The 461,373-nt window shown below is 47.6% G+C and carries 436 protein-coding genes, 1 tRNA gene, 1 rRNA gene, 1 other RNA gene and 1 pseudogene (1 of these 440 only partly in view); 240 read left to right on the forward strand and 200 right to left on the reverse strand.

Annotated elements, in window-relative coordinates:
• Positions 1–133: 133 nt before the first annotated feature.
• The 3 genes from rrf to trhA all read left to right on the forward strand — a co-directional run bounded on the left by rrf (position 134) and on the right by trhA (position 2,631).
• Positions 134–245, forward strand: a 5S ribosomal RNA gene (rrf, locus tag IEV19_RS00005).
• A gap of 397 nt (positions 246–642) precedes the next feature.
• A complete protein-coding gene (locus IEV19_RS00010) occupies positions 643–1,983 on the forward strand; it encodes an amidohydrolase family protein (RefSeq protein WP_188368658.1) in 1,341 nt (446 codons plus the stop codon).
• A gap of 15 nt (positions 1,984–1,998) precedes the next feature.
• A complete protein-coding gene (gene trhA / locus IEV19_RS00015) occupies positions 1,999–2,631 on the forward strand; it encodes a PAQR family membrane homeostasis protein TrhA (protein WP_188368659.1) in 633 nt (210 codons plus the stop codon).
• Here trhA and IEV19_RS00020 read toward each other — a convergent pair.
• Both IEV19_RS00020 and IEV19_RS00025 read right to left on the reverse strand, forming a co-directional pair.
• The gene (locus tag IEV19_RS00020) at positions 2,628–3,056 is read right to left on the reverse strand and encodes a DUF4268 domain-containing protein (RefSeq protein WP_188368660.1); all 429 of its coding nucleotides are present in this window, start codon (positions 3,054–3,056) and stop codon (positions 2,628–2,630) included. The genes trhA and IEV19_RS00020 overlap by 4 nt on opposite strands.
• On the reverse strand, positions 3,057–3,728 hold the full coding sequence (locus IEV19_RS00025) for a ZIP family metal transporter (protein ID WP_188368661.1): 672 nt from the start codon (positions 3,726–3,728) through the stop codon (positions 3,057–3,059).
• 78 nt (positions 3,729–3,806) lie between these two features.
• Between IEV19_RS00025 and IEV19_RS00030 the strand changes: the two genes are divergently transcribed.
• Entirely contained in the window at positions 3,807–4,970 is a 1,164-nt protein-coding gene (locus IEV19_RS00030; protein ID WP_188368662.1) for a THUMP domain-containing class I SAM-dependent RNA methyltransferase, read from the forward strand.
• A 34-nt stretch (positions 4,971–5,004) separates the two neighbouring features.
• On the opposite strand, the gene IEV19_RS00035 is transcribed toward IEV19_RS00030, so the two are convergent.
• From IEV19_RS00035 to rlmD, 3 genes are read right to left on the reverse strand one after another with little or no spacing between them, the layout of a single operon-like run.
• Positions 5,005–5,787, reverse strand: coding sequence for a DUF6048 family protein (locus IEV19_RS00035; RefSeq protein WP_188368663.1), 783 nt, complete (start codon positions 5,785–5,787; stop codon positions 5,005–5,007).
• Positions 5,768–6,313 carry a DUF6452 family protein gene (locus IEV19_RS00040; protein WP_229732431.1) on the reverse strand — a complete coding sequence of 182 codons (546 nt, stop codon included), beginning with the start codon at positions 6,311–6,313 and terminating at the stop codon, positions 5,768–5,770. Before IEV19_RS00040 ends, IEV19_RS00035 begins: the two co-directional genes overlap by 20 nt.
• 1 nt (position 6,314) lies before the next feature.
• Positions 6,315–7,730: a 23S rRNA (uracil(1939)-C(5))-methyltransferase RlmD gene (gene rlmD / locus IEV19_RS00045; RefSeq protein ID WP_188368664.1), complete on the reverse strand. Its 1,416-nt coding sequence runs from the start codon at positions 7,728–7,730 to the stop codon at positions 6,315–6,317.
• Between the two features lie 114 nt (positions 7,731–7,844).
• Between rlmD and IEV19_RS00050 the strand changes: the two genes are divergently transcribed.
• The 3 genes from IEV19_RS00050 to rocD all read left to right on the forward strand — a co-directional run bounded on the left by IEV19_RS00050 (position 7,845) and on the right by rocD (position 10,179).
• Positions 7,845–8,387: an RNA polymerase sigma factor gene (locus IEV19_RS00050; RefSeq protein ID WP_188368665.1), complete on the forward strand. Its 543-nt coding sequence runs from the start codon at positions 7,845–7,847 to the stop codon at positions 8,385–8,387.
• A 5-nt stretch (positions 8,388–8,392) separates the two neighbouring features.
• Positions 8,393–8,779 (forward strand): DUF6768 family protein, encoded by a 387-nt coding sequence (locus IEV19_RS00055; protein WP_188368666.1) that lies wholly within the window; start codon positions 8,393–8,395, stop codon positions 8,777–8,779.
• Between the two features lie 113 nt (positions 8,780–8,892).
• A complete protein-coding gene (gene rocD / locus IEV19_RS00060; RefSeq protein WP_188368667.1) occupies positions 8,893–10,179 on the forward strand; it encodes an ornithine--oxo-acid transaminase in 1,287 nt (428 codons plus the stop codon).
• Positions 10,180–10,251: 72 nt separating this feature from the next.
• Here rocD and rplS read toward each other — a convergent pair whose 3' ends face one another.
• From rplS to IEV19_RS00090, 6 genes are all read right to left on the reverse strand, one after another.
• The gene (gene rplS, locus IEV19_RS00065; protein ID WP_188368668.1) at positions 10,252–10,602 is read right to left on the reverse strand and encodes a 50S ribosomal protein L19; all 351 of its coding nucleotides are present in this window, start codon (positions 10,600–10,602) and stop codon (positions 10,252–10,254) included.
• Positions 10,603–10,737: 135 nt separating this feature from the next.
• Positions 10,738–11,412: a tRNA (guanosine(37)-N1)-methyltransferase TrmD gene (gene trmD, locus IEV19_RS00070; RefSeq protein ID WP_188368669.1), complete on the reverse strand. Its 675-nt coding sequence runs from the start codon at positions 11,410–11,412 to the stop codon at positions 10,738–10,740.
• Between the two features lie 29 nt (positions 11,413–11,441).
• Positions 11,442–11,888 carry a GNAT family N-acetyltransferase gene (locus IEV19_RS00075; protein ID WP_188368670.1) on the reverse strand — a complete coding sequence of 149 codons (447 nt, stop codon included), beginning with the start codon at positions 11,886–11,888 and terminating at the stop codon, positions 11,442–11,444.
• 38 nt (positions 11,889–11,926) lie between these two features.
• Positions 11,927–12,547 (reverse strand): tRNA (guanine-N1)-methyltransferase, encoded by a 621-nt coding sequence (locus IEV19_RS00080; protein WP_188368671.1) that lies wholly within the window; start codon positions 12,545–12,547, stop codon positions 11,927–11,929.
• 117 nt (positions 12,548–12,664) lie between these two features.
• The gene (locus IEV19_RS00085) at positions 12,665–14,116 is read right to left on the reverse strand and encodes a glyceraldehyde-3-phosphate dehydrogenase (RefSeq protein ID WP_188368672.1); all 1,452 of its coding nucleotides are present in this window, start codon (positions 14,114–14,116) and stop codon (positions 12,665–12,667) included.
• A gap of 122 nt (positions 14,117–14,238) precedes the next feature.
• Positions 14,239–15,636 (reverse strand): trypsin-like peptidase domain-containing protein, encoded by a 1,398-nt coding sequence (locus IEV19_RS00090; RefSeq protein WP_188368673.1) that lies wholly within the window; start codon positions 15,634–15,636, stop codon positions 14,239–14,241.
• 124 nt (positions 15,637–15,760) lie between these two features.
• On the opposite strand from IEV19_RS00090, the gene dapF reads away from it, so the two are divergent.
• From dapF to IEV19_RS00110, 4 genes are all read left to right on the forward strand, one after another.
• Entirely contained in the window at positions 15,761–16,534 is a 774-nt protein-coding gene (dapF, locus tag IEV19_RS00095; RefSeq protein ID WP_188368674.1) for a diaminopimelate epimerase, read from the forward strand.
• The gene (locus IEV19_RS00100) at positions 16,531–17,064 is read left to right on the forward strand and encodes a GNAT family N-acetyltransferase (RefSeq protein WP_188368675.1); all 534 of its coding nucleotides are present in this window, start codon (positions 16,531–16,533) and stop codon (positions 17,062–17,064) included. The genes dapF and IEV19_RS00100 overlap by 4 nt, the downstream gene beginning before the upstream one ends.
• Positions 17,055–18,092 (forward strand): endolytic transglycosylase MltG, encoded by a 1,038-nt coding sequence (gene mltG / locus IEV19_RS00105; RefSeq protein ID WP_188368676.1) that lies wholly within the window; start codon positions 17,055–17,057, stop codon positions 18,090–18,092. Before IEV19_RS00100 ends, mltG begins: the two co-directional genes overlap by 10 nt.
• 186 nt (positions 18,093–18,278) lie before the next feature.
• Entirely contained in the window at positions 18,279–18,875 is a 597-nt protein-coding gene (locus IEV19_RS00110; RefSeq protein WP_229732432.1) for a hypothetical protein, read from the forward strand.
• 35 nt (positions 18,876–18,910) lie between these two features.
• Here the strand turns inward: IEV19_RS00110 and IEV19_RS00115 are convergent, their stop codons facing one another.
• From IEV19_RS00115 to dnaA, 3 genes are read right to left on the reverse strand one after another with little or no spacing between them, the layout of a single operon-like run.
• Positions 18,911–19,639 (reverse strand): SAM-dependent methyltransferase, encoded by a 729-nt coding sequence (locus IEV19_RS00115; RefSeq protein WP_188368678.1) that lies wholly within the window; start codon positions 19,637–19,639, stop codon positions 18,911–18,913.
• Positions 19,640–19,648: 9 nt separating this feature from the next.
• Entirely contained in the window at positions 19,649–20,098 is a 450-nt protein-coding gene (locus IEV19_RS00120) for a low molecular weight protein-tyrosine-phosphatase (RefSeq protein WP_188368679.1), read from the reverse strand.
• A gap of 5 nt (positions 20,099–20,103) precedes the next feature.
• The gene (gene dnaA, locus IEV19_RS00125) at positions 20,104–21,528 is read right to left on the reverse strand and encodes a chromosomal replication initiator protein DnaA (RefSeq protein WP_188368680.1); all 1,425 of its coding nucleotides are present in this window, start codon (positions 21,526–21,528) and stop codon (positions 20,104–20,106) included.
• A 200-nt stretch (positions 21,529–21,728) separates the two neighbouring features.
• Between dnaA and IEV19_RS00130 the strand changes: the two genes are divergently transcribed.
• Positions 21,729–22,133, forward strand: a complete 405-nt coding sequence (locus IEV19_RS00130; protein ID WP_188368681.1) for an acyl-CoA thioesterase — start codon at positions 21,729–21,731, stop codon at positions 22,131–22,133.
• Between the two features lie 16 nt (positions 22,134–22,149).
• Here IEV19_RS00130 and IEV19_RS00135 read toward each other — a convergent pair whose 3' ends face one another.
• The 4 genes from IEV19_RS00135 to ribD are packed head-to-tail and all read right to left on the reverse strand — an operon-like array spanning position 22,150 to position 25,288.
• A complete protein-coding gene (locus tag IEV19_RS00135) occupies positions 22,150–22,764 on the reverse strand; it encodes an IMPACT family protein (protein ID WP_188368682.1) in 615 nt (204 codons plus the stop codon).
• A gap of 10 nt (positions 22,765–22,774) precedes the next feature.
• Positions 22,775–23,638, reverse strand: a complete 864-nt coding sequence (locus IEV19_RS00140; protein ID WP_188368683.1) for an EamA family transporter — start codon at positions 23,636–23,638, stop codon at positions 22,775–22,777.
• Entirely contained in the window at positions 23,635–24,243 is a 609-nt protein-coding gene (locus IEV19_RS00145; RefSeq protein WP_188368684.1) for an HAD family hydrolase, read from the reverse strand. The genes IEV19_RS00140 and IEV19_RS00145 overlap by 4 nt, the downstream gene beginning before the upstream one ends.
• Positions 24,236–25,288 carry a bifunctional diaminohydroxyphosphoribosylaminopyrimidine deaminase/5-amino-6-(5-phosphoribosylamino)uracil reductase RibD gene (ribD, locus tag IEV19_RS00150; RefSeq protein ID WP_188368685.1) on the reverse strand — a complete coding sequence of 351 codons (1,053 nt, stop codon included), beginning with the start codon at positions 25,286–25,288 and terminating at the stop codon, positions 24,236–24,238. Before ribD ends, IEV19_RS00145 begins: the two co-directional genes overlap by 8 nt.
• A 106-nt stretch (positions 25,289–25,394) precedes the next feature.
• Here ribD and prmC point away from each other — a divergent pair, with 106 nt between their 5' ends.
• Positions 25,395–26,249, forward strand: a complete 855-nt coding sequence (gene prmC, locus IEV19_RS00155; RefSeq protein ID WP_188368686.1) for a peptide chain release factor N(5)-glutamine methyltransferase — start codon at positions 25,395–25,397, stop codon at positions 26,247–26,249.
• A gap of 10 nt (positions 26,250–26,259) precedes the next feature.
• Entirely contained in the window at positions 26,260–28,257 is a 1,998-nt protein-coding gene (gene ligA / locus IEV19_RS00160) for an NAD-dependent DNA ligase LigA (protein ID WP_188368687.1), read from the forward strand.
• A 46-nt stretch (positions 28,258–28,303) separates the two neighbouring features.
• On the opposite strand, the gene IEV19_RS00165 is transcribed toward ligA, so the two are convergent.
• A complete protein-coding gene (locus IEV19_RS00165) occupies positions 28,304–29,071 on the reverse strand; it encodes a hypothetical protein (RefSeq protein WP_188368688.1) in 768 nt (255 codons plus the stop codon).
• A 90-nt stretch (positions 29,072–29,161) separates the two neighbouring features.
• Here IEV19_RS00165 and IEV19_RS00170 point away from each other — a divergent pair, with 90 nt between their 5' ends.
• A complete protein-coding gene (locus IEV19_RS00170) occupies positions 29,162–29,494 on the forward strand; it encodes a hypothetical protein (protein ID WP_229732433.1) in 333 nt (110 codons plus the stop codon).
• A gap of 15 nt (positions 29,495–29,509) precedes the next feature.
• Here IEV19_RS00170 and IEV19_RS00175 read toward each other — a convergent pair whose 3' ends face one another.
• The 3 genes from IEV19_RS00175 to IEV19_RS00185 form a co-directional block, all read right to left on the reverse strand.
• The gene (locus IEV19_RS00175; protein ID WP_229732434.1) at positions 29,510–31,393 is read right to left on the reverse strand and encodes an OmpA family protein; all 1,884 of its coding nucleotides are present in this window, start codon (positions 31,391–31,393) and stop codon (positions 29,510–29,512) included.
• Between the two features lie 111 nt (positions 31,394–31,504).
• Positions 31,505–32,413 (reverse strand): bifunctional metallophosphatase/5'-nucleotidase, encoded by a 909-nt coding sequence (locus IEV19_RS00180; protein ID WP_188368690.1) that lies wholly within the window; start codon positions 32,411–32,413, stop codon positions 31,505–31,507.
• Positions 32,410–33,168, reverse strand: coding sequence for a 5'-nucleotidase C-terminal domain-containing protein (locus IEV19_RS00185; protein ID WP_229732435.1), 759 nt, complete (start codon positions 33,166–33,168; stop codon positions 32,410–32,412). Before IEV19_RS00185 ends, IEV19_RS00180 begins: the two co-directional genes overlap by 4 nt.
• Positions 33,169–33,248: 80 nt before the next feature.
• Here IEV19_RS00185 and IEV19_RS00190 point away from each other — a divergent pair, with 80 nt between their 5' ends.
• The 13 genes from IEV19_RS00190 (at position 33,249) to IEV19_RS00250 (ending at position 45,620) form a co-directional block, all read left to right on the forward strand.
• On the forward strand, positions 33,249–33,782 hold the full coding sequence (locus IEV19_RS00190; protein ID WP_188368691.1) for a DUF6913 domain-containing protein: 534 nt from the start codon (positions 33,249–33,251) through the stop codon (positions 33,780–33,782).
• Positions 33,783–33,784: 2 nt separating this feature from the next.
• The gene (gene dapA / locus IEV19_RS00195; RefSeq protein ID WP_188370682.1) at positions 33,785–34,672 is read left to right on the forward strand and encodes a 4-hydroxy-tetrahydrodipicolinate synthase; all 888 of its coding nucleotides are present in this window, start codon (positions 33,785–33,787) and stop codon (positions 34,670–34,672) included.
• Between the two features lie 112 nt (positions 34,673–34,784).
• Entirely contained in the window at positions 34,785–35,627 is an 843-nt protein-coding gene (locus IEV19_RS00200; RefSeq protein WP_188368692.1) for an outer membrane protein assembly factor BamD, read from the forward strand.
• Positions 35,624–35,959 carry a DNA-directed RNA polymerase subunit omega gene (locus IEV19_RS00205; RefSeq protein ID WP_373284795.1) on the forward strand — a complete coding sequence of 112 codons (336 nt, stop codon included), beginning with the start codon at positions 35,624–35,626 and terminating at the stop codon, positions 35,957–35,959. The genes IEV19_RS00200 and IEV19_RS00205 overlap by 4 nt, the downstream gene beginning before the upstream one ends.
• Complete coding sequence (gene coaBC, locus IEV19_RS00210) at positions 35,960–37,165, forward strand: bifunctional phosphopantothenoylcysteine decarboxylase/phosphopantothenate--cysteine ligase CoaBC (RefSeq protein WP_188368694.1); 1,206 nt, start codon at positions 35,960–35,962, stop codon at positions 37,163–37,165.
• Complete coding sequence (gene porD, locus IEV19_RS00215) at positions 37,158–38,051, forward strand: type IX secretion system protein PorD (protein ID WP_188368695.1); 894 nt, start codon at positions 37,158–37,160, stop codon at positions 38,049–38,051. The genes coaBC and porD overlap by 8 nt, the downstream gene beginning before the upstream one ends.
• A gap of 64 nt (positions 38,052–38,115) precedes the next feature.
• Positions 38,116–39,768, forward strand: coding sequence for a DNA repair protein RecN (gene recN / locus IEV19_RS00220; protein ID WP_188368696.1), 1,653 nt, complete (start codon positions 38,116–38,118; stop codon positions 39,766–39,768).
• 45 nt (positions 39,769–39,813) lie between these two features.
• Positions 39,814–40,632 carry an enoyl-ACP reductase FabI gene (locus IEV19_RS00225; RefSeq protein WP_188368697.1) on the forward strand — a complete coding sequence of 273 codons (819 nt, stop codon included), beginning with the start codon at positions 39,814–39,816 and terminating at the stop codon, positions 40,630–40,632.
• 65 nt (positions 40,633–40,697) lie between these two features.
• Positions 40,698–41,702 carry a glycosyltransferase family 2 protein gene (locus IEV19_RS00230; protein WP_188368698.1) on the forward strand — a complete coding sequence of 335 codons (1,005 nt, stop codon included), beginning with the start codon at positions 40,698–40,700 and terminating at the stop codon, positions 41,700–41,702.
• A gap of 19 nt (positions 41,703–41,721) precedes the next feature.
• The gene (locus IEV19_RS00235) at positions 41,722–42,660 is read left to right on the forward strand and encodes a CdaR family protein (RefSeq protein ID WP_188368699.1); all 939 of its coding nucleotides are present in this window, start codon (positions 41,722–41,724) and stop codon (positions 42,658–42,660) included.
• Positions 42,657–43,256: a dephospho-CoA kinase gene (coaE, locus tag IEV19_RS00240; RefSeq protein ID WP_188368700.1), complete on the forward strand. Its 600-nt coding sequence runs from the start codon at positions 42,657–42,659 to the stop codon at positions 43,254–43,256. The genes IEV19_RS00235 and coaE overlap by 4 nt, the downstream gene beginning before the upstream one ends.
• Positions 43,257–43,322: 66 nt before the next feature.
• Entirely contained in the window at positions 43,323–44,903 is a 1,581-nt protein-coding gene (locus IEV19_RS00245; RefSeq protein ID WP_188368701.1) for a sensor histidine kinase, read from the forward strand.
• A gap of 6 nt (positions 44,904–44,909) precedes the next feature.
• Positions 44,910–45,620, forward strand: coding sequence for a response regulator transcription factor (locus tag IEV19_RS00250; RefSeq protein ID WP_188368702.1), 711 nt, complete (start codon positions 44,910–44,912; stop codon positions 45,618–45,620).
• Between the two features lie 45 nt (positions 45,621–45,665).
• Here the strand turns inward: IEV19_RS00250 and IEV19_RS00255 are convergent, their stop codons facing one another.
• From IEV19_RS00255 to IEV19_RS00290, 8 genes are read right to left on the reverse strand one after another with little or no spacing between them, the layout of a single operon-like run.
• The gene (locus IEV19_RS00255) at positions 45,666–46,166 is read right to left on the reverse strand and encodes a gluconokinase (protein ID WP_308418518.1); all 501 of its coding nucleotides are present in this window, start codon (positions 46,164–46,166) and stop codon (positions 45,666–45,668) included.
• Positions 46,156–47,079 carry a tRNA (adenosine(37)-N6)-dimethylallyltransferase MiaA gene (gene miaA, locus IEV19_RS00260; protein ID WP_188368703.1) on the reverse strand — a complete coding sequence of 308 codons (924 nt, stop codon included), beginning with the start codon at positions 47,077–47,079 and terminating at the stop codon, positions 46,156–46,158. Before miaA ends, IEV19_RS00255 begins: the two co-directional genes overlap by 11 nt.
• Positions 47,079–47,915 (reverse strand): ion transporter, encoded by an 837-nt coding sequence (locus tag IEV19_RS00265; protein WP_188368704.1) that lies wholly within the window; start codon positions 47,913–47,915, stop codon positions 47,079–47,081. The genes miaA and IEV19_RS00265 overlap by 1 nt, the downstream gene beginning before the upstream one ends.
• On the reverse strand, positions 47,915–49,045 hold the full coding sequence (locus tag IEV19_RS00270; protein ID WP_188368705.1) for an exonuclease domain-containing protein: 1,131 nt from the start codon (positions 49,043–49,045) through the stop codon (positions 47,915–47,917). The genes IEV19_RS00265 and IEV19_RS00270 overlap by 1 nt, the downstream gene beginning before the upstream one ends.
• Positions 49,046–49,069: 24 nt before the next feature.
• Positions 49,070–49,723 carry a YggS family pyridoxal phosphate-dependent enzyme gene (locus tag IEV19_RS00275; protein WP_188368706.1) on the reverse strand — a complete coding sequence of 218 codons (654 nt, stop codon included), beginning with the start codon at positions 49,721–49,723 and terminating at the stop codon, positions 49,070–49,072.
• Positions 49,724–49,731: 8 nt separating this feature from the next.
• Positions 49,732–50,967, reverse strand: a complete 1,236-nt coding sequence (locus tag IEV19_RS00280) for a DUF1015 domain-containing protein (protein WP_188368707.1) — start codon at positions 50,965–50,967, stop codon at positions 49,732–49,734.
• The gene (locus tag IEV19_RS00285) at positions 50,967–51,860 is read right to left on the reverse strand and encodes a 3-hydroxybutyryl-CoA dehydrogenase (protein WP_188370684.1); all 894 of its coding nucleotides are present in this window, start codon (positions 51,858–51,860) and stop codon (positions 50,967–50,969) included. The genes IEV19_RS00280 and IEV19_RS00285 overlap by 1 nt, the downstream gene beginning before the upstream one ends.
• 25 nt (positions 51,861–51,885) lie before the next feature.
• On the reverse strand, positions 51,886–52,845 hold the full coding sequence (locus tag IEV19_RS00290; RefSeq protein ID WP_188368708.1) for a Gfo/Idh/MocA family protein: 960 nt from the start codon (positions 52,843–52,845) through the stop codon (positions 51,886–51,888).
• Positions 52,846–52,957: 112 nt separating this feature from the next.
• Between IEV19_RS00290 and IEV19_RS00295 the strand changes: the two genes are divergently transcribed.
• A complete protein-coding gene (locus IEV19_RS00295) occupies positions 52,958–53,599 on the forward strand; it encodes a protein-L-isoaspartate(D-aspartate) O-methyltransferase (protein ID WP_188368709.1) in 642 nt (213 codons plus the stop codon).
• Positions 53,600–53,611: 12 nt separating this feature from the next.
• On the opposite strand, the gene smpB is transcribed toward IEV19_RS00295, so the two are convergent.
• A complete protein-coding gene (gene smpB / locus IEV19_RS00300) occupies positions 53,612–54,073 on the reverse strand; it encodes an SsrA-binding protein SmpB (RefSeq protein ID WP_188368710.1) in 462 nt (153 codons plus the stop codon).
• A 73-nt stretch (positions 54,074–54,146) separates the two neighbouring features.
• On the opposite strand from smpB, the gene IEV19_RS00305 reads away from it, so the two are divergent.
• A complete protein-coding gene (locus IEV19_RS00305; RefSeq protein WP_229732436.1) occupies positions 54,147–54,914 on the forward strand; it encodes a DUF6503 family protein in 768 nt (255 codons plus the stop codon).
• Here the strand turns inward: IEV19_RS00305 and IEV19_RS00310 are convergent.
• Positions 54,892–55,434, reverse strand: coding sequence for a SixA phosphatase family protein (locus IEV19_RS00310; RefSeq protein ID WP_188368711.1), 543 nt, complete (start codon positions 55,432–55,434; stop codon positions 54,892–54,894). The genes IEV19_RS00305 and IEV19_RS00310 overlap by 23 nt on opposite strands.
• A 91-nt stretch (positions 55,435–55,525) precedes the next feature.
• On the opposite strand from IEV19_RS00310, the gene IEV19_RS00315 reads away from it, so the two are divergent.
• Positions 55,526–57,016: a PorP/SprF family type IX secretion system membrane protein gene (locus IEV19_RS00315; RefSeq protein ID WP_188368712.1), complete on the forward strand. Its 1,491-nt coding sequence runs from the start codon at positions 55,526–55,528 to the stop codon at positions 57,014–57,016.
• A gap of 2 nt (positions 57,017–57,018) precedes the next feature.
• Here IEV19_RS00315 and IEV19_RS00320 read toward each other — a convergent pair whose 3' ends face one another.
• Positions 57,019–57,615, reverse strand: a complete 597-nt coding sequence (locus IEV19_RS00320; RefSeq protein ID WP_188368713.1) for a TetR family transcriptional regulator C-terminal domain-containing protein — start codon at positions 57,613–57,615, stop codon at positions 57,019–57,021.
• A 118-nt stretch (positions 57,616–57,733) separates the two neighbouring features.
• A complete protein-coding gene (clpB, locus tag IEV19_RS00325; RefSeq protein WP_188368714.1) occupies positions 57,734–60,334 on the reverse strand; it encodes an ATP-dependent chaperone ClpB in 2,601 nt (866 codons plus the stop codon).
• Positions 60,335–60,505: 171 nt separating this feature from the next.
• Between clpB and ytxJ the strand changes: the two genes are divergently transcribed.
• Positions 60,506–60,889, forward strand: coding sequence for a bacillithiol system redox-active protein YtxJ (ytxJ, locus tag IEV19_RS00330; protein WP_188368715.1), 384 nt, complete (start codon positions 60,506–60,508; stop codon positions 60,887–60,889).
• Positions 60,890–60,937: 48 nt separating this feature from the next.
• On the opposite strand, the gene IEV19_RS00335 is transcribed toward ytxJ, so the two are convergent.
• Together IEV19_RS00335 and fahA are read right to left on the reverse strand one after the other, a co-directional pair.
• Positions 60,938–62,125: a hypothetical protein gene (locus IEV19_RS00335; RefSeq protein ID WP_188368716.1), complete on the reverse strand. Its 1,188-nt coding sequence runs from the start codon at positions 62,123–62,125 to the stop codon at positions 60,938–60,940.
• A gap of 132 nt (positions 62,126–62,257) precedes the next feature.
• Complete coding sequence (fahA, locus tag IEV19_RS00340; protein WP_188368717.1) at positions 62,258–63,538, reverse strand: fumarylacetoacetase; 1,281 nt, start codon at positions 63,536–63,538, stop codon at positions 62,258–62,260.
• 112 nt (positions 63,539–63,650) lie between these two features.
• On the opposite strand from fahA, the gene glyA reads away from it, so the two are divergent.
• Positions 63,651–64,943, forward strand: a complete 1,293-nt coding sequence (gene glyA, locus IEV19_RS00345; RefSeq protein WP_188368718.1) for a serine hydroxymethyltransferase — start codon at positions 63,651–63,653, stop codon at positions 64,941–64,943.
• Here glyA and IEV19_RS00350 read toward each other — a convergent pair.
• From IEV19_RS00350 to IEV19_RS00385, 8 genes are all read right to left on the reverse strand, one after another.
• On the reverse strand, positions 64,923–65,588 hold the full coding sequence (locus IEV19_RS00350) for a hypothetical protein (protein WP_188368719.1): 666 nt from the start codon (positions 65,586–65,588) through the stop codon (positions 64,923–64,925). The genes glyA and IEV19_RS00350 overlap by 21 nt on opposite strands.
• A 146-nt stretch (positions 65,589–65,734) precedes the next feature.
• Positions 65,735–66,403 carry a response regulator gene (locus IEV19_RS00355; RefSeq protein ID WP_188368720.1) on the reverse strand — a complete coding sequence of 223 codons (669 nt, stop codon included), beginning with the start codon at positions 66,401–66,403 and terminating at the stop codon, positions 65,735–65,737.
• An 11-nt stretch (positions 66,404–66,414) separates the two neighbouring features.
• Positions 66,415–68,382: a tetratricopeptide repeat-containing sensor histidine kinase gene (locus IEV19_RS00360; RefSeq protein ID WP_188368721.1), complete on the reverse strand. Its 1,968-nt coding sequence runs from the start codon at positions 68,380–68,382 to the stop codon at positions 66,415–66,417.
• A gap of 208 nt (positions 68,383–68,590) precedes the next feature.
• Positions 68,591–68,737: a hypothetical protein gene (locus IEV19_RS00365; protein ID WP_188368722.1), complete on the reverse strand. Its 147-nt coding sequence runs from the start codon at positions 68,735–68,737 to the stop codon at positions 68,591–68,593.
• 129 nt (positions 68,738–68,866) lie between these two features.
• The gene (locus IEV19_RS00370; protein WP_188368723.1) at positions 68,867–69,601 is read right to left on the reverse strand and encodes a LytR/AlgR family response regulator transcription factor; all 735 of its coding nucleotides are present in this window, start codon (positions 69,599–69,601) and stop codon (positions 68,867–68,869) included.
• A 145-nt stretch (positions 69,602–69,746) separates the two neighbouring features.
• A complete protein-coding gene (locus IEV19_RS00375) occupies positions 69,747–71,279 on the reverse strand; it encodes a hypothetical protein (RefSeq protein ID WP_188368724.1) in 1,533 nt (510 codons plus the stop codon).
• A 10-nt stretch (positions 71,280–71,289) separates the two neighbouring features.
• Positions 71,290–71,691, reverse strand: a complete 402-nt coding sequence (locus tag IEV19_RS00380) for an acyl-CoA thioesterase (protein ID WP_188368725.1) — start codon at positions 71,689–71,691, stop codon at positions 71,290–71,292.
• A 1-nt stretch (position 71,692) separates the two neighbouring features.
• The gene (locus IEV19_RS00385; RefSeq protein WP_188368726.1) at positions 71,693–72,742 is read right to left on the reverse strand and encodes a glutaminyl-peptide cyclotransferase; all 1,050 of its coding nucleotides are present in this window, start codon (positions 72,740–72,742) and stop codon (positions 71,693–71,695) included.
• A 90-nt stretch (positions 72,743–72,832) separates the two neighbouring features.
• Between IEV19_RS00385 and ffs the strand changes: the two genes are divergently transcribed.
• The 3 genes from ffs to fsa all read left to right on the forward strand — a co-directional run bounded on the left by ffs (position 72,833) and on the right by fsa (position 74,538).
• An RNA gene (gene ffs / locus IEV19_RS00390) (signal recognition particle sRNA small type) lies at positions 72,833–72,931 on the forward strand.
• Positions 72,932–73,020: 89 nt separating this feature from the next.
• On the forward strand, positions 73,021–73,830 hold the full coding sequence (locus tag IEV19_RS00395; protein ID WP_188368727.1) for an SDR family oxidoreductase: 810 nt from the start codon (positions 73,021–73,023) through the stop codon (positions 73,828–73,830).
• Between the two features lie 54 nt (positions 73,831–73,884).
• A complete protein-coding gene (gene fsa / locus IEV19_RS00400) occupies positions 73,885–74,538 on the forward strand; it encodes a fructose-6-phosphate aldolase (RefSeq protein ID WP_188368728.1) in 654 nt (217 codons plus the stop codon).
• A gap of 15 nt (positions 74,539–74,553) precedes the next feature.
• Here the strand turns inward: fsa and IEV19_RS00405 are convergent, their stop codons facing one another.
• The gene (locus tag IEV19_RS00405) at positions 74,554–75,939 is read right to left on the reverse strand and encodes a TlpA family protein disulfide reductase (RefSeq protein ID WP_188368729.1); all 1,386 of its coding nucleotides are present in this window, start codon (positions 75,937–75,939) and stop codon (positions 74,554–74,556) included.
• A 167-nt stretch (positions 75,940–76,106) separates the two neighbouring features.
• On the opposite strand from IEV19_RS00405, the gene IEV19_RS00410 reads away from it, so the two are divergent.
• The gene (locus IEV19_RS00410) at positions 76,107–77,735 is read left to right on the forward strand and encodes an ABC-F family ATP-binding cassette domain-containing protein (protein WP_188368730.1); all 1,629 of its coding nucleotides are present in this window, start codon (positions 76,107–76,109) and stop codon (positions 77,733–77,735) included.
• Between the two features lie 58 nt (positions 77,736–77,793).
• Here IEV19_RS00410 and IEV19_RS00415 read toward each other — a convergent pair whose 3' ends face one another.
• On the reverse strand, positions 77,794–78,513 hold the full coding sequence (locus IEV19_RS00415) for a hypothetical protein (RefSeq protein ID WP_188368731.1): 720 nt from the start codon (positions 78,511–78,513) through the stop codon (positions 77,794–77,796).
• Positions 78,514–78,720: 207 nt separating this feature from the next.
• On the opposite strand from IEV19_RS00415, the gene IEV19_RS00420 reads away from it, so the two are divergent.
• The gene (locus tag IEV19_RS00420; RefSeq protein WP_188368732.1) at positions 78,721–79,257 is read left to right on the forward strand and encodes a fasciclin domain-containing protein; all 537 of its coding nucleotides are present in this window, start codon (positions 78,721–78,723) and stop codon (positions 79,255–79,257) included.
• A 2-nt stretch (positions 79,258–79,259) separates the two neighbouring features.
• Here the strand turns inward: IEV19_RS00420 and pheT are convergent, their stop codons facing one another.
• The gene (gene pheT / locus IEV19_RS00425; protein WP_188368733.1) at positions 79,260–81,683 is read right to left on the reverse strand and encodes a phenylalanine--tRNA ligase subunit beta; all 2,424 of its coding nucleotides are present in this window, start codon (positions 81,681–81,683) and stop codon (positions 79,260–79,262) included.
• 129 nt (positions 81,684–81,812) lie between these two features.
• Here pheT and IEV19_RS00430 point away from each other — a divergent pair, with 129 nt between their 5' ends.
• The gene (locus IEV19_RS00430) at positions 81,813–83,033 is read left to right on the forward strand and encodes a peroxiredoxin family protein (RefSeq protein WP_188368734.1); all 1,221 of its coding nucleotides are present in this window, start codon (positions 81,813–81,815) and stop codon (positions 83,031–83,033) included.
• A 52-nt stretch (positions 83,034–83,085) separates the two neighbouring features.
• Here the strand turns inward: IEV19_RS00430 and leuB (IEV19_RS00435) are convergent, their stop codons facing one another.
• Together leuB (IEV19_RS00435) and IEV19_RS00440 are read right to left on the reverse strand one after the other, a co-directional pair.
• Positions 83,086–84,204, reverse strand: coding sequence for a 3-isopropylmalate dehydrogenase (gene leuB, locus IEV19_RS00435; RefSeq protein ID WP_188368735.1), 1,119 nt, complete (start codon positions 84,202–84,204; stop codon positions 83,086–83,088).
• Positions 84,205–84,206: 2 nt separating this feature from the next.
• Positions 84,207–85,379, reverse strand: a complete 1,173-nt coding sequence (locus tag IEV19_RS00440; RefSeq protein ID WP_188368736.1) for a 2-isopropylmalate synthase — start codon at positions 85,377–85,379, stop codon at positions 84,207–84,209.
• A gap of 146 nt (positions 85,380–85,525) precedes the next feature.
• Between IEV19_RS00440 and IEV19_RS00445 the strand changes: the two genes are divergently transcribed.
• Positions 85,526–87,070, forward strand: coding sequence for a hypothetical protein (locus IEV19_RS00445; protein ID WP_188368737.1), 1,545 nt, complete (start codon positions 85,526–85,528; stop codon positions 87,068–87,070).
• 8 nt (positions 87,071–87,078) lie between these two features.
• Here IEV19_RS00445 and IEV19_RS00450 read toward each other — a convergent pair whose 3' ends face one another.
• Positions 87,079–87,780 carry an RluA family pseudouridine synthase gene (locus IEV19_RS00450; protein WP_188368738.1) on the reverse strand — a complete coding sequence of 234 codons (702 nt, stop codon included), beginning with the start codon at positions 87,778–87,780 and terminating at the stop codon, positions 87,079–87,081.
• A gap of 51 nt (positions 87,781–87,831) precedes the next feature.
• A complete protein-coding gene (gene panB, locus IEV19_RS00455) occupies positions 87,832–88,650 on the reverse strand; it encodes a 3-methyl-2-oxobutanoate hydroxymethyltransferase (protein ID WP_188368739.1) in 819 nt (272 codons plus the stop codon).
• 94 nt (positions 88,651–88,744) lie between these two features.
• Between panB and IEV19_RS00460 the strand changes: the two genes are divergently transcribed.
• The 3 genes from IEV19_RS00460 (at position 88,745) to IEV19_RS00470 (ending at position 92,356) form a co-directional block, all read left to right on the forward strand.
• Positions 88,745–89,203, forward strand: a complete 459-nt coding sequence (locus IEV19_RS00460) for a nuclear transport factor 2 family protein (protein WP_229732437.1) — start codon at positions 88,745–88,747, stop codon at positions 89,201–89,203.
• Between the two features lie 180 nt (positions 89,204–89,383).
• Positions 89,384–91,291, forward strand: coding sequence for a molecular chaperone DnaK (gene dnaK, locus IEV19_RS00465; protein ID WP_188368740.1), 1,908 nt, complete (start codon positions 89,384–89,386; stop codon positions 91,289–91,291).
• A 102-nt stretch (positions 91,292–91,393) separates the two neighbouring features.
• Positions 91,394–92,356 (forward strand): hypothetical protein, encoded by a 963-nt coding sequence (locus tag IEV19_RS00470; protein WP_188368741.1) that lies wholly within the window; start codon positions 91,394–91,396, stop codon positions 92,354–92,356.
• A gap of 2 nt (positions 92,357–92,358) precedes the next feature.
• On the opposite strand, the gene IEV19_RS00475 is transcribed toward IEV19_RS00470, so the two are convergent.
• The 6 genes from IEV19_RS00475 to IEV19_RS00500 form a co-directional block, all read right to left on the reverse strand.
• A complete protein-coding gene (locus IEV19_RS00475; protein WP_188368742.1) occupies positions 92,359–93,057 on the reverse strand; it encodes a hypothetical protein in 699 nt (232 codons plus the stop codon).
• 136 nt (positions 93,058–93,193) lie between these two features.
• Positions 93,194–93,766, reverse strand: coding sequence for a GNAT family N-acetyltransferase (locus IEV19_RS00480; RefSeq protein WP_188368743.1), 573 nt, complete (start codon positions 93,764–93,766; stop codon positions 93,194–93,196).
• Complete coding sequence (locus IEV19_RS00485; protein ID WP_188368744.1) at positions 93,763–94,404, reverse strand: alpha/beta hydrolase; 642 nt, start codon at positions 94,402–94,404, stop codon at positions 93,763–93,765. The genes IEV19_RS00480 and IEV19_RS00485 overlap by 4 nt, the downstream gene beginning before the upstream one ends.
• A 141-nt stretch (positions 94,405–94,545) precedes the next feature.
• Positions 94,546–95,067 carry a hypothetical protein gene (locus tag IEV19_RS00490; protein ID WP_188368745.1) on the reverse strand — a complete coding sequence of 174 codons (522 nt, stop codon included), beginning with the start codon at positions 95,065–95,067 and terminating at the stop codon, positions 94,546–94,548.
• 128 nt (positions 95,068–95,195) lie between these two features.
• Complete coding sequence (locus IEV19_RS00495) at positions 95,196–95,699, reverse strand: hypothetical protein (RefSeq protein WP_188368746.1); 504 nt, start codon at positions 95,697–95,699, stop codon at positions 95,196–95,198.
• 193 nt (positions 95,700–95,892) lie between these two features.
• Complete coding sequence (locus IEV19_RS00500) at positions 95,893–96,594, reverse strand: Crp/Fnr family transcriptional regulator (protein WP_188368747.1); 702 nt, start codon at positions 96,592–96,594, stop codon at positions 95,893–95,895.
• Between the two features lie 366 nt (positions 96,595–96,960).
• Here IEV19_RS00500 and IEV19_RS00505 point away from each other — a divergent pair, with 366 nt between their 5' ends.
• From IEV19_RS00505 to IEV19_RS00550, 10 genes are all read left to right on the forward strand, one after another.
• Positions 96,961–97,383 (forward strand): PaaI family thioesterase, encoded by a 423-nt coding sequence (locus IEV19_RS00505; protein WP_188368748.1) that lies wholly within the window; start codon positions 96,961–96,963, stop codon positions 97,381–97,383.
• Positions 97,364–98,428 (forward strand): chorismate-binding protein, encoded by a 1,065-nt coding sequence (locus IEV19_RS00510; protein ID WP_188368749.1) that lies wholly within the window; start codon positions 97,364–97,366, stop codon positions 98,426–98,428. The genes IEV19_RS00505 and IEV19_RS00510 overlap by 20 nt, the downstream gene beginning before the upstream one ends.
• A 54-nt stretch (positions 98,429–98,482) precedes the next feature.
• Positions 98,483–100,261 (forward strand): 2-succinyl-5-enolpyruvyl-6-hydroxy-3-cyclohexene-1-carboxylic-acid synthase, encoded by a 1,779-nt coding sequence (gene menD / locus IEV19_RS00515; RefSeq protein WP_188368750.1) that lies wholly within the window; start codon positions 98,483–98,485, stop codon positions 100,259–100,261.
• A 9-nt stretch (positions 100,262–100,270) separates the two neighbouring features.
• A complete protein-coding gene (locus IEV19_RS00520) occupies positions 100,271–100,615 on the forward strand; it encodes a DUF2853 family protein (protein WP_188368751.1) in 345 nt (114 codons plus the stop codon).
• 57 nt (positions 100,616–100,672) lie between these two features.
• The gene (locus tag IEV19_RS00525) at positions 100,673–101,506 is read left to right on the forward strand and encodes a CvfB family protein (protein WP_188368752.1); all 834 of its coding nucleotides are present in this window, start codon (positions 100,673–100,675) and stop codon (positions 101,504–101,506) included.
• 140 nt (positions 101,507–101,646) lie between these two features.
• Positions 101,647–102,246 (forward strand): SPOR domain-containing protein, encoded by a 600-nt coding sequence (locus IEV19_RS00530; protein WP_188368753.1) that lies wholly within the window; start codon positions 101,647–101,649, stop codon positions 102,244–102,246.
• A 4-nt stretch (positions 102,247–102,250) separates the two neighbouring features.
• Positions 102,251–103,153 carry a 1,4-dihydroxy-2-naphthoate octaprenyltransferase gene (menA, locus tag IEV19_RS00535; protein WP_188368754.1) on the forward strand — a complete coding sequence of 301 codons (903 nt, stop codon included), beginning with the start codon at positions 102,251–102,253 and terminating at the stop codon, positions 103,151–103,153.
• Positions 103,154–103,189: 36 nt separating this feature from the next.
• Positions 103,190–103,942, forward strand: coding sequence for a LytR/AlgR family response regulator transcription factor (locus IEV19_RS00540; protein ID WP_188368755.1), 753 nt, complete (start codon positions 103,190–103,192; stop codon positions 103,940–103,942).
• Between the two features lie 651 nt (positions 103,943–104,593).
• Positions 104,594–106,555, forward strand: coding sequence for a sensor histidine kinase (locus IEV19_RS00545; protein ID WP_188368756.1), 1,962 nt, complete (start codon positions 104,594–104,596; stop codon positions 106,553–106,555).
• A gap of 25 nt (positions 106,556–106,580) precedes the next feature.
• The gene (locus IEV19_RS00550; RefSeq protein WP_188368757.1) at positions 106,581–107,261 is read left to right on the forward strand and encodes a metal-dependent hydrolase; all 681 of its coding nucleotides are present in this window, start codon (positions 106,581–106,583) and stop codon (positions 107,259–107,261) included.
• Here the strand turns inward: IEV19_RS00550 and IEV19_RS00555 are convergent, their stop codons facing one another.
• Positions 107,262–108,053 (reverse strand): SDR family oxidoreductase, encoded by a 792-nt coding sequence (locus IEV19_RS00555; protein WP_188368758.1) that lies wholly within the window; start codon positions 108,051–108,053, stop codon positions 107,262–107,264.
• Between the two features lie 52 nt (positions 108,054–108,105).
• Between IEV19_RS00555 and IEV19_RS00560 the strand changes: the two genes are divergently transcribed.
• The 6 genes from IEV19_RS00560 to IEV19_RS00585 all read left to right on the forward strand — a co-directional run bounded on the left by IEV19_RS00560 (position 108,106) and on the right by IEV19_RS00585 (position 116,657).
• Positions 108,106–109,143, forward strand: a complete 1,038-nt coding sequence (locus IEV19_RS00560) for an o-succinylbenzoate synthase (protein WP_188368759.1) — start codon at positions 108,106–108,108, stop codon at positions 109,141–109,143.
• Positions 109,144–109,148: 5 nt separating this feature from the next.
• Positions 109,149–110,084 carry a CPBP family intramembrane glutamic endopeptidase gene (locus IEV19_RS00565; RefSeq protein ID WP_188368760.1) on the forward strand — a complete coding sequence of 312 codons (936 nt, stop codon included), beginning with the start codon at positions 109,149–109,151 and terminating at the stop codon, positions 110,082–110,084.
• Entirely contained in the window at positions 110,068–111,153 is a 1,086-nt protein-coding gene (locus tag IEV19_RS00570; RefSeq protein ID WP_188368761.1) for an AMP-binding protein, read from the forward strand. Before IEV19_RS00565 ends, IEV19_RS00570 begins: the two co-directional genes overlap by 17 nt.
• A 145-nt stretch (positions 111,154–111,298) precedes the next feature.
• On the forward strand, positions 111,299–112,630 hold the full coding sequence (locus tag IEV19_RS00575; protein ID WP_188370687.1) for a M24 family metallopeptidase: 1,332 nt from the start codon (positions 111,299–111,301) through the stop codon (positions 112,628–112,630).
• A 28-nt stretch (positions 112,631–112,658) separates the two neighbouring features.
• Positions 112,659–114,827 carry a DUF2135 domain-containing protein gene (locus IEV19_RS00580; RefSeq protein WP_188368762.1) on the forward strand — a complete coding sequence of 723 codons (2,169 nt, stop codon included), beginning with the start codon at positions 112,659–112,661 and terminating at the stop codon, positions 114,825–114,827.
• 75 nt (positions 114,828–114,902) lie between these two features.
• Positions 114,903–116,657, forward strand: coding sequence for a DUF2135 domain-containing protein (locus IEV19_RS00585; protein WP_188368763.1), 1,755 nt, complete (start codon positions 114,903–114,905; stop codon positions 116,655–116,657).
• Positions 116,658–116,686: 29 nt separating this feature from the next.
• On the opposite strand, the gene IEV19_RS00590 is transcribed toward IEV19_RS00585, so the two are convergent.
• The gene (locus IEV19_RS00590) at positions 116,687–118,315 is read right to left on the reverse strand and encodes an acyl-CoA carboxylase subunit beta (RefSeq protein ID WP_188368764.1); all 1,629 of its coding nucleotides are present in this window, start codon (positions 118,313–118,315) and stop codon (positions 116,687–116,689) included.
• Positions 118,316–118,392: 77 nt separating this feature from the next.
• Here IEV19_RS00590 and IEV19_RS00595 point away from each other — a divergent pair, with 77 nt between their 5' ends.
• The 3 genes from IEV19_RS00595 (at position 118,393) to ettA (ending at position 121,371) form a co-directional block, all read left to right on the forward strand.
• The gene (locus IEV19_RS00595; protein ID WP_188368765.1) at positions 118,393–119,376 is read left to right on the forward strand and encodes a Gfo/Idh/MocA family protein; all 984 of its coding nucleotides are present in this window, start codon (positions 118,393–118,395) and stop codon (positions 119,374–119,376) included.
• Between the two features lie 64 nt (positions 119,377–119,440).
• Positions 119,441–119,623 (forward strand): CAL67264 family membrane protein, encoded by a 183-nt coding sequence (locus IEV19_RS00600; RefSeq protein WP_152573739.1) that lies wholly within the window; start codon positions 119,441–119,443, stop codon positions 119,621–119,623.
• A 56-nt stretch (positions 119,624–119,679) separates the two neighbouring features.
• On the forward strand, positions 119,680–121,371 hold the full coding sequence (ettA, locus tag IEV19_RS00605; protein WP_188368766.1) for an energy-dependent translational throttle protein EttA: 1,692 nt from the start codon (positions 119,680–119,682) through the stop codon (positions 121,369–121,371).
• A 9-nt stretch (positions 121,372–121,380) separates the two neighbouring features.
• Here ettA and IEV19_RS00610 read toward each other — a convergent pair whose 3' ends face one another.
• Complete coding sequence (locus tag IEV19_RS00610) at positions 121,381–122,181, reverse strand: MBL fold metallo-hydrolase (protein WP_188368767.1); 801 nt, start codon at positions 122,179–122,181, stop codon at positions 121,381–121,383.
• Positions 122,182–122,241: 60 nt separating this feature from the next.
• Complete coding sequence (locus IEV19_RS00615; RefSeq protein WP_188368768.1) at positions 122,242–122,703, reverse strand: GNAT family N-acetyltransferase; 462 nt, start codon at positions 122,701–122,703, stop codon at positions 122,242–122,244.
• Between the two features lie 153 nt (positions 122,704–122,856).
• On the opposite strand from IEV19_RS00615, the gene IEV19_RS00620 reads away from it, so the two are divergent.
• Entirely contained in the window at positions 122,857–123,744 is an 888-nt protein-coding gene (locus tag IEV19_RS00620) for a DUF8428 domain-containing protein (RefSeq protein WP_188368769.1), read from the forward strand.
• 53 nt (positions 123,745–123,797) lie between these two features.
• On the opposite strand, the gene fumC is transcribed toward IEV19_RS00620, so the two are convergent.
• The gene (gene fumC, locus IEV19_RS00625; RefSeq protein WP_188368770.1) at positions 123,798–125,198 is read right to left on the reverse strand and encodes a class II fumarate hydratase; all 1,401 of its coding nucleotides are present in this window, start codon (positions 125,196–125,198) and stop codon (positions 123,798–123,800) included.
• Between the two features lie 130 nt (positions 125,199–125,328).
• Between fumC and IEV19_RS00630 the strand changes: the two genes are divergently transcribed.
• On the forward strand, positions 125,329–125,502 hold the full coding sequence (locus IEV19_RS00630; protein ID WP_188368771.1) for a hypothetical protein: 174 nt from the start codon (positions 125,329–125,331) through the stop codon (positions 125,500–125,502).
• A 50-nt stretch (positions 125,503–125,552) separates the two neighbouring features.
• Here the strand turns inward: IEV19_RS00630 and IEV19_RS00635 are convergent, their stop codons facing one another.
• The 7 genes from IEV19_RS00635 to IEV19_RS00665 all read right to left on the reverse strand — a co-directional run bounded on the left by IEV19_RS00635 (position 125,553) and on the right by IEV19_RS00665 (position 133,475).
• The gene (locus IEV19_RS00635) at positions 125,553–128,063 is read right to left on the reverse strand and encodes a TonB-dependent receptor (RefSeq protein WP_188368772.1); all 2,511 of its coding nucleotides are present in this window, start codon (positions 128,061–128,063) and stop codon (positions 125,553–125,555) included.
• Positions 128,064–128,525: a hypothetical protein gene (locus tag IEV19_RS00640; protein ID WP_188368773.1), complete on the reverse strand. Its 462-nt coding sequence runs from the start codon at positions 128,523–128,525 to the stop codon at positions 128,064–128,066. It abuts the gene before it with no gap.
• A 132-nt stretch (positions 128,526–128,657) separates the two neighbouring features.
• A complete protein-coding gene (gene arsC / locus IEV19_RS00645) occupies positions 128,658–129,002 on the reverse strand; it encodes an arsenate reductase (glutaredoxin) (protein WP_188368774.1) in 345 nt (114 codons plus the stop codon).
• A gap of 3 nt (positions 129,003–129,005) precedes the next feature.
• Positions 129,006–130,104, reverse strand: a protein-coding gene (prfB, locus tag IEV19_RS00650; protein ID WP_188368775.1) for a peptide chain release factor 2 whose coding sequence is annotated in 2 segments (ribosomal slippage) — positions 129,006–130,040 and positions 130,042–130,104 — 1,098 coding nt in all. Because the reading frame shifts where the segments join, the coding sequence is not laid out codon by codon here.
• 65 nt (positions 130,105–130,169) lie between these two features.
• Positions 130,170–131,027 (reverse strand): transglutaminase-like domain-containing protein, encoded by an 858-nt coding sequence (locus IEV19_RS00655; protein WP_188368776.1) that lies wholly within the window; start codon positions 131,025–131,027, stop codon positions 130,170–130,172.
• Positions 131,028–131,059: 32 nt separating this feature from the next.
• On the reverse strand, positions 131,060–132,007 hold the full coding sequence (locus IEV19_RS00660) for an alpha-E domain-containing protein (RefSeq protein ID WP_188368777.1): 948 nt from the start codon (positions 132,005–132,007) through the stop codon (positions 131,060–131,062).
• 4 nt (positions 132,008–132,011) lie between these two features.
• Positions 132,012–133,475 (reverse strand): circularly permuted type 2 ATP-grasp protein, encoded by a 1,464-nt coding sequence (locus IEV19_RS00665; protein WP_188368778.1) that lies wholly within the window; start codon positions 133,473–133,475, stop codon positions 132,012–132,014.
• Between the two features lie 195 nt (positions 133,476–133,670).
• Here IEV19_RS00665 and IEV19_RS00670 point away from each other — a divergent pair, with 195 nt between their 5' ends.
• The gene (locus IEV19_RS00670) at positions 133,671–136,067 is read left to right on the forward strand and encodes a zinc-dependent metalloprotease (RefSeq protein ID WP_188368779.1); all 2,397 of its coding nucleotides are present in this window, start codon (positions 133,671–133,673) and stop codon (positions 136,065–136,067) included.
• 10 nt (positions 136,068–136,077) lie between these two features.
• A complete protein-coding gene (locus IEV19_RS00675) occupies positions 136,078–137,109 on the forward strand; it encodes a threonine aldolase family protein (protein ID WP_188368780.1) in 1,032 nt (343 codons plus the stop codon).
• Here IEV19_RS00675 and IEV19_RS00680 read toward each other — a convergent pair.
• Both IEV19_RS00680 and IEV19_RS00685 read right to left on the reverse strand, forming a co-directional pair.
• Positions 137,095–137,418 (reverse strand): YegP family protein, encoded by a 324-nt coding sequence (locus tag IEV19_RS00680; protein ID WP_188368781.1) that lies wholly within the window; start codon positions 137,416–137,418, stop codon positions 137,095–137,097. The two genes, IEV19_RS00675 and IEV19_RS00680, sit on opposite strands and share 15 nt — an antisense overlap.
• A gap of 19 nt (positions 137,419–137,437) precedes the next feature.
• Positions 137,438–137,764: a YbaB/EbfC family nucleoid-associated protein gene (locus IEV19_RS00685; protein ID WP_188368782.1), complete on the reverse strand. Its 327-nt coding sequence runs from the start codon at positions 137,762–137,764 to the stop codon at positions 137,438–137,440.
• 134 nt (positions 137,765–137,898) lie between these two features.
• On the opposite strand from IEV19_RS00685, the gene IEV19_RS00690 reads away from it, so the two are divergent.
• The 3 genes from IEV19_RS00690 to capB all read left to right on the forward strand — a co-directional run bounded on the left by IEV19_RS00690 (position 137,899) and on the right by capB (position 142,445).
• Positions 137,899–139,956, forward strand: coding sequence for a S9 family peptidase (locus IEV19_RS00690; RefSeq protein WP_229732438.1), 2,058 nt, complete (start codon positions 137,899–137,901; stop codon positions 139,954–139,956).
• A 65-nt stretch (positions 139,957–140,021) separates the two neighbouring features.
• On the forward strand, positions 140,022–141,062 hold the full coding sequence (gene capA, locus IEV19_RS00695; RefSeq protein ID WP_188368784.1) for a cysteate synthase: 1,041 nt from the start codon (positions 140,022–140,024) through the stop codon (positions 141,060–141,062).
• Positions 141,063–141,185: 123 nt separating this feature from the next.
• Positions 141,186–142,445, forward strand: coding sequence for a cysteate-C-fatty acyltransferase (capB, locus tag IEV19_RS00700; protein WP_188368785.1), 1,260 nt, complete (start codon positions 141,186–141,188; stop codon positions 142,443–142,445).
• 27 nt (positions 142,446–142,472) lie between these two features.
• Here capB and IEV19_RS00705 read toward each other — a convergent pair whose 3' ends face one another.
• Positions 142,473–143,591, reverse strand: a complete 1,119-nt coding sequence (locus tag IEV19_RS00705) for a GTP cyclohydrolase (protein ID WP_188368786.1) — start codon at positions 143,589–143,591, stop codon at positions 142,473–142,475.
• 105 nt (positions 143,592–143,696) lie between these two features.
• Entirely contained in the window at positions 143,697–144,734 is a 1,038-nt protein-coding gene (locus tag IEV19_RS00710) for a transporter (protein WP_188368787.1), read from the reverse strand.
• An 87-nt stretch (positions 144,735–144,821) separates the two neighbouring features.
• Here IEV19_RS00710 and IEV19_RS00715 point away from each other — a divergent pair, with 87 nt between their 5' ends.
• From IEV19_RS00715 to IEV19_RS00730, 4 genes are read left to right on the forward strand one after another with little or no spacing between them, the layout of a single operon-like run.
• On the forward strand, positions 144,822–145,085 hold the full coding sequence (locus tag IEV19_RS00715; RefSeq protein ID WP_188368788.1) for a DUF4834 family protein: 264 nt from the start codon (positions 144,822–144,824) through the stop codon (positions 145,083–145,085).
• A gap of 18 nt (positions 145,086–145,103) precedes the next feature.
• Entirely contained in the window at positions 145,104–147,542 is a 2,439-nt protein-coding gene (locus IEV19_RS00720) for a YfhO family protein (protein WP_188368789.1), read from the forward strand.
• Positions 147,539–148,819: a glycosyltransferase family 4 protein gene (locus IEV19_RS00725; protein ID WP_188368790.1), complete on the forward strand. Its 1,281-nt coding sequence runs from the start codon at positions 147,539–147,541 to the stop codon at positions 148,817–148,819. Before IEV19_RS00720 ends, IEV19_RS00725 begins: the two co-directional genes overlap by 4 nt.
• On the forward strand, positions 148,810–150,270 hold the full coding sequence (locus IEV19_RS00730; RefSeq protein ID WP_188368791.1) for a lipopolysaccharide biosynthesis protein: 1,461 nt from the start codon (positions 148,810–148,812) through the stop codon (positions 150,268–150,270). Before IEV19_RS00725 ends, IEV19_RS00730 begins: the two co-directional genes overlap by 10 nt.
• 95 nt (positions 150,271–150,365) lie before the next feature.
• On the opposite strand, the gene IEV19_RS00735 is transcribed toward IEV19_RS00730, so the two are convergent.
• Both IEV19_RS00735 and uvrA (IEV19_RS00740) read right to left on the reverse strand, forming a co-directional pair.
• Positions 150,366–151,652 (reverse strand): hypothetical protein, encoded by a 1,287-nt coding sequence (locus IEV19_RS00735; RefSeq protein ID WP_188368792.1) that lies wholly within the window; start codon positions 151,650–151,652, stop codon positions 150,366–150,368.
• A 204-nt stretch (positions 151,653–151,856) separates the two neighbouring features.
• Complete coding sequence (gene uvrA / locus IEV19_RS00740; protein WP_188368793.1) at positions 151,857–154,637, reverse strand: excinuclease ABC subunit UvrA; 2,781 nt, start codon at positions 154,635–154,637, stop codon at positions 151,857–151,859.
• Between the two features lie 243 nt (positions 154,638–154,880).
• On the opposite strand from uvrA (IEV19_RS00740), the gene IEV19_RS00745 reads away from it, so the two are divergent.
• The 4 genes from IEV19_RS00745 (at position 154,881) to IEV19_RS00760 (ending at position 156,789) form a co-directional block, all read left to right on the forward strand.
• Positions 154,881–155,462 (forward strand): RNA polymerase sigma factor, encoded by a 582-nt coding sequence (locus tag IEV19_RS00745; RefSeq protein ID WP_188368794.1) that lies wholly within the window; start codon positions 154,881–154,883, stop codon positions 155,460–155,462.
• A gap of 69 nt (positions 155,463–155,531) precedes the next feature.
• On the forward strand, positions 155,532–155,675 hold the full coding sequence (locus IEV19_RS00750; RefSeq protein ID WP_188368795.1) for a hypothetical protein: 144 nt from the start codon (positions 155,532–155,534) through the stop codon (positions 155,673–155,675).
• 318 nt (positions 155,676–155,993) lie between these two features.
• Entirely contained in the window at positions 155,994–156,578 is a 585-nt protein-coding gene (locus IEV19_RS00755) for an RNA polymerase sigma factor (protein ID WP_163693616.1), read from the forward strand.
• Positions 156,579–156,645: 67 nt separating this feature from the next.
• On the forward strand, positions 156,646–156,789 hold the full coding sequence (locus tag IEV19_RS00760; protein ID WP_188368796.1) for a hypothetical protein: 144 nt from the start codon (positions 156,646–156,648) through the stop codon (positions 156,787–156,789).
• 15 nt (positions 156,790–156,804) lie between these two features.
• Here the strand turns inward: IEV19_RS00760 and IEV19_RS00765 are convergent, their stop codons facing one another.
• Positions 156,805–157,467, reverse strand: coding sequence for an endonuclease III domain-containing protein (locus IEV19_RS00765; protein WP_188368797.1), 663 nt, complete (start codon positions 157,465–157,467; stop codon positions 156,805–156,807).
• 35 nt (positions 157,468–157,502) lie between these two features.
• Here IEV19_RS00765 and bcp point away from each other — a divergent pair, with 35 nt between their 5' ends.
• A complete protein-coding gene (gene bcp, locus IEV19_RS00770; RefSeq protein ID WP_188368798.1) occupies positions 157,503–157,952 on the forward strand; it encodes a thioredoxin-dependent thiol peroxidase in 450 nt (149 codons plus the stop codon).
• Positions 157,953–158,001: 49 nt separating this feature from the next.
• On the opposite strand, the gene IEV19_RS00775 is transcribed toward bcp, so the two are convergent.
• The gene (locus tag IEV19_RS00775; protein WP_188368799.1) at positions 158,002–159,459 is read right to left on the reverse strand and encodes a TonB-dependent receptor; all 1,458 of its coding nucleotides are present in this window, start codon (positions 159,457–159,459) and stop codon (positions 158,002–158,004) included.
• A gap of 86 nt (positions 159,460–159,545) precedes the next feature.
• Here IEV19_RS00775 and IEV19_RS00780 point away from each other — a divergent pair, with 86 nt between their 5' ends.
• Both IEV19_RS00780 and IEV19_RS00785 read left to right on the forward strand, forming a co-directional pair.
• Positions 159,546–160,313 carry an MBL fold metallo-hydrolase gene (locus tag IEV19_RS00780; RefSeq protein ID WP_188370688.1) on the forward strand — a complete coding sequence of 256 codons (768 nt, stop codon included), beginning with the start codon at positions 159,546–159,548 and terminating at the stop codon, positions 160,311–160,313.
• Positions 160,313–160,807: a hydrolase gene (locus tag IEV19_RS00785; protein ID WP_188368800.1), complete on the forward strand. Its 495-nt coding sequence runs from the start codon at positions 160,313–160,315 to the stop codon at positions 160,805–160,807. Before IEV19_RS00780 ends, IEV19_RS00785 begins: the two co-directional genes overlap by 1 nt.
• Here the strand turns inward: IEV19_RS00785 and IEV19_RS00790 are convergent.
• The 7 genes from IEV19_RS00790 to IEV19_RS00820 all read right to left on the reverse strand — a co-directional run bounded on the left by IEV19_RS00790 (position 160,804) and on the right by IEV19_RS00820 (position 168,441).
• Positions 160,804–161,463 (reverse strand): alpha/beta hydrolase, encoded by a 660-nt coding sequence (locus tag IEV19_RS00790; RefSeq protein ID WP_188368801.1) that lies wholly within the window; start codon positions 161,461–161,463, stop codon positions 160,804–160,806. The genes IEV19_RS00785 and IEV19_RS00790 overlap by 4 nt on opposite strands.
• A gap of 1 nt (position 161,464) precedes the next feature.
• The gene (locus IEV19_RS00795; RefSeq protein WP_188368802.1) at positions 161,465–161,794 is read right to left on the reverse strand and encodes a hypothetical protein; all 330 of its coding nucleotides are present in this window, start codon (positions 161,792–161,794) and stop codon (positions 161,465–161,467) included.
• 11 nt (positions 161,795–161,805) lie between these two features.
• Positions 161,806–163,065: a dihydroorotase gene (locus IEV19_RS00800; protein ID WP_188368803.1), complete on the reverse strand. Its 1,260-nt coding sequence runs from the start codon at positions 163,063–163,065 to the stop codon at positions 161,806–161,808.
• Positions 163,062–164,978: a BatA domain-containing protein gene (locus tag IEV19_RS00805; protein WP_188368804.1), complete on the reverse strand. Its 1,917-nt coding sequence runs from the start codon at positions 164,976–164,978 to the stop codon at positions 163,062–163,064. Before IEV19_RS00805 ends, IEV19_RS00800 begins: the two co-directional genes overlap by 4 nt.
• Before the next feature lie 154 nt (positions 164,979–165,132).
• A complete protein-coding gene (locus IEV19_RS00810; RefSeq protein ID WP_188368805.1) occupies positions 165,133–165,819 on the reverse strand; it encodes an SGNH/GDSL hydrolase family protein in 687 nt (228 codons plus the stop codon).
• A gap of 105 nt (positions 165,820–165,924) precedes the next feature.
• Positions 165,925–166,785: a hypothetical protein gene (locus IEV19_RS00815; protein WP_188368806.1), complete on the reverse strand. Its 861-nt coding sequence runs from the start codon at positions 166,783–166,785 to the stop codon at positions 165,925–165,927.
• A gap of 168 nt (positions 166,786–166,953) precedes the next feature.
• On the reverse strand, positions 166,954–168,441 hold the full coding sequence (locus IEV19_RS00820) for a S10 family peptidase (RefSeq protein WP_188368807.1): 1,488 nt from the start codon (positions 168,439–168,441) through the stop codon (positions 166,954–166,956).
• Positions 168,442–168,570: 129 nt separating this feature from the next.
• Between IEV19_RS00820 and IEV19_RS00825 the strand changes: the two genes are divergently transcribed.
• Positions 168,571–169,704, forward strand: a complete 1,134-nt coding sequence (locus IEV19_RS00825; protein WP_188368808.1) for a Gfo/Idh/MocA family protein — start codon at positions 168,571–168,573, stop codon at positions 169,702–169,704.
• 5 nt (positions 169,705–169,709) lie between these two features.
• Here the strand turns inward: IEV19_RS00825 and IEV19_RS00830 are convergent, their stop codons facing one another.
• The 4 genes from IEV19_RS00830 to IEV19_RS00845 form a co-directional block, all read right to left on the reverse strand.
• A complete protein-coding gene (locus IEV19_RS00830; protein WP_194419534.1) occupies positions 169,710–170,075 on the reverse strand; it encodes a hypothetical protein in 366 nt (121 codons plus the stop codon).
• 314 nt (positions 170,076–170,389) lie between these two features.
• Positions 170,390–171,169, reverse strand: coding sequence for a TIGR02757 family protein (locus IEV19_RS00835; protein WP_188368810.1), 780 nt, complete (start codon positions 171,167–171,169; stop codon positions 170,390–170,392).
• On the reverse strand, positions 171,166–171,711 hold the full coding sequence (locus IEV19_RS00840) for a CPBP family intramembrane glutamic endopeptidase (protein ID WP_188368811.1): 546 nt from the start codon (positions 171,709–171,711) through the stop codon (positions 171,166–171,168). The genes IEV19_RS00835 and IEV19_RS00840 overlap by 4 nt, the downstream gene beginning before the upstream one ends.
• Positions 171,708–172,373 (reverse strand): ABC transporter ATP-binding protein, encoded by a 666-nt coding sequence (locus IEV19_RS00845; RefSeq protein ID WP_188368812.1) that lies wholly within the window; start codon positions 172,371–172,373, stop codon positions 171,708–171,710. Before IEV19_RS00845 ends, IEV19_RS00840 begins: the two co-directional genes overlap by 4 nt.
• 240 nt (positions 172,374–172,613) lie before the next feature.
• On the opposite strand from IEV19_RS00845, the gene folE reads away from it, so the two are divergent.
• Positions 172,614–173,213 (forward strand): GTP cyclohydrolase I FolE, encoded by a 600-nt coding sequence (gene folE, locus IEV19_RS00850; protein ID WP_188368813.1) that lies wholly within the window; start codon positions 172,614–172,616, stop codon positions 173,211–173,213.
• 66 nt (positions 173,214–173,279) lie between these two features.
• Complete coding sequence (locus IEV19_RS00855; protein ID WP_188368814.1) at positions 173,280–173,573, forward strand: hypothetical protein; 294 nt, start codon at positions 173,280–173,282, stop codon at positions 173,571–173,573.
• Positions 173,574–173,583: 10 nt separating this feature from the next.
• Here the strand turns inward: IEV19_RS00855 and IEV19_RS00860 are convergent, their stop codons facing one another.
• From IEV19_RS00860 to IEV19_RS00885, 6 genes are all read right to left on the reverse strand, one after another.
• Positions 173,584–173,904: a DUF6787 family protein gene (locus IEV19_RS00860; protein ID WP_188368815.1), complete on the reverse strand. Its 321-nt coding sequence runs from the start codon at positions 173,902–173,904 to the stop codon at positions 173,584–173,586.
• Positions 173,905–173,935: 31 nt separating this feature from the next.
• Complete coding sequence (locus IEV19_RS00865; RefSeq protein ID WP_188368816.1) at positions 173,936–174,409, reverse strand: DUF6146 family protein; 474 nt, start codon at positions 174,407–174,409, stop codon at positions 173,936–173,938.
• A 70-nt stretch (positions 174,410–174,479) separates the two neighbouring features.
• The gene (locus tag IEV19_RS00870) at positions 174,480–175,112 is read right to left on the reverse strand and encodes a DUF937 domain-containing protein (RefSeq protein ID WP_188368817.1); all 633 of its coding nucleotides are present in this window, start codon (positions 175,110–175,112) and stop codon (positions 174,480–174,482) included.
• A gap of 36 nt (positions 175,113–175,148) precedes the next feature.
• Positions 175,149–176,105 carry a D-2-hydroxyacid dehydrogenase gene (locus IEV19_RS00875; protein ID WP_188368818.1) on the reverse strand — a complete coding sequence of 319 codons (957 nt, stop codon included), beginning with the start codon at positions 176,103–176,105 and terminating at the stop codon, positions 175,149–175,151.
• 41 nt (positions 176,106–176,146) lie between these two features.
• Positions 176,147–177,211, reverse strand: a complete 1,065-nt coding sequence (gene serC / locus IEV19_RS00880; RefSeq protein WP_188368819.1) for a 3-phosphoserine/phosphohydroxythreonine transaminase — start codon at positions 177,209–177,211, stop codon at positions 176,147–176,149.
• A 78-nt stretch (positions 177,212–177,289) separates the two neighbouring features.
• On the reverse strand, positions 177,290–178,324 hold the full coding sequence (locus IEV19_RS00885) for an acyl-CoA reductase (protein ID WP_188368820.1): 1,035 nt from the start codon (positions 178,322–178,324) through the stop codon (positions 177,290–177,292).
• 114 nt (positions 178,325–178,438) lie between these two features.
• Here IEV19_RS00885 and IEV19_RS00890 point away from each other — a divergent pair, with 114 nt between their 5' ends.
• Positions 178,439–178,792 carry a 4Fe-4S dicluster domain-containing protein gene (locus tag IEV19_RS00890; RefSeq protein ID WP_188368821.1) on the forward strand — a complete coding sequence of 118 codons (354 nt, stop codon included), beginning with the start codon at positions 178,439–178,441 and terminating at the stop codon, positions 178,790–178,792.
• Here IEV19_RS00890 and IEV19_RS00895 read toward each other — a convergent pair.
• The 3 genes from IEV19_RS00895 to IEV19_RS00905 all read right to left on the reverse strand — a co-directional run bounded on the left by IEV19_RS00895 (position 178,789) and on the right by IEV19_RS00905 (position 183,886).
• The gene (locus tag IEV19_RS00895; protein WP_188368822.1) at positions 178,789–180,267 is read right to left on the reverse strand and encodes a carboxypeptidase-like regulatory domain-containing protein; all 1,479 of its coding nucleotides are present in this window, start codon (positions 180,265–180,267) and stop codon (positions 178,789–178,791) included. The two genes, IEV19_RS00890 and IEV19_RS00895, sit on opposite strands and share 4 nt — an antisense overlap.
• Before the next feature lie 78 nt (positions 180,268–180,345).
• Positions 180,346–181,128, reverse strand: a complete 783-nt coding sequence (gene speB, locus IEV19_RS00900) for an agmatinase (RefSeq protein ID WP_188368823.1) — start codon at positions 181,126–181,128, stop codon at positions 180,346–180,348.
• Positions 181,129–181,195: 67 nt separating this feature from the next.
• The gene (locus IEV19_RS00905; RefSeq protein WP_188368824.1) at positions 181,196–183,886 is read right to left on the reverse strand and encodes a TonB-dependent receptor plug domain-containing protein; all 2,691 of its coding nucleotides are present in this window, start codon (positions 183,884–183,886) and stop codon (positions 181,196–181,198) included.
• Between the two features lie 122 nt (positions 183,887–184,008).
• Between IEV19_RS00905 and ychF the strand changes: the two genes are divergently transcribed.
• The 3 genes from ychF to IEV19_RS00920 all read left to right on the forward strand — a co-directional run bounded on the left by ychF (position 184,009) and on the right by IEV19_RS00920 (position 189,783).
• Positions 184,009–185,103, forward strand: coding sequence for a redox-regulated ATPase YchF (gene ychF / locus IEV19_RS00910; protein WP_188368825.1), 1,095 nt, complete (start codon positions 184,009–184,011; stop codon positions 185,101–185,103).
• A gap of 146 nt (positions 185,104–185,249) precedes the next feature.
• Positions 185,250–187,103 (forward strand): DNA topoisomerase IV subunit B, encoded by a 1,854-nt coding sequence (locus IEV19_RS00915; RefSeq protein ID WP_188368826.1) that lies wholly within the window; start codon positions 185,250–185,252, stop codon positions 187,101–187,103.
• A 31-nt stretch (positions 187,104–187,134) separates the two neighbouring features.
• Positions 187,135–189,783 carry a DNA gyrase/topoisomerase IV subunit A gene (locus IEV19_RS00920; RefSeq protein ID WP_188368827.1) on the forward strand — a complete coding sequence of 883 codons (2,649 nt, stop codon included), beginning with the start codon at positions 187,135–187,137 and terminating at the stop codon, positions 189,781–189,783.
• Positions 189,784–189,793: 10 nt separating this feature from the next.
• Here IEV19_RS00920 and IEV19_RS00925 read toward each other — a convergent pair whose 3' ends face one another.
• The 3 genes from IEV19_RS00925 to IEV19_RS00935 all read right to left on the reverse strand — a co-directional run bounded on the left by IEV19_RS00925 (position 189,794) and on the right by IEV19_RS00935 (position 191,439).
• Positions 189,794–190,636 carry a TerC family protein gene (locus IEV19_RS00925; RefSeq protein WP_188368828.1) on the reverse strand — a complete coding sequence of 281 codons (843 nt, stop codon included), beginning with the start codon at positions 190,634–190,636 and terminating at the stop codon, positions 189,794–189,796.
• Between the two features lie 2 nt (positions 190,637–190,638).
• Positions 190,639–191,016, reverse strand: coding sequence for a DNA topoisomerase IV (locus IEV19_RS00930; RefSeq protein ID WP_188368829.1), 378 nt, complete (start codon positions 191,014–191,016; stop codon positions 190,639–190,641).
• A gap of 69 nt (positions 191,017–191,085) precedes the next feature.
• Positions 191,086–191,439, reverse strand: coding sequence for a helix-turn-helix domain-containing protein (locus tag IEV19_RS00935; RefSeq protein ID WP_188368830.1), 354 nt, complete (start codon positions 191,437–191,439; stop codon positions 191,086–191,088).
• Positions 191,440–191,712: 273 nt separating this feature from the next.
• On the opposite strand from IEV19_RS00935, the gene IEV19_RS00940 reads away from it, so the two are divergent.
• From IEV19_RS00940 to IEV19_RS00950, 3 genes are all read left to right on the forward strand, one after another.
• Complete coding sequence (locus IEV19_RS00940) at positions 191,713–192,828, forward strand: M14 family metallopeptidase (RefSeq protein ID WP_188368831.1); 1,116 nt, start codon at positions 191,713–191,715, stop codon at positions 192,826–192,828.
• A 93-nt stretch (positions 192,829–192,921) separates the two neighbouring features.
• Positions 192,922–193,401: an Lrp/AsnC family transcriptional regulator gene (locus IEV19_RS00945; RefSeq protein WP_188368832.1), complete on the forward strand. Its 480-nt coding sequence runs from the start codon at positions 192,922–192,924 to the stop codon at positions 193,399–193,401.
• Between the two features lie 41 nt (positions 193,402–193,442).
• Complete coding sequence (locus tag IEV19_RS00950) at positions 193,443–193,958, forward strand: DinB family protein (protein WP_188368833.1); 516 nt, start codon at positions 193,443–193,445, stop codon at positions 193,956–193,958.
• 2 nt (positions 193,959–193,960) lie between these two features.
• Here IEV19_RS00950 and IEV19_RS00955 read toward each other — a convergent pair whose 3' ends face one another.
• Together IEV19_RS00955 and aroB are read right to left on the reverse strand one after the other, a co-directional pair.
• A complete protein-coding gene (locus IEV19_RS00955) occupies positions 193,961–194,278 on the reverse strand; it encodes a hypothetical protein (protein ID WP_188368834.1) in 318 nt (105 codons plus the stop codon).
• Between the two features lie 115 nt (positions 194,279–194,393).
• Positions 194,394–195,455, reverse strand: coding sequence for a 3-dehydroquinate synthase (gene aroB / locus IEV19_RS00960; RefSeq protein ID WP_188368835.1), 1,062 nt, complete (start codon positions 195,453–195,455; stop codon positions 194,394–194,396).
• A gap of 108 nt (positions 195,456–195,563) precedes the next feature.
• On the opposite strand from aroB, the gene IEV19_RS00965 reads away from it, so the two are divergent.
• Complete coding sequence (locus IEV19_RS00965; protein WP_188368836.1) at positions 195,564–196,730, forward strand: proline dehydrogenase family protein; 1,167 nt, start codon at positions 195,564–195,566, stop codon at positions 196,728–196,730.
• Here the strand turns inward: IEV19_RS00965 and IEV19_RS00970 are convergent.
• The 5 genes from IEV19_RS00970 to tsaE all read right to left on the reverse strand — a co-directional run bounded on the left by IEV19_RS00970 (position 196,727) and on the right by tsaE (position 199,953).
• Positions 196,727–197,116 carry a DUF4258 domain-containing protein gene (locus IEV19_RS00970; RefSeq protein WP_188368837.1) on the reverse strand — a complete coding sequence of 130 codons (390 nt, stop codon included), beginning with the start codon at positions 197,114–197,116 and terminating at the stop codon, positions 196,727–196,729. The genes IEV19_RS00965 and IEV19_RS00970 overlap by 4 nt on opposite strands.
• A gap of 1 nt (position 197,117) precedes the next feature.
• Positions 197,118–198,317 carry an alanine dehydrogenase gene (locus tag IEV19_RS00975; RefSeq protein WP_188368838.1) on the reverse strand — a complete coding sequence of 400 codons (1,200 nt, stop codon included), beginning with the start codon at positions 198,315–198,317 and terminating at the stop codon, positions 197,118–197,120.
• A 164-nt stretch (positions 198,318–198,481) separates the two neighbouring features.
• The gene (locus IEV19_RS00980) at positions 198,482–199,078 is read right to left on the reverse strand and encodes a hypothetical protein (protein WP_229732439.1); all 597 of its coding nucleotides are present in this window, start codon (positions 199,076–199,078) and stop codon (positions 198,482–198,484) included.
• 142 nt (positions 199,079–199,220) lie between these two features.
• Positions 199,221–199,358, reverse strand: coding sequence for a hypothetical protein (locus tag IEV19_RS00985; protein ID WP_188368840.1), 138 nt, complete (start codon positions 199,356–199,358; stop codon positions 199,221–199,223).
• A gap of 172 nt (positions 199,359–199,530) precedes the next feature.
• Positions 199,531–199,953: a tRNA (adenosine(37)-N6)-threonylcarbamoyltransferase complex ATPase subunit type 1 TsaE gene (gene tsaE / locus IEV19_RS00990; RefSeq protein ID WP_188368841.1), complete on the reverse strand. Its 423-nt coding sequence runs from the start codon at positions 199,951–199,953 to the stop codon at positions 199,531–199,533.
• A gap of 101 nt (positions 199,954–200,054) precedes the next feature.
• Between tsaE and IEV19_RS00995 the strand changes: the two genes are divergently transcribed.
• Positions 200,055–201,269 (forward strand): hypothetical protein, encoded by a 1,215-nt coding sequence (locus tag IEV19_RS00995; protein ID WP_188368842.1) that lies wholly within the window; start codon positions 200,055–200,057, stop codon positions 201,267–201,269.
• Positions 201,270–201,272: 3 nt separating this feature from the next.
• On the opposite strand, the gene IEV19_RS01000 is transcribed toward IEV19_RS00995, so the two are convergent.
• A complete protein-coding gene (locus IEV19_RS01000; protein WP_188368843.1) occupies positions 201,273–201,641 on the reverse strand; it encodes a hypothetical protein in 369 nt (122 codons plus the stop codon).
• A 190-nt stretch (positions 201,642–201,831) separates the two neighbouring features.
• Here IEV19_RS01000 and IEV19_RS01005 point away from each other — a divergent pair, with 190 nt between their 5' ends.
• Positions 201,832–202,119: an HTH domain-containing protein gene (locus tag IEV19_RS01005; RefSeq protein ID WP_188368844.1), complete on the forward strand. Its 288-nt coding sequence runs from the start codon at positions 201,832–201,834 to the stop codon at positions 202,117–202,119.
• A 6-nt stretch (positions 202,120–202,125) separates the two neighbouring features.
• Here the strand turns inward: IEV19_RS01005 and porX are convergent, their stop codons facing one another.
• Positions 202,126–203,670, reverse strand: coding sequence for a T9SS response regulator signal transducer PorX (porX, locus tag IEV19_RS01010; protein WP_188368845.1), 1,545 nt, complete (start codon positions 203,668–203,670; stop codon positions 202,126–202,128).
• 34 nt (positions 203,671–203,704) lie between these two features.
• Here porX and IEV19_RS01015 point away from each other — a divergent pair, with 34 nt between their 5' ends.
• The 19 genes from IEV19_RS01015 (at position 203,705) to hisIE (ending at position 222,245) form a co-directional block, all read left to right on the forward strand.
• Positions 203,705–204,937 carry an HD domain-containing protein gene (locus IEV19_RS01015; protein WP_188368846.1) on the forward strand — a complete coding sequence of 411 codons (1,233 nt, stop codon included), beginning with the start codon at positions 203,705–203,707 and terminating at the stop codon, positions 204,935–204,937.
• 48 nt (positions 204,938–204,985) lie between these two features.
• Complete coding sequence (gene lpxD / locus IEV19_RS01020) at positions 204,986–206,008, forward strand: UDP-3-O-(3-hydroxymyristoyl)glucosamine N-acyltransferase (RefSeq protein ID WP_188368847.1); 1,023 nt, start codon at positions 204,986–204,988, stop codon at positions 206,006–206,008.
• Positions 206,009–206,013: 5 nt separating this feature from the next.
• Positions 206,014–207,402 (forward strand): bifunctional UDP-3-O-[3-hydroxymyristoyl] N-acetylglucosamine deacetylase/3-hydroxyacyl-ACP dehydratase, encoded by a 1,389-nt coding sequence (locus IEV19_RS01025; protein WP_188368848.1) that lies wholly within the window; start codon positions 206,014–206,016, stop codon positions 207,400–207,402.
• Position 207,403: 1 nt separating this feature from the next.
• Positions 207,404–208,189, forward strand: coding sequence for an acyl-ACP--UDP-N-acetylglucosamine O-acyltransferase (gene lpxA, locus IEV19_RS01030; RefSeq protein WP_188368849.1), 786 nt, complete (start codon positions 207,404–207,406; stop codon positions 208,187–208,189).
• A gap of 5 nt (positions 208,190–208,194) precedes the next feature.
• Positions 208,195–208,761, forward strand: a complete 567-nt coding sequence (gene efp, locus IEV19_RS01035) for an elongation factor P (RefSeq protein WP_188368850.1) — start codon at positions 208,195–208,197, stop codon at positions 208,759–208,761.
• A gap of 8 nt (positions 208,762–208,769) precedes the next feature.
• Complete coding sequence (locus tag IEV19_RS01040; protein WP_188368851.1) at positions 208,770–209,705, forward strand: UDP-3-O-(3-hydroxymyristoyl)glucosamine N-acyltransferase; 936 nt, start codon at positions 208,770–208,772, stop codon at positions 209,703–209,705.
• Between the two features lie 65 nt (positions 209,706–209,770).
• Positions 209,771–210,643, forward strand: a complete 873-nt coding sequence (gene sucD, locus IEV19_RS01045; RefSeq protein WP_188368852.1) for a succinate--CoA ligase subunit alpha — start codon at positions 209,771–209,773, stop codon at positions 210,641–210,643.
• 105 nt (positions 210,644–210,748) lie between these two features.
• A complete protein-coding gene (gene fabG, locus IEV19_RS01050; protein ID WP_188368853.1) occupies positions 210,749–211,495 on the forward strand; it encodes a 3-oxoacyl-[acyl-carrier-protein] reductase in 747 nt (248 codons plus the stop codon).
• 75 nt (positions 211,496–211,570) lie between these two features.
• The gene (locus IEV19_RS01055; RefSeq protein ID WP_188368854.1) at positions 211,571–213,604 is read left to right on the forward strand and encodes a VWA domain-containing protein; all 2,034 of its coding nucleotides are present in this window, start codon (positions 211,571–211,573) and stop codon (positions 213,602–213,604) included.
• A 10-nt stretch (positions 213,605–213,614) separates the two neighbouring features.
• A complete protein-coding gene (locus IEV19_RS01060; protein WP_188368855.1) occupies positions 213,615–214,430 on the forward strand; it encodes a prohibitin family protein in 816 nt (271 codons plus the stop codon).
• A 191-nt stretch (positions 214,431–214,621) separates the two neighbouring features.
• Positions 214,622–215,476: an ATP phosphoribosyltransferase gene (hisG, locus tag IEV19_RS01065; RefSeq protein ID WP_188368856.1), complete on the forward strand. Its 855-nt coding sequence runs from the start codon at positions 214,622–214,624 to the stop codon at positions 215,474–215,476.
• A 7-nt stretch (positions 215,477–215,483) separates the two neighbouring features.
• A complete protein-coding gene (hisD, locus tag IEV19_RS01070) occupies positions 215,484–216,788 on the forward strand; it encodes a histidinol dehydrogenase (RefSeq protein WP_188368857.1) in 1,305 nt (434 codons plus the stop codon).
• A gap of 1 nt (position 216,789) precedes the next feature.
• On the forward strand, positions 216,790–217,851 hold the full coding sequence (hisC, locus tag IEV19_RS01075; RefSeq protein WP_188368858.1) for a histidinol-phosphate transaminase: 1,062 nt from the start codon (positions 216,790–216,792) through the stop codon (positions 217,849–217,851).
• The gene (gene hisB / locus IEV19_RS01080) at positions 217,848–218,996 is read left to right on the forward strand and encodes a bifunctional histidinol-phosphatase/imidazoleglycerol-phosphate dehydratase HisB (RefSeq protein WP_188368859.1); all 1,149 of its coding nucleotides are present in this window, start codon (positions 217,848–217,850) and stop codon (positions 218,994–218,996) included. Before hisC ends, hisB begins: the two co-directional genes overlap by 4 nt.
• Before the next feature lie 10 nt (positions 218,997–219,006).
• Positions 219,007–219,588, forward strand: coding sequence for an imidazole glycerol phosphate synthase subunit HisH (gene hisH, locus IEV19_RS01085; RefSeq protein ID WP_188368860.1), 582 nt, complete (start codon positions 219,007–219,009; stop codon positions 219,586–219,588).
• 9 nt (positions 219,589–219,597) lie between these two features.
• A complete protein-coding gene (gene hisA / locus IEV19_RS01090; RefSeq protein WP_188368861.1) occupies positions 219,598–220,338 on the forward strand; it encodes a 1-(5-phosphoribosyl)-5-[(5-phosphoribosylamino)methylideneamino]imidazole-4-carboxamide isomerase in 741 nt (246 codons plus the stop codon).
• On the forward strand, positions 220,335–220,862 hold the full coding sequence (locus IEV19_RS01095) for a DinB family protein (protein WP_188368862.1): 528 nt from the start codon (positions 220,335–220,337) through the stop codon (positions 220,860–220,862). Before hisA ends, IEV19_RS01095 begins: the two co-directional genes overlap by 4 nt.
• Positions 220,856–221,611 carry an imidazole glycerol phosphate synthase subunit HisF gene (hisF, locus tag IEV19_RS01100; RefSeq protein WP_188368863.1) on the forward strand — a complete coding sequence of 252 codons (756 nt, stop codon included), beginning with the start codon at positions 220,856–220,858 and terminating at the stop codon, positions 221,609–221,611. The genes IEV19_RS01095 and hisF overlap by 7 nt, the downstream gene beginning before the upstream one ends.
• Positions 221,612–221,636: 25 nt before the next feature.
• Positions 221,637–222,245 carry a bifunctional phosphoribosyl-AMP cyclohydrolase/phosphoribosyl-ATP diphosphatase HisIE gene (gene hisIE, locus IEV19_RS01105; RefSeq protein ID WP_188368864.1) on the forward strand — a complete coding sequence of 203 codons (609 nt, stop codon included), beginning with the start codon at positions 221,637–221,639 and terminating at the stop codon, positions 222,243–222,245.
• A gap of 4 nt (positions 222,246–222,249) precedes the next feature.
• Here the strand turns inward: hisIE and IEV19_RS01110 are convergent, their stop codons facing one another.
• Positions 222,250–223,065, reverse strand: a complete 816-nt coding sequence (locus IEV19_RS01110) for a DUF1853 family protein (RefSeq protein WP_188368865.1) — start codon at positions 223,063–223,065, stop codon at positions 222,250–222,252.
• Between the two features lie 76 nt (positions 223,066–223,141).
• On the opposite strand from IEV19_RS01110, the gene IEV19_RS01115 reads away from it, so the two are divergent.
• Entirely contained in the window at positions 223,142–224,287 is a 1,146-nt protein-coding gene (locus IEV19_RS01115) for a vWA domain-containing protein (RefSeq protein WP_188368866.1), read from the forward strand.
• Positions 224,288–224,312: 25 nt separating this feature from the next.
• On the forward strand, positions 224,313–225,782 hold the full coding sequence (locus IEV19_RS01120) for a magnesium chelatase (protein ID WP_188368867.1): 1,470 nt from the start codon (positions 224,313–224,315) through the stop codon (positions 225,780–225,782).
• Between the two features lie 77 nt (positions 225,783–225,859).
• On the opposite strand, the gene IEV19_RS01125 is transcribed toward IEV19_RS01120, so the two are convergent.
• From IEV19_RS01125 to IEV19_RS01135, 3 genes are all read right to left on the reverse strand, one after another.
• Positions 225,860–226,324: a hypothetical protein gene (locus tag IEV19_RS01125; RefSeq protein WP_188368868.1), complete on the reverse strand. Its 465-nt coding sequence runs from the start codon at positions 226,322–226,324 to the stop codon at positions 225,860–225,862.
• Between the two features lie 148 nt (positions 226,325–226,472).
• Positions 226,473–227,687 (reverse strand): DUF418 domain-containing protein, encoded by a 1,215-nt coding sequence (locus IEV19_RS01130; RefSeq protein ID WP_188368869.1) that lies wholly within the window; start codon positions 227,685–227,687, stop codon positions 226,473–226,475.
• A 97-nt stretch (positions 227,688–227,784) separates the two neighbouring features.
• Positions 227,785–228,225 carry a hypothetical protein gene (locus tag IEV19_RS01135; RefSeq protein ID WP_188368870.1) on the reverse strand — a complete coding sequence of 147 codons (441 nt, stop codon included), beginning with the start codon at positions 228,223–228,225 and terminating at the stop codon, positions 227,785–227,787.
• Positions 228,226–228,354: 129 nt separating this feature from the next.
• Here IEV19_RS01135 and IEV19_RS01140 point away from each other — a divergent pair, with 129 nt between their 5' ends.
• From IEV19_RS01140 to IEV19_RS01170, 7 genes are all read left to right on the forward strand, one after another.
• Positions 228,355–229,137 (forward strand): tRNA pseudouridine synthase A, encoded by a 783-nt coding sequence (locus IEV19_RS01140; RefSeq protein ID WP_188368871.1) that lies wholly within the window; start codon positions 228,355–228,357, stop codon positions 229,135–229,137.
• 39 nt (positions 229,138–229,176) lie between these two features.
• Positions 229,177–230,265, forward strand: a complete 1,089-nt coding sequence (gene corA / locus IEV19_RS01145) for a magnesium/cobalt transporter CorA (protein WP_229732440.1) — start codon at positions 229,177–229,179, stop codon at positions 230,263–230,265.
• Positions 230,266–230,330: 65 nt separating this feature from the next.
• Complete coding sequence (locus tag IEV19_RS01150) at positions 230,331–231,200, forward strand: alpha/beta hydrolase (RefSeq protein WP_188368872.1); 870 nt, start codon at positions 230,331–230,333, stop codon at positions 231,198–231,200.
• Positions 231,193–232,011, forward strand: coding sequence for an alpha/beta hydrolase (locus IEV19_RS01155; protein ID WP_188368873.1), 819 nt, complete (start codon positions 231,193–231,195; stop codon positions 232,009–232,011). Before IEV19_RS01150 ends, IEV19_RS01155 begins: the two co-directional genes overlap by 8 nt.
• 254 nt (positions 232,012–232,265) lie before the next feature.
• Complete coding sequence (locus tag IEV19_RS01160; protein WP_188368874.1) at positions 232,266–232,766, forward strand: Dps family protein; 501 nt, start codon at positions 232,266–232,268, stop codon at positions 232,764–232,766.
• 46 nt (positions 232,767–232,812) lie between these two features.
• The gene (locus IEV19_RS01165) at positions 232,813–233,715 is read left to right on the forward strand and encodes a mechanosensitive ion channel family protein (protein ID WP_188368875.1); all 903 of its coding nucleotides are present in this window, start codon (positions 232,813–232,815) and stop codon (positions 233,713–233,715) included.
• Between the two features lie 52 nt (positions 233,716–233,767).
• Positions 233,768–234,316, forward strand: a complete 549-nt coding sequence (locus IEV19_RS01170) for a hypothetical protein (protein WP_188368876.1) — start codon at positions 233,768–233,770, stop codon at positions 234,314–234,316.
• Positions 234,317–234,409: 93 nt separating this feature from the next.
• Here the strand turns inward: IEV19_RS01170 and cysM are convergent, their stop codons facing one another.
• Complete coding sequence (cysM, locus tag IEV19_RS01175; protein ID WP_188368877.1) at positions 234,410–235,297, reverse strand: cysteine synthase CysM; 888 nt, start codon at positions 235,295–235,297, stop codon at positions 234,410–234,412.
• On the reverse strand, positions 235,287–236,081 hold the full coding sequence (epsC, locus tag IEV19_RS01180) for a serine O-acetyltransferase EpsC (protein WP_188368878.1): 795 nt from the start codon (positions 236,079–236,081) through the stop codon (positions 235,287–235,289). The genes cysM and epsC overlap by 11 nt, the downstream gene beginning before the upstream one ends.
• Before the next feature lie 96 nt (positions 236,082–236,177).
• On the opposite strand from epsC, the gene IEV19_RS01185 reads away from it, so the two are divergent.
• Positions 236,178–236,858, forward strand: coding sequence for a DUF2461 domain-containing protein (locus tag IEV19_RS01185; RefSeq protein WP_188368879.1), 681 nt, complete (start codon positions 236,178–236,180; stop codon positions 236,856–236,858).
• On the opposite strand, the gene IEV19_RS01190 is transcribed toward IEV19_RS01185, so the two are convergent.
• On the reverse strand, positions 236,847–237,257 hold the full coding sequence (locus IEV19_RS01190; protein WP_188368880.1) for a glyoxalase: 411 nt from the start codon (positions 237,255–237,257) through the stop codon (positions 236,847–236,849). The two genes, IEV19_RS01185 and IEV19_RS01190, sit on opposite strands and share 12 nt — an antisense overlap.
• Positions 237,258–237,353: 96 nt before the next feature.
• The gene (locus IEV19_RS01195) at positions 237,354–237,875 is read right to left on the reverse strand and encodes a 5' nucleotidase, NT5C type (protein ID WP_188368881.1); all 522 of its coding nucleotides are present in this window, start codon (positions 237,873–237,875) and stop codon (positions 237,354–237,356) included.
• Positions 237,876–238,086: 211 nt separating this feature from the next.
• On the opposite strand from IEV19_RS01195, the gene IEV19_RS01200 reads away from it, so the two are divergent.
• Positions 238,087–238,485 (forward strand): acyl-CoA thioesterase, encoded by a 399-nt coding sequence (locus IEV19_RS01200; RefSeq protein WP_188368882.1) that lies wholly within the window; start codon positions 238,087–238,089, stop codon positions 238,483–238,485.
• 1 nt (position 238,486) lies between these two features.
• Here the strand turns inward: IEV19_RS01200 and IEV19_RS01205 are convergent, their stop codons facing one another.
• Positions 238,487–239,770 carry a dipeptidase gene (locus IEV19_RS01205; protein WP_188368883.1) on the reverse strand — a complete coding sequence of 428 codons (1,284 nt, stop codon included), beginning with the start codon at positions 239,768–239,770 and terminating at the stop codon, positions 238,487–238,489.
• A gap of 129 nt (positions 239,771–239,899) precedes the next feature.
• On the opposite strand from IEV19_RS01205, the gene IEV19_RS01210 reads away from it, so the two are divergent.
• From IEV19_RS01210 to IEV19_RS01235, 6 genes are all read left to right on the forward strand, one after another.
• Positions 239,900–241,636, forward strand: a complete 1,737-nt coding sequence (locus IEV19_RS01210; protein WP_188368884.1) for an ATP-binding protein — start codon at positions 239,900–239,902, stop codon at positions 241,634–241,636.
• 4 nt (positions 241,637–241,640) lie between these two features.
• Complete coding sequence (locus tag IEV19_RS01215) at positions 241,641–242,006, forward strand: response regulator transcription factor (RefSeq protein ID WP_188368885.1); 366 nt, start codon at positions 241,641–241,643, stop codon at positions 242,004–242,006.
• Positions 242,007–242,041: 35 nt separating this feature from the next.
• On the forward strand, positions 242,042–244,171 hold the full coding sequence (locus tag IEV19_RS01220; RefSeq protein ID WP_188368886.1) for a HEAT repeat domain-containing protein: 2,130 nt from the start codon (positions 242,042–242,044) through the stop codon (positions 244,169–244,171).
• A 2-nt stretch (positions 244,172–244,173) separates the two neighbouring features.
• Positions 244,174–245,601 carry a glycosyltransferase family 2 protein gene (locus IEV19_RS01225; protein WP_188368887.1) on the forward strand — a complete coding sequence of 476 codons (1,428 nt, stop codon included), beginning with the start codon at positions 244,174–244,176 and terminating at the stop codon, positions 245,599–245,601.
• 3 nt (positions 245,602–245,604) lie between these two features.
• Positions 245,605–247,980: a sulfatase-like hydrolase/transferase gene (locus IEV19_RS01230; RefSeq protein WP_188368888.1), complete on the forward strand. Its 2,376-nt coding sequence runs from the start codon at positions 245,605–245,607 to the stop codon at positions 247,978–247,980.
• 100 nt (positions 247,981–248,080) lie between these two features.
• Positions 248,081–249,208, forward strand: coding sequence for a YaiO family outer membrane beta-barrel protein (locus tag IEV19_RS01235; protein ID WP_229732441.1), 1,128 nt, complete (start codon positions 248,081–248,083; stop codon positions 249,206–249,208).
• A 448-nt stretch (positions 249,209–249,656) separates the two neighbouring features.
• Here the strand turns inward: IEV19_RS01235 and IEV19_RS01240 are convergent, their stop codons facing one another.
• Complete coding sequence (locus tag IEV19_RS01240) at positions 249,657–250,520, reverse strand: sigma-70 family RNA polymerase sigma factor (protein WP_188368890.1); 864 nt, start codon at positions 250,518–250,520, stop codon at positions 249,657–249,659.
• 198 nt (positions 250,521–250,718) lie between these two features.
• Between IEV19_RS01240 and IEV19_RS01245 the strand changes: the two genes are divergently transcribed.
• The 5 genes from IEV19_RS01245 (at position 250,719) to IEV19_RS01265 (ending at position 255,983) form a co-directional block, all read left to right on the forward strand.
• On the forward strand, positions 250,719–251,240 hold the full coding sequence (locus IEV19_RS01245) for a DUF6155 family protein (RefSeq protein WP_188368891.1): 522 nt from the start codon (positions 250,719–250,721) through the stop codon (positions 251,238–251,240).
• 13 nt (positions 251,241–251,253) lie between these two features.
• Entirely contained in the window at positions 251,254–252,183 is a 930-nt protein-coding gene (locus IEV19_RS01250) for a 2-hydroxyacid dehydrogenase (RefSeq protein ID WP_188368892.1), read from the forward strand.
• 110 nt (positions 252,184–252,293) lie between these two features.
• Positions 252,294–253,805, forward strand: coding sequence for a DEAD/DEAH box helicase (locus IEV19_RS01255; protein ID WP_188368893.1), 1,512 nt, complete (start codon positions 252,294–252,296; stop codon positions 253,803–253,805).
• Positions 253,802–255,070: a glycosyltransferase gene (locus IEV19_RS01260; protein ID WP_188368894.1), complete on the forward strand. Its 1,269-nt coding sequence runs from the start codon at positions 253,802–253,804 to the stop codon at positions 255,068–255,070. Before IEV19_RS01255 ends, IEV19_RS01260 begins: the two co-directional genes overlap by 4 nt.
• Before the next feature lie 67 nt (positions 255,071–255,137).
• Entirely contained in the window at positions 255,138–255,983 is an 846-nt protein-coding gene (locus IEV19_RS01265) for a 1,4-dihydroxy-2-naphthoyl-CoA synthase (protein ID WP_188368895.1), read from the forward strand.
• A 207-nt stretch (positions 255,984–256,190) separates the two neighbouring features.
• Here IEV19_RS01265 and IEV19_RS01270 read toward each other — a convergent pair whose 3' ends face one another.
• Positions 256,191–257,519: a serine hydrolase domain-containing protein gene (locus tag IEV19_RS01270; protein ID WP_188368896.1), complete on the reverse strand. Its 1,329-nt coding sequence runs from the start codon at positions 257,517–257,519 to the stop codon at positions 256,191–256,193.
• Between the two features lie 285 nt (positions 257,520–257,804).
• On the opposite strand from IEV19_RS01270, the gene IEV19_RS01275 reads away from it, so the two are divergent.
• From IEV19_RS01275 to IEV19_RS01290, 4 genes are all read left to right on the forward strand, one after another.
• Complete coding sequence (locus IEV19_RS01275; protein WP_188368897.1) at positions 257,805–261,131, forward strand: VCBS repeat-containing protein; 3,327 nt, start codon at positions 257,805–257,807, stop codon at positions 261,129–261,131.
• Positions 261,132–261,270: 139 nt separating this feature from the next.
• Positions 261,271–261,708 carry a 3D domain-containing protein gene (locus tag IEV19_RS01280; protein ID WP_188368898.1) on the forward strand — a complete coding sequence of 146 codons (438 nt, stop codon included), beginning with the start codon at positions 261,271–261,273 and terminating at the stop codon, positions 261,706–261,708.
• 53 nt (positions 261,709–261,761) lie between these two features.
• Entirely contained in the window at positions 261,762–262,376 is a 615-nt protein-coding gene (locus tag IEV19_RS01285; RefSeq protein ID WP_229732442.1) for a peptidoglycan recognition protein family protein, read from the forward strand.
• A gap of 1 nt (position 262,377) precedes the next feature.
• Positions 262,378–263,877 carry a M14 family zinc carboxypeptidase gene (locus tag IEV19_RS01290; RefSeq protein ID WP_188368900.1) on the forward strand — a complete coding sequence of 500 codons (1,500 nt, stop codon included), beginning with the start codon at positions 262,378–262,380 and terminating at the stop codon, positions 263,875–263,877.
• A gap of 20 nt (positions 263,878–263,897) precedes the next feature.
• Here the strand turns inward: IEV19_RS01290 and IEV19_RS01295 are convergent, their stop codons facing one another.
• Positions 263,898–264,065: a hypothetical protein gene (locus tag IEV19_RS01295; protein ID WP_188368901.1), complete on the reverse strand. Its 168-nt coding sequence runs from the start codon at positions 264,063–264,065 to the stop codon at positions 263,898–263,900.
• Positions 264,066–264,242: 177 nt separating this feature from the next.
• Positions 264,243–265,334 carry a vWA domain-containing protein gene (locus IEV19_RS01300; RefSeq protein WP_188368902.1) on the reverse strand — a complete coding sequence of 364 codons (1,092 nt, stop codon included), beginning with the start codon at positions 265,332–265,334 and terminating at the stop codon, positions 264,243–264,245.
• A 311-nt stretch (positions 265,335–265,645) separates the two neighbouring features.
• On the opposite strand from IEV19_RS01300, the gene IEV19_RS01305 reads away from it, so the two are divergent.
• From IEV19_RS01305 to IEV19_RS01380, 16 genes are all read left to right on the forward strand, one after another.
• Entirely contained in the window at positions 265,646–265,891 is a 246-nt protein-coding gene (locus IEV19_RS01305; protein ID WP_188368903.1) for a MoaD/ThiS family protein, read from the forward strand.
• A 13-nt stretch (positions 265,892–265,904) separates the two neighbouring features.
• Positions 265,905–266,888 (forward strand): GTP 3',8-cyclase MoaA, encoded by a 984-nt coding sequence (gene moaA / locus IEV19_RS01310; protein ID WP_188368904.1) that lies wholly within the window; start codon positions 265,905–265,907, stop codon positions 266,886–266,888.
• Between the two features lie 13 nt (positions 266,889–266,901).
• Complete coding sequence (locus tag IEV19_RS01315; RefSeq protein WP_229732443.1) at positions 266,902–267,519, forward strand: NTP transferase domain-containing protein; 618 nt, start codon at positions 266,902–266,904, stop codon at positions 267,517–267,519.
• Positions 267,516–268,598 (forward strand): HesA/MoeB/ThiF family protein, encoded by a 1,083-nt coding sequence (locus IEV19_RS01320; RefSeq protein WP_188368905.1) that lies wholly within the window; start codon positions 267,516–267,518, stop codon positions 268,596–268,598. Before IEV19_RS01315 ends, IEV19_RS01320 begins: the two co-directional genes overlap by 4 nt.
• Positions 268,599–268,681: 83 nt before the next feature.
• Positions 268,682–269,887 (forward strand): molybdopterin molybdotransferase MoeA, encoded by a 1,206-nt coding sequence (locus IEV19_RS01325; RefSeq protein ID WP_229732445.1) that lies wholly within the window; start codon positions 268,682–268,684, stop codon positions 269,885–269,887.
• A gap of 1 nt (position 269,888) precedes the next feature.
• Entirely contained in the window at positions 269,889–270,908 is a 1,020-nt protein-coding gene (locus IEV19_RS01330) for an XdhC family protein (RefSeq protein ID WP_188368906.1), read from the forward strand.
• Positions 270,905–271,510, forward strand: a complete 606-nt coding sequence (locus IEV19_RS01335; RefSeq protein ID WP_188368907.1) for a nucleotidyltransferase family protein — start codon at positions 270,905–270,907, stop codon at positions 271,508–271,510. The genes IEV19_RS01330 and IEV19_RS01335 overlap by 4 nt, the downstream gene beginning before the upstream one ends.
• The gene (locus IEV19_RS01340; RefSeq protein WP_188368908.1) at positions 271,507–272,598 is read left to right on the forward strand and encodes an amidohydrolase family protein; all 1,092 of its coding nucleotides are present in this window, start codon (positions 271,507–271,509) and stop codon (positions 272,596–272,598) included. Before IEV19_RS01335 ends, IEV19_RS01340 begins: the two co-directional genes overlap by 4 nt.
• 120 nt (positions 272,599–272,718) lie before the next feature.
• Positions 272,719–273,207, forward strand: coding sequence for an RNA polymerase sigma factor (locus IEV19_RS01345; RefSeq protein WP_188368909.1), 489 nt, complete (start codon positions 272,719–272,721; stop codon positions 273,205–273,207).
• Positions 273,208–273,211: 4 nt separating this feature from the next.
• The gene (locus IEV19_RS01350; protein ID WP_188368910.1) at positions 273,212–273,805 is read left to right on the forward strand and encodes a hypothetical protein; all 594 of its coding nucleotides are present in this window, start codon (positions 273,212–273,214) and stop codon (positions 273,803–273,805) included.
• 135 nt (positions 273,806–273,940) lie between these two features.
• Entirely contained in the window at positions 273,941–275,818 is a 1,878-nt protein-coding gene (locus IEV19_RS01355; protein WP_188368911.1) for a CocE/NonD family hydrolase, read from the forward strand.
• Between the two features lie 50 nt (positions 275,819–275,868).
• Positions 275,869–276,570, forward strand: a complete 702-nt coding sequence (locus IEV19_RS01360; RefSeq protein WP_188368912.1) for a protein-L-isoaspartate(D-aspartate) O-methyltransferase — start codon at positions 275,869–275,871, stop codon at positions 276,568–276,570.
• 260 nt (positions 276,571–276,830) lie between these two features.
• The gene (locus tag IEV19_RS01365) at positions 276,831–278,942 is read left to right on the forward strand and encodes an elongation factor G (protein ID WP_188368913.1); all 2,112 of its coding nucleotides are present in this window, start codon (positions 276,831–276,833) and stop codon (positions 278,940–278,942) included.
• Positions 278,943–279,077: 135 nt separating this feature from the next.
• Positions 279,078–280,448: an amidohydrolase family protein gene (locus IEV19_RS01370; protein WP_229732446.1), complete on the forward strand. Its 1,371-nt coding sequence runs from the start codon at positions 279,078–279,080 to the stop codon at positions 280,446–280,448.
• Between the two features lie 84 nt (positions 280,449–280,532).
• Entirely contained in the window at positions 280,533–280,898 is a 366-nt protein-coding gene (locus tag IEV19_RS01375) for a DoxX family protein (RefSeq protein WP_188368915.1), read from the forward strand.
• 52 nt (positions 280,899–280,950) lie between these two features.
• On the forward strand, positions 280,951–282,201 hold the full coding sequence (locus IEV19_RS01380; RefSeq protein ID WP_188368916.1) for an NAD(P)/FAD-dependent oxidoreductase: 1,251 nt from the start codon (positions 280,951–280,953) through the stop codon (positions 282,199–282,201).
• Positions 282,202–282,243: 42 nt separating this feature from the next.
• Here the strand turns inward: IEV19_RS01380 and IEV19_RS01385 are convergent, their stop codons facing one another.
• A complete protein-coding gene (locus tag IEV19_RS01385; protein ID WP_188368917.1) occupies positions 282,244–282,831 on the reverse strand; it encodes a fasciclin domain-containing protein in 588 nt (195 codons plus the stop codon).
• Positions 282,832–283,029: 198 nt separating this feature from the next.
• Here IEV19_RS01385 and IEV19_RS01390 point away from each other — a divergent pair, with 198 nt between their 5' ends.
• From IEV19_RS01390 to IEV19_RS01425, 8 genes are all read left to right on the forward strand, one after another.
• Positions 283,030–283,866, forward strand: coding sequence for a dienelactone hydrolase family protein (locus IEV19_RS01390; protein ID WP_188368918.1), 837 nt, complete (start codon positions 283,030–283,032; stop codon positions 283,864–283,866).
• A gap of 31 nt (positions 283,867–283,897) precedes the next feature.
• Positions 283,898–284,314 carry an OsmC family protein gene (locus IEV19_RS01395; RefSeq protein WP_188368919.1) on the forward strand — a complete coding sequence of 139 codons (417 nt, stop codon included), beginning with the start codon at positions 283,898–283,900 and terminating at the stop codon, positions 284,312–284,314.
• 149 nt (positions 284,315–284,463) lie between these two features.
• Positions 284,464–285,372, forward strand: a complete 909-nt coding sequence (locus IEV19_RS01400) for a DUF4382 domain-containing protein (RefSeq protein ID WP_188368920.1) — start codon at positions 284,464–284,466, stop codon at positions 285,370–285,372.
• Positions 285,373–285,523: 151 nt separating this feature from the next.
• Positions 285,524–286,279: an SDR family NAD(P)-dependent oxidoreductase gene (locus tag IEV19_RS01405; RefSeq protein WP_188368921.1), complete on the forward strand. Its 756-nt coding sequence runs from the start codon at positions 285,524–285,526 to the stop codon at positions 286,277–286,279.
• Positions 286,280–286,605: 326 nt separating this feature from the next.
• Positions 286,606–287,082 (forward strand): hypothetical protein, encoded by a 477-nt coding sequence (locus tag IEV19_RS01410; RefSeq protein WP_188368922.1) that lies wholly within the window; start codon positions 286,606–286,608, stop codon positions 287,080–287,082.
• Positions 287,083–287,118: 36 nt separating this feature from the next.
• A complete protein-coding gene (locus IEV19_RS01415) occupies positions 287,119–287,562 on the forward strand; it encodes a hypothetical protein (RefSeq protein WP_188368923.1) in 444 nt (147 codons plus the stop codon).
• Between the two features lie 93 nt (positions 287,563–287,655).
• Positions 287,656–289,449, forward strand: a complete 1,794-nt coding sequence (locus tag IEV19_RS01420; protein ID WP_188368924.1) for an adenylate/guanylate cyclase domain-containing protein — start codon at positions 287,656–287,658, stop codon at positions 289,447–289,449.
• A 118-nt stretch (positions 289,450–289,567) separates the two neighbouring features.
• Entirely contained in the window at positions 289,568–290,332 is a 765-nt protein-coding gene (locus tag IEV19_RS01425; protein WP_188368925.1) for a helix-turn-helix transcriptional regulator, read from the forward strand.
• On the opposite strand, the gene IEV19_RS01430 is transcribed toward IEV19_RS01425, so the two are convergent.
• Entirely contained in the window at positions 290,324–292,516 is a 2,193-nt protein-coding gene (locus IEV19_RS01430; protein WP_188368926.1) for an amino acid permease, read from the reverse strand. The two genes, IEV19_RS01425 and IEV19_RS01430, sit on opposite strands and share 9 nt — an antisense overlap.
• Positions 292,517–292,716: 200 nt before the next feature.
• On the opposite strand from IEV19_RS01430, the gene IEV19_RS01435 reads away from it, so the two are divergent.
• From IEV19_RS01435 to IEV19_RS01475, 9 genes are all read left to right on the forward strand, one after another.
• On the forward strand, positions 292,717–293,421 hold the full coding sequence (locus IEV19_RS01435) for a hypothetical protein (RefSeq protein WP_188368927.1): 705 nt from the start codon (positions 292,717–292,719) through the stop codon (positions 293,419–293,421).
• A gap of 56 nt (positions 293,422–293,477) precedes the next feature.
• Positions 293,478–294,314 carry a GIN domain-containing protein gene (locus tag IEV19_RS01440; RefSeq protein WP_188368928.1) on the forward strand — a complete coding sequence of 279 codons (837 nt, stop codon included), beginning with the start codon at positions 293,478–293,480 and terminating at the stop codon, positions 294,312–294,314.
• A gap of 25 nt (positions 294,315–294,339) precedes the next feature.
• The gene (locus IEV19_RS01445; protein ID WP_188368929.1) at positions 294,340–294,534 is read left to right on the forward strand and encodes a lipopolysaccharide assembly protein LapA domain-containing protein; all 195 of its coding nucleotides are present in this window, start codon (positions 294,340–294,342) and stop codon (positions 294,532–294,534) included.
• Between the two features lies 1 nt (position 294,535).
• Positions 294,536–295,102, forward strand: coding sequence for a DUF4251 domain-containing protein (locus IEV19_RS01450; RefSeq protein ID WP_188368930.1), 567 nt, complete (start codon positions 294,536–294,538; stop codon positions 295,100–295,102).
• A gap of 110 nt (positions 295,103–295,212) precedes the next feature.
• Positions 295,213–296,130, forward strand: coding sequence for an EamA family transporter (locus IEV19_RS01455; RefSeq protein ID WP_188368931.1), 918 nt, complete (start codon positions 295,213–295,215; stop codon positions 296,128–296,130).
• 91 nt (positions 296,131–296,221) lie between these two features.
• On the forward strand, positions 296,222–296,959 hold the full coding sequence (locus IEV19_RS01460) for a hypothetical protein (RefSeq protein ID WP_188368932.1): 738 nt from the start codon (positions 296,222–296,224) through the stop codon (positions 296,957–296,959).
• 145 nt (positions 296,960–297,104) lie between these two features.
• Positions 297,105–298,307: a PQQ-dependent sugar dehydrogenase gene (locus IEV19_RS01465; RefSeq protein WP_229732447.1), complete on the forward strand. Its 1,203-nt coding sequence runs from the start codon at positions 297,105–297,107 to the stop codon at positions 298,305–298,307.
• Positions 298,308–298,500: 193 nt separating this feature from the next.
• Positions 298,501–299,007, forward strand: coding sequence for a DUF7486 family protein (locus IEV19_RS01470; RefSeq protein WP_188368933.1), 507 nt, complete (start codon positions 298,501–298,503; stop codon positions 299,005–299,007).
• Between the two features lie 226 nt (positions 299,008–299,233).
• Positions 299,234–299,503, forward strand: a complete 270-nt coding sequence (locus tag IEV19_RS01475; RefSeq protein ID WP_188368934.1) for a hypothetical protein — start codon at positions 299,234–299,236, stop codon at positions 299,501–299,503.
• A 9-nt stretch (positions 299,504–299,512) separates the two neighbouring features.
• Here the strand turns inward: IEV19_RS01475 and IEV19_RS01480 are convergent, their stop codons facing one another.
• From IEV19_RS01480 to IEV19_RS01495, 4 genes are all read right to left on the reverse strand, one after another.
• Positions 299,513–300,865: a transglutaminase-like domain-containing protein gene (locus IEV19_RS01480; protein ID WP_188368935.1), complete on the reverse strand. Its 1,353-nt coding sequence runs from the start codon at positions 300,863–300,865 to the stop codon at positions 299,513–299,515.
• Between the two features lie 90 nt (positions 300,866–300,955).
• Entirely contained in the window at positions 300,956–302,638 is a 1,683-nt protein-coding gene (locus IEV19_RS01485) for a tetratricopeptide repeat protein (protein ID WP_188368936.1), read from the reverse strand.
• A 69-nt stretch (positions 302,639–302,707) separates the two neighbouring features.
• The gene (locus IEV19_RS01490; protein ID WP_188368937.1) at positions 302,708–305,023 is read right to left on the reverse strand and encodes an FdhF/YdeP family oxidoreductase; all 2,316 of its coding nucleotides are present in this window, start codon (positions 305,021–305,023) and stop codon (positions 302,708–302,710) included.
• 9 nt (positions 305,024–305,032) lie between these two features.
• Complete coding sequence (locus tag IEV19_RS01495; RefSeq protein ID WP_188368938.1) at positions 305,033–305,410, reverse strand: DUF7009 family protein; 378 nt, start codon at positions 305,408–305,410, stop codon at positions 305,033–305,035.
• Between the two features lie 113 nt (positions 305,411–305,523).
• Between IEV19_RS01495 and IEV19_RS01500 the strand changes: the two genes are divergently transcribed.
• From IEV19_RS01500 to IEV19_RS01515, 4 genes are read left to right on the forward strand one after another with little or no spacing between them, the layout of a single operon-like run.
• Entirely contained in the window at positions 305,524–306,465 is a 942-nt protein-coding gene (locus IEV19_RS01500; protein WP_188368939.1) for a DUF6268 family outer membrane beta-barrel protein, read from the forward strand.
• Between the two features lie 6 nt (positions 306,466–306,471).
• Positions 306,472–306,609 (forward strand): hypothetical protein, encoded by a 138-nt coding sequence (locus IEV19_RS01505; protein WP_188368940.1) that lies wholly within the window; start codon positions 306,472–306,474, stop codon positions 306,607–306,609.
• A 33-nt stretch (positions 306,610–306,642) separates the two neighbouring features.
• Positions 306,643–307,854, forward strand: coding sequence for a multidrug effflux MFS transporter (locus tag IEV19_RS01510; protein WP_188368941.1), 1,212 nt, complete (start codon positions 306,643–306,645; stop codon positions 307,852–307,854).
• Between the two features lie 60 nt (positions 307,855–307,914).
• Positions 307,915–308,874, forward strand: a complete 960-nt coding sequence (locus IEV19_RS01515) for a TerC family protein (protein ID WP_188368942.1) — start codon at positions 307,915–307,917, stop codon at positions 308,872–308,874.
• Positions 308,875–308,911: 37 nt separating this feature from the next.
• Here the strand turns inward: IEV19_RS01515 and IEV19_RS01520 are convergent, their stop codons facing one another.
• From IEV19_RS01520 to IEV19_RS01565, 10 genes are all read right to left on the reverse strand, one after another.
• Positions 308,912–309,160, reverse strand: coding sequence for an acyl carrier protein (locus IEV19_RS01520; protein WP_188368943.1), 249 nt, complete (start codon positions 309,158–309,160; stop codon positions 308,912–308,914).
• A gap of 3 nt (positions 309,161–309,163) precedes the next feature.
• Positions 309,164–310,438 carry a beta-ketoacyl-[acyl-carrier-protein] synthase family protein gene (locus tag IEV19_RS01525; protein WP_188368944.1) on the reverse strand — a complete coding sequence of 425 codons (1,275 nt, stop codon included), beginning with the start codon at positions 310,436–310,438 and terminating at the stop codon, positions 309,164–309,166.
• A complete protein-coding gene (locus IEV19_RS01530; protein WP_188368945.1) occupies positions 310,431–310,886 on the reverse strand; it encodes a 3-hydroxyacyl-ACP dehydratase FabZ family protein in 456 nt (151 codons plus the stop codon). The genes IEV19_RS01525 and IEV19_RS01530 overlap by 8 nt, the downstream gene beginning before the upstream one ends.
• Positions 310,883–311,674 (reverse strand): SDR family oxidoreductase, encoded by a 792-nt coding sequence (locus IEV19_RS01535; protein ID WP_188368946.1) that lies wholly within the window; start codon positions 311,672–311,674, stop codon positions 310,883–310,885. The genes IEV19_RS01530 and IEV19_RS01535 overlap by 4 nt, the downstream gene beginning before the upstream one ends.
• Before the next feature lie 57 nt (positions 311,675–311,731).
• Positions 311,732–312,787 carry a type III polyketide synthase gene (locus IEV19_RS01540; RefSeq protein WP_188368947.1) on the reverse strand — a complete coding sequence of 352 codons (1,056 nt, stop codon included), beginning with the start codon at positions 312,785–312,787 and terminating at the stop codon, positions 311,732–311,734.
• Positions 312,784–313,506, reverse strand: coding sequence for a methyltransferase domain-containing protein (locus IEV19_RS01545; protein ID WP_188368948.1), 723 nt, complete (start codon positions 313,504–313,506; stop codon positions 312,784–312,786). Before IEV19_RS01545 ends, IEV19_RS01540 begins: the two co-directional genes overlap by 4 nt.
• Positions 313,503–314,618 carry an NAD(P)/FAD-dependent oxidoreductase gene (locus tag IEV19_RS01550; RefSeq protein ID WP_308418519.1) on the reverse strand — a complete coding sequence of 372 codons (1,116 nt, stop codon included), beginning with the start codon at positions 314,616–314,618 and terminating at the stop codon, positions 313,503–313,505. The genes IEV19_RS01545 and IEV19_RS01550 overlap by 4 nt, the downstream gene beginning before the upstream one ends.
• Before the next feature lie 78 nt (positions 314,619–314,696).
• On the reverse strand, positions 314,697–315,380 hold the full coding sequence (locus IEV19_RS01555; protein WP_188368949.1) for a YiaD family glycine zipper/OmpA-like lipoprotein: 684 nt from the start codon (positions 315,378–315,380) through the stop codon (positions 314,697–314,699).
• Positions 315,381–315,391: 11 nt separating this feature from the next.
• Positions 315,392–315,874 carry a lipocalin-like domain-containing protein gene (locus IEV19_RS01560; RefSeq protein WP_188368950.1) on the reverse strand — a complete coding sequence of 161 codons (483 nt, stop codon included), beginning with the start codon at positions 315,872–315,874 and terminating at the stop codon, positions 315,392–315,394.
• A 112-nt stretch (positions 315,875–315,986) separates the two neighbouring features.
• Positions 315,987–317,963 (reverse strand): alpha-ketoacid dehydrogenase subunit alpha/beta, encoded by a 1,977-nt coding sequence (locus tag IEV19_RS01565; protein WP_188368951.1) that lies wholly within the window; start codon positions 317,961–317,963, stop codon positions 315,987–315,989.
• Positions 317,964–318,093: 130 nt separating this feature from the next.
• Between IEV19_RS01565 and IEV19_RS01570 the strand changes: the two genes are divergently transcribed.
• The 5 genes from IEV19_RS01570 to IEV19_RS01590 all read left to right on the forward strand — a co-directional run bounded on the left by IEV19_RS01570 (position 318,094) and on the right by IEV19_RS01590 (position 322,168).
• Positions 318,094–319,044, forward strand: a complete 951-nt coding sequence (locus IEV19_RS01570) for an isopenicillin N synthase family dioxygenase (RefSeq protein ID WP_188368952.1) — start codon at positions 318,094–318,096, stop codon at positions 319,042–319,044.
• Positions 319,045–319,074: 30 nt separating this feature from the next.
• Complete coding sequence (locus IEV19_RS01575) at positions 319,075–319,404, forward strand: translation initiation factor (RefSeq protein WP_188368953.1); 330 nt, start codon at positions 319,075–319,077, stop codon at positions 319,402–319,404.
• 103 nt (positions 319,405–319,507) lie between these two features.
• Entirely contained in the window at positions 319,508–320,440 is a 933-nt protein-coding gene (locus IEV19_RS01580) for a DUF1835 domain-containing protein (protein ID WP_188368954.1), read from the forward strand.
• Positions 320,441–320,447: 7 nt separating this feature from the next.
• Positions 320,448–321,320 (forward strand): nucleoside phosphorylase, encoded by an 873-nt coding sequence (locus IEV19_RS01585; RefSeq protein WP_188368955.1) that lies wholly within the window; start codon positions 320,448–320,450, stop codon positions 321,318–321,320.
• Entirely contained in the window at positions 321,317–322,168 is an 852-nt protein-coding gene (locus IEV19_RS01590; protein ID WP_188368956.1) for a substrate-binding domain-containing protein, read from the forward strand. The genes IEV19_RS01585 and IEV19_RS01590 overlap by 4 nt, the downstream gene beginning before the upstream one ends.
• Here the strand turns inward: IEV19_RS01590 and IEV19_RS01595 are convergent.
• The gene (locus IEV19_RS01595) at positions 322,155–322,820 is read right to left on the reverse strand and encodes a uracil-DNA glycosylase (protein WP_188368957.1); all 666 of its coding nucleotides are present in this window, start codon (positions 322,818–322,820) and stop codon (positions 322,155–322,157) included. The two genes, IEV19_RS01590 and IEV19_RS01595, sit on opposite strands and share 14 nt — an antisense overlap.
• Before the next feature lie 149 nt (positions 322,821–322,969).
• Here IEV19_RS01595 and IEV19_RS01600 point away from each other — a divergent pair, with 149 nt between their 5' ends.
• Positions 322,970–323,887, forward strand: coding sequence for a mechanosensitive ion channel family protein (locus IEV19_RS01600; RefSeq protein ID WP_188368958.1), 918 nt, complete (start codon positions 322,970–322,972; stop codon positions 323,885–323,887).
• Positions 323,888–323,902: 15 nt separating this feature from the next.
• Here IEV19_RS01600 and IEV19_RS01605 read toward each other — a convergent pair whose 3' ends face one another.
• Complete coding sequence (locus tag IEV19_RS01605; protein ID WP_188368959.1) at positions 323,903–324,961, reverse strand: DUF6340 family protein; 1,059 nt, start codon at positions 324,959–324,961, stop codon at positions 323,903–323,905.
• A gap of 218 nt (positions 324,962–325,179) precedes the next feature.
• On the opposite strand from IEV19_RS01605, the gene IEV19_RS01610 reads away from it, so the two are divergent.
• Together IEV19_RS01610 and IEV19_RS01615 are read left to right on the forward strand one after the other, a co-directional pair.
• A complete protein-coding gene (locus IEV19_RS01610; protein ID WP_188368960.1) occupies positions 325,180–327,348 on the forward strand; it encodes an endonuclease MutS2 in 2,169 nt (722 codons plus the stop codon).
• Positions 327,348–327,752, forward strand: a complete 405-nt coding sequence (locus IEV19_RS01615) for a thiol-disulfide oxidoreductase DCC family protein (RefSeq protein WP_188368961.1) — start codon at positions 327,348–327,350, stop codon at positions 327,750–327,752. The genes IEV19_RS01610 and IEV19_RS01615 overlap by 1 nt, the downstream gene beginning before the upstream one ends.
• 16 nt (positions 327,753–327,768) lie before the next feature.
• On the opposite strand, the gene IEV19_RS01620 is transcribed toward IEV19_RS01615, so the two are convergent.
• Both IEV19_RS01620 and aroC read right to left on the reverse strand, forming a co-directional pair.
• Positions 327,769–329,115 carry a dicarboxylate/amino acid:cation symporter gene (locus tag IEV19_RS01620; protein ID WP_188368962.1) on the reverse strand — a complete coding sequence of 449 codons (1,347 nt, stop codon included), beginning with the start codon at positions 329,113–329,115 and terminating at the stop codon, positions 327,769–327,771.
• A 44-nt stretch (positions 329,116–329,159) separates the two neighbouring features.
• The gene (aroC, locus tag IEV19_RS01625) at positions 329,160–330,224 is read right to left on the reverse strand and encodes a chorismate synthase (protein ID WP_188368963.1); all 1,065 of its coding nucleotides are present in this window, start codon (positions 330,222–330,224) and stop codon (positions 329,160–329,162) included.
• 220 nt (positions 330,225–330,444) lie between these two features.
• On the opposite strand from aroC, the gene IEV19_RS01630 reads away from it, so the two are divergent.
• Positions 330,445–331,299 carry a UDP-2,3-diacylglucosamine diphosphatase gene (locus IEV19_RS01630; protein ID WP_188368964.1) on the forward strand — a complete coding sequence of 285 codons (855 nt, stop codon included), beginning with the start codon at positions 330,445–330,447 and terminating at the stop codon, positions 331,297–331,299.
• Positions 331,300–331,301: 2 nt separating this feature from the next.
• On the opposite strand, the gene IEV19_RS01635 is transcribed toward IEV19_RS01630, so the two are convergent.
• A complete protein-coding gene (locus IEV19_RS01635; protein WP_188368965.1) occupies positions 331,302–334,214 on the reverse strand; it encodes an FAD-binding and (Fe-S)-binding domain-containing protein in 2,913 nt (970 codons plus the stop codon).
• A gap of 90 nt (positions 334,215–334,304) precedes the next feature.
• Between IEV19_RS01635 and IEV19_RS01640 the strand changes: the two genes are divergently transcribed.
• Together IEV19_RS01640 and IEV19_RS01645 are read left to right on the forward strand one after the other, a co-directional pair.
• A complete protein-coding gene (locus IEV19_RS01640) occupies positions 334,305–334,805 on the forward strand; it encodes a hypothetical protein (protein ID WP_188368966.1) in 501 nt (166 codons plus the stop codon).
• 100 nt (positions 334,806–334,905) lie between these two features.
• The gene (locus tag IEV19_RS01645; RefSeq protein ID WP_188368967.1) at positions 334,906–336,015 is read left to right on the forward strand and encodes a TlpA disulfide reductase family protein; all 1,110 of its coding nucleotides are present in this window, start codon (positions 334,906–334,908) and stop codon (positions 336,013–336,015) included.
• A 65-nt stretch (positions 336,016–336,080) separates the two neighbouring features.
• Here the strand turns inward: IEV19_RS01645 and IEV19_RS01650 are convergent, their stop codons facing one another.
• Both IEV19_RS01650 and IEV19_RS01655 read right to left on the reverse strand, forming a co-directional pair.
• Entirely contained in the window at positions 336,081–337,733 is a 1,653-nt protein-coding gene (locus IEV19_RS01650) for an LVIVD repeat-containing protein (protein ID WP_188368968.1), read from the reverse strand.
• A gap of 142 nt (positions 337,734–337,875) precedes the next feature.
• Positions 337,876–338,523 (reverse strand): rhomboid family intramembrane serine protease, encoded by a 648-nt coding sequence (locus IEV19_RS01655; RefSeq protein WP_188368969.1) that lies wholly within the window; start codon positions 338,521–338,523, stop codon positions 337,876–337,878.
• Positions 338,524–338,582: 59 nt separating this feature from the next.
• Here IEV19_RS01655 and IEV19_RS01660 point away from each other — a divergent pair, with 59 nt between their 5' ends.
• On the forward strand, positions 338,583–339,464 hold the full coding sequence (locus IEV19_RS01660) for a lysophospholipid acyltransferase family protein (RefSeq protein ID WP_188368970.1): 882 nt from the start codon (positions 338,583–338,585) through the stop codon (positions 339,462–339,464).
• 6 nt (positions 339,465–339,470) lie between these two features.
• Here IEV19_RS01660 and glmM read toward each other — a convergent pair whose 3' ends face one another.
• Entirely contained in the window at positions 339,471–340,856 is a 1,386-nt protein-coding gene (gene glmM, locus IEV19_RS01665) for a phosphoglucosamine mutase (protein WP_188368971.1), read from the reverse strand.
• 69 nt (positions 340,857–340,925) lie between these two features.
• Between glmM and IEV19_RS01670 the strand changes: the two genes are divergently transcribed.
• The 3 genes from IEV19_RS01670 to IEV19_RS01680 are packed head-to-tail and all read left to right on the forward strand — an operon-like array spanning position 340,926 to position 343,985.
• On the forward strand, positions 340,926–341,528 hold the full coding sequence (locus IEV19_RS01670; protein WP_188368972.1) for an acyl carrier protein phosphodiesterase: 603 nt from the start codon (positions 340,926–340,928) through the stop codon (positions 341,526–341,528).
• A complete protein-coding gene (gene ggt / locus IEV19_RS01675; protein ID WP_188368973.1) occupies positions 341,525–343,252 on the forward strand; it encodes a gamma-glutamyltransferase in 1,728 nt (575 codons plus the stop codon). Before IEV19_RS01670 ends, ggt begins: the two co-directional genes overlap by 4 nt.
• Positions 343,253–343,280: 28 nt before the next feature.
• Positions 343,281–343,985, forward strand: coding sequence for a hypothetical protein (locus tag IEV19_RS01680; RefSeq protein ID WP_188368974.1), 705 nt, complete (start codon positions 343,281–343,283; stop codon positions 343,983–343,985).
• A gap of 1 nt (position 343,986) precedes the next feature.
• Here the strand turns inward: IEV19_RS01680 and IEV19_RS01685 are convergent, their stop codons facing one another.
• Positions 343,987–344,739 carry an XRE family transcriptional regulator gene (locus IEV19_RS01685; RefSeq protein WP_188368975.1) on the reverse strand — a complete coding sequence of 251 codons (753 nt, stop codon included), beginning with the start codon at positions 344,737–344,739 and terminating at the stop codon, positions 343,987–343,989.
• 159 nt (positions 344,740–344,898) lie between these two features.
• On the opposite strand from IEV19_RS01685, the gene IEV19_RS01690 reads away from it, so the two are divergent.
• From IEV19_RS01690 to IEV19_RS01720, 7 genes are all read left to right on the forward strand, one after another.
• On the forward strand, positions 344,899–345,594 hold the full coding sequence (locus tag IEV19_RS01690; RefSeq protein ID WP_188368976.1) for a DUF4130 domain-containing protein: 696 nt from the start codon (positions 344,899–344,901) through the stop codon (positions 345,592–345,594).
• A gap of 153 nt (positions 345,595–345,747) precedes the next feature.
• Positions 345,748–348,594: an excinuclease ABC subunit UvrA gene (uvrA, locus tag IEV19_RS01695; RefSeq protein ID WP_188368977.1), complete on the forward strand. Its 2,847-nt coding sequence runs from the start codon at positions 345,748–345,750 to the stop codon at positions 348,592–348,594.
• A gap of 58 nt (positions 348,595–348,652) precedes the next feature.
• Positions 348,653–349,339: an LOG family protein gene (locus tag IEV19_RS01700; RefSeq protein WP_188368978.1), complete on the forward strand. Its 687-nt coding sequence runs from the start codon at positions 348,653–348,655 to the stop codon at positions 349,337–349,339.
• A 6-nt stretch (positions 349,340–349,345) separates the two neighbouring features.
• Positions 349,346–352,180 (forward strand): gluzincin family metallopeptidase, encoded by a 2,835-nt coding sequence (locus IEV19_RS01705; RefSeq protein ID WP_229732448.1) that lies wholly within the window; start codon positions 349,346–349,348, stop codon positions 352,178–352,180.
• Positions 352,181–352,336: 156 nt separating this feature from the next.
• A complete protein-coding gene (locus IEV19_RS01710; RefSeq protein WP_188368979.1) occupies positions 352,337–354,748 on the forward strand; it encodes an alpha-ketoacid dehydrogenase subunit alpha/beta in 2,412 nt (803 codons plus the stop codon).
• Between the two features lie 64 nt (positions 354,749–354,812).
• On the forward strand, positions 354,813–357,074 hold the full coding sequence (locus IEV19_RS01715) for an aminotransferase class III-fold pyridoxal phosphate-dependent enzyme (protein ID WP_188368980.1): 2,262 nt from the start codon (positions 354,813–354,815) through the stop codon (positions 357,072–357,074).
• A 37-nt stretch (positions 357,075–357,111) separates the two neighbouring features.
• Positions 357,112–357,489, forward strand: coding sequence for a DoxX family protein (locus tag IEV19_RS01720; protein WP_188368981.1), 378 nt, complete (start codon positions 357,112–357,114; stop codon positions 357,487–357,489).
• 1 nt (position 357,490) lies between these two features.
• Here the strand turns inward: IEV19_RS01720 and holA are convergent, their stop codons facing one another.
• Positions 357,491–358,495 (reverse strand): DNA polymerase III subunit delta, encoded by a 1,005-nt coding sequence (holA, locus tag IEV19_RS01725; protein ID WP_188368982.1) that lies wholly within the window; start codon positions 358,493–358,495, stop codon positions 357,491–357,493.
• Positions 358,496–358,522: 27 nt separating this feature from the next.
• Here holA and IEV19_RS01730 point away from each other — a divergent pair, with 27 nt between their 5' ends.
• From IEV19_RS01730 to IEV19_RS01740, 3 genes are all read left to right on the forward strand, one after another.
• Positions 358,523–358,978, forward strand: coding sequence for a type I restriction enzyme HsdR N-terminal domain-containing protein (locus IEV19_RS01730; protein WP_188368983.1), 456 nt, complete (start codon positions 358,523–358,525; stop codon positions 358,976–358,978).
• A gap of 102 nt (positions 358,979–359,080) precedes the next feature.
• Positions 359,081–360,085, forward strand: a complete 1,005-nt coding sequence (locus IEV19_RS01735; RefSeq protein ID WP_188368984.1) for a glycosyltransferase family 2 protein — start codon at positions 359,081–359,083, stop codon at positions 360,083–360,085.
• A 102-nt stretch (positions 360,086–360,187) separates the two neighbouring features.
• A complete protein-coding gene (locus tag IEV19_RS01740; protein ID WP_188368985.1) occupies positions 360,188–361,048 on the forward strand; it encodes an OmpA family protein in 861 nt (286 codons plus the stop codon).
• A 55-nt stretch (positions 361,049–361,103) separates the two neighbouring features.
• On the opposite strand, the gene IEV19_RS01745 is transcribed toward IEV19_RS01740, so the two are convergent.
• Together IEV19_RS01745 and IEV19_RS01750 are read right to left on the reverse strand one after the other, a co-directional pair.
• Entirely contained in the window at positions 361,104–361,727 is a 624-nt protein-coding gene (locus IEV19_RS01745) for an L-threonylcarbamoyladenylate synthase (protein ID WP_188368986.1), read from the reverse strand.
• 5 nt (positions 361,728–361,732) lie between these two features.
• Complete coding sequence (locus IEV19_RS01750; RefSeq protein WP_188368987.1) at positions 361,733–364,057, reverse strand: ATP-dependent helicase; 2,325 nt, start codon at positions 364,055–364,057, stop codon at positions 361,733–361,735.
• A gap of 131 nt (positions 364,058–364,188) precedes the next feature.
• On the opposite strand from IEV19_RS01750, the gene IEV19_RS01755 reads away from it, so the two are divergent.
• From IEV19_RS01755 to IEV19_RS01770, 4 genes are all read left to right on the forward strand, one after another.
• Complete coding sequence (locus IEV19_RS01755) at positions 364,189–364,734, forward strand: DsrE family protein (RefSeq protein ID WP_188368988.1); 546 nt, start codon at positions 364,189–364,191, stop codon at positions 364,732–364,734.
• A 9-nt stretch (positions 364,735–364,743) separates the two neighbouring features.
• Entirely contained in the window at positions 364,744–366,024 is a 1,281-nt protein-coding gene (locus tag IEV19_RS01760; RefSeq protein ID WP_188368989.1) for an amidohydrolase, read from the forward strand.
• A 33-nt stretch (positions 366,025–366,057) separates the two neighbouring features.
• Positions 366,058–366,867 (forward strand): OmpA family protein, encoded by an 810-nt coding sequence (locus IEV19_RS01765; protein ID WP_188368990.1) that lies wholly within the window; start codon positions 366,058–366,060, stop codon positions 366,865–366,867.
• Positions 366,868–366,964: 97 nt separating this feature from the next.
• Positions 366,965–367,483 carry a DUF7935 family protein gene (locus IEV19_RS01770; RefSeq protein ID WP_188368991.1) on the forward strand — a complete coding sequence of 173 codons (519 nt, stop codon included), beginning with the start codon at positions 366,965–366,967 and terminating at the stop codon, positions 367,481–367,483.
• Between the two features lies 1 nt (position 367,484).
• Here the strand turns inward: IEV19_RS01770 and IEV19_RS01775 are convergent, their stop codons facing one another.
• Together IEV19_RS01775 and IEV19_RS01780 are read right to left on the reverse strand one after the other, a co-directional pair.
• Entirely contained in the window at positions 367,485–368,396 is a 912-nt protein-coding gene (locus tag IEV19_RS01775) for a patatin-like phospholipase family protein (protein ID WP_188368992.1), read from the reverse strand.
• A complete protein-coding gene (locus IEV19_RS01780; protein WP_188368993.1) occupies positions 368,396–370,486 on the reverse strand; it encodes a M1 family metallopeptidase in 2,091 nt (696 codons plus the stop codon). Before IEV19_RS01780 ends, IEV19_RS01775 begins: the two co-directional genes overlap by 1 nt.
• A 76-nt stretch (positions 370,487–370,562) precedes the next feature.
• On the opposite strand from IEV19_RS01780, the gene recG reads away from it, so the two are divergent.
• The 5 genes from recG (at position 370,563) to leuB (IEV19_RS01805) (ending at position 377,483) form a co-directional block, all read left to right on the forward strand.
• Positions 370,563–372,668 (forward strand): ATP-dependent DNA helicase RecG, encoded by a 2,106-nt coding sequence (gene recG / locus IEV19_RS01785; protein WP_188368994.1) that lies wholly within the window; start codon positions 370,563–370,565, stop codon positions 372,666–372,668.
• Between the two features lie 116 nt (positions 372,669–372,784).
• Positions 372,785–374,200 carry a 3-isopropylmalate dehydratase large subunit gene (gene leuC, locus IEV19_RS01790; protein WP_188368995.1) on the forward strand — a complete coding sequence of 472 codons (1,416 nt, stop codon included), beginning with the start codon at positions 372,785–372,787 and terminating at the stop codon, positions 374,198–374,200.
• Positions 374,201–374,213: 13 nt separating this feature from the next.
• Positions 374,214–374,810, forward strand: coding sequence for a 3-isopropylmalate dehydratase small subunit (gene leuD, locus IEV19_RS01795; RefSeq protein ID WP_188368996.1), 597 nt, complete (start codon positions 374,214–374,216; stop codon positions 374,808–374,810).
• 78 nt (positions 374,811–374,888) lie between these two features.
• Complete coding sequence (locus tag IEV19_RS01800) at positions 374,889–376,406, forward strand: hydroxymethylglutaryl-CoA lyase-like TIM-barrel protein (protein WP_188370695.1); 1,518 nt, start codon at positions 374,889–374,891, stop codon at positions 376,404–376,406.
• A 21-nt stretch (positions 376,407–376,427) separates the two neighbouring features.
• A complete protein-coding gene (leuB, locus tag IEV19_RS01805; RefSeq protein ID WP_188368997.1) occupies positions 376,428–377,483 on the forward strand; it encodes a 3-isopropylmalate dehydrogenase in 1,056 nt (351 codons plus the stop codon).
• A gap of 7 nt (positions 377,484–377,490) precedes the next feature.
• Here leuB (IEV19_RS01805) and IEV19_RS01810 read toward each other — a convergent pair whose 3' ends face one another.
• Genes IEV19_RS01810 through ilvD form a run of 5 tightly spaced genes read right to left on the reverse strand, consistent with a single transcriptional unit; the run spans position 377,491 to position 384,624 of the window.
• The gene (locus IEV19_RS01810; protein ID WP_188368998.1) at positions 377,491–379,083 is read right to left on the reverse strand and encodes an NADP-dependent glyceraldehyde-3-phosphate dehydrogenase; all 1,593 of its coding nucleotides are present in this window, start codon (positions 379,081–379,083) and stop codon (positions 377,491–377,493) included.
• 40 nt (positions 379,084–379,123) lie between these two features.
• Complete coding sequence (gene ilvC, locus IEV19_RS01815) at positions 379,124–380,599, reverse strand: ketol-acid reductoisomerase (RefSeq protein WP_188368999.1); 1,476 nt, start codon at positions 380,597–380,599, stop codon at positions 379,124–379,126.
• A gap of 21 nt (positions 380,600–380,620) precedes the next feature.
• Positions 380,621–381,151, reverse strand: coding sequence for an acetolactate synthase small subunit (gene ilvN / locus IEV19_RS01820; protein WP_163693844.1), 531 nt, complete (start codon positions 381,149–381,151; stop codon positions 380,621–380,623).
• A 6-nt stretch (positions 381,152–381,157) separates the two neighbouring features.
• Positions 381,158–382,891, reverse strand: coding sequence for a biosynthetic-type acetolactate synthase large subunit (gene ilvB / locus IEV19_RS01825; RefSeq protein WP_188369000.1), 1,734 nt, complete (start codon positions 382,889–382,891; stop codon positions 381,158–381,160).
• A 38-nt stretch (positions 382,892–382,929) separates the two neighbouring features.
• On the reverse strand, positions 382,930–384,624 hold the full coding sequence (ilvD, locus tag IEV19_RS01830; RefSeq protein WP_188369001.1) for a dihydroxy-acid dehydratase: 1,695 nt from the start codon (positions 384,622–384,624) through the stop codon (positions 382,930–382,932).
• 230 nt (positions 384,625–384,854) lie between these two features.
• Here ilvD and IEV19_RS01835 point away from each other — a divergent pair, with 230 nt between their 5' ends.
• Complete coding sequence (locus IEV19_RS01835) at positions 384,855–386,234, forward strand: aldehyde dehydrogenase (protein WP_188369002.1); 1,380 nt, start codon at positions 384,855–384,857, stop codon at positions 386,232–386,234.
• 5 nt (positions 386,235–386,239) lie between these two features.
• On the forward strand, positions 386,240–386,968 hold the full coding sequence (locus tag IEV19_RS01840; protein ID WP_188369003.1) for a nitroreductase family protein: 729 nt from the start codon (positions 386,240–386,242) through the stop codon (positions 386,966–386,968).
• Here IEV19_RS01840 and IEV19_RS01845 read toward each other — a convergent pair.
• The 4 genes from IEV19_RS01845 to IEV19_RS01860 are packed head-to-tail and all read right to left on the reverse strand — an operon-like array spanning position 386,965 to position 390,468.
• Complete coding sequence (locus tag IEV19_RS01845; RefSeq protein ID WP_188369004.1) at positions 386,965–387,807, reverse strand: 5-oxoprolinase subunit C family protein; 843 nt, start codon at positions 387,805–387,807, stop codon at positions 386,965–386,967. The genes IEV19_RS01840 and IEV19_RS01845 overlap by 4 nt on opposite strands.
• Positions 387,808–387,809: 2 nt before the next feature.
• On the reverse strand, positions 387,810–388,538 hold the full coding sequence (pxpB, locus tag IEV19_RS01850; protein WP_188369005.1) for a 5-oxoprolinase subunit PxpB: 729 nt from the start codon (positions 388,536–388,538) through the stop codon (positions 387,810–387,812).
• Positions 388,535–389,278: a 5-oxoprolinase subunit PxpA gene (pxpA, locus tag IEV19_RS01855; protein WP_188369006.1), complete on the reverse strand. Its 744-nt coding sequence runs from the start codon at positions 389,276–389,278 to the stop codon at positions 388,535–388,537. The genes pxpB and pxpA overlap by 4 nt, the downstream gene beginning before the upstream one ends.
• On the reverse strand, positions 389,275–390,468 hold the full coding sequence (locus IEV19_RS01860; RefSeq protein ID WP_188369007.1) for an Nramp family divalent metal transporter: 1,194 nt from the start codon (positions 390,466–390,468) through the stop codon (positions 389,275–389,277). Before IEV19_RS01860 ends, pxpA begins: the two co-directional genes overlap by 4 nt.
• 217 nt (positions 390,469–390,685) lie before the next feature.
• Between IEV19_RS01860 and IEV19_RS01865 the strand changes: the two genes are divergently transcribed.
• The 3 genes from IEV19_RS01865 to IEV19_RS01875 all read left to right on the forward strand — a co-directional run bounded on the left by IEV19_RS01865 (position 390,686) and on the right by IEV19_RS01875 (position 392,710).
• Complete coding sequence (locus tag IEV19_RS01865; protein ID WP_188369008.1) at positions 390,686–391,129, forward strand: hypothetical protein; 444 nt, start codon at positions 390,686–390,688, stop codon at positions 391,127–391,129.
• Between the two features lie 31 nt (positions 391,130–391,160).
• Positions 391,161–391,451: a hypothetical protein gene (locus IEV19_RS01870; protein WP_188369009.1), complete on the forward strand. Its 291-nt coding sequence runs from the start codon at positions 391,161–391,163 to the stop codon at positions 391,449–391,451.
• A 146-nt stretch (positions 391,452–391,597) separates the two neighbouring features.
• Positions 391,598–392,710: a pyridoxal phosphate-dependent aminotransferase gene (locus IEV19_RS01875; protein ID WP_188369010.1), complete on the forward strand. Its 1,113-nt coding sequence runs from the start codon at positions 391,598–391,600 to the stop codon at positions 392,708–392,710.
• Positions 392,711–392,724: 14 nt separating this feature from the next.
• Here the strand turns inward: IEV19_RS01875 and IEV19_RS01880 are convergent, their stop codons facing one another.
• Positions 392,725–395,274, reverse strand: a complete 2,550-nt coding sequence (locus IEV19_RS01880) for an ABC transporter permease (RefSeq protein WP_188369011.1) — start codon at positions 395,272–395,274, stop codon at positions 392,725–392,727.
• A pseudogene (locus tag IEV19_RS01885) lies at positions 395,271–395,903 on the reverse strand (ABC transporter ATP-binding protein); the annotation flags it as partial. The pseudogene IEV19_RS01885 and the gene IEV19_RS01880, both read right to left, overlap by 4 nt.
• 216 nt (positions 395,904–396,119) lie before the next feature.
• On the opposite strand from IEV19_RS01885, the gene IEV19_RS01890 reads away from it, so the two are divergent.
• Entirely contained in the window at positions 396,120–396,725 is a 606-nt protein-coding gene (locus tag IEV19_RS01890) for an arylesterase (RefSeq protein ID WP_229732449.1), read from the forward strand.
• Between the two features lie 53 nt (positions 396,726–396,778).
• On the opposite strand, the gene IEV19_RS01895 is transcribed toward IEV19_RS01890, so the two are convergent.
• Positions 396,779–397,834 carry a hypothetical protein gene (locus IEV19_RS01895; RefSeq protein ID WP_229732450.1) on the reverse strand — a complete coding sequence of 352 codons (1,056 nt, stop codon included), beginning with the start codon at positions 397,832–397,834 and terminating at the stop codon, positions 396,779–396,781.
• Positions 397,835–397,928: 94 nt separating this feature from the next.
• Here IEV19_RS01895 and IEV19_RS01900 point away from each other — a divergent pair, with 94 nt between their 5' ends.
• The 6 genes from IEV19_RS01900 (at position 397,929) to IEV19_RS01925 (ending at position 404,586) form a co-directional block, all read left to right on the forward strand.
• Positions 397,929–398,618, forward strand: coding sequence for a bestrophin family ion channel (locus IEV19_RS01900; protein ID WP_229732451.1), 690 nt, complete (start codon positions 397,929–397,931; stop codon positions 398,616–398,618).
• A gap of 447 nt (positions 398,619–399,065) precedes the next feature.
• Positions 399,066–400,757 carry a hypothetical protein gene (locus IEV19_RS01905; RefSeq protein WP_188369014.1) on the forward strand — a complete coding sequence of 564 codons (1,692 nt, stop codon included), beginning with the start codon at positions 399,066–399,068 and terminating at the stop codon, positions 400,755–400,757.
• Between the two features lie 122 nt (positions 400,758–400,879).
• Positions 400,880–401,401, forward strand: coding sequence for a DinB family protein (locus IEV19_RS01910; protein ID WP_188369015.1), 522 nt, complete (start codon positions 400,880–400,882; stop codon positions 401,399–401,401).
• A gap of 61 nt (positions 401,402–401,462) precedes the next feature.
• Positions 401,463–402,596 carry a DUF819 family protein gene (locus tag IEV19_RS01915; protein WP_229732452.1) on the forward strand — a complete coding sequence of 378 codons (1,134 nt, stop codon included), beginning with the start codon at positions 401,463–401,465 and terminating at the stop codon, positions 402,594–402,596.
• Positions 402,597–402,747: 151 nt separating this feature from the next.
• Positions 402,748–403,248 carry a hypothetical protein gene (locus IEV19_RS01920; protein ID WP_188369016.1) on the forward strand — a complete coding sequence of 167 codons (501 nt, stop codon included), beginning with the start codon at positions 402,748–402,750 and terminating at the stop codon, positions 403,246–403,248.
• A 63-nt stretch (positions 403,249–403,311) separates the two neighbouring features.
• Positions 403,312–404,586, forward strand: coding sequence for an MFS transporter (locus tag IEV19_RS01925; RefSeq protein WP_188369017.1), 1,275 nt, complete (start codon positions 403,312–403,314; stop codon positions 404,584–404,586).
• A 5-nt stretch (positions 404,587–404,591) separates the two neighbouring features.
• Here the strand turns inward: IEV19_RS01925 and IEV19_RS01930 are convergent, their stop codons facing one another.
• A complete protein-coding gene (locus IEV19_RS01930) occupies positions 404,592–404,999 on the reverse strand; it encodes a DUF2721 domain-containing protein (RefSeq protein ID WP_188369018.1) in 408 nt (135 codons plus the stop codon).
• Positions 405,000–405,151: 152 nt separating this feature from the next.
• Here IEV19_RS01930 and IEV19_RS01935 point away from each other — a divergent pair, with 152 nt between their 5' ends.
• Positions 405,152–406,378: an aminotransferase class V-fold PLP-dependent enzyme gene (locus IEV19_RS01935; protein ID WP_188369019.1), complete on the forward strand. Its 1,227-nt coding sequence runs from the start codon at positions 405,152–405,154 to the stop codon at positions 406,376–406,378.
• Between the two features lie 63 nt (positions 406,379–406,441).
• Here the strand turns inward: IEV19_RS01935 and IEV19_RS01940 are convergent, their stop codons facing one another.
• From IEV19_RS01940 to IEV19_RS01965, 6 genes are all read right to left on the reverse strand, one after another.
• Positions 406,442–407,728, reverse strand: coding sequence for a serine hydrolase domain-containing protein (locus IEV19_RS01940; RefSeq protein ID WP_188369020.1), 1,287 nt, complete (start codon positions 407,726–407,728; stop codon positions 406,442–406,444).
• A 121-nt stretch (positions 407,729–407,849) separates the two neighbouring features.
• The gene (locus IEV19_RS01945; protein ID WP_188369021.1) at positions 407,850–409,394 is read right to left on the reverse strand and encodes a YifB family Mg chelatase-like AAA ATPase; all 1,545 of its coding nucleotides are present in this window, start codon (positions 409,392–409,394) and stop codon (positions 407,850–407,852) included.
• Positions 409,395–409,467: 73 nt separating this feature from the next.
• On the reverse strand, positions 409,468–411,864 hold the full coding sequence (locus IEV19_RS01950) for a penicillin acylase family protein (protein WP_188369022.1): 2,397 nt from the start codon (positions 411,862–411,864) through the stop codon (positions 409,468–409,470).
• A 52-nt stretch (positions 411,865–411,916) separates the two neighbouring features.
• Positions 411,917–413,914: a protein-disulfide reductase DsbD family protein gene (locus IEV19_RS01955; RefSeq protein WP_188369023.1), complete on the reverse strand. Its 1,998-nt coding sequence runs from the start codon at positions 413,912–413,914 to the stop codon at positions 411,917–411,919.
• Complete coding sequence (tilS, locus tag IEV19_RS01960; protein WP_188369024.1) at positions 413,911–415,218, reverse strand: tRNA lysidine(34) synthetase TilS; 1,308 nt, start codon at positions 415,216–415,218, stop codon at positions 413,911–413,913. The genes IEV19_RS01955 and tilS overlap by 4 nt, the downstream gene beginning before the upstream one ends.
• A 72-nt stretch (positions 415,219–415,290) precedes the next feature.
• On the reverse strand, positions 415,291–415,824 hold the full coding sequence (locus tag IEV19_RS01965) for an NADPH-dependent FMN reductase (protein WP_188369025.1): 534 nt from the start codon (positions 415,822–415,824) through the stop codon (positions 415,291–415,293).
• A gap of 124 nt (positions 415,825–415,948) precedes the next feature.
• Between IEV19_RS01965 and IEV19_RS01970 the strand changes: the two genes are divergently transcribed.
• On the forward strand, positions 415,949–417,133 hold the full coding sequence (locus IEV19_RS01970; protein WP_188369026.1) for a heparan-alpha-glucosaminide N-acetyltransferase domain-containing protein: 1,185 nt from the start codon (positions 415,949–415,951) through the stop codon (positions 417,131–417,133).
• 5 nt (positions 417,134–417,138) lie between these two features.
• Here IEV19_RS01970 and lpdA read toward each other — a convergent pair whose 3' ends face one another.
• Complete coding sequence (gene lpdA / locus IEV19_RS01975; RefSeq protein ID WP_188369027.1) at positions 417,139–418,545, reverse strand: dihydrolipoyl dehydrogenase; 1,407 nt, start codon at positions 418,543–418,545, stop codon at positions 417,139–417,141.
• 92 nt (positions 418,546–418,637) lie between these two features.
• Complete coding sequence (locus IEV19_RS01980) at positions 418,638–419,093, reverse strand: Lrp/AsnC family transcriptional regulator (protein ID WP_188369028.1); 456 nt, start codon at positions 419,091–419,093, stop codon at positions 418,638–418,640.
• A 155-nt stretch (positions 419,094–419,248) separates the two neighbouring features.
• On the opposite strand from IEV19_RS01980, the gene IEV19_RS01985 reads away from it, so the two are divergent.
• The 8 genes from IEV19_RS01985 (at position 419,249) to ribB (ending at position 428,681) form a co-directional block, all read left to right on the forward strand.
• Positions 419,249–420,469, forward strand: coding sequence for an aminotransferase class I/II-fold pyridoxal phosphate-dependent enzyme (locus IEV19_RS01985; RefSeq protein WP_188369029.1), 1,221 nt, complete (start codon positions 419,249–419,251; stop codon positions 420,467–420,469).
• Positions 420,470–420,532: 63 nt separating this feature from the next.
• A complete protein-coding gene (gene nhaC / locus IEV19_RS01990; RefSeq protein WP_188369030.1) occupies positions 420,533–422,020 on the forward strand; it encodes a Na+/H+ antiporter NhaC in 1,488 nt (495 codons plus the stop codon).
• Positions 422,021–422,122: 102 nt separating this feature from the next.
• Positions 422,123–422,629: a thiol peroxidase gene (gene tpx / locus IEV19_RS01995; RefSeq protein ID WP_188369031.1), complete on the forward strand. Its 507-nt coding sequence runs from the start codon at positions 422,123–422,125 to the stop codon at positions 422,627–422,629.
• Positions 422,622–422,987, forward strand: coding sequence for a diacylglycerol kinase (locus IEV19_RS02000; RefSeq protein ID WP_188369032.1), 366 nt, complete (start codon positions 422,622–422,624; stop codon positions 422,985–422,987). The genes tpx and IEV19_RS02000 overlap by 8 nt, the downstream gene beginning before the upstream one ends.
• A 63-nt stretch (positions 422,988–423,050) precedes the next feature.
• Positions 423,051–425,396 (forward strand): DNA translocase FtsK, encoded by a 2,346-nt coding sequence (locus tag IEV19_RS02005; protein WP_188369033.1) that lies wholly within the window; start codon positions 423,051–423,053, stop codon positions 425,394–425,396.
• Between the two features lie 3 nt (positions 425,397–425,399).
• A complete protein-coding gene (gene lolA1 / locus IEV19_RS02010) occupies positions 425,400–426,044 on the forward strand; it encodes an outer membrane lipoprotein periplasmic chaperone LolA1 (RefSeq protein WP_188369034.1) in 645 nt (214 codons plus the stop codon).
• A gap of 73 nt (positions 426,045–426,117) precedes the next feature.
• Complete coding sequence (locus tag IEV19_RS02015) at positions 426,118–427,542, forward strand: LptF/LptG family permease (RefSeq protein ID WP_373284824.1); 1,425 nt, start codon at positions 426,118–426,120, stop codon at positions 427,540–427,542.
• The gene (gene ribB / locus IEV19_RS02020) at positions 427,539–428,681 is read left to right on the forward strand and encodes a 3,4-dihydroxy-2-butanone-4-phosphate synthase (RefSeq protein WP_188369036.1); all 1,143 of its coding nucleotides are present in this window, start codon (positions 427,539–427,541) and stop codon (positions 428,679–428,681) included. The genes IEV19_RS02015 and ribB overlap by 4 nt, the downstream gene beginning before the upstream one ends.
• Here the strand turns inward: ribB and IEV19_RS02025 are convergent.
• Genes IEV19_RS02025 through IEV19_RS02050 form a run of 6 tightly spaced genes read right to left on the reverse strand, consistent with a single transcriptional unit; the run spans position 428,678 to position 433,424 of the window.
• Positions 428,678–429,880 carry a DegT/DnrJ/EryC1/StrS family aminotransferase gene (locus tag IEV19_RS02025; protein ID WP_188369037.1) on the reverse strand — a complete coding sequence of 401 codons (1,203 nt, stop codon included), beginning with the start codon at positions 429,878–429,880 and terminating at the stop codon, positions 428,678–428,680. The genes ribB and IEV19_RS02025 overlap by 4 nt on opposite strands.
• A 1-nt stretch (position 429,881) precedes the next feature.
• Entirely contained in the window at positions 429,882–430,514 is a 633-nt protein-coding gene (locus IEV19_RS02030; RefSeq protein WP_188369038.1) for a nitroreductase family protein, read from the reverse strand.
• Between the two features lie 4 nt (positions 430,515–430,518).
• Entirely contained in the window at positions 430,519–431,274 is a 756-nt protein-coding gene (locus IEV19_RS02035) for a sulfite exporter TauE/SafE family protein (RefSeq protein ID WP_188369039.1), read from the reverse strand.
• Positions 431,275–431,319: 45 nt separating this feature from the next.
• A complete protein-coding gene (locus IEV19_RS02040; protein WP_188369040.1) occupies positions 431,320–432,561 on the reverse strand; it encodes a toxin-antitoxin system YwqK family antitoxin in 1,242 nt (413 codons plus the stop codon).
• Positions 432,562–432,852: a hypothetical protein gene (locus IEV19_RS02045; protein WP_188369041.1), complete on the reverse strand. Its 291-nt coding sequence runs from the start codon at positions 432,850–432,852 to the stop codon at positions 432,562–432,564.
• Between the two features lie 59 nt (positions 432,853–432,911).
• A complete protein-coding gene (locus tag IEV19_RS02050) occupies positions 432,912–433,424 on the reverse strand; it encodes a GyrI-like domain-containing protein (protein WP_188369042.1) in 513 nt (170 codons plus the stop codon).
• Positions 433,425–433,560: 136 nt separating this feature from the next.
• On the opposite strand from IEV19_RS02050, the gene IEV19_RS02055 reads away from it, so the two are divergent.
• Entirely contained in the window at positions 433,561–434,100 is a 540-nt protein-coding gene (locus IEV19_RS02055; protein WP_188369043.1) for a hypothetical protein, read from the forward strand.
• Here the strand turns inward: IEV19_RS02055 and IEV19_RS02060 are convergent.
• The 13 genes from IEV19_RS02060 to IEV19_RS02120 form a co-directional block, all read right to left on the reverse strand.
• On the reverse strand, positions 434,097–435,074 hold the full coding sequence (locus tag IEV19_RS02060; protein WP_188369044.1) for a TolB-like translocation protein: 978 nt from the start codon (positions 435,072–435,074) through the stop codon (positions 434,097–434,099). The genes IEV19_RS02055 and IEV19_RS02060 overlap by 4 nt on opposite strands.
• 45 nt (positions 435,075–435,119) lie before the next feature.
• Positions 435,120–436,109, reverse strand: a complete 990-nt coding sequence (locus IEV19_RS02065; protein WP_188370699.1) for a 2-hydroxyacid dehydrogenase — start codon at positions 436,107–436,109, stop codon at positions 435,120–435,122.
• 106 nt (positions 436,110–436,215) lie between these two features.
• Positions 436,216–436,572, reverse strand: coding sequence for a nuclear transport factor 2 family protein (locus IEV19_RS02070; protein WP_188369045.1), 357 nt, complete (start codon positions 436,570–436,572; stop codon positions 436,216–436,218).
• Between the two features lie 52 nt (positions 436,573–436,624).
• Complete coding sequence (locus IEV19_RS02075) at positions 436,625–436,921, reverse strand: hypothetical protein (RefSeq protein ID WP_188369046.1); 297 nt, start codon at positions 436,919–436,921, stop codon at positions 436,625–436,627.
• Positions 436,922–436,994: 73 nt separating this feature from the next.
• Positions 436,995–437,357 (reverse strand): DUF2200 domain-containing protein, encoded by a 363-nt coding sequence (locus tag IEV19_RS02080; RefSeq protein WP_188369047.1) that lies wholly within the window; start codon positions 437,355–437,357, stop codon positions 436,995–436,997.
• A 99-nt stretch (positions 437,358–437,456) separates the two neighbouring features.
• The gene (locus IEV19_RS02085; RefSeq protein WP_229732453.1) at positions 437,457–438,896 is read right to left on the reverse strand and encodes a DASS family sodium-coupled anion symporter; all 1,440 of its coding nucleotides are present in this window, start codon (positions 438,894–438,896) and stop codon (positions 437,457–437,459) included.
• Between the two features lie 208 nt (positions 438,897–439,104).
• The gene (locus IEV19_RS02090; RefSeq protein WP_188369048.1) at positions 439,105–439,533 is read right to left on the reverse strand and encodes an FKBP-type peptidyl-prolyl cis-trans isomerase; all 429 of its coding nucleotides are present in this window, start codon (positions 439,531–439,533) and stop codon (positions 439,105–439,107) included.
• Between the two features lie 143 nt (positions 439,534–439,676).
• On the reverse strand, positions 439,677–440,348 hold the full coding sequence (locus tag IEV19_RS02095; protein ID WP_188369049.1) for an SGNH/GDSL hydrolase family protein: 672 nt from the start codon (positions 440,346–440,348) through the stop codon (positions 439,677–439,679).
• Between the two features lie 34 nt (positions 440,349–440,382).
• On the reverse strand, positions 440,383–440,910 hold the full coding sequence (locus IEV19_RS02100; RefSeq protein ID WP_188369050.1) for a RidA family protein: 528 nt from the start codon (positions 440,908–440,910) through the stop codon (positions 440,383–440,385).
• Positions 440,911–440,999: 89 nt separating this feature from the next.
• Positions 441,000–441,641 carry a dioxygenase family protein gene (locus tag IEV19_RS02105; RefSeq protein WP_188369051.1) on the reverse strand — a complete coding sequence of 214 codons (642 nt, stop codon included), beginning with the start codon at positions 441,639–441,641 and terminating at the stop codon, positions 441,000–441,002.
• Between the two features lie 72 nt (positions 441,642–441,713).
• Positions 441,714–442,208 (reverse strand): VOC family protein, encoded by a 495-nt coding sequence (locus IEV19_RS02110; protein ID WP_188369052.1) that lies wholly within the window; start codon positions 442,206–442,208, stop codon positions 441,714–441,716.
• 64 nt (positions 442,209–442,272) lie between these two features.
• Positions 442,273–443,235: an L-threonylcarbamoyladenylate synthase gene (locus tag IEV19_RS02115; RefSeq protein WP_188369053.1), complete on the reverse strand. Its 963-nt coding sequence runs from the start codon at positions 443,233–443,235 to the stop codon at positions 442,273–442,275.
• Between the two features lie 108 nt (positions 443,236–443,343).
• Entirely contained in the window at positions 443,344–444,261 is a 918-nt protein-coding gene (locus IEV19_RS02120) for a diacylglycerol/lipid kinase family protein (protein WP_188369054.1), read from the reverse strand.
• 166 nt (positions 444,262–444,427) lie between these two features.
• Here IEV19_RS02120 and IEV19_RS02125 point away from each other — a divergent pair, with 166 nt between their 5' ends.
• Positions 444,428–445,054, forward strand: a complete 627-nt coding sequence (locus IEV19_RS02125; protein ID WP_229732454.1) for a 2OG-Fe(II) oxygenase — start codon at positions 444,428–444,430, stop codon at positions 445,052–445,054.
• 46 nt (positions 445,055–445,100) lie between these two features.
• Here the strand turns inward: IEV19_RS02125 and IEV19_RS02130 are convergent, their stop codons facing one another.
• From IEV19_RS02130 to IEV19_RS02145, 4 genes are all read right to left on the reverse strand, one after another.
• Entirely contained in the window at positions 445,101–446,081 is a 981-nt protein-coding gene (locus tag IEV19_RS02130; RefSeq protein ID WP_188369055.1) for an NAD(P)-dependent alcohol dehydrogenase, read from the reverse strand.
• A gap of 79 nt (positions 446,082–446,160) precedes the next feature.
• Entirely contained in the window at positions 446,161–446,883 is a 723-nt protein-coding gene (locus tag IEV19_RS02135; protein WP_188369056.1) for an SDR family NAD(P)-dependent oxidoreductase, read from the reverse strand.
• A 53-nt stretch (positions 446,884–446,936) separates the two neighbouring features.
• The gene (locus IEV19_RS02140) at positions 446,937–447,338 is read right to left on the reverse strand and encodes an ACT domain-containing protein (RefSeq protein WP_188369057.1); all 402 of its coding nucleotides are present in this window, start codon (positions 447,336–447,338) and stop codon (positions 446,937–446,939) included.
• Between the two features lie 127 nt (positions 447,339–447,465).
• Complete coding sequence (locus IEV19_RS02145; protein ID WP_188369058.1) at positions 447,466–448,407, reverse strand: aldo/keto reductase; 942 nt, start codon at positions 448,405–448,407, stop codon at positions 447,466–447,468.
• 335 nt (positions 448,408–448,742) lie between these two features.
• Between IEV19_RS02145 and IEV19_RS02150 the strand changes: the two genes are divergently transcribed.
• The 5 genes from IEV19_RS02150 to IEV19_RS02170 all read left to right on the forward strand — a co-directional run bounded on the left by IEV19_RS02150 (position 448,743) and on the right by IEV19_RS02170 (position 453,985).
• The gene (locus tag IEV19_RS02150; RefSeq protein ID WP_188369059.1) at positions 448,743–449,942 is read left to right on the forward strand and encodes an OmpA family protein; all 1,200 of its coding nucleotides are present in this window, start codon (positions 448,743–448,745) and stop codon (positions 449,940–449,942) included.
• A gap of 87 nt (positions 449,943–450,029) precedes the next feature.
• A complete protein-coding gene (locus tag IEV19_RS02155; protein ID WP_188369060.1) occupies positions 450,030–451,016 on the forward strand; it encodes a hypothetical protein in 987 nt (328 codons plus the stop codon).
• Positions 451,017–451,032: 16 nt separating this feature from the next.
• Positions 451,033–452,229 carry a hypothetical protein gene (locus IEV19_RS02160; protein ID WP_188369061.1) on the forward strand — a complete coding sequence of 399 codons (1,197 nt, stop codon included), beginning with the start codon at positions 451,033–451,035 and terminating at the stop codon, positions 452,227–452,229.
• A gap of 58 nt (positions 452,230–452,287) precedes the next feature.
• A complete protein-coding gene (locus tag IEV19_RS02165) occupies positions 452,288–453,235 on the forward strand; it encodes a hypothetical protein (RefSeq protein ID WP_188369062.1) in 948 nt (315 codons plus the stop codon).
• Positions 453,236–453,268: 33 nt separating this feature from the next.
• A complete protein-coding gene (locus tag IEV19_RS02170; protein ID WP_188369063.1) occupies positions 453,269–453,985 on the forward strand; it encodes a hypothetical protein in 717 nt (238 codons plus the stop codon).
• 84 nt (positions 453,986–454,069) lie between these two features.
• On the opposite strand, the gene IEV19_RS02175 is transcribed toward IEV19_RS02170, so the two are convergent.
• The 3 genes from IEV19_RS02175 to IEV19_RS02185 all read right to left on the reverse strand — a co-directional run bounded on the left by IEV19_RS02175 (position 454,070) and on the right by IEV19_RS02185 (position 458,234).
• Positions 454,070–454,699, reverse strand: coding sequence for a LuxR C-terminal-related transcriptional regulator (locus tag IEV19_RS02175; protein WP_188369064.1), 630 nt, complete (start codon positions 454,697–454,699; stop codon positions 454,070–454,072).
• A gap of 869 nt (positions 454,700–455,568) precedes the next feature.
• Complete coding sequence (locus tag IEV19_RS02180) at positions 455,569–456,852, reverse strand: TolB-like translocation protein (protein ID WP_188369065.1); 1,284 nt, start codon at positions 456,850–456,852, stop codon at positions 455,569–455,571.
• Positions 456,853–458,149: 1,297 nt separating this feature from the next.
• Positions 458,150–458,234, reverse strand: a tRNA-Ser gene (locus IEV19_RS02185).
• 223 nt (positions 458,235–458,457) lie between these two features.
• Between IEV19_RS02185 and IEV19_RS02190 the strand changes: the two genes are divergently transcribed.
• Together IEV19_RS02190 and IEV19_RS02195 are read left to right on the forward strand one after the other, a co-directional pair.
• Positions 458,458–458,922, forward strand: a complete 465-nt coding sequence (locus tag IEV19_RS02190) for a (2Fe-2S)-binding protein (RefSeq protein WP_188369066.1) — start codon at positions 458,458–458,460, stop codon at positions 458,920–458,922.
• A 29-nt stretch (positions 458,923–458,951) separates the two neighbouring features.
• Positions 458,952–461,153, forward strand: coding sequence for a xanthine dehydrogenase family protein molybdopterin-binding subunit (locus tag IEV19_RS02195; RefSeq protein WP_188369067.1), 2,202 nt, complete (start codon positions 458,952–458,954; stop codon positions 461,151–461,153).
• 21 nt (positions 461,154–461,174) lie between these two features.
• On the opposite strand, the gene IEV19_RS02200 is transcribed toward IEV19_RS02195, so the two are convergent.
• On the reverse strand, positions 461,175–461,373 hold the final stretch of the coding sequence (locus tag IEV19_RS02200; RefSeq protein ID WP_188369068.1) for a 4-hydroxyproline epimerase. Its footprint extends 809 nt past the window's final position; the window shows 199 of its 1,008 coding nt (coding positions 810–1,008); the start codon falls outside the window, past its right edge; it ends in the stop codon at positions 461,175–461,177.

Consider the following 461,373-nt stretch of genomic DNA (forward strand, 5'->3'; position numbering starts at 1 on the left):
TGCGCTCTAAGACAAGTGTGTACTGCACACCTGAAGACTCTTTAGAAGATAAAAATTCGTCTCTTTGCAAACCCTGTCCCTTTATGTTAAGATATACCGTGAAGTAGGTGAGATTCACCCTTCACAACAAGGCTCAGGTGGCCATGGCGACGGGGTCCACCCCTTACCATTCCGAACAGGGAAGTTAAGCCCGTCAGCGCCGATGGTACTGCCACACCAGGTGGAAGAGTAGGTCGCCGCCTTTTTTAAGAATCCCTCACAGCAATGTGGGGGATTTTTTTTGGAGTTACCTCAAGTGAGTCAAAGGTAAGGTCCCAAGTCCATATTACATCCTACCCCCGGGGGACATACGTCCTTATTCCCCCTTGATTACAAAATAACTTCTCATCCCGAAATACAAAAGCAGAAAAGTATTCTGGCAAACTGCCTCTGGTCCAAAGCTTATTGAGATCTTGAAAGTAAGTACCCAAGAGTATTGAAACCTGGCACCCTATACATAGTCTTACCCCCGGGGGACATACGTCCCTATTCCCCCTTGATTAAAAGATAATTCCCCGGAATGAAAGAATAAAACAGGAACTTATGCAGGGCTAACGGCAGTTGATGCCAATTGTGGTATATTTATTTCAAACTTATATCTCCATGAACAAGAAACTACTGTTTTTTGTATCCCTCGTTCTCATTGGCCTTCTTCATAGGGCACAGGAAGCACCCGTGAAAGCCCTTGTCGGTGGTACTTTGATAGATGGTTATGGCTCTGATCCCATACAGAACAGTGTGATAATAATCCAGGGCGAACGCATCCTGGCCGTAGGTAACCAGGACAATACACCTGTCCCAAATAATGCAGAAGTGATCTCCACCGAAGGGATGAGCGTCCTTCCCGGCCTATGGGACATGCACGTGCATACCATGATCAATGGCCATGCTGATTATGATTATTGGGATAAAACCTATCCTCCTCTATTTGAGGATGTTATCATGCCGGCCTCTGCTCACCAACTCCTGATGGCCGGGGTAACAAGTGCCCGCGATCTTGGAGCTCCCTTAGAGGCCAGTATTGCCGTCAGGGATGCGATCAACTCAGGGAAAATCCCCGGTGCCACCCTATATGTCTCAGGCCCCTTTATCCAACATAAACCCTATCCGGGCACCGAAGATTTTCGTTGGGGAGTTGACGGGCCAGAAGATGGAAAGCGAAAAATTCAAAAGCTCGCCAAAGCCGGAGTAGATGTCATAAAACTAATCGACCAGGATCAGATGACCATGGCAGAATTAAAAGCGGTAGTAGATGAAGCTCATAAATACAATCTGAAAGTGGTGGCACACGGACACCGACCGGAGGAAATAAGGAGGGGATTGCAGGTTGGGGTCGACTGTTTCGAACATACCGGACTGTCCTCAGCGCCTGCTTATCCCGAAGATGTCATGGAGATGATCCGTGAACGTACCGCCCAGATGAACCTAGGCCCCCTTTTTTGGTGCCCTACCGTTGAAGGGCTTTACAATTATAAATACGTCAGGGATAACCCGGAAAAACTGGATAATGATTCATGGCATTTGGGCTTGCCTGACTCGGTGGTGACAGATATTCGAAATAGTATAAAACATCCGGATCAGCTTCCATATTTTCAATTGACACCCATCAGAAAGCCCACTCTCCGCACCAAGATCAGGCAGCTCATGGACGCCGGAGTGGTCCTGCTTGTGGGAACTGATAGCGGGATACCCATGAAATTCCACAGTCAATCCACTTGGAATGAGCTCGATGTTTGGGTCAATGAATTTGGCATCGACCCAATGTACGCAATTCGGGCAGCGACCTACTGGCCGGCACTTTGGATGGGCGTTTCTGATGATGTGGGGACTATCACCCCGGGTAAATATGCAGACATTATTGCCGTAAATGGAGATGTGCTGAGATATATCAGCCTTCTACAGGATGTGGATATGGTCATAAAACGGGGAACGAGATATAAGTAATCGATCTTTACCGTCATGTCCAAAACGGCTCTTTACCACAAGGAAGAAAGACTCAATGCCCTGTCACACGGCCTGGGTATCCTGCTGGGTGTTATCGGGGCCTATCTGCTTTGGCAGGTTCACGATCCTTCCAATTCACGTGAAATCTGGAGTATTGTAATCTACAGCACTAGTATTGTACTGCTCTTTACCGCTTCTACCCTTTACCATTCAGTGGATGACCCGCATATCAAGCGCAGGTTAAGGGTGCTGGACCATATCAGCATCTATTTCCTTATTGCGGGCACTTATACGCCGGTAGCCCTTCTTACCCTTTCAGACTCGAAGGGGATGACTCTTTTTCTTATCGTCTGGGGAATCACTCTTATAGGGACCCTTTTTAAGATCTTTTATACAGGAAAACTGGAATACCTCTCTCTGCTTCTTTACCTTGTAATGGGCTGGTTGATCGTAGTCGACTTCTCCTTTCTCTGGGATCAGTTGACTACATTTGGAATAACAATGCTGTTCCTCGGAGGCGGATTCTATACACTTGGTATCGTATTTTACGCAATTCGGAAAATCCCCTACAATCACTTTATATGGCACCTTTTTGTCCTGGGAGGTGCGATCAGTCATTGGCTCCTGATCTATGTGGATGTCTTTTAAGGATCGATGATCTCAGAGTATTCCAGTACAAAGTCTTCCAAAATGGACATTTTATCACTCAGAAATAACATGGCTTCCTGCCATGTATTCTTATCGTGAATGCATACTCCCTCCTTTTTTACATATATCCTTTTTATTCGCTTGTCGATTTCCAGCAAATGTTCAGGATCGTAAATCGCATCTGTCAAATACTCCGATCTCAGGATGGTCTGCAATGAGATCAGCCTGTCCCAAATATCATTGATTCGTTTTGGGTCCGTTCCTTCCACATCCAGGCAGACCATTGCTTTTTTGAGATCGAAATGAAACTTGAGATCCACGCCCGTTATCCCGGTCCGGTATAATCTCCATCTTCGGGGATATGATTTGCCAAAGGCGATCCAGAATTGTTCCCTGAGTTGCCTGGATTCCTTTCTGGAGAACATCTAGATAAAATATGCTACTATAAAGCCAAGGAAGATGACCCCTAGCTTTCGGATATTAAAAACATGCTCCTTGGAACTTTCAAATAAGATCACCGTGCTTATGTGCAATAAAATTCCGATCACGATAGCCGTGATCTGAGGCCGGTACTGATTGATAAATTCGAGCTGACTAGACAGCAGGCTGCCCAGTGGGGTCATCAAGGAGAAAACAAGAATGAAGCCAACGGCATAGGAAGTTTTTAGTTTGGAGTTGAGTAAAAACATGCTCAAAATGATGGCTATGGGAACCTTGTGGATCAGAATGCCATAAAAGATGGGGCTCGAATCGATCAGAGGGATACCCTCCATGAAAGAATGGATACAGAGGCTGATAAATAACATCCAGGGAAAGGTCGTACTTTCAAAATCCAGGTGAACATGCCCGTGTTCTGCCCCCTTAGAAAATAGTTCCAGCACGATCTGAAGCAGGAATCCCAGAATAATGAAGATGCCGATAGATTTGGGTTCCGAGTCTGAATAAACCTCGGGAAAAAGATCAAAGATCGTCAGAGCGAGTAAAAATGCCCCGCTAAATGAAAGGAGGAGTTGTAATCCCGAAGATTTGCGCGGTTCCGCAATAGCTACGAAACCAAAACAAAAAAGAACAGTTAGGATAAGGAAAAAATAGTGCATGCGCATAGGGCCTTTATCATCGGCCTTATCATATCTGCTATAAAATTAGTGTATTTTTACGGCTATCACAGAAATACTATGAGTAATAATTTCAGGATGGTAGCCAAAACCCTATACGGGTTCGAAGATATCCTGGCCAGGGAGTTGAGGAATCTGGGTGCGATCAATGTCACCCCGGGAGTTCGCAATGTCTCCTTCGAAGGGGATACGGGCTTTATGTATAAAGCAAATCTTTGCTTGAGGACCGCGATTAAGATCATCAAACCCATTAAGCATTTCAAGGTTAAGAATGAGGATGATCTCTACCAGAGGATCTATGCGATGGATTGGAGTCCTTATCTCACTGCAGATGATACCTTCGCCATTGATGCTACCATCTTTTCTGATGCTTTTTCCCATAGCCTGTACGTCGCCCAGAAGACCAAGGACGCCATTGCAGACAGCTTCAGGGACAGAAAAGGCCGCAGGCCCAGCGTGGACCTCGAAAATCCGGACCTGCGCATTAACATTCATATTCACAAAGAACATTGCAACGTGTCCCTCGACAGTTCAGGGGCATCCCTTCACCATCGGGGTTACAGAACAGCCACGAATATCGCACCTATCAATGAGGTATTGGCAGCCGGCCTGCTCTTGCTCAGTGGGTGGGACGGACAATGCGATTTCCTGGACCCGATGTGTGGAAGCGGTACCATCCCCATCGAAGCAGCCATGATCGCCTGCAATATTCCCCCAAACATCAACAGAAAGGGATTTGCCTTTGAAAAATGGAAAGATTTCGATCCTTCACTTTACGAAAAGATCATTGCGAGTAGCCTTAATAAGGTTCGAGAATTTCCATTCAGCATCACCGGATATGACAAAGCGCCTTCTGCGGTTCAAAAAGCCAGGGAAAATGTGGCCAATGCTAACCTGTCTGATTATATACAGATAGAACAAAAAAATTTCTTTCTCTCGCAAAAGGCTACCGAACGTCATCTGCACCTGCTTTTTAATCCACCGTATGGAGAGCGACTTCCGGTTGAAATGGAAGAGTTTTATACTCATATAGGAAATACTCTAAAAAGGGGCTATCCGGGCACGGATGCCTGGCTAATCACTTCCAACCTGGAAGCCCTCAAGTTTGTCGGACTCAGACCTTCCGCAAAGATCAAGGTATACAATAGCCACCTGGAATCGCGATTGGTGAAATATGCCATTTACGAGGGCAGTAAAAAGGCTAAATACAAGACAACATCCTGATATTAAGGGGAATATGACGTTATCTTTAATGCAATCAGTTGGCAGGAGAAGTCTCGGAATTCCCTTTTTTCGCCTTGCGGTAGAGGGGTAGAAAGTATGTGATGCTGTAGTTATAACCCACTCCAAAATTACTCCCGTCCGTAACCCTGTTGAATCCGGGAATCCAAAGATTGGGAAAATTATCTGCCTCTTTATTGCTCACGAGAAAGCCCAACCTGACGCTGGCCCCCAGATAGAAATTGGCAAAAAGCTCGGCCTTGACCCCTACGAGGAATTCGAGCCAGCTAGCGTTGAGTCCGCCGTATTCCACTCCGTCCTGGCTCCCTGTCGCAAAAGCATTGGGTACCCAGTAACGGCTGCTGTCGTATACAAAGGCAGAGTTCAGGGTCTGACTAAAAGTACTGAAGGCATAGCGTCCCCCAATAAAAATAGAGTTATTCATCCCGTACCAGTTCTCGTATGTATTGTAATCGACTCCTAACTTGATGTAACTTCCGGATGTTTCGTATTCATATAGCAGGGTAGGATCCGACAGGTCGAAATTCTCCAGCTGCTCCCTGTTCGTCTTTTGTTCATTGCCCAGCTCTCCGGCAAGGTAAAGTCGCTGTGTAAGCCTGTAATCTGCCACGATCTCCAGCCCTGTGTAGTCTTCGTTGAAAAAGGAAAGGGCGGGCCTGCTCAGGTCTATCCCGGCCCTTAGCCCATACGGCTGACTGTAACGGGTGGTATCTCTGGCTCTCAGGTCAATCGGCCCTGACTGTGAAAAAACAGGGATACACCCCAGCAGAAGCAGACCTTTAATGAAATACTTTAACATGTGCTTGGAGTTGTGAATCTACTGACTGGGATGCAATAGTGATACTTTGTATCCAATTTTCCGAATCTGTGACAAGATCCTCAGTAAGATCGTTGTAATTAGCGATAAAACCACAGGCCCTTGAAATGAAAACTTCTTCTGTAGTGTAATTGAACCGGAGGGTATCGATGTTCCCGGTCTCTGCGCCTTCCTCTCCGGCTGAGTTCTGAATAAGCAGGAACTCAGTATCAACTTCATTAATCCGCAGTGGTAGTGCCACGGAATCCCGGGTAGACCTGTCTGAGAACGTGTCGACCGGTCCTCCATTCCCGATCCCTATGATCCGGAGATTAGTGACAGCTTTAACAGCAGTGGTGTCTGAGATGTCATAGAAACGAATGATGAGAAGTGGGGTGTCTCCTTCCACACAGATATCATCCTTTTCGCAGGAAAGGAAAAATGATGAAAACAGGATGGCAATCAAAGAGAAAATTGAAAATTTATACCAAATCTCAGTTTGGATCCGGAGCCTGGATTCGCTCTTCATGTTAGGCTTTGCGTTTTTTCAAAAGTACGACATTTTCTACGTGATGGGTCTGAGGAAACATGTCGACGGGCTGCACTGCGCAAATTTCATACACCTCGTCCATTAAGGCAAGATCCCTGGCCTGGGTGGCGCTATTACAACTCACATAGACAATTTTTGCAGGTCCCATTTTCAGGATCTGATCGACGACCTCCTTGTGCATCCCTTCTCTGGGAGGGTCTGTGATAAGTAAATCAGGGATACCGTATTTTTTGACGATGGAATCGTCCAGTACCTTTTTCATATCCCCGCTGACGAATTCAGTGTTGTGTATCCTGTTGATCTCCGCATTGATCCTGGCGGCAGAAACCGCCTCGGGAATGATCTCTATGCCAATTACTTTTTTGGCTTTCCCAGCGATAAATTGAGCTATTGTGCCCGTACCCGTATAAAGATCATAAACCAGTTCCTTTCCAGTCAATCCCGCCAATTCCCGCACAAGCTTATAAAGGACGTAGGCCTGGTCGGAGTTCGTCTGGTAAAAGGATTTTGCATCGATCCTGAATTTGAGCCCCTCCATGGTCTCCCAGATATGATCCCGACCCTTATAACAGAGTATTTCCTGATCGTAGAGTGTGTCGTTCTTTTTGGTATTTATGACGTACAACAGAGATGTTATCTCGGGAAATGTATTAGCAATGTGATCCAGGAGAAGTTCCCTGGACTCAGCTTCTTCTCTGGCGAATTGAATTAGCACCATGAGTTCTTTAGTGGAACTCGTGCGGATCATCAGGGTCCTTAAAAGCCCTTCCTGCGTCCTTGGATTAAAGAATGGGAGATTTTTCTCAGTGGCAAATCGCCTGATCTCAAGTCTTATCGCATCAGAAGGATCGGCCTGCAGGTGGCATTCTTCCAGATCGAGTACCTTATCCCACATGCCCGGGATATGGAGTCCGAGTGCATTCTTGTCTTCGATTAGTGTATCCCCTTCGAGTTCGTGGGCGTAAAGCCATCGGGAATTCGAAAAGGAAAACTCCATTTTGTTGCGGTAAAAGAACTGTTTCTCAGAACCCAGGATGGGGAGAATCTCCGGAAAATCAAGATGTCCTATGCGTTTCAGGTTATTCTCCACTTCCCGTTGCTTGTAATACAGCTGGCTTTCGTAATCCATGTGCTGCCACTTACAGCCCCCGCATACTTCGAAATGTTTGCATTTAGGCTCCGTGCGCCTGTCACTTAGGTGGTGGAAATGCGTGGCCACACCCTCGAAATAGGCTTTTCTTTTTTTGGTGGTCTGAACGGTCACGACATCCCCCGGAACGGCATTTTGTATAAAAATGACCCTACCGTCTGGCGCTTTGGCGACGGTTTTACCCCTGGCCCCGGCATCGACTACTTCTACCTGTTCAAAGACCTGCCTTTTGTTCTTTTTACGCATGAGGCAAAAATACTAAACCCCCGGCTTAATCACGGATCCTTTCTTTGGCTTATTTTTAGGTATTCCGAAAGAAATTTGAACCTTTTATAAAAGCTTCCGTCTATAAAGTAACCCATGGAAAAACTCGACAGGATTTTTGACGGATTACTGGTGCTTAAGTTCAAGGGCGGCGATCAAAAAGCAATGGATATTTTAATTAAACGCCATCAGAAGCGTCTTTTAAGCCAGGCACGTTGGTATACAGGTGATGCAGAATCGGCAAAAGATATTGTACAGGATAGTTGGATTAAGGCCATGAGAAAAATACATAGGCTTAAGGATCCCAATAAATTTGGAAGCTGGATGATGACCATAGTGACCAGGCAATCAGTGGATGTGCTAAAAAAAGAACAAAAAGAACTTGGAAGGAAAAAGGAAATTGGGAGATCTGGAGTTCCGGGAGCAACAGAGACCAAGAGCGATCAGCGCAAACAATTGTTGCTTAAACTCAAATTGGCAATTGAGGAACTGAAAACCGATCATCAAATGGTATTACGGCTTTTTTATCTCCAGGAATATTCTCTGAGAGAAATATCTGAAATATTGAAAATATCCCCTGGCACCGTAAAATCGAGGTTGTATCACGCGCGGGAAAAATTAAAAACCGTTCTAAAATAAAGATCATGAAAAAAGAAATGGAAGAAATTGACAAGATGATAAGGGAAGCCCTGTCAGATCAGGAAGCACAGTTCTATGAGGATTTAAATGAGCCTCCGGTCCTACAAAAACTCAGCGAGGTGTATAAAAGTCAGTTAGGCTGGTTAGCCCTTGTGATGAACGTGATCATGCTTCTTTTAGCCGTTCTTGCTGTGTATTCGATAATATCTTTTTGGAACTCCCCTGAAATGCTGGCAATGATACGCTGGGCGGTTGTGAGTATCTTATCTGTAATGGCCATTGGTATTTTAAAGCTGTACTTCTGGATGCAAATGGACAAGAACGATATCAGAAGGGAACTCAAACGTATCGAACTTCAGATAGCGGCCCTGCTTCATAAATTAGATCAATAAGGTCTGGGAAATATAACCTTGGATTGTCCAATATTTAATATTTTTATACCCTGCATTGGATGATTTCTCTCCCGAAGAAGGAATAGCTTAAGTTTTACTTAATTCAATTTAACATGTCTGTCCTGGAAAAACTAAGTTCCAAAGAGGCTATAGCCCTGGAGGAAAAATTTGGAGCCCAGAATTATCACCCCCTGCCTGTAGTACTTAGCAGGGGCGAGGGAGTATTTGTTTGGGATGTTGAAGGGAAGAAGTACTTTGATTTTCTGTCAGCCTACTCAGCGGTCAACCAAGGGCACTGTCACCCCGAGATCATCAATGCGTTAAAGACGCAGGCTGAAAAGCTGACCCTTACCTCACGTGCCTTTTATAACGATATGCTCGGTATTTATGAGCGCTATATTACCTCCTACTTCGGCTTCGATAAAGTCCTGCCGATGAATACGGGGGCAGAGGCCGTGGAAACTGCCATTAAACTGGCGAGAAAATGGGGGTACGAGAAAAAGGGTATACCGGACAACAAGGCCAGGATCATTGTCTGTCAGAACAATTTTCACGGCAGGACCATTTCTATCATCTCGGCTTCCAATGACCCGATAGCGACCGAAAACTTTGGTCCGTTCACCCCGGGAATCACCTCTATCAGATACAATGATATCGATGCTTTACGGGAAGTTCTTGAGGATCCGAACGTAGCCGGGTTCCTGGTAGAGCCCATTCAGGGAGAAGCCGGGGTTTATGTGCCCGACGACTCGTATTTGGCAGCTGCCCATGCCTTATGCAAAGAAAAGAACGTACTGCTTATCGCTGATGAGGTACAGACGGGGATCGCCAGGACTGGTAGGTTGCTGGCCAGCTGTGGGAATTGTTCCTGTGCGGATAAGAGCTGCAGCGGCACTCCGGAAGTAAAACCCGATATCCTAATCCTGGGCAAGGCCATTTCTGGAGGCGTCTTTCCGGTGTCTGCCGTCCTGGCGAATACTGAGATCATGGAAGTGATACGTCCCGGTAACCACGGCTCCACATTTGGGGGGAACCCCTTGGCCTGTGCCGTCGCTATGGCAGCCCTTAAAGTGGTAAAGGAGGAGCGGCTTGCTGAGAACGCAGAAAGACTAGGGGAGATCTTCAGGGAAGAGATGAACGCACTGGTCAGGGAATCTTCCCTGGTAAGGCTGGTCAGGGGCAAGGGCCTGCTCAATGCGATCGTCATCAATGATTCAGAGGACAGTTCTACTGCCTGGGATATCTGCATGGCTCTGAAAAGGAATGGGTTACTGGCCAAACCTACCCACGGGAATATCATCAGGTTTGCGCCACCCCTGGTCATGACAGAAGAACAACTCCGGGAGTGTATCCGCATAATTCGCGAGACGATTCTCGATTTCGAGGCGAAAATGGAATAAATCCTTCGGACCCAATACGGCAAATAAAAAACCCTAACAACTGTTAGGGTTTTTCTATCTGTTTGAAGCTCTTTACGAACGTACTTCTTTGATTCTCGCTTTTTTACCGGTAAGACCTCGGAAGTAGAATATTCTGGCTCGTCTTACCTTACCTTTCTTATTCACTTCGATCTTCTGTAAAGCAGGCATGTTGATCGGGAAGATCCTTTCAACACCAACCGTACCGGACATCTTGCGAATAGTAAAAGTTTCAGAAGCTCCGGTTCCTCTTCTTTGGATCACTACGCCCCGGAAGAACTGGGTACGTGTTTTTTCACCTTCCTTAATCTCGTAATACACCGTGATTGTATCTCCGGCTGAGAATTCCGGAAACTCTTTCTTTGTAACGAATTCGTCCTGAACAAATTTGATTAACGGCTCCATCTAAGTATTTGATTTTAAATTTAATAAAACCAACGTTCACGGAGATCGTCAGAGGTTGATTTTAACGACTGCAAAAATAGTCTATTAATTTATACGAACAAGGATTTCTGTCGAATTTTTCTGCAGGCTATGGTCCTATTTTAATAAGTCGGGCCTGAGGTTTTGTGTTCGTAAGAAAGCCTGTTCTTCCCTCCATGTCTCAATGGCCTTGGTATTTCCTCCTGTCAGGATCTCCGGCACTTCCAGGCCTTTATAATTCCTCGGCCTCGTATAAACCGGTGGGGCGAGGAGGTTGTCCTGAAAGGTATCGGTCAGGGCGGAGGTTTCATCATTCAACACGCCGGGAAGCAGACGGATCACGGCATCACACAGCACGGCAGCACCCAGTTCACCACCGGAAAGCACATAGTCGCCAATGGATATTTCCCTGGTGATCATCGTATCCCTCACCCGTTGATCCACTCCTTTGTAATGTCCGCAGAGAATGATCATATTGCCCAGGAGGGAAAGAGCGTTGGCCATTTTCTGATCGAGTGTCTTCCCGTCTGGTGTGAGGTAGATTACCTCGTCGTACGTTCTCTGAGATTTGAGTTCCGCTATGCATTTATCTATGGGTTCTATCATCAGAACCATCCCGGCCCCACCGCCGAATTGATAATCATCTACCTGTTTGTAATTTCCCTCTGCATAGTCCCTGAGATTGTGGACATGTACCTCGACGAGCCCTTTTTCAATGGCACGCTTAAGTATGGAGGCTTCAAACGGACTTTTGAGGATCTCCGGAACTACCGTAATGATATCGATGCGCATTTTGAGAATTGCTGGTCTGTCTTAACTGATCAGGGTGCGCTCCAAAAGTAGTGAAAACAGCCCATATCCTTTTTCCAGCCAAGTCTTTCGTAAAGTTTTTGAGCCGGATTATCCACGGCCGTCTCCAGGGCCAGTCCCTTGTAGCCTCGTGAAGTGCAAAAATCCTGGGTTTTCTTCAACAGCGCGGCACCCACGCCCAATCCTCTGGCTGAATGCATTACATATAGGTCGTTCAGGATAAATACAGGCCTCAACGAAACTGTAGAGAAACTGGGGTAAAGCTGTACAAACCCAACCGGAGTACCATCGACCTCACCCAGGAATATCTCAGAATCCCTTTCCCGGAACCTAGCTTCGAGGAAAAGTCTGGCCGCGCCCTTATCGGTGGATTGCTTATAAAAGACCCTGTAGGCATCCAGTAAATCGATCAGAACAGGTAAGTCTGCCTCCGTAGCTACTCTTGTAGAAATAGACATAGTATTCTAATAAAAAAGCTCCCTGAGGGGAGCTTTGCTTATTTGGATTTTCTGTATTTGTTGATCTCGTCCTGCAACTGCCGGCTAATGCGCTGTTCCCTTTCCAGAGCCCTTCTCCTGTGGTCCTCGTATTCAGTCTCCAGATCGGCCAGACTGCTTTTGGCCTCCTGAGTGAGAACATTACTCTGCCTGAACTTAAAGATGAATAACAGCAGCAGAAGGAACAACCCCGCGATCAGGGTCCACATGACGACGTTGTAGGTGGCCTTGGAGACCTGGGCCCCTACCAGGGACATACTGTCTTTTTCCTCTGTGACCGAATTGAGGTTTTTAGTCGTTTCCTCAAGGGTCGAGTTCAGGGAAGCGATCGTACTTTCCTGGGTTGTGATCACCTGTTGCAGTTGCTGCGCCTGTGCCCTTGCTGCATTGAGGGAATCGATCACATTTTGTCTCAGTTTATCCAGGTTGATGGTTCTAACTACTTCGTACCTTCTTCCTTCAGCCCTGTAATTGCCCGATTTATCGTATATGTACTCGAACTGTGAATTGATGGTCCCGCCTTCCAGAGAAGGTTGCTCATTGCTGTCATCTGTCTGGGCTAAGGCCTGGAAACCTAACAGGAGAACCATAACGACCAGGGTAAGTCTGAAATATTTCATTTCGGATTGTTCTTGGGTTTAACTTCGATTCAGGTTTAGCTAAATTACCTCTAATATTAGTAAGTACGAAATAATTCTGGATAAGGATCATATTCCTTAAGAAAAATCCGGTACTTCCTAATAATACGTAAACCGTCTCACCTTTGCGATGTATTTCGCCAGTCTGATCACCTGATGGGCATATCCGTACTCATTGTCATACCAGACATATAAAACCACATTCTTACCCCCCGGATCGACGATCGTCGCCATGCTGTCATAAATAGCCGGGGCTGAGGTCCCGATGATATCCGAGGAAACCAATTCATTGCTCAGGGAATACTTGATCTGTTCCACCAGATCTCCCTCCAGGGCGTATTTCTTGATGATGGTGTTGATGCCTTCCTTGGAAGTAGTATTGTTTACTTCCAGATTCAGAATGGCTAGCGACCCGTTGGGAACAGGTACCCTTATGGCATTGGAGGTAAGTTTTCCCTCCAGGCTGGGAAGGGCTTTGGCAACGGCTTTACCTGCCCCGGTCTCCGTGATCACCATATTCAGGGCAGCAGCCCGTCCCCTGCGGTACTTGCCATGCATGTTGTCTACCAGGTTCTGGTCGTTGGTATAGGCGTGAATGGTCTCCAGGTGTCCTTTAACAATCCCCAGCGAATCTTCGACCACCTTTAGGATGGGTGTAATGGCATTAGTGGTACAGGAGGCAGCGGAATAGATCTTAGTGGTATCCGGATTAAATTCCCGCTGGTTGACCCCGTGCACAATATTGGGCACATCTTTCCCCGGGGCTGTAAGCAATACCTTTTCTACCCCTTTTGCCTTCAGGTGGCGGGAAAGGGATTTTTCATCCCTGTACGCGCCCGTATTGTCGATGACCAGGGCATTATTGATGCCAAACTTAGTATAGTCTACCTCCTCAGGTACATTCGCAGAGATCATGTGCACGGTCGTGCCGTTTACTACCAGGGATTTGTTTTTAAAATCGGCCTCGACAGTCCCGCTAAATTGCCCGTGTACAGAATCGGTTCGCAACAAGGTCGCTCTTTTTTCGAGAACCTCTGCTGTGAGCTCACCCCTTGTGACCACAGCGCGCAGCCGGAGCTGATTCCCTTTTCCGGTCTTCGCCATGAGTTCCCTGGCTAGCAGTCTGCCAATCCGACCAAAACCATAGAGAATCACGTCCTTGGGTTCAATCTCCCTGCTTTTCCTGGCATCCTTTAATTTGTCTACCACGAATGCCTTTACGTTGTTGTACTGACCTTCGTCTTCTGAGTGATACTCGTAAGTCAGCTTACCAATGTCTAGTTTTGAGGGAGGAAGTTTCAGGTCCTCGATGGCTCGGAGGATCTCCACAGAATCAAAGATGGAGATAGGTTTTTGAACAAATTCCCCGGCGTATTCGTGCAGGTTGATGATTTCACTGACGGGTTTGTCAATGATCTGATTCTTGAACAGGACCACTTCTATGGCACGGTCGTACCAAAGGTCACTGATGATCTTGATAAATTCCGTGGACGCTTTTCTGCGATCGGCCTGAAAGGCCAACTCCTTTTCATAGGTTGAAATTTTGTTCATTGAGGCGGTTGTTTAAATTTTTTGCAAAAGTATAGATTTCAAACGTTTTCGCACAAGTATGAGCGACTAAAAAAGCGCATCCGAACAGATGCGCTTATTGAAATTTATTATGACTTGAGGACCTACTGAAAGATTAGTCTCTCCCGCTCCCCATCTTTATTAAGTAGGGTGATCACGGTTTTCCCTCTACGGGAGATCTTGCTGAATTCGATACGGGCATCCTGTATGTCGTCAATAGGTTCTCCATCGACTTCCAAGATTACGTTATCTACAAGTTCGAGTCCGTCCCTGCGGTAAATTTCGGGTACCCCTGTGATTTTAACACCTTTATTAACCTTATAAAGTTTCTTGTCTTTTTCGGTCAGATTCTTTACTGATAATCCCATTACCGGTACGATAAGGGATTGTCTTTCTTTCAACGTGACCGGAAATTCCAGGCGTTCTCCGTTTCGATCAACAGTGACCTGCACTTCGTCTCCAGGTCTTTTTGTAGAAATATATCCCGTCAGATCGGCAAATCTGCGGATCTTGATATCGTCGATCTGCTTGATCACATCACCTTCTTCCAATCCTGCATCCTCTGCCCCTGATTCTTCCTCTACATTTTCAATGTAGACTCCTTCGATTTCATCAATCCCGTTTTCGATGGCGTAGGGGGTATTTACAGACGGAGCCGATATGCCGAGCATACCCTTTTGAACATTTCCGTATTCCAGGATGTCCTCAACTACTTTTTTGGCGATGTTGCTGGGCACTGCAAAGGAATACCCAACATAAGATCCGGTTTGGGAAGTGATAGCGGTATTGATACCAATGAGATCCCCGTTGGTATTGACAAGGGCACCTCCGCTGTTTCCGGGGTTCACGGCTGCATCTGTCTGGATAAAGGACTGGTCAGACCGGCCCAGTGCCCTGGCCTTGGCGCTCACAATTCCCGCTGTTACGGTAGAGGTGAGGTTGAAGGGATTTCCGACAGCCAGCACCCATTCGCCCACTTTTGTATTGTCCGAATCTCCAAAAGCCAGGTAGGGCAAAGGCCTGTCTGCTTGTATTTTGATCAGGGCGATATCCGAATTGGGATCTGTGCCTATGAGTTCTGCGTCATAGGTTTTATTGTTGTTCAGGGTGACCCGTAGTTCGGTCGATTTGTCGATGACGTGGTTGTTTGTCACGATATATCCATCCGGGGAAATGATCACTCCGGATCCGGTGCCCACCTGGGGAACCTGTCTGGCTTCCGATCCGTAGAAGAAATCGAAGAAACTCGGAGCGGCTTTGCTGATGGTCAGATTCTTGACGTGAACCACGGCGTTAACTGTATTCTCAGCTGCTGTGGTAAAGTCTACCGCATCAATTCCTGCACCTGCACTGGAAACCGGTTTGTTGCTCGTTTGAAACACGGGCATTTCCTCTTCCCAGGCATAGGTCGTATTTCCTTTTTCGAAAAGTAATTTATAGCCTCCTAAGGTGATGAGTCCACCGAAGATGGCCACCAATAGTAAACTCGTAATTCGTTTCATAATCTATTTTATTTATTCACTTTAAAATTATAAGATGTCCCGGTTTACCCAGGACCATTTAACGCCTTTTTAACTGCTAAAAATACCTTAAATAATGTCCTATCTTTGTACCTTGATTTCTGCAATGGACTATCATTTTTCCAAATATCAGGGTACGGGAAACGATTTTATCATCCTTGATAATCGTCCAAATAAATTCCCCAAAAACGATACCAACCTCGTGGCCAGGCTCTGCGACCGACGATTTGGCATTGGTGCGGATGGTCTTCTGCTATTGGAAAATGACAAGTCGGCAGATTTCAGGATGGTTTATTTCAATTCGGATGGTAAGCCTGGAACCATGTGCGGCAACGGTGGCAGATGTCTGGTTGCATTTGCCCATTCCCTCGGGATCATCGGGGATACGACAAGTTTTTCAGCCACTGACGGACTCCATCACGCTTCGATTTCCGGAGATCAGGTGGCCCTGGGCATGTCTGATGTAAAAGAGGTCACCACGAAAAAGAACGCCTTTTTTCTAGATACAGGATCTCCTCATCATGTGCAGCTGGTGAAAGATCTGAAGGAATTTGAAGTGTTCAGAGAGGGTAGAAGGATCCGTTACGGTATTTATGGTGAGAGTGGGAGCAACATCAACTTTACAGAACAGGAAGGCCCTGATACTTTTGCCGTGAGAACCTATGAAAGGGGAGTGGAAGATGAAACCTATTCCTGTGGGACCGGAGTAACGGCCGTGGCTATCGCCATGCATTACGCCGGCTATACGAAATCTACAGAAGTGCATATCAGAACAAGGGGAGGTGACCTAAAAATAAGCTTCCAGCCGGAGGAAAAAGGTTATGGGGGAGTGGTTCTTCAGGGTCCGGCTACTTTTGTTTTTAAAGGAGTGGTAAAATGATAGAACTAAAAGGGAAAAAGGTGGTGCTGCGTGCCCTGGAGCCGGAGGATCTTGATTTTCTGTACCTCCTTGAAAACGATACGCGGCTATGGGAGGTCAGCGGCACACAGCAGCCGTATTCCAGACATGTACTGAAGCAGTATCTGGAAAATGCCCATCGAGACATTTACGAAGTCAAACAATTGAGGATGGCCATCTGCAATTTGGGCGGCGACCTTTTAGGACTCATCGACCTGTTCGATTTTGATCCCAAGCACCTTCGTGTGGGACTTGGGCTGGTCATCTTGGCAGAGGAGGACCGCAATAAGGGAATGGGGGCCGAGGCGGTAGAACTCATCACCGATTACGCCTTTAATGCACTTAATGTCAGGCAGGTATATGCCCATGTGCTGGAGAACAACGATGCCAGTATGAGATTATTTGAAAAATCCGGATACGTTAAAACGGCCACCAAAAAGGACTGGGTCCGGTGGCAAGGAGCATTTAAGGATCAATTCCTGTATCAAAAATTCAACCCATCATGTATATAAAAAGGATCGTACTGGCCATTTTACTCCTGGGAATTCTGGGAGGTGGGATTTTCGTTTATCATGTATATACGACCTTTTTTTCACCAAACACTGCCTTTGAGAACAAAGAGGCATACGTCTACATACCGTCAGACGCTGATATGATCGAATTGCAGCAGCTCCTGCAACCCCTGTTAAGGGATGTGGATGCCTTCCGTGCAGTAGCAGATCGAAAACAGTACAGTGTCAAAGGGGGGAAGTACGTCCTCAGGAAGGGGATGAACAATAATGAGATCGTGAATACACTTCGCAGTGGCAATACCCCGGTGAAGGTTTCTTTTAACAACCAGGAATCCCTGCCTTTCCTGGCCGGGAGGATCTCCATGCAGATCGAGGCAGACAGCCTTTCCCTCCTTGAAGCATTCACGGATAAGGAGTTTCTCAGGCAACGCGACCTCAATGAGGATACCAGTTTGGGATTGTATATCCCAAACACCTATGAATTCTTCTGGAACTCCTCTGCTCAGGATTTCAGGGATCGAATGGTAAGGGAATACGATCGGTTCTGGAATGATGATCGCCTTCAAAAAGCTAAAGCTATTGGTTTTAGCCCACTGGAGGTTATCTCACTGGCTTCCGTAGTCCAGAAAGAAAGTGCGAAAGTGGATGAAAGACCCAGGATTGCCGGTGTTTATCTAAACAGGATAAGACGGGGCATGGCCCTGCAGGCCGATCCCACCGTGATATTTGCGCTGAAAAAAGAATTGAATAACTTCGATACGATCATCCGTAGGGTGCTCTACAGAGACCTGACCATCGATTCCCCATACAATACGTATCGCTATCCCGGTATACCCCCGGGTCCCATCACCATGCCCGATATCTCATCAATTGATGCGGTCCTGAATGCTGAAGACCACCAATACTTCTACTTTGTGGCCGATGTTGAGAACTTTGGCTATCACAAATTCGCAGAAAATCTTGCGCAACACAACCGCAATAAAGCGCAATACGTCCGTTGGATAAATAGCCAAAATATTAACAGATAAGCATTTTATCGGTTAAAATTTACGCTTAGTCCTAAAAATATCACAAAACTCTGGAAATCATAGGGCTGTAAGAAAAAAGCTGCTATATCTTTGCTTTGTGAAATTTAAGCAAGTCCCCTAGGGGACTGTCAGTCTTAAGAAAACACATCTATGAGAAAGTGGATATCGTTAAGTTGTCCTCTTATCATGATTTTAATTTTAACGAGTTTTGGGACCTCACCAAATATCCTGGTACAGGTGCCGGAATCGCTTAGAGTTAAAGAACCTACGCCGGTTCTGTTCCCCAAAGACAGGACCATTATGCAGTCTGCAATGGTTGTACCGCCCTTTCTGGGCAGTTCCTTTGTAGGTTTTAAGGAGGCGCTTGCTTTCAAAGAATCACAAGGAGATTATTTCACCATCAACACCTTGGGTTATCTGGGAAAATATCAGTTCGGAGTAGGAACTCTCCAATTGATGGGCGTGTACAATGCCACCAAATTTCTGAATGACCCTACCCTGCAGGAAAAAGTTTTCAGAACCAATTTGGCCCGGAATAAGTGGATCCTCCGGAAAGACATTCAGAGGTTCTCCGGCAAAAGGATCAAGGGTATTGAGATCACGGAGTCCGGAATCCTCGCTGCCGCTCACCTGGCAGGCCCTGGCAATGTCAAGAAATTCCTTAGATCCTATGGGGAATGGGATGTTGAAGATGCTTACGGCACTTCTATTTTTCATTACCTGGAGCAATTCTCGGGCTACGATGTATCATCTATCAAAGCAGTAAGAAACCCAAGAATTTAAGAGAGCATAAACGGTTTACAAAACCCGCTTTAAATTCACTGTGCGAGAAACAGGAATATAGCGGGTTTCTTGTGTAATTCTGGTGTTGATGTTTTGCTCCATTCCTCAACCGTCATTGTCTTTATGAATTCACCCTCCAATGTAATATCTGCTGCTATGCACAAAAGGGTGGAGGGAGCCAGGGTTTTTACCAGGTCCTCGTACAGTTTGTCATTCCGGTAAGGGGTTTCTATAAACAGTTGAGTCTGATTCTTTTGGCGAGAGTCCTTCTCCATGGCTTTTAACGCTCTCTTTTTGTCCTGCGTATCTATGGGTAAATACCCGTGAAAACTGAAATTCTGGCCATTCAGTCCACTGGCCATAAGGGCGAGAATAAGGGAAGAGGGACCGACCAGGGGGACTACCTTTATATTTTTCTGATGAGCCAGTCTGACCACTTCGGCACCCGGGTCTGCCACAGCCGGACTCCCGGCTTCTGACAGTATTCCGACGTTAAAGCCCTGTAAACAGGGATCCAGGAATGAAGGGATAAGTTCCGGTTCGGTAAACTTATTCAGTTGTTCTATATGAAGGGAGGGTTGTGATTTCCGGGGGGCGATGTTTTTTATAAAATGGCGGGCCGTTTTCTCATTTTCCACGATATAGTGATCTATCTCTTCAATGGCTTGTTTGATCGATATAGGAAGGACCTCTAGGGGAGCCGTATCCCCCAGTGTAGTTGGTATCAGGTAAAGTCTTCCTTTTGGAATTTGAGGGTCGTTCATTACTTACTTCTATAGTTCCTCTATCAAGCGCTCACATGCCTCATCGATCAGCCTGAAAACAGTTTCAAATCCGTCATCACCTCCGTAATAAGGGTCGGGTACCTCTTGTGGCACTGAATTTGTGCACTCCAGGAGTAAACGAACTTTTCCCCTCTGGGCTTCGTTTTCCGCCATGGCGTAGACATCCCTGTAATTTGCCCTGTCCATGACCAGTATGTGATCAAAACGATCAAAATCGGCCCTGCTAAATCTGCGGCAGCGTTGGGTGCTGATATCGATATTGTATTTTTTCGCGACAGCTACAGACCTCGGATCCGGAGGGTTCCCCACGTGATAACCTGCGGTACCTGCAGAATCTACCTCGATACGTGCCGGGTCTACCTTGGATTTGAGTATACCTTCTGCTAATGGAGATCTGCAAATATTTCCCAGACATACCATGAGCACCCTTGTTTTCATACGGTTCAGGAGAACTTCTTGGTCAGGTCATCAATGTATTTCCTGAATTGTTTATCAGTTTCCGCCAGGTTGTCTACTGTTTTACAAGCATGGAGTACCGTGGCGTGATCCCTTTTTCCTATTTGGGAACCTATACTGGCAAGAGAAGCCTTGGTGAATTTCTTGGCAAAGAACATGGCGAGTTGCCTGGCCTGGACGATATGCCTTTTGCGGGTCTTGGACTGAAGGGTGGCCACGTCCATTTCGAAGTAATCGGAAACCACTTTCTGGATGTAATCTATTGATACCTCCCTCTTGGTATTCTTGACGAATTTCTCCACCACCTGCTGAGCCAGTTCAAGGGTCACTTCCCTTTTGTTGAAGGACGACTGGGCGATCAGCGAGATAATGGCACCTTCCAATTCCCTGATATTGGTCTTGATGTGTTTTGCGACGTATTCAACGATCTCATCCGGCATTTCTACCCCATCGCGGTAAAGCTTGTTCTTTAAGATGGATATACGGGTTTCGTAATCGGGGTTTTGCAATTCTGCAGAAAGTCCCCATTTGAAACGGGATAGCAAACGTTGCTCGATATCCTGCATATCAACGGGCGCCTTGTCAGAGGTAAGGATCACCTGTTTTCCGTTCTGATGCAGATGGTTGAAAATATGGAAGAACACATCCTGAGTCCCTGATTTTCCTGAAAAGAATTGGACATCATCTATGATCAGCACATCTATCAGTTGGTAGAAGTGTATGAAATCATTCCGTGTATTCTTTTTGACAGACTCAATATACTGTTGTGTAAATTTCTCAGCCGAAATATACAGTACGGTGCGTTCAGGGTACTTGTCTTTGATATCAACCCCAATGGCATGGGCGAGATGCGTTTTGCCAAGCCCGACCCCGCCGAAAATGAGCAGGGGATTGAAAGAGGTCCCTCCGGGTTTATTCGCTACGGCCATCCCGGCAGATCGCGCGAGACGGTTTGAATCACCTTCCAGGAAATTGTCAAAATTGTAGTTGGGATTCAGCTGGGATTCAATCTTGATATTGCGTATCCCCGGGATCACAAAGGGATTTTTGAGTTCCGGGTTCTTCGACTTAACAGGCACATCCATCTCCTGGGCACTTACATTGCCCCGGTTGGCGCTTGGAATGCGTTCGGTGAAAGGCTCCTTGTTACCATAGGTGTTCTCCATCTTGATGATATAGACCAGCTTGGCCTGTTCACCCAATTCCTTGGTAAGTGCCACTTTCAGCAACTTCACATAATGCTCCTCCAGCCATTCGTAGAAGAATTTGCTGGGAACCTGTATGCTCAGAGATTTTTCGGAAAGTTTTACCGGCTTAATCGGTTCGAACCATGTTTTGAATGCCTGCGGTTGGATGTTATCTTTGATAAATGCCAAACAATTGTTCCATACGGAATTAGCAGTTACACTCATTGTAAAAAAACTCTCTTTGTCGGTTAGTGATTCAAGCCAGTTGGTCAAAAGCAGAGCGGAAAATCTGCCTTCTTGAGTGAGACAAATATGTGAACAAAAAAGCTAAAAAAAAAATGATTTGAGGTTGAATTTATCCTTTTTTTTTCTCATGTTCCAGGTCGATTTCACCCAGTCTTAAATATAGCCTTTTTAACCGATAAATGGGGCATCAAAACAAATTTTCTTTCAGAGTAAGATACGGAGAAACAGACCAGATGGGAGTGGTCTACCACGGCAATTACGCCCAGTACCTGGAGATGGGTCGGGTAGAGTGGTTGCGCTCCCTTGGATTTTCCTACAAACAGATGGAAAAAGACGGGATCATGCTGCCTGTAATTTCTCTACAAATGCATTTCAGAAAATCTGCCACTTATGACGACCTGCTCACTGTGGTCACAAAACTTACCAAAACCCCGGTCGTCAAGATAGAGTTCGACTATGAGATCAGGAACGAAAAGGACGAACTGCTGGTCACTGCGAACACTGTCCTTGCCTTTATGGATATGCGTACCTCAAAACCGGTCAAATGTCCGCCGGCCATCCTGGAGAAGTTGAATTCAGTATAACTTCACCGCACGGTAGCTATTTACTTCGAGAATGCCTCACCTCAACACCGGGAATATTCCTGAATTGTCGCAGGGCCTTGTCAAACCGACTGATCGGAACATCCAGGGTATAACCAGCCCTCAGTCCATTTTCTTCCGACCTGATCCCGATCTGATTACGTTTTATCAATTGCATCACCTTGTGTACATGTTCGTAATCGAATTGTATGAACACCTCCGTCATGATGGTTCTGGTAATGATCTTTCCCTCCTCCAGAGTAAGACGGGCGGTTGCGCCATAGGCCGAGATGAGTCCGCCCACCCCCAGTTTGGTTCCTCCGAAATAACGCACGACTGCAAGGAGGATATCAGTGAGCTCGAAAGCCTGAATTTGTCCGAAGATGGGCATACCAGCTGAGTTTTTTGGTTCACCATCGTCATTAACTCGCCATATTTTCTGGTTTGCGCCTAATTGCCAGGCATAGCATATATGGTTAGCCTTTCCGTGTTCCTGTTTCAAACGGGTTAGGATCTCGGCTATTTCAGTTTCATCAGAGACAGGAAAGGCGTAACCCATGAACTTGCTCTTTTTCTCCTTTAGGATTACGCCTTCTATGGGTGCTGCTAATGTTCTGTATTGATGTATGTCCATATGTTATTGCTCAAAAGGCTGCGACCAAAATGATGCTCAATACGGCCAGTCCGATCCCAACCCAGTTCCTCCCGCTGAGCTTTTCCTTGAACAGGATGATCCCCAGGAGGGTAGAGAACATTACGATGGCGACATTGTTGATCGTGAATACAGAAGCGCTGTTCAGCACTTCATTTTGAAGGGCACGAAGAAGGAAATAGATCGAAAAGAAATTGGGGACACCCAGGGCGATCCCGCCCAGGATACTGCGGGGAGCTATCACTATCTTTTCACGTGTAGCCCGAAAAGAGATGTAAATAAGCCCGCAGCAAGCGGCACTGGCAAATACCGTAGAGGAGAACAGGGGGAATTCTCCCGCAGATAATACATTTTGTTCGAAGTACTGTATGCTGGCATCAATGATCCCGGAACCGAGAAAAACCAGGGCAGGGAGATAGAGCAAACGCCTGTTAAAGGGAAGGTGTTTATTTTTAAGAGAGCTGAAATAGACCGCAAAGAGTGCAAGGATCACTCCGGCCATTTTCAGCATCCCCATCTCTTCTCCGTAAATGAGGACTCCCAGCACAACCGGTATGGTCAGGGACATTTTTGTAGCCACTGAGGCCACGGAAACCCCTAGTACTTGAGAGGTTCGGGCCATGAGGTTGAAGATGATGATGAACAGCACACCCATGAGCACGGTTCCCGGGAACCAGCTGTAAGAGGGGATCAGGGTGATATCCGGGAAGTCTTCCATCAAAGTGAAGCCTACCAGGCAAGCAGTCATATAATTAAAGATGATCGCATAGAGGGTCTGTACCTGAAATCGGGGATACAGCTTAAAGATCACAAAGATCAAACTGGAACACAGAATGCTGAGGGCGAGATCTGTCATCCGGATACTTTTTTAAACAGATCGATTACCTCTTCCGTCCCTACTTTCAGATGCCAGGTCCTGAAACCCAGGCGCGCCGCACTTTCTATGTGTTCGAGGGTGTCATCTATAAAGAGCGTCTCAGAGGTAACAAGTGCATTCTGTTCCTTTATCATTTTAAATACTTCGGGCTCCGGTTTGCGCATCCCGATCTCGTGAGAGAGGTAAAACCTCTCAAAACAAGACGCAAATACAGAGTACCTCTCTTCACCCATCTTCTCCTTTACTTTTTCTATGTGAAGGCTATTGGTATTACTAAGCAGGAACAATCGATAGTTGTCCCGGGATGCCAGATCCCGGATGAAATCCAAGCGATACTCCGGGAAGTCAAGGATGATCGCATTCCATGCCTTCACGAGCTCCTCTTTCTCTAAACCCGGGAAGTAATTCATAGCCCTGGTGGTGAATTCATCGGTGGCGATCAGGCCCTTTTCATATTGAAAGATCAGCGGGTACAACTCTGCACTGATCTCTGTATAACCCGCTTCACCCAGCTTTCTGAGCGTAGCCTCTTTATCGAGGTTGATAAAGACATCACCGAAGTCGAATAGCAGGTTCTTAATCATTTCTAAGGATCCTTAAGAGATCATTCCCGATCTGTTCTCTGCTTAGCTCTTTACCTTTAATAGCAGGAGCTTTAAGTCCGCTCCCTAGTGATCCAGGACCTTTAAAAATACGGGCCTCATCCCAAAGCCCGGCCTCGATGAAAGATTTAAGAGTTTTGGCCCCACCCTCGACGATTACGCTTTGGACCTGGCGATCGTAAAGCCGATTGCAGATCTGCTTCGGCAGGTTTTCTGAGAAATCGAGGGTCGAATACTCAACTCCAGGGGTAGTTTCGGGACCCGGCCCCTCTTCTGTCAGGATCAGGGTTTTCGCTTTATTGTCATAGATATGGTAGTTCCCGGGGATCTTCAATTTTCTGTCGATCACCACCCGCAGGGGGGCTTTGCCTACCCAGGTTCTAGGGGTGAGTTCCGGATTGTCCATCATGGCGGTAGTTGTGCCCACAAGGATGGCCTGTTCTTCTGTTCGCCACTGATGAACCATCTGACGGGAGTAACGGTTTGTGATCCAGTAAGGCTTTGGCTCCTTTTCACGAATGTCGGATTTCGGGGCGATATAGCCATCCGCACTTTCTGCCCATTTAAGAAGTACATATGGGCGACCCTTCTCCTGGAAGGTAAGGAATCGCCTGTGGTCCTCCCGGCATTCCATTTCAAGTACAGGACAGGTTACTTCTACTCCGGCAGCCAGCAATTTCTCAATTCCTTTGCCGTCCACTTTATCATGCGGGTCCCTGAGCCCTATGACTACACGGGGTATTCCGTGGCTGATGATCAGGTCTGCACATGGAGGGGTCTTGCCATAGTGCGAACAGGGTTCCAGGCTAACGTAGAGCGTAGCTTTTTTAAGCTGTTTCTTATCAGATACTGCGTGGATGGCATTGACCTCCGCATGAGGGCCTCCATAGGGACTGGTAAACCCCTCTCCGATGATCTGGTCATCAACGGTGATCACACACCCCACCATGGGATTGGGAGCTGCGGTTCCCAGCCCGTTTTTAGCCAGTTCTATACACCTGAGAATATATTTTTCGTGTATCTTCACCCAGCAAAAATAGGATTAAAAAAGCGAATCGGAATGCGTCCGTAAAAGGACAGCAGAAGTGCTGTCAGCATTGGGCGAGGTCTGCATTTAAGGAGTTTTATACAAGGTGTTACTGAAAGAGATCAGGCATATTTTTCACAAGGAACTCGATCATCAATACGGTCGGGAAGAGGTTGAGCATTTCTTTCATCATTTTGTGGAACACTACCTGGGTCAGCCCCGATTCCACCTGGCCATGCATCCGAACTGGATTATATCCAAGGAAGAGGAAGGCGAGTTTTTCCGTGGGCTGGCAGCCCTCAGGCAGGGACAACCCCTTCATTATGTGCTGGGCAGCAAGGTCTTTATGGATCTCAACTTCAGGCTCAACAAACATGTGCTGATCCCCAGGCCGGAAACGGAGGAACTGGTTAGACTCGTAATCGCAAATCATAAGGAAGACCACCCACCTGTCAGGATCATGGACTTGGGTACCGGCAGCGGGTGTATTGCAGTCTCCCTGGCCAAATACATTCCCCAGGCTGAGGTTCATGCCATAGACATCTCCGGGAAGGCCTTGAGACTGGCCAGAGAGAATGCGAGTGCAAATGGCGTTAGTGTTCAATTTTCCGAATCCGATATGACAAAAATGGATATAGAGCCTGGATTTTATCAGATCATTGTGTCTAATCCACCCTATGTACTCGAAGAGGAAAAGAACCAGATGGAACCCCATGTGAAGGATGCGGAACCTGCAACAGCCCTGTTCGTTCCCGACGACAGACCGCTGTTGTTTTATGAATATATTGCAAAAGCAGGCAGGAAAGGGTTAGCAGATGGCGGGTATCTGTACCTGGAGATCAACCGGAGATTTGGACAGGAGGTAAAGGAACTCCTTTCCGAAGTTGGTTTTAAGGATGTGGAGGTGATCAAGGATCTGCACGGACATGACAGATTTGTAAAAGCAAAACAAAGGATCTAAAAGATGTGATATGACTCCTGAAGAGAAGATCAAAGCGTTGCGAAAAGAGTTACACGACCATAATTATCGATATTACGTGCTCGATTCCCCTGTGATATCGGATTACGAGTTCGACATGAAGCTAAAGGAATTGCAGGCCCTGGAAGAAGCCCATCCGCAATTCAAAGACGAAAGTTCCCCTACCATGAGGGTTGGGGGAGAGGTCACCAAAAATTTCAATACAGTCGTACATCAGCATAGGATGTATTCCCTGGATAACTCCTATTCCCGGGAAGAACTCCAGGATTGGGTGCAACGGGTCCAGAGGATCCTGGGAGATATGGAAGTGGAATATACCTGTGAGCTAAAATACGACGGTGCCTCCATCAGCCTTACCTATGAAGAGGGGCACCTTGTGCAGGCCCTTACCCGTGGAGATGGTTTCCAGGGAGATGATGTAACGACCAATGTGAAGACGATCAGGTCTGTGCCTTTGCAGCTCAGGGGAGATTATCCTCCAAAATTTGAGATCAGGGGGGAGATTATCCTACCCCTAGACGGATTCCAAAAAATGAATGAAGTACGCATCAGGGAAGGGGAAGACCCTTATATGAACCCGAGGAATACCGCTTCCGGCAGCCTGAAGCTGCAGGACAGTGCCCTGGTAGCCGAAAGGCCTTTAGACTGTTTGCTATACGCCCTGGTAGGGAGGGGCCTCGGGGCTTCCACCCACTTCGAATTGCTCTCAAAAGCCAGGGAATGGGGTTTTAAGATCCCTTCGGAAGCTGCCTTATGCCGCTCTCTTGAGGAGGTCATTGCCTACCTCGACCACTGGGACCTCCACAGGCATGAGTTGCCCTATGAGACGGATGGGGTGGTGATCAAAGTGAACAAGTTGCAACAGCAGGAAGAACTCGGTTATACGGCCAAATCTCCCCGATGGGCCATCGCCTATAAATTCAAGACAGAGCAGGCCGTCACCGTCCTGGAAAAGATCACCTACCAGGTGGGGAGGACCGGGGCCATTACGCCTGTGGCCAATCTTTCACCTGTGCTGCTGGCAGGTACTACGGTAAAGCGGGCTTCCCTTCATAACGCTGATCAGATCGCCAAACTGGACATAAGGGAAGGAGATACCGTAATGGTCGAAAAAGGAGGGGAGATCATCCCAAAGATCGTAGGGGTAGATGTATCAAAAAGGCCAGGGGATTCCAGCCCTACCGAATATATTACGCATTGTCCGGAATGCGATACGCCTCTTGAGCGCAAGGAAGGAGAGGCCCAGCATTTTTGCCCCAATTCAACTGGCTGCCCTCCTCAGATCACAGGTCGGATTCAACATTTTATCTCGCGCAAAGCCATGGATATTGAAGGCCTTGGAGGGGAGACGGTGGAACTGCTATTTAAGGAAGGACTGATCCGGAATTATGCCGACCTCTATACGCTTACCAAGGAACAGGTTGTTCCCCTGGAGCGAATGGCTGATAAATCGGCGGAGAACCTTATCAGAGGTATTGCCGCATCCGTTGAAATCCCTTTTGAACGCGTTCTTTTTGCCCTGGGGATAAGGTATGTGGGGGAAACGGTGGCCAAAGTACTGGCCAGGGCCTATAAAAATATCGATGCTCTGATGGAAGCCTCAGAGGAATCCCTCACGCAGGTAAACGAGATAGGCGGCCGGATCGCAGAAAGCGTAGTGTCTTTCTTCCGGGAGGAGGAGAACCGGGAGATCGTTGAAAGACTGAGATCCTATGGCCTGAACTTCTCTCTTTCAGAAGAACAGCTGCAAAACCATACGGATAAACTGAAGGGAAAAACCCTGGTGGTCTCGGGAGTATTTGAAAACCTCGAGAGGACAGAACTCAAAAAGCTCATAGAAGATAATGGGGGAAAGGTGAGTTCTTCCATCTCCTCCAAGACCTCCTATCTGGTGGCCGGCAACAATATGGGACCCAGTAAGCGGAGCAAGGCAGAGAACCTGGGCGTGCCCATTATTTCCGAAGCTGAATTTATGGCACTTATAAAATAACCCTCCCGGGGAAGGAGGGTTGCTCTTTAAACTGAAAGGCTGGGAATTAATCCCCGCTCAGGGCTTTGTCGTATACCCAGACTTCGTCCCACCAGTCGGTGAAGGTGGCATTTCGGTTTCTGATGAAGGGGTCCCATTTGTCCGCTCCATGGACCTTGTCAAAGGTTGCCCTGAAAGGCCAGGAAGTTCCAAAATCTGTCCAGTTCTTGATAAAAGATACGGTGGCCAGGTGCCTGCCGATTTTCCCCTGCCTGAATTCATTATCATAGACACCCCAGGGATTATTGCCTGGCATGGCTTTAATAGTTGCACTGGCCATGTCGAGATGCTGATCCACACCGAATCCGTGCTCTCCATTAACTTCCCAGTATCGGACATACAAGATAGGATTAGCAGATGGGTCGTTCGGGAGCATGTCTGTGTTAGACCATTTACTCATGCCTTTCCAGTATTCCCCCTGTTCTATGCGCTTGACATAGGGCATGACGTTATCCCGCCAGTCCTCATCGTGTCCTCCTGTCGCCGGACGGGTGTCGAGATCACTGTATTGTAGGGGCCCCATCATCCATACGATCTTTCCGGAATTCGGTCCGGTCAGGATATTGAAGACGGTCGACTTGAAAGCTCCTTCTTTGTGGTACTTCATATTGTGTTTCCGGAGATTCTCCCCCAATACCTTGAGTTTGGTGTTGTCCGGTACCAGCATGATGGATTCCCAAATAGGAGCTTGTTCGCTTTCCTGAGCCTGTGTGGTCACAAAGGTCCCCAGGATCAGCATGATCGTCAAAATAGTAGAAATAGTCAATCTTTTCATTGGTTTGGTTTTTAATAGGTTAGATCGAATTAAAAAGTAATCATATTCCACCCAAGTATCCGGCCCGAACCGGATGAATCCCTTACTTTTATGTCCGAAGAACACGAAAAATTTATCCTGGCCATCATGAAAATTCCTCAAAACCTCCGAGAATTTGAGGCAACCCTGAAAAATGAACACCCACCATCCCACTGGAAGCCTCAGTTACAGGCCCTGTGGTGGGATGCAAAAGGCGACTGGAACAGGGCCCATGACTGTGTTGACAGCCTGTCAGGGCAGCAGGCCAGCTGGGTACACGCCTACTTGCACCGGAAAGAAGGAGATTTTTGGAATGCCGACTACTGGTATGGCAGGGCAGGGAAAAGGAGGCCCTCCAAGCCCTTACAAGAAGAGTTCACAGACCTGCTTACTCAGATCTTGTGATCCGGAACCAAAATATTATTCCGAAACACAATTCTCACAATAGGTGTCCCGGAGATAGTCATTTTCCAGTAGCTGGAAGGTCACGCCTCCATCTGCTGGCGCATTGAAAAGTTCGCAGTAGCGCTCTTTGTTCAGGTTGATCGCGTTGAGCATGATCGTTCGGTAACTGTCCTCCCCGGTGAGTTCCTTATCTACAAGGGTCAGGTTGAGGTAATAAAACAGCAGGTCTTCGTCCACATCGATCCGTTTGACCCGGTCCTGTATCACCTGCACGGCTTTATCAGTATTGGCGTAATATGCGAGATATTGTGAAAGACTCAAATATTCGACATCGGTAAGCGGGACTTTTTGGTAATGGGAATAGATATAATCCACTGCTTTGTCTTTCCCCTGGTAATCCCGTTTGCGCATCAGGAATTCGCTCTTGACAATGTTGAAATTGACCAGCATTCTCTCCACCAGGCCCGGATCAATGCCGAAATTATTCAATTGAGCGATGTCACTTCTGAGTTTCGACTCATCGACAGGTTGCACGCTGTACCGCCAGAGTTTCAACCGCAATGCCGCCAGGTTGTATTTTACCCGTTTGTCGTCTGGTGCCAGTTTTTCAAGGGCTTCAAGTTCATTAAAAGCGATCAGGAGATATCGTTCATCGAGCAGATAACGCATCCCCGACCTGCGATTCAGGAAGGCAAGGTATTCCACCTGTTGTGGGATCCTCATCTGGTTGAGAGTGCTTGGGTCTGCCTCCTTGTTTTTCAGTTTCTCGAAAATGGATTGCTGCAACCTTTCTGCCTCGCTCAGGGAATTCTCATTCAGGGCATTGTTGAACATTCCCACAAGGTCTTCCACCGACTGGTCCTTATAAGGGTCCTTTCTTTCCAGATCGAGTTTCACCACGGCTTTGCGGTGCCTGCTGAGCAGGGGTTCCAGCTCAGCGGCTGTTTCGCCCGTCAATTTTCCCTTGACCGCGTTCTTGCTTAGGTCTTTCAAGTATTCAAATGAACCCCCCTCGATATCTGTCAGGAATTCCACCCAGTTCTCAGCCGAGGAGACCTCGGTAACAATGGCAGGTTGCTGAAATGACTGGAGCGCATCTACGATACTTTTAGCCCGCCCCTGCTGCAGTTCCAGATTTCGTTCCAGATTCCCTTCAACTGAAGAATACCCCCGGATATTGATCCGGGTAATGTTGAAATCCGTCAGCCTCAGGGAATCATACATGGGTTTGATATCCTCCGGGGAATAGGTCGATTTGTTCTTTTCAAATGGAATGGTGAAGGTCAGGGTTTTGTACCTCATGGTATAGGCCTCTTCGTCTGCCCGGGCAATAGTTTTTGGGAGATAGGTAACGGAATCGAGATACATACCCATATCCAGGAGGTCCCAACGGTAGGCTGCCAGGTTGTAGATGGTCTGGTACCTGCACAGGTTCTTGTCTTTCAGGAAGAGCATGTTGAATTCGATCTGTTTTCCCTGATACGCCGCCGGCACTTTCCCGAGCCGGGCTCTGAAACGGTCTTTCCCGTAAGGTCTCAGTGTCTTTCTCAACTCCTGGGCGTAGACAGGAGGCAGCAATTCTCCCCGGATCTGGCCAACGTCAAGAAGAATCTCCAGACAGCCATATCGCTCCTTGGAAACCAAATCTAATGCCAGTCCGTCCCCGGAATTTTTAAAGACCTCATTGAACCAGTTCTTATCTGTAACCTCAAAATAGATGGTGTTGTTATCGTCTACCTGAATGGAAAACTTTACTTCATTGGGTTTCCTGGCAAAAGCCTGAGTGCATCTTTGACAGATCTGGTCCCGGTTTTGCTGGGGAAACTGGATGTTGTAGGTGCTTTGGGCAGAGCTGGGTTGAAGGAACAGTAAAAAGAGAAAGAGTAACAGTATGGGCATTCGTGAAACAGTTAGCATTGATGAGGCCAATATAAATTCACGGGAGTTAAATCGAAAGCGGATTGAAAGAAAATTCCTAAAATAAAAGCACGCTTTCGATAAAGGGTGGATTTAGACGGATATGGTTATGCCTTCACCCCCGACAAGTTCACCCTGTTCAAAATAGAAATCGATCCTTCCCATATTAATGCCATAACAACCTACCTGGTTGATCAGAACCGGCTTGTCTATTTGGTTCCTGTGAACCACAGGTTTTTCGAGGAAGGTATGGGTATGCCCTCCAATGATGAGGTCGATCTCCTGAGTGCGGGAGGCTAGCAGTACATCGCTGTCTGTCTGTGGATTCCTGTATTCGTAACCCAGGTGTGACAAACAGACGATCAGGTCGCAACCTTTTTCTTCTTTCAGCTCTCTGACAATATCCTGAGTGATCTCCACGGGATCGAGGTAGCGGGTTTCCTTGTAGAGCTTTTTGGTCACCAGTCCATCCAGGTCGATGCCCAGTCCGAAGACCCCCACCTTAAGCCCGTCCACCTCAAAGACCTTGTACGGAGTAGTCATCCCATCCATGACCGTATTGGAAAAATCGTAATTGGCACACAGGAATTCGAACTTCGCGTAAGGCAATTGAGCCAGGAGACCGTCTATCCCATTGTCGAAATCGTGATTCCCCAGTGTGGCGGCATCGTATTTGAGCATACTCATGAGCTTGAATTCCAGTTCTCCCCCATAAAAATTGAAATAGGGAGTCCCCTGGAAAATATCTCCTGCATCGAATAACAGTGTATGGGGATTCTCTTCACGGATTCCTGAGATCAGGGTGGCCCTTCTGGCGATACCTCCCATATCCGGAAAAGCTGCGTGGTCTTCAGGAAAAGGATCGAGGTGACTGTGCACATCATTGGTATGAAGGATCGTAATGTGTTTCTTGCCTGAGGAACAACCGGTTAGAAGGGAAGAGCCGAGGCTCAAATAACCGGCTCCTGCAAGGGAGTTTGATATGAATGATCTTCTTTTCACGGTGTTTCGGATTTAATGAAACGGTCATCTACCTCTGCTTTAACGGTATCGACCGCCCCAAAGTAATCGATCATCGCATTCCTGAGGAGATAATTCAGGTCTGTCACTCCCTGATTTTGCTTCAGGAAATCAGCATTACCACCTCCTTCGAGCAGGTAATCTATGGTTGCCAGGTAATACGTTTTGTTCTCATCCAGGGGGATGCCGTTCACATTGACTGCCTGAAGTCTTCCCTGCTGGTCCAGTACGATCTGGAATCCTGCCATAGGCTGGGGACGGTCTGAGTCGATGAGGTAATGCGCCATTTCACGAACAAGACTCCCCGGGATCTCTAAGACCACGATATAATTTTCAAAGGGCATGACCTCGAAGGCCGTTCTGGCAGTAACAGGTCCGGCCGAGATCACATTTCGAATTCCTCCGTAATTCATCAGGGCCATATCCACCTTTTTGCCGGTCCGGGATTCAAAGATAGGCCTCGACCGGGTGAGGATGATATCGGCCATCAGGTTACCTTCAGAGGAATTCAGTTCTCCGTCAGTCTTTGTAAGGGTGACAGGCGCATAGGCCAGGACACTGTCGAGTACCTGATTGACGCGGTCCCTGTAGGGCTTGATAAAGGCATCAACAGAATCACTGGTTACAACAGATGAATCTACCGGCAGTTGGATTCCGCTGATCGAATGGAGGGCGGAAGGTTGGCGCCCACAGGAAATACACAGACAAATTGTTATAAATGCAACAAATTGTTTCATATATAAGTTAATCAAAGGTGGTAATTTTACCCCTGCAGGATGCAGTGAGAATATATACCTTTGTGGAAACCTAAAGATACATGTTTTTCACCTCCCTCAAGGAAAAGTTCAAAAGGAAATCAGGGGAAAAATTCCTGAAGAATGAGCTCAGGACTGTGCGCGGGTCTGAGAGGGAAAAAAAGGGGATCGGACTCGTGGGCGTTATAGCGGATCTCGACCGTTTTCAGAATGCGGAAACCTTTAACAAACTGGTCGATCTGCTCAACCTCCGGCCCAATGCTGTCAAGGTTATGGGATACCGGGCTTTTTACGACAAGAATTCCCCGTATTCCACTCCGGTATTTTCCGATAAGGACCTGGGATGGGGTGGGGACGTAGAGAACAGTTATGCCCTTGAATTCCTGAGCAAGGATTACGATCTTTTGATCAATTATTACACCAAGGATGCACTTGTCCTCAAGTTGATGTCGGTGAAGACGCGGGCGAGGATAAAGGTAGGATTTTCAGAGGTGGATCCTGATCTGAACGATTTGATCATTCGGTCGGATATGGACGATTTTGATACGTTCGCAGCAGAATTGAAAAAGTACCTTCGGGTTATGAACGAGCTATGAAGATAGAACAATTATACGGTACGGGAGTTGCCCTGGTGACCCCATTTGCAAAGGATGGTTCTCTTGATCTGCCGGCCCTCAGGAGGGTTGTTCGCCACTCCATCAATGGGGGGGTCGACTACCTCGTGGTCCTAGGTACGACGGGTGAGTCGGTGACCCTTGAACCCCAGGAAAAAGAAAAGGTCATCCAGACGGTGATCTCGGAGAACGATGGTGCCCTGCCTCTAGTCATAGGCATCGGCGGGAACAACACAGCTAAGGTCGCTGAAGAGCTAAAGAAAGCCGATCTGTCTGCTTTTGACGCTGTACTCTCAGTATCACCCTATTACAACAAACCTACACAAGAAGGCATATACAGGCATTACAAGGTCCTTGCTGAGGCCTCGCCTAAACCCGTTATCCTCTATAACGTTCCGGGCAGGACAGGCAGCAATATGCTTCCAGAAACAGTGGTACGAATCGCCCAGGACTGTCCTAATGTGGTGGCGATCAAGGAAGCCTGTGGCAACATGGATCAGATCCGTGAACTCATTCGCACGGTCCCCTCCGGTTTTTATGTCATTTCCGGCGACGATATTACGGCCCTGCCTACGATCATGGAAGGGGGTATAGGGGTCATCTCAGTCCTGGGTCAGGGCATGCCCGCCCAAATGAGCCGCCTGGTTCGTCTGGGCCTAAACGGGGAATACGAGGCCGCAAAACAGATCCACGAGGCACTCAAGCCCGGGATGGATCTTATCTTCCGGGAAGGGAATCCCGCCGGAATCAAGGCTATTTTTGAGTCGCTGGGTATAGCGGGTGCAAGTGTAAGGCTGCCCCTGGTGGAAGCCACTGCGGGCTTGAAATCCAAAATATCTGCCTTTATAGAACCCTTCGCCATAACCATTTGAGGGATCTTACGTTAAAACTTCCTCAATGCGTGGTGTCTGACGGATTCTTTCACCGTATGTTTGTGGTTGAGATTTAATTTTATATTCCGCTGGGTTTCTGTAATTTTGCAAAATGTTTTTAAAGCTCCGGACATATTTGACTATGGCTATTTGCCTGGTTGTGCTAGGCTCCTGTAATGAGTACCAGAAGGTCCTCAAGAACGAAGATGTGAAAGCAAAGTACGATCTGGCCGAAAAATATTACGAGGCCAAGGATTACAAGAGGGCCAACCGCCTGCTCGAGCAAATTGCTCCCAAGTACGTAGGCAAGCCTCAGGGGGAAAGGGTACAGTTCTTTCTGGCAGACACCTATTATCAGATCAGAAACTACAACTTTGCCGGCTATCAGTTCGAGCGATTCCTGAAATCGTATCCCAAAAGCGATAAGGCAGCAGAGGCATCCTTCCTGGGGGCCAAGAGCTACTATATGCTCTCTCCCAGATATTCCCTCGACCAGACGGATACGGACAAGGCGCTGTTGAAACTTCAGAGCTTTATCAACACCTATCCGGAATCGGAATTTCTTGCCGAAGCAAATGCGATGGCCAAGGAGCTGACTACCAAGAAAGAGAAAAAGGCTTTCGAGATCGCAAAGCAATTCACCAAATTAGGCAACTCCTATATCCTGGATTACAGCATCTCTGCCGTAGCCGCCCTGGATAACTTCATTTCGGATTTTCCGGGTACTATTTTCAGGGAAGAGGCGTTGTATCTCAAATTAGTGGCAACCTCCAACCTAGCCCTTAACAGTACGGAAAACCGCAAACAGGAACGTCTGGAAACGGCTGAAACTGCGTATAAGAATTTATTGAGATACTATCCACAGACCTCTTTTCTAAAAGACGCAGATCAATTGATGGAGGATATCAATAAAGAGTTGGCCCAGTATAAAGAACAAGAAACCATATCCAAATGAATATGAACGATTTAAAGAACACCAAGGCACCCGTCTCCACCGTAACCATCAACCGCAATGAGTTTGATGAGAGTACGGACAATATCTACGAGGCTATTTCCATCGTGTCAAAACGAGCAGTACAGATCAATTCTGAGATCAAGAAAGAACTGCTCGAGAAACTGGAGGAATTTGCCACCTACAGCGACAGCCTGGAGGAGGTTTTCGAAAACAAGGAGCAGATCGAGGTTTCCAAATTTTACGAGAAACTTCCCAAACCCCATGCCATGGCTATTGCCGAGTGGTTGGAGGATAAGATTTATTACAGGAACACGGAGAAAGACGAACAGTAAATGTTGGCCGGCAAGAAGATCCTGTTGGGAATCTCAGGAGGTATTGCCGCCTACAAAACCGCTTTTCTCGTTCGATTATTGATCAAAGCCGGCGCTGAAGTTAAGGTGATCTTAACGGAAAGCGCCGTTGATTTTGTTACCCCCCTCACCCTGGCCACCCTTTCCAAAAATCCGGTTCATCTCGATTTTATCAAGGAAGAGGACGGCACGCTCGACTGGGATAACCATGTAGATTTGGGTCTTTGGGCCGATTTGATGCTGATTGCACCGGCAACGGCCAATACACTCTCGAAAATGGCCCATGGTACCTGCGACAACCTTTTACTGGCAACCTATCTTTCTGCCAAGTGCCCTGTTTATGTAGCGCCGGCCATGGATCTGGATATGTACCGCCACCCGTCAACTGTAGAAAGTCTGGCCAAGTTGGAATCATTCGGTAATGTGATCATCCCGGCTGCCAGCGGGGAACTGGCCAGTGGTCTCTCAGGGGAAGGCAGGATGGAAGAACCGGAAAAAATCCTGGACTTTATCAATGACCACCTTAAGAAAGGACTGCCCCTCGAAAAAAAAAAGGTAGTGATCACCGCAGGGCCCACCTATGAGGCCATCGATCCGGTAAGATTCATTGGAAACCACTCCTCAGGACTAATGGGCATAGAATTGGCTGAAAGAGCCGCAGCCTTGGGAGCGGAGGTGACCCTTGTCCTGGGACCCTCCCATCTGAATGTCAGGGATAACACCATACATGTGCTTCGCATTACCTCTGCTGATGAGATGTACACAGCGGCAATGGAGGCCTATGATGATGCCGATGTGGTTATTGCGGCCGCTGCAGTAGCCGATTATAAGCCTAAAAAGGCAGCCGAACAGAAGATCAAGAAAAAAGATGACGAGTTTGCTTTGGAATTGGTCAGGAACAGGGATATCCTTTTAGAACTGGGGAACCGAAAAAAGAAACAGTTCCTCCTGGGTTTTGCCCTTGAAACCGAAAATGAACTGGCTAACGCCCTCCAGAAGCTCAAAAAGAAGAACCTGGATGCCATTGTCCTTAATTCCCTCAAAGACGAAGGAGCCGGCTTCGGGGGCGGTACGAATAAAATTACTTTTATAGACAAGAATTCATCCATAAAATCGTTTGAAGTAAAGACCAAGGCCGATGTGGCCCTTGATATCTGGAATGAAATCTTAAGCAGAATGCATGCGTAGCCTTCTCCTACTCGTACTGGCGTTTTCCTGTTCTTTGTCTGTTTGGGCACAGGAACTCAATTGTGTGGTTACGGTGAATTCAGATCAGGTAGGTCAGACCAACCAGCAAATTTTCCGAACGCTGGAGAGGTCCCTGAATGACTTTGTCAACCGAAATAAATGGACCAACAGGGTCTACAAGGAGAATGAACGTGTGAATGCGAGGATGTTCATTACGGTGACCAATTTTGAGTCGAACCGCTTCGAGGCCAATATTCAGATCCAATCTTCCCGTCCTGTTTTCAATACGACCTATGAGACGCCGGTTTTCAATTATAAGGATAATCAGTTCAATTTTCAGTATATCGAGTTTCAACCCCTGATTTACAATCCCAACGTTTTCGACTCCAACCTGGTGGCCGTCATCTCGTATTACGTCTATATCATTCTGGGGCTGGATGCCGATACCTATGCCCTGGAAGGCGGTACGGAATATTTCAAGGAAGCCCAGAGGATCGTTACCCAGGCACAGGGCAGCAATTTTGCAGGGTGGAACCAATCGGCTACCGACAATCGCACGAGGTTTGTCCTGATAGACAACCTGCTTTCCAATACGTTTCGGGAATATCGCATAGCGATGTATAATTATCACCGGAAAGGCCTCGATATCCTCGGGGATAATAACAGCACAGGAAAACAGGTGATCTCCGGTTCTATGCGCCTGTTTGAGACTCTTATCCAGCGCAGGCCCAACGCCTTTTTGATCCAGACCTTCTTTGACGCCAAAGCAGAAGAGATCCTCAACATTTTTTCGGACGGACCCAAGGTGGATGTGGTGGCCCTGAAAAACACCCTGAACAAGGTGGCTCCTTTCTATTCCTCCACCTGGAACGACATAAAATATTAATACCCCCTCATTTTTTTACAGGGCATAATCGGTTATCTTTACGGCACGATAAAAGCCGAGGATCTTGCTCACCCATCTGACGATAAAAAATTACGCCCTTATCGATGACCTGGCGGTTACTTTCAACCGGGGGTTCAGTACTATCACAGGTGAAACAGGGGCGGGAAAATCTATTTTTCTCGGGGGACTGTCACTGGTCCTGGGGAAACGGGCAGACCTGAGTACGTTGAGGGACAAATCCAAAAAATGTACGATAGAGGCGGTGTTTGAGATCCGACCCTATGGGCTTGAGGAGCTTTTTAAAAATAACGACCTCGACTACGATCAGGAAACTATCGTCAGGAGGGAGATACTGCCCAGCGGCAAATCCAGGGCCTTTATCAACGACACTCCGGTGACCCTGGATATACTTTCCGAACTGGGCGACAGGCTGATTGATATTCATTCCCAGCATCAGACTCTGGAATTGACAGAGAACGAATTTCAATTAAAAGTCATAGATGCCCTGGCAGATAATAAACCTCTGTTACTGGATTATCAGACTAAATTGAAGGCCTACCGCTCTGCTATTAAGGAATTGGAGAGCTTAAAGGAGGCACAGGCTGATGCTGAAAAAGAACAGGACTACAATACTTTTCTCTTCCAGGAACTAAAACAGGCCCCATTAAGGGAAGGTATCTTTGAAGAGTTGGAGGCAACCTATGAAGAACTCACCAACGTAGAAAGTATTCTTGAGCAGCTGGCCGGGAGTCATCAGATACTCACTCATGAAGAGGTCGGAATCCAAAATCTCCTCTCCAGCCTCAGGAACAGCCTTTCTAAACTCGCAGGATATGGTTCTGCCTACGCCGAGCTTTCGCAGCGTATACAATCGGTCTTCCTGGAACTGGAGGATGTGGTCTCCGAGATAGAGACCTTGCAGGAAAAGGTGGAGCCCAATCCGGGATTACTCGAGGAGGTAGACAACAAGCTCCAAATGCTCTACGCCCTTCAAAAGAAACACAATGTGTCTGCGGTGGAGGATCTGGCAGCAATCAGGGATGAGCTGGAAAACAAGATCTCCCGATCCGAAAGCCTCGAGATGGAGATCGAGAGCTTGCAGGCCAGTACGGCAGAAATTAAAAAAGATTTGACCAGGCTGGCTGGTGAGTTACGTAAGCGCAGAACAGCCCTGGTGCCGGAATTAAAACAGAAATTGGAAAGTGCACTCGTAGATCTGGGGATGCCCAATGCCACTTTCCGTATAGAGTTGAGGCCTGCTGATGATTTCTCAGCAACTGGTACCGATCAGCTGGTATTTGAATTCTCTGCCAACAGGGGAGGAGATTACGGGTCCCTCAAAAAGATGGCATCAGGAGGGGAACTATCACGTATCATGCTGGTTATAAAATCCGTCCTGGCCCGTTATGAACAATTACCCACGATCATGTTCGATGAGATTGATACGGGGGTTTCCGGTGAGATCTCCAACAAAATGGGGGAGATCATGCAGCAAATGTCTTCAAAAATGCAGGTGTTTTCCATTACGCATTTACCTCAGGTGGCTTCCAAGGGCGATCATCAGTACAAGGTCTTCAAAGAGGATGATGGAAAAATTACACGCACGAAGATGAAAAAACTGTCTACGGAAGAAAGGGTAGTGGAGCTGGCCGAAATGCTGGGGGGAAAGACCTTGTCAGATTCTGCCATGGCACATGCCAAGCAATTACTGAATTGACATCGAAATCTATATATTTAAACGAAAGAACCTAAGACGAAAACCATGGGAAACAACTTACTCAAAGGAAAAAAAGGGATCATTTTCGGTGCTCTGGATGAAAATTCCATAGCCTGGAAGACAGCTGAAAGGGTGCACGAGGAAGGAGGAACCTTTGTCCTGACAAATGCGCCTATCGCTATGCGTATGGGCCAGATCAATGAACTGGCGAAAAAGACAAATGCAGAGATCATACCCGCCGATGCGACCAGTGAGGAAGACCTGGCGAACCTGGTATCGAAATCCATGGAGATCCTGGGTGGAAAACTCGATTTCGTGCTTCATTCTATTGGTATGTCTGTGAATGTCAGGAAAGGCCGGCAGTACACTGATGAAAAATACGATTTTACGACCAAGGGATGGGATGTATCTGCCCTTTCCTTCCACAAGGTGATGCAGAGTCTCTACAAAGCAGACGCGATGAATGAGTGGGGTAGTATCGTTGCCCTGACCTATATGGCAGCACAACGCACATTTCCGGATTATAACGACATGGCGGATAACAAGGCATATCTGGAATCGGTAGCCCGCAGTTTTGGTTATTTTTTCGGGAAGGAAAAGAAGGTAAGGGTCAACACCATCTCCCAATCGCCAACACCCACCACTGCAGGACAAGGGGTAAAAGGATTTGACGGCTTTATCGCCTATGCGGAGAAAATGTCCCCTCTCGGCAATGCCACAGCACTGGATTGCGCAAATTACACGGTTTCACTTTTCTCTGACCTTACCCGCAAAGTGACCATGCAGAACCTGTTCCACGATGGAGGATTTTCCATGACTGGTGTGAGCCAGGAAGTGATCGAAAAATTTACGGGAGAAGATTAAATCTCTCCTGAGCAATAAAATGCCGGGCCATCCTGAAAAAGGATGGCCCTGTTCATAACACGCAAATGCAGCCAAAATATTCACTTATCATCCCCGTATTCAATAGGCCGGAAGAGATCCGGGAACTCCTTCAGAGCCTGTTGCACCAGTCCTATCAGGAGGATTTTGAGGTGGTGATCGTAGAGGATGGTTCTGATATCAGCTCGGAGGCTGTGGTAAAGGAATTTAAGGATTCACTGACGCTTTCCTACTATTTTAAGGCGAACAGCGGACCCGGAGACTCCAGGAACTTCGGGATGCGAAAAGCCCGGGGTGACTATTTTATAATCTTGGATTCGGATTGTATCCTGCCTCCGGAATACCTCCAGGCTATTGATTTTTCCCTTGCTGAGGAATACACAGACTTTTTCGGAGGCCCGGATACGGCTCATCCTGATTTTTCAAACACGCAAAAGGCGATCAACTATGCCATGACCTCCTTCCTGACTACAGGAGGCATCAGGGGAAGCGAGAAGGGTTCCGGAAAGTTCCAGCCGCGGAGTTTCAATATGGGAATCTCAAGAAAAGCCTTTGAAGCTTCCCAAGGTTTTGGCAATATCCACCCCGGGGAAGACCCCGATCTGACGATACGCCTTTGGAATCTGGGATTTACTTCAAAATTGATCCCAGAGGCCAGTGTATACCACAAGAGGCGAATCGACTTTAGCAAATTCTATCGGCAGGTCAAGAAATTTGGCATGGTCAGACCCATCCTGAACCACTGGCATCCGGGCACAGCCAAGCTTACGTACTGGTTTCCGTTTTTGTTTTGTGCAGGCTTTCTCCTCTCAGTGATCCTGGCCATAGCCGGATCTTTATGGCTGCTGTACATATTTGCCTTTTACCTCCTTCTAATCCTGATCGACTCCACGGTAAAGAACCGTTCCCTGGGTATAGGGTTCCTGTCTCTGTACGCAGTAATTGTACAGTTCTACGGATATGGGACAGGTTTTTTTAAATCGACATTCTTACTTACTTTTAGTAAGAAGAAACCTCAGGAATTATTCCCCTCCCTGTTCTTTAGGAGTTAGTATGGGCGCAAAAAAAGTCTTGAAAGGAAGTACAAAGCGAAAGATCAAGGTATTTGCTGTGCTGTTGACCTGCTCTTTTTTAGCCTGGCTGATCAGTCAGTTGTCGGAGAGCTACACGGATCAGATCACCTTCAAACTGAACTATGTAAATGTACCGGATTCCCTGCTCTTGATGAACGCTTCTCAGGAGAATGTTACCCTCACCGTTCGCGGTAACGGATGGAAGTTTCTGGGTTCGAAATTCTCTTCAGGGACACTCGACATCGATTTAGGAAAGGTGACCTTAAATAAGAATCGCTTTTTCCTAAGGGAACGGGATTATATGGAACAGCTGTCTTCAGCCATTCCTGAGGCTATGTCAATTGTTAGGGTAAATTCGGACACCCTGTTTTTTGATTTTTCAAGGCTAGTCAGCAAGAAGGTCCCGGTTGTCCCTGCTTTGGAACTCAATCTGGCCCAGAATTTTTTACTGGAGAAGGAGTTGGAGGTCATTCCGGACTCGATCGTCCTGACAGGCCCTGAACAGGAGTTAGACACCCTTAAGGAGATTATGACGGAAAGCATTGAACTCAGCGAGGTGAGTGAGAGTTTTACCAGAACCCTGCAACTGGTCAGGCCCGAAACACTCCAACAGACGAGGCTCAGCAAAGGAGAGGTTCAGTTGAGCGCCCAGGTGTTCAGATTTTCTGAAAAGATCATAGAGGTCCCTGTACAGGTTATCAACCTGCCCGAGGGAACGCAGATAAGGACATTCCCCAACACAGTGGAAGTCTTGTGCAAAGCCCGCCTTGAGAGATTAAAGGAGATCTCCGCTTCCGATTTCAGGGCCGAAGCTAATCTGGAGGAGGTACAGGATAATTCTGCCTTTCTTGCGGTGCGCCTTGTGCATGAACCCGATGGCGTCCCCAGCATTCAGCTCCTGCAAAGGCAGGTGGAATATATCTTAAAGCGGGAATGAAAAGGGTAGGACTTACAGGGGGCATTGGTAGCGGGAAGTCGACTGTGGCCGGGATGTTTAAGGATCTCGGCGTTCCGGTTTACAATTCTGATGCGGAGGCCAAACGCCTGATGAACGAAGATGAGGCTTTGAAAGAGCAGATCATTGCCTTGCTCGGGAAGGAGGCTTATCAGGGGGATGTGCTGAACAGGCCTTTTATCGCGGAAAAAGTATTCAAAGACAGAGTGCTGCTGAAAAAGCTAAACAAAATTGTTCATCCTGCGGTCAGGCAGGATTTTCGCTCCTGGGCAGCACGCCAGACGGCACCCTATGTACTGCAGGAAGCGGCCATCCTCTTTGAAAATGGCAGCAGCGAGTCATTCGATATGATGATCCTGGTCACGGCCCCGAAAAAGACCCGGATTAAAAGGATACTGGAGAGGGATAGCCTGTCTGAGGCGGCCATTCTCGAACGCATGAAGCACCAGTGGTCCGAAAAGAGAAAGAAGGCTCTTGCTCATTTTGTGATCGAGAATACAAACCTGGATATGACCCGCTTAAAAGTGCAGGAAATCCACGAAACTCTGATCAAATCAGATCCCGAACCGCAATTTTAACATTTTTGTTAAGGTTAGGTTAAACACCCGATTCCCTAAATGTTAAATTTTTAATTTTACTGCAAAATGAATAAGCGATTATTTGTTTTTCTTGTCGTCCTGATGAGCTTGTCTCTGGTGGGAATCATTTCAGTTCAGTTATATTGGATCAAGCGCTCAGTCGATGACAAGGAAGAACAGTTCTCAAATGCGATAGCGGAGGTCCTCAACCGGGTAACGGATAAGATAGAGGAGAGGGAGATGAGGGAATATTCCGATAGATTCCTAAGTCTGAAGGACAGTCTGGGGGAGATCAGGAGTTCGCAACTCAGCAATATTTTCTTTATTGACAGGGACATTAACTCCAATGAGATCCTTTTCTACTCCCACGGTATCCTTGAAGAAGAATACAATATCGCTTCGACGTTCTTTGACAGTATCACAGGAGGAGATAGCACCCAACTCAGGAATATCACGAGTAAACGCACCAAGACGATCTTCAAGGAGGAGTACAGCCTGGATGGAAAGTCCTACAGTCTGAATCCCATCCAGAAACTGGAGAAGATCGGTGGCTTAACCAGTGTTGACAAGGCTGTTTTTGAGGATGTATACAGGGAATACGCAGAAAATGTTCCAATCCACAAACGGGTATCAAGACAGGAAATAGAGCTGTTGCTAACCCAGGAATTGAGCAATATGGCTATAGATACCGATTTCGAATACGGTATTTACAGTCGGGGATTGCCCACCAAGATCAAATCCAGGAGATTCAGATTCGGTAAATCAACGATTTACAAAGCCCCTATTTTCAAAAACAGCGAGGGCAGTAGTAATTTCGCTCTTTTGCTGACATTTCCCAAGAAGAAGAAATTTCTCCTGCAATCGGTTCTGGGGATGGCATTCCTCTCTCTTTTGTTCACCCTGGTGATCGTGGTCGCCTATGCAAGTGCGATCTACCAGCTGATCAAGCAAAAGCAGATCTCTGAAATCAAATCGGATTTTATCAATAATATGACGCATGAGTTCAAGACTCCGATCGCTACGATCAACCTGGCGGTGGAAGCCATAAGGAACCCGAAGATCATAGGTGATCAGGAAAAGGTGATCCGATATCTCGGAATGATAAGGGATGAAAACAAAAGGATGCACGCCCAGGTTGAGAATGTGTTGCGGATCTCTAAACTGGAGAAAAACCAGCTCGACATTTCCAAAGACCGGGTAGATGCTCATGAATTGATCCGGAAAGCCATCTCTCATGTTGAACTCATCGTATTGGATCGCGGAGGCTATATCAATACGCATCTGGATGCGGAAAGGTCTGAGATCCTGGCGAACGACATGCATTTCGGGAATGTGCTGGTAAATATTCTGGACAATGCCATCAAATATTCGCCTGAGGCCCCTAAGATTGATATCTATACGGAAGTAGCCAAGAACTACATCATCATGAAGATACAGGACCAGGGTGCAGGGATGAGCAAAGCGGTACTGAAAAAAGTGTTTGAAAAGTTTTACCGGGAGCATACCGGTGATATACATAATGTCAAAGGACATGGGCTGGGACTGGCCTATGTGAAAAAAATAGTGGAAGACCACCAAGGCGAGGTTTATGCAGAAAGTGAAAAAGGAAAAGGAAGCACTTTTTACATAAAAATGCCTTTAATCTAAATGGATATGGAAACAGCAAACAAGAAAATACTTTTGGTAGAGGACGACCCCAACTTCGGAATTGTATTGAAGGATTACCTCGCAATGAACGATTTTGATGTCACCCTCGCCAAGAATGGAATGGAGGGGTTTGAAAAATTCAAAAAAGACAATTATGATATCTGTATACTGGATGTGATGATGCCCTATAAGGACGGGTTCACTCTGGCGAAGGAGATCAGGGAAAAGAACGAGAATATCCCAATAGTATTCCTGACCGCCAAAACCATGAAAGAAGACGTTCTGAAAGGATACAAGGCCGGGGCGGATGACTATCTGAACAAGCCATTCGACTCAGAAGTGCTACTGATGAAAATTAAAGCAATACTTCAGCGTAAAGCTTCCAGTACTCTGGCAGACAGCAAGCAATTCGAATTTAAAATCGGTAATTTTCACCTGAATTCAAAATTGAGATTCCTCAAATACAAGGATGAGGAACCCATCAAATTGTCTCCTAAGGAAAACGAGTTGCTCCGACTTTTAGCCCTGCATGAGAATGACCTCATGCCGAGGGAACTCGCCCTGACAAAGATCTGGAGAGATGACAATTACTTCACTTCCCGAAGTATGGATGTTTATATCGCCAAACTCAGGAAGTATCTCAAAAAGGACGATGTGGTCGAGATCCTCAATATCCATGGAGAGGGCTTCAGGCTGGTCGTGAAAAATGACAAATAAACTATTCTTAATCGAAAAGAGAAGGCACCCATAGAGGTGCCTTTTTTATTCCCTTAGCTCTTTAAGAATTGTTTCCAGGATCTGATCCGGAGAGAGTTTCACAGACACCTCTATGGCATCTTCCGGAGCTTCCAGGGTGTCGAATTGTGATCTCAGGAGGGCTGAAGGCATAAAATGGCCCTTACGCTGCCTGAGTCTCTCAGAAATGAGGTCAAAGCTACCGTTTAGATAAATCCACAGTGGTTCAGGCGAGATTCCTTTTTCCAGCAGGTTCCTGTAACTTTCCTTCAGGGCTGAGCACACGATCACTGCCCCCGTCTGTTCATGTTTTTTAGCGAGTGAATTCAAAATCTGAAGCCAGGGCTTCCTGTCCTCGTCGTCCAGGGCAAGGCCTTCAGACATCTTGGTGATATTCGCTTGAGGATGAAAGTCGTCCCCGTCAAAGAATGGCAACGACAAGGTGTTTGCTAGTTGCTTTCCTATGGTTGATTTCCCGCTCCCCGAAACCCCCATAACGAAGAAGATACGCTTGGTCTTATCCATCATGCTTCAGTTTTAATTGTCGGTTGATCAGATCCAGGATCTCTTTGATCGGCAGATCATGGGGCAGGGGCAGGACCTCTTTTTTTCCCCGAAACCAGGTCCCCTGTCTTTTTGCGTATCTCCGGCTGTTCTTTTTGATCTCTTCAATAGCATGGTCGAGATCGTAATCTCCTTCGAGGTAACCGAAGAGCTCTTTGTACCCCACGGTCTGAAGGGCATTGAGGTGCTTGTGCTCTATCAGCCCCCGGGCCTCTTCCAGGAGTCCGGCCTCCATCATTGCGTCTACCCGATTGTCAATACGACGATAGACCTCTTCCCTGGGTGCTTCCAGTCCCAAAATCACTGATCGAAAGGGCCTTTGGGCCTTTTTTCTGCCGAGATAGGAGGAATAAGGATTTCCCGTACCCCTGCACACTTCCAGAGCCCTGATGACCCGTTGAGGATTTTGCAGGTCTGCCCTTTTTGCGTAGACCGGGTCTGATTCGAGGAGTTCCTTTTGGAGTTCTGCCAGGCCGTTTTGGTGTAACTCCTGTTTTAGACGGGTTCGGACAGAAGGGTCTATTTCAGGGAAGCTGTCAAAACCTTGAAGTACGGCATCGATATACAGCCCGCTGCCCCCGGCCAGGACGACGATGTCATTTAACTGAAAAAGTTCTTCGAGCTTTTTCAATGCGTCCCTTTCGAAGTCCCCTACAGAATAAGGGTCATGTATACTGATATGCTGGATGAAGTGATGGGGGACTGCCGCGAGTTCTTCACTGGATGGTACCGCCGTTCCTATGCGCATCTCCTTAAAAAATTGCCTGGAATCTGCAGAAATAATCTCCGTTTTGTAGTGTTTCGCAAGTTTGATCGCCAGGGCCGTTTTGCCTATGCCGGTCGGACCTGCTACTACCAGGAGGGTGTTCTGTGCCATCATTCATCTTTTAACCTGAACCCGCAGACACGACAGTAGTGGGCATCTTCCTTTAGGATGATTGTAGAACATTCCGGACAGGTTCGCTCCTTGACTTTCTTCCCTTTCCTTCTGCTCCGGTCTGTTACGTATTCCGCACTCACTATTCCGGTGGGTACCGCGATCACCCCGTAACCTACGATCATGATTATGGTGGCAATAAATTGTCCCAGACCTGTCTCCGGAGAAATATCCCCATAACCTACAGTAGTCAGGGTGACGATGGTCCAGTACACGCTGTGCGGAATACTGTTGAATCCGTGTTCGGGGCCTTCTACCAGATACATGATCGTGCCGAGCATCACCGAGAGGATAAGCACGAAGAAGACAAAGACAAAGATCTTGGTCCTGCTCGCTTTCAGGGCCCTCAGCAGGTTGTTGGATTCCCCTATGAACCGGACCAGCTTCAGGATCCTGAAGATACGCAAGAGCCTCAGCGCCCTGAAGGCCGTCATGTATTGAGAACCACCGATAATAACGGAGAGATACTTTGGTATTGTAGAAATAAAATCGATGACCCCGAAGAAGCTAAAGATGTATTTTTTGGGTGTTTTGATACAGATGATCCGCAGGATGTATTCGATGGTAAAAAGGATGGTCACGATCCATTCTGAAACGTTTAAAAAATCGTGATACTTCTGGTCGATGCGCGGAACACTCTCCAGCATTACGATTATCACACTGTAGACAATGACAATCAGGAGTGCGATATCGAATAACTTACCGGCCGGGGTATGGGTGCCGTAGATAACCTCGTGTATCTTGGATTTCCAGTCGTTTTGCCTTTGGTTTCCCATCAGTTGGGTGAATTGATTTCTATAATGTCGACCACCTTTCTATACGTAAGGTAGAGTTCTACCTGTTTTATAACCTCGACACCCCCATTGACGGGTGTAAGGATTGATTCCAGGATATGCAAATTGTTGATCTGATGGTTGAGTTCGTAAAACCCCATTCCTTTTACCTGACCGTTTTTGATCAGAACGGCACTGCGTTCCCCTATTTCACGACCCTTGTCTACGACCATAACGTTCTTCCCATCAAGACGAAAAGGTTCTTTCTGACCGCTGGGTTTTCCATTGGGAGTTGGCAGCAGGGCCAGATCGTCCCCGTTAACCCGATATTTGGGAGGATTCCTCTTAATTTCCTCATGGACCTTCAGGTATGCCACCAGTTCGTTCCCCGTGAGCTCAAAGGTTACTTTCCGTGTTTCTTTCTGCAGATTTCTGCCGGTCTCGGTGTCTGAAGTAAAATGCTGGTTGATCCTCTTCTTAATGTCCTTGCTCTTCCCGAGATAGATGATCTTCCTGTCCTTGTTGAACATGTAATACACCCCGGTTTCGGAAGGCATCTGGTCTACGATCCTCAACTGTCTCTGGCTGAGTTCCCCAAGGGTCTCGGCCCTGGTGACTTCATGGATGATGGTCTTGTTTAGGTCCTTGTTCAGCAATACCTTGAACAATTTTAAGGTAGCCAGGGCATCTCCATTAGCCCTGTGGCGGTCGCTTACGGGGATCCCCAGTGAACGGACCAGTTTTCCGAGGCTGTGTGACTCTGCTTCCGGGATCAGTAATTTGGCAAGGTCGACTGTACACAGGGTCTTCCGCTCAAAATTATATCCGAGTCGCCTGAATTCCGTTCGCAGGATCCGATAATCGAATTGAGCATTATGAGCCACCAGGGTTGTCCCCTCTGTGATCTCGACAATGCGTTTGGCCACTTCGTGGAATTTTGGAGCCGACTGGAGCATTTTGCTGTTTATCCCGGTAAGGTTGACCACAAAGGGTTGGATCTCCCTTTCCGGGTTCACCAGGGATATGAATTTATCCACCACCTTATGCCCGTCGAACTTGTGGATGGCGATTTCTGTGATTCCTTCCTCATTGTATTTACCTCCGGTGGTCTCTATGTCTAGGATCGAATACATCCGATGTTGTCGTTCTCCTGAAAATTATTGCCTTTCCCCAAAGATACTACTTCCTATCCTTACCATGGTGCTTCCTTCTTCTATTGCGATACGGTAATCGCCGCTCATCCCCATGGAAAGTGTATCCAGTCCGGGAAGAATATTTTTAAGGGTCTCGAACATGAGCTTAAGGTCGTGGAATTCCTTTCGGATCACCTCTTCCTTGTCTGTAAAGGTGGCCATGCCCATCAATCCCCTGACTTGCACGTTTCTGAATTTTTTGAACTCCTCGTCGGCTACCAGGGCCTGTAGTTCCTGTTCATCCAGACCGAATTTAGTTTCTTCTTTGGCAATGTGCATCTGCAGCAGGCATGGGATCACCCTTTTGTGTTTTTTTCCCTGTTTATTTATTTCTTTGAGGAGTTTCAGGCTGTCTACTCCGTGAACAAGTGATACATAAGGAGCCATGTACTTCACCTTGTTCCTCTGCACATGTCCTATCATGTGCCAGGAGATATCCTTGGGCAGATCGGTCCATTTTTCTGACATTTCCTGTATCCTGTTCTCCCCGAAGATACGCTGCCCCGCATTGTAGGCCTGCATGATCTCCTCTGTGGATTTGGTCTTGGATACCGCGACCAGTTCCACATGTTCCGGAAGATCCTTCCTTATAGCGTTTAAATTAGATGCGATAGACATATTGGAGACTATAATTCGTATATGGTCAGACCACTTTTGAGTTTGGGTTCTATATATGTGCTTTTGGGGGGCATGACCAGTTGGGCATCTGCCACCGCCTTGATCTCTTCCATGGTTATGGGCACCAGATTGAAACCAACCTTGAAGTTCCCCTTATCGATTTCCGTCTTCATCCTAAGGACGTTATGCTTTCCGTACCCGTACTGTATGCGCTTGTCATTCCGGAGGTCCTTGATGCCCAAAATGGGCTCCAGTATCGTCTTGTACAAAATATGCGTATCCAGTTTATTCAAAGGATTGTCCAGCGGAAGGATGTGTTTGCGAAGGTACAGGGAATAGAAATCCCCATCGAGGTACATGCTGAAATGGTGCTTCTTGCTGGGTTTATACAATTCCATGTCTGTTTTCTTGATCCGGTAGAACTCGTCAAGGTGGACAAGGAAAGACTCTTTTGTATGACCGTTGAGGTCCTTCACCAGTCGGTTGAATTCAAAAATACGGATCTCGCTTTCCGGAATCAGGTAGCTCATAAAGTAATTATAAGGTTCCCGGCCGGTATGTTTGGGGTTCTTGGCCTCGCACCATTGGGCGAGCAGATCAGAAGAAGCACTTCTGTGGTGCCCGTCTGCGATATACAAGCTGTCGATCTGGGAGAATGCTTTCTCGATGGATTGCATAGTATCCGTATCTGAGATCTTCCAGAGATAGTGGGTGGTCCTGTCGGGTGTGGTAAAATGATAGACCGGATCTTCCTTTCGGGTGCTCTTAATGATCCCGGCTATGGTGGGATGGTCGGGATAGGTCATCAAGACGGGCTCGGCATTGAATTTCACCGTATCGAGGTAACTGGCAAAAAGCCGCTCCCTGCTTTCTATGGTATTCTCGTGTTTCTTAATCACATTATTGCGATAATCTGCAACACTGGTGGCACAAAAGATCCCGCAACAGGAAAAATCATTGCGCCTGGTCTGATAGAGGTAGAAACTAGGCTCCCTGTCTTTGATAAAGACCTTTTCTTCCAAAAATTCCATATAGCGGTTATGTACGAGTTTAAACCGCTCTACCCCGGAAACTTTTTTATCGAACTTAAATCCGGGATTGATAATATGCAGGAAGGAAAAGGGATTGAACTTCAGGATGGCCTTCAGTTCCTCCTTCGAATAGGCTTCATAAGACCTGGAAGTTACGTAGGAGACCTTATCTGCAGCAGGTCTGATAGCCTTGAAAGGTCTGACAACTGCCATTACGCCTTCCTGAATTGAGAGGACACCTTTTCTGCCTTCCTGGATTCGGAATAATCGTAGAATCCTTCCCCGGATTTTACCCCGAGCTTCCCTGCCATGACCATGTTTGTGAGCAAGGGACAAGGCGCGTACTTTGGATTTTTGAATCCGTCATAAAGCACGTGTAGAATGGAGAGGCAAACGTCCAGTCCGATAAAATCCGCTAATTGCAGGGGTCCCATGGGGTGGGCCATACCCAGTTTCATAACGGTGTCTATCTCTTCTACCCCTGCAACCCCGTTGTAAAGAGTTTCCACGGCTTCATTGATCATAGGCATGAGGATCCTGTTAGAAACAAATCCGGGATAGTCATTGACCTCGGTAGGGGTTTTTCCGAGCTTTTCGGATAATTCCATGATGGTTTTCGCCGTCTCGTCCGAGGTGTTGTACCCTCGGATGATCTCGACCAGTTTCATGATAGGTACGGGATTCATAAAATGCATGCCGATCACCTGAGCAGGTCTTTTGGTAACAGAGCCGATATGAGTGATGGAGATGGAAGATGTATTCGTGGCCAGGATCGTTTTATCAAGGGCATTTGCGTCTAGATCCTTAAATATCTTCAGTTTCAGATCGAGATTTTCCGTAGCAGCTTCCACGACGAGGTCCGCCTTGGAAACAGCCGACCTTAAATCGGTGGAAGTTTTTAATCTCTCCAGGGTAGCACGTATCGTTTTCTCTTCAATGACCTCTTTCTGCAGCATACGGTCGAGGTTTTTGCGAATGGTGCTCATTCCTTTTTCGAGGGCCGACTCCGATATGTCGACCAGAATAACTTCAAACTGTTGTTGTGCAAACACGTGTGCAATACCATTGCCCATGGTACCGGCACCTATCACTGTAACATTCTTTATCATAGGTTCTTGCTAATTGTACATTTCAAAAGGAAGCGATTACCTGCAGGGCAACCCTCAGGGCACGGGTCCCGTCTTCCAGGGTCACTTTTGGGGTGGTATCATTTTCTATCGCCTCGGCAAATGTCTCTAATTCATCCAAAATCGCATTATTGTTTACGATCTCCGGATTTTCAAAATAGATCTGTTTTTTGATTCCCTCTGCATTCTGAAGGATCATATCGAATTCACCCGGATTCTCCGGGGCATCTTTCATTCTGACAACCTCTACCTTTTTCTCCAGAAAATCAACTGAGATATAGGCATCTCTCTGGAAGAAACGGGATTTCCTCATGTTCTTAAGGGAAATCCGGCTCGCGGTGAGGTTGGCGACGCAGCCGTTCTCAAATTCTATCCTGGCATTGGCGATATCCGGAGAATTGCTGATCACCGAAACCCCGCTGGCATGGATGTCCTTTACCTCTGATGGCACAACGCTCAGGATAGCATCGATATCGTGTATCATCAGGTCCAGCACTACGGGAACGTCTGTTCCCCTCGGATTGAATTCGGCCAACCTGTGGGTTTCAATAAACATGGGATTATTGATGATTTCTTTTACCGCTGTAAAAGCCGGATTAAATCGTTCTACATGTCCAACCTGGCCTTTGACGCCGTATTGTTTTTCCATGGAGATAAGCGTTTCAGCCTCCTCCAGGGTCTTGGTAATTGGTTTTTCGAGAAAAACGTGCTTCCCCTTCTCCATCGCTTTTTTAGCACAATCATAATGAGAGAGGGTAGGGGTGACGATGTCAACGACATCTACAGCATCGATCAGTTTGTTGATATTGTCAAAATAGGTGTAGCCAAATTCAGCCTCCACCTTTTTGCCATTGATCGCATCTGCGTCATAAAACCCGACTAAATTGTATTTGGGGGATTCATTTAAAAGCCTGAGATGTATCTTTCCAAGATGTCCGGCACCCAAAACACCCACATTCAGCATAATCCAAAATTTTGTCAAAAATACGCAGATTAATCCTAAATCGATCCCGGTACAGAAAATGGAAATGTGGTAACTTTACACCAGCAGATCAAATTTTTATAATACGAGACTTTTGAAAGACACTTTTAAACACCGGGGGATGCGTAACAAACTGGCTGACCTGGTTGAATCCAAAGGAATTCAGAACAAAAAGGTTCTGGAAGCTATCAGGACCATTCCCAGGCATCTTTTTATGGACAGCAGCTTTGAAGACCATGCCTATCAGGATAAACCCTTTCCCATTGCAGCTGACCAGACAATATCCCAGCCCTATACGGTAGCATATCAAACTGAATTACTGGATGTCGAGCCCGGGCAAAAAGTCCTGGAGATAGGTACAGGGAGTGGATATCAGACTGCGGTACTCCTTTATCTCAAGGCAAAGGTTTATACGGTGGAGAGGCAGCTGGAGCTCTATAAAAAGACCACGATCTTCTTCAGGAAAATGGGTTACAGGCCTAAAAAGTTTGTCTTTGGGGATGGTTATAAAGGTCTTCCTGAACATGCACCATTCGACCGTATTATTGTAACTGCAGGAGCCCCTGAGGTACCCAAAAAACTTCTTTCCCAGTTAAAGGTAGGGGGGAAGATGGTGATCCCGGTAGGCGAGGAAGATCAGGTGATGATGCGGATCACGCGGAAATCCGAAACAGAATTTAAAAGGGAGGCTTTTGGCAGCTTCAGGTTCGTTCCCCTGCTGGAAGACAAGAACTGAAAGCTCAGTAGATTAATTATTAAAGCTCTTTTTTATACGGTCTAATCGCACCTTGCTTTCCCTTTCCTTAATGGCCTCCCTCTTGTCGTAGAGTTTTTTTCCTTTGGCCAGGGCGATCTTCATTTTGGCATAACCCCTCTCATTGATAAAGACGTTCAGAGGCACGATGGTCAGGCCGCTGGTCCGGACCTCTTTGTGCAGTTTGTTCAATTCCTTTTTATTGAGAAGCAATTTTCGGGATGCCTTGGGTTTATGGTTAAAATGAGAGGCATGTGAATACTCGTCTATCTGCATATTGATCACGAATAATTCCCCCTTCTCATTGAATTCACAGAAACTTTCAGCGATCGAGGCTTTGCCCAGCCGGATAGATTTGATCTCGGTTCCGGACAGCACAATACCCGCGACATAGGTCTCCAGCAATTCGTACTGGAAGCTCGCCTTCTTGTTCCTGATGTTGATGTTTTTCTGCATAACTGCACAAAAATAATAACAAATCGAGCAGTTCACTCTTCAATTTCAGGAATAATCCCTGTTTCTTTGCAATATGGAAAAACGCAATTCAAGACCAATTTCAATTCTTTTTGCCTTTCTGTGGATCATTTTCATCACCTGTGGTGACGGCGATAAAAAGAATGCGGCTCAGTCGGCCATTGATCGAGCCATTGCCGATGCCGGAGGCGAGCTATACGAACAGAGCAATATCACCTTCCGTTTCCGGGATGCGATCTATACCCTGGAGAGAACAAAGGGCAGGAATGTCATGACAAGAACACGGGAAACCGATTCCGGGGAATTAAGAGACGTTTGGGACGGCAGGTCCTTCAGCCGTTATTTTCAAAATGAAAAGATGGCCGTCTCCGACAGTATGGCCAATGTCTACAGTAATTCCATCAATTCCGTGCTCTATTTCGCTCAACTCCCATACGGATTAAACGACCCAGCGGTAAACAAAGAGTGGATCGGCGAGAAGATCGTTGGGGAGAAAACCTATTACAAGGTAAAGGTAACTTTTGATCAGGAAGGAGGAGGCGATGATTTTGAGGATGTCTATATCTACTGGATAGATGCGGAGACCTTCAAGCCACAATACCTGGCCTATGAATTTCATGTGAATGGCGGGGGACTCAGATTTCGTGAGGCCTATAATGAGCGCTATGTGAAAGGTATCCGATTCGTGGATTACCGAAATTACAGACCGACAGGTGAGGCCGAACTGATTAAACTCGATTCACTTTTTGAAAGAAGGAAGCTGGAACTTTTCTCTGATATCCGGCTGGAGGACATCGAGGTTAGTCGGGACAGTTACAATTAAAATGCAAGCGCACATCGGTACTGAGATCCCCGATCTGCTGTACGATGAACAGGCTGCCATTATCACTGTCGTCCATAGGGGGGTATTTATCTTCCCCAATCATTTTATTCACAAATTCAGGTGTTGTATTGCTGTGGCCCACCACCAGTACATTCTTGCCAAGGTTATCTGCTTTGAATTTGGCGATATCGACCAGGGATGGATCGTAATACTGCCGGATCAGGTCGTATTTCACCTCGGTGGGAGCTGCTGTCATGGTGGTCCGACGGAAATCTGTGGTATAAATAGCGGTAATGTTGGCATCCTTCAGGATCTCTGCCCAGTGCATGGCCCTGCCGAGTCCTCTTTGATTCAATTCGGGATCAGGATCATCCGGATCTGTCCTGTCCTTTTCAGCATGCCGGATAAAGTAATAAGTGGTCACTTCCGGGCCAATCTCCATTTGGGTGGGCTGGGAATCTTCCTTACAGCCGGTCATCAGGATAAGCGAGAGCAAAAGGGCAGGGAATATACGTTTCATAAGCGATCCGATTTTGTCTGTTGAGTACGCTACTATTATGTAACTTTACTTTCGTAAAAATAGTATGAAATTTCCTGGAATCCACCTCCCTATGAGAAAACCCCTTCTAATCGCATTATTTTTTTGCAGTATTATCAGGTTGAGTTCCCAGGAAGTTACGTTGCCACCCGACCTCAGGCAGTACAATCTGACCCAGTATAACAGCAGTCTGTTCAATCCTGTATTTTCTTTGGACAGAAACAATCCTCAATCTCTTTCTCTCTGGGTTCGGTGGCAGTGGCAGCAGGTTGATGCAGATCCGACAACCGTATTTGCTAATTATACTCACAGGATGAACAGGAATTCTGCTTTCGGTGTGGGATTCCTACAGCAGAACACCGGCCTGTTCCTGCAAACCGGGGGAGTACTGAACTATGCGTATGCCTTTGATCTGGGCCAGGATATTTCTCTGGCTATGGGACTAAACCTGCTCGGGTTCCGGCAGGAACTTGCGGATGACCGTTTCCAGCAAAGTCCTGGAGCAGGTCTCCCTCAACTCAATAACGAACCATCATTCGTACTACAGGCAGCGCCTGGGATCCAATTCGGTTATGGTAATTTCAACCTGGGGCTTGCCGTAGAAAACGCTCTGGAATACAACCTTACCGAAGGAGACCAAAACAACGGTTCTGACGAAAAGATATTTTTGGGGTCTACGAGCTTAGTGATTCCTGTTAAAGGAAGCGGCCTTTTTGAAGAAGGATACATCAGACCCATGGTATTTGTCAAGACCGTCCCTGAACTGGATACACAGTTCGGAATAAATACCTTATTCAGCACGGACCAATTTTGGATTCAGGGAGGATATCATAATTTTTTCGGTATTTCAGGGGGATTGGGAGGCACTTTCTTTGGTAAATTCTCCTTTGGTGTCTTGATCGAGATTGCAACTTCTGCTGATTTGGAAGCTGCGGATCCTAGTTTTGAGATCGTAACCTCCTACCACTTTAGAGCACCTGATCTCAGGCGGAAGATTGTCGGTTTCGATATTGAAGAAGAACCTCTTGCGGAGATCCCGGAGAAAAAGAAAAAACTAAGTCAGAAAGAGCGGAAAGCACTGGCCGAAGCTCAGGCTCAGAAGGAAAAAGATTCCCTCATAATGATAGCGAATCGAAAGGATTCGGTAGCAATGGTACAAAGGAAGGCAGAAGAAGATGAAAATGCTCGGATAGCTAAGGTAGTTGAGCGTAGAAAAGATTCCCTGGAAGAAATAGCAAAAATTCAGGCAGAGAGGGTCCGGGAGAAATCCGTCATCCCACGGGAGGGAGAACGTTTTGAGGAGGCTGTCATATCAGAAGACGTGACCCCCGGCTTTTATCTAATTGTTAACGCTTTTGGTACTGAACGATATCTCGAATTGTTTGTAAAAACCCTGTCCGAAAAAGGATTGAATCCGAGATTTTTCTACCGCACTGATCGACAGCTTAACTACGTTTATCTCGAACGGTACGATTCCATGCAGGAAGCCCGGAAAGCCAGGGACAGCAAATTCTTTGGTAAATATTCGGAAACTATCTGGATCTTCAGGGTCCGGGAGCAATAGATTCAGAGCCTCATTTCCCTTTTGATCAGGACTTCCAGATACGCTATGGTATTGACAAGGTACTTGCGATCCCCGGAAATAGTGGCCATGGCAACAGCCCCCTGTATCATGGTGAACATTTGCTTGGCAAACTGAAGGGGAGGAACAGGGAGCTTGATCTCACCGTTCTTTATCCCATTTTCCAGTACCAGTGCGATCTTGCCCTCTATGGTACGCATGGTCTCCCTGGCAGCCCCGAGAAGAAGCCGATTGTTGTAATGGGCATCCATCCCTACATTCAGTACAGGGCATCCCCCAAGAGGAGCCGTAAATTCATCGTAATGCCGGTAGAAGTTGGTGAGCCTGTAAATGAGATCCAGTGTATGACCATCGCCTGACAGACGATTCTCAATGGCGTCTAACAGGATGGTGCTGAGATGCTCAAAGGCAGCAAGGGCAAGGGCTTCCTTATTTTCAAAATTGCCATAGATGGCCCCTTTTGTCAGACCGGTGACCTCTGTAAGGTCGCTCATGCTGGTGCCGATGTAGCCGTGTTTGTTAAACACGGGTGCCACTTTTTCAATAATGAAGGCAGTGGTACGTTCGGCTTTGGTGGTCATTCAGGATCTATTTTGTACGAATATAAAAAACCAAAACCTGTGAAGCACATATTTTTTTAAAAAAAGGCAGCCGGGGATTTAGGGTCCCCGGCTGTGATTATATCAACCTATTATGATCTCACTCCACCAGTTCCGACTGGTTCCTGAAAACGAGCCCATCGTCAAAGGAATCGATCAGAATAATACTGTCTGCCGTTATTTTCCCGCTCAGCAGTTCTTTTGAAAGACTGTTCAGCACCTCTTTCTGGATGGTCCGCTTGATAGGGCGAGCCCCGTATTGAGGATCATAGCCTCTCTCTGCCAGGTATTGGATCGCTTCTTCAGTGGCATCAATGGTAATGTGTTGCTTGGCGACCATTTTCTTGAGGTGTTCGAGCTGTAACCTCACGATATCGATGATATTCTTCTTGCTCAGCGGAGTGAACATGATGATATCGTCAATCCGGTTAAGGAATTCCGGCCTTATATTCTGCTTTAACAGGGCCATCACCTCAATTTTTGCTGCTTCAGTGGCACTGTGGATATCCTTGAGATTTTCAAAGGTCTCCTGTATGATATGACCGCCCATATTGCTGGTCATAATGATGATCGTATTCTTAAAATCAGCTACCCGACCCTTGTTGTCCGTCAGTCTTCCTTCATCCAGAACTTGTAGAAGGATGCTGAAAGTATCCGGATGTGCTTTTTCGATCTCATCGAGGAGAACCACAGAGTAAGGTCTCCGCCTTACTGCTTCTGTCAGCTGTCCGCCTTCATCATATCCGACATATCCCGGAGGTGCTCCCACAAGCCTGCTCACGGAATGCCTCTCCTGATACTCGCTCATATCAATTCGGGTCATGGCATTCTCATCGTCAAAGAGGTAGTCTGCCAGGGTCTTGGCCAATTCGGTCTTACCTACCCCGGTAGTACCCAGGAACAGGAAGGAACCGATAGGTCTCTTGGCATCCTGCAGTCCGGCCCTGCTCCTGCGGATCGCATCAGAAACCGCTTCGATGGCCTCTTCCTGGCCTACTACGCGCTTGTGCAATACATTTTCGAGGTTTAGGAGTTTTTCCCTCTCACTCTGAAGCATTTTGGTCACGGGTATCCCGGTCCATTTGGCCACGACTTCAGCTATGTCCTCATTGGTGACCTCTTCCTTGATCAAAGTGCCTGCTTTCTGGGCTTCGGCCAGGTCTTGCTGCAATTTTTCGAGTTTTACCTGTGCCTCCTTGATCTTGCCGTATCTCAGCTCAGCTACCAGTCCATAATCCCCGTTTCTCTCAGCCCTTTCTGCTTCCAGTTTATAATCCTCTATATCTACTTTGGTCTTTTGGATGGCATCGATGACCGATCTTTCGCTCTCCCACTTGGCAAAGATCTCATTCCTTTCTTCCTTCAGGTTAGCGAGGTCAATATTGAGCGATTTGAGCTTGGCGTGGTCTTCTTCCCGTTTTATAGCCTCGATCTCGATCTCCAGTTGCATGATCTTCCGGTCGAGTACGTCCAGGTCTTCGGGTTTGCTGTTGATCTCCATTCTCAATTTGGAGGCTGCCTCATCCATAAGGTCGATGGCCTTATCGGGAAGGAAACGGTCTGTGATATATCGCTGCGACAGTTCCACAGCGGCGATCACTGCCTCGTCCTTGATCCGCACCTTGTGATGGGCCTCGTACTTTTCCTTGATACCCCTGAGGATAGAGATGGCACTCTCTGTATCGGGTTCGTTCACCATTACTTTCTGGAACCTTCGCTCCAACGCCTTATCCTTCTCGAAGTACTTCTGGTATTCATCCAGGGTGGTAGCCCCAATGGCCCGGAGCTCTCCTCTTGCCAAAGCGGGTTTCAGGATGTTGGCTGCGTCCATGGCGCCCTGTCCGCCCCCGGCACCTACCAGGGTGTGAATCTCATCTATGAACAAAACGATGTCCCCATCGCTGGAGGTAACTTCTTTGATCACCGACTTCAGACGCTCTTCAAATTCTCCCTTGTATTTCGCCCCGGCGATAAGGGCCCCCATATCCAGGGAATAGATCACCTTGTCTTTGAGGTTTTCAGGCACATCACCCTGTATGATCCTGTGGGCCAACCCTTCCGCAATAGCGGTCTTACCGGTACCGGGCTCTCCTACGAGCATGGGGTTGTTCTTAGTCCTTCTGGAAAGAATCTGCAATACGCGCCTAATTTCCTCATCTCGCCCAATAACGGGGTCCAGTTTACCACTGTCTGCTTCCTCATTCAGGTTGCGGGCGTATTTATTCAGGGCATTATAGGTGTCTTCCGCACTTTGTGAGGTCACCTTGGCCCCTTTGCGCAGTTCACCGATAGCAGACAGGAGGTCCTTCTCAGTTACCCCCTGGTCCTTCAGGATGCGTGCGATCTTACTTTTGGATTTAAAAATGGCAAGCAGGATGTGTTCCAGGGAGACAAATTCATCCTTCATGTTCTTGGCAGTAATACTTGCCTCCGTGAGTGTCTTTCCTGCTTCTTTGGAGAATTGCAGTTCCCCTCCTGATACCTTTGGAATACTTTGGAGTTCCTTTTCCAGGATCTGTTTAACGAGCGTCAGGTTGACGTTCAGCTTTTTCAGAATGAATGGGAGAACATTCTCGTCGGTCTCCATCAACGCCTTGAAGAGATGCTCATTTTCTATTTGAGGATGCTGCATCTCCTGGGCTATTTGCTGAGCCAGTTGAATGACCTCCTGTGATTTTATGGTAAAATTGTTAATATTCATGATCGATGATTGTATTTAATTCCTATTCCTATTTTTGCAATCGCTAGGACAACAATCCTACCATTGTTTTATAACAGACAAAATGTCTGATAAAGCCTTTATTTACAAGACAATAAGTCAGGTCATCTTATCTTTTTAATTTGGGTTGAAAGTATTTGAACTATGGGACTAATGAGATTATTCAGCACTGGTAAATCCGATTCCGAAAAGTCGCGGGATACCATTCAGTGGATTTCCCTTGAGAACAAAGAACAACTGGAGGAGATCCTGAAAAGATCGACTGATATTCCTCAGGTCATCTTTAAAAACTCCACTACCTGCGGGATCAGTGGGATGGCCAGACGGTCCTTTGAATCCCATAATTCAACATGTGATGACAAGGCAGAGTTTCACCTGTTTCACATCCAGCACAACAGGGAGTTATCTCATGAGATCGCAAGCCGTTTGGGCATCCGACACGAATCTCCCCAGGTCCTGATCATAAAGTATGGAAGGGTGGTGCATCACGCATCGCACGGACTCATTTCGGGGATCAATCTTTCGGAATGGATATAAAAAAACCCGGGATCTTTTTCCCGGGTTCTTCTTTTCATTTAAATCGATTTAATTAAAACGATGTCTAACTATGATCTGTTTGAGTTTGGCCTTTAGGTCTTCACCGGCATCGTAAACCATCTGTTCATTGCTGGGGAAAGGTACCGCGCCCAGGTTGAGCAAGGCGATCAGGTCATTGTCCAGGGCCCTTCTGTCTCCACTGTAGTTAGCGTACACATGCTGGAAGAGGAATTCACTGGACAGGGGATAGGTGTTGAGCTGCTGCTTGGTGTTGAGATCAACAAAACTCACCAGTCCGGTTACCTGAGCCATTTTCTGCTGGGTAAACTGGTAGTAATTACAGGTTACTGTCTTAAAGTTATCTACCTTGATCTCGTTCCCGAGACTGTCCTTAACCAGGTTTCCATTCTCATCCTCCAGATACCTGTAGCCGTCCTTCACTTGTTTTTCCTTGACGAACTGTTTTTCATTGACTTGTTCTGGTGAGATGTTGATCTCCCTGAAAGCCACCTGCATTTCGTAATCGTACCTGATGTTCTCAAGCGGATTATTGTGATACTGGGTCCAGAGGTCGTCCAGTCCATAGGTATTGAAATTCAGCAATTCCTCTTCAAGCCTTTCCGGAATCACCACCTGGGTATCGTTGACCATTTTTACCTTGACATAGTCCAGACCTCTCTGGTAAGCTACTTCCATCTGCTCCTTGGTGTCAGCATAACCGGGATTGATCTCATCCAGGTATCTGAAATCCTCATAGGCCCTTCTATAATCGAGTTTGCTGGAAGCACTTTCAAAAAGGGAAAGGGCATTGTCGTACAGATAATCAGACAATCTATCCTTGGAATCTATGATATCTTCATCAAAATTCTTGAAGTTGAACCTCGCGTTCCTGTTCTCATCCCGGACATAGAGGGGCAGCAAAGGCCTGATCCGCTCCTGGATCTGCCTGAGCTGGGTATAGCTTTTATAAATAGCCTCCAGATTTGCCGGGTTCCCATCCTTTTCCAGGAAGGCAATATTCTGGAGTTCGCGTTCCATATTCTTGGCAAAAGCCTCTTCCAGCATAAGAACATAAGGTTGATTACCCCTCTTGTCCTTGTTGTCAGCGAGATTTCTCAACGCACTGTTGATCGCCTGCTGATAGTTACCGGTATTGATCGCTTCCTGTGTCTTTTTAACGCCTCCACAGGCCAGGAATAAAAAGACTGTTGAAAAAATAAGTAGTGCCTTTTTCATGATATTGTGATTTGCGGTTTGTAGGGCAAGACCAAGAGCCATGCCAAAATCTTCCGAAATCATAACGAAAAAGGTTGTTTTATCGTATAGTTCCGATAAAATACATTAAAAAGTAAAAAAAGGAGAGTCCGTTTAGAACTTCAGAGCAGGCAATATTTTTGTGGCAACTTCTCCGAATCCTATCCTGACGCCGTCCTTGGAACAGTAACCCTTCATGATCACGGTATCGTGGTCTTTCAAAAATTTACGGGTAGTACCGTCGGAAAGAGGGATCTCCTTGGTGCCCTGCCAGGAAAGCTCCAGCATGGAACCAAATGAATCAGGAGTAGGCCCGGAAATAGTTCCGCTACCCATCATATCCCCGCTGTTCACCTTACACCCATTGATGGTGTGGTGCGCGAGTTGCTGGGCCATGGTCCAGTACATATACTTAAAATTGGTCCTGCAAACCGTGGTGTCCGAACCATTATCGGGTCTGATCGCCACCTCGAGATTGATATCAAAGCTCTTTTTACCTTTCTGAGCGAGGTAGGGCAGGGGAAGAGGGTCTTGTTTCGGACTGGCTACCCGAAAAGGCTCCAGGGCATCCAGGGTTACGATCCAGGGAGAAATAGAAGAGGCAAAATTTTTCCCCAGGAATGGTCCCAGGGGGACGTATTCCCATTTTTGGAGGTCCCTGGCACTCCAGTCGTTAAAGAGAACCAGCCCAAAGATATAATCCTCGGCTTCTTCAATATTGATGGGTTCACCCAGCGCATTGGCATCTGTGGTGATAAAAGCCATTTCCAGTTCAAAATCCAGTAGTTTCGAGGGGCCGAAAACAGGGGTATCTGCGCCTTTGGGCAGGGTTTGACCGTTTGGCCTTCTGATGGGGGTGCCGCTCGGGATAATAGTGGAACTGCGACCATGGTAGCCAACGGGCAAGTGCAGCCAGTTGGGAAGCAGGGCATTGTCTGGGTCCCGGAACATTTTACCCACGTTGGTGGCGTGCTCCTTGCTGGAATAGAAGTCCGTATAATCCCCGATCTGTACAGGTAACTGCATCTCGATCTCGTCAAGGGTGAACAGCACGATCTTCTGATGTTCCTTATTCGATTGAAGCTCCTTGTTGCTTTTTTGGAATATTTCACTGATTCGGTTCCTGACCAGTCGCCACGTCTTTTTTCCGTCTGAGATAAAATCATTCAGGGTATCCTGCAGGAAGATGTCGTCTGTCAATGGAATATCCTTAAAGTAACCGAGCTGGTGCAATGCCCCGAGATCGATGGCGTGATCCCCTATGCGTGTCCCAATCGTGATGATGTCATCCCGGGTGAGAAAAACGCCGAACGGGATATTCTGAATGGGAAAATCAGAATGCTCCGGTACGGGTAACCAGGATGTCAGTGTAGGGTCATTCGCTTTTAATGGCATTGTACTATTGTTAATTGCTGTTTGATAAAATCCTGATCAAATATATTATTTTCTGAACATTAACCCCCTGCAATTTGTACTTTTACGCCTCAATGGAAAGAATTTCGTTTTTATGAAAAGGGATACCCAGGTTTTTGAACTCATTGCAGCTGAAAAAGAACGTCAGCTGCAGGGGATAGAGTTAATTGCATCTGAGAATTTTACGAGTCCGCAGGTTATGGAGGCCGCCGGTTCTGTGCTCACCAACAAATACGCGGAGGGATATCCCGGCAAGCGGTATTACGGAGGATGTGAGGTGGTGGATCAGGTTGAAACTCTGGCCATCGAACGCGCCAAGGAACTCTTTGGGGCCGTTTACGCCAATGTTCAGCCACATTCGGGTTCACAGGCCAATGCAGCCGTTTACCAGGCTTGTCTGCAGCCCGGAGACACCATCCTTGGGTTCGATCTTTCACATGGGGGGCATTTGACTCATGGATCCCCCGTAAATTTTTCAGGGAAGTTATACCGATCTACTTTTTACGGAGTGGATGAGGAAACCGGCACTCTGAATTACGACAAGATCCAGGAAATTGCCGAAAAGGAACAACCCAAGATGATCATTGCAGGGGCCTCTGCCTATTCGCGCGACATGGATTTTGCAAGGTTCAGGGAGATCGCAGACAGCGTGGGCGCATTTTTACTGGGGGATATCTCTCACCCGGCCGGATTGATCGCCAAGGGCATTCTGAACGATCCCATTCCCCATTGTCATTTTGTGACCACCACCACCCACAAAACCCTGAGGGGCCCAAGGGGCGGACTCATCCTGATGGGGGAGGATTTTGACAACCCTTTCGGCATCACCCTGAAGAACGGAAATCTGAGGAAAATGTCTGCGCTGATCGACCTGGCTGTATTTCCCGGTAACCAGGGCGGACCTCTGGAACATATCATTGCAGCCAAAGCCGTTGCATTCGGAGAAGCACTGACAGATGAATTCCTTCATTATATGATTCAGGTAAAGAAGAATGCCGCTGCCATGGCCGCTGCTTTTGTTGCCAGGGATTATAAGATCATTTCCGGAGGAACGGATAATCATATGATGCTTATCGACCTGAGAAATAAAAACATCACCGGGAAAGATGCGGAAAAGGTCCTGGTTCGTGCAGACATTACGGCCAACAAGAACATGGTCCCTTTTGACGACAAATCGCCCTTTGTCACCTCCGGAATACGTTTCGGTACGGCTGCCGTGACCACTCGCGGACTCAGGGAGGACGATATGGGGATTATTGTTTCCTTTATCGATGAAGTCCTGAGCAATCCTGAAAACGATGAGATCATCGACCGTGTTCGCGAAAATGTGAATGCAATGATGAGGAAAAGGCCGCTTTACAGCAGTTTACAGATTGAACAGGTCTAAGTCGCCGGGGATAATAACCTTGTTCTTGAGATCGTAGATCAGGCCTTCCTCTTCTTCCTCGAAGTAAAGTCCCCAGTAGAAGTAGTACCCCTGGTCGCTTATTGAGTTGGGTCCGACCAGCCTGAGGATGGCATCTTCTGTTTCTACCTCCTCATATACGGGGACAAAGATCTCCATAGGGGTGGCAGACAAATCCCTGGTGATGTGCATATAATTCTCTGCCAGGACCGTCAGAATGGTATCGAGCTGATTTTCCACGCTCTCAGGGGCGATCTTTTTGATAGTAATTGTACAATCCTTTAGATGGATGGAGAGTTCTTCCACGTCTATAAAGGCCCCGTTCAATTCCCTTATATCCTGCATGTATTTGTTCAGCAACGGCAGACCGGTACTCACCTGATTTGGTCCGCAGGATCCCCAGGTGCCCTGCTGCATGTGAAAAAGCACTTCGTGCAGGTTCATAGGACACTTCATTTCCACGACGAGGTTGTTCTCTTCGCAGCAAACGGTGGAGTTTCTAATGGTGATGGAGGAGAAGTATTCCTTCTCGAGTTGACGAATCAGAGAAGGTACGCCCAGGACCTCCTTTTTGCCTTCCCGGCAGGAGGAGATAAAAAGTTTGGTTTTTTTTGAGCTATGGGCCATAGCAACCTTTTTGAGGGCTCTATGTAAAGTTAGTGTTAAATAACGGGGATCGATTATACAAAAACCATAGAATATTTATGGTTTTGCTGCAAAAAGTGTGGTTTTCAGGGAATAAAGAGGGAAAGAGTTCTGAAATGATTGGTAACCTAAATAAAGCCTTTATCCCTTGAAGCCGTTATCAGAGCCTGATCGTTCTGTTTTTCCACCCCAAAAAGGGATTTAAGCTGGCGCTTTCTGTTTTCGATGCCAGGGAGGGACAGGGAGATGTATTTGACCATATCCTTGGTCTTGGTTCCTATGGAGAGGTGGTATAGGATCTTTTTGTCATTCTCGTCCAGGGAGATATCCTGGGCCATTTTCTTGCGGATGGCCACCAGTGCTTTTTGGGTATAGTAGGGCGGGGAGTTCAGCACAGTGTTCACCATGGCCTGCAGCGATTTCTGGTCTATTTCGGTCTTCACCATATAGCCCTCGGGGTCTACGGTCTGCATGATGCTGTTGATCCGGTAATTATCGCTAAAGGAAGACATAAAAACGATCTTGGAGTCTGGCGATACTTTCCTGGCGTAGATTCCCAGGTCTTCTCCCGTTTTGGCCGGGCCTTCGGTGGGGTTAGAGAGTTGGATATCCAATAGTAGGATGTCATAAGGGATTCCCTTGGCTGATTCTTCGATACGCCTGACCGAGTCTTCGTAGGTTTTGGCCGTATCCATCTGTACCTTGAAGCCGTCAAATTCTGTGTCCTCCAAAATGAACTTATAGCCCAGGGTAGTCATTTCATGATCGTCAACTGCCAAGATTCTTATCGTTCTCATAGACACACGTTTTATACTTCCTGCAGGTCTTTAGGTAAAGATATCTCTTTTTTTGCTTCCTGGGAAATGTGCTCCATTGGGATTTCCAGAAGAACCGTGGTCCCAATACCCGGAGCGCTCTTCAGATACCATTTGCCCCTGATCTTCCTCACGCGGGATTCAATATTCTTATGGCCAATACCTTTTTTTCCTTTTCCGGTCTCGAAGCCCCTTCCGTTGTCCTGAATGGTGATCACGATCTGATACCCATCGACCTCAAATGAGACATAGATGGAAGTGGCTGCAGCGTGCTTAATGCAGTTTTGCAGGCTCTCCTGCAGGATACGGTAAAGGTTGATCTTGGTCACCCCTTCCAGCTGGTCCCAGTCCAGGTCCTGATCATAGGAGAAGTGGTATTGGATACCCGCCGGTTCTACGGTATTTTTTAACAGGTCTTCGATGGAGTTCATAAAGTTGTTGAACTTCTGGTAGGAAGCATCGTTGAGCTCATGGGAAATGGACCGGATTTCCTCCTGCACTTCTTTTAGTTTCTCGATGGCCTGCTCCCTGAGGGCGACGGCGGCATCATCACCTTTTTTGTTTAACCCGAGCAAGACCATCCTCACCCCGTTCATCTCCCCGAGGATTCCGTCGTGGAGTTCTTCGGATATGCGTTTCTGTTCGGACTGCTTGCCTTCCTCCACTTTCTGTTTCTGAGCTAGCATGAGGTTAAAGATCTCCTGGTTTGCTTCCTGCTGTTGCTGCTGGAATTTGAGGCGTTGATTTTTGATCCTCTGTACAACGATAATTGACAGAGCGATGGCAAACAACAGCAATCCAACGGCTATCCCAATCCAGATCAGTTGCTGGCGGGCCAACTGGCGGTTTCGGTTTTCGGTTTCTTCTGTCTCGAATTTAATATTTGCAAACTTATTTCGGATACGTCTTTCCTCTTGTAACAGATTCTCAGACATTTCGCTGTACTCGTTGAGGTAGTAACTTGAGTTTTCAGGATCAAGTTCAGATAATAACCTGAGTGATTCCAGGTACCTTAAATTATTGTCGATCTCTTTTGCCAAGTCCCGAGCATTGCCTGCAAATATAAACGCATCAGCCTTCCTGCCGATTTCCTTGTTCACAAGGGCTAGGTTGTAATAATTCAATGAAAGTCCTTCTAAATCTCCTATGCTATCCCTGATAAATTGGGATCTATATAAATTTTCTTCTACAGAGTCCATTATGCCAAGTTTAAAATTGGTTATTGCCAAATGGTCCAATAGTTTAGCGTATAGATCTGGTTTATACCAAAGTAGACTATCCGTTGAAATCGCTTCTTGGAATTCTTTCTTAGCATTTAGGAAGTCTCCCTTATTAGAATATAGGTATCCTATGTTGTTTTTTAAACTAGCAAGTTCAATGGATTCCGACTTTAATTTTTGTAATTGTTCTTCTGCGAGGTTATAATATTCTAAAGCTTGATCATATTCCTTCAGAGCGGCGTAGGCAATACCCATTGTATTGTAAGCATAGTATAGCTTTTTATATTCATCATAAGGTTTTAGAAGTCTTATTGCTTCCGTTGCATTAACTATGGCGCCGGTGTTGTCATGTACATCGGTTTGCACACTGGCCATCGCTCTTAATACAGAGGAAGAAGAAATATCATCTTCTAACTGTTGGAAGATTTTTTGTGCTTTAGAAAAATATAAATATGCGCTATCCCTTTGAGCTATATCTGGCAAATCGAAATATGCACCCTTATCCCAGAAAGCTTCTGCCAACTTTACAGAATCCTGTAATTCTCCGGCCAATTTTTCGAAATCCCTGTTTACATTTTGAAACAATTGAGAATCGACAATTTTAGAGGTAATCAATGAAAGTTGTGATAAGTATTGAATTTTCAGGGTGTCTACTGAAACTTGACCGAGTTGGGAGTAGACCTCATCTAATTGATCAAGATGGTTTTCAACTGGTAGATTTGATTCTTTGATCTGTTCCAAAATGACCAAAATACTGTCCTGATCTATTTCTGAATCAAAATTCTTGGGTCCCTTATTAATAAAGTCACAAGAATTGCTCATAATTGAAAGAAGGACAAGTATGAACAATTGTTTGAACATTATTTATATTTTCTGTTTGGTGATCACAATATAAAAAAAGGAGTCTTATTTGGTAAGACTCCTTTTCAATTTTCGTTAATATGAAGATCTATCCGTCTCTTCCGGTTGATCCATTGCTGTTCCCATCAGTTGCTTGGGTTTCATAGAGGCTTTGGTCCTCGGCTGTGTCATTGGTGCAGGAGATCATGGATACACTGAACAGGGCTATGGCAAAAATACAGGCTAATTTTTTCATCGTGGTTTTCTTTTTAGTGAGTTAACGTTTCACTAAACTATTAGAGCCCCGCGAGGATCGTATGTCAGAAATCACTCTTTTAGTAAATGGAGTGTTTCTGTGAGGATTTCACCTGTTTTTGTAAGAATTTTACGATTTAAGGGTGGAGATGGCGTTTTTTGACAACACTTTTTTCAGGCTGTCGATGTTCTCCTTGTAGGTCTTAGAGAAGGGCAGTTGCTTCTTGCCGGTCTTAAGGGCGCAGATGTTCTTCCCGTAATTGATGCGGGAAACGTAATCCATATTGAGGATATAGCTCTGATGGATACGGATAAAATTTCTGGGCAGGGACTTTTCGAAGGTCTTAAGGGTCTTGAAGGCGCTGATCACACTGCCGTCCTTCATCACAAAATCGGTGGCATTGTTGTCTGCTTGCAGGTACAGGATCTCATCTGTATTGAGGTACTGAAAGTCTTTGTATGATTTCAGGCAGATGGTATGAGAGCTGACCTCCTTGGGATGCTGTTTCTTTAGCCTCAGCAGGGTTTTTCGGATATCCAGCTCATTATACGGCAGAAGCCAGTAATCGTAAAAGCCGTTTTTTATGGCGTGATAGGCGTATTCCTTGCTCTTGGCCACACCGATTATCAAAGGCAGTTCATTCATGTACTGGTGCAACTCAGATACCATCAGGAAATAATCCATGGCCGCATCTTCCAGGTTGATGAAGACCAGGTCCGGCAGGTGTTTCAGGATACCGTTGATCCCTTCCCTGCTGTCCAGTGCCCGAGCCACACAAATGAAATCACCATGATCCTCCAGAAAATGCTGCAATTGCAGATTTGAAGTGGCGTTGGCATCGATTATGGTGTATCGGTACTCCATAAACACAGGGTTGTGGGAAAATTACTAATCCTTTGCGAATAAGGATTATAGATTTCCCTTAGAATATTTATGGTTTTGTTGCCAATATACTGAAAATCAGTTCTAAAGAAAGAATATTCCTACAAATCGTTACATTTTAATGTGTCTATTCCTGGTAAGCTCCGAGTGACGGGCTCTGAGTTCGATCTGTACCTAGTATGTCCAATGGCACCAGTTGGGCCGTGCCCGGATCTCCCAACCCCCGCGCCTCGGATAGCGGACCCAAGGTAAAATCATTGCGGAATGGAGCTGAGAAATCGGCGTTGGCATTTTGGAATAGGTCGGCAAATCGGGTTGTATCTGAGAAGTCGTACAGGGGGTTGCCTGTAAACTCGCCGGAAGTGTCATTGAACTGCAGCAATACATGTGAAAAGAAAAAATTGAAGTCTGTCCCAGGTCTTTGCTCCAGGCTGAGTTCCCTGGAAGTGTTCCCGTCTACTATACAATTCAGAAAATCGGCCTGAAGCAGGTCGCCCCCGCCAATATTCTCCGGGTCAGCAGCATCATAGGTAGTGATCCTAAGGGCAGCTCCCGTCCGGAAACTATTGCTCCAATAATTTGCAATGGTGGTGTGCAAGAAGCGGTACGAGCCTCCTCTATCCAGCAGAAGGCTGTGCGTACCGGCATTGCCCAGTACCACATTTACACCTGCTATAGAAGTATTCCTGCCCCAGAGATTCGTCACAGAGCTGTTGTATATCTGAGTATTCGAAAGTGCGAGGGTGGGGGCAGGGGAAGCCGGATTACCCTCGACCAATATCCCGACAGTGGCATTTTTCAGACTCAGATAAGAGATCTCATTGTCAATACTTCCCGGGGCCAGCCAGAGCGTACCCCACTGACCCGGAACCTCTGAAAATTCAGGTTCCAGACGGTCTCCTTCAAAGATGACCTCATTTTCCATCAACTCCCTGTCCTCACTCAGTGCACCTTCGACCCGGATACTGCCCCCTGTTCCCACCAGTATGCCCGAATCCTTGTGAAAGTGAACCCGGGAACCGGCTTCCACGGTCAGGACCTTTCCATCACTCACGGCCGCGTAGCCATAGATCACATAGGGTTTTTCCCTGGTAAACTGAAGTTCGTCGTCCTCCAATAAAAAGCCTGAAATCCGCAATTCCCGCCCTTCTTCATCCAAGCCTAACAGAAGGCTTTCCTTGCTGCCATCGGCCAGGGTAGCAGGGTAAAGGAAGACGGCATCCCTGACAAGGGTCACCAGAGGTATTCGTTGCTCGTTAACACCCCGGTCAAACAGAAGCTGATCTACATAGAGGAATTCATTCTGGTTGGTAGGGGCAACATCAAAGGTGGTCTCAATAAATATGTACAAGCTGTCTCCGGAAAACAGGGGAATATCGGTAAAACTCTTACCTGCCTGCCCGTCTACATTTAATCGGTAGAGGCTGTTGTTCCCTTCGGCAAGCCGAATGGTGGGGATCTCAATATCACGGTTAGAACGATTGTATACTTTAAGGCTGTAGGTGCTGCTTCCGATATTTGAGAATACGGTATCGAGGAATACCGTATCTCTTGAGAATTCAAGCTGACCCGAGCTGGGGGCATATTCAAAATCCTTCCTGCAGGACGTGAAACAGACCAGGGTGCAAAGCCATAGTAAAGTAACAAACAGGAATCGCATAGACGGGGATTCAGGATTCGGTCTTCGGACTGAAAACGGCCCGGATTTCTTCCGGAATTCGCATGGGTCTGTGGGTTTGCCTGTCGAGCAGGCACCATTCGGTCTCAGACCTGACGATGGGTTTCCCCGAAGACAGATCCTTCATTTCCACCACCCTCGTTGAGATGGCCCCTTCAGATTTCTTTATAAAGGTCCTCAGCTGCAGGGTATCTCCAAGCTTGGCTGCACTTTTGTACTGAACCAGGTGTTGCCTGACCACCCAGATCCCGGTTTTCCTGATATCTTCCGGTGCTGCAGCCTCCCAATGGGCACGGGAAATATCCTGTATCCACTGTAGATATCGCACATTGTTGACGTGTTCGAGCTCATCCAGGTCGGCCTGCTCCACTTTTTTGATCATCTCAAAGCGCATCCTATTCCTTTTTTTGGAGGGTGATCTCGAACAAGGTATCCCAATTCTTACCAGTAACGAAAAACGATTTTCGCCCCGGATGGTAAGCAATTCCGTTCAGGACATCCAGTTTTGGATGTTGTTTGACTTTCTCCCGCAGTCCTCCGAGATTCACCACGCCTTCAATAGCCCCGCTGTTAGCGTCAATGATCATCATACTCTCCTTCTGCCAAACATTGGCATAGATCTTCCCGTCTATGAATTCCAGTTCATTGGCCTTGTTGAAGATCGACTTGTTCGTGGCGATCTGCAAAGCTTCTTTTTCTTCCAGGGTCTGAGGATCCAGAAGCCAGATCCGTTCTGTGCCGTCACTCTTGTACAATGAATTTCCATCATTGCAAAGCCCCCATCCTTCCTTGCTATTCCCATACTGGAATTTGTCTACTCGTTCCAGGGTGCCTGAATCGTAAACAAAACCCACCTTTCCCTGCCAGGTAAGCTGATATAGTTTGTCATCAAGGATCGTGATCCCTTCACCGAAATACTCCTCTTCCAGGTCGGTTTGCTGATATACCTCCCCGGTTCTGAAGTCGACCTTCCTCACGTACGATTTAGCTCCGCCTCCGGAACCTGTGCTTTCGTACAAAGTGTCCCGGTAAAATTCAAGCCCCTGGGTAAACGAAGTCATGTCGTGTGGAAATTCATTGAGGATGGTATAGGTGTAGAGTTGCGGAGGATCAGCAGCGAGGAGTTTGATTTCTTCTGACACGGAGATCTCCCGGCCATCAGACCGGAAGTTGGCTGTGAGGTCGTGAACTCCCAGTTTCTCAGTATCCAGGATATAACCTTCCCCGGCTGAAGGGAGGGCTTTACCCAGCAGGGTAAAACTCAGGGAATCAACCGGAAGATCCTTTCTGTTTCGGATCATAGGGTAGATGGTATCCTTCGGCTTGTATTCTTTTTTCCCTTTTTCGAATTGCAGTCCAAAAAAGGAAGCAGGATCTTTTTCTCCTCCACAGCTGAGGAAAAAAAGCAGCAGGATATTGAGGGAGAGGAATTTGGCAGAATTCATATTCGAGAAAGCTATTTAAAAGCAAGTTAGCCCAAACTTTTAAAACCTTGAAACGATTGGCCTGAATTTAAAAGGTTGTATATTTGCATGAGGCAAGTCCTACACGACCAGCTCCTGTAGAATCCCCCAGGGTGGGAACGCAGCAAGGGTATACGGTCGTAGCGGTGCGATGTAGGTAGCTTGCCTTTTTTTGTACCCAAAAGTCAAGGTCGGGACAAATCAAACAGAGCCCATATCTGTTGGGACTCCCTCTAAATATTTGTTTCTTTGCAACACGTATGGACATGAAAGTAGTGCTGGTTACAGGAGGTTCTTCGGGCATAGGCCGATCTATTGGGAATTACCTGAGTGAAAATGGCTACAGGGTCTACGGCACTACCCGCAATCTCGGAAAACAATCAGGCTTCAAAGATTTTGAACTGCTTGAGCTCGATGTAAGGGAACCCGATACCATTTCACGTGCTCTCGGGATATTGATGGAGAGAGAAGGCCGCCTGGATGTGCTGATCAACAACGCAGGGGTGGGAATTACAGGTCCGCTCGAAGAAACCCCCAATAAATCTATCCACAACGCCTTTGAGACGAATTTCACCGGCCCCCTCAATATGATAAAAGCGGTTCTTCCCATCATGAGAAAACAGGGTGCGGGAAGTATCATCAATATTACCTCTATTGCCGGAAAAATGGGTCTTCCTTATAGAGGGGTCTATTCCGCGACCAAAGGTGCGCTCGACCTGGCAACGGAGGCGCTCAGGCTCGAGGTGAAGGACTTCGGGATACAGCTGTGTACCCTGGCACCGGGAGATTTTAAGACCAATATCGCGGCAGGGAGGTACCACGCTCCTCTGCAACCCGATTCTCCCTACCATAGACCCTACGGTTCTACCTTGAAAATGATCGATGACCACGTAGACCAGGCCGGAGACCCTATTCAGGTGGCACACAAAGTACTCCGCATTTTAAAGAACCCATCTCCCAAGGTCCATTATAAGGTGGGCAGTTTTATGCAGCGCTTTTCCATCTTACTCAAAAGGTTACTGCCCTCGAAACTCTACGAGAGGTTGCTGCGAAATCATTATAAATTGTAGCTTTGCCAAACACTGAATTTTAGCTGAAAAGTATCACCATCAAAACGAAATCCTATGAAATTTTTTATCGATACCGCAAACCTGGATCAAATCAGGGACGCCCAGGAACTGGGTGTGCTCGACGGGGTTACTACCAATCCCTCTCTGATGGCCAAGGAAGGGATCACCGGAAGGAATAACATCCTCAAGCATTACGTGGATATATGTAATATCGTAGACGGTGATGTCTCGGCGGAGGTCATTGCCACCGATTTAAAGGGGATCATCAAAGAAGGGGAGGAGCTGGCAGATTTGCACGAACAGATCGTCGTTAAGGTGCCGATGATCCGTGATGGTGTCAAAGCCCTGAAATATTTCTCAGACAAAGGCATCAGGACCAATTGTACCCTGGTATTCTCTCCCGGGCAGGCATTGCTTGCCGCCAAGGCCGGGGCGACCTATGTATCGCCTTTCCTGGGAAGGCTGGACGATATCTCATCAGATGGTCTTAATCTCATTGCCGAGATCCGTTTGATCTATGACAACTACGATTTTGAGACCCAGATCCTCGCTGCCTCTATCAGGCATACTATGCATGTGATCGACTGTGCAAAATTGGGTGCTGACGTCATGACGGGACCTCTTTCTTCCATCGAAGGCCTGCTAAAGCATCCGCTTACGGATATAGGGCTCGAGAAGTTTCTCGCCGATTATAAAAAAGGGAATTGATCTTTACCTATTTGATCAGAAAGAGCGGTAGAGATGTGAGAAGGCATCTATGATTTTCCCGTTCTTGGTGAGGATAGCCTTGTTTGGATCATAGACGATCAGCGTCTGAACGGTTTGGTCGTAATCGTCTGTCCAGTATTGTTCAGTTTCATCAAGTCCACTCGTCTTGACCATGCTTTTCCATTTGGCCAGGTCGGTCCTCATGTTCAGTCCGATAAAGCGATATGCAGGGTATTTCTGCTTGAGTTCTTCTACACGCTTGTTGATATTTCTGAAGTGCCCGGGTTCCGTTCCCGACCAGAAATAAAAGACAACTGAGTCTCCCTTTTGGATATCTGACAATTTAACTTTCCGGCCGTCGTAAGACTCCACGGTAAAATCCGGAAGGTCCTTTGCAGGCTGCATATTGTTGATCCCTTCGTACAGGGTAAAGATTTCCGTGTTGTGAGAATTGTTGTCTGAATATCGCTTAAAAGAACTGATGAATTCGTCTGTATTCTCCTCAGTGTCGTGCCTCAGCAAGTAATCAATGGCGACATTTCTAAAGAGGTTGTCCCGAAGTTCCTTCTGGGTCACCAGGCTGTCTATCAACTTTAACTTGTGTTTATTAAAGTGCAATTGCCTGTTTGCCTTCTCAAGATCATCATCACAGTATTTCTTGCAAGAATTATAGGCAAGATTACTGATGTGATATTTCATAAAGTTGTAATACGGCCTGAGATATGTGAGATTATGGTCGTTGTAATTAATGCTCTGCCGGTAATCGTAGAAGGAAGCAGGCAGATCTTCGTGCATCTTTCCTTCTCCGCTTCTCCTTCTGTGGTAAAAAGGGTAGGCTTCCATGGAAATGTTCGATCCGTAATCTATAAACGATTTTGCCAGGTCTGAAGCAGCAGGCGAAATCTCATATTCGGTTTCGATCTGACTCAATAGGGCTAATTTCATTGCCTTGAGGGAATCTATCTTCTTGTGGAATTCCTCTGGTTCGAGCAGGTAGTATGAATTGATAAGTTCTTCTTCCTCTTCCCGGGTGAGAAATAATTCCAGTATAAAATTATTGATCTCTTCGCCCTTTCCTGAGAAAACAAGGGATTCGTCGAAGTCTGAGGTATTGAGCCTGATCTGCAGGCTGTCACCCGCCTCGAAATAGACGTACTGGGATTCCGGTCTGTGCACAAAATGGTGTAGCCCCTGGGCCACAGAGTCCAGCCTGAAGACAAATCTGTTATTCTCGTCGAGGAAGGCGGTATCCAGTGCCTGCTGCCCTTTAAAAAGGACAACCTGATCGCTAGTGGGATTTACAATTTCACCGGCGAAGATAACGCGCTTGCTGTCTTCCGGCTCCTGACTGCAACTCCCTAAGAGAATTCCGAGAAAGGAAAAGAGTAAAAGTTTATTCATATTGTGCCAATACCACTCACAAAGCTAAGTAATGCTTGAGGCGGGCCCTGTTAAGAGGGCGTTAAAAATGACAGGTTTAACAACCTCTTTAGGAAGTCTGCTGGATATGGGCTCACTTGCACATCGGAGGGATTTGACTACTTTTGCAAAAATTTTAAAGAAACACTATGCTATCGGTTTCAAATCTTTCGGTACAATTCGGAAAACGGGTGTTGTTCGATGAGGTCAACATCAGCTTTACCTCAGGTAATTGTTATGGGGTGATAGGCGCCAACGGGGCAGGTAAATCCACCTTTTTGAGAATCCTCTCCGGGACAGTGGATCCCACCTCAGGACAAGTCCACCTGGAACACGGAAAACGGATGTCCGTCCTGGAACAGAACCACAATGCCTATGATGAGCATACGGTTCTGGAGACGGTGGTCATGGGAAACAAACCCCTGTTTGAGATCAAAAAGGAGATAGACGCCCTTTATGCCGATTATTCAGATGAAAATGCAGAGCGGATAGGGGAATTGCAGGTAACCTTTGAAGAGATGAACGGATGGAACGCCGATAGTGACGCGGCTGCATTGCTGTCCAGCCTGGGAATCCGGGAGGAGTTTCATTACACCCAAATGTCGGAGATGGATGCCAAGCTTAAGGTGAGGGTCCTCCTCGCTCAAGCCCTGTTCGGTAATCCGGATGTATTGGTAATGGACGAGCCTACGAACGACCTGGACTACGAAACCATCGAATGGTTGGAGAATTTCCTGGCGAATTATGAAAACACGGTGATCGTGGTCTCTCACGACAGGCACTTCCTCGATGCCGTATGTACGCACATTGTCGACATCGATTTTGGAAAACTCAACCTCTTTTCAGGAAACTACACCTTCTGGTATGAAAGCAGTCAGCTGGCAGCCAGGCAAAGGGCTCAACAGAACAGGAAGGCAGAAGAGAAGGCCAAGGAATTACAGGAATTTATCATGAGGTTCAGTGCCAACGTCGCAAAGAGCAAACAGGCCACATCCAGAAAGAAAATGCTCGAAAAGTTGCGAGTAGAGGACATCAAACCATCCTCCAGACGATACCCGGCCATCATCTTTGACAGGGAAAGGGAAGCCGGGGATCAGATCCTCAATGTGGAGGGAATGTCGGCTCTGAGCGAAGATGGAAGCGTTTTGTTTGACAACCTCAACCTGAACCTCGCCAAGGGCGATAAGGTGGCTGTTTTGTCCCGGGATTCAAGGGCGACTACAGCTTTTTATGAGATCATCAACGGGAACCGCAAAGCGGATTCCGGAAAATATCAATGGGGGGTGACCACCACCCAGTCCTATCTGCCGGCAGATAACAGCTCCTTCTTTACGGAGAACATCAACCTGGTTGACTGGCTGAGGCAGTGGGCCAAAACGGAAGAGGAAAAGGAAGAAGTGTACCTGAGGGGATTCCTGGGAAAAATGTTGTTCAGCGGAGAAGAAGCCCTTAAGAAATGTACTGTCCTCTCGGGAGGTGAGAAAGTGAGGTGTATGCTCAGCCGCATGATGATGCTCAGGGCCAATGTGCTGATGCTCGATGAGCCGACCAACCACCTCGACCTGGAGAGTATCACGGCCTTCAACAACTCCCTGAAAAATTTCAAGGGGACGGTACTCTTCACCACCCACGATCATCAGTTTGCTCAGACGGTTGCCAACAGGATCGTTGAATTGACACCAAAGCAGACGATAGATCGATACCTGAGTTTCGACGACTATATGTCTGATAAGGGAATCAGAGAACTGCGGGAAAAAATGTACGCCGTACCTGTTTAAAACAATAAAAAAAAGCATTCGATCCGAATGCTTTTTTTGTTTTATATCGCAGCGTTTATCAGGCGTTGAAATACTTGCTGTTCCAGATGGCAGGATTAAAATTCTTGCCCAGAGCAAAGCCGTAGAAGATCACTACGGAGGCAATGGACTTGAACATAAAGAAGTAGATGATCCAGAATTCGGCCTGTGAACTGCTCTTTGAAAACAGTCCTTCCGGAACCAGCAGGGTACACAGGTAAGAGATCAGCAAGACCACAGCTGTGAGGTTCACAATACTCTTAAAAGGCCATGCCAGTGCTTTTCTCAGCGGGTGCAGGTCATTACCCCATCGGTGGATCAGGTAATAGTAACCATTTCCAATGGGGGCGAACAGCAAGGGATCATCCTTGTCTTCCAGGCGGAATAATTTGGAAGGCGCAATGATCTTAAATCCATCAATGGAGATCCCGTGTTCCTTTTCCATGGACTTGATCTTTGAGATTCCCTCCCTGGGGATCTCTCCCTTAAAGTATTTTGAATCCAGGAATCTCAGGCGATAGTCGATGCAGATCTTTTTGATCTGATCCAAATTATAGATCCTGCCTGTCTCCAGCAGGTCAAAATCAAAGGCGTTATGGACCCCTTTTCCTTTGCCTCCCAGCCTTTCCTGAATTTCCTCCTCCCGGGCGCTGTCTTCACTCAGGAGTTGGTAAACGGAATTGATAATTTGGTCTTGGGAGCCGCTTTTGCGGGATTCGAGGGCAAGTTTTTCCTCGATATTAGTTCTGGGTAATATCATTCTTTTTCTTTTAGCAATTTGAGCAAAAATACATATTAAGACAAATCAATGCAACACCGTTGCTAGCCTCTCAAAATGTTAAATATATGTTAAATTCGATGAAGACAGTTTTTCTATACCCCTTATCTCACCTCAAAGATTGTATATTGTCCGACTTTTAATACCGTTCGTCGATTATCCTTTTTCCCCATCGGATCTATCATGAAAATGAAACTTTGTTTACTTAGTGCTGCTTTATGCCTGGTTTGCGGAACCCTCTGGTCTCAGACAGACGATCAGTATTCGGAGTTTAAAAAGTCGATCTTCACCTCAGCGGCTGAATCGGGAGACCACACCACCCTGACCACCGCCCTTAAGGCCACTGATCTCGACATGCTGCTGGAAGCGGATGGACCCTTTACGATTTTTGCCCCTTCAGATCGGGCGTTCCACAAAATGTCTTCCCAGGAAATCGCCCACCTGATGAAGCCGGAGAACAAACAAAAATTAAGGGAAATGCTCACCTATTTCATGGTAGCGGGAACCCTTTCGGCCTCTAAGATCCTCAATGCTCTTGTACGTGGGAATGGGAAAGCCACTTTCACTACTGTGCAGGGGAAAAAGATCAAAGCCACCATAGAAGGCGTGGATATCATTCTCACGGACGGTCTCGGGAACAAAGCCCGTATCACAACAGCAGATTCTGACCAGTGCAATGGCATCATTCACACCATAGACAGTGTGATCCTGCCAACACCTCTGTAATACTATCTCAGTTCAGCACCCACTTCTTTTTCGAAGGCCGACTTGATCTTGTTCATGATCTTGTCTATTTGCTTGTCTGTGAGTGTTTTGGTCTCGTCCTGCAGCGTAAAACTAAGGGCGTAGGATTTTTTCCCCTTTGGTAGCTTACTGCCTGTATACACATCGAAAAGGGAAAGCTGTTTCAATAATTTTTTCTCTGTTTTATACGCCAATTCCTCCAATTTGCTGAATGGCACATCCTGGTCTAAGAGCAATGCGAAGTCTCTCCTGACCGATGGGAATTTAGGGATGGGTTTATACACGATCTCCTGTCTGGCTACCAGGGAACAGAGCACTTCCCAGTCGAAGTCGGCATACAGCAGCTGCTGTTTGATATCGAATCGTTTTTGCACAGCCTTGCTGATCACCCCCAGGCTTACGAGGTCGGTATTTCCCTTCGAAAAGACAACACCCTCACTGAATTCAGCTCCTGAACGATGACGGGTCTGGTAATCCTCAACGCCCATTTTTAATAGGATCTGCTCCACGACGGCTCTCAGGTAAAAAAAGTCGGACTGCCTGGATGGGAGAGTCCAGCTTTCATGTGAACGGTCCCCGGTTACCAGGATGGAGAGTCGGCCTTTCTCCCTGTAACCATCTTCCGCAGGATGATAGGTCTTTCCGAATTCAAAGATCTTGAGGTCCTGTCTTTTCCTGTTGATATTATACGCGGCCGCTTCAAGTGCAGAGAAAAGCATAGAGGATCTCATCACTGAAAGCTCCGAGCTCAGGGGGTTTATGATCCTCACTTCATCCTGCTCAGACCCCTGCATCAGATTGGCGTATTCAGGGTTCGTCAGGCTGTTTGAAAGGATTTCGTGGAAGCCCTGAGCAGCCAGCAAATTCCCTACATGGTTTTGGAGAATGTGGTCTTCAAACCTGGAAGAGGTTGCTATGGAAGCGTGTAATTTTGGATCGAAATTGATATTGTTATACCCGTAAACTCTCAGGATCTCTTCTATCACATCTACCTCCCGGGTGACGTCGATCCTGTAAAAGGGAATACTGAGCCCGAGTCCGGTCTCCGTGACATTCTTCACCTTAATCTCAAGAGAGGTAAGGATAGACTTGATCACGTCCCTGGGTATCTCCTGCCCGATGAGTTTATTGATCTTTTCGAACGTGAGGAATACCTGGTGGTCCTCTTTCTTTTTAGGATAGAGATCGACCACATCACAGGAGATGTCTCCCCCCGTGAGTTCACAGATCAGCAGGGCCGCACGCTGCAGGGCGTATTCCACATTGTTAATATCGATGCCTCTCTCGAACCTGAAGGAAGCATCTGTGCTCAGGCCATGCCTTTTGGCCGTTTTTCGGATGGAAACAGGATCAAAGTAGGCGCTTTCAAGGAATATAGCCCTGGTATTCTCTGTGACCCCTGTGTTGATACCTCCGAACACGCCCGCAATACACATGGGCTTTTCGGCGTCGCAGATCATCAGGTCGTCCTCGTGCAGGGTCCGCTGCTCCCCGTCTAAGGTCATGAAAGGGGTTCCGGCCTCCACAGTCCTTACGACGATCTCTTTCCCAAAAATCCTGTCTGCGTCAAATGCGTGCAGGGGCTGACCGAGTTCATGCAAGACGTAGTTCGTGGCGTCGACCACATTATTTATGGGTTTCAGTCCAATGGCCTTCAACCTGTTTTTCAGCCAGTGAGGGGATGGCTGAACGATCATATTGCTGATGGTCACCCCGCAATACCTAGGAGCGAGGTTGTGATCTTCTACAGATACAGCGATCTTTCGCGATCTGTTTGCCACAATAAAATTACTGACAGAAGGAGTGAGCAATTCCTTTTGAATGCCTTTCTGGCGCAAACCCGCTTTCAGGTCCCTGGCCACGCCAAAATGACTCATGGCGTCGGCCCGGTTTGGAGTGAGTCCAATTTCAAAAACATGATCGTTTTCAACCTCAATGAACTCAGACAAAGGGGTTCCTGGTTTGAGAGTACTCTCAAGGACCATGATCCCCTGGTGGTCATCGCCCAGCCCAAGCTCGTCCTCGGCACAGATCATTCCTTCACTGACTTCTCCCCGTATCTTCCCCTTTTTGATCTTGAGGGATTCACCGTCATTCATGTACAGTGTGGTGCCCATTGTGGCCACGGGAACCTTCTGGCCTTTGGCAACATTGGGTGCTCCACATACGATCTGTACCGCTTCTTCCTGCCCGATATCTACGGTGGTGAGTTTCAGTTTGTCTGCGTTGGGATGCTTCTCACAGGTAAGGACATGTCCTACCACTACACCTCGCAGTCCACCGCGGACCGATTCAAATTCGGAAATGCCTTCTACTTCCAGTCCCAGGTCGGTCAGAAGTTCCGCCACCCTTGCAGGTTCCCAATCGATGGGGAGGAACTGTTTCAGCCAGTTATATGAAATTTGCATGGACGCTCCTTAAGCGACCAAAGATAAAACAATGGTCCTTCACATTCAAAGGGGATGTTGCCTTTCACGCGTAATTTTATAAACTTCATTTTAAGCTTAATTTCGATATTTGCACTTCAAATCCATGCCATGAAGAAGATTTTCCAATTATCCATCGTCCTTATCCTTGTCCTGTCCTGTGCCGAGAAGAAGCAAACCGAGCTGAAAACCGGGATATGGAGGGGCGTCATGACCGTTCAGGACGGGAACGAATTGCCCTTCAATTTTGAAATCAGCAAAGGAGAAGCCGGATATTTCGTGCAGGTTTACAATGCCGAAGAAGTTCTGGAGATCGATGAGATCAGTATTAATGGAGATTCCATACTCCTGAGAATGCCCGTCTTTGACGGATACATTGCCGGTACTTTCTCATCTGATGCCATGCAGGGGGAATTCATCAAGGACGACCTCGACCGGCGTGTACCTTTCCTCGCATTGTCCGGAGACTCGGATCGATTCAAAGTAAATAAAGGACCCGGTGTAAATGTGGGAGGTATATGGGAAACTAATTTCAGCAAAGGTACAGAGGATGAGTACGAGGCTAAGGGAATATTTGAACAGGAGGGTAGCAGGGTTACTGGAACGTTCCGGACCACTACAGGAGATTATCGTTTCCTCGAAGGTGTCGTAGAGGGAGATTCCCTCAAGCTGTCGACCTTTGACGGAGCCCATGTTTTCCTGTTTCTGGCCAGGGTTACTGACAGTACAATGAATGGCGTTTTCTACTCCGGGAACCATTTTCAGGAGCCTTTTGAAGGCAAGAGGAATGAAGAGTACGAACTGCCTGATGAGGATTCCCTTACCTACCTGAAAGAAGGGTATGAAAAAGTCGACTTTTCCTTCCCTGATGAGAATGGTAAAATGATCTCACCGGACGATCCGGAATTCCGGGATAAGGTGGTCATTCTCCAGATTATGGGTACCTGGTGCCCCAACTGCCTTGATGAGACCCGGTTCCTGGTCGAATATCTAAAAGATAAGAAACAGGAAGACCTGAAAGTAATCTCCCTGGCTTTTGAATATGCCAGAACAGAAGAAGCGGCCTTTAAGGGGATAAAAAGACTAAAAGAACGCCTTGGGGTCCCATACCCCATACTTCTGGCCCAGTACGGCTCGTCGAACAAGCAGACAGCCAACGAAAAACTACCGATGCTGAATCATATTCTCTCCTATCCCACGACCATCTTTATCGACAGGGAAGGCAGGGTCCGGAAGATACATACCGGTTTCAACGGACCTGCCACGGGTGAAAAGTACACAGAATTCAAGAATGAATTCAACGACTTTGTTCAGGGACTGCTCGCAGAATAAAAAAAGGCCTTCCGATTTCCGAAAGGCCTCAGGTGGTGGTAAAACAAAATAATCAAATGATGGTTGATTTTCCCAACCAGATGTTCTCTTTATTCAGGATCAGATAGTCTTCCGAATCCCTGATGTTTCCGGAGATAAAATCCCCGATATGACTGGTACCGTACTTACTTGAGGTATTCAGATCGGGGGAGACGATCCCTTTTTTAATGGATTTCAGCACGGCGATCACCACAGCCCGCGATTCCTCATCGAGCTTAAAATGATCAAGCAGCATGGCCGCAGATAGGATAGAAGCGATAGGATTTGCAATGTCCTTGCCCTTTGCCTGTGGATAGGATCCGTGAACGGGTTCAAAGAGGGCGTGGTTTTCCCCTGTGGAAGCCGAAGGCAGGAGTCCGATCGATCCCCCAACAGCACTGCCCTCATCCGAGAGGATGTCCCCAAACATATTTTCTGTGAGGATAACGTCGAATTGGCTGGGCTTCAGAAGGAGCTGCATTGCCGCATTGTCTATGAACATAAAATCGAGTGCCACTTCCGGATAGCTCTCGCCGATCTTCGTGACGACACGTCTCCAGAGTCGACTTGACTCAAGCACATTGGCTTTGTCAACAAGGGTCAGTTTTTTACGTCTCGCTTTGGCGGCCTTAAAGGCCAGGTGTGCGATCCTGCTAATCTCGGCTTCTGTGTACGTACAACTGTCAGTTGCAGATGTGCCATCCTCACTAAGCGACTTTTCGCCAAAATAAATTCCCCCGGTCAGCTCTCTGTAGATCACAAAATCGGTTCCCTGTATCACCTTCTTTTTCAGGGGGGACTTCTCCATCAGGTTCGGAAACACCTTGATGGGTCTGATGTTGCAGAAGAGGCCCAGTTCTTTTCTCAATCGCAATAACCCTTGCTCCGGTCTGACCTTTGCATCAGGATCATTGTCGTATTTAGGATCCCCTATAGCTCCGAACAGGACAGCATCTGCCTTCTTGCAAACATCGAGAGTAGCCTTGGGAAGCGGATCCCCGTATTTGTCAATGGCTGCTGCGCCTACGAGGGCCTCTGTAAATTGGAATTCATGGCCAAAGGTATCCTCCACGGCCTGAAGGCATTTGACAGCCTGGGACGTAACCTCGGGTCCGATACCGTCACCTTTCAGCAGGGCGATATTTAGTTTCATGGCTAGGCGAGGCTTTCGATATTGACATCTGCGGATTCCACGATCTGGTGGATATCCTCATCCAGAATCTCCTTTTTCCTGTCTGCGAAGCGGAGAAATTCTTCATAGACCACATCGAGCTGAACCTTGGTCAGTTCGTATCCGATCTTTTTTGCCCTGTACGCAAGCGCAGCCCTTCCGCTTCTGGCGGTCAGGACGATGGAAGAGTGGTCTACACCTACCTCATGGGGATCTATGATCTCGTAGGTCTCTCTTTTCTTTATGACCCCGTCCTGGTGGATCCCGGAACTGTGGGCAAAAGCATTGGACCCCACTATGGCCTTGTTGGGCTGGACAGGCATCCCCATTTTCTCAGATACCATCTGACTGGTACTGTACAGGAGTTTGCTGTTGATCCCCGTGTCGAGGTTGAGGTAGGGGTGTTGTCTCAGGATCATGACGACCTCTTCAAGGGAAGTGTTTCCGGCTCGTTCTCCAATACCGTTGATGGTGCATTCAATTTGTCTTGCACCGTTAATAACCCCTGAAATGGAATTGGCCGTTGCCAGGCCCAGATCGTTATGACAGTGGCAGGAAAGGATGGCCTTTTCAATACCCCTGACGTTCTCTCGTAAATATTTCATTTTGGCACCGTATTCCTCTGGCAGGCAATACCCGGTAGTGTCCGGAATATTCAGTACCGTGGCTCCTGCCTTGATGACCTCTTCACAGATCCTGGCCAGGAATTCGTTTTCAGTTCTCCCGGCATCCTCTGCGTAGAACTCCACGTCCTCTACGAAGCTCTTGGCATATTTTACCGCATCTACGGCCCTTTCCATAATCTTTTCCCTGGTGGAATTGAACTTGTATTTGATGTGGGAATCTGACGTGCCTATCCCTGTATGGATGCGCGGTCTTTTAGCCGGTTGCAATGCTTCGGCAGCCACCTCGATATCCTTTTTCACGGATCGGGTCAGTCCGCACACCGTAGCATTCTTCACTACCCTGGCAATTTCCTTAACGGAGGCGAAGTCGCCCGGACTCGAAATGGGGAATCCGGCTTCAATGACGTCCACACCCAGGGAATCCAATCTTTGGGCGATGACCAGCTTCTGTTTCGTATCCAACTTGCAGCCCGGGACCTGCTCCCCGTCACGCAACGTGGTATCAAAAATGTATACTTTATCTTTGCTCATTAGAATTACTTAATTTTACTCACCATAACGAATGTATTACAACCTCGCAAAACCAATTCAGTGGTTGTGAGGCATTTACAACGTTAATATACTTTTTTATATAATTAATTAGCTGAATATCAGCGTTATAAGCATATCATTTTACGATGACAAATGTCAGTAAGGACGCGTTGTTTGTCCTGGTCAAATCCCTCTCAAAGTCAGAAAAGAGGCAATTCAAGCTCTATGTGGGAAGGCTGGGGGTGAACACGGATGCCAAATTTCTGGCCCTGTTCAACCTTATGGACAAGATGAAAGCTTATGACGAAAAGATCATCCTGGCCAGCGGGATTGTCAAAAAAGCCCAGCTCAGTAACCTGAAGGCCCACCTCTACAAACAGATCCTGGTCAGTCTCAGGCTTAATCCCGTAAATCAGAATATCAGGGTACAGCTGAGGGAACAACTCGATTTCGCCACCATCCTATACCAGAAAGGACTTTACAAGCAGAGCCTCAAGATCCTCGACAAGGTAAAATCTACCGCCATCGAGAATGAAGAGAAGAACATCGCATACGAGATCGTAGAACTCGAGAAGATCATTGAGACCCAGTATATCACCCGCAGCATCCCCGACCGGGCAGATGAACTGGCGGTACAGGCCAAAACCCTGTCTGAGCAGAATGTAATGACCAGCAAACTGTCTAACCTGTCACTTCAATTGTACAGCATGATGCTAAAGGTGGGCTATGTGAGAAATGAAGAAGACCTGGCACGGGTGAAATCGTATTTTGATTCACATCTCCCGGTTTATGACCTGAACACCCTGGGGTTTCGGGAGAAACTCTGGCTGTACAAGGCGTATCTGTGGTACAGTTTCCTGACCCAGGACTTCCTCTCCTGTTACAAATACGCCAGTAAGTGGGTAGACCTCTTCTATGAGTACGAAGAGATGATCAACCTCAATCCCGTGTTCTTCCTCAAAGGGAATCACTATTTGCTCGAGTCTCTCTTCTTTGTGAAATACGCTTCCCAATTTGAGACCGTGCTGGAAAATCTCGAAAAAACAGTCGCCCGAGATAATTTCCCGTCTAACGACAACATCGCGTCCCTGAGCTTTCTATACATCAATGCCAACAAGCTGAACCTCCATTTCCTGAAGGGTACATTCGACAAAGGCTTGTACCTTGTAAGGATCATAGAGTACGGGATCAACAAGCACCGTGACAGGATAGATGAGCACCACATCATGGTCTTCTACTACAAGATCGCCTGCCTGTATTTTGGGGTAGGGGACAATAAGAATTGTATAATTTACCTGAAGAAGATCATCAATAACCGCAACCTCAAGATGAGGGAAGACCTCATGTGCTTTGCCCGGGTCCTGAGCCTGGTAGCCCATTACGAAGCCGGGATGGACTACCACTTAGAGGTGCAGTTGAAGAGCACATACAAATTCCTCCTGAAAATGAATGACCTGCATGAGGTGCAGAAGGAAATGATCAAATTCTTGAGGAATCTCGGTAATATTTATCCCGGGGATCTCAGAGCTGAGTTCCAGAAGCTTTACGACCGACTCAAACCGCTGGAAGACCATCCCTACGAAAAAAGGGCCTTCCTTTATCTCGATATCCTCTCCTGGCTGGAGAGCCATCTGGAGAACAAACCGGTGGCACAGGTGATCCGGGAAAAGGCACAATCGGTACTTCGGTAAGCAATGGCTTACAGGCAAGCATCCCAGATGGGATCTTGCGGAGGAGCAGCCTCCAATTCAATCCATTCTTTTTTTACCGGATGCTCAAATCCCAGGCTTCTAGCATGAAGGTGGATCCCGCCATCCGGATTGCTGCGGGGGAAGCCGTATTTCAGGTCTCCTTTTATGGGGCATCCGATGCCGGACAGTTGAGCCCTGATCTGATGGTGCCTGCCAGTCATGAGTTCAATTTCCAGCAGGGTGTAGCGATCGAGCTTTCGCACGACCCTATAGCTGAGTTCCGCCCTTTTACTGCCGGCAACTTCAGAGATATGGGCATATGACTTATTTTGTTTGGGGTTGCGCTTAAGCCAGTGAATAAGCACCCCCTCATCCTTTTGCGGGCTATTCCCAACCACTGCCCAATAGATCTTTTTGGTTTCCTTCCCGGCAAACAATTTATTCATGCGGGTCAGGGCTTTTGAAGTACGGGCGAAGACCACCACTCCTGTAGTCGGCCTGTCTAACCGGTGTGTTACCCCAAGAAATACGGCTCCCGGTTTGGCGTATTTCTCCTTGATATACTGTTTGATGTGTTCGCTCAACGGGGTATCGCCCGTCCTGTCTCCCTGGACGATATCACCCACTCTTTTGTTGACCGCTATAAGGTGATTGTCTTCGTAGATAACCTGGAGGTTCCCGGGGTTGGAGGTGATCTTGTTCTGGGACAAGGAGTACAGGATTAGGGTTAGACGTTTTGCGAGTTCCCGACCGGAAGCGGTTTAGTACTGTTCTTCTTCGCTAGGGAAGTCGAGCGATTTCACGTCACTGACATATCTGGAGATCGCGTCGCTCATTTCTTCGTACAGATTCATATACCTCCTGAGAAACCTGGGGTTGAACTCGTGGGTCATTCCGAGCAGGTCGTGGATCACAAGGACCTGGCCATCGGCGTGACGACCTCCCCCAATCCCGATTGTCGGAATTGAAATGCTTTCGGAGACCTTTTTTGTGAGGGCAGCGGGTATTTTTTCGAGCACAATGGAAAAGCACCCGATCTTTTCCAGCATTTTGGCATCTTCCATAAGTTTCTCTGCCTCCTCTTCCTCCTTTGCCCGTACCGTATAGGTGCCGAATTTGTAGATCGATTGGGGGGTGAGGCCCAGGTGACCCATAACTGGGATTCCCGCATTAAGGATGCGTTTCACGGATTCTTTGATCTCAATCCCTCCCTCTAGTTTTACGGCGTGGGCACCGCTTTCCTTCATGATGCGGATAGCAGACCTCAGGGCTTCCTTGGGATCGCTCTGGTAGCTGCCAAAGGGAAGGTCTACCACAACCAGGGCCCTGTTCACTGCCCTGATCACCGAGGAGGCATGGTAGATCATCTGGTCGAGGGTGATTGGCAGTGTCGTCTCATGTCCGGCCATTACATTACTGGCTGAATCGCCCACCAGGATGACATCTACCTTGGCGGCATCTACGATCTTTGCCATGGAATAGTCATAGGCTGTGAGCATGGAGATCTTTTCGCCTTGCTGCTTCATGTCTACAAGCGACTTTACCGTCACCCGTTTGTACTCTTTCTTACTGACAGACATAGTTGTTGATTTGCCGGATAAATGTAAGGAGAAAAGATCAATTCGGGATTAATGTGTACATTCGGCACGAGCTGTGATCAAAAAAGTATCCGGTATGAAAAAGTATGCAACTGTCATACTCCTGCTGACCTTGTGGTCCGGGTGGGGACAGGTAAACCCAAAAGTTTCAGTTGAAAAGGCCATAACCGATTTTTTCGAAGCCTTTCACGCCCAGGATTCACTAAGGCTCAGGCAGATGGCCTCACCTGCTATCCGCATGCAAACCCTCGGCAGATCATCTGCAGGGACCGACAGTGTGATCACTGTACCGTTTGGAAACTTTTTAAGATCGATCTCAAGTATCCCGGATTCGGTAAGGTTCGAAGAGCGGCTACTCTCCATCTCTGTGGAAGTCGACGGGAACCTCGCCCAGGCCTGGACACCCTATGAATTCTGGGTGAACGGAGAATTAAGTCACTGCGGGGCCAACGCCTTCCAATTGTTTTGCGACAAGGGGTCCTGGAAGATCCTTCAGATCATCGATACTCGAAGAAGAGAGGGCTGCTTGGAATAAACTTCGCCTCTTTCCAGGGCAAATCCCTGCGGATTAAATGCCCAAACACTCAATTCTACAGTACTTCCGGGGGTATCGTCATGAAATGTGTGACAACCTGTCAGTTATATGGGGTTGGCACTATGTTTGACACCTAATCAACCGTAAACTTTTGAATCCATTAATAAAAATTAAGATACGATGAGCAAAATTATTGGGATAGATTTGGGTACGACCAACTCCTGCGTTTCCGTGATGGAAGGAAATGAGCCGGTTGTGATCCCGAATGCCGAAGGAAAGCGGACTACACCCTCTGTAATCGCCTTTGTGGAAGGTGGGGAGATCAAGGTTGGGGACCCTGCCAAAAGACAGGCGGTTACCAATCCTAACAAGACCATTTACTCCATCAAAAGGTTTATGGGGAATAAATATTCTGAATCCAAGAAGGAAGCAGAAAGGGTTCCTTATAAAGTTCAAAAAGGAGACAACGATACTCCCAGGGTCGACATTGACGGTCGTTTGTACACACCTCAGGAATTGTCTGCCATGATCCTTCAAAAAATGAAGAAAACAGCCGAGGATTATCTCGGCCAAACCGTAAGCAGAGCCGTGATCACGGTTCCGGCCTATTTTAACGATGCCCAGAGGCAGGCCACGAAGGAGGCCGGTGAGATTGCCGGACTGAAGGTGGAAAGGATCATCAACGAACCGACTGCCGCATCCCTGGCATACGGACTTGACAAAAAGGACAAAGATCAGAAGATCGTGGTATTCGACTTCGGAGGTGGAACGCACGACGTATCCATCCTGGAACTCGGGGACGGTGTTTTTGAAGTACTCTCTACAGACGGGGACACCCACCTGGGAGGAGATGATGTCGATCAGAAGATCATCGACTGGCTGGCCGAGGAATTTAAAAAGGAAGAGGACATCGACCTGAGAAAAGACCCTATGGCGCTACAGCGACTCAGGGAAGCTGCCGAGAAGGCCAAGATCGAATTGTCGAGCTCCACTCAGACCGAGATCAACCTGCCCTACGTAACGGCGACAGCCACCGGGCCGAAACACCTTGTCAGAACACTGGCCAGGGCGAAATTCGAACAATTGATCGCCGATCTAGTAAAAAGAACAATTGAACCTTGTGAGGCTGCATTGAAATCAGCAGGCCTCTCCAAGAGCGATATAGATGAGATCATTCTGGTGGGAGGATCAACAAGGATCCCCGCCGTACAGGAAGCGGTAGAGAAATTCTTCGGGAAAAAACCATCCAAAGGTGTAAACCCGGATGAGGTGGTTGCCATTGGGGCAGCGATCCAGGGTGGTGTACTCACCGGGGATGTCAAAGACGTTCTCCTGCTTGACGTGACCCCTCTGTCACTGGGAATCGAGACCATGGGAGGCGTGATGACCAAGTTGATCGAAGCGAATACGACCATTCCTACCAAGAAGTCACAGATCTTCTCAACGGCTGCAGACAACCAGCCTTCCGTGGAGATCCACGTACTGCAAGGGGAAAGGCCCATGGCAGCTGATAACAAGACCATAGGACGTTTCCACCTGGATGGTATTCCACCTGCGCCAAGGGGTACTCCTCAGATCGAGGTGACCTTCGACATCGACGCAAACGGAATCATTAAGGTTTCAGCCACAGACAAGGCTACCAACAAGTCGCAGGACATCAGGATCGAAGCTTCTTCCGGACTTACAGAAGAGGAGATCGAAAAGATGAAGGCGGAAGCAGAGGCCAACGCAGAGGCTGATAAGAAGGCCAAAGAAAAGGCTGACAAGCTCAATGAGGCTGATGCGATGATCTTCCAGACTGAGAAACAACTCGGTGAATTTGGGGATAAGTTGTCTGACGACAAGAAAAAACCCATTGAAGCTGCGCTGGAGGAACTCAAAAAAGCCTATGAGACCAAGGATGTAGATCAGGTTACTCCGGCTTTGGAGAAGATCAACGAAGCGTGGAAAGTAGCCTCTGAGGAAATGTACAAAGCTCAGGCAGCCGCCGAGCAGGGAGGAGCTGCAGCCAATGGCGAGCAAGCTTCAGCCGATGGTGCTAAGGAAGGCGACAACGTGGAAGACGTTGATTTTGAAGAGGTGAAGTAATCCTCAAATAGTGATAAATGAGAGAGGCAGCTACGGCTGCCTCTTTTTTTTTCGGCATGTATTTTGTTTTTACATCTGGAAAGAAGGTGTAATTTTGAACTGATGATAAAACTATACTTCGCTAAGTCACTATTTTCCAGATTACCACTGCTACTTCTGTCGCTGACTCTCTTTATGGGTCGGGGCCAGGAGCCTAAGGTATTTTCAACCAGAGATTACGGTCTTTCCGGGAAGGTGAAACGCTGCCTGGTCATCACGGATTACGGGAAAGAAGCCTTCGATTTCAGGGAGGATGGCCTCCTGGAAAAGATCACCACAGTCTACAGCGAAAAGGATTACGACATCACCTATTATCGGTATAAGGACAGCTCCCTGATCGAGAAACGCATCGAGAATTACAGGGAGGACAAATTGGATCGTCAGACTTCCATCGCACATCTCTTTAGGGTAGACACAGTAGGAAATAAGATCATCCGGGAACAGATCTACTCCTACCAAAAGGAATTCCTCGACCAGTTCGAGTACGCCTATGACACCCTGGGGAATCTCACCGGGATCACGCGCACGTCGAATGAAGGGATTGATCATACCCTGATATCCTATGACACGCTGAAGAGGGAGGTCACCAGGACGGTAGAGGTGAACGGCCTAATCGAAAAGTCTGTGCGTACCGCGGAGAAGAAGGAAAAGGACAGGACCTTAAAGGTGGAACTCGTCAAGGAATATCTCAAAGGAGATCCTTTCAGGGCTACCGAAACTTTCAGGGATACCATGGGCAGAAAACTCCGGGAGCTGGAGTACACGTATGATGGCGAGAAAGATTCATTTGTCAAATCTGTCGAATGGGTATTCACTTACGGCGAACGCGGCTTCCTGAAAAGCAGGGTGCGAAAACAAGGCAAGCAGGAAAGCAAGCAGGAGTACATTTACCAGTTTGATGCACACGATCCGCCCAACTGGACCAAAGAGATCATTACTCCTCAGAATCAGTACACGACCAGGAGGATTACCTATTACGAAGAAGAGGCTTCCGGAAAAGCCACGAATGGCGAGAAGGGCAGATAAATCTAATTCTTAGCACATTCCAGAAGAGCAAACAGCGCCTTGTTGTGTAAGGCGACTGCCTGCGACATATAGTACGACTTGAGGGCAGATAAATCTTCCTTGCGCAGCTCTTCATCCGACTTCACTTTCTGCTCCCTTACGATCTGCATAGCCCTCTGGCATTCAAAGAGAGAGGCCATGTTGCGTATGGATTTCTCCAATAAGACGAGTTCGTCCGCGGCATTCTGTCTCAGGAGTAATTTTGCGTTCCATTCCTCGGCCGCTTTGGTATCAATTGTGGCGGAGGTGTCTTCTGTTTCATTGATCATTTCCTCAGGACTATCTTCCTGTTGATCATCCTGTCCCATGGCACAGATATCAAGACTGTAGAGGACCTTTTGAGCATCTTCAATGGCCTTTTTGGTATAGTAACGCGCATCGTCCCACTTTTCCTGGCTCAGCGAGGTATTTAGGTTTTCTATCCCGTCGAGTATGGGGTCGATGGCTCCAGGACATCCACAGGTCTCATTTTCATCCCTGGTTTTCTCCAGGGCAGACAGGGCCCTTTCGGCATAGTACTGCTGATGCTCAAAGTTGTTGGACTCCATTGACTTTTTGGCGTGGGAGAGCGTATACCCGGCAGAGGCATAAGCGTTGGTACAATTGGCAAAAGCAAAGGAGGAGCTCAGGAATAATGTAAGCAGGAAGTATATATTTTTCATAGTAAACAGACTTGGGATGAGTCTAATGCTTAAGAGTTCTTGGGTAGTAACAACGACAGGGGGTCAGGGAATATTGCACCGGAGATGGTTTATTCGCCCTATGGAGTGGGAGAGGGGAGAAAAGAAGTAGTTGGCACTAAATCTGGAGGGTTTTTCTTATCAACGTCCACTCCTCGGGAAGGAGGCCGTAACAGCAGGTATTGCGTTTAAAACCGTCAGTAAGGTAGACATTGCATCGAAGAATCCCTTCCAGCCCGGCTCCCAGTTTCTCAACGGCCTTTCGGGACCGGGTGTTGCGCTCGTCTATTCGAAATTCTACCTTTTCGAATCCGAGTTCGTCAAATGCGTAATCGATCATGAGTCGCTTCATCTCCGTGTTGAGGCCGGTTCCCTGAAATTCCCGCCCTATCCAGGTAGATCCGATGTGGAGCACCTTATTAACCCAGTCGATGTTCATATAACGTGTACACCCTGCCGTTGATTGAATTTTCTTGTCGATCACTACAAAGGGGATAGCTTTGCTTTCCTCCCGGAGATCCAAAGCGCGCTTGAGATAAGCTGTAAGGTCTGCTTCTGAATCGATCTTTGAGGGAGAATACCGCGTCAGGCCGGGCTGCAGGGCTACGGGAAGCAACTCAGGCAGGTGGGATATCGCCAGGGGTTCTAAAAGGACACGCTGGTTCTCCAGTCTGATCTCTTCGAGGTTCACGGCAGGGTGTTTATGATTTCCTTTTTGATCTCGTGTTTTCCATCAAAGACCTCGATCTCGGCTTTGCCTTGAAAAAGAGCCTCGATCTTCTCCTTCTCTTTTTCCCATCGTTCCGGGGTGATGTACTCATCATTGTCTCCCACAATGATCTTTATCCGTGTCTTTTCTCTTAGATGAGTTACCTCAGATGGCAGGATTTCTTCCGGGATACCCCCGGCGTAAAGGATGAGGTGATCACACCTGACCTTTCTTTTCACCACCCATCGAAGGGCAATGGAAACACCTTGGGAATATCCGAAGACAATGCGTTCAGCATTGACGGGAAGCGAAATATTATCCATAATGGCATCCAGGTAGGAGAGGATGTTCTCCATTTCCCGTGCAGTGTCTTCTTTGGTAAGCCAGGAAGCACCCACGTGTTTGAATTGTCCGTTCAGGTAGTATTTCGAAGGTGCCTGAGGGGTGATGAGGTAGTGTAACTTTGGGTCTAGACCCTCAAAATATTTCAGAAAATATTTGCTCAGGTGCCCCATCCCGTGGAAAGCGAACCAGATGTATTTCGTCTCCGGATTGAGTCGGTTCAGAGATTCAAAGGAATTCACTGAAGTATAAGAGACCGTATGCTTCTCTGCTTCCACAAATTAAATGTACATAAACCTCCCGGAATACGTTCTCAGAATTTAATTCTTCCCTTTCCCCAATAACATAAGAAAAGTGCGGGCACTAGTCCCGCACTTCCCAGATAACAACAGTTCACCATCTCACTGCATTGATTGATGCTAATTCTTTGCCAATGCATAGACCTCATTGACATCGATTTTGAGATTCTTTTTAAGTCCGTCTTTCACTAACTGGACCCTTGCTACCTTAGAAACATCCTTGTCGTCAAAATAGGAGACGATATAGATGTCTTTGTGGATCTTCCATCCGGGATTCCTTTCGGCAATATAATCCCTGATGGGAAGTGGCAAGGCGATATTCCTGAATCTCTCGTAGGATTCCATAATTTTTCCATTGGCGTCATAAGTGGCGATAATTGAGCCATTATGCTGCTCGAAAAATACTTCATACGCTTCAAAATCCCCATTGTAGATATCTAATTCGGTGATATCGAACTGGGCTACCTTGCGTTCCAGTTGCTGGACAGAACGTGGCATGTTCTTGTCTACCACTGTATACATATATTCCAGGTTCAAAGGTTTAAGCGTTACACCTTCTAATTCTATAGGTTGCTCTTCTTCCTGAGCAAAACCAATACTGATTGCGCTAATTAACATTAGACTGAGAACTGTTTTTTTCATGATGAATAATTTTAAGATTAAAGTGGTGCAATGAGGTCGATCATTGTCGATCGATGAGATGATCGGTTGTCTATTATCTTTATGCGAACAAGTGGCAAGGCACTGCAGGCGTCTTGACCCGCGGGTCGTCAAATCTCAATTTTCAGATTCTTGCGCTCTCCGTCCTTGCGTAGCTGGATCTTGCAAACCTTCTTTACTTCCGAATTACAGTAATAAGACACGAGGTAAAGATCGGAATGGATGGTCCAGCCGGGATGCTCTGCGTGAATTTTGTTTCTGATAAAGGCGGGAAGGGTGATGTTCTTGAATCGTTCTGATGTCTGTAAGATCTTTCCCTTATGGTCGTACGTGGCAATAATAGTGGCGTTTTCATGCGAAAAAACCACTTCATAGGCCTCGAAATTCCCGTCATAAACAGGGTTTTCAGTGATATTGTACCGGGCCGCTTTGTGTTCTAACCGGGTCACGGTTTCAGGCATTCGCTCATCGACGACTGAATGGACGTACGAAATATTAAGAGGCCTTACGGTAATGAGTTTCAGGTCTACCGTTCCCGGATCCCTGTACATGTTCTGTGAGAAGGCGAAACCGGATACCAGAAAGGTAGCCAGACTGATGCATAGTGTTTTCATGAGACTTTACGTTTTAGATTAAACAAGAGTTTCTTGTCATCCGGATGATTCAAAGTCATATTTTAAACCTATCCGTTTTTTGATTGATTTGATGATGAATTTTATTGATTACCTGTAAGTTACAACAACATTGCAGGTCTCAGGTGTGCCTTAAGTAACACTATGGAAGATTTTTTCCGTAAGACAGGAAATATTAAGGAAGGTTGAATTCCCGCCTCAGGTTCTCCTCTGAGGTTATCCGTAGGTGTTTTTTACCTACTTCTAGAAGCCCCTGGTTTTTAAAACTGTTGAGGTGCCTGTTCACCACGGACCGGGTAGTGCCGATCAGGGCGCCGATCTCTTCATGGGATAAAGAACTTATATGATTGATCACACCGGTTTCGTTGTCCATATTCTCATACAATAGTTTGGCGAGCCTGGTCGGTATGTCTTCCAGGGCAATTCCGGAAACCGAATTTTCCAGCCCCTGGATCTTGACCGCCATATATTGCATGAGAGCCAGACTAAAGCCGTGGTTTTTTCGCAGCCAGTTTTTCATTTCCGGCAATGGGATACTCAACATTTGGGATCTTTCAAGCGTCTCGTAATACACCTTTCTCTTCAGGCCTCCAAAGAGAGACATCACGCTAAATACATCGTTGGTATTCAATAAGGTAAGGGTGAGTTTGCGGTCTTTTTTCTGATCGATCACATAGACCTTGACCTTGCCTGTGACAATTATAAAGAAATGGTAGGAAACGTCTGTGGTATCCAGAACACAGGTATGCCGATCACAGTTCCTTGTTCGGGAAAGTCGCAGCAACTCTCTGATCGCCTCTGGAGGGACGCTTTGGAAAAGCGGATTCTCAAGCAGGCATTCAAAGTAATACCGGTACTTTTCTAGTTCGATATTCACGTCACACAGTTCAGGCGGTATTCTAATTTCCGGAATTCAATCTGAAACCACATTCATTTATGGGTATTGCACCTTAAAAAAAATGTTGAAGCCTTTCAGCTATGTTTCCGAATATGTGAGTTCAATGTGATTACCATTGAATACATAACGCTGAACAGTGGGGCATCTCCTTTGCTAACAAAGGAAAATGGTCGGGTTAGGCTGGTTAGATATAATCTTTTGGTAATCAAGTTGGTTATTCTCTTATAAGATAATAAAAAAGTAAAAATGTTACACTTTTTGTGAGCAAATAATCAAAGGAATTGTAGTTATTCTCTGATATATTCCGATCAGTGTATTATGCTTAATTTTGTCAAAACCGAATTCATGAGCGATCACAAAGCCAAAATACTAGAGGTGTGCAACCAGATTCGAAAGAACACCCTGATGGAAACCCTCGACATCGAATACGTGGATGTAGGAGAGAATTTCCTCATCGCGAGAATGCCTGTTAGTCCCAAGGTCCACCAGCCGGATGGGGTCCTTCACGGAGGAGCCACCGTAGCCCTGGCCGAAAGTGTGGGTAGTGCAGCCTCCTATGTATTTCTCGATGGATCCTCTTTTTTTGTGAGGGGGATCGAGATTGCAGCCAATCATGTTAAGAGCATACGCGAAGGCTGGGTCTATGCCAAAGCGAGTATCGTCCACAAAGGCAGGACAACTCAACTATGGGAGATCCGTATCACGGACGAGGAGGACCGGCTCGTTTCACTTTGTAAACTCACGACCATTGCCCTCCCAAAAAAATAGTACACTTCAATCACTTTTACGCCGGATTGGGGAGCACCAAAGGGCAAAAAAGCCATTTGCCGTATTCAGGTATCCCGGTGAAGCTGTCGTCAGGGCGATATTCCAGGAGGATAATTCGTTGTATGCCCCGGTAGATCTGACCCGTTCAGGATTTATCGTCAGTCCTTTCCGGAAGGATAATCCGGCTTTTATGATCCTTCCAGACCGGATCGTCGAAGCCACCGATCAGACTACCAAAATCAAGGGAGTGACCACTGCAGAATCGACGGAAAGTGTAGAAGAGGCAAACCGCTACAAGGATCTTGTCCGCAGGGCTGTGCAAACAATCCGAAAAGGAAATCTGAAAAAGGTAGTGCTTTCCAGGCCCATGGAGGTGCCTACGGGTAAGTCGGCCCTGGAAATCTTTGAGTCCCTGCTGGCTGCCTATCCGTCGGCCTTTTGTTATTGCTGGTATCATCCAGAAGTGGGATGCTGGCTGGGAGCTACCCCGGAAACCCTCGTTCACTTCTCAAAAAGTGAATTCAGGACCGTAGCCCTGGCCGGTACACTTAAAAAGGAAGAAGGTAAGACACCTGCCTGGGGGCCTAAAGAAAAAGAGGAGCAGGGGATAGTCACCGATTATATCAGAGCAGCACTCTCTGAAATGGGAATTAAAACTGAAACATCTGCCGTGGAGACCGTGGCGGCCGGGAGCCTGTGGCACCTTAAGACTACCCTTACGGGAAAGGTCGACTCCGACCAGGTAGGGGAGGTGATCAGGGCCCTGCATCCAACCCCTGCAGTATGCGGGATTCCTCTCAAGGAGGCTCAGAACTTTATCCGGGAAAACGAGGGGTATGCAAGAGGGTATTATACAGGATATCTGGGTGAACTCCATCGGGAAAAAGAGGGGGAAACCCGACTTTTTGTAAACCTCAGGTGCATGGAATTTCTCGGGGACAGGGCCAGGATCTTTGTGGGAGGAGGTATCACAGCCAGCTCCGATGAGCAAAAAGAATGGGAAGAGACCCGGGCCAAGAGTCAAACGGTGCTTCGGGTGCTGTAGATTTCTCTTTCAGGATTGGGAAAGCAGTTCCCTGCATCGTATTTTTGCAGCCCTATGCGATACCCAAGTATACCGTCTGCTCAACTTCTGGTACAATACTGCAAAGAGCTTGGCATTTCTCATGTAGTGATCTCTCCCGGCTCAAGGAATGCACCCCTGATCATCGGCTTTACGGAAGATCCTTTTTTTACCTGTTACAGCATTGTGGACGAGCGATCCGCCGCCTTTTTTGCCATCGGCATGGCCCAACAGCTCAGGCAGCCCGTGATCGTCCTGTGTACCTCGGGGAGTGCGTTGCTAAATTACTATCCGGCCGTTGCTGAAGCTTTCTACAGCGATCACCCCCTTCTCGTGATCTCTGCCGATCGCCCGCCTTACAAGATCGATATCGGAGACGGGCAAACTATTCGGCAGGACCACGTATTCGACAGACATATCGGGTATTCCGCCAACCTGAAACTCGACCTGAGCCATGCCACCGATACCGTATCCCGCTACGGCAAAAAATTATTAAATGAAGAATTAGCGCTCGGAGAGCAGCAAAAGGAAGTTGCGTCTTACAACAGGGAGGAAGTAGGCCGCGCCATGGAAGTACTTTTCACAAGGTCCCTGCCTGTGCACATAAACATCCCTTTTGAAGAACCCCTTTACAATACGGTTTCCGCTCCGGAAATCCACCTAAGCGATATCGGTAAACCACGGAAGAAGGAAGAGCCCATTGGAGACCTGTCTGCCTGTCTCGGTCACTGGAACAAGGCAAAACGCAAAATGGTCCTGGTCGGCGTAATGCCAGACGGGGAGATAGACCCGAAATGGCTGGAGAAACTCGCATCTGATCCATCGGTATTGATCTTTACCGAGACCACCTCTAACCTGAACCACCCGAACATTATCCCGAGTATTGACAGCATCATTGCTCCCATCGAAAAGTCGGATCGCAAAGAACAGGAGTTTTTGGATCTCCAGCCTGATATTCTCCTCACCTTCGGCGGACTCGTGGTTTCCAAAAAGATCAAGGCCTTCCTGAGGACCCATAAACCGAAACATCATTGGCATGTGCACGAGCACAAGGCTTATGACACCTTTTTTGCGCTGGAACGTCACTTTCCGTGTTCCCCTAATGCCTTTTTGTCTTCTTTTCTACCCGGTGTAAAGCAGGTAGAGGGTGCATACCGAGACGGATGGTTAAGCGTGCGTGATCGCTATGTCGACATGAGGACAGAATACGTGGATCAGATCCCTTTTTCTGATATGTGGGCTTTTGACAGCATCCTAGAGAGTTTACCAAAAGGGGTAATGGTGCAACTCGCCAACAGCTCTACCGTTCGCTATGCCCAGCTTTTTGATATGGGAAAACATCAGGCGGTCTATTGCAATCGCGGGACCAGTGGGATCGATGGGAGCACCTCCACGGCAGTGGGTGCGGCCGTGCATTTCCCTGAACCCACGGTGCTGATCACAGGCGACCTGAGTTTCTTTTACGACATCAACGGGCTCTGGAACCGGTATATACGACCCGATTTCCGGATCGTGCTGATCAACAACGGGGGAGGGGGAATCTTCCGGATCCTGCCGGGAAAAGAGGACACCGCTAATTTTAAGACCTTTTTTGAGACTTCCCATGAGCTCGATGCCAGAGCCGTTTGCGAGCTGCACGGCCTGGAATACAGATCGGCTGCCACCAAGGAAGAGCTACGGACAGCCCTGAAGGGGTTTTTCGACCCGACAGAAAGGCCTCAGCTACTGGAAGTGAGAACACCCTCTGATGTGAACGACAGGATTTTGCTCTCCTATTTCGATTTTCTATCTTCATCCGGCAAATCGCAAACCTAATCAGAAGCAATGGCAAACAAAAGAGATGAACTCATTGAGAAATACGCAACGGCTTTGCGTGATAAATTCGATATAGAACCCGACATGGTCTTGCTGAAGAAAGTGACCATCGGCCTGGGCCCGTCTATTTACAACCGGGATTCGGCCAATGTATCGGGAACGGATGAGAAGGAGCTGCAAAGGGTCAAAGAAAATTTTTTGATCGGAAAACTTGGGCTGAAAGAATCCGACGATCTGGATGCAGCGATCCGGGAGATCATGGATCGATACGGGGCTTCCGAACGAACCAAATACAGGGCCGTTATCTATTATCTCCTGGCCAGGAAATTCGGGAAGGAAGAAGTCTATGGTTGAATCACACCCTGAATGGCACCTCCTTTTCTGCAAACAATACCTTAAATCCACCACGTCATGATCGAGTTGGGAAACTACAACAAGCTTACCGTGCTTCGAAATACCAGTGTGGGCTTATTCCTGGGTGATGAGGACGTGGACGACCTGTTACTCCCTACAAAGTATGTTCCGGAGGATTTTGAGATCGGGCAGGAGATCGAGGTCTTTTGTTATCTGGACCATGAGGAAAGGCCAATTGCTACAACTTTGAGGCCCTTTGTAAAACGAAACAGTTTTGCCTATTTGCGTGTAGCCGAGGTAAACGAGATCGGTGCTTTTGTCGACTGGGGACTGGAGAAAAATCTGCTGGTCCCGTATCGGGAACAAGAGGGCAGGCTGGAGGCCGGGAGCTGGGCAGTGGTCTACTGCTATCTGGATGAGAAATCATTTCGCCTGGCGGGCTCAACTCGACTCAACAGGCATTTCAGCAAGGAGAAACCTCAACTTTCGGTTAACGAAGAGGTGGACCTGCTCGCTTACCGTCGTTCGGATTTGGGGTGGGATGTGATCGTGAATGACAAGTACCGGGGCCTCATCTTTCACAGCGATGTCTTCCGGAATATCTCGGTAGGGGATGCGCTGAAAGGCTATGTCAAAAATGTCCGGCCGGATAACAAAATCGACATCGTTCTGCAACCCGTTGGGCTAAAGGCTCTGGAACCGGCAGCCGAGCAGATCTACCGAAGGCTTCAGGAAGAGGGAGGCTACCTCGGTCTCAGCGATGCATCTAGCCCGGAGGATATCAGGGCCGTATTCCCTATGAGCAAAAAGACCTTTAAAAAAGCCATTGGCACTCTGTACAAAGCAAGGAAGATCGATCTGTCCGGAGACGGTATCCGCATAGTAAAATAGTCTATGCGCATTTGAATTTTACCTTCTGTTCGTATCAGGCGAATCCATACTGAATTTTATTCTCCAATTCGGGGCCATTATTTTTTTGATTCTTAGCTTTTTGGTTATATTAGTAACCCACTTTTTAAACCAGCAATTTTATGCCATTTATAGAGGAGAGTGACTTACTGGAACTCCACAAGGATATAGACAAGGCCCAGATCATCAATGAGCGCCTGTTGGACCAGATCAAATACAAGAACAAAGAATTGAAACGAAGCAAGATACAGCGGAATATCTTTGCCGGGGTTACCGTTCTTTTCCTCATCGCCACACTGGCGATCACCTCCTTCACGGCGGGGTGGAGCACCTCAAATTTCAACAAGTCTGAAACCAGCTTTTCAGTTCCTCTTGACAGCCTCGAGAGTTTCAAAGCCCGCATCGACAATCTGAAGAAAGAAAACGAAGAGCTGAGCCTGGTAAAAGAATTTTACCTGGCAAAGAATTTCCTGGAAAAAGAAACTATCTATTCCGTTCAGGTTAAGTCGTTTGTAGACAACAACCTCACTCTTTCCTCAAAGTCGCTTAACAATACACTCTTCGTCAAGACCAATCCTTTTTATTCCTATTCCCTGGGTAATTTCGAGACCCTGGAAGAGGCCCAGAAGTTCCGGAAGCAACTGGTGAACATAGGGTTTGAAGATGCCTTTGTGGCTTCTTACAAGGAAGGAAAGCGACTTAAAATAGAACCTGCCAACTAACGTATTGAAAGCAAAAGCCTGGGTAAGTGCGGTTCGTTTGAGGACCTTGCCTTTATCGGTATCCGGCATCCTCGTCGGTTCGGGCATGGCTTCAATCTACGGGAAATCAGATACCACCATCTTCATGTGGGCCCTTTTGAGCACCTTGGGGCTGCAGATCATCTCTAACCTGGCCAATGATTACGGGGACGGCATCAAAGGCACCGACAACGAGGAACGGATAGGACCCAGACGAGCCATGCAAAGCGGCTCCCTGACTGCCGGGGAACTGAAAACCGGCATCCTGATCTCCGTTCTGATCACACTGGTGTTTATGGGTATGCTTCTGTACAAAGCATTCGACGGCTTCCCTGAGTATTTTCTTTTGTTCACCCTCTTGGGAGCCCTCGCGGTCTGGGCAGCCATTCGTTATACGGTAGGGGATTCTGCCTATGGCTACAAGGGCCTTGGAGACCTCTTTGTCTTTGGGTTCTTTGGCCTGCTTGCCGTTTTGGGTACCCTCTTCCTGTATACCAAGGATATCAGAGCTGCAGATGTGCTACCGGCGGTGTCGATCGGACTGTTGAGTACGGCTGTGCTGAACCTCAATAATATGAGGGATTCCGGTTCCGATGCCAGGGCAGGAAAAAATACCCTGGCCGTAAAGCTGGGGATACGAAATGCCAAGCGCTACCACTACGCACTTCTCCTCTTCTCCGGGGTCTGCATGGCTGTTTACCTCTCGATTTACAGCACGGATTGGGTTCATTACCTGTGCCTCCTGGCCTATGTGCCCCTGGGGCTTCACGCCCTTAAAGTGTACCGGGTGAAAGAGCCCGAAAACTTCGATCCCGAACTGAAGAAAGTAGCCCTTAGCACCTTCGCCCTGGCGGTATTCTTTTATCTTGCGTTTAATATTTTTTCGTAAATTTGAGAACCATAACCATTGTAAACCCCATACATTTTGGAAGAGCCCATCAAGATCCTTATTGTTGAAGATAATGTGATCATCGCCGACGATATGCAGTCCATGCTGGAAGAAATTGGATACGAGATCGTCGATAATGTCATCGTTTATGAACAGGCCGAGGAAGTCCTGAAGAGCAAGCACGTAGACCTCGTATTGATCGATATCATCCTCGCTTCAGACAAAACAGGGATCGACCTAGGGAAACACATCCGGGAGAACTACAACATCCCGTTTATCTTTGTAACATCCAACTCCGACAGGGCTACCGTGGAGAATGCGAAAACGGTGAAACCCAATGGATACCTGGTAAAACCTTTTGAGCAACAAGACCTCTATACTGCCATTGAGATCGCCCTATCCAATTACGATTATTCCGAGAAGAAAGGGGAAAGCGCCGGAGGGGACACTGCTGAAAAAGTGGTTTCCAATTCTGTCTTGAAGGATTCCATCTTCGTTAAGAAACAACACCTGTATTACCGAATTCAATTTGAAGATATACGCTTTATCAAAGCCGATAATGTGTACCTGGAGGTGAATACGGTAGACAAGAAATTCCTGGTGCGATCGCCACTGAAGGACTATCTGGAAAAATTACCCAGAAATAAGTTCTACAGGGCGCATAAGTCGTATATCGTCAATGTAGACCACATCGACGCTATCAATTCCAAGGATATAATGATCAACAACACCCTGATCCCGATCTCTAAGGAATTCAAGGAGTTCATCATCTCTGCGATGAATTCCTAGACATTTTATCCTTCTTTTTGATCTCTTTGACGGCCCTAAAGGGGTAGAGCCTTCTCTACACCACAAGTTAACTCGTTTTGACAACAAACTTTTTTCAATAATCCATCTTTGAGGTAATTTGGAGTGAAAATCAGGATTTACCTTTTTTTCATTTTCATATAGTGTTCTCGTGAAAGGGTCCGTCAGAATCAGGCGGACCCTTTTTTTTGAGTACATCTTGCACAATGACGTGACGAGAGCCTTCCCACCCATCTTCACATACATTTTCTGCAACTTCACAACACTTACGGGCGATTTTACAACAAAGTGATGGCCTCCAGGTCAGTTACTCCTATTTTTAAGCGTTCTTCGAACATCCCAAATCTTACCTTCTTATAATTCGACCGAAAGGCTATGCAATTATGCATGGCTTTTTTTTATGCTGTGATCAAGGAAGAAAACTGACTCGAAAAGAATACTTGAAACTCAACAGGAAACACCTGAAATTATCGCAACGCATAAAGCCCTGTGGTGCAAATCACCACACAAACCCCTTTGTTTACAACATATTTTTATACGTACCGTTAATTAATGGTAATTTTGAGGGTCGATTTTCAGCTGGTGAAACTCCGGAAATACAACCTGTTTTAACGACTCCTGAAGGAGGGTGATATGGCAAAAAAGCGCGGCATTTTTTTTATTTTACTGCTGGTCATGCTTTCAGCCTTGGGGTACTCCCAGGAGCTGGAACCCATAGACAATGACGCCCTGGTAAAATTCGAGCAAGCGGGTTCCGTTTCTGACAGGTTCGACATCTTCTTTAACACCGTAAACAGGTACAACACGCATTCTGCCTACGACTGGCTGGATGCGGTCGACCGCTTCATCAAGAATGCTGAGATAGGAGGCGACACGATCTCATCAAGAAAATACAGGCTGATCAAATCCCAGATCTATTTTGATATAGGGGACTATGAAAAGAGTGTTTCGGCAGCTACGAGGATCTACAGTGAGAAGCACAAACTTGACCTCGAAACTAACGAGGTCCTCCTGAATCTGCTCGACGCCATCTATGCCCGTCTGGAACTTTACGACAAACAGGTAGAGATACGCAAACAGAAAAGGGAACTCGGACTCAAGGACAAGATCTCTTTCTACGATATTTATTCCAACCTGGGGCTGCATCGCCAGGCCATGAGGGAGTACATCCAGGAGAAGTCAAATACCATTGAGGACAATGACTTTTTTGCCAGGGCCGAATACCACAATTCAATTGGAAAATTTCTCCTGCTGGATAAATCCACCTCTACCGCCCTTACTAATTTCTCAAAAGCCAACGGTTTTATCAATGTCTACCTCAATGACATGACTGAGGTTAAGACTGAAAGTGAGATCATAAGGGCAAACATCCTCAAAGGGATCATCGACGGAAACATAGGTAAATGCTATGTCCAGATGGGGCAGTATGACAAGGCCATCCCCTACCTGGAAACCAGTATTTCGACCATAGAGGAAAATAATATAGGCCGGGCTTCGGACGATGTCAACGAGAACGTGTTATTCCTGGCCGAATGTCATCTGAGGATGGAACGTCTCAAGGTGGCCAAGGAATATCTGGATCTCGATCTTGAACTGTCCAAGGTCAGTCAGATCATCAAAAAAAACCGGCTGTTTGCAGCTTATTATGACCGCCTGGGGGATTACGAAAATCTGTCCGACTACCTCAAGAAAAATGTGCGCATCCAGGATTCTCTGGAGGCCAGTGAATCGGCCATTAAAAGACAACAACTCGCGTCCATCATCTCAGAGGAAAACCTGGAGGCTACTCGCAGAAAGATGAATGAGACCACACTTGCCATGGAACAGACCAAGAGTGATATGGCTGCCATGGACGAGCGCAGCAACCTGATCTTCATTTCCCTTATTTTCACCCTCCTTGGTTTTGCAGGTCTGGTATTTGCCTATCTGAAAAGTATAAAGAACCAGCGGCTGATCGCAGAACAAAAGCATATTATTGAGAACGCCCTCATAGAGAAGGATTCTCTCCTGAAGGAGATACACCACAGGGTGAAGAACAACCTGCAGATGGTATCGAGTTTGCTGAGTCTCCAAACAAAAAATACCCGAAGCAAGGCGGCCATCGAAGCCCTGGAAGAAGGGAAGAGCCGGGTGAAGGCAATGGCGCTTATCCACCAGAAGCTCTATCAGAATGACGACCTTTCGGTGATCGAAATGCAGGGGTATATCGAAAGCCTGATAAACAGCGTTCAGTCCGTATTCATGAAAGGCGGACATAACATCAATATCACCATTGATGCAGAAGGGGTGGAACTCGACATAGACCGGGCGATCCCTTTTGGCCTTATTTTGAATGAGCTGGTATCAAACTCCTTCAAATACGCCTTCCCGGAAGAAAAGGACAATGCCAAGATCTATATCCATCTACGCAAGAATGGGGATCAGGGGTATTTTGAATATTCGGACAATGGAGTAGGCCTCCCTGAGGATTCGGAGGACAGGGCCAATTCTTCCATGGGTATCCGGTTGATGAACCGATTGGTCAATCAGTTGCAATCCACTTTAAATATCGATAAAACCACAGAAGGGGTTCGATTTTGGTTCAATTTTAAATAAATTAGAACCACTAAAATCGTATCTCATGGAAATCACCTTTCTGGGGCATGCCACCCTGTCCATTAAACTCTCAGAACACACTATCCTTGTGGATCCCTTTATCACAGGCAACCCCATGGTAAAGGATTCGATTTCTCTAAAAGGACTCGAGCCCGACTTCATACTCCTTACCCACGCACATCAGGACCATGTCCTGGATGTAGAAGAGATCGCAAAACACGGTAAACCCACGATCATCAGCAATTACGAGATCGCCATGCACTTCCAGGAGAAAGGTTGTGAGGTGCATCCCATGAACCACGGAGGCAGTTGGACGTTTCCCTTTGGCGCCCTTAAGTACGTTCAGGCGGTACATACTTCCTCCTTTGCCGATGGTTCCTATGGGGGGCAGCCCGGGGGATTTGTCCTCAGTGCAGACGGAAAGAACGTCTATATTGCCGGAGATACGGCTCTGACCATGGATATGAAACTCATTCCCATGCAGTTTAAACTAGATCTGGCCGTACTCCCTGTGGGCGATAATTTCACAATGGGGATTGAAGACGCCGTGGTCGCATCTGATTTTGTAGAATGCGACAAGGTACTCGGCTACCACTACGATACTTTTGGATATATAGAGATCGACCATAAAGCGGCCAGGGAGACTTTTGAGAAGGCCGGCAAGGAATTGCACCTGCTGGCGATAGGGGAGACCCTCGCTCTCTGATCAGACCACCCTGCTCCTGAGGACTACCCTGTGCAGCAGTCGGGGGAAGAATCGTTTCAGGTAAATACCTGAGACTTCCTTTCCACCTATGTAGGCCTCGTACTTTCCCTTTTCGACAGCCCGGATCATTTTATCGGTAAAGACTTCCGGTTTCATGCCTTCAGCAGTAGCCTTGTCATTCACGCCCTGCCTGCTACCGTCTGAGGTAAGGGCGTTATAGGCCACCTTTGTCTGCACGAACCCCGGGCAGATAAGTGTAACGCAGACCCCGTCCTTCTCGTGCTCCATCCTGAGAACGTCGAAAAATCCGTGTAAAGCGTGTTTGGCAGCACAGTAACCTGACCTGAGCGGACTGCCAAACCGACCCATCAGGCTGGTAACCGTTACGAAATGTCCCCCTCCGTTATCGACAAAATGGGGTAGCAGGGCTTTGGTCAGGGCAAGGGTTCCCATATAGTTTACCTCCATGAGTTCCCTGTAGACCTCCAGGGAGGTTTCAGCGATCAGGGAGCGCTGACTTACCCCTGCGTTATTGATCAGCATGTCTATCCGTCCGGCCATTTTAATCGCAGAATCTGCGATCTCTTTCATCTCTTCACTCCTGCTGAGGTCCAGTGGAAGGAGCATCACCTTATCAGGGTGTTCGCAATTATCCCGGACCTTCAACAGGTCGTCCTTCTTCCTGGAAGAAAGGATGATTGTATTTCCCAGAGTACTCAGTTTATAGGCAAGTGCTTCACCTATCCCGGAAGAAGCTCCGGTGATCCAGATGACCCGGTCTTTAATCCTCATGCGCAAGATCTTTTTATGAGTCAAAATATAGCTAAATTTGCAGCATTCCCATATGAAAGCATCCTGTAAAAGACACTTGCTTGACTTCATCAGACCCGGGGGTACTTCCCGGGGAGTCCTGACCCAAAAAGAGACCTGGTTCCTTATCCTGAGGGATGGTGAGAGGCTGGGAATAGGGGAGTGTGCCGTTTTTCGAGGCCTGAGTGCAGACGACGTTCCGGATTACGAACAAAAGCTACAGTGGGTTTGCCGCAACATAGAATTGGGGCTGGACAACCTTCTGGCTGAACTATCGGCCTATCCCAGCATTCAATTCGGACTTGAACAGGCATTCCTCTCCCTGGAATCGAAGAACCCGTTTATTCTTTATCCTTCTGCCTTTACCGAATCCGCATCGCCTATTGCCATCAACGGCTTAATCTGGATGGGCGACCGGGGGTATATGGAAGAACAGCTCAAACAAAAGGTGGATGCAGGCTTCAATTGTCTTAAAATGAAAATAGGGGCCATCGATTTTGAAACTGAGATCGATATCCTCAAGGCGATCAGAGCGAAATACCCCGCAGATGAGATCGAATTGAGGGTAGATGCCAACGGAGCCTTTGGAAGGAAAGACGTTTTCCAGAAATTGGAACGGCTTTCAGCTTTGGATATTCATTCCATAGAGCAACCCGTTAATCCCGGTCAGGCAGAACTTATGAGGGAAGTTTGCCAGGCCGGTCTGGTGGATGTTGCCCTGGATGAAGAATTGATCGGGATTACTTCTGAAACAAAAAAGAAGGAATTGCTACAAATAATCAATCCCCGATATATTATCTTGAAGCCGAGCCTGGTGGGAGGATACAGGGGGAGCGAAGAATGGATAGCCCTGGCCGGGGAAATGGGAATAGGCTGGTGGGTTACCAGTGCCCTGGAAAGCAACATCGGGCTCAATGCGATAGCCCAGTGGACCTTTACGCTCCGGAGCCCCATGCCTCAGGGCCTGGGTACAGGAAAACTGTTCTCAAACAATATAGAGAGTCCGCTTGAGGTACAAAATGGCCACCTTTGGTATCGAAAGGACAGGCCGTGGAATATGAATCTTATTTGAAAAATATGTATATCGAACAAGGATACGAAGGCAGTTTTGCTCACTGGAAGTTCTGGATCCTGCCTTTGGGCTTTATCATCTTTATGGTCTTCAACTATATATCCGTCCTGTATTCTCCGGTAAGTGTTGACGTGATGATGGCACAACTGATAGATCAGCTGGGTTCCAACGTGGTCTTAATTCTCCTGCTCTTTCCATTGGCTCTCGGCCTATTCTTCCTGCTGGGATGGGTGAAGCTCGTACAAACCCAATCGATCCGGGCATTTACAACTTCCAGAAAGCGAATCGACTGGAAAAGAATGGGCTTTGCTTTTCTCCTTTGGGGAGGGATCACCGTTTTGATGACCCTGGTGGATGTCTACTTCTCGCCCGAGGATTTCAAATGGAATTTTGAGTTGATGCCATTTCTGAAACTGGCAGCCATCGCGATCCTTCTGATCCCCCTTCAAACCAGTTTCGAGGAGTATATGTTTCGTGGGCACATGATGCAGGGGATCGGTCTGCTGGCTCGCAATCGCTGGTTGCCCCTATTAGTTACCTCCCTGCTTTTCGGTCTGATGCATCTCGGAAACCCCGAGGTCGAAAAACTCGGACCCGGGGTCATGGTCTTCTATATCGGTACTGGCCTCTTCCTGGGAATCATCACCCTGATGGATGAGGGCCTGGAGCTTGCCCTGGGATTCCATGCGGCCAATAACCTCTTCGGAGCCTTGTTGGTCACGGCCGATTGGACGGCATTCCAGACCCATTCGATCTACAGAGATATCTCTGATCCCGTCCTGGGGTGGGACATCCTGGTGCCCGTTTTTGTTTTGTTCCCTCTCTTGTTGTACTTCTTTTCTAAAAAATACGGGTGGACGAACTGGAAGGAAAAACTGACGGGACGGGTAGCTTCTAAAGAGGAATTCCTACAAAATCATTCACATGCAAAGACATTTTAACGAAATACATCCCCATTTTAAGTTACAGGGTTTCCATTATACCCATCACGAACTCCAGGATGTGGCTTACAGCCTGATCAAGGAAGGTGACAGCGAGGAACGGCTGATTGGTGACTTCCTGATGGATTGGATCTCTTCTCGGGAAGAAGTGGTGGTCAGGACCTCCGGTTCTACCGGCAAACCCAAGGCGATCACCCTGAGCAAACAGGCGATGGTGAATTCTGCCCTGGCAACGGGTACGTACTTTGGGATCCGGGAAAAATCAACAGCGCTTCTGTGTTTGTCGGCAAGCCATATCGCTGCCAAGATGATGCTGGTGAGGGCAATGGTCCTGGGACTTTCCCTGGATACGGTAACGCCTTCCTCTACACCTTTGACAGGATCGGACAAATCGTATGATCTTTGCGCCATGGTGCCCATGCAGCTCGAGAAATCAATAAAGGACCTGAACAGGATCGGGACCCTTCTTGTAGGAGGCGCTCCCATCCCCCAAAAGCTAAGGGAAAGCCTGAAAGGGTGCAACACCAGAATTTATGAGACCTACGGGATGACTGAGACCTGTTCCCATATCGCCGTACGATATGTTGAGGTAGACAAAAAAGTGCCTCCGATAGGAGGAGGTGAACACTTCCACACCTTACCCGGCATTACCGTTTCAGCTGATGAGAGAGGTTGCCTCGTCATTCACGCTCCTGAACTGGGACAGGATAAGCTTAAGACCAATGATCTGGTCAATCTGATTTCGGAAACGGAATTCGATTGGCTTGGCCGATGGGACCACGTCATCAACTCCGGGGGGGTAAAACTGATTCCTGAGCAGATCGAAGAAAAACTGAGACCTGTGGTCAAGGGCCGTTTTATCCTGACCTCAAAACCGGACGATACATTGGGAGAAAAGTTGATTCTGGTAATTGAAGGAAAGGAAGAACAGGGGCTGCTCGAGAAGATCTCAGGGATGAAGAACCTGGATAAATTTGAAATACCAAAGGAAATACATCACCTGGATCAATTTCCGCAATCGGAATCCGGCAAGGTGAAACGCGAATCGATCAGGAAGGAAATCCTTTGAAAGGACGACTTTAATGAAAGTCGGGAAAGTGGAGATCCAGTAAGTGAATTCTATTTCAACAATTACAAACTCAAATAATATAACTGTGAATTTAATATCCCGTTCTTTACACAAATGGCATAGGTCCGGAAATCGGCTATGTTTTATTCTGCTGCTAGCCCTTAGCATTCAATTTTCTTTCGGTCAGCACATACTACCCGAGTATGAAAGGGCGGAAGTTGTAGACGAGATTCTGGAGGAACGATTTAATAATCTCCTGCCCGAGTTGATGGATAAGACAGGGATCGACATGTGGATCCTGATCTCCAGGGAATACAACGAGGATCCGGTACTGAAGACCATGTTGCCGGCTACCTGGCTCAATGCCAGGCGGCGGACCATCCTGGTGTTCTACAGAGACCGTGAGAACAACCGCATTGAAAAGCTGGCGGTGGCCCGGTACAATGTGGGGAAGAACATCGTATCTGCCTGGGACAAGGAGAAGGAACCCGACCAGTGGAAGCGTCTGATGGAGATCATTTCTTCCAGGGACCCCAAAAAAATCGGCCTCAATTTTTCAAAGGACCACAATATTGCAGACGGACTGGACAAGACCGATTATGAGGAATTCATGGCTTATCTTCCCAAAGCGCTCCATAAAAGAGTAGTGTCTGCGGAACAACTGGCCGTGAGGTGGATTGAGACGAGGACAGAACGAGAGATGGTTATCTTTTCGCACCTGGTTAGCATTACCCATGAGATCATCGCTGAAGCCTTCTCAGAAAAGGTCATCACTCCGGGGGTCACAACCACCTCTGATGTGGAATGGTGGATGCGCCAGAAGGTCACTGAAATGGGCCTGGAGACTTGGTTCCATCCCACGGTCGACATTCAACGTTCTGAGGAAGCCCTCGTCGGACACCTGTATTCCTTTTCCGGCAGGCCCGAAGATATGCTGATCCTGCCCGGGGACCTGCTGCATTGTGATTTCGGGATCACCTATTTGAGACTCAACACGGATTGTCAGGAACTGGCCTATGTTCTGAGACCGGGAGAGACAGCTCCTCCTGACTTTCTGGTCGAGGCCCTTAAAAAAGGCAACAGAGTGCAGGATTTGCTCACCGAAAATATGAAAACAGGGCTGACCGGGAATGAGATACTCGCAAAAGCCCTGGAAGCAGGCAGGGCCGAAGGATTGAGGCCTGCCATTTATACGCATCCCCTGGGATCTTACGGGCACTCCGCAGGAACTACCATAGGGATGTGGGATGCCCAGGGAGGGGTGATGAAGGACGACGGGGAGAATTACCCCCTCAACCCCGATACGGTGTACGCCATTGAACTCAACACTACCGTTTACCTTCCTGAGTGGAAGCGGGACATCAGGATCATGCTGGAGGAGGCGGGATTTTACGGGAAAGACGGCTTCAGGTACGTAAATGGCAGGCAGACCGAATTGCTCCTTGTTCCGAGACCTTTAACCCATCAGGGCCAGTGATATGAAAACTATCAGATTAATTCTTCTGATGAGCTTGCTCAGTTGTTCCTTCCTCGGGGCACAGCAGGCAACAAACCCTAATACCACCATCTTTTGGGATGTCTCCCTTTCAGCCAGGGACAGGGATCTGGAGAAGGACCTGGACATTTTGGAGAAGGTATTCCAGAGGTCTCCGGACCAGCAAGTACAGCTGGTGCTTTTCAATCTGGAGAACACCGAAAAGAATTATACCATTGCAGGAGGACAATGGGAAGAGCTGAGGAAGGATCTGGAATCACTGAATTATGACGGGGCTAACGAGTATTCCCAACTCAAGGGTCTGGCCAAACATCCCAATATATACCTCTTTACAGACGGGAACCGGATCTACGAGGGAGATTTTCCGGATCTGCCGCCCAAAAGCTATCTGATCAACAGCTCGCCCTTCCGGGATGAGGAGTTCCTCAAAAGGACAGCCCTTATTAACCGCTATCGACTCATGGACTTTGCGGCGATTCTACCCGAAAACATCAGCAACCTCAAAAAACCACGGACACAGCAGAAGAGCACAATCTCCGGAAAGGTGTATGTAGACAATGTACCCGTCCCGGATATGGTGATAGCTGTTAAAGGGGAAGCCGGAGGTGTCAGGACGGTTCTAGACGGGAGTTTTACCATTGAGGCAGCACCCGGAGATAGTTTGTTGGTGAGCAGTAGAAGTCGAAATACGTATAAGTACGTGCCTGTGGAAGATACGTCTCAGTTGAATATTTTTTTGGATGCCAATGTGGTATCCCTTGAAGAGGTGGTTCTGGTTGAAAAGCGGCAGGAAGAAGCTGTTAGGGTCAATACAGGATATGGAATTGAAAATTCCGAAAAGATAGGGTATGCAGTCCAGTCGATAGGTGATGAGGAGATCACCCCTATTCAGACCGATGTGTCACAGTCAGTGATCAATAAATTTTCCAATGTCAATCTTGGAAATACGGATGATATCAGCAGGGCGACCATGCGATCCAATACTTCTATCCTGGGAAACAACTACAGCCTTGTCGTCATAGACGGGGTGCCCCAGCGCCAATCTGATTCCTCCCGGGGTGCAACGTCATCAAATCAGGCTATTTTCAATTACGTCAACCCCGACAATATTGCTTCCATCTCTGTACTGAAGGGATATGCAGCTACCAATAGGTACGGCAGCCTGGGTGCCAACGGGGTGATCCTGATCACTACCAAAAGTGCAGCGGGTACGAATGCTACCGGCGAACCGGTAGACCTGGCCAGGTTAAAGGATAATGTGTATACCGGTAAGGATTCAGGAACAAAAGAATCCAAATCTGAATTGATTTACGCACTGGAGCGTTCCGGAACGCCGGAAAAGGCCTATGAGGAGTACCTGAGACTGAGATCTGCCTCAGACCGGGGAATAGACTTCTTCCTGGAGACATATGATTTCTTCAAAGAGAAAGATCCGGATAGGGCCGCAGTCGTCGCCTCCAGCGTACTGGAGCTTTTCCCTAAAGATATCCATACACTGAAAGCGGTCTCCCTAGCACTGGCAGGGGTTGGCAAATACAAAGATGTCATCCGCATCAATGAAGAGATCCTTGAAATGGACCGGAAACACACCCAGGCCTACCTGGATATAGCGGTTGCTAAAAAAGAGATGGGTAACTACCAGGATGCCCTCCAGGACCTGCTGGCCCTCCACGGAAATACCATCACGCCTCCTGTCAGTGCTACCGGCGTTTCCAAAACAGTGGTACGCGAAATAAAAAATCTGGTATTCAGGCATAAAGGAGCTCTTAATACTACCACAATTCCTTCTCAATTGTTGAACAACCTCAGGTATAATGTTCGTCTCGTCTTTGAATGGAATGATCCCCAGGCAGAGTTTGAGCTGCAATTCGTCAACCCCCAAAATCGTTTCTTTAACTGGGAACACAACGCCGTGAACAGCTCCGAAAGGATAAAGGACGAGATTCTCACCGGATACAGCTCTGAGGAATTCGAGTTCTATGGAGACGGGGTGCAAGGAAAATGGATCCTGAATGCGACCTATTTGGGGCACACTGATATGACCAACCAGGTTCCCCTCGTCCTCAAGTGTACCCTCTACCAGAATTTTGGTTACCCTGATCAGAGTTCCAGGGAGATCGTTCTCTCATTTACAAAGCCAGAGGAGACTAAGACCCTGGCTGAGATCCTTGTGGATTGAATCTGAATTTTTCGTAAATTTAGACAGGTTCAGGCAGTTGATATGCCTGAAAGCCAATGCTATAAAAAAGAAACTATGAAAAAGATCATCTTCACCCTATGCCTCTTTTGTGCCGCGATTACCCTTCAGGCACAGGAAAAACAAGTGACCATCAAAGGGAAAGTCTCCGCAATGGACGCTGCCCTGGTCAACGCCGAAATCACTTCCCAAAAAACCGGTGAAACTGTAAAAACCGACGCCAGCGGTCGATACGAACTGCAGACAACAGAAGGAGATAAGGTGACCTTTTCTTATCCCGGTCTTTCGGAAATGGAGATCATCTTGGAGGACGTGAGCTCCGTCCTGAATGTCAAGATGAATTCAGAGGTCAATGTACTGGACGAAGTGGTGGTCGAAAAGACCAAGATCAAAAGCCAGACCCAGCTGAGACAGGAATACAACAGCAACAAGAATCTGATCAATACAGCCTTCGGGATCCTCGATAAGGACATTACCAATTTCTCGGTAAGGATCATCGATAAGTCGCAATTGCTCTTCGGAAACTTCGATCTCGCTTCTCTCATACAGTTCAGATTTGCCGGCGTCCGTGTGGAAAGACTTGGTGAAAGCCCTTTCAGGCCCAATATCTATCTCAGGGGGTCGTCCATGGGGATGTTCCCGGCCATTTATGACGTGGATGGTCTTATTCTAAAGGACTATCCCGACTTTGTAATGGTAGAGAATATTGAACGCGTTGCCATACTCAGCGGTCTTGGCCTGGTAACCAAGTACGGCGGAGCAGCCAACGGAGGGGTCATCGTGATCAATACCAAAGGGGCAAATACCTACAGGGACCCCAGAACCGGAGGGCCTTTTGATCAGGCTCTTCTACGTAACAATATATACGAAGGCAATGCCTTGAGCAAGGAACAGGCCGGTAAGAACCTCCCGGTCTATCTGCAGGAATTATACGCCAGCCCGTCTGAAAGGAAGGCGATGGAGGTCTACAAAGACCAGGCTGAAATGTACCGCAGCTCCGTATACTATTTTCTGGATGCTTTTGGATATTTTACGGCCAAGTGGAGCAATACGGAGTTCGCAGAACAGATCATCGAAGACCACTGGTACCTGTTTGAGGAGAACCCTGTGGGCCTGAAAGCCCTGGCCTATTTGTATCAGACCATGGGCAATAACACCAAGGCGCATGAGCTGTACAAGGAGATCTTTATCCTGCGGCCGCACTACGCCCAATCGTACCGCGATCTCGCTCTCAGTTACAGGCAGATAGGGGATATCCGCAAAGCGGCTGCTATGTACGCCCGGTATGACTACCTTGTCAAAGAAGGATTTATCAGGGCCGAAGACCGGGATTTTACACCCCTGATGGAGAGAGAGTTCAGGAATTTACTCGAATTGCACGCCAGAGAATTCAGGGGGGCGGATAGGAGAAAAAGCCGTTCCCTGAACAGCGACTTTGAGGGAACCCGACTCGTCTTTGAATGGAATGACAGTGAGGCTGAATTCCAGCTTCAATTCGTCAATCCACAAAACAAATACTTCAATTGGGAACACAGCCTGCTGGCAGATGCTGACCGCATCAGGGATGAGAAACTAAAAGGGTACTCCTGTGAGGAATACCTCATTGACGGCAACCTTCCCGGCACCTGGCAGATCAATTTGAAGTACCTCGGGAACAAAAGCCTGACGCCTTCCTTTATCAAGGCGACGATCTACCACAATTACGGCACCCCGTCACAAAGAGAGGAAGTGAAGGTCTTTAAATTGCAGTTGAAGGATGTGAACCAGGAACTTTTCACTGTTCAGAACAACACGAACCTGACGTCTAATTGATACTGGTAAAAGTTATTTAACCATGGCTTTTAAACCTGCAAGACGCCCATATTGAAGGGTTTTTCGATAGGGGCGTGGTTAGCGGCCTCTATCCCCATGCTGATCCACTTACGTGTTTCCAGAGGATCGATAATGGCATCCGTCCACAGGTGTGCTGCAGCGTAATAAGGTGAGATCTGGTCATCATACCGCTTCTTGATGCGGGTGTAAAGCTCCTTCTCCTTTTCCGCGGTAATTTTTTCACCCTTTTTCTTCAGGGAAGCAGTTTCGATCTGCAGGAGGACCTTGGCTGCGGAGTTACCGCTCATCACAGCCAGCTCGGCGCTAGGCCAGGCCACAATAAGCCTAGGATCGTACGCCTTCCCACACATGGCGTAATTCCCGGCTCCGTAACTGTTTCCTATGATAACTGTGAACTTCGGTACTACGGAATTACTCACGGCGTTGACCATCTTTGCCCCATCCTTGATGATGCCGCCGTGCTCGCTCTTGCTGCCGACCATAAACCCGGTCACGTCCTGCAGGAAGACCAGCGGTATCTTTTTCTGGTTGCAATTGGCAATAAATCGGGTGGCTTTATCTGCCGAATCGGAATAGATGACCCCTCCAAAACGCATCTCACCTTTTTTAGTTTTCACCACCTTCCTCTGGTTGGCTACAATACCTACGGCCCAACCGTCTATTCGCGCATATCCCGTCAGCAGTGTTTTTCCATATCCTTCCTTATACTGCTCGAACTCCGAATTGTCTACCAGTCGTTTGATGATCTCCAGCATGTCATACTGGTCTGCTCTCGACTTTGGCAAGATGCCGAAAATATCATCCACCTTCTCCTTGGGTTGTTTGGATTTGATACGGCTATAACCCGCAGTCAGTGAAGCTCCCATTTTATCAACCAGATTTCTGATAGTATCCAGCGCATGTTTATCGTCTTTCGCCTTGTAATCAGTGACCCCGCTGATCTCGCAATGGGTTGTGGCTCCCCCCAGGGTTTCATTGTCTATATCCTCTCCAATTGCGGCCTTGACGAGGTAACTTCCGGCCAGGAAGATGCTTCCTGTTTTCTCGACGATCAGGGCTTCGTCACTCATGATGGGTAAGTAGGCACCTCCCGCAACACAGCTACCCATCACCGCCGCGATCTGGGGGATACCCATGCTGCTCATGATGGCGTTATTTCGGAAGATCCTCCCGAAGTGCTCCTTGTCAGGGAAGATCTGCTCCTGCATGGGCAGGTAAACCCCGGCACTGTCTACCAGGTAGATGATCGGCAAACGATTTTCCATGGCGATCTCCTGGGCGCGCAGGTTTTTCTTCCCCGTAATAGGGAACCAGGCACCGGCCTTAACGGTAGCGTCATTGGCTACTACAATGCATTGACGCCCCTGAATATATCCGATGACCACGACCACACCTCCTGAAGGACAACCCCCGTGCTCCTCATACATGTCGAGCCCGGCCAGGGCACCGATCTCAATGCGCTCCGAATCCTTGTCGAGCAGATAGTCAATGCGCTCACGCGCTGTCATCTTACCCTGGGCGTGGTGTTTCTCTATCCTTCCCTTGCCGCCTCCCAGAGCGATCCTGGCAAGTATTTTTTTAAGGTCTGATCGTTGTAATTTATTGTGGTCTTCGTTGATATTGAAGCTCATATCCATATGTGCAGACGTGTTTCTTTTAACGCCTAAAGATAAGGAGTTATATTCATTAACTTTGTCAAAAATACCTGGTATATATGGCAAACAGTGTGGGTTGGGGAATCATCGGACTTGGGAACATCGCTCAGAAATTCGCAAAGGATCTCGCCCTGGTGCACGACGCTGCACTTATGGGAGTCGCTTCCAGATCCCTGGTCAAGGCAAAGGCATTCAAGGAAGAATTCAAGGTTCCTTATGCCTTCGACAATTACGAGGCTTTGCTCGACTGTGAGGAGGTGGAGGTGGTCTATATCGCCCTGCCGCATACGGAGCACTACGAGTGGAGTTTGAAGGCCATGGAAAAGGGCAAGCACGTCCTATGCGAAAAACCCGCTGGGATCAATAAGGCTGAGGTGAGACAAATGGTAGACGCCTCCCGCAAGAACAAGGTCTTTTTTATGGAGGCCCTATGGAGCCGTTTTATCCCATCCATTCAGGAGATCAAAAAAAGTATCGACGCCGGTGAGGCAGGGGAGATCGTGTACCTCCATGCCGATTTTGCCTTTTTTGCCCTGGATCGCAATCCTGATAGTCGGGTACTGAATCCGGAACTCGGGGGTGGATCACTACTCGACATCGGCATATATCCTGTGTTCCTCGCATATCTGATCCTGGGTATGCCAGACAGGATTGAGGCGCATGCCAAGTTCCTGGAATCCGGGACGGAAGTCCAGACTGCTGTCACCTTTTATTATCCGGGGGCCCATGCCCTGTTGTTCAGCAGCCTGGGTACCAACAGTCTGATGTCAGCTACTATTGGCGGGACGGATGGCACTTTCGTCATACATCCGCGCTGGCATGAGGCCGAAGGATTTTCACTCCTCTCAGATGGAAAGCAGGAAGAATTTGAATTTCCGAAGGTGGGGAAAGGTTATACGTACGAAATAGAGGAGGTCCACCGCTGTCTTTCGGAAGAGCGCCTTGAAAGTCCGCTATGGTCTCATCAGCACAGTCTCGACCTCATAGGCCTTCTGGATCAGATCAGGGAGATTACGGGGATACGCTTTCCTTTCGAGGGATAAAGTTGATGGATGGAAATCGAATTCCATAGTTTTTACGATATTTGGCAGAACTAAACTAACTCAAATGGGGATGAATAAGAATACTGTCCTGGCATGGGCCACCTTTATCATGATCTTTGTGGGTTGCGCTTTGATCGCACTGGGTGCTTTTAGATATGACGATGTAGCCGGCTGGGGATTTGCTTCCGTGGGAATTGGTTTTTTTGCGATCGCCTGGGTCTTTAATGCTCTTAAAGGCAGGGTTTAGAACTTGTTATATCTTTCCATCCGCCTTTATCCAACTTAACACATACATTCCACTAAATGTCAGACGATAAAAAGGTCATTTTCTCAATGTCCGGGGTCACCAAGACCTATAAGAATGCCAACACGCCCGTCCTGAAGAATATCTACCTGAGCTTTTTTTACGGAGCCAAGATCGGTATCCTCGGCCTCAATGGCTCAGGGAAGTCCACCCTGCTGAGGATCATTGCAGGGGTAGACAAGAATTACCAGGGCAATGTAGTCTTCTCACCGGGATATAAGGTGGGATACCTGGAGCAGGAACCTCAGCTGGACGACTCAAAAACGGTGATGGATGTGGTCAAAGAAGGGGTAGCCGAAACGGTGGCTGTCCTGGATGAATACAACAAGATCAACGATATGTTCGGCCTGCCGGAGGTCTATGAGGATGCAGACAAGATGCAGAAGCTTATGGACAAACAGGCAGCCTTGCAGGATCAGATCGATGCAGCCAACGCCTGGGAACTGGATACCAAGCTCGAGATAGCCATGGATGCCCTCAGGACCCCTGAACCCGATAAAAAGATCGGCGTTCTTTCCGGAGGCGAAAGGAGGAGGGTAGCGCTCTGCAGGCTGCTGTTGCAGGAACCCGATGTGCTTCTCCTGGACGAGCCTACCAACCATTTGGATGCCGAGTCTGTACACTGGCTGGAGCACCACCTGGCTACTTATAAAGGGACCGTGATCGCGGTTACACACGACCGGTATTTTCTGGACAATGTAGCCGGATGGATCCTGGAACTCGACCGGGGAGAGGGGATTCCCTGGAAAGGCAATTACAGCAGTTGGCTCGACCAGAAATCCAAGCGCCTGGCCCAGGAAACCAAACAGGCCTCAAAAAGGCAAAAAACACTGGAGCGCGAGCTCGAATGGGTGAGACAGGGGGCCAAAGGCCGACAGACCAAACAGAAGGCCCGTTTGAACAACTACGACAAATTATTGAGCCAGGACCAGAAGCAACTGGATGAAAAACTGGAGATTTATATCCCAAATGGCCCCAGACTGGGAACCAATGTGATCGAAGCCATAGGAGTGAGTAAGGGGTATGATGGAAAATTACTGTACGAGGACCTGAATTTTAATTTACCCCAGGCAGGTATTGTCGGGATCATCGGACCCAACGGGGCAGGAAAGACCACTATTTTCAAGATGATCATGGGGGAGATCTCCCCGGATAAAGGCGAATTTAAAGTGGGGGATACTGCCAAACTGGCCTATGTAGATCAGAGCCATGCCAACATCAACCCGGACAAGACCATTTGGGAGAACTTCAGCGACGGGCAGGAATTGATCCTCATGGGCGGAAGGCAGGTGAACTCAAGGGCCTACCTCAGCAGGTTTAATTTCTCGGGGAGTGAGCAGAATAAGAAAGTCAGTATGTTGTCCGGGGGAGAAAGGAACCGGCTACACCTGGCCATGACCCTGAAGGAGGAAGGGAACGTCCTGTTGTTGGATGAGCCCACCAACGACCTGGATGTTAACACCCTGAGGGCATTGGAGGAAGGGCTTGAAAATTTTGCCGGATGTGCCGTGATCATATCCCACGACAGGTGGTTCCTGGACAGGGTATGTACGCATATGCTTGCGTTTGAAGGGGATTCACAGGTGTACTTCTTTGAAGGCTCCTTCTCTGAGTACGAGGAGAACAAGAAAAAACGCCTGGGAGCGGACCTCACACCCAAGCGCCTCAAATACAAGAAATTGATTCGTTAAAGATTCCTTTCAATAAGGATCTGAGGGATACCAGTCGAGTTGCACCACCGTAATTCCCGGATCGTTTTTCCCGATCAGTTCTGCAAACCGGGCGACGTCACTTACTTCCGGCCTGCCTCTGTAGTGATAGGGATATACCTGTTTCGGTTTAAACTCCAGTACAGCATCAGCGGCATTGTCTACTGTCATGGTATAGGGTAAGTTCATGCAAACAAAAGCCTTGTCGATGTTTTCCAGTGCCCTCATTTCAGGGATGTCTTCGGTGTCTCCTGAAAAATAGAGTCGTTCTTCCCCAAGAGTGATGACATATCCATTACCCCGTCCTTTGACATGGAAATTTTTGGCTTCCTCCCGCAGGTTGTACATGGGAATGGCTTCGACGATGACTCCCATCCGTTCTTTGGTGTCGCCGTTGTTCAGCACATCCAGCTGGGGGGTGAATTTTTCTGGCATTTGGTCGGCAACCGCCTGGGGAACGATGATCTTTGCCCCGGAAGTGTCCAGACCCTCCAGGGTCCCCACATTCAAGTGATCCCCATGTATATCGGTGATCAGGATTAGATCCGGGCTTTGATAGGCAGAAAAGGTCTCGGCACCACCCACCGGATCAATATAGAGAGTAACCTCTCCCCACTCGATTACGGCTGTGGCGTGTTCCACCGGATGGATCTCAATAGCAGGCGAAGCGGCCTCCTGTGATTTAACAGTGGTTGCATCAGCAATTTTTGACTGGTCCTCTGCTTTCTTTTCTTCCTTGCACCCCAGGGTGAATAGCAAGGTGATGGCAAGTATTTTAGCTACTGTATTCATTTAAAGGATTTTCATTTGCGATGATGTCGCCTAAAGATAGCGGATAAGGCAGGACCGTCCCTAAAGGTTTAACGCCATTTTAATATTGCTGCGTGCATAGGGGGGAGGATTCTCCATCTCGATCTCCTCAAATCCGGATTTGCGATAGAGGTGAATGGCAGTGGAGAGAATCGTATTACTGTACAGTATGATCCTTTTCATCCCTTGCTTCTTCGTGTACTCGACAGCGAAGCTGAGGAGTTGCTGGCCTATCCGTTGTCCCTGAAATTCTGGCTTTACGGCCATTTTGCCCAGTTCAAAACAGCCTTCTTTACTGGGCAGGAGGGAAAAACATCCGGCGATCTCCCCACCCGTCTTTGCGAAAAAAATCTTTCCTCCCCGGGCTATGATCACCTCCTCTGATCTGTTGAGCAAATCCTCATCCATGGGTTCCACATAGAAATATTCCTGCAGCCAGGTGAGATTCATGTCCCTGAACTCTGCGGCCAGATCAGATGTAAAATCGATTATCTCGACTTTCATGGATGTGTTTTGGGTTGATTTGAAGATTATTTTCAAACTACAAGCAAAGAAAATTACAACATATTTTGAACTGAAAAATCTAAACGCAGACTTTTCACGTATATAGCAATGTAAACACGTTACTAACTAATACACGTTTTAAATTTTTACACTATGACTGAGACTAAAAACAATAATGGATTAAAGGTAATCGCCGGTTTGTTGGCTGTGGTCCTTTTGGGTACCATCATCTATACCGTAAGTCTTTACCAGGACAAAAAGAAAAGGGAGAGCGAACTCACTGCAGAAAAGGAACTGGTCGTTGAGGACCTGAAGAGCCTTCAATCTGAATATGACAAGGCTATCCTTGAGAGCAACGCTACCAACGAAGAACTCGTTGAGGCCAGGGACAGGATCGCCAAGTATATCGATTCTGTACAGACGATGAAGGCCGACCTTTCTAGTTTGAGGCGTTACAGGAACCAGGTTGCTGTCCTGAGACAGGAAAGAGAGCAACTGCTGAAGCAGGTTGACTCCCTGACCCGATCTAACTCCCTGCTGGCTATGCAGCGAGACAGTACTTTTGTTGAGCTTGAAAAACAGGCTATTTTCAACGACTCTCTGGTCGTTCAGAATACGCAGCTTGCTGAAGCCGTAGAAAGAGGTTCTGCTTTGAATCTTTCTGACTTTAATGTGGATGCCGTTAAGGAGCGCAGCAGCGGACGACTGGTTTCTACTCCAAGGGCAAGGAATACCGATAAGCTGAAAGTATGCTTTACAGTGGCTGACAACGTGATCGCCCAGGCAGGAGACAGGCAATTCCTCATCGAAGTACTGGATCCTCAGGGGAACGTACTTGGCGGTGGCAGCACCAAATCTACAGATGAAGGTGCTTCTGTAACCTATACCAAGTCTACCGACTTCTACTACGAAAACCAGGATCTGGATGTTTGTGACTTCATCACGAACCCAGCCGGCTCCTTCCAGTCCGGAAACTACATGGTGAACGTGTACGATGACAACCTCAAGCTTCTGGGAACTTCAAAATTCACCCTGAAGTAAGAATCATCCATAGAAATATTAAGGGCCTTCGATTGAAGGCCCTTTTTTTTGTCTTAGTTTTTCAGAGAACCGGTCATGTCTTCCGGCTTCACCCACTCATCGTATTCCTCGGCGGTCACGTAGCCCAGGTTGATGGCTTCTTCCCTGAGGGTGGTACCATTCCTGTGAGCGGTATTGGCGATCTCTGCGGCCTTGTAATACCCAATCTTGGTATTGAGTGCTGTGACCAGCATCAGGGAATTGTTGAGCAATTGTTTGATGACCTTGTGGTTGGGTTCAATACCTACCGCACAATGGATGTCGAAACTTACACAGGCATCTCCCAATAATTCTGCTGACTGCAGGAAATTGCTGGCCATTAGGGGTTTGAATACGTTGAGCTCGTAATGCCCCTGGGCGCCCCCAACGGAGATGGCCACGTCATTACCCATCACCTGGGCGCATACCATAGTAAGGGCTTCACATTGGGTGGGATTTACCTTCCCGGGCATGATAGAACTTCCTGGTTCGTTGGCCGGTATAATGATCTCCCCGATCCCGGACCTGGGGCCGGAGGCCATCATGCGAATATCATTGGCGATCTTGTTCAGGGAAACAGCCAGTTGCTTCAAAGCGCCATGGCTTTCAACAAGGGCATCATGGGCCGCCAGCGCCTCAAATTTATTCGGGGCTGTTTTAAAGGGCAGGCCGGTAAATTTAGCGATATACTTGGCCACGAGGACGTCGTACCCTTTGGGGGTGTTCAAGCCAGTACCGACAGCAGTCCCTCCCAGGGCCAGTTCACTGAGGTGATCCAGGGTGTTGTGCAGGGCTTTCAGGCCGTGGTCTAGCTGGGATACATAACCCGAAAACTCCTGTCCGAGGGTCAGGGGAGTGGCATCCATCAGGTGGGTCCTCCCGATCTTGACGATCTTGTCAAATTCCTTTGCCTTTTTATCAAGGGTGTTTCGGAGCTGTGTCACCCCTGGGATGGTTACTTCAGCGATCTTGGTATAGGCAGCGATGTGCATACCGGTAGGGAAGGTGTCGTTCGAGGATTGGGATTTATTCACATCGTCGTTAGGCTGTATAGTCTTTTTTCCTTCCCCAATCTTGTGCCCGGCCAGTTCGTGGGCCCTGTTGGCAATCACCTCATTTACGTTCATATTGCTCTGTGTGCCTGATCCGGTTTGCCAGATGACCAGGGGAAACTGATCGTCGAGCTTTCCTTCGAGGATCTCGTCACAGACCCTGGCAATAAGATCCCTTTTCTCCTCTTCCAGCACACCCAGTTCACAGTTGGCATAGGCTGCTGCTTTTTTGAGATGGGCAAACCCGTAAACAATATCCAGCGGCATGGAGGCCGGTGGTCCTATCTTAAAATTGTTTCGCGATCGCTCGGTCTGGGCCCCCCAGTATTTATCGGCAGGGACCTGAACTTCTCCCATGGTGTCTTTCTCAATCCTGAATTTCATCTTTTTAGGTTTTGGCCTAACAAAGGTAAGGCTTGGGTCAGAAATTCCATTTTCTATCCGGATAATTTTACCGCCACTGCTTGCATCTTATGAGAATTTCCAAGTATCTTTGCGCTATAAAGCAAAGAATATGTTCGAATTTGATCAATATCTCGGATTTTTGGCCTTCCTCACCATAGTAACCATTGGTTTCTGGTTGATGATCTTCCTTCTGCTTTTTGTGGTTCCTTACTGGGTAGGGGGTAACCTCATGGAATTCTTCAAAGAAAAACGCGAGGCAAGAAGAGCTAAGCGCAACTCATAAAAAAAGAAGCCATTTGGCTTCTTTTTTGTTTTATCTCCTTGTAGCATGGATCAGGTCCCTTCGAATTCGTAGTCTTCTTCCTGTCCTCCGCGTCCGTTCCTCTGCCTCTGGTTCTGTTGCTGATTGAACCTGTACAGGAATGACAGTGTGAATTGTCTCTCCCTCCACTGGAATTCACTGTAAGTAGACACGGTATTCGTATTGGTCTCTGTCCTTCTTTTCCTGGAATTGAAAAGGTCACTTACGTTAAAGGAAAGTGTTGCCTTATCCTTGATAACGTCCTTACTAAAGGCCAGGTTTGTGCTCAATATACCTTTGTTGAGATTTTGAGCATCCTTGTTGGGGCCACGGTAGAAGAGGTTCGATTGAAAATCGATAGCCCCCGGTAATGGGATCTTGGCACTGAACCTCGAAAACCAGGTAAAGTTGTCTGCATCAAAATTCTGTGTGATCACCTCATTCTGAAAATTGGTATATGTGTAATCTCCTCTGAGCTGCTGCTGGAAGAGGTTCAGGTTCAGGGTGAGCCTCCAATCGCGCTTGGGAGTATACGTAGTAGTAAATTCCATCCCGTAACGGCTGTCCGTTGCCAGGTTTATGGGTGTGCGTACCTGTACCGGCACGAGTACAGGGTTCCCCGGATCATCCGGATTGTCGATCTCTACAAAGTCTCCCGTCTCCTGGGTGATGAACTGGAAAACACCGGTTGACCTGTTGTAATATCCCGAAGTCGTAAAAGTCACCTTGTCCCATCTCTTGAGATATCCCAGGTCGAATGCATTGGTGAATGTAGGGTCCAGGTCCGGATTCCCCTGAAAGAGGTTGGTGTTACTCGACCTTGAGGGGAAAGGGTTGATAAAACGCGTCCTGGGTCGCCTCAGCCTCCGGCTGTAACTGATAGTCAGCTGTTCTTCCTCCGAGAATTCATATCCGAGGAACAGAGATGGAAACCAGTTTACATAGTCCTTGTCATCCACCTGACCTGTTTCGACCAATTCGATGCCGATATCAGACGCTTCCATCCGGAGTCCGCTAAGAACACTGAACTTATCCATCTTGGTCCCGAGTTGTACGTAGGCTGCGTTGACGTATTCTTTATAGTTGAGTTCGTTGCTGAAATCCGGATTCCTGTCGAGCACCCCGTCCTCCAGCACACCAAAGTCGAAGTCTGTATTAAAATTGTTGAAGGTACCGCGGTAACCCATTTCGAACTGGCTTTGGTTCTCTTTTCCAAACGGCAGGATATAATCGAACTGCACCAGCTGATTTACCTGAGTTTCGTCATTGATGGTCTGTTCCGTAGGCAATATCACGTCTTCCCCCAGGATGATCTCTTCGATGATGGAATTCTCGATCTCATTCCCCTTTGAGTACTGGTAATCCATGGTGAATTCGTGCCCCTCTTTCTCGAAGGTCTTTTTGTAGTTCACGGAGTATTGAACATTCTCATCGGTCTCTCCCTCGAGCGTAAAACGATTCCTGCGGATGGTAGGATTCCTTGCGGCATCGAAGTTAAAGAAATCGATATCCACTGTATTCTCTCCATCAGAATTCCGGATCACCAGGGAATTGGTAATGCTGCTCGTCTCACTGATGAAATACTCAAAACCGATGTTGGTGTTAAAACTGTTGTTCTGCCGCTGGTAGTCCCTGATCTCGTCTTGGAAGCTGACCGTATTCCTGTTCTCATCAAAGTTCTCCTGCTCGAATAGGGCGTTTCCCGGGGCATCCCGGTATCGGTAAGTGGTGGTGGTAAAGATATTGAACTTGTCACGCCTGAGGTTCAGGCTTACTGCAGTACCATAGTTGTCTGGGTATCCGGCAAATACGTTAACCGAGCCATTGACCCCGGCAGTTTTACTTTGTTTTAATATGATATTCAGGATCCCTGCTGTTCCTTCAGCGTCGTAACGGGCAGAAGGATTGGTGATCACCTCAACGCGTTCAATTGCATCCGCAGGGAGCTGCTGCAGGGCCTGTGGGCTGAGTCCCGACAGGGCAGAAGGTTTGCCGTTGATCAGGATGCGTACGCTTTCATTTCCCCTCAGGCTTATATTTCCCTCAATATCAACTGTCACCGATGGAACGTTATCCAGTACATCCGTCACTGATCCACCCCTTACCGTAAGGTCCTGTCCTACGTTGTATACCTTCTTGTCCAAACGCAGCTCAACCGTGGTACGTTCTCCCACGACAACCACATCTTCCAGCATCTGGGCATCTATTTCGAGCTCAATTCTACCGAGGTCGGTTGAACTACGATACGTTTGAGCCTGGAGTTCAAAGGTTTTGTAAGACAGATATTCCACCCTTACATTGTACTGCCCGGGCATGGTTTCCACAGAAAATTTACCGTCCGGATCTGAGATCCCTCCTGTGACCATCTCAGGCCTCCTCACACTCTGCAGGACCAGGGTGGCATATTCCAGAGGCTGACCTGTATCCTTGTCAAAAACTGTACCTGAGATTGTGATCCTTTCCTGTCCCCTACCTGAAGGTCTTTGGGAAAAAGACAATAAAAAAGCCATTAAAAACAATGGCAGGACAATAAATCTTTTCATTTAAGATTTGTTCTTTTTTTTCTTCTTTTTCTTTTCTTTCGGTTTTTTACCGCCATTATCACGATATTCCTTTAAAGCATTGTACTTTTCCTCAGGCAGACTTGCCTTGAGTTCTTCTTCCTGGTTGAGGTTGATGGTCTCGTAAGCTTCTCGGGTTTTCTCCGGTCCCAGGTTCAGGATCTGCACCTCTATTCGTTGCTGTACGTACTTGGTAAGGATCGATCTCAGAACTGCCGCTTCAAACTCGGAGAATTCAATGGCCTCCCTGATCTTGGGCATTTCTGCGTCTACCATTTCCTCAGCGGTCAGATTTTCGGGTTCTCGAGGGGTTGCGGTCTGGGTCTGAGGGGCGAGTCGCCTCCTGCCCATTGCTCCGAAACGCTGGTCGACCTGGGCTTCAAGCGAAGGGATCAGAAAAAGAGTGGAAAAAAGAAATAAAAAAAAGTGGTGTTTGGTTCTCATGACTCTGATTCAATCTCAAAAGTAAACGGATGAAGTTCAGAGTCCGGTTAAATGTTTGTTAAAAGAAAAAGCCTTCCTAAACATTTGAGAAAAGTTTAAGAAAGCTTTAGATGAAAATTGGGAGTCGGCTTCTTAATCCAAAAGTCCCGAAATGGTCTCTGGTGGTCTGCCGATAACTGCTTTATTTTTAAAGGTCACAATGGGTCTTTCGATGAGTTTGGGGTATTTGAGCAGGGCATCAATGATCGCCTCATCAGAGAGTTCCTTCCCTTTGAAGTCGGATTTCCAGATAGCCTCCTGTTTTCTGACCAGTTGTATAGGACTGATCCCCAGCATCTTCAAAAGGTCCTTTAATTCGGTTTTTGTAATCGGATTGTCCAGGTAGAGAACAACATCGAAAGGCTTACCACTTGCTTCGACAAGTGCTAGGCCTTCACGTGATTTTCGGCACCTGGGGTTGTGATAGATCTTTACCATGGTTTAGCTTTCTTGTTTTTGCCCCATCATCATAAGGTAAGCCTTTAAGAACAGGTCTATTTCTCCGTCCATGACAGCATCGACATTACCGGTCTCTTCTCCGGTCCTGACATCCTTGACCAGTTTATAGGGGTGCATGACGTAATTTCTGATCTGTGACCCCCATTCGATCTTCATCTTTGAAGATTCAATCTCTGCACGGGCCTCCTGCTTCTTGCGCAATTCGATCTCGTATAACTGGGATTTCAGCATCTTTAATGCCGTAGCACGGTTGTCGTGCTGCGACCTCGAATCCGAACAGGAAATTTGTATACCAGTGGGCTTGTGGTACAGTTGCACCTTGGTTTCCACCTTGTTTACGTTTTGACCTCCGGCCCCGCTGGACCTGGCGGTGGTGATCTCGATATCGGCCGGGTTGACCTCTATCTCTATGCTGTCATCCACCAGGGGATATACATATACCGAGGCGAAGGACGTATGCCGCTTCGCATTGCTGTCGAAAGGGGAGATCCTTACCAACCGGTGTACGCCGTTTTCACCTTTGAGCCAGCCAAAGGCGAAGTCCCCTTCAATTTCAAGGGTCACGGTCTTGATGCCTGCGACATCTCCTTCCTGGTAGTTGAGCTCCTTGACCTTGTATCCGTTCTTCTCACTCCACATAAGGTACATGCGCATGAGCATGGAAGCCCAGTCGCAACTCTCGGTACCACCTGCACCGGCCGTGATCTGGAGGATGGCGGTCATATCGTCCCCTTCCTCAGAAAGCATGTTCCTGAATTCCAGTTTCTCAATGGCTTCAAGGGCTTTGCTGTACTGGGTGTTCAATTCAGCTTCTTCCACATCGCCTTCCCGATGGAACTCCAGTAAAACTTCGAGGTCGTTGGTGAGGGTTTCGGCATCCCTGTATTCTGAGACCCATTTTTTCTTGGCCTGTAGCTGGCGCATTTTCTCCTGGGCTTCCTGGGGCTCATCCCAGAAATCAGGAGCCAGGGTCTTTTCTTCTTCGTTCTCTATTTCAATTAGTTTGGCATCTATGTCAAAGATACCTCCTTAACGCACCGAGGCGTTCAATGAGATCCTTTTGCTGATCTGTAGTAACCATTTCCTTTAAATTTCGTGTAAAATTAGTACTCTTTTTAGTGAGTAGCGAACAAATCGATTACAAATTTATTGCTGTTGCTGGCCATGTACCTGGACCGAGTGATTGGTGGTATTTTCCCCTTTTGAGTACAGTATACCTTTCAGGGGAGCACAATCCGCATAATCCTTACCGTGGGCTACCTTGATGTGGTTCTCCCCAGTGAGAATGTTGTTGGTTGGGTCGAACCCAATCCAGCCCACATCCTGAATAAAGGCCTCATTCCAGGCGTGCATCTGTGAATCCCCAAAATATCCGTTCCCCTGGTGCAGGTAACCGGAAACATATCTGCACGGGATCCCAAATTGCCTTGCCACTGCGGCGAAGAGGTGTGCAAAGTCCTGGCACACCCCATGCCGGTTTTCTACGATCTCATCCAGTGTGGTGTTGACATGGGTAACCCCCGGAGTGTAAAAAATCTTCTCAAAGACCCACCTGTTCAGGTCTACCAAGTTCTCAAAAACTGTCTTTTCCTTTCGGTATTCAAAAAACTTGCTGTGTTGTTCGAGTAAGGTGGTGAGTTGGGTTCTGCGTAAAAATGGTTCGAATTCCACCCGGAAATGAAGATTCTGGTACCGTTGCAGGTCCTCCACGGGATCCAGGGGCAGGTCAAAATCGAAGGGACTGGCAGCTGTTTTCAAAACGTTGAAGTCGGCTTCAAAGGAGATGTGTTTAAACTCGGCCTTCGCCAGGATACGCATGGTTGTGAAACCATATGCATTCGTTGAGACCTCATAGGGAAAATTCAAAGAATTCCCGAAGGAGAAGGAAGTGACTTTCTGTCCCTCTTCTTCATGAGGGCAGATCAGGAATTGCCATCGGGCCTCCTTTACGGGGTGCTCATACTGGTTCTCAGCCTTATAGGCGATCCTATATTCAAGAGACATAAGGGTAATTGGTCACTTCGCGCCTAAGGTGATTAGTAATGAAAGAACTCGTTTTCCATCTGGGTGCCAATATCGGCCAAATTCTTCAACATCCCGTCAATAAATTGCTGGATATTTCCCTCGATCTCCTCAATGTACTTGTACTGGTACTCTGATCGGACCCTCCCGACCAGGAAGGCAGTGGAATCCTTGTTGTAACGGAAGGAATTGTCGAGCACGCGGATGTGATTGTAGATCTGGTTGAGACAATTCATCAGCGACCTGGGGCAGTTGGGGTTGAGGATCAGGAATTCCAGAGTGGTGAGGCTCGTAGGCGTTTTTTTGTAATGCCTGCGGTTCATATCGTAAGACTCCAGGCATTTGAGAAGGGTGGTCCATTCAAAACTCTTTGAGAAGGTATCCCCGTAGCTCCCCCTGGCTTCTTTCGCGTCCTGGTATTTGGCATTGATCATTCTGATCAGCTGATTGGCACGTTCCAGATTCACTCCCAGCAGGATGATGGCATAGACCTCGTCGTGCAGCAGGGTACTCCTGATCCTGCCCCTGAGGATGGATGACATTTCGATGATATTGACTGAAAAATCATAGAGCCCTTTCTTCTTATAATGGTCTGCAGGGTATTTCAGGACGAAATGGTAGAACTTATTGATGGATTCATAGAGTTCCGTGGAGATCAGGTCGCGTGCGCTGTTGGCATTTTCACGCGTATACCTCACATTGCTGATGATAGAAAAGGGATTAGATGGGTCAAGGGCAAGTCTGTGGAGCACCTCTTCCTCATTGAGTTCTTCCCCTTCATCCGGCACCGCCTCGCCCGCCATCCTGAGCATGGACCTGAGGACGAACTGCCTCGATCTCGAGATTTCATGCGGGGCATCGAGGGAGGAGAAATAATTCACGTGCATATATCTCGCGATGTGCTCGGAACGCTCAATATAACGTCCCATCCAAAAGAGATTGTTGGCTACTCTTGCTAGCATATGGTCAATGTTTTAAAACCCAGGTGTCTTTGGATCCCCCGCCCTGGGAAGAATTTACCACGAGATTCCCCCTTCTCAACGCCACTCGGGTGAGTCCGCCTTTGAGTACGAATTCCCTATCCTTGCCGAGGATCGTAAAGGTCCTGAGGTCTACGTGTCTTTGTTCAAAAGAGTTAGTCTCGTCTATATATGTAGGGTGCACGGAAAGTGACATAATGGGTTGTGCGACATATTTGCGGGGATTTTCCGCAATCTGTTTCTTGACCTTCTCGATTTCCTCCTTAGTGAGTTTATTTCCGATAGAGATCCCATAACCACCTGCTTCATCTACCGGCTTTACCACCAGTTCGGGGATGTGTTCCAGTACGTAGGCCAATTCTTCCTTACGGCTGCAATGGTAGGTATGCACATTATTCAGGATAGGTTCCTCGTCCAAATAGTATTTGATGATCTCGGGCATGTACGTGTAAACAGCTTTATCATCGGCCACTCCCGTACCCGGGGCATTGGCCAGGGTGACATTTCCTTTCTTATAAGCAGAAAAGAGACCGGGGACGCCCAGGGCTGAATCCGAACGGAACTCAAGGGGGTCCATAAACTGATCGTCTATCCTTCTATATATGATGTCTACCTTTTCTGGCCCCTTTATGGTGCGCATGTACACAAAGTCATTCTCTACATAAAGATCCCTGCCTTCCACCAGTTCTACCCCCATGGTCTTGGCCAGATAGGAATGCTCGTAGAAGGCCGAATTATACATTCCAGGCGTGATCACCACGGTATTCGGGCTGTCCACTCCTTTAGGTTTCACCGTTTCGAGCAATTCCAGCAGATTTTCCGCATAATTGGTCACCGTGTAGGCCTGGTAATGGTTGAATACGCCGAACAAGGCTCTTTTTAGGGCGGTTCGGTTGCTGATCACATAACTCACCCCGGACGGGCATCGAATATTGTCCTCCAATACATAATACTTACCGTCATTGTGTTTGATGATGTCTGTTCCGGAAATATGGTTATAGATCCCGCCCGGAGGGTCGACATCCATCATCTGATGCAGGTAATTCTCCGAAGAACTGACCAGTTCGAGGGGCACCACTCCCTGTTTCAGGATCTTTTTATCGTGGTAGATATCCCAGAGGAACAAGTTCAGGGCCCTGCTGCGTTGTATGGCCCCTTTTTCGATCACCTCCCATTCTGCAGGATCGATGATCCTGGGAAACAGATCGAACGGAAAGATCTTTTCCTGTGAATCCTTATCCCCGTACACCTGGAAAGTGATTCCCTGGTTAAAGAAGGACGACTTGGCCTTTTCGTTCAGTCGCATATAATCCTCTATGGAATGTGACCCATAGAGATCGAAGAGGGTTTTGTAGATATTTTTTACCTCGCCTTTTTCGTCATAGAGTTCGTCGAAGAGTGCGGGATCCCTTTGATAAGATGAGAAAATTGTATGGTCCTTGGCAGCCATAGCACTTGTGCTTAATGAGAGGGAAATATAACGGAAATTAGGAGAAATAGAAACCCCAAATCAACAATTATAACAGGGTAATTTTGCATTTTTCACAATGGAAGAAATGGGTTTTTAAATCTTAGGGGCGAATTTTTTGAGCGATGAACGCGTTTCCTCCTATTTGTTTTTAAATTTAGCGCTCAAACGTTGAAGATGAAAAAAACACTTTGCCTGCTGGCCGGACTTGCCTGCGTTGCCGGTTTCGGCCAGATCACCGAGAAACTCAAGGAATTTAAAAAATACGAAGGATTCTTTCCATTTTACTACGACGGTTCTTCAGATAAGATCTACCTCGAAGTAAAAGACCTCAATAAAGAGTTTCTATATGTGTATTCCCTCAGCAGTGGGATTGGAAGCAATGATATAGGCTTAGACAGGGGACAGCTTGGTAATGAGCAAGTTGTATTCTTTAAAAAGGCCGGAAACAAATTGCTGCTGATCCAGCCCAATCTGCAGTACAGGGCGTTGACGGACAATGCCCTGGAAAAGAAATCAGTAGAACAGGCCTTTGCCAAATCCATTCTCTTTGGATTTAAGATCGAAGGGGAAACCAATGGCACGTATTATATCGACCTTACCGATTTTCTGATGCAGGACGCCCATGGGGTAAGTGAACGCCTGAAAAGTCGCGGACAGGGGAGCTATAGCCTTGATAAAAGCAAAAGTGCCTTCGATCTTGATCGCACCAAGGCTTTTCCAAAGAATATTGAGTTCGACCTGATGCTCACTTTTAAGGGGCAGCCCACCGGAAATTATATCAGATCGGTTACCCCTAATCCGGAGCTGGTCACGGTTTCACAACATCACTCCTTTATCGAGCTTCCCGATTCGGGTTATAATATGCGTGAATTCGACCCCAGGTCGGGTTCCTACCCTTTTAGCTATTACGATTATTCTACCCCGGTACAGGAGTCATTGGTCAAGCGCTTTATCACCAGGCACAGGCTCGAAAAGAAAGATCCTGACGCCCCTGTCAGCGAAGCCGTTGAGCCCATTATCTACTACCTCGACAACGGTACCCCTGAACCCGTCAGAAGTGCCTTGCTCGAAGGGGGAAGATGGTGGAACCAGGCTTTTGAGGCCATAGGATTCAAGGATGCTTTCCAGCTTAAAATGCTACCGGACGATGCTGATCCCCTTGACGTCCGATACAATGTCATCCAATGGGTGCACAGATCGACGCGGGGCTGGAGCTATGGCAGCAGCATTACGGACCCCAGGACTGGGGAGATCATCAAAGGGCACGTAAGCCTGGGAAGCCTTCGAATTCGCCAGGATTTCCTAATCGCGCAAGCCCTGAGAGACAGACCCTTCGCGCAGAGGGACGACAACGAACAGGCAATGCTCGACCTGGCATTGGCACGGATCCGCCAGTTATCAGCCCATGAAATAGGCCACACTCTGGGCTTTGCCCATAATTTTGCGGCCAGTACGAATAACCGGGCTTCGGTCATGGATTATCCTCATCCCTATATCCGCCTCGAAAATGGGGAGATCGACTTTTCCCAGGCGTATGACACGGGGATCGGGGAATGGGATAAGGTAACCGTTGCCTACTCCTATACCCATTTTCCTGAGGGCGTCTCCGAAAAGGAGGGATTGAAGGCTATATTGGAAAAATCTCATCAAGAGGGGCTCAGGTATATTTCAGACCAGGATTCACGCCCCATGGGCAGTGCCCATGTACTGGGGCATCTGTGGGATAACGGAAAGGACGCCGGTGAGGAGCTGGATCGATTGCTGGCCATCCGCTCACAGGCCATCGAGAATTTTTCCATTGACAACATCAGAACGGGTGAGCCCAATACCGTTCTGGAGGACGTTTTCGTTCCCCTGTATTTTTTCCATCGCTACCAAACGGAAGCGGCTGCCAAGGTAGTGGGCGGACTCGATTATAACTACGCTGTGAAGGGGGATGGACAGGTGGTCGTAAGTACGGTTCCTGTGGCTCAGCAAAAAAAGGCAATGAACAGCATCCTCCAAACACTGGACGCTTCCGTGATCAGTATCCCCCCTTCAAAATTATCCCTATTTCCACCGCGTGCCATTGGATATGGCGGTACGCGGGAATCCTTTAACGGTAAGACGGGGGTTTCATTCGATGCTCTTTCGGCGGCGGAGACAACGGCCGATATGACCCTTTCACTCCTTCTTCACCCGGAAAGGGCGTCTCGTCTTATCCAACAGAAAAGTGTGGATGAGAAGCAATTGGGATTGAAAGAATTGCTGGATCAGCTTATTAACAACACACTCAAAAGATCTTATAAAGATGCCTACCTGTCTGAGGTGCAGCGAACCGTGAATTACCGTGTCCTTATGCACCTGATGAACCTCGCCGCTCACAAAGAGGTCCACCCACAGGTCAATGCCCTTTCGGGTGCGGCATTGAATCAACTCAGGTCGTGGCTCGTCACTTCGGGCGACCCCGACATGCGGGAAATGGTCAGGCGTATTGACGCATTTAATGAGGAGAGGGATGATTTTCAAGTGATTTCATCCCCAAAGATCCCTGATGGTTCACCCATAGGGATGTCCTGTACCCAATTTTAGACCGGAGGATATGGAGATCAATCTTATTAGTGACACGGTAACAAAGCCCACACCTGGCATGTTGAAGGCTATGATGTCTGCTGAGGTGGGGGATGATGTCTTCAAGGAAGATCCGTCGGTCAACGCACTGGAAGAAAAGGTAGCAGCTTTATTCGGCATGGATTCGGCCCTTTTCTTTCCCAGTGGTACCATGGCCAACCAAACTGCGATCAAGATACACACCAACCCGGGAGACCAGCTAATTTGCGATAAATACGCCCATGTTTACAATTACGAAGGGGGAGGGGTGAGTTTTAACAGCGGGGTATCCTGCAAACTGGTTGATGGACACAGAGGCATGATGAAAGCCTCTCAGGTGGAAGAAGCCATCAATCCACCGGATTTCTATCACAGTCCGCTTACCTCCCTGGTCTGCATCGAGAACACCACCAACAAAGGAGGTGGGGCCTGCTGGGATTTTGAGGAACTAAAGGAGATCCGTGAGATCTGTGACCGGCATCAACTGGGATACCACCTGGATGGGGCCCGACTTTGGAATGCCCTAGTCGCCAAAGGGGAGACAGCTAAAGCCTATGGACAGCTTTTCGACACCGTCAGTGTCTGTCTCAGCAAGGGCCTGGGATGTCCCGTAGGTTCCGTTCTGGTAGGAAAGAAAGCATTCATGGATAAAGCCCTTAGGGTCCGTAAAGTACTGGGCGGAGGGATGAGACAGGCAGGTTACCTCGCTGCAGCGGGGATCTACGCTCTGGATCACCACCTGAACCGTTTGGAGGAGGATCATATCAAAGCAAGGGAATTAGGAGATCAGTTGCAGAAACTGCCATATGTAAAACAGGTGGAACCCATTGAAACCAATATTATCATCTTTCAGGTAGATGAGGCCCGATGCAGCAGTGATAAATTCCACAACGCGCTTACTGAGAAACAGATAAGGATCATTGGGATGGGGCAGGGGAAATTACGTATGGTAACCCATATGGACTACACGGATGAGATGCACCGTCATACCCTTAAGACGCTTGAAACCCTAAACGATCTCTGATGAATCGAGGGAGGTAATCCGGTTTCTCAGATTCGTAATGCCATTCTCCATCCCGGCCTCAGATGAATAAGGTTTACTCATGCCTATCACCGCACCATTCTGATTCTTTAATGTGAAGTGAAACTTCCCGTTATGACTGGTCTGTCTCTCAAATACGGTTGTTTTTGAGACCAGTGGGCGTAGTTGTTTTACGGTATCGTCTAGATCTTTCCGGGAAGCAAAAGGGACGCTGTGCAGAAGGGAATTCCCGCTTTTCGCAGTGACCACAAAACTGTATTGGTCGTCTTTATCCTTTTTTATCCGAATCACATCCAGGTCTTTACTTCGATTATTTAAACAGGGAATCCATGCCTGGAATATTGGGCATACCTTCCTTGGCAACGGCAGAGAGTTCAGCTTCCTGTACACCCGTTGCTTTCGTGATCGCTTTGTTAAGGGTGACCACGAGCAGGTCTTCCAATTGCTCTTTATCCTCAAGAAGGTGATCGGCAAGGGTTATACTCCTGATCTCTCTGTTTGCGGTGAGAGTTACCTCAACGTCACCATCTGCAGAACTTTCATCCAGCAGAACGGTATCCAGGCGCTTTTTTGTGGCTTCTACCTTGGCGCGGGTCTCTTTGAGCTTGCCCATCATTCCCATAAAATCTCCGAACATAGTTTCGTGTTTAGACTTACAAATTTACTAATTTGCCCGGATTTTATTGAGCAGCTATGTATTTGTCAAAAAAAACCTCCGTTCTCTTAATTCCCCTTATTTTTGCCTTTTCTTGTCAGAATCAGAAGGAAAAAATGGCCAATATCTCTCCACCTGTTGCGAAAAAAGTACCTATAAACCTCGAGATACATGGAGATACCCGGGTTGATGATTACTATTGGATGAATGACCGGGAGGATCCGGAGGTGATCCGGTTCCTGGAAGAGGAAAACGAATATTACCGGGCAATGACGTCCCATACATTGGCCCTTCAGGATACACTCTTCAGAGAAATGCGCTCCAGGATCAAGGAAGACGACACCTCTGTACCTTATAAGCGCAATGGGTACTGGTATATTACTCGTTATGAGACCGGAAAGGAATACCCGGTATATGCGAGGAAAAAGGAAAGCCTGGAAAGGGAAGAAGAGGTTATCTTCAACGTCAATGAACTTGCAGAGGGGCATGAATACTTCAGACTCACGGGCATTTCGGTAAGTCCGGATAACAAACTGGCCGCCTTTGGAACGGATACCGTTTCCCGCAGACAGTACTTTATCAGGATCAAGAACCTGGAGACGGGAGAGCTGTATCCTGACAAGATCGATAATACTACCGGTGGTTCTGTTTGGGCGAAGGATAACAAAACCCTTTTCTACACAAAAAAGGATCCCGTCACACTCCGTTCCGATAAGATCTACAAGCACGTACTGGGCACACCTGCAGAAGAGGATGAACTGGTCTATCACGAGGAGGACGAGACCTTCAACACCTACGTCTACAAGTCGAAGTCCCAGGATTACATCATCATCGGGTCGAACAGTACCCTGACCTCGGAATATCGTATCCTGAGCGCAGATGATCCTCAGGGGACATTCAAGGTGTTTTCTCCCAGAACGAGGGGGCTCGAATATTCTATTTATCATTTTGGCTCCGATTTTTACGTCCTTACAAACAAGGACGGGGCGACTAATTTCAAGTTGATGAAGACCTCAAGGGAGTCAACGGCTTCTGAGAACTGGGAGGAGTATCTGCCTCACAGGGAGGATGTACTTCTCGAGGATATCGAAATCTTCAAGGATTACCTTGTCGTATCGGAGCGAGACAACGGCCTTAACAAGATCAAAGTAACCCGTTGGGATGGTAGTGATTCCTACTATTTGCCATTTGATAATGAGACCTATGTGGCTTATCCCTACATCAACCTGGATTATGACACCCAATTGCTGAGGTATATCTACATGTCGATGACCACGCCTTATTCCATCATCGACTTCGATATGTCTTCGAAAGAAGCGACCCTTTTAAAACAGGAGGAGGTACTAGGAGGTAAATTCAGGGAGGAGAATTACCGCTCTGAGAGAATTTGGGCCACTGCCAGGGACGGAGCCAGGGTACCTGTTTCCCTGGTTTATCACAAGGATACGCCTCTGGATGGCAGTTCTCCTTTGCTTCAATATGCATACGGCTCTTATGGCAGTACAATAGACCCGTCTTTTTCCAGTGTGAGGCTGAGCTTGCTCGACCGCGGATTTATCTATGCCATTGCCCATGTCAGGGGAGGAGAATACCTCGGCAGACCATGGTATGAGGATGGTAAGTTGCTCAACAAGAAAAATACCTTCACAGATTTTATCGATTGTTCCAAGTTTCTGATCGAGAAAAAATATACAAGTGAAGAACACCTCTACGCCTGGGGCGGCTCTGCAGGAGGCTTACTCATGGGTGTTATTGTAAATATGGCCCCCGAACTCTATCACGGTGTGATCGCAGCGGTTCCATTTGTGGATGTAGTGACCACCATGCTGGACGATTCTATCCCACTGACCACAGGGGAATACGATGAATGGGGTAATCCCAATGATCCGGTGTATTACGAGTATATGCTGTCGTATTCACCCTATGACAACGTTGCAGCCCAGGCATATCCAAATATGTATGTTTCCACCGGACTGCATGATTCCCAGGTGCAATACTGGGAACCGGCCAAATGGGTGGCCAAGCTCAGGGAGTATAAGACGGATGACAACCTCCTTTTTCTCGATACAAATATGGATGCCGGACACGGAGGTGCCTCAGGCAGGTTTGAAGCCCTGAAGGAGACTGCCAAGGAATACGCTTTCCTGTTAGATTTAGAGGGAAAAACTCAATAATCAAAAAAAAGTGTTAATTTTGCCCATGGGTTTTCGGCCTGGCCGGAGGCTCATGAACCTATCCTATGGAAAAAAAGATTAAAGCCTGCCAATCAATCCTCGATCTTATTGGTAATACACCTCTGGTGAAACTCAACCAGATCACCCAGGATCTCAAGGGGGAATTCTACGCTAAAATGGAATCTTTCAATCCCGGCCATTCAGCCAAGGATCGTATTGCTGCCTTTATTATCGAAGAAGCAGAACGCAAAGGGATCTTAAAGGAAGGCAGCACTATTATTGAGACTACTTCAGGTAACACCGGCTTTAGCCTCGCCATGGTGGCCATAGTTAAGGGCTATAAGTGTATTTTGGCCGTGAGTTCCAAATCGTCCCAGGATAAAATAGACATGCTGCGTTGCATGGGGGCACAGGTATATGTTTGTCCAGCCCACGTAAGTGCAGATGATCCAAGATCCTATTATGAGGTAGCCAAGAGACTTCACGAGGAGACAGAGGATTCGATTTACATCAACCAGTATTTCAATGAGTTGAATACAGAAGCTCATTACCGCACTACCGGGCCTGAGATATGGGAGCAGACCAATGGTCAGATCACCCATTTGGTAGCTTGTAGCGGTACAGGAGGGACTATTTCCGGTACTGCGCGCTTCCTCAAGGAGATGAATCCTGAAATACGGGTGATTGGTGTCGATGCCTACGGTTCTGTCCTGAAAAAATATCACGAAACGGGCAAGATAGACAAGAACGAGATCTACCCGTACAGGATAGAAGGACTTGGGAAGAATTTGATTCCGGAAGCCACGGATTTTGACATGATTGATTATTTTATCAAGGTAACAGACCGTGAAAGTGCCCATACAGCAAGGGAGATCGCTAAGAAAGAGGGAATCTTTGCTGGCTATACCTCAGGGGCTGTCATGCAGGCGGTCAAACAACTGCATGAGCAAGGTGAATTTACCGAAAGCAGCAGGGTAGTGATCATCTTTCCTGACCACGGATCCAGGTATATGAGCAAGGTCTACAGTGACAAATGGATGGAAGCTCAGGGCTTCATGGATGCTGTAGAAGAAAGCGCTCAGAAAAAGGTAGAAATCATAAGATAAAAGCCTTTCAAAAAAAAATTCAGAAGGCAGTGGAAGATCAATTCACTGCCTTTTTTCATTCATAAATAAATTTATGATTCGTGGTATAAAATCCATAGTTTTGCACAAATCAAAACGGGTTAAATGAAAGATTTATTTGACAGGATTATTGAGAATAAAGGTCCTCTAGGGAGATGGGCCTCCCAGGCCGAAGGCTATTTCGTTTTTCCAAAACTAGAAGGTCCGATCTCCAACAGGATGAAGTTCCAGGGCAAGGAAGTGATTACCTGGAGTATAAATGACTACCTGGGGCTTGCCAATCTTCCTGAGATCAAAAAAGTAGACGGTGAGGCAGCTCTTGAATACGGAGCCGCCTATCCGATGGGTGCCAGAATGATGAGTGGGCATACCGTACATCACGAACAACTCGAAAAAGAACTCGCTTCTTTTGTACATAAGGAGGCGGCTTATCTCCTCAACTTTGGTTACCAGGGGATCATGTCGGCCATAGATGCGCTTGTATCCAAGGATGATATCATAGTCTATGACGTCGATTCCCATGCCTGTATCATCGACGGGGTAAGGCTTCATATGGGAAAGCGTTTTACCTTTAAGCACAACGATATTGAAAGCCTGGAAAAGAACCTGGAGCGCGCCACTAAAATGGCCGAGCAGACCGGAGGAGGTATCCTGGTGATCTCAGAAGGGGTCTTTGGTATGCGGGGAGAACAGGGCAAGCTCAAAGAGATCGCTACCCTTAAGAAAAAATTTAAGTTCAGGCTGCTGGTGGATGATGCCCACGGATTCGGTACCCTTGGCAAGACCGGAGCCGGAGCAGGGGAGGAGCAGGGCGTACAGGACGATATCGACGTCTATTTCGCCACCTTCGCCAAATCTCTTGCAGGTATAGGCGCATTCCTGGCCGCTGATAAGGAAATCATAGACTACCTCAAATACAATCTCAGGTCACAGATGTTCGCCAAATCCCTCCCGATGATCTACGTCAAAGGAGCACTGAAAAGGCTGGAAATGCTCAGGACCATGCCGGAACTCAAGGCTAAACTGTGGGAGAACGTCACGGCTCTGCAGGAAGGTCTCAAGGAGCGCGGTTTTGACATAGGGACCACCTCCAGTTGTGTCACTCCTGTGTATCTGAACGGTAGTATCCCCGAAGCTATGGCCCTGGTGAAAGACTTGCGCGAGAACTACGGAATCTTCTGTTCTATTGTAGTGTATCCCGTTATACCCAAGGGGTTGATCCTGCTCAGGATGATACCTACCGCTACCCACACCATGGAGGATATATCCATAACTCTGGACGCTTTCTCATCAATACGGGAAAGACTGGAAAACGGAACGTATAAAAGGTTGTCTGCTGCTGTCGCAGCGGCCATGGGAGAATAAGCGTATCCCTGTTTAAGTAATTGAAAATCAGAGGGCCTTTTTATAGGTCCTCCTTTTTTTATAGACCTCCGGGTTGAAGTGTTTCCACAGCTGCTTGATCGGGATATTGTCTTCGAGCTCAGGGGTACGGTAACACATCTCTACCCCTTTCTCCTCAAAAGTGTCGTGATACTCGTTGAAAATGATGGAGGTAACCCCTTTGTTCTGGTATTCCGGCAGGATACCGATAAGGTAAAAGATCGCATCCTTGCTATTTTTCCTGGCCTTGAGAAGATGGTACCAGCCAAAAGGGAACAGTTTTCCCCTGGCTTTCTGAAGGGCTTCTGAGAAAGAGGGCATCACAATGGCAAAAGCGACGATCTGATCTGAGCTGTCCACGATAAATTTGATGTATTCCGGGTTGATAAAACCGATATACTTCTTTTTGAAATACGCCTTTTGCACCGGGGTGACAGGGACAAATGACGAGAGCCTTGCGTAGGTGTCATTGAACAGGTCGAACATCTTATCCACCCAGGGTAAGATTTCGCTGGTCTTTTTAAAATTCATTTCCCTCAGCCCATATCTCTTCTTAATCAGTTGATGTACCCGCTTAAAGAGGGCAGGATCCACATTGCTTCTGGGGAATTTGCTTTCGTCGTATCCCTTTTCTTTTACAAATCCGAGTCTTTCGTAATGCGACTGGTAATAGGGGTGATTGTACCAGGTGACCATGGTTCCGATATGGTCGAATCCCTCGACCAGGACGCCTACCTTGTCCAGATTTGAAAATCCTACAGGGCCTTCCATGTATTCCAGGTTGTGGGCTTTTCCCAGTTCTGCCACCTTGTCCAGAAGAGCTTCCGAAACCTCCGGGTCATCGATAAAATCGAACCAGCCAAACCGCATCTTCCGAATCTTTTGCTCATTCACCTCGATCCAGTTGATCATGGCAACTACTCGGCCTGCGATCTTTCCGTTTTTATAAGCCAGGAAGAACCATGCTTCGGCGTGTTCAAAGACCGGGTTCTTCTTTCGGTCGAAGGTCTCCATCTCATCACGGATCAAAGGGGGAACCCAATAAGGGGAATCCTTGTACAGGGAAAAAGGGAAGGTGACAAATTTCTTGAGATCAGACTTGCTGACCACCTCTTTGACAAGTATCATAGAACCCGAATTGTATGACCAATAATATGAATTATTGGGCACAGAATAAAGCTCAGCACATGATTAATTAAAGGAATTTCTGTATTCGGGAATATAGAGAGAAGATCAGTTCTTCTTCCTCTTTTTGGCCTTGCGCTGCAATTTTCTCATCTTCTTTTCCGAGATACCGGGGAGCTTGGTGTCTGAATCGTCCTTAAAAGCGTTTCTTTTGATAAAATCCCCATTCTGCCCTGCTTTCTGGTCGTCGATGGAGATCACCTGATCCTGGTGGAAGTCCAGGCGGTATGAAAACCCCAGAGACCCAAACATTCTGCTCGGAGTACTCTTAATACTCGCACCTATGTTGAAATCGGCCTGAAAGGACTTGCTGAACAAATGGGCGATACCAGTTCGCAAGAGAATGTCGGAATACCGGTCGCTTTTGATCCCCTGGTTTTCCACAAAAACACTCCATTTAGGATTCTTGAAGGCGTGAGAAATGGAAACGAGGTATTCCATCTCTGGAAAATCCGTGCCAATGCGGTCATAGATCAGGTTGGAGATCAGAACCAACCGAGGCCCCAGACTGCTCTGTGTGGCTACCATAGCCCTTGGGGCCACGATGGGATCTTCAGGATAAAAAGGATTATCCCCCAGGTTAAAGGTCGCCCCTGCATATACGGAGACAGCAGGAACCAGATCGCGCAGCTGGAATTTGTTGTTGGCCCTCCAGCTGTACAAATTGGGCTTGGTTCTGTCCGGATTTTTAAAGGGATCGTACAGGAGGTACTTGATTCCCAATCGGTTCCTGGAAAAATCGCTTCTCTTTTCGTTCAGATCAAAAGCTGTGAAGGTGATGTCCTGTTGAATATAAGTACCCTCGTAAATGACCTCCAGCTGTTCCTTGAAAAAACCGTATCTCAGTGCGAGATCAGCTCCCATGATGGTAGATTCCCAGGAAAGGTCCGTGTGATCCCGCTGTTCGTATAGCAGACCGGTCTCTATCTGGACAACTCCTGTCCCCACAGCATAGGCGCTAACCGATAGGCCGGGTCGATTAGAATTGATCACTTCTGTGTATTGCGAAAAGCCAAAAAAAGGCAGGGCAAAACAAAGGATTATCAGAAATGGCAGTACGCGGCTGGTTCTTGAGGCTGCATCCATCTGGTGCTATTTTATCAAAGTTTTATGACATTTGTACTGCTAATACAACGCTGGAATTGTACTTTTGATATAATTACAAAATAAATTATGGGTTTTTTAAAGACACTGCTGATCATTATCGGAGTGTATTTCCTGTTGAGGCTCATCGGCAGAATTCTGGCTCCCAGGCTCTTCCGTTATGCGGTGAAAAAGACAGGAGATAGGTTCCAGAAGGCCTATGAGCAAGCCAGGGAAAATGGGGAGACGAGGTTTTCAGGACGTGATGGTGAGATCAGAGGCCCGGCTAAAAAAAAGAAACCAGCATCCTCAGAAAAGATAGGGGAGTATATAGACTTTGAGGAAATAGAATAAACCAGCACTTCATTCTCTATGAGGGGAATCTCCAAAGCTTTCTTCACCCATTTCTTCACCATCACTTTCTTCGTGGTTGTCGCTCTGGCCTACTTCCACCCCGTTTTGCAGGGGAAGGTCATCCTCCAGTCCGATATCATCCAGTACACAGGGATGGCTAAGGAACAGAATGATTTCAGGGAGGAATACGATAAGGAACCCTACTGGACCAATGCTGCCTTCGGAGGTATGCCCACATACCAGCTCGGAGCCAATTATCCCCATAACTACGTAAAGAAATTAGACAGGATCCTCAGGTTCCTTCCCAGGCCGGCAGATTACCTGTTTTTGTACTTCCTTGGCTTCTACATTCTGCTGTGCTGTATGAAGATAGACTATCGCCTTGCCGTTCTGGGGGCTCTGGCCTTTGGTTTTTCTACCTACCTGATCATCATTCTGGGGGTTGGGCACAACGCCAAAGCCCATGCAATTGCCTATTTACCCATGATCCTGGGTGGTATTCTGCTCACCTTCAGGGGGAAATACTTCTGGGGGTTTGCGCTCACCGCACTGGCCATGGCACTGGAGATCAACGCCAACCACTACCAGATGACCTATTATTTCATGCTTTTGGTACTCGTCCTGGGCCTGGTCATGTTAATTGACGCCATCAGGAAGAGAACGCTACTCAGCTTCCTGAAATCGGCTGGGGTCCTATTTCTGGCCGTTGCCCTTGGGGTGACCACTAATGCGACATCTCTCCTGGCGACCAAGGAGTATGCCGACTGGAGTACGAGAGGGGTCTCAGAACTTACTGTAAATCCCGACGGATCACCCAAGGAAGCGAGCACAGGACTCAGCCGGGATTATATCACAGAATACAGCTACGGCCTGGCAGAATCGCTCAACCTGTTCGTCCCCAGACTATTTGGAGGATCTAACAATGAGGATCTCGGGACAAAGTCCAAGGCCTATGCCTATCTCACAGAACAGGGGGTTCCCAGAACACAGGCGCTGGAGTTTGCCAGCGGACTTCCGCTTTACTGGGGTTCCCAGCCCATAGTAGCCGGCCCGGCCTACGTAGGGGCAGTGTTGGTCTTTCTTTTTATCCTGTCTCTTTTCCTGGTAAAAGGCAGGGTAAAATGGTGGTTACTCGGGGGGGTACTTCTTTCATTGATGTTATCCTGGGGTAAGAATTTTGGGCTGCTGACAGATCTTATGATCGATTATTTCCCGCTTTACAGCAAGTTCAGGGCGGTTTCATCCATACAGGTTATCCTCGAATTATGCGTCCCTATACTCGGGATCCTGGGGCTTTCTGCCCTGATGGGGAATAACAGGAGCGATTCCGAAAAGCTCAGGGCCCTGAAGATTTCCTTTATTATTGCGGCCGGACTGGGGGTCGTCATTTTCCTGATCAAGGGGATGTTCGATTTCAACGGGCTCAATGACGCATTGTACCAGCGTTATTTTGGCGATGAAGTGCTGGCCATGATCAAGAGAGACAGGGAAGCCGTTTACATTAATGACACTCTCAGGTCACTGGTTTACGTGCTCCTGGCCGCAACCGTCCTGTGGTTATATCTCAAAGGCAAATTGAAAAAGAATTTGTCCCTCCTGCTTCTCGGTGGACTCATTTGTTTTGATCTGGTGGGGGTGGCCCTTCGCTATGTGGATTCAGCCGACTTTGTCAGCAAGCGTGCTATGAATCAGCCATTTCAGCTGAGTATGGCAGACAGGCAGATCCAAAACGATACGTCCGTATATCGGGTCTATGATACGGGAGAAGGACTCAACGGAGCCAGGACTTCCTATTTCCACAAATCGATCGGCGGATATCACGCCGCAAAACCGGCCATAATCCAGGACCTGTTCGACTATCATATCTACCAAAACAATAGACAGGTTCTCAACATGCTGAATGTGAAATACGTGATTCAGCAGAACGAGGAAGGCCAGAGGGTTGCCTCGATAAATCCCGAAGCCCTTGGTAATGCCTGGTTTGTGGAATTGTTATTGCCCGTTGAATCAGCAAACGAGGAAATACTGGCGTTGGATAGCCTCGATCTCAGACGGGAGGCGGTTTACGACCGCTCAGACTTCCCGCTGATCAACAGGTTCCGGTTTGAGGTTGATTCCACGGCCTCGGTCGATTTGACATCTTATCGGCCCAACCATCTCACCTATGAGACCCGCAATGATCATTCCGGGGTCCTTGTGTTTTCGGAACTTTACTATCCTCAGGGATGGGTTGCATATATAGATGGCGAAAAAACTCCTCATTTCAGGGTGAATTACGGACTCAGGGCACTGAGGGTGCCGGATGGGCAGCACCGCATCGTCTTCGCATTTGAACCTGAGGTCGTTGACAAAGGCAGTAAAATTACCCTCGCGAGTTCTGTCTTGTTGGGGATGATCGTTCTGGGAGGTGGAATTGTTTCCGTTTACAGGCGTAGGAGAAAGAACCTGCAGGCATGAAAAAAGTGCTCATCGTTACGTATTATTGGCCTCCTGCAGGCGGGCCGGGAGTACAGCGATGGCTAAAATTTGTAAAATACCTTCCCGAGTTCGGCGTACGGCCTGTTCTCTACATCCCTGAAAACCCTCATTACCCAATCCAAGACCACAGCCTTACCGGGGAGATCCCAAGTGGTATTACGATTTACAAAAGACGGATATGGGAACCCTACAATTGGGCCGGATGGCTTTCAAAAAAGAGAACGCAAAAGATCAGTTCCGGGATCGTTCCCAGGGAAAACCCATCGGCCCTGGATAAAATCCTCTTGTGGATCAGAGGAAACCTGTTTGTGCCGGATGCGAGGAAGTTCTGGGTAAAGCCTTCCGTGAACTTTCTAAGGGAGATCCTGGAAAAAGAAGACATAAATACGGTGATCACAACCGGCCCTCCCCACAGCCTGCACCTGATCGGATTGGGCCTTAAGGAAAGTGAAGATATCCGTTGGATCGCAGATTTTCGGGACCCCTGGACGACCATCGGATACCATAAATCTTTAAGGCTAAGCAGGGCTTCTGCAGATAAACACAATGCACTGGAGAAGAAGGTGCTGACCTCTGCAGATGAGATCCTGGTCACGAGTCGGACCACAGCCGAAGAATTCCGGAATATTACCGACAGGCCGGTCACGGTGATTACCAATGGTTATGATACCCCTCCGGACATTCAGGTGGAGCCTGATATATATTTCAGCATATCGCATATCGGTTCACTTTTATCGGAAAGGAATCCGCGCGTCCTCTGGAAGGTCCTGTCAGATCTATGCAAAGAAGACCCCGAATTTCACAAGACCCTGCGCATCAGGCTGACAGGGGTCGTTAGCGATGAAATCGTTCAGGAAATACATAACTTCGGCCTGAAGGAGGTGCTGGAGGTAAATACGTACCTCCCTCATGAAGAGGCCTTAAAAGCACAGAGGAGATCCGGTGTGCTCCTTTTGGTAGAGATCAACTCAGCAGACACCAGGGGGATCATTCCCGGGAAACTCTTCGAATATATGGCGGCCGGGCGACCTGTGCTGGCCATAGGTCCGGAGGACTGGGAAGCGGGAACATTGGTCAAGGAGACGGGATCCGGAAAGGTTTTTACTTACTCCATGGAGAATGAGCTCAGACAAACGATCCAGGAGTGGTTCAGGGATTATAAAAAAGGTGCTCTGGGGTATGTGTCACCCGGGATTGAGCAGTACAGCAGAAAGGCGCTCACTAAAAAGCTATCAGAGCGGATCTTATGGGAATAGTCTTTAAACAGTCGTTCAGCAACCTGGTCATTACCTATATCGGTTTCGCCATAGGGGCTGTGAATACTCTGTTCCTATATGCGCGTTTCCTGAGTGATACCTATTACGGTCTTGTGGGGGTAATCCTGGCCACCTCGGCCATCCTGATGCCGGTCATGGCCCTTGGTGTACCCAACACCCTTATTAAATTCTACTCGGGGTATAAGGACGAGAGGTCGAAAGACGGTTTTCTCTTTCTCATGCTACTCCTGCCCATGGTCCTGATCCTTCCCCTGGGGCTGTTCAGTTATGTAGCCAATGAAGCTATTGGGGCCTTTATCGGGCAGAAGAACGCTATCGTGGAGGACTATGTGTGGCATATCTTCCTCATTGCCATGGCAATGGCCTATTTTGAGGTGTTCTATTCCTGGTCGAGAATTCATATGCGATCCGTTTTTGGGAATTTTATGAAGGAGATCTTTGGCCGGCTCCTGATCTTCCTTCTCCTCTTTGCGGTGTATCTGGATTATATTTCAGTTATCACCTTTATGCACGCCCTGGTGGGTGTTTATCTGGTAAGGACGCTGATCATGAAACTATACGCATTCTCCTTGCGAATGCCGAAGATCAACTTTCAATTCCCTTCCAATCTCTCTTCTCTGATTACCTACAGTCTGCTTATCATCCTGGGAGGATCTACGGCTGTAGTCCTCCTCGAGGTGGATAAGTTTATGATCAACCAGTTTATCGAGATTGAAAAGGTGGCCTACTACACGGTGGCTGTCTTTATAGCCACGGTCATTGCCGTTCCTTCAAGGGCGATGCACCAGATTTCTTATCCTATGACCGCCGCCCTGCTGAACGGGAAGGACGGGGATGGTCTGGCTGTACTCTACCGGAAGAGTTCGCTGACGCTTTTCATAGTATCAGGACTTATTTTTGTTTTGATCATCCTGAACCTGGAAGATCTGTACCTCTTGTTGCCCGAGAATTACAGGGGTGGGTTCTACATAGTGCTCATGATCGGCCTGGCCAGGGTTTTTGATGCCCTGCTGGGGAACAACAATGCCATTCTATACAACTCGGACCATTACCGCGCCATCTTGTGGCTCGGGGTTTTGCTCGCTATTCTGACGATCTTTCTCAATTGGGTACTCATCCCGAAGATTGGGATCACAGGGGCCGCCCTGGCGACCTTTATGGCGGTTTCCGTTTACAACCTTTTGAAATTGGTCTACGTCAAATTAAAGCTGGGTCTCCAACCCTTCAGCAGGGATACTTTTAAGGTGTTTTTGTTACTCGGGGGGGTAGTACTTCTGTTCTTTTATCTTCAATTCCCATTTCACCCCTTGATAAACATCACCCTCAAAAGCCTTCTGATCGCTGCGGTTTACACGGCCGTACTCTACAGGTTCAAGATCTCGGAGGACGTCTATAATTTATTGACACAGTTATTTTCCAGAAAAAGCTGATCAAGAAGGGAGGAGCTTCTATATGAGACATGGAAAAACCCCGCAGGGACGAATCCACTGCGGGGCTAACCAACTAACCAACCTAAAAACTATCTTTATTGTACCCTTCTGCTTCGGGTAGTTGCGGTCCTTGAAGCGGACCTTGCTTTCATATCCTTTCCGGACCTCGAACTGACCGTCTTACGACTTACTGTTGTCCTGCTGTTCCCCTTTGAACGGGAAGCCACAGAGGTACTTTTCCTGACGGTCCTTGAGTCAGAGGGCTTTCGAACTTCCTTTCTCGCAGTCACTGATCTCGATACAGACCTTCCGTCTTTTCGGTAGTCTGCAGATCGGGCCGAACTGCTCTTCATTTTGGAAGGGGCCTTACTTCTGGTGATCCCGGAAGATCTCCCGTCAGTCCTATTGCTAAGCCTGGCCTTTTCACTTCCTCTTGCAAAGCTGGAGGACCTGCTGCCATTTCGTTCGTTCACTCTGGCCTTCTCATTACCTCTCGCATAGCTGGAGGACCTGTTGCCAACTCGTTCGTTCACCCTGGCCTTGTCTGTCCTTCCGGACCTGTATCCATCAGACCTTTTATTGGTCCTGGCGACAGGAGTAGACCGATTAGACCTCATGGCTCTGTCAGAATTTCTGAACTGTCCGTTGTCCCTGATATACCCGTTGTCTCTTCGACCTCGATTCTCGCGGGCTACCACCCTGCGGTCATTTCGGTACAACCTTTCCCTTTCAGGCCTGTAATGATATCGGTAGTCTCTCCCCACCCGGGCGTAAAACCTTCTCGTATTGTTTATGTAAGGCCTGTACCAGGTGTACCTTATAGGGTTATAGAATCTCCTGTAAGGTCTGTTGTACACGAGACAGAATCCAAGAGCAGGTCTGGCAAAGAAATCGTGGAACGGGCTGTACACGTAATACCTGTTATACACGTTCACGAATCCGTTGAACCTGTGGAACATACCGCGGTTGTTATAGTAAACCCGCAGTCCGCCTACTCGTCTGAGCCTGCCGTTGTTGTACCATATGTTGATACCGCCGATCTGGGATACACGGCCGTAAAAATCGTAATAGACAGGTACGTTCTCGATCTGGATCACGGCACCAAAATCGTCGTACTGGACGAATGGACTGTAATCAAATCCCGTGTTAAAGGTGATATTGCTCCTTCTGAAGTTGATGTTCGCTCCAAAATTCACACGGTTGTCAATGTAAAAATCGAACTCACCATCCGGATATACAGAAAAAGTAATTCCGTTTTCTACGAATATGACAGAATTGTTATACCCGAACACGCTGCTGACCATCGTGTTCTTGTCCAGCGTTGTAGCTTCTACTGAGCTGCCCAGTACAAAAGCTCCTAAGATGAGTAAAAGATTTTTCATGACTCTGTAATTTAAATTCTGAATACAACTATTTGCATTCATGTACAGAGTACTCAAACAGCGTGCCAAAAATCAGGCATATGTATCAATAATCTGATATACAATGTTTTATATGAATTATTTTTTCAGAATTTCAGTAATTGGTAGGTCGATGTTTGTTGGATGGTAAAAACTGGAATTTATTCCCTCCTGGGAAACAAGGGATCAGATCTTAGCCCGGAGATAGCCTGAGGTATGTCCCTTGCCTCGGGCTACCACCTCTTCGGGTGTGCCCTCCGCAACTAGATATCCCCCGTTCTCACCTCCTTCAGGCCCCAGGTCGATCAGATAATCGGCGCATTTGATCATATCGAGGTTGTGTTCTATGACCAGGACGGAATGCCCCGCCTGCAACAGCGCCTCAAATGAATTCAGTAGTTTCTTGATATCGTGAAAATGCAGTCCCGTAGTGGGCTCGTCGAATATAAAAAGTGCTTTGTCCCTCGATGCTCCTTTTACCAGGAAGGTAGCCAGTTTGATCCGCTGTGCTTCACCGCCGGAGAGGGTAGAGGAGGACTGACCCAGGGTGACGTATCCCAATCCTACATCCTGCAGGGGCTTGAGCTTGGCTGTGATCTTACTCTGCTTGTGCTCCTTAAAAAATGCCAGGGCATTGTCAATGGTCATATTCAGGACATCATCGATATTCATTCCCTCAAAGCGAACCTCCAGCACGTCTTTCTTGAAGCGCTTGCCATGGCAGGTATCGCATTCCAGGTGGACATCCGCCATGAATTGCATCTCCACGGTGATCTCACCCTCTCCCTTGCATTTTTCGCATCGTCCCCCGTCAACGTTAAAAGAAAAGTGCTTGGCCTGATAGCCCCTGATCTTGCTCAACTTTTGGGAAGCGAAAAGGCTGCGGATATCATCATAGGCCTTGATATACGTCACCGGGTTGGAGCGGGACGACCTGCCTATGGGGTTTTGGTCTACGAATTCGATCCTTTTGATCTCCTTGTATTTGCCTTCGATAGCGCTGTGTTGTCCCGCCTTGTCTCCGTAGCCTCCCAACTCTTTTAATAGGGCCGGATACAGGATCTTTCTTACCAGAGTGCTTTTTCCACTTCCGGATACCCCTGTAACTACCGTTAGCATATTAAGCGGGAAGGTCACGTCCAGATTCTTCAGGTTGTGTTCCCTCGCACCCAGTACCTTGATGAAATTTGGGCTCTTTCTGCGTTTCTCCGGCACCTTGATCTCTTCTGTGCCATTTAAATAGGCCGCCGTCAGGGTATCCGTAGCGAGGATCTCCTCGAAGGTCCCGCTCGCCACCACTTCCCCACCAAAAGTTCCTGCCATTGGCCCAATGTCGATGATGCGGTCTGCTGCCTTCATAATGTCCTCGTCGTGCTCCACAACGATCACGGTGTTGCCGAGATCCCTGAGAGACTTGAGAACGCTTATCAGGTTTTCCGTATCCCTGGGATGAAGGCCTATACTGGGTTCGTCCAGAATATACATGGAGCCCACCAGGCTGCTGCCAAGGGAAGTAGCCAGGTTGATACGCTGACTTTCCCCTCCCGACAGAGTATTCGATTTTCTGTTCAGAGTAAGGTAGCCGAGTCCGACCTTCTGAAGGAATCCGAGTCGGGTATCGATCTCTTTCAGCAACCGGTTGGCAATCTTACGCTCGTGTTCTGTAAGGGAAATGTCTTTGAAAAAAGTAACCAGGGACGTGATGGGACTGTCGACCAGGTCTGAGATGGACTTACCCTGGATCTTGACGTAATCCGCTTCTTTCCTCAGGCGTTTTCCCTTGCAGAGGGAGCAGCGGGTCTTTCCCCTGTATCGCGACAGCATGACGCGATTCTGGATCTTATAGCTCTTTTCCTCTAGCTGCTGGAAGAATTTATGTATGCCGATGAAATGGCTGTTTCCTTCCCAAACCAGGTTCTTTTGGTCCTCTGAAAGCTGGTACCACGGTTTGTGGATAGGGAAATCAAATTTATATGCGGCATTGACCAGCTGATCCCTGTACCAGCTCATGCTTTCTCCCCTCCAGGGGAATACAGCATTCTCATAAACTGAAAGGGAGGTGTTGGGGATCACGAGGTCTTCATCTATGCCAATAACATCCCCATACCCTTCACATTTCGGGCAGGCCCCATAGGGGTTGTTAAAGCTGAACAGATGCACATTGGGTTCCAGGAAGGTCATCCCGTCCAGCTCGAAAGTATTGCTGAAAGTGGTTTGCTTCCCCGTACCTACTTCCTCTATGATACAGGTGCCCTTCCCTTCAAAAAAAGCTGAGTCCACCGCATTGGCAAGACGATTGAAGAAATCTTCGTCCTCTTTTTTTACGATCCTGTCTACCACCAGGTACAATTGATCACCCACCTGCTGATGTAGTTCCTCATCGATCCGATGTACCTCTCCGCCGTATTTCACGCGCGCATACCCCTGAAGAGATAGGAGTTGTAAGGTTTTTTTCTTGTCCCGGTTCTCCGGAATGGTGATGGGCGCCAGCAGCAATAATTTAGTATTCTCCTCAAACCTCTTGACAAAAGACACTACGTCCGTTACCGTGTGCTTTTTAACCTCTTTGCCGGACACAGGGGAATAGGTTCTGCCAATCCTGGCAAAGAGCAATTTGAGGTAGTCGTAGATCTCAGTACTCGTACCAACCGTAGAGCGGGGATTGGTGGCGTTCACCTTCTGTTCGATAGCGATGGCAGGGGCGATTCCCCTGATCTGATCTACCTTGGGCTTGTCGAGCTTCCCCAGAAATTGCCTCGCATAAGAGGAAAGGCTTTCCACGTACCGCCTTTGTCCTTCTGCGTAAAGAGTATCAAATGCCAGGCTCGATTTACCCGATCCGGAAAGTCCTGTGATCACCACCAACTGGTTTCTGGGGATCACCACATCGATGTCCTTCAGGTTGTGGAGCTTGGCTCCTTTGATGATGATATTTGACTTAGGATCTACCTCCGTGAGCGTGTTCATATTCCCGTGGAAAGTTGCAAAGATACGATATGAAAACACCAATAACCAGCCTCAAATTCTATCCAATCCAAAAATGTTAAAAATAATCCCGGACGGTTGTTCACTCATATTTTTTCTATATTTGAAGTAGCAAACGTCAAGAAATACGCCTATTCCACAACATTACTTTTTTGAAATTTAAGAGTTAACGTCGCGTTCTGCGAAGCCCTCGCGACCCCTGAATTGAACCAAAAAAGTAATTGTATGTATACTACGATTGACGATGCCACGCTTATCCGAAGTTATATCAGCGGCGATGAAAAAGCCATAGAGAAACTGATAGAAAAACACAATCAACGACTTAGCAGCTATATCTATTCCAAGGTAAAGGACATGTCCGTTACGGAGGATATTTTCCAGGATACCTTTATCAAGGTGATAAGCACCTTTAAGAGGGGAACCTATAATGAGGAAGGAAAGTTCCTGCCCTGGGTGATGCGCATTGCCCACAACCTGATCATCGATCATTTTCGCCGCAACAAGCGCATGCCCAAATACCAGGGAAACAAGGAATTCAATATTTTTTCGGTCCTGACGGATGATAAACTCAATGCAGAGCGTCAACTGATCAAGGATCAGATAGACCAGGACCTGGAAGTGCTTATAGAGCAGTTGCCCAAGGATCAGCTCGAAGTCCTGCGGATGAGGATCTATCAGAACATGAGCTTTAACGAGATCGCAGAAAATACTGAGGTGAGTATCAACACGGCCCTTGGCCGCATGCGCTACGCTTTGATCAACCTGAGGAAGCTGATTGAAAAGAATCAAATAGTTTTAACGAATTAATCTGTACTAGGTCGAGGAAATCCATCAATCCTGTATCTCTGGCGTTTATTAGATGTAACAAGAGATATTATGGAAAAGATTTACCCCGTACCTGAGTCACAATGCCGACTGATCAAGAGTAGAGCGGAAACTGTAAGATTCCTGCTCGACTACTCCAAGGCCCTTCATATACGCGAATTTAAAGGGATGACCATAGAAAACAGTCTTAATTAAGGAATGTACTTAAGCCGGTGGTCGCGCCGGCACCAATAAATCAACAGCACCTTCTTCGGGAGGTGCTTTTTTATTGCCTTATTCTACAGCCTAATACTCAGTCCAACAGGTCTCTTAAAGGCTTCTTAAAATCCTTGTCATTTGCGAATATGCCCGTTCACATCAAGAATCGGGCATTTGACAACATTGTTTTTCCCGAGGTAAGGTCTTTGGGTACTTTTAGAATGTCTTTGAAAAACAAATAACTCAAATTGATCTTAAACCTTAGTTCCCCAGCCTGGCTGTAGAACTAACAAAAACCAAAAGATACTCTAAACTATGGAACCACAAAGGGACGACTCACTACTAGTTCAGGATTACATCAGCGGGGAAGAAAAGGCACTGGAGATTCTGATTAACCGACACAACCAGCGCATCAGCAGCTTTATTTATTCCAAGGTACTCGACAGGGATGTTACCGAGGATATTTTTCAGGACACCTTTATCAAGGTGATCAAAACCCTGAAAAAAGGAAATTACAGTGAAGAAGGGAAATTCCTCCCCTGGGTAATGCGGATCGCGCACAACCTGATCATCGACCATTTCAGGAAGAACAAAAGGATGCCCAAATTCGAAGGAAACGACGATTTCAATATCTTCTCCGTGATTGGGGATGACAAACTCAACGCTGAGAAGCAACTGATCAAGGACCAGATAGACAGCGACCTGACGCTCCTGATAGAGGAATTACCTGACGATCAGAAGGAGGTCCTCCTCATGCGGATCTACAAGGACATGAGCTTTAAAGAGATCTCTGAAAATACAGGGGTGAGTATCAACACAGCCCTGGGAAGGATGCGATACGCCCTGATCAACCTGAGAAAGATAATAGACAGACATAATATTGTTCTGACGAATTCATAGTTCATAACAATTTTTACAATATTTCCATAGGCCTTGCGTTATCTTAACATAACGACATCGCAATCCTATGGAAAAAATTTACTCAACAAAGAAAAATGTCTGCGAGACCCCCAAAGCTGGGCCTGAGACCATCCGGTTTCTGCTCGATTATTCGAGGGCACTAAGAATTACAAAACACAGGGAATTCAGTTTTGATCTGATCCTGAACTAAAAAGCAAAGCCCGCATCAGCGGGCTTTTTTCTTTTTGAGATAGTCGTTGATAACGGATCTCCTTCCGATGGTCCTGGTGATCACATCCTTTTCGAGATCCCACCCCCGAGCAGGGGAATATTCCCTTCCATACCAGATGATCTGCAGGTGGAGGTCATTCCACAGTTCTTTTGGAAACAGTCTTTTGGCATCCCTTTCCGTTTGGACCACGTTCTTACCCGAGGAGAACCCCCAACGGTACATCAGCCGGTGGATGTGGGTGTCTACAGGGAATGCAGGGACCCCAAAGGCCTGGGATACCACTACGCTGGCAGTTTTATGGCCCACTCCAGGCAATTCTTCCAGCAATTCGATCTCACTGGGTACCTTTCCTTCGTATTTTTCTACCAGAATCCTGGATAAACCGTGAATGCCTTTTGACTTCATTGGGGAGAGCCCGACCGGCTTAATGATCTCCCGGATCTCCTCCACGGTCAGTTTTACCATGTCATAGGGATTGTCTGCCTTTCTGAACAGGATGGGGGTGATCTGGTTCACGCGAACATCAGTACTCTGTGCAGACATGAGAACCGCAATGAGCAAGGTGTAGGGATCCTTGTGTTCCAGTGGTATCGGGATCTCCGGGTAGAGTTGATTCAGTGTTTCTATCGCAAAGGATACTTTTTCAGATTTGGTCATATATCATTACTTTTACGCTCACAAAAAAAAAGCGCATGAAAACACTTAAGAAAGGGGACAAAGTACCTCAATTTACATCAAAAGACCAAGATGGGAACGAAATAAAGCTATCCGATTACGAAGGGAAAAAGCTGATTGTTTTTTTCTATCCCAGGGCCAATACCCCGGGTTGTACGGCAGAAGCTTGCAATCTCAGAGATAATTACTCGGCACTAAAAGAGCAGGGATACTCCCTCCTGGGCGTCAGCGAAGATTCCCAGAAGAAACAGGCCAATTTCAGGGACAAATACGAATTTCCATTTCCCTTACTGGCCGACGAAGACCACACAGTGATCGATGCCTTCGGGGTGTGGGGACCTAAAAAATTTATGGGCAGGGAATACGATGGGATACATCGGATGACCTTTATCATCGATGAAAAAGGCGTTGTTGAAAAAGTAATAGACAAAGTAAATACCAAGGATCACGCCGCCCAGATTCTCTGAGGATAATTCAGACAACAAAAAAACCTGACGCTTGTCAGGGTTTTTTTTATCAGACGTTTTGTTTCTCAGGGACCTCCTGCCGGGTAAAGAGTTTTTTCTTTTTGATAATATCTGCGATCCCTTCGGGCAGCATTTCTTCCCAACCTTCTTCTCCATTCATGATTTTCTTGAGAACGTCCCTTGAGAAGATATGCATGATCTCCGGATCGTAATCGATGATATCCATCACTTTTCCGTTGTACTTAAAGAACTTGTAAAGCTCTTTCATGCGGGGGTGTACCTTGATGTTGTTGCTGGTCATGATCTGACCGGTCTCGGCGTTCTTCATAGGGTAGAGGTATACCTTCAGGTCCTTAAAGAAAAGTTTTCCGAACGCTTCCAGGATACCACCACTGAGGTGCCTGTAATACTTCTCGTCAAAGATCTCTACCAGGTTGTTGACCCCCATGGTAAGCCCTATCCTCGCTTTTGTATAATTGCCGAGGTATTCTACTAGCCTGTAGTACTCCTGGAATTTTGAGATAAGCACAGTGTGTCCGAGGGAGCACAACAGCTCCGCTCTGTCCATAAAGTCCTGCTCATCTATCTCACCTGAAGCTTTGAGGTTGGCCAGGGTGATCTCGAACATCACCACCGTATTTTCCTCCTCTACGGTCTGTTCCCTTATGAAGATATCGTAGGATTTCTGGAACATGTCCATATTGACCTTGGTCACGGGCCTGAAACTTCCCCTGAGGGCCAGTATATTCTTTTTGTAGAGGACTGCTGCTGGCAGGAGGTTGTTGCCGTCCGGGCCGAACATCACAGCGTCCGTCATGTCATACCTGATAAGCTGAAGGCTCATCAGCCTGTTATCTACATTCTTAAAGTTGGGGCCAGAAAAATTCACCATATCGATCTCCACGGTATCCTTGTCGATATGGTCGTAGAGGTATTTCAGTAATTTCCTCGGTTTGTTGTACTTGTAAAATGCCCCGTAAATAAGGTTCACCCCAACAATACCCAGAGTTTCCTGTTGTAGTCTGGCCTCATTCTGCTTAAAGCGCAGGTGGAGGATGATCTCGTCGTATTCCTTCTGATTGGGATCGAGCTGGAACATAATTCCGACCCATCCGTGTCCTTTGTAACGCTTGGAAAAGTCGATGGTGGCCACGGTATTGGCATAGGTAAAGAAGAGTCGATCCGGGTGATCTTTACGGCTGATCCGCTCCTCCATCAGTTGCATCTCGTGATGCAACATTTTGTTGAGGCGGCTCTGTGTCACATACCTGCCATCCTTCTCAGTGCCGTAGATCGCGTCGCTGAAATTCTTGTCATAGGCACTCATTGCCTTGGCGATGGTACCTGAGGCTCCTCCAGACCTGAAAAAATGCCTCGCTGTTTCCTGTCCGGCGCCGATTTCCGCAAAGGTTCCGTAGATCGCGGGATTCAGATTTATGCGCAGCGTTTTGGCCTTGATGGAGGGAATATTTTCGAATGCGGGATCTTGATTTAAAACGGACGCCATTCCTCAGGATTTACGCCTCAAAGTTAATAAGAATGGGGCATCTTTTAAATAAATAAGTCATAAATTTGAATAAAATAGACGAGCCGTTGAAATTGACTTTTTTGGGAACCGGAACCTCTCAGGGGATCCCCGTGATCGGGAGTACGCATCCGGTCTGTCTGAGTGACAATCCAAAGGATAAAAGGCTTCGTGTCTCCGTCCTTATTTCCTGGGAAGATTACAACTTTGTGATCGACTGCGGCCCTGATTTCAGGCAACAAATGCTCAGGCATCAGGTCAGGAAACTAGACGGTATTCTCTTCACCCACGAACACGCAGATCACACCGCAGGCATTGACGATATCAGGCCGTTCTTTTTCAGGCAGGGCGATATTCCTATCTATGCCCACCAGCGTGTGGTAGATAATCTGAGAAAAAGATTCGACTATATCTTCTCTGATGAGGATCGATATCCCGGTGCCCCTGCAGTGAAGGTCAACATTGTGGAAAACGATAAACCATTTCGCGTCGGTAATATGCAGGCGCATCCCATCGAGGCATACCACAACCGATTGCAAGTGTTCGGCTATCGCATAGGTGGGATGGCCTACCTGACGGATGTCAAAAGCATTGAATATAAAGAAATAGAAAAGATTAAAGGCGTTAAGGTATTAATTGTCAACGCATTAAGAGAAGAGCCTCACCATTCACATTTTAATCTGGACGAGGCCCTTGCCTTTGTTGAAAAAGTAGAGCCTCAGGTAGCATACTTTACACACATCAGCCACCTTTTGGGTTTTCATGATGAGGTAGAAAAAAGCCTGCCTGATCACGTCAACCTTGCCTATGATAATTTAACGGTTAACCTCAATTGATGAAAGCGAGAATATTTTTATACCTGTTTATTTTTTCATCCCTGATCTCCCTCTACCTCTATGTAAGTTATTCAGCTCAGGTAGAAGTAAAGGATGATAAGATCACCTCCCTGGAAGAGCAGACCGGCCAATTAGAGGACTCCCTGAGGAGTGCTCAACTCAGAGTGCTTGATCTGCAGTATTTTTCACTGGAGAACAATGATGATGCCCTTGCTTATTACGACCACCTTTCCCTCCAGGACCCGGCTCGTTATATCGCAGATAAACTGCTGGAGACCAACGAGACAAAAGGGGATAATCCCCTGATACCCTATGAGGGAATGGAAAGCAACTTTAAGATCAACAAGATCAACATCCTGAATCACAGATGGATTATCGCTGATTTTTCGGACGGCAGATTCTGGGGAGAACTCTTTATAGAATACGAGCTCAAAGACGATCTTTCGGTAGACTTCACCCTCCTTGATCACCTGCTCTATACCCGCAGCAATTAAAGCTGCTTCTTGAGCCAGTTATTCATGGCGTAAAAATTTTCCCTGGATACACCATGACCAGTCGGGAATTCCTCGAAAGTGTATGATATCCCAAGACGTTCCAGGATGGGCGGGGTTTTAGTGGCCCAGGATATGGGGATTACCGGGTCGTATTGGCCGTGTGACACAAACATCTTCAGATGGCTGTGATCCAAGCTCTCATAGCTGTCTACAAGGATGTTTTCGTCTATGTATCCACTCAATCCTACCACGTTACGGAACATACTCGGATAGGAGAGGGCGAGGGCAAAACTTAAAACGGTTCCCTGACTGAAGCCCAAAAGCGAAATCCGCTTTTCATCCAGGCTATAGGCATCGATTGCCTCCTTAATGAAATGCACCATTTTGCCCACAGATTCTCTAGCCTGAACCGTATCGCTCCACTTCCCGAAATTCGCATCAAAATTGATATTGTACCAGGCATAACCGTAGGGGGGAAGGGAGTGGGGGGCACGGGCAGAAATCACACACAATCCATCAGGCAATTCAGGGGCAAAGGAAAACAGGTCTTCCTCATTGCTCCCGTATCCGTGAAAGAGGAATATAGCAGGGGCTTTGTCCGTACTTGTAACAGGGGGCCTTATCAGGTACTCCAGGCTGAGGTGGTGGGTGGTCATCTTATTGAATGAAAGTAAACCATTTTTGAAAATACGCTCCGATTACCGGCATCGTATTCGCTCTCCCGCCTATCGCCCCAAGGAAACCATAAAGCCACATGACGAAATAGAAAACATAAAGGGCGAGGAGGGCGTATTTTACAAACCACACGCTGAGGAACAGGGCGACACCAAGAAACACCAGGTGGATACCAAAAGCCTGTCGCACGTGAAACCTGGCGAATGGGTTTTTTGGTTCGAGATTCATCGTGATCGCAATTAACGCGCCCACCATGGTGATATAGGCTACGATTGCCGTGGTTTTCCCTTCCTTAATGTCCTGCTCCTCCATGGTGTATTACTTCATTTCTTTAGGAATACTTGCTGCCCTGTAACACTGCCATATACCAGGCCTTTGACTTTCCTCCCTGCATACATGCTGTTTTTGGAGGTAGATTCCAGGCTTTCTTTGGTGATCAGATGATCTCCTTCGGGATTGAAGAGACTCAGACTTACCGGTTCGCCCTCTTTGATGGCAGGCGCAGGAAGACCAAAACGCTTATGACCTGCAGTCAGGAGATCCACCGTTTTATCCGGACCAAAAATCGAATTCAGGATCCCGAAAGAAGACTCCAGGCCCAGGGATCCGTAGGCAGCCCTGTCAAATTCCACCCGTTTCTCTTCTATGTCGATGGGCATATGGTCTGAGGTGACCATATCTATCACTCCATTTTTCAGTCCTTTTCGCAGAGCCTCCCTGTCTTTGGAGGTCCGCAGTGGAGGCATGACTTTGAAATTTGTGTCAAAGTCGACGAGTACTTCATCGGTATAATACAGGTTATGGATCGCGACACTGCAGGTCACATCCAGTCCTTTCTTCTTGGCTTCACCGATAAGAGCGACAGCTCCGGACGAGGAAATAGTGGGAATATGCAATTTACCTCCGGTGTACTCAAGAATATACAGGTCTCTTGCGATCTGTATCTCTTCCGCCAGGGCAGGGATTCCTTTTAATCCCAGCTGGGTGGACGTGTTACCTTCGTTCACCGTCCCTGTGGCCGCGATAGAGGAGTCCATGGGAAAGGACAGCACAAGTGCGTCAAAACCCTGGGCGTATTGTAGGGCGATCTTCAGTAGATTGGATTGACCTACGGGGGATTTAAAATCGTAAAAGGCAACGGCACCGGCCTTCTTCATGTCATACATTTCCGAGAGATCAGTCCCGGCTGAAGCGCGCGTTAAGGCCCCCATGGGATGTACCCGTGCCCCTTTTCCGGCAGCCGTCTTATTGATGAAAACGATGTCCCCGCTGGTATCCGGGATAGGGTGCGTATTCGGATTGAGCACAACATCCGTAAAACCGCTCAAGGCGGCTACTCTTGCTCCATGGGCAAGGGTCTCCCGCTCCTCGTACCCGGGTTCGCCGAAACTAACACTACTGTCTATCCAGCCTTTGGATACATGGAGATTGGGCCGTTCAATAACCTTGGTCCTGGCTTCGGGGGAAACCGAAGAGGCGATCTTCTCTATACGACCGTTTTTGATCCATATGTCCCTGACTTTACCATGCAGGCTTTGGTTCTGTGTATCCAGGATACGAGCCGATTTGAGAAGAATGTTCATTTCATTGCCTTTTGAATGATGATCTCTGCCAGTAAAAACAGCACCGCTAAAATAACAAACCATTTCCAAAGGCCTGTCACCCTGCTGTCATTTTCAAATCTTTCAAACAATTCAGAAACTGAGTCGATTATATCAATGCCTTCGCCCGCTTCATCGAGAGGGAGATAAGTCAGATCATTTTCAGCCCTGGGGAAATTAAAACTAAATGATCTGTCGACAGGTGCATTTACGAGGGCAAAAGTGCCTGCTTCCTGAGGAGCTCCGGAAAACCAGAGCCTCGTATTCCGTCCTACGGATTGCTGCCGGGGTATAAATTCCAGATCTCCTTTTTTCAGACTAAGAATACGGTCCTCACCCAATTGTACGGCCACATCCTCTGAACTATCAGACCCCAACAAATAATAGGGGGTGGGTAAACTGCGGCTTTGCATGGCCATGGCATAAAGTGTCGGGACCACAAGGGGAGAAGCAGTGAAATTGGTGTTTACAGGTGATAATGAGGTAGTAAACACATAGCTTTTACCCCTGGCAGCGAGGAAGGGCGACTCGTTAGAAAAGCCCAGGATTTTATCTGCGCGTCCATTCAAGACAAAGAATTCCTTTGCTGAAGGATACTGAAAATTGGTGACAGCATCTTTGAAGACATCTCTGAATAGGGGATGGGCATAATTGATGTCCGTAATCTCCATAGGAGTTTGTATCCTTTTTCCAAAGGATAGGCCGTAAAAGCCCAACAGGCGGTTGAATTCCTCTGTTTTCATGGTCAGGGAAGGGATCAGCACCAGGCTGCCTCCACGGTCCGTGTATTCCCTCAGGAGATCCACGGTACCCGACGGAAATGCATTGAGTTGGTTGAGTATGACCAGGTCCTGGTCGGCAATAAGATTGCTGGCCTGATCTAAGGATGAAACCGACCTGTATTGTGATGTATTGTCATCGAACAATCTGATCAGAAACTCATCTTCTGTGCCAATTCCCAGGACCCGGATCTTTTCCCGGGTGTTGATGTTGAAATAAAGCTCGTTGTCAAAAGTGAGGCCGGTGTCTGTGAGTGTGACCTTACCTTCGATATTTTCCTCACCTGGGAGAGAAAAAACGAGTTCAGAAGTACCCTCCGAATTATAGGTCGCCGCAGATTTTGCAATCAACGAACCTTTGTTGAACAGAGAAACAGGGATGGATCCAAAATCGTGATTCCCCGAGATGGTAATGTGCAGGTTATTTATATTTCCCGATGAGGTCTCGAGAAATACAGTATCGATGGAGACATTCCTTACCTCATCCGTCCTGAGGGGGATAAAAAAGGTGTTGGCTTCTATTCTGCCTTCGTCCATGATCCCTCCGAGTGATTCCTGAAAATCCGAAATGACCACAAGGCTTTTGAGCGCATCCGGTCCGTCATTCAAAAAAGAATTGGCCTTAAGTTCGATCTCGGACAGATTGAGTTGGTCATTTGAGAACTTGAGTTGAAGGAGCTCATTTCTTATTTCATCTACCCTTACATCCCGGTATTCCGAATCATTCGTAAAAAGGGAAAAAATAGTGCCCTCCGGGATGGTGCGGATCAGTTCCTGTACGGCTTCCTCCAACAATGAATTTTGATCCCTCCTGGCCTGCATACTGAAGGAATTGTCCAAATAGATCACCAGGTCCTGCTTCATGAAAGCCGACCTGTTGGCTGTAAAGGGCTGTGCGAAGGCCAGGATCAACGCGGCTAAGAGTCCTAACCTGGAGATCAGGAGCAACCATCGTTTCAGGGTCTGGGATTTCTGTGATTTGGCCTTTACCTTTTTTAACAGCCGTACGTTGGTAAATGGGGTGGGTTTAAACCTCCGTAGCTGTAAAAGGTGGATGAGGATGGGAATAAGGAGCAGCCAGAGCGACCAGAGGAGTTGGGGGTATTTAAACAGCATTTCCCGTAATCATTTGACAAATATAATCAAAGTTTTGCAGGAGCGAATCGGTTCCTATCAGGACATTTTACGTTTGGATACCCGCTTCAGCAGAGGAAGAAATGGTGCTGCTCAACCCCTGCACGCCAGGGTGAAAATAGGATGCGTATTTTGACTATTCGGATTGCCTTAAGGCTTGCTCTATGGCCGATTCAGCAAGTGGAGCCATCATTTCGTAACCTTTCCTGGTGGGATGTACCCCGTCATGAGCAAGATCGGGGTCCAGCCCTTTGTTCTCATTGACCATAGCACTGAAATAGTCGAGATAGACTACGCCGGCTTGCTCGGTGTACTCCTTTATCATTGTGTTGAGCTCGGGTATTTTGATATCAGGTCTCAGTCCCGGGCGCCAGGGATAATCAGAAGCCGGCAGGACAGAACAAAGGACTACAGCAATGCCGTTTGCTCTGGCCAGTTCTGTCATGGAGATCAGGTTGTCAAGGGTCTCCTGCAGGGTCATTGGCCCGGTATTACCGGCAATATCATTGGTGCCGGCGAGAATAACCACCACCCTGGGTTTCAGATCGATCACATCCTGTCTGAACCTGACCAGCATCTGAGGGGTCGTCTGACCACCGATTCCCCGGTTGATGTAGGGTTTTCCTTCGAAAAAGGAAGGCATGGTTTGCAACCAGCCAATGGTAATGGAATTTCCAAAGAATACGACTCGGCCTTCTTTTGTCACTTTTTCATCTAATGATAGATTCTCATTCCTGAATTCAGCCAGTTGGGCCCAATCCTGGGCGGTTAGCTGTCCGGAAAGGAGTACTGCAAGGAAGATGATCACATTTGTTCTCTTCATGGCGTACTGCGATGTATTAATGCCGAAAAGATACTAAATAAGATCCCGGAAGACCACAAAAAAACCCTGCTTTTTAAGGGCAGGGTCTTCTTTTATATCATGTAATTATTCACAGGCCACGTCGTCTCCGTTGCTGTCCCAGCAATGCCACAGTTCATCTTCAAAATAAGCGAATGACCTTACCCTTCCTTCAAAAGTCTCTCTGCTCCATTCTATATCCACTTCTGTGAAAGCCTGAAGGTTGGTGTCGTATACATAGGCATTGAAATAGGCATCGTAATATGCATCCTGAAGACCGTACTCCAGATAGCTGTTCCTGAATAGATCGTCAGTGCCCTGATCATTGAGCTCCCTGACCCAGGTATAACGGATACTTCCAATCTCATCACCCGTTCTTTCCCAGTCTATTCGCAGCATGGCATCAGGATGATCCGGACCCTGGTTCAGAATCCAGAATCCGCTGTTCCCATCGAGAGAGCTGGAACCTGAGAACCACTGAAACTCCTCAAATCCTTCTATCCCGTTTTTGGTGATATACATATTCCACAATACCGCTTCAGAGGTTAACTGGGCCGTGAGCCGGGCTGTGTATTCGCTGGTGAAACCGTCAACGCTGTAGGTCCACTGCCAGGTATCATCCGAGATCTGTTCGGGAGTCTGGGCAAAAGCTGCGTGGAAGGCCGCAACAGGTACGGATAGGGTGGAATAGAGGGCTGTACTCCAGACTCCGACTACAAGGCGGGAGAACACCCAATTTCCGTTCGGGGCTTTTTGAACATCCCTGAGAACCGCAGATTTGCCGGAAGTTCCATTTTCTTCAAAGGCATCGAAATCGATAGCCATGGATTCTGCCGGAGGTAATTCCGGCGACAGCGACTGTTCCGATCCATCTGTGGATTTTTCGCAGGAAATGACGAACAAGGCCAGTATCAACAGGACCAGTCCTGAAAATTTTACATTTTTCATTGGGGCATACTTTTAAATGAGTTTACGTTGGATATAACGTAAACCCTCTTCTAAAAGTATTTCGAAAGCCCATGAAATCTCGCTTTCAACCAACCCCTCCAATGGATAGATGAAACCTCAAAAAGTTGCCTTTAAGACTATTATCAGGGATTGATAAAAAAAGGATCATCAATATTTTGCACTTTTCCCGTTGGCCTGTGTTCTGAGAATAAAGGCGCGAATGTCCTCATTGGCCTGTTTCAGGTCTTCCCTCCTGAGGTACATCATATGCCCACTTCTGTAACCTTTGAACTCGAACCTGTCCTTCATCCTTCCACTGGGATCCACCTGCCACATGGTGTATTTGGCATTGAAATAGGTGGTGGCCCCGTCGTAGTAACCACTTTGGATTAGCACGTTCAGATAAGGGTTCTGAGCCATGGCCTGTCTGAGGTTGTCACGGGTGTTGTCATCGTCGTTGTCCCAGGGCCGTACGGGTCCGAACATATTGTATTTGATATCGGTTTTGAACTTGAGTTCTTCCTGGAGATAGTAATTGATGGCCGGGGTAAAGCTGTGTAGCCAGGAGGTGATCTCCGAATTGTAATCCGGTCTCTCTCCTGCTATCTGACGGTCGATACCCAAGTAGCGGCTGTCCAGCCTGCCCACGGTATATCCGCGGTCTCTCAGCAAGGCTTTCCAGAAATAGGAGGTCGGGATCACCAGGTTGCGCGTCAGAACCTCCTCCTTGGATAGTCCGGAGTAAAATGCCATGCGCTCCGCAACGCGATCGCGTTCAGCCTGATCGATAAAGCCTCCCTTTGCCAGGGCAGGGATCAGGGTGTTGATAGTAAAGTCCTCTGATTCCGGAAGGATCTCTAGAAGGTCCTTGCCCTGAAGGGAAGCCGGGAGGGCTTTGTGATGCCAGGCAGCAGCGGTGTAGTAGGGGAGGTTGAGGGCATCGCTCACAGGACCGCCTGTCCGCAGCACTTTGTAGTCTGCCGGACTTACCATAATGACCCCGTTCAGATACATCCATTGCTGGTTTTGGAGGGCCAGGGAAAGCCCCATAACACGCGTGCCCCCATAGCTTTCACCAATGATATATTTTGGAGAACGCCAGCGATTGTGCCGGGTGACGAAAGTGTTCAGCCATTCTGCCAGGTATTCAATGTCTGCATTGATACCAAAGAATTTACTGCGGTCGACCTCCTTGCCGGATTCGGGAATGGTGCGGGAATACCCAGTGTTTGCCGGATTGACATAGACAATGTCTGTCACGTCGAGCACGGAATAGGGATTCTGACTCACGCCGTAGGGTTGCACGGGAAACCCTTCATCGTCAATGTTGAGGACGCGCGGACCTGTATAGGCCAGGTGCATCCAGACAGAGCCCGAACCGGGTCCCCCGTTAAATGATATCAGCAAAGGCCTTGATCTTCGGTCTTTGACATCATTGCGGGTGTAATAAGTATAATGGAGGGCTGCGATCGGCTTCCCCAGTTCATCCCAAACCGGTTGGGTTCCTGTTTCAGCCGTATAGCTGAAGGTAGCCCCGTTCACCGTCACGCTGTGCTGGGTGGTCACCGTGGTGTCTACCGGGATGGAGCGTTCCTGGGAAAATAAACTCAGGCAACTGTATACTGAAATGACAAGGAGAGATACTGTTTTTTTCATCTTTTAATTTTTAGGCGCCTAAAAATAGCAATTTTCAGATCTAAAAATAAACGGATAAATAAGGTTTACATCCTGTATGATTTAGTAACTTAAAGCTTCCTTGCCCGAAGAGGTTTAAAATTGAAAATAATGGGTAATATCAGCAGAAGACAATTCAACAGAAGACTCTCCCAAGGAATTGCCGGATCGGCCCTGTTCTCCTCGGTACCCCTGGCCTGTGCCATGGCCGGAACAAAAAGTAGGGAGGAATCCCTAGGGATAGCGCTTGTGGGATTGGGGAGTTACAGCACCTATCAGCTCGCTCCCGCACTGCAGGATACAAAGTTCTGCCATCTGGCAGGCATCGTCACAGGAACAAAGGCCAAAGAGAGGATCTGGGCAGAGAGATACGGTATACCTGCCGGGAATATTTACAATTACCAAAATTTTGATACCATTGCAGACAACGATGATATCGATGTGGTATATGTGGTGCTGCCGAACAGCATGCATGCCGAATTTTCTATCAGGGCGGCACAGGCAGGTAAACACGTTATCTGCGAGAAGCCTATGGCTGTAACAGTTGCTGAATGTGATGCCATCATAGAAGCTTGCCGGAAGGCGGGCGTCAAATTGGGTATTGGCTACCGCCTTCACTCGGAACCCTATACCCAGGAAGTTAAGCGCTTTGTGAGGGAAAAGACTTTTGGGAAGACAGCATATGTCAATGCAGAAGCGGCCTACCGATCTGCCGGCAACCCGGATCAATGGCGACTTAACAAGGCCTTATCCGGGGGAGGGGCACTGATGAACATGGGGGTGTACAGTATTCAGAGCACTATCTACGCCACCGGGGAGAACCCTGTTAAAGTCACGGCTCAGGAATTCAGTACACGTCCGGATTACTTTAAGGACACCGATGAGACCGTTACTGCCCAGTTTCAGTTCCCGGGAGGGGCAACGGGCACTGTTTTTACCTCTCACAACGCCAATGCTAATAGTCTTTATGCGTCCTGTACAGGAGGATGGTTCTCTTTAAAACCGGCTAATAATTACGGACCTCTCGCCGGAGAATCCTCAAATGGTCCCATTCAATTCAAACATGAGTCCCAACAAAAGCTTCAAATGGACGATTTTGCCAGTCACATCCTGTACGGCTCGGTAAACAGGGCTCCCGGTGAAATGGGAAAGCGGGATATGATTATCATCGAAGCCATTTACAGGTCTATCTCAGAAGGTAACCGTTCCGTACCGCTTGAATTGGGAAATATGGGCCTTGTCTAAAGGGGTCAGTATTTCTGGGTAAGCCAGTACCTGGCCAGTTTTAAATCGTCAAATACTTTTAATTGGGCATTTCTGTTGGTAACCACATCCACCAGAAAGTCAGATAGAGATTCCCGCTTCCAGAGCAAAGCGATCATGATCTTATCGCCGATCACTTTAGCAATCTCCTCTCCCAGGAAAAACAGTTCTATCAGGGATACCTCCTGGGCTTTGACGGGTGTCACATCTATAAGGATTTTGGGACAACGGTTTTCGTCACAGGAATTCCGGATGTATCGCGGATATTCAAGGAATTCCCAGTAATCATAGGTTCCCTCCACTATCATCTCCAGATAACCCTTATTTTTTTGGATAGTATAACTACTTACCATTGTTACCGATTGTTTTCAGCATAACAGTAATTAGTCAGATTGTAGTTTAAAAATAAGATTTTTCCGTCATGAAACATATCCCGGAGCATTGAATTATCAAATATTTAACAATTACATTATATATTCTATATATGTTAAAATGTAAATGATATAATAAGGAATAATTATAAATACTAAAATATTCTCTGTTAAATACTTATTTTGATAGATAAAATGTTTTAGCTTTTTTGAGTATAGATAGGGTGATATGTAAGAATGATCGATCGACCCTCCATAAAGTTTAACCGTCTCATAATGAAGGGGGGAAGGAGGATTCAGAACTTTTCAAAGACTCCTAGGCCGAATAAGGCAAAGTCATACTTTACCGGGTCCTTGGGATCCAAAATTCTCAGGTTTGCATCGAGTTCCCTGACCGCCCTGGCGTCATTCTGATTTCGGGTCAGCAGGCCCAACTTACGGGCCACCTTTCCTGAATGCACATCGAGCGGACAGGACAGTTGAGAGGGTTTCAATGTCTTCCAGAGGCCAAAATCCACCCCGGTTCCCGCATCGCGTACCATCCATCTGAGGAACATGTTAATCCTTTTGGCAGCCGATCCTCTGGAGGGATCAGAAACGTGTTTCTCCGTCCGTTGTTCATGATCCAGAGCAAAGAATAGTGCGCGAAAATCAGAAATGGCTTGTTGTAAAGATGACTGCCCGGCATGACGGGTGAAAACAGCTTCCATCCCACCATGGTGGGAATAGAGATGTTGGAGGGCTTGGATAAAATAGCGGAGGTCTGTGCCGTTGAATGTACGGTGTACAAAATTATCCAGGGCTTTGAGGTCGGATTCTTGGTGTTGGGAGACGAACTGATAGGGAGACTGATCCATCAGGTCCATAAGCAGGCTCGCATTATTGATAATGCTTTTCCTGTTTCCCCAGGCGATGGTCGCCGTCAGAAAGCCACTGATCTCGATGTCCTCTTTTTCATGGAACCTGTGCGGGATCTGTATAGGGTCGCTGGCCAAAAATTCCGGACGATTATATTGTTCTACCTTAAGGTCCAGGAATTCCCTGAGTTCATCAATGTCCGGTTGTTTCTTCTTCATGTCAGCTCAGTTAGTGAAACCAGAAAGAAAAGCACCCCGTTATGGCAGGCGTGCATCAAGATGGCATAAACAAGCCCCAGTTTAACCCTAAGGAATCCCAGGAAAAACCCCATCAGGATTTGAGGGGCGACCAGGAGGGGAGCCCAGGGCAGCAGGTTGCTGCTGTCTTCAAAATTACCTAGATGCACCATTCCAAAAATGACACAGGACAGGTAAAATACCCAGGGAAAGAAGGAAGATCTCCTGAAGAAGATCAGCGGTCCGCGAAAAAGGAACTCCTCTATCACAGGAGCAAGGACCACCATCATCAAAAAAACCTGCGGAAGCGTGTACTTTGAGAACATATCGACGGTGCGGTGCTTACCCATATCCACTTCCAAAACGTGGAATACACCTTCAGTTACTACCGCAAGACCGATTCCAAAAAGGAGATTCCAGCCGACTGCGGAAAGGACGACCTTTATCTTAAGGTCAGTGGATATCGCCCGGTATGGATCATATTTCGGGGACTTCGAATAAGACCAGAGGTGTTTTAAGATCATTGATTTACGATAATGCCGTCAATCATGGTCAGTTTACGGTCGGCCATTTCAGCCAGCTCCTCATTGTGAGTAACGATGACAAAGGTCTGTCCGAACTCTTCCCTGAGCCGAAAGAAAAGCTTGTGAAGGACCTCAGCGCTTTCGGAGTCGAGATTCCCGCTGGGTTCATCGGCCAGGATAACGGAAGGATTGTTGATCAGGGCCCTGGCTACGGCTACCCGCTGTTGTTCTCCTCCGGACAGTTCACTGGGTTTGTGATGCAGGCGTTCTCCGAGCCCCAGGAATTCCAGAAGTTCTGCCGCTCTTTTTTCCGCCTCCGCGGGAGGTGTTTTTTTGATGTAAGCCGGAATACAAACATTTTCCAGGGCGGTAAATTCGGGTAGTAGTTGATGGAATTGGAAGATGAAGCCTATGTGTTCATTCCGAAACCTGGCGAGGGCTTTATCCCCCAGTTCAGTTACTTCCACTCCGCTGACCTTTAAGTCGCTTTCAGCGGGATTGGATTGACGGTCTAGTGTTCCGAGGATCTGCAACAAAGTGGTTTTACCAGCTCCTGATGCCCCGACTACAGACACTACTTCCCCTTTATCTATATGGAGGTCAACGCCTTTTAAAACCTGGAGGGAGCCGTAGTATTTCTGAATATTCCTGGCGGTGATCATCCAAATTCGTTTGAGGCTCGAAAGTACACATAAGCGCGTTCATTACAAAATGACAGTTCGAGGGCAGGAGGGGAGTCTCAGTACTTTAACTAACTATTTCCTGATGTACTGTAAGCTCTTTTATTCTGCTAATTATACGTTAAAGTTCAGGAGCAGGCCTAGAATTGATTACTTTTGTTTAGGTTTATGAATCAAATACTAAACAAAACAGTTTTTCTGCTTACTCATAAATAAGTTATTATGGCACCATATCAAAACCTGGAAGAGTACAATATGAACATTACCAATGAGGTAAAGGAACGTTACTCAAAGATCATTGATGAGATAGGGGAGGACGTCAAGAGGGAAGGCCTGCTAAAAACTCCGGAGCGGGCAGCAAAGGCCATGCTCTTCCTCACCCAGGGTTATAAGCAGGATGCCGTGAAGATTCTGAAAAGTGCCATGTTTGCCGAAGAATACGATGAGATGGTAATTATAAAGGATATAGAAGTATACTCCCTTTGTGAGCACCATATGTTGCCTTTTTACGGAAAGGCGCATATCGCATACATCCCGGACGGCCATATCGTCGGGTTGAGCAAGATTCCCAGGGTGGTGGATGTCTTTGCCAGGAGGCTGCAGGTTCAGGAGAGGCTCACCCACGACATCCTGGAATGTATCAATAACACCCTTAAGCCAAAAGGGGCTGCCGTTGTGATAGAAGCATCCCATATGTGTATGATGATGCGCGGGGTACAGAAGCAGAATTCGGTAACCACCACTTCCGGATTCCGGGGACAGTTCGAAAAGATCGAGACCCGGAATGAATTCTTAAAGTTGATCAGTTCCAGACTGTCCTGATAAAAGAAAAAGAGATTTGTCAAAACCCGGTTGTGAAGACAATCGGGTTTCTTTATTTTTAACCTTATGAATTCGGGGTCGAAAGTAAAATACCTCTTATTGGGCATCCTCTTTGACGGGATAGGAATGCTTTCTTTCAGTATCCCGGGGATTGGTGAATTCTCAGATGTGATCTGGGCGCCCGTTGCTGCCTGGCTAATGACCCGAATGTACAAGGGAAGACTAGGTCAGATTGCGGGTTTTGTAACCTTTGTTGAGGAACTCTTGCCCGGGCTCGACTTCATACCGGGTTTTACCCTGATGTGGATCTATACCTTTATCTTGTCGAAAAAGAAATCAAAAGAAATTATCCAGTCCTGAACTCAATGGGCTACGAAAAGAATCGACCCAGCCCCATCCTACTCAGCATCTTTTTCTCGAAATTCCAAAAGAATTTGAACTGGCCGAAAAGCCAGCCAAAAAGTACCAGCAAGACCTGGTAAAAGGGAAAAATCAACAAAATCCTCAGGGTCCAGTATATCCAGCCGCTCCACCATGCATCGGGAAAGGCATCCCTTGAAAGACCTATAAAATTCAGAAAAGGCTTGGCTACATAGACCGATGCCGAGCCGGTGATGGCAAATACCCAGAAGATGACCAGTAACTGCCAGGTGGAGGTGATCCCCCAATATTTTTTTAATCTGCTTGTCACTATTCTCGATTAAGGCCGCAAAGGTATGGAATTATATACGTGGTGCAAAAGGCCCTAACCGCTGGTTGTATTTTCGCTGAAAGTAGATAAAGTAATTGTAGAGTTTGTAGTTTACCTCGTATCCATAGTCTATCAGGGGGTCGTAGTCGATCTGAAGCTGATATAGCTGGGGATCGAATTGCAAGTTGTTGATGACCCTGTTGTTCCACTCGATCACCAACAACCTGTTACGGTTTTCCAGGAAGGTTTGGGAATAATATCCGGGCGGACGGGCAACGGCCTGCAACCAGACATTAAAGCCCGGTTCAATGATGATGATCTCGTAATTGGATTCTTCATCCGAGATCTTTACAGTATCAGCTTCCGTACTGTTAAATGCCTTGCGCTCCTGTTCCGAAACGGTACTGTTCATTTTAGATCCACCACAGCTCATCATGACAACCGAGAGGGTGATCAAGCCCAGGACAGCCGATCGTAATAAACCAGTTTTTACTTCATATCTCATATCCAGAAGATACAAAAAAACCACCGGGGTTGTCCGGTGGTCTAGTTAAAAAAAGTTAAGTACTCTTTGCTTATTTGCCGAAAAGGCCACCCAGCATTCCACCCAGTCCGCCTTTTTTCTTTTTGGCACCCAGTACCATGCCGGCTACATCATCAAGCACACTTCCGTCGCCATCAGCGTCGATCAGGCTTGTGATCAGGCTTTGGTTCTGTTTGGGTTGTCCTCCAAGCATCGATCCAAGCAGAGAGGTCAGCCCGTTAGCATCGCTCACATTGCTCTGCGCCTTTTGCCTGCCGAGATATCCCATAACGATAGGGGCTGCGATCTTGAGGATCTGGGCCACCGAACCTGCATCCACCCCGGATTTCTGACTCAGGGCATTTTCTATCATGGGTTGCTTGTTACCCAGTACATGGCCGAGAATCCCTGCTCCGTCTTGCAGCACGGAATCATTGACCCCTCCCTGGAAAAGTCCGCCTAAATTATCCAAGATACCCCCTGAATGTTTTGAATCCAGGGCGTTCATCAATCCGGATGCTCCCTGGGGATCTGATGCATTTTTCTTCATGGCACCCAGCAACAGCGGCATGGCCATGCTCAAAACATCCGCTGTTTTGTCTGAAGGCTGCCCGGTCTGTTCCGACACCCCGTCGACGAGTTGTTTTCCCAGAGGTCCGCCCAGTAAATCTAATAATCCTGACATTTTAATGGTTTTGGTGTAAGATACTATTTTTTAAATCTAATTGAGGAGCTTGATGATCTGCTCTGCCAGCTCAGTACCGATCCTGTCCTGGGCTTCCCCTGTGGCGGCCCCTATATGGGGCGAGAGAGAGATCTTGGGATGCATCAAAATGCGTACCTCAGGATGGGGTTCACTTTCAAATACATCCAACCCGGCAAAAGCGATCTTGCCCTGGTCGATGGCATCCAGCAGGGCGACCTCGTCGATAACCCCTCCACGGGCCGCATTTACCAAGCCTACACCGTTCTTCATCATGTCGAATTCTGGCTTCCCTATCACGTAGTCCTTTTGAGCCGGGACGTGAAGGGTGATAAAATCTGCTGCTTTAAGGACTTCCTCCTTTGAACTTGAGTGAAGGGGAAAGGAAATGGAGCGATCGTCGTAAAAAGAAATACTGATCTCTGCCTCCTGGAGGTTGGGGTCAAAATACATCACCTTCATCCCAATCCCGAGAGCGATCTTTGCGGTAGCCTGACCTATCCTGCCGAAGCCGAGCACACCCAGGGTTTTTCCTCTTAATTCCGTGCCTTTTCCGTAACTCTTCTTCAGGCCTTTAAAATTCTTATCACCTTCCAGTGGCATATTCCGGTTGGCGTCATATAGAAACCTCGCCCCCCCAAAGAGATGGGCAAATACCAGTTCTGCCACCGAGGCTGAAGAGGATGCGGGGGTATTGATCACATGCAGGCCTTTTTCTCGGGCGTATTCCACATCGATATTATCCATCCCGACTCCGCCACGGCCAATCAGCTTTAGCCCGGGGCAGGAATCGATCAACTCTTTTCTAACCTGGGTCGCGCTGCGGACCAAAAGACCTGCTACGTTTTCCTCATTGATGAAATTAACCAGCTGTTCCTGGGCCACATTTGTCGTCAGTACCTCAAATCCTGCGGATTGCAGGGCCTCTATTCCACTTTTTGAAATGCCGTCATTGGCAAGGATCTTTTTACTCATAAATACGTGTATTCAATTCAGATTGCTTTTCTGAGTGCCTGTCAGGCCTTCCTTTCAAGGTCACTCATTACATCTACCAGTACACCTACACTCTCCAGGGTGAGGGCATTGTACATAGACGCCCTGTACCCTCCAACCGATCGGTGGCCGTTCAGGCCATTGATTCCGGCCTCTTTCCACATAGCATCAAAGGTGTCTTTGAGTTTTTCATCTTTGAGCGTAAACGTGGCGTTCATGTTAGACCGGTCTTCCTTGGCGGCAAACCCCTGGAAGAGGGGGTTGAGATCGATCTCGGAATAAATCAGTTTTGCCTTTTTCTCGTTGATCTCCTCAATAGCAGCTATACCGCCCATGTCCTTAAGCCATTGCAGGGTCAGCATGCAGACATAGACCGGGAAAACGGCCGGGGTATTGAACATACTGTCTTTACCGATGTGTACCTGGTAATTCAGCATGGACGGGATCTTACGCGTCACCTTTCCGAGCAGGTCCTCCTTGATGACCACAAGAGTGGTTCCGGCCGGACCCATATTCTTTTGTGCTCCGGCATATATCAGGTCGAATTTTGAGAAATCGAGCTGACGCGAAAAAATATCAGAACTCATATCGCAGACCAGGGGTACGTTGGTGGAGGGGAAATCCTTGATCTGTGTTCCGAAAATAGTATTGTTCGAAGTGAGGTGCAGGTAATCCAGGTCTGCCGGAATATCAAAACCCTTGGGGATAAAATTGAAGTTCTTATCCTTGGAAGAGGCGACCTCCACAGCGTTCCCGATGATTTTTGCTTCCTTCAGGGCATTGGAACTCCAGGTTCCTGTATTGAGGTAACCCGCCTTGTTCTCGAGCAGGTTGTAGGCCAGCATCGGAAACTGCAGGCTCGCACCTCCCTGCAAGTAGAGGGCCTGATACCCTTTTCCTTCCAGGCCGAGGAGCTCAAGGGCCAGGGACCTGGCTTTTTCCATGATTGCGACGAATTCTTTGCTTCTATGGGAGATCTCTATGAGTGAGAGTCCGATCCCATCGAGTTCGAGCACGGCGTCAGAAGCCTTTTTCATGACCTCAGCCGGCAGGATACAGGGACCGGCGCTAAAATTGTGTTTTTTCATAAGTCGGGGTGCTTTTTTTGCAGCCGTAAAGGTCGAAAATTAACCCGAGATAGGCAGGGCAAATCGCGAATAATTGTTTCAGGTTTTTAACAGGAATTCAACAGTATCCACCCCGTCGGCATAGTCAGACAGGGAAGGGTTCTGTGTTTGCCCGAAAGGCACTTCCCCGGGTATAAAGCCCTCTGCTACCAGACACTGTATCTTTTCGCGATCAGATTCCAATTTTTCCTTGAGTTTCCCCGGGGAATCATAGGTCTCATAATATACCGCACCAATGGGGGAGGCGTACCCCGAATCCTCCTTCAGGACGAGGAATCCATTGTCCAAGAAAGGAAATTCACTCATCAGGTACACTGCCTTGTTGTAATCGTAGTTATTGTGATATTTATGGTGGTCCTTAATGCCCTCAAAGGGTATTAGGGCAGTAAAAAGGTCTTGAAAATCATATCCCTCCGGCACGAACAATTTGCTCACGCTACGGCAGCCCAGACCAAAGTACCTGAAGATATCCTCTCCGAGAGCGCGTAATTTTTCCTGGGATTCGTCCCCTGTAAGCACTGCCGCACTGTTTCGGTTCTTCCTGATAATGTGAGGTTTATTCCCAAAGTAGTACTCGAAATACCTCGAAGTGTTGTCGCTTCCCGTAGCGATCACAGCATCGAATCCCTTCATAACTCCCTCTGAAAAAACGGTGCAACCCCTAAAATGAGGTTCAAAGTCTTCGAGTTTTTTTATCAGGGCAGGCAGCAATTCAGTATCTCCTGAAGCCAGCTTAACCAGGGCCTTGTGGCCTGTGATCAGCACACAAAGCAGATCGTGAAACCCTACCAGGGGAATGTTCCCTGCCATGATTATTGCCACTACTTTAGGGTCTTTTTCGGGTATTTCGTACGCTGAGATCCAGGACCTCAGATTTTCCTCGGTGAGTTCCTTACCCCAGGCCGATAGGGCGTGCCGGAGGTTTTCTCGGGTAAACCAGCCGTTCCGACTACCCGCACGTTCCACCGCCAGGGTAAATTCATCTTCTGCAGATTCAGGATCATCCATTCTGAAATCCCTGAGAAAGTCACCCAGTTTAACAAATGCTTGTATTCTTCGTTCCAGTGAGCCCATTATATTTGTAGAAAATAAGAACGCCTTTTACCTTTGCCGCAAAAATAGGGTAAATGTAAAATTCATGGGGTCCGACCCGACCTTATTTTTATCTGCTAATAGAAAAAGAGAGTTATGGCAATAATCATTACAGACGAATGCATCAACTGTGGTGCCTGCGAACCGGAATGCCCCAATACTGCGATTTATGAAGGTGCAGATGAGTGGCGCTACAGCGACGGGACATCCCTTAAAGGAGATGTGGTCCTTCCCGATGGACGCAAAGTAAATGCTGAGGAAGTGCAGGAGCCTATCAGTGATGAGATCTACTATATCGCTCCGGACAAGTGTACAGAGTGCATGGGCTTCCACGAGGAGCCCCAGTGTGCTGCCGTATGCCCGGTAGATTGCTGTGTCCCTGATGAGGATCGTGTGGAGAGCGAAGAGGTCCTCCTGTCCAAGCAGCGATTTATGCACCCTGAGGATTAATCCCCGGCCTTAAAGTTTTTCATTTCCTCCAGAGGCTGAATAATTTGCCTGTCCTGCCAGATGGAGGATTCAAATTGTTTCAGTTCGGTGTAGGGTATCTTCTCTGCTTCGGTCAGGTTTATGAATTCTGCCGGATCCAGATCCTCTGCCTTGAGGATCAACAGTTCCCGCTTCTCCCTTCCTTCCCCTTCCAGGTTGAAGTCGAACAGCACCTTGTCTTTCCTCGGGCTGTTCTCTATGAACTTCAATGGCCGATGAAGGTAGATGTAGTTGCCCTCCTCTTTGGTGATATAATAGGGATGGTAGATCCCATTAGCCCCTGCTTTATAGATCACCGTGCCCTTATGGGTTTTTTCAATGTATTTTATTCCCAGTAGGAGTTTCATATTAAATTTCCTCCCTCTTTTTCCGTCGCCGAAGGCATAATCTGCCTTTAATACGGCATAATCCCGGGTAGAAATATAGAATGTGCCGGCAAATCTGGAACTTCCCTTCCCGGGGAAGAAGGAGACCACATAAATGGGGTTTCCCTGAAAATAAGAAATGCCGTCGAGGGTGTATTCGTAGGCCTTCGGATCGAGCAGCTTTTCAAGGAAGGAGTTCTCGTGCCATTGAGACCGTTTCAGGGTGCTCATAACAGACGATCTGATCTCTCCCCTGGAATACTCTGTTTTCTTTTCCTGCCTGAACTCTTCCTTGTCCAGGGCCAGGGAATCCTCTATCTTAAACAAGCCGGTCTTTAACTTGTACGTTTTGCTGGTATCAAGGTACTGCAGGATGATACCCTGTGCCTGTTTTTGTACGCCTTCCATAGAAAATTCCTTGCGGCTGTCCAGGAGTCTGGTGGCCCGGTCTATAGATATCTTGCTCGAGTCCCGTTGCTTCAATAGTACAATTCCGCTGTAATCGCGAAATTCCATCAACTTGCTCTCTACGACCGATCTGGCCAGGGAATCTAACTTTTTGCTGGCCCGGGCTACCTGCTGTTTCGGAATGCGTGTGGCCTTATCAATATCGACATTCAGGTCCTCAAATTGCATGTAGGAGGTCCCTCGGTAGAAAACCTCATACTTCTGATCCGTGCTGGAATAATTTTGAGGATAGGCCCTTCGCACCTCCCGGATGATCTCTTCGGCCGAGGGTTGCCGATCCCTCAGCAGGACCTCGTCCAACTCTATGGCTGAGGGTTCGAGATAAATCACAATTTCCTCCATTGCAGAGGGGAGAGGGATACGCTTCTGGGCATATCCCATGGAGGAGATCAGCAGGCTATCGCCGGCTTTGCCTGCCAAAGACAGGGAAAATCCACCTTCTTCGTTTGCGATGGTGCCGTAATCAGGGCCCAATTGCACAGTGGCGTAGGGGATGGCCTCCTTTGTATTAAAATTTCTGATATAACCCTCTAAGGTCTGTGCTTTCACGCTCAGACCCATGAACAGGAGGGACAATAGTGCAATGTTATTCTTTAATATCAATGGAAACAGATTTAAAGATTGAGACGAACAAGATGTTCTTTTGTTACTGTGCATTATATTCTGGGATCAGCGAAAAGGTCAGGTCTTATTGGTGATCATCGCTGAGCAGATCTCCCGGAATATCTTGGCACAGACCATGGCGGTCCTCTTATCTACATCCCGGTCCGGGTTGTATTCCACGATGTCTGCCCCCAGGATAGGGACTTTTACTGCCTGGATAATCTGTATCAGGCTCCTCGTTGAGAGTCCCCCTGGTTCCTGGTGTGAGACCCCGGGGGCGTAGGCCGGGTCCAGGGCATCTATATCCACCGATAGATAGATGGGAGATGTAAAGCGAGGCAGGCGGTGAAGGTCGAGGTCCTTCATCTCTGTGATCTCCACTCCGTATTTGGCAGCCTGTTCCCGCTGGTGGGTGTTCAGGGTCCGAATTCCTAATTGAACAAGCCTGCTGGCCAGTTTGTCTTCCATGATACGCGCAAATGGGCAGGCATGGGAGTAGGGGTCCCCGTCAAAACTGTCGTACAGATCGCCGTGCGCATCGATATGAAGGATTTGGAGCGGACCGTGAACAGAATGTAACGCCTTAACAATGGGATAGGTCACGGAATGGTCACCACCCAGGCTGATGATCTGCTGTTCCCCGTCCAGGTTAGAGGCTGTGATGCGTTCGATGTCAAAATAGTCGGCCGGTTTAAAATCCCCTTTATCCACAAAAACCGATGGATCTACCTCCAACCCGTTCTCGGCGAAATAATTAGCTGAAGAACTATGGTAGGCAGCACGGATTACAGGAGGTGCCTTGGCAGGTCCTCTCAAAAAGGACGATTTTTCGTCATAGATTATGCCCTGTAGTACGATCATAGTCCATGAAAATAAAAAGACTGGCAGAAACCCACCAGTCTTTTTAATGAAATCTTATCTCAGGCTGTTAAAATGAAAAGTTCAGCCTGCCGTAAAAAAATGAGCCTCCAAACCCCATCTGTACTGCATCAAAATAACCTCCTGCCTCTGTCCAGTCGTCCTGCTGGTCAGGATACACATTAAAAAGGTTATTCGCCCCTACATTTAATTTCAGGTCTTCGCTCAAATCAAACCCGAAAACCAGATCTGTAACCAATTTGGGATCATAGGTATCTGTAGCGGCGATGACCTGGTTCGGGAGACCACCGTAATCTGCCGGATCCTCGAACATCTGGAAATCGAGCAGCTCAATTTTACTGAAATGGGTAAAGGCCAATCCCACATCGAACCAATCCTTGTCGTAGTTCATATTCAGGGTCAGCTTGCTGTCAGGTGCGGAAGCCAGCAGGAATGCCTTATCCCTTTCACCGAAAAAGATCTGTTCATCCAGGGTACCGTTTTTAACATCCGTAATTTCCATGTCGTTTAAGTTTCCTGTGAAGGTGGCCGTAAAACTTCCGTCATCAAAGTATGTTTTCCAGGAAAGCACCACATCTAGTCCGACGGTTCGCGTATCAGCACCGTTGGCAAAAAACTGAGCTGCTTCGACATTCGGAATCTGGGGGGCGTCGAAATTTCCGGTCAGCACGATCCTGTCCTGCACATTGATAAAATATCCATCTACAGTCGCAGAAAAGTCACCTAAATTGGCAGTGAGACCCAAACCTGCGTTAAAAGCCTTTTCCTCGGTGAGCTGCTGTATACCGAAGGAAGCGGTAACCGGACTGTTATTAGGTGATAATAGGGATTCCAGGGCCACACCTCCCACAAAGTTCGTGAACCTGAGGTTGTAATAGATCTGGGCCAGAGAAGGCGCCCTGAACCCTGTACTGAGGGAACCTCTGACGTTGACATTGTCCGAGGCTTTGACGCGCATGGCCAGTTTTCCGTTCAATGTGCTGCCAAAATCGCTGTAGTTCTCAAACCTGGCTGCTGCGCTGAGCAGGAAGGATTCGGATAGATCGAATTCTCCATCGGCATAGAGTGAAAAGTTACTCCTGCTGCGGTCTACTTCGTTTGCCGGGCTGTATCCGGGAAAGCCCTGGGATCCACCGGGTCTGGGATCCCCGGAATCAGGGTCGACCGGCTGGGTCTGATTTGCAGGGTCTGTGATCAGAAGCCCATTGACGTCGTAGGTGCCCCACGAGCCTTCTTCCCCCGCGAATATGACAAAATTCTCTGTTCTGTACTCCGCGCCAAAAGCGAGGTTCATGCCCTCCAGAACGTCATCGTAGTATTTGGAAAAGTCCAGATTAAGGGTATTCTGGCTCAGGCTATGACCACCCGCATCAAAATCTGTCGGGGATACATCCTCCAGGGATGCGTTGAGTGTTCCCTTGATGAAATAGTGGAAATTGTTTTTTCCAAATGTATTGCTGAAGTCTGCTTTCCAGCCACTAGGGAGTTCTGTCCTGAAACCGGCCGAAATGGAATTGTCCGTAATATTCGATGTGATCCTCGGCGTAAATCCGTCCGGGTAGATGGAGGGAATAACCCTTGCCCCCCCGTTTCGCGTAAAGGCATAGGCATCTGTATCCCTGTAATTCCTTCCTCCGAAGACATAGAAATCCGTATTATCTGAAACCGGGATCACGGAATTCACCATAAAATTGAATCCGTCGATAGCCGCTTCACCAAAACCTTTTCTAAAATCAAAGGCAGGACGCAGTGTCTTGTTCTTGCTGACGTATTCCATGGTAAAGTTGGCAAAACCGCGGTCACCGATCCCAACACCGTAGTTGATGCCCGCTTTTAAAGACCCGCCGTCAAAATTTTGATCATCTCCTATCTGGTTCCCGTCCTTGTCGGTGTCGAGCCTGAATCCGTCCGTATTCCAGACCCCATAATTATCTGCTGTAAAATCAGTGATATCCACATCGGCGTTTGTGCTGTAGGCACCATAACTCAACAGGCCGGAAACTCCGTCTCTCTGGTCTTTAAGGACTATATTGATCACCCCGGCGATAGCGTCCGAACCGTATTGGGCTGAGGCTCCATCCCTGAGGATCTCGATGCGTTTTATGGCGGTTGCAGGAATGGCATTAAGGTCTGTTCCCGTATTACCCCTTCCCCTTGTGCCGAAAATGTTGATCAGGGAGGACTGGTGCCTTCGTTTGCCATTGATAAGGACCAAGGTCTGATCGGGTCCCAAGCCTCTCAAAGTGGCGGGATCAATATGATCCGCTCCGTCTGAACCTGATTGTTTATTAGCATTGAAGGAGGGTGCGGCAAACTGTAGCATTTCATTTACCTCTATTCGGCCGCTTTGGGTAACCACGTCGGCCACATCGATCACATCGACAGGTACAGCCGTGTTAGTTGCAGTTCGCTTTGGACTTCGCGATCCAACCAGCTGCACTTCGCTTAACTGTAGGCCTTCTGTCAGGACCACGTCGATCACTGTCCGCCCTGAGACCTCTTCCTCATAGGTCTCGAAGCCAATGTAGCTGAAGACTAGGCTGCCGTTTGCAGCAGCTCTGATGGAATAATTACCGTCGAAATCTGTCGTCGTCCCGTTGGCAGTTCCTTTTTCTACAATGTTGACTCCTACCAGAGGGGTGCCGTCCTGATCGACAACCTTACCTGTAATGGTTTGCTGGGCAAACGCAAAGGTGGTACTGAAGCACACAAATACGAAAAGTCTGTAAATAATTTTCATCAGTTAGGTGTTAATGGGTTAGTCCATTAAATGTATGGAAAAATATTCTTGCCATAACATAGTAGGGGATTACTAAATACCGTTTAGAAGGGCTATATTTGCCGCGTCAAAAAATTAACCTGATGAAAGCTGGAATTGTCGGCCTGCCCAACGTTGGAAAGTCAACCCTTTTCAATTGCTTGTCAAACGCTAAGGCCCAGAGCGCAAACTTCCCATTTTGTACCATCGAACCGAATATCGGTGTGGTCAATGTACCCGATAAACGTCTGGAAAAACTGGAGGAACTTGTCAATCCTCAGCGCGTGATCCCGGCCACTGTGGATATCGTCGATATTGCAGGGCTGGTAAAAGGAGCCAGCAAGGGGGAGGGACTCGGGAACCAGTTTCTCGCCAATATCCGGGAGACCGACGCGATCCTGCACGTATTGAGGTGTTTTGATGACGATAATGTGGTCCATGTAGACGGGTCTGTAGACCCCATCAGGGACAAGGAAACCATAGACATCGAATTACAGCTGAAGGACCTGGAAAGTGTTGAGAAGAAGCTCGACAAAGCAAAACGCGCTGCCAAAACCGGAAATAAAGATGCGGTGAAAGAAGAAGCCGTATTACTTAAAGTAAAAAAAGAGCTGGAAGCAGGTATATCGGTAAGAGCTATCGATTTAAGTGCTGAAGAGCGAAAAGAATACATCACTCCTCTGCAACTGATCACTGACAAGCCGGTCATGTATGTCTGTAATGTGGATGAAGCTTCTGCCGCCGCAGGCAATGCCTATGTGGAACAGGTACGGGCGGCGACGGCAGATGAAAATGCAGAGATCCTCGTTCTGGCGGTTGGCACGGAAGCCGATATATCCGAATTGGAGACCTATGAAGAACGGCAACTTTTCCTCGAAGACCTGGGATTAGAAGAACCGGGATCCTCAAAGCTCATCCGGGCAGCCTATCACCTGCTCAACCTCCACACCTATTTTACGGCAGGGGAGAAGGAGGTCCGGGCGTGGACCATTCCCGTGGGTGCCACTGCACCTCAGGCCGCAGGGGTGATACACACCGATTTTGAAAAGGGCTTCATCAGGGCAGAAGTCATTGCTTATGACGATTACGTCTCCTACGGAAGCGAGATCAAGGTAAAGGAGGCCGGAAAAATGAGGGTGGAAGGAAAAGACTATGTCGTTAAGGACGGGGATGTCATGCACTTCCGTTTCAACGTCTGAAAAAGGTCTCCGAATCCCGAATTTCCTGGACTGCCCCCCTTTTTAACTATTAACAATGTGCCCGTTTCATTGTTGATTACTTTATTTTTGGTGCATTTTGATTTCTGCCCTGAAATTTTATATTAGCAGGGATATACCCCAAAGCTATGGCTCAAACACAATACACAGAGGAGAATATCCGGTCTCTTGACTGGAAGGAGCACATCCGGATGCGCCCCGGGATGTATATCGGAAAACTGGGAGACGGCTCCTCCCAGGACGATGGGATCTACATCCTGCTGAAGGAGGTGATCGATAACTGCATAGACGAATTTGTGATGGGAGCCGGAAAGACCATCGAGATCTCGATCCCCGGCGACAAGGTTGTAGTAAGGGACTACGGCAGGGGTATTCCACTGGGTAAGGTGGTGGACGTGGTATCTAAAATGAACACCGGAGGTAAATACGACACCCGTGCTTTTAAAAAATCAGTCGGACTTAACGGGGTGGGTACTAAGGCGGTTAACGCCCTGTCTTCATTCTTTCGGGTAGAATCGACCCGGGATGGGAAATCCAAATCGGCCGACTTCGAATTTGGCAACCTGGTCAGTGAGGATTTTCTGGAAGAGACTTCCCGAAGAAGAGGAACCAAGGTGATCTTCACCCCGGACGAATCCATTTTTAAAAAATACAAATACCGGAACGAGTATGTGGAACGCATGCTCAAGAACTACGTTTACCTGAACCCGGGTCTCACCATCATCTTTAACGGAGAAAAATTCCATTCCGAGAACGGTCTTAAGGACCTCCTTGAGGATAACAACAGCGCAGATGATATGCTGTATCCGATCATCCACCTGAAGGGAGAGGATATCGAGGTAGCGATCACACACAGCAAGACCCAGTACAGCGAGGAATACCATTCCTTCGTCAACGGACAGCACACTACCCAGGGAGGGACACACCAGGCTGCCTTCCGCGAAGCCCTGGTGAAGACCATCAGGGACTTCTACGGCAAGAATTACGACGCCTCCGACATCCGAAAGAGTATCATTTCAGCTATTTCAATCAAGGTCATGGAACCTGTTTTTGAGAGTCAGACCAAGACCAAGTTGGGATCCACGGATATGGGAGGTGACTTTCCCACGGTTCGTACCTACGTAAATGATTTTATAGGTCGGGAACTCGACAATTACCTGCATAAGAACCCGGAGACTGCCGAAAAGATCCAGCGGAAGATTATGATGGCTGAAAAGGAGCGAAAGGAGTTGTCGGGTATCCGCAAACTGGCGCGGGAGCGGGCAAAGAAAGCCAGCCTTCACAATAAAAAGCTCAGGGATTGCCGCATCCACCTGGACGACATGAAGAGTGACAGGCGGCTCGAGAGCACCCTCTTTATCACGGAGGGGGATTCCGCCTCGGGCTCTATCACCAAATCCCGGGATGTGAACACCCAGGCTGTTTTCAGCCTGAGGGGAAAGCCGCTGAATTCCTATGGGATGTCCAAGAAGATCGTCTACGAGAACGAGGAGTTCAACCTTCTGCAAGCAGCCCTGAATATAGAGGAATCTATGGAGGACCTCAGGTACAACAATATCGTGATAGCTACGGATGCAGACGTAGACGGTATGCACATCCGCCTGCTGCTGATTACCTTTTTCCTGCAGTTCTTTCCGGAACTCATCAAGGAGAATCACCTCTATATCCTACAAACCCCGCTTTTCAGGGTTCGCAATAAAAAAGAGACGATCTATTGTTACAGCGAGGAGGAAAAGAAAGAGGCTATCGCCAAGTTAACCGGCAAACCCGAGATCACCCGATTCAAAGGACTGGGTGAGATCTCTCCTGATGAGTTCAAGCATTTTATCGGGGAAGACATCAGGTTGGAACCGGTGATGCTGGACAAAGCACTTTCCATCGAAGAACTCCTGCAGTTTTACATGGGCAAAAACACCCCGGATCGTCAGGAATTCATTATTAATAATCTTAAAGTAGAAGTTGATCTTGTAGATCAGGAATAATTCTAAATCAAGTAAATAGGAGTCTCTTTATATGGAAGAGAATGAAGATGGGCAATTAGAACAGGAAGAAGGCAGGGAAGGGCAGCAGGATGCACTTACCAGGGTCACAGGGATGTATAAGGACTGGTTCCTGGATTACGCCTCCTACGTTATTCTTGAGAGGGCGGTACCTGCGATTGAGGACGGGTTTAAGCCTGTACAGCGGAGGATCATGCATTCCTTAAAAGAACTGGACGACGGTCGCTACAACAAAGTTGCCAATGTGGTAGGCCATACCATGCAATACCACCCCCACGGTGATGCCAGTATCGCAGACGCCATGGTGCAGATCGGACAGAAGGACCTGCTGATCGACACTCAGGGGAACTGGGGGAACATCCTGACCGGTGATGGGGCGGCTGCATCCCGTTATATAGAGGCCCGACTTTCAAAATTTGCCCTGGATGTGGTCTTCAGTCCGAAGATCACGGAATGGCAGCTATCTTATGACGGCCGCAAGAAAGAACCCGTTCACCTGCCTGTTAAATTCCCGTTGCTTCTGGCCCAGGGTGCGGAAGGGATTGCGGTGGGGTTGTCTACAAAGATCCTGCCTCACAACTTTAACGAGCTCATCGACGCCTCCATCAAGCATCTGAAGGGTCAGAAGTTTAAGTTATTCCCTGATTTTCCCACGGCCGGGATCATCGACGTCACCAATTACAACGACGGCATGAGGGGAGGCCGGATCAGGATCAGGGCTAAGATCTCTCAGCTCGACAAGAACACGCTGATGATCAGTGAGATCCCCTATGGAACCAACACCTCCTCCTTAATTGACTCTATCCTCAAGGCAAATGACAAGGGAAAGATCAAGATCAAGAAGATAGAGGATAATACTGCGGCCGAGGTAGAGATTCTCATTCATCTCCCCAGTGGAATTTCTCCGGACAAGACCATTGACGCACTCTACGCCTTCACTGCCTGTGAGAGCTCCATTTCACCCCTGGGATGTATCATCGAAGACAATAAACCCTTGTTTATCGGGGTACAGGAGATGCTGCAGCGGTCTACTGACCATACGGTTGAATTGCTGAAAGAGGAGTTGGAGATACAATTGGGGGAGTTGCAGGATCAGTGGCATTACGCTTCTCTTGAACGGATCTTTATAGAAAACCGCATCTACCGGGACATAGAGGAACAAGAGACCTGGGAAGGGGTGATTGCTGCCATTGACAAAGGTCTTAAACCTCACATCGGTCATTTGAAGAGGGAGGTGACGGAAGAGGATATCGTGAGGTTGACGGAGATCCGGATCAAAAGGATCTCTAAATTCGACATTGATAAGGCACAGCAGCTGATCGATAGCCTTGAAGAAAAGATCGCCCAGACCAAAAAGTATCTCGCGAACCTGGTGGATTTTGCCATAGATTATTTTAAGGAATTAAAGAAAAAGTACGGGCAGGGGCGGGAACGCAAATCGGAGATCAGGATATTCGACGAGATCGAGGCGACCAAGGTGGTCATTCGAAACACAAAACTATATGTCAACAGGGAAGAAGGATTCGTGGGCACTTCCTTAAAAAAGGACGAGTATGTCACCGATTGCAGCGATATTGACGACATTATCATCTTCACCAAAAGTGGCCATATGATGGTCACCAAGGTAGACGCCAAGACCTTTGTGGAAAAGAACATCATCCATGTAGCGGTCTTTAAAAAGAAGGACAAGCGCACCATCTATAACATGATCTACAAGGATGGAAGGGGTGGTGCCAGTTACGTAAAACGGTTTAACGTCACGGGCGTGACACGGGATAAGATGTACGACCTTACCAATGGCAAAGCCCAGTCTGATGTCCTCTATTTTACGGCTAACCCCAACGGGGAGGCAGAGGTAGTGACCGTCAACCTGAGGCAGTCTGGCAGTATTAAAAAACTGAAATGGGACCTCGATTTCGCCGATGTGCTGATCAAAGGAAGGAACTCCAAAGGGAATATCGTGACCAAATACCCGGTCAAACGCATTGAACTGAAAGAGAAAGGACTTTCTACCCTCAAACCCCGTAAAATATGGTTCGATGATACTATTCAGCGACTCAATGTGGACGGACGGGGCGAATTGCTGGGTGAATTCACCAGCGAGGACCGCTTGCTCATTATCAGTCAGAAAGGAGTGGTCAAAACGGCCATTCCGGATATCATCATGAGGTTTGATGACGATATGATCGTCCTGGAGAAATGGAAGCCTGAGAAACCCCTCTCAGCCATCTACTGGGAAGGAGAAAAGGAATTATTCTACGTAAAGCGTTTCCTGGTGGAAAATCCCGACAAGGAAGAAGTGATCATCACAGATCATCCCAAGTCCTACCTGGAAAAGATCTTTACGGAATACAGGCCGGTGGCCGAAGTGGTCTTTGGCAAAAAGCGGGGGCAGGAACGCAAGGAAAACATGGTGGTTACTCTGGACGAATTCATAGCTGTAAAAGGGATAACAGCCATGGGAAACCAGCTTACCAAGGAAAAGGTGCTGGAGATCAATGCCCTGGAACCCCTCCCATATGAAGAACCCAAAAAGAATAAGGCCGAAGACATAGAGGTCATCGATGAAGAGGATGTAACACCTGACAAAAAAAGTTCCGAGTCAAAGGCTAAGGAAAAAGAACAAGGAGAAGACAAAGACGGGCAGACCAAGTTGTTCTGACCCGGTCCGATCAGCATTCAGGATCTTCCGCCGACCCATCCTGATTTTCCTCCAGATCTTCAATAAACTCCTCTTTCTTCCTGTATTTCATATTGAGGAACTCCACCAGCAGGGAAAAGGTAATGGCAAAATAAAGGTAGCCTTTTGGAATAGCTCCGATCTCTGAACCGAAGAAGCGGGCGTGACTCAGGTGGGCTGCTTCGGCGATCAGCATAAACCCTATAAGGATCAGGAACGACAGGGCCAGCAGCTGCATGGAGGGATGCTTGTTGATGAATACCCTGATCGCATTGGCAAAGACCATCATGATTATGATGGAGATGACCACCGCTATGACCATGAGCACCAGGGCATCTTCAGGTTTATCACCTATTCCGCTGGTCATCCCCACTGCTGTCAAAATAGAATCTATGGAGAAGATGAAATCGATGATCAGGATCTGGAAAAGCGCCCTGTTCAGGCTGGTAATATTCTTGGCTTCCAGCGCTTCCTCATCGTGTTCCGGCAATTCCACCTTCTCGTGAATTTCTGATGTGCTCTTGTACAAAAGGAAGAGTCCGCCCAGCAGCAGGATCAGGGCCTGACCGCTGATTCCTGCGGAGAACCAGGAGCTTTCTACATAGTAGAACGGGTTTTTTAGACCGATAAGGAAAGACACCGCAAAAAGCAGGATGATCCTTTGCACCATGGCCAGGATCAGCCCCCAGAGGGTTGCTTTTTTTTGTTGTTTTTCAGGGAGTTTGTTGGCGGCTATGGTGATGAATACGATATTGTCGATACCCAGGACGATCTCCAGGAAGGTGAGGGTGAGCAGGGCTACCCAGGCATCCGGACTAGTGAGAATGTCGAACATGATCAATTCATTTTAATGGCGGTGCCTCTGGTTTTTTGTGCACTGCCTACCAAGCCGTATTCAAAAGTATAGGAACTGTCTGTAGTACTGAGGATCTTCATGTGGATTGACTTCTGCTCACTCAGATTTTTGGGATTCAGGTTCTTGACGATGAATTCACAGTCATTTATCCAGCGTACTGAGGAGGTGTCGGCCCTTCCTTCAAAGTAATCGATCTCTATCTCCTGGTCCCTCTCAAAAACCGTTGTTTGTTCAACGCCATCTATGAGGGCCGTATAGCGGAATCTCCCTTCCTTAAAGGCCGCACAATCCCTTGTCGGAGTGCTGCAGGCAATTACAAGTCCTCCCAGGATGCAAAGCAACACGAAGTTTTTTAACATGTCTGCAAATTAGTGAATTCTGTTAATTACCAGCAACATCCACAGGAGAAACTAGCCTTAATCCAAAGGCTATTTTTCGAAGGCTTCAAAGCTACCATCTTCATAGAGTATTAGCACCTTCCTGATCACCCTTTCCTTGTCAAATTGTAAAGTTTCCGGAATGTTTTTTGGCTTCAGGGTACCGGAGGCCTCTTCCCCGGACGGAAATGCACCCTTTCCATTGAGGAGCCAGTACAGATTCACCTCGGGGTAGGAGCGAACCACCTTCATCACGAATTCAAGACTCGGTTTGTTCCGGCCGGTCAGTACGTGAGAGATACTCGATCTCTGCACCCCGATCTTATCCGCGAAAGCGGCTGCTGAAAGATTGTAGTGATCCAGGATCTTTTCGAGGCGGGCGATGAAATCTGCACTGTTTACCATTGTAAACTATTTAATAACAAACTTTTTAATTTATTCTTAAAAATTGATGAATAATTGTATAAAATAATTAAATTAAAACTATCAATAGACCTATTTAATAAACTGATATAATGTTGATTAATATTATTTTTATGACGACCTTCACATTTGGTTACAAATGTCAATTTTACTCATAAAATACAAAGCGTTTATTAGTTACAAATGTAAATAAAGTTATGACATAAGTTTCTAATTTACCCTTACTTTTACATCGACTAGCAAAGACAAGTAACAGTGGAAGGTCAGGACTATAATGTGATTCGCGAGGGATCTGTAAAGGGTCGGTACCTCAGTCCCGAAATGCTGCATCCCATTCTCGAGTTCTGGGGTGAAAAGATGCATTTGGAAAAAATCGGAAATTCGGTCATGGGCAGACCTATCCAAAAGATCGTTCTGGGAACGGGTCCCATAAAGGTGATGATGTGGTCTCAGATGCACGGGAATGAATCCACCACAACTAAAGCGGTTTTAGATCTTGTAAAGGCTTTGCACCTGGGGTACAGAAATTCAGGGGATATCCTGGAAAGTCTTACCCTTGTGATCATTCCTCAGCTCAACCCTGACGGCGCAGAGGCCTATACCCGTGAAAATGCGGCCGGGATCGACCTCAACCGGGATGCCCGAAATCAGACGCAGCCGGAGAGTATCGTGCTTTCTGAGACATTTAGAGAACACAAACCCGACTTCTGTTTTAACCTGCACGACCAAAGGACGATCTTCAGCGCAGGACCCGGACCTCACCCGGCCACCTTATCCTTTCTATCTCCTGCAGCAGATACCTCACGGTCTGTTACGGCAAGCCGACTCACCGCCATGCAGATCATTTCAGGGATCAACAGGGAATTACAGGCCGTGATCCCGGGCCAGATAGGTCGATATGACGATGCCTTCAACCCGAATTGCGTGGGCGACACGTTTCAGATGCAACAAACGCCCACCCTCCTTTTTGAGGCAGGGCATTTCGCCGGGGATTACGAACGTGAAAAGACCCGTCAATATGTCTTTACAGCCCTTTGGACCGCCCTCGATCAGATCGTTGCCGGCAGGTACCGGGAGGAGACCCAAAAGGGATATGAGGACATTCCTGAGAATCAAAAAAAATTCTTCGATATCCTGATCCGCAATGCGCAGGTCCTTCAGCCAGACCTTTCCGCTCAATCAGACGCTGGCATTTTGTACCGGGAGGAACTCCGCTCTGGATCGATCCACTTCAGTCCGGAGATTGAAAAGCAAGGTGATTTGTCTGAGTCGTACGGGCATGTAGAATACGATTGTATCCAACAGGTCGATCTCGAAAAGCTCAGATCTTTAAAGGAGATCACGGTCCTGTTTCCTGAGAGAAAGCGTTAATTTCCAGAGTAATTTTGAGTATCTTTCAAAAAAAGCGCGTTTCTGTTACGTATATTTTCTTAATTGATTATTTTTGCTCCAAATATTGTTATTATGGGAAAAGTAAAATTGGATGAAATCGATCACCAGATCCTGGACATGCTCATAGACAATACCAGGACTCCCTTTACGGACATTGCCAAGAAATTACTGATCTCCGCCGGGACGGTGCACGTTCGGGTGAAAAAAATGGAGGAGGCAGGGATCATACAGGGGTCCTCCCTGGTGGTGGATTACGTAAAACTGGGATATGCCTTTATAGCTTACGTCGGCATTTTCCTGGAAAAGACCCATCAGACCAAATTCGTGATCGAACGCCTGAACCAGATCCCGAACGTTACTGTAGCCCATATTACCACTGGAAAGTTCAATATCTTTTGCAAGATCCGGGCTAAAGACACCAATGACGCCAAGAATATCATCTTCAGGATAGACGATATCGAAGGGATCAGCCGTACCGAAACCATGATCTCCCTTGAAGAAAGCATCAACGACAAGAAGAGGCTGATGCATACCATTTTCAATGAGCTCTAAACAGCCGGTTTTACCTTATCTTCATATTTACTAGTCGATCCATGAAGACCTCTCAGCTTACATCATCCGACTACAATCCCTATTACAAGGCGTATATCGAGGCACTGGGGGAAGTCGACCTTATGAAGACCCTCAAGAAACAAGTGGAGAATTATCCGCAGTTTCTGGGCAGTATTCCGGAGGATAAACTCAATTACAGTTATGCTGAAGGCAAGTGGACGGTAGCTGAGGTTCTTGTCCATGTCCTGGATTCCGAAAGGGTGTTCCAATACCGGGCTTTGCGATTTGCGAGGAAGGATGAGACTCCGCTTCCGGGGTTCGACCAGGACCTATATGTTCCGGCCTCAGGGGCTAACCATAGAAGTATTGAATCGATCATAGAAGAGTACAAGGCGATCAGGCGATCGACCATAGCACTTTACGAGTCGTTTGAAGAAGGTGTACTGAAAAGAAGGGGAGTGGCCAGCAACTCGACCATGAGCGTAGGGGCTTTGGGGTTTATTATCTGTGGCCATCAAAAGCACCACAGGAATATTATCAGGGAGCGATATCTCTGAATTCAGTCGATTTCCTCACCCTCCGTCTCCGTTTCCAGGTTTAGTTCCAGCTCAGGTTCTTCGGTAACCGGTTTTACGCCTTCTTCCTCTTCCTCCTCGTCATTGTCGAAATAATTGGCGATAAAATGAGACAGGCTCTGGCTGATCTTCACCAGGTAGAGCGCATCTTCCGTTCTTAGCTCAACGGCCTCTATGTATTCCCCTTTGTGATTTTTAAATGAGATGATGTCGTCATCTCCGTAGCCGTCCGGATAGGATTCTACTAACCTGGCCGCGAGCAGGGCGTCCAGTTTTTTGTGGTCGATCAGTATTCGTTTCATAGGTCGGTCTATTTAGTGTGCTTGTGCTCTTCTAAAAACACTAACCTAATCTAGAATATTTTTTCTCCCGGGAAGGGAAAGAGTTGTAAACGGCGAATTTTAGTATGCGAAGCCCTTAATCCTCGTAGTATGCAAAGGCTTCCCTAAACAGATCTTCAGAAACCTGCTGGTCTATGACCGCTTCTCCTATCCGTTTTAGCAATACGAAGTTGATGCTGCCGTGGGTATTCTTTTTATCGAATTTGAGGAGGTCGATGATCGCCTGTTTGTCGCCTTCTGTGAAATCCACTTTCCTGAATCGCTCCAGGAAGGTATTCTTGATATCTTCCAGCTGGTGAAGCCCCAGTCCGCTTACCCTGTGCGACAGGAAGCCTTCCAGGATCATGCCGATCGCTATAGCCTCCCCGTGCAAAAGTGCCTTGTCTTCACCCTTCTCAAGGAAATGGGATTCTATGGCATGCCCAAGGGTGTGTCCGAAATTCAGCACCTTCCTCAAGTTTTTTTCGGTAGGGTCCTCCAGGACAATCTGGTTTTTGATGCGCACGGAGGTATGGATAAAAGGGTCCAGGGGGTCATTCACTTTGATATCCTTCAGGTCGCCCCAGTATTTTCCACTGCTGATCAGGCCGTGCTTGAGCATTTCAGCAAACCCGCTGTTGAGTTGCCGCTTATCGAGCGTTGTCAAAAACCCGGGAATGACCAGCACCATTTCGGGTTGTCGGATCACGCCAATCTGGTTTTTTAAATTCCCCAGGTCGACTCCCGTTTTCCCGCCGATGGAGGCATCCACCATGGCCAGCAGGCTGGTGGGAACATTAACAAATGGAAATCCTCGTTTAAAGGTCGACGCGACAAAACCCCCGAGGTCCGTGACCACCCCGCCTCCCAGGTTGATCATAAGGCTCCTGCGGTCTGCACCCAGCTCAGAGAGAGCGTGCCAGATCTGTACACAGGTGTCAATGGTCTTGTGGACCTCCCCGGCCTCCATCTCAATGATCTCAATTTCCAGGTTTGTCTCGAGGGAAGACAGGAAAACAGGGAGGCAATCCCTGTGGGTATTCTCGTCCGTCAGAACAAAAAGTTTTGAATACCTCTCTTTTTTAAGATGTTGGTTGAGTGCGCGGTACCCTTCTTCATTGAAATAAACGGAATAAGTATCTGTGATGATCGCATCCATGGAATATGCTGGTCTCTGTACGGTTTCAGACGCAAATTAAAGGGAATTTTTCTGCAAATGGTATTGATATCAGTGATTATCTTTGGGCTCATAAAAAAAAGATCGTCAATGGCTCAGCTTTTTGAGGACACCAAAACCGCCTTCGCCCTGAAATCAGATGCCGAGCTGGAAAGGGCTTATTTTTTGTTCAAACTGATCGCCAACCAACCACTGGTGAGGATAGGCACCGCGGTGACCAACTTTGCGATCAAGACCAACCTTCCTGTAGAGGGCTTGATTAGAGCCACCGTATTCGACCATTTCTGCGGGGGAATCAGTGAAAAGGATTGTTTGCCGACTGTCGACAAACTCTGGCAGGCGGGGGTGTGTTCTATACTCGACTATTCCATAGAAGGCAAAGACACGGAAGACCCGCTGGATGATGCCCTGGCTATGACCTTAAAGATCCTGGACTTTGTAAAAGAAAAGGAGGCCATACCGTTCGCGGTCTTCAAACCCACAGGGTACGGCCGGTTCTACCTGTATAAAAAGATAGGCGCGGGAAAGAAACTCACCCGTGCTGAGCAGGAAGAATGGGGAAGGGTAGTAGGTCGTTACGAGGCGAGCTGTAAAAAGGCATTCGACCTGGACGTCAGTCTGCTCATAGACGCAGAGGAAAGCTGGATGCAGGACGCGGCCGATGAACTGGTGGAGGAAATGATGAGGAAGTACAACAAGAAAAAGGCCATCGTCTTTAATACCATACAGTTGTACCGCTGGGACCGACTCGATTATTTAAAAGGCCTTGTGTCGAGGGCTGAAAAAGATGGCTTTAAGGTGGGGATCAAGATCGTAAGGGGTGCCTATCTGGAAAAAGAAAACGAACGGGCCGAAGAAATGGGCTATAAAAGTCCGATCTGTGCCAGCAAGAAAGAAACAGACGATAACTTCAACGAGACCATCTCCTATATCCTTGACCACCTGGACGTTATTTCCGTATACGCCGGCACACACAATGAGGAGAGTTCCTACCTCCTGATGCGGCTGATGGAGGAGCGCAACATAGACCGGAAAGATCCCAGGATATGGTTTGGGCAGCTGTTCGGGATGAGCGATCACATCACCTTCAACATGGCAGCTGAAGGATACAACGTCACCAAATACCTGCCATTTGGCCCGGTAAGGGACGTGATGCCCTACCTGATCCGCAGGGCAGAGGAGAATACTTCCGTGGCCGGTCAGACCAACCGGGAGCTGGAGCTGCTGAAAAAGGAGCGCAAAAGAAGGAAGATCTAATCCTCCGTGAATCTGAATTCGGAGATGGTGACCCGGGATTCACAGTTTGTGGCTCTCAGGGAAGCGTCCTTCCCGTCTACCTCGTAGTGGATTGTATACCAGGGACAGGGTTCGCCCTGGGCTTCACTCTCCCTGAATTTTACGGACCCCTCCCTGAGGAATAATTTTATGTCTGTACTGTCTGCAAGGCCTTCTCCCAAGGTTTCCTGCACCTCTTCTGAGAACACCAGCGGTTTGGAACGCAGTTCCTTCAGTACCCGGCAGTTGGGGAAATAACAGAATTCTGTCCCCGTTTCCGAGGTTTTTTTCTTCAGGAAGAAGGCGAGAAAGATGATGCCTATGGTCAGTCCGATCATGTAGTACCCCAGGCGCTTTAGAAATGCCATGCTAAAAGATTAGGAAATTGATGTCACTGTGTTTCAGGTCGAACCAATCGCCCACCGTTTTATTGGTCAGGATTCCATGGTACAGGTAGAGTCCGTTCCTCAGCCCTTTGTCGAATCGCAAGGAATTTTCGAGGCCGCCGTCCTCCCCGATCTTGAGGAGATAGGGGGTAAAGATATTGCTGATGGAGACCGAAGCGGTCTTGGGATACCGTGCTGGGATGTTGGGCACGCCGTAGTGTAGTACGCCGAATTTATTGATCAGGGGTTTGTCGTGAGTGGTGAGTTCGCTGGTCTCGAAACATCCGCCCATGTCGATGCTCACGTCTATGATCACCGAGCCTTTCTTCATCTGTTCCACCATGGTTTGGGAAACCACCACAGGCGAACGGTCGCGTCCCCTCATGGCCCCTATGGCTACGTCACATCGTTTTAGAGACTTCAGGAGGTTTTTGGGTTGAAGGGTCGAGGTATAGACGATCTGCTGCAGGTTGCTCTGCACATTGCGCAGTTTGGTAATAGAGTTGTCGAAGATCTTTACGTTGGCGCCCAGACCGATGGCTGAACGGGCTGCAAATTCCCCAACAGTGCCTGCACCCAGGATCACGACCTCCAGGGGAGGTACCCCGGTGATGTTCCCGAACATAAGACCATTGCCCTTGTTGGTAGAGGCCATGACCTCGGCTGCGATCAGCACACTGGAGATCCCTGCGATCTCGCTGAGGGAGCGCACAGCCGGGTAGTTGCCATCCTCGTCCCTGATAAACTCAAAGGCGATGGCGGTAATGCGTTTTTTGGCCAGTTCTTCAAAATAGGCCCTGGTCTGAGTCTTGATCTGAAGGGCCGAAATGATGGTAGCCTGCGGATTGATAAACTGTATCTCCGACAGGGTAGGGGGTTCTACTTTTAACAGCAGGGGGCAGGAAAACACTTTTTTAGTGTCTTTAGAGATGGTGGCCCCCGCTTGGGTATAGTCGAGGTCCGTAAAATTGGCGGCGTCTCCGGCCCCGGATTCGATAAGCACGCGGTGGCCGTTGGCGGTGAGGGCATTTACGGCATCGGGGGTCAGGCAGATGCGTTTTTCCTGGAACTGGTTCTCCTTTGGGATCCCGATAAAGAGTTCCCCTTTTTGTTTCAGGATCTCCAGGGTCTCTTCCTGTGGGATAAGCTCCTGTTTGCTGAAGGGGGATCGCGGCTGGTTCATAGGGTAATTGCGCAGGAGGTTGAAGGCCTGCGGTCCTCAAAAATACAATAAATTTAAAGAAAGGAGGTGCTTATAAAAGTACTTAAAATAACCTGTAGCAAAAGGCTGACAGGATGATGTTTTCGCACAAAATTGATTGAAGATCATCCAACAGGAAAGACTGCTTATGTAAAGTTAAAAAGGTTTTTTATGGAAAGGCGGAATTCCCTGAACAATTTGGAAAGCGTTCTTTTTGAGACATTTTCTGACAGATCTACTGTGCTATCGGATTTGATATCTTCTAAAGATTCCTTCTCAGATTTAATTGAGTAATTGCTTTTATCCTTGAAAGCTTGAAGTTCTGCCTCCATGGCTTCAAGGTCAATTCCATGAACGTATTTATCATATAATTTTACCCTAACGAAATACACAAAAATTGTCACTACCATACAAACTGGTAACAACCAGAAAATATTTTCGGTATCAATATATTCATCTTCTGAATAGATAACTTCAAATAATTGAAAGGCATACATGCAAAGGGGGATAAGGATGATATGGTACCACCAGTGTTTACATGTAAAAAACCAAATTATTAAAAGGTATAGAGGAATGATCTTATTGAGTAAAAACCAAACGTAAGCACTTATATGATTGAATCCATTTTTGTCTATCGTGTATCCAAATATGGAAATAGTGGCATCGGGTTCTTCAGGTAAATAATCGTGGATTTTAAAAATAAATGGAGCAAGGGCAATCAAGATAAGGCCCAATGATTCCAAGATAAATCTACTTCTGGTAAGTTTAGTATTGTGATTTTCCAATGTTCTTGCGTAAGCTATATGATATAAGCACAACGCAAAAAGGGGCAAAATATTGGTGCCCCTAGAAAAAATCTATTGTTAAAAGTACTTATTAGAAGAATTAATCGGTCTTGGTAATGTCTCCTTTTTTAATTCCTTGTTCGTACAATTGTTCGTCTTCGGCGGTGTTTGGAGTACAAGCGGAAGCAACCAGCACTAACATAGCTGCAAAGGCAAATAGGATCTTTTTAGTGTTCATCGTAATCTGAGTTAAAATTCAGGAATCATTTCATTTTCATCTCAAATATAGGGAATAGAAATGAGATAAAATACATTTTATCGATAAAAATTTACCGATCACCGAAGAAAACTGCATTTCATCGATCCTGCTTGTGGTTTGCAGTGGCTATAAACAAGTGGTTAATAGGTGCTCAGGAAACCTCCAAAGTGAGTTCTCTGGTTTCGGGACCTATACTTTTCAGGCAGATGTTTACGCGATTGTCCGGTAATAGTTCCTCCACCTTTTCCGGCCATTCGATAAAGATCCATACGTTCTGGCTTAGATAATCCTCCAGGCCCAGGTCCAGGGCTTCCTCCGCCTTGTTTAGGCGATAGAAATCGAAATGGTATCCTAATACTTCTCCATCGGGATAGGAATACTCGTTCACAATGCCAAAACTGGGACTGCTTCCCTCTTCAAGCCCTCCTAGGTGCTTTATCAACTCTTTTATTAATGTGGTTTTACCGGAACCCAATTCTCCATACAAACATATTAAGCAGCATTGAGGGATGCTCTCCATTAATTGGTTGATGATCTGAGAAATCATTTCCTTTGTATAGATTATTTTCTGCATTCAGAATTAAATTCTTATATTCAATTTTAAATTTATTTGTCCTCTAAGAATTAGGTAAATAAATGAAATATGGTCACGGATTCTCTAAAATAGAATTTCGCATGAATATTAAGAAATTAAAACATTTTAAAAATGACCTTCTTGCGGTCATCATTATAATAATCCCACTGCTCATTTATAGTCATTTACTTTTTAATGGATCTAATAAGTACGTTGAATTATTTGGATTTAAAATCCGTAATTGGGCAGTTTATGATCAGGTTTTGGCATGGTTCATTATTAATGATATAGTTATAGTTCTTTTATTGACAATTATGTTCTTTAATACCGTATATAAGTTCAAATATTTTTTAATTCCCCTTATAGTTGTTCATATTTTATCTGCTTTATTATGGATGGATATTTTTCATTCATTTATAGATTCGATCTTTTCATTCGACGCATTTATTATTTCGATTTTCATTTCGGCAATTATTCTATGTGTAGACTTCTATAGAATCAATGAGCATCAAATAGATGAAATTGAAGTTTCGATTAGTTCGTTAATTAAAAACACTAATAATTTAAATCTTAAGATAATTACGAATAAATACAAGGAAATTCGAAGATCAAGAAAAGAAGAAAATTTATTAACGTACTTGAAGAAAATATTTTATTGGGAGAGATATATGGCTAACAACCATCCCAAAGTGAGGATTATATGTAAATCGAGTGTAAATGCACATTCTAAAATCTTTTTAAATAATACATGCGCACTAATAATTTCAATTCTGATATCCCTTTGGTTTATTCATAAATTGATTCCTGGTAATCTTAATGAAATTGAAATTCTGGGAATTAATTTTGATAGTCATGGATTCTATAATCTACAAACTTTTGTTTGGTTCATAAGTCGAAAGTTTATAGTTATATGTCTTCTTGCGATATGGTTTGTCACTTCACCACATTGGTGGCGCTACGCCATCCTGTCTCCTTTGATCATCTATTCTTACCAGTTTTGGGAAGCCTTTCAGGATGTGACAGAATTGGATTCCGTTGGCAATTTACGTGTCTTTCCTCTGGTTATTCTGAATGTAGCTTTAGTGATCACCCTGTCACGCTTTGTAAAATATCGGTCCCAGTTTATGGCCGTGTATGAAGAGATTTCCCGAGAAGTGGATGAAATGCTTAATGAGATGAAATCAAAATACCCACAGGAGGTGGGAGCGACCCTGGAACGCATCCGTAAAGGGAAAAAAGGAAAGGAATATCGGCGACAGCAATTAAAGGCTCTGGAAGAGGAGATAGAGGCCAGACTCGACCTGACTAAGGGGTAGGGGTTATTTTCGAAGTTCCGAACGCACTTCCTCCATCAGGCGTTCTAATTCCTCCCGTTGTTTCTCGCGTATCTTTTTCTCGATCAATTCTTCGATTTCCTGCTGCTTCTCCCTGGGCAATTGATCATAACCCAGAGGAACGGAGGTTTTATCTTCCTTAAGCATAGTGCCTTCTCCAGTTAGCAACCAGACTACATTAAGCTGAGGATAGATCTTCAGGATATTCTCGATCACATCACTGCCTATAGACGCCCTGTTCTTTTTCATGCGTAAGGTATAGCCATTGCTAGCCCCAATGGAGAGGTCGAACTGGCGGGCACTGAGCCCAGCGTGCTGTATGAATTGCATGAGGCGGTCTATGGTTTTTAACATAGGAGAATATATTCTACAATATTTTAGATTTTGAATAATCAAATATAATAAAAAGTAATGATTTACCTCAGGAAAGACTCTAAAAAAGGAGGAGTAAAGAAATTACAGATTTATTTGCAATTATAGAAAATAATCTATATACTTGTAATCAGCCAGCTTTTCTCTGTTCTCCGGTACAATAAAAACACCTATGAACACAATTAAGACTTTGGAGCGTTTGCAGAAAATTCATTCTCTTATGGAAAACGAATGTACGGGTTCTCCGTATGAATTAGCCAGGAAACTGAATATCAGTGAACGCTCCATTTACAATCTTATCGAGTATCTAAGGGACTTTGAAGCTGAGATCGGCTATGACCGCAGCCGAAAGACCTATTACTACCGGAATCACTTCGTACTTAACCTCAACATTTCCCTTTGCGTAGGTACAGAAGATGCCGTAACTGAGGTTCTCGGAGGTTCTTACCTTAGATACTAATGAATTCTATCGAGGCATTAAAACCACAAACGGGATGATCATCTCCTCCAGGGAGACGCCCCCGTGCTGGTAAGTGTTCCGGTAATAGCTTACGTAGTGGTTGTAGTTGTTGGGGTAGGCAAAGAAGAGGTCGTTCCTGGCAAAGATAAAGGAGCTGCTCATGGTAAGGCTGGGCAAAAAGATCTTCTTAGGATCCTTTGCCTCCAGCACGTCCTTGGCCTCATAGGATAAACTCCGGCCGGTCTTGTACCTCAGGTTCAGGCTCGTCTCCCGGTCGCCTATGACCTTGGAAGGCTGCTTTACATTGATGGTCCCGTGGTCTGTGGTGATGATCAGTTTCATCCCAAGGCTACGCGCTTTCTGTATGATCTCCAGCAGGGGCGAATTCTTAAACCAGCTCTGGGTAAGGGAGCGGTAGGCCTTGTCATTGGAAGCCAGCTCCTTGATCACGTCCATCTCTGTCTTGGCATGGGAAAGCATGTCCACAAAGTTGTAGACGATGACCGTTAAATCATTCTTTTTCTGGCTGTTGAAATTCTGGGCCAGCTGTTTACCCTGTTTTAAACTGCTGATCTTAAAATACTCCCATTCCAGGTTGAGCCCCAGCCTTTTTAACTGGGCTTCCAGGAACTTATCCTCGAACAGGTTCTTACCGCCCTCATCCGTATCATTTTTCCACCACTGGGGGTATTTCTTTTCCATATCCAGGGGCATGAGCCCGGAGAAAATAGCATTTCTGGCGTATTGGGTGGCTGTGGGCAGGATGCTGTAATAGGGCTGTTCCTTCACCTTTTTATAGAAGGGGGATAACACGTCTTCAAAGGATACCCACTGGTCGTACCTCAGGTTATCAATGACCACCAGGAGTGTCTGCTGCCCTTCCAGTTCGGGCTTCACCCACTCCCGGAACAGGGTGTGTGACATCACTGGGCCTTCCCCCTTGCCAAACCAGTCGGGGTAGTGGCGGTCTACGAATTTGCCGAATTGGTTATTAGCCTCAATTTTCTGGGATTCCAGAATCTCAAACATGCCTGAATCTTCTATTTCTTCCAGCCTCAATTCCCAGGAGATCAGTTTCCGGTAGAGGTCGGCCCACTCTTCATACGAATTCACCATAGACAGGTCCATGGAGATCTTCCGGAACTCCTGCTGGTAATTAGAGGTGGTCTTTTCCGAAATCAGGCGGGAATGTTCCAGGGTCTTTTTCAGGGAGAGCAGGATCTGGTTGGGATTCACTGGTTTGATCAGATAGTCGGCGATCTTGGATCCGATAGCCTCCTCCATGATGGTCTCCTCCTCGCTCCGGGTGATCATGACCACGGGCAGGGCAGGTTCCCTGCTCTTGATCTCGTTCAGGGTATCGAGCCCGGACAAGCCCGGCATGTTCTCATCCAGGAAGACGATATCGAACTGGTTCTCGTCCAGTGCTTCCAGGGCGTCCTGTCCGCTTTTGCAGGTGACCACCTTGTATTTTTTGTCTTCGAGGAAGAGGATGTGGGGTTTCAGCATGTCGATCTCGTCATCCACCCAAAGTATTGTAATCGTGTTCATTTAGCGTATCTTTACCCCTTAAAATTGCAGAAAATTGGCCACCACCAGGAAGCTGAAGTTATTTAACGATCCAATTTACGGATTTATTAGAATTCCCTCCAACAGGCTTTTTGATCTCATTTCCCATCCTTATTTCCAGCGCCTGCGAAGGATCTCCCAGATGGGCATGTCCTACCTTGTGTTTCCGGGGGCCCACCACACCCGCTTTCACCACGCCCTGGGCAGCATGCACCTGATGCATCAGGCCATAGAGGTACTGAGATACAAGAAGGTGGAGATCACGGAGAAGGAAGCTGACGGGTTGTTGTGCGCCATCCTGCTTCACGACATCGGGCATGGGCCCTTTTCCCATGCCATGGAGCACAGCCTGGTGGATGGTATCTCCCATGAAGAGCTCTCCCTCCGGTTTATGCAGCACCTCAACGAAGAATTCGAGGGGGAATTGTCCTGCGCTATCGAGATCTTTAAGGGGACCTATCCAAAGAAATTCCTGAACCAGCTGGTGTCGAGTCAGCTCGACATGGATCGGCTCGACTACCTGAAACGCGACAGCTTTTACACAGGGGTGGCTGAAGGCAATATCAATGCCGAGCGCCTGATCACCATGCTCAACGTGGTCGACGGGTCGCTGGTGATCGAGGAAAAAGGAATCTATTCTGTGGAGAAGTTCCTGATGGCAAGGCGGTTTATGTACTGGCAGGTGTATCTGCACAAGACGGGGATCGTCGCAGAACAGTTGCTGATCAGGGTCCTGAGGCGGGCCAGGGAATTGAGCGCGGCCGGAATTGATCTCCCGGGAAGCGAGGCCCTGAAGTACTTCCTGGTCAACCGGGTCAGCAGGGAAACTTTTAACAAGGATATGTTGCAGCGCTTCTCATCCCTGGATGATGTGGATGTACTCTCGGCCTTAAAGGCATGGCAGCATCACAGTGATTTTGTCCTGTCTGAACTCAGCAAGATGATCCTCAACCGGGAACTTTTAAAGGTGAAGGTGAAGGACAAACCCATAGGAGATAAAAAAATGGCAAGGATGAGAGAAGATCTAACAGAAGACCTGGGTCTTAATGCCGGGGAGGCCGACTATTTTATTTTCTCAGGAACTATTGAAAACCGGGCCTACAACCACGAGAAGGAGAACATCAATATCCTGATGGGGAATTCCCGAACCGTCGATGTGGCGAGAGCCTCGGACCACCTGAATCTCGACGCCTTGTCCAAAATCGTGACCAAGCATTATATCTGCTATCCCAAGAAGGGCGTTTCGTAATTTTTCTTACTTTTGTGCGATCAAATCCCTAGTCCAAAAAGTTAGCATTTGAAATTCACAGCAAGTCAGATCGCAGGCATCCTTGAAGGTGAGGTTCACGGGAACCCTGAAATTTCTGTTCACAAGCTGGCCAAGATTGAAGAAGGGGTAGAGGGATCACTGACCTTTTTGGCGAACCCTAAATATACCCACTACATCTACAGTACGGAAGCATCCATCACTATCGTGAACAAGGATTTTAAGCCAGAACAGGAACTCACCACCACCCTGATAAAGGTGGATGATGCCTACAAATCCTTTTCCAAGCTGCTGGAGTTCTACAACAATGTAAAGAATAACAAGGTCGGCATAGAAAAACCGGTCTTTCTTTCGGAAACAGCTAAATATGGGTCGGACTTCTACCTGGGCGCTTTTTCGTATTTGGGGAACAACGTGTCCATAGGGAATAACGTAAAGATATTTCCCAATGTCTATGTAGGGGATAATGTGACGATCGGGGATAATGTGGTGATCTATTCCGGGGCCAAGATCTACTCGGAATCGGTTATCGGCAATGGCTGCATGATCCACAGTGCAGTGATTATCGGGGCAGACGGTTTTGGTTTTACGCCCAATCACAATGGGGAATACAGCAAGGTACCACAGACCGGGAATGTGATCCTGGAAGACAATGTGGAAATAGGTGCCGGGACCACGATCGACCGGGCCACGCTTGGATCCACTATTTTGAGGAAAGGGGTGAAGTTAGACAATCAGATACAGATCGCTCACAACGTCGAGATAGGGGAACACACGGTAATCGCTGCCCAGACGGGTATAGCCGGATCCACCAAGATAGGAAAGAACTGCCTGATCGGCGGGCAGGTGGGTATTGTGGGCCATATCACCATTGGCGACAGGGTGAAGATACAGGCCCAGTCCGGGATCATTCGCAATGTCAAAGATGACGAGGTCCTGCAGGGATCACCCGCGTTGAATTACGCCGATTTCAATAAGTCGTACGTCCATTTTAAAAACCTGTCCAGACTGGTCGCGAAGATCGCAGACCTGGAAAAAAACAACGGAGATTAAACTCTATGGCAAAACAAAGGACCATTGCTAAGGAAATAGAGCTCACGGGAGTGGGATTGCATACGGGAGAGAAGGTTACTATGAAATTTCTTCCTGCGCCCGAAAACCACGGGTATGCCTTTAAGCGCGTAGACCTGGAAGGGGAACCTATCATTGAGGCAGACGCTAATTTTGTGAACAACACACAGAGGGGGACGAACCTCGAGAAAAGGGGAGTAAAGATCCAGACCTCGGAGCATGTTCTTGCCGCCCTTGTAGGGATGGAGATCGACAACGTGCTGATCGAATTGAATTCTCCTGAACCTCCTATCATGGACGGCTCCTCCAAATTCTTTGTAGAAGCCCTCGAAAAGGCGGGCATTGTAGAACAGGAGGCCGAGAGGGATGAATACGTGGTCAAAGAAGTCATCAGTTATAAAGACGAGGCCACGGGGAGTGAGATCACCGTGATCCCCTCAGACGAATACCAGGTAACGACCATGGTCGACTTTGGCACCAAAGTACTGGGCACTCAGAATGCTACCCTGGAGCGCCTGTCGGACTTTAAGAAAGAGATCGCAGATGCGCGTACCTTCAGCTTCCTGCACGAACTTGAAATGCTGCTTGAGAACGGCCTGATCAAAGGAGGAGACCTCAATAATGCCATCGTTTACGTAGATAAGGAGATCTCCGAATCTACCATGAAGAAGCTCGAAAAGGCCTTTAATAAAAAGAAGCTCTCTGTAAAACCCAATGGGATCCTGGATAACCTGACCCTGCATCAGCCCAATGAAGCGGCGCGTCATAAACTCCTGGATGTGATCGGGGACCTGGCCCTGACCGGGACCCGTATCCGGGGCAAGGTGATCGCCAACAAACCAGGGCATTATGTGAATACGCAGTTCGCGAAAAAACTCTCCAAGATCATCAAACTGGAGAAACGGAACAATGTACCTAAATACGATCTGAATGAGCCGCCCCTGATGGACATCCATCAGATCATGGCCATGCTTCCCCACAGACCACCCTTCCTGTTGATCGACCGTATCCTGGAACTCACAGACACTCATGTGGTGGGGATGAAGAACGTATCTATGAATGAGCCCTTTTTTGTGGGCCACTTCCCGGGAGCGCCTGTGATGCCGGGGGTTCTTCAGGTAGAGGCCATGGCACAGACGGGAGGTATCCTGGTGCTGAGCACCGTTCCGGACCCGGAGAATTACCTGACCTTCTTTATGAAGATCGACAATGTAAAATTTAAACAGAAAGTACTCCCCGGAGATACCCTCATCTTCCACTGCAGCCTGATCACACCTATCAGGAGGGGCATTTGCCACATGCAGGCCTATGCCTATGCGAACAACAAACTTGTTTGTGAGGCTGAGATGATGGCGCAAATCGCCAAAAAGAAATAATATGAATCAACCGCTTGCTTATATCCATCCCGGTGCAAAGATTGCAAAGAACGTGGTGGTGGAACCCTTTACTACTATTCACAACAATGTCAGCATAGGGGAGGGGACCTGGATCGGGTCTAACGTCACCATCATGGAAGGCGCCAGGATCGGGAAGAATTGCAATATCTTTCCCGGGGCGATCATATCCGCCCCACCCCAGGACCTCAAATACAAAGGAGAGGATACCACCGTGGAGATCGGAAACAACACGACTATCAGGGAATGTGCCACCATCAACAAAGGGACATCAGACCGGATGAAAACTGTGATCGGGAAGAATTGCCTGATCATGGCCTATTGCCACATCGCCCATGACTGCATCGTGGGAAACAATTGTATCTTTTCTAATAATTCCACCCTGGCGGGTCATGTCACCATTGGCGACAATGTGGTGCTGGCCGGACTCGTGGCTGTGCACCAGTTCGTCTCTATTGGCAACCATGCCTTTGTCACGGGAGGATCTCTGGTGAGGAAAGACGTGCCTCCTTATGTCAAAGGTGCCAGGGAACCCATGTCCTATGTCGGCATCAATTCTGTCGGGTTAAGGCGAAGGGGATTTCCTGCGGAAAAGATCAGGGAGATCCAGAACATCTACCGCATCCTCTACCAGAAGAATTACAACAATTCCCAGGCGGTACAGATCATTGAGGCCGAAATGGAAGCGACCCCGGAGCGGGATGAGATCCTACAGTTTATCAGGGATTCCCAGAGAGGGATCATGAAAGGTTATTTTAGCACGAATTAAATTCTATGGCAACAACATCAGATATCAGAAAAGGGTTGTGTATCCGATACAACAACGATATTTATAAGATCATCGAATTCCTGCACGTAAAACCGGGTAAGGGTCCGGCTTTCGTCAGGACGAAACTGAAGAGCATCACCACCGGGAAGGTGCTGGACAACACCTTTTCAGCCGGGCATAAGATTGAGGATGTACGGGTGGAGACCCGAAGCTATCAGTTCCTTTATGCCGATGGCACTACCTACCATTTTATGAATACGGACGACTATAACCAGATCGCCCTGCAGGAGAGTGCTCTGGATGCGCCTCAACTCTTAAAGGAAGGGGAGATCGTGACCATCATGTTCAACACCGAGGACAATATGCCGCTCTCGGTCGAAATGCCCGCGAGTGTGGTCCTGGAAGTGACCCATACGGAACCAGGCGTTAAGGGAAATACGGCCACCAACGCTACAAAACCGGCAACGGTGGAGACGGGTGCTGTGGTCAATGTCCCTCTCTTTATCAATGAAGGGGACAGGATCAAGATCGATACGGAAAAAGGGAATTACCAGGAGCGCGCCAAGGACTAGACAGGCCCATGAAATTTCCAGCAACACAGACCTTAGCACATATAGCCTCCCTCCTGGGGATCGATTACGTTGGCCCACCAGATTTTCCGGTTTCAGGGATGAACGAGATCCACGTGGTAGAGCCGGGAGACATCGTTTTTGTAGATCACCCCAAGTATTACGACAAGGCCCTGAATTCCAAGGCCACGGTGGTCCTGATCAACAAAGAGGTGGAGTGTCCGGCTGGTAAGGCCTTGCTGATTTCAGAGGATCCTTTCAGCGATTTCAACAAGCTTACGCGTCATTTCCGTCCATTCGTGAGTGCTTCGGCCAGTGTATCGCCAACGGCACAGATCGGAAAGGGCACCGTGATCCAGCCCAATGTTTTCATCGGCAATCACGTGACCATAGGAGAAAACTGCCTGATCCACCCCAATGTTACCATCTATGACCATTGTGTGATTGGCAACAACGTGCAGATCCACGCGGGTACGGTTCTGGGATCCGATGCTTTTTATTACAAAAACAGGCCGGAAGGTTTTGACAAGCTGCTCTCAGGCGGAAGGGTGGTCATAGAAGATAACGTGGAGATCGGGGCGCTGTGTACGGTCGACAAAGGCGTTACCGGGGATACGACCATAAAGGAAGGAAGTAAATTAGACAACCAGGTGCACGTAGGTCATGACACAGTGATCGGGAAGAAATGCCTGATCGCTTCCCAGACGGGTATCGCAGGTTGTGTGGTCATTGAAGATGAAGTGACCCTGTGGGGGCAGGTTGGGGTGACCAGTGCTGCCACTATCGGAAAAAAGGCGGTCGTCCTCGCCCAGACAGGTGTTTCCAAATCCCTGGCGGGAGGCAAGACCTATTTTGGAAGTCCGGTTGAAGAAGCCCGTGACAAGCTGAAGCAACTGGCCAATGTGAAGAGGATCCCGGAAATTTTAAAACAAATAAATCAACAATAAGGCGAGGATTGCTTTACAGATCAAAGGCATTCCCATATTTTTGACGAGCGAATAAAAAATAAATCATGAGCGTATTAGTCGACAAGAATTCTAAGATCATTGTACAAGGTTTTACCGGTAGTGAGGGAACTTTTCACGCCGAACAGATGATCGAATACGGAACCAATGTAGTAGGAGGAGTCACTCCCGGGAAAGGCGGACAGACTCATCTGGGAAAACCCGTATTCAATACGGTTGAAGAAGCGGTGGAGAAAGTTGGAGCAGATACCACTATCATATTCGTTCCACCTGCATTTGCGGCTGATGCCATCATGGAAGCGGCCAGTGCGGGGATCAAAGTGATCATTACCATCACCGAAGGCATTCCTGTTGAGGACATGGTTAAAGCCTACGACTATATCCGGGACAAGGATTGTACGCTGGTTGGACCCAACTGCCCAGGGGTGATTACTCCCGGAGAAGCCAAGGTAGGGATCATGCCAGGCTTCGTCTTTAAAAAAGGACACGTGGGGATTGTTTCAAAATCCGGAACCCTTACCTATGAGGCTGCGGACCAGGTGGTGCGCCAGGGCCTTGGGATCACAACGGCCATCGGAATAGGAGGGGACCCCATAATCGGTACTACGACAAAGGAAGCCGTGAAATTGCTCATCAACGACCCTGAGACCCATTGTGTGGTCATGATAGGGGAAATTGGAGGCCAACTGGAAGCTGACGCCGCCAATTGGTACAAAGAAAGCGGCAGCAAGAAGCCTATCGTCGGTTTTATAGCCGGGGAAACAGCTCCGGCCGGAAGGACCATGGGACATGCGGGGGCAATTGTCGGCGGTAGTGACGATACGGCCCAGGCCAAGAAGAGGATCATGAGAGAATGCGGGATCCACGTGGTGGATTCGCCGGCAGAGATCGGCAAGAAAGTAAAAGAAGTAATGGGTTGATCCCATTAAATGCTATAGAAATCCCGACATGTTCGGGATTTTTTTTTCGCCTTACGCAACACAAAATGTATCTTTGAAGAACGTGAAACGAATACCGACAACCATATGAAATTGTTAGAAGGAAAGAATGTGATCATCACCGGGGCCAGCAGGGGTATTGGTACCGGGATAGCTAAAGTTTTTGCCGCACACGGCGCCAATGTCGCTTTTACCTACAGTTCAAGTGAAGGCCCGGCAATGGCACTGGAAAAGGAACTGTCCTCAGCTGGGGTAAAGGCCAAGGCATACAAAAGCAATGCCGCGGATTACAAGGCGTGCGAGGATCTGATAGCTGCCGTGCTGGAGGATTTTGGCGGGATCGATGTCCTGATCAACAATGCGGGGATCACAAAGGACAACCTGCTGATGAGGATGACGGAGGAGGATTTCGATTCGGTGATCGAGATCAACCTGAAGTCGGTTTTCAACATGACCAAAGCCGTACAGCGAACCCTGCTGAAACAGAGAAGCGGTTCCATTATCAATATGAGCAGTGTGGTAGGGGTAAAAGGCAACGCGGGCCAGACCAATTATGCTGCCTCCAAGGCCGGGATCATCGGCTTTACAAAATCCGTCGCCTTAGAGCTCGGATCCAGGAATATCCGCTGCAACGCCATTGCACCGGGCTTTATAGAAACGGAAATGACCGGGAAGCTCGATGAGAAAACAGTACAGGGATGGAGGGATGCTATTCCGCTAAAAAGGGGCGGTACACCGGAGGATGTGGCCAATGCCTGTCTGTTCCTGGCATCAGACCTGTCTTCCTATGTCAGCGGCCAGGTACTCCACGTAGACGGCGGAATGCTTACCTAAATTATAATCATTTCACTCGAGGATATCAGATACCCATAGGTTCCCATTGAAGAAAGCTACCAAAAGAAGTGAATAATGCAAACGGCAACCCTTCTGGGTATGCTGCTCGCTGCCCTTATCTCTGCGCTTCTGGTCTGGTGGCAATACTATTACAGAGTCGGAAGCAGGAGTAATCAGACCCATGTGCTGGCGTTCCTGCGTTTCCTTGCGGTCTTTGGCTTACTCCTTCTTCTTTTAAACCCAAAGATCTCCAAAACCACCCTGGCCACCAGTAAACAGAACCTTATCCTCCTGTTTGATGACTCGGAATCCATTCAAAGTGCCGGCGCTGATGAAAGGGTCAGACAGATATCAGCGGATCTTTTAGGAGAGAACTACCTGTCAGACAGATTCTACATAAACACCTATGGTTTTGAACGGGAGCTGAACGATGGGGACAGCCTGAGTTTCCAGGGGGAGGTATCCGATATCTCCAGGGCTCTGATGGCACTCAACAAGGTCTATGGGCGAGAGAAAGCGGTCGCTGTCCTGGTGACTGATGGGAATCAGACACTTGGTACTGCCTATGAATACCTGGGCCCTGAACTGAATTTCCCGGTGTTTTCCATGGTGGTGGGGGATACTACCCGATATGCCGACCTGAAGATCAGCCGAGTAAACCTGAATAAATACGCCTTTTTGGAAAACAGCTTTCCTGTAGAAGTCTTTGTTACCTACCAGGGGAGGGATTCGATCTCCAGCAGACTGAATATTCGGCTCGACGGCCGGAATGTGTATCGCAGGAATGTCGACCTGAGTGCGGAGAACAATTCACTTAGGATCAGTACCAACCTGCTCGCTTCAGAGGTTGGACTTAAATCCTTGCTCCTGACCCTGGATTCCATTCCGGGGGAAAAGAATACAGCGAACAACCGCTGGCGCTCCACTATAGAAGTCATTGATGAAAAGACCCGGATCGGGCTCGTTTCAGATATAGCTCACCCGGATATAGGTGCATTGATCAAGGCTATTGAAAGCAATGAACAAAGGCGTGTTACACTTTTCAATGCAAGGGCCACAGCAGGGGAATTGAGTGAAATGGATATGTTGATCCTCTACCAACCCGACAGGGCGTTCTCAGGTGTGTATGATGTAATTCAGCAGTCGGGTCTTAATACATTTATCATCGCAGGTCCGCGTACCGACTTCAACTTCCTTAACAGGGTGCAAAAAGGGCTGCAGGTGAGTAACTTCAATCAGACCGAGGAGATACTTCCGGTGTTAAACTCCGCTTTTGGTCTTTTCGATATCTCAGAATTCTCGGTGGAGGAATTCCCCCCTTTGCTGGGTACCCTCGGTGAGATCCTGATCACCAGGCCCAATGAAAGCATACTCGACCAGCAGATCAGAGGCGTTAATCTCAAGGAGCCCATGCTCACTATCATGACCGATGAGGAAACACGACATGCGTTTTTGTTCGGGGAGAATATTTGGAAATGGAGGCTGCAATCGTTCAGGAATGATCAGGATTTTGAAAATTTCGACCGATTGATGGACAAGATCGTGCTCTACCTCACTTCTGATGGCAGGAGGGAACGGTTAGAGGTGAGATATGAACAGACTTATAATGCAGCATCAGACAGGAAGATCAAGGCGTCTTTCTACGATGCTACCTTTGTCTTTGATCCTGATGCCGAATTAAAGATAAATATCAGGGGTATATATGGAGAGTTTACCACCCAACAAAACATGGTCCTGGCTGACAAGCAGTATGAGACAGACCTGAGCGAATTACCCCCGGGAGAATATAGTTTTTCTGTAACCGCGGAGGGGCAGGATATGCGATCGGATGGCAGGTTCAGGATAGAGGACTTCAATCTGGAGCAACTGTTTGTTTCCAGTGACCCCGGCAGGCTGGCAATGCTGTCAGAGGGTAGCGGAGGCATTTTGTATTACCCGGAGCAGTTGCCTGACCTGATCGTAGAATTGGCTGAAGATCCGAGATTTTCGCCGGTCCAGAAAAGCACAGAAAATGTCGTATCTTTGGTCGACTTCAAAATACTTCTGGGATTGATCGTTCTGGCGCTTGCTGCGGAATGGTTTATCAGGAAATACAACGGATTAATTTAAATACACACGAATGGACAGACTTCCAAAAATCACATTACCAGCAATTTTTATCGTCATCGTACTGGTGATCCTTATATCAAAATCAGCAATTACCATTGGCTCCGGAGAAGCCGGAGTACTCTACCGAACCTTTGGGGATGGGGTAGTTACCGATGAGCCACCTCTGGGTGAGGGATTTCATTTTGTGGCCCCATGGAACAAAGTATTTATCTATGAAGTCAGGAGACAAGAGATCTTTGAAAAGATGAAAGTACTTTCCTCCAACGGACTGGATATCCAGCTCGATGCTTCGGCCTGGTACATGCCAAAATATGAAGACCTGGGGAACCTCCACCAGCAAATCGGGGAGAATTACCTGCAGCGGATTTTGCTGCCCACCATCCGCTCTGCGGCAAGGAGCGTTGTGGGCCGGTATACGCCTGAACAGCTTTATTCCAGTAAACGGGATGCCATACAGAGGGAAATCTACGAAGAGACCAAAAAGATCGTAGAGGATCAATACATCGTATTAGACGAAGTGCTCGTCAGGGATGTTACCCTGCCTCCGACGATCAAGGATGCGATCGAGCGTAAGCTGAAACAGGAACAAGAATCCCTGGAATACGAATTCAGGCTGGTCACGGCAGAAAAAGAAGCGGAGAGGCAGCGAATTGAAGCACAGGGTAAGGCCGATGCAAACCGTATCCTCAGTGCTTCCCTTACGGATAAGATCCTTCAGGATAAGGGGATAGAGGCTACTCTTAAACTCTCTGAGTCGCCTAATGCCAAAGTAGTGGTAGTGGGCTCAGGAGAGTCGGGTTTACCCCTTATTTTAGGAAATAATTAAGCCGTTCAAATTTTTGCAGATTCAAAATAAATTCTACTTTTGCCGGGTATGAAGAGTCAAAATACACATCACCATTCCGCGACTGGCCCTCAAGCAGGTTAGGAATGTATTGTCGTATTCAAAGATATCCGAACCCGTTTGAGCAATCAAACGGGTTTTGTTTTTAGCACCAAAGTGGAAAAGATTTACATATGAAATTGAAAATTGCGATTCAGAAAGCGGGACGTCTCAACGAGGATTCCCTGAACATCCTCAAGGATTGCGGGATCTCCATAGACAATGGTAAGGACCAGCTAAAGGCGTCGGCCAGGAATTTTCCCCTGGAAGTATTTTATCTGCGCAACGGGGACATTCCCCAGTATTTGCGTGATGGTGTCGTTGACGTAGCCATCATTGGCAGCAATGTGCTCGTTGAGAAAGGCACTGATCTCAGGATCGCTGAAAAGCTGGGATTCTCGAAATGCCGGGTATCCCTTGCCGTTCCAAAAAGTGTGAAATACGAATCCATCTCAGACCTTCAGGGCAAGCGAATAGCCACTTCTTATCCCAACACTGTAGAGTCGTACCTCAAGAAAAAAGGCGTAGAGGCCGAGTTGCATATCATCAACGGATCCGTAGAAATCGCCCCTAATATCGGCCTTGCGGATGCCATATGCGATATCGTTTCCAGCGGGAGCACCCTTTTTAAGAACAATCTCAAGGAAGTGGAGAAGATCCTCACCAGTGAAGCAGTACTGGCTGTTTCTCCGAGAATAGGGAAGGAACAGCAGGAGATCCTTGAGAAACTGCAATTCAGGATGCGGTCAGTCCTGGCCGGGCGCCAGTCTAAATACGTACTGATGAACGTTCCCAATGACAGGATCGACAAAGTGATCGACTTGCTACCCGGGATGCGAAGCCCCACAGTCCTGCCATTGGCAGAGGAAGGCTGGAGTTCAGTGCACTCAGTGATCAACAAGGATAAATTCTGGGAGGTAATAGACGAATTAAGGCAGGCCGGGGCGGAAGGGATACTGGTTTGCCCTATTGAAAAAATGGTAATCTGATTTCCTTATGAAAAAGTACTACGATCCGGACAAAAAGGAGTGGGATGAGATCTTGTCCCGTCCCACTTTTACGGTAGGAGATATTGAGGATACCGTAAATGAGGTTTTCCAGGCTGTCAGGCAGAAGGGAGATAAAGCGGTAAAGGATTACACCGAAAAATTTGACGGGGTCGCTCTTGAATCCGCCCTTGTTTCGGAAAATGAGATCATAGCGGCTGAAAAAACCATAGATGAAGGGCTGAAAAGAGCCATCAGGCAGGCCTACGACAATATCCATAAATTCCATGAAGCCCAGAAGACCCCTCCGGTAAAAGTGGAGACATCACCCGGGGTCGTTTGCTGGCAGCAGAAAAGGCCCATTCAAAAGGTGGGGTTGTATATTCCGGGAGGTACAGCCCCCCTCTTTTCTACTATCCTAATGCTGGCTATTCCTGCAAAAATTGCGGGGTGCGAGGAAATCGTCCTGTGCAGTCCCCCAGACAAGAATGGCAACCTGCCGCCTGTGGTGCTTTATACTGCTTCACTGTGTGGGATAGACAGGATCTACAAGGTAGGCGGAATACAGGCTGTGGCAGCCATGACCTTTGGAACACAGACTATTCCCAGGGTCTACAAGATCTTCGGACCCGGAAACCAGTACGTAACCGTAGCCAAACAACTGGCCACAAAATACGGGGTCGCTATCGATATGCCGGCCGGGCCCAGTGAACTCCTGGTCATGGCCGATGATACCGCCGTACCCTCCTTTGTCGCGGCCGATCTTCTGAGTCAGGCCGAACACGGTACCGACAGTCAGGTGGTCCTGGTAACCACCTCCAGAACCTTGCTGCAGCAAGTTGAAGAAGAAGTGAATTCTCAGCTCGATGCACTCCCCAGGAAGACTATCGCCCAAAAAGCAATAGGAAACAGCAGGCTCATCTATATGTCGGATCGGGACAGGGCCATTGATCTGATCAATACCTACGGCCCGGAACACTATATCCTGTGTGTGGAGGACGAGGATTACTTTCTGCAGAATACGATAAATGCAGGTTCTGTTTTTATTGGCAATTACACCCCTGAAAGTGCGGGTGACTACGCTTCGGGAACCAACCACACCCTGCCTACAAACGGCTATGCAAGGCAATACAGCGGAGTGAATCTCGACAGTTTTAACAAGAGCATCACCTTTCAAAAGATATCTGAAGAAGGAATCATGGCCCTGGGGGAAACCATTGAGATCATGGCAGAGGCCGAAGGGTTACGGGCTCACAGGAACGCCGTGACACTCAGGAGAGATCTTTTAAGGCAGAAATCACAGAAGGAGGTATAAGATGGATTCAGCAAAAACAACACAGTTCGATCTCACTCGCCTGATTCGGGAAAATGTCAGGAATATGACACCCTACTCCTCTGCCCGTGATGAGTATGTTTCAGACGGGAGTGAAAAGGTCTTCCTGGATGCCAACGAAAATCCTTTCGGAGATGGGATCAACCGGTACCCTGATCCTCAGCAGCGAACCTTGAAGACCGAATTATCAAAACTCAAGGGGGTGAACCAGGATCAAATCTTGCTAGGGAACGGGAGCGACGAGGTCCTCGATCTGTTTTTTCGGGCTTTCTGTGAGCCCGGGAGAGACAACGTGATCACCGTGCCTCCGACATACGGGATGTACAGCGTTCTGGCCTCCCTTAACAATGTAGAAAACCGAAAGGTCTTGCTACAACGCGACTTTACCCTTGATCTGAATGGCATTTTCAATGTGGTAGACGAAAACACCCGGATGATCTTTCTCTGTTCTCCCAACAATCCTACAGGGAATTCTATCCCTGAGGAACAGGTGGAAAGCTTGTTAAACCGATTCACGGGCCTGGTGATCCTGGATGAGGCCTATATTGATTTCTCCGGTCAGGCCAGCTGGATCAAAGACCTCGACAGGTATCCAAACCTGGCAGTTACCCAGACCTTTTCCAAAGCCTTTGGCATGGCAGGGATACGCCTTGGGAGCTGTTACGCCTCCCGGGAGGTGATCGCTGTACTGAACAAGATCAAACCGCCGTACAATGTCAATGAGCTTACTCAGCGCACGGCCCTGGAAAGGCTGAAAGACCTAGAAAGAGTAAATGAAGAGGTGGAAGTATTGCGCTCGGAACGTGAGGAACTGGCGGGAGCCTTATCAGCATTGAATTTTGTGGAGCGTGTATATCCCAGCGATGCTAATTTTATCCTGGCGGTTGTAGACGACGCAAATCGGAGATACAGGGAGCTTCTGGAAAAGGGATTTATCGTCCGCAACAGGTCCGGTCAGCCCTTATGTAAAAACAGCCTGAGGTTTACTGTGGGAACACAGGAGGAGAACCGCCGCCTCATTGCCGCTTTAAATGATTTAAAATGAAAACTTCAGAAAAAACCAAGGTACTTTTTATTGACAGGGATGGTACCCTGATCAGGGAACCCGAGGATGAGCAGATCGATGCTTTTGAAAAACTCGAATTTTACCCCGGTGTCTTTACCTGGCTGGGCAGGATATGCAGAGAGCTGTCCTACGAACTCGTGATGGTGACAAATCAGGACGGCCTGGGGACGGAATCCTTCCCGGAAGAAACCTTCTGGCCCGTTCAGAATTTCATCATGCAAACCCTTGAAAAGGAAGGGATCAGCTTTAAAGAGGTGTTGATAGACAGGACATTTCCCCATGAAAACGCATCGACCAGAAAACCGAAGACTGGTCTGTTAACCCCATATATGACGGGTAACTACGACCTGGGAAACTCCTTTGTCATCGGGGATCGCCTTACCGATATGGAACTGGCCAAAAACCTCAATGCCAAAGGTGTATTTATCAATAATCACACGGCCCTTGGCAATGACGAACTTTCCGCCAAAGAGGAGGAGATAAGGGCTTGCATCGGCCTGGAGACAGCTTCCTGGAAAGAGATCTACGAATTCCTCAGACTCGGTAATCGACGGGCTCAGCACAGCAGGAACACAAAGGAAACACAGATCTCGATCAGCCTCGACCTGGACGGGAGCGGACAAAGCGATGTATCAACCGGACTTCCTTTCTTTGATCATATGCTCGACCAGCTGGCAAGACACGGACAACTCGATCTGTTCATTAAGGTAAAAGGAGACCTCGAAATAGACGAACACCATACCATAGAGGATACGGCCATAGCTTTGGGAGAAGTATTCCACAAGGCTCTTGGAGACAAGCTGGGGATAGAGCGATATGGCTTTTGCCTGCCCATGGATGACTGCCTGGCGCAGGTAGCCCTGGATTTTGGGGGCCGCAACTGGCTGGTGTGGGAGGCCGAGTTCCGGAGAGAAAAGATCGGCGACATGCCTACCGAGATGTTCTTCCATTTCTTCAAGTCTTTTACGGACGGGGCCAAAGCCAATCTGAACATAAAAGCCGAAGGGACGAACGAACACCATAAGATCGAGGCTATTTTCAAGGCTTTTGCCAAAGCCATCAAAATGGCTGTAAAACAGGATACGGAAAAGATGATACTGCCCTCTACAAAGGGAATGCTTTAGGAAAACTACAATGAAGATTGTCATAATCGATTACGGCGCAGGGAATATTCAGAGTATAATTTTTGCTTTGGATCGCCTTGGCTATACCGCGACCCTCTCAGATGACCCCGAGGTTATTCGAAGTGCAGATAAGGTAATTTTTCCCGGGGTGGGAGAGGCGAGTAGTGCGATGAAGAAACTGGGTCAGCACGGGCTGGAGGAAGTGATTCCTTCTTTGACCCAACCTGTGCTTGGTATCTGCCTTGGCATGCAGCTGATGTGCAGGTATTCAGAAGAAGGAAAGACCAGTGGACTTGGTATTTTTGATGTGGATGTCATTCGATTCTCCGATGACCTGAAGGTGCCCCAGATCGGCTGGAACCAGATCCGCGAACTGAAAACCCCGCTGTTTGACCAGATCCCTGAGAACGGATACATTTACCTGGTCCACAGCTATTACGCTCCCCTTTGTGAAGATACAATTGCTGTTACGGATTACGGGCTCCCCTACAGCAGTGCGGTCTGGAAGGACAACTTCTGGGGAGTGCAATTCCATCCGGAAAAAAGCAGTGCGTTGGGAGAACAGATTTTAAAGAACTTTATTACGCTCTAACATACAGAAATGAGGATCATACCGGCCATAGACATCATAGGGGGCAAATGCGTACGGCTGTCCAAAGGGGACTACGAAACCAAGAAGGTTTATAGTGAGGACCCGCTGGAAATGGCAAAGAAATTTGAAGCCCATGGGGTAGAGTACCTTCATCTTGTGGATCTGGATGGGGCTAAATCGAGTCATATCGTCAATTACAAAGTGCTGGAACAGATCGCTGGGGGAACCTCCCTCATGGTGGATTTTGGGGGCGGACTCAAATCGGATGAAGACCTGAGGATCGCATTTGAATCCGGGGCGAGACAGGTAACGGGTGGCAGTATTGCCGTGAAGGATAAGGAGGTATTCCTGGGCTGGTTACGCGAATACGGGCCTGAGCGTATCATTCTGGGGGCCGATGCTAAAGATGAAAAAATTGCAGTCTCCGGATGGCAGGAGGGCACGGGTGAAGAACTGATCCCCTTTATCCGGATGTATCAGGAGGAAGGTGTGAAATATGTGATCTGTACGGACATCGACAGGGACGGGATGCTGGAAGGTCCATCCGCCGACCTCTACCGGAAGATCCTTGAGAAAACCAGAGATGAAAGCAGATCCGGGATCAACCTGATCGCCAGCGGGGGGATCAGCAGTATGGACGACCTTTATTCTCTGCAGACCCTGGGGTGTGAAGGAGCCATTCTCGGGAAAGCGATCTATGAGAACAGGATCAGCATGAAAGAACTGGAATCATATATTCTGACGGCATGAAAACAAATAGATCTTCCCTGGGTGAGGAATTCATTGAAAATGCAGTGTTCAGGATAGACGAGAGCATGAGGATGGTGCAGAAGAGTCTCGATTTTCTGAAAGAAGAGGATGTGTGGAAAAGACCCAATGAATCCTCCAACAGCATCGGGAATATTCTGGTGCACCTCTGCGGCAATATCACTCAGTACATCCTTGCCGGGTTGGACGGGCGGGAAGACCTCCGGAAAAGAGATGCGGAATTTGCCATTCAGGGAGGTTTGTCGAAGAGTGAATTGATCGACCAGATCAACACCCTGATCCTGAATGTGAAATCGATATTACAGAACCTGTCTGACGAGCAGTTGACGAAGCATTACAAGGTGCAGGGATTCGATCTGAGTGGCGTGGGCATTGTTCTTCACGTGGTGGAGCATTTTTCCTATCACACAGGACAGATAGCGTTCTGGACCAAATTGCTGAAGAACAGGGACCTTGGATTTTATGAGGGGCTCGACCTGAATTTAAAAAACGAAAACGGATGCTGACCAAAAGGATCATACCCTGTCTGGATATCAAGAACGGACGTACCGTAAAAGGGGTGAATTTTGTCGATTTGAGAGATGCCGGCGACCCTGTGGAACTCGCGGCCCGATACGCACAGGAGGGGGCTGATGAACTGGTGTTCCTCGATATCTCGGCAACAGAAGAAGAAAGGAGAACCCTGGCAGACCTGGTACACCGGGTTGCTGAACGGGTCAATATTCCTTTTACCGTGGGAGGTGGGATCTCCTCTGTGGAGGACGTGAGTCGATTGCTCCATAAGGGTGCGGATAAGATCTCGGTCAACTCCTCTGCGGTCAAGAATCCACGACTCATCGATGAGCTGGTAGCCAAATTCGGGTCTCAGTGTATAGTGGTCGCCATCGATGCCAAGCAGATCGACGGCACCTGGAAGGTACATCTGGTGGGAGGTAAGGTGCCTACAGAGCTCGATTTGTTCGCATGGGCGGAAGAAGTCGAAAGGAGGGGAGCCGGGGAGATCCTTTTTACCTCGATGAACCACGATGGTACCAAGAATGGTTTTGCCAATGAAGCACTGGCTAAACTCTCGGAATTGGTAAATATCCCGATCATCGCCTCCGGTGGTGCGGGAAACCGGGATCATTTCTTGCATACCTTTACTAAGGGCAAGGCAGATGCCGCACTTGCCGCCAGCGTTTTTCATTTTAGGGAGATGGAGATCGTGGAATTAAAACAATACCTCCGGGAACAGGGTATTCCGATGCGGCTTTAACAAATAGAATACTAAAACAAGGAATATGGCACTGAATTTTGAAAAGAACCAAGATAACCTGGTACCGGCTATCATACAGGACACACGGACTAAAAACGTCCTTATGCTGGGGTTCATGAACCACGAAGCGCTTGAGCAGACCATGAAGACCGGAAAGGTTACCTTTTTCAGTCGCACCAAAAACAGGCTCTGGACCAAGGGAGAGGAGAGCGGCAATTTCCTCCTGGTAGAAGATATACAAGAGGATTGCGACAAGGACACACTCCTGATCAGGGTAACGCCCCAGGGCCCGACCTGCCATCTGGGCACCGACACCTGCTGGGGAGAAGACAACAAAACCACCTATGGTTTTCTGTCCCACCTGGAAGGTATTATCGCATCCAGACAAGAAAATGCCTCAGGAGACCAGAGTTATGTCGCTTCCCTCTTTGAAAAGGGAATCAACAAGATCGCACAAAAAGTGGGAGAAGAAGCCATAGAGGTGGTAATCGAAGCCAAAGATGCGCATGACGATCGGTTTTTAAACGAGAGTGCAGACCTGTTGTTTCATTTCCTGATCCTTCAGAGGGCCCGGGGATTTTCCCTGGACAGGGTAGTGGATGTCCTCGAAGAGAGGCACAAGGCAGTGACCTAAGGGCCTACCACCAGACGACAAAGAATTTTTCAAACTCACCATTGGCCTTTTTCATCCAAACCAGGGTTGAATGTTGTTTTATCATTCGCAAGTTAAGTTCGAGTAAAGTATCATAATAAGGCATCCAACTATCAGTATCATAGCTGTTTAACACCCATTCTTCCTTAGCGGGAAAGTAGTACTCGTGATCGCGGAATGCAGGAGACTCAAAATCTTCCATCCGCATCCATGAGCCCACTACACAGCGGGTATTGAGGGGCCTTATCCCGACCCTCTCTGCACTATAAGGGATAAAGAGTTGCGCCTTAAAACATACTTTTTGATCCAGATTTGCCGGATGTAACCCCATGGCCTCAAGGACCTTTGTTCCTTCCTCAGAATACGGAAGGGAAAACTGGCCCTCCTTTAATTTGTCAAGTTTGGTAAAGAACATATCCTTTCTGTTGGGGCCCACTAACTGGTAGATGGGTTCGCTAATGTCCGTATCGACCAGGTAGAATTTATAGGTCAGTTCCACATGAACTGCACGGTCCTCGTGTATATGCCTGAGCAGAAAATCGATCTCGCCTAATGTTATCTTGTCCCTTCTCACCAGAATATTCTGTCCGATCAGTCCATATGTTTCCTGCCCCTTGAGGAGGGACAGGAAAATGCGCTCCATTTTGTGCCCCAGCCTCATGCCCGAACTGAAGGTTTCAGGTCTGACTGCAGACAAATCGATCTCGGGGAGCTGAAACTGTTCCATGCCGAATTGAGAGCGGGTCCAAAGGGGAGGGGTTTGCAGAAAAGCTTTTGCCAGGTCAGTAAATCGATCCTTCATAAAATCAAAAATACATCAACCGTTAAGGTTTATTTAAAAGGCCGATACGTAGCGTGAAATATAGTATTTTTATGCTATGGCTATGAAAATCAGATCCGGCTTTCGTTTTACCAATTACGAGGCGCCTGAACAAACTCCCTTCGAAAAACTCTTTGAGATCTTCCAGGAACTCATCACCCATACTTCCGGGGATGTGGAGGAGGCGTTGGATTGGTTGAGGGAACTCGACAAGGAATACGACCTCACAGATGAGGACTATACCATAGATGATTTTAAAGAAGACCTGAAGGCGAAGGGCTATCTGCGAGAGGAGATCGATCCCAGCCAGGGAGGAGACGGAGAAGGCAACCCGGGGGAAGGTCTGTTGTCAATCACTGCAAAAATGGAACGCATCATCCGGCAGAGGGCACTTGACCAGATCTTTGGGAAGATCAAACGCAGCGGTTCCGGGAATCACCGAACCGGGAAGTCGGGCGCAGGGGACGAACACACGGGCGATTTCAGGGAATATCGTTTCGGAGATTCCCTCGACAGGATCTCCATGACAGAAAGCCTGAAAAATGCCCAGGTGAATCATGGGCTGGACGGTTTTTCCCTTACTGAGGACGATCTGGTGGTGGAAGACACCCACCATAAAGCCCAGATGAGTACGGTCCTGATGATCGACATCAGCCACAGCATGATCCTCTACGGCGAAGACCGTATCACCCCGGCTAAAAAGGTGGCTATGGCCCTGGCAGAATTGATCACTACCCGCTATCCAAAGGACACCCTGGATATCCTTGTCTTCGGCAATGACGCCTGGCCGATACCGATAAAAGATTTGCCCTACCTCAAAGTAGGGCCTTACCACACCAATACCGTGGCGGGATTGCAGCTGGCCATGGACATGCTCAGGAGGAAGAAGAACACGAACAAACAGATCTTTATGATTACCGACGGGAAGCCAAGTTGTCTGAGACTGCCCGATGGCACCTATTACAAGAACAGTGTGGGTCTGGATGATTTCATTGTGGAGAAATGTTACAATATGGCCAGGCAGGCACGTAAACTCCATATTCCCATCACCACCTTTATGATCGCCCAGGATCCATACCTTATGCAATTCGTAAGGCATTTTACAGAGGCGAACAAAGGGAAAGCCCTGTTTACAGGATTAAAAGGCCTGGGAGAGATGATCTTTGAGGACTATGAAAAAAACCGAAAGAAAAGATTGAAATAGAACTATTTGAAAAAGAAATAAATACATGAAGCTGGAATACGACAAGATCAGGACCCTGGGCGATCTAAAAAAAGCGGGGTACCAAAGCCGGAGTATCAAAGACGAGTTGAGAAACAACCTCAAACAGCGCATCAGGGAAGGTAAGGATACCTTTAGCGGGGTCTGGGGATATGAAGATTCCGTCATCCCCGAACTAGAGAGGGCCATCCTTTCCAGGCATAATATAAACTTGCTCGGTCTCAGGGGACAGGCCAAGACCCGTTTAGCGCGACTTATGGTCAATCTCCTGGATGAATATATCCCCGTGGTCGAAGGATCAGAGATCAATGACGATCCTTTGTTACCCATCTCCCGATACAGCAAAAAACTTATTGAGGAGAAAGGGGATGACACGCCTGTTACCTGGTTGCACAGGGAAGAGCGTTTCTATGAGAAGCTGGCAACTCCGGATGTTACTGTAGCAGATCTGATAGGGGATGTGGACCCAATAAAGGCTGCGAACTTGAAACTTTCTTACGCCGATGACCGGGTAATTCACTTCGGAATGATCCCAAGGGCCAATCGGTGCATTTTCGTGATCAACGAATTACCGGACCTCCAGGCCAGGATACAGGTATCTCTCTTCAACATTCTCCAGGAGGGAGACATACAGATCAGGGGGTTTAAACTGAGACTTCCCCTCGACATACAGTTCGTCTTTACGGCAAACCCCGAGGATTATACCAATCGCGGTAGCATCGTCACCCCTTTAAAGGACCGGATAGGCTCTCAGATCCTTACCCATTATCCAAAGGAGATCGAGACCGCCAGAAAAATTACTGCTCAGGAAGCCAAGCTGGACGGGGAGCAGGAGAATATGGTATATGTACCGGAACTGGCAAAAGTCCTGCTGGAACAGATCAGTTTTGAGGCACGCAAAAGTGAGTATGTAGATGCTAAAAGCGGCGTCAGTGCACGTACCAGCATTACGGCCTATGAAAACCTGCTGAGTACCGCAGAACGGAGGGCCCTGGCTCAGGGTGCATCGGCAACTTCAGTCCGACTCTCAGATTTTATGGGGATCATTCCCTCCATTACCGGGAAGATCGAGCTGGTCTATGAAGGGGAACAGGAAGGGGCAGATGCGGTCGCCCTCATGCTGATTGAAGATGCGATAAAAACCCTATTCCCTGATTATTTCCCTGCCATTTTAAAACTGGAACAAAAAAATGCAGAAGGTCCCTACGACGATCTTATCCTCTGGTTCTTTGAGAGGGAAGGACTTGAGTTGCCCGATGGGCAGACAGATGAGGAATACAGGGAACTTCTGAACAGTATTCCCCCTTTGCAGGCACTGATCCGCAAACACCAGCCGAAAGTGAAGGAAAAGGATGCCTATTTTCTGAAGGAATTCCTTCTCTGGGGTCTTGTGGCCCATAAAAAACTCAGCAAGCAGCGATATAGCAAAGGGTTCCAGCTCAAGGACCTCTACGGAGGATACATCAGCAAACTGTAAAAAAAACCCCCCGTCTTTGCGGGGGGCCTTTGTGCTGCCATAGCACATCGCGCTCATGTCTGGTGACGATGAGGGATTTATTCGTGTATCCTGTCCAGGGTGTAAGATCCTATTCGTATCCTCCGGTGTTTAAAAGCTGTGAGAGTCAGGATGATCAAAAAAGATTGTAAAGCCAAAATAAACGCGCCTACCGGCAGGAATGTCTTCGGGAATACCTGCTCGGAATAATCAAAGTAAGTCAGGAGGATATACAGGGTTTCAGCCAGTTTAAAGATGTAAACCGGAAGAATAGCATACATCGCAAACTCTAGATTTCTCAACAGGTTCAACTGTGTACTCTCATCACTCCCGACGCGTTTCAATACACGGATAAATATAAAGTGCACCATGATCAGGAGCGCAAAAATGTAGTTGTCTATTTTTTGGAAATAGAATTTGTTGGTATACAAACCGTAGAATCCGCAAATCACTATCAGGGGAAGAACCGTCACGGAAAGGTAGAAGAACTTTTTCCAGGGCAGTAGTTTCAAGATACGCTTCATTATTCAGACGGCTTCATTGAATTTTTCATATCCAGAACGAGCACCTGAAAACGTTTATTTGAAAAAAATCGTTGAACTGCAAGGAATGTTGAGTATACCTTAAAATGTGTGGTGAAGAGCCAAATTTGAAAGCCTTAAGTTTAGATGTTCATGCCCTTGGTTTGCGAAATGGATACGACTTAAAAGAAGTGCAGGTTCTCCATATCCATTCCAGCGGACCGTAGTGAAATCTTTTCATCCACCAAATACTGATAACTATTTGTAAGACAATAAGCAGCAAAGCCGCACCAAAGGTATAGGTATTACTCAGGGTTCCGATATAACCTAGACCCCATCCATAAAAGAAAAAAGTTCCCAAGATACTCTGAAGGACATAGTTTGATAAGGCGGTTCTCCCATAAGCCTTAAAAACATCCAGATATTTCCGCCATCTTTCCGCTCTGTATACGATCACAAAAAGACAGAGCAGGGTCATCGTGATAGCGATGTTGACCAGGTCGTAACCCGTAAGCCCGATCATGGCATACCAATTGTCGAAGGTAGGCTCCGGACCGATCTTCGCGAAAGAAGCCACGGTGATGAAAACGGCTACGCAAAAGAGGATAAGGGAGGCCCAAAGCAGGTCCCTTGTTAGCTTTTTCTTGGCCATAAAATTTTTGAAAAACTCAATTCTACCCGTGTAGAACCCGAGAAGAAAAAAACCAAAGGTGAGGTAAGCCCTAGAAAATATGCCAAATTGAAAATCCAGTTTCATGATATGGCCGTTCCAGGCATTGCTCCGAAACACTTGCCAGATTGAACCTTCGCTGAGGATACCGTAATATTGGATCATCAGTGGGTTTTCAGCAGTAAGTTCCCCCAAGGCAAATAGACTCTGACCCTGTGTGAAAATGAATGTGACAAAGCGGCCTGTTCCCAAAAAGATCAGGGCAATAGTCCCGAGGATCCACGGGGATCTGAGTTTGTAAAAAAATAGCAGGAATACCCCCAGCATGGCATAGATGGTCAGGATATCTCCACGGTAAAAAAGGCTGTGGAGGTAGCCTATGATCATCAGAAGTACCATACGCCACAGGAAGCGGTATCTGTAATCGACGCCTTTAAAATAGGCATTGTTCATCTGTATATAAAAACTCAGTCCGAAAAGGAAGGAGAAGAGCGCAAAGAATTTTCCTCTCAGCAAGATCAGAACGATCCCGTCAATCACATAGTCAAACACTCCCTGATGTGCCGCCTCAACCGCAGATTCAGGTACGGGAGCTGCCACGTAATTCTCTACCATATGCACAATGACGATACCGGCCAAGGCAAATCCGCGCAGGGCGTCAATGATATCGATCCGTGATTTTTTAGCAGAGGTCATGAAGATGCGGTTATAAAGAACAAACAGGGTATGAGCGAATTCATTGCGAATTCACCTGAGGAATCAATCGGTGCCTGTCGGGTAGATTTCCCGGAGATCAGGTGATCCAGGTCTTACGCTCACTGAGACGAGCGAAGAAAACGAGCAATATCGCTATGATGATCACCATGACGGGGATGATCACGGCCTCTGTTTGTCCATAAACTTCACTGGCATTGGTCATAAAGAAGCTGTAGCCCATTTGTACAATGACTCCAATAAGGGACAGACCTAAAGCCGACTTAGCCCATTTTTTTCTCAGGAGGAGTCCGATGCACCCGGCCGCTCCGAACCAGACGGCAACGGCGAATGCTGCTGTGACCCATGCCGGGGTGTTTTCCATGAGTTCTACCTGAGCAGGGGTCATTTCAGCTTTGATCGCCTCCTTCATAAAGGCAGTTCCCAAATAATTCATGACTCCCATCAGGTTCCACAATAAGGCGAGAACACTGACCACCCAGAACCAGACCGGGGGTTTTGTTGCTGATTGTTTGTTCATCTCAGTTTGTTTTGGTAGTTGATAATCCAAAATACAAATTTTTTGTTTTGTTCGGGTCCTATCGTGAAAATGGGATCATCGAATCTCATATCGTCATTATTGTAATATCTTTAATAGGAAGAATCGGATATGAGAGGGAAATTTACCTATGTGGTTTGGATTCAATACCTTGGATTCAGGTTTAGCGGCTGGCAGAGGCAACCCGGTCAGAAAACCATCGAAGGGATGATCCGCAAGACCCTGAAATTTGTGCGGCCAGGTAAATCCTTTAAAATTCTGGGTGCCAGCAGGACAGATGCCAAGGTCTCTGCCTTCAGGATGGCGTTCCAATTGATTTCAGAGGATGATCTTAATGACCAATTGCCTGAATTTATTGAGAAGATGAACGAAAATCTACCTCCGGACATACGCCTCCTCAGGATGCACCAGGCAAGGGAAGGCCTCAATATCATCAAAGATGCCAGGAAAAAGGAATACGTTTATTTTTTCTCCTGTGGTGCCGGGAATCATCCCTTTTCTGCTCCCTTTATTGTCAACTTCCAAGGGGAACTGGACATCGACCTGATGCGAGATACGGCCCTGTTGTTCGAAGGGGATCATTCCTTTCATAATTTTACTGCCCGACTCAAAGAAGGAAAGCAGGTACGGAGAAATGTCAGTCATTGCCGGATTACAGAGAACAAAGAGCTGACCGCCAATTTTTTTCCCGACAAACATTACGTTCTCAGGGTTCGTGGAGACGGTTTTATGCGGTACCAGATCAGGATGATGATGGGTGCCCTGGTACTTGTGGGAAGCGGAAAGATGGAACCGGCAATTTTACAAAAGGCCTTGCAAGAAGGGGAGAAGGTATCTATTCCCTATATAGCTCCATCGTCTGGCCTGTTTTTAAAGAACATGGAACTGCTGTAGCCCGTTTTGTTTTATATCTTTAAAGGAAAGTAGTAGAACATGGCTAAAATGCATTTTCCGCTCAACAAGATCCACAAGAAGAGATTCCGGACCCATAAAAAAGTGGGAAAGGCTCCGGGGACGATCACCTACCTTGGGTATCGGGAAGATTCTGTAAGCTCTCTCGACGTCATTGCCTACGATGAAGAGCAGGTAGAACAATACAGTCCTGTAAATGTAGAATCCCTCCTTGATAACCGGGGCGAGAAGGTTAAATGGATCAACCTGGTGGGGCTTAGCGATGAAGGTTTTGTAGAAAAACTCGGACATACCTTCCAGATGAACACACTTGTTCTGGAAGATGCGGTCAACACCCAGCAACGTCCCAAGATCGACGAGTATGAGTCTTATATTTTCGGGGTGTTTAAAATGATCTATTTGGATGCCCAGCAGAACATCGTGATAGAACACGTGGCTCTTACCCTGTTTGAAAATGACGTGCTGGTTTTCCAGGAATTAAAGGAAGACGTCTTTGGATCGGTCCGGGACAGGATTTTGGGAAAATTAGGGCGTATCAGGACCCGTGGGGCAGATTACCTTTACTTCGCTCTGCTCGATGCTATAATCGATAACTACTTTGTGGTGCTGGAACACGTGCAGGAACAAATAGAAATCCTGGAAGAGGAGGTCTACAAAAAACCAAAACCCAGGACAGCTCAAAAGATACAGGAACTAAAGAAAGAAGTCCTGAGGATCCGTCGGTATATCTCCCCGGTAAAGGAACTGGTCAGCAGGCTGATCGATTCGGAAAATCCGATCATTAAGAAAGACACCAAACTTTTCCTGAGGGATGTGCTGGATCACTGCCTGGAGATCAATGAGACCCTCCAGATCTACAGGGAAATGGTGATGAGCCTGATGGAAATGTACATGAGTAATGTGAGCAACAAGATGAATGAGGTAATGAAGGTACTAACGGTCATGGCCTCCATTTTTATTCCCCTAACCTTTATCGTGGGTATATACGGGATGAACTTTGACAATATGCCCGAGTTGCACTGGGAAAATGGATATTATATGGTCTGGGGCCTTATGATAACGGTCCTCATCATCATGCTGATCTACTTCAGAAGGAGAAAATGGATTTGAGACAGATACTTCAAAGCCCCTGAGATCTTTTGAGAATTTTTGTACTTTAAGAGCAAACTCTGCGTATGCCGGTTTGGGTCCAGATTCTGCTTTTCCTGGGGGTTATCTACCTCCTGATCAGCGTGCTCATCTTTTTCCTGCAGGACTACCTCATGTTCAAGCCGGAGAAATTGCCGGCCGACTTCCAGTTTTACTACGAGAATCAGGAAACGGAAGAATACAATGTGGAGACCCGGGATGGAGCGGTGATCAACGGTTTACGCTTCAAAGCCAGGGAACCCAAAGGGGTTGTTTTTTACCTGAAGGGAAATTCGAAGAGCATCAAGGGATGGGGGAAATTTGCGGTCGACTTTACCCGTCATGGATATGACGTGCTGATGGTGGATTACCGCGGCTTTGGTAAAAGTACGGGCCGGAGGACACAAAAGGCCATTAAAAGGGATTTGCAGGTAGTCTACAACAAGATTAGGGAGAAAGTGGATGAGAAATACATCATTCTTTACGGCAGGTCACTGGGCTCGGGCTTTGCCGCCAAACTGGCTTCCATGAACAATCCCCGGATGCTGATCCTGGACGCACCATATTACAGCCTCAGCCATGTGGCCAAGAAATACATTCCTTTTATGCCCCTGTCCCTGCTGATCAAGTTCCCCATGCCTACGTATAAGTGGCTCAGGTATGTGCAGTGTCCCATACATATCATCCATGGTACCGATGACCAATTGATCCCGTATAAATCAAGCCTGAAACTCTCAAAGATACAACCCAAGCAGACCACCCTTTATACGGTCATAGGAGGGGGACACAAGAACCTGAACACCTTTGAGTCCTATCACAAGATGCTGCAGGACATCATTACGTCAAAGCCTGTGAAGGTAAACCTCGAGGGGTCGAGCATTTCAGTCCAACACAATAAATCAAAGCCCCATGCGTAGCCTGAGAAAGGCTGTACTAGCCCTGATTTCAGGCGTATTATTATTTTTAAGTATGCTGTACTTCCTTCAAGAGAAACTAATCTTTCTTCCCGAGAAACTGCCTAAAGACTATACGTATTCTTTCCGTGAACCCTTTGAGGAATTCTACCTTGAAAGACCCGACGGTGCCAGGCTGAACGCCCTGCATTTCAAAAGGGAAGATCCCAGAGGGGTGATCCTGTATTTTCACGGTAATGCAGGGAATCTTTCACGCTGGGGAGAGGTTGTCCAAAACCTGGTTCGGTTGAACTACGACCTGGTGGTCATGGATTACCGCACCTACGGAAAAAGCAAGGGTAAGCTCAGCGAAAAGGCGCTGCTGGAAGATGCCAGGGCATTCTATGAGTACCTGCAGCCCCTTTATAAAAGTGAGGATATCATTCTCTATGGGCGTTCACTGGGAACGGCCATGGCTTCCTACGTGGCTTCCGAAAACCAGATTTCTATACTGATCCTTGAAACCCCCTTTCACAGTCTGCTGGATGTGGCCAGACACCGGTTCCCTGTCCTGCCCGTAGAGTCCTTTTTAAAATACCCCTTTAGGAATTATGAATTCCTTCATGCGGTAGAGTCGCCCATTGTGATCCTGCACGGAGACCGGGATGAGGTGGTTCCCATTAAATCGGCCTATAGACTCAGGGAAAGCCTGGAGGGGAAATCCGTACAATTCATTGAGATCAAAGGGGGAGGACACAACAACCTCAGTTCTTTTCAAAGGTATCACGAAGCCCTCAGTAACATACTTCAACCTTCGTCCCAGAACGGTCAGTAGTAAGGCATACTCTCCTTTTTTACACGGTCACCTTAACATTTGAACTGTGCTTTAACACTACTTTATACTAATAATTCTAAATTCCTGTTAATCCCTGTTAAATGGCTTGACACAGGACATAAAAAGCTTATATTCAAATAGTTGGTTTTAATAAATACATTTTTTCTTTAAGGGCATTCGCCCGCTTCTGGCCTCTTACCTTGGCCAAAAACAACTCCAACAATACATTTTCATTAACATAAAAATCCTATTGAATGAACTATTTGAATATCAAAGAAGAACAATTATTGCCTGTAGTGATAGAATTGAATACCCTATTGGCAGAATATCATCTTTATTATCAAAAACTACGAAACTTCCACTGGAATATTCTCGGACAGAATTTTTTCGATCTGCACGAGCAATTTGAGACCATGTATATGGATGCCAGGGAGAAGATCGATGAGATCGCAGAACGTATCCTGACACTACGTTATCATCCCATGAGCAATCTCAGTGCTTACCTGAAGACGGGGACCATTGAAGAAAGTACCGGGAAAAAGACCGATCGTGAAATGATCGCTGAGATCCTGAAAGCTCACAGTATTCTCCTTAAACAGATGAGCGCTGTCATCAACAAGGCAGACGAAGTAGGGGATGAGGGAACTATCGACCTTATAGGCGCCTATATCAGGGAGCTTGAAAAGACCAGCTGGATGTTGAACGCATGGAATATCGGGAAGAATGATGAATTGAAGACAGCAACCATTATCTGATGGATCAGCGGCATTTCAATCATTGTTTAACCTTAAATACGATATTATGAAAGAAGAAGTATCATCATCCTTAGACATATTGCTGAACAGGCTCGCGGAATGGGGCAATACCCTGGTCGAGAACTTACCTAATATGCTTCTCGCCTTAGGGGTCCTGTTGGTATCCTACTTTATGGCGAGGTATATCAGCAAGGGCGTAAGTAAGCTCGTTCAGAAACGGGTGCCCCAGAAATCCATTACCAATTTAATTTCAAACCTGACCACCGTGGTGGTAGTGCTTTTTGGCCTGTTTCTGGCCCTGAGCATTCTTGATCTCAATGATGCCCTGATGTCATTGCTCACAGGTGCAGGGGTAGCCGGACTGGTAGTTGGTCTGGCCCTGCAGGGAGCTTTATCAAATACGATATCCGGTGTAGTCCTGTCATTCAGGAAGAACATACGGATAGGCGACTGGGTCGAGACCAATGGCTTCGCAGGCGAAGTCGTCAAGATCAACCTCAATAATTTTATCATTAAAGAGGCGGATAACAACAAGGTCATCATCCCCAATAAAACTATCCTGGAGAACCCTTTGAAGAATTTCACACTGACAAACAAGATGCGAGTGGTACTGGGTTGTGGAGTTGGCTATGAATCAGATCTGGACAGGGTGGAAACCCTGACTAAAAACACTGTGAAAGAATGTATTGAGCAGGTAGAATCAGCAGACGATGTCGAATTCTATTTTGAGGAATTCGGCGCGAGTTCCATCAATTTTATCGTCCGGTTTTATATCACCAGCGAGAGTGCCATCGAAAAACTCCGGGCCAAAAACACGGTCATTAAGGCGATTAAAAAGGCCTTCGACAAGGAAGGAATCAATATTCCTTTCCCGATTCGAACGTTAGAATTCAGTACTGGTTTGGACCTAAATGCCAAGAAAGTAGCCGAAGCGTTTTCTACCAACTAAGGACTTGACTCAAACATTGAAATAATTTTTAATCTTAAAAATCTAAATACCTATGAAATACATATATAGAAACACAATTCTTACAACTTTCTCCATGCTGACTTTGACCTTAGGTTTTGCTCAGGAAAAGATGACCAAATCAGAAGATCGAACGTTTAGAGTTGATACGGTAGCTTCTGAAACCCTGGAGAAGACATATAAGCTTTACGACAATGGTGATCTGATCAAGAATACCGTAAGAGTCCATACAACCCAGACTCAAGCCATGCAACTGGAAAGCGAAGACAAAGGCATGATCAATCAAGATCGGGTAATCCCGAAAAAGAAGATATTTAAAACTGTGAAGATTGATCTGGACCAGGACGAGGCATTTGATGAATTGATTCGTTTCAGTTACAACGCTGATGTAAAATCAGACTTTGTTCTTTTGATGAATGAAAATGAATTGTATGTAGCCGTTGGGGAAGGTGAAAATCTGATCATCTCAGAAAACACAGACCTGTCCAGGGAAGCTTTGAACATGGGTAAAGAGGTTTTTATCTTCACAGATAAGGAAGGAAATGAAATCTCTTTTAAAATAGAAGAATACCAGATAATGTAATATCGAGATAGGTGAGGTGAACATTGAAGGTTCCCGAACCAGAGATATGCAACCTGCTAGAAAAGTGTACCATAATTTGGTACACTTTTTTATTCAATCATCAAACAAATCGGATGATAGATAACGATCGCCCCTGTCACAGATAATGGAGACTACCACTCCTTCATCCAATTCCCGGGCCAGCCTCAAGGCAGCTGTGGTTGCCCCTCCGCTGCTCATGCCTGCAAAGATCCCCTCCTCCCGTGCAAGGCGCCGGGTCATCTCCTCGGCCTCCTTTTCACTGACCTCCATGATGCGGTCTACCCTCGAGGGATCGAAGATCTTTGGCAGGTATTCCTTTGGCCATTTGCGAATCCCCGGAATACTCGAATTATCGGTCGGTTGTACCCCGACGATCTGAACAGAGCTTTTCTTTTCCTTGAGGAATGCAGAGGTACCCATGATGGTACCCGTCGTCCCCATGGAGGATACAAAATGAGTGATCTCACCCCGGGTGTCCCGCCAAATCTCGGGGCCGGTGGTTTTGAAATGGGCCTTCCAGTTGTCGTGATTGCCAAATTGGTTGACCATCAGGTACCCCTCCTTTTTCACCCTGGCTTCTGCATAGTCCCGGGCGCCTTCTATTCCTCCCTCTGAGGGTGTGAGGGTTACCTTAGCCCCATAGGCCCTCATGGTTTGGACGCGTTCTTTGGTAGCATTCTCCGGCATGACCAGCTCGATGTTCAGGCCGTAGAGTCCCGCGATCATGGCAAGGGCAATGCCCGTATTGCCGCTAGTGGCTTCAATAAGGCGGGATTCCTTCGTAAAATCCCCTCTTTCCAGGCCGGAGGCGATCATGTTGTAGGCTGCACGGTCTTTGACGCTTCCTCCCGGATTCTGACCTTCCAGTTTGAAGTAGAGCCTTACCTCGGGATTGGTATTCAGGGACTTTGAAAGGACCAGGGGGGTATTCCCGATCAGGTCGGTGAGATTATTTGTCATTTTGATGCGTTCTGATTTCGATCTCCGGATTGTGGTACACCTTGGAATTAGGAGGCACCGAACTGGTAAGCCAGGCATTTCCGCCGATGATTGAATTGGCCCCGATGACCGTTTCTCCCCCCAGGATGGTTGCGTTGGCGTAAATAGTCACATTGTTCTCTATGGTCGGGTGTCTCTTGGTATCACTCAGGTTTTTAGCCACATAGAGTGCCCCCAACGTTACTCCCTGGTAGATCTTAACATGGTCGTGGATTACGGCGGTCTCCCCGATGACCACACCAGTGGCATGGTCTATAAAAAACGACTTACCGATATGGGCGCCAGGGTTGATGTCGACTCCCGTCTGTCGGTGGGCGTATTCGGTCATCAGCCTGGGGACAAGGGGGAACTTCTTTTTGTACAATTCGTGCGCGAGACGGTAGATCGCGATGGCATAGAATCCGGGATAAGCCAGGTAGACCTCTTCAATAGACAGGGATGCAGGGTCGCAATCAGCGATAGCCTGTGCATCGAGATTCAATTTTTCCAAAATCTCAGGCAAAGCCTGAAGATAGTCCTCCCAAATCGAGGAACAGGCTTTCTCCGGATCCCAGCAGGCCAGGTCGGCCAGGAGGTCGAATTTCTCCTGAAGCAATGGCAGGTTCTTATCAATGGGCGTTTCAATGTCAAAAAGGGACAGAAACAACAGGTCAGTGAAGGCTTCTGTCTCCCGCTTGAGTCTAAACCTGAGGTTGGGCTGTTTTTTGTTCTGTTTTATCTTATCTATGATCGTCCGGGTGTCCATAAGAGCGTATTACAAATTAAAATTAACCAATAATTAAAAAGCCCCTGTCGCAAAAAGGTTAACTTTATTACAAATCTTTAAAATATATCAATTACCATGGGCACTGAGAGGATTGGCAGTGAGGCGCTGGAATTTCTAAATAAGTTATCGGTCAATAACAACAGGGATTGGTTCGAAGCACACAAGAGCGAATTCAAAGCATTGGAAAAAAAAGTAAAGTCGTTTTACTCCAATCTGATGGAGGAGTTAAAAAAACACGATGACATCGAAAAGATGAAGATGTTCAGGATCTACAGGGATGTCAGATTCTCCAAGGACAAAACGCCATATAAAACTCATTTTGCAGGTTCCTTTTCAAGGGCCGGAAAGGCTTTGAGGGGAGGGTATTATCTCCGGATAAAGCCAGGGGAGACCTTTGCCGCTGCAGGCTTCTGGGAACCTAACAAGGAAGACCTGTACAGGATCAGGAAGGAGCTGGAAATGGATGCCAGTGAGTTCAGAAGTGTGATCCAGGCTGAGGACTTTCGAAACACCTGGGGTGATCTGGTGGGGGAAGAACTCAAAACGGCCCCCAAGGGATTTGACAAGGAACATCCTGATATAGACCTGATCCGGAAAAAACAATTCATCTTCGTCCGGAACTTCACCGACAAAGAGGTGCTGTCATCAGAATTCTTGTCTGAAGTAGACCGGTCCTTCAGGAATATCAGGCCTTATTTCGACCTGATGAGTGAAATCCTGACCACTGATTTGAACGGGGAATCCCTATTGCGGTAATTCAGCCAGGTCGAGCAGTTGCACCTGATCTTTCAATCTCTCGATGACCATATTCATCATCCGTTTGTTCAGGGCTGACGAATTCTGGATATACAATTCGTATTCCTCTACGGTGAATTGGCCGATGATCATGCCTTTGAGGGAATTTCTGAATTTCATGTCCTTTTGGATGGCATGTTCTATATATCCCAATCTTTTGGGGAGATTCAGGCCGTAGAAAACATTCTTATGCTTTTGCACATAATTCCTGAAAGCTGCGATCAGCAGGGCGTTTTGGAATTTGATAACAGGCCTGAGGGTGGTGTTTTGGAAGCGTTCATCCCGACTCATGTCGTCATTGATCCGGGCATTTGGGAGTTCAGGGCGTAAACTCAGGAGCTCCGAAGATCTATCGTTCATCTCTGAAGTTTTAATAAAATTAGAAAATCAAAAAGGGGAGTGGAAGCAAGCTCCAATTACTTGTTAACGGGGTTATGAACAAAGAAAACATCGGGTTCAGAGCAATTCCCTGGCTATATCCTCCCATGAATCCACCCTTTCAAAATGGTTCGTGTGGATGTTGTGGGGGGAGGTAAAGATCAAGGGCCTGCCGACGAAATTTTCCAGGTTGTGACTGCGGTCGTCGATCAGGACATCCCCTCTGAGGATCTGTTTATCTCCGCAAAGTATCCGGTTCTTCCAGTGGATAAATGGGAAATGTTCATCTAACCACTGATGCTTTTCGAGGAGGGAATTCGGAAACTGCATGGCCGCCGAAGCCACGTATACCGCGTATTTTTCATTGAGCTCCCTGAGGACCTCTATACTGTTCTCTATGGGTTTCAGTCCACGGAAGAACCCTTTCTGGTAATAGTGCTGCCAGATGCTGTCCTTCCTGGATTGCGGAACCTTTTGCCACACCTCATGACCCATACATTCCTCCCGGGTAAGGTTCTCCCCAAATTCCCGGTTGTAGTATTCGATGTGTGCGGTATAGGTGTCCGCCATCACTTCATCCATGTCCACAAAGAGGATCATATCTCGTAGTTTGATGCGAATTTCCTAAAATTAAAAGAAATACAATGCCCCCTTGAGATTAGTTTAACAATGCAAAAATCCGGACGGCCATAAAATGCCAAAGATGTATCAGACAGGCCGCCAATTTGCGTACTTGACAATTCTGCTGCCCGGTTTTGCCTGGCAGGTCCGTACATCTGATAATAGTAGTACTTTTGAAAAAAATCTACATATGCGATTTCACACCAGAAAGTGGGTCAAACCCGAAGACCTGAATGCCAACCAGACACTGTTTGGAGGTAGATTGCTCTCCTGGATCGATGAGGAGGCAGCTCTGTACAGTATCATCCAACTCGAAAACAAAAAAGTGGTTACCAAATACATGTCGGAGATCAACTTTATGAGTACAGCCCACCAGGGCGACATTGTGGAGATCGGGATAGAAGTCGTCAAATTCGGGAAGTCCTCCCTTGTCCTGAAATGCGAAGCCCGAAATAAAATGAACCACGAGACCATCCTGACGGTAGACAACATCATCATGGTAAATCTGGATGAGAAGGGAAAACCCCTGCCTCACGGTAAGACCAAGGTTGAATACGTAAAGGACCGCCTGGCGGAAGAGGAAGATTAGTCTATTGCATTTCCCGGGCTATGGCCTGGACCTCGTCTAGCACCCTCAGCAGGTTTTCACCCCACAATTTGGCAATGTCTTCCTCTGAATACCCCCTCCGGACCAACTCATGAGTAACATTGAAGGTCTCAGAAGCGTCAGACCAGCCTTCGATTCCTCCGCCTCCGTCAAAATCGGAGCTGATCCCCACGTGGTCGATCCCTATCAGGCCAACCATATAGTCGATGTGATCCACAAAGTCCTTTATATCTACTGGCGGTGGTGCATCAGGTCTTGTTGATGCGATTTCTTTAGCCAGGGAAACTATCCGGGGATAGTATTCCAGATACTCTTCCCTCTGATCCGGCGGAAGGTTTCTGTATTCCCTTCTGTTGTACCAGGTGATTCCAAGGGAATCTGCCACCTGTTCGTGCAGCTTTTCCATGTAAGCCCTCCTGGCCTTGTCTTTCTCTGTGTTTAGATAGGAACTGAATGCTACGGTCTGCACCACTCCTCCGTTCTCCTTCATCCACATAAGTTGTTCATCATCCAGATTCCTGCTGTGGTCACACAAGGCGCGCGCAGAGGAGTGGGATGCGATGATAGGTGCTTTCGTCAGGGCGATGATCTGTTCCATTGAACTCTTGGCGGGATGGGATACGTCGATCATAATACCCAGCCTATTCATCTCATATACAGCATTTTTACCCAGTTCACTTAAACCATTATGTAACCAAATACTATCCGCTTCACCCGTATTGGAATCCGCGAACTGACTGTGCCCGTTATGGGAGAGGGAGACGTATCGTGCTCCAAGGTCGTGGTACCTTTTGAAATTCTCCAGGTCTTCTCCCATGGGATAAGCATTTTCAACCCCTATCATGGCAACGAGTTTCCCTTCGGAGTGCAACTTCCTTACGTCATCTGAATTCAGGGCCAGGCCAATTTGGTCCGGGGCGATCTCCTCGCAAAGGCGATGAATAGCATCGAACTTAGCCATGGCGTTCTTCTCAGCCCGCTTGTAAGCCGTTGGGGTCAGGGAATCCTGCCCAGTGTAGACGATCAGCCAGGCGACATCTAGACCCCCTTCTTTCATCTTTGGCAGATTTACCTGAGTCTCCAACCTTTGGGTGTAGTTTACGCTGTCAGTGAAATTACGAACATTGATGTCGTCGTGAGTGTCGATGGTGATCACTTTTGCGTGGATACGTTCCGCTTTTTCGCGCAAAGCATCTGCATTGTCCTTCTCGGCCTCTCCACAGGCGATCATCGATAAAAAACAAAAAAACAGGGTGAAATACTTCATCAGGTACGAATTAGACCTACAAATAAAGCATTTTGACAACACATTCTACCCTGTAGATAACATTTAATTGTCCTGCCCCCTGTAAATCGGGATTTTAGTGAAGAAATCTAAACCACTTAAGACCCGATCTTGAAATCAAAAAACCTACTCACGCAGATCTCCGACCTGGAACTCGCCCTGAACAACTTTTCATTTGAGGAACTGAGCACCGAAGAAGCCGGACGCTTAAAAAAATCGTTCGACCATTTCAAGAAAGAATTGGAAACGAAGATCTGGGGACACGAACCCAATCAACCCGAACCGGAGCATCTGCCGGCAAAAAAAACGGAATCACACCTGATAGCGAAGGTCAGCCACGAAGTGAGAACCCCCTTGAACGGGATCATGGGCTTTGCAGACCTCCTGAAGGAAAGTGACCTGAACCCCGCTCAGGAAGAGCAGGTCAACGCCATCCTGTCGGCCTCGCGATCCCTGCTTGAAATCATCAATGAACTTCTGGAATACTCAAAGCTCGAAGCGGGTTCCGAGGAATTCAAAGTGGTCTCGTTCAACTTCCACAACCTGATCGCAGAAGTCACCTACCTCTGTGAAACGCTCATAGTCGACAAGAAAATTTCCCTGGAGGTGAAGACCGACCCGAATATCCCGAATTTCCTGCTGGGAGATCCCTCCAAGCTCACCCAGGTATTGCTTAATCTCCTGGGAAATGCCATCAAGTTCTCAGACCAGGGAAAGGTGATGCTTGAGACCACCCTGAAGAAGATAGAAAAAGGGCAGGCATATCTCAAGTTTGGGATCACTGACACCGGCATTGGAATACCCGGGGAAGACCTTGACCATATTTTCGATGCCTTCAGACAGGCAGGACAGCACACCTTCTCCAAATACGGAGGGGCAGGACTTGGCTTGAGTATCGTCAAGCAGATCGTAGACCGTTTGGGCGGGACCATTGCAGTTCAGAGCAAGGTGGATGAAGGAACGAAATTCGACCTTACCCTGGCTTTTGAAGTAGGGCAGGAAGAGAATCCCAAAAAGGCCGAAACAGAAAAATTGCCTGAAAAGGACATCCGCACCCTCAATGTACTGGTCTTTGAAGATAATCCCCTGAATCAGTGGTTGATAAAGAAACGGCTCAGAAACTGGGGATGCACCCACTTTGTCACCGAACATGCGGTGGAGGGGTTAAAAGTCCTGGAAGAAGAAAACATCCATGTGGTCTTTATGGATCTGCACATGCCGGTGGTAGATGGATATGAGATCACCCGAAAGATAAGGGCTTCTCAGGATCCGCGTATCTCCGGAGTACCGGTCATCGCCCTGACTGCTGATTTTTCGGTGCATGACAGGGAGAAGGCTGAGGCCGATGGAATAGACGATTTTATCTTAAAACCGTATACCCCTGAGGAATTACTGGACAAACTGATGGAATACGGATTTGCTGAGTCCGGAAAGTCTTCTTTGGAGAAGGCTGCGACAAAAGAAAACAAAGCCCCTGCTCAGGATGGCAATTTTCAAATCGACCTGACGGGCATGCTGGAAGACTGTATGGGGGAGGTAGATATGTTAGAAGAGTTGATTGGACTATTCAAGGGCAACATCCTGGAATTCATAGGCCGTGCAAAACTCCACTTAAAAAATCGCGATCAGGAACAACTGCGATTTGCTGCCCATAAAATGAAATCTGGCCTGGCGATGATTCAGGCTGAAAACCTGCTCATCCTGGTGAGACAAATCCAGGACCATTGCCTGAATGATCAAGATTTTGATCGGATGCAGTACCTGTACGACCGGTTCGTGAAAGAATATCCCATGGTGGAGTTTGCGGTGGACAGGGAGTTGACACGCCTAAAAAAAGAAAACGATTAACAAGATGAAAAAGATCCTGCTCGCCGATGACGACGAATTGCTGGCTTCCCTTTTAAACTACCGGCTAGACAAGGCCGGATACAAGGTACACTGGTCCTGTGACGGGAGAGATGTAAAGCTGGAATTGGAAAAGGAGATCCCGGACATCATAGTCAGCGACATTATGATGCCCTATTTCTCAGGGCTTGAACTGGTTGATTATGTGAGAAATACGCTCCAGTCTAAAGTTCCCATCATCATCATCTCCTCTGCCGGTAATGAAGAGAATGTCCTCTCTGCATTTGAACTGGGAGCCAATGATTTCATTTCAAAACCTGTGAGTCCGGCCGAGTTATTGGTCCGGGTGACACGGGAACTCAACAAAGCCTGATATTCATTAAAACAAAGATTACATATCACGTTTCTATGCTGCTTAGCATCCCAGAGATCCATACGGATCTTTTGTGGGATTTAAGCGTCTTGTTTGGAAGCCTGTGTATTCTTTATTTCAGTTTTATTTTCTTTTTCAGGAACAGGCTTTCTGCCAAATCCCGAAACATCAGTGATCGGAGGAAAGAACTCACCCCTGTAATCAGCAACTTCCTCTTTTATGGGGAGGAGGCCAGCAAGGAGGAGAAATACGAGTATGTCGGACTTAAAGTCGAGATGCGTGAATTCCTCAAAGACCCTATAAACAGGAGTATCCTGAAGGATATATTGCTGGACCTGCAGCGTGATCTTACCGGGGATTCCCGAAACCGACTCCTTTCTATGTACAAGGATTTCGATTTGCATTTGGATGCTATGGCCAAATTGAACAGCCGGAGGTGGGAAGTGGTGACCAAGGGTATCGTAGAGCTTACCCAAATGCAGGTAGTAGAGGCCTATACGGCAATACGAAAGTTCATTAACCACAGGAAAAACGTCATCAGGAGACATGCCCAGATCGCTACTGTTTCCCTTAAGCACGAGGGGATCGGTCATTTTCTGGATTCTAACAGATACCCGATTTCAGAATGGCAGCAGATCAAGATCCTGGAAGTACTTCGGGAAAAAGAAGATTTTATCCCTCCAAATTTCGGCGTGTGGCTGATGTCGGCCAATAAAGATGTCGTCCTTTTTGCGCTCCGCCTGATCAGGTACTACAACCAGACAGATGCCAATACCTCCGTTACGGAATTGCTTAAACACAGGGATGAGGAGATCAAACAGGCTGCTATTGACTGCATCAAGGAATTTGGTATCACCGATGCCATCCCGACACTGATGGCCGCTTTTTCCAGGGCTAAAAGGGACACCAGAATCCTGATCCTGGACGCCATAGGTACCATTGGCAAAGAAGAACACATACCCTTCCTGCGGGAAGTACACGAAAAAGTGTCGAATTTCAATGTCAGAAGCAAGGCCCTGGCTGCTGTCAATACTATTGCTCCGGGTACCATTTTGCCATTCAAAGACCTCGACCCGCTTATCAAGCCTGAATCACAGACGCTGATAGCAGAGGAAGCGAATGAAGCATCCGGAGATACTAAGGAAATACCAACCGAAGTTGAAACAGAAAAGATTGAAGTTGCTCCGGAAGCCGACCGGGATTTGGTTGCTCCGACTGATGTGACTGCTGAAGAAGATATTGTAGTGAGCGGGGAACACAGTGAACTGTTTTATGAGGATCTGGAGGTCTTTGACCATTGTTTTATGGAAGAGCTCAATGAGATCCTCGAAGGCAGGAATAAGGATGACGAAGAAGATCATCCCGGATTCCTGCCTCTCGATTTTTTACCACTTGTTACCGAAAAACCAACCGAGATGGACAAGAAGAAACCAAAGAAAAAAGCTAGGAAGCGGCTGTGGCAGCTTCGGGTGAATTATGAGGAAGTGCACCCCGATGCCGAGTTCAGAAAAGAACTGGAGGATATCCTTAGTAGGGTAGAAGTACAGAATCCTGAAGGAGATACGGAAGTTGAATATCTGAATTTCAATTTTCTTCCGTTTGTGGTCGGCAATGAGCCTGAAGGAGATGCATCTGAGCTACCTGAAGCAGAGGAACAGGAATCCCCGGAGGAGGAAATAACACCGGCCCCCGCTTCTGAAACACCCATGGAAAAGGTGCAGGTAGTAGACATGATTGAGGCTGAGAACACCTGTTCGCTGGTCGATTGGGAAGCCCTTCAAAATGAGGTGGCGGAAGATCTATCCGATAATAGCCAGGAAGAAGTCCGGCAAGTAGAAAACAAGACAGTGGATGAAACCCCAGGCCACAGCATTTTTGAAGAATTGTTCAGCAAGTGCGACGAGGACTCTAAATTGATCCTTCTCAGGGAGATCCCCGAACTGGGAGATCACAGGGAACTCTCGTTTCTCGATGCCCTGAAGAAAGAGCCCAGCACCAGGGTTCGTAAAATGGCTTCAGATGTAAAGAGAAAACTCCAGAAAAGATTGGAAGCAGAAGCCGGGAAGCAGGAGCAAAAGCAATCCCTTATCCAGTGGGAAAAGAGTCCTCAACCCGGTGATCTGCTGGAATTTGACCTGGAAGAACTGAAAAAACAAGGGAAGTAATCATGGATAACGGCGTATTCAATGTAATCCTGGAGTACCTGAACATCGTCTTTCTGGTGTTCTCAGGCATGCTGTTTACGCTCTATTTACTGATGGCCTATTTCGCCACGCGAAATTCCATCCACTACAAGAACAAGAATAGTTTCGGGAATATCACCAAGACCCTGGGTTCGCCCCTGGCACCGGGCATTACCATCATAGCCCCGGCCTATAACGAAGGGCTCACCATTGTGGAGAACGTTCGGTCCCTTTTGTCCCTTCAATATGTAAATTACGAGGTGATGGTGGTCAACGATGGGAGCAAGGACGATACGCTCCAAAAACTCATCGACGCCTATCATCTGGAGAAGATCGACAGGGAGATAGATCCTGACATCAAATCGAAACCTATACGGGGAATCTACAAATCTACCCAAAGGTCATTTGCAAAACTAACCGTGGTCGACAAGGCCAACGGGGGCAAGTCCGATGCCCTCAATGCAGGGATCTTCCTCTCAGAGAACAAGTATGTGGGCTGTATTGATGTGGATTGCCTGATCGTTCCCGAAGCCCTGCTGCACGTAGTAAAATCATTCTATCAGCATTCAGAGAAAAGGGTAATTGCCGTAGGAGGTGTGATCCGGGTAGCCAACTCCTGCAAGATCTCAGGAGGTACCCTGGAAGAAATAAGGTTGCCGAAGAACTGGCTCGCGAGATTTCAACTCCTGGAATATACCAGGTCCTTCCTGCTGGGAAGGATGGCGTGGGGGAGGTTAGACAGCCTGTTGATCATCTCAGGGGCCTTTGGATTCTTCGACAGGGAGATTGCCCTGGCTGTTGGAGGATACGATACCAACACAGTAGGGGAGGATATGGAGATCATTTTCAGGATGAGACGATATATGCATGACAGGAAGGAACCCTATCACGTGGCCTACATCCCGGATCCATTATGCTGGACAGAAGTCCCCGAGAGTCTTAAGATCTTTATAAATCAGCGCGATCGCTGGTCGAGAGGCAACCTGGAAACCCTGAGTACCCACAAGGATATGTTCTTTAACCCCAGGTACGGTCGACTCGGATTTTTGAGCTACCCCTACTGGTTCTTTTACGAGTGGTTGGCTCCATTGCTCGAATTCATCGGATGCCTGGCTGTAATCCTCTTCCTGTATCTCGGGATCCTGAACTGGGATTTCTTTATCGCCATCACGATCACCATCTACAGTTTCTCTATCATGTTCTCCTTTTACGCTATTCTGTGGGAGGTCTATTCATATAACCAGTATTCACGGACAAAAGATATTCTGACGATGATGCTGGCGGCCATATTGGAGCCCTTGTTCTTCCATCCGCTCGTAGTGTGGTCCTCGGTAAGGGGTAATTATAAAAAGTTGTTTAAGATCAGGTCCGGATGGGGATCACAGGTCAGAAAAGGATTTGCCAAGGCATAAGCTATGCAGACAGAAATACACATACCGGTCAAAAGAAGGGATCTTCGGGATTTCATCAGGCTGATAATGGCATTTTTTCTCTGCCTGATCGCGAGCGCCTTATACCAGAACATCACCTTGTACAGTGCAGGGGTGCTCGACAGTGTATTTAACAAAAGTCTGCTACTGCTCGTGGTACATCATTTGGGATTTGTGTCGCTTTCCGCCCTGTTCCTAGTATTCCCATATAAATTTCTCGAGCAGGTAAAAGCCAATGCCGGGTTTAAAATGGTCTCCCTTTGCCTGGTAATATTGCTGGGGGCAGAAGGTCTTTTGATCAAGTACTATGTGGACAACTACGAGATCCTGGGTGCAGGGTTTGTTGAGCGAATTGAGGCTCTGGGAGGTTGGTCCTTCCTGTATTATTCCCCTGTATTTGTCTTCTTTGCTGTAGTTCTCCTGTACTTGTCTTACCGGATCACAGCGAACGCATATACCCTGGTTAATCGGATGTATCCGTTTACTCTGATTCTCTTCAGCCTTTTCCTGGCAACTCTTATCACCCGGAAGAACCCGGTGAACGAGAATAAGACTCAGCACCTGATCTACCATCAATTTGAAGAATTTACTGATTTCAACAAATACGACGGTGAGGCGGAATACCCCTTGCTGAGACGATATGAACCAGAATCCGAACTCGCCTCCTATTTGGCCCTGAAAGAAGAAAGCCCAAACCTGGTATTCATCGTCATGGATGGGGTGGGATCTGACTTTGTTGGTGAAAAAGCCCCATTTAAGGAGTTCATGCCGTTCGTGAATTCTCTGGTAAACACTTCCCTGTACTGGCCACACAGCCTGAGTAACACAGGGGAACCTGTAGCCAGTATACCATCTATTTTCGGATCTCTTCCCTCCGGGGAAGAAGGATTTACCAACCTCGAATTCCTTCCGGAAAGTTATACCATGTTCGATCTGCTCAATGACAATGGATACCAGACATCCTTTTATTTCGGGGGAAATATATCCCTGGAAAACCTTGGCAAATTCTTGCATAAGGAAGAGGTGGGACTTATTTCGGGTCGAAAGGCGTTCGGTCCGAGATATACAGCTCAGGAGGAAGATGCCGCAGGGGTCTCCCTGGGTTATCCCGATGCAGAGCTATTCCGCAAATGGTTTGACGATTTCACCAGCGCAGACCGACCCAGACTCGATGCTTTTCTTACGCTTAGCACACGGAGCCCGTTCCATATTCCCTCTCAGGATGAGTATCGGAAAAAGGTGGAAGAGATTTCGGAAAACAGCCGGATGTCTGATCGAAACAAAAGACTGATCCGGAAAAACCGGGAGGTTTTTGCGAGCCTGCTGTACACGGATCAGGCCGTGCAAACCTTTTTGGAAGGTTACAGGCGTAAGGCCGAATTCTACAATACTATTTTTGTCATTACTGGTACTCATAACCTAAGTGAACTCCCCCAAAAGGATTATTTGGGCCGTTACAGAGTTCCCCTTATCCTCTACAGTCCCCTGTTGAAGTCCCCTGCACGTATCAATTCGCTTGTCGCCCATACCGACATACTTCCGGAATTGGCCGGGCTTCTCAATTCTCAATACCACTTTACTATGCCGGACAACGTATCATGGCTGGGGGAAGGCCTGGTGCACAAAGGATTCTTTAAAAAAGACAAGGTCATTCCGCTGTATCGCCATCGGGGTAACCTGCAGGAATACATCAGGGGTAATATATGCCTCTCCGGTAATTCGCTTTATGGAATTGGAGCTGATCTCAGTCTGTACGAACCAAAGGAGGTAGAGGGCAAGGATGAATTGATCGCTGACTTTAGGAAATTCAGGGCTGTCAACCGGTATGTCACCCGAAATGATAAACTCACTCCCGGGAACCTGCTGGCCAAGGACACCCTTAATCCCGAAAAGGAAAGATCTGAAATGGTATGGATCAACAGTGTGTTTAACAGCGACGATTATGACAATGCTTATAAAACTGCCAGAGACCTGGCGATCTCAGGTGACAGGGACCGGGCCTTGTTGCTGTGTGAACACATATTAGAGGAAGTACCCGGACATGCCGATACCGAAATCCTCAAAGGAAGGATCTACGCCTGGAATAAACAATACGATCAGGCTGCTAAGCTTCTGGAAAAAACGGTTAAGAAATACCCGGTATATGCAGATGCCTATTCGGCTTTGCTCGACGTGTATTTCTGGTCCGATACCAATTTCAAGGCCCTGGATCTCAAATCTGCCATAATCAAGAACCGGATTTACAACGAGGAACTAAAGAGTAAGATCCGAAGGGCTGAAGAAAAAATGAAAAAGGAAAAAACCCTTTTTAACGATCATAATCTCGGATACCTGAATTTTGAAGACGATGGATATGAATAACGGACGATGCATAATATTATCTCTTCTTCTTGGGGTTTTCATTCTTTATTTCCCGCAAAACCTCCTTGGGCAGAGGCGTGCGTATCCCAAAGATCCTGACATGTCCCTAAAAAGGGCTATGGCCCTTGCTGGCGACGGAAAGCGAGAGGAGGCTCGGGACACCCTGCGGAATATTCTCGCACACTATCCGGAGTACACGGATGTAAAGAACCTTTTAGCCAAAACCTTTAGTTGGGACGGTGATTATGAAGAGGCGCGCAAACATTTTAACAGGATCACCTCCGCCGAAAAGTCGAACAAAGAAGTCTGGGAAGCTGCCATTCGCAATGAGATGTATGCACAGAACAAGCATACCGCCCTGGGTCTGGCGAACAAAGCACTTATTTACTTGCCCGAAGATGCGGATATCATCGAACTAAGGAACCGTATCCTGGAATCCTGGGATGGAAACGGAACCACTTCAACTGTAGCAACAGAGACGGAAACACCGGCCATTGACCGAAACTTTGTAGCCCTTTTCAGTTCGGCGGATGTTTTCGATGTGGTCTTTGACCCCATGTACTATTCAGGGGTGGAATTTAACCTGGTGACTGGACTGGGCAAGATCTTACCCAGGATCAATTACAGCAACAGGTTTGGTATCGATGGTATACAGTATGAGATCGACCTGTATCCCAAGTTTTCTAAATCGGTTTATGCCTATCTGAACTACGGGTACAGTCGGTCCGAAATTTACCCGGAACACAGGGTAGGAGGGGATCTTTATGTGAATCTTCCAAAAGGAGTGGAAACCTCGCTTGGAGTCAGGTATTTGTCCTTTACAGACAGTGATGTGACCATTTTTACCGGGTCCGCGGGCTTTTACAAGGGTAATTATTATTTTTCTTTGAGGCCGTACCTAACACCGAGGAATAACAGTACCCTGGGGATTTCAGGGGTTCTCACGGCCCGGAGGTACCTGAAGGATGCCAATAACTATATCGGATTGAATGCGGGAATGGGATTTATGCCAGAATTCAGGCAGTTCAGAGCCAACAGTGTCCTGATCGCAGAGACCCAATTGTATGTGGAATCCCAACAACTCGTGATGGAATACCAGTTCTCCTTCAAATCTAATCCATCCCTTTACAGGGCTCAACTGGGACTCACCAGACAGGAATTTGTCTTTGCCCCCGACAATTACTTTTGGGCAATAACAGCAGGTCTCAGATACCAAACCGGCCTATGATCCCACAATAAGCACCTCAAAAAAAACGTTATATACAACAATAATACATCCATACACCACAAACAATTGGCAGAACTGATCAGAAAAAATAAGTTTATGTAGTAAATATTTAGAGTCCCAGATCTCTACTTAAACCAGACGACCATGTTATACGATACCTACGGAGAGGAATACCTGAACTTCCTCAAAGATCTGAACGAAATTTTGAGTGTAAATGAATTGGCCGAACTCGATTATCTCTAGTGGAGTTCTGCAACCCTAAAACCCCAAGCTTATGGCAAATCCAAATTATGACAACGCAGCGTATCTGAATTTCATTGAGGACCTCAATGAGATCCTGAAAGACTTTGACATCAGCAGACTTAGCTGTTCTTAGTGTTTTAGTGTATATTTAAAAAAGAAAAAGGAAGCCGATCGGCTTCCTTTTGTTATTGTTACTCTTTCGGTATCAACCCAAATAGGCTTTCAGGAGTTTGCTCCTGGTATTGTGCCTCAACTTGCGAATCGCTTTCTCCCGGATCTGCCGTACCCGTTCCCTGGTAAGATCAAATGTCTGTCCGATCTCTGCCAGGGTCATGGATTGCTGATCTCCGATCCCGTAGTAGAGTTTTACTACATCCGCTTCCCGTGGGGACAAGGTATCGAGGGCTCTGTTTATTTCCGTATTGAGGGATTGCTGCATGAGTCCTTTATCCGGCTTGGGAGATTCCCCGGATCGCATCACGTCGTATAGATTGGAATCCTCTCCTTCCTTAAGCGGAGCATCCATGGAAATATGTCTTCCCGAGTTTTTGATGGATTGCTTGACCTCACTTACGGTCATGTCTAGTTCCTGTGCGATTTCCTCCGCTGAGGGCGGCCTTTCGTGAGCCTGTTCCAGGTATGAAAATGCTTTCTTGATCTTATTGATAGAGCCGATCTTATTGAGAGGTAACCGAACTACCCTCGATTGTTCGGCCAGGGCTTGCAGGATGGACTGCCGGATCCACCATACCGCATAGGAAATAAACTTAAATCCTCTTGTTTCATCAAATCGCTTTGCTGCTTTTACCAGGCCCACATTACCTTCATTGATCAGATCGGGAAGGGTCAGACCCTGGTTTTGGTATTGTTTTGCCACGGAGACCACAAAACGAAGGTTCGCATTTGTCAACTTCTCCAGGGCCAGTTGATCACCCGCTCTAATACGCTGGGCTAGCTCTACTTCTTCATTCGCCGTGATCAGGTCTATTTTACTGATATCCTGCAAGTACTTGTCGAGTGATTTGGATTCCCTGTTAGTAACCTGCTTGATAATCTTTAATTGCCTCATATATGTACGAAATTTATTATAATTACATCCTCTCATTATACACTTTTATTCTGTCTTTTCCAAAGGGCACCCCCCTGAGTTATACATATTTTATGAGAACTTTAATATTTATCACCATGCCCAGTGAAATATGGGGTTTCATAAACTCTTAATTGATTGTTCGTGATTGCCTACCTTTAGTCGGACCAAATTTCAACCATGAGCAAGTCGGCTTTAAAGAAGTATGTATCCGGCCTTAAAAAGAGAGAACTAGAATTACAGATTCTCGACCTCTATGAGCGATTTCCACAGGTAAAGGTATTCTACGATTTTGCCTTCAACCCTAAAGAGGACAAACTTATAGGGGATGCGAAGGCCCGTATCTCCAATGAATACTTCCCCAGAAAGCGAAAACGTCCCCGGGCCCGAAGATCCGTGGCTCAGAAACTAATAAGGAAGTTCGTTACTTTGGGGATGGATCCTTATTTGTTGGCTGATCTAATGTTGTACAACCTGGAGACAGCCCAGCGTTTTTCTGCCGTCCGCAAGGTGAATGAAGCCTTTTACAAGAGCATGCTGCGCTCGTATTCGGAGGCGGCCAACCACCTGGTCCTTCACTCTCTCGAAGGTGAATTTCGGGAGAGAATGGAACACATCTATGGTCAGATTCGGGAACAGGAGTGGGATTTTGCAGAGGAGTTTGATCGTATTCGCAGCACTCTTACACTTACAGAATTGTAAAAATGAAAAATCGATGGCAATAGTACTCATCAGACAAGATGGAAAGACAAAAATCTGGCAAAAAGCTTTCCTGCATCAGTATCCGAATCTGCCCGTTTATAATTTTGAGGAGGAGCACTCAAAAGAGGAGATCACCATGGCGATCGTTTGGAAACATCCCCATGGGAGCTTATCTGTTTACCCTAACCTCCGATGTATCGCATCCTTTGGTGCGGGGGTCGATTTTATCTTTGAAAATCCTGACCGTCCGCCAGACGTTGCGATCACAAGGGTGGTTGATGACGCCCTTGCTGAAGACATGTCGGAATACGTCTTTACTGTTATCATGGGGTACCTGAAGAATACCAGCCAGTACGTCATGGACCAGTTCAGGGGTATGTGGTCCCCAAAGCCCTATAGCCGTATCTCAGACCATACCATCGGCATAATGGGGATAGGAACCCTGGGAACACATCTGGCTAAGGACCTGAGAAATATTGGATTCAAGGTCGTTGGCTGGTCAAAAAACCCAAAGAAACTTAAAGATATTCCTGTATATCACGGGGCAGAATCGAGAAAGGAGTTTCTTTCCAAAAGCTCTGTACTTGTCTGCCTGTTACCTCTCACTCCGGAAACCCGGGGGATCCTTAACCAGGATACCCTTAACCAACTCCCAAAGGGCGCCTTTTTGATCAATGTGGCCAGGGGCGGACATCTGAAAGAGGAAGATCTTATTCCATTACTCGACTCAGGTCACTTGTCCGGAGCCTGCCTCGATGTCTTTGCGGAAGAACCCCTGCCCAAAGAACATCCCTTCTGGGATCATCCATTGATCCAAATCACTCCTCATGTGGCCAGTGTCTCTGATCCGGCATCCGTCGTGCCTCAACTCGCGGAGAATTATCTCCGCCTCAGCAGGGGGGAGGAATTGAGGAACCGTGTCGACCTCCAACAGGGCTACTAAATCCAGATTTCAGGGTTTAAATTTCATTTAAGGAAAAAAATCTTCTAGTTTTGCAAATTGGTGATTTAAGAACCCCAAAAGAAGATTTTTTAACCTAAAGCCGGGCATTTTTGTCAATTTCCACCGAAAACATTGAAAAGACCCTTTACGACTATCAGCAAAGGGACCTTCAATCTATATTTGAGCATCTGGACGATCCCAACGACCACTCAAATCTCCTGTATCAATTACCTACAGGGGGCGGGAAGACGGTAGTGTTTTCGGAGATCACAAGGAGGTTCATTGCCCATCGAAAGGAAAAGGTGGTGGTACTTACCCACAGGATTGAGTTGAGCCATCAGACTTCGAGAATGCTGCGTGGTTTTGGGGTAAAGAACAAGATCATCAATAGTGATGTCAAGGAATTGGCGGTGGACGACCCGCACATGTGCTATGTAGCCATGGTGGAAACTCTGAACAACAGGTTGCAGGAAGGAACCATTTCCCTCAAGAATATCGGCCTGGTGATCATTGATGAGGCCCATTACAATTCTTTCCGCAAGCTTTTCAAGTATTTCGAGGCCTCCACCATTCTGGGAGTCACGGCTACTCCGCTGAGTTCCAACATCAAGCTGCCGATGAAAGATCATTACAAAAAACTGATCGTCGGGCAGTCCATAGAATCACTGATCAAGAACAAGTACCTGGCCAAGGCCAATATGTACAGCTATGATGTCAGTCTGAAATCCTTAAAATTGGGGATCAGTGGGGACTACACGGTCAAGTCGTCCGATGAGCTATACGGTAACCAGAACATGTTGGGCAAACTGCTTGGAGCCTATGAAGAAATCGCAAAAGGCACCAAGACCCTGATCTTCAACAACGGGATCAATACCTCCCGGTATGTGTATGAGACCTTTAAAAAGGCGGGGTATCCCATCCGGCATCTCGACAATAAGAATACGGCCTCTGAACGAAAGGAAATTTTGGAGTGGTTCGCCAAAACCCCGGATGCCATATTGACTTCAGTGAGTATCCTAACCACCGGTTTTGATGAACCCACCGTGGAGACTATTATCCTCAACAGGGCTACCCGTTCCCTGACCCTTTATTTTCAAATGATCGGGCGAGGCTCCAGGATCCTGCCGGATAAGGATGAGTTTACGGTGGTCGACCTGGGAAATAACATCGCGCGCTTCGGGATGTGGGACGCACCCATCGACTGGCAGGAAATTTTCCACTTCCCCGATTTCTACCTGGAAAACATCAAGAACGACGAAGATATAGAGCGGGAATTCGTCTATGAGATGCCACCCGAGTTGAGGGAGAAATTCTCCAAATCTGATAATATCGATTTCGATGTAAAAGCCGCCTATAAAGAGATCTTTGCCAAGGGATTGAGATCGAAGACCGTACTCGAACAGAGCATTGAACAGCACGCCAGGATATGCGTAGAGAACAGCAAAGACGTTTTTGAGGCCAGGATTCTGGCCAAACAACTCAAGGACGAGATAGAATACAGGGTGAAGCAGTACTCCTATTGTATAATGAACAATACCAAGAACTACAAGGAGTGGCTCGAAGAGGATTACGAGCGTAAACTCAGACTAAAGATCTCCCAGAAGTTCGCATCCAGGATGTGATTGCGCAAAAGAAAAACATCAAGGTCCTGATCATAGGTCTTACCTGGCCTCAGCCGGAAGCCACAGGGGCGGGTATCCGGATGGTTCAGCTAATCTCCCTTCTCAAATCACTGGGTTTCAGCATCACATTTTGTTCGGCAGCCGCTATCCCAGAATCGAACGGGTATCCCGAAATACCGGGGGTTGTATTCGAACCTGTAAAACTGAACCATGAAAGTTTTGACCGCTTCCTGCTTTCCCTGAGACCGGACATGGTGATCTTCGACCGCTTTCTTACAGAGGAGTATTTCGGCTGGCGTGTCGCCACCACCTTACCTAATACATTGTGTGTCCTGGATACAGAAGACCTGCACTCCCTGAGACATGCAAGGGAATTCGCCCTGCAGGAAGATCGATCTTTCGAACCGGCATTATGGCGCAATATGGACATTACCAAGAGGGAACTGGCTTCCATATTCAGATCCGATCTTGCCTTGATCATTTCCCGTTTTGAAATGGAATGGCTAGAAACACATGTTCCCGCGATTGAACCCCATTTGTTTTACCTGCCTTTTCTATATAAAAAGACGGATTTTCTCCCCGAAGCACGGATGAAGAATTTCTCAGATAGGGAAGATTTCATATTTATCGGCAATGGTCGTCATTCACCTAATACGGATGCGATACTTTATTTAAAACGAGAGGTCTGGCCTGAGATCAGAAAACAACTCCCTCATGCAGGTGTCTGTATCTACGGGGCACATTTATCCAGGGAGATCACTGGCTTAACCGATGCCAAGGAAAATTTCTTTGTCAAAGGCTGGGTGCCCGAAGTTTCGGAAGTCCTCAATTCAGCCCGGGTCAGCTTACTGCCATTGCGATTCGGGGCCGGACTCAAGGGAAAATTATTCGAAGCCATTAGATGCGGGACTCCATCGGCCATGACTTCTATCGCTGCAGAAGGCACCTCCTTTGCCCGGATGAGTGATTTTATTAAGGATGATCCGGCCGAGCTTGCATCCATTGCGGTATCCTTGTACAGGGATGAGGGATTATGGGTGGAATGGCAAAAAAGGGGAGCATCTATACTCAAGAGGGATTTCTTAAGAGAAGACTTCAAGAAGTCATTTTCCTCCAAGCTCGATTTTCTGTTCCACCATCTCGAGAAACACCGTGACGAGAACCTGATTGGTTCCATCCTTCTGCATCACACCATGGCCAGTACGCGTTATCTTTCTAAATGGATTGAGTTAAAGGAAGCAGTGGCTAAAAAGAAACGGGATTGAATCAAGGTTTCGTCTGCGTTGTGGAGCGCAGTAGTATGACTTATCTTTACGGACTAAAACAGATATCATGGAAACAGTCGCTAACTGGAAGACGGCAAAGGAGTTTGAAGACATTACCTATAAGAAATGCGGGGGAGTTGCCAGAATAGCCTTTAACAGGCCCGACGTTCGCAACGCCTTCAGGCCAAAGACCACGAAAGAGCTGTACGAAGCGTTTTATGATGCTCAGGAAGATACTTCCATTGGCGTGGTCTTATTATCTGCTGAAGGACCTTCTTCCAGGGATGGGGTGTATTCATTTTGCAGTGGGGGTGATCAAAAAGCCAGAGGCCACAAGGGATATGTAGGAGAAGATGGGTATCACCGACTGAATATCCTGGAAGTGCAGAGACTGATCAGGTTTATGCCAAAGGTGGTAATCGCCGTTGTGCCCGGTTGGGCAGTAGGGGGTGGACACAGTCTGCACGTGGTATGCGACATGACTTTGGCGAGCAAGGAGCACGCGAAGTTCAAACAGACCGATGCGGATGTCACCAGTTTCGACGGGGGTTATGGTTCTGCCTACCTCGCCAAGATGGTAGGCCAAAAGAAGGCGCGGGAGATCTTTTTCCTGGGAAGGACCTATTCGGCCCAGGAAGCTTATGAGATGGGGATGGTCAATGCGGTTGTCCCTCATGGAGAACTGGAAGCAACAGCCTATCAATGGGCTCAGGAGATCCTGGAGAAATCGCCCATCTCCATTAAGATGCTCAAGTTCGCCATGAATCTAACAGACGACGGCATGGTCGGGCAGCAAGTCTTTGCAGGGGAAGCTACACGGCTAGCGTATATGACTGAAGAGGCTAAAGAAGGGCGAAATGCCTTCTTAGAGAAACGCAAACCTGATTTTGGAAAGGACAATTGGATACCTTAACTCCGGGGCACTACCACTATTAAAAAAGGCCCCGTCTGTTGAGATCGGGACCTTTTTACGAGAACACTATATGAAAATGAAAAAATTAACTCCTTGTTAATTACACTGTAAACATACAGGAGGAAATTTCATTTCCATAATTTTTGTTGTCAACCTCTTCACCCTTGTTGTGAAACTTTGTTTTCCGATGACCAGGTACTCGTGCCATCAGGGGAGGGCAGCAATTACTTCCCTTAAAAACAGGTTGGTGTCGAATTGTGGTTCTTCAGCAAGGCCCGTCCTTACCACTACCAGGTGTTTCGAAGGAATGATAAAGACATGCTGACCCTGATATCCGTTGGCAGAATACATATCCCTGGGAACGTCGGGGAATTTACCGTGGGCATTCAGCCAGAAATGCGCTCCGTACACTCCATCGGAATGTTCGGTGGGTTCTGTCACATAAGCCACCCAGCCGGGATGGAAGATCTGATCCCCATTCCAATTTCCTTTTTGCAGATAAAGCTGTCCGAACCTCGCCCAGTCTCGTGTACTGGCCCAGGCATAAGATGAACCGACAAAGTTGCCCGCCAGATCTGTCTCTATGATCATGGAATGCATCCCGATCTTGTCGATCAAGGCCTTGTATGGATAATTGAGGTAATTCTGATAGGTCGAAAAGGTATTTCTCAGGAGGCCGGACAACAGGTTGCTGGTCCCGGAGGAGTAATTCCAAATCTCAGTGGGCCCGGCCACCAATCGCTTTCCTGCCTGAGCTGCAGCCATGTTGGAATCCATAAATAGCATTTTGGTCACATCGGAAATGGTGGAATAATCCTCATCCCAGTCGAGTCCGCTTTGCATTCTGAGCAGGTGCCCCAGAGTGATCTCCTTCCTGCCATCTATCTGCCAGGAGGGCAGCCCGGTTTGGTCTCCCATGGTTAATTTACCCTGGTACTCCAGAATCCCGAAAAGCGTGGCCAGGACGCTTTTTGTCATGGACCAGCCTAGCACCGGGGTATCCTGGTCAAAACCCTCTGCATACCTTTCTGCCAGGATATGACCCTTGTAGAGAACCAGTGCCGTTCTGGTTTTTACTGTATCTGCAAAGACGTGATCTAGGGCTAGACCCAGTTTACTATAATCTACACTGCTGAAGGTGGTATCCCTGGCAGGTAGGTGTCCATGCGGATAGGGCAGGGGAATGGTCTGCTGCACCCGGAGAGGAATTTCGGAATAAAGCCGGTGATCCACTTCCCCGTTGATCAGGACACAGCCCAGCCCATCCCGGCAAATAGCTTTTCTTTCCATGAGCCCGTATACTTCGGCCGCGGCGATCTTGTCTGACGGGTCATAAGTGGACTCTGCCAGTTTGATCAAAGGCACATTGTTATCATTTGCAGCCACAGATTTCAGGGATCTTCCAGCAATAAAGATGGTAGATGCCGTATTCTTTGCGGCATAACCGGAGATCAGATTAAGCTTTGGATATTGCAGTATCAGGGTAATGGTAATAATGAGAAATAGAAAAACCAGGATAAATTTGAACTTCTTCATATTGTAAACTGCACTTGTGAGCAAAAGGTTTTTAAATGACACCCTTCTAGGGATTTTAAAGGTATATTTGAATATATAAAGCAAAAATGAGGGATAAAAATGATTAGTGCAATTCACACAGCAAACAGAATCCTTTTGTATTGCATTTCAACCTGTTTATTGCCATTTTTGATTATATCATGTTCCCGAAGCGATCATGGTAAATTATTTCGGGAAGTCCCTCCTGATATCAGTGGAATCACTTTCAACAATTCCCTCACGGAAAACTACGCTTACAATATGTTGATGTTCTCCAATTTTTACACCGGTAGTGGTGTTGGGATACTGGACGTAGATAATGATGGACTGAAAGATATTTTCCTTGGAGGAAACCAGGTAAGCAGTAAACTATATCTGAATAAAGGGGAACTCCAATTCCAGGACATTACTGCCACAGCCGGAGTGGAAACAGATCGCTGGATCACTGGTATTTCTATCGTGGATATAAATGCTGATGGATACGATGATATTTACCTCTCGGTTTCCGGATTTATAAGCCTGGGTAAAACTGAGAACCTTCTGTACATCAACAATGGGGACAATACCTTCACAGAAATGGGGGCGGAATACGGGTTAAACGAAAAAGCACAAACAACGCACACTAGTTTTTTTGACTACGACCGGGATGGAGATTTGGATGCTTTTATGGCCATCAACCCTACTGATTTCACCCTTTTTTATATGAACAGGGTTAAGAGACCCTCATTAAACGGGGAAGCCAAAAGTACAGACAAGCTCTATGAAAACCTGGGCGACGGTACATTCCGTGACGTAAGTCTCGAAGCCGGGATCAAGATAGAGGGGTACAGTCTGGGTCTTAATACGTATGATTTCAATGGGGACGGATGGACCGATATCTACGTGACCAATGATTTCATAACCAATGATATCCTGTATTTGAACAAAGGGGATGGGACTTTTGAAAACGCTCTGAAATCATCTTTCGATGTGACCAGTTATGCCAGTATGGGGAATGATGTGGCCGATATAAATAACGACGGACTTCCCGATTTGTTCACCCTGGATATGTTGCCGGAAGACAATCAGCGCGAAAAAATACTGGTCAATACGACCAATTACAATTTTTATCAGATGGTGCTTAAACTGGGGTATCACCCCCAGTTTTCCAGGAATATTCTGCAGCTCAACAATGGTGACGGGACCTTTTCTGAAATTGGACAGCTGGCCGGAATATCCCGTACGGATTGGAGCTGGAGCCCCTTGTTTGCCGATTTTGACAATGACGGATTACTGGATCTGCACGTTACCAACGGATTCAGGCGGGAGTTGGGAAATCTGGATTACATCAATTACAACACCCATTCTCCCTTCGTGAACCCGGGCTCCGATATTCAAAAACAAATTGATGAAATACACAAGACTCCTGGTATTCCTTTGCCCAACTATTCCTTCCGAAATACGGGGGATTTGAGTTTTGTCAATACCACCAATGAATGGGGATTTGAAAAGCCGACATACAGTAATGGCAGTGCTGTCGCGGATTTGGACAACGACGGAGATCTCGATTTGGTAATCAACAATGTCGATATGCCTGCCATGCTCTATGAGAATCGTTCTAATAAAAATGGAAATCACTTTGTTAAGGTTAAACTGAAATATGAGGGGGCCAACCCGGATGCGGTCGGTGCTAAGGTTTACCTGGAAAGAGAGGGGGGCAAGCAGTTACAGACGGTCAATCCCTATCGGGGCTATCTCTCGTCCTCTGATAAATCACTGCATTTTGGTCTGGGTGATTCACCAGGAGAATTTCGTTTTAATATTATATGGCCTAATGGGGAGCAGACATACCATGCCCTGAACAGCGTAGACAGTTTACAGGAAATAGAATTTTCAATCCAGGAACCTCTCGTTGACTCAGGTTCAGAGACATCTGAAACTCCATTATTTACAGATATTACGGAAATTTCCGGCCTCACCTATACCCACAGGGAGGACAATCATGTAGATTTTCACCAGCAATTTCTGCTGCCTCATCAGCATTCAAAACTGGGGCCCGGTCTGGCGGTGGGAGACGTCAATAACGACGGTTATGAAGATTGTTATGTAGGAGGTGCCAAGGGCCAGCCTGGTAAACTCTTCATCCAGCAAAAGGGCAATACATTTATGGAATCCGCGGTTCTGTTTGATCCTCAATACGAAGATATGGGTTGCCTGTTCCTTGATTTTGATCAGGATGGAGACCTGGATCTGTATGTGGCAAGCGGGGGCACAGGAGCCAAGCTTGGAACCGGATCATATGTGGATCGACTTTATGTGAATGACGGAAGGGGGAATTTTACACGTTCTGAAGGACTCATTCCAGAACTGGATGTTAGTACGGGCACTGTGACCGCTTCTGATTTTGACAAAGATGGCGACCTGGACCTCTTCGTCGGGGGCAGGATCCAGCCAGGGGCTTATCCGCTGCCTACTTCCAGCTACCTGCTGGTGAACCAGAACGGAAAGTTTGAGGATAAGACCGGGGAGATCGCTCCCGAACTCCGCGATATAGGTATGATAAGTCAGGGCCTATGGACCGATTACGACGGGGACGAGGACCTGGATCTGATCCTGGTGGGGGAGTGGATGCCCATTACTTTTTTCCAAAACCAGAACGGAAGATTAAGCAATCAGACCCGGGCTTTAGGATTGACTGAGACCTCTGGTTTTTGGAACAGTATTTCAGCATCTGATATCAATCAGGATGGACGGATAGATTATATTCTAGGAAATCTGGGTGCGAACAATACCTATCGAATCAACAGTGAATCGCCATTGACGCTTATCGCAAAGGATTTTGATGAGAACGGTTCAGTGGACCCACTACTTTTTAAGGAATATGTAGATGGCATACACCCGGTGGCTTCCAGGGATGCCTTTTTAAGCCAATTGCCCCAGATGCGGCTAAAATACCCGAACTATAGGAGTTATTCCCGGGTAGACCAGCAAACCCTTTTTGATGATCCGGGGATTTGGGAGGGTGGCCTGGAGTTGAAGGCATACACAGCACATCATAGTTATCTTCTTAATTTAAGTAATGACAGCCTAGTCCTCGATTGGATGCCCAATGAGGCGCAATTTGCTCCCATATTTGGCTCTCTTGTGCTGGATACGAACAGGGATGGCAAAGAAGAAGTGCTTTTGACAGGTAATCTGTTCTCCAATAATGTCGTAGACGGGCCGTACTGTAGCTTCCGGGGTGCCCTAATGGAATATAATCCGCACGGTATTCGCGTCACCAGGGGTAATTCTGGCAACGGGTTTTTGTTAGGAGGTGACAGGAAGTCTTTGGGGTTGATCACCCTGGGTGATGGACAGCTTGCAGTGATCTCATGCACAAATGACGGGGCAGTTTCCGTATTGCGGTTCAACAGGGAAATTGAGATGGAAAAATTTCGTCCTGAAGAGAACAAAGTAATTATCTCACTTTCCAACGGAAAGAAATTGGTACGGGAAGGCTATTATGGCTCAGGTTATTTAAGTCAGGGCAGCAGGATAGTAATATTGCCGGAAAATTGGCAAAAACTCACGTTTTATAACCCTGAAGGAGGCTCGAGAACAATAACAAGGTAAAGTTTTGAATATTAGGTGTTCTCATCATTGTGATATTTAGAAACTCAAGTCTTTAGTTTTGTTAGGTGCTACCCGGAAAAATGAATCTAAAGACCCTACAGCCCTCTGATTATTTGAGAAACGAACATTTCATGAAGCTATGAAGTACCTGCGAATTAAAGCGATTCTTTTTCTTCTCTTCAGTTCAGGGTTTGTATCCTGCTCAGACAATGAGGATAAATGGGTATGGAAGACCATGGAGGTTACAGCCACCGCCTATAATGCGATAGAGTCCCAAACCAATTCTCTTATAAATATTGCCGCCTGGGGGGACACACTTAAACCGGGTATGAAATGTATTGCAGTCTCCAGAGACCTTTTAAAGAAGGGTTTGAAGTACGATACACCCGTTAGGATCGAGGGATTTGAAGGGATTTACCTGGTAAAGGATAAAATGCATAGCCGGTGGGAAAATCGAATTGATATCTTTATGGGCCTGGATGTGCAGAAAGCCAGGGAATGGGGTCGCAAAAAAGTGATCATCCAATACGGGGTTAAGGTGGTTGATAGTTCTCGAACTAATATATCAGTAAAATGAAGCGATGGTTGTCATGCGGAATATGGATAGGAATTCCAACACTCCTGATTGTCATGTCTTGTGCCACAACCCGCATCATCGACAGGCCTATAGTCTTCAACGAGGAAAGAGAAGAGCTTACTAGAGCCTATATGGCCGAGCGCTACGGCCTAAAAGACAGCAGCCTGACCATTACTCCAAAAATGATAGTCCTTCATTGGACAGCCATCCCTAGCTTCGAAGGGTCATTCGATGCTTTTAACGATCCGCTTATTCCTCAATGGCGCACCCTTGTTGGCAATGCGGGGAAACTCAATGTCTCCTCCCATTTTCTGGTTGGACGGGATGGAACCATCTACAGGTTGATGCCTGAAACCGTGATGGGAAGGCATGTGATCGGACTCAATCACTGTGCTATCGGGGTGGAAAATGTAGGGGGCACTGCAGAAACGCCCCTCACTGAGGCCCAGCTCCGGTCGAATATCTGGCTGGTGGATTATCTGAGTAAAAAATACAATATCGAATACCTGATCGGGCATTACGAATACCCTCTTTTTGAAGGCCATGAACTCTGGCTGGAAAAAGATCCGGCTTACAGGACTGAAAAAGAGGATCCGGGAGAAGAATTTATGGCCCGTGTCAGAAAAGCGACTAAAAATTGGAATTTTAAACCCGTACCAAAGCAATAATATGAAGTATCTGAAAGCATCGTTCCTTATCTTTTTTATTTGGGCTTGTAAAGAAGCACCGGCTGAATCTCAGAAAGATATTACTTCCTCCCTCTACGAGACCTATGAAAAGTATAAAGAACCCAGTCTTGATAAGAGGCGTATAAAACACGAGGATATTGTATCACTTCTGGAGCAGCACCGGGATGATCCCGGGGTTGAGATTCAGAAGGTAGGGGAGTCTATTGAGGGGCGATCCCTGAACCTGGTCAGTCTTGGAAATGGAAACACCGATGTCTTCCTCTGGTCACAGATGCACGGCAATGAACCCACGGCGACCCAGGCCATATTCGACATCCTTAATTTCTTCAAGAGCAGCGATTTCAAAGAAGAAAAGTCCGAAATCCTGAGCAACCTTAGACTACATTTTCTGCCTATGCTCAATCCCGACGGGGCGGAGGTATTTAAAAGGGAAAACCGGCTGGGGATCGATATCAACCGAGATGCCCTCAGGCTTCAATCCCCGGAAGGACAGACCCTGAAAAGAGTGAGGGACAGCCTGCAGGCCGACTTCGGCTTTAACCTGCACGACCAAAGTACTTATTACAATGCGGAGCGCACTGAGAAACCGGCCACGATCTCCTACCTGGCCCCGGCCTATAATTACGAGAAGGAGATCAATGAGGGAAGAGGCAACGCCATGAAGGTCATAGTCTTTATGAACAGGATCATCCAGCAATACGCTCCAGGTCAGGTTGGCAGATACAACGACGATTTTGAGCCTCGGGCATTTGGGGACAATATCCAAAAATGGGGTACCAGTACAATCCTCATTGAATCAGGAGGATACGCCGATGACAGGGAAAAACAGGAGATCAGAAAACTCAACTACGTTTCCATCCTTTCTGCTCTATATTCTATCGCAACAGAAAATTATAAAGACATAGGGATAGAACAATACGAGCAGATACCGGAAAATGACCGAAAACTATTCGACCTGAAACTGACCGAAGTGACCTATGAGTTATTGGGGAAAGATTATATCCTCGATATTGGGATCAACCAGTTGGAGGTCGACAAGGAAGGTAATCGCGAATTTTGGTTCAGCAGTCGGATAATCGACCAGGGCGACCTGTCTACATACTACGGGTATGATACGTTTGACGGAAAGGGATATACCTTGGTTCCGGGTAAATTATATCCTGAGATCTTTGAAAGCATGTCTTCTGTTACCGAAGACCCCGGCAGGGTCCGTGAATTGCTGAAGGAAGGGTACACCTCCGCAAGGGTCAGGAACATCCCGGCTGATTCTCTTTATTCGCCTGTCCCATTGCATATGGTGACTCCCGGATATCAAATGCCTGAATTTAAATTGGAAGCAGGAAAAAACCCCACCTTTCTTCTAGAGAAGGATGGGGATTATAAGTTCGCCATCATCAATGGATTCCTGTTGGATCTTTCTGAGGCGGGTCCTGAATTACTTGAACAATGGGGACGCAAGAACGCGATGATTTACCGTTGATCAGTTGAAGCCAGATCGGATTAGTATCCGAAGCTGAAATGCATCTGGCTGCCGTTCACGATAATGGCAATTAACATCACGAAAAGGGTCAGCACTATAGAAGTGAATACGGACAGTACCAGGCTTTTAAATCCTTTTGAAAGGGAGCCGAGGGCACTCTGACTGATAATTTCGTTGATAACATCCATGATTTCTCTCTTTTACGTTAAACAATCTTTAGTTTTTAGGATGTATGTTAATCGCGATATACATTCGGGTTGCTATATATATAACAAGGATGATGCCAAAAACCCTAATAAGATGGTGATAATTAAAAAGGGAGGACCTGTTGGATCCTCCCTTCAATATATTCTCAGCCCTTTGTTCTATTGGCATCCACCGGTAAAACCGGTTGCGTTGAATTCGGTTTGTACGGCACCCTGTCTGGAGCCGTCTGTCACCTGAATGGCCAGGTTATTTACCCCGCTTCCATCTCTTTTGGGGGTACAGTATTCAAACAGGTAATAACTATTGGCACGTTCAGAAACCCTGAAGGAAATATCGTTGAAGGTAGATTCAAGTTCTTCCTTATTACCGGCAAAGACACTAAAAGTACGACCGATCTCCGAAAGGACTTCGGCATCGATCTCCGCGCCAAGTCCGATGGTAAAGAAGGAAATATTCAGGTCTGCATTCTCTACTTTTTGAAGTGCATCCCTTTCAGAATATCGGGAGGCCTGGTCCGTACCGTCCGTAAAAATGACAATAGAAGCAGCGCTGATTGTGGCATTGGCCCGGGCTCCGTCCAAAAGGTCTTCGGCTATGTTAGTCGACTTGATCACCGCTCCGTACAGGTCGGTCGACGGGTCATTGCTGATATCCGGAGTGATCCCTTCCACAGCTAGTGTCAGTTCCTCTTTTACAGGCGTCAGGGGTTGCAGGAGATGCAATTCATCTTCCCCATCGAACCAATAGATCGCCATTTTAAAACTCTCCTGGGAACTTTCCGGCATCACGTTATCGATAAAACTGATGGACGCAGTTTTAAGCTCATTCAGGCTGTTGCTGAGCACACTGTTACTCAGGTCTAAGACCAGCAAGGTATTGTTGCTGAAGATCTGGGAATTGGGCGATATACGCGCAAAGGACTCCGAGGTGGATATGGTATTAAAACAGTCGTCATTCCTGCCCTGCTCATAGATCGTAAACTGATCTGCCGTGAGTCCGGCTACCGGATTTCCCTGGGCGTCAGAAACCCGAAAGAAAACTGACACCTTTCCCGGAAGGGTGGTGAATTTATCCTGTATGGAGAGGATGAGATCATTCTCACCGAGGTCCAGACAGTCGTCTACCGGTTTACCTATACCCAGGTCACCACCGGGGTTAAGTTCGAAATTGACATCGTCATCTGCGTTGCCGCAGGAGATAAACAGGGAAGTGACAAGAGAGAATACAAACAGGTATAAACGGGTTTTCATTTTCAAGAATTAAGGTTCACCCACAAAACGCGACTTCCTCCATTTAAGTATGTGCAGGGTTCTACTTTTTTTACAGTATTTTGAAATCGCTGTCAACCGATGAAATTATAAGGGATTTCCGGAAGTAATTGTTAAAGGATTCGACCGTATCTTTATTTTTTGATACCTTGTTATTAGAAGTCGAATGTGAGAATATTGGCCCGGTTACAATCATTATGAGTCGATTTCAAAATAGCAGGCCGAAAGAAATCAAGTTGTACTGAGAATCGACCTTTGTACTAAGCCAAACAGCACATTAGGAAATAAAAAACATGAAGATTTTGCTTTTTGGGGTTACCAGGGATATCACGGGAAAATCCGAGTTGGAATTGCCGAATGACAAAGCTGTTTCTTTTGTTAAGGTGGAAGACCTGAAGACATTCCTGATGGAGGAATACCCGGAATTAAAAAAGCTGTCGTCCTTGGCCATTGCCGTGAACAATGAATATGCCGCGGATGAAAAGGGTATAGGGCATGGAGACGAAATCGCCCTGATCCCGCCGGTAAGCGGGGGCTAACTTTATATTGAATATGTTGATCGACAATCACGGGAGAAAGATAAATTACCTGCGGCTCGCCGTTACAGACCGTTGCAACCTCAGGTGTCATTACTGTATGCCTGCGGAAGGTATCCACTTTGCCAAGAAAAATAACTTGCTGACCATTGAGGAGCTCAAGTTACTGGCAGGTACTCTGGTTGATCAGGGAATCGATAAGATCAGGATCACCGGGGGTGAACCCTTTGTGCGAAAAGATCTGATGACCTTACTCAGGTATCTGTCCTCCCTTGAGGGGATCAGGGAAATATCGATGACTACCAATGCCACCCTGATCGGGCCTTACATAGCTGAATTGAAGAGCCTGGGTATCACCAATATCAACCTGAGTATGGATGCCATCAGGAAAGAGACCTTCGAGAAGATCACCAGGAGGGACCAGTTCGATGTGGTCTATAACAACATGATGGCGCTGATAGAAAGCGGTTTTAATCTCAGGATAAATTTTATCGTTTTGGAGAACCAGAACGAACAGGACATCATCCCCATCCTCAAGTTACAGGAGCAATATCCCGTTTCCGTAAGATTTCTGGAGGAAATGCCGTTTAACGGGGGAAGCAAAGAGTTTCAGGCTATCAAATGGAATTACCGGGAGATCCTTGAATACATCAGGGGATTTTATCCGGGCTTTGAGAAATTGGAATCACCGCCAACCTCCACCTCCATCAATTACAAGATCCCCGGGCATGAAGGTTCTTTCGGGATCATCCCATCTTTTAGCCGAACCTTTTGCGGTACCTGTAACCGGTTGAGGGTCACGGCCACAGGCGATGTGATCACTTGCCTTTATGGCAAGCCTAAAATGAATGTCAGGGATCTTCTAAGGGGCAATGATCCAGTTCCTAGCTTAAAGTCGGCCATCACAGAGGTGATCGGTCAGCGTGCCAGGACCGGTTTTGAGGCACAGGAAGAACACAAAGGCGTTTTTGAGAATTCAATGACCTCCATAGGAGGATAAAACTCATAATATTTTGGATAATCACCTCACATATGATCAGTCGGCCCCCGTGCTTTACGGGCTGATTCTCGCAGGGGGGAAAAGCAGCCGGATGGGAAGGGACAAGGCCCTGATCTCCTATCACGGCAAATCACAATGGGAGGTACTGTATGATCTTGCCCAAAAATTGTGCACGAGAACCTTCCTCAGCCTGAGGAAGGATCAGCAAAATGACATAGCGACGGAGGCCGACTCCATCCTGGACAGGGATGAATACCCGGGACCATTCAATGGGATCCTCAGCGCTCATAAAGCATTTCCGGATGCCGCCTGGCTGGTACTTGCCTGCGATTTACCCCTTATCGATCATAAGACCCTTCAATTGCTTGTCGATTCACGTGACTCCTCAATGGATGCAACAGCCCTGGCCACACAGGCTACCAAACTCCCTGAACCCCTGGCAGCCATTTGGGAACCCCGGGCTCTGGACAGGGTCCCGGGCTACCTCAATAGCGCAGCCTCAAGCTGTCCGCGGAAGTTTTTACTCAATTCAGAGATATCCCTGGTCATCCCGCCTCGGGATGAAGTGCTGGCCAATGCCAACTCACAGGAGGATTACGAACGTATCAGACAGGTATTGGAATCAAAATGAAAAGAGATAGATACATTCGGCAAACGTCCTTGAAAGATTTCGGGCCTGAGAAGCAAGAGATGCTGCTTAGGGCCAGGGTGCTGGTGGTAGGTGTAGGCGGACTCGGGATCCCTGTTCTGCAGTACCTCAAAGCTATGGGAGTGGGATTACTGGGATTGGTGGAACAGGATGTGATAGAACTGTCCAACCTGCAGCGACAGGTGATTTACGGTGAATCGGATATTGGAAAGTCGAAACTGGATACTGCCGCTGAGAAGCTCAAGGGAATGAATTCCGAAACAGTAATTCAAACACACGATACCTTTTTAACCCGCTCCAATGCCCTTGAGATTCTTTCCGGTTATGACCTTATTGTTGATGCATCTGATAATTTTGCAACGCGCTACCTTATCAATGATGCCTGTGTGATCCTGGACAAACCATTTGTTTCAGGAGCTATTCACGGTTTTGAAGGGCAGGTCAGTGTATTTAACTATCAGGAGGGTCCGACATACCGTTGCCTTTTTCCCTCCCCACCCGAACAGGGGTTTATACAAGACTGCAATGTTAATGGGGTCCTGGGGGTTATCCCGGGAATCATTGGGACATTACAGGCCATGGAAGTAGTAAAGGTAATTACCCGAATGCCGGGAATCCTAAAAGGTAAACTCCTGCTTTACGACGGCATCGATCAGAGTATCCGCCATATCTCATTTCCCGTGATCGAAGCAAATAAGACTCGTAAAGCCCTGGAACCCCGGTACGATCCGGAAGATTGCAGCCGCGTTCCTGTAATCAGCGTTGAAAAGCTACACCGAGAACTCCGTGAAAACAGGGAAAAAACTTACCTGGTGGATGTTCGATCCCACGCGGAATACGATTTGAACGGACTTGTAGAGGCTGTCCACATCCCTCTCGAAGCCCTGGAAAGCTCAACCGAAGAGATTCCAAGTGACAAAACGGTTTATTTCATATGCCGGTCCGGTACCAGAAGCCTGGTCGCTGCGAAGTATTTGATAGAATCCCGAAGTAGTGGATCCGTGTTTTCAGTGGAGGGTGGTATTGAGGCATGGGAAAAACAGTTTGGTATCTTAGGGTAGTCAGATCTCGAAAGGGGTTATTTTAAAAGGCTCTCAATACATTTTTCCGGACAAAAGTTATATTTTGGGAACAACTCTCCTGAATGCCTATGATCAGTTACAGTGACGCGCTAGCTCTGGTTCTCGAACAGCACCTCGACTTTGGTACTGAAGAAATCCTATTGACAGAAACCTATGGTCGGGTTCTGGCTGAGGATATTCATGCCGACAGGGATTTCCCCCCATTTAACCGGGCTACCAAGGACGGGATTGCCCTCAGGTACGAAGCTGTAGAAAACGGACGCTTATCCTTCGAGATCGCAGGTGTTCTTGCGGCGGGTCAGCCGGTGATTCCCCTGGAAGAGCAGGAGAGTTGCGTCGAGATCATGACAGGGGCGGTCGTTCCCTATGAAACCGACACAGTGGTGATGTACGAACACCTGACCGTGGAGGGTGATATTGCCACTCTGCAAAAGATACCCGAACGCGGGCAAAACATTCATCTCAAGGGTAGCGATCATAAAAAAGGAGACCTGATACTTCCAAAAAACACCAGGATAGGCGCTGCCGAAATGGGGATTTTGGCCACAGTGGGCAAGGATAAAGTGCCCGTGCGGAGGTTACCGAAGATCGCGGTGATCTCTACCGGGAATGAACTGGTGGATGTAGGGGATACGCCCATGCTGCACCAGATCAGGAGGTCTAATACCTACAGTTTGTACGGCGCATTGCAGGAACTAGGGATCAGGCCTATGCTTTTGCATATTGATGACGACGTCGATCTGATGAGACAAAAGCTTTCTTATTTGATCGATGAGATGGATGTTCTGATCCTCAGCGGTGGTGTATCCAAGGGAAAATTTGATTACCTCCCTCAAGTTTTAGAGGAATTGAAGGTGAAAAAAATATTTCACAGGGTTGCCCAGAGACCCGGAAAACCCTTCTGGTTTGGTAAGAATGAGTCATTATCCACCCTGGTTTTCTCCTTTCCCGGAAATCCGGTCTCTACCTTTTTGAATTATTATCTGTATTTCATCCCCTGGTTTTGCAAGTCGGCCTGTTTATCATATGAACGCCAATTCGTCCGATTGTCCAACATGGTGGAAAACAGGTCGGACCTCACTATTTTTAAGGGGGCCAATCTCATGATAAAGGAAGGAGATACCGTCGTGGAGATGGTAGACAGCTCCGGATCGGGAGATTTGGCGCACCTTTCAGAAATCTCCGGATTCGTGCAATTGGATCCCCGCGACATGGCGTATCAGGCAGGGCAGATCGTACCATATATCGCTGTAAAAAACGTGATTTGAAATGACACATGAACTCAAGAATATTTTTACCACGTATGAGACGGCTGCTAAATCGGGCCTGAGATCAGTAATGGCCACGGTCGTCGCTTTAAACGGATCCTCCTACCGCAAACCGGGCGTGAGGATGTTGATCCTGGAGAATGGAAAAATGGAGGGGGCAGTAAGCGGAGGATGCGTGGAAAAGGAAATTGTGCGTCAGGCAGAAAGTGTTTTCAGTACGGGTATCCCCAGGGTAATGATCTATGACGGACGATACAGGCTGGGGTGTGAGGGCATTTTGTATATTTTGATAGAACCCTTTGTTCCCTCTTCAGCCTTGATCTCAGACTTTAAGAAGCATCTCCGCTCGAGAGAGCAATGCGAGATCACCTCTTATTTTAAGAAAGCGGAGCAGGAGGGAACGGGATTTGGCAGCATCATAGAGATCGGGGCAAAGACCTATCCCTTCCATCAGGACCTTTCTCCCGATGAATCTTTGGAATGTTTTACCCAGGAACTCTCTCCTTCCATCCGACTTTTTATCATTGGCTCTGAACACGACGCCGTAAACCTATCTTCCCTGGCTTCACAGATGGGTATGGAAGTGATGCTGGTGGTCAATCCCATGGAAGAGAAGACTCAGGAGCATTTTCCGGGAGCCATGGAATTTCTGCCAGTCCTGCCGGAAACATTTCCGATAGACGAGATCGATGAAGAGTCGGCCGTTGTTTTGATGAACCACAGTTATTCCAAGGATTTACAATTTTTGATAAAGCTTCAAAAGGGGAAACAGTTTTATACGGGGATCCTGGGGCCCAATAAAAGGAGGGAGGAACTTCTAAATGAACTCATGGAGCATTGCCCTGAAGTAGAACTCGAATTCCTGGACACCGTTCACGGCCCGGCCGGGATCGATATAGGGGCAATCACCCCACAGGAAATAGCGGTTTCAATTCTCAGTGAGGTCCTGCTTCAACACAGGGGCAGGGTACCATTGAAACTCAGGGACAAAAAGGGGTCCATTCACACATCGTCCTCATGAAGATCGCCCTACTCCTTTTGGCGGCAGGGGCATCCCGGCGGATGGGCAGACCCAAACAACTGCTCCCATGGAAAGATACCACCCTGTTGAACCATGCGATCCAAACGGCTCTTTCCTGCAATTCAGATGATGTGATCGTTATCCTCGGTTCTGAGGCCGAAACAATTCAAAAAAATCTCAAAAAGGGAAATTATAAAATACTGGTCCATAAGGAATGGGACAAAGGGTTGGGTTCAACTATTGGAAAAGGAGTCACCTATCTTGAGGCCTCTGATCCCACAACACACGCCGTTTTGATCATGCTGGGAGACCAGCCTCTCCTCGGTTCCGATCACCTCAATGCTCTTATCGACCGATTTAAAAAAGAGGGTAAAGGAATCATCGCTACCGATTACGGGGCCAAACTGGGTGTTCCCGCTGTGTTTTCCCGGGAATATTTCGCAGAACTCGCACGGCTTCAGGGCGACTCCGGGGCCGGGAAACTGATTGCCTCTCATGCCGATTCCGTGATAGGAATCCCGGGGGGGAGAAGAACAGCCGATTTAGATTCTCCTGAGGACTACTTATCTTTAACACAGACCCGCCTAAGATCCGATTCATGAGAGACATCTTTTTACTCATAGCCTGTTGTGTACTGACAACAGCTATCGCCCAGCAATCCCCCGAAATGAGCTTTGAAGAATACAACCCCGTTTCCACCCTGGTGGTTCCGGGGGAGGAAGTCCCCAGGGCCAAATATCCCTTTGTGGATATCCACAGCCATCAGTTCAGGATGGCAGAACAAGACCTTTCGGAATTGGTGGAACCCATGGACAGGATGAATATGGCCGTAATGGTGAATCTGAGCGGGCGCTCAGGGGAAAACCTGAAAAAGATGATCGCCAATATAGAATCGCATTATCCAAACCGATTTGTGGTCTTTGCCAATGTAGATTTTACGGGGGTAGGGAACCCTGACTGGGCGCAAAATGCAGCGGCGCAGCTGGAGGAGGATGTTCGAAATGGAGCGAAGGGTCTCAAGATCTACAAGAGCCTGGGCCTGCGAAACCTCGATGTAAACGGAAACCGGATCGCTGTGGATGATCCCAGGCTGGACCCAATTTGGGAAAAGTGCGGTGAATTGAAGATCCCGGTATTGATTCACTCTGCTGATCCAAAATCCTTCTGGGATCCCATGGATTCAAAGAACGAACGCTGGCTCGAATTGAAAACTAGGCCAAACCGGAAACGGAGTGATACAGACCCTGCTCCCTGGGAGCAGATCATCGCTGAGCAGCACAACATGTTCAAAAAGCACCCGAATACACTTTTTATCAATGCCCATATGGGCTGGTTTGCCAATAACCTGGGCAGACTGTCTGAACTCCTGGAAGAAATACCCAATATGTATGTGGGTATCGGGGCCATAATAGCCGAGCTGGGAAGACAGCCCAGTTTTGCCCGTGCCTTTTTTGTAAAATACCAGGACAGGATCCTTTTCGGTAAGGACAGCTGGCAACCTGATGAATTCCCAACCTACTTCAGGGTCCTGGAAAGCGACGATGAATACTTCCCCTATTACAAGAAATACCACGCTTTCTGGGCCATGTACGGCCTCGACCTGCCGGACGAGGTGCTCAAAAAAGTATATTACAAGAACGCCATCAAGCTTATCCCAACCTTAGACGAATTACTGTTTCCGACTGATTGAGTAATTAATTTTTTTAGGAAGGCCGAATACACACTTCGATGAGTAAGGGAAAAAATTTCACTAAAAATGTGATTTTTTGAAACCTTCACTTACTAATACATCAAACAGCTGCAGCAAGGCATGCCCGACGAGAAAGAATTCGTAAGGATTATCAAAGAGCACCAGGGATTGATCTACAAGGTTTCTGCCCTGTATACAGAACAAAAACACGACAGAAATGACCTGTATCAGGAGATCGTGTATCAATTGTGGAAATCTTTTGATTCTTACAGGGAAGAGGCTAAGATCAGTACCTGGATGTATCGTGTAGCGTTAAATACTGCCATTACCCATTTGAACAGGAAAAAGAGGCGGGTAAGTGAAGTATCTGTTGAGGTCCTGCCTCAGATAGCTGCAGAGCATTCTCAGGAAATACTGGAAGAGAGGGTCAAACTTCTCCACAGGGAGATCGAGAACCTGAACATCCTGGAAAAGGGGATCATTCTCCTGTTGCTGGAGGGCAGGACATACCAGGAAATTTCAGAGATCACCGGCCTGACGTCTACCAACGTCGGAACAAGGATCTCCAGGATCAAGGAAAAATTAAAAGCAAAGATGACTAAAAAGTAGCGTTATGGAAATCAAGGACTTGGAATCGCTTTGGTCTGAGATGGACCAGGAACTAAAAAATCAAAAGGAACTCACAAATTCGTTAATTATGGAAATGACACAACAAAAATACTCGAACAAATTTCAAAAGATCTCCGTTGTTGAGACCCTCGGAGGCATTATTTGCGTACTGGCAGGGATCTATCTCCTGTTTAATTTCCAGGCTTTAGATACATGGTACCTGCAGCTCTGCGGCATTGTATCCGTGATCGTACTTTTTGTGTTGCCCGCAGTTACTCTCAGGTCGTTATACCGGGTACAATCGATCAAAATTGCCGATAAAACCGTATCGGAGACCATTGCAGGTTACGTAAAGGCCAAAAACCGATTACTTTTCCTGCAGAGGCTTGGGATCTACCTCAGTTTTGCACTAATGCTGACCATCCTGCCGGTGGCGAGTAAAATCAGCAGCGGGAAGGACCTTTTCCTTGAGTCATCGGCCTGGTATATCTACATCCCTGTAATGGCTGTTTTCCTGTTCTTCTTTGCCCGCTGGGGATATGGATGCTACAAGAATATCACCCAGTCTGCGGAAGATCTTCTCCGGGGGATGGAATAGACAGCCGATGAAAAACCTCATTAGCCTCCCTGTTTGGGAGGCTTTTTTGTTTTCGGGGGATGGTAATTCTTTGAACCGTATGAGGATTGCATAATATATTCTGTTATTTTAGAGAAAACTAAACACAATTCCCTTATGAAAAGAATGCGCTTTATGCTGTTTTTCCTGATGCTCTCCCTGAGCGTGACCTATGCCCAGGAATCAGTATTTGAGAGACTGGAAGAGATAGCGGTGGTCGACCAGAAGGTGATGATGCCTATGAGAGACGGAATTAGGCTCGCAACTGATATCTATCGCCCTAAAGGAGATGGAAAATTCCCTATAATCTTTTCCAGGACCCCCTATAACTTTAATTCCTGGGGGGATGGGGAACAGCGCACAAGGACTGCCCAGCGGGCCCTGGAAGCGGTGGAAAGGGGATATGCCTATGTGGTACAGAACGAACGTGGGAGGTATTACTCCGAAGGGGAGTGGGATATCCTGGGAGTTCCCCTCACCGATGGATACGATGCCTTCTCCTGGATGAGTCAGCAACCCTGGTCTAACGGCAAGATAGGCTTGCTCGGCTGTTCTTCTACTGCCGAATGGCAAATGGCTGTCGCCGCTTTGGATCACCCGTCACTGGGAACCATGGTCCCACAGGGGTTTGGAGCAGGAGTAGGCCGGGTAGGAGATTTTATGGAACAGGGAAACTGGTACAGGGGAGGTGCGGAACAGATGCTCTTCTTTGCCTGGTTATACGGGGTGGAACACGACGTCTTTAAGCCGAGGATCCCGGAGGGGGCTACGCAGGAAGACCTGATAAGGATCTCCCGTTTTTACGACCTCGCTCCTGAAAATCCTCCGGTCGACATGGCGGAGGCATTGAAACATTTGCCAATACAGGACTTTATCAAAAGCATTTCCGGAAAGAAAGAGATCTTCGAAAAGATGGTCAGGCGTAAGCCCAATGATCCCGCTTGGTTTGAAGGGGGTCTTTACCACGACGATATGGAGATCGGTATCCCGGCTTTCTGGTTCGCCAGCTGGTATGACGTTTCCATCAGCCCGAACCTGGCCCTTTTCAATCATGTGCGAAACAATGCTAAAGACGCCCAAGTAAGAGACAATCAGTATCTCGTCATCGCACCCACCCTGCATTGTGCCTATACCCGTGCTTCGGAAAATACTGTGGTTGGGGAGCGGTCTGTGGGGGATGCCAGGCTCAATTATGACGAACAGATCTATGCCTGGTTCGATCTCTGGTTAAAAGGCGAAACGAATAAATTTAAGGAGGAAACACCCAGGGTACAATACTATACCATGGGCATCAATAAATGGAATAGTTCCGATTCCTGGCCACCGGCCGGAGCGAGGATGCAGACCTTCTATCTCCGGAGTGGGGGAAAGGCCAACAGCCTCTATGGGGATGGCAGTCTGAGTGAAAAGAAACCGGGTAAAAATGACACACCCGATACCTTCGTGTACGATCCCATGAATCCCGTGCCCTCCTATGGGGGAAATGTCTGTTGTACTGGGAACGCAGTCAGGGGAGGGGCTTTTGACCAGCAGGTTATGGAAACCCGGAACGACATCCTCGTATACACCTCGGATGTCCTGGAGGAAGGCGTGGAAGTGAGTGGTTTTATCGAGTCTACCCTCTACCTGTCTAGCGATGTGAAAGATACAGACCTCACCGTGAAACTGATCGATGTATACCCCGACGGAAGGGCATACAACCTTGACGAGACCATCCAAAGGGTGCGTTACAGGGAAGGATATGAAAAAGAGGTCTTTATGGAAAAAGGTAAAGTCTACAAGGTAGAATTAACGCCCATGGCAACGAGCAATTACTTTAAAAAAGGACATCGGATCCGTATAGAGGTGTCGAGCAGCAACTTTCCTCGCTTTGCGAGAAATCTGAATACAGGAGGGAACAATTACGATGAGAAGGAAGGTGTGGTAGCCACCAATACAATACATCATTCGGAACAATATCCATCCCAGATCAGACTTCCGATGGTCAAAGAATAGAAATGAACAGGCTGCTTAGTGAAGAGAGAAAATCAGTATAGAAAGGACATATGATCTCAGCATTTAAATACAGCCTTGGAATTGCCCTAGCGTGTTTAGGCGGTGTTAGTATTTATGCTCAGGAAAGCGCCATGGAAAAAAGGCAACAAATGGTGGAACAACAATTGGCAGGCCGGGATATCACAGACAGGGCCACCCTGAAAGCCATGGCGAAAGTTCCCCGGGAAGCCTTCGTGCCCATTTCACAGAGGCCTTTCGCCTATGAAGACAGGCCCTTGCCTATTGGTGACGGACAGACGATCTCACAACCCTATATGGTGGCTTTTATGACACAGGCGCTCCGACTCAAATCTTCGGACAGGGTGCTGGAAATAGGTACTGGCTCGGGATACCAGGCAGCTGTCCTTTCACAGATCGTAGATACGGTTCACACCATTGAGATTATCCCATCCCTGGGAAAGAGGGCAGAGAGGATCCTGAAAGAACTGAATATCGAAAATGTGCAGGTCCGGATCGGCGACGGGTATTTCGGGTGGGAAGAAAAAGCGCCTTTTGATGCCATCATCGTAACGGCCGGGGCAGAGAGTATACCCCCAGTACTGGTCGATCAACTTGCCGAAGATGGGGTCATGGTGATTCCCGTAGGCCCCCACAGGGGGATAAGACAACTCATACGCCTGACCAAGAAAAAAGGCAAGATCCGGACTCGCTCCCTTATGGAGGTGCGCTTTGTTCCCTTTGTGAGGAATTAGGCTAGGTCTGGTCTTCATCTGCACTTCCATACTCTCTGATTTTTACCCCTGGAAGAAATCGTGTTATCCCATGTAATATCGGGGTGTTTTTGTAGTTTTTAAGCGGAAAAAATAGTACATTACAAGGTGGTTTATACCCGGCAGGAACAACCTGTTTTCAACAGATGATTCCCCTGCCATTTGACCTGTCCCGGAGGCGATCTGAATCTTTCAGGATTAGGGAGGAAGTGATATTAATAACGACCTAAATATTCTGTACTATGAAAGTATTTGACGATAAGCACATCAAAAATGTCGTATTTGTGGGCGCCCACCAAAGTGGGAAGACCACCTTGTCTGAGACCATGCTGTTTGAAGCCGGTCTGATCAACCGAAGGGGGACCGTGGAAGGTAAAAATACAGTGTCGGACTATCACGACATCGAACACGAGAGAGGTACCTCTGTTTTCGCAACTCCCCTTCATACAGAGTGGCGAAATTACAAGATCAACATCATAGACACTCCCGGACTCGATGACTTTGTTGGAGAGATTATTTCTTCCATACGGGTGGCCGATACCATACTTACGGTGATCAATGCCCAGAACGGGGTGGAAATTGGAACTGAGATCATTTGGGACTACATCGATCGCTACCAAAAGCCCACGGTATTCGTGGTAAACCAGATAGACCATATGAATGCCAATTTCGACATGAGTTTCAAAAGCATCAAGAACCTTGTCGGGAACAACGCGGTACTTATTCAGTACCCCCATAAGATCGATGGAGCCCAGTGCATCATCGACGTGCTTAAAATGAAGTGCTACAAGTTCGGACCTGAAGGAGGAAAGCCTGAGAAATTGCCCATCCCCGAGGATCAGGCAGAACGGGCAAACATGCTCCACAATGAACTGGTTGAAAAAGCAGCCGAGAATGACGAGGCACTGATGGAGCTCTTCTTTGATAAAGGAACACTCAATGAGGATGAGATGAGGATGGGGATCAAGGCCGGGATGCTCAACCATGAGCTCTTTCCGGTATTTTGTGTCTCTGCCCTCAATGATATGGGTAGTGGCCGGCTCATGGGATTCATCGACAATGTGGCTCCGGCCGCAGCTGATCTCAAACCAGAGCAAACCGTCGAAGGAAAGACCCTGGAAAGGAAGAAGGAGGCACCTACCACGCTTTTTGTCTTTAAGACCGTGTTTCAGCCCAGTCTGGGTCAGATCACCTTCTTCAAAGTGAAATCCGGAGAGGTCAAGGTAAACGACAAGCTGGTGAATTCGAGGAACGGGGAGACCGAAGTCCTCAACCAGCTCTTCATCATGGATGGGAAGAACCGAGAACCGGTTAATAAACTGACGGTAGGGGACATTGGAGCCAGTCTTAAATTAAAATACACGGAAACCAACGATACGCTCCATGAAAGCGGATCTCCTGCAACCATAAAACCTATAGATTATCCCGAACCCCGCACCCGCAGGGCGGTTTCTGCCAAAAAGAAACAGGAGGAGGAAAAACTCAGTGATGCGCTCAAAAAGATTCACAGTCAGGATCCTACCGCAGTGGTAGAATACTCCAAAGAACTCCGTCAAATGATCCTGGGATGCCAGGGGGAATTGCATTTGGCTACTATCGACTGGAGCCTGAAGAACAACTACGGCATCGAAGCGGAATTCGAGGCGCCAAAGATCGCATACAGGGAAACCATCCAGAGGTCTTCTGCCTCCAGTTACCGTCATAAGAAACAATCCGGAGGTGCCGGGCAATTCGCCGAAGTACACCTTAAGATAGAACCCTGGAAGGAAGGCATGCCGGAGCCTGTTGGATTCAATATTCGCGGGAAGGATGAGATAGACCTGCCCTGGGGTGGAAAGCTCGTTTTCTACAACTGTATTGTAGGCGGGGTTATCGATGCCAGGTTCCTACCCTCTATCAAGAAGGGGATTCTGGAGGTCATGGAATCAGGGCCACTCACGGGTTCATTTATCAGAGACGTACGGGTCATGGTCTACGACGGGAAGATGCACCCGGTCGACTCCAACGACATCGCCTTTAAGATCGCCGGGGCACACGCCTTTAAAGAAGCCTTTATGAATGCCAATCCAAAACTGCTTGAGCCTGTACAGGAAGTGACCGTAAGGGTGCCTGAGGAAACGGTTGGAAGTGTGATGACCGACCTGCAATCGAGACGGTCCATCATCCAGGGTATCGATAGTATCGACCACTTCCAGATCCTGAAATGTGCGGTCCCGGAAGCAGAATTGTACCGGTATTCCACAGATTTGAGGTCTCTAACACAAGGGAAAGCAACCTTCAGTGCTGTATTCTCTTCCTTCAAAGCGGTGCCTACTCATATCCAGCAGGATCTGGTAGGTTCCCACGACAAATAGGAAGATCTTGAGGGGCAAATTAAAGGCTGTCGCGGTTTTTGAGTCATCGTGTAGGTTTTGACTTCCAACAACTACATAGATTTCCATTGCCATCCTTCATTGAAACCCTTTGGGAAGAGTTTCAATATATCTCCAGTGGGTCAGAACAGTGCAGATCGCAGGCGTAATTCATGTATATGGCGTTACGATCCTCCTTCGGCCTTCGATAAGGTCCTGAACTATCTGAGCGGTCTGACCAAATTCTCCCAGTCGAATTTCACTGCCCTGACGCTGGGAGGAGTAGATACGGTCTGTGTTTCCCTTTATCCCCTTGAAAAATGGTTTATCCGAAATAAGATGAAGAATGAGGTCATCCTGGACCTTGCATCCAACTTTGCCCTTGGAATCGGGGCAAAAAGGATAGACCATATACAGGAGATGCAGGACTATTTTGCAGATCTTCTCTTGCAATACGACTATTACAGACAACTGGATGGAAAGGTCTTTCGGATTGGAGGAAACAAGGTTCGCTACAAACTGGTTCGCTCTTACGATGAGCTTGTGGAACTCAGAAAGCAGCAAGATAGTACCGAGATCAGGACGATTGCTGTAATCATCAGTATAGAGGGGTTCCATGTCCTGAACACGGGATTGAGAAAAGATCCTGTGGAAGCAGAGGTGCTTCAAAATTTAAATGCCATTAAAGATTGGGAGTTCAGGCCATTTTTTGTCACGATAGCCCATCATTTTTGGAATGACCTCTGCGGTCACGCTCCAAGTCTGACAGGAGTGATCACAAAGTATGCGAACCAGGACGAAGGTCTGGATTCCGGGTTTACTTCCCTGGGCTGGAAAGTACTGGAACGTATGCTGGACAATGAGGAAGGAAAACGTATCCTGCCGGATATCAAGCATATGAGTGTCCGGGCACGGCAAGAGTACTACAATTTTCTGGAAAGCCCTGAGAGGAAAGGACAGGACATCCCCTTAATCATCAGTCACGGAGCATGCAACGGACTTAGATCGGTTTCAGATCCGGTGCAGGCACACCCACAGACCGCTGCACCCCTTAATCCTGTTGCTATCAACTTTTATGATGAGGAGATCATCCGTCTTGCGAGATCCGGTGGAATCATTGGCCTTCAGCTCGATGAGAGGCGCATAGCCAACAAGGATACTCTAAAGCGCACAAAAAGGTCGATCTACCGCCATAAGATCATGCATTACCGATCCGAGTTATTGTGGAACCAGGTAAAGCATATCCTGACCGTGCTGGACGCCGAAGGGTTATTCGCCTGGGATTGTATGGCTCTGGGTACTGATTTTGACGGCATTATAGATTCACTCAATAGCTTCTGGACAGCCGAAGAACTGCCTTTTCTGGCAGATTTCCTGGAAAGACACGCCTATAATTATATGAAGAAGGCAGAGTTAAAGGTTCCGGAAAACCACATCGCGGCCGATGAGATCGTACAACGGATCTTCTCTTCCAACGGACACCGGTTCCTTTCCGGTTATTTCCGGTAAAGACGCGAGGATTTACGGACTACTCATCTTAGGAGTCAGGAGATAAAAGAAAAATCAGTACCTTCCTGAAAATTGTGGTTCGCTATGGAAATCTTCGTCAAAGTACTTCAGGTTATTGTAGGTATCAGTATCCTCAATGTTTGGTTGATCCAATACAATAAAGCAACGCGATGGAGGGGAGGGGATGCTAAAACCATCCTCGAAGAGTTCAGGGTTTATGGCCTTCCGTCCTGGTTTTGTTATGTGGTAGGTACCCTCAAGGTATTCCTTGCGATCCTCCTGATCCTCGGAATCTGGTACCCTCAACTAAAACTGCCCGCGGCATCAGGGCTGGCACTTCTCCTGGCTGGTTCCATCTCCATGCATTTCAGGATCAATGACCCGCTGATCAAATCCTTCCCGGCCTCACTTTTTCTAGCCATGTGCCTCATCATAATTTTTTACGGCTAAGACACCTGTTTCTCCCTCTGGTTTGGTATCTCGAATTGACTATTTTTGAGCCATGGTAAAACAGGATGTAAAGATCGGTATTATCGGTGCCGGACTCAGTGGCCTCTCTGCGGCTCTGAATCTCGAAAAAGCAGGATACAGCCCGGTGATCTTTGAAACCACCTCCGAAGTGGGGGGTAGGGTTAAAACGGATATCGTAGAAGGGTATCAGCTAGACCATGGATTTCAGGTGTTGCTGGATGCTTATCCCAAGGCCGTTGAGTACTTTGATTACAAGGATCTCAAACTGCAGCGCCTGTTGCCGGGAGCCCGTATCTTTACGGGAAAACGGACCGTTACAGTTGGCGATCCCACAAGGCACTTTCCCTTTTTTCTCCCTACCCTGGAGTCTGGCGTGGCCAGCTTAAGGGATATGTACCTGCTGTGGACCCTGCACAGGGAACTACAGGGGATGAGTGTGGAAGAGGTCTTTCAAATGTCCGAAATGACGACGGCTGAGTTCCTGAGTCAAAAAGGTTTTTCGGAGAAGATCCGGCGAAGTTTCTTCAGTCCTTTTTTCTCGGGTATCTTCCTCGAGCCTGATCTGAAGACTTCAAGCAGGATGTTTTGTTTTGTTTTTAAAATGTTTGGCAAGGGCTATGCCGTGATCCCAAGAAATGGGATGGCCGCCCTCCCGGCTCAATTGGCGAATAAACTCAATAACTCAGAGATTCGCTATAACTCTCTTGTAAAAAGGGTGGAGAAGGGGAAGATCGTTTTGGAGGGAGGAGCTGATTTCGCATTTGACGCTGCCCTCATAGCCGCTGATGCCGGTGGCCTGATACCTGATGAAGACGAAGATGAAATCCAATGGCACGGATGCGATACCCTTTACTTTGAAGCGGAGAAGCGCAGCATCTCAGAACCCCTGATCGGTCTCGTGGCAGATCCGGAGGCTCTGGTCAACAATATTTTCTTCCCTACAAGTGTTAAGAGCGCATCCAGGGGATCGAAAGAACTCTTATCTGTGACTGTTGTCAGGGATCATGAACTTTCTGAATCTGAGCTGGTCGAAAGGGTGAAAGGCGAATTGAAAGAGTTCTGTGGATTGGAGGACCTGCGTTTTCTGAAAAGATATCATATCAGGAAGGCTCTCCCAAAGGTGGACCTGTCCGGTATCAACCTGTCGGGGACCGTGAAAAAAATCGGAAAGAATGTATTTATGGCCGGAGACCACCTTTATTATGGGTCTTCCAACGCAGCCCTCCACAGTGGTGAGCAAGCGGCTCAGGCCATTTTGAAGTACCTGGGCACACGGACATAAAAAAAACCGCCACAAGGGCGGTTTGAAAGAAATTTATACTATCTATTCAGCCGGCATCACGACGGCATCAATGGCGTGGATCACCCCGTTTGAGGCTTCCACATCGGTTATAACCACCATACTTGCATTTCCTTTGGCGTCAATGACCTTCACCTTTTCCCCATCAAGGGTCAGGGTGAGCTTGTCTCCCTGTACGGTCTCTATCACAAAGGTGCCATCATTGGTGTTGATAGCCTCGATCACGTCGGCAGCAGGAAACTTCCCTGCCACTACATGGTAGGTGAGCAGGTTGATCAAGGAAGCCTTATTCTCAGGCTTTAAGAGATTTTCTACGGTTCCTTCGGGAAGTTTGGCAAAACTTTCATTGGTAGGAGCAAACACTGTAAATGGTCCTTCACTACTTAAGGTTCCCACCAGGTCTGCAGCCTGTACGGCAGCAACAAGAGTACTGAAGTTCTCATTTCCGCTCGCAACCCCAACGATTGTTTCGAGGCTTGCAGGTGTTTCTTCAGCAGTGATGTTTTCTGTCATTTCAGTTCCGGTCAGCTCTTCGGATTTATTCTCTTTTTTTGCTTCCCCACAAGAGATCATAAATAGACCTGTCAGGAATAATACTTTAAATACTTTCATTGATATAATTTTAGATTCGAGGGAATATACCAATTGAAAAGAGAAGAGGTTATTAAATAATGTTTAAAATATTAACTAAAAAGTTAAACAATATTAAAACCTTGACCCAAGATCGTTTCAAGGCTTATATTCTTGGGTAAAAGACCAGATAGAATCGCCTTCTTCTTCGTATTTTCGTAAAACTTCAAACTCAGGAACATGAAAAAACTTGCCTCAATAGCTATTATCACAATTACTTTGTTCGTCCTTGCCTGCAAAACAGATAAAAAGGAAAAGTCAATGCCTGAACCGATGGCACAAGAATCGAACCTGATAGGGGAAGAAGTGACCTACGCAACGGATACAACTTCCATGAAGGGCTATCTCGTCTATGACAGTTCCATTTCCGGCAACAGGCCGGGTATCCTGGTAGTACACGAATGGTGGGGCCACAATGATTACACACGAGAACGCGCCCGAATGCTGGCAGAAATGGGATATACCGCCCTGGCTGTAGACATGTATGGTGATGGAAAGCAGGCCCTGCATCCTGATGATGCGGGTAAGTTCTCGGGGATGGTCATGAGAAACATCGATGCGGCCAAAGCTCGTTTTGACGCTGCCCTGGAACTCCTGAAATCCCAGTCGACAGTAGATTCCACAAAAATCGCCGCCATAGGCTACTGTTTTGGCGGAAGTGTGGTCCTGACCATGGCAAATGCAGGAAAAGACCTCGATGCCGTTGCCGCCTTTCACAGTGGTGTGCAGCTACCTATTATGCCCAACGAGGGGATCAAGGCAAGGGTGCTGGTTTGCAATGGGGCTGCCGACCCTTTTGTGTCTGAGGAATCCATAAAAGCGTTCAAGGAGGCGATGGACGCTTCCGGGGCCGACTATGAATATATTGCCTACGAAGGGGCACAGCATGCGTTCACCAGCAAAGATGCGGATTCCCTGGGCCAGAAATTCAATCTGCCCCTGGCATATCAGGAAAAAGCAGATCTGGAATCATGGCAGGAATTGAAAGAACTATTGAATGAAACGTTTAATAAATAGTTAATAAATAATTAAAAAACAACGAGATAAGATGAAATTTACGAGAAAAGCGAATGCCCAGTGGTTCGGAGGTGGTAAAGATGGCAAAGGTCAGCTCACCACTGCGAGCACTGTATTGAACAAGACCCAATATTCCTTCAGTACCCGATTTGAAGACGGGGTAGGAACTAATCCTGAAGAGCTCGTGGGAGCGGCTCATGCAGGCTGTTTTGCCATGAAACTCAGTTTTCTGTTGGGAGATGCGGGCTTTACCCCTGATGAACTGAATGTGGACTCGACCGTTCTGTTCGAAGACGGGAACGTTACAGAGATCACACTCGACCTGAAAGGGAAAGTACCCGGAATAGGGAAAGACAAGTTTGCCGAGGTTGCGAAGCAGGCCAAAGAGACTTGTCCGATTTCACAGCTATTAAAAGCTAAGATCAATCTGAATGCGAGTTTGGTTTAAAAATCATATGGACTAACGATCTAAATGGGCCTCCGGGCCCATTTTTTAATGGTGATATTCAATCGTGCCATTCATCGAAAAACTGTCAAATTTTTATGGTATCCATTTAAGATACAATAGTTTAGGGGTCATTTTAAAACTGCTTATGTATGAGAACTAATTTTATTTATGCTTTTGTTCTGGGATTGTTGGTACTGGCAAGTTGCTCCAAATCAGAGACGAACTCTCCCGAAATGGGCTCCCTGTCAATTCAACTGACAGACGCCCCCTTTCCCCATGACATGGTGGCTGAGGCCAATGTGACCATTTTCAAGATCGAAGCGCGTTATCACGGAGATGACGAGGATTATGAGGGAGAAGGGGAGGAGCATTCCGGAATGGATGAAGAAAACAGCATGGAAGACGATTCCGAGTCGTCCTTTGTCGTCCTGATGGAGGAGGAGATCACGGTTAATCTCCTCGACCTCACCAACGGAGTTACCGAGACCCTGGTGGATGTGGATATCCCTGCAGGGGTGTACGACCTATTCCGTGTTTATGTCAGAGATGCTAATATTGTGCTTGATGACGAGAACAATACCACCTATGACCTCAAGTTTCCCAGCGGGGAATCTTCCGGGGTTAAAATATTCATCGATCCTCCACTGGTAGTGACCGGCGGATTGTCCGCAGACCTGCTGTTCGATTTTGACGTGTGCAGGTCTTTTGTGCCAAGAGGTAAGATGGGCACGGCAAATTTCAATGGCTTCAACTTTAAACCTGTAATAAAAGTAAGCAATCTCACTACAGCCGGCACATTGCAGGGAGTGATCTCCGCCGTGGGTGAAACTGAAATTATGCTCCTTGAAGGTGCTCAGATAACGGTAAGTCAGGAAGGAGAAGTTGTTACCACAACCTTTAGCGGGGAAAACGGAGGCTATGTGGTCATGGGCCTGGATGCCGGATTTTACGATCTGAGCGTGGAACTCGAAGGATACGATCCACAAACCCTTGAAGGGGTTGTGATCGACACGGGGAACTATACTACCGTCGATTTTGAGTTGCTCCTATCTGAGTAATCACAATAAAATGATTTTGATCATAAATGCGGGTCTGACGGCTCGCATTTTTATTTAAAGCTGAGTAGGCACTGATAGAAAAAGTATAGGTCCAATTTGGCAAAGAATGATTACTTTTCTTTGTTAATCAACGCATATCAAAAGCTCAGTTATGAAATTACAAGGGCAACATATTTTAGTTACCGGGGCATCCAAGGGCATAGGATACGCCATAGCAGACCATCTGTTACAACACAAGGCCCGGGTGGGTGTGCATTTTCATTCCGGAGAGTCGGCTGCTCAATCCCTTGCTTCCCGCTACGGAGAAAAGCAGGTGAGTGCCCTTAAGGCCGACCTGTCTAAAAGCGAAGAAGTTCCGGGACTCTTCAGTTCGGCTCTGGAGTCACTGGGATCAATTGATACCCTGGTCCTCAATGCAGGGGTGTTTATCCCGCACCCCATGGACATGGATGTAAGGGAATGGTATCGCATCTGGAAGCAAACCCTGGCGGTAAATCTGGATTCGGTGGGGTTATTGACGAAGTTGGCCCTTGACTATTTTATGGAAAAGAAGGAGGGAAGGATCATCTATATCGGAAGCAGGGCCGCCTTCAGGGGGGAAACAGAGGAATACCTGGCCTATGCAGCCTCAAAAGGCGGACTCACTTCCCTTGCCCGAAGCGTCGCGAGATCCTTTGGGAAATACAATATAAAGGCCTTTGTGGTGGCCCCGGGATTTACCCGTACCGCAATGGCTGAACAGTTCATAGGAGAATATGGAGAGGCGCGTGTTTTGGAAGAGCTCTCCCTCAACGAGTTGACTGAGGCTACAGATATTGCCCCTCTGGTAGGGTTTATGGCCAGCGGAGCCATGGACCACGCCACCGGCACTACCATAGACATCAACGCCGGCAGTTATATCCATTAAGAGTAAGGATATCCTCAAGCCCGATAAGAAATAGATGCCGTTCGGACATTATTTGCGCAGCTTCGTCCTTAAATCAGGCGGCGGTGTGCCGGGAACCGATTTCTTTGTGAGCGTTCATCGATAATGTATCCCTAACGTACAAAGATAACCAACCGACCAACCCGAAAAAGAGCGTCCCAAAGGCGCTCTTTTTTGATGGATCACTTCACTTTCCATTCCCTGTTGTCAGGCCGCTGAACTCTGATTATCAGGATAATTCACTATCTTGTATAGGAACATTCCGGCAATTCCTAAAAACCGATATTAACCAACCTAAAACCAAACTCATGAAATCAACTCATTTTACCACACTAATGTGCTCTTTGTTAATGTTAGTGTTTTGCTCACTGACTTATTCTCAGAGCAAGGATGTCGTTGTTATTACCTTAATTGTGGATCTTTCCCAATTAGGTGATGATCCAAACGACCCCAAAGGATTATCATTTTTTGAACTTGAACCCGGTTCCTCTACAGTGATAAGCAATATGGAAGCCAAGGATTATACGGTTACGGTAAACAATGGAACAAAGATCATATGGCAAGGTATTACGACCACCGGTGAAAATGTCAGAATCCTTAAAATCCAATACCTAAGTGGCGTCAATGCATTTGAAAGTGAAAAGATACGCCGTGGCCTATTTGGAAAAAGAGTGAGAAAGACAACCAAAAACAGGACAGGGGAAGGTTATTATGTCTATGAAATCAAATTCAGGCCGAAAAAAATGCAAAGGTACTATCTGGATCCGAAGATCAAGGTCAATTAGTCCATTTTCGGTCTAACAATATGAATCCTGCCCATTATGAGGAATTTCATGGTTTTGATGCTTCTCACTGGATTAATGTCCGCACACAGCATATTTGCTCAGGAGGTGCACACGATCGTTTTAAATATAGACACAAAGAACATCGTACCTGAAAATACATTGAGTTGGGCAGTCAGTGAGAATACTACGGTATTAAATTCAGGGGACAATGGGATCTTCACCATTTTTGCCAGGGTTGGAGACGAAATACATTGGGAGGCCAAGTCTCTTACGGATTCTGGAGTACCCGTCCGGTTCCTAGAATTAAATTATTTGGGTGGTCCAAGGATTTTTAGCCGTAATAAAATCGAGGCAAATGATTATCTCATGGCTACGGTGATAAGGGCAGGGAAAGAAAACTATATCTACCAACTGAAGTATCAAATAGGTAAAGAACCTAAGCAACATACCATTACTGGGCAGATTCGCACAGGAGAGTAATTAATTCGCATTAAGGCAAAACTTATGAGGACCGGTAAGTCCATATTTAATTTTACCAATCGCAACCAAAGATTCCTTCTGATTTTAATTCTGATGATGTCGCTCTTCGGACATTCGCAAAATCAAAAAATCACGGATAGTCTTGTGGCGGTTTATGAATCCGGGGACTATGAGCCTGAGGAGTCGTTAAAATTGCTTCGTTCCATTGCTTATAACAACCCTGACCCTGAAGAGTCCCTGAAGTACGCAAATCTGATGCTTGAGAAGGCAACGGAATGGGATTCTACTCATGCTGAGTTCAGGGCGTATCTGCAAAGGGGTAATGCCTATGAAGCAAAAGGAGACCTGAGTCAAGCCCTGGATTCCTATCTGAATGCCGCTGACATCGTCAATGAACTCGGCGACAAGATAGAACTCGGTAAACTCTACATTGCCATAGCAGGAGCCTATTCGGGGATGGAGAACAGGACAAGTGTTATTACCTACTATACAGAGGCTATGAACCTGCTTAAGGATCTGGACAGGGAAAATTACGCCACAGCCATTGAAAATTTTGGTGATGAATACCTCAAGTGGGATAAACCTGATTCAGCACTTACGTTATTCTCAGAGTCAGGTCCTGTTTTTGAAGCCTTGGGCAATGAGGAAAACCTAGCGTTCAATATTGGAAATAAGGGCCTGGCCTACGCTTTAAAAGGAGAACACAAGAAAGGTGAGGACTATATTGGTCAGGCCATTGCGAAAATGGAAGAGATTGGCAACCACCGTCCCATTTGCACCTACCTCATCGCGATGTCTGATATCTACGCAAAGAAAAATGAATGGGATGATGCTTTCGAATACTCCTTGAGGGCTTTGCGCCTGGCGAGAGAACTAGGATTAAAGGCTGAGATAGGAAATGCTTATTTAAAATTATCGGAATTGTACGAGCGCACTGGATATTCAAGAGCTGCCCTGGATTATTTTCGTATGCATATCACCTATAGGGACAGTGTACAGAACATTACGGAAGCACAGAAAATGCACAACAACCAGATGGCCCGAACACAGGTTGCAATTGATCTTTTGGAGCAAAAAGAAAGGAACCAGCGCATCATTGTTATTTCTACGGGAATCGCCCTCTTCCTGATTATACTTTTGGCACTCAGTCTTTATCGCCGAAACAGATACATCAAAAAAACCAATGAGATTATCGAAAGGGAAAAGGAACGATCCGAAAATTTACTTCTGAATATACTCCCGGAAAAAACCGCAGATGAATTAAAAAAATACGGGGCCGTAAAGGCAGACAAGCTTGAGTCGGTCACCGTGCTTTTTACAGACTTCCTCTCCTTTACCAAACATTCGGAACAAACAGACCCTGAACTGCTGGTGAATACCATAGGCACCTATTTTACCGCCTTTGACGACATCGTGGAGAGTTACGGACTCGAAAAGATCAAGACAATAGGGGATTCCTATATGTGCGCCGGAGGGCTGCCTGAACCCCTGGAGGACCACGCCCTGAAAATGGTTCAGGCCGCTTTTGATATCATGGACTTTGTAGAGCAAAGGAGGGCGAACCGGAAGGAAGGCGAGCCCGAATTCGAGATGCGGGTGGGCATCAATACGGGTCCGGTAGTGGCCGGGGTGGTAGGTCACAACAAGTTCTCGTATGATATCTGGGGCGATACGGTGAATGTGGCAGCCCGGATGGAACGCCTCTCTGAAGCAGGAAAGATAAACATCAGTGAGAGCACCTACATGCTTGTCAGGAACCATTTTAAATGTGAATACAGGGGAGAATTCGAGGTAAAGAACAAGGGGATGATGAAGATGTATTTTGTCCTCGGGCCATTATCAGAGGAAAAGGAATCGAGGAGATCTGCCAGCATCCTGAGTTCGTGATAAATAGGGGATATCTTCCCATTTTCATCTTACCACGGAATGACAATAATTTGTATCTTAGAAAGAAATGACCTCAGTTTCGAATCCAGCTTCTTCTCAGGCCTCTAAAAGAATAGCTTTGGTCTTAGAGTCCAGTGATTATTTGCGGTTACTGGACGCCTATCAGCTCAACCTCTTTAACCAGAAGTTCCAAAACAGCCTTGCCAAGACCATTCAGCATGGGAACGGGTCCGTATTACGAGTTGATGATGCCTCCTGCCGCGCTGTTTTTCCCAGTGCTACCTCCGCGATCTTTGCCGCTCACAAGATTCATGATGATTTTAAGTACGTGACCCCGAAAATCATAAAGAGTAACCGAAGGCTTCATATGGCACTTGCTCCATTGCCTGCAGGCCACCCTTCCACTTCATCCTCTTCCGTTTTTTTTGAAGAGCTTACCCTCCTCTGTGAGTTTCTGAGATTTAATTTCGTGATTACCCGGGAAGTTCGCAAGGCCTACAGAAAGGAAAACAAACATGCCGAAATAGACGAAGAACTGATCTATGTGATCTCAGAAAAGGAAAAGGTCTTTTTTAAAGCCCTGATGGCCTATGTACAACAAAGCTGGGCAAAGAATTCTTTTAACGGAGAAGAAATGGCAAAAGCAACCGGGTACAGTCTTGCTCAATGCAACCGAAAGGTCAAGAAACTCACCGGGAAAACCCCTTATGCCTTTCTCAAAGAATACCGCCTTAGAAAAGCCCTGAAATCGCTTCACGATTCTCACAGCCAGATCGGGAAGCTCGCCAGAGAACACGGTTTCAAGAGCGGCACGCATTTCACCCGCAGTTTTCAGGAGGCTTTTGGAATCCTTCCCTCCAAATACGCCCAATTGTCAGGCTAGGATACTCTCGTGCCCGGAGTCTTTTACAAACAGGCAGGAACTGTTTGTCTTAAAGACCATTTCCTTTACGAAGTGGAAGCTCAGATTCTCTTCCATGCCGAAAATGTTCAGATCGGCAGACGGGGCATTTTCCGCAATTTCCTTGAATTTACCAATATGCACCTCTGTAAGTGTTTTTGGCAGTCTTGAAAGGTTGATCAGGGAGTCTAAAAATTGTTTCGCATTTTCCTCCTCGGCGGGATCGTCTATCACGGTTATCAATCTGATCCTGGCATTCCAGTTGGTCTTGAGCTTGTAGGCGATCAGGAGGGAAAGGTCGAGATTTCCGATGTCCCATCCTATGTTCCAGTTCTGTTGCCGGTCACTGATCCACACGTTGATGATGTTGCGTTCCCCTAAAAGGGCTGTGGGATGAGCTACATAGAGAAGTACGCCGATCTCCAGCCTGATGGATTCCCTGATGATAGGCCTTACTTCCTCTTCATAATCATCGTGTTCCTGAAGATTCAAAAAAACCACATTGGGCTTAAAGAATGCTCCCTGAAGCGCCTGGTTGGCGTAATTGATCCCTTTGGTGAATTCCTCCGTATGAATGACAGTCCAGGAGGAGAATACCTCCTTGGAACGGAAGGATTCGGACAGATGGTCCAGTTGATTGGCCAGGGTACTCTTTTCGGAAAATGGTTCAATACCCAGTAGCTTGATGGACCCGGTGGGTTTGGCGATATTCCGAAGGAACTCAAAGATCCCTTTTATCCCATTGATATCCCGCACAGGCACCATCAGGTTGGGTTTCCAGGCTCTCTGCTGCATCTTCTTCATCCCCCAGGTGTGTTTGGCGGCCCATTCGGCAAAGGAGACAAACAGCCCCGATCGCACATCCTCAAAAGGCGTTTCCAGGTTTTGCCTTGAAAGATACCAGTATACCGCAAAGACGATCATCACGGAAAGCAAGCTCACCGTAGGGTTGATGATGAACATGGCAAAGACCGAAGAGGTCAGTCCCACCCAGGGTACCCAGCGGTGTATCTTAAAGACAGGTCGGTAACTTATAAGACCGAGATTTTGTTCTATGATGACCACGATGTTGATCATGGCATAGGTGATCAGGAAGAACAGGGTAACCAGGGGAGCCACAGCATTGATATTCCGCAGTAACATGGTGGCAAAAATGAGGATCCCTGTAATGATCATTGCGTTTCGTGGCTGGCCATTGGCACTCTGACCGGCTATGAACCTGGAATAGGGGAGGACCTTGTGTTCTCCCATAGCAAACAGAATGCGAGAAGAACCCACGATCGAGGCCAGGGCGGAGGAAAATGTAGCGCCCAGGATCCCCGCGATGATCAGTGGCCCAAAGGCCGCTTTATCCACAATGATGTAATAATCATTGAGCAACTCGGCTTCACTGGCGCTCCTGGCCAGCCAGTAGGCAAGGACCATGTAGATAACGAAGCTCACTCCGATGGCCCAGAGCGTACCCACAGGGATACTTTTTTTGGGGTCTTTCAATTCCCCGGACATATTGGCACCCGCCATGATCCCGGTTGCTGCAGGAAAGAATACAGCGAACACGATCCAAAAACTGCTTCCGCTGAAGGCATTTTCAACAGAGCCTTTGTACGATCCAAATCTCAGTGCTTCCTCATTAGTAAAAAACATAGAACCCTCATAGGCCGCCCATATTATGGAAACAAAAGAGAGCACAATGACCCCCATGATGATGTACTGGGTCTTGATAGCCAGGTTGGCGCTCACATAGGCGATGCCGAAGAGCATGGCAAACACCAGGACGTCTACCAGGAAGGGGTTATGATCGGGGAAAATACCGAGCCAGCCTTCCCTGAAACCGAAAATATACATGGTTACAGCCAGTCCCTGGGAAACATAGCGGGGAATGCCCAGACTTCCGCCTACCTCGAGGCCCAGGGCCTGGGATACGATGGCATAGGCCCCTCCAGCGCCAATGCGGATATTGGTGGTGATGGCCGACATGGACAAAGCTGTACACAAGGTGATGCAAAAAGAGATCAGGATAATAAGCCATGCTCCGAGCAGTCCGGCATTACCTACAACCCAGCCCAATCTCAGGTACATGATCACCCCCAGGATGGTCAGCAGCGTAGGGGTAAAGACCCCGCCAAAGGTGCCAAATTTCTTTAAGTTGACTTTCTGGTTATCCATGGTATCCCATCGGGTTTGGTTGTTGGAGGAAATATATAAAATATCCCCCTAGTGCCCGAGCAGTAATGAGAAAATTATCACAAAATAGTGACTTGGATTACAGAATATTATGTGCAGAATACTGCGATTTCTCCCTACCTTTACATAGGGCTATCAGGCAGCGAAAAGGCTTGGAGTTACGCCTGTGATACAGCAGCAAAATGGCAACATTCAAATACGAAGTAGAGATTCTCTCGCTCAAAGAAGTGCACGAGATACCCGGGGCATGGGACGAGGAGAGTTTCAAGGGGTTGCTGCACCATCTGGAATACGATGGGGTGGAGGAGATCCCCCTGGAAGAACTCAGGGAAATGGCCTCTCTGGCACTTTCCGATTTTGAAAAGGAAGAAGCCGTTGAGAAAGTGCTGGAATTCAGGCTGGGTGAGCGTCTCAATAAAGGCCAGCGTAAGAATCTGGGAAATGAGATGCAGGAGGATCCGCTGTGGATAGAGTATTCAGACCTGAGCCTGCACGAGGAGTTGTTCCATGTGGGATGCATCCTTTACTGGACCTTTCCCAGAAACTTTCCCTCCCCGGAAATAGCAAAACTTACATTCAGGATCACAGCCAGAAAGCCTGAGGCTCAAAGTAACCTTATAGCTCCAGGGGCCTCCTTCCTCTGCCGGGTCCTTAACGGGGGTATGGATGAACACAATATCATGAACCGCCTGTTCGATGAGAACCTCGAGGGAGATTCTTTTCCTGAGGCAGATCATATCCTTTGGCAAATACAAAATGAGGGCTTTGACGAAGGTTCGAGATCTGCGACCGTGACCGTCTATACTTCCTGGAACTGGGTGGAGGATCTCAAAGGGGTAGATTCCTATGAAGTCAATGCCTGGGCAGACGGACAATTGGAGGGTTGATCCCTTTCCCGTAACTATAATTATTTGTAAATTATAAAGTCAGATACCACGATAAAATGAAAAAATACAGTACGCTAATCCTGATGGGATTGGTTTTGGCAGGGGGAATGTCCCTCCATGCTCAGAAGAAGCCTAAGATCAAAGGCAACAAAGAGGTCATACAGGTAAAACAGGATATCTCAGGGACGTTCAATTCCCTCGAAGTGGACGACGGTCTCGAAATAAACCTCAATCCGGGTGCCCGCAATGGATATATCCTTGAAACGGATTCCAACCTCGTTGATGTGATCCAGTTCTTTGTAGTGGATAGTGTTCTCAGAGTCTATACCACCCAGGAAATCACCAGCAGCAAGAAATTGGACATCTATCTGGGTGTCTCCAATATTGAGCACCTCATTCTAAAAAACGATGCAAAAGTGACGGCAAAAGACCCTTTCAGAGCAGAAAGATTTTACCTGGCCGGATATAATTCGAGTCGTTTCGAACTGAATGTACAGGCCAGTGATGTCACCATTACGCTCCACCGCAATGCCGGTGGGAAGATTGAGATCGAAGCCGAGAATACAACCATCATCATGAATGACCGAACGGATATGAAGGCCAAGACCAGCACGGAAAACCTCAGGGTGACGGTTAATAATACAGCTGATCTCAATATTGACGGACAGGCAGACTACGCCGCCTACAACCTGAAGAAATCCTCCAAACTCGATGGAAGGGATATGAAAGTGAGCTCTGTAGACCTGTATACCTCCAACAACGCGGATGTATATGTACATGCGACCAAAAATTTGGAAGTCGATGCCCAAGGGAACAGCAACGTCTATGTCTACGGCAACCCGGATGTAGAAGTGAAAGGTTTTACGGACAGGTCCAAGATCATCAAGAGGTAAGTCGAACTATTAAACTCCGAAACCTATGAGATTTAAAACGATCATGGCCATCCTTTTTGCCGCGGTGATCATCGTTTTTTCCCTTCAGAATGCAGAGGTCACCGATGTGGATTTTCTCTTCTGGAAAGTGTCCATGTCGCGGGTATTGATCATCCTTGGAAGTTTTGGGATAGGTGTTCTTGTGGGTATACTGGTGTCCCTAAAGAGAAAAATTACGTAATATGCTGTATAATAGATACATATACATATTTATTTCAATAGTAGGATTATTATCTTCCTGTGGTAGTACTTCGTCTCGGTCCACTGCAGGTCCCGACCTGGACACATTTGGGGAGCGCCTGAGCAACAAGTCGTATGAGATACAGGCTACCTGGGCATTTCCTCTGATGACCCAGGGCATCACCCAGGTTGCTAATTCCGGGTTGTTGATGCCCGGTAGTAATGCGAACCGGATCGACCTGATGGGCAATTCCAATTATTTCAGGGTGGTAGGGGATAGTGTCTTCATTAACCTGCCGTATTTTGGAGAGCGCCAGATAGGAGGGGGGTACGGCAATCCCGATGTCGGGATCAATTTTGAAGGTGTGCCACTGTCCTATGTCTTAACAAAGGAAGAAAAGGATAACAAATACACGGCTGAAATAAAGGTCAGGGACGAAATTGAGACCCTGGCCATCAACCTCTTCCTTTTTCCATCAGGCAAGGCAGACATTTACGTCAACAGCACACATCGATCTTCAATCAGATATACAGGTGAATTACAAGAGGCACAAAAAGAGTTACCTTAGGTAGTAATTCACATCCAAATTACTGATTGTGTTGTGTTATTTATCTTTCGGCCTCCCCGCAATATCCCCGGGAAAAAATAGTACTATTGTAAGCGGTTGAGGCATCATCTATGGAAAACAAAAAACAACTGCCACTGATCATAGGGGCCTTCTTCGCCATTTATGTGATCTGGGGTTCTACCTACCTCTTGAACAAGATCGCCGTGGCTGAGCTACCTCCCTTCCTGCTGGCCGGCATCCGGTTCCTCACAGCGGGTACCCTAATTTTTCTCATCGCAGCCCTGATGGGAAAATCTTTAAGAATCACCCGGAAACAACTGGGCAACACAATCCTGGCAGGCTTTCTCTTTCTCAGTTTTGGGAATGGGGTAGTGGTTTGGGCCCTGAAATACGTAGACAGTAATTTCGCGGCCCTGGAAATTTCCGCCCAGCCTTTGATCGTCCTTTTGATGATGTGGCTACTGCAGGGGAAAAGGATACAACCCATGTCGATGGTAGGGGTGATCCTCGGAGTGATTGGGATCTACCTGCTCATCAACCAGGATATCGTCATTGAACAGGAAAATGCCTGGCTCGGAATTCTATTGATCTTTTTAGCCATGATCGCCTGGGCCTACGGCAGCCTTTTTGTTCAGGGGGCTGAGTTTCCTTCGAATTATTTTGTAAATACGGGATACCAGATGTTTACCGGCGGTATCATGCTGGGGGTTATCAGCCTCGCATTTGGGGAAACATGGTCGAATCCACTTTCGTGGCAACCCATCACACACTGGTCTATGTTGCTGCTGGTCCTCTTTGGCAGTATTGTGGCCTTTACTTCCTTCAATTTCCTGCTCAAGCATGTATCTCCGGAAAAGGTATCCACCAATACCTACGTAAATCCTATCGTAGCCATGATCTTGGGGGCCTATTTCCTCAATGAGCCTATCACCACGCAATCCATTATCGCGGCCTGTATTTTGCTTACAGGGGTCTATTTTATCAATACCACCAAAAAAGGTCTGCTGCTTTCCCGTTTCCGGAAATAGGGTAGGGCACCGCATGCCTAATATACTGAGCGGCAATATTTAAGGCCTGACCTCGTTCTACTCTTATTGTAACCCCAACATATACAAGACCATGAGAATAAACCGATTACTGTTCGGCCTGCTGACGATACTTTTAGCTGCCGGGGCCTATGCCCAGGGTAATTACCACAAAGGCGTACTCCATTTGAAAAAAGGGAAGGCCCAGGAGGTCTATATCGAAATAGATTTTGAGTTTCCTCAGCGTTTCCAGCAGGGCATCACCTATCTGGAACCCAAGGACTACGACAAGTACGTCAGTACGGGCAAGCTCAAGAGCAAGATGAAGCAAAAGATGGAACCCAAACATTTTACCGGCTTTAGCCTGGAAGATGGAAGGGAATGGCATACGATCTTCTACACAGACCTGACAGGCAGAGCCATCAAAATGATCCCAAAACGCATGACCCTGGAGCTGGTGGCAGACGGTCCTATCAAGGTGTACAAGATGTACAGTCGGACCACCGGAAAGATCAATCAGGAGCTGGCTGATGTATTCTTTGAGGACAGGGCCAACCTGGTGAACTATATTCAGGATAATTTTCAGTTGCTGGTGCTAAAGGACAAAAAGAACCCGACTAACATCGTGCAGATCAACCTGCTGAATTATATAGGTGACAACGCCAGGGTGAAAGAGAATTACGACAACAACCATTACGGCCTCAGGAACCAGTTTTCGTCCGGGTTCAAAATGGGGAAGTATGTGAACAAGGAATTTGAAGCTGCTTTCCTGAGGATGATCAATGATTATAACCAGAATGGGGAGGTCGATTCCGAGGCCCGTTCCAGATAACACAAGATCAACTAGACTTCAGAGATCCTGTTCCTTTGGGCAGGATTTTTTTATGTGGGATTAAGGGTATTTTAAGAAAATGCCGGGCTGATGTTCGTGATTCTTTGCTAAGTTTGGAGGTCCAAAACAAAAAGCGATAAATCCCATGAAGATCCGGTTGTATTCAGTTCCCGTTTTCATTTTGTCTTTCGTACTTGTTCTCATGATCTCCTGTAAGGAAGAGAAGTCGAATGAGGAAGCCACCGGGGCGATCACTCAATACGAGGAAGCCCCATCCAAATTGCCAATAGACCGACTCAAATTGCCGCCTGGTTTTAAGATAGAAGTGTATGCAGACAGCATAGACGGGGCCCGCTCCATGGCGATGGGAGAGGAGGGTACCCTCTTTGTAGGGACGCGGAACGACAAAACCGTTTACGCCATACAGGATCTCGACAAGGATTACAAAGCAGATCATGTGACCATTCTGGATTCATCGCTTTCCGTGCCTAACGGGATCGCCTTCAGAAAGGGGTCACTGTATGTAGCAGAGGTAAACCGTCTCCTTCGGTATGACAGTATAGAATCCCGCCTGGACAATCCGCCGACTCCGGTAGTGGTTTACGACGACTATCCCAAGGCCTTTCACCATGGCTGGAAATACATTGCTTTTGGACCCGATGACAAGTTGTACGTACCTGTAGGGGCGCCTTGTAATATCTGCGATTCCACCTCTGTGGATGCGCGCTATGCCACCATCACCCGTATGGATCCCGATGGCAGCAACAGGGAGATCTACGCCCAGGGAGTGCGGAACACCGTTGGGTTTACCTGGCATCCCGAAACTGGGGAGATGTGGTTTACGGACAACGGCAGGGATATGATGGGGGATGACATCCCTCCCTGTGAATTAAACCGTATCACGGAACCGGGGCAGCACTTTGGATATCCGTTTTGTCACGGGGGAACCATCCCCGACCCGGAATTTGGGGAAATGAGGCCTTGTTCCGATTTTGTTGCTCCCGCACAGAACCTGGGGGCCCACGTAGCGCCACTGGCTGTGAAATTCAGCCCGGGGACCATGTTTCCGGTAGACTACAACAATACGGCCCTTATAGCAGAACACGGCTCCTGGAACCGTTCCAAAAAATCCGGATACCGTATTACGATGGTAAAACTGGATGAAAACCAGCAGGCGGTGAGCTATGAAACGTTCATTGATGGTTGGCTGGACGATGCTACCCAGGAACAGTTCGGCAGGCCGGTGGACCTCCTGTTTCTGAAGGATGGATCCCTGCTGATCTCCGATGACTACGGGGACGCGATCTACCGGGTGACCTATGACGGGATGGGGGTATTGATCGAATAAAACGGTTTTTATATTCCCTGAATAGGATACTGATTTTTGTCATAGTTCGCTCAGACAACATGACCTATTTTTAAGGCAGTTTAGTAGTATCTGCTTTAAATCTGGATCCATGACTGTATCAAAATTTTCCTCTTTTTTCTCTCTTTTATTTTTAATATCTGCATTTTTCGGTAGCGCTCAGGATCCGGTGATAATGAAGTCGGACGCAGCGGATAAAGAAGAAGTCGTGACCGAAATATTCTGGGAGATCAAGGCCTATAAGATCTTTGAAACCCTCCTGGATGTAAAGGCGATCGACAAAAACGGGAAGATGCACGAGATAAGGGCCATCCAAAACTCAGAGGACGTCAGTATCCTCGATGTAAAGGCATTTATTGAAGGGGAGCGTTTACCAGTAAAACTCATTATTAAAAACAACGAACGCTATTACCCGCTCAAAGCCATTGATTCTGAAGGGAATCTGATCGATATCAAAGCGATCACGGCTGAGGGCAAAATCCTTCCCGTAAAAGGCGTGAGCAAGACCGGGAACGTGGTGCACTTAAGAGCTATCGCCGAGGATATGACATTCTATGACATTATCGCTATGTCACCCGACACCGAATTCAACCATGTCAAAGGGATCAAGATGACAGACAATCCCGTAGAAGCCATCGTAAACGGTGTATCCATCTTTGCACATGTAAAATCTATCAAGTAATACGAGAGGGGTAAGTATTGCTGCTTTGGATATTTTCTATTTTACATAATATAAATTATAATACAATAACAATAAACGTAAAACGGCGTATACAACCTATTTTATATAATTTCAGAATTGACCTTTGCGTCAGCTCAACATCTCTCATCTACCCTCGAGGTGATAAGCTGAGGAAAAAATGTGGTATATTTAAAGGAACAACTGTAGAACACTAATTTTCAATACCATGAAACGAACATTAAACACCTTAAAATCGCTTACGCTGCTAATTGCCATGTTTGCCTTCCTGGGCACGGGAATTCTGACCTCCTGCAGGGATACCAAGAAAAAGGAAGAGACGGAAAAAACAGAGGCGGAAGCCAGCGAACACCCTGAAGGAGAGGAACACCCCGCTGCAGAAGGTGAAGAACATCCTGAGGGAGAAGAGCATCCTTCCGGGGAAGAACACCCATCTGGTGAGGAGCATCCTACCAAAAAGGATTCAACAAAGAGTTAAGCATCCTAATTAACTGTCAGGACCTCCGATTCTTTGAAACGAGAAAAAAGTTTTGGGGAAGGCGGGCGTATTTCCTATTTCCATGACGGGATAGGCCAAAAAATTGATAGGTCCGCCTACAGGGCCCGGTTCCAGCATGAGATCCCTCCCCTGCGTGAATTCTATGCGGTTGGCGGGATGTCGGCCAAAATAATAGGTGGCCAATGCCGTGTATTTATTGGCCTCACTGATATCTACGGGCCACCATTTCCCTTCTGCATAGAACTCGGCCCAGCAGTGGTAGCCGTCTATGCCCCCTTCATCCCGGTCTGATGGAATTCCGGCCCCTACCGCGAAGCGCGCCGGGATATTTGCCGATCTCGCCAGGGAAATAAAGAGCGAATGAAACTCGGTACAGTTGCCGGTGAGCGCATCACAGGCGTAATTTGCGTCCCCGGTGCCGTAGGTCCCTGCCTTGATGTATTTCATATTGTCGATGATGTAATCATACAATGCCCGCGCTTTCATGATATCTCCCTCCGCCCCCCGGGCCCCGATAATAGAATCAGCCAGCACCTGGAAGCGGTCGCCCACGGGCATCAGCAGACTGGGATTCAGGTAATCCGCCACAAAAGAATCATCTTCATAAGGGTTCTTTTCCTGCCGTACCACGTCGTATTCCAACACGATCTTTTTCCCGCTTTCTTTCGGGGAAAGCTCCATGGAAACCACCTTGTTTCCGTATGTTGATTCCTTCACGTATTGGTGCGCTACCGGAGTGTTAATCGATACATTATCAATGGTTTGCCATTCATCAGACTGTGGTACCGGGATCCAGATCCTACCTGCTTTATCCATCTCAGGCAGGGTCACCTCATAGCGAAACCGGAAACGGTCCTCCCCTTCTATGATCCCCAGCAACTCGTTCGTGGCCTCCTCTACGGGCAGGCGATACCAAGTCTTGTCCTTCCGTTGCTTCCAGGTGTAAAAGGGCTTCCCGTTCAACTTATGGAGGGTAGTCTCGGTGACCGTCATGCTACCGGGGTCCCCTTCGAGGAAAAAATCGACGTCATATACGTCTCCACTTACATCGGCCAGGTCTACACAGGCAAAATGCCTTTGGGGTCCTAAATTGGAGAGGTATTCCGTATGTACTCGTACCAATTGGAGGCGAAGCTCTTCTTCTTCGGTCTGCAAGTAGAAATAGCCTCCCCCCTCTTCCACTTTTTCAGCGATATTGGCCTTGATACCTTCCTCGATATCAGCGGTGACCACCAGGGGGACGTCCATCGAGGCGAGGGTTTTCTGTTCTTCTTTCTGAGTTTGTTTGCAGCCAAAGGAGAATGCAAGGGCAAGGAGTAGCAAGTACTTAATACTTTTCATGGGTTTGAAGGATTTTCGGAGGTATGAAAATACGACAATTCCCCTGTTCACCCAAGACAGGCTGTACTCATCCAAATAGGAGTTATTTAATTAATTTTTCTCCTTCTCTTCCCGGGACATTTGATCCAACATGGCACGGGCATTTTCCCCGGTGGGTCCGTCTGGGTCCAGTGAAATGGCCTTGTTGTAGAATTCCCGGGCTTTTTCAATATTGCCTGACTTCCAGAATGATTCGGCCAGGCTGTCCCAGGTATTGGCAGATTCAGGGAACAAGGACGTATTCAATTGAAAGACGTAGATGGCCTCCTGCAAGGATTCCTGGTTTAACAGATTATAGCCGGTCTTGTTGAATTCCCCTTCAAAATCAAAGAAGGCGTAAGCCGGATCCTTAAGCATGCGCTTTGCTTCAGGTAATATTTTATCCATCTGGCCGCTGGTGAATAATTCAGTAAAGTAACGCATGGGGTCTGCAATAAAATTCTCACCTGTGAAGGACAGAGCGGCTTCCAGGGCAGGGTCCTCGTTGGTTCGGTACTGCTCAAAGGTGAGTCCGGTGGCGATCTGGGGATACAGGGCCGGTTTGTTCTCCCACTGGGGTTTGTCCTGCCACCAGGCAAAGGACAAATAGGCGTTGATCTTTGTGTTGGGGAGGGTGACCGGGCGATTATCTCCGTAAAAGTTAATGTTTTCGGATGTAGGCTCCCCTATGAAGATCGCGTTCGTATAATTGTGCAGTTCATTGACCAGGTTCTGACAGGCAGAAAAAGTGCGCCTTCCAAGGATCACAAAGAATTTCCCCGGCTGGTTTATCTTTTGACTGGCGATCACACCTGTGACCACTGGCTTGTTCTTGTAATTGTTCCCTCCCCCGTTGAGACGGACATCCAGGATCAGTTTTTCCACCTCATTTTCATCGATGAAATCGAAAACCTCTTTGTAAAATTCAGGGATAGGCTGGATGGAATCGTCCTGTATCTGACTCTGGCGCACATAAATCGTTTTGTGCTCCGGCAGGTATTCATAATAACAAATTCTGTCAAGGTTTTTAAGGTAGAGAGGTGTTTCACTAAGATCCCGGGATTCCAGCCAGTCCTCACCAGGCACTACCATCCCGTACTGCCGGGGAAAACGCTCTAAGGGCACAGCCTTTACCTTTTGCTTCAAGGTTTTTCCATCTTTTTCGAGGGTAAGGGTGATGGTAGAGGAAAGCTTGCGAATCACCCCCTGGGCGTGCAGGAATTCCGGGAAGGTAAGATAATGTATGCCATAGGCTTTGACAAATTGATCATTCTCTGCCGGTACCACGGGTCGCATCTTTTTCAGGACCTCTTCCACGGGCATACCTTCCACAGCCAGGAGCCGGGTCCCCAGGGCCGGGGCATAGTCCTTATGCACCCCCTGGAGGTAAATACCGTCATCGTATTGATACAGGACGATGGGCAGCTGATGTATAGGGATCACATTTTCCCAGTAACCTAAAACGGTATGCCCGTATTCAAAAGAAGCCACCAGTCTGGCCAGGCCCACCAGTACTTCGTGGTCCTCCATGTTTGGAATGGCTTCGTATAGTTCAGCTACCTTCTGGTCAAAATCGGCTGCGGTTGTCTTTTTGAACAGGAATGGAAAGTCTTCATGCACAGTTTTCTGCAGGAACAACAGGTCTTCCCGGTATTGTTCGGTTGTAATGTCCATTTGAGCAGACGAATCGACCAATGTGAGTAAAACGACTGCACAGGTAATGAGCTTCTTGAGAGGAAGGGCAGGGATTTTCATCAGGATGTTTTTATGGTTGTCTTACCTAATAAGATACAGGTTCCCTTCTTTTGTTACACAATGGAGGCTTTATTCCGCTGTACTTTTGGAGATCCTGATCTTTATCGACTTGCTGATGGGGGTCCGGCTTTTTTCAGCAAAATGGTTGTGCGGTACCAGGGGGTTGGTCTCCGGGAAGTAGGCCGCCAGGTTACCAGCAGGGATGTCGTAGGGCACCACTTTGAATTTGTAGGCTGTTCTTTTTACGCCGTCATAGGAACTGGTCAGGTCGACCACAGCCTCCTTTTTTAAACCCATCTTCTCCATATCCGCGGGATGCATGAACAGTACCCGCCTCTCCTTGTATATACCCCGGTAACGGTCGTCCAGGCCATATACTGTGGTATTGAACTGGTCATGGGAACGGATGGTCATCAGCATGAATTCATCCTCTTCCAAATGGTGATCAGGCAAGGGGTTGACCGTAAGCTTAGCGCGACCGTTCGGCAACTTGCTGAAATCCCGCTCCCTAACATTGTTGGGAAGGTAATACCCCACCCCTTTGGCACTTTCTGAGGTTTTTTCAAAACCTTTGGCCACCTGATCTATCTTCTCCCTTACCAGATTGTAATCCTCCCCCATAGCCTTCCAGTCCACCGAATGCTCCCCTTTGAAATAGGCATTCGCGATCCCGGCCACGATCTCGATCTCGCTTTTCAGGGAGTCCGAGGCCGGTTTAAGGACCCCTTTTGAGGCCCTGACCCTCCCCATGCTATTTTCCGTGGTCACTTCCCTTTCCACACCGTCTCTGATATCTTTTTCCGACCGACCCAGGGTGGGCAGGATAAGGGCTGTTTTTCCTGTGATCAGGTGGGATCGGTTGAGTTTGGTGCTCACCTGTACGGTGAGATTGCAATTTTTTATAGCCTTAGCCGTGTAATCCGTGTCTGAAGCAGCCATAAGGAAATTTCCGCCCAGGCACATAAATACCTTTGCCCTGCCCTGGTGCATGGCCTCCATGGCCCCTACTACATCCACCCCTGGATGGTCTGGTGGTGTAAAGCCTAAGTGTTTTTCGATCCGCTCGTTCAACCCCTTGTTCACATAATGCATGATCCCCACACTGCGGTCGCCCTGCACATTGCTATGTCCCCGAACGGGGCAGGTTCCGCTGTTGGGTTTCCCTATGGCCCCTTTCAACAACAGCAGGTTTACGTATTCTTTGATCGTGGCTACGGAATTCTTGTGTTGGGTCAGACCCATGGCCCAGCAGACGATGATCTTTTCTGCCCGGGCGAGAAAGCTGACCACTTCATCGAGTTCTGCCTCCCCTACTCCGCTCATCCCTATCAATTCTGACAGATCATACTGTTCAAGATTAGTCATAAGCGTTTCATATCCCTCAGTATATTGCTGGATGAAATCGTGATCGAAAACTCCTTTGTTCTCTTTGTCGAGGGCCGCGAGTTTCTTCAGGATAGCCTTTACCAGGGGGATGTCCTGGTTGATCCTTACCGGTAAATGCACATCGGCCAGCTGGGTACCTCCGCCCAGAATTCCTTTTGCGGTCTGTGGATTGCGGAAATTGACAAGGCCGCTCTCCAGCAACGGATTGATACTTACAATCTTCCCTCCGTTCTGCTTGCATTTTTCAAGAGCACTTAACATCCTGGGGTGGTTGGTACCCGGATTCTGGCCGGCGATCAGGATCACCTCGGCTTCATAGAGGTCTTCCAGTTTTACAGACCCTTTCCCAATCCCAAGGGTCTCGGACAGGGCCACGCCACTCGATTCATGACACATATTTGAACAATCCGGGAGGTTATTTGTCCCCAGGGCCCTGGCAAACATCCCGTAGAGGAATGCCGCTTCGTTACTGGATCTCCCTGAGGTATAGAATATAGCTTCATCCGGATGGTCTAAGCGATGTAAGTGGTCTGCGATCATCTGGTATGCCTCCTCCCATCCAATGGGCTCATAATGCACACTGTCTTCCCGAAGCACCATGGGTTCTGTGAGCCTGCCGAATGCATTGATCTGGTAATCAGAAAAGCGAGATAATTCTTCTACAGAATACTTCCGGAAAAAGTCGGCCCCAATATGGGAGGTGGTAGCTTCATCTGCCAGGGCCTTGGCCCCGTTTTCGCAGTATTCGGCTATGGGAGATGGACTTTCCGGATCGGGCCAGGCACAGCTAGGGCAATCGAATCCGTCTTTTTGATTCATCTTAAATAGCGCAGGAAAGGAACGTATTACACCCATTTCTTTAAAGCTGTGCTTTAAAGCCTGGTACACCCCCTGAGTTCCGGCTGCAATACGCATAGGCTCCCTGATCTGCAGATCTGAGAAATCATCGGGTCCGCGATGGGATACCTTTCGTTCAGTGGATGGTTTTTGGTCTGACATATTCTTGACTTAAACCAGGTCCTTTTTTTCAAGCTTGGGATTGGGGTAATTGTCCGACTGGTCTTCCTCTCGCCGGTCGAGGCATACAAAATCTTTTTCCAGCAACAAGTGGAGGGTAGATCCCTTGTCTGTACTTTCAATAGCCTCAAATCCTACTTTTTCGTTTTTCTCCCAACCCTCAAGCCAGGTCTCGTTCACGTACAAAGTAATCCCAAGTTCTGAAAATGCAGCATTCATTCCCGGCTCGGGAGTTTTCGCCACCGCGTAGCAAAAGACATTGGTCTTGAAACGGGTCTCTTCCAGGAATTTCCCTTTTGAACAAAGGGTCTCCACCTCTGATTTGGTGAGTCGGAAACGGATGGAATTACCTTTTATCCTGATCTTCATAAGTTGATGTTCCTTATTTCTGCCAAATTGTTAATACCCTAAGTTACGACAAGTATGGAAAACAGGTGTATTTATTTACAGGGTACTATTCCAAAAGAAGTATCTTGCGGCCCATGAAGGTGCCCATCCCTATCCGCCTTGTTCTCATATGCTGCAGTTGGCTTGGGTTTATCCCTTCTGCGAGTGCTCAGGAATACCTGGATCTGGCTTCTGTTTCCTATACCACTTCCTTCAATAGCAATGTCCTGGATGAAGACAGGGACACGTCTATACAGGAATGGAACCTTAGCTTCGACCTGCCTTTGGTCCTAAATGAAAAAACGGCCCTCTTGTTTGGCCTTGGCACTAATAAGATCGGGGTAGAACTTATTCCTTCCCCGGAGCCAGATACCGACCTTTATTCGATTAGTCTCAGGCTTGGTGTGAATCATGTTTTCTCAGAACGATGGTCTGCAACCTTTCTCTTGATTCCAAAGGTAGCTTCGGATTTTACAAGCGGTTTCCGTAAAGGCAATCAGATCGGAGCTGTAGCCCTGCTGACGAGTAAAAAGGATGTGCGACTGAAGTATTCCTATGGCCTGTATGCGAACAAAGAAGAGTTTGGTCTGCTCCTGGTGCCTATTCTTGGGGTATATTACAAAAGCCCGAACGATCGCTTTGAAGCCGACGTCTTTGCTCCGGCTAGAATAGATCTCAATTACCGGCTTGGGGAGCGCACCTCCACCGGTCTGCGTTTCGACGGACTGGGCACCTCTTTCAGTATTCAGAATCCGGGTTATCCCGATCACTACGTGACCCGCGTATCCAATGATCTCTACGCCTATGGACAATATGAGCTTACTCCGAACATCCTTTTACGAGCGAAACTCGGGTATGCCTTCTTTCGTAACTTTAAGGTCTATGAAAACGATGATAAGATCGGCCTGTCTTTGGCAGGAATCTTCTTTGGGGACAACAGGGAAATCCTGAATCAGGATATAAGGGACAGTTTTCAATTTAAACTGGAAATGGTGTACAGGTTTAATCTCAAACAGGAATCAAAGCAACCGCAATAAGGAATTATGAAAAACCTAATTCGAGCCATCATCGCAGGATACGGTGCCAAGAAGATAGGTGGCGGCCGCTGTGGCTGCATCGGGACCGTTTTCGTTTTCCTCATCCTTTACTGGCTCCTGGGTTACGTCTTTAAAGTGTTCTAGGGATAATCTGTAGGAAAGCCCTACTTTTGGCGGGTGAAAATCCAAAGGAAATCCCAGCTGGAGTTCGTCGGGCTTATGGCAGCCCTTATGTCCATTGCAGCCCTGGCCCTGGATGCACTGCTGCCGGCACTCGACCTCATTGGCCGGGACATCGGTACTACCAGCCTTGCCCAGAACCAGTTGCTCATCACCTTGTTCTTTCTTGGACTGGGCGTCGGCCCCCTACTCTTCGGTCCGGTTTCAGATAGCGTGGGTAGAAAACCGGTGGTTTACATAGGCTTTGGTCTATTTGTCTTTGCGAGTTTCCTCTGTGTGTTCTCCGCCAAATTCGAGACCATGATCGCCGGTAGGATCCTGCAGGGGATCGCCCTTTCAGCCCCCAGGACGATCAGTGTGGCCATGATACGCGACCGCTACAGTGGAGACCAGATGGCACGCATCCTGTCCTTTGTGGTGGTGGTCTTTATCCTCGTACCTATCGTGGCACCTACCCTGGGGAAGTGGATCCTCGATGCCATGGGATGGGAAGCTATTTTCCATGTACAGGTGGCATTTGCCATCCTGGTAGCTCTGTGGTTCTGGAGACGACAGCCGGAGACCCTGGTCCCGGAAAAGAGAAACTCCTTTCGCTTCAGTGTCTTCATACACGGATACAAGGAGTTACTGAATTATCGTCAAACCATGATCTTCACTTTTATCTGGGGCTTTATCACAGGTTCTTTTCTGGTATATCTCAGTACTGCACAGCAGGTATTTGAAGATCAATATCTCATGAAGGAGTCTTTCCCTTATATTTTTGCCTGCCTGGCAATTACAATAGGCACCGCAACATTGCTCAACGGTACTTTGGTCTTGAGGTTTGGGATGCTGCGCCTGGTGACCGTTGCGCTGGGATGCTATATCCTGGTGCCCCTTCTTTTTGTGATCCTTTTTTACGGAAGTGGAAATCCCCCCTGGTGGGTCGCCCTGGGGTTTTTCGGAATGCAATTCTTCGCTGTTGGCTTCGTATTTGGTAACCTGAGGGCCCTGGCAATGGAACCGGTTGGGCATATAGCCGGTATCGGATCGGCCATTACCGGATGCATTGCTACTGTTATGGCGGTACCCATCAGCGCCTTTATCGGTAGTTATGTAAAAGTGAGCATCCTACCGATATTCCTGGGTTTTTTGATTTGCGGGACGATGGCCTATCTCCTGCTCGGGTATTTTTACCTGTCGAAAAGATTCAGGAATCACGGAAATTGAATCGGAGGTTTTGAAACATTCTAAGCAGTATTCTTATCTTTATCCCCTAATGATTTTTGAATGCTGATCTGGGTCGCGTTTATTTCCCTCATTATCTTATTTCTGGCCATGGACCTCGGAGTTTTCAACAAGAGGGACCATGTGATCCGCAGTAAGGAAGCCAGTCTTTGGACTGCACTTTGGGTCACCGTGGCCTTTAGCTTCAGCGGGGTCGTCTACTGGCTTTTTTCGGCCGGACTCCTGGAAAACCCGACGGCTATGACACCCAATCAGGCCGTACTTAATTACATCACCGGCTATCTCATTGAGCTCTCACTGAGTATTGATAATGTATTTGTGATCGCCGTGATCTTTTCCGCCTTTTCTATTCCACCCATGTATCAGCACAGGGTGCTTTTCTGGGGGATCCTGGGAGCTATTGTCTTCCGGGCTCTGATGATCGTTTTCGGTGTGGCTCTTATCACCCGGTTCGAGTGGGCCATATACGTTTTTGGGGTTTTTCTTCTCTACACGGCTTTCAAGATGCTGAAATCGGATTCCATAAAATTCGACCCCAAACGTTCCCTGGTCTTTAAATACCTAAGAAGGATATATCCACTTACACATCATATGAAAGGGCGGCATTTCTTTATCAAGAGGATGGGCATAAAAGCAGCTACTCCACTATTTGTGGCCCTGATCGTCATAGAACTGACGGATATCTTGTTTGCGCTGGACAGTATCCCTGCTATCCTTGCTATTACGGCAGATCCCTTTATCGTTTTCAGTTCCAATATCATGGCTATTCTGGGATTGCGATCCATGTATTTCCTGATCTCCCGAATGCTGTCGAAGTTCCGGTTCATCAACTACAGCCTGGTGGTGATCCTTGGATTTGTAGGACTGAAAATGCTGGGCTCAGAATTTATTCACGTGGAGGAATGGATTTCCCTGACGGTGATCGTGGTATCCCTGGCAGCAGGGATCATCTCCTCCTTGCTCATCCCTGAATCGAACCCCGATTCCATAACCGGGGAATAAGAAAAAAGCCAAAATCAGATTGTTGGCGAAATACTGCCTATTTTATTTTGGATTCAATCATGTTTAGCGCATCCCCCACTGTTTGCATGTCGTCCATGTCCTCATTTTCCAGGGTGATGTCAAATTCATCCTCCACGTCCAGGACTATGTCGACCAGGTTAGCAGAATTGATGTTAAGTTCATTGATCAAATGGCTTTCCAGGGTTATTGAGTCTGCCGACACATCATCAGGCAGATAGGGCTCGATGATTGCCCTTAATTTCTGGTATCTGTCATTTTGGGTCATGGATCAGGATTTGAATTGCTTAAAAATAACACAAGCATTGACATCCCCAAAACCAAAACTGGCCTTTGCGATCACTTCAGGTGCAATTTTCAGAGAATTGGCGGGAATTCTGGAAGGGTGAATCCTCTTAAGGATATCCGGATGGATATCTTCGCAATTCACGTTGCCAAAAACCTCCTTCCTGGCTAACTGAAGCACAGAGCCCACACACTCTATGGAACCGGCCGCTGCCAGACAATGGCCTATGGTACTTTTAAAGGAGTTGATATAGGGAAAGGTATCACCTGATCTACCCAGGGCCTGACACCAATTGTCAATTTCCACCGCGTCCTTTGTGGTGGCGGTCAGATGCCCATTGATGCAGTCGATTTCGTCTGCATTGATCCCACTTTGGTTTATGGCCTCTGAGATACAACGCTGTACTGCGATGTCATTGGGTGCCGTCATGGTCCCTCCACTGCGCTGACCCCCACAGTTGACAGCTCCGCCCAAAACCTCTGCGTAGATCCTGGCATTGCGTTTAAGGGCACTGTCCAGGCTTTCCAGAACAAGAGCCCCTGCCCCACTCCCCGGCACAAAGCCCGCAGCAGTGGCACTCATGGGTCGACTTCCCTTTGTGGGATCATCATTGAAATTGCGGGGAAGGATGCGCATAGCATCGAATCCTCCCCACACATAGGGTCCGCTATCGCTGCAACTACCGGCCAGCATCCTTTTAGCTTTACCGGATACAATGCGGTCATAGGCCATCAGCACCCCTTCTGTACCTGTTGTACAGGCAGAGGAATTGGTGGTCACCTGGTTGCCCAGCCCCAGTTTACCTCCTAGAAAGGCACTGATCCCGCTGGCCATGGTCTGGATAACAGAAGTACTGCCCAAACGCCTTGTTTTACCCTCATCCACCAGGTGAATCGCTTCCCGAAACTTATCAACCCCCAAAATCCCGGTTCCAAAAATGACACCGCTATCCCAATCGGTATTATCGGCCTCGGTGGGCTTCATACCGGCGTCCTGCCAGGCATCCATCCCGGCGATCACCCCATAAACAAGTCCGCTGGAATTCAATCCCCTCTGTTCTAATGATGTAAAGTATTTATTTAAATAACTGGCTTCAATAACCGGTCTTCCAGCGATCTGACATCCAAACTTCAGTTCTCTTAGTTGCGGGTGATATTCAATCCCGCTTTTTCCTGTCTGAAGTGCCTGAGAAAAAGTTTCCAGGGTGATCCCATTGGGAGCACAAACCCCCATCCCGGTAATAACCACGCGTTCACGCATCTGATCTCGCTTTTATCATTCCGGCGATCTGACCCTTACAGACCACTTCATTCTGCTCATTGAACATAGTAATCTTGCACTTCAATTTAGAAAATCTATAATAGAGCTTTTCCGACTTTACTCTGACTCGTTCGCCTGGAAAAACCGGAATATAGAACTCCATCTCCGAGGATGTCAGAGCGATCGCGGTATTCTCAAAGGTTCTCTTTTCACTCTTTTCGAGTATAAAGATCCCCAGACAAACCAGTCCGATCTGCGCACAACATTCTGTCAGGATGACTCCAGGGGTGACAGGCTCATCTTTGAAGTGACCTCTGTAAAAAGGCAGATCATCTCTGAAAAGATATGTTCCCTCGCATCCGTTCTCATCCATATGAAGAATCTCATCCACGAACAAAAAGGGATCTGAATAGGGTAACGCCTTTAATATTTCCTGGTAATCTCTCATCTCAAACTCTCTCCTCCATCGGCTTTTACAATACTGCCATTGATCCACCGGGCCTCTTCCCGGCAAAGCATGGAAACTACATCCGCTACGTCCTCTGCCCTGGTGATTCGGCCGTAAGGGTTTCGCTTTTTGGCCATCTCCATAATCCTTTCACTTCCCGGGATCATATTAAAGGAGGACGTATTTGTGACTCCCGCCTGTATACAATTGGCTTTGATCCCCAGAGGAGCAAATTCCAGAGCTATGCTTCTTGTAAAGGCTTCCAGGGCGGCTTTGGCGACAGAAACGGCCGCATATCCGGGCATGGCTTTGGTATTCCCTTCGCTGGTAAAGGATATGACGCGCATATCGGGGTGATTCATGTTTTCTGATACGAGGTTCTGCACCCACTCATACAAACTGAGCGCCATGGCCCTGAAAGTAATCTCAACGTCTTCTGCACTCAGGACCTCCCCATTTGGACTGTACATAGGTTTCAGGCTGCCTTTAGCGATACTGTGGACCAGCACCTTCACCCTGTCACCTTCTTTAAATCCTGATTTTAGCTCCTGTATGATCTCCCTTCTTTTCTGTGGATTGACCGCATCGGTATTGAAGGAACAGAAAGCGGGAGCGTTTTCCTTTATTTTGGTAAACTGAATTTGAATTTCCGGAAGGTCAGCTCGTCTGTCGCGGTGAACGATACAAATAGCATATCCTTCCTCCGAGAGTTTTTGGGCCGTCGCCAGACCCAACCCCCTGCTACCCCCAAGGATTATTGCCCAATTATTGCCTTTCGTTTCGCTCATGCCACGCTTGTATATTTGCTTTTCAGTAAAGGTAGCACATATCTTTGGTTGTCAGCCTCACCATTGAATCAGCACCCTTTGGGCCGAGAACCCGGGACCAAAACTGAGGATCAGGCCCTGCTCCCCCGCCTTAATCTCCCTTTCCATAAATCGCTCCAGCACATACAGGACCGTGGCGCTGCTCATATTTCCGTACAATCTCAAGGTCTCCCGGGTGTCGTCCATGTTTTTTCCCAGGGCTCCGAAGAGGGATTCCACTGTCTCCACGATCTTCCTCCCACCCGGATGAAATACGAGATGATCTATCTTTTCAATAGAAGTATCGTACTTTTTTAGAAAAGGATGGATGATGTGGGGGAAATGCTCACTAATGGCTGACGGTACGGCAGGATCAAGGATCATCTTAAGCCCAGTGTTCACCACATCAAAACCCATCAGGTGTGTGGCATCAAAAAAATGGTACATTTCCTCCCCGAGAATTGCAGGTCCGCTGGCATCTTCTTCTGAGGAGAGCAGCACACAGGCCGCCCCGTCGCCGAAGATAGCCGCACTTACCATATTGGCCATGCTGAAATCGTTTAACTGGAAGGTGGCGGTCGGACTCTCAACAGCCACCACGGCAGCCCTTTTACCCGGGTTCGCTTTTAAAAACTTAGAGGCGTAGATCATTCCCGAGACCCCTGCAGCACAACCCATCTCCGTGACCGGAAGGCGAACCACGTCTTGTTTCAGATTCAATTCATTGATGAGATAGGCGTCCAGGGAGGGGATCATGATGCCTGTACAACTCACCGTAATGATATAGTCCAGGCTGCGGGATTCCCACCCCTGTTTATCCAGGGCTTTCTGAAGTACAGCCTTTCCCAGTTTTTTAACCTCCCTGGCATAGATCTCATTTTTCTGAGCGAAGGAGGTGGCCGTAAAGACCTCTTCTATATTCATGATGCCATACCTGCGATCGACCCCTGCGGCCTCGAAAATCTTGAGGACTTTTCGCCTGAACCTGTCCTCCTGCCCCGAAAGCCACAAATCCACAAAGGGCAGGATTTCCCGGGTCTCCCGGCAATAAGGTGGCAATTCCTTGGCTACGCCCGCTACATGCACATTATTCATTGTTCTATCATGTTTTTATGCCAGAATGACCATTCATACCGAAAGGCCCATCTCCATCGGATCCTGTGACTGAGGTCTGGTATTAATTTAGAAAAATTGAGCAATTCACTTTTTGTAAAACCCCTTTTGATCGAAGTAAGACCATCCTGCCTTGCTATCCTTGTTTTCATAAAGAGGGCAGAGAAAACCACGAATAGCGCATAAGCGATCTTGTTTCTGTCCAGATCGTTGATCACAACACCTAATTGCGCCAATTCTGAAAACTTTATTATCAACTTCACAATCTCCTCGTCGCTGAAATGATGCAGGGTGAGGGTGCAGAGAACAAAATCGCACCCATCCCTCTCCGGTCTAAGGTCGAATATATCCCTCCGCTCGAAAGAGATATTCTTCAGATCTGAATTTTTCTGTCTGGCCAGGGAAATTGAATCGGCGTTCAGGTCTATGCCTTTTAGGCTGGCTTCGATCCCCTCCCGCTCGCACATCAAAGCCACCTCCCGCAATACCGTACCGTCTCCACAACCCACATCAAGGACATTGTATTTTTTTCCGGGGTCGTTGAGCATCATTCTTTTCAAAGCCTTTAAAGTGACCCTGTTTCCACCCAGGAGGGAATTGACTGTATTGATATCCCGGAGAACAGCCTGGATCATATCCTTGCCCAGTAACGGGTCGTCCATCTGCTCCTGCTCCAGGCTGCGTTCTTTGTACCAGATCATATCGCAACGGGATTTCCGTGGGTTCTCCGGATGATACGCCTGAGGGTTCCGGGTGATTCTGATGCCAGGGTGAAGAGCAGATCAGTGGCTGTAGCTGAGAGAAGCAAGCGTTGCAAATACCGTCCGGTACGCACTCGCCTACCGAAAGTTCTTCTCCAAAGAACTGAGTATTCCTTTTCCAACAATGTCCGATCGGGATTTTTCGAACCCAACTGTCCACATAACAATTCAGAAGCAAGTTTTGCGCTGTGAATCGCCATAGCCATCCCGTTTCCGCAAAGAGGATGTATGAGTCCGGCTGTATCCCCACACATGAGTACATGGCTTTCCACGGGTTTTTTCGATGCAAATGAAACCTGTGCAATGGTCAGAGGTCTTTCAAAAAGCATTTCAGCATGTTCTAAAAAATGTCTGAGCCTTGGATTTCGCGAAACGGTCTTTTTGTTGAATTGCTCTATGTCACGAACTTTTTGAAAATGCTTATAAGAGACCAGGTAACAGAAATTGATCGCCCCTGTCTCCGTCATGGACAGGCCTCCATATCCCCCGTCAAAGCTGTGGAGACCCACCAGGTTTGAAGAGAAATCCGGATAGTGATAATGGGCTTTTACGGCTAACCAGGGAGAATTTCCTTTTATGAAAGGACGATCGAGATAATGGTCGATCCCGGATCTTTTCCCATAGGTCCCCAGGACGTAGGTCGAGTAGTAGGTTTCACCTGTTTGCGTGCGTACGCAGAAAGAATGCCCGTCAAAATCGACGGAGGTCACGGTGCCAAATAAAATCTCCACTTTCAGGGAGAGGGCTCGGAGATAGAGGGTGTGGTCTAGTTTAAACCGACTTATCCCAAGGGCACCCAGGGGCAATTCGAGCTCCAGCCTACGACCTTTGGCTGTACTGAATTCAAGGGTATCTATTTCCACAGCACCGGAAAGGTCGACGCCCAATTCACGGAGGTAAGGCAGGATCTCCTTCGAGAGGTATTCCCCGCAGACCTTGTGATGAGGATATGCTTCCTTCTCGAGCACAAGTACCCGGAATCCCTCCTTCTTCAGGTGTATGGAAGCCGTCAGGCCGGCCAATCCTCCCCCAATACAAATCACATCGTACATAGCAATCAGGGAAAGATACAGAAAGCACCAATAAAAAACCCGACAAATTTGCCGGGTTTCCTAAAGTTGTTAAAGCAATTAGCCTTTTGTTTTCTGCATGGCCTCCTGTTTGAGCTCTTCGCTGGCGATGATCCCGAGTTCCACCCTCCGGTTCTTCGCTTTGCCTTCAGCAGTGGCGTTGTCTGCTATTGGCTGCGCTTCTCCATACCATTTGGTAGTGAACCTGCTCGCATCTATTCCCTGGCTGATCAGGTAATTGGTCACAGATTCTGCCCTGAGTTTGGAAAGGCCCATATTGTATTCATCGCTTCCGGCACTGTCTGTATGTCCTTCCACGAGGATTACGGTCTTTGGGTATTCCTTAAAGATGCCTGCCAGTTTGTTTAGAGTCTCCACTGACGTGCCCTTGATATCAGACTTATTGGTGTCAAAATACACTCCGGCACCCTGACTGAAGGTCACGTTGATACCTTCACCCACCCGGGTAACTTCAGCTCCCGGAATCTCTTCCTGTATCCTTTCTGCCTGTCGGTCCATGCGGTTGCCGATATAGCCCCCTGCAGCCCCACCGACTACCCCGCCGATGATGGCGCCCAGTACGGTATTGCCCTTTCCGACATTGTTTCCTATAACACCACCGATTACGGCTCCTCCCGTGGCCCCGATCACGGCTCCTTTTTGGGTGTTGTTGGCATTTTTAACTGTGTTGCATCCCAGCACAAGGCTTAGAACCATCACTATGAGTTCTGTTCTTTTTATCATGGTATCTGTTTTTATTGCTTGGTAAATTCGTACACCAGCGTCACGGGTTTATTGTCTACCGTAACGTTGGATTTCAAGGTCATTTGGGTATCTGTAAGCTGAGCGATGTTCAATCGGTAGCCGAGTCCGCCCGAAACATCATTGCGTTTCTCGTCAATGAATTTGAACTGCAGCTGATTTGTGTAATTGGCGGGGTTACTCACCACTGACCAGCGGATGAACCGGTCACCTCCCTGGCAGAGACTGCCTTGTTGAATGGTGTATCGTCCCGTACTGTTGTTGTCCCTGAAGAACCAGTTGCTGCCTTCAAAACAAATAGCATCGGCGTCATTGAACAAAACGGCTTTGAACATTCCCTGGTTGTTTTCGTATCGTACGTCATCCAAAATCCAGGTTCCGCTAAGCATGTTCCTTTGATCCCTGACCTCCTTGGAAATCCCGCAGGATGCGAGGAACACGCCTGAGAATATTAGTATCAAACTTTTTTTAAGCATGTGTAAAGCATTTGAGTTTCCCTTGTATATACGGAATAATTCGAGCAATAGATTTTGGGGGATTACTTTTTTAAGAAGGAATTGTACGCTGAGAAAACAGATGTAAGCCTCATCAATAGGCCAGTAACTGTCGTATCTCTCTGAGAATCCTTCCTTTAGGCAGGTACATGTTTTCAAGTGACCTGGCAAAAGGCACAGGTGTCTCCAGACTGCCTATGCGTTTGACAGGAGCATCGAGACTTTCGAAGCATTCTTCCATGACAGAGGCAGCTATATCACTGGCAATTCCACCAAAAAGAGTGTCTTCCTGCACAACCATACATTTTCCCGTTTTTCTTACTGATGCATACACAGTTTGAAGGTCGAGAGGCTGGAGGGTCCTGAGATCAATAAGGTCTGCATGAATGTCCTCATGAGCATCGAGGATCTCCAACATCCAATGAACCCCAGCCCCATAGGTCACCACGGTGAGGTCATCTCCTTCTCTGAGTAAATTAGCAACGCCAAAAGGAAGGGTATAATAAGAGTCGGGAACGTCCTGATATACGCTTCTGTACAGAGCCTTATGCTCAAAGAAAAGCACCGGGTTCGGATCGTTGACCGCGGTAGCCATAAGTCCCTTGGCATCATATGGAAAGGCCGGGTACACCACCTTTAAACCTGGTGTCTTGGTAAACCATGCTTCGTTGGTCTGGGAATGGAAGGGCCCGGCTCCCACCCCTGCGCCACAGGGCATACGGATCACGACATCTGCCGGTTCGTTCCAGCGATAATGCACTTTGGCCAGGTAGTTCACTATGGGATTAAAACCGCTGCTGACAAAATCTGCGAATTGCATTTCCATTACAGCCTTCATGCCATTGATGGATAATCCCATAGCAGCAGAGACTACGGCTGATTCGCATATGGGTGTATTCCTGACGCGATCCCGACCAAAGGCCTCCACAAAGCCTTCCGTTACTTTAAAAACACCCCCGTATTCCGCTATATCCTGGCCCAGGATAACGAGGTTAGGGTGCTTCTCCATAGACTGTCGAAGTCCGGCTGAGAGAGCGTCTACCAAACGTATATTTGATGTCTTTTCTTCAGGCTTAACTTCCTGATATACAAATTTTCTATAGACATCATTTAATTCATTAATTTCGGTAGAGTTTATCGCTTCTTCCTCAAAAGCAAGTTGCAGGTTATCGTCAATTTCATGGATGAATTGTTTCTTTATTTCAACCTCCTCCTCTTCTGACAAAATACCTTCTTCCCTCAGGTAGGCCACGTAATTCTCAATGGGGTCCTTTGCGGCCCATTCATCCAAGAGTTCCTGGGGGACGTATTTGGTCCCGCTGGCTTCCTCGTGCCCTCGCATCCTGAAGGTTTTAAATTCGAGCAGTATCGGTCTGGGCCTTTGCCGTACGCTGCGACTCAAGGCACTCACGCGGGAATACACCTCCAAAATGTTGTTTCCATCGATGATATAGGATTCCATCCCATATCCTTTTCCCCTATCTGCGATGTGTTTGCACTTAAACTGTTCACTGATGGGAGTGGAAAGACCATAGCCGTTATTTTCCACGCAGAAAAGCACCGGCAGGTTCCATACTGCGGCAATGTTCAGGGCCTCGTGAAAATCCCCTTCACTTGTGGCCCCCTCCCCTGTAAAGACAGCGGTCACCCTTTTGTTGTTCTTCAACAGATCGGCCAGGGCAATACCGTCTGCCACGCCCAGCTGTGGGCCCAGGTGAGATATCATCCCGATGATCTTATATTCCTGGGTTCCAAAATGAAAACTCCGGTCCCTCCCTTTGGTAAATCCGCTTTTCTTTCCCTGCCATTGGGAGAAAAGTCGGTTCAGGGGAACATTCCTGGTGGTGAAGACACCCAGATTTCTGTGCATGGGCAGGATGTATTCTTCCGGATCCAGGCACATGGCAACCCCCGCTGATATCGCTTCCTGTCCAATACCGCTAAACCATTTGGAGATCTTTCCCTGGCGGAGGAGAATGAGCATTTTTTCCTCTATCATCCTGGGTTTGAGCATAGCCTTGTAGAGCTCCAGGAGCATTTCTGAAGAAAGGCCATGATGTTTGAACTGCATGATATACGATCTAGGGTAAGTACGGATTTATGGCGTAAATGTAGCAAAATTGATCAGAAGATCCCCTTGACATCAGGGATCATTTTCCACAGGGAATTTAGTACCTTTGGAGGGCTAAAAATCACAATTCATGAATGCGATTCCCAGTGTAGACCTGAGAGATTATCTCTCATCAGACCCCAAAAAGAAGCAGCAGTTTGTCAGTGAGCTCGGCGGGGCATTTGAAGATATCGGCTTTGTTGCCCTTAGCGGGCATTTCCTTTCCGATGAGCTGATCGAAAGACTTTATGCGGAGATAAAGAAGTTCTTTGCCCTTCCCCAGGAGGTAAAGAACAAGTATGAGATTGAGGGGATAGGCGGGCAAAGAGGATATACTTCCTTTGGGAAGGAACACGCCAAGGGAAGAAAAGAAGGGGACCTGAAGGAATTCTGGCATTTTGGCCAATATGTGGAGAACGACCCTAAATTAGCCGCAGAGTACCCGCCTAATGTTGAAGTAAAAGAGTTACCGGAGTTCAATAAGGTCGGGAAGGAAACATACAAGATGCTGGAGAAGACCGCCCAATACGTATTGCGGGCACTTGCCCTCCATCTGCAACTCGAGGAGACCTATTTTGACCAGTATATCAAAAACGGTAATTCCATACTGAGGCCCATCCATTATCCGCCCATCACGGAAGAACCAAAAAACGCAGTCAGGGCTGCTGCCCACGGCGACATCAACCTGATCACTTTGCTGATGGGCGCTCATGGAAAAGGACTGCAGGTAATGAACCACGAAGGCGAGTGGATCGATGCGATCGCCAGACCGGATCAGTTGATGATCAATGTAGGAGATATGCTGTCACGCCTTTCAAACAATTCATTGAAATCGACCATCCACCAGGTAGTAAACCCTCCCCGTGAACTTTGGGGGAGCTCGCGATACTCCATTCCCTTCTTTATGCATCCGGTCAGTGAGATGCCTCTCAACTGCCTGGAGCATTGTATAGACGAAGACCACCCAAAACTGTACGAGGATATCACGGCAGGAGAATTTCTTCACGAGCGCTTGGTCGACCTCGGGCTTATTAAAAAGTGATCTAAACATTTCATTGAAAGTCAACTCTCTATGGACCTGCAGGATCAATTGAAAAACCTTTTTCCGGATCACATTCCGGAGAAGGAAGATTTACCGGAGAAATCTGGTCCCAAGTTCTGGTTGCAGGACGACCCTATCTTGTGCAAATACGAGAAACGAAAGGGAAAACCCGTGACCATCCTGGAAGGTTATAACGGAGCGGATAAAGATCTGAAAAACCTTACAAAAGAACTGAAGACCCTGCTGGGTGTAGGGGGTACCTACAAAGACGAAAAGATCATTATTCAGGGGGATTACAGGGATCGGATCATGGAATTTCTGAAGGAAAACGGCTTTAAAACAAAAAGGGTGGGCGGGTGATCCGAGGCGTCCGGATAGCACCCAAGTTATGTGTTAATTATTTCTGTTTTTATCGATTAAATGTTACTTTTAAGAGTCGAAACCTAATCAACACTTCATTTGCATGAGTACTCAGTTACATATTACCAATGGAGATAGTTTTACCCAACGCCTTAAAACCCTTCCTTTTAAAGGCGATATAATCACCTGGAGGGAAATGTTATGTGAAGGTAAGACCGAAACCAATGTCGGCAGTGAATCCTTCTGGAAAACACGCTTTGAATACCTGCACAAGCACTATAATGTCAGCAAGTCCTGGTTCATTGAAAAGACGCTGAAAGAATACCGCTCCCTTTGCAATCACAAACAGCAAGATGAGATCATCCTCTGGTTTGAGTATGACCTGTTCTGCCAGATCAATATGATCGCAGTACTGAGCTGGTTAAAGATGCACAGAAGGGATGCACAGATCTCCCTGGTGTGCAGTGGGGATGAAGATGGAACGGATAAGATGTACGGCCTGTGCGACGTAGATGATGAAAAATTGCAGACCCTATATAACAAACGGGTCTATCTAACTCAGGACGACATTGAATTTGCAGATTATATCTGGCAATTGTACTGCAGCGATAATCCGATCAGGCTTGAGAATATGTCTGACTTCGAACACTATCATTTCGACTACCTCTCTGAGGCAATCAAAGTACATCTCAAACGTTTTCCATCGGTCAGAAATGGCCTGAATGAGCTTGAGAACCGCATATTGAGCCTTTCTGTAGAGCACAAACCCAAAAACAAAAAGGCTTTGATCAATACTCTTCTCAATAACCAGGGGTATTACGGGTATGGAGATACCCAGTTCGAACGGATGATCACCAGCATCAAACCCTTATTCTCCACCTTTAACCCTGTTAGGCTTTCCAAAAAAGGAAAGGAAATACTGGAGGGGAAAACGAGTTTCTATTCACAGATCCGTGACAACGAATCCTATCTTGGTGGCGCCCTCAAGTACAATTTTCTGTTCAACGACGAATCAGGTCGTATCCTAAAACTTTAACCGAAATATGCATCTCGGCCCTTCCGAACTCATCCTGAATAAGGATGGCAGCATCTATCATTTAAACCTATTTCCTGAAGACATTTCAGACACAGTGATCCTGGTGGGTGATCCGGGGCGGGTGGAGCGTGTTTCACGTCATTTTGATACCCTGGAGGTAAACAAGCGAAAAAGGGAATTTATCACACATACCGGACGGTACAAGGGGAAGAGAATGACCGTCCTTTCGACAGGTATAGGCACGGACAATATCGATATCGTACTCAATGAAATCGACGCCCTGGCCAACATCGATCTAAAAAATCGTAAAGAGATCAAAGACAATAAGATAATTAATTTTATCAGAATTGGCACTTCAGGTACTATACAGGATGAGATCCGCGTCGATTCCTTCCTGTTAAGCGAGTTTGCCCTGGGCTTTGACAGTGTTGTTTATTACTACAGCGGTATGGCGGGTCGTCAACCGGAAATGGAAAGTGCCTTACTGGATCATTTAAATTGGGACTCAAATAAATCAAGACCATATGTTGTAAAGGGTGATGAAACTCTTTTGCAGCATTTCAGAGGCGAAGGGGTTGTTCAGGGATTTACCGGAAGCAATGTAGGTTTTTACGGACCCCAGGGAAGATTTTTGCGGTTGCAGCCATCCGAAGCCAGTCTCTTTGATAAACTCAGCTCTTTTTCCTACCGGGGAAAAAAATTGACCAACTTCGAGATGGAGACCTCTGCCCTCTACGGTCTCTCTGCTCTTTTAGGGCACCGGGCGATCTCTCTGAACGCCATCATTGCCAACAGGGCTACTATAGCATTTTCTGAAGATCCCGGCAGGACCGTGGATCGACTGATCCATTGGACCCTTGAAAAACTAGTACAGCTTTGAAAGAATTCAGGATAATAGGGGTGCCCGAGCACTTTAATCTGCCCTGGCATATGGCGCTGGAAGAGGGAGCTTTTGCAGACAGGGGAATAGACCTCCGATGGCAAGACGTTCCGGAGGGCACTGGTAAGATGTGTGCCATGCTCGAAGCCGGAGAAGCAGATATGGCTGTGGTCCTTACGGAAGGGGTGGTCAGGAGAATAGCAGAAAAAGCACCCCTGACCATAATCCAGGGGTATGTAAACACCCCATTGCAATGGGGTATACATGTAGCAGATTCAAGTCGTTATCGAGATATTGCGCAACTGGAAGGTACAAAGGCGGCCATTAGTCGCTTTGGCAGTGGAAGCCACCTGATGGCTTACGTCATGGCGAGAAATGAAGGCTGGAATACGGCTCATCTTTCTTTTGAGGTGGTCAATACCCTTGAGGGAGCAGTGAAGGCTTTACAAGAGGGCACTGCAGATTACTTTATGTGGGAACACTTTACCACCAAACCCCTGGTAGATGAAGGTGTCTTCAGAAGGCTGGGTGACTGCCCTACCCCCTGGCCTTGTTTTGTCCTTGCCGTACCCCGTGATACACTGATTGAAAACCGCAGGCTGATAGGCCATATTCTGGAAGTGATCAATACTTATACTGCAGATTTTAAAAGGATCCCCAGTATTGACAGGACCCTGGCTAACCGGTATGAACTGAATTTAAATGACGTGAATGCCTGGCTGGGGATGACGAGCTGGACTCAGGAACAGATCAGTGATCAGGTAGTTGAAAAAGTAAGCGCGACCCTTCTTGATTTACAACTTATTTCGAAAGCGGTGAGTCTGGCCGAGGTTCTTACCAGACTATAGGGTCTTTTCCTTTGGACTTTAGAAAATCATTTGTCTTGCTAAAATGCCCGTTCCCAAACCAGAGTCCACGATTGGCACTTAGGGGGGAAGGATGTCCCGAGGTGAGGATACTGTGTTTGCCCCTGTCGATCAGTGTTGCTTTCTTTTTGGCATACCCTCCCCAAAGGAGGAATACCAGGTCCTGCTTCTCCCGGGAAAGAATGCGGATCACGGCATCGGTGAATTGCTCCCAACCCTTGTTCTGGTGACTTCCGGCCTCCCCTGCCCTGACCGTAAGGATGGCATTCAGCAGCAGTATCCCCTGGTCTGCCCACCTTTCCAGGTTGCCGCTTTTGGGATAGGGATGCCCGACATCCTGCTCTACCTCCTTAAAGATATTCACCAGGGAAGGCGGATGTGTGATCCCATCCCTGACCGAAAAGCAAAGTCCGTTCGCCTGGCCAGGCCCATGGTAGGGATCCTGACCCAGGATCACAACTTTGGTCTGTTCAAAGGCACTGTGGTCGAATGCCGCAAAGATCCGGCTGCCTTTTGGATAACAGGTATGCCGACTGTACTCCTCCCGGACAAACCCGGCAAGAGATGAAAAATAGGGTTGATTAAATTCTTCCTCAAGATGGGGTCTCCAACTCTGATGTATATCGACCTTCATGTTACCTTTCTTATTCTCCCTAAAAATACAAAGGGATCACTTTTTAATTAGAAAAGAGAGAATTAAAAGTGTAATTTTAAGGGAATATAGGGAGGTTAATAGCTTCGTGCTTATTCACCCCTCGAGTCACCCTACTTAACACTGCCGTCATGAACACCTGGGAAAGCATCAAATACTGGCTGACCGAACATCCGACCACTTCCCAGGTCTTCAAATACGTGATTTGGGTACTCATCATCATCTTTCTGCTGCAGTTTGTGAGGAGGACTTTAAAGAAAAGGCTCCCTAACGCCGATACCCGGTATAAATCACAAAAGATCATTGAGACCATTGGCTATATTTTGCTGATCATTCTCACCATCTCCTATTTCACAGGTAACATCAAAGATTTCACCCTGGCTATCGGCCTCCTGACAGCGGGGATCACTATTACCCTCCAGGAACTCATACTCAGTATTGCAGGCTCCCTTTTCATTTTCTTTGTCAAAGTATACCAACCCGGAGATCGTATCGAGATCAACGGGATCAAGGGAGACGTGATAGACATCAACAGCATGTATACCACCATGATGGAGATCGGGCAATGGGTGAGCAGTGACAATTACAGCGGACGTATCGTAAAACTCAGCAATGCCTTTGTTTTTAAAGGCCCGGTTTACAACTACTCTCAGGACTTTCCATTCATATGGGATGAATTGAATCTTCCCGTCCGGTACGGTTCAGATGTGGAACTCGCGAAAGGTATGGTGATCGATGTGGCCCGGGAAGTACTCTCAGAATTCGTCCAAAAATCCGTGAAGCAATGGAAACACGTGGTCGACAAATACTACATAGAAGATGCGGTGGTGGAACCAACCCTGGCCATAGCCATGACCGACAACTGGATACAGTTCAACCTGAGGTACATAGTCGATTATAAAAAGAGGAGGATGACCAAGAACCGCCTATACGAATTGGTCAAGAAGGCTATTGACAGCAGTGAGGGTAAAGTGCAGCTCGCCTCTGCTACCTTTGAGATCGTGAACATCCCGGTGGTGGACGTCAGAACAGACCCTGCCAAAGACTGATCACTTATCCGGGTATTATTTCCTGAGCAGGGCGATGGCTTCCCATTGTTTTTCAGCCTGCAACTTCTGAGAGGCACAGATCTTAAGGGTTTCAAGATATTGGGTGTGAGCCTTCCCATCATCGTGGGTGCTGGCCTGAATCGCCCATTCAAGGGCCTTTTCGAGATCGTTCTTGATCTCGTAAAGTACTGCCATATTGTGGCAGGCCATGGCCCGGATGGCCGACTTCTCATGGTTCAGATCCATTTGCCAGAGCCTGGCTGCCTCCAGCCAATCCTCGTCTATAACGGCCAACCTGGCCTGAACCAGCAAAGGGGATCCCTTGATATAAATCTGCCTTTCAACTGCCTTGTTAGAGGGCTTGAGTCGAAGTCCAAAAGTACTTCCGCTTCCCCTGCTCTTAGACATAAGGGAATCGGCGCGATCGGTCATAGATCTGAGGGCATTTAAAACATCTTCTCCCTTTGCCTGAGTCACTACCTGTTCATTGACCTTTATCTCATCCAGCACCTTCTCGTCAAAGGGATCGTATATACGCCAGCCGTTCTCAATAAGGGTTTCCAGGGTAAGCTCCCTGGCCGGAATGACCACCCGTGTCCGAAGCATGTCCAGTTCTTCCATAGAGGATTTCCTCTCCGAGATCTTGGTATCGGTTTGATAAAAGGCGAGGGAGAATACAGCGTCCAGCTGGTTTTGAAGGCACATTTCCTTCAGGTCTTGCCAGGGGATGCTATTTGCTTCCGAAAGTTCCCTCTCCCAAAGTGACACCGTATTGTTCAGGATCATCACAGTGTCGAACCTCTTGTCCTTCTGTAATTCTACGAGCAACCCTTCAAGGGCAGCTTCTGTACCTTCCCGGGCGAGCTTTAGATCGGTTGCTTTCACCAGGGCTTCCAGGGAGGAGATATTCTCCGATGCAGCCCTGTCCCCGACCTCATTGATAATGCCGATCCTCTTGATATCCTTGGCAAGTACAACGGGTGCAGGCTCCAAATTATACACCGTGACAGTGTATGTGCTCTTACAGGAGTAAAACACCCAGATAATGGAGATGATGAGTATGAGTTTACGCATGTATCCTTTTTGAAAAAGCCCATGGCTAAATCGGCCTTAAAATAACTTCCAAAGACCCCTGTTTATTGCCTTTAGATGCCTGTCAAGTGGTGAAATCCGGTTTTTTGGCTGTAAAATGAGAATTGTATCAAAAAACCTGTTGTTTTATTTCCTCCATTTAGGCTCTGAGTATTCAGAATGAAGTCTATTGGCTACCTTTGTGCTTCGTTTGGGAAATAATGGATAGGTATCTTCAAAAAAGCGTTCAGGACCTGGAGTTTGTCACGGTGACCAAGCAGCTTTCTGCCCGTTGCAATACAGACATGGGAAAAGCTATGGCATTGGCTCTCGAACCTCTTCTGGAAGAAGAGGAGATTGAGCGTTTGTTAGGAGAAACCTCGGAATACCTGTCATCCTTTGACAACAACAACCGCATACCCAACCACGGGTTCGACTCCATTACAGGGGAGTTGAATCTGCTGAAAGTAGAGAATACCACCCTTGAGGTATCGGGCTTTCGAAAGATCAAACACCTGTGTTTAACAGTAGCGGAGCACAAGAAATTCTTTAAAAAATTCAAGGAGTATTACCCCCGTCTGCACGCTTTCACAGAGACCGTGGAACTCATTAAAGAGATCCCTGAACTCATCGAAGGAGTCATAGACAAGTTCGGCGAGGTAAAAGACTCTGCCTCGCCTGATCTTAACCGGATCAGGCAGGAAATTTCCCAGGTCAGAGGGAAGATCAACCAGAGTTTCGGGAGCGCACTAAATACTTACCAGGCCTCTGAATTCCTGGACGAGATCAGGGAGTCTATCGTAGACAACAGGCGGGTGTTGGCGGTTAAATCCATGTATCGCAAAAAGGTCAAGGGTTCCGTCCTGGGAACCTCAAAGACCGGGAGTATAGTCTACATAGAACCCGAGGCCGTATCAAAATACACGCGAGCACTGAACAACCTGGAGTTTGACGAAAAGGAAGAGATACAGCGGATCCTCAATGCCCTGACCAGTCAGATACGCCCCTTCAGAACTGACCTGAAGGAATACCAGGAATTCCTGGCCCACATCGACCTGACCGCGGCCAAGGCAAAATATGCGACCGAGATCAGGGCCATAAAACCTGAGATCAACCAGGAGAGGAAACTATACCTGCGGGAAGCCTACCATCCTCTTCTCTACCTGTCTAATAAAAAAGACAAGCTTCCCACCTATCCTCAAACCATCGAGCTCCATCCAGAGAACAGGATCATCGTCATCTCAGGTCCGAATGCCGGGGGTAAAAGCATTACTCTTAAAACGATCGGTTTGCTGCAGCTCATGCTGCAGAGTGGAATGCTCATCCCGGTTCACGAAAGGAGTTCCTTCTGTCTTTTTAAGACCATACTGACCGACATTGGGGATAACCAGTCTATAGAGAACCACCTGAGTACCTATAGCTACAGGCTTAAGAATATGAATAAATTCCTCAGGAAATGCGATGGGCAAACCCTCTTCCTGATCGATGAATTCGGAACAGGCAGCGACCCGGAACTCGGGGGAGCCCTTGCTGAAGCCTTTCTTGAGGTCTTTTACGAAAGAGAGTCCTTCGGGGTGATCACCACCCATTACGCCAACCTGAAGGCACTCGCCAATGAGCTGCCACATGCCACCAATGCGAATATGCTGTTCGACAGCAACACCCTTCAGCCCACCTTCCAGCTCGAACTGGGTCAGCCGGGAAGCTCCTTTACCTTTGAAGTGGCCCAGAAGAACGGTATTCCCTACAGCCTGATCAACAAAGCCAAGAAAAAGGTGGAAAAGGGAAAGATCCGTTTCGATGCCACCATTGCCAAATTGCAGAAGGAGCGCACGAAAATGGCCAAAACGGGTACCCGCCTTCAGGAGGAGGAGATTAAGGCGAGGGAGGAAGCACAGCGGCTCGAAAAGCTCAATGCCAAGATCAAAACCAAACTGGAAAATTACCAGGAACTGTACGATTTTAATCAGAGGATGATCTACCTAGGAGAGAAGGTGAACAAGATCGCGGAAAAGTATTTCAGGGATAAGAAAAAACGCCCCCTGATCTCAGAGATCCTCCGACTGGTGGAAACCGAGAACAGCAAACGCAAAAAGAGAACGGTTTCGGAGATCAAAGAACAGGAAGTCAAGAAAAAGGAGGTTTCCAGGGAATTGGAAAAAGAGGTAAAAACGATCCGGGAGAAAAAAAAGCAGGCCAAGAAGAAGCAGGAAAAGGTAAAAGCAAAACCGAGGCCCATTTTTAAGATCGGCGACAGGGTCAGGCTGTTCGATGGAAGAGCAGTGGGGAGTATCGACAGTCTTGAAAAGAACAAAGCAGTCGTTAATTACGGGATGTTTACCACAAAGGTGAGCGTGGATCAGCTTGAACTGGTGGAAAGTAAAAAGTGATGGAAGAAGGCATAAAGATCATCTTATTTGATGGGGTTTGCAATCTCTGCAACCGTTCTGTACAATTCGTGATCAGGAGGGACAGGAAAGATCTTTTCAGGTTTGCGGCCTTGCAGAGTGAAGCCGGTGAAAGGCTCGTTAGAGAAAGGGGGATCGATACTTCAAAGGTGGATTCTATTATCCTGATTGAGCCCGGGGTTGCCTATTATGTGAAATCTGAGGCAGCACTCCGGATCGCCCGGGGCCTAACCGGGCTTTGGCCATTACTGGGGATCTTTCTGTGGTTACCAAGGTCGTTCAGGGATTTATTCTACGATCTTGTAGCCAGGCACCGTTATAAAATTTTCGGGAAGCAGGACGCCTGTATGGTGCCCTCTCCTGAATTGAGAAAGAAGTTCCTGTAGGGACCCAGGCTCCTTATCATTTACCCTTTTTCTTCTTTGGCAATACTTCGTCCAGATGGTCATCCCACTCGCGTACAGCCGGAACCAGTTTTCTGCCCAGGGATTTGGAAACCATCATAGATACCGTGGCATCACCTGTGACATTCACCACTGTCCGAAGCATATCCAGAGGACGGTCCACAGCAAAGATCAGCGCCAATCCTATCGCCAGCTTGTCGGCAGGGAATTGTATGGCTTCGAGCACGATAACCAGCATCACCATGCCTGCACCCGGTACGGCTGCCGAGCCTATGGACGCCAGTAAGGCCGTGAGGACGATCATCAACTGATCGGTGAGACTAAGGTCGAAGCCAAGCGCCTGGGAGATAAAGACGGCTGCCACTCCCTGGTAAAGACTGGTTCCATCCATGTTGATGGTAGCTCCTACCGGCAGGACAAAACTCGAAATGTCCTTGTTAACACCAATGTGTTCCTCTACCCTCTCCATGGTCACCGGGAGGGTGGCAGCACTGGAACTGGTAGAAAAAGCCAGGAGTTGGGCCGGACTGATCCGACTGAGAAAGGTCCAGGGGTTGTACCTGGTAAAAGTGCCCACCACCAGGCTGTAAAATAATATCATCAGGACAAGACCGAGCACTACAACACCAGAATATTTGAGCAGGGCCAGCAGCAGGTCCGGGTCACCCGAAGTAACTACCACATTTGCCAGTAGGGCAAAAACCGCTACAGGGGCCGAAAGCATTATCAGGTCCACCATCTTCAGGACCACCTCATTCAGCGCGTCAAAGAAATCTTTCAAAGGCTTGGAGCGCTCTTCCCCTACCAGCAGCATACAGATCCCCAAAAAGATCGTAAAGAAGATCACCTGCAACATCAGGCCGTTGTCACTGAGAGCACTGAAGGCGTTATCAGGAACCATATCCTCCAGAAACTGGAGAGGCCCACCTTCTTTTTGCCTGAAGGCTTCTTCGAGTTTTGAGGTGACCTGCGCATCAGAGGCATAGGTCTCCGTCAGCTTATCTATGGTATCCTGTGATATTCCATCCCCGGGTTTCAGTGCATTGACCAGTACCAGACCGATCGTTATGGCGACCACCGTGGTGACCATGTAAATGACGATGGTTCGTACTCCGATATTGCGAAACTGGGAAATATCCTTCAGGTCTGAAATCCCCTTAATGAGAGAGGCCAGGATCAGTGGTATGGCGATCAGTTTCAGAAGTTTGACGAAGATACTTCCAAAAGGGTTGATCCAATCCTGCACGAATTGGCTGCCCCAACTGGGATAGGTCATAACAAAACCAAAAATGATCCCCAGGATCATTCCGATCAAGATCTTCCAGTGTAATTCCAGTTTCTTCATAGAATTCGTTTTGTATAGTTATAACCGGCCTTATGCCTATATCCTCATGGTTTTAAACTTCGATGCAACAACAGAAAGTCAGCCAGTACCAGGGCCGCCATCGCCTCCACGATGGGAACTGCCCTTGGGACCACACAGGGATCATGCCTTCCTTTACCCTGAGCCTGTACCTTGTTCCCTTCTTTGTCAATGGTCTCGTAAGGCTGAATCAGGGTAGCTACAGGTTTGAAGGCCACACGGAAATAAATATCCATGCCGTTGCTTATTCCTCCCTGCACGCCTCCGCTATAATTGGTCTTTGTACTGCCATCCTGATTGAAGGCATCATTGTGCTCGCTTCCCTTCATGGTCACCCCATCGAAGCCACTGCCGTATTCAAATCCCTTGACTGCATTTATAGACAGCATGGCCTTTCCCAACTGGGCGTGCAGCTTGTCGAATACCGGTTCTCCCAATCCTACTGGGACTTGCTGTAGAACCCCTGTGATCACTCCTCCAATAGTATCACCTTCTTTGCGCACCTCCCTGATGTGGTCTTCCATGGCTGCAGCAGTTTCAGGATCCGGACAGCGGACAGGGTTGGAATCGATCAGGGAAAGATCGATGTCCTGGTATTTTTTATTTAAAGTAATACTTCCAACCTGAGATACAAAAGCATTAATTTTGAGTTCTCTCAAGAATTGTTTGGCTATAGCGCCTCCAACCACTCGGCAAGCGGTTTCCCTGGCCGAACTTCGCCCACCGCCCCTGTAATCGCGAAAGCCGTATTTCTGGTCGTACACATAGTCTGCATGGGATGGTCTGTAGGAATCCTTAATGTGGTCGTAGTCCCGGGATTTTTGATTACTGTTGTGGATCACAAAACCTATGGGGGTACCGGTGGTTTTCCCTTCGAAGATGCCGGATAGAAATTTGACTTCGTCAGCTTCTTTCCGCTGGGTCACGATGGCGGATTGACCGGGCTTTCTGCGATCCATTTCTCTCTGGACTGCCTCCAGGTCGATCTCAATCCCAGGCGGACAACCTTCAATGATACCGCCTATAGCTTCCCCATGGGATTCGCCGAACGTGGTCAGCTTAAAAAGAGTGCCAAAAGAATTTCCGGCCATAATACTTTTATTGAATAACCTTCCCGGGTGAGATGCCCGTCCTCGGAAGCCAAATATAGGTCTATTCAGTCCGGAAACCAAAACAGAGAATGCTTAATATTAGCTTAACCTTTCGGGCCTCTCGTTAATCGAAATTTAACCTGATCATACATCAGACTTCACCTTTTCTTTGCATTTTAATATCCCGATAGGTATAAATTTGTCAGCAAATAAATTACCCTTGAAAAAGCGCAAAATAGACGTTGTAGTAATCTCTGATGTTCATCTGGGATCACCGTCCAGCAAGGCCGAAGAACTCTTGATCTACCTGAGCAGTATCAAGCCCAAAACACTTGTGCTCAATGGAGATTTTATTGACCCTTTCTATATCAGGAGAAATTCTTTTCCAAAAACGCATCTCAAGGTCATCAAAAAAATTCTTTCCCTTCTTTCTGAAGGATCCGAGGTGTATTATATCACCAGCAACAATGATAACTTGTTCAGGAAATTCACCGGGAGTATGTTCAGCAGGCTTCACTTTCAAGACAAGCTGATCACAGACATGGATGGTAAGTCGGTTTGCATTCTTCACGGCAGTATTTTCGACACCTCCCCTGCTCTTTCCAAATGGCTGATCAAGTTGGGGGCTCTTGGTATGAACATTCTTTCCCTGAAGCACAAACTCAGACAACATCGCCAGTCGAAAAAGGGGAAGATCAAAGAATATTCAGATGCTCACTCAAGAATCCAGTCCCAAAGAGATTTAACAAGCCTGAGCAAATTCGACAGGTCGGCCCTGGAAATGGCATTTCAGAACCAATACGACACCCTGATATGTGGCTATAGCCATCAACCGAGAAAAACCTATTATGAGTCGAACAAGGGACGTTGGCTGTATCTGAATTCCGGCGACTGGGTGGAGCATCTCACTGCCCTGGAGTATTCCTTCAAGAGGTGGAAGCTGTATAGTTTTAAACACGACAAACTCACTGCCTTTTACGGGGATGAGGAGCTCAGGGATATGGATGTGGCCGATCTCCTTGAAAAGCGGGGAGATCTTACCGAAACTGAAAAATTTTCCCGTACAGCATCCTGAGTTTAAGGCTTTAGAGCATCCCGGAGGATGGAAACGGGGTGGTACGCTTTTCTGCCTGTTCCATCCCAGATCTGATGTCGGCAACTGGTCCCGTTGGCGGCAATTAAGGTATCCCGATCTGCCTTGGAAACTGCCGGGAATAAACGGAGTCGGCCAATCTTCATGCTGACCTCGTAATGCTCCTTTTCATATCCAAAAGAACCGGCCATCCCACAACAACCCGAATTGATGATTGTTACCTTGTAATTCTCAGGTAAATTCAAAATATCAAAGGTCACCTTCTGATCAGAAAGCGATTTTTGATGACAGTGGTTATGCACCTTCACATTTCGCCCTTCGGCGGTAAAGGAAGCAGAGGAGATTTTCCCTTTCCCGATCTCCCGGGCCAGGAATTCTTCGATCAGCAGGCTGTTATCGGAGAGTACTTTGAGTTTGTCGGTATCCAGTCGAAACCGGTGATATTCATCCCGGAAACTCAGGATGGCCGAAGGCTCCAGGCCCACAACGGGCACATCTTCCGAAATCATTGGAAACAGAGCTTCAAGGTTAGCACTGGCCAGGGACCTGGCCTGATCAAGAAAGCCTTTGGATATAAACGTTCGGCCGCTTTCCCCGAAATACAGTACGATCTCATATCCCAGGGCATGCAACAGATCTATTGCATCCTTGCCCACTTCAATGTCCAGATAGCGCGTGAATTCATCGATGTAAAGAATCAGTCTTCCGTGGTTCTCAGTTGAAAGGGCGGGTTTTGATTTCAGGTATTTTTGGAAATCAAATTTTCGGGCCGTCGGGATACTGCGTTCCGTGGCAACCCCTGATATTTTTTTCACCAGATTACCGGTAAGTTTGTTCTGCAGAAAGGCCCTGCTGAGGGCGGGAAATGCAGCGCTCATCCGGTTCGCCCGGGTGTTGTATGCAAACAGCTTGTTGCGAAATGTATACCCGTGTTCTTCCTGATATTGGTACATGAATTCGGCTTTCAGGGTAGCCACATCCACGTTGCTGGGACATTCACTGCCGCAGGCCTTGCAGCTCAGGCAGAGGTCGAATACTTCCTTGAGCTCCTCAGCATCGAACTTATTTTCCCTGGGATTATGGGTGAGAAACTCCCGGAGAGCATTGGCCCTTCCTCTGGTGGTGTCCTTTTCATTTCGCGTGGCGTGATAGCTGGGGCACATGGCGCCCCTGGCCTGTTCCGTCTTCCTGCAATCGCCACTCCCATTGCATTTCTCTGTTGCCCTTAGTATGCCTCCACTATCGCTGAAATCCAGGTGGGTCTCTATCTCTGGTTCCTGCCTTCCTACTTCATAGCGCAAAGCCTCATCCATGGGATAGGGATCCACGATCTTGCCCGGATTAAAAATGTTCTTCGGGTCGAACACTCCTTTGATCCTCCTCAGGACGTCATAATTCTCTTTCCCGATCATCATGGGTATGAATTCGGCTCTGACGATCCCATCTCCGTGCTCTCCGCTAAAAGATCCCCTGTACTTTTTGGTAAGCTCGGCCACGCGGGTTGTGATCTCCCGGAACAGTTTTACATCTTCTCGCTTTTTCAGATTCAGGATGGGGCGGAGATGTAATTCGCCCGCTCCTGCATGGGCATAATAAACCGCTTCCTGGCGATAGGCCTTCATGATGTCTGTAAATTCCCCGATAAAATCCTTCAGGTCCTCAAGGGCTACTGCCGTGTCTTCAATACAGGCCACCGCCTTCCTGTCTCCCACCATGTTCCCGAGTAAACCAAGACCGGCCTTACGGAGCTCAAGGGCACTGTTGATCTGGTCACCAAACAGCACCGGACTCGCATAGCTTCTCCCGATTTCTGAAATGGTCCTCTGAAGATCTGCAAGTTGCGCCTTAAGGTCTTCCTCCGTATGCGACCGCACTTCAAGCATCAACAAGGCAGCAGGATCCCCTTCCACAAAAAATCGGTTGGCTTGCTGGGTTTTGTTGTTCTCAGTACAATCCAGGATCACCTTATCCATCATTTCACAGGTATGCAGGTCGTGCTTCATCACAGGAGCAACATCTTCAAGGCACTTTTCCAGTGTCTCGTAATGTGTGACAACCATTGCCGAATGGGGTGGCGGCAGTTCATCCAGCTGCAGGGTGATCTCGGTAATGAAGGCCAGGGTACCCTCACTGCCGCACAGAAGTTTGCTCAAATTGATTTCAGGCTCATGACCGTCAAAAACCTGACTTTCGAGCAAGGCATCTATCGCATACCCAGTATTTCTTCTGTGAATGCTGCTCTTGGGAAACTCCCTTTGTATATTTTTTCGTATCTCTCTGTCTGACAGTATATTGTTTAATTCATTATAAATTATAGCTTCAGGATGTTTGCCTTGTGTCTTCCCCTGGAATTCATCACTTGTAAGAGACGAAAAGACGACCTCTTCCCCCGATGCCAGCAAGGTCTTGAGTGCTATGACCTTGTCTCGAGTTACGCCGTATTGGATGGAGGTCGTGCCGCTGGAATTATTGCCTACCATGCCCCCGATCATACAGCGGTTGGAGGTGGAAGTATTCGGACCGAAGAACAGGCCATGAGGTTTTAAGTATTCGTTCAGTTCATCCCGGATGACGCCCGGCTGCAGGGTTACCTGCTTCCGCTGGAGATCCAGATCCAGGATAGATGTGAAATGCCGGCTTACATCTACAACCATCCCCTCCCCCACGCATTGACCGGCCAGGGAAGTGCCTGCGGTCCTGGGGATCAACCCCAGGTGATGCTCATCCGCAAAGCCGATGATCTTTTTAAGGTCTTCAGTGTTCCTGGGATAGGCAACAGCCGATGGTAACTTTCTGTAGACGGAGGCATCCGTAGCGTACAAACTTCTCGTAAGTATGTCTGTATGCAGGGAACCCTCAAGGGAAGACTCTAATTTTTCAAAGGGGAATGCAGGCAAGAAACTGAGGTTTTAGAGGCATAAAATTAAGTTATTCTTAACATCGATACATCCTACAATCAGTAATTTTAACACTTAAAACTCCTAACTATGAAGTTATTCAAATTAACAGTTTTTATTTTCCTCACGGCGACTTGTGCCCTGAGTGCTCAGCAGATTTCAGATCATGCACTCGGGCTCAGGCTAGGTGATAGCGACGGTTTCGGGGCTGAAATATCTTATCAGAAGTCCGTTTCAATTTCCAATAGGGTTGAGATCGACCTGGGTTGGAGGGACAGCCGGAACTACGATGCATTCAAGCTAACCGGAACTTACCAGTGGGTAGAGCCCCTCGACGGGAATTTCAACTGGTTCTACGGTGTTGGTGGCGGACTTGGAAGCGTGGATTTCAACAGATGGCCTGATGGATTCGATGAGCCGGATGGCGGACTCTTCCTCTTCGGAGCCGGGGTGCTGGGAATCGAATACAATTTCAATATCCCTCTTTTGATCTCTCTCGATTTCAGGCCTGAAATAGGGTTGATAGGATATGATGACTTCTCGGATAATTTCGACTTCGATATTGCCCTGGGTCTCAGGTATCAGTTCTGATACCGTTTTAAAATACATGAAAGCCCTTAATCATAAGCATGTGTTAAGGGCTTTTTTATTGGCCCCCTTATCAGTACCTTTGGGGCGATAAATTTGAAAAATGAGATTTTTTTATACCGCATTTATTCTGTCTCTGATCCTTTGGTCCTGTTCTTCCAACAGGGACGGTTACATCATTGAAGGTTCCGTGGAAGGCGAGAACACTGAAGGCACCGAACTCACCCTCAGGAAATACGGGAACAACAACCAGCTGATCACCGTAGATTCTGCCACCGTCTCCGGTGGGAAGTTCGTTTTCGAAGGTGCTTCCATGGAAAGTCCGGAGTTGCACTACATCTTCTTCGGCCGGGGACAAGAGAATATTCCGATCATAGTAGAGAACGGGGATATAGAGATAAGTGCTCAGCGGGACAGCCTGGGATTTGCAAGGATAGGTGGGACACTGCAGAACGACCTTTTCTACGACTTCCTCAAAGGGAGCCGGGTATTGAGCAGGAAAGCCTCGTCCATGAACCAGGATATGAGAAGGGCACAGGCCAATCGGGATACAGTGACCATGAATTCTCTCAGGGAAGAGTATTTCGAATTGATGGAAGAAGCCAAGGGGTACGAACTCGATTACGTGAAAAACAATCCTGATGCGATCGTATCTGCCTTAATAATCTACAGGATACTGACGACCAAGGCCAAGACGGTTCCGGAAGTACAGGAATTATATGACGGTCTTTCCCAAGAAATTAAGTCGAGCAGCACAGGGGTCAAGATCAAGGAGACCCTGGATCGTGAATCCAGCACTTCAATCGGATCGAAGGCTCCCAATTTTTCAGCCCCATCTCCCGATGGAAAAGAACTGGCCCTTAACGACGTGCTGGGCAAGGTGACCATTGTCGATTTCTGGGCGGCCTGGTGCAGGCCCTGCAGGGCAGAAAACCCCAATGTGGTTAAAGTCTATAACAAGTACAAGGATAAAGGCCTGAGCATTCTCGGTGTATCTCTGGACCGAAATGAGAATGACTGGAAGAAAGCCATTGAGGACGACGGATTGATCTGGCACCATGTCTCCAATGTTCAATACTTCGACGAGATCGCGAAATTGTACAACGTGGATGCCATCCCTGCCACCTTTATCCTCGATGAGAACGGAATCATTGTCGCAAAGGACCTCAGGGGCGCTTCACTCGACCAGAAGATCGGGGAGTTATTGCAATAAACATGTCAAAACCAAAATAAAACCCCGATGTGTCATCGGGGTTTTTTTATTATTGAGATAAGCGCTTACAGCTTATTCCTGACATCTTCAAAGGTGCCTGTAACGGTAGCTCCATCTTCGAGTTTTACTTCACCGAATATATTGACCACCGATGCATCTCCTATAAATTCAAGAGTTGCGTTCTCTTTGAGCTCCAAATCTCCGTAAATGGTCAGATTACCTTCAATACGGAGGGTACCTCCCTTCTCTACCTGTATCTTCCTTTGCCTTCTGTTTCGTCCCACACTGAGATTTCCGTTCATGGCCATGACTGCATTTTCCTTGATATCGACATCATTGCTGACGGTCCAGGATCCGCACAGGATCAAAGAGCCCTCATCTTCAATTTTTATCGAGTTAAAACTTTTAGCTCCGCTGAATCCAAAACTTTCACCCTGGTTGATCACTAGCTTGTTGGAACCATTATATTCCGGTAGCGTAGCACATTGGGCCGAAAGACTCAAGGATAAACGGTTCAGTTTGATGATCTGAAGTCCTTCCTGTCCGGAGGCTGCAAAAGCATAGTCTCCCCGGGTTTGTACGAAGTTTATTGAACCGCCTAACTGGATCACCCCGTAAGGTTGGGCTGTATCCCCTTTGTCATCAGAAACGGAAAGACCGGCTCCACCGTTGGCCATGAGAACCATGTCCCCATTGATACCTACTGCATTATTAACTATATCCCCGGCCGGCGGCTGGAGAGGGTCGATGAGAATGGGAATATACTGCAGCAGGTTGCCTGTGTCGTATGAATACACCCCGGCTCCCTTGTTCCCTTCAGCTACTATGATCTTTTCTCCGTCAAAATCAACTGTCCTTTTGGTATACAATCCAAAATCAGAATCAATGGCGATTTCCTTTTTAGGTTTCAGATTGTCATCCAGAACACGAATCCCTAAAGCTGCATCCAGAACTGCAACCCTGTTATCAAACTTTGCCAGAGATCTGAGATCTAAATAAGGGGCTTCCTCCTTTATCGAAAGATCTTTGGTATCGTAAATAGTAATTGTTCCTGCCTTACCGCTGGTTACAAACGCTTCATTTTTGTCGATGACTACGTCAGTGGCATTATCCCCAGCCTGAAAACCGTAGATCACCCCTGCATCCGTATCCATAACCCCGCTAAATACCGGGATCTTTGTGATAAAGGAATTGGACGAAGCGGTGAAGGAGGCAGTCGCGTAAAGTCCGCCCACGGCGTATAAAAATCCTTCGTGGAACTGTAGTGAATTAATATCGGCATTAGTGTACACAATGCGCGAAGTAACCTGCGGATCATTGGGATTTCTTACGTCTATAATATCGATGGCACCCGCATAGTCCTCCCCTGCAGTATTGTAGGCCACATAGGCAAAATCGTCCTGTACGTACACATGTGCGGCGGTGAGGGAAGTGATCGGACCAAAAACTGGTGGCTTCACCTGCCCGATCAAGGTCATGGGATAGTTCCCGGCCGGTTCTTCCATGGCTTTTGAAGCCCGTTTCCCGCTTTGGTTCTGGTCAATAGAGATGTCAAGTACCCCGGCATCGTCAAAAGAGACACTTGCCGACAGGGCCACAGGATCATTTTCCTCTACAATACTCTGTCTTTGTTCGTCAATGAAAATACTGGTTTCATCAGAACAGGAAACCAGGAATAGGATCGCCAAAAAAAAGGCACCAGGTATACTTTTTCTCATAAGTAGGTATTCAAAAAGGTAATTTGGGCTCTACCCTAACGTCAAAAGTAGCCCTAAAGTATTGTAAAATCTAAAAAAATAGGTGAGTGACACACTTTTTACCCCTTATCCGCTTTTAAGGATGGGGAAATTGGGAATGCCATCATAGTTTGCCCATCTTTTCCAGGACGAAGAGAACCAGTATTGGCAGGGCCAGCAGGAAAACCATAAGGGTATCGGTAACCAGTAACTCTGGCTTAAAGAGAAGGGTGGTGACATATCCACCGATCGCCCCGCCAAAATGCGCTGTGTGGCCTATATTTCCCAACCGAGTCTTCATTCCGTAAATGGAATAGAGCATGTACAGGATCCCAAGGATATAGGCAGGCAGTGGTATGGGGATGAACATGATCCCCAGCCGCATGTCTGGTTGAAGCAGAATGGCGGCATAAAGGATCCCTGTCACAGCACCGCTTGCCCCCACCGCACTGTAATATGGTTCCTGCCTATGAAAAAAAAGGGCCAGAAGACTGCCTGCCAGTAAACTGATGAAATACATCAACAGGAATTTGGTGGCTCCAAACCAGCGGATCACCACATCGGCAAAGAAAAACAGGGTGAACATGTTGAGGAACAGGTGGCTAAGGTCGACATGCAGAAATCCTGAAGTGACCATCCTGTCTTTCTGACCTGTACGAATGGCGGCTATCCCAAATTTATACCGTTCAAAAAAAAGCCGGTCATTAAATCCTTTCAGCGAAACCAATACGTTTGCCCCGATGATCGCCAGGGTAGCCCAGTGTAGATTCATAGGAATGCCTCTGTGTTGAGAGGGGCAAATATAATTATATTTGCACATAGTCTAGGTGCATGCAATTACTCGTTTTCCTGTTGGCCTACCCCGTTCTGAGGCTGATTTCCATCCTTCCCGGACCATTGTTTTACGGCTTTTCTGACCTCGCATTCGTCCTTGTCTTTTACCTGGCCAGGTACCGAAGAAAGGTAGTGCGGGAGAACCTCTCACTTGCCTTGCCCAACGCCTCCCAAAAGGAGCGCGATCGCATCGAAAAAGCCTTTTATCGTCATCTGTGTGACCTCTTTTTGGAGATGGTAAAGACGATGGACCTGAGTAAGGAGGAAGTGGAAAAGCGTTTCAGGGTAAGGAACATCGAGGTCCTGCGCGAATTGGAAAAAGAGAGGAGTGTGCTTCTATTGTGCACCCATTACGCCAACTGGGAATGGAACACCAGCATCAACAACTACATCTCTTCTAAAGGCTTTGCCATTTACCAGAAAATTGGAAATAAATATTTCGACCGGCTTATCCGGAAGATAAGGGCCAAATGGAATACAGAACCCCTGGAACAGAAAGACACCGTAAAACGGATCATACAGAATGAAAAAGAAGGGATTCGGGGTGTTTACGGGATCGTGAACGACCAATCGCCTATGATGAGCAAGGCACAATACTGGAGTGAGTTCATGGGCATTAAGGTGCCCGTATTCATAGGGGCTGAAGGCCTGGCCCGCCGACTCGACATGGCAGTGGTTTTCCTGAAGGTCTACAAAGTGAAAAGAGGGTATTACGAAGTTGAGATTATCCCGATCACCGGTAATGGAGGCGAAACTGAAGAGTACGTAATTACGGAAGATTTCTTAAGGCTGGCCGAGGCCCAGATCCGCGAAAGACCGGAACACTACCTCTGGACCCACAGGAGGTGGAAGCACCGGGGGAAGGAACCGAATGGATAGACCTTATCAGGATGCCAGCGCTCTGATTTCGGCCATTACTCTGTCTGCCAGGGAATCCGCTTCCTCCTGGGAAGGGGCCTCGGTATAAACACGGATGATAGGCTCAGTGTTCGACTTTCGCATATGGACCCATGACTTTTCAAAGTCGATCTTCAGCCCGTCTATGGTGTTGGCGTCTTCTTCCCTGTACTTATCTTCCATCTTTTTCAGGATAGAATCTACATCGATTTCAGGGGTGAGCTCTATTTTCTTCTTGCTCATAAAATAGGACGGGTAGCTCTTTCGCAGATCGCTTACCTTCACCTTTTTCTCTGCCAGTAACATTAGGAAAAGGGCAGTACCCACCAGGGCATCCCTTCCGAAGTGACTTTCGGGATAGATGATCCCACCGTTGCCCTCTCCCCCGATGACAGCACGGGATTCCTTCATCTGTGCGACCACATTCACCTCTCCTACCGCAGCAGCCGTATAGGTGCCTTTGTGTTTCTCGGTGACGTCTCTCAACGCCCGGGTAGAGGAAAGGTTGGATACCGTATTACCCGGGGTTTTCCCCAGGACGTAATCTGCACAGGCCACCAGGGTGTATTCCTCCCCGAACATCTCCCCGTCTTCGGCTATAAATGCCAGCCTGTCTACATCGGGGTCCACGACAATGCCAAGGTCGGCATTCTCACGTACTACAAGTTCGCATATGTCTTTCAAATGTTCCTTCAGTGGCTCTGGATTATGGGGAAAATGACCATTGGGCTCGCAATAGAGTTCAATGACCTCTACGCCCAGTTCCTTCAGGAGCTTAGGCATCACGATCCCCCCGGTGGAGTTCACCCCATCTACAACCACCTTGAATTTTGCTTTGGCAATAGTGTCCCTGTCTACCAGCGGGAGGTCCAGGACCTCGTCTATATGAATATCAAAATAGGAATCATTTACTGTCAATTGGCCCAGATCGTCGACCTGAGCAAAAGTGAAATCTTCCTTTTCAGCCAGGGAAAGGATGGTTTCCCCTTCTGCGGCATTAAGGAATTCACCTCGGGCGTTGAGCAGTTTGAGAGCATTCCATTGTTTTGGGTTGTGACTGGCCGTCAGGATGATACCGCCATCAGCCTTTTCAAGGGGCACAGCGATCTCGACAGTAGGGGTGGTAGACAAGCTGAGGTCTATCACATCAATCCCCATCCCTATCAGGGTGGAACTTACCAGATTCTGGATCATCTCCCCTGATATCCGGGCATCTCTGCCGATCACTACCTTTAGTTTTTTACCGGGTTGCTGCTGGGTCAGAAAGGCTCCGTAGGCCGCTGCAAATTTAACTGCATCCAGTGGGGTGAGGTTGTCTCCGGTCTGGCCACCGATTGTTCCGCGTATGCCGGATATGGATTTGATCAAGGTCATTTATAAAAAGTTTTTGCAAATATAAAGGTCTGGTCGGGTTTCCATCCTTTGTATTTGTAAATTCGGGCAATGAATTTTCTCGCACATATTTATCTGTCTTTTGGTAATGAGGAAGTCAGTATCGGAAACTTTATCGCCGACAGTATCCGGGGGAATCGATACAAACACCTGCCGGAGAAAATACAACAGGGAATTTTACTGCACAGGGCCATAGACACTTATACAGATGCCCACCCTGTATACAGGAGAAGCAGCAGAAGACTTCACAAAAACCACAGTCATTACAGCAGGGTGATCGTGGATGTTTTCTACGACCATTTCCTGGCGGCCAACTGGGAACAATACTCAAAGGAAGGCCTGGAGAAGTATGCTGGCAAGTTTTACGCCCTTCTGAACGAGAATTACGACATACTCCCTGAGCACACCAAACATCTGATGCCCTACATGATACGCGATAACTGGCTGGTCAACTACGCCTCTGTGGAAGGCATTGACCGGGTCCTGAAGGGGCTCTACAGAAGGACCGGCAGGAAAAGCAATATGGACAGGGCTGCAGATGACCTTCTCAAACACTACGACGTTTTCAGGGAAGAGTTCACCCTGTTCTTTTCGGATTTAATTATCTTTTCGCGAGAAAAATTTGAAAGCATCACTAATTCTTCCTCAGAATGATATACCTCAGAGATTATACTGACAGTAAGTTAAGCCGGGTACTGATCTATAGTGTACTTGCTCTGCTACTCGTTTCGGGCATTCAATGCCGAAGAGCTCCGGCCAACCCTACAGGCCTTATTACGGAAAAAGCCATGGTCGTATCGGCCAGGGAAGAAGCATCCGCCATAGGTGCCGCCATTCTGGAGAGTGGAGGCAATGCTTTTGATGCCATGGTCGCCACCGAGCTGGCCCTGGCAGTTGCCTATCCTTATGCCGGTAACCTTGGGGGAGGCGGTTTTATGGTATATCGAAAAAGTGACGGGGACGTTGGAGCGCTGGACTACAGGGAAAAAGCCCCTCTCTCGGCTACGGAGGATATGTATCTGGATTCCCTGGGGAATGTCATTCCTGGGATGAGCACAAATGGTGCAACGGCGGTTGGGGTTCCCGGTACCATTGCAGGAGTATTTGAGGTCCACAGAAAATTCGGGAGTATCCCCATGGAGCGCATCCTGGATCCCGTGATCGCACTGGCCGAGAAAGGAGTCGTCGTTACCGAAAAACAGGCGGATAGGCTGGAGAGGTACCGGGATCAGATCATTGAGATAAGCGGAGAGGAAACCCTTTTTTATACCAAATGCCAAAAAGGGGATACCCTTAAATATCAAAGTCTGGCCAACACCCTCAAAAGGATACGGGAGAACGGGAGAGATGAATTTTACAGAGGAGAAACAGCCCGAAAACTCGCGGCTTTTATTCAGGAAAAGGGGGGCTTTATCACCGAGGAGGACCTCGCTTCCTATGAGGCTGTCTGGAGGCAACCCATCATTTTTAACTACAAGGACCTCAGGATCATCAGTATGAGTCCGCCCAGCAGTGGTGGGGTCACCATAAACCAGATCTTCAAGATGATCGAACCTTACGACATCGGAGATTATGGTCACAATTCCGCGGAGGCAATTCAATTACTCACGGAAGCTTTCAGAAGGGCTTATGCCGATCGTAATTTCTATCTGGGAGATCCTGACTTTGTGGAGATACCACTCGACTTCCTTCTCCAGGAAAGCTATCTCAGGGAACGTATGAGTGATTTTACATTAGACCGTGCTACTAAGTCGGAGGCCGTTTCCCACGGGACGGTAGAGATCCTGGAAAGTGCCGAGACCACTCATTATTCTATTGTCGATGCCATGGGGAACGCGGTTTCTGTCACCACCACACTCAATGGGGCCTATGGCTCCAAACTGTACTGTGACGAACTGGGCTTCTTCCTGAATAACGAAATGGACGATTTCAGTTCAAAACCGGGAGTTCCGAACATGTTCGGCCTGATCGGGGCTAATGCCAACAGTATTGCACCAGAAAAAAGGATGCTGAGCAGCATGACCCCGACTATTGTCGAAAAGGATGGCGCTTTATGGCTGGTGGTGGGTACACCGGGAGGTTCTACCATCATCACAGCCGTGGCTCAAACCATATTAAATGCCTATGAGTTCAACCTGAGCATGCAACAGTCCGTCGAAGCACCGAGGTTCCATCACCAGTGGTTGCCGGATTACATCATCTTTGAACCCGACGGCTTTCCTGAAAGGACTAAGGATCTGCTGCGGTCAAAGGGATATGAGATCAACGAAGAGCGCACTCCTGTGATCGGTAAGGTCGATGCCATTCGCGTGCTGCCTGATGGCCGACTCGAAGGAGGGGCAGATCCCAGGGGTGATGACAAGGCTATTGGGTATTAATCGTGAAATGTCTTAGAATCACAGGCCAGTGAAAAAATGGATTAAGCGACTATTTGGTATACTGATTATTCTGATCCTGCTGCTTAGTGGGATTTACTTCCTCTATTTCAATGACCCTGTCCCTGTCGGAACTTCCCCCGAAAAGGCAGATGCTCTGGCACGGGATATGCTGGAGGCTCTGAATGCAGAGGCTTACAACGAATCCCGGTACCTCACCTGGACCTACAGGGGCGGGAGAAACCAATACCGCTGGGATAAGACCATGGGGAAGGTGGAGATGTCATGGGGGGAGTATTCCGGGAAGATCGATCTGGTTTCCCCTGAAAAAAGCACAGTAAAAAAAGAAGGACGTCCCTTGCAGGGAGAACAGCTGAAGAAAGTTACGGAGGAAGCCATCGCTAACTTCAACAACGATTCCTTTTGGTTAGTGGCCCCCTACAAAGTCTTCGATAAGGGCACGAAGCGAAGGCTGGTCGACATGCCGGATGGCCAGACCGGGTTGCTGGTTACCTATACCCAGGGAGGAGATACGCCGGGAGATTCCTACTTATGGGAATTGAACGATGAGTTGTTTCCGGTAAAATTCAGGATGTGGGTTCAGATCCTTCCCCTGAAAGGAATGTCAGCCACCTGGGAAGGTTGGCAAAAGACAGAAAGTGGCGCCTGGTTACCCCAATTTCACAAGGTAGGTCCGTTGACTTTGGATTTGGGAGAAGTCTCTGCTGCCAGATAGCCTATGCCTTCAGTTGTTTTTTCAATTCTTCCATGGATTGCTGGAGCTGGCGCAGGAGGCCGTTCTCGGTGGTCGCATCCACCCCGAAGGTGATCTTGCTGCTCACCTGCCAAACCTCCTGTATCTGGTAGGGTTCTATTTCATAAGGTGGATAGGATTCGTTCAGGGAGATCAACAGGATCTTATTGGAATTCGGAGGCCTTTCGATCTTTTTCACCATCACTGAATCCTGCAGGACCACTACGTATATCTTATTGGAATTGATATCACTGAGGTCTTCCACAGCCCGTGCAAGCACCCATTCACCCGGTTTCAGGTTGGGGAGCATACTGTCTCCTTCTACCTGAAAACCCCTGTAGGTGGCATTACGGAACTCCGGGATGGGAAGATCAAAGGCAGGTAGCTGTCGGTACCAGCTGGTATCATGTATGTTCTGAGGATATCCGGCTGCGGCTTTTGCATTGACAAGGACCATGTTCTCCCTGTCAGAGGAATCTACGGTGACCACCTTGGGGATTACACTGGTACCGGAGGCTTCAATATATTGTTGCTCGCTTTCCCCGTACAACCAAAGGGGATTCACTTTAAACTGTTTCAGCAGGGCGGCTACGACCTTCCCGGAGAGTTTTGTCCTTCCCCTTTCAATATCTGCAGTGGTACTGGATACCCCGATCAGGGTAGCGAATTCTGCCTGTGTATAGCCCAGTTCCCTCCTGAGATCAGTAAACCTTTTGATAGTCAATTCATTTTCCATGGTGCCTGAATTTGGACATTAATCAATAACTCCTCTGCTCAAAGATAGGAAATTTGGATAATATCCAAAATAAATTAGGAATATTTCCATATTATGGAATATATCCATATATTTGGAATATGTACAACTCAGGGCGACCTGAAAACAAATATGAAGGATATGGATTCCGAAGCAGCAGTTCACTTTTACGACGGTAGTTTTAACGGTTTTCTTACTGTACTTTATGACATCGAGCAACGCGGTTTGGCTGTAGAAATACTGAAGAAGAAAGAAAAAGCGGAAGATGCCCTGTTTCCCGATCCCAGCTTTATAGAAACACGCCTGAAACACGCGAGGATCTTATGGGAGCAATTGAGGATTGACAATTACAGCGCCCTGAAGACCCTGTATTTTGCCTTTATGAGTAAGGAAAGGAATCTGGAAAAACCCCTCTTGGATTTTTATTATTCCTGGAGAAAAAACAGAGACGCTAAAAGGAATATCATGTACGATAACCGTTTTCATGAAATTTTTAACCTGGCTGCGGATGTCGAAAAGGAAAAAATCCAAACTGAGCGTAAGTTGACAGGTCATCAGGATCCTGAAACACCCACCATTCGTTATATTAAACCCAGGCACAACATTCTTCCTCTGATCTCTAAACGCATGAGGACCCGGTTTCGAAATAGTGAATGGTACATTTTTGATATGAGAAGGAAATACGGGCTTCACCACTGTAATGGTAGCATTGCCTTCGTACCCTTCCGGCCTGAATTCCTGAAAGAAGAGAATATTAATTCAGTACCGTCAGGAACTTCAAAATTTCCTTTCCTGCTTCATAACGAAGAGTCTAAAGCCTCTGCGGCTGTTGCTTGATTTCATGAAAGCATGATTGATTTGATCAATGAAATGATTAAAGATTTAGTCATGTCAGACCCTCTTAAATTAAAATGGAATTAACATGGAGGGGTCTGTGCTCGCTTCATTTTTAGGAATCAAAAGAGTACCTTTGCCACTTTGCCTCTTTTCATGACAAAATTCGAAGAACACATAGAAGTAAAAGGTGCCCGTGTTCACAATCTCAAGGACATTGATGTAAGTATTCCCAGGGAAAAACTGGTAGTCATTACCGGTCTTTCGGGCAGTGGCAAGTCTTCCCTCGCCTTCGATACTATTTACGCGGAAGGGCAGAGGCGTTATATCGAGACCTTCTCGGCTTATGCCAGGCAGTTTTTGGGAGGACTGGAAAGGCCCGATGTGGATAAGATCGATGGTTTGTCACCGGTGATCGCTATCGAACAGAAGACCACTTCTAAATCCCCTCGCTCGACTGTAGGTACTATCACCGAGGTCTATGACTTTTTAAGACTGCTCTACGCAAGGGCGGCCGACGCCTATAGCTACAAGACAGGTGAAAAGATGGTCAGCTATTCCGATGAGCAGATCCGGGAACTCATCCTTACCTCCTTTTCCGGAAAACGGATCAATATCCTGGCACCCGTTGTCAAATCCAGGAAGGGGCATTACCGGGAACTGTTTGAACAGATCGCCAAACAGGGGTTTGTAAAGGTCAGGGTTGACGGAGAATTACTGGATCTCCGCAAGGGAATGAAAGTCGACCGGTACAAAACACATGATATTGAGATCGTGATAGACCGCCTGGCCGTCACCGATGATCCGGAGGTGGAAAAAAGGCTATCGGAATCGATTAACACAGCCATGTACAGCGGCAACGACACCCTGATGGTCCTGGCCGAAGGGGAAAGTGAGCCCAGGTATTTCAGTCGGGATCTTATGTGCCCCTCCACCGGGATCTCCTACCCTACCCCCGAACCCAATACGTTTTCCTTCAATTCGCCAAAAGGGATGTGCGAGGAATGCAACGGCTTGGGTCACACCTACCAGATCAATGAACACAAGATCTTCCCTGACCGAATGCTGTCCATCGCGGCAGGAGGTATCGCTCCCCTGGGGGAATACAAGAAATCGTGGGCCTTTAAACAGCTGGAGACCATAGCAAAACGCTATGAGTTCGACCTTAAGGATCCCATCTCCAAAATACCGGCCGAAGCCATGGAGGTCATTTTGTACGGAGGGCAGGAACGCTTTGTGGTGGATTCCAAATCCCTGGGTGTCAGGCGAGATTACACGATTGACTACGAAGGGATCGCTCATTTTATCAGGAATCAGTTCAACAGTTCGGATTCTACTTCCATAAAGCGATGGGCCAAGGAATACATGGACAAGATCAGATGCCCGCAATGCCAGGGTACTCGCCTGCAGAAAGCCTCCCTTAATTTCAGGATAGGAGAAAAGAACATAGCCGAACTCGCGGCTCTGGACATAGCCGAGTTGGCTGTATTCTTCGAGAATCTGGAAAAGAATCTAAGTGGGAATCAGAAGATCATTGCCGAGGAGATCATCAAAGAGATCAGAAGCAGGGTACAGTTTCTCCTCGATGTTGGACTGGATTACCTCTCCCTGAACAGGCCTTCAAAATCCCTGTCTGGGGGAGAAGCTCAGAGAATTCGATTAGCCACTCAAATCGGTTCACAACTGGTTGGTGTCCTCTACATCCTCGACGAACCCAGTATCGGACTCCACCAGAGAGACAATGGCCGACTGATAAGGTCCTTGCTGGCTCTCAGGGATATAGGGAATTCCATCATCGTTGTGGAACACGATAAAGACATGATCAAAAGTGCAGATCATGTGATCGATATAGGTCCCCGGGCCGGAAAACACGGAGGGGAGATCATTTCAGAAGGCACCCCTGCCGAATTGAAACAGCACGACACCCTTACAGCCGACTATCTGACGGGGAAGAAAGAGATCCCCGTCCCCAAGCGCAGAAGGGAAGGCAATGGAAAACATATCGTCCTGGAAGGCTGTACGGGAAACAACCTGAAAAATATCTCTGTTTCCTTCCCGCTTGGAAAAATGATAGGTGTCACCGGCGTTTCAGGGAGCGGAAAATCGACCCTTGTGAATGAGACCCTGTACCCCATCATGAATGCCCACTATTTCAATGGGGTGAAGAAACCTATGCCGTATAAAAGGATAAAAGGGCTGGAACATATCGACAAGGTCATCGACATCAACCAGTCGCCCATCGGCAGGACCCCGAGATCTAATCCGGCCACCTACACAGGAGTGTTCAGTGAGATCAGGTCACTGTTTACAAAAACTCCGGAAGCGGCCATTCGCGGGTATAAACCGGGGCGGTTTAGTTTTAATGTCAAGGGAGGTCGATGCGAAACCTGTCAGGGAGGAGGCCTCCGGGTGATCGAGATGAATTTTTTGCCCGACGTGTATGTGGAATGTGAGACCTGTTACGGGAAACGATTTAACAGGGAAACCCTTGAAATTCGATACAAGGGAAAATCCATAGCAGACGTGCTGGACATGACCATTGACGAAGCTGTGGAGTTCTTTGAGAACATCCCAAAGATCTACAGAAAACTCAAGACGATTCAGGATGTGGGATTGGGATATATTTCCCTTGGGCAGCAATCCACGACTCTGTCCGGAGGTGAAGCCCAACGGGTGAAACTGGCCACGGAATTGTCAAAAAGGGACACGGGAAACACTTTTTACATCCTGGATGAACCCACCACAGGTCTGCATTTTGAGGATATCCGGGTCCTGATGGACGTATTGAACCGGCTGGTCGACAAGGGTAATACCATCCTCATCATCGAACACAATATGGATGTGATCAAAATGGCAGACCATATTATCGATATCGGTTACGAAGGCGGCAGAGGGGGTGGTATGATCGTGGCCGAAGGAACGCCGGAAGAAGTGTCAGCCGATGAAAAGAGTTATACCGCACAATTTTTAAGAAGGGAATTAGATCCGGCACTGAGCCATTGAAATAGTTTTACGACATTTATAATGTATAGCCGGAAACCGCGTTTTAAGGCATAGAGGTATGAGAAAGGAGAAACATCACAAAGGCTGGAACGAGATCAAGACCAATGACTCATGGGCGATCTTCAAGATCATGGGAGAATTTGTCAATGGTTTTGAGAAAATGAGTGCTATCGGGCCATGCGTGACCATATTTGGATCAGCCCGGACCAAACCGGGTGATGTGTTTTATGAAATGGCCGTGCAAATCGCCAAGAAAGTGGCCGAGGCGGGTTATGGGATCATCACCGGTGGCGGACCCGGGATCATGGAGGCCGGAAATAAAGGAGCCCATCTGGCCGGAGGAACGTCCGTGGGCCTGAATATTGAACTCCCTTTTGAACAGCATGACAATCCTTATATCGATAATGACAAAAGCCTGGATTTTGACTACTTCTTCGTTCGGAAGGTGATGTTTGTCAAGTATTCCCAGGGATTCGTGGTAATGCCTGGCGGGTTTGGCACTCTGGATGAACTCTTTGAAGCGATTACCCTGATACAGACCAATAAGATCGGAAGATTCCCTATCATTCTGGTGGGTTCTGAATTCTGGTCAGGACTTATGGATTGGATCAGGAATACCATGCTGGAAGCAAAAAATATCAGTCCGGAAGACCTCGACCTGGTCAAGATGGCCGATTCGGCAGAGGAAGTTGTGGACATCATCGATGCATTCTACAAGGGACACACCCTCAGTCCAAATTTCTAATCCCCTATGAGGCCAAAAGGCAGTATTTTATGCTTTGTTTGTCTTTGTCTGGTCCTCCTGCTAGGACCTGGCTGTGCCTTCGCCCAACACATCAATATTCTCAAAGCTGAACTGGATCCGGATACAAGGGAGATCGAGATACAGCAGGAGTTTACCTACCAGAACGATTCTCAGGACACCCTGGCCGTACTCTATTTCAACGACTGGGCCCATTCATATTCCAGTAAGAAGACAGATCTGGCCAGGAGATTTGCAGAGGATTTTAAGAAAAGTCTGCATCTGGCCAAGGCAGATGAGAGGGGTTCAACGCGCATCTTTGGAATGTCAGATTTTGAATTCCGCAACCTGAACTGGAAGCGAACGCCTAAAAGGGACCTTATAGAAATTCAACTCAATCGCCCGCTTCCTCCGGGTGCCTCTGTCAAAATGTATCTTACCTATACGGTCACACTTCCCCCAAATAAATACACCCCTTATGGCTATGATCCCAGAGGGGGATACTATTTAAAGGACTGGTACCTGACCCCGGCCGTTTACGAGGATGACTGGCAGTTGTATTCCAACAAGAATCTGGAGGATCTGTATACCGGTATCACCAATACAACCATCACCCTCACCTACCCCGAGAACCTGTTCCTGGGTACCAATTACAACGAGGTCAACATTACCTCCTATCCTGCCAAACAGGTCGCTACTCTTAAAGGAGTTGGAAGGAAAAGCGGGGATGTGATCCTGAATTCTTCCCGTAAGTTCATCAAGCACGTGACCCCCTATCTCATAGTTGTCACCGATATCCGGTCCCCTAAATATGATGAAATATCCCAGGGGATCTCCATAAACCGTATCACCCAGTTCATACATGAAAACCTCGGAGACTATCCCTACGAACAACTCCTGGTGAGCGAAACGGACTTTAACAAGAATCCCCTCTACGGGCTCAATCAATTGCCATCATTTATCAGGCCTTACGAAGAGCAATTCCAGTTCGAGATGAAATTCCTGAAGACCGCCCTTTTGAGTCAGCTACGCGAAACCCTCTTCCTGAACCCCCGGAAGGAGCAATGGGTAACAGATGCCATCGTCAATTACCTCATGATCCGATTTGTACAAACCTACTACCCTGATCAGAAGCTCCTGGGAAAATTGTCTTCCATTTGGCCCGTGAGTACCTTCACCCTGGCCCAAATGTCCTTCAATGATCAGTATCCGTTTTTATACATGCTTACAGCCAGGAAGAACCTGGATCAGCGGCTGACCACCTCCAACGATTCCCTGATCAAATTCAACCAGAAGATCGCCAACACCTACAAGGCAGGACTGGGCCTGGCCTATCTGGCGGCCTATACGGAAAGGGAGGAAGTAGATAAAAGCATAGAGCAATTCTACAACACCTACAAACTTAAACCGGTGACCCCTTCTGATTTCAGGAGGGTCGTGGAATCCAATGTTTCCCGTGACGTATCCTGGTTTTTCGACACCTATGTGGAAACAGATAAACGGATCGATTTCAAGATCAAGCGGGTAGACAAGCTGGAAGATACCCTGGCCGTAGTACTGAAAAATAAAAGCGGAACCAATGTGCCTATCTCCCTTTTTGGTCTGAAGAATGACAGCGTGATCTCCAATTACTGGTTTTCAAATATTACAGGGATCGACACAGTCCTTATTCCCGACCGGGAGGAAGATCGACTCGTCCTTAACTACGATCAGAACATCCCGGAATTCAACCAGAGGGACAACTGGAAATCCCTGAGCGGCTTTTTCTCCAGTAACAAGAAGCTAAAACTTCAATTCCTGAAAGACGCAGAAAATCCGTATTACAACCAGTTGTTCTACATGCCGGTGGCGGGCTTTAACGTATATGACGGGATCTCACCGGGAATCAGGTTTTCCAATAAGACGTTGCTGGAAAGGCCTTTTATTTTCAGTTTGGCCCCTTCATTCGCACTCAAAGAACGATCCCTTGTCGGGGTTGCCGGGTTCAACTACCGTAAATACCTTAGAAAAAGTGGTCTCTATGTAGCGAATTACAGTCTCAACATGTCTAGTTTTCACTTTCAGACCAATTCGCGCTACAGCACTGTCACGCCTGCTTTCGGACTTGGCTGGAGGCCGGACGACCTCATTTCAAATGAACGCCGGTCCCTGGTTTTTAGATACGTGAATGTTTTTAGGGATATAGATCCTTCCCTTGTCATTGAGACCGACCCGGATTACAGTGTCTTCAACGTTCGGTACAATCATTACAACAATGATATCATCGATTTCTTCTCATGGTTCGTGGATGGGCAGCATTCGGCGGATTTCTCTAAATTGTCTCTCAATTTTGAGTATCGCAAGCTCTTTGATAACAATACCCAACTCAATCTCAGGTTTTTCGCGGGTAAATTTCTGAGAAATGAGACCAATTCGGATTTCTTCAGTTTTGCCCTCGACCGGCCTACCGATTATCTCTTTGATTACGATTATTTGGGTCGATCTGAAGAATCGGGAATAACGAGTCAGCAGATCATCATAGCCGAGGGGGGATTTAAATCACAGTTAGAAAACCCCTTTGCCAACGACTGGCTGGTTACGACCAATGCCAGTGTAAACCTGTGGCGATGGATAGAATTCTACGGTGATCTCGGCCTGGTAAAGAACAGAGGGATCGATACCAGATTTGTATATGATTCCGGGATCCGGCTCAACCTGGTCACTGATTATTTCGAATTGTATTTCCCGATTTACTCCAACAACGGATGGGAGATCGCACAACCCGCATACGATGAAAAGATAAGATTTCTCGTGACCCTAAGCCCGAAAACACTGATAGGGCTGTTTACCCGTAAGTGGTTTTAAACATTAACATATTCTTAATTTTTATCGGCTTCTATTGTGTAGTTCACAATATTTTCTTATCTCAGTGAATTTTATTGACATATTGTTAATTTTATTAGGAAGTTTCTCCTTGCAAAAACCCCTATTTTTTGATATTTTCGTCAAAATTTCTGATCCATGGACCCGAAGCTTCAAACCAGTGAGGACATTTCCTTCGACGAATTTCGGAAGCAGATACTGAACGATTACCAGATCGCCGTAATGAGTCGGGAATGCAGCCTGCTAGGAAGGCGGGAAGTTCTCACGGGAAAAGCAAAATTTGGCATCTTCGGGGACGGGAAGGAATTGCCGCAGCTCGCCATGGCACGAGCCTTTAAAAATGGCGATTTTCGAAGCGGCTACTACAGGGATCAGACCTTTATGATGGCCCTTGAGCTGTTGACTCCAAAAGAATTCTTCCACGGCCTGTATGCCACCACCGATCTGGAAAAAGAGCCTATGAGCGCAGGTCGTCAGATGGGAGGGCATTTTGGGACGTACAGTCTCAGCGAAGACGGCACCTGGAAAGATCTCACCCAACAGAAGAACAGCAGTCCGGACATCTCCCCTACGGCCGGACAAATGCCCCGGCTTCTCGGTTTGGCACTCGCCTCCAAAGTCTATAGAAATGAAAAGGGCCTGCGAGCTGAAAAGTTTACGGACAATGGAAATGAGGTCGCCTGGGGTACGATAGGTAATGCGAGTACGAGTGAAGGTCATTTTTTCGAAACTATCAATGCGGCCGGGGTCTTGCAGGTTCCTATGGTCGTCAGTATCTGGGATGATGAATACGGAATCTCTGTGCCTGCCAAATACCAGACCACCAAGGAAGATATCTCGGCCATTCTATCGGGTTTCCAGCGAACGGAAGTCGAACCCGGGTATGAAATCCTGAAGGTAAAAGGTTGGGATTATACTGCCCTGATCCACACCTACGAGAACGCCTCTGATATTGCTCGGGAAGAACACGTACCTGTCATCATACACGTAACGGAACTCACCCAGCCACAAGGTCACAGCACCTCGGGATCGCATGAACGCTATAAGAGCGAAGATCGACTGGCCTGGGAAAAAGAGAACGACTGCAATAAGCGCTTCAGGGAATGGATACTTTCGAATCGCATCGCCTCTGAAGAGGATCTGAAATCACTGGAGAAAAAGATCAAGACTGAGGTTCGTATGGCGAGGAAAGATGCCTGGAATGAATTCCTTAACCCTCACAAGGAAGACAAGAAGAAATTGGTCGGCCTGCTCGAATCACTGGCACAAAGCAGCCCGAATAAGGCTTTTATTTCCAGGATCAAGAATGATCTCATCGCAGTGGAAGAGCCTCTGAAAAAAGATCTGGCTTCTCTTTCCAGGAAGGCCCTGCGCTATGTTCTCGGTGAGACTACTCCACAGAAAAAAGCCCTGGAAGAATGGATCTCTGGTTTCATGCAAAGGAACCAGCCTCATTTCAGCTCTCACCTCTACAGTGAGTTGCCCAACAATGCGACAAACATCCAAGAGGTATTGCCTACATACGATGACAACCCGGAACAGGTAGATGGCAGGATCATCTTGCGGGATAATTTCGATGCTCTTTTCTCTAAGTATCCCGAGTTGATGATCTTCGGGGAAGACAGTGGTGCCATAGGGGATGTCAACCAGGGACTGGAAGGATTACAGAAAAAATACGGGGAGATCCGCATCTCGGATACCGGAATCCGGGAAGCTACCATCGTGGGACAGGGCATAGGTCTTGCCCTGAGAGGACTGCGGCCTATAGCCGAGATCCAGTATCTCGATTATCTCATGTACGGCCTGCAAACCCTGAGCGACGATCTGGCCACCCTGCTCTACCGAACCGTGGGCAAACAAAAGGCACCCCTAATCGTAAGGACCAGGGGTCACCGTCTGGAAGGGATCTGGCATTCAGGATCACAGATGGGTGGTATCATCCACCTGCTGAGGGGGATGTACATACTGGTACCCCGAAATATGACCAAAGCAGCCGGTTTCTACAACACCCTGCTGAAAAGCGATGAGCCTGCGCTGATCGTTGAAAGCCTCAATGGATATCGCCTCAAAGAGGCGAAGCCCGCAAATTTGGGAGAGCTGTGTACGCCGATCGGACTCGTAGAAGTAGTAAAACCAGGTACAGATATTACCGTGGTCTCTTATGGTTCCACCCTGAGGATCGTCCTGGATGTGGCCGAGGAATTAAAAGAGGTGGGCATAGACGCTGAAGTGATCGATGCACAATCACTCCTGCCCTTCGACCTCCACAGTGATGTTCTCAAAAGCGTGAAAAAAACCAGCCGTCTGCTCATCGTCGATGAAGATGTGCCGGGTGGATGTTCTGCCTATCTCATGCAAGAGATCATAGAAAAACAGGGAGCCTACAGGTATCTCGACAGTGCTCCTCAAACCCTTAGTGCAAAAGCGCACAGGCCGGCTTATGCCTCGGATGGGGATTATTTTTCCAAGCCCAATGCCGAAGACATTTTTGAAAAGATCTACCAGATCATGCACGAGGCCAGCCCTTCGGATTTTCCTGAGCTTCGCTAAGTAAAAAATCCTTTTCCTTCTCTTATAATTGTCCTATGTTTAGGGATCTCAACCCTGAGCGTATATGTCTGTAAAGAAGATCCTTGAACAAGAGTACAGCCTCGAGGTATTTCACCTTGCACCCATGGAGGGGTATATTAGCACCAACATTAAGGTGGAATCGGATTCGGGGATTTACGTTTGTAAAAAATATACGGATACTCAGCGAACAAGGGAGGAACTCCAGGCCGAGGACAGGGTTCTGGACCTGTTGGGAAAGATAGAGAACTGTGCTTTCTCCCGCCGGATCTGCACCAAAACCGGGGCGCCCTATGCGGAGCATGAAGGTTCGCTTTACAGGCTCCTGACCTATCTGGAGGGACAATTCCTGGCCACTGTCCCTCAGAACCCCGAGTTACTGGGCGACCTGGGAAGAATCCTTGGCAGGATGGATTCCTTACTGTCTTCCACCTCTGAAGTTGTTCTTGAGGCAAAAGACCTCGATTGGGACTTAAGGAATACCAACCGCTGCCTTCCCCTGCTCCATCAGATCCCTAGTCCCTCCGACAGAAGTCTGGTGGCTTATTATCTCCTGCAGTTCGACGACCAGATATCGCCTGTATCCCATCACTTTAGAAAATCACTTATCTACGGCGATGCCAATGACTGGAATATCCTCACCGACGGCAAGAAAGTAACAGGGATCATCGATTTTGGTGATATTTGCCATACCTGGACAATAAATGAGATAGCCATCGGGATGACCTATGTGATGATGCACAAAGATCACCCGCTGGAGTTTGGGAGATACGTTCTGGAAGCCTACCACAAGGAAATGCCTCTTACAGAACTCGAATGTGACAGCCTGTACTGGCTTATCGCGGCCAGGCTCTGTATCAGTGTTTGTAAATCTGCTGTAGCTTCTGGTGGGAAACAAGCATCTTCTTACATCACCATCAGTGAAAAAGGGGCCTGGGCTTTGTTATACCGGCTACTGAAGATCAATCCGATTACGGCGGCCAATTCTTTCAGGGAAGTTTGCGGATTCAGTAAGCAGGATACGGTATCAACTGCCGGACTCCTCAAGAACAGGAAGGAGCACTTCGGGAAGAACCTTTCCATCAGCTACGCGGATCCCATTCCCATGGACCGTGCAGCTTTTCAGTATATGTATGATACAAAGGGAAACACCTTCCTGGATGCTTATAACAACATCATGCTTGTGGGTCACTGCCATCCCCGGGTGGTGGAGGCAGGCCGAAGGGCCATGGCTAAACTCAATACCAATACCCGTTATCTCTACGAAGCCCTGGAGGAATACAGCTCTGCCCTCCTTGCCAGGTTCCCCCAGAAACTCAACAAGATCTATTTCGTGAATTCAGGCAGTGAGGCCAGTGACCTTGCCATCAGGATGGCCAAATACCATACCCGGAAGAAAAAGGTGGCTGTGCTGGACAGCGGCTATCACGGGCACACCCAAACAGGGATGCAGATCAGCGCTTACAAGTACCAGAACCCGGGCAGTGAAGGCAAGCCGGAGGAAACTCTTGAATTGTCTCTGCCCAAGGTATTTGGCAGTCCCTGGAAGGATGACGGAACGGCCGGACAAAACTATTCCCGGGAAGCCATTGAAAAGATACAACAAACAAAAGGTGAGATTGCGGCCTTCATTGCTGAGCCCATAGTAGGCTGTGGTGGGCAGGTACCGCTGGCAAAAGGATATCTGAATGCGGTATATCCGGAGATCAGAGCGCAGGGAGGCGTTGTCATCAGCGATGAGGTACAGGTAGGTTTCGGAAGGCTTGGAGAAGTATTTTGGGGCTACGAACTCTATGGAGTTGTCCCGGACATGGTCATACTGGGTAAACCGATGGGCAACGGGCATCCTATAGGTGCCGTGGTCACTACGGATGAAATCGCCGAGTCCTTCGGACATGGCCCTGAATTTTTCAGTTCTTTTGGCGGGAATCCCGTTTCCTGCCGCATCGGGCTGGCGGTCCTGGAGGTAATTGCGGAAGAGAACAGGCAGGAACACGCTAAGAATACCGGTGAATACCTTAAGTCTGGCTTAAACGATTTGAGGAATAAATACCCGGTAATTGCAGATGTACGGGGTCATGGCTTGTTTCTTGGAGTGGAATTAACCAACCAGGACGGCCAGCCCCTGACCAAGCTCGCTTCGGTCCTTAAGAATGAATTGCGAAATCAATTTGTCCTGGTAAGCACGGACGGACCCTTTGACAACGTACTAAAAATCAAGCCTCCTTTAAATTTCAACCGGGAAAATTCGGATGAGCTCATTTTTAAAATGGACATGATTCTCGGCCAAAACATTGTTTTATTCTAAAAAAACTTTACATTTATTTAACATATCCCCAAATATCATGAAAAATAGCTTACAAGTTAACATAGGATTGGCCCTGCTGAGAATCTCTGCTTCCGCTATGATGCTGGCTCACGGCTATCCCAAATTCCAGAAACTTATCTCAGGAGATTTTGAGTTCGGTGATCCTATCGGACTCGGTGCCACGCCTACCCTTTTTCTGGCGATAATTGCAGAGTTTATATGTCCGATCCTGATCATTATCGGTTTTAAGACCCGTTGGGCTGCCATTCCTACTGCAATAACGATGGCGGTGGCCGCATTTATCGTTCATGGTGAAGACCCGTTTGGAACCAAGGAAAAAGCATTGCTCTTCCTCTCCATGTTCGTGGTGATCATGTTATTGGGACCCGGCAAATTCAGTGTGGACAAAAAATAGTCTACATGATCTTGACCAGCAGTTCCTTTAACAGGTCGCCCTGGCTCATGTTGTAGGCTCCCACCCCTTTTCCTTTCATATCGAGTTCTCTCAGGTAAGACACAACCTTACTTGATTTCTTCATTGAATAATTCCTGGCTGCAACCTGGAACTCATCAACGAAATACGGATTGATCCTCAGCGCACTGGCCACGTTCCGGGGTGAATGGTCATTGAGTCCGTGATACTGAAGCAATTGGGTGAAAAAGGTATGAAGCAGGGAAACCGTTACCACAAAAGGGTTGTCCTTCGGATTCTGGGAGAAATAGGTGGCGATGCGTGTGGCCTTTACGATGTCCTTCTCCCCTATGGCCTTCTTCAGTTCAAAATTGTTGTAATCCTTGCTGATGCCAATGTGTTTTTCGACTACCTCAGGGGTGATTTCAGTTCCTTCAGGTAGCACAACGGAAAGCTTTTCCAGTTCATTATGGATGCGACTGAGGTCCGTCCCCAGGAATTCCACTAACAAGATAGAGGCCTTGTGCGAAATGGGATACCCTTTGGACTTCAGTACCCTGCGGATCCATTCCGATACCTGATTCTCATACAGCTTTTTGCTTTCGAAAACCAACCCATTTGGCGCCTTTAAAACTTTGTGGAGCTTTTTTCGTTTATCCAGTTTCTTGTATTTGTAACAGATCACCAAAACCGTGGAGGGCTGAGGGTTTTCTGCATAAGGTGCCAGTTGTTCTATGGTCCTGGAGAGGTGCTGTGCTTCTTTGACAATGATCACCTGGCGTTCAGCCATCATAGGAAAACGCTTGGCATTGGAAACGATATCGTCTATGGATACATCCTTTCCGTAGAGGACCATTTGGTTGAACCCCTTTTCTTCCTCGGTAAGAACATTCGCTCCTATGTATTCCGCGATCCGGTCTATGTAGTACCCTTCATCCCCCATCAGAAAATAAACAGGTAGTATTTTCCTGTTGCGGATGTCATCAATAAGTCGTTTTACTTCTTCCATCAAAAAAAAAATCGACAATTTTGCGGGATGGAAAATCTGAATTTTCCGGGGTACCATTTTCGTTTCAAAAATAGCGAAAATAACCCCCTGATCTTTGATGTGGTCCGCAAAAAATTTGTGGCCTTGCAACCCGAGGAATGGGTGAGACAGCATGTTGTCCGATACCTGCATGAAACCAAGAACTACCCTCTGAGCCTGATCAATGTAGAGAAGCAGATCAGGGTTCACACCCTCTCAAAGCGCTTCGACATCGTCGTGTACTCCCCAAATGGAGAGATTGAGATCCTGGTAGAATGCAAGGCGCCCAAAGTAAAGATAACAGAGGATTCATTCGACCAGGCTGCCAGGTACAACCTCGATCTAAGAGCTCGTTTTCTGCTCGTTACCAATGGGTTGGACCACTACTTTTGCAGGATCGACTATAAGAATTCCTCTTATATTTTTATCGAGGACTTCCCTTCTTATACGGGGAGAACCGCATAAAGCTGTGGTTTTAACCTACCCGGCCATATGCGATTTATTTCTTTACTTTGTGGCCTTGCCTACTTCACCTGTCGCGGCAATAAATAAATCCGGAATCTGAACATGTTGAACTTAGCGGTCGTCATACTCAACTGGAACGGAGAAGCCCTGCTTAAAACCTATTTGCCTTCCGTGATCGAAAATTCCGTGGAAGCAGATATCTATGTGGCAGACAATGCATCAACCGACGGGTCTGTGGCATTTCTACGAAAAAATTATCCCGAGATCAAGATCATTCAGAATTCTACCAATGGGGGTTTTGCCAAAGGTTACAACGATGCCCTGAAGGAGGTCGATGCAGATGTGTACTGTCTCCTTAATTCGGATGTGGAAGTAACCCCAAACTGGCTGAACCCTGTCATGGAGATCTTTGCAGAAAATCCGGATGTAGCTATCGTTCAACCCAAGATTCTCGACCTGCTTAAACCCGATCACTTTGAATATGCTGGGGCTGCAGGAGGTTTTCTGGACCAGCTGGGATATCCCTTCTGCCGCGGCAGGATCTTTCAGTCGCTCGAACGGGATACCGGACAATACAATGATGTCTGTGAGATCTTCTGGGCAACGGGTGCTTGTATGTTCATACGCAAAAAAGTCTTTGACGAGCTCGGGGGTTTTGACGAGGACTATTTCGCCCATCAGGAGGAAGTAGACCTCTGCTGGAGGGCTCAAAACAAAGGGTATAAGATCTTGTACGTAGGTCGATCTGAGGTCCTTCACCTTGGTGGCTCTACCCTGAGCAATATGAATCCCAAGAAGACCTACCTGAACTTCAGGAATTCCCTCTTCTCCATTACCAAGAACCTTCCCCGCAAAAAAGCGCTGGTGATCATCCTGTTTAGGCTCTTACTAGACGGGATCGCCGCCATCCGTTTCATACTCCAGGGGAAAGGCAGGCATTGCATTGCCATCCTCAGGGCACACCTGAGCTATTACCGGCAATTCAGGAAGATGTATCGAAAACGGGAAAAAACAGATTTCGTAATAAAATATTACAAGACAAAATCCATTGTCCTCTCCCATTACGTATATAGAATAGGGTCTTTTAACGAATTAGTAAAAGATTAACTAAAACCTTATATTACAGAATCCGCTTTTATATAATTTTGATCCCAAATAACAATAAAACCTAACAAAATCAATAATTCAAAAATTAAATCACTTAGTAAAATGAAGAACATATTATTAGGAAGCCTGGGAATGATGATCTTACTCTCCTCCTGTGTTTCCCAAAAGAAGTACGCCGAATTGGAAGCCAAACAAAAAGAGACCCAGGACCTGCTGAATTCGGCCACGGTAAAACTGAACAGTTGTTTGGAGGACAAGGCGTCAGCTACGGCCCGACTGAAAACCCTGGAAGATCAGAATGCTTTCCTGAAAGCCAATAACCAGGAGCTGATCAACAACATGGGCAACCTGACCACCCTGACCACCAAAGGAGCTGAGAACCTTGAAAAATCTCTGGAAAGCCTGCAGGAAAAAGATCTTACCATCCGCAAATTGCAGGATGCCATCACCAGGAGGGATTCGGTTAACCTTGCACTGGTACAAAGCCTGAAAGGGGTACTGGGCAACCTGGATGACGAGGATATCGAGATCAGCGTCGAAAAAGGAGTGGTATTTGTATCCATTTCCGATAAACTGCTCTTCAGCTCCGGAAGCTACAATGTAACTGCCGCTGCCAAAGAAGTTCTTGGAAAAGTGGCCAAGGTTGTCAACAACAAACCCGACTTTGAATTCATGGTCGAAGGACACACAGACAACGTACCTTATCAGAGCGGAGTTCTTCTTGACAACTGGGATCTCAGTGTGAAAAGGGCTACCTCTATCGTCAGGATACTTCAAAATGATTTCAAGGTGGATCCTGCCCGTATGACTGCAGCCGGTCGCAGCTACTACGTGCCTCTTATGAGCAACGACACAGCTGCCAATCGTTCCAAGAACCGAAGGACACGCATCGTAGTACTGCCTAAACTGGATCAGTTCTACAGCATGATCGAGGAAGGAATGAAAGACCCAGCGATCAAATAAGATCCTTAGAAAAGATGAAACCTAAACCGCGGTACTCAGTATCGCGGTTTTTTATTTAAAGAATGTCCAGAGAACCCTTCCCCTCTCTCACTACCTCAGGTTCAAATCCGGACAGATCGATCACCGTGGAGGGCACATTTCCCCCATAGCCCCCATCTACGACGACATCGACCAGGTTGTGCCATTTTTCCAGGATCAGCTCCGGATCCGAAGTGTACTCGATCACATCGTCTTCGTCTCTTATGGAAGTCGATATAATGGGATTTCCTAGTCCTTCCACCAATGCCCTGGCAATAGCGTTATCGGGAACCCTGATCCCTACAGTTTTCTTATTCTTGAAGGCCTTGGGCAGGTTGTTGTTTCCTGGGAGGATAAAGGTATACGGTCCGGGCAGGGCCCGCTTCAGGATCTTGAAAGTGGGCGTATCTATCTGCCGTACGTAATCCGAGAGGTTGCTGAGGTCTGCACAGATGAAAGACCAATTGGCCTTTTCGAGTTTTACTCCTTTTATACGCGCTATCCTCTCCAGGGCTTTGGTTTTTGTGATATCGCATCCCAGACCGTATACGGTATCCGTCGGGTAGATGACGAGTCCGCCTTTGCGCAACACCTCTACCACCTTTTGGATCTCCCTGGGATTGGGATTCTCATTGTAAATCCTGATGAATTCTGCCTGCATACCTGTCAGTTTAAAACTTCAAGCTTGGCAAACCGGAGCAGCAGTTTCTTTACATCTCCCCTCTCAAAACGGATCTCTGCTTTTTTGTCATTTCCTGCTCCCTCGAGTTTGATCACTTCCCCCTTACCGAAGCGCGTATGATTTACCTTTGTGCCGACAGAGAGTTCCGGAATATCTTCCTGGGTCCGCACTGAAGGCTCACCCAAATTAGGCCTTATCTTTCTGAGCTTCCTCAACTGATCGGGGCTGGGTCTTCCAGTGGACGGAGGTGTACCATTGGTGGGTTTTTGCTGCCTGAGCCTGCTTTTATCGACTTCCCCGAATATGTCCGAGCTGATCAGTGGCTTGAACCTGTAATTATCAACGGGCGTTAGATTGTCAATATACTTCTCGTCGATCTCTTCCAGGAATCGGCTTGGCTCTGCATCGATCAGCTTACCCCAGCGATAGCGGTTTTGTGTATAAGTGAGATAGGCCTGCTTTTCCGCTCTTGTCAGGGCCACGTAAAACAATCTTCTCTCCTCCTCCAATTCACTCCGCGTATTCATACTCATTGCCGAGGGGAAGAGGTCCTCTTCCATTCCGACGATGTAGACATAAGGAAATTCCAATCCCTTTGCCAGGTGAATGGTCATCAGGGCTACCCTGTCATCATCGGAAGTATCCTTGTCCATATCCGTGGCAAGGGCCACATCTTCCAGGAATTCCGTGAGGTCGCCTTTGGCATCTGCCAGTTCCTTCTGTCCCTCGACAAAGTCTTTGATCCCGTTGAGCAATTCCTCAATGTTCTCCATCCGTGCGATCCCTTCCGGGGTCCCGTCTTTTTTGAATTCCAACAGGATCCCTGATTTCCGGGCCACGTGCTCCGCCAGGGTGAAGGCATCTGCATTCTCATTCATGATCTGGAAACTCTTGATCATGTTCACGAAATCCTCAAGTTTCCGCTGGGTTCCCGAATTGATCTTCAGATCCAGCTTATCGAGGTTTTCTATGATCTCGAAGATGGATTTCCCGTATTGGTTCGCAGCCACGGTAAGGCGGTCTATGGTGGTCTGTCCTATCCCCCTTGCCGGGAAATTGATGACCCGTTTCAACGCTTCCTCATCCTTAGGGTTGATGACCAGCCTCAGGTAGGAAAGGACGTCCTTGATCTCCTTCCGCTGGTAAAATGAGAGTCCGCCGTAAATCCTGTAAGGTATATCCCTTTTTCTCAGGGCATCCTCGATGGACCTCGACTGGGAATTGGTGCGATAGAGGACCGCAAAGTGGTTATTCGGCAACTGCTGCTGCATTTTGTTCTCGAAGATGGACCCTGCGACAAACCTCCCCTCCTCTGCATCCGTTGGTGAGCGGTGCAACTTGATCTTACTGCCTTCGTCATTGGCGGTCCAGACCACTTTCTCGAGCTGATTCTTATTCTTGGCGATGATCGCATTGGCCGCATTCACGATGTTCTTGGTGGAGCGGTAATTCTGCTCGAGCCTGTAAACGGCCACATCATCGTAATCCCTCTGGAAGTTCAGGATGTTCGTGATGTTGGCCCCCCGGAAGGAGTAGATACTCTGGGCATCATCCCCGACCACACAGATATTCTGATACCGGTCTGAAAGGGCTTTGACGATCAGATACTGAGAGTGATTCGTGTCCTGGTACTCATCCACCAGAATATATCGAAAACGGTCCTGGTACTTGAGCAACACGTCAGGAAAACGGGTAAGTAACTCATTAGTTCTCAGAAGAAGATCATCAAAATCCATGGCCCCCGACTTAAAACAGCGGTCGACATATTCCTGATAGATATCTCCTAACCTGGGTCTTTTGGCCATCGCATCCGCTTCCATCAATTCCGGATTCTGAAAATAGGCCTTCACGGTGATCAGGCTGTTCTTGTAGGAGGAAATGCGGTTCTGAATTTGTTTGTACTTGTAGATGTCCTTATCCAGACCCATCTCCTTGATGATAGAAGCGATGAGTCTTTGTGAATCCTGTGTGTCGTAAATGGTAAAGTTGCTAGGGTAACCCAGTTTATCCCCATCGTACCTCAAAAGGCGGGCGAAAACCGAGTGGAATGTCCCCATCCAGAGATTCTTGGTTTCCGAGGTTCCGACCAGCTCAGCGATACGCTTTTTCATCTCCCGTGCTGCCTTGTTGGTGAAGGTCAGGGCCAGTATATTGAACGCATCCACATCCTGATGCATCAGGTGGGCAATGCGGTATGTCAATACGCGCGTCTTCCCCGACCCTGCTCCGGCAATGACCATAAGCGGTCCGTCCTTATGCAGGACAGGTGCTTTTTGGGCCTCATTGAGATGGTCTAGAAATGGTTTCAAAAAATTATCGGATTTTAGACCGTGAAGTTAGCCATATTTGACCGTTTGCTGAAACCCCAAATGTATTTTTATTGTGATCCCAAGATCGCTTTTCTGTACAATTTAAATATCTTTATCAGTCATTTTAAACTATGGGATCAAGACCTTTATTTACTCTCATTATACTTTTGGTTTCATTTCCCTTGCTCTTTACGGCACAGAGTAAGCAGGCAGGACCCGTAATCCCAACACATGGCGCTGTATGGCCTGTAGAAAATCCGGATTACAAGACCAGATTGGATGAACCGCTCAAGGTGGTTTTCGATATCATGGAAAGCCCGGACTCGCCCGATCAGATCAATGCCCGGATAGAGACCGCTGCCCGCTTCCTCAACATGCATGCCCAGGCCGGTGTGCCCACCGAGAACCTGCACGTGGCTATTATTGTTCACAACAAGGCCTCCAAGGATATCATCAAAGGGGGTGCCTACAGAGAACGCTTCGGGGTGGAGAATCCCAATGAACAACTGGTAAACGACCTCCTTCAGGCAGGCGTTCAGGTAGTTTTTTGCGGTCAGTCATCCCTGTCCAGAGGCTTTCCCAGAACCGAGACCATCGAAGGTGTACAACTGGGGCTTTCAGCCATGACCGCCCTTATCCAATTTCAAAATGACGGTTACAGACTCGTTAAATTTTAATCTTCAGATATGAAAAACATTTTACTAACGGCATGTATGGCCGTTTTATCGCTAAGCGTATTTTCTCAGGGAAGCGGACTGGACAAGTCCTATGCCCAAATCGAACCTAAGGTGATCGAATGGCGCAGGGATATCCATCAGAACCCCGAACTCTCTAATCGAGAATTCAAGACCGCTGAGAAGATCGCTGCACATTTGCGTTCACTCGGGATCGAAGTTCAGACAGGGGTAGCCCACACAGGGGTCGTCGGTGTCCTTAAGGGCAATTTCCCGGGGAAAACGGTGGCCTTAAGAGCCGATATAGACGCCCTCCCCGTTTACGAGAGGAATGACCTGCCGTTCAAATCTACGGTCACATCCGAATTCCTTGGGGAAACCGTGGGAGTGATGCACGCCTGCGGTCACGACACGCACACCGCTATTCTCATGGGTGTGGCGGAGGTCATGGCAAAAAACAAGGATAAGATCAAAGGCACTGTCAAATTCATATTTCAGCCGGCCGAAGAAGGACCGCCTCCGGGAGAAGAAGGAGGAGCCTTGTTAATGGTCAAGGAAGGCGTATTGAAAAACCCCGACGTAGATGCCATCTTTGGGCTCCATATCAACTCACAGACTCCTGTGGGGGTGATACGATACAAGTCTGGTGGCGCTATGGCGGCTGGACAGAGCTTTACCATCCATGTGAAAGGGAAACAGAGTCACGGTTCACAGCCCTGGGCCGGAGTTGATCCCATTCTGATCAGCGCCAAGATAATAGACGGGCTCCAGACCATCATCAGCAGAGAAACCGAACTGACCAATGAGGCTGCGGTGATCACGGTAGGCAAGATCAAAAGCGGGGTCCGCTTCAATATCATCCCCGAGAGTGCTGAAATGCTGGGGACGATCCGTACACTTGACTATGGCATGAAGGAAAAATTGAACAGAAGGATGATGGAGATGGTGCCTACTATCGCGAAGGCGTATGGAGGTGAGGCTACTATTGAGATCAGGGACGCCACGGATATCACTTATAACGATCCCAAGCTGGTGTCTGCCATGCTGCCTACATTAGAACGGGTTGCCGGGGAGGACAATGTACAGGAGCAAAAAGCCATCACGGGAGCAGAGGATTTTTCGTATTTCCAGAGGGAAGTGCCGGGGTTCTTCTTCTTCCTCGGCGGAATGACGCCAGGGAATACAAAGCCCTTCCCCCATCATACCCCTGATTTTTTTATCGATGACAGCGGATTAATCCTGGGCGTGAAAGCACTTACGGAATTAAGCCTCGACTACCTTAACAGGTCCTGAATATTTTAAGGAATATATTTGAACATTGAACTCATGAAAAAGAAACTCATACTGCTGGGATGTGTAACCTGTCTTGCTGTTGCCGGCTATTCACAAAGCAAAAAGGAACTCCTGCTCAGGCTCGAAGAAAGGGATAAAGAGATCCTTAATTTGAAGAACGATCTTACCGCCAGTAAACAGGAAGCCGCAAGGTACAAGGCTGAGATGGAGGCTGTGAATTTTCAGATGGAAGAACTCAAGGCCACAAACGCATCACTCCTTCAGAATCTGACGAATTTTACGGAACTCTCCAACAAGAAGACCGAAAACATCAGTAAATCCCTGGAAACCCTGAGAAACAAAGAAATTCAACTTAAAAAGATCAGCGATGCCCTTACGAGTACCGATTCTACCACCCTTGCGTTGCTCACCTCCTTTAAGAACACCCTGGGATCTGAGGTCAAAACGGGACTGAGCGGGGGTGCCGTGACGATTATCCTCGATAACCTCTTCCTTTTCAAGGAGGTCGACAGAAATTATCAGGTAGTTCCTGAGGCTCTCCCGGTACTGGAAAAGGTCGCATCAGTGCTGAAAAAACATCCCGGTCTCAAGATCATGGTGGAGGCCAACAGCAATGCTCTTGAATTCAAGGATATAAAACTTAAGGATAACTGGGACCTGAGCTCCCTCCAGGCCTCGTCCGTGGTAAGAGTTCTCGCCGACACTTATGGGATCGATCCTAACCGTATTCAGGCTGTGGGGAAAAGTGAGTATGGATTTAACGGGATAGAGACCACTACACGCATCAGGATTCAGCCGCCATATGAAAAGTTCTACGGCACGATACGGGAGATGATGAAATAACGATAAAAACCGGAGATCCACAGGTATGACACCTGTCCTATACTTTTTATCGGTTCCCGTCGTTGTAGAATCGTAAACCAAACTAAACACCAAAAAAATGTCTGGAGACGATATCTTCCAAATGTTCGGCTTTTTGTTACCCGCCGTAGTCACCGGAGTCGTGGCTTTTTATTTTTTCAGGCTCCACACCCGTAACGAAGAAGGCAGGAGGCGTTACCTGCTGCACAAAGAAAGCCAGAAAAGCGCTTTACCTATCAGGTTGCAGGCCTATGAAAGGCTCGCCCTGTTCCTGGAACGCATCTCCATCCCGAACCTGGTGGTGAGGGTGGCACCCAAATCGGCAGACAAGGCAGCGTATGAGAACCTTTTGATCAAGAATATCGAAAATGAATTCGAGCATAACCTTTCCCAGCAGATCTATATGAGCGATGAGTGCTGGAATGTGATCAAAGCGGCTAAAAGTGCAACCATACAGGCGATCCGCAGGGCGGGAATGAGCGAATCGGATTCTGCTGACAAACTCAGGGAAGATATCCTCAACGAGACCATGGATATGCAATCTCCATCAGCCACCGCCCTCGCCTATGTAAAAAAGGAGATCAGCGCCCTTTGGTAGGTTACTCCAATTCGATCTGGAGCTGACTTTGCTGCTGGCTCTTAGTTTCAGCATACTGAAACCCACTCTCCCACCATGAGGTCATCTTGTCTTTCTCAAAGATGAGGGAATTGGTCGTAAGGACGATAGGCGTGTAATAGAAGTTGATGATAGCGTCGTTGTTGTTGGCTACAAACTTCCCGATCCGGATATTCTGCCGTTCAATGCGATCGAGCATAAATGCGAACATGTTGGTCAGCAGGGAAAAGGCATTGCGGGAGGGCATACGGTTAAAATGTGTGGTCTCTGTATGCAGGATGATGGCGTCAACCACCTTGGCCCCTCTTTTAATGGCTTCTTCGATAGGCACCATGCTCCCGAGTCCGCCATCGGCATACTCACAACCTTCTTTTCTGACCAGGCTCATAAAGGGGGTATAGTTGCAGGAGATCCAGATCCACTCACAAAAATCGTCGTATTCAAAATCGTTGATCGATTTGTATTCCACCTGGTTGAGCGAGAGGTTGGAGACCGTCACTATGATGTCTTTGGGCCCGTGTTTGAGGATCTCGAATTCTTCCGGGGTAATAGTATCCCTGATCAGTTTAAGAAGGTTGTGGCTTTCGCCGAAGGTCTTGCTGCCGCGATAGAAGTTTTTCAGGACGTTCCAGTGGGCGATACCGATATTGGAGACACCGTGCTTTTTCTGAATGGTAAAGGGACAATTGCTGAATATACTGTTCTGATCCACAGAGGTATATACATCCTTGATCTTCTGTATTTTTTGCAGGGCGAGGTGAGAGATCAAAAGACTTCCCGTGGAAGTACCCAGAAAGAGGTCGTAATGGTGTTTTTTAACTTCCATCAGGTATTGGGCAACACCGCCAGCGAATGCACCCTTGCTCCCACCTCCTGAAATGACCAATGCTCTCATTAATTTTCCAGTTCTTTTTTCAGATACTCGTATTCCTCACCCCGGAGTTCGTTCAGAATTAGTTCAAACTGCTGCCTTCTCCCGGGTTTATCCAGCTCCCTTTTCAGGATGTTCCTGGCGAATTGTCTGAATTGCCAGGACGGATACAAGGCCGCATTGATCAGGTCTTTCAGGTTCTTTCGGGAATAAGGAAAAACCTCCCCGATAAGGCTGAAAGCCAGTTGTCTGACTTCCATCGGAAACTGCGGGGCCGTATACGCGAACAGTTCTTCCCTGTACATATTCTTTTCAACATCAGAGCCGTAATCCCTGGTCAAGATAGCTAAAAGAAGCCATAGCTGGCGTATGTTTTTGTTTGGAAAACCTGTGATGTCTTTTACTTTTTCCAGATAGAGGATCCTCCTGTCAGGGTGGTGAAGCCATAATCTGTACAATGCATTCTCCTGGGTTGTATAACTGTCATCATCCAGGAGGGATTCATAATACGGGAGCAAGTCGCCTTCATCGGACCCCGGGATCAGTGAGAGGGCCTGCCTCACCTGAGTACTTCGTGTTTCAAAGGCTTTTTTCAAGAACTCTGAGGAAAGTGACCTGTGGTAGGATAGAATCACCCGCTTTTTGAATTGCTCGGAGTCTGTTGTATCCCAGTACCTGCGGATGATGGACTCGTCTTCTGCCGGACTGGTTGTCAGTTCCTGACTCAGGTTTTTAAAAAGATCTATGGGGCGATACGACCGTCTCAGATGGTCCATCACTTCCCTATACGGGAAGTTCGTACTTTCCAGCCAGGATTCTCGAAAGTGCTTCAGATCCCGAGCCGATAATGTGTTGGAGATATCTGTGAAATCTGATACCGCAACATTCTTAAAAGAATACGTCTGCAGGAAATCTGTGATCGTCTTCCTGTAAGCCTCCTCCCCCATAATTTTCCTGAGCATCAGAAGAGCGAGTCCGCCCTTATCATAAAAGGTCAGGCTGCTCGCTCCGGGATCGAGGAGGGATTCTCCCCGGCCTTCCCTGGCTTGTTCACTCAGGATCTCTGCCTTGTCGTACAGCATCCAGTAGAACTCATCTTCCCCCAGAAATTCCTTTTCGGCAAGCCAGGCATAGTAGCTGGCAAACCCTTCATGCAACCAGTGACTGGAGGCATCTACTTCGGTCACCAGATTTCCGAACCACTGGTGCGCGAGCTCATGGGCGTTGACATTGACAAAATTCCGGTCGGTAAAGGCGGTGGAATCAATCACGTAGGCATCTGAAAACAGGGTAGTTCCGGTATTTTCCATCCCGGCATATAAAAAATCCCTCACCGGTACCATTTTGTAGTTCTGCCACGGATATGGAACCCCAATCTCTTTTTCGAAAAAGTTGAAGACCTCCCGACTAAAACGGTAAGTAGGTTCTACCCGGAGACTGTCGCCAGGATAATAATACATGTCAATAGGAATGCCAGATCCGGATTCTATTCTCTTGGAATCATAGTTCCCTACAGCAAATGCCAGGAGGTAACTGCTCATAGGCTGGTTCATCTGCCATCGCCATATCCTCTTTTCGCCTTCATCTTGTATTTCAGCAAGCTGCCCGTTGGCAATGACGTCATAATTCTTGTCGACCCCGATCTCAATGCCAAAAGTGACCTTTTCGGTCATCGAGTCAAAACTGGGCACCCAATGACTGCTGTATTTTCCCTGCCCCTGCGTCCAGATCTGTTCGTTTCCTGCAATGGAATCGTTCCATCCCAGGAAATACAAAGCCTGGGCAGGCTGGCACTGATATTCAATTTCAAGATCGTACTTCCGTTCCGGTCGTAATTTTTTCCTGATCACGAGGGCTCTTCCGTCATAGGAGTACCTTGCTTTTTTCCCGTTTAGTAAAACCGCCTGTATCTGCATATTCCTCGCATCGAGAAATACAGAATCTGTTTTGGAGATGGAAGTGAATTCGTACCGGACCCGGCCGATTACCCTTTCTTCCAGAGGAAGCAATTCTACCCCGATGTCGCCCTTGATAAAATCCCAGGCCGTGTCATCCTGCGCAGCAGACGAACCAATCAATAAGAAGATACTTGCAATCGTGAGGACACGCTTCATATAACCGGGCATTTCCCTTCCAAAATTAGTATTTTGATCTGTTGGAGTTGAATGATGTAACCGTTAATTTAGTGAAATGAAAACGGATCTGCTGCAAACCCCGATCACGTATCTCAAAGGGGTGGGCCCCAACAGGGCTCAGGCATTGCAGTCAGAGTTGGGCATCACCACCTATAACGATCTCCTGCACTTCTTCCCCAACCGGTATATCGACAAGACCCGGTATTACAAGATCTCCGAACTGGAACGCAATTCGGCTGAGGTGCAACTCATCGGGAAGATTGTCCATATCAAGACGGTTGAACAAAAAAGAGGAAGCAGGCTTGTCGCCAGGTTTGTGGACGATACCGGAGAGATGGAACTGGTCTGGTTCCGCGGCCATAAATGGATACGGGAACAACTGCAGCTCAACGTACCCTATGTCATCTTCGGAAGGACGAATTGGTTCAACGGGCTTTTTTCCATGCCGCACCCGGAGATGGAGCTCCTGGCGGCCCATGAACAGGGAATGCGCATCCATATGCAACCCATCTACCCGTCTACAGAAAAATTGAGCAATAAAGGGATCACGAATCGGGTCCTGAGCAATATGGTGCAGCAACTATTTTCGGAGACCGGAGGGGTATACGGGGAGACGCTGTCTAAAGACCTGCTGGACGACCTGAAGCTGGTCTCCCGTTCGGAAGCCCTGTTCAACATCCATTTTCCAAAAGATCAGAAAAAACTAGCCAAAGCTCAGTTCCGATTGAAACTGGAAGAGCTCTTCTTCGTACAGCTCCAGCTGATCGCCAAGAAACTACTTCGAAAAAAGAAGATCAAAGGTCTGCCTTTCGAGCATGTCGGAGAACATTTTAACACCTTCTACCGGGACTTTCTCCCATTCGAGCTGACAGGGGCACAACAAAGGGTGATCAAAGAGATCAGGGCCGATCTGGGAAGCAACGCCCAGATGAACAGGTTATTGCAGGGCGATGTGGGTTCCGGAAAGACCATCGTCGCTCTGATGAGCATGTTGCTTGCCATAGACAACGGGTACCAGTCTTGTCTCATGGCTCCCACAGAGATCCTGGCCAACCAGCATTTCAACAGCCTGAAGGAGGTCCTGGGGGATATGAAAATAAACATAGCCTTGCTCACGGGTTCAGTTCGGAAATCGGACAGGAAGGGTATTCACGAAGCGCTGGAAGACGGATCTCTTCACATCCTTGTGGGAACCCATGCCGTGCTCGAACAAAAGGTAAGGTTTAAGAACCTGGGGCTGGCCATCATTGACGAACAGCACCGCTTTGGGGTGGCCCAGCGATCCAAACTCTGGAAAAAGAACGACATCCCACCTCATATACTGGTCATGACAGCCACCCCTATTCCCAGGACCCTGGCGATGAGCCTGTACGGCGACCTGGATATCTCGGTAATCGACGAATTACCTCCCGGCAGAAAGCCCGTGAAGACCGTACACCGGTATGATACCAACAGACTGAAAGTATTCCGATTTCTCAAAGATGAGATCAAAAAAGGCCGGCAGGTCTATGTGGTCTACCCGCTGATCCAGGAATCCCAGGCTTTGGACTACAAGGATCTAATGGATGGTTATGAAAGTATTTCCAGAGAATTTCCCCTGCCCGATTACAGGATTTCCATAGTTCATGGGCAGATGAAATCAGAAGACAAGGATTACGAAATGGCCCGGTTTGTCAAAGGAGAGACTCAGATCATGGTAGCTACCACTGTAATTGAGGTGGGGGTGAATGTTCCCAATGCAACGGTGATGATCATCGAAAGTGCCGAGCGCTTTGGCCTCTCACAGCTTCACCAGCTTCGTGGCCGGGTGGGCCGCGGAGGTGAGCAGAGCTATTGTATCCTGATGACGGGCCACAAGCTATCGGCTGATGCCAGGACGAGGATAGAAACCATGACCCGTACCCAGGACGGTTTTGAAATCGCAGAGGTAGACCTCAAATTAAGGGGGCCCGGTGACCTGATGGGGACCCAGCAGAGCGGTCTCCTCAACCTGAAGATCGCCGATATCGTTAGGGATAATGAGATCCTGAAGACCGCACGGTATTATGCACTTCGGGTCCTGCAGGAAGACCCCGATCTGGTCCTGGAAAAGAACATACCCATCAGGCATACTTATGCCGAGCTCCTCAGGCACAAGAACATCTGGAACTACATCAGCTAGTATAAAACCACCTCAAACTACCGGCAGATCGCAGGTTGAACATCGTAATTTCAAAAAGGGGAAATTTCATTTCAATTCCCTATTTTATAGTTTTGGTCGCTTAGAATAATCTGAATATGAGTACAGGTAGAACACTGTTTGACAAAGTTTGGGATGCACACGTGGTGCGAAAGATTGAACAGGGACCCGATGTCTTGTTCATAGACCGCCATTTGGTACATGAAGTTACAAGTCCGGTGGCTTTCCTCGGCCTGAAAAAACGAAAGAGCAAGGTGCTCTATCCCGGCAGAACATTTGCCACAGCAGACCACAATACGCCCACCCGTAACCAGCACCTCCCGGTTAAAGACCCACTGTCTGCCAACCAGTTGAGGGCCCTGGAGGAAAACGCCAGGGAGCACGGGATCCCCTACTGGGGACTGGGGCACAGGAAAAATGGGATCGTCCACGTGATCGGACCTGAGAATGGCATTACCCTGCCCGGGGTGACTGTGGTATGCGGGGATTCTCACACTTCCACACACGGAGCTTTTGGTGCCATTGCATTTGGAATAGGGACCTCAGAAGTGGAAATGGTCCTGTCTACCCAGTGCATTATGCAGCCCAAGCCCAAAAGGATGCGGATCACGATCGACGGACAATTAAATGCGGCGGTGACCCCAAAGGATGTCGCCCTATACATCATTTCCCAATTGAGTACTTCAGGGGCCACGGGTTATTTTGTGGAATACGCCGGAGAGGTATTTCGGAATATGTCGATGGAAGGAAGGATGACGGTCTGCAATCTGAGCATTGAAATGGGCGCCCGCGGCGGTATGGTCGCCCCGGATCAAAAAACCTTTGATTACATAAAAGGAAGAGAATACACGCCTAAGGGTGCCGACTGGGATAAGGCGATGGAATACTGGGAGACCCTGTATTCCGATAAGGACGCCCAATTTGATAAAGAAGTCGTATTCGACGGTTCAGCCATAGAACCCATGATCACCTATGGAACCAACCCGGGAATGGGCATGGGCATCACCTCCGGTATCCCGAGGGCAGAATCCCTGGATGGCGGAGTAGCCACTTACAGGAAGTCTTTGGAATACATGGATTTCAGCGAGGGAGATGCTATGTTGGGGAAAAAGATCGATTTTGTATTTCTCGGCAGCTGTACGAACGGGAGGATCGAGGACTTCAGGGCCTTTGCCCAGGTGGTAAAAGGTCGCAAAAAAGCAGATAACGTAACGGCCTGGCTGGTACCGGGCTCACATCAGGTGGAAGAGGCTATCAGGGAAGAAGGAATTTTGGAGATCCTGGAGGAGGCCGGATTCGAACTCCGGGAACCAGGGTGTTCGGCCTGTCTGGCAATGAATGATGATAAGATCCCTGCGGGAAAATACGCCGTGAGTACTTCCAACCGCAACTTTGAAGGCAGGCAGGGACCGGGCGCCCGAACCCTTCTTGCGAGTCCGCTTGTAGCCGCTGCAGCTGCCGTGACGGGGAAAGTAACAGACCCCAGGGAGTTACTCGAATTAGAAACTGCTTAAAAGAGAAGAGAAAATGGCATACGATAAATTCAATACGCTGAGAAGCACGGCAGTTCCCCTGCCCATAGAAAATGTGGATACGGACCAGATCATCCCTGCCCGATTTCTGAAAGCTACGGAGCGCAAAGGATTCGGAGATAACCTCTTCAGAGACTGGCGCTATCATCCGGATAATACACCCAAGGAACACTTTGTGCTCAACAATCCGATCTATGGGGGAAAGATCCTGGTGGGAGGGAAAAACTTCGGTTCCGGTTCCTCCAGGGAACACGCGGCCTGGGCGATCTACGACTACGGTTTCCGATGTGTGGTCTCCAGCTTTTTTGCAGATATTTTCAGGAACAACTGCCTTAACATCGGGGTGCTGCCTGTACAGGTGAGCCCTGAGTTTCTGCAACGCATCTTTGAGGAGATCGAGAAGGATCCCAAAGCTGAACTGACCGTGGATCTTCCTGAGCAGAAAATCAGGATTGAAGCCACGGGGGAAGAAGAGGACTTTGAGATCAATGCCTATAAAAAAGAGAATTTGCTCAATGGATATGACGACATCGACTACCTGTTGAGTATGAAGGAGGAGATACAGGCATTTGAGCACGGTCTTCCTCTTTAAAAAACGGAAAGTATTATGGCCGAAACAGCACCCGTACCGGTTAAAAAAGCAGAGGAAAATCCCGCTGGGAAGAAATCCATGCAGCGAAAGACCATCGAGATCATGGATACCACGCTCAGGGACGGGGAACAGACCTCCGGAGTATCTTTTTCGGCCTCTGAAAAACTGACCCTGGCCAAACTCTTGCTTGAAGAACTCAGGGTTGATCGCATCGAAATCGCATCAGCCAGAGTATCAGAAGGTGAATTCCAGTCGGTAAAGCAGATATTGGAATGGGCTGCGGGTAAGCGATTTGAGGATCGCGTGGAAGTCCTCACTTTTGTTGACGGCGGACTCTCCATCCGGTGGATGAAGGAAGCAGGTGCCAGGGTGCAGAACCTGCTGACCAAAGGTTCTCTGAACCACCTGACGCATCAACTTAAAAAGACCCCTGAAAAACATTTTGAGGAAATAGCGGAAGTCATTCGAATGGCTCAGGCTGAAGGGATCTCCACTAATGTGTACCTCGAAGACTGGAGCAATGGGATGCGAAATTCTCCGGAATACGTGTTTGAGTTCCTCGATTTCCTGGCGACCCAGCCGTTGAAGAGAATCCTGCTTCCGGATACGCTTGGAGTTCTTACACCAATAGAAACCGGAGATTTTATAAGACAGATAATTACTCGTTACCCGGATATCCATTTCGATTTTCACGGGCATAACGATTACGACCTCAGTGTGGCCAACGTCATGGAAGCTATCAAAGCCGGGTGTCACGGGCTTCATCTTACCGTGAATGGGATGGGTGAAAGGGCTGGAAATGCACCCCTCGCCAGTGTTGTGGCCGTGATCAATGATTTTTTGCCCGAACACAGGATCAATGTCGATGAATCTGCCCTTTTTAAGGTGAGCAAACTCGTATCGGCTTTTACAGGATTCGGCATACCGGCGAACAAACCGATTGTCGGCGACAATGTATTTACACAAACTGCTGGTATACATGCAGATGGAGATAATAAAAAGAACTTATACTTTAATGATCTACTGCCTGAAAGATTCGGCAGGAAACGCAAATATGCCTTAGGCAAAACCTCCGGAAAGGCCAATATTCAGAAGAATCTCCAGGAGTTGGGACTGACCCTGAATGAGGAGGAGATCAAAAAGGTAACCGCCAGGATTATTGAGTTGGGTGATAAGAAGGAAAGGGTTACCAAGGACGATCTGCCCTTTATCATTTCCGATGTTCTGGACAGCGAAAGCTACCAGCACAAGGTGGTGGTAAAATCCTATGTGCTCACCCATGCCAAGGGACTCAAACCATCTACCACCATCTGTGTGGAGATCGAAGGGGAAACGTTCGAGGAAAATGCCCAGGGTGACGGGCAGTTCGACGCCTTTATGAATGCCCTGAGAAAAGTGTATCGGGCCAAAAAAAGAAGCCTGCCCAATCTGATCGATTATGCGGTGCGCATCCCCCCGGGCAGTAACTCGGATGCCCTTTGCGAAACTTTCATTACGTGGCAGGAGGGGGAAAAGGAATTTACAACCCGTGGACTCGATTCTGATCAGACGGTATCAGCCATCAAGGCCACCGAAAAGATGCTTAACATTTTTTAATTTCCGGAAATAGAACTGAATATGGAATTGAACATTGCCCTCCTGGCCGGAGATGGTATAGGCCCTGAAGTGATTGCACAGGCCGTAAAGGTCTGTGATGCAGTAGCCGAAAAATACAACCACAAGATCAACTGGCAACCCGCCCTTACAGGTGCTGCCGCCATCGATGCGGTAGGCGACCCCTATCCCGAGGAAACCCATGCCATCTGCGCAGGCTCTGACGCCGTTTTATTCGGGGCCATTGGTCATCCCAGGTTCGACAACGATCCATCGGCTAAGGTCAGGCCGGAACAGGGGCTGTTGAAAATGCGGCAAAAACTCGGACTATTCGCCAACGTCAGGCCCACCTTTACCTTCCCTTCCCTCATCGACAGGTCTCCTTTAAAAAGGGAAAGGATAGAAGGCACGGATCTGGTCTTCCTCCGGGAACTTACAGGGGGTATCTATTTCGGCAAAAGAGGCAGGGAAGACAATGGGGAAACTGCGTACGACACCTGTACCTATACCCGGAAAGAGGTACAGCGCCTGGCCAGGAAGGGATTCGAAATGGCCATGAAACGCTCCAAAAAACTCTGCTGTGTAGACAAGGCCAACGTGCTGGAATCATCCCGTCTTTGGCGGGAAACGGTGCAGGCCATGGAAAAAGACTATCCTGAGGTAAACGTCTCCTACGAATTTGTAGATGCCGTGGCCATGCGGTTGGTGCAATGGCCAAATGCCTACGACGTGCTCATCACCGAAAACCTCTTTGGCGACATCCTGACCGACGAAGCTTCCGTGATCAGCGGGTCTATGGGTCTTATGCCCTCCGCCTCCCTTGGAGAGTCGATCGGTCTGTACGAACCAATCCACGGGTCTTATCCGCAGGCTGCAGGCAAGGATATAGCCAATCCCCTGGCCACGGTATTATCAGCCGCCATGATGTTTGATGATTTTGGTCTGCTCGAAGAAGCTCAGGCGATCAGGGACGTTGTGAACCGCTCCCTGGCTGAAGGCGTCGTCACAGAAGACCTGGCTGAAAAAGGCAAGGCCAGGAAGACCAGCGAAGTGGGCGACTGGCTTGCCAAAAACCTCTGATTCCGGATTAAAGAATATATTCAGTGCTGGTGAAGTTAGACAATTTAGTATCCAGCAACTGGTTTACAGTATCCTTGTTGATCTCATTATCCTTGAAGGCCAGCAGGGTGCGAATAGAGAATGAACGAAGGGCGTCATGCACACTGAGCGTAGACTGGGCAGAGTCTTTCCTCCCGGTAAAGGGATACACATCGGGACCTCTCTGACAGGAACTGTTGAGATTCACCCTGCAGACCAGGTTGGCCAGGGTATCGATCAAGGGGGCCAGGGCATAAACGTCTTTCCCGAACAGGCTAACCTGCTGCCCGTAATTGCTCTCAGCCATATCATCCAGGGGTTCTTCTATATCCTGAAATGACAGCACGGGGATGACAGGTCCGAATTGCTCTTCCTGATAAACGCGCATATCCTTGGTAACCGGATAAAGAACTGCCGGCCAGATGTAATTGTCGTAGTGCTTCCCTCCTTTTTCGTTGATGATCTTTGCCCCTTTCTCGAGGGCGTCATCGATGAGTTCTTGTATGTACTCCGGTTTGTCCGGTTCCGGCAGGGGTGTCAGTTTCACCCCATCTTCCCAGGGATTTCCGAATTTCAATGAATCTACCCTCGCTGCGAATTCTTTCAGGAACTTCTCTCTTACCTCCTCGTGCACGTAGACTATCTTCAGAGCCGTACATCGCTGTCCGTTAAAGCTCAGGGTTCCGGTGATACACTCTTCCACGGTAAGGTCCATATCGGCATCTGGCAGGATAATAGCCGGGTTCTTGGCCTCCAGTCCCAGAACAAGTCGAAGGCGGTTGCTCTTTGGGTGCTGTTCCTGCAGGGCGTTGGCAGACCGACTGTTTCCGATCAGGGCCAGAACATCTACCTTCCCCGTCTTCATAATGGGTGCAGCCACGGACCTGCCCCGTCCAAAGAGAATATTTACCACCCCTTTCGGGAAGCTGTTCCTGAAGGCTTCCAGCAGAGGGGTGATCAACAGTACCCCGTGCTTAGCAGGTTTGAAGATGGCCGTATTCCCCATGATCAGAGCCGGGATCAACAGCGCAAAGGTTTCATTTAGGGGATAATTATATGGGCCCAGGCAGAGGACCACCCCAAGGGGGCCACGCCTTATGTGGGCATAGACGCCTTCGTGCTTCTGGAATTTAGCAGAATTGCGATCGAGTTGCTTGTAATCTTCGATGGTATCGTAAATGTAATCTACCGTACGGTCGAATTCCTTGATGGAGTCCGGGAGCGATTTACCGATCTCCCACATAAGCAACTTCACCACTTCATCCCTCTTGGTCTTCATCTGGGACACGAATTTCTCCATACACTCTATGCGATCCCTGACCTTCATAGTGGGCCAGATACCCTTTCCCTGGTCATAGGCGTTCAAAGCTCCTTCCAGAGCCTCCATAGCCTCGGTCTCTCCCAGGTCAGGAATACTTCCCAATACAGTGTGCCTGTAGGTCTCCGTAGAAGAGATGGTTGAGAACACTTCAGTTACATTGCCTTTCCAGGGTCTTAATTCCCCGTCTACCAAATAGGTTCTCTGGTGGATTTGCTCCGTAATCTGATATTTTTCAGGAATGGTCTTGGTGTCTGTGGCCATTTGATTCTGTTTTCCTTAAAGATAAATAGATTTAAAGGCTTTAGACTATGGGCTTCATGGCCGTCATGGAGGCTCTTAGCCTCGCGCCTACCTTTTCTACAGGATGCTCCCTCAAAGCCTTGTTTACCTGTATGAGTTTTGCGTTTGGCACTCCGTTATCCCTGCCTTCCCCAAATGACTTGCCAATGACATCAGTATCGATCTTTTTCATAAAATCCTTCAGCAAAGGCTTGCAGGCATGGTCAAAAAGATAACATCCGTATTCGGCCGTGTCTGAGATCACCCGATTCATCTCAAAGAGTTTTTTCCTGGCGATAGTGTTGGCGATCAGGGGGGTTTCGTGGAGAGACTCATAATAGGCCGATTCTCCGATGATCCCGGATTCCGTCATGGCCTCATAGGCGAGCTCCACCCCTGCCCTGACAAAGGCAACCATAAGGACCCCCTTGTCGTAATATTCCTGTTCAGAGATCTTTTGGTCTCCGGCTGGGGTCTTTTCAAAGGCCGTCTCCCCGGTTGCCGCCCTCCAGGTGAGGAGGTTCTTATCGTCATTCGCCCAGTCTTCCATCATGGTCTTGGAAAAATGCCCGCTCATGATATCGTCCATATGTTTCTGAAACAAGGGGCGCATAATATCTTTTAATTCTTCTGAAAGGTCGAAGGACTTGATCTTGGCCGGATTGGACAGCCTGTCCATCATGTTGGTGATCCCGCCGTACTTAAGTCCTTCCGTGATGGTCTCCCACCCGTACTGTATGAGTTTGGAGGCGTATCCCGCATCGATTCCCTTTTCCACCATTTTGTCAAAACAGAGTATGGAACCTGTCTGCAGCAATCCGCACAGGATGGTCTGCTCACCCATGAGGTCCGACTTTACCTCCGCGACAAAGGAGGACTCCAGAACCCCTGCTTTGTGGCCACCCGTGGCCGCAGCATAGGCCTTAGCCTGGGCGAGACCTTTGCCTTCGGGGTCATTTTCGGGATGGACAGCGATGAGCGTAGGTACCCCAAAACCGCGTTTGTACTCTTCTCTTACTTCTGATCCAGGGCTCTTCGGAGCTACCATGATCACGGTCAGGTCCTTTCTGATCTGCATCCCCTCCTCAACGATATTGAAACCGTGAGAATAAGACAGTGTCGCTCCCTTTTTCATCAAAGGCATGACACTTTTGATCACATTGGTATGTTGTTTGTCCGGAGTCAGATTGATCAGCAGGTCGGCCGATGGGACCAACTCCTCATAGGTCCCCACCTTAAAACCATTTTCCGTGGCATTGATGTAGGAGGCCCGTTTTTCTGCGATCGCAGCTTCCCTCAGGGTATAGGCGATATCGAGGCCCGAATCCCTCATATTCAACCCCTGATTGAGCCCCTGGGCCCCGCAGCCGATGATCACGATCTTTTTGCCTTTCAGGACAGACACTCCGTCAGCAAATTCACTCGTGTCCATAAACCGGCATTTTCCCAGCTGTTGTAATTGATCCCTCAGGGATAGTGTATTGAAATAATTAGTCATGCGTATTCTATTTGGTTCTCGTTATTCTTGATTTTCATAGGCGTTCAGCATGGCTGTGATGGGCATGGAAGCCTTGGTCACTGCTATTCTTCCCGATCTGACGAATTGCAGGATCCCATAGGGTTCTAACTGGTCGTGCATCTCGTCTATCTCATGCCTGCGCCCGGTCTTGGCCAGGACAAAGAACTCCCTTGATACTGTAACGATCTGGGAATTGCTCTCCTTGATAATATTCTGGATCTGCCTTTCGTCAAACAGCAGATGGGATGCGATCTTGAACAGGGCAGATTCCTGATAAATGATCTCTTCATCGGTGTGGTAAAAGGCTTTGATCACCTCAATCTGCTTCTCGATCTGGGCCACGATCTTCCGCGTCCAGTCTTCTGTTGTAAAAACGACAATAGTGAATTTAGAAACATGTTCAATTTCTGATTTAGAGACATTTAAACCTTCTATATTAATATGTCGCTTTAAGAATATTCCGGAGATCCTGTTTAACAGTCCTACGTTGTTCTCGGAATAAACGGATATGGTAAACCACTTTTTTTCCACTGCTTTTTACTTTAATCTGATATCTGATACGGATGCGCCTGAAGGGATCATTGGAAAGACGTTGTCTTCCTTCTCCACCTTCACTTCAAGGAAGTATGGTTCCTTGTATGCAATCATTTCTGTGACCGCCGCTTTGAGGTCTTTCCTCTCTGTCACCCTTCTAGCCTTGAGGTGATACCCTTCCGCGATCTTGACGAAGTCCGGGTTGGTCATCACGGTAGAGGCATACCTGCTTTCAAAAAAGAGTTCCTGCCACTGCCTAACCATCCCGAGGTGGTCATTGTTGAGCACCACGATCTTGATGGCCAGTTTATTTTGGTAAATGGTCGCCAGTTCCTGTATGGTCATCTGGTACCCCCCATCCCCTATGATGGCCACTACCTCCCTGTCCATAGCTCCCATCTTGGCGCCGATAGCAGCAGGCAAGGCAAAGCCCATGGTGCCTAGTCCGCCTGAGGTGATATTACTCTTAGACTGGTCGAATTTAGCGTACCGGCATGCTACCATCTGGTGCTGGCCAACATCCGTTACGATCACAGCCTTATTTTTGGTGGCCTGGTTGATCTCCTCCACCACTTCCCCCATGGTAAGTCCGGCTTTGGTGGGATGGAGATCCTTTTCGATCACCTCTTTGAACTCTTCCTCATATTTCTCACGGAATTCATTCCTCCAGGCTTCGTGCTTGTTCTTTTTGATCCTGGGCAACAACGCCTGAAGTGTTTCTTTAGCATCCCCGAGCAGGGCGATATCGACCTTTACATTCTTGTCGATCTCCGCAGGGTCGATCTCCATATGGATGATCTTAGCCTGTTTAGCATAGGTCTCCAGATTCCCTGTGACCCGGTCATCGAAACGCATACCGATGGCGATCAAAACGTCGCACTCGTTGGTCAGTACATTGGGGCCGTAGTTGCCGTGCATACCGACCATCCCTACATTGAGCGGATGGTCCGTGTTCATGGCTGAAAGTCCCAGGATGGTCCAGGCCGCAGGGATTCCGGCTTTCTCGACCAGTTGCTTCAGTTCCTGTTCCGCTTTCCCGAGTATGACTCCCTGTCCGAAGACGATATACGGTTTTGCAGCCTTGTTGATCAAATCGGCCGCAGCATCCAGATCTTTTTCATTCACTTTAGCCACAGGCTGATAGCTGCGCACTCCTTTACAGGCTTCGTAATGGAAATCGAGTTCATCGAATTGCGCATTCTTTGTAATGTCGATAAGTACCGGTCCGGGTCTGCCCGACCTGGCAATGTAGAAGGCCTTGGCCATGATGTCCGGAATCTCCTCTGCCTTAGTGATCTGGTAGTTCCACTTGGTCACAGGAGTCGAAATGCCAATAATATCCGTCTCTTGAAAGGCATCGGAACCCAGTAGGTGACGGGGTACCTGCCCCGTGATGCAGACCATGGGAGTGGAATCGATCTGTGCATCGGCCAATCCGGTGACCAGGTTGGTCGCACCCGGACCCGATGTTGCCATGGCCACTCCTACCCTGCCACTGACACGGGCATAGCCCTGGGCGGCGTGGGTAGCGCCCTGTTCGTGTCTGGTAAGGATATGCGTTAGCCTGTCCTGAAATTTATAAAGTTCGTCATAAACCGGCATGATAGCCCCTCCGGGGTACCCGTAGATCAGGTCCACTCCTTCAGCAAGAAGGCAATGAATGATCGCTTCTGCCCCACTTACCCTCAACTTCTCGGGGTTATTCTTTGCGGTTTTCTTTGATGTAATCGTTTCCATAATCTTTCATTCGAGCTGAGACAATCTTATTTGCCAACCTATTTAAACTGATCTGTAACACATCCCTGGGAAGCTGAGGAGACGGAGTTGGCATATTTATAAAGGCTTCCCTTCCGAACCTTTAGCGGCGGCTGTTTCCAATTCGCTTTTCTTTCAGCCATTTCCTGATCAGACAGGGCAACGCTGATGGTGTTCTTTTCTGCATCAATAGTGATCATGTCTCCATTGCGAAGCAAGGCAATTGGACCCCCTTCCTGAGCTTCTGGGGAAACGTGTCCTACTACAAATCCATGCGTGCCTCCGGAGAACCGTCCATCGGTTATCAGGGCCACGTCCTTGCCAAGACCGGCACCCATGATGGCTGCTGTTGGTTTTAGCATCTCCGGCATACCGGGTCCACCTTTTGGTCCCTCATACCTGATGACTACCACATCTCCTTTTTTTACAAGCCCCTTCCCTATGCCCTCATTCGCCTTAAATTCATCTTCAAAGACCTTGGCCGGACCTGTAAAATGATAACCCTCTTTCCCCGTGATCTTGGCCACGGCACCTTCCGGAGCCAGGTTACCGTAGAGTATCCTCAAATGCCCGGTTTCCTTAATGGGTTCACTCAGGGTGTGTACTACTTTTTGACCTTCTTTCAGGCCGGGTATCTTTTCTAAGTTCTCAGCAACAGTCTTGCCGGTTACGGTGAGACAGTCGCCGTGCAGCATGCCATTTTCAAGCATGAATTTCATGACCGCCGGGATCCCGCCTACCCTGTGCACATCTTCCATCAGATACTTTCCGCTGGGTTTCAGATCGGCCAGGAAAGGCGTAATATCGCTGATCCTCTGAAAATCATCCAGGGTGAAGTCTATCTCCGCAGCCTTGGCAATTGCCAGGAAATGAAGAACTGCATTCGTTGAACCACCGAGAACGGTGATCAACCTGACCGCATTTTCCAGGGATTTCCTGCTGATGATGTCACTGGGTTTAATATCGTTCTCAAGGAGGTGTCTCAGGGCTCTGCCTGCTTCCAGACAGTCTTTTTCCTTATCCTTTCCAATGGCTGGGTTGGATGAATTATACGGCAGGGCCATCCCCAATGCTTCAATGGCAGAGGCCATGGTGTTTGCTGTATACATGCCGCCGCAGGCTCCTGCTCCCGGACAGGCATTCTGTATTACACTTTTGAACTCCCCTTCGCTGATGGATCCTGCCACTTTCTCACCCCATGCCTCGAAGGCACTGACAATATCGAGTTTCCGGTCATTGAGACACCCGGAGGCGATCGTGCCCCCGTAGACCAGAACAGAAGGCCTGTTAAGTCGGATCATAGCCATCAAAGCGCCCGGCATGTTCTTATCACAACCGACCACGGTAACGAGTCCGTCGTAATTCATAGCCTGTACCACCGTCTCCATGGAATCCGCAATTATATCACGGGAAGGAAGAGAGTAGCGCATCCCATAGGTACCCATGGATATCCCATCACTCACGCCTATCGAATTGAATACAAGTCCTACGAGGTCCTTCTCCTGCAATCCCTTTTTAACGATCTGAGCCAGGTCATTGAGGTGCATATTACAGGGGTTGCCTTCATAGCCGGTGCTGCCTATTCCGATAAGTGGTTTTTGCAGGTCCTCCTCCGTCAGGCCAATGGCATAAAGCATGGCCTGTGCTGCTGGTTGGGTAGGATCCTGAGTTACGTTCTTGCTGTATTTATTTAATGCGGTCGTCTTCTTTTCCAATGCTGCGATTTAATTTTTTAAAGACTAAACAACTCAAAGATACTGGTTTAAAAGCCCCTTCAGGGGTATCAGTAAGGTACAGGATAAAGTCAATGAGCATTGTTTAGATATAACATATTGTATATCAATATATTAAAGGCATATTATTTATCATATTCACCATTTGAGCGACCGGATAGAAATCAATGGGAATTTCGCCTAAGGTTCCTGAAAAAGCCTATTTTTGGGCTATGCGAAACGATATTACCGGGCATTTGGAAGCTCAGCGCAGGTTTTTTAGTTCAGGCAGGACCAAGGACCTTCGATTCAGGAAAGAGACATTGAAAAGATTGAGATCTGAGATCGTCAGGAAGGAAGACGCTATCTGCGACGCCCTGTATGCCGATTTTAAGAAACCCCGGTTTGAGACCCTGATTGCAGAGACCCAATTTGTACTGGCCGAACTCAATGCTATGATCCGGCATCTCGAACTTTGGGCTAGACCTGAAAGAGTACCTTCCTCCCTCTTGAACTTCCCATCCTCAGACCGGATCTATAAAGAGCCTTATGGCACAGTGCTGATCATCGCTCCCTGGAACTACCCTTTCCAACTCACCCTAATGCCTCTCATATCGGCCATCGCTGCCGGGAATACCGCTGTGCTCAAACCTTCGGAACTGACCCCTCACACCTCAAAACTCATCGCCGGAATGGTGAAGGCCGTATTCGAACCCGGGCACGCCATCGTCTTCGAAGGTGATACGGAAATAGCCAAAGCCCTGTTGGCGGAAAAATGGGATTATATCTTTTTTACTGGAAGTACCAGGGTTGGCAAGATCGTATATGAAAGTGCGGCGGCGAACCTCACTCCTGTTACCCTCGAACTGGGAGGCAAAAGCCCGTGTATAGTAGATGGATCTGCCCTGCCTTCCCAGGCTGCCGGGAGGATCGTATGGGGTAAGTTCCTGAATGCAGGTCAGACTTGTATAGCCCCTGATTACATCCTGGTTCACGCTTCGATCAAGGATCGGCTGGTGGAGGAGCTGAAAAAAAGTATTGTTCAGTTCTTCGGAGAAAAAACCGAAGATTCTCCGGACCTGGCCAGAATCATTTCCGACAAACATTATAAGAGACTTCTCGGCCTCCTGAAAGGACAGCATTTGCTCTTTGGCGGACAGCACAATGAGGAGGACCGATTTATCTCCCCCACCCTGGTCGACGAGCCGGGGAAAGACAGTGAAATCATGCAGGAAGAGATATTCGGGCCAATTCTTCCCATCATCTCATACAATGATGAAGAGGAAATCGATGCCTGGGTAAGGAGCCATGGGAAACCCCTGGCAGCATATATTTTCTCCCGGAAAAAGAACTTTCAGAAAAGAATGCTGAGCAAATACAGTTTTGGAGGTGGGGTGATCAATGACACCCTGATACACATCAGCAATAAGAACCTTCCCTTTGGTGGGGTAGGTAAAAGCGGACTCGGTTCATACCATGGCAAACGGAGTTTCGATGCCTTTTCTCACAAGAAAGCAGTGGTTCACCGCGGGACATGGCTGGATCCGAAATTCAGGAATCCACCCTACAATCTCCCCGTTAGTTTTATAAAAAAATTGAAACACCTTTTATAGCCTTTATGGAAAAAACGGTAACCGAGGCCATACGATACAGGAGGTCCGTAAGGATCTTCGATCCGGAAAAGGAACTGGATACGGGTAAAGTCCGCTCATGCATAGAAAACGCTGTACTGGCGCCTACGAGCAGCAATCTGCAGCTATGGGAATTTTACCACATCACCGAACCCGGGACCCTTGAGAAAATGGTTCACGCCTGCCTGGGTCAGAACGCCGCCAAGACCGCAAAGCAAATGGTAGTGATCGTTGCCCGCCGGGATCTCTGGAAACAACGCGCCGGGGATAACAGGGAATTCATAAAAAAGAATCTGGGAGACAAGAAGCCTTCGGAATACAGCCGGAGGGAAAAATTCGCTTTGGGGTACTACTCTAAGGTGGTTCCGGCTGTTTATGTGGAATTCCTGGGGATAGTGGGTTGGTTGCAGTATTTCCTGTTCAGCATTATTGGTATGTTTCGGCCCGTTTACCGCCAGGTCCGAAGGTCAGATATGAGGATCGTGGCTCATAAGAGTGCCGGTCTCGCCGCACAGAATTTTATGATTTCCATGGCTGCTATCGGATATGACACTTGTCCGATGGAGGGCAGCGATACGCTGAGGATCAAAAAGATACTCGGCCTGCCATGGGGGGCTGAGGTCACCATGACCATTGGTTGTGGCATCCGTGACGACAAAGGAATTTACGGAGAAAGATTCCGCATCCATTTCGAAAAGGTATACCGGAAAATTTAACCTTCTCTTTTAAAATAAAGGGTATCCCCAAAGGTCTTTTGAGCCAGTTTGTTGATGGAATCCTCTGAGATCTGAAGGATTCGCGGGTAACCACCAGTGGTCTGTCCGTCCCTCATCAAGATGATCAGCTTTCCACCGGGGGTCAATTGAACCGTACCCGGCAACGTAGCAGAGGTGAGCATTGGGTGCTGATGAGACCCCAGGATTTCCTGGAGTTGATAGGCCATTCTGTTATTCTCCTTGGCGATGGTAAATGGCTGATTGAACAGAAGCTCCTTCTGTTTACTATCCAGGATATCAAATTCCGGACCCGGACTTGCCTTTAATTTGAGGACTCGGTCTATCACCTCAGGGATCACATGGGTGATCTTTGGTTCAAATTCCGACACCTCCTCGTAATGCAACTCCATCCCGGCTACCAGGTGATCTTTTTCAGTGATCGGTTTGTAAAAAGACCGGCTCTTCAGTACTTCTTCCGTCTCAAAACCGCCCTTGATGGCTACATACCCCCGGAGTCCGTCTATGTGTTTCCCAAAAGCCAGTCGGTCTCCGGAACGAATCCTGTGAACACTGTGGTTATCTATATCTACCTCATTGAGTTTTGGAGAGAGGTTGGCTCCGGCGAGTGCAATCCAGGTATCCTTGGTAAATTCGAGAACAGGCCCTGACATGGTAACTTCCAGAACGGCAGATTCATCCGGATTCTCAAGCATGGCGTTGGCCAGATGTGCAGCTGCCCGGTCCATACTGCCCGACACAGGCACTCCTAGATGTCGGAAGCCAAATCGGCCACTGTCCTGAATGGTTGTAAAAAATCCGCTTTTAACTATTTTAAGCACGCTTAATTGTCTTTAGTTAGCAGGTCAATTCCCACCTCGGCCTGGATGGTGTGCAGGTCGAATTGTGCACGGGTGATCGAATAAAAATTAACCGTGTCCCCCACCCTTACAAAGCAAGGATTCTCCTTTTGCGCATCAAAGATCGGGATCGGACAATTTCCTATGATGTTCCAGCCACCGGGACTATCCTGGGGATAAATGCCTGTCTGTTTCCTCGCCAGGCCAACGGAACCTTTGCGTACGTTCAAACGGGGAGAAGCTTTTCTGGGGGTTTCCAGATCCCTGGGAACCCCACCCAGGTACAGGAATCCGGGCAAGAAACCTATCCCGAAGACTGTATAGGTAGCGGCAGTATGAAGAGTGATGATCTGCTCTATGGATTTGCTGAGTTGCTGACTGAGCTCTTCCAGGTCGATCCCAAATTCCAGGTCGTAGCAAACAGGCAATTTCCAGTGTCGCGGTTCTTTTTTTGCGCCCTCTTTTCGCTCTTTGTACAACTTGTGGAGGGCAGCAGATATTTCATCAAATTTCAATTCCCTCTGGTTGTTGACCAAAGTCAGAGAATTATAAGCCGCGACGATTTCCCATTCAGGTCCGCCATAGCCCTGAAGTTTTACATAGTCCTTGAAGATCAGGATGTCATCCAGGATATTTGTGTCGATATCGAAAGGCCATTCTACGAGTACGGCAGACTTGCCAAAGGGCTTGATATGGATGGGGTACGTATTCATTTCCTCAAATGAATATGGTGCTTTGGGAATTCGACCGAAAGATACGCTAATATTTCAAATGCTGTAGCAGTATCCCCATGAATACAAAATGTTTGAGCCTCAATGTGCCTGAAGATGCCATTGATGGTCTTAACTTCAGAGTTCACTATCATGCTAAGCAAATGCCTGAGTACCGCTTCGGGCTCTGTGATCAGCGCTTGAGGAGATCGCCTTGAAACCAAACTGAGATCATCCTCGTAATTTCGGTCTCCAAAGGCTTCAAGTATAATGTTAAATCCCATTTGCCGAGCTGCATCTGAGATCGCTGAGCCGTAGGGAGCGTAAAGCGATATCCCATTTCTGTAATCTGCTAAAGCTTCGAGGTATTGTTCAGAAAGCTCACGATTCTTAGCCAGGTCATTGTACAGGGCGCCATGGGCTTTAATGTGTGACATTTCAATTCCTTCTTCTTTGAGAATGCCATGGAGCAACTTCACCTGTGACTGTATCGTATTCCGAAAAGCTTCTGATTCCATCTGCGTGCTTTTCCTGCCAAAGTTTTCTCTGTCGGGATAAGAAGGATGGGCACCTACTCTAACGTGGTGCTTTTTGGCCAGGGAGATCACCTCCCGCATGGTAGGTTCATCTCCGGCATGCCCGCCACAGGCCAGATTGCAGGAAGATATATAGGGAAACAATCGGGCTTCGTTTCCCACGCCTTCGCCCACGTCACAATTGATGTCGATCTGCCACCGTTTCATATTGCGAAAATAACGGAAAGAATACTTTTCAGGCCCAGGAAGACTATGAGCAACAACAACATGCCTCCAACTATATTTTGCCACGTTTTATTCCTGTACCTGCCCATGAGATTCGACTGGTTGACGATCCACAACAGGAAGATACAGATCACCGGCAACAGGAGCCCGTTGGCCACCTGAGCGAACTGAATGATCTCTACAGGTTTTATCTTCAGGAACTGGGAAAGTACTCCCACAAGAAGGATCAGGCCCCATACCATACGAAATCTCCTCCCGGATAAACCCTCCTTCCAGTCAAAACAACTGGCAGCCACGTAAGCGGCTGCGAGCGGAGCTGTGATGGCCGAAGTGATCCCGGCAGCAAACAAACCTACCCCTAAAAAATAGGTGGCTGCCCTTCCATAAAGTGGTTCCAGTCCCTTAGCGAGGTCGAGTCCGCTGCTGACCTCCGTTAATCCGCTTGCGCTGGCTGATACCACTATGGCAATGGAGATGAGTCCGCCCAGACCAATGGAGAGGACAGTGTCCCAGCGAACCGCTTTCAAATCTTTTACGGATTCCCATTTCTCGCTCACCAAAGAGGCATGCAGGAAGAGGTTATAAGGAACCACGGTAGTCCCTATAAGGGCCACAACCGTAAAGAGGCTTCCCTCTGGAAGAGACGGAACAAAAAGCCCTTCCAATACCTTTCCAACATCCGGGCGGGTCAGGAAAGCAGCGAGAATAAATGATATACTCATCAGGATTACGAGGGAGATGAAGACCTTTTCGAGGATTTTATAGGAGCCGGCAAATAAAAGGATAAATACAGCACCCCCGATAAGCCACGAAAACCAGGGTGAAGGTTCGGCACCTGTAAAAGCCTCAAGCCCCAGGACGGCTCCTCCTATATTTCCCGCCTCATAGGCCGCATTACCTATGACCACGGCACTGAGGATGATGATGGTCACAGTGTTCCGGGCCCAGGGTTTACGAAGCTGAGATCGGATACTCGCCGCAAGCCCCTGCTTGGTGAGAATGCCGATGCGTGCAGCCATTTCCTGAAAAACTACGGTGGTTATTACCGAGAGGAGCAATGCCCATAAGAGCGCGAAGCCAAAACCGACTCCTGCCAGAGTGCAGATAGTGACCGTTCCCGGACCTATAAATGCTGCTGCGATAAGAAAACCCGGACCTACTTTTTTGAACACGAAAATCCTTTTGCCCGGGAATGTACATCAAAGTTGAAACTTTCACCAATTTCTCGTCCTGGAGATAGTGGAATATGAAAATCAAATGTTAAAAAGTGTGCCGTTCGTCTAAAAAAATGCATTTCGTCTAAAAACAGGATGTCGTTCATCGATACTGCAAAATAATCCGTCAATCTCCCGGTTATAATAAACCCAAATCAATTTTTGACCAGCTTATATGACCTGCTTAGAATGCAATAAAGAACTTGGCTACCTCGATCACAAAAATTCAATGGAAGTCTATGGCGTAGAACTTTGTGCAAGGCACAAGACCCGGATCGACCGTCTTATTAAATCTAACAATACACCACTCGCAGCAATAAAACTTTACTACGCCCTGAAAGAGGTCGGTGTTTATCCTATGCTCGAATGGTGGGATGGAAAGAAGTCCATTGATATCGCGATCTCCAGGGTCAAGTTAAACATAGAGATCGATACCGAATATCAGATGCTCACACATGAACAAGCCATGAACAACCTGGAGGAGACCATGCATTCCTTCAAAAATGGATTTACAACGGTCAGGATCCCGCATGTAGTGATCAAGCACTATCTCCGGGAAACAGTGGAGAGTATTCTCGGCATCATTGAAGGCCTGAAAGTGAACATCAAGGTCATATAAACCAATTGGGGGCGAATAGAAATTGAGAACCATGCAGCAAGAAAGCAAGTACACCCTGAGATCGTATACCTTAAGCAAGATCATCCTCTTTTTACTCACCATCGCCGCGCTGGCGGTCATGATCAATACCAATCCGGTGATCTCGCGATTCCTTTTCGGCCTACCGGTTATCCTCTCCGGATTCCTGGGTATTGCCGGAGTAATCATCCTATATCAGGGTCGGAACGAACCCATAGATGAAAAGAAGATCATCGCCTTTGTGGTAAATTCGGCCATGGTCCTGCTGATCTTTGCCATCCTGCTTTCCAATACCCTGTACTAGAAATTCCGCTTTCCTTATCGGATTTGCTCCGGTTTAAAATAAGCTTCTATCAACAGTATCATGCTCTGAATATTTTGTGCTGACAGGGTGTATGCCTATGTGCTCTATTCCGAAAATTTGTATCTTCTACTTCAAATTTTCAGGATATGAACAATCTCGACAGAAGACAATGGTTAAGGACGATAGGTCTAACCTCAGGATTGACTTTAATGGGTGGCTTGCCGGCGGTCGCCTGGGAGCAAACCGAAGCTAAAACAAACCTGGCTGGGCCGGTCAGGCTTAGCTCCAACGAAAACCCTTTTGGCCCTTCCAAAAGAGTGAGGTCTGTGATCAGCAACAGCTTTGATATCGCCTGCCGCTATCCTTTCCAATACCTCACCCAACTGGTCACTGAGATCGCAGAAAAAGAAGGGGTCTCCAGGGATTGTGTAGTCGTTACCGGTGGTTCTACGGAAGGCCTGAAAGCGACCGGACTTGTTTACGGATTAGAAGGAGGAGAAGTGATAGCTGCTGATCCCACCTTCCAGTCGCTCCTCACCTATGCCGAGAACTTTGGGGCTTATGTGCACCGGGTTCCCCTCAATGAAAGGATGGAGCACGATTTGGATGCCATGGCCCGAAGGGTCACCAGCAAGACCCGCCTGATATTTCTCTGCAACCCCAATAATCCGACCGGTACCCTTTTAAACAGAGACACCCTAAAGGATTTTTGCCTGTCACTCGAGGATAAGGCTGTCATTTTCAGTGATGAGGCCTATTACGATTTTATCATGGAACCCGATTACCCCTCTATGGTGGAACTGGTGAAGGAAGGACGTAATGTGATCGTCTCCAAGACCTTTTCAAAAGTCTATGGTCTCGCGGGGATGCGTATCGGATACCTGATCGCCAGACCCGACATCGCAGACAGGTTAAAAAATGCCGTCATGGCGAATACGAATGTGCTGGCCATAGAGGCAGCCAGAGAAGCCCTGAGGGATGATGAGTTTTACAAATTCAGTCTACAGATGAACGCCGAGGCCAAGCAATATATCTATAAGACCCTGGATGATCTCAACCTCCGGTACATTCCTTCCCATACCAATTTCGTGTTCTTTAAAACCGGTAGACCGATCCGTGATGTCATCTCACAGATGCAGAAGGAGGATGTCCTCATCGGAAGACCCTTCCCTCCCATGTACGAATGGGCCAGGATCAGTACGGGGACCATGGATGAAGTTAAGGCCTTTGGTTTGGCTCTCAGGAAGGTGATGGCCTGATCTGAATTAGAATTCTACCTGTTTTCTGACCTCAATATTTGCAGGGGCGGACTGTTCAGTACCGATCGGCTATTGAGCATGCCGATGGCAATCACCAACAGGGTGAGCAACGGCAGGAGAATCAAAAAGGGCTCCGCAGAGGGAACGAATGGCTCCTCAAATACAAACCGGGCGAGCAGAAAACTACCCACCAGGGACAGCAGGATTCCCGTTAGGCTACCTAATACGCCGAGGAAGGCGTATTCGTAAAATGATATCCTCAGCAGTTGGGAATTCTTGGCTCCAAGGGTACGCAGGAGCACACTTTCGCGAATTCGCTGGTACTTGCTGGTCCTGACCGCCCCGATCAGGACGATGATACCTGTAAGAATACTCAGCAGGGCCATAAACCTGATCACCAGGCCTATTTTCTCCAGTATGCCTTCAAGTAAACTGAGGATCTGCCTCAGGTCGATAATGGAAACGTTGGGATATTTACTCACTAGTTCTCTCTGCAGGATTGCTGAACTCTCATCTCCTCCTGTCCGGGTTGAAACAACGTGGAATTTAGGGGCATCTTCCAGGACTCCCTTCGGGAAGAGGACCGAAAAGTTTAATTGTATCCTTCCCCAGTCAACTTCCCTGATGCTGGCTATCTCTGTAGGTATTCGAACTCCCTGTACGTTAAAAGTGACCCTGTCCCCTACTTCTACCCTGGCATCGGAAGCAAAATTTTCAGCTACGGAGATCGGTATGACCTCCCTTTTTTCCGAATTCCCGATCCACTCCCCGGAAATAATGGTCTCACTGGGAATCAGACTATCCCGGTAGGTGACTCTGAACTCATGATTGAGGACCCATCGGCCTATGTTAGAGGTGGTGTCGTTCCGGATCTCGTTGACCGACCGGCCGTTGATCTCATCCACCCTCATGGTTACGATGGGCACATTGCTAAGAACAGGGACCTTGTTTTCATTGATGGTATTCTCCACGGCATTGACCTGATCGGTCTGCACGTCGAGCAGGATGATATTCGGGCTGTTCTCATCATTGCCAAGCGCAACCTTGCTCAGCAAAATATCACGGCTAAAGAATAGTGTACTGATCAAAAAGGCTCCTACACCCACGGATAAGAGTAGTACAGAGGTTTGATTCTGAGGCCTGAACAGATTCAGCAGGCTCTGCCTGATGGCAAAGCCGAGTTGCTCCGGAAAATAGCGCCTTACGGTCCACATCAGTATTCTCGCAACCCAGTAAAGCAGGGAAAATGAAACCACCAGGCTGAGAATAAAAAAGAAAGCATATTCCCAGCTTCCCAGGATCTGCCGGGCAAGGAGTACTAAAAATAGGAAGATCAGTCCCAGTACAGCCAATTGTGCCTTGCCGGTTCTAGACTCATTTTCTGCCTGTACCCTGAGGACCGAGAGTGGTGATACATACCATGTCCTCATCAGGGGGATTAAGGCAAAAGCAATACTCATAAGAACACCCAGGATCAACCCGAGACTTATAGCAGGGAATGACAAGGATACATCTACCTCCACCGGGAGGTATTCTTCCAGTAAGACAGGTGCGGCAATTTGCAGGCCAACTCCCAGCAGTGTTCCCAGGAAGCCTCCAACAGCTCCCAGTCCGGCCACCTGTATAAGAAAGATCTTGAAGGTCTGACGGCGGGAAGCCCCCAGGCATTTTAATACCGCAATAGATTTTAGTTTCCCCTGGATATAGACATGTACCGCACTGGCGATCCCAACACAACCCAGCAGGAGGGCTATGAAGGCTACGATATTGAGGAACTTGCCAAAGTTGTTGTACCTCCTGCCCAGCCTCCTGCTTTCATCGAGGTGGGTATCTAGATCGGCTCCTTCGGCGTCGAGTCTGTGATCGATCGCCTCATACAGCACCTCCAGGTCCTGTCCCGCTTTGGCCACAAAGTAGTATTTGTATTCTAAACGGCTCCCGCGCTGAAGCAAGCCTGTTTGGGTGATCTTATCATAGGGTATAAATACAGCCGGAGCCACACTGCTACTGAGGGCAGACCTCCCCGGAACGGCCTTGAGAGCACCTTCGATGGGCAGTGATATATTCCCAACCTTAATGCTGTCGCCGGGGCGTAAGTTTTGCTGGAGCATGACGGTGGCATCCACCAGGGCCGAGCTGTTGACCAGGTAGTCCCTTGCGGCAGCCGGAGGGTCTGTCTCCAATTCCCCGTAAAAGGGAAAGCCTTGTTCCGTTCCTACGACCTGAACAAGTTTACTGCTGCTTCTTTTTGGGAAAACCACCATGGAGGCAAAGTTGATCTCCCGGCTGTCGGGTCCGCCCAGGGAATCCATGATGCGAACCACCTCCTCATTTGCAGGGTGATTGCTGTCAATCACATAATCGGCACCCATCAGGGCCCTTGATTGCAGATCGATACTTGCCGTCAGGTTGTTCCCGAAGGATTGGATGGCCACCAGGGCAGCAATTCCAATGATAATGGAAGACATGAACAGGAAGAGTTTTCCCGCATTAGAACGGAGGTCTCTCCAGGCCATCAGGATCAACCAGGAAATACCTGTTCCGGATGATTTCAGGTCTTTCATTGGACCTCTACTTTTTCCTCCCTGTGAATCTTACCACCCTTGAGCCTCAGAATACGCTGTGTTTTTCGAGCGAGATCCATATCATGGGTAATAATGACCAGGGTAGTGCCTGCCTCCTTATTCAGGTCGAATAGGAGTTCGATGATCTTCTGTCCGGTCTCTTCATCCAGTTCCCCGGTGGGCTCATCGGCAAAGAGGATCTCGGGGGTGTTTGAAAAAGCGCGCGCCAGGGCTACTCTTTGTTGTTCTCCTCCCGACAATTGAGACGGATAATGGTGAACGCGAGCCCCGAGACCTACCTTTTCCAATAAGGTTACAGCTCTGGATTGGGCATTCTTAACCCCTTGTAATTCGAGGGGAACAGCGACATTTTCCATGGCCGTAAGGGTTGGAAGGAGTTGAAAATCCTGAAAGATGAACCCAACTTTCCGATTTCTCAAAAGTGCCCTCTTGTCCTCATCGAGGGTGTCGATCTCAACCCCGCACAACTCAATAGTACCCGAATCCGGGCGGTCGAGTCCGGCGCAAAGTCCCAGCAATGTTGTCTTCCCACTACCCGAGGGGCCTACGATGGCAAAAGTCTCCCCCGATTCGAGGGAGAAGGTGATGTCATCCAGGACGGTGAGGGTACCTGAGCCACTTTGGTAAGTCTTTCTGAGTTTACTGACGTTTAATATCTTTGACACTGATGTAAATTCCTTTATCCTGTTAAGAGGCGGGAAATTAAAAAATTGATTCTGAATATGTTCTCAAGATCAGGGCGATCCGTGTTAAAGTTTTGTTATCTGTTGGGCCTTGCTTTTTTGATAGGCTGCGGCGAATCGGGAAACAAAAAATCCGAATCAATGGCCGAACCCTCATCATCGACCTCTGTGGAAAAAGAGGGAAAGGCAAGTTCAAAAAGAAAAACGATCATCTTTTTCGGAAACAGTCTCACAGCGGGGATGGGTCTGGAACCCGAACAGTCTTTTCCGGCCAAAATTGGGGATAAGATCGATTCGCTCGGACTGGACTATTTTGTGGTCAATGCGGGGATAAGCGGGGAGACTACCGCCAGTGGCGAAAGCAGAATCAGCTGGCTGATGAGGGAAAAGGTAGACATCTTCGTACTGGAACTGGGAGCGAATGACGGACTCAGGGGAATACCCCTTTCAGAAACGCGGGAAAACCTTCAGGCCATTATAGACACGGTGAAGAACCATAACCCGGAAGTAAAGATCGTCCTGGCCGGGATGCAGATCCCTCCTAATATGGGTCCTGAATACACGACTGAATTCAGTAGCCTGTTTCCTGAACTGGCGGAAGAAAACGAGGCTTATCTTATACCCTTTTTGCTTGAAGGGGTGGCGGGAAACCCGGAACTCAACCAGGCAGATGGTATTCATCCCACAGAGGAAGGACAGCGTATAGTGGCTGAGAATGTGTGGACAATTTTAAAACCAATACTTTAATTATTACTTTGATTTATAGTATTTTAAAGTATTTAATATAAATATTTACTTTACTACTTGGTTCTCGCTTTCCGAAGGATCTGACTATTGAACTGGTTGTCATTTTCGAGAATGGTAAAAAAGTCGGTTATAAAGTTCCTGGCGATCCCGAATTCCTTTTCATTTTCGAATTGCACCTTGAGATCATCCACAGCCTTGAATATCTCAGGTTTCAATTCGAGATATTGCTGTCTCACGGTTTGGAAGACGCTCTCATCTCTTTCAAAACCCCTGTAGAGCCTGTCCGTCACACTTTCGATGCTGAGTACCTCCCCTCCCACCTGGGATACCACCGCATAACTCGCATCCACAAGTCCGGACATGTCAAAATCATAGGGAATGGGGATCGTTCTATAGTCTTCCGTAAAGATCAGCTTCTGATTGTGCTGGTAAGCAGTAGAGAAATCCGTATTGCCGATCATAAACTGAAAGAAGTCGTTCTGAACAGAGGTCACATCGTCCTGTTCTAAAGGATGCACCACTCTTTTCATTTTGCGTGCATTAGCCCTTTCGGCCACCTTATCAATATCCTCAATGAGAAACCCCTTCACCTTGTGGACCTTATTCTTTTTCCCCTTGAATTCAGTGAATTCGATATCAGCCATGCGCGTTTTGAAGTGGTAGGGAGAGATCACCTCGAACAGTTTATAGGCCATATACTCCTTTACGATGTTGTCCTGGGTACTGCTCGACTGTACGCAGGGCATGACCAGCTTCAATTCCTTATTGCCTTTGAAAAGGGTTTCTTTGGCCTCTGATTTCTTGATCTTGACCTTGAGCGGGGGAAAGTAACAATGAGTCCTTCGGTAGTTTCCCCTGGCCCGGATCCGGACATCGAGGGAATCCCACTCCCCCTGGTCACTGAAGTGCAGGGCGGTGAAGATGTAGGTACTGTCATTGGTTTCTTTCTTCATTTCCTTGTTGGAAAACCCCAGCCTGATAGGCAGGATTTCCTGTTCCTGGAACAAACGGGTCGTCTCCCCATCCACTACCTCCGAAGCCTGAGATAAAAGGGAGAACGGGCTATAAAACAGGAAGGTAAGGATTAAAAGTAATGTTTGGTTTTTCACAACTTTGTGGTTAGCTTTAACAAGTTAATATACTAAATTTCTGACCATTAAACTATACCTGTCCATAATAAACCAGCGGACTCTGATCGCACTGATGATCTCAGTGCTGACCGTGGTGCTTTGTTTTCAACTGAACATTCAATTTCACATAGACCTTACCCTGTTGAGTATAGCCATTGTATTTCCACTGGTATTTACGATCCGTGGTTCATTCCGCAGGCGGGAAAAGGCTCTGGAGCACCTGAGCCAGTTCAGGAGTTCACTCAAGACCATGTATTATTTTGCCAATGCTTCTAATAACCTTTCCCCCGAGGAAAAACAGGAGATCTCGGATATCCTCAGAGAGATCAGCGACAGTTCCATGGAACACCTGAAAAACAATATGGAGACCACCGAGTATCTGGACCCAATTCTCAATAAAGTACAAGCTTTTGTCGACGCTAAAGGGGAAGTAATGTCAGGGCGCCTGAAGGACAGGATATTTCGTTTTATGAACGACCTGCATGAATCCCTGGAAAACCTCCATGCCATCAATACACACAGGACACCCCTGAGTCTGAAGGCTTATTGCAAGCTCTTTATTTACATCTTTCCTTTTCTCTATGCCCCTACAATAATTCATGATATGGGGGCAGACAACCCAACTTATGTGACTTTATTCGTGGTCCTCCTGACGGAATTCATCCTGATCTCCCTCTACAATATTCAGGACCAACTCGAATTTCCCTTTGACGATTACGGCCTGGATGACATCAAGCTCGACAGTTTTAAGATCGATCGATAAGACGTTGTCCTCAAATCTTTAATCTGCACGCCCTCAGGGCATTAATATGCATTTCATCGGATTTTAGGTCGTACATCGGAATAATCGTACGTTTTATGGTTAAGAATTCGGGCTTAGAAGGAAAATCCTTTTCTTTAACCTTTAACCAAATCTTATGAACAAAAGAACTACACTTACATTTCTCGTCTACGCTTTCTTTACCTTTTGTTTTTTCTGGGCTTTCTACGTGCTGTTGGCCCGACTTTGATTTGGTCATTTCTACCCTAAGAGTTAGGTAATATTTGCTTCAGGTACACGTGCTTAGATCCTTAAATTACTGTATTTGTAGGAATATTCCTTCGTTTATAACTTCCTGATAACAAATTCATTACTTCCCTTACAATTTTTTGCGCTTGTTATAGTTTTGATAATGGTAACAATGACGATCGTTAAGGTCGGAACACAATCATGGGGAAATCAAAGCATTTAGGCTTACTGTGCCTGTTTCTGGGTATCCTTGCTATTCAGGCAACGGCGATGACATCTGTTGTGGTTACTGAGGATCCCATTGAGGTAAGCAAGAAGGTGATTTCTGATGACCCTACCCCCTGGAACGAAGCAGAATACAAATCCATCACCGATGAATTGGGTCAGCCCAGGGAGCTGGATAAGATGGAGCGAAATTACCTCCTGCTTCAGTCGCCCTGGCTCGGCACGGAATACCTGCAGGGAGTCTTTGACGAAGGAGTGAACAGCATTCCGGTAGAACAATTACTGGATCTGCTGAATCTGGCTACGAATTCGCCTGTACAAACCAGCAGGAAACTGGCTGAGATCAGTCTCAGGCAGGCCTTGCTGGAATACGAGGAAGCCTATGAGATAGCTGCAAACCTGAAGTCGGATAAATCCGTTGCCTATGAAGAAGGGATCGCATTCCTGCAGAACAGGTTTGGCTATCTGAAGCTTAAAACAGCGAAAAAACTTCTGGAAGAAAGCGGAAAGACCGAAAAACCCGGCATAGATAAGAAAGTGAGCAAAAAAGTGTCGGACCGATTCAGGAGTCTGCGCAGGAAATACTCCGATCAGATCCCCCTGTCCAACGCTCTGGAAGAGGTCAAGGCCTTTTACACCCTTCTCGAGGAAGTGGTCTCGGGCCTGGCCGTGGTAAAGCCTTACACAGATTTTACGCAGACCATCACAGAACTCAATGAGGTGCAACTGAGGGAGCGGAAACACTGGAGGTCGGCACTGGAGATCACCTACCCAAGGGAAGGCAGCGTCTGGACCATACCTGATCCTGCATCCATACAGTGGAATACGGAAAACCTTCCTGCTGAGAAGACCATTAAATTCTACCTGCTTCGCAACAATACCGTGATCCAGGAATTGGGTGTTTTTAAGAATAATTCGCTGGCTGATGGCATCAGACTCAATTCTACCCTGCCAAAAGGTGACAATTACAGGATCATGGGGATCGAACTCTTCCCTGCCGATAAATTCCATACAGCTAAATACGCTTCCCCTTATTTTACTATAGACAAAAGAGATCCAGAGGCTCCTGCCCCTGTTGAGGAAGTCGTGACCGCCCCAGAACCTGAAGCTGCTGAAGAACCCGTGGTAGAACCCGAGCCGGACGTAGTGGAAGAAGAAACCATCATTGAGGAAGTGGAAGTTGTGAAGGAAGAAGAAATGGTTACGGTGGTCCCTGAAGAAGTGGAAGAGGAGGTGATCGCAGAGGAGGTAATAGAAGAAGAGAAAGCAGTTGAAGAGGAAGAGATAGTTGAAGAGGTAAAGCTCCCTGAAAAAAGAACTGATTTCGACGGTAGGTCCATCACTTATGTCAAAGAACTTGAGGTAAACAGCAAGATAGTACAGATCAACCTTTGGGACCACGGCAGGCAGGATGGGGACATCGTGTCAATCTATCTCAATGGGTACCCGATCGTCTCAAAGTACAACCTCACCTATCAGAAGAAAGGCTTCGAACTCAAGCTGGATCCCTCCCAGCCAAACGATCTTTTCCTCTATGCCCATAACCTGGGGAGGTTTCCACCCAATACGGTATCCATCGAGATCATCGACGGGGAATCTTCTGAAAACATCGTGCTGAACTCCGACCTGTCCCGCTGTGAGGCGGTGTTGATCAATGTTAAGGACTAAGAAGGTCCTGATCTTCCTTTATCAATGTAATTACCAGTGAGGCACAGGCCTTAGAATTGACCAACTCCCTGTTTTTCAACCTCTTTATTTTGTATCTTGAAAAGATTCCAAAATGAGATGATATGAAAAAACTGGTTCTCCTTCTGTTTGCAGGTTCGATGCTGAACGCGACCGCACAATCCAATACCATTGAAGACCTCATTGCCGACTTCGAGAGGAGCAAGGCCATGTCCCTGGAATATATCGAGGCCATGCCCGAGGACAAATTCGATTACAAACCCACGGAAGGCGTTCGCAGCTTTGCCGCACAGATGCTCCACGGGGCCCAGGGCACCATAGGACTATCGGCCAACGGGACAGGACAGTCTCCTATTTATGGGGATATCAATATCGAACAGGAAATGTCCTTCCACACCAAACCTGAGGTCCGTAAGATCGTTGCAGAGAGCTTCGATTTTGCGATCGACGGAATCCGAAATATGGATCCAGCCACCTTTGATGAGGTTGTGGTCAGGGGTCCGTTTGAGGTCACCCGCCTGGGCTGGATCCGAAAAGCGAATGAACACGTAGGGCACCACCGGGGGCAAACAGCCATTTACCTGCGCATGCAGGGCATCACGCCCCCATCCTACAAGCTTTTTTAGATCCCAGAGCAAAACCTGATCTCTCTCTTTCCCGGTATGCTTAATTTGATATCTTTAGGGCATGGGTATATTTCGAGACCCCGTATATGTCCTTGGAATACTATGTCTGCTGGTGATCCTCTCCATTTACGCCGGAAGGACCAGGGTGGGAAAGAAACTTGGGGCAGCACTTATCGTGATCGTCCTGGCGGCCATCCTGGCCAACCTGGGATGGATTCCGAGCGCGTCTGACTCCATCCCTCTTTACGACGGCATTTTTACCTACCTGGCACCTATTTCCATATTTTACCTCCTGCTCGGGGTCAACCTGACCAGCATCAAAAAGGCAGGGGCGCCTATGATCGTCCTCTTCCTTTTGGGTTCCCTGGCGACGACCCTCGGGGTGCTGGCTGCATGGTATGTCCTTTCTCCTGAACGCCTATTTGGGACTGATGGAGATACTCTGGCAGGGATGCTGACAGGAACGTACACAGGAGGCAGTGTCAATTTCAACGCCATTGCCCTGGAATACGATTTCCAGAAAAAAGGGATGTTCTACGCCGGTACCATTGCGGTCGACAATGTGGTTACCACCCTATGGATCATCGTAACACTTTCTATCCCAGCCCTAATGAGACGTTTCTGGAAAGACAAAAAGCTGGGGGTACAGGAGTCCCAAGTGGAAAATGAAGAAAAGGACTCCCTTTCCATGCATTCCCTCATGTGGCTGGCCTTCCTCGGGATCGCGGCCTATTTTATTTCCGAAGGAGTCTCCATAATATTTCCGAAGATCCCGTCCATTCTGACCATCTCAACCATAGGTATTGCGCTCGCCCAGATCCCATTTGTTAGTCGACTGGGAGGAAGTCACACCCTCGGACTCTACCTGATCTACCTCTTCCTGGCAGTCATCGGAGCGTATTGCGACCTCAGTGCGGTGGTAGAGTTACAGGAAGTGGGTATCACGATATTCCTCTTTGCCTCCCTGTCTGTATTGATCCATGGACTACTGACCGTTTTTGTAGGAGGATGTATCTATCGCGACTGGGACATGATCGCCATCGTAAGTCAGGCCAACATCGGAGGTGGAACCACGGCGATCGCTCTCGCCGAGACATTTCACAGGAATGAGCTGATCCTCCCCGCTATCCTGGTAGGTACGCTTGGTAATGCCCTGGGTACCTACCTGGGTTTTCTGGTGGTTTATCTCTTATAGGCAATTTCCTCGTTCCGCCTACCTTTATAAAGGCATGGCCGGATCATTCAAACCATCGAATATTCTGCTGGATATCAAATATTTCCATCATTTGATACGTTATCGATTCAGGAAACCTGAACAACCGATATCCAGAGTAAATAAAGAACAGATGAACGATAAATACACGTGGTTTAAGGCACTGTGGCCCCTTATCCTGGCCACTTGTATTTCTATTATTCCTCTTCAAGCCCACGCCCAAAAGTTCGAGCTGGAATATCTCTACGGAAAATGGGAGAATACAGGCAGTTTCAAGGACGGAGAACAACAACTCCTGGCACTGAAGGACACCCTTGAAAACCCCAAGACCTATTACTTTACATTTTTTAAGAACGGAACCTTTACCTATGATGTGATCTCGCTTGATCCCTTACAGGATGTAGCGCGACGTAGTGGGAACTGGCATTTGAGTCCTGATCGGAAAAAGATCACCCTGATAGACAACCTGATCAATCCGGAAGAAAGAAAGATTCCGGGCGATTTTCTAAATTTTGAAACCGATGGGTCCCTAGCCTCAAAACCAGTTATCTATCCGATCATAGAGCTTACTTCCAAAAAACTGGTTCTCTACGACGAGTACCACAAGACGCTGGACATTTTTAGAAAAAAGTGAAGCAGGTATACAAATTCGTCCATTCCATCCCTTGTTAGGTTTTAATAGTATCTTTCCGGCAGTATGAAATATAGCCGACCCCCCTGGTACTTCCTGGCTCTTCTCATCCTTGCCGGGGAATCAGTTTTTATCCTGCCCTTTGTTCTGGCTCGTGTGTTCAGGCCTACTGTACTGGATACCTTTGAGCTAACCAATGTGGAACTCGGGTTATGCTTTTCAGTCTACGGCTTTGTCGCGTTGTTCGCTTACCTGGCCGGAGGTCCTCTGGCCGACCGGTATCCTCCCCGCAAACTGATCGCTATAGCCCTGTGGACCACAGCCCTGGGCGGAATCCTGTTTGCTAGTTTCCCCTCCTATGAAGTCCTGAAGATCCTCTATGGCTATTGGGGAGTGACCACCATTTTCCTGTTCTGGGCACCTATGATCAAAGCAACCAGAGTTTGGGGAGGCGAGGCTTCCCAGGGTAAAGCCTTCGGTTTCCTGGATGGAGGCCGGGGCCTGGTAGGTGCCCTTTTCGGCTCCATGGGGGTATATATATTTTCATTTTTCATCCCTGCCGATGACATGTTATTAACTCTCGAGGAAAGCAGGAACGCATTTTCGAACGTGATCCTTTATTCTTCGGGCACCGTGGCCCTGGTGGGTGTCCTGGTCTGGTTCTTCCTGAGGATAGATCAGGACCGGCAGAAATCCATCATCCTGGAACGCATTACGCCGACTCAGATCAGGGAGGTCATGAGATTACCTGCAGTCTGGCTGCTTATGGTGATCATCCTCTGCGCCTATGTGGGGTACAAGATCACGGATGTGTTTTCCCTCTATGCCCGGGATGTCATGAACTATACGCAGGTTGAATCTGCCGGCATCGGGACGTTCCTGTTGTACATTCGACCCGCAGTGGGGGTCGCCATTGGCGTAATCGCCGATCGCTCCAGGACCACTCTATGGCTGCTATTAGGTTTTGTTATTGCATTCCTGGGAGCGGTGCTTTTCGCAACCGGCGCAGTTCCGGGTACCTCCACATTTCTTTTTGTCCTCTCGATTATCGTTGTTGCTACCGGAGTATATGCTGCCCGTTCCCTGTATTTTGCGGTCATGGACCTTGGAAAGATCCCGCTAGCCCTGACCGGAACGGCTGTCGGCCTGATCTCCCTTGTCGGTTTTACTCCGGACATCTTTGCAGGACCTGCAATGGGATATCTGCTCGACAGGTCGCCCGGCGTTTCAGGTCACAGGGATGTATTCTGGATGCTGGCCGTTTTTTCAGCCCTGGGAGGCGGAGTGGCATTCTATTACCACAGGGTCTTCGGCAAGACCCTCCCACAGCGTAGATTATAAATACCTTAGGGTGCCTCCAGATGGTCTTCAATGTCTTTCAGATGCAAATGCAAGGCACGGGTGGAGATCTGAATTTCCCTGATCAGTAAGCCCAGGGAAAGTATCAGAAGCACCAGGGCGACGCCAAAGATCCAAACTGCGGCCACCTGTTGTTCGATATAGATCAGGAACATGGTAAGCACACAAAGGAGCAGGCTGGTTATCCCGAAGATCTGCATCCAACGCGTGAGATTCAGGCGCAGTTTCAGATTGATGATCTGTTCAATTAGGGTGTCGTCCTTCTTTTGGAGGTAAATGTCATGCAGATTACGAATGACTGCAGCATAGGCCAGGAACCGGTTGGTATAAGCCAACATGATCAGGGATATGGCGGAAAACAACAGAGCGGGAGTGGTCAGTGTCAATTCTTGCATAGGTCGGAGAGAAATCTAGTTGCTTGAGACCAAAAATAGCACTTTCGCAGCTCTTGAGAACTTTCATAATATCGAGACATTGCATTCCCTCTTAAATGGAGTTGGAAACGGAAGAATTCAGTACCTTGGTAAGATAACACGAACCCTGATTTATGGAACTCGATATCTCTTTTGTGCGCAGTCAATTCCCGGCATTTTCTCAACCCGACCTCAATGGCTGGGCATTTTTTGAAAACGCGGGAGGCTCGTATCCCTGCAGGCAGTTTGTCGAGAAACTGACCGGTTTTTATCTCAAGAACAAGGTACAGCCCTACTATCCCTACCCCGCCTCCATACAGGCCGGGGAGATGATGGATGAATCCTACAGGAGGATGGCTGCATACCTTAACGTAAGACCGGAAGAGATACATTTCGGACCGTCCACTACCCAGAACGTGTATGTACTGGCGAATGCCATGCGACCTATGTGGGAGGACGGGGACGAGATCGTGGTGTCCTGCCAGGATCACGAAGCCAATGCAGGGGCCTGGCGAAGACTGGGCGAAAGAGGGATCAGGGTCAGGGAGTGGCACGTGAACCGGGAAACGGGAATGTTGGAAACGGTGGATTTAGATGACTTACTTACCGATCGGACACGCATGGTGGCCTTCCCTCATTGCTCTAATGTAATCGGATACTTCAATCCTGTCCGGGAGATCAGCGAGAAAGTAAAAGAGGTCGGGGCGATTGTAACAGTAGACGGAGTGGCTGCAGCTCCCCATGGATTTCCGGACCTCAGTACCCTGGGCGCTGATATTTACATGTTTTCCCTTTACAAGACCTATGGACCTCACCTGGGACTGATGTACGTGAGACAGGGGCTGATCGAGAAAATGGAGAACCAGTCGCATTTCTTTAAAAAGGGTATTACAAGGAATATGATCACCCCGGCCGGTCCTGACCATGCTCAGATAGGGGCTGCTAGCGGTATCGCCGATTATTTCGATGCCGTTTATGCACACCATTTTAAAAAACCGGCGCCTGCGCATGAAAAAAATATTGCCCTGTCGGCTCTCTTTCGCGAGCGCGAACAAATACTTTTAGCTCCTTTGCTGGATTTTCTCAGGTCGAGGGATGACGTCAGGATCATCGGCCCGGATCAATCAGATCACAGGGCTCCAACCATATCAATTTTACCGCTCAAAAGAACGATAGATGATGTTTATGCTGACCTCACCGATCACAAATTGATGCTTGGAAAAGGGGATTTTTACGCAGTCCGACCTTTGATGGATATGAAGATCGCCCACCCCCCCGGAGTGATCCGTATATCCTTTTTACATTACAACACGGAGGAGGAAATAGCACAATTGATCAAAGGCCTTAAGAATGCCCTTTAATTCTTTGTTTGTATAAGCTCATAAGGTTAATAGAAGTAGCACCCTTAGAGACATTAGGTTGTGTCAATCAGAGAAATGGGTAGTGGCCATTTCCACGGGTTCACTTTGGAGGACCGCATTGATGATCCGGTAGAGATCAGGGATCACATGTGAGGCAATTCTCGATTGGCTGTTCAGCAGTACACAAATCCCCAGGTCGTCCTCAGGATAGAGAGCGATCTCATTCCTGAAATTGTTCACGCTACCCCCATGGTGCCACATCGTCTTGATCTCCTGTCCGGGCCCTTCCCGGAACTTGTGTATCCGCCAGCCGTATCCGTAGTGAGATGAGATATGTCCCGGCCAGCGCTGGTAGTATTTGCTTCGACCCTTTATTTCCACCACAGGTTGAAATGCTTCTTTTAAAGCCGACTTGTCCAAGATCTCACTGTGGTGTCCGAGCAGGAATCGCATCCATTTAGCCATGTCAAAGGAACTCGCATTTATGCCACCCGCCGCCAAAGCGTTGTAATAGTGGTCATTCAGTTTTTTAGTCCGCCAACCCCTGCGCCATTTCACATGTGGGAAGGCGACATTCTCCATGGTCTGCATGGTCTCGTGATCCATCACCGTGGAACACATCCCCAGCGGGTCAAAAAATGTATTTTTCAGGGTAATTGCCATTTCCTCCCCTGTCGCCTTTTGCATCATGGCGCCTGACAGGGCAAAAAGGGCATTCTGATAACTGTAAAGAGAACCTGGCGCACTGATGGGCTTTACATCCTTAAACCGCTCTGCGATCTGATCAAGGGAAAGCCCGGCCTCCACGAGGTTCGTATAGCTGTGATAAGGGGCGCCTGATGTATGGGAAAGTACATTCTTTAAGGTGATTTGGTCTGTGTTTGACTGAGACCCCAATTGAAACGAAGGGATATAAGAATGCACTTCGTCATTCCACCCAAGTTTGCCATCCTCCACTAATTTGGCTGCAAGAACACCCGTAAACCCTTTGGAAAGGGAGCCCAGCCGGAAGATGGTATGAGCATCTACCATTTCATCTGTCCCAACCTTGCTTTCGCCTATGCCCTCTGAATAGAGTATGGAATCTCCCTGCACGATGCTCACCCCTGCACCTACGATCTTTCCCATGGCCGCTGCCCTCTCAAAATAGTCGGTGACTGCCCTCCTGATCTCTTCCCTTTGCCAGGCGTATTTCAAGATCTCATCCGTATTTATCGGGGATTTTTCCGGCTTTGTGATCGCTATTTCCTTAACTGCCTCATTGGTATCCGGATTATTCCCACTCATAACCAGGCCCACCATGAGAAGTAGCGCGATAAGGTATTGCCAGAGGGACTTGGATGGGCGCATAGCTGATTTTATGGTTTACAGTATAATCCTGTTCAGCAGGTAAAGTAAGTAAATAACCGTATTTTAACGCAATTATTATGCGTTTCATCGCCATTTTTATGATTTTCATAACGATATCGCCTCAGAATCCTTGACCCAGCCACCCTTCCCTGTCCAGGCTCCTGTATTGAATGGCTTCCAGAACGTGTCCCGTAGTGATCTGTTCCTCCTCGCCCAGGTCCGCGATCGTCCTGGCAACCTTCAGGATACGATCATACGCCCGGGCTGAAAGCCTGAGTCGGGTCATAGCTTGTTTTAACATCTGCAAAGCCTCTTGTCCAACGGGACAATATTTCCTGATCTGTGTGGTGCCCATCTGGGCATTGTAATGGAGTTTTTCCTCTCCCTCAAAACGCCTGATCTGCCTCTCCCTGGCCGCTACCACTCGTTGTCTGATCTCACGACTCCCTTCCCCTTTCGGTTTTGCGGACAATTCATCAAAGGGCACAGGTGTTGCCTCAATATGTATGTCGATCCTGTCGAGCAAAGGTCCGCTGATCCGACCCAGATAGCGTTGTATTTCGGCGGGGGATGATTGCACGGCTGTTTCGGGATCGTGAAAATAGCCGGAGGGACTTGGATTCATGCTGGCCACCAGTATAAAACTGCTGGGATAGGTCAGGGTGAATTTAGCTCGTGAGATGGTCACTTCCCGATCTTCGAGGGGTTGCCTTAGTACCTCCAGTACACTTCGCTTAAATTGGGGCAATTCATCCAGGAATAGCACTCCGTTATGGGACAGGGAGATCTCCCCGGGCTGTGGATAAGAACCCCCGCCTACCAGGGCGACATCACTGATGGTATGGTGAGGACTCCTGAATGGCCTCTGGCGGATCAATCCCGTGTCTGACACCTTGCCTACCACCGAATGTATCTTTGTGGTCTCCAGTGCCTCGTTCATCGTCATAGGTGGTAAAATGGTGGGAAGCCGCTTGGCGAGCATGGTTTTTCCTGCTCCGGGCGGACCTATCATAATGATGTTATGGCCCCCGGCCGCTGCGATTTCCATGCATCGCTTGATCCCTTCCTGTCCCTTTACATCCGAGAAATCCAGGTCGCTCCTTCCCTGATGCTCTTTAAACAGGGAATCAATATCGAGATGGGTTCTGTCCAAAGGCTGGCCTTTGCCAAAAAATGCAGCTACTCTTTCGAGACTCTCCACTCCATAGACCTCAAGGTCCTTTACGATAGCTGCCTCGTTCGCATTTTCGAAGGGCAGAATAAGCCCCTTAAAGCCTTCTTCCCTGGCCTTGATGGCTATAGGGAGGGCCCCTCTGATGGGCTGTACTCCCCCATCCAGGGAAAGCTCCCCCATAATGAGATACTGATCCAGCTCGCAGCTGTCGATCTGTCCTGAAGCGGCAAGGATACCCAGGGCGATAGGAAGATCATAAGCGGAGCCTTCCTTCCTAAGGCCTGCAGGGGCCATGTTGATCGTGATCTTTTTTCCCGGAACCTTGAATCCGTTGTTTAGCAACGCTGCCGCAATACGGTAGTTGCTCTCCTTGATCGCATTGTCCGGGAGTCCTACGAGGTGATAGCCTATTCCCTTGTCGATATTTACCTCGACCACCACTGTGATGGCCTCGATACCGAAAACCGCGCTGCCGTAGACTTTTGTTAGCATTGGTGAGGATGATTCCCCAAAAAGGTAAACGGGAAAGTGCAAGCAGCCAGCAGGATGCTATAAAACAATCGATCTACTTATTGGAAGCTTTGAAAGTAAGTATAGATTTGGCGTTCACCCTGATCTCATCCGGGTTCATCATCATCTTTCTGAATTCGCCCTTGTTGAACATCTCAGCCTGATCCTCGTAATGCCTGCTAAAGGGATTGCCCGATTGCCCGGTGGGCAGGATACTCATGCTGTTTTCCACATCTGAAAAATCTATAACGCGCCGCGTTGAAGGGCCGGCCGTTACTGAAAAGTCGGACGCGCCATCGTATTGGAAAGCCATGTTATTGATCACCTCACGGGATCCCGGCACAGGAAAGGGTCCTACGTTGAAAAAGGATCTCAACAGGGCGATCTGGCCGATAGGATGGCCATGTTCCAGGGTATGCAGCCTGCCCCAGGTCCATTCAGAGATATCGTTCCCAAGGTCATCCCTGAGCGACTCAAAGGCCTGGAGAAAGGACGATTGTACCATGTCTTTCTTGGTTTCCACAGTATCTGTCGTCCTGACATCGTCCCACCAGACCGAGTTGGATTTGGCAGCCATAGGTGCGATCAGGCGCTTGTGAAAATGCGTGGCGATGAATTGAGCGAAAAGCTCTTCCCCCAGTTCATCTTCAAATGTGTCTTTCAGAAAGAAATAGATCCAGCGATGGAATACAACTGCCTCTGCATTATCAACGGCATAGCTGCCATTCCATTTACTGAGGTGATCCAGCACAAGGGCCTGCTGTTCATTCAGATCCTTGATATTGACCAGCTTTGCCAGTTCTGTTACAATTCCCGGATTAATCGCGGACACATCGTCATTGATCATCTTTCTGACCGCCTCGGCGTCCCAGTCATCTCGGGCGTCCAGAAGAGTCACAATGCGTTTCGCACGATTCTCGGGTAGGTAATATCCGGGATACAGCATTCCGGCAATACTGTCAGGCTGATTGTTGGCCGAATACACATAGTTCCATGGTGGGTTTATGGCTTGTGGATTTTCTGAAAAGGAAAGGAATCGAACTTTTCGGTCTTCCCCCTTGCTGCCATCCATCACCAGTTTGGTGTTGGTACTGTCTCCCAATTGATAGAGCTGGGCGGATGCCCACCAGGCCACATTTCCTTCAGCATCCCCATACATAGTATTCAATCCGGGGGCGTGGATATCGGGGAGAGCCGATTGGAATTCTTCTATATTTCTGGCGTGACTGATCCCGTACAAGGCCTCCATCACCTTGTTCTGTGCCTTGGTATAGATCCAGTCCATGCTGATAGGCCTTTTCCCATTAATCTGATTTGCGATACCGTTCAGGATAGGTCCCCTTTCTGTTTTGTGGTAGGTAAATTCGACATCTTTTTCGTCCTTGACCTTGATGGTCTTGGTCACCATTTCTACCTTCTTCCATCCGTCAGGCGTCATATACTGGGTACTGTCCTCGGGATTCAGGGTCTCGTAAAAAAAGTCAACATCGTCGTTCTCGAACATGGTGAATCCGTAAGCCAGGTTCCTGTCATGGCCGAGCAATGGCATGGGCACCCCCGCAAGGTGGTAGCCATATTTTTCGTAACCAGGCGTTCTGATATGGGCCTCATACCAAACGGAAGGTTGTGCAAAACCGATATGAGGATCGTTGGCGAAGATCACCTTACCGTTTCGGGTCTTTTCAGGGCCTATCACCCAGGAATTGCTGCCGATGAACTGGGGAACGGGCAAGGCAGACAAGGCCTTTTGTGTGGCTGAAATCACGGCAGCCTCACTGCTGACTTCCTCCCCTTTATAATTCCTGATCCAGACGGTATTGGGACTGCTGCTGATCTCCAGGTCGTCCAGGTATTCTATCCCAAGTGAATCTCTGATGATGGTCAGCAATGGATCTGTCTTATGGGCCATGGCAAAACTGAAGGCCATGTAGCCGACAGCATTATAGATGTCTGTCATCTTGTAAGGCTTTTTTTCCAGCCCGGTCAACAGGAATTCTACCGGGGTGGGCCCTTCTTCGATAAACTGATTGATGCCGTCCAGATAGGCCTGCGAAAGGACAGCGACCTCACTGCCGGGGTCAAGTTCCCTCACGGTCTTTGCGGAGGCGTCATCTATTCCGAGGGAAAGAAAGAAACGGTCGGTAGACAGAAGGTCTTTCCCAAAAATCTCTGATAGCCCGCCTACAGCGACTCTGCGAAGTAACTCCATCTGCCAGAGCCGGTCCTGGGCATGGACATAGCCCAGTGCCCGCATCGCATCTTTTTCACTGCCGGCCTCAATATGGGGGATACCGTATTCATCGTAATATACGGTTACATCCGATTGCAACTCAGGCATGTATTTTTCACCCGAATATTCAGGTTTCAGTACTTGTTTGACGATCAGAGCCGCAACAAGGATTATCCCAAAGACCCCAATGAGGATCCATCCAATTTTTCTAACTGTTTTCACGGAAGGCAGAATCTCTATATAAAGATAGTACTTTTAAACACCCGAAAATTGCCTATCGATCACTTACCGCAATATTTCGCTGATAAGCACGGAAGTTCGATATCCCTTCTTTTAACCACGACTCGTAGGTATCGCTATCCGTATTCTGTATGGAGGAATTCAAGACGTACAGGTCGGGCGATAGCATGACATAATAGGGCTGGGAAGCTGCATTGAAGTTGATGGTCTGGAAAGTACCCCATTTTTCGCCCACAGCATCTATGGCCTTGATCCTACCGGAGTCGAATTGATATCGGAAGCGCTCTTCCTCGGGCAAAGGCTTGCGGTCGTCCACATAAAGTGAAATCAGCACAAATTCTTCGTTGAGCAACCGGAAGACTTCGGGGTCGCTCCAGACATGCTCTTCCATTTTACGGCAATTGACGCAGGCCCATCCGGTAAAATCGAGAAGTATGGGTTTGTTCTCCTGCTGGGCGTATAGTCTACCCGACTCAAAATCCTTGAAACAGTTGATGCCCAGGGGACAATCGCTTTCCTGTTCGGCCAGGGTGTAGAAATCAGGAGGAGGGAAACCGCTGAGCAATTTCAGGTTTGTGACCTCCAGGGTTCCCAATAAAAGGTATACACAGAATACTGAAGCCAGTAGTCCTGTGGCCTTTCGGGTACCGGATAGTTTCGAGGGCTTTGCATCATGGGGGAAGCGGAATACACCAAAGAGGTAGAGCGCCAGCAACAAAAAGATCAGGATCCATATCCCGAGGAAGATCTCCCTTTTGAAAATCCCCCAATTCCCGACCAGGTCGGCATTCGACAAGAATTTGAAGGCCAGGGCCAGTTCCAGAAAACCGAGAACCACCTTGACTGTAGTCATCCACCCGCCCGACTTAGGCAAGGTCTGAAGCCAAGCCGGAAAAAGGGCAAATAGGGCAAAAGGCAGGGCCAGGGCTACCCCAAAGCCCAGCATACCTGCTGAGAGGTTGACAGCCACATCCCCTTCGGCAAGGGCAGTACTCCCAAGAAGTCCGCCAAGTATAGGACCTGTGCAGGAAAATGAGACAATGGCCAGGGTCACCGCCATAAAGAAGATACCAAGGGCCCCTCCTACCCTGTTCGAAGCCGAATCCATTTTGTTAGCCCAACTGCTGGGAAGGGTGAGTTCGTAGTATCCGAAAAAGGAAAATGCGAAAAAAACAAATATCAGGAAGAAGAACAGGTTGAGCCAGATATTGGTGGCGATCGTGTTTAGGATCTGCGAGTCCACCGAATCAAAGACGTGGAACGGCAAGCTCAGCAAAAAATAGATGAGGATTATAAAAAACCCGTATAGTGACGCGTCTACAATACCTTTGGTTCGGCTTCTGGATTTCTTGGTAAAGAAGGACACGGTAAGCGGAATCATCGGGAAAACACAGGGCGTTAGCAGGGCGATCAATCCCCCGAGGAAACCCAGACCAAAGATTACCAAAAGGCTGCTCTCGTTGCCTTCTGAATCTGAGCTTACCTCTCTGAGGACCTCTTTGTTCTTAAGATTCAGTTTAAGGGCCTCAGCCCTGGCAAGACTGCCAGCATCGAGTGTCTCCTGCTCTACAATGATCTCCTGCCCATCCAGGGAAAAATAAAATACTTCATCCTTGGGGATGCAAACTTCCTTACATACCTGATAGAAGAGCTCTACCTGTATCTGCTTTAGATCGGGATCGAGCAATCGCACCTTTTGCCTGAATACAGCTTCCTTTTTAAAGAAGGTTTCTTCTACCTCAAAAATTTCGCTGTAGGCTTTCTGGGTCTCACTTTCCAGGGTGCCTCCCACTAGCTCGTAGTCTTTCCCGGCGTTCACGTAGGTGAATTCGCTGGGAAGAGAACCCCCCTCAGCGGTGAATTGTGAATACACGTGCCAGCCTTCTTCTATGGTGCCTTTCATCACAAGCTCGTAATCTCCTTCCCCGGTTGAGATAAGCTCCTGTGTCCATTGTACAGGATCTTCTCCGTCCTGGGCCACAGAGGCAATGGAAAACAAAAAGATCGTAATTATGTTCAAAAATTTCTTCATTCGCTCGTCGTAATCTTGAGTATCTCTTTCGTATCTGCCGTGATCTTGAAACGATCGTCCGCCCTTCTCCCTATGATCCAGACGATCTCATCCCCGCAACAAAGCAGCCATTGTTTTTCCTTGGCCACAGCATCCATTTTTTCGTCCTTGAAAAATTTGGCTACCTTTTTTTTCCCATCCATTCCCAGGGGGTAAAAGTAGTCGCCTTTTTGCCATTTCCTGACAGTCAGTTTATCGTTTAACGTTTCTTTATCAACATATAGTATGGTGTTGTTCTTTTCCTCAATTTCCTTTACCTGCTCCACCTTCAGTCCGAGCGGAAGGTCTCCGGTGTCCAGGGATACCTCGGTTTCTTCTGGAGCTTCAACTTCACCGGTTAATTGCTGTAGTATCAGATGCTCCCGATCTTTGATGAGTCGGTGTGTGGCAGACCGCACCTCTTTACCGCTGAGCGAGGCTGTCAGGCTGGTAATATCTCCCCAGGAAGTGAAACCATACGGTTTGAACAATTCATAAAGAAAAGCTTCCAGAGGTTTGAAATCCTCGATCCTATTGAGGGAGATCTTAAAACCTTCCTGATAGGGTTCAAACAAATCCTCTCGAATTTCATCGACAAAATGCGCAAGTAATTCGGAGGTATGGGTAAGGTGCTTCAACGTCTTTCTGAAATTTCTCTGGAAGGTGGGATGGAGTTCCCTGAGGCGAGGGACTACTTCGTGCCTTATCTTATTCCTGAGGTATTTGGTGTCCTCATTGCTCAGATCTTCCCGCCAGTCGATCTTATGCTCATTGGCGAAGGCCAGGATCTGCTCCCGGGTAAAGGGAAGCAAGGGCCTCAGTACCTTGTCAGATTCTGCAGGAATCCCAGTAAGCCCTTCTATACCGGTTCCTCGGGACAGGTTGATCATAAAGGTTTCCAGGGCATCATCCAGGTGGTGGGCCGTAAGTAACCAGGAATATCCCTGGGTTGAAATCAATTCACCGAACCACCTGTAGCGCAATTCCCTGGCAGCCATCTGAATAGAAAGTTTTTGGGTAGAGGCATAGGCCACGGTGTCGAATGAGATTGTGAAATATTTCACCCCGAGGGAGTCTGCGAGATCACTCGTAAAGCGCTGATCTTCGTCACTGTCCTCTCCCCTGAGGTTGTAATTGCAATGCGCCAGGGCGAAATCCACCCCACATTGCACACAGAGATGAGCGAGGACCACGCTGTCTACCCCTCCACTACAGGCAATGATCACCGGATCCTCAAGGATCTGGGGAAAAGAATTTACGATATGTTCCCTGAATGTATCGGTCACCTTGCAAAGGTAAGAAAGAAAGGGATGGCACCCTCGGCACCTTCTGATCTCAGATCGGCAGGCAAGGACAACTTAAAGGCTCTGAAGCCATTTGTCAAGTGCCTGCTGATGTTCTCCGGCCAGTTCCTGATCTGTAATACCCTTCCCGATCTCAAAATTATGCCTGAAAGAGGGTAAGGAAAAGGTAGAGACGATCTCCCCTCCGAATCTTGGCAGAAGCTTCTCAGTGACCGACAGCGATGAAGAGGCCCCACGCTTTCCAGGAGATGTACTCATGAGAAAGATCTTGGTGTTGTCGAGGAAATTGAGTTCGAGCCGACTCAGCCAGTCGAGCAGATTCTTAAAAAATGAAGAAGGATTACCGTTGTGTTCATTCACTGATAACAGGAGGCCCTCTGCTTGATGGATATCGTCCCTGAATTCTGCCAGGGAGTTGGTATATCCATATTCCTTTTCGTGGTCCACACTGAACATGGGAAGGTCGAACTCTGCCATATCCATCAGCTGAATTTTGTGCCCTTCAATGAGGCTTATCGTGTGTTTTACAAGTTTAAAATTGATGGAAGTGGAAGAATTGCTGCCGGCAAAGGCTAGTATTTTACTCATGGCATTATTGGTATTACGATCGCGAAAATACCCTAAAAATGAATGAATTGTGAACTATTTGGCTAATTTTGCGCCGTAAAAGATCCAGGGACCCCCGGTTTGGAGTATATAGGGGTAATAGACTATGGAGACCAAGACTAACAGACTACATTTTATTGACGCCATGCGGGCCTGGGCGATCCTGATGATGCTTCAGGGCCACTTCGTGGACGGGTTACTGGATCCTGTTTACAGGGATCCTGGCAATGGTGTTTATTCTGTCTGGAGATACTTCCGAGGGATCACAGCCCCGGTGTTTTTTACGGTGTCCGGGTTTATCTTTACCTATCTTCTGATTCGCGTACCTCAGACAGGTTTCTCGAACCCGCGGATCAGGAAAGGTATCCGCAGGGGACTGCAGTTGCTGCTGATCGGATATCTCCTAAGGCTGAATCTTGGCGGTCTGTTACAGGGTAAATTGTACAATGCATTCTTTCTTGTAGACGTGTTGCATTGTATCGGGATTTCCATCATGGTGATCATAGGGGTATACCTGCTGACCTCCCGGATGAGAAAATGGATGCTGCCGCTCTCCCTCTTATCGATTACCCTTTTGTTGTTTCTCTTGGAACCTGTGTATTCCAACTGGACCTTTGCTGCCCTCCCAGAGGCTCTGGCGAATTATTTTACCAGAAGCAACGGCTCGGTCTTTACCATAATTCCCTGGGTGGGATATACGGCATTTGGCGCTTTTCTCGCCGTTGTGTTCAGGAGGTATCACACGCACAGGAATCTTTATCCAAACGCCATTTGGCTCTCCCTGATCGCCGGTGTCGCTTTGGTGTATTATTCCTCCCCCTTCTTTACCTTTCTCAATCAATTGAGCGGAATCAGCCTGTTTTCAGACATAGTCTCAAACAACTATCTCTTTATCCGACTGGGTAATGTGATGATCGTCTTTGCGGTCTTTATGCTGCTCAGACAGTGGCTGGTAAACAATACCTTGTTGCGATTAGGCCAGAACACCCTGTCTATTTACGTGATCCACTTCATCATTCTCTATGGAAGTTTTACGGGACTGGGCCTGTACAGATTCTTCGACCATAGCCTGGCTCCTGATATGGTCATTCCGGGTGCCATCCTCTTTATGGTCGCCTGCTCCTTTGCCGCCCTTCAATACGACAAACATGAAGTCTATATCAAGGGGCAACTAGCTTTTGTCGGTCAAGCCCTTAAAGGCATTCTCCTCAAAGCGTATTACGTTTCTTCCGAATTCCTTATCCTTCTGCAGGACAAGATATTGAGACTTATTAACGTAAGTAAAGGTTAATCTATTTAGACATGTAATGCACGGTCAGCTGTTGCTGCCAGAGCTGCTTCTTTCACTGCCTCTGCGTACGTGGGATGAGCATGACTCATGCGTGAGATGTCCTCGGCAGAAGCGCGGAATTCCATAGCCGTAACGGCTTCCGTGATCAGGTCGGCGCATCGGGCTCCGATCATATGTACCCCCAGAACCTCATCCGTATTCTTATCTGCGAGGATCTTGACAAACCCGTCTATGTCCATGCTGGCTCTCGCCCTTCCCAGGGCCCGCATGGGGAATTGACCCGATTTATAAGCTATTCCACTTTCCTTCAGCTGTTCCTCCGTTTTGCCCACAGAAGCTACCTCAGGCCAGGTATATACTACGTTTGGAATCAGGTTATAATTGATGTGGGGTTTTTGGCCCGCCAGAATCTCGGCAACCATAGTGCCTTCTTCCTCCGCCTTGTGAGCGAGCATGGCGCCCCTTACCACATCTCCGATGGCATAGATATTCGGGATATTGGTCTGCAGATGGTCATTGACTTCGATCCTGCCTTTCTCATCGACCTTCACACCGGCTGCTTCCGCATTGAGTCCGTCTGTATAGGGCCTTCTCCCTACTGATACCAGGCAGTAATCCCCTTCGAGGGAGAGCTCTCCCCCCTTTGGATCATCGGCCACAACTGTAACGCTCTTACCCTTTCTCTTGACGGATTTAACCTTATGTGAGAGGTAGAATTTTACTTTTTGTTTTTTCAGCACGCGCATGAGCTCCTTGGACAGGGCTCCGTCCATGCCGGGAATGATTCGATCCATAAATTCTACCACACTTACATCTGCTCCCAAGCGGCTGTATACCTGCCCCAGTTCCAGGCCGATTACGCCACCACCTATGATGATCATATGCTTGGGAACATCCTTTAATTCAAGGGCTTCGGTGGAAGTGATGATGCGTTCCTTATCCAGAGTGATAAAGGGAAGGGAAGCAGGTTTGGACCCGGTGGCAATGATAATTTTCTTTGCCTCTATGGTGGTTGATTTCCCTTTTTCTGGTTTTATATCGATATGAGTGGCGTCCTTAAAACTGCCGACCCCCTGGAAGACCTCTATCTTGTTCTTGTCCATCAGGAACTGTATCCCTTTGGTCGTCTGGTCAACTACGGCCTGTTTGCGGCCGATCATCTTCTCCAGGTTTACTTTTACCTCACCCGGAATTTCGATCCCGTGCTCTTCAAAATGTTTTACAGCATCCTCGTAATGATGGCTCGAATCCAGCAATGCTTTTGAGGGGATACATCCCACATTGAGGCAGGTACCTCCAAGGGTTGCATATTTCTCGACGATTGCAGTTTTCATACCCAGTTGAGCGCAGCGAATAGCCGCCACATACCCTCCGGGTCCGGAGCCGATTACGGCCACATCAAATTGAGACATAGGGATATTTTATATGTTAGTGCTAATAAGGGAATTTTCATTTTCCCGGGTGTCAAAAATACGAATGTTTTTGGTTTTGACCACATCGGGAACTATCCCAGAGATATGGCGGTCGACGCCTTTACCTCACTGATCACAAAGGAACTCTGGGTACTGCCGATATTATTAAGGGCGGTTAGTTTATTGACCATGAAATCCCTGTAGGCCACCATGTTGGCCACGTGGATCTTGAGGATGTAATCGTAATCCCCGCTGACGTGAAAACATTCTGAAACTTCTTCCAATTGCTGCACTTCCCGCTCGAACTGAAGGACATATTCCTTGATATGCCGACTGAGCCTTACTTGGCAAAGGACGGTAAAGTCCATCCCCGCCACCTGCTTGTCGACCAGGGCGACATATTTCCTTATCAACCCCTCCCTCTCCAGGCGTTTGATCCTTTCGTATACGGCGGTTGTAGAAAGGCCCAGGTCCTGTGCATATGCCTTGGTCGTCCTTTTACAGTCGTCCTGCAAAAGTGAAAGCAATCGCTTGTCCGTTTGATCCATTATGAGCTGATTTTGATTCGGAGCGATACGTTCCTATCTATAAAATAATTATTTATAATCTACAAATATATGTTTTTATAGAATAATATTCTATATAATATCTTTTATATTGATATTTATTCCTTTCTTTTTTAATTTTACAAAAAACAACAACCATGAGTAAATCAGCTACAGATAAGATACAGGACCTGCATAATTTTGGGGAATTTGGAGGGGTAAACCCTTCTATTTCAGACTCTTCCACTTACACCTTCCTGTCGGCCAAGACCATGTTCGACACCTTTGAAGGGAATACAGAGGGTTGTTATCTCTACAGCCGCCATTCCTCCCCTTCAAATCTCTACCTGGGAGAAGCCCTGGCTGCCCTGGAGGGCACAGAAACGGCCAATGTGACGGCCAGCGGAATGGGAGCAATCACAGCAGTGATACTCCAGCTATGCGATGCCGGGGATCATCTGGTCAGCAGTCGAACTATCTACGGAGGCGCCTATGCCTTTATGAAAAACTTTCTAAAAAAGTTTGATATCAGCGTCTCATTTGTAGACATTACTTCTTCGGAGGCTGTTGAGAAAGCTATCACCCCGAAAACCCGGATGATCTACTGTGAGTCTGTGAGCAATCCTCTCCTCGAAGTGGCCGATATCCCAACCTTGTCGGGCCTGGCCAAAAAACACGAGATACCCCTGGTGGTAGACAACACCTTCTCCCCCCTATCCATCGCCCCTGCAAAACTAGGGGCCGACGTGGTCATCCACAGCCTGACTAAATTCATCAACGGGACCAGTGATTGTGTAGCCGGGGTGGTCTGCGGGACCAAGGATTTCTGCCTTGCCTTAAAAGACGTGAATGACGGGGCCGGCATGCTCCTGGGCAGTACCCTCGACAGCCTCAGGGCCGCTTCCATCCTGAAAAATATGCGCACCCTGCACATCCGCATGAAGAAACACAGTGAGAACGCACTCTACCTCGCCAAACATTTTGAAAAAGACGGCCTGAGAGTCGTCTACCCGGGGCTTCCCTCCCATCCAGGTCACCAACTAATGAAAAAGCAGTTTGTATCCGAATTCGGATTTGGCGGAATCCTGACCATCGATGTGGGCAGTCTGGAGAAAGCCAACGAGCTTATGGAGCTTATGCAGAAAAAGAATCTGGGCTACCTGGCTGTCAGCCTAGGTTTTTACAAGACCCTCTTCAGTGCCCCCGGAACTTCCACTTCCTCGGAAATTCCTGAAGAAGAACAAGAGTCTATGGGTCTTACAGACGGACTGATACGTTTTTCCATCGGATTGGACAATGACATACATCGCACTTACACCACGATGAAAACCTGTATGGTACAGTTGGGTATCCTGAGCAAGGATACTATATCCGTCTAGGCGCCGGGGTTTGCAGAACCGTGTCTAAAATTGTAATATTACCGCCAAACTAAAAACCGGTAGATGGCGGCCAAAAAATCCAGTGCTCACAGGGAAAACGAACATATTGTAGACAACAGGGAATTGAATATTTGGGAGGCGTTGATCCCTGTGATCGCCCTGGTGGGTATGCTGGCTTACAACGTCTATGTCTTCGGTGACAATGCGATCAGCGGTTCTAATCAGTTTATCCTCCTGATGGGAGGTGCTGTGGCAGCTATTGTAGGCTTTTTCAATAAGGTCTCCTACCGGCAGATGCTGGCAGAAGTAGCTGAGAATGTAAAATCGACTACTGGCGCCCTCCTTATCCTGCTCATGGTAGGAGCTCTGGCCGGTACCTGGCTGGTAAGCGGGATCATCCCTGCCATGATCTACTACGGCCTGCAGATTCTCAACCCTACCATTTTTCTGGCAGCCTGTGTCATTATCTGTGCCATCATCTCTGTGGCCACAGGCAGCAGCTGGACTACCGCAGCTACCGTCGGGATCGCCCTGATCGGAATTGGGGAAGCCCTGGGCATTTCTTTAGGGATGACTGCCGGAGCTGTACTTTCAGGCGCTTATTTCGGCGATAAGATGTCTCCTCTCTCAGACACCACCAACCTCGCTCCGGCGATGGCAGGAGGAGAGCTGTTCGGGCACATCCGATATATGACCCTGACCACAGTTCCAACAATAACGATTACCCTGCTGGTTTTTATTATTATCGGGCTTAATCTGGAGACCACCGGGGTCGCTGATACTGCCAGCATACTCTCGTCCATCGATGCCACCTTTACGATCAATGGCTGGCTGTTCATCGTGCCTGTTGTAGTCATTTTACTCATCGTCAAAAAAGCCCCTCCCCTGATGGCTCTTTTAATCGGGACCTTGCTCGGTGGGGTTTTCGCCCTGATCTTCCAACCGGGGATCGTGGCCGGACTTACCGGTACCAGTGAGCTTACTTTTGAATCCGGTTACAAGGGCATCCTCAATGCAATTACAGTTGAAACTTCCATCGCGACCGATAACCCGGCCCTGAATGACCTGTTCTCTGCAAAAGGAATGTACGGGATGCTGGGTACTATCTGGTTGATTATTTGCGCCATGGTATTCGGGGGGATCATGGATGGTATTGGAGCCCTTTCACGGATCACCAAGTCACTTCTGTCCCTGGCAAAGACCGCCTTTGGGCTCTTTGCGAGCACCGTAGGAAGCTGCATCGCCCTGAATATCACTGCATCAGACCAGTACCTGGCCATCGTCGTACCCGGAAAAATGTTTGCTAAAGCCTATGAAGATCGCGGTCTGGCCCCGGAGAACCTTAGTCGGACCCTGGAAGACTCCGGAACCGTAACCTCCGTCCTCATCCCCTGGAATACCTGTGGTGCCTACCACAGTGGCGTCCTGGGTGTAAGTGTGGCTGAATATTTTGTGTACGCCATTTTCAACTGGCTGAGTCCGATCACGACACTGACATTTGCCGCTCTCAGGATTAAGATCAAGCAACTGACCACCCGCACGACTGTTTAAGCGTTCAATTTATCTTAACAATAGAGTAAATAAAGAAGAATTGTCGACCGTGAAAACGTGTTATTTTCCCTAATTTCGGAGCTGAAAAAGACCTGTGTACTTATGGCATTGATTCAGTTTACCGGAACATCGGCCCATACCTCTGGCGAATTGCCTGCTGTGGGCAGTATAGCCCCGGATTTTGAACTTACAAAAAGAGACCTCACTCAGATTGCTCTTAAGGATTTCAAAGGCAAAAAAATGGTTTTGAATGTCTTTCCTTCATTGGAAACGGACACCTGCGCACTGTCCGTTCGCGCCTTCAACTCACTGGCAGCCAAGATGGAAAATACGACCGTACTCTGTATCTCCAGGGATCTCCCTTTTGCCCAGAGCAGGTTCTGCGGGGCGGAGGGCATAAACCGTGTGATGATGCTCAGCGACTACAAGGACAAGGGATTTGCGGAGGCTTATGGCTTGCTTTTTACTGACGGCCCCTTTGAAGGGTTACTCGCCAGAGCTGTAATAGTACTGGATGAAAACAGGAGAATAGTCTACACGGAAATGGTCAAAAACATAGGGGTTGAACCCAACTACAAATCCGCCCTGGAGGCATTGCAAAATGACTGAGGAATCCCTGATCAAGAATCGGTTCAAAGGTTTTTACTTCGCCTTTAAAGGAGCTTTGTTGCTGCTAAGGACAGAAAGAAGCATACAGGTGCAGTTTTTTATAGCCCTCCTGGTCACCGGAGCAGGGTTCTATTTCGACATCTCCCCGGTGGAATGGATCTTGCAGACCCTTGCTATCGGACTCGTGATGGGTGTTGAAGGGGTGAACACCGCGGTGGAAAAATTGTCGGACTACATACAACCTGAAAGGGATCCCAAGATCGGATTCATCAAGGACATCTCTGCAGGTGCGGTCATGTTCGCGGCCATTGCTGCCACGGTCGTTGGTTTGATCATCTATCTGCCCAGAATTTTTTAGGCGGAGCACGCAGTCCGCATCCTCCCTAAATTTGTATTTTTACACCATGAACAGCATGCATTGATGGCGACCAAGAAAAAAAAGTCCAAACCTACAGCTTCCAAAAAATTAAGGTTTTCCAGACAGAATAAGATCATTCTGGGGAGCCTGTTGATTTTTTTGAGCATCGCTCTGTTCTTTTCCTTTGTTTCATTCTACTTCACCTGGCAGGACGACCAAAGCCTGCTGACAGAGTTTGCCAACAGGAATGAACAGGCAAAAAACCTGCTGAATAAATTTGGAGCCAGTGTCAGCCATTACATCATGTACAGGGGGTTCGGATTATCATCCCTGATCATTCCCTTCCTCTTGAGCCTTACAGGGCTTTACCTCTTCCTGAGCATCCCACTGAAAAATCTTTGGAACAAATGGATTTGGGGTTTGGTCCTGCTTATCTGGATTTCAATTACCCTTGGCTTCTTCGCAGATACCCAGCCTTTGCTCGGAGGCCTCGTAGGCTATGAAATGAATGATTTCCTCCAGGATTACACAGGGAAGATCGGGGTTTTCCTAATTCTTCTCTTTATGCTTACCATCATCCTGGTCAGGTTATTTAAGCTTACACCTGAAGGGGTAGCCCGTTTCTTTAAGTCGAAGTCAGCCTCCGTCGCTGCCGATTTCAAAAAGGCCCAACCCGAGGCCAGTGAACCACTCCCGGAAGATGAGGATACAGAAGTAATACTGGACACCTATACCCACAAAAAAGATATCCCCCACCTGGATCCCTCGGCAGAAGAGAAAAAGGTCGACACCGGCAAGCCTGATCCGGCGGAGGATGAGATCGCCATGGAAGTAAATACGGTTACAGACGAAAAGGAGGAAAGTGATCTTCTCTCTGATAAACTGGTAGCTGATTTCGGGGAATTTGACCCCACGCTCGAACTGAGCAATTACAAGTTCCCACACCTCGACCTTCTCGATCCGCACGGGTCCGGCGGTGGGATCACCATCAACCAGGAGGAACTGGAGGAGAACAAGAACAAGATCGTCGAAACCCTCAAGAATTACAAGATCGGGATCGCCCAGATCAAAGCCACAATCGGCCCTACGGTTACCCTTTACGAGATCGTACCCGATGCCGGGATCCGCATCTCGAAGATCAAGAACCTGGAAGACGATATCGCCCTTTCGCTCGCAGCTCTGGGGATACGTATTATTGCTCCTATCCCGGGTAAAGGTACCATCGGTATAGAGGTACCCAATAAAAAAGCGACCACCGTTTCCATGAGATCCGTGATCGCCTCAAGCAAGTTCCAGAAAGCCGAAATGCAGCTTCCCATTGCCTTCGGTAAGACTATCAGCAATGAGACCTTTGTGGTAGACCTGGCCAAAATGCCCCACCTGTTGATGGCGGGGGCCACCGGACAGGGAAAATCCGTAGGACTCAATGCCGTCCTGACCTCACTGCTCTACAAAAAACACCCGGCTGAGGTCAAGTTTATCCTGGTCGATCCCAAAAAAGTGGAACTCACCCTTTACAATAAGATCGAAAGGCATTACCTGGCCAAACTTCCTGACTCCGAAGAGGCCATCATCACCGACAATACCAAAGTGATCCATACCCTGAATTCCTTATGCATCGAAATGGATAATCGGTATGAGTTGCTTAAACAGGCCATGGTTCGGAATATCAAGGAATACAACGCCAAGTTCAAAGCGAGGAAGCTCAACCCCAATGACGGTCATACCTTTCTCCCTTACATAGTGCTGGTAATAGATGAATTTGCAGACCTGATCATGACAGCCGGCAAGGAAGTGGAAACGCCTATAGCCAGGCTTGCGCAACTGGCAAGGGCTATTGGGATCCACCTGATTATCGCCACTCAGCGCCCATCGGTGAATGTGATCACCGGGATCATCAAAGCCAACTTCCCGGCCAGGATCGCTTTTAGGGTGACCTCTAAGATCGATTCCCGCACCATTCTCGATTTCCAGGGAGCAGATCAGTTAATAGGCCGGGGTGATATGCTCTTTACACAGGGCAATGACATTACGAGGATCCAATGCGCTTTTGTGGATACGCCGGAGGTAGCCAAGATCACCGATTATATCGGTTCACAGCGGGGGTATACCAGTGCACACCTATTGCCTGAGTATTCAGGAGAAGATTCTGGCACAGGTATTGATTACGATATTTCGGAAAGGGATGCCATGTTCCGGGATGCTGCCGAGGTAATCGTAACGGCTCAGCAGGGATCGGCCTCCCTGATCCAGCGAAAGCTGAAACTGGGGTATAACCGGGCAGGGCGGATCATAGATCAGCTCGAGGCTGCGGGAATAGTAGGACCCTTTGAGGGAAGCAAGGCACGTGCCGTACTGGTTCCCGATATCTATACCCTGGAAAAAATGTTGAATGAAGAAACCAAATAAGACATGAAAAAAATTAGTATACTGACCCTGATCCTTTTATTGGGAAGCCAAGTGTTTGCCCAGGATGCCGTCAAGGCCAAAGCATTGCTCGACGAGGTGTACAACAAGGTGCAGAGTTATAACAACATCGAGGTGACTTTTAAGTATACCCTGGAGAACAAAGAGGCTAATATCAACCAGGAAACCCGGGGGGATGTCACCCTGCAGGGAGAAAAGTACCTCTTTAACTACCTGGGGTCACAGCAACTGTTTGACGGAAAAAAGGTCTACACCATCGTACCCGAAAATGAGGAAGTGACCATAGAAGACCAGTCGGATGATGAAAATACCATCACCCCCTCCAAATTGCTGACCTTCTATAAAAAAGGATACAACTACGCCTGGGATATCCTTCAGAATGTGCAGGGGAGAAAAATACAGTATGTGAAATTAACTCCTATCGATACACATTCTGAGATCTCTAATATCCTTCTTGGAATCGATGCTCAGACTAAGCATATCTACAAGCTCATCGAAACGGGGAAGAACGGCACCAAGACCACCATAACTGTTAATTCTTTTAAAACTGACCAACCGTTGTCAAAAACCTTGTTTACTTTTAACGAGGCCAAATACAAAGACGAAGGCTACTATATCATAAGAAACTAGCATCTTGAGGATCCTAGACCAGTATATTCTCAGTCGGTTCCTGTACAACTTCTTCAGTTCGTTTGTGATCCTGATGTTCATTTTCATCTTCCAGACGATCTGGCTCTTTATTGACGATATCGCCGGGAAAGGCCTGGACATCATCATCATCGGGAAATTCCTTTTTTACCTGATGCCCAACCTGACCGAAAAGGTCCTTCCGCTCACGGTATTATTGTCTTCCATTCTCACCTTCGGTGCCTTCGCGGAGAATTACGAATTTGCTGCCATGAAGGCTTCCGGGATCTCCCTGCAGCGCTCTATGCTGAGCCTGATCATCCTGGTTACCTTTCTCGGAGGGGTGACCTTTTATTTTGCCAATACGGTCATCCCGGCCTCAGAACAGAAGATCTACAACCTTCGCCGGAATATTGCCAAAGTGAAACCGGCAGCGGTGATTGAAGAAGGTGTGTTCAGTGACTTTGAGGGGATGAACATCAAGGTTGACAACAAATTCGGGGAGAACGACAAATACCTGCAAAATGTGATCATCCACAAGAAATCGAACCTCCAGAAGAACAATACAGTGATCAAGGCCAATTCAGGAGAGTTGATAAGCAGTGAGGAATCGGACATCATTCAACTTGTACTTTCAGACGGACACTATTACGAGGAACTGGTCCCCAATTCAGCCGAAGACCGCAAGCACTTTCCATTTGCCAAGGCGGAGTTCGATACCTACACCATCAATATAGAAGTCCCTGAGAACACCCAGGATCTGGAGGAAGAACGCAATATCCGGACAGACAAGATGAAGAACATCTCCCGCCTCAGGAAAGACATCGATTCCATTCGGGAGAACAATCTGACGGTTGTAGGGGCATTTTCCAAGAACATCGTGACCAGGCTGGGCGCCTTTGCCCCATTAGCAGAAAATGACTCTCTGAGCACTACACAAACCTATACGGCTCCTCAAAGGGACTCCCTGCCGGCTTCCAACCAGGCCTTGGATTCCGTAACCAATACGACAGAAGTCCTCAGACTATACCATGATTACCAGCAGCGGCAGATAATCAGCTCTGCCTCCAATGCCATTTCCAACATCCTGAACTCGGTAAGCGGAAAGAAACAGGACATCGAGAATAAATACAAGATCTACAATATGCACATCCTTTCCCTCCACAAAAAATACGCCCTGGCGCTGTCATGCATCATCCTGTTCTTTGTGGGGGCTCCCCTGGGGGCGATCATCCGGAAAGGCGGACTCGGGCTGCCAATGGTAATCGCCATCGTACTATTCCTCGCTTATTATTTTATTGGGGTGTTTGCCGGCAATTACGCTAAGGAAGGGAACATCCATCCGGTGCTCGGAGCGTGGCTATCTACCTTAATAATGTTACCTTTGGGGATATTTCTCACCCGGAGGGCCACGGCAGACAAGGGATTGATGAGTTTCGGACATGTTTGGGACACGATCTCGGAGGGAATTAAAAAAAGATTTAAACGCAAGACCAAATGACGGTTAGCAAGGAAAAGAAAATACAACTAAATACGATCGAAGAGGCCATTGAGGACATCCGCCAGGGTAAGGTGGTGATCGTGGTAGACGATGAGAACAGGGAAAATGAAGGGGATTTCATCGCTGCGGCAGAAATGGTGAGCCCTGAGATGATCAATTTTATGGCCAAGCACGGTCGGGGATTGATATGTACCCCCCTGACCGAGAAGCGATGTGAAGAACTGGACCTGACCATGATGGTGCAGAACAATACGGTCATGCACCATACACAATTCACGGTTTCCGTAGACCTTATCGGACACGGATGTACCACCGGTATTTCGGTTCACGACCGGGCTAAGACCATCAAGGCACTTGTAGACCCCGAAACCAAAGCCCACGAATTGGGCAGACCAGGCCATATCTTCCCTCTGAGGGCTAAGAATGGGGGCGTGCTCAGGCGGACAGGGCATACGGAAGCAGCCGTTGACCTGGCCAGGCTAGCAGGGTTCCAACCTGCAGGGATACTGGTTGAGATACTCAATGAGGACGGAACCATGGCGAGGCTGCCCCATTTAGCAGAGGTAGCCCGGAAATTCGACCTGAAACTCATCTCAATAGAAGATCTGGTGGCCTACAGGATGCAGCATGACAGTCTCATCGTGAAAAAGGAATGTTTCGATGTGGAGACCCGTTTTGGAAAATTCACTCTCCACGCCTATCAGCAGACCACCAACGAACAGGTTCATATAGCCCTTACCAAGGGGTTTTGGAAACGAAACGATGCCGTGCTTACGAGGATAAATTCCACCCTGGTCAACAATGATATCCTGGGTACCTTGACCAACAACGCGGAGAAAAAGCTCGATGATATGTTCAAGGCGATCAACAACGAAGGGACTGGAGCCATTGTCTTTATCAATCAGACCAGTGAATCCCTTAACCTGCTGAACCGACTCAAAGGGCTGAAGGAAAATCAGGCCAAAGGGATCATGAAGGCACCAGGGATCGATATGGATACCAAAGATTTCGGGATAGGGGCGCAGATACTGCACGACCTGCATATCTGCAAGATGCGAATCCTCACCAACAGCGGTCAGACCAAACGGGTGGGAATCGTTGGCTACGGCCTGGAAATCGTGGAATACGTACCGTATTAGGCGGAACTCAAAATCTTACTCAGTACTTCCTTCATTTTTTCACCCCTTTGCGCAGCTTCTTCCCTGCTCCATCCTAGTTTGACCAGGCAGGAAAGATTACGGCCCATCCAGTGATCTGATTTGGGAAATGTCCTGTTTTTTAATCCGGACAACCTGAGCTCTACATCCCTGCTGACAGGCCCCAGAGACTTGAGTCCGGTCAGGTGTTCCCATTTGCGGTAATAGTGCCAGTTGTTGTCGTACCAATAAAAACATCCGTCGATACCCTCAGCTACCAGCGCCTTTTGAGCTTTTCTGGCCAACGCCTCAGAAGGCAGGAAGAAATTCATGAAGGAGTAATTCTGAACCCCTGTTTCTGGAACTTTCCTCATCGTGATACCTTTCAGACCGGCAAGGTTCTCTTCCAGGATGTGGTAGTGGTTCTCCTGTATCCTGAGAAAGTCGTCCAGCCTCTTGATCTGTGCTACTCCTACCGCAGCATTTAGCTCGGAGATCCTGAAGTTATAGCCCAGGAAAGGGTGCGATTCAGCCCCTCGATCTTTCCCCACATGGTCGTGTCCGTGGTCTGAGTAATGGTCTGCATTTCGATAAAAGGTCTCGTTGTCTGTGATGAGTCCGCCCCCTTCCCCACAGGTGATTGTCTTCACATAGTCGAACGAGAAGCATCCAACATCTCCATAGCTGCCGAGGGGTTTTCCCTCATAACTGCCTCCAATCGCCTGGCAGGCATCTTCAATCAGCAGGAGGTCGTGTTTTTTACAAATGGCACTAAGAGGTTTCAGGTCGGCCATAGAACCGCACATATGCACAGGCATGACGGCCTTTGTGCGATCTGTAATGGCTTTTTCAACGGCTGCTGGATCCAAACAGAGGGTATCGTCAATATCAGTGAGGACGGGGATGGCACCCAGAGCGAGGACAGCTTCAAAACTGGCCACAAAGGTAAAGGTGGGGATGATCACTTCATCTCCGGCACCAACCCCTGCGCTCGCCAGGGCAACCGTCAGGGCAGCTGTTCCACTGCTCACGGTCTGGGCAAAACGGGTATTCATGCGACTGGCCAGGGCCTGTTCCAATTCCCTCGCTTTCCAGTGGCCGTTGCGCATCCCGTCGAACCCGTAGCGCATCAGCACCCCGGAGTCGAGCACATCCTGTACCTCAGCCCTTTCCAGGGCACCGAACATCTCAAATCCAGGCATTTTATTCTATCCGTATAATGGTTTCTTCGAGATCCCGCCTCACCTTCTTCAATCCGGAAAAGAAATCGTCATCTGCCCGTTTCCCTACCGGGAGAACCAGCACAGAAGACAGGTGCATGGAATTGAGCTCCAAAAATTCGTCATAGGCCGAAGGATCAAACCCTTCCATAGGGCAAGCGTCTATTCCTTCCACCGCACAAACTGTGAGCAAGTTTCCCATTGCCAGGTAGGCCTGGTTCGTGGCCCATTGTTTTATTTCCTTTGTATGTTTTTTGGAGAAACTATTGATGAGCGACTCCCTGAAAGGGTTCAGGATTTTTTCGCTGGTTCCTCGTACAGATTTTACCTTTTCGAAATATTGGGTAATGTAATCCTTGTCTACATTGGTTTCTATACAGATCACGAGAACATGAGAGGCCTGTGCGACCTGTTTTTGTCCATAAGAATGCTTTACTAATTCACCCTGCTTCGATTTATTTTGCAAAACCACAAGTCTAATGGGCTGTAATCCGTATGAAGTTGCAGTCAGATTGAACGCATGAATCAGGCGGTCGATCTTCTCTTTCGGGAGTATGGCCTCCCTGTCGAATTTCTTAACGGCATATCGCCACTTTAATCGTTCTATACTGTCCATATACTTATGTAAAAAACCACAATTTAATCGCCATCAGCACAACCATGACCACCAGGAAGGTTTTGATGAACCCATCCCCTTTCTTTACAGAAACCCGGCTCGAAAACCACGCCCCCAGTCCGTTACCAAGGGCCAGTACAGCCCCCACCTTCCAGATCACTTTGTCGTTGAAAACAAAGACGGCCAGGGCTGCCAGGGTGTAGATGCAGACCACGGCGACCTTAGTGGCGTTAGCCCTGACCAGGCTCATCTTGTGAAAGTAATGAAGAAACAAGAGGATGACAAATCCGATCCCGGCATTGATAAATCCCCCGTAAATCCCGATAAAGAAAAAGGCAAGCATCCCCAGCCAGAGGTATTTTCCAGTGAGCCGTTCCTCCACGTTTTCCAGGCTGATCTTAGGCTTGAATACGATGATCAGTACCACGGCGATCATGATAATAGCCAGGATCCGATTAAAGGTCTCCCCCCGGATATCCACTGCTATAGAAGCGCCCAGGATAGAACCCATGAGTGCTGCTATTCCCAGGTATACATTGAAGGGGAAGGTAGATACGCCCTTGCTCTTGAATCCCGCTACTCCTATGGCAGTCTGGAAGGCGATTGCTACACGGTTAGTACCGTTAGCCACGGAGGGCGGCAAGCCCAGGAATATAAGAACGGGCAGGGATATCAGGGAAGCTCCTCCTGCTATGGTGTTGATAAAACCCACCACAAAGCCTACCACGACCAGCAGGGGATAATGGTACCAGTGTTCCATAGCGCAAAAGTACGCCCTAAATTTGTTCCGGCAAGCCCTTTTTCATCACCAGTTGATCCCCAGTTCTTTTAAGTCTATGGTTTGAATCCCGCCTTTTCGAACAAAAACGAATCTCCTTCCGCTGAGGATCGTCGGGCCCCAGCCATAACTCAGCGGAAGGCGTTTTACTCTCTCCCAGGATCTGCCTTTTTTTTCGTAGTAATAGAGCCCCACTTCCCCCCTGTCGGGGTATGTATCCTGGTTGTAGTACTGGGAAATAATTAGTTTCTTTTTCCCGGGGTGCATAAACACATCAAAGGAATCACTGTCTGCCAAACCCACCTGATCACTCAGCCATCTTGGTTTTTTATAAATTCTTGCCTTGCCGGGTTGAGAGTAATATATGCCCGTTCTGGGGCTTCTGGCAAAAAAATACAGGGTATTGTCCGGTGTAAAATGAAAGTAGCCGGCATTGAGGTTAAAAAGGGTTTTTACCTCTACGGGATCTTCCCAACCGTATTCTTTCTTGTCCACAACAAAGACGCGGGAGACCTTCTCCCCGTCAACCTCGTCGTATTGTTTATACACGATTCGATTCCCCTCCGGATTGATAGCCAGATTATAGAGGGTATCCGTAAAGGACAATCTTTGAAGTTCCCAGGTATCTTCCTTCCGATAAGCGATATACGGACTTTTTTGTTCCCATTCCCTGTATAGCGCCAGAACCAGGGTATCCCCCGAGGCAGTAAAGGAAGGCGATGTGCTTTCATATCCCTCGGGTACTACATCCTGGGCAAAAAAAGTAGTGTAGAAAAGGTGGTCGTCATCCCCTGTGTCATAAACGCTGCCATCCTGTGAGTATTTTATCCAATTCCCCAGGGCTTCGTTCTGTTCAAAATTGCGAACCTGTTTTAGTTTTCCATTGGGATACCATTCCTTCCAGGCCCCGTGGTTCATTCCATCTCTGAATTCCCTAAGGGTCCTCTGCTGGCCGTTTTCATAGTATGCAATAGCCTTTCCGCTAAACGGTTCCCCTTCGTAGGTATAGACCCCCGTAGGACCCGCGAGCAGTGCGTCTACCAGCCTTGATTCTTCCAGCGTTACAGGTCCACCGGGAAGCGCACTTTCTGGCCATAATTTTTCCTGTGTAACCTGGGAAGATAGGACGTATACGGAAAGAAGTATGAACCATTCTGAGAGACGAACAGCATACAGATAGAAGGTCCTCTTGAAAGCTGGAGTAATTAGAAAATCGGTCAGGTACCGAAGTACTCCAGTGTTTTTAGCAAATCGATCGTATTTTGTCATCTAACTTCCCGCAAAAGGAGTCCCGAAAATGCCTACGGCCAACTCTGCCCAGATCAAGAAGAAGAATACGAGAGCTGCGATAAGCAACACGATCCTGTACGTATCATTCGAAATATTCCTCCAAACGAGGTCACAGACAAAAGCCGTGCTGGCCAGTAAGATACCTGCTACGAGGAAATCGAACGCATTCCAGTCGACTTCAGAACTGAATTGCATGGCGATCAATGGAATACACAGCAGTAGAAGGGTACCTAAGAAGATATATCCGATGCGTTTGAAAGATAGGGTCATGATTGTCAGTACGTTTACCTAAAGTTACGGAATTTTTGTAAACGGACTCATTGTCTGATTTATACAGTTTGAGGAGAAGCCTCTATGGGAATCCATATCTCCTCTTCAGAATCGGGATCGTTATTGCGGTAGTTCTCCCCTAATACCTCAAAATGAGGCCTGTTATCCAGGATGAACCCGGAGGCAGGCAACCAGCTTCCAAATATATATTGATACACGGATTTGTCTGTGGAAAGACCCCTGTAATGGAACACCGCATATAGTCCTGCAGGTATTTTAAAAGTTTCCATGTCGTGTGGAATTACAGAGAGGTCCGCCACCGCCATCCCCGCCCATTTTTGAAATTTTCTGGCAGGATCGTATTTCTTGAAATACGCCTGATCATACAGGGTCATCGAGATCAGGTTCTTCGACAATGAATTTTTAATTTCCCTCCTCCTGGGCATAAATCGCCTCCAAAGCTCTCCAATACTATAGTCGGCCTGACTCATTGTCTGACTCATCCCGATAAGTTTTATCGGCTCGTTATGCCTAAGAACAGGACTGAGTTCACCTTCTGTTACATGACTCATGATCAAAAAGTATTAGATGCCGCCTGAATGGGTATCTTTCTTACAGGCCTCGAAGAAACGACAATTTTCAAAAATTCGATACCTTACCATCCATATTAACGGTAACTTACTCCAGAACAGCTAAAATAACCCACCCATGAAAAACACTTTTATCACCTACGCCGTTGCAGTAATTCTGCTGCTTGTTTCCAACCTGTCATTTTCACAATCCACGACCGTCATGGTTCAGGACAGTACAGATCTCGTAGACAAACGCTTAAAATTTGGATGTGGCTTCGGTCTGAATTTTGTCGGCGGCACAAATATTTTTATCGCCCCGAACCTGATCTATGATGTGAGCAATACGATAAGCCTGGGAGGCGGACTTCAGGGCAGTTATACAGGGATCAAGGATGTGCAGAACACGACGACTTTCGGTTTTAACCTGATCTCTCAGTACACACCGGTAAGGCAACTAACTACTTTGTTGGAGTTCACACAGCTTCGGGTGAAGACCAAGACCGAGAATTTACCCGAAAATACTACTGACAAATTCTGGGATTCCGCTTTGTTCGTGGGAGCCGGGCTGAATGTCACCAACTCTATCTCTATTGGGGCTAAAGTGAATCTGCTTTACGATTCGGATGAAACGGTTTACACAAGTGCGGTCATCCCATTTGTGAATATTACTTTTTAATTAAGATCACCGGACCTTTGCTCTTTTAATAAGGCTTGAAGGTTCAGGAATTCAGTCTCAAGGAAATAGATACTCCAGGGCTCATATTCTCCATCGACCGGCGGATCGGTATGGGTAAAGAAAAAATAACGTCCATCCGGGGAAAAGCGCCCGCTGCCTTCCTCCCCCGCTGAGTTCACGATCTCCCCCATATTGACAGCACCTGACCATCCTGAAGAAGTCTTTTTGCTTACATATAGGTCATCCCCCCCAAAGCCCCCTGGCCCATCGTACACATTAAAAACCATAAACTCACCATCCGGAGACAAAGAGGCGGAATACTTCCACAAACTGTCATTCTCAAAAAGTCCTTCGATACGCTCAGGTAAAGAAAAACCTTTGTCTTCTTTTGTGGTTTTATAGACATCGATCCCTGCAGATCCCCTTTCCATAGTGGTGTAATAAAATGTGATTCCGTCGAGGGTAAAAAAGTAATTATTCACAGAAGACGGCCAGTTCTCTCCTTCAATTTGAACCTTGTTTACGGGATCGGGCAAAGGTTCTGGTTCAGACCAGCCTTCAGGGGTCTTTTCCACTTTCCAGACATTCATATCAAAACCGCCCAGATTGGGTTTTCCAGGGATTTCCCTTTGAGAACCAAAATACAGGGTATTTCCGTCAGGAGTGATAAAAGGTGTCTCATCCCGGTCTGTTGAAAATGGGGCCAGGACAGGTGCCGACCATTGGCCCTCGGCTAAGGTCGAGGTATAAATCTTTTGCTTTTCCCCGGGGAAACGCCTGGTAAAATAGATTGTCTTTCCGTCAGGTGTAAAACAGAGATCGAATTCGTTGTGGTCCGAAGTTGAAATGACTCCCGGCGCGAATAATTGGGGAGAATTTACTGCCTCCTCGGAGTAACTGACCCGTTTTTTCTCAGATTCTGCACATCCCAAGAGGAGTAACAGCAGGAACGAACCCGCTAAATTGAATTTCATGATCTCTTTTTTAAACAGTACTCTCAAATAAATTAGTAAAAGTTTTTAAATCACTTCGTTTGTCAGTTTCTCTCCATCTGCATATTCCCTGATGTTGTCGATCGTGGTATGGGTAATTTCTTCCATGGCCTCCCGGGTAAAATAAGCCTGGTGAGAAGTTATCAGAACATTGGGGTAACTGATCAGCCTGAGGATGAGATCGTCTTCTATGATCATTTCAGAGAGGTCTTTAAAGAACAGGTTCTCCTCTTGTTCGTACACATCTATCCCCAGAAAACCAACCTTCTTACTCGCTAGACCTTCCAGGATATCAGGAGTGTTGATCAGGGCACCCCTGCTGGTATTGATGATCATAATGCCTTGTTTCATCTTCGAGAGGGATTCCCTGTTGATCATGTGCTTTGTATCCGGATTTAGCGGACAGTGAAGAGAAATGATATCAGCCTGTTGAAAGACCTCATCAATTGACCCGAATTGTATTCCTTCTTCTATTAATTTTTGGGACGGATAAAGATCGAAGGCCAGTACTTTACACCCCATACCTTTCATGATCCTGCAAAAGGTAGCCCCTATCTTACCGGTTCCTATCACCCCTACTGTCTTTCTATGGAGGTTAAAGCCCATGAGTTTATTGAGGGAGAAATTCCCTTCCCTAACCCGGTTGTAGGCCTTGTGTGTTTTTCGGTTCAGGGTAAGGATCAGTGCCAGGGCGTGCTCTGCTACGGCCTCAGGGGAATAGGCCGGCACCCTGACCAGTCTGATGCCCTTTTCCTTTGCCGCATCGAGATCTACGTTATTGTATCCCGCACAACGCAGTGCGATCAGTCGAACCCCGAGTTCAGCAAGCTGGCTGACAGTTTCCCGGTCGACCTTGTCATTCACAAAAACACAGATGACCTCAAATCCGGTAGCTAGATTGGCTGTATCCTTATTTAGTGGTGAGTCGAAATAGGTAAATTGTAACTGTCCCTTATCAGCAAATCGATCAAAATACTCCTGGTCATAGGGCTTGGTACTGAAAACAGCAACTTTTATCATTCTTTGTGGGATTCTATTGTTAGTCTGCCCGCGAAGTTACCAATTGTTGAAGTCACCGTCATGGTATCAAAGGGAATTACTCTTTGTAAAGATGACACCGGAACTATGATTTGAGCTGCCGTTCGCTCCTTATCTCCCCAATATGATAATAGGCTACAATACGGTCGATGAGTTCCCCTTCAAAGTAGTACCACTCACTTACGTCCAGGAGGAAGTCGGGTCCCTGTCTGGCTGTATACCGTACACATGCGTGATTCTCACCGTAAAAGCCATCATGGATCTCGAAGGTCTGACCTAAAAATTTATCCTTGTTCTCTTCCACGATCTTGAGATACGCATCCTTTCCTTCTATGGTCCCAAACGGACTCGTATGCCGGAAATCATCGGTCAGGGGAAGGTCTCTGTAGTGTCCTTTTTCCCATTTGTGGAACCAGTCTGATACGATCTCCTCGGTATTCATGACCCCGTCTAATAAATTTTATCAATTTTGATCTGCTATAATCTATTTTACTCTATCGTCGTTCCCTGAGCCATGCCTCAAAGACCTCCATCAGGTCTCCTACTCCGAGGGTCGCCCAGAGGATCACCAACCCTGCCAGGACTTTGATCCAGATCGGGATAGCATGCCCTGTGTTTCTGAATAGAAAGGCATTGGTTACAGGCAAGTATAATACAGCTACTCCCAGATAGAAGACACCCGGAACCCAATGCACATAAACCATATTTAAGATGCCAATCGCAATAAAAAGAGTCGCAAATATCCAGCTTGTCAACTTGTGTGGCATGGTAAGATGAGATTCAGTACTCATGGCATGTGATCTTTTGGCAAAATAGAGAAGTATTTACCTTTGAAAACTGACCCAAAGGGATTCAGTAATAAATTTATTCACGCAATATCTTTTCCATTGCCTTACCCCTGGCCAGCTCATCCACCAGCTTATCAAGGTATCTCACCTGTCTGGTGATCGGGTTTTGAATTTCCTCAACCCGGTACCCGCAAATGACCCCTTTGATCTTTTCGGCTTTAGGATTCAGTTGTGCCTTATTAAAAAAGGTCTCGAAAGAGGCTTTCTCTTCAATTAGCGAGGTCAGTGCAGGTTCGTCAAAGCCAGTGAGCCACGTTATGACCTGGTGTAGTTCTTCTTTCGTCCGCCCTTTTTTCTCGGCCTTGGAGAGGTAATGTGGATAGACAGAGGCAAAGGACATTTTGGCGATGCGCTCGTCGTGGTGGCTAGTATCTTTCATGATGATGGTTATGTTGTTGTACCTCAAGATATTGAAAATCGACGGAATATACCATATCAAGACCGGTCGTCGGGGAACCAAGGGTATTCAGAATACGGGTCATATAGACGAAGCCCACAAGATCCAGGGAGTGGCTAGCAGAAAGATGGCCGTATTCAGGACCGTAACCACAGCCCCCTGTTTATATATATCATCAGAGGGAAGGAATCCGCTCCCTGCAAATAGTACATTGGAACTCGAAGCCTGGGGAGAGACCACTGCAAAATAATTGGTTGCGAAAGACAGCATAAATGCCATCAGCGCAGCAGGTACGCCGGCATTTACGGCAACCTGCAGGAATACGGCGTAAAGAGCCAGCAGATGGGCAGTTTGGCTGACGAACAGATAATGTATAAGGATATAGAGTACCGTAAGCAGAACATATACCGAAACCCAGTTGTAACCGCTGATGAGGGTCGCGATCTGGGCCCCCAGAGTCTTCATGAAGCCCATATCGTTCAATGCCGAACTCATCATGTAGAGAATAGCGAACCAAACGTAGGTTTCCAAAGCATCTCCGGCACCCTGCCGTATATCTTCGAGCGTGTACACATTTGCGAGAATGAGAATAGATAGCCCTAAAAATGCAACTATGGCCAGATTGATGTTAAATACAGGAGAAAAAGCCCATAAGAGGATCATTCCAAAAAAAGTAATTCCCATGATCCATTCTTTTCGACTCATTGGTCCCATCTCTTCCAGGGCTTCCCTGGCATGTTTCGGGGCTTCCGGGGTGTATTTTTGATCAGGTGGGAAGAGCTTATACAGGACAATTGGTATGGCAATAAGCGCAATTAAGCAAGGGAGAGAGGCCACGAAGAACCAGTTGCCGAAATTCATATTCACGCCGAATTGGGCTGCTAAACCTGCTCCCACGGGATTTGCCGCCATCCCTGTAAACCACAAAGCTGAGCTGATGGTGTGCCCTGATATGGCCGTCATCATCAGGTAGGTTCCGGTCTTCTTTCTGCCCTCCTCAGTGGGGAGAGAACCGGTGTCCAGCGCCAGGGCATGGGTGATGGGGAACAGTATCCCCGACCTGGCTGTGTTACTCGGGATAGCCGGGCCGAGCAGTGTATCCGTAGCCACAATACAATATCCCAGGTTGAGGGTCGACCTTCCAAACCTTCTGATCAGTAAAAATGCGATCCGCCTACCCAATCCGGATTTTATTACACCTTTGGCCACTAAAAATGCCGCCAGTATTAATAGAATAAAGCTCTCCGAAAATCCAGAAAAGGCTTTTTCCGGGGTGAGCACACCCAGTAATACCACCGCTACCAGGGCGAGGACAGAAGCCGTAAAGATGGATAGGGCTTCGAGCAGTACCCCGACGATCGCAGTAATAAAAATGGCGAACAAGTGCCAGGAATCTACAGAAAGGTCCCATGGAATGGGTACATGCCAAACCATAAGGCCGAAAACCAGCGTGACCGCTCTTTTGATCCAGCGTGATGTAAGATCTTCAGACGACGGGATTTGTTGCTCTGCTGTATTCACTGAAGTAAATGTACAAAGAAGGTTGAAAGTAGATGTCAGCCTACACCTGTAAAACTAACAGCTAACCTATTTTCCTGATCCAGGTGTAAAGGGGTAATTGTTTGGCGCGTTGTTATTTTGATGGAGTACTCACTGACCTCTAACAAATAAAAAAAGCCTCCAACCCAAAAACCGGCTCGAGGCTTTTCGAAACTTTTGAACTGCCGTATTATTTAATTTCTACCAATGTCAGGTCGAATATCAGGTCCTGACCTGCCAGGGGATGATTTGCGTCGATAACGATATGTTCCTCCTTGACGTCTACTACCCTGAGCTGTTGCTCAGAACCGTCAGGCCTTGTGGCTACAAGACCCATTCCTACTTCCGGGTTGATCTCTTCAGGCAGATCGCTCTTGTTCACCTTTTGAAACAACTCCTCCCTGACCTCCCCGTAGGCTTCCTCTTTGGGTATGGTTATCGTCTTGTTCTCATTTACCTGCATATCGATGAGTCCCTTTTCAAATCCGGGGATCAACGCGCCCTGTCCCAGGGTAACTTCGAGGGGGTCCCGTTCCAGTGAACTGTCGAATACCTGCCCGTCTGTTAATTTTCCTGTGTAATGTACCCTAATGGTATCATTCGCTTTTACTTTTCCCATGTTTCTGTTTTCTATGGTTTTCATTTTAAAGGTGCAAAGGTAGTAAGACCAAAACGGCTAGACGAATGTTCCTTGTGTAAATGAGACATGTCTAAAACATCTATAGTAATTCCACAAAGCAATATTCCCCTGTAAAGGGGAAATTAATTCGAAAACAAATGTTCCGCAATAACTTCTGCCGCCTTTGCACTACCTTTCTGAGAAGGATGAAAGCCATCCGGACCGTAGAAGTCAAAATTTTCTGTAATCTCAAAATACTCCTTCCATGCTGCTCCCACCGGAAGTATTATTGCATCATTGATCCTTGCGGCATCCCTGTGGTTTTTAATAACGCCATCAAAGGTGCGGTAATAATCGAGGGAGGGCCAGACCATGAGATAGCAAAGCTTTGTTCGTGATATCCGGCAAAGTTCTGCGAATTTCTTCCCGTACTCAATCAGCATGTTCCTCCCTTCCGCCTGGGAGGAAGGTCCCTGTTGCAGGATGACAAAATCGAAATTCCCATCGCGGATAAGCGACTGCACTCTTCCTTCCCGCCAGTGATCCTCAATGGCATAATTGGGAAAGGCGTACATTTCAAAATCGACTGTTACTCCAATTTGTCTGGCCTCTTCTTTCACCAAAAGCGGGAGATTATTAGTATAGGTCAGGCTGTTCCCGATAAACAAGATTCGGACACTGTCTCGATCTTTGTATACCTGTCCCCTGGCGTTAAGACTGACTGAAAAGATCAGAAAGATGACAAGGACAATGTCCGCAAGAATTGTGCTCCTTTTCGACCAAAAGATTCCCCTGACATTATCGTTAGAAAGCATCAAGCAGTGTGTTCGTTGAAAACCACGTTTTATACTAATCCGATTTATGCACCTCCAGTTCGATCTCGATCATAAATTCGGGGAGAGCCAGTTCCTTCACACCCACCCAGGTACCTGTGGGAAAGTTATTCTTGTATATCTCCGCCCGATAGGCCGCATTCTCCAGCAATAAAGGCATATGCGTGGTAAAGATGTTTTCCACGACCACATCATCAAAAGAGCATCCGAAATGCTTCAGGATCTTGTCCAGATCGGCGTAGCAATTCTTCATTTGCTGTGCTAAATCCCCAATAGCCGTCGGATTTCCTTCATCATCCATACTCACGGCTCCCGAAACCTTGATACTGTTTCCGATCTTAATGGCATGGGAATAGCCGTAGGCCTGCTCCACTGCGGGCCTGAGGAGGAAATATTCAGGTTCATCGGCTTGTATGACCACTTCTTTGATAACTTCCTGCCCTTCCTCCTTTCCTTTGGGTTCACAACTTTGTACAGAAAACATTAAAAGCGAGATCAGCCCACAAATGGTTGATAGAGTCCAGGGTCGTAATTGATTTTTCATTTTCTTACGGATTTATTGCCCTACTTGGCAGGTTTAATGATTAGTTAGTATAGCCGAATTCTTTTTATTTTTTGAAGGGAAATTTTCGGTTAATTATATGACCGTATGTTCTTGCCCAGCACGAAGTTGCGCTCTCCTACCCAGATGTTGCCTTCCTTCCTCAATCTCAGAATACCGTCACTTCCTCCTCGTGGAGCAGAAGGTTTCGTCTCCTTCTCAGTCAGTAAGGAGTCCCCTTCAAAAAAATAGCTCCCAAGCCAGTAATACCTTCCGTCAGGTTCAAGAATGGTTGGATGGATATGTGCAGGTTCGGTCCTGTCGGGGTATACACCTGGTTTAATAGTGTAAAAAGCATATCTGCCCTCCTGATCCGTTTTAACCCATCCCCGGTTATACCCATGTCTCCTGCCCCATCCGGATGCCCCTTCTTTAGGGGTATAAAGACCTTTCTGGTCGGTATGGTAGACATACAACACCACCCCCGGTGCCGGCGTCTTCCCGTCAGGTTTAAAAATGGTCCCTGTCACTTTAATCTTTTGTGCCCCGGAATGGAAATCCGGAAGCGTATCTACCGGACTCAGCACCCTGTCTCCGTATTCAAATACTCCCTCACACCCTTCACAAGGCCCTCCTACCAGACGGGGATCATTCTGGCCCTGGGAACGCTGACAGGACAGCAAGTTTATGCTGAAAATGAATACAACCAGATAAAAGAGATTTCGGACTCCCATAGGTCATTGAAGATAAGAAATTTACCGATGCTCTCCTTTGACGGTCTCCTTATTTATTATCTATCTCGGAGATCAATTAATTTCCATAAGCAGGGATTGCAGGTCGAGGGGCTTTGTATACATATCCAGGGATCCATCGGGTTTTTTTGGCCAATCTTCCTGGGGCCTGTCCCAGTAGAGTTCTACCCCATTTCCATCGGGATCATCCAAGTACAAAGCCTCCGAAACCCCGTGGTCTGAAGCCCCGGTTAGAGGATAATCAGCCTTACGAAGCCGTTGGAGGATGGTGGCCAGATCCTTCCTGGTCGGGTAAAGGATGGCTGTGTGAAACAAGCCTACCGTTCTTTTGGGAACCGGCCCGGCCCCTTTGCTGAACCAGGTATTCAATCCGATGTGGTGATGATACCCCCCTGCAGAGATAAAGGCAGCGTCTTCCCCATAGGTCATAGTCAGTTCAAAACCCAGGAGTCCACAGTAGAAGTCGAGAGAACGCTGAAGGTCCGACACTTTCAGGTGTACATGTCCGATCCTGGTTTTGGATGGCAAAGTGTAATCTGTATTTTCCATGGTAACGTTACCTATCTTGATTTCATTTATCGGAACATGCCATGTCCCTGATTGAAAGCTGAATTCAGGATTCTTTGTGTGTTGCCCTTTCCAGCTTGTCATTGATCGTCCTGCCCAGGCCTTTGTCCGGAAACTTTTCCGCCACGATCATATCCAGGTTCAGGTGGTCGAGGCGGTGCATGGCCGCATAAAGGTTCCTGGCTGCCTCTTCCAGATCTCCGGAGGGAGAAAGGACTTCCTGATGGGTTATGCCCTCATTTGTCCTTGCCTCCATAAAAAGCAATAACCCAATCTTTTTGCCGGTCTGACTGGCCGCAAAACTGAGCACATCATCCACTAGGTAGGTATCCGTTGAAGGGGCGTAATGCCTGAGCAGCATGCCCGGTGCTGCCGGCTGGTGATCCTCACTCCTGGTCCTGAAAGACACTTCCCCCACTTTTTCGCGTATCTCCTCCAGGGAGAGGGATCCCAGCCTGAAGATGACCGGTTTTCCATCCTCAAAACCGATAATGGTCGATTCTATCCCTTTGCGGCATTCACCTCCATCCAAAATGACCTTGAGTTTGTCTCCGAAATACCGCTCAACGTGTGCAGCTGAGGTCGGACTTATAGATCCAAACGGATTGGCACTGGGGGCGGCCAGGGGAAAATCGAGTTGTGCCAACAATTTCAGGGTAAGTGGATGATCCGGAACCCGGACGGCCACGGTGTCCTTACCCGAGGTAACAGCATCGGGGATCACAGGTTGTTTCTTCAAGACCAGCGTCAGAGGGCCCGGCCAAAAAGCCTTGGCCAGGATCTGTGCCTGATCCGGGATATCCCGTGCCACTTGAGGCAGGAAATCTGCAGATTTGATATGTACGATCAGCGGGTTATAGCGAGGCCGGTTTTTAGTGGAATAGATCTTCTCTACAGCACCTTCGTCCAGGGCATTGCCCGCCAAGCCGTAAACAGTCTCTGTGGGTAAGGCGATGATGCCCCCCTTTTCCAGTTCGGTTCGGGCTACTTGTATATCCTCAGTGATCATAACTAACATCTGCCTTTAATACTACACCGGCAGCGGGGTGCCAAGTTAGGGATTCTGACAGTTTCCCGTCAGGTCTTTAAAGAAATATTAAAAGGCAAATTTAAGAGTTTAATTGCGTCGAGGTGGCATCAGCAGACGTACTCCCCCGGGAAGGATGCTTATGCTGGCGGGCAGATGCCCGACATATTCCCCGTCGGCCTCTATCCCACATGAATCAGGGCTTTCAAGCCTGAGTTCTTTTGCAGAATGATAGGAGACCTCCGGATGTACTATTCTTACTCCCCTCTTTAATTTACTGAGGTTTTTAATATAGTCCCAAATGCTCAGGTCCCCAAAGATGACCACCCGGAACTGACCATCTGACAAGGAAGCTTTGGGGGCAACACAGATCGCATTCCCAAAATAACGACCATTCGCAACGGCCATTTGGAGGAGCTTCCCCTCCCACTTCCAGGAAGGGCTTTGGCATATCACCTTTTTTTTTCTGTAGCTCAGGAATCCCGAAAGGATGCTTTTGAAATAATGGAAAGAAGACCCCAGGACGGGTCTTGTCCTTTCCATATGCTGCACTACTTCAGGACCCAGGCCGATCCCGGAGATATTGATGAAATAACGGACCTCCTTGGTGTTTTGAAGGGTGATCCGGCCCAAATCTACAGGCCTGGCACTCCCGGACTGTATCCCTTTATTCAGATCCTCCCAGGAGGAGGTCATTCCGGCCGTTCTCGCAAAATCATTGGCCGAACCAAAGGGCAACAGGCCTAGTACAGGATATTCCTCTGCAGATCTCTCACTGAGCAGAAGGCCATTGACCACCTCATTCAAGGTACCGTCTCCCCCTGCAGCGACCAGGTATTCACATCCTATCTCAACAGCATTTTTCGCCAGTTCGGTCGCGTGCTTTCTCCTTTCTGTGAATTGAAATGCAACCCGGGCGGGATACTGCTGCTGAAAATAGTCCATTAGCCCGGGTAGTACTTTCCGGAGCCTGTTGTTCTTATTGTTGATGATGAAGACGAGTTTCATTCAGGAATCCGATTATTCAACTGCGCGATATAGATAAAGATAAGGTCTGCAGCTTCAAGCTTTCACATAAATCCATATAATTATTTCACTTCTACTGGGTTGGGAAAGTTTCTAACCCCTGTCTTGCAGATCGATATTTTGAATATCTTCGCACGCTTTTTTATCGATGATGTACCACGAACTGGAGACCTGGCTCACCTGGATGGATGAGCTCTCCGAGAAGGATTATATAGTAATTGACGGGTTCCTGAAACCGGATCTTCTGGCCGAGATCAGAGCTGCCTTCTCAACCCAATTATCCTCCTTTACCAAAGCAGGGATAGGTGCGGCCCATGACTTTCAAATACGGCACGAAGTACGGGGGGATTATACTTACTGGTTAGACAGAAAGCGAGATACTGAGCTGGCAGAATTCTGGTCCCTGATCGATGAAACCATGTACATCTTTAACCGGTATTGCTACCTGAGTCTCTCGGGCAGTGAATTCCACTTTGCCACCTATCCGCCCGGGGCCAGGTATGAGAAGCACGTCGACCAGTTCGACAGTCGGACCAACCGCATGATCACACTGGTTATCTATTTGAACGAGGGATGGAAGAAAGGAGACGGCGGAGAATTGGAGGTCTTCCTTAAAAATGGTGATACAGTGATCGTTGAACCACCTGATGCCCGTTGCGTAATGTTCAAAAGTGCCGAAGTGCCCCACCGGGTTCTGGAATCCCATAAAAACCGGAAAAGCCTTACCGGCTGGTTGCTGCACCAGCCTGTGGGATTGGGGCAGTTGTTTGGTTAACATAAAACTATTCTACCTCGCTTTCGCGACCACTGTATACAAGATCTTAAGACCTCACTGAAATGACAATTTTTCCCACATGTTGTGCATCCCCAAAACGCTGGACTGCGCGCGGGATCTCTTCAAAAGAATAGGGCCCGTCTATCTGGCATCGCAATTTGTGTTCGTCGTATAACTTCTCAATAAAGTCAAGGTCCCTGTTGGCAGCTAACATCACCAACCTGGTTCTTTTATTACTGAAGATCTTAAGAAGGGGATTCATGAAGAGCATCTGCAGGAGTTTGCCTGACCTTCCCCCGACGGTAACATATTTTCCATGTGGCTTGAGGACTTTCAGGTATTTCCAGAGAGACCGATTGGTCCTGCAATCCAAAATGAGATCATATCGTTCTTCCCCCTTTGTGAAGTCTTCACTATTGTAATCGATCACATGGTCATATCCCAGGGTTTTCATGGCATCCAGTTTCTCCTTTCTGTCTACTCCGGTTACTTGTGAATTGTAATACTTAGCAATTTGCACAGCAAAAGCTCCCATACCGCCTCCACCTCCATTGATCAGGACTTTCTGCCCCTGCCTTATCTCTCCGGCATCTCTTAGTCCCTGTAAGGCCAGCATAGCGGCGTGGGGAATGGATGCCGCTTCCTCAAAGCTCATTTTTTGAGGTTTGGGATGCAGTGCTTTTTCATCGATGCACAAGAATTCGGCATAACTTCCAAAACCGTAATCCGAGATATCACCGTAGACCTCATCTCCTGGTTTGAATCGGGTTACATGTTTTCCGATCTCATGGACAATCCCTGCTACTTCCATACCAGGGATTCTCAGTTTCTTTCTTTGACGGAGAAGGCCGAAAAGTAGCCTGTATTCCCAGGGTTTACCGGAACAGATACACCAGTCGTAATCATTGACCGTCGTTGCGCAAACCTGTATCTTCACTTCAGTATCCCCTGGATGCTTAGGCTTTTCATCTTTGAGTCGGAGAATAGCCTCCGGGGGTCCATAGCTGTTAATCACATATGCTTTCATGGTAGGTATTGAGTGTCGAACATCAGGTTTCAGGTTTCTTTAAAAAAGATTAGGTTTTTAACGAGTTAAGTGAACGGACCTACAATATTCTTTTCAAGATCATAATCGGTATAAAATTTATTATAAAAGCAACAAATCTCCACCGTCTAGGGGTATAGCCAACATCTTTTCTTTTATTAATAGCACTAAAAATTTGTTTAGCCGCCTTCTCCTTCGAGATAACCCAAAAGGCACTTTTATTTTTTAACATTTCTGTATCCACAAATCCGGGACGGATGTCAGTTATATTTATTGACTTCCCAGATTTAAATGCTTTTTGTCGCAAGCCGTCCAAATAATTTATTTGATAGGCTTTTGCTGCATGATAGGCAGGAGCTTTTCTATATCCGAACAATCCGGCAACTGAAGTAATTGCGACAAAATGTCCATATCCTTGTTCATCAAAATAATTATACCCCCAGTTAGCGATCTCGGTGAAAGCCAATACATTCAATTTATTTGCCTCATTTTCAACCTTGAAACCTAAATCTTTATTTAAATTTCCAATTCCAGTACTTAATATCAATAAATCCAACCCGCCTATCTTTTTGGTTAATTCGGATAATACCTTGGAGTTATCATCACGAATACAATCCAAAATTGCGATATCCACATTTTCTACATTTCCCCTTCTTACTTCTTCTAATATTTCTTTCTTTCTGCCCGTCAACCCCAATTTAAAGTTGTTTTCAAGAAGTATTTCTGCTAATGCTTTACCTATGCCCGATGTTGCTCCTATTATTATCGCTTTTTTTAAATTCATATAGGCTTTATTAACATTATTCATTGCATCATATGGCAATTACGGATCGGAGATTATTTAGATTTTATGGACAAATTCTTAAGAACCCTAATGGCTTTTTGAGAATCCATGCGATTTACAAAAATATGGTCGTGATAAAATCCCGCGATCACATTGGCACTGATACCGTGCTTTGCCAATTCGGAGGAAAAGACCGCCGTAAACCCGACGGCATCCAGGGCCGAATGAACCTTCAGGGTGATCCAGGAGGCCACAAAAGAATAGGGGATCTTTAACAGGTCTGCCGTATGCTTTTCCATCACCACGGTGGTACCTTCCACTTCCTTGAATTCACAAAGAATGTCCATTCGATCTATCCCACTAACATCTGGCAGGGTTGCGAAGATATAATCGCCCTCATTTAAGACAGGCTCCATGTTCCTGACCAGCTCCGCTAAGTCCTTTTTACCCTCCATTTACTATGTTTATTTTTTGTTGGATCTGCCTCTCCTCTGCAGGACAATCCCTATTCGAAGACGTTCAAGTGAGAAATGTAAAATTCTGGGACCTTATAAAGTACGATAATTTTATCGTAGGAAGGTGCTACCAGGGCAGGTTCAGCCTTTTTACTTCTCTTTTATAGAAATCTTCCAGGTCGGACTTCAGTTGATCCGGCAGGTCAATGGACGCACTCGCCACATTTTTGCGCAATTGTGCTATACTAACATTACCGGGGATCACGGTAGACACCTCATCATAGGCAAGGCAGAATGAAAGAGCCGTCTGAGTAAGGTCCCGGTCTTTCCCGATCAGTTCTTTTAACTGGCAGACAAGCCTGGCCCTGGTCGCGATATCCTCCCGGGACCAGCGTTCCCTGATGCCCTGGAAAGTGCTGTTTGCATCGTATTTGCCGGTGAGCCAGCCGGAATCCAGGGGAATTTTCACAATGATCCCCACCTCTTTTTCACGTGCGAGGTCGAAGGCGCGGGCCGTATCCTGGTGCAGCATATTAAAAAATGCCTCCACGACCTCACCTCCCGTGGTCTCCATAAACAGCTTCATTTCCTCGTAGGTATCGAGGGAAGCCCCATAGGCCCGGATCTTGCCTTCGTCCTTTAGTCGCTCGAGGATCTCGTAATGGTCGTTCTGCCGGCCGTCGAGAATCTCATGTGGCGGATTGTGCAGGATAAAAGAATCAACGTATTCCGTCCTTAACCGTCTCAGGCTCCCCTCAAGGGATTCCCGGATATAGCCTGCATCGTAGTTCAATACCCCGGAATCTGTATGCCCGAACTTGGTGTTGATGACCACCTTCCCGCGGTCTGTTTTTTCAAGTGCTTTTCCCAACCTTTCCTCGCTGCTGCCCAGGCCGTAATTGGGGGCCGTGTCAAAAAAATTAACCCCCAGGTCGAGGGCCTCCCACACCATCTCCATGGCCTCTTTATCGCTGAGGTTTTGCCAATCGGAACTGACTCCCAATTGCCAGGTGCCCATCCCGATCTCTGAGACTGAAGGCGACTGCCTAACTAATTTTCTGTACTTCATATTCCTCAAATCTAATGTCTGATCGCAGTGGCTTATCCATCCGTTTCTTTTGCTTCACTCTTGAATTCCAAGATTTATAAAATTAGGTAAAGTAAGCTGAATCAGGCTTGATGGCCATGTCATTATGCTCAAACGACCGTATTTGGATCGCACAGGACCTGTTCGCTGGATGACAAACGTCATAATTGAGGGGAAAAAAATGTGCCAATAGGCTCAATATCAGCATAATTACATGACAGAAATCATTGCACTAATCTGTAAATAATAGTAACATGTTCTGTCCTGACCGTCTACTGCGGAAATGGATCAAATCGAGAAACCTAACACCGTTCGTCATGAAAAAAATATTCTCACTGGGATTGCTGGGATTGTTCCTCCTCGCTCCCGTCCAGGCCGAAACCCAGATCCTGAAAAAGATCGGGAAAAAGATAAAGAACAAGTCCGAGCGCAGGCTCGATCAAAAAATTGACAAGACCATTGACAAGGGCCTTGATAAGGTGGAGGAAGGCATGGAAGGCAAAGAGGGTGATAGCATTCCGAAGGGGGACAAAGATGCAAACCAAAAGCCAGCCGATACCGAAAATACCGTAAAACTCTGGTCTAAATACGACTTTGTGCCCGGAGAGGTGGTCATCTTTGAGGATGACCTTCAGGGAGAGAGAAATGGGGAGTTCCCCTCCCAATGGGACCTGAAGAAGGGGAATGTGGAAATGGCGCAGCTGGGCGATGAGATGGTCATCAACTTTCCATCTACGGAATGGGCCAATATCGTACCCATGATGAAGGAAAAAGGGGATTATCTGCCCGATGTGTTTACCCTGGAATTCGACGCTTATTTCAGTGAGTTCTGTACTGCTTACACCCTGTCTTTTTACGACATGGTCAACCAAAAGAACACTACACGATTACCGAACATCACGATCAAACCCGATGATATCTTTATACAGCACTCGGGATCAACTGAATTTAAAGGCGATGAAAATTATCCCTACTGGAAGCGCATCGCGGTCTCCTTCAATGTAAGGGCCCTGAAGATCTACGCAGGGGAAGCGCGGGTAGTAAATATCCCGAATTTCAGGCACAATCCTACCGGGATCACCATTGCCTCCAGGCAATGTCACGAAGCTCAGTACGCCGCTATCAGGAACATACGCATCGCAACAGGAGATCTGGAGCTCTACGACAAAATGATCACAGACGGGAAGATCGTTACCAACGGCATTCGGTTCGACTCAGGCAAGGCTATCCTGAAACCCGAATCCATGGGCGTTATCAATGAGATCGTAAAACTGATGCAGCAATACCCGGAGATCCGCTTCAGTGTGGAAGGGCATACAGACAGCGATGGGGATGCCCAGTTCAACAAGAACCTCTCCGAACAACGAGCCAATACTGTACTGAATACCCTGGCAGACCAGGGTATAGGGCGTGATCGCCTGGTTGCCAAAGGCTTTGGGGAGGAAGTCCCCGTGGCAGACAACAACAGCCCGGAAGGCAAAGCCAACAACCGAAGGGTGGAGTTTGTGAAGATGTAAGGGCGTCATAAACTACTTTGGAATTCCAGGAATTAGTGAAGCTGAAGTGGTTGAAGTTGGGTAAGAAATCAATAAAAAATGTAAAACATGAAAAATGCAATACTAATCCTACTGGCATCTATTGTTGTTATTTCAAGTCGGACTTATGCCCAGGATATCAATTTTATTTTCAATAACAATTTGACTTTAAATGAAAATTTAAGCAGACATACAAAAGCTATGAATGGGCTTATGGCCTCCTATGGTAAAGTACAAACAAAGATATATAGGTTTCAAGGGGCTTTTGAAGAAGCCGTAAAAAACATGAATAAACCTAAGAATTCTAATGTAAGTTCTGTTTCCAATCAGCCTATTGCAAGCAATATTAGCATGTTTGTTAACCTGACCGAAGACCTGAATCCAAAACCGATGGATGAAGCCTGGTATGTTAACGCCGCAAAAAAAATTAATGAATTTTCAAACGTTAATGGTAAATCTCTCACTGTCACCATTTATTCTCCCACAGAACAGAATCCAGATAATTTACGAGCAGGAGATGAAGTTAAATCACGCATTATTACATTGAGTAATCCTTATCTCGACCTAGACAACCTAAAGGTGATCGAAGGAACCTGGGTTAGTGAGGTTGTTGCTACATCCGTCATTACTCAGGAAATGCTGGATACAGAATCAGCATTCGAGGATGATTGGGATGAAGTTGAAGAGGATATGGGTATCGATATTCCTAATGGTGCTCAATTCGTGGAATTTGATGTTGTGGCAGATACACAATTTCTTCAGGGAGATGTGAATTATATCGTTGAGATGTCAACGGAGGAAACGTTCCGTTTCTTCGAAATGAACAAAGATCGTTTCATCACGAATTTTGAACAGCTTGAATCAATATCCGAAGATGGGGGAACGATCACCACTTTTTACTTACTAGAGCATGATGGGCCTCTTAAGGATGGGGATGATGTCATTTCCATGACGATTCAACCAGCACCTGAAAGTATATTGATTGATGTTCTTGGTCTTAATCAGGGTACCTGGACTTTGATCTCAATTAATCGTTGGATAGAGGAAGGTTATTAATATAAAACTACGTATCATGAGAATTCTATTAATTGTCTTTCTTATCACATCATTTGGCGGTCGAATCATAGCTCAGGACAATTGTCCTCAGCCCCGTGTTCAAGTTTCCAATGACATAGATTATTACGATCAACAAAATCGTAGCCCAATAGAACATTATGAAATTTCACTTAATACAGCTGTAGCAAATACCATAATCAGTCTGAACAGGGGAAGTATTCGCTTCTTTTCATCATTTACAGCCGCAGTTCCAATTGGAGAAATGGATTATTTTTTAACAGTAAAAAGCAAAGCCATAGAAAATGGCGTGCGTATTTCCATGGATCTTGTGGATAACAATAACAGGGTGGTACTAAACTATCAGAGTACGGTCAATGATTCTCTTTGGGTCGAGAATATAATTGATATTGCGAACGTAAAAGCCAGAGATGTCTCGCCTCTTGTTCAAAAAATTGAAACTCATCAATATGATGTACGCAATGGTAGCGAAGCTGCGATCAGTTCAAAATTTGAACTAGAAAAGCGCTCTTATCAGGTTAAAGTAAATGAGAAGAAAAAAATCAAATTTGTCCTTAAAGACTGTGACGATGAAATTCTTCCGGGAAGAACCGTTGTTCTTGAGCTGGAAGGAAAAGAAAAAATTGATAAGACTACCTGTACGGTCGATGAAAACGGAGTAGGTGAATTTACATATACTGCACCAAAAGATAATGGGAAAGCAACGGTAACACTGGCTCACAAATATGAGAGCGTATCCGGCCTTGATAATCGTATTTCAGTTGACGCTGTTGAATTTATCACATCTGGTAAATTATGGTTATTGGTAAATCATGTTACGGATCGGGCAGAGATATATATTGTGGGCGAACATATCGGAGGTCTCGAAATGAAATGGGATGATAGCAACACTCGGGGTGGAAGTGTAGCTTCATTTAGTGCAGATGATGATCATGAACTTTGGTCTACCAGCTTGGTTGGATTTATCGAAATGGATGTCTTACCGGCAGGAAAAGAAATTTGGACAGCAAATGAATCATGGTTCCCTGGGCCAACTACAATTAAAGCCAGACAATTGGGTGGCTATGAATTCGAAATCATTTGGCCTTTGGAAGATGGGTCCACCATGCCGGTCCGAGGAACCATTACATATGAAAAACCAAGATTATTTGATCAGGCTCGAAGTAAGTACTTAGCGGCAAAAAGAGGCAGTTGATTAATTTAAATGGCAATGAATCCAAAGGCATTTCTATGAACTTTTAATATAAAGCATGATGAAACAATTTGTTATCGTGACTAACCTTTTCTTTATATGTTTCATAAGTACCGCTCAATCAGTCTCAAGCCTGGAACAAAGATTCTTTGAAGTGAACGCCTATAAAGCGGAGATCAAGATCACTTTTACCTATGATTATACCCAGACGAAGGCAGGGAACACCAATATGGTGACTGCTACCCAATCCTTTGAACACGCCTTTTTGACCGGTCCCGGACAGGTCACGGCTGCTGATATGTTCCAGGTAGAAAGGGGTGATGAGGCTGATGTTGGAGCAGGAGACAATTCCGGTGTGATGGGGGGCATGGACATGGAGGCCATTTCCGCGGCCATGAAAAACTCTGGGATGGATCCAAGTATAATGGAAGAATTAAAAAAAGCAAAAAAAGAAACAGCGTCTTATAACATGGATTTTGGGAAATACAAGATGTGGATGAGCGACCCGGTATCGGGAACTTCATTCACCCGGGTGAACACCAAATTCTATGATGAAACAACAGGGATAGAAGGCCCCTGCGGTGAAGGCCTGAGTGGGGGACCCTACAAAAACTACAGGCAATACGGCCTTGAAGCACAAAGTGAAAGAGGAAAACCAGGGGTAAACAATCCCAACAGCCTGCTCCTGCTCGTGAACCTGAACAACAATTCGTATTCCTTTTCAACCAGTACAGACATGCTGAGAGGCCTCACGTTCGAAGGAACAGAACACGATGAGGACTGCAGTAAGATCACAGATAAAAAGCTATCCCTGGCTGCCCGGTCGTTTATCAGTATAAGGGCCAAAAAAGAGGGACTGATCTACAAAAAACCATTACCTCAGAGTGGCATGACCTTGACGGGTTCCAGGGATATCACGGACAGCTTTAACCTCTGGCCCTCTTTGGCAAAGGAAGGTGGGAATTGGACGGTTACAATAGACTGGAAGATCTATCCGGCAGGGGGATAGTCTGACGTTAGGTGAACATATAAACAAATGATCATGCCAGCAATACTAACAAAACTCAGAACCGTATGTTTACCGGTAGCAGGGTTTTTTCTATTGATAGCAGGTCTGGGGAGTTTTATAGAAGACGGTATGCCGGGTGATGATATAGAATTGGTAAACCTCCCTGGAGAATGGGAAGTAACCCTCTTAACCGGATCTTTTACCATTAAACCACTGGATACAAATCCATCCTGGTGCGAAAAAGGGGAAGTAACCGTCTATCCAATTGTTGACATAGAAGAAACGTTTATCAAATTGATCGAAGGAATTGGCGAGACAGATTTTGATCCAGAAGATTCTGGAAGTAATCGAGATTCAACTCTGATGGTACCTCCTAATTATTACGATATAGAAAGAATAAACCTTTTTATTTTTCAATTCAGTTTTGATAACGGTTATCTCAGCAATTCAGTTCTCGAAGCCAGATCCGTACCATTTGATTATATAGAGAAAATAAAAGGGCTTTGGTCATTTGCCGTGGGGTATTGGGGAAAGAAAAGATCAGGATCTGGTATATTAATCGAAGGTAGATCTGTATCAGGGACCAAATGGGGAGGAAGAGGTGAGTTTATTGTATCCGGAAGCCTTTCTGGTGATAATCGAATTCAAGGCACCTGGGAGTGGACGGAAAATACGGCCGGGCCATTCCCAAAATTAGAATGCAGAACCACGTCTAGTGGATCCGGAACCTGGGCAGCAGTACGGAGATAATAACTTATGTTCACTATCTCCCTCGAAAGACAACTTTACACAAAACCTAATTATCGACCCACCATAAGGACTACTTCTTCCGGATTAGGCCGCATCCATATTCCTGATCTTCTTCAGAGCCTCGGATTTTGAGTTCACGTCCAATTTCAGGTAGATGTTCTGGATATGGAAATTCACCGTGCTGGGGGTGACATAGAGCTGGTCTGCAATCTCCTTGTAGGTTGCTCCTTTGCTAAGCCATTCAATGATCTGGTTCTCCCGCTCGGAGAAAAATTCATAGGTCTTTTTCCTGTACATACTTATGATCTTTTTGGCCACATCAGAGCTGAGGGCAGCCCCTTCATTCCTTACGGCATTAAGGGCCTGTCGTAGCCGTTTTTTCCCTACGGGTTTGGTTAAATAACCTTCCGCCCCGTTGCGGAAAGCCTTCATGATTTTTTCGTAATCGTCTTCCTGGCTCACCATGATGACGGTAGCTGAGTTTTGAATCTTTTGGAATGCTGACAAGCCTTCTATGCCGGAGAGTCCGGTAAAGGATACTTCTGTAAGGACGATATCCGGGCTAACCCTGTCAAAATCCTCGAGTGCGTCCTCGACCCTCCAGTACATTCCGGCCAGGTCGTATTCCCGGTAGCTGCTGAAGTAATAGCTGTATCGCTCATGGAATCCGGGATCACTGTCGATCGCAATAACTTTTAAAGTAGTTCTGTTCATCTTCACAAAATTTAAAGGATGGATGTCTCATGTGTTCGCATGGTCCGCCGTGGGTCAGGATCTGTGTTAGATATGTTCTAAAGAAAAATCAGAATCCTGTCCTTTAAGCCAGGATGGCATTTGATGGTCCACTTCCGATATGGGCAGGTGTAATGTACCCGCCACTTTACGGATCAACTATGCACACCATTCTCCTCTACATCCGATAGGGATGAGTTAGAAGAGGTCGTTCTTTTGAAGAATTTTTTACTGTGTGCGGAATTGCGTCCTGAAGTTAGGTGAAGTTGAGAATGGAAGGTGCGTATGCTCCATTCAAAAAAACTGTAGGTAGAGTTCATTTCCATAGGATCGAGATTTGGGATTATCGATTTACGAAGGAAAAAATTAGAAATTACCCTTATTCTGACCTAGGAAATGCAGATTTTTTCGATAAAATGTAAAAAAAGTGTGTATTTCATCGGATTTTTAACAAAAAAACCGACTGGGTAGTTTGTAAAAAAGCTGCTTATCCAGGTTAAAATTAACTACCGATCATAGCTTAGTTATCGTGTTACCTGTCAAAGCAAATTTGAATTATTGCGACCTGAGATTGAAAGAATAATCGGCCAGATATACACGATACAATCTTTTATGAGAGATCATATCAACGCCCGGCATCCGAGATGTGCGTATGCCTGATCGGCTTGGTACCATCTGAATGCCTTTTGTTCCCGGGGACAGAGGACAGTTGGCAGGGAGCAGATGAACCCCACAGATATCCGGCCGATTGTCATTCTTTCATGATATTCAGGTTAGCAGCACAAGTAATTATATGTCTGCGTCAACAGAATCTTGGGTTTGGAGGTTATTTCCAACATTTTCATCCCGAGTTAATCCTCGTAATAAATATTGGTATATACGCTATTTGGATCCATGGGCAGCAGCTCCAGGAAATCGTATTTCCTTTTAGGGGTAGATGCGTCCTGGGTTTCCTCCTTTACTGAGAACACCAGCTGACGGGCCTCCTGGTCGAGGTTTCCTCGATTAGACATGATAATGGCCAAACCTTCTTCAGCTTTCAGACTCATCGCAAAGTCGTCCTGGGAACTGTTGAAAGGTGCGCCAAGGTTCTGGGCCACACCTACCTTACGGGCTTCCACCTGCACGGCGAAAAGGTCGAGTCCGCCCATCCCTTCCCTCCCATTGGAGGCAAAGAAGAGGAGGTTATCGCCTACAAGATTTGGGAACATTTCGTTCTTTTTAGTATTGACCTTTTCACCCAGGTTCTTGGCGATACCAAAACTTCCGTCCTTCCTGATATCGGCTACGTAGATGTCGTATTTACCAAAAGTACCGGGCATGTCGGAGGCGAAGAACAGGCGTTGCCCGTCCGGGGAAATGGTAGGGTGAAGGGCCGAAGCGTATTTCGGGACGACCCCTACCTCAGTCACGTTGATCCATTGCCCGTCGTGGTATTCCGTCCTGTAGATCTTGTGTATGGGTTCTTTTTTAGAGAAAAGTCCATACTCGGGTTTAAGGTACACGGCCTTGCTGAAATAGGCGGTCAATCCGTCTGCAGATACAGCAACCGGGGGGGTGTATCCTTTAGCCGACAGCCGGAAGTCAGGACGAGAAATATCAGAACCCTGTGACCCGAGACCTGCCAGTTCGTAAAGCGACTCCATGGCCTTCTCTCTTTGCAGAGGATCTGTCAGGGGCAGCCGAAAGTTTTGCCTGCGGGTCAGTTCGGTCTTTGCCGGGGAAACTTTTTTACCTGCCTGATATTCCTCCCGGATGTCAGAGTACCAATCGGTTTGAGAAACGGACTTTTTAAAATCAGCGATCCCTGCTTTGTGCATAGAAACCTGGTACCGATCTATATACCTTTTGGAAATAGCATCGGTTCCGACGAGGTCGATCAGTTTCTGGTACCAAAAAGCAGCGGTAACATAATTCTCAGCGAGGAAATTGGCGTTGCCGAGGTCCTCGAAGATCTCTTTCTCAGTGTATCCCAGCCTGGAGAGTTCCAGATAGTCCTCGATACGTTTGTCGGCCTCGATCTTTTTAGCCAGTTCCTGAGAAATAAATTTGTTTTCCTGAGCCATTACGGGGCTGCAGAGGAGCGGCATCAAAGCTGCCGCCACGAATTGAAAATAGAGCGTAAAATTCTTCATAAGGTAAGATATTGGGGTTCATCAGGACTAATTTCGCAAGAGTCTTTTTCAGGGAATTATCAATTTTTCACAGGATTTTGAGTCCATTCTTCGATGAACTGCACGGAAATCATTTCGTTGCTAACAATTTTTCACAGTTTCGATAAATCGATCGTAAAAATCGACCGGGGATACAGCTTAGAATCCATATGTTAAAGCCATGAAATTTTGCCTTGTAATTTATCCTGAAAAAGACTCCTTTTATCGATAAATCGAATGTAGATTTTGGGAAGATCGAATTCCCGTTGATTCACGATCTGGTATGTACATATTTTCAGGGGTTCTTAACCCCACCCCAATCTTAAATTAAACTCCAAAGCTGCATAATACAATCAGGACCAAAAACATATGAATTGTAGAATAATCCCATAAAACAGGTCTTCTAAAATTGAATATTGGAGAATAGATGTATTGATCTTTTGAGGTTGGACTTCAATCACATACTACAAATTAAAATCTATCCGTCGAACATTCCCGGGACTGCTAACCCCACCCCAGATTCAAATTAAACCCCAGGGCTGCATTATACAATCAGGACCTAAGACATATAGTATGTTGAATACTCCCAAGACAGGCAGGAATTGAAATGGATTGTCGAGTAATAGTTTCTTGATGAATTGAAGGCGTGCTTACAATACTTCATTAACTAATAAATCCTTTCTGAACATTATTCACAGTAGTTCTAATTGTTTACTAAATCAGGTCACTTACAGCCAAATGGTCTCCAACCCAAAAATTCATCACTCCCGGGGTTTTCAACCCCTCCCCAATTCCAAACTATGCCAGGGCACCGCAACATACAATCAGAAACTGCACGATAATGTATTATACATAAGTATCCCGGATAAGCATGAAAACCCGGACCGAGCTGCACTTCTGGAGTTTCGGTTATTTGGGGATTAGCTGCGCTGATCCCAGGCGGGAGACATCCAAAGAAAAGCATCCCTCTCGGGTTGCTATTTTTTATTCCCTTTCGTCAATCTGAAGCAAGTTTCATTGACCTTGGGATTAGCTGCGCTGATCCCAGATTGGAAATCCGGGGCAAGCATGAAAACCCGAACCAAGCTGCGCTTGGTGGGTGTTCAATTAGTCTGGGATTAACTCCGTTGATCCCATTTTGAGAATCCGGGGCAAGCATGAAAACCCGAACCAAGCTGCGCTTGGTGGGTGTTTTTATTTCCCTGCGCCTTTTCGAAGCAAGCTTCGAAGGCTGCGGGAAATAAAAAAACCCGCAACTTCTGTTGCGGGTTTTCTTTTGCGGAGGAAGAGGGATTCGAACCCCCGGAGGTGTGACCCTCAACAGTTTTCAAGACTGCCGCATTCGACCACTCTGCCATTCCTCCTTAGCGGGTGCAAATATAGGAAGCTTTTTTTGTTCTCAGAAGAAATTTTTCAGATTTGAAATTGAACTATCCCATAAATAGCAGGGTGTGATCACCTGGATCTTCGGGGTCATTTAACGACACTCCTGGTGTTGATAACTTTAACACGGTAAACACGGTTATATAAGTCAGGGAATGGAATTATTCACTATCTTGAAGGTTATCAACTCCTTACAATAATATTATGGCTAATTACTCCCTGAAAATCAACGGAAAGAGCGTTGAAGTGGACGTGGATCCCAATACCCCGGTACTTTGGGTTCTAAGGGACCACCTCAATCTAGTAGGTACAAAATACGGGTGCGGAATTGCACAATGCGGTTCCTGTACCATCCATCTGGGTGATGCGGCAGTACGATCCTGTCAGCTACCTGTTGCCGTTGTCGGCAGCCAGGAAATCACCACTATAGAAGGCCTCTCCGAAAATGGCGACCATCCAGTACAGCAGGCCTGGCTGGAGCACGACGTGCCCCAGTGCGGTTACTGCCAGGCCGGGCAGATCATGTCTGCAGCCGCCCTACTCAAGAACAACCCTAACCCTTCCGATGCCGATATCGATGCCGTTATGGACGGGAATATTTGCCGATGTGGTACCTATGTAAGAATCAAACAGGCGATCAAGACCGCTGCCAATACCCAAAACGCCTGATCACAACAGGCCTATAAAAATAAAAGATCATGACCAAGATACGGACACAATACAACAGACGTTCATTTATCAAAATATCGGCCGCAGCCGGTGGTGGTATGCTCATCGGATTCAGCTGGCTCAATGCCTGTAAACCTAATGCCCCTGAGATGGCGGCAGGTCTACCACTACCGGAAGAATGGTACGAGATCAACGGCTATATCAAGATCGGAGATACAGGGTTGGTGACCATCTATTCGCCCAACCCGGAGATCGGACAGAATGTAAGGACCTCCATGCCCATGATCGTGGCAGAGGAGCTCGATGTACCCTGGGACCACGTGGTCGTGGAACAGGCACCACTAAATACAGGATTCTACCAGAATCAGTTTGCGGGTGGTAGTTTGTCTATCCGACTTAGCTGGAATGCCCTGCGCATGGCGGGTGCTACAGGCAGGCGCATGCTTCTGGAAGCTGCTGCCAAGGAATGGGGCTTGGGAGTGGCAGATCTCAATGCCAGTGAAGGGGTAATTTCAGAGATCAATGGAGATAGATCGATTTCTTACGGAGAAATCGCTTCCAATGCTGTTGGCATTGAAATCCCTGAGGAAGTGGAACTCAAGGAAGTCAAAGATTTCAAACTGATCGGTACCAGCCAGAAGAACGTAGACGGGAAAAAAATCATCACAGGAGAACCTCTTTTTGGGCTGGATTTCCATCGCGATGGAATGAAGCTCGCCATGATTGCACATCCACCTGCTTTTGGCATGACCGTGGGAGATTTTAATGCAGATGAGATCAAGGGAATGCCCGGAGTGGATGATGCTTTCGTGATCGACATTTCTATCGATGAGCCAGCTATGTTTGATGAAAAAGGCTTTCACCAGCTCGTAGCTATTGTAGGTGAGTCTACCTGGCCCTTGATGAAGGCTAAAAATGCACTCAGGGTGAACTGGCAGACCACAGGAGAGCTGGAAAGCACTGCCATCCACAAAAAACGACTCGCGGATGCCCTGGTAAATGGTCAGGTACAGGAGAGCAGAAAAGACGGGAATCCGGAAGCTGCTTTCCGCAGAGCGGCCAAGGTCATAGAACGCACCTATAACGCCCCCTTTATTGCGCACAATACGCTGGAGCCTATGAACTTCTTTGCCCATGTCACTGCAGACAAGGCAGAACTCATTGGCCCTACCCAGACTCCGGAAGCCCTGGAAGGTTCTGTAGCCAAATTACTGGGGATGCCTATTGAGAACATTACCGTCAACATGACGAGGATAGGCGGAGGATTTGGACGCCGGCTCTATGTGCATTTTGGTCTTGAGGCCGCTGCTATTTCCAAGCAAATTGGCGGCCCCGTCAAATTGATCTACACCCGGGAAGACGACATGACCCAGGGCACCTACAGACCTACCTACAGTTCTGTATACAAAGCAGGTCTGGATGAAAACAATAACCTGATCGCCTTTTCAGTCAGAGGAGCAGGATTACCGGAAGGCCCCGTTTTCCCGAACAGGTTCCCGGCCGGAACAATTGAAAATTATTCAGCCGAAAAGATCCTGGCTCCTACCAATGTGACCACAGGTGCCTGGAGGGCACCCAGGTCTAACTTTACCGCAGGGGCCGAACAGTCCTTCCTGGATGAAGTGGCAGAACTGGCCGGTAAAGATCCCATAGATTTCCGCCTCGAACTGTTTGACAGGGCTATCAATGATCCCGTTGGAGCGGAGTTCGACTACGATGCGGAGCGGTATGCGGGAGTCCTCAAACTCGTTAGGGAAAAATCTAATTGGAATACCCCAATGGAAGGGGTACACAGGGGTGTAGCCGCCTATTTCTGCCATTCCACCTATGTGGCGGAAGTCTTTGATATGGTTATGGAGAACGGAAACCCCGTTATTCAAAAGGTATGGTGCGCCGTGGATTGTGGAATAGTCGTAAATCCTGATGCAGCTGCCAATATGATACAGGGAGGTGTGGTTGATGGAATTGGCCACGCCATGTACAGTCAGCTAACCTTCGAGAACGGGTCCCCCCGGGAGATGAACTTTGATACGTACAAGCTCATCCGCCACTCACAGGCTCCGAGAGAGATCGAAGTGTTCTTTGTGGAAAACGAGATCGCCCCGACCGGACTCGGTGAGCCAGGGCTGCCACCAGCCATGGGCGCTTTGGCTAATGCCATGTACAAGGCGACCGGAGTTCGCTATTACGACCAGCCTTTTATGGGTATGGAAAGGAAAGTAATTGGTTGATCAACGGGCTTCGCTTGCAGGTCAGATAACCTGAAATCCGTGGGCAAAAGGATCGGCATCATCTATGGTGATCCTGTTATAGCCTGTGGTTTTTGCCCATCCCTGAATTCCGGGAATAATAGCTCTATGGTCCCCTACCCGGGTAATGCCTTCAATGGTACCGGTAAAGGTAGACCCTATGATACTTTCGTGTACAAATGGATCTCCTTCCTGTAATTTA

The organism is Muriicola marianensis, assembly GCF_014638095.1.
GTDB classification, from domain to species: domain Bacteria; phylum Bacteroidota; class Bacteroidia; order Flavobacteriales; family Flavobacteriaceae; genus Muriicola; species Muriicola marianensis.

Coding starts and splice junctions, on each gene's coding strand:
- IEV19_RS01580 (WP_188368954.1), top strand. CDS start 319,508: ATGAGTACTCAGTTACATATTACCAATGGAGATAGTTTTACCCAACGC.
- IEV19_RS00835 (WP_188368810.1), bottom strand. CDS start 171,169: ATGAAGAAGAAACAACCGGACATTGATGAACTCAGGGAATTCCTGGAC.
- IEV19_RS00785 (WP_188368800.1), top strand. CDS start 160,313: ATGAAAGCGAGAATATTTTTATACCTGTTTATTTTTTCATCCCTGATC.
- IEV19_RS00760 (WP_188368796.1), top strand. CDS start 156,646: ATGGAAAAAATTTACTCAACAAAGAAAAATGTCTGCGAGACCCCCAAA.
- IEV19_RS00585 (WP_188368763.1), top strand. CDS start 114,903: ATGAAAAAGATCATCTTCACCCTATGCCTCTTTTGTGCCGCGATTACC.
- IEV19_RS01235 (WP_229732441.1), top strand. CDS start 248,081: ATGTCCCTAAAAAGGGCTATGGCCCTTGCTGGCGACGGAAAGCGAGAG.
- clpB (WP_188368714.1), bottom strand. CDS start 60,334: ATGAATATTAACAATTTTACCATAAAATCACAGGAGGTCATTCAACTG.
- IEV19_RS01325 (WP_229732445.1), top strand. CDS start 268,682: ATGCCTATGATCAGTTACAGTGACGCGCTAGCTCTGGTTCTCGAACAG.
- IEV19_RS01340 (WP_188368908.1), top strand. CDS start 271,507: ATGAGAGACATCTTTTTACTCATAGCCTGTTGTGTACTGACAACAGCT.
- IEV19_RS01840 (WP_188369003.1), top strand. CDS start 386,240: ATGGAAAAAACGGTAACCGAGGCCATACGATACAGGAGGTCCGTAAGG.
- IEV19_RS00460 (WP_229732437.1), top strand. CDS start 88,745: ATGAAAAAGTATGCAACTGTCATACTCCTGCTGACCTTGTGGTCCGGG.
- IEV19_RS02110 (WP_188369052.1), bottom strand. CDS start 442,208: ATGGAAAATACAGATTACACTTTGCCATCCAAAACCAGGATCGGACAT.
- epsC (WP_188368878.1), bottom strand. CDS start 236,081: ATGGACACCCGGACGATCATAGATAAGATAAAACAGAACAAAAAACAG.
- IEV19_RS01380 (WP_188368916.1), top strand. CDS start 280,951: ATGGTAAAACAGGATGTAAAGATCGGTATTATCGGTGCCGGACTCAGT.
- IEV19_RS01440 (WP_188368928.1), top strand. CDS start 293,478: ATGAAAAAATACAGTACGCTAATCCTGATGGGATTGGTTTTGGCAGGG.
- IEV19_RS01565 (WP_188368951.1), bottom strand. CDS start 317,963: ATGCAGTTCAAACATCATGGCCTTTCTTCAGAAATGCTCCTGGAGCTC.
- IEV19_RS02105 (WP_188369051.1), bottom strand. CDS start 441,641: ATGGGAGTCCGAAATCTCTTTTATCTGGTTGTATTCATTTTCAGCATA.
- IEV19_RS01735 (WP_188368984.1), top strand. CDS start 359,081: ATGTTGAACTTAGCGGTCGTCATACTCAACTGGAACGGAGAAGCCCTG.
- IEV19_RS01140 (WP_188368871.1), top strand. CDS start 228,355: ATGAGAGGGAAATTTACCTATGTGGTTTGGATTCAATACCTTGGATTC.
- IEV19_RS01295 (WP_188368901.1), bottom strand. CDS start 264,065: ATGGATGTTATCAACGAAATTATCAGTCAGAGTGCCCTCGGCTCCCTT.
- IEV19_RS00170 (WP_229732433.1), top strand. CDS start 29,162: ATGTCCGAAGAACACGAAAAATTTATCCTGGCCATCATGAAAATTCCT.
- IEV19_RS01550 (WP_308418519.1), bottom strand. CDS start 314,618: ATGTACGATGTGATTTGTATTGGGGGAGGATTGGCCGGCCTGACGGCT.
- IEV19_RS01690 (WP_188368976.1), top strand. CDS start 344,899: ATGGATTCCGAAGCAGCAGTTCACTTTTACGACGGTAGTTTTAACGGT.
- aroC (WP_188368963.1), bottom strand. CDS start 330,224: ATGGCCGGAAATTCTTTTGGCACTCTTTTTAAGCTGACCACGTTCGGC.
- IEV19_RS00715 (WP_188368788.1), top strand. CDS start 144,822: ATGGGTTTTTTAAAGACACTGCTGATCATTATCGGAGTGTATTTCCTG.
- bcp (WP_188368798.1), top strand. CDS start 157,503: ATGAAAACACTTAAGAAAGGGGACAAAGTACCTCAATTTACATCAAAA.
- IEV19_RS00100 (WP_188368675.1), top strand. CDS start 16,531: ATGATAGAACTAAAAGGGAAAAAGGTGGTGCTGCGTGCCCTGGAGCCG.
- IEV19_RS01955 (WP_188369023.1), bottom strand. CDS start 413,914: ATGAAGAAATTTTTGAACATAATTACGATCTTTTTGTTTTCCATTGCC.
- ytxJ (WP_188368715.1), top strand. CDS start 60,506: ATGAGATTATTCAGCACTGGTAAATCCGATTCCGAAAAGTCGCGGGAT.
- IEV19_RS02170 (WP_188369063.1), top strand. CDS start 453,269: ATGCCAGCAATACTAACAAAACTCAGAACCGTATGTTTACCGGTAGCA.
- IEV19_RS00845 (WP_188368812.1), bottom strand. CDS start 172,373: ATGATCACCGCCAGGAATATTCAGAAATACTACGGCTCCCTCCAGGTT.
- IEV19_RS01430 (WP_188368926.1), bottom strand. CDS start 292,516: ATGGATAACCAGAAAGTCAACTTAAAGAAATTTGGCACCTTTGGCGGG.
- IEV19_RS02160 (WP_188369061.1), top strand. CDS start 451,033: ATGAGAATTCTATTAATTGTCTTTCTTATCACATCATTTGGCGGTCGA.
- IEV19_RS00405 (WP_188368729.1), bottom strand. CDS start 75,939: ATGAATAAACTTTTACTCTTTTCCTTTCTCGGAATTCTCTTAGGGAGT.
- IEV19_RS01645 (WP_188368967.1), top strand. CDS start 334,906: ATGAGATTTTTTTATACCGCATTTATTCTGTCTCTGATCCTTTGGTCC.
- smpB (WP_188368710.1), bottom strand. CDS start 54,073: ATGCAGAAAAACATCAACATCAGGAACAAGAAGGCGAGCTTCCAGTAC.
- sucD (WP_188368852.1), top strand. CDS start 209,771: ATGAGCGTATTAGTCGACAAGAATTCTAAGATCATTGTACAAGGTTTT.
- hisC (WP_188368858.1), top strand. CDS start 216,790: ATGGATTCAGCAAAAACAACACAGTTCGATCTCACTCGCCTGATTCGG.
- IEV19_RS00495 (WP_188368746.1), bottom strand. CDS start 95,699: ATGAAAACACTATGCATCAGTCTGGCTACCTTTCTGGTATCCGGTTTC.
- IEV19_RS00315 (WP_188368712.1), top strand. CDS start 55,526: ATGAGAAAACCCCTTCTAATCGCATTATTTTTTTGCAGTATTATCAGG.
- IEV19_RS00830 (WP_194419534.1), bottom strand. CDS start 170,075: ATGGTAAGTAGTTATACTATCCAAAAAAATAAGGGTTATCTGGAGATG.
- IEV19_RS01600 (WP_188368958.1), top strand. CDS start 322,970: ATGAACACCTGGGAAAGCATCAAATACTGGCTGACCGAACATCCGACC.
- IEV19_RS01290 (WP_188368900.1), top strand. CDS start 262,378: ATGAAGTATCTGAAAGCATCGTTCCTTATCTTTTTTATTTGGGCTTGT.
- IEV19_RS01615 (WP_188368961.1), top strand. CDS start 327,348: ATGGAAGAAGGCATAAAGATCATCTTATTTGATGGGGTTTGCAATCTC.
- IEV19_RS02145 (WP_188369058.1), bottom strand. CDS start 448,407: ATGAAGTACAGAAAATTAGTTAGGCAGTCGCCTTCAGTCTCAGAGATC.
- IEV19_RS00750 (WP_188368795.1), top strand. CDS start 155,532: ATGGAAAAGATTTACCCCGTACCTGAGTCACAATGCCGACTGATCAAG.
- IEV19_RS01225 (WP_188368887.1), top strand. CDS start 244,174: ATGGATAACGGCGTATTCAATGTAATCCTGGAGTACCTGAACATCGTC.
- IEV19_RS01120 (WP_188368867.1), top strand. CDS start 224,313: ATGAAGCTGGAATACGACAAGATCAGGACCCTGGGCGATCTAAAAAAA.
- IEV19_RS00375 (WP_188368724.1), bottom strand. CDS start 71,279: ATGCGATTCCTGTTTGTTACTTTACTATGGCTTTGCACCCTGGTCTGT.
- IEV19_RS00685 (WP_188368782.1), bottom strand. CDS start 137,764: ATGTTCGGAGATTTTATGGGAATGATGGGCAAGCTCAAAGAGACCCGC.
- IEV19_RS02115 (WP_188369053.1), bottom strand. CDS start 443,235: ATGATCACTGAGGATATACAAGTAGCCCGAACCGAACTGGAAAAGGGG.
- IEV19_RS01250 (WP_188368892.1), top strand. CDS start 251,254: ATGGCAATAGTACTCATCAGACAAGATGGAAAGACAAAAATCTGGCAA.
- IEV19_RS02155 (WP_188369060.1), top strand. CDS start 450,030: ATGAAAAATGCAATACTAATCCTACTGGCATCTATTGTTGTTATTTCA.
- dnaA (WP_188368680.1), bottom strand. CDS start 21,528: ATGAGTGTAACTGCTAATTCCGTATGGAACAATTGTTTGGCATTTATC.
- IEV19_RS01965 (WP_188369025.1), bottom strand. CDS start 415,824: ATGAGTAAAATACTAGCCTTTGCCGGCAGCAATTCTTCCACTTCCATC.
- IEV19_RS01005 (WP_188368844.1), top strand. CDS start 201,832: ATGAACACAATTAAGACTTTGGAGCGTTTGCAGAAAATTCATTCTCTT.
- IEV19_RS00930 (WP_188368829.1), bottom strand. CDS start 191,016: ATGTTAAAAAACTTCGTGTTGCTTTGCATCCTGGGAGGACTTGTAATT.
- IEV19_RS00270 (WP_188368705.1), bottom strand. CDS start 49,045: ATGTATTCGATCCTAGACATAGAGACCACCGGAGGTAAATACAATGAG.
- IEV19_RS01835 (WP_188369002.1), top strand. CDS start 384,855: ATGCGAAACGATATTACCGGGCATTTGGAAGCTCAGCGCAGGTTTTTT.
- IEV19_RS01745 (WP_188368986.1), bottom strand. CDS start 361,727: ATGCAGGCAGAATTCATCAGGATTTACAATGAGAATCCCAATCCCAGG.
- IEV19_RS00580 (WP_188368762.1), top strand. CDS start 112,659: ATGAGCTTGCTCAGTTGTTCCTTCCTCGGGGCACAGCAGGCAACAAAC.
- IEV19_RS01055 (WP_188368854.1), top strand. CDS start 211,571: ATGCAAACGGCAACCCTTCTGGGTATGCTGCTCGCTGCCCTTATCTCT.
- IEV19_RS00090 (WP_188368673.1), bottom strand. CDS start 15,636: ATGAAACGAATTACGAGTTTACTATTGGTGGCCATCTTCGGTGGACTC.
- IEV19_RS00365 (WP_188368722.1), bottom strand. CDS start 68,737: ATGAAAAAATTAGCCTGTATTTTTGCCATAGCCCTGTTCAGTGTATCC.
- coaE (WP_188368700.1), top strand. CDS start 42,657: ATGAAAAGGGTAGGACTTACAGGGGGCATTGGTAGCGGGAAGTCGACT.
- trmD (WP_188368669.1), bottom strand. CDS start 11,412: ATGCGCATCGATATCATTACGGTAGTTCCGGAGATCCTCAAAAGTCCG.
- IEV19_RS00050 (WP_188368665.1), top strand. CDS start 7,845: ATGGAAAAACTCGACAGGATTTTTGACGGATTACTGGTGCTTAAGTTC.
- IEV19_RS01985 (WP_188369029.1), top strand. CDS start 419,249: ATGAGTAAATCAGCTACAGATAAGATACAGGACCTGCATAATTTTGGG.
- IEV19_RS00010 (WP_188368658.1), top strand. CDS start 643: ATGAACAAGAAACTACTGTTTTTTGTATCCCTCGTTCTCATTGGCCTT.
- IEV19_RS00935 (WP_188368830.1), bottom strand. CDS start 191,439: ATGGTAAACAGTGCAGATTTCATCGCCCGCCTCGAAAAGATCCTGGAT.
- rlmD (WP_188368664.1), bottom strand. CDS start 7,730: ATGCGTAAAAAGAACAAAAGGCAGGTCTTTGAACAGGTAGAAGTAGTC.
- IEV19_RS01545 (WP_188368948.1), bottom strand. CDS start 313,506: ATGATCTGGTACAAAGAACGCAGCCTGGAGCAGGAGCAGATGGACGAC.
- IEV19_RS02135 (WP_188369056.1), bottom strand. CDS start 446,883: ATGAATTTAAAAAAAGCGATAATAATAGGAGCAACATCGGGCATAGGT.
- IEV19_RS02045 (WP_188369041.1), bottom strand. CDS start 432,852: ATGACCCTATCTTTCAAACGCATCGGATATATCTTCTTAGGTACCCTT.
- serC (WP_188368819.1), bottom strand. CDS start 177,211: ATGAAAAAACACAATTTTAGCGCCGGTCCCTGTATCCTGCCGGCTGAG.
- IEV19_RS01755 (WP_188368988.1), top strand. CDS start 364,189: ATGGGATCAAGACCTTTATTTACTCTCATTATACTTTTGGTTTCATTT.
- IEV19_RS00755 (WP_163693616.1), top strand. CDS start 155,994: ATGGAACCACAAAGGGACGACTCACTACTAGTTCAGGATTACATCAGC.
- IEV19_RS00865 (WP_188368816.1), bottom strand. CDS start 174,409: ATGAGATATGAAGTAAAAACTGGTTTATTACGATCGGCTGTCCTGGGC.
- hisF (WP_188368863.1), top strand. CDS start 220,856: ATGCTGACCAAAAGGATCATACCCTGTCTGGATATCAAGAACGGACGT.
- IEV19_RS01420 (WP_188368924.1), top strand. CDS start 287,656: ATGATGTCGCTCTTCGGACATTCGCAAAATCAAAAAATCACGGATAGT.
- ettA (WP_188368766.1), top strand. CDS start 119,680: ATGTCAGACGATAAAAAGGTCATTTTCTCAATGTCCGGGGTCACCAAG.
- leuB (WP_188368735.1), bottom strand. CDS start 84,204: ATGAAACTAAATATCGCCCTGCTGAAAGGTGACGGTATCGGACCCGAG.
- IEV19_RS01935 (WP_188369019.1), top strand. CDS start 405,152: ATGGAACTCGATATCTCTTTTGTGCGCAGTCAATTCCCGGCATTTTCT.
- IEV19_RS01215 (WP_188368885.1), top strand. CDS start 241,641: ATGAAAAAGATCCTGCTCGCCGATGACGACGAATTGCTGGCTTCCCTT.
- IEV19_RS00945 (WP_188368832.1), top strand. CDS start 192,922: ATGGGAAAAGTAAAATTGGATGAAATCGATCACCAGATCCTGGACATG.
- hisA (WP_188368861.1), top strand. CDS start 219,598: ATGAGGATCATACCGGCCATAGACATCATAGGGGGCAAATGCGTACGG.
- porD (WP_188368695.1), top strand. CDS start 37,158: ATGCGTAGCCTTCTCCTACTCGTACTGGCGTTTTCCTGTTCTTTGTCT.
- IEV19_RS00115 (WP_188368678.1), bottom strand. CDS start 19,639: ATGAACGACCCTCAAATTCCAAAAGGAAGACTTTACCTGATACCAACT.
- holA (WP_188368982.1), bottom strand. CDS start 358,495: ATGGAAGAAGTAAAACGACTTATTGATGACATCCGCAACAGGAAAATA.
- IEV19_RS01515 (WP_188368942.1), top strand. CDS start 307,915: ATGCTGATCTGGGTCGCGTTTATTTCCCTCATTATCTTATTTCTGGCC.
- menD (WP_188368750.1), top strand. CDS start 98,483: ATGCGATACCCAAGTATACCGTCTGCTCAACTTCTGGTACAATACTGC.
- IEV19_RS00200 (WP_188368692.1), top strand. CDS start 34,785: ATGTTTTTAAAGCTCCGGACATATTTGACTATGGCTATTTGCCTGGTT.
- IEV19_RS01865 (WP_188369008.1), top strand. CDS start 390,686: ATGACCTGCTTAGAATGCAATAAAGAACTTGGCTACCTCGATCACAAA.
- IEV19_RS02075 (WP_188369046.1), bottom strand. CDS start 436,921: ATGAGTACTGAATCTCATCTTACCATGCCACACAAGTTGACAAGCTGG.
- IEV19_RS00555 (WP_188368758.1), bottom strand. CDS start 108,053: ATGAGGATTAAAGACCGGGTCATCTGGATCACCGGAGCTTCTTCCGGG.
- IEV19_RS00550 (WP_188368757.1), top strand. CDS start 106,581: ATGGAAATCACCTTTCTGGGGCATGCCACCCTGTCCATTAAACTCTCA.
- hisH (WP_188368860.1), top strand. CDS start 219,007: ATGAAGATTGTCATAATCGATTACGGCGCAGGGAATATTCAGAGTATA.
- IEV19_RS00245 (WP_188368701.1), top strand. CDS start 43,323: ATGAATAAGCGATTATTTGTTTTTCTTGTCGTCCTGATGAGCTTGTCT.
- IEV19_RS00110 (WP_229732432.1), top strand. CDS start 18,279: ATGATTTTAATTTTAACGAGTTTTGGGACCTCACCAAATATCCTGGTA.
- IEV19_RS01165 (WP_188368875.1), top strand. CDS start 232,813: ATGAAAGAAGAAGTATCATCATCCTTAGACATATTGCTGAACAGGCTC.
- IEV19_RS02050 (WP_188369042.1), bottom strand. CDS start 433,424: ATGAGTCATGTAACAGAAGGTGAACTCAGTCCTGTTCTTAGGCATAAC.
- IEV19_RS01530 (WP_188368945.1), bottom strand. CDS start 310,886: ATGAGAGATTACCAGGAAATATTAAAGGCGTTACCCTATTCAGATCCC.
- IEV19_RS01355 (WP_188368911.1), top strand. CDS start 273,941: ATGAAAAGAATGCGCTTTATGCTGTTTTTCCTGATGCTCTCCCTGAGC.
- IEV19_RS01585 (WP_188368955.1), top strand. CDS start 320,448: ATGCATCTCGGCCCTTCCGAACTCATCCTGAATAAGGATGGCAGCATC.
- IEV19_RS01880 (WP_188369011.1), bottom strand. CDS start 395,274: ATGAAAGACCTGAAATCATCCGGAACAGGTATTTCCTGGTTGATCCTG.
- IEV19_RS01930 (WP_188369018.1), bottom strand. CDS start 404,999: ATGCAAGAATTGACACTGACCACTCCCGCTCTGTTGTTTTCCGCCATA.
- IEV19_RS01270 (WP_188368896.1), bottom strand. CDS start 257,519: ATGAAGAAGTTCAAATTTATCCTGGTTTTTCTATTTCTCATTATTACC.
- rocD (WP_188368667.1), top strand. CDS start 8,893: ATGTCTGTCCTGGAAAAACTAAGTTCCAAAGAGGCTATAGCCCTGGAG.
- IEV19_RS00505 (WP_188368748.1), top strand. CDS start 96,961: ATGAGCGATCACAAAGCCAAAATACTAGAGGTGTGCAACCAGATTCGA.
- IEV19_RS01470 (WP_188368933.1), top strand. CDS start 298,501: ATGAAGTCGGACGCAGCGGATAAAGAAGAAGTCGTGACCGAAATATTC.
- IEV19_RS01360 (WP_188368912.1), top strand. CDS start 275,869: ATGATCTCAGCATTTAAATACAGCCTTGGAATTGCCCTAGCGTGTTTA.
- IEV19_RS00730 (WP_188368791.1), top strand. CDS start 148,810: ATGGGAATAGTCTTTAAACAGTCGTTCAGCAACCTGGTCATTACCTAT.
- IEV19_RS01710 (WP_188368979.1), top strand. CDS start 352,337: ATGGACCCGAAGCTTCAAACCAGTGAGGACATTTCCTTCGACGAATTT.
- IEV19_RS01720 (WP_188368981.1), top strand. CDS start 357,112: ATGAAAAATAGCTTACAAGTTAACATAGGATTGGCCCTGCTGAGAATC.
- hisIE (WP_188368864.1), top strand. CDS start 221,637: ATGGCACTGAATTTTGAAAAGAACCAAGATAACCTGGTACCGGCTATC.
- dapF (WP_188368674.1), top strand. CDS start 15,761: ATGGACTATCATTTTTCCAAATATCAGGGTACGGGAAACGATTTTATC.
- IEV19_RS02120 (WP_188369054.1), bottom strand. CDS start 444,261: ATGAAACTCGTCTTCATCATCAACAATAAGAACAACAGGCTCCGGAAA.
- IEV19_RS00205 (WP_373284795.1), top strand. CDS start 35,624: ATGAATATGAACGATTTAAAGAACACCAAGGCACCCGTCTCCACCGTA.
- fahA (WP_188368717.1), bottom strand. CDS start 63,538: ATGCCATTAAAAGCGAATGACCCTACACTGACATCCTGGTTACCCGTA.
- IEV19_RS01705 (WP_229732448.1), top strand. CDS start 349,346: ATGAGGCCAAAAGGCAGTATTTTATGCTTTGTTTGTCTTTGTCTGGTC.
- IEV19_RS00995 (WP_188368842.1), top strand. CDS start 200,055: ATGAATATTAAGAAATTAAAACATTTTAAAAATGACCTTCTTGCGGTC.
- IEV19_RS00610 (WP_188368767.1), bottom strand. CDS start 122,181: ATGAATACAGTAGCTAAAATACTTGCCATCACCTTGCTATTCACCCTG.
- IEV19_RS00885 (WP_188368820.1), bottom strand. CDS start 178,324: ATGGGCTCACTGGAACGAAGAATACAAGCATTTGTTAAACTGGGTGAC.
- IEV19_RS02195 (WP_188369067.1), top strand. CDS start 458,952: ATGACCAAGATACGGACACAATACAACAGACGTTCATTTATCAAAATA.
- fsa (WP_188368728.1), top strand. CDS start 73,885: ATGAAATTTTTTATCGATACCGCAAACCTGGATCAAATCAGGGACGCC.
- IEV19_RS01980 (WP_188369028.1), bottom strand. CDS start 419,093: ATGGATCAAACGGACAAGCGATTGCTTTCACTTTTGCAGGACGACTGT.
- speB (WP_188368823.1), bottom strand. CDS start 181,128: ATGATCGTACTACAGGGCATAATCTATGACGAAAAATCGTCCTTTTTG.
- IEV19_RS01660 (WP_188368970.1), top strand. CDS start 338,583: ATGCAATTACTCGTTTTCCTGTTGGCCTACCCCGTTCTGAGGCTGATT.
- IEV19_RS02125 (WP_229732454.1), top strand. CDS start 444,428: ATGATGTACCACGAACTGGAGACCTGGCTCACCTGGATGGATGAGCTC.
- IEV19_RS02030 (WP_188369038.1), bottom strand. CDS start 430,514: ATGGACAGTATAGAACGATTAAAGTGGCGATATGCCGTTAAGAAATTC.
- coaBC (WP_188368694.1), top strand. CDS start 35,960: ATGTTGGCCGGCAAGAAGATCCTGTTGGGAATCTCAGGAGGTATTGCC.
- IEV19_RS01375 (WP_188368915.1), top strand. CDS start 280,533: ATGGAAATCTTCGTCAAAGTACTTCAGGTTATTGTAGGTATCAGTATC.
- rplS (WP_188368668.1), bottom strand. CDS start 10,602: ATGGAGCCGTTAATCAAATTTGTTCAGGACGAATTCGTTACAAAGAAA.
- IEV19_RS01245 (WP_188368891.1), top strand. CDS start 250,719: ATGAGCAAGTCGGCTTTAAAGAAGTATGTATCCGGCCTTAAAAAGAGA.
- IEV19_RS01740 (WP_188368985.1), top strand. CDS start 360,188: ATGAAGAACATATTATTAGGAAGCCTGGGAATGATGATCTTACTCTCC.
- IEV19_RS01160 (WP_188368874.1), top strand. CDS start 232,266: ATGAACTATTTGAATATCAAAGAAGAACAATTATTGCCTGTAGTGATA.
- IEV19_RS01595 (WP_188368957.1), bottom strand. CDS start 322,820: ATGAAGGTCGATATACATCAGAGTTGGAGACCCCATCTTGAGGAAGAA.
- IEV19_RS01115 (WP_188368866.1), top strand. CDS start 223,142: ATGGCTATGAAAATCAGATCCGGCTTTCGTTTTACCAATTACGAGGCG.
- IEV19_RS01130 (WP_188368869.1), bottom strand. CDS start 227,687: ATGACCTCTGCTAAAAAATCACGGATCGATATCATTGACGCCCTGCGC.
- IEV19_RS01540 (WP_188368947.1), bottom strand. CDS start 312,787: ATGAATAATGTGCATGTAGCGGGCGTAGCCAAGGAATTGCCACCTTAT.
- IEV19_RS01195 (WP_188368881.1), bottom strand. CDS start 237,875: ATGATCCTCTTTGTGGACATGGATGAAGTGATGGCGGACACCTATACC.
- IEV19_RS01465 (WP_229732447.1), top strand. CDS start 297,105: ATGAAGATCCGGTTGTATTCAGTTCCCGTTTTCATTTTGTCTTTCGTA.
- IEV19_RS01640 (WP_188368966.1), top strand. CDS start 334,305: ATGAAGTTATTCAAATTAACAGTTTTTATTTTCCTCACGGCGACTTGT.
- capA (WP_188368784.1), top strand. CDS start 140,022: ATGGAAAAAAAGATTAAAGCCTGCCAATCAATCCTCGATCTTATTGGT.
- lpxA (WP_188368849.1), top strand. CDS start 207,404: ATGAATCAACCGCTTGCTTATATCCATCCCGGTGCAAAGATTGCAAAG.
- IEV19_RS02140 (WP_188369057.1), bottom strand. CDS start 447,338: ATGGAGGGTAAAAAGGACTTAGCGGAGCTGGTCAGGAACATGGAGCCT.
- IEV19_RS01945 (WP_188369021.1), bottom strand. CDS start 409,394: ATGCTAACAAAAGTCTACGGCAGCGCGGTTTTCGGTATCGAGGCCATC.
- fumC (WP_188368770.1), bottom strand. CDS start 125,198: ATGAAATTCAGGATTGAGAAAGACACCATGGGAGAAGTTCAGGTCCCT.
- IEV19_RS02130 (WP_188369055.1), bottom strand. CDS start 446,081: ATGAAAGCATATGTGATTAACAGCTATGGACCCCCGGAGGCTATTCTC.
- IEV19_RS00440 (WP_188368736.1), bottom strand. CDS start 85,379: ATGAGCAAAGATAAAGTATACATTTTTGATACCACGTTGCGTGACGGG.
- glmM (WP_188368971.1), bottom strand. CDS start 340,856: ATGACCTTGATCAAATCCATATCCGGCATACGCGGAACAATCGGTGGC.
- leuD (WP_188368996.1), top strand. CDS start 374,214: ATGGCATACGATAAATTCAATACGCTGAGAAGCACGGCAGTTCCCCTG.
- IEV19_RS00795 (WP_188368802.1), bottom strand. CDS start 161,794: ATGGAGGAGCAGGACATTAAGGAAGGGAAAACCACGGCAATCGTAGCC.
- IEV19_RS01170 (WP_188368876.1), top strand. CDS start 233,768: ATGAAATACATATATAGAAACACAATTCTTACAACTTTCTCCATGCTG.
- IEV19_RS00790 (WP_188368801.1), bottom strand. CDS start 161,463: ATGACCACCCACCACCTCAGCCTGGAGTACCTGATAAGGCCCCCTGTT.
- IEV19_RS01000 (WP_188368843.1), bottom strand. CDS start 201,641: ATGTTAAAAACCATAGACCGCCTCATGCAATTCATACAGCACGCTGGG.
- IEV19_RS02060 (WP_188369044.1), bottom strand. CDS start 435,074: ATGAAATTCAATTTAGCGGGTTCGTTCCTGCTGTTACTCCTCTTGGGA.
- IEV19_RS00985 (WP_188368840.1), bottom strand. CDS start 199,358: ATGAACACTAAAAAGATCCTATTTGCCTTTGCAGCTATGTTAGTGCTG.
- IEV19_RS02165 (WP_188369062.1), top strand. CDS start 452,288: ATGAAACAATTTGTTATCGTGACTAACCTTTTCTTTATATGTTTCATA.
- IEV19_RS00890 (WP_188368821.1), top strand. CDS start 178,439: ATGGCAATAATCATTACAGACGAATGCATCAACTGTGGTGCCTGCGAA.
- IEV19_RS00130 (WP_188368681.1), top strand. CDS start 21,729: ATGGGGCATCAAAACAAATTTTCTTTCAGAGTAAGATACGGAGAAACA.
- IEV19_RS01200 (WP_188368882.1), top strand. CDS start 238,087: ATGCGATTTCACACCAGAAAGTGGGTCAAACCCGAAGACCTGAATGCC.
- IEV19_RS00080 (WP_188368671.1), bottom strand. CDS start 12,547: ATGAAATATTTCAGACTTACCCTGGTCGTTATGGTTCTCCTGTTAGGT.
- IEV19_RS00175 (WP_229732434.1), bottom strand. CDS start 31,393: ATGCCCATACTGTTACTCTTTCTCTTTTTACTGTTCCTTCAACCCAGC.
- IEV19_RS01915 (WP_229732452.1), top strand. CDS start 401,463: ATGGGTATATTTCGAGACCCCGTATATGTCCTTGGAATACTATGTCTG.
- IEV19_RS01305 (WP_188368903.1), top strand. CDS start 265,646: ATGAAGATTTTGCTTTTTGGGGTTACCAGGGATATCACGGGAAAATCC.
- IEV19_RS00380 (WP_188368725.1), bottom strand. CDS start 71,691: ATGCGCTTTGAGATGATCAAAAAAGTGGAGCAGGCCGACCTGGATGAG.
- ychF (WP_188368825.1), top strand. CDS start 184,009: ATGAAAGCTGGAATTGTCGGCCTGCCCAACGTTGGAAAGTCAACCCTT.
- IEV19_RS00720 (WP_188368789.1), top strand. CDS start 145,104: ATGAGGGGAATCTCCAAAGCTTTCTTCACCCATTTCTTCACCATCACT.
- IEV19_RS00030 (WP_188368662.1), top strand. CDS start 3,807: ATGAGTAATAATTTCAGGATGGTAGCCAAAACCCTATACGGGTTCGAA.
- pxpB (WP_188369005.1), bottom strand. CDS start 388,538: ATGAATACGTACCCCATCCATATCAAGCCCTTTGGCAAGTCTGCCGTA.
- IEV19_RS00020 (WP_188368660.1), bottom strand. CDS start 3,056: ATGTTCTCCAGAAAGGAATCCAGGCAACTCAGGGAACAATTCTGGATC.
- hisG (WP_188368856.1), top strand. CDS start 214,622: ATGAAATTGAAAATTGCGATTCAGAAAGCGGGACGTCTCAACGAGGAT.
- IEV19_RS01150 (WP_188368872.1), top strand. CDS start 230,331: ATGCCGGTTTGGGTCCAGATTCTGCTTTTCCTGGGGGTTATCTACCTC.
- IEV19_RS02015 (WP_373284824.1), top strand. CDS start 426,118: ATGTTCATTTTCATCTTCCAGACGATCTGGCTCTTTATTGACGATATC.
- IEV19_RS00165 (WP_188368688.1), bottom strand. CDS start 29,071: ATGAAAAGATTGACTATTTCTACTATTTTGACGATCATGCTGATCCTG.
- IEV19_RS01555 (WP_188368949.1), bottom strand. CDS start 315,380: ATGATAAAAAGAACAGAACTCATAGTGATGGTTCTAAGCCTTGTGCTG.
- IEV19_RS00920 (WP_188368827.1), top strand. CDS start 187,135: ATGGAAGAGAATGAAGATGGGCAATTAGAACAGGAAGAAGGCAGGGAA.
- IEV19_RS01095 (WP_188368862.1), top strand. CDS start 220,335: ATGAAAACAAATAGATCTTCCCTGGGTGAGGAATTCATTGAAAATGCA.
- IEV19_RS00410 (WP_188368730.1), top strand. CDS start 76,107: ATGCTATCGGTTTCAAATCTTTCGGTACAATTCGGAAAACGGGTGTTG.
- IEV19_RS01535 (WP_188368946.1), bottom strand. CDS start 311,674: ATGAGCGAAACGAAAGGCAATAATTGGGCAATAATCCTTGGGGGTAGC.
- IEV19_RS01415 (WP_188368923.1), top strand. CDS start 287,119: ATGAGGAATTTCATGGTTTTGATGCTTCTCACTGGATTAATGTCCGCA.
- IEV19_RS01775 (WP_188368992.1), bottom strand. CDS start 368,396: ATGAGAGCATTGGTCATTTCAGGAGGTGGGAGCAAGGGTGCATTCGCT.
- IEV19_RS02175 (WP_188369064.1), bottom strand. CDS start 454,699: ATGAACAGAACTACTTTAAAAGTTATTGCGATCGACAGTGATCCCGGA.
- IEV19_RS00545 (WP_188368756.1), top strand. CDS start 104,594: ATGGCAAAAAAGCGCGGCATTTTTTTTATTTTACTGCTGGTCATGCTT.
- IEV19_RS00640 (WP_188368773.1), bottom strand. CDS start 128,525: ATGAGAACCAAACACCACTTTTTTTTATTTCTTTTTTCCACTCTTTTT.
- IEV19_RS02040 (WP_188369040.1), bottom strand. CDS start 432,561: ATGACAAAATACGATCGATTTGCTAAAAACACTGGAGTACTTCGGTAC.
- IEV19_RS01655 (WP_188368969.1), bottom strand. CDS start 338,523: ATGAATCTACACTGGGCTACCCTGGCGATCATCGGGGCAAACGTATTG.
- IEV19_RS01650 (WP_188368968.1), bottom strand. CDS start 337,733: ATGAGAAAAAGTATACCTGGTGCCTTTTTTTTGGCGATCCTATTCCTG.
- IEV19_RS00525 (WP_188368752.1), top strand. CDS start 100,673: ATGATCGAGTTGGGAAACTACAACAAGCTTACCGTGCTTCGAAATACC.
- IEV19_RS01890 (WP_229732449.1), top strand. CDS start 396,120: ATGGCCGAACCCTCATCATCGACCTCTGTGGAAAAAGAGGGAAAGGCA.
- IEV19_RS00530 (WP_188368753.1), top strand. CDS start 101,647: ATGCCATTTATAGAGGAGAGTGACTTACTGGAACTCCACAAGGATATA.
- IEV19_RS00190 (WP_188368691.1), top strand. CDS start 33,249: ATGTTTTTCACCTCCCTCAAGGAAAAGTTCAAAAGGAAATCAGGGGAA.
- IEV19_RS02100 (WP_188369050.1), bottom strand. CDS start 440,910: ATGAAAAATCAATTACGACCCTGGACTCTATCAACCATTTGTGGGCTG.
- recG (WP_188368994.1), top strand. CDS start 370,563: ATGAAAACGGATCTGCTGCAAACCCCGATCACGTATCTCAAAGGGGTG.
- IEV19_RS02005 (WP_188369033.1), top strand. CDS start 423,051: ATGGCGACCAAGAAAAAAAAGTCCAAACCTACAGCTTCCAAAAAATTA.
- IEV19_RS00725 (WP_188368790.1), top strand. CDS start 147,539: ATGAAAAAAGTGCTCATCGTTACGTATTATTGGCCTCCTGCAGGCGGG.
- IEV19_RS00415 (WP_188368731.1), bottom strand. CDS start 78,513: ATGATATTACCCAGAACTAATATCGAGGAAAAACTTGCCCTCGAATCC.
- IEV19_RS01970 (WP_188369026.1), top strand. CDS start 415,949: ATGGAGACCAAGACTAACAGACTACATTTTATTGACGCCATGCGGGCC.
- IEV19_RS00775 (WP_188368799.1), bottom strand. CDS start 159,459: ATGGCGTCCGTTTTAAATCAAGATCCCGCATTCGAAAATATTCCCTCC.
- IEV19_RS01525 (WP_188368944.1), bottom strand. CDS start 310,438: ATGCGTGAACGCGTGGTTATTACCGGGATGGGGGTTTGTGCTCCCAAT.
- IEV19_RS00135 (WP_188368682.1), bottom strand. CDS start 22,764: ATGGACATACATCAATACAGAACATTAGCAGCACCCATAGAAGGCGTA.
- IEV19_RS02090 (WP_188369048.1), bottom strand. CDS start 439,533: ATGGGAAAAGTAAAAGCGAATGATACCATTAGGGTACATTACACAGGA.
- IEV19_RS00185 (WP_229732435.1), bottom strand. CDS start 33,168: ATGAAACAATTTGTTGCATTTATAACAATTTGTCTGTGTATTTCCTGT.
- IEV19_RS00825 (WP_188368808.1), top strand. CDS start 168,571: ATGGGTAATATCAGCAGAAGACAATTCAACAGAAGACTCTCCCAAGGA.
- IEV19_RS02055 (WP_188369043.1), top strand. CDS start 433,561: ATGAAAAACACTTTTATCACCTACGCCGTTGCAGTAATTCTGCTGCTT.
- tsaE (WP_188368841.1), bottom strand. CDS start 199,953: ATGCAGAAAATAATCTATACAAAGGAAATGATTTCTCAGATCATCAAC.
- IEV19_RS01610 (WP_188368960.1), top strand. CDS start 325,180: ATGGATAGGTATCTTCAAAAAAGCGTTCAGGACCTGGAGTTTGTCACG.
- IEV19_RS01350 (WP_188368910.1), top strand. CDS start 273,212: ATGGAAATCAAGGACTTGGAATCGCTTTGGTCTGAGATGGACCAGGAA.
- IEV19_RS00475 (WP_188368742.1), bottom strand. CDS start 93,057: ATGAAAAATATATACTTCCTGCTTACATTATTCCTGAGCTCCTCCTTT.
- fabG (WP_188368853.1), top strand. CDS start 210,749: ATGAAATTGTTAGAAGGAAAGAATGTGATCATCACCGGGGCCAGCAGG.
- IEV19_RS00520 (WP_188368751.1), top strand. CDS start 100,271: ATGGCAAACAAAAGAGATGAACTCATTGAGAAATACGCAACGGCTTTG.
- tpx (WP_188369031.1), top strand. CDS start 422,123: ATGGCATTGATTCAGTTTACCGGAACATCGGCCCATACCTCTGGCGAA.
- ribB (WP_188369036.1), top strand. CDS start 427,539: ATGACGGTTAGCAAGGAAAAGAAAATACAACTAAATACGATCGAAGAG.
- IEV19_RS01155 (WP_188368873.1), top strand. CDS start 231,193: ATGCGTAGCCTGAGAAAGGCTGTACTAGCCCTGATTTCAGGCGTATTA.
- pxpA (WP_188369006.1), bottom strand. CDS start 389,278: ATGAAACGGTGGCAGATCGACATCAATTGTGACGTGGGCGAAGGCGTG.
- IEV19_RS00430 (WP_188368734.1), top strand. CDS start 81,813: ATGAAGAAGATTTTCCAATTATCCATCGTCCTTATCCTTGTCCTGTCC.
- IEV19_RS01135 (WP_188368870.1), bottom strand. CDS start 228,225: ATGAACAAACAATCAGCAACAAAACCCCCGGTCTGGTTCTGGGTGGTC.
- hisD (WP_188368857.1), top strand. CDS start 215,484: ATGAAAAAGTACTACGATCCGGACAAAAAGGAGTGGGATGAGATCTTG.
- IEV19_RS00655 (WP_188368776.1), bottom strand. CDS start 131,027: ATGTCTCTTGAATATAGGATCGCCTATAAGGCTGAGAACCAGTATGAG.
- IEV19_RS00490 (WP_188368745.1), bottom strand. CDS start 95,067: ATGAAAAAAACAGTTCTCAGTCTAATGTTAATTAGCGCAATCAGTATT.
- IEV19_RS00560 (WP_188368759.1), top strand. CDS start 108,106: ATGAAAGCATCCTGTAAAAGACACTTGCTTGACTTCATCAGACCCGGG.
- IEV19_RS00035 (WP_188368663.1), bottom strand. CDS start 5,787: ATGTTAAAGTATTTCATTAAAGGTCTGCTTCTGCTGGGGTGTATCCCT.
- IEV19_RS00025 (WP_188368661.1), bottom strand. CDS start 3,728: ATGCACTATTTTTTCCTTATCCTAACTGTTCTTTTTTGTTTTGGTTTC.
- leuB (WP_188368997.1), top strand. CDS start 376,428: ATGGAATTGAACATTGCCCTCCTGGCCGGAGATGGTATAGGCCCTGAA.
- IEV19_RS01620 (WP_188368962.1), bottom strand. CDS start 329,115: ATGAAGAAACTGGAATTACACTGGAAGATCTTGATCGGAATGATCCTG.
- IEV19_RS01060 (WP_188368855.1), top strand. CDS start 213,615: ATGGACAGACTTCCAAAAATCACATTACCAGCAATTTTTATCGTCATC.
- IEV19_RS00970 (WP_188368837.1), bottom strand. CDS start 197,116: ATGGCATTTCTAAAGCGCCTGGGGTACTACATGATCGGACTGACCATA.
- IEV19_RS01240 (WP_188368890.1), bottom strand. CDS start 250,520: ATGAGGCAATTAAAGATTATCAAGCAGGTTACTAACAGGGAATCCAAA.
- cysM (WP_188368877.1), bottom strand. CDS start 235,297: ATGACAAATAATCTCACCGACCTGATCGGGAATACCCCCCTGGTCCTT.
- IEV19_RS00820 (WP_188368807.1), bottom strand. CDS start 168,441: ATGAAAAAAACAGTATCTCTCCTTGTCATTTCAGTATACAGTTGCCTG.
- capB (WP_188368785.1), top strand. CDS start 141,186: ATGAAAGATTTATTTGACAGGATTATTGAGAATAAAGGTCCTCTAGGG.
- IEV19_RS01455 (WP_188368931.1), top strand. CDS start 295,213: ATGGAAAACAAAAAACAACTGCCACTGATCATAGGGGCCTTCTTCGCC.
- IEV19_RS02095 (WP_188369049.1), bottom strand. CDS start 440,348: ATGCTTTCTAACGATAATGTCAGGGGAATCTTTTGGTCGAAAAGGAGC.
- IEV19_RS00800 (WP_188368803.1), bottom strand. CDS start 163,065: ATGAACATTCTTCTCAAATCGGCTCGTATCCTGGATACACAGAACCAA.
- IEV19_RS01770 (WP_188368991.1), top strand. CDS start 366,965: ATGTCTGGAGACGATATCTTCCAAATGTTCGGCTTTTTGTTACCCGCC.
- IEV19_RS01495 (WP_188368938.1), bottom strand. CDS start 305,410: ATGAAGATCAGGATAAAAGGTAATTCCATCCGTTTCCGACTCACCAAA.
- IEV19_RS02180 (WP_188369065.1), bottom strand. CDS start 456,852: ATGAAGAATTTTACGCTCTATTTTCAATTCGTGGCGGCAGCTTTGATG.
- IEV19_RS00875 (WP_188368818.1), bottom strand. CDS start 176,105: ATGAGTAAAAAGATCCTTGCCAATGACGGCATTTCAAAAAGTGGAATA.
- IEV19_RS01925 (WP_188369017.1), top strand. CDS start 403,312: ATGAAATATAGCCGACCCCCCTGGTACTTCCTGGCTCTTCTCATCCTT.
- IEV19_RS00230 (WP_188368698.1), top strand. CDS start 40,698: ATGCAGCCAAAATATTCACTTATCATCCCCGTATTCAATAGGCCGGAA.
- IEV19_RS01110 (WP_188368865.1), bottom strand. CDS start 223,065: ATGAAGGATCGATTTACTGACCTGGCAAAAGCTTTTCTGCAAACCCCT.
- nhaC (WP_188369030.1), top strand. CDS start 420,533: ATGGCGGCCAAAAAATCCAGTGCTCACAGGGAAAACGAACATATTGTA.
- IEV19_RS00955 (WP_188368834.1), bottom strand. CDS start 194,278: ATGAAACGAATACTGATCGACCACAAAAAACTGGACGCCCTGCTCGCG.
- IEV19_RS01560 (WP_188368950.1), bottom strand. CDS start 315,874: ATGCTTAAAAAAAGTTTGATACTAATATTCTCAGGCGTGTTCCTCGCA.
- IEV19_RS00615 (WP_188368768.1), bottom strand. CDS start 122,703: ATGAAAGTCGAGATAATCGATTTTACATCTGATCTGGCCGCAGAGTTC.
- IEV19_RS00590 (WP_188368764.1), bottom strand. CDS start 118,315: ATGGATATGAGCTTCAATATCAACGAAGACCACAATAAATTACAACGA.
- IEV19_RS00925 (WP_188368828.1), bottom strand. CDS start 190,636: ATGTTCGACATTCTCACTAGTCCGGATGCCTGGGTAGCCCTGCTCACC.
- IEV19_RS01670 (WP_188368972.1), top strand. CDS start 340,926: ATGAATTTTCTCGCACATATTTATCTGTCTTTTGGTAATGAGGAAGTC.
- IEV19_RS01205 (WP_188368883.1), bottom strand. CDS start 239,770: ATGAAGTATTTCACCCTGTTTTTTTGTTTTTTATCGATGATCGCCTGT.
- IEV19_RS01715 (WP_188368980.1), top strand. CDS start 354,813: ATGTCTGTAAAGAAGATCCTTGAACAAGAGTACAGCCTCGAGGTATTT.
- IEV19_RS01125 (WP_188368868.1), bottom strand. CDS start 226,324: ATGAAGCGTATCTTGAAACTACTGCCCTGGAAAAAGTTCTTCTACCTT.
- IEV19_RS01185 (WP_188368879.1), top strand. CDS start 236,178: ATGGGCACTGAGAGGATTGGCAGTGAGGCGCTGGAATTTCTAAATAAG.
- IEV19_RS01575 (WP_188368953.1), top strand. CDS start 319,075: ATGGACCTGCAGGATCAATTGAAAAACCTTTTTCCGGATCACATTCCG.
- IEV19_RS01280 (WP_188368898.1), top strand. CDS start 261,271: ATGAAGTACCTGCGAATTAAAGCGATTCTTTTTCTTCTCTTCAGTTCA.
- uvrA (WP_188368977.1), top strand. CDS start 345,748: ATGACAAAATTCGAAGAACACATAGAAGTAAAAGGTGCCCGTGTTCAC.
- IEV19_RS01475 (WP_188368934.1), top strand. CDS start 299,234: ATGAAACGAACATTAAACACCTTAAAATCGCTTACGCTGCTAATTGCC.
- IEV19_RS01285 (WP_229732442.1), top strand. CDS start 261,762: ATGTCTTGTGCCACAACCCGCATCATCGACAGGCCTATAGTCTTCAAC.
- IEV19_RS01520 (WP_188368943.1), bottom strand. CDS start 309,160: ATGACCCAAAATGACAGATACCAGAAATTAAGGGCAATCATCGAGCCC.
- IEV19_RS01345 (WP_188368909.1), top strand. CDS start 272,719: ATGCCCGACGAGAAAGAATTCGTAAGGATTATCAAAGAGCACCAGGGA.
- IEV19_RS00745 (WP_188368794.1), top strand. CDS start 154,881: ATGTATACTACGATTGACGATGCCACGCTTATCCGAAGTTATATCAGC.
- IEV19_RS00140 (WP_188368683.1), bottom strand. CDS start 23,638: ATGACAGATCTCGCCCTCAGCATTCTGTGTTCCAGTTTGATCTTTGTG.
- IEV19_RS00370 (WP_188368723.1), bottom strand. CDS start 69,601: ATGGAGTACCGATACACCATAATCGATGCCAACGCCACTTCAAATCTG.
- uvrA (WP_188368793.1), bottom strand. CDS start 154,637: ATGAACACGCTCACGGAGGTAGATCCTAAGTCAAATATCATCATCAAA.
- IEV19_RS00805 (WP_188368804.1), bottom strand. CDS start 164,978: ATGCTGTTTAAATACCCCCAACTCCTCTGGTCGCTCTGGCTGCTCCTT.
- IEV19_RS02025 (WP_188369037.1), bottom strand. CDS start 429,880: ATGCCTGGATTTGAGATGTTCGGTGCCCTGGAAAGGGCTGAGGTACAG.
- IEV19_RS00085 (WP_188368672.1), bottom strand. CDS start 14,116: ATGAACAAAATTTCAACCTATGAAAAGGAGTTGGCCTTTCAGGCCGAT.
- moaA (WP_188368904.1), top strand. CDS start 265,905: ATGTTGATCGACAATCACGGGAGAAAGATAAATTACCTGCGGCTCGCC.
- miaA (WP_188368703.1), bottom strand. CDS start 47,079: ATGGCACAGAACACCCTCCTGGTAGTAGCAGGTCCGACCGGCATAGGC.
- IEV19_RS00120 (WP_188368679.1), bottom strand. CDS start 20,098: ATGAAAACAAGGGTGCTCATGGTATGTCTGGGAAATATTTGCAGATCT.
- IEV19_RS02035 (WP_188369039.1), bottom strand. CDS start 431,274: ATGGAACACTGGTACCATTATCCCCTGCTGGTCGTGGTAGGCTTTGTG.
- IEV19_RS01910 (WP_188369015.1), top strand. CDS start 400,880: ATGAAAAAACTGGTTCTCCTTCTGTTTGCAGGTTCGATGCTGAACGCG.
- IEV19_RS01365 (WP_188368913.1), top strand. CDS start 276,831: ATGAAAGTATTTGACGATAAGCACATCAAAAATGTCGTATTTGTGGGC.
- IEV19_RS01480 (WP_188368935.1), bottom strand. CDS start 300,865: ATGAAAAGTATTAAGTACTTGCTACTCCTTGCCCTTGCATTCTCCTTT.
- IEV19_RS01300 (WP_188368902.1), bottom strand. CDS start 265,334: ATGAAAACCCGTTTATACCTGTTTGTATTCTCTCTTGTCACTTCCCTG.
- ggt (WP_188368973.1), top strand. CDS start 341,525: ATGATATACCTCAGAGATTATACTGACAGTAAGTTAAGCCGGGTACTG.
- porX (WP_188368845.1), bottom strand. CDS start 203,670: ATGAACACGATTACAATACTTTGGGTGGATGACGAGATCGACATGCTG.
- IEV19_RS00595 (WP_188368765.1), top strand. CDS start 118,393: ATGGCAAACAGTGTGGGTTGGGGAATCATCGGACTTGGGAACATCGCT.
- IEV19_RS01800 (WP_188370695.1), top strand. CDS start 374,889: ATGCAGCGAAAGACCATCGAGATCATGGATACCACGCTCAGGGACGGG.
- IEV19_RS01875 (WP_188369010.1), top strand. CDS start 391,598: ATGAACAATCTCGACAGAAGACAATGGTTAAGGACGATAGGTCTAACC.
- IEV19_RS02070 (WP_188369045.1), bottom strand. CDS start 436,572: ATGAATACCGAGGAGATCGTATCAGACTGGTTCCACAAATGGGAAAAA.
- IEV19_RS00275 (WP_188368706.1), bottom strand. CDS start 49,723: ATGTCTATCGCATCTAATTTAAACGCTATAAGGAAGGATCTTCCGGAA.
- IEV19_RS01780 (WP_188368993.1), bottom strand. CDS start 370,486: ATGAAGCGTGTCCTCACGATTGCAAGTATCTTCTTATTGATTGGTTCG.
- IEV19_RS01220 (WP_188368886.1), top strand. CDS start 242,042: ATGCTGCTTAGCATCCCAGAGATCCATACGGATCTTTTGTGGGATTTA.
- dnaK (WP_188368740.1), top strand. CDS start 89,384: ATGAGCAAAATTATTGGGATAGATTTGGGTACGACCAACTCCTGCGTT.
- folE (WP_188368813.1), top strand. CDS start 172,614: ATGGCACCATATCAAAACCTGGAAGAGTACAATATGAACATTACCAAT.
- IEV19_RS01330 (WP_188368906.1), top strand. CDS start 269,889: ATGACACATGAACTCAAGAATATTTTTACCACGTATGAGACGGCTGCT.
- IEV19_RS00705 (WP_188368786.1), bottom strand. CDS start 143,591: ATGATACTTGTCAAAGAGGTGGTCAGCAAGTCTGATCTCAAGAAATTT.
- IEV19_RS00305 (WP_229732436.1), top strand. CDS start 54,147: ATGGAAAAACGCAATTCAAGACCAATTTCAATTCTTTTTGCCTTTCTG.
- IEV19_RS00975 (WP_188368838.1), bottom strand. CDS start 198,317: ATGAACCAGCCGCGATCCCCCTTCAGCAAACAGGAGCTTATCCCACAG.
- aroB (WP_188368835.1), bottom strand. CDS start 195,455: ATGGATGCGATCATCACAGATACTTATTCCGTTTATTTCAATGAAGAA.
- IEV19_RS01685 (WP_188368975.1), bottom strand. CDS start 344,739: ATGGAAAATGAATTGACTATCAAAAGGTTTACTGATCTCAGGAGGGAA.
- IEV19_RS01320 (WP_188368905.1), top strand. CDS start 267,516: ATGAAAAGAGATAGATACATTCGGCAAACGTCCTTGAAAGATTTCGGG.
- IEV19_RS01905 (WP_188369014.1), top strand. CDS start 399,066: ATGGGGAAATCAAAGCATTTAGGCTTACTGTGCCTGTTTCTGGGTATC.
- IEV19_RS01940 (WP_188369020.1), bottom strand. CDS start 407,728: ATGCGCCCATCCAAGTCCCTCTGGCAATACCTTATCGCGCTACTTCTC.
- IEV19_RS00385 (WP_188368726.1), bottom strand. CDS start 72,742: ATGAATTCTGCCAAATTCCTCTCCCTCAATATCCTGCTGCTTTTTTTC.
- IEV19_RS00870 (WP_188368817.1), bottom strand. CDS start 175,112: ATGTCAGGATTATTAGATTTACTGGGCGGACCTCTGGGAAAACAACTC.
- IEV19_RS01405 (WP_188368921.1), top strand. CDS start 285,524: ATGAAATTACAAGGGCAACATATTTTAGTTACCGGGGCATCCAAGGGC.
- mltG (WP_188368676.1), top strand. CDS start 17,055: ATGTATATAAAAAGGATCGTACTGGCCATTTTACTCCTGGGAATTCTG.
- IEV19_RS00075 (WP_188368670.1), bottom strand. CDS start 11,888: ATGTCTATTTCTACAAGAGTAGCTACGGAGGCAGACTTACCTGTTCTG.
- IEV19_RS01265 (WP_188368895.1), top strand. CDS start 255,138: ATGGAAACAGTCGCTAACTGGAAGACGGCAAAGGAGTTTGAAGACATT.
- IEV19_RS00635 (WP_188368772.1), bottom strand. CDS start 128,063: ATGAAAAGATTTATTGTCCTGCCATTGTTTTTAATGGCTTTTTTATTG.
- IEV19_RS00145 (WP_188368684.1), bottom strand. CDS start 24,243: ATGATTAAGAACCTGCTATTCGACTTCGGTGATGTCTTTATCAACCTC.
- IEV19_RS01760 (WP_188368989.1), top strand. CDS start 364,744: ATGAAAAACATTTTACTAACGGCATGTATGGCCGTTTTATCGCTAAGC.
- IEV19_RS00855 (WP_188368814.1), top strand. CDS start 173,280: ATGAATTCGGGGTCGAAAGTAAAATACCTCTTATTGGGCATCCTCTTT.
- IEV19_RS00265 (WP_188368704.1), bottom strand. CDS start 47,915: ATGGGAAACCAAAGGCAAAACGACTGGAAATCCAAGATACACGAGGTT.
- IEV19_RS00965 (WP_188368836.1), top strand. CDS start 195,564: ATGGCTCAGCTTTTTGAGGACACCAAAACCGCCTTCGCCCTGAAATCA.
- IEV19_RS01730 (WP_188368983.1), top strand. CDS start 358,523: ATGGAAAATCTGAATTTTCCGGGGTACCATTTTCGTTTCAAAAATAGC.
- IEV19_RS00735 (WP_188368792.1), bottom strand. CDS start 151,652: ATGAAAAATCTTTTACTCATCTTAGGAGCTTTTGTACTGGGCAGCTCA.
- lolA1 (WP_188369034.1), top strand. CDS start 425,400: ATGAAAAAAATTAGTATACTGACCCTGATCCTTTTATTGGGAAGCCAA.
- IEV19_RS00620 (WP_188368769.1), top strand. CDS start 122,857: ATGACTGAGACTAAAAACAATAATGGATTAAAGGTAATCGCCGGTTTG.
- IEV19_RS00055 (WP_188368666.1), top strand. CDS start 8,393: ATGAAAAAAGAAATGGAAGAAATTGACAAGATGATAAGGGAAGCCCTG.
- IEV19_RS00470 (WP_188368741.1), top strand. CDS start 91,394: ATGATAAAACTATACTTCGCTAAGTCACTATTTTCCAGATTACCACTG.
- IEV19_RS00600 (WP_152573739.1), top strand. CDS start 119,441: ATGGGGATGAATAAGAATACTGTCCTGGCATGGGCCACCTTTATCATG.
- leuC (WP_188368995.1), top strand. CDS start 372,785: ATGAGTACAGGTAGAACACTGTTTGACAAAGTTTGGGATGCACACGTG.
- IEV19_RS00565 (WP_188368760.1), top strand. CDS start 109,149: ATGTATATCGAACAAGGATACGAAGGCAGTTTTGCTCACTGGAAGTTC.
- IEV19_RS00950 (WP_188368833.1), top strand. CDS start 193,443: ATGAAGACCTCTCAGCTTACATCATCCGACTACAATCCCTATTACAAG.
- IEV19_RS00660 (WP_188368777.1), bottom strand. CDS start 132,007: ATGCTAGCAAGAGTAGCCAACAATCTCTTTTGGATGGGACGTTATATT.
- IEV19_RS02080 (WP_188369047.1), bottom strand. CDS start 437,357: ATGAAAGATACTAGCCACCACGACGAGCGCATCGCCAAAATGTCCTTT.
- IEV19_RS00670 (WP_188368779.1), top strand. CDS start 133,671: ATGAAAAAAACACTTTGCCTGCTGGCCGGACTTGCCTGCGTTGCCGGT.
- IEV19_RS01700 (WP_188368978.1), top strand. CDS start 348,653: ATGAGAAAGGAGAAACATCACAAAGGCTGGAACGAGATCAAGACCAAT.
- IEV19_RS00310 (WP_188368711.1), bottom strand. CDS start 55,434: ATGAAACGTATATTCCCTGCCCTTTTGCTCTCGCTTATCCTGATGACC.
- IEV19_RS01900 (WP_229732451.1), top strand. CDS start 397,929: ATGATCTCAGTGCTGACCGTGGTGCTTTGTTTTCAACTGAACATTCAA.
- IEV19_RS01490 (WP_188368937.1), bottom strand. CDS start 305,023: ATGTCAGACCAAAAACCATCCACTGAACGAAAGGTATCCCATCGCGGA.
- ilvB (WP_188369000.1), bottom strand. CDS start 382,891: ATGGAAACGATTACATCAAAGAAAACCGCAAAGAATAACCCCGAGAAG.
- IEV19_RS01410 (WP_188368922.1), top strand. CDS start 286,606: ATGAAATCAACTCATTTTACCACACTAATGTGCTCTTTGTTAATGTTA.
- IEV19_RS00665 (WP_188368778.1), bottom strand. CDS start 133,475: ATGGCTGCCAAGGACCATACAATTTTCTCATCTTATCAAAGGGATCCC.
- pheT (WP_188368733.1), bottom strand. CDS start 81,683: ATGCAAATTTCATATAACTGGCTGAAACAGTTCCTCCCCATCGATTGG.
- IEV19_RS00320 (WP_188368713.1), bottom strand. CDS start 57,615: ATGACCACCAAAGCCGAACGTACCACTGCCTTCATTATTGAAAAAGTG.
- IEV19_RS01570 (WP_188368952.1), top strand. CDS start 318,094: ATGAATGCGATTCCCAGTGTAGACCTGAGAGATTATCTCTCATCAGAC.
- IEV19_RS00570 (WP_188368761.1), top strand. CDS start 110,068: ATGCAAAGACATTTTAACGAAATACATCCCCATTTTAAGTTACAGGGT.
- IEV19_RS01605 (WP_188368959.1), bottom strand. CDS start 324,961: ATGCGTAAACTCATACTCATCATCTCCATTATCTGGGTGTTTTACTCC.
- trhA (WP_188368659.1), top strand. CDS start 1,999: ATGTCCAAAACGGCTCTTTACCACAAGGAAGAAAGACTCAATGCCCTG.
- IEV19_RS01445 (WP_188368929.1), top strand. CDS start 294,340: ATGAGATTTAAAACGATCATGGCCATCCTTTTTGCCGCGGTGATCATC.
- ilvC (WP_188368999.1), bottom strand. CDS start 380,599: ATGACTAATTATTTCAATACACTATCCCTGAGGGATCAATTACAACAG.
- IEV19_RS01450 (WP_188368930.1), top strand. CDS start 294,536: ATGCTGTATAATAGATACATATACATATTTATTTCAATAGTAGGATTA.
- IEV19_RS01385 (WP_188368917.1), bottom strand. CDS start 282,831: ATGAAAGTATTTAAAGTATTATTCCTGACAGGTCTATTTATGATCTCT.
- IEV19_RS01810 (WP_188368998.1), bottom strand. CDS start 379,083: ATGGCCACAGACACCAAGACCATTCCTGAAAAATATCAGATTACGGAG.
- IEV19_RS00710 (WP_188368787.1), bottom strand. CDS start 144,734: ATGGATGCAGCCTCAAGAACCAGCCGCGTACTGCCATTTCTGATAATC.
- IEV19_RS00280 (WP_188368707.1), bottom strand. CDS start 50,967: ATGGCAGTTGTCAGACCTTTCAAGGCTATCAGACCTGCTGCAGATAAG.
- IEV19_RS00250 (WP_188368702.1), top strand. CDS start 44,910: ATGGAAACAGCAAACAAGAAAATACTTTTGGTAGAGGACGACCCCAAC.
- IEV19_RS00905 (WP_188368824.1), bottom strand. CDS start 183,886: ATGAAAATTATTTACAGACTTTTCGTATTTGTGTGCTTCAGTACCACC.
- IEV19_RS00675 (WP_188368780.1), top strand. CDS start 136,078: ATGGAGATCAATCTTATTAGTGACACGGTAACAAAGCCCACACCTGGC.
- IEV19_RS02190 (WP_188369066.1), top strand. CDS start 458,458: ATGGCTAATTACTCCCTGAAAATCAACGGAAAGAGCGTTGAAGTGGAC.
- IEV19_RS00040 (WP_229732431.1), bottom strand. CDS start 6,313: ATGAAGAGCGAATCCAGGCTCCGGATCCAAACTGAGATTTGGTATAAA.
- IEV19_RS01230 (WP_188368888.1), top strand. CDS start 245,605: ATGCAGACAGAAATACACATACCGGTCAAAAGAAGGGATCTTCGGGAT.
- IEV19_RS01765 (WP_188368990.1), top strand. CDS start 366,058: ATGAAAAAGAAACTCATACTGCTGGGATGTGTAACCTGTCTTGCTGTT.
- IEV19_RS01870 (WP_188369009.1), top strand. CDS start 391,161: ATGCAGCAAGAAAGCAAGTACACCCTGAGATCGTATACCTTAAGCAAG.
- IEV19_RS00840 (WP_188368811.1), bottom strand. CDS start 171,711: ATGATCTTAAAACACCTCTGGTCTTATTCGAAGTCCCCGAAATATGAT.
- IEV19_RS00395 (WP_188368727.1), top strand. CDS start 73,021: ATGGACATGAAAGTAGTGCTGGTTACAGGAGGTTCTTCGGGCATAGGC.
- panB (WP_188368739.1), bottom strand. CDS start 88,650: ATGTCTGTCAGTAAGAAAGAGTACAAACGGGTGACGGTAAAGTCGCTT.
- hisB (WP_188368859.1), top strand. CDS start 217,848: ATGAAAACTTCAGAAAAAACCAAGGTACTTTTTATTGACAGGGATGGT.
- IEV19_RS01505 (WP_188368940.1), top strand. CDS start 306,472: ATGAAAAACCTAATTCGAGCCATCATCGCAGGATACGGTGCCAAGAAG.
- IEV19_RS00815 (WP_188368806.1), bottom strand. CDS start 166,785: ATGAAAAATGTAAAATTTTCAGGACTGGTCCTGTTGATACTGGCCTTG.
- IEV19_RS01920 (WP_188369016.1), top strand. CDS start 402,748: ATGAACGATAAATACACGTGGTTTAAGGCACTGTGGCCCCTTATCCTG.
- IEV19_RS01040 (WP_188368851.1), top strand. CDS start 208,770: ATGAAATTTCCAGCAACACAGACCTTAGCACATATAGCCTCCCTCCTG.
- efp (WP_188368850.1), top strand. CDS start 208,195: ATGGCAACAACATCAGATATCAGAAAAGGGTTGTGTATCCGATACAAC.
- IEV19_RS02150 (WP_188369059.1), top strand. CDS start 448,743: ATGAAAAAAATATTCTCACTGGGATTGCTGGGATTGTTCCTCCTCGCT.
- IEV19_RS01400 (WP_188368920.1), top strand. CDS start 284,464: ATGAGAACTAATTTTATTTATGCTTTTGTTCTGGGATTGTTGGTACTG.
- IEV19_RS00355 (WP_188368720.1), bottom strand. CDS start 66,403: ATGAGAACGATAAGAATCTTGGCAGTTGACGATCATGAAATGACTACC.
- IEV19_RS00630 (WP_188368771.1), top strand. CDS start 125,329: ATGTTCGAATTTGATCAATATCTCGGATTTTTGGCCTTCCTCACCATA.
- IEV19_RS00350 (WP_188368719.1), bottom strand. CDS start 65,588: ATGGCCCATAGCTCAAAAAAAACCAAACTTTTTATCTCCTCCTGCCGG.
- IEV19_RS00690 (WP_229732438.1), top strand. CDS start 137,899: ATGGCCAATATCTCTCCACCTGTTGCGAAAAAAGTACCTATAAACCTC.
- IEV19_RS00810 (WP_188368805.1), bottom strand. CDS start 165,819: ATGAAGAGAACAAATGTGATCATCTTCCTTGCAGTACTCCTTTCCGGA.
- IEV19_RS00335 (WP_188368716.1), bottom strand. CDS start 62,125: ATGAAAAAGGCACTACTTATTTTTTCAACAGTCTTTTTATTCCTGGCC.
- IEV19_RS02000 (WP_188369032.1), top strand. CDS start 422,622: ATGACTGAGGAATCCCTGATCAAGAATCGGTTCAAAGGTTTTTACTTC.
- IEV19_RS00255 (WP_308418518.1), bottom strand. CDS start 46,166: ATGATGGATAAGACCAAGCGTATCTTCTTCGTTATGGGGGTTTCGGGG.
- IEV19_RS00420 (WP_188368732.1), top strand. CDS start 78,721: ATGAAACTTTGTTTACTTAGTGCTGCTTTATGCCTGGTTTGCGGAACC.
- IEV19_RS01500 (WP_188368939.1), top strand. CDS start 305,524: ATGAAGGTGCCCATCCCTATCCGCCTTGTTCTCATATGCTGCAGTTGG.
- IEV19_RS00765 (WP_188368797.1), bottom strand. CDS start 157,467: ATGACCAAATCTGAAAAAGTATCCTTTGCGATAGAAACACTGAATCAA.
- IEV19_RS00290 (WP_188368708.1), bottom strand. CDS start 52,845: ATGCTGAATGTGGGTGTTTTGGGTGCCGGACATCTTGGAAAGATACAT.
- IEV19_RS01395 (WP_188368919.1), top strand. CDS start 283,898: ATGAAATTTACGAGAAAAGCGAATGCCCAGTGGTTCGGAGGTGGTAAA.
- IEV19_RS01485 (WP_188368936.1), bottom strand. CDS start 302,638: ATGAAAATCCCTGCCCTTCCTCTCAAGAAGCTCATTACCTGTGCAGTC.
- IEV19_RS01025 (WP_188368848.1), top strand. CDS start 206,014: ATGGCAAAACAAAGGACCATTGCTAAGGAAATAGAGCTCACGGGAGTG.
- IEV19_RS01460 (WP_188368932.1), top strand. CDS start 296,222: ATGAGAATAAACCGATTACTGTTCGGCCTGCTGACGATACTTTTAGCT.
- IEV19_RS00915 (WP_188368826.1), top strand. CDS start 185,250: ATGGCTCAAACACAATACACAGAGGAGAATATCCGGTCTCTTGACTGG.
- IEV19_RS01190 (WP_188368880.1), bottom strand. CDS start 237,257: ATGAACGATAGATCTTCGGAGCTCCTGAGTTTACGCCCTGAACTCCCA.
- IEV19_RS00225 (WP_188368697.1), top strand. CDS start 39,814: ATGGGAAACAACTTACTCAAAGGAAAAAAAGGGATCATTTTCGGTGCT.
- IEV19_RS00445 (WP_188368737.1), top strand. CDS start 85,526: ATGACAAATGTCAGTAAGGACGCGTTGTTTGTCCTGGTCAAATCCCTC.
- IEV19_RS01435 (WP_188368927.1), top strand. CDS start 292,717: ATGGCAACATTCAAATACGAAGTAGAGATTCTCTCGCTCAAAGAAGTG.
- IEV19_RS01275 (WP_188368897.1), top strand. CDS start 257,805: ATGTTCTCCAATTTTTACACCGGTAGTGGTGTTGGGATACTGGACGTA.
- arsC (WP_188368774.1), bottom strand. CDS start 129,002: ATGGTAAAGATCTATCACAACCCCAGGTGCCGAAAATCACGTGAAGGC.
- lpdA (WP_188369027.1), bottom strand. CDS start 418,545: ATGTCTCAATTTGATGTGGCCGTAATCGGCTCCGGACCCGGAGGGTAT.
- IEV19_RS01390 (WP_188368918.1), top strand. CDS start 283,030: ATGAAAAAACTTGCCTCAATAGCTATTATCACAATTACTTTGTTCGTC.
- glyA (WP_188368718.1), top strand. CDS start 63,651: ATGAAAAGGGATACCCAGGTTTTTGAACTCATTGCAGCTGAAAAAGAA.
- IEV19_RS01335 (WP_188368907.1), top strand. CDS start 270,905: ATGAAGATCGCCCTACTCCTTTTGGCGGCAGGGGCATCCCGGCGGATG.
- ligA (WP_188368687.1), top strand. CDS start 26,260: ATGACTCCTGAAGAGAAGATCAAAGCGTTGCGAAAAGAGTTACACGAC.
- corA (WP_229732440.1), top strand. CDS start 229,177: ATGGCTAAAATGCATTTTCCGCTCAACAAGATCCACAAGAAGAGATTC.